The organism is Arthrobacter sp. TE12231 (assembly GCF_054062895.1).
The window spans coordinates 4,228,710-4,565,325 of sequence record NZ_JBSSFS010000001.1; the positions used below are offsets into that span (position 1 = coordinate 4,228,710).

Consider the following 336,616-nt stretch of genomic DNA (forward strand, 5'->3'; position numbering starts at 1 on the left):
TTCACCCGCGCGTATCCGTCGGTCCGGCTCAACGTCAGTGCCGCGTTTACGCCGGAAGAAGTCATCGAATCCGTCCGCAGCGGCAGTACGGAGATCGGCCTTGCCGGCTCGCCCACGCCCATCCGGGTCCCGGGCGTCCAAGTCCTGGAACTGGAACGCCAGCCGCTGATTCTCATCGTCAATCCGGAGGCCGACACTTTCGCCCCGGGGACGGCCATCCAGCGTGATGACCTGGGCGGACACCGGCTGATCGCCAGCCAGCGCGGTTCCCTCATGCGCTGGCTCGTCGACGATGCGCTGGCGCGCGGGGTCGACGCCGAAATCGTCGTCGAGGTTGCCCACCGGACCTCGATCCTGCCGCTGGTCCTGGCAGGCGTGGGCCACGCCGTGATGCCCTCATCGTGGGCCCCGCTGGCGCACAAGTCAGGGTTGCGGACCCTCCTGATTGAACCCGTGTCCCATCTTGACGTGGCCATTCTGAGCCGTAAAGAAGGCCTGACGCCCGCCGCCAGGGCATTCCTGGACGTCGCAGCCCTCCACACCAAGTAACCCGCCCGTCGATTGCTCCGATAACGCCCTTTTGCGCGTCCAAAAGGGCGACCTCTCGGCAGTCGATGGAACAGACCAATAGGCTGCGCCTATCTACCGGATCGGATCTTGGTCTTGGACGGCGGGTGTCGCCTGACCGTCTACTTGAAGAGGACAGGCAGTGTGACGCTGCTAACACACTCAACAAGGAGGTAGGCCCGTGAGCGCCACCCAGATATTCAGCATCGCTTCCATCCCTGCCGATGGCGTCGGCAAGGAAGTTGTCTCCGCCGGCCGCCGTGTCCTGGACGCCCTGGCCCAGAATTCCGGCGGGAAGTTCGCCTTCGAATGGACGGAATTCCCGTGGGGCTGCGGCTACTACGAAAAGACCGGCCAGATGATGGACCCGAAGGGCCTTGAGGCCCTGAAGAACTTCGACGCTATCTACTTCGGCGCCGTCGGCTGGGAAAACGTCCCGGACCACATCAGCCTCTGGGGCCTGCGCCTGAACATCACACAGAACTTCGACCAGTGGGCCAACATCCGCCCGGTAAAGTTCCTCCCCGGCATCCAGTCCCCGTTGCGCAAGGCCGACCACACCGAACTCGACTGGATTGTGGTCCGCGAAAACAGCGAAGGCGAATACGCCGGGCTCGGCGGACGGAACCTCAGCGGCCGCGGCCCCGGCAACGAGGTCGCCCTCCAGACCGCTCTGTTCACCGAAAAGGGCTGCGAGCGGATCATGCGCTTCGCCTTCGACCTCGCCCGCACACGCACCGTGAAAAAAGTCTCCTCCGTCACCAAGTCCAACGCCCAGCAGTACGGCATGGTCCTCTGGGACGAAACCTTCCAGCGCGTGGCCCTGGACTACCCGGACGTGGCCACCGAAAGCGTCCTGGTCGACGCCATGAGCGCCAAGTTCATCCTGCACCCGGAAGACCTGTCCGTCGTCGTCGCCTCGAACCTGAACGCGGACATCCTCTCGGACCTCGGCTCGGCCCTGGCCGGAAGCCTCGGCCTGGCAGCCAGCGCCAACCTGAACCCGGAACGCCGCTTCCCGTCCATGTTCGAACCCGTCCACGGCTCCGCCCCGGACATCGCCGGCAAGGGCATCAGCAACCCGATCGGCGCGATCGCCAGCGCCGCCCTGATGCTGGACCACTTCGGCCTGCACGAGGAAGCCCGCCAGGTCGAGGCCGCCATCGAGCAGGCCACCGCCGCCGGTTACCTGACGCGCGACGTCGGCGGCGACGCGAACACCGATGACGTCACCGACGCCATCATCAAGACCCTCACCCACACCCTGGCTGCCGTCTAGCCTTGCCTGACCCGGGGCGGGCGGCGCCGCGCACTGCCGCCGCCCGCCCCGACCTACTTTTTTCATTCTTCAAGCACCACGCCACTCACATTCCACAATGAGGTAGGAATCATGGGACACATCACCACCGCGGGCAGAGCCGCGGCATCCAAAAAAGCGGCCCCCAAGACACGCTGGTACAGGCAGCTGTACTTCTGGGTACTGACCGGCATCGTCCTCGGCATCCTGGTCGGCTGGCTCGCCCCGGCCGCGGGCATCGCCCTGGAACCGATCGGCACCACGTTCGTCAACGCTATGAGAATGCTGATCGGCCCGATCGTGTTCCTGACCATCGTCGGCGGCATCGCCAGCGTCGCGGACCTGAAAAAGGTCGGCATGACCGGCCTGAAGGCCCTGACGTACTTCCAGATTGGCACCATCTTCGCCCTGCTCTTCGGCCTGGTCGCCATCAACGTCTTCCGCCTCGGCGACGGCGTCAACGCCAACGCCAGCGCGATCAAGACGACGGACTCCGCGGCCAAGCTGATCGACGCCGGCGCCCACCAGGAATGGTGGCAGTTCCTGACCCACATCATCCCTACCAGCATCGTCGCGCCCTTCGTGGAGGGCGACATCCTCCAGATCATCTTCATCGCCGTGATCTTCGGCATCGCCCTGAACGCCATGGGCAAAGTCGGCGCCCCTGTCCTGGACGGGGTCCAGCGCCTCACCGGCGTCATGTTCAAGATCCTGGGCTTCATCATGAAGGCCGCTCCCTTGGGCGCATTCGGCGCGATGGCCTTCGCCGTCGGCAAGTACGGCGTCTCCTCCCTCTCCAGCATGGGCGGGCTGATCGTCCTGTTCTACGCCACCTCCATCCTCTTCGTCGTCGTGGTCCTCGGATCCGTTATGGCCTTCCTGAAGCTGAACATCTTCAAGATGATCCGCCATCTCAAAGAGGAATACCTGCTCATCCTCGGCACCTCCACCGCCGAACCGGCGCTGCCGGGCCTGATGCGCAAACTCGAGCACGCCGGGGTCAAGAAGGAAACGGTCGGGCTCGTGGTCCCCACCGGGTACAGCTTCAACCTCGACGGCGCCGCCATCTACCTTTCGCTGGCCGCCGTGTACATCGCACAGGCCACCAACACGAACCTGACCATCGGCCAGCAACTGGGCCTCATCGCGGTCATGCTGCTCACGTCCAAGGGGGCAGCCGGGGTCGCCGGGGGCGGGTTCATCGCCCTGACCGCCACCCTCGCCACCCTTGGAACCATCCCGGCCGCCGGCATCATGCTCATCTTCGGCATCGACAAGTTCATGTCAGAATGCCGGGCCCTGGTGAACTTCACCGGCAACGCCGTCGCCACCTTGTTCATCGCCTGGTGGGACCGGACGCTGGACGCGGACCGGGTGCGCCGGGTCTTCAACGGGGACACCGTTGAGCCAATGCCCAGCGAGGACCCGACACCCGATGAGTTCACGGACATCGCTGCAGACCTAACCGACCCGCACGCGGAACCGGGCGACGACGTCGACCTGCCCTACGGGAACGGCCGCAGCCCCGCCTACTCGAAAAGCATCTGACATGCTCACACCAACCGCTCCGACAACCGTGCGGGCGCTCATCGCCCCGGACAAATTCAAAGGCAGCCTCACCGCCGCCGAGGTGGCCGATGCCCTGGCAGCGGGCCTTCGGTCCGCAGGATCCGGATCCGGGTCCGTCCACTGTGGACTGCTTCCCCTGGCGGACGGGGGTGACGGCAGCGTGGACGCCGCCGTCGCCTCCGGCTTCACCCGGCGCAGCTACACCGTCGCGGGGCCCACCGGCCAGCCCATTCGGTCCAGCATCGCGTTCGACGGCTTCACCGCCGTTGTCGAGGTGGCCAACACCTGCGGCCTGGGACTCCTGCCGGACGGAACACTGGATCCTCTGGGTGCCTCCAGCCGCGGTTTCGGTGAGGCGGTTCTGTTCGCCCTCAGCCTGAAGCCGGCCAGGATCGTCCTGGCCCTGGGCGGCAGCGCCAGCACCGACGGCGGCATGGGCATGCTCACCGCCCTGGGCTACAGCTTCCGCGACGCCGACGGCGGACAGCTCTACGGCAACGGCCGGGCGCTGGCACAGATCCACACCGTCCACCGGACCGCGCTCCCCGAACTGGCCGACACCGAACTCATCGTCGCCAGCGACGTGCACAACCCTCTGCTCGGCACCCAGGGGGCACCGGCCGTCTTCGGACCCCAAAAGGGCGCGTCACCACAGGACATCGCGATCCTCGAGCAGGGTCTGGAGCACTTCGTGGCCAAGCTGGCCGAAGCCGGGTTCGCGGATGCGGCCGTCCTGGTCGGGCACGACGGCGCCGGCAGCGCTGGAGGGCTCGGCTACGCGTGCCTGCTGCTCGGTGCCAAGCAGGTCTCAGGCGCCGACTACTTCCTGGACCTGCTGGACTTCAACACCCGCAAGGACAGCTGCGACGTCGTCATCACCGGCGAAGGCAGCATCGACCAACAAACCCTCGCCGGGAAACTGCCCGCCGCCGTCGCCCGGCGGTCGGGCGCCCGTCCGATCATCGCGGTCGCCGGCCGCTCCCTGCTCCCGAAGGCGCGGTGGCCCGAAATGGCCGTGACACGGGTCTACGCGCTGGCCGATTACACCAATCAGGACTCTGCCAAGGACCCCAAACTGTCCGCCACCCTGCTCCGCAGGATCGGACGAGACATCGGAGCAAGCCTTCTATAGGCGGTCTCCATACGCAGGAGAGGCAACGCCCGCCCGGGGTACCCGGACGGGCGTTCGTAACTCGTCCAAAGACTGTCCTCGATCCGGCGGGTCTCCGATAGAGGAATCCTTGGCCAATCCTTGGGATCTGCTGCCCCTGATGGCTCCCGGTGCGGTACGTTCCTGACGGACACTGGACGTTACGGCTTCCGGTAGGCAAGCCTCGTCCCGCCACGACGCCCCGCACTACCGGGGCCCGGTCAAGGAGTCCCGATGAAGCCACTAAGAACCCTGGCCTGCATCCTTGCCCTGCTGGCCTTAGCCTGACACTCGTGGAGGTACCCGCGCAGGACGCATCCGCGTCCCTTAGCCTCAGCCCGACCAAGGGGCCACCCGGAACCATCGTCACCGTCACCGGCACCGGTTTCCCCAAGAAGAACGCCGGAACACTCAGCGCAGGCGTCAATTCCGTCGCCTTCAAGGTCAGTGCCTCGGGATACTTCACGGCCGACGTCGTGATCCCGCCAACGTCCCAGCCGGTCCTTGATATTCAGGCCGTATCCGGCACCGTCAAGGCTTCCGCGGCCTTCACCATCGTCGCCACGCCGGTAACACAACCATCGCCGCCGGCCAGCAGCAGCGCGCCGCTGCGTTTCGGCGTCGGCACCCCGGGCGGGCCGCTGGCCTCGGCAGAACTGGACCAGGCCGCGTCCCTCGCCGGCGAGGCACCGTCCGTCATTTTGTCCTATAAGGACTTCAATCAGGCTCCGCCCATCGCGGAGTTGGATGCCGTCCGCAGCCGCGGCGCCGTGACCCTCCTGACCTGGGAGCCATGGGCCTGGGGCGGCGGAACCGAACAGCCGGCCTATGCCCTGGACCGCATAACGGCCGGAAACTTCGATCCCTACCTGCGGCAGTGGGGCGTGGCCTTGGCGTCCTGGGGGCACCCGGTGATGCTGCGCTTCGGGCACGAGATGAACGGCAACTGGTACCCCTGGTCGGAGGAAATCAACGGCAACGGCCCCGGTGATTACGTTGCCGCGTGGCGGCACGTTCACGACGTCGTCTCCGCCACGGGCGCCTCCAACATCACCTGGGTGTGGAACCCCAACGTCCCGTACTGGGGGTCGACAGCGCTCGACGGCCTCTATCCGGGTCCCGTGTACGTGGACGCGGTGGCGCTCGACGGATACAACTGGGGCACGTCGGCGGCCTGGAGCAGCTGGATCTCGCCCTCGGAGCTCTTCGGCCCGGGCCTGTCCGAACTACGTCGCCTCGCGCCGGGGAAACAAGTGCTCGTGGCAGAAACGTCGTCGGCAGAACAAGGCGGGTCCAAAGCCGACTGGAACACGGCACTGATCAGCTATCTGGCGTCCCAGTCCGACGTCACCGCGGTGGTCTGGTTCGATTTCAACAAAGAAACAGACTGGCGGATCGACAGCAGCACCGCTTCCGCCACGGCGCTGGCGTCCGCCCTGGCTGCCCGCCCCAAGTAGCGGCCGGCCAAGCAGAGAGGTCTTGAAGTCTGAGGCCGTACCGGCTACACCACTAAGTGAATATCCCGACAAAGCTGAAGGCTGTCCCACCAGTGACTGACAGCCGTAGGAATGATCGTATCTATGGCCGATCAAGACCTCGGATCCTCCGGGTCCAGGAACATTCTGCCTACTCCCTTACGAATGAATGTCCACGTGATTGGAGAACACCATGAGCGACAAGCCAGCTACCCGTCCATCTTTCGCTGAGGACAGCGTCCCGCTGCCCGGTTCGGAGCGCCACGGGGTACCCGAAGTCCGGGCCGAACACGGACCAGTTGATCCGGCCCGCAGGATCGAGGTCACGGTGATCCTGCGCCGGAAGGCCCCGATGCCGGAGACGGTCAAGGAACCCATGTCGGTCGAAAATCTGGCAGCAACCCACGGCGCCGGCCAGGATGACATGCAACTCGCCACGGACACTTTCACGAGGCTCGGGGCGGAAGTCCTGGAAGCTGATCCGGCCTCGCGCCGGCTGCGCCTGGCAGGAACTGTTGAGACGCTCAGCGATATCTTCGGCACCAGCCTGAATGAAGTGACGAGCGCCGGACCCCATGGCGCCGAGGTCATCCACCGCCACCGCACCGGAGGACTAAGAATCCCAGCGGCGCTGGATGGCATCGTCACCGCTGTCCTCGGCCTTGACGACCGGCCGCAGGCCCGGGCCCAGTTCCGCGCGATCCCCCTGGCCACGGCGGGCACCAGCTACACCCCGCCGGAGCTGGGAAAGATCTACAAGTTCCCGGCCGGCACCGATGGCGCCGGGGAGACCATTGCCATCATCGAACTCGGCGGGGGCTACTCGACGTCGGACCTGAACGTCTACTTCAACGGCCTTGGGATCACGCCGCCAAACGTCACGGCTGTCGGGGTCGACGGTGCGGCCAACCAGCCAGGGATGGATCCGAACGGGGCGGACGGCGAAGTGATGCTCGACGTCGAGGTCGTCGGCGCCCTCGCACCGAAAGCGGACATCTTGGTCTATTTCGCTCCGAACAACGACGCCGGCTTCCTCGATGCGATCATCACCGCCTCGCACGCGAACCCGACGCCTGCGGCGATCAGCATCAGCTGGGGCCAGAGCGAGGACGGCTGGACCGCGCAGGCGCGCACGGCGTTCGACCAGGCCTTCGCCGATGCCTCAGCCCTCGGCGTCACCGTCACCGCCGCGGCCGGCGACAACGGCAGCGCCGACGGAGCCAGTGACGGAAAGGACCATGCCGATTTCCCCGCTTCAAGCCCGTATGTTCTCGCTTGCGGCGGCACCCGGCTCGAGGCCGATCCGGTTACCGGAAACATTGTCCGTGAAACGGTCTGGAATGACGGACCAAACTCGGCAACCGGCGGCGGCTTCAGCGACGCTTTCCCTGTTCCTACCTGGCAGAACGGACAGGTCGCCCACGCCAAGCATCATAAGCCTGGCAAGCCCGTCAAGAAATTTCTGGGCCGTGGCGTGCCGGATGTCAGTGGGGTCGCGGACCCGCAGACCGGATACAAGGTAAGGGTCAACGGCACAAACATGGTCATTGGAGGCACCAGCGCCGTGGCACCGCTCTGGGCAGCCCTGGTCGCGCGTTTGGCGCAGGCGAGCAACCGCCGGTTTGGTCTTATGCAGGCCATCATTTACGGCCACATGGCATCCTCCAACACGGGCTTCCACGACATTGTCGTCGGCGACAACGGCTCCTATAAGGCCGCGCCAGGCTGGGACCCCTGCACCGGCTTCGGCAGCCCCGACGGAACGGCCCTGCTCGCCGCTATCCAATCCGGGGCAGGGGCCGGGACCCCATGATCTGGTCCTGCACGCCCTGCTCCGCCACGCCGGGAAGGACATCGAGACAGGCCTCCTGGCGGCGGGATTCATCTGCAGGCGACAGCAACGCCCGCCCGGGATTAACCCGGGCGGGCGTTTTTGGACGCTTGGCGACAACCGGAGACCCGGAGGGCCAATAAATCAGCCGGCTAAGGTGCGAGCGTGTGGGCGAGCCCGGCAAGAACCGGTTCACGGCCCAGCTCAATGTGCGAATATGCCAGCGAATAGGCGAGATCGGGGCGGCCCTTGAGGATGGCATTGCAGAGCTCGACATGCTCGTCGCGCTGGAGCTCATTGCTGCGGTTGTGGGCCAGGCCGAAGATCCAGCGCATGCGGCCAAAAAGCGGCTTAACCGATTCGACAAGCAAACGGTTGCCGGAGAGCCGCACTATCTCGGCGTGAAATTCCGCGCTGAGACTCGCAACCTTCACCTCAGGACCTTCGTCGATGGCCAACCGCGTTTCGTCCACGAGTTCCTGCAGCCTTGCGCCGCTTTGACCCTCAGCAACCCGGACCGCCGCGGTCCGCGCGGCGAACGTCTCGAGGCAAAGCCGGACATCGAAGAGTTCGTTGACGTCCGTGAGCGTTAGCCGACGCACCGCCGCACCCCTGCGGGGGAAAGTTTCAACGAAGCCGTCCTGCTCCAGACGTTGGATGGCCTCCCGTACGGGAATCCTGGACACGTTGTGCAGTTCCGACAGTTCCCGTTCGCGCAACCGCATGCCCTGCTCGTATTTGCCGGTCACGATCCCTTCAAGGACCAGTTGATACACGTGTTCGGCCCGGACTTCGTCATCCCGCCCGTTCAGCGCATCACCTTTCGGTTCAACCACACTCACACCGCCGTTCGTCACTCACCCCGTGGCCCTGGCGGACGGTGCCGCTCAGCGTTCCAACTGAGCATACACGCGCTCAACTGCCGGTTCCGGCCACATGCAAAGGCTCCCGCGCAACTAACCCCCAAGTGCGTTTCCACCGCGATCGGCGGGCCGGCCAAGTCACGACACCGTCCAAGCCACACCTCTCTCTGGTATTCCAGATGATGCTAAGTTGTGATTTACATCGCACAAATCGTGCCCTAATCTTTGTTTGGTATACAAAATGTTGGAGCTTGCTCCTTGGACCCTGAATCGAGCGTTCCCGATGACCCAGCTTCAGTCCGGTGCCACACCAACTGCTGCGAGTCCTTTGCCCGGCGCCAGCGACGATGGCAGCAGCGGCGTCAGCCGCCCCATGTCCCCCGTCGACCAAACGACCGCCAGCACGGGTCCCGCCCAGGCACGGTCGCTGCTGGCCACTGCCTGGCTCAGGATCCGCAGGAGCAAGATCGCCCTGCTGAGCCTCTGTGTCGTGGTCGCAATCGTGCTCTTTGCCGTCCTCGCGCCTGTCCTCAGTGCGTGGTCCGGAAATGATCCCTTCACCTCCAACACCAGCCCGGACGTCCTTGATGACTTCGAAACCCCGGGCCTGCCTCTCCCCGGCTACATGTATCCCTCTGAGCAGCACTGGCTGGGGGTCGAGCCCGGGCTCGGGCGGGATCTGTTCGCCCGGCTTGCCTTTGGCGGTCAGGTCTCCCTCACCATCGCCCTCCTTTCAACCGCCGTCTCCGTCGTCCTTGGCACCGTGCTCGGGGCGGCGGCCGGCTACTTCGGTGGCAAGACGGACGCGATCATCAGCCGCGTCATGGATCTCTTCCTCGCCTTCCCGCACCTCCTGTTGGTGCTGTCGCTGACGCCCATCCTTCAGTCCAGGCTGCGCGGCACGCCTCTGGGCCAGGGCAGCTTCCTGCCCATGGCCTCGCTGGTCATCATCCTAGGATTCTTCGGCTGGGCGTATCTTGCCCGGATCGTCCGGGGCCAGGTCCTCAGCCTCCGGGAGCGTGAATTTGTTGAGGCGGCCCGCTCGTTCGGCGCCTCCCACCTCAGCGTGCTGTTTCGGCAGATTATCCCCAACGTGATGGGCGTCGTGCTGGTATACGCGACCATGCTCATCCCCACCAACATCTCCGCGGAAGCCGCGCTGTCCTTCCTCGGCGTCGGCGTCAAAGACCCGACTCCGTCGTGGGGCCAGATGCTCAACGCCGCCCAGTCCGGCAACTGGTACCTCAGCGATCCATGGTTCCTGGCCGTCCCCGGCGCCATGCTCATCGTCACCGTACTGGCGTTCAACCTGCTCGGCGACGCCGTTCGCGACGCCTTGGACCCCAAGGCCTCCCGCCACTAGCACCCATCACCATCACCCACCCGTATGAGGAGAACCATGAAATATCCATCCAGAGTGCTGGCACTTGCCGTGCTGATCTCCGTGGCCGCCACCGGTTGTTCCGCGGCCCAGGGCCAGTCGGCCGCCAGCAAAGCCAGCGGTTCAGCGACGGATTCGGCCGCGTCGGTGGTCAAGCCCGGCTTCACCACCAAGGGAGGCAACATCAACATCCTGATGTCCTCCGACTTCCAGACACTTGACCCTGGAAACAGCAACTACGTCCAGACGGCCAATGTCGGACAGCTGTATTACCGGACACTCACCATGGCCAAAGAGACGGCAGGCCAGCCGCCCACCATCGTCCCGGACCTCGCCACGGATACCGGGAAGGTTTCTGCCGACGGCCTCACCTGGACATTCACGCTCCGGGACGGTGTCAAGTTCGAGGATGGCCGCCCGATCACATCAGCCGACGTCAAGTACGGCATCGAACGCACCTTCGCCCAGGATGTCTACACCCAGGCGCCCCAGGAGCTCAATTCCGCGCTCGACGCCGGCGGCTACAAGGGACCCTACAAGGATCCTTCCGCCGTACTCGAGGCAGTCGAGACCCCGGACCAGCGCACTGTCGTCTTCCACCTGAAGAAGCCGTTCGCTGAATTTCCTGCGCTGGCCTCACGGTCCAACACCGCTCCTGTGCCCCAGGACAAGGACACCAAGTTGGACTACACGAACCATCCGGTCTCATCCGGCCCCTACATGGTGGAATCGTACAACCGCGGCAAGTCGCTCAAACTCGTCCGCAACCCGCACTGGGATCCCGCGACGGACCCCAACCGCACGGCACTCCCGGACACCTTCAACTTCTCCCTGTCCACGTCGCAGGCCACCATCAGCCAGCAGTTGCTGGCCAACGCCGACACCAACGCCATCACCCTGGACTCGAACGGCGCCCTCCAGACCTCGGATTCGGCCAAGCTGGCCGACGCCCAAGTCAAGGACCGGGTCGCCTCAGGGCTGCTGGGCTGCAACGACGTGCTGAGCCTGAACACGCAGAAGATCACGGACCCGGATGTCCGCAAGGCAATTGCGCTTGCCCTGGACCGCCAGTCGATCCTGGTCCAGTACGGGGGCCGCCGTTTCGGCGAGCTCACCCAGACGCCGCTGAACGACAAGATGCGCGGGTACGTGGCCCAGGAGTTGGAGATCGATCCCAGCGGAAAGCCCAAGCTGGACGAGGCCAAGAAGCTCCTCGAAGGCAAGACCTACCCCAAGACTCTCACCTTTGGCTACGCCAACAACCGGGACGCTTACAAGAACACAGGCACCGTGGTCCAGGAGAACCTCAAGGCCCTGGGCATCGACGTCCAACTGGTGCCGATCCCGGCCCCGAACTATTACTCCGTCATGGCCAGTGAGCAACTGCCGGACATCGGACGGTCAGGCTGGTGCGGTGGCGCCGATCCGTCTTCGATCCGGACCTCGGCGGACCCCATCCTCGGCCCGAACAACGATGGCACCAGTTACGGATTCTCCAACACGTCCCGCTACTTCGACCCGGAGGTGTCCAAGGCCATGTTTGAGCTGCGGGACACCGCGGGGACCTCGGAGGAGCTGGGCAAGAAGTGGTCCGAGGAATTCGGAAAGGCACTGAAGACCTACCCGATCATTCCGCTCGTCCGCAGCCACACGAACAGCGTCGTCGGCTCCAACATCCGCAACGCCCAAGTGGGCTACTTCTTCGGCGGCATCGACCTGTCGATTGTCGGCGTCGAGCACTAACCGGTCCTCACAGAAGGAGACGCGGGCCGCCCGGATTCAGGCGGGCGGCCCGCAACCACAATGATCAGATTCATACTTCGCCGGACAGGCTCCTTGGTCCTGCTACTCATAGCCGTCAGCTTCATCACCTTCACTCTCTTCCAGCTGGGCCCATCCGATCCGGCCTCGGCCGCGTGCGGCCAGGAATGCACGCCGGAACGTGTCGCCGAGGCGCGCGTCGCCCTGGGCATGGACCAGCCGTTCTTCCTTCAGTACGCCGACTACATGCGCGGGCTGGTGTCGCCGCGCATGATTGGGGCCCCCGGCGCCGAGTCCGTCTGCCAATGGCCCTGCCTCGGCAAATCGTTCCAGACGAATGAGAACGTCTCGGACATCATCAGCCGGTCGCTGCCCTACACGCTCTCGATGGCAGTCGGCGCCCTGGTCCTTTGGACGGTTTCCGGCGTGGGCCTTGGCCTGCTCGCAGCCCTCAGGAAAGGCAGCGCTACAGACAAGTTCATCGTCGGCGCCGCGTCCGTGGGCGTCTCGCTGCCGATCCCCGTCACGGGCCTGTTCCTGCTGCTGGTGTTCGTCAATCAGCTGCATCTCCTGCCGTTCACCACCAACGAGATCAACAGCCCGTTCGGCGCCCAGGGGCCGTGGGCCTGGGTACTCAACTATCTGCTGCCATGGATTGCCCTCGCCGTGCTGTTCAGCGCCTCCTACATCCGGGTCACCCGCACCAACATGATTGAAACGTTCGGCGAGGACTTCATCCGCACGGCGCGGGCCAAGGGACTGGCCCCGCGGACCGTGACGTTCAAGCACGGTGTCCGGGCCGGCATCACCCCGATCGTGACCATGCTCGGCATGGACATCGGCCTGCTGCTCGGCGGCGCCGTCCTCACAGAACAGATCTTCTCCGTGCCGGGGCTCGGATTCACCGCCGTCCGGGCCGCCATCTCCGGCGACCTGCCCGTCACCATGGCCATCACCATGCTGGCCGCTTTCTTCGTGATCGTCGCCAATGTCGCCGTCGACCTCGCCTATGCCGCCATCGATCCCCGAGTGAGGCTCCAATGACCCAGACCTATCCCGGCGCGCCCGCCGCTTTCCCGTCCCCCGCGCCAAACCCTGCAGCGGACGACGGCGGGGCTCGCGCCTTCCTGGACGTCCAGAACCTGTCAGTCGCATTTCCCACCGACGACGGCCTGGTCTCGGCCGTCAACGGCATGGACTTCACCCTTGAGCGCGGGCAGACGCTTGGCATCGTAGGCGAATCCGGATCCGGAAAATCAGTGACGAGCCAGGCACTGATGGGCCTGCTCAAAGGCACCTCGGCCCGGGTCTCCGGCCAGGCCCTGTTCCAAGGTAAGGACCTCATCACGATGTCCGAGTCAGGGATGCGCCAGCTGCGTGGCCGGAACATCGGCATGATCTTCCAGGACCCGCTGTCGGCACTGCACCCGTTCTATACCGTCGGGCACCAAATTGAGGAGGCCTACCTCGTCCATCACCAGGCGAGCAAAAAGCAGGCCCGGGCTGCGGCCATCAACATGCTCGGCCGGGTGGGGATTCCCAGCCCCGAGCAGCGCTACGACGAGTACCCGCACCATTTCTCCGGCGGCATGCGGCAGCGGGCCATGATCGCCATGGCCCTCATCTGCGAACCGGAACTGCTCATCGCGGACGAGCCCACCACGGCCCTGGACGTGACGGTCCAGGCGCAGATCCTGGACCTCATGGCCGAACTCCAGGCGGAAACCAACTCTGCGCTGATCCTCATCACCCACGATCTGGGCGTCGTGGCCGAGGTCTGCGATTCCGTGCTTGTCATGTACGGCGGCCAATGCGTCGAGTCCGGACCGGTGGACGAGATCTTCTACGACACCCGGCATCCGTACACCCTGGGCCTTCTCAATTCCATGCCGACGCTCACCGGCACCTCCGGCCTCCTCAACCCGATCCCCGGCCAGCCGCCGTCGCTGCTTGACCTGCCGTCAGGCTGCATCTTCAGCTCCCGGTGCGACTACGCCGCCCTGGCCGGGGCCGACGTCTGCCGGGAGCAGAGGCCCGAGCTCCTGGTGGAGGTCGGCCACGGCAAGCGCTGCCATCTGAGCAGCCGCCAGCTCATCACTATCCGGACTTCGCGTTAGGACCCGCCATGGACAGGCAGCCAATTCTCCAGGTGGAGAACCTTCAAAAGCATTTCCCCGTCAAGGGCGGGCTCTTCTCCCCCAGCGGCGGCCGCACAGCCAAAACCGTCAAGGCCGTCGACGGCGTCTCGTTCAGTCTCGACCGAGGCCAGACGCTCGGACTTGTAGGTGAGTCCGGATGCGGTAAGTCCACGACGGGCCGCATGGTCGCCCGCCTGCTGGATCCCACCGGCGGGCGGATCGTCGTCGACGGCGTGGACATCAGCCAGCTGCGCGGTGCGGATCTGTACAACTTCCGACGCAAGGTCCAGATGATCTTCCAGGACCCGTTCGCGTCACTCAACCCGAGGCAGACGGTCGGCACCGCGATCGCCGCGCCGATGGTGGCGCAGAAGATCAATCCGCCCGCAGGACTGAAGAACCGCGTCAAAGAACTCATGGAACAGGTGGGCCTCAAGCCCGAACACTACAACCGCTTTCCGCATGAGTTCTCCGGCGGCCAGCGCCAGCGGGTGGGCATCGCCCGGGCCATTTCGTTGAACCCCTCGGTAATCGTGTGTGATGAACCGGTGTCCGCCCTGGACGTCTCCGTCCAGGCGCAGGTAGTAAACCTGCTCCAGGAGATCCAGCGCGACACCGGCGTCGCCTATATCTTCATCGCCCACGATCTCTCCGTCGTCCGGCACATCTCCCACCAAGTGGCCGTCATGTATCTCGGCAAGGTTGTCGAACAGGGTCCCCGCGAGGAACTGTTCCGCCTTCCCCGGCACCCCTACACGCAGGCGCTCCTGTCCGCGGTGCCGCTGCCCGATCCTCGCGCAGCTCGGCGACAGGTGAAGATCCGGCTCCGTGGAGATCTCCCGTCACCGGCCAACCCACCCAGCGGTTGTGTCTTTCGCACGCGCTGCCCGCTGTTCGGCACGCTGCCCGAAAGCCGGCAGCAGCTCTGTATCAGCGACATTCCCTCGCCGGCCGGCCTCGCCGCCCCGGCCTGCCACCACGAGGGTCTGGCAGCAGCCTCCCCCGCCGGTGTCCAATAGTCCCAACACAAAGGAGCATTACATTGACTACCCTGATCCGCGCCGTCCGTCCCTGGGGACAGGCGCTGAGCGACGTCCTGCTCAAGGACGGCAAGATCGCCGGCATTGAACCGCATAACCCGGCTCGAACGCCGTCGGACTCGACCGGCACCCTGGGCGAGGCTGTCACGGTCGTGGAGGGCCGCGGCCGGTTGCTGCTCCCGTCCTTCTCGGATGTCCACGTGCATCTGGACTCGACCCGCATCGGACTGCCGTTCCGCGAACACACCGGCGGTCCCGGCGTCTGGACCATGATGATGAACGACCGGGAGAACTGGCGCCTCGCCGAGGTCCCTCTTCAGGACCGTGTCAACAACACACTCGGCCGAATGATCGCGCGCGGCACCACCCGGGTCCGCTCCTACGCCCAAGTCGACGTGGACTGCCGGCTGGAACGGTTCGAAGCCGTCCTGGCGGCCAAGGAACAGTTCAAGGACCAGGCCGACGTCGACATCATCGCCTTCCCGCAGGCAGGCCTCCTGCTCGAGGACGGCACCGTACCCCTCATGGAGGAGGCCCTCAGGGCGGGGGCCAATGTCATGGGCGGCATTGATCCGTGCAGCCTGGACCGGGACCCCGCCCGGCATCTGGACATCGTTTTCGGCCTGGCCGAGAAGTACCAGGTCCCTATCGACATCCACCTCCACGAACCGGGCGAACTCGGCGTCTTCAGCACGGACCTGGTCCTTGAGCGCACCCGCGCCCTGGGGATGCAGGGCAAGGTCACCATGTCCCACGCCTACCAGCTGGGCAGCGTCTCCGACGCCACCACGCACCGGCTCATCGAGGAGTTCGCGGAGCTGGACGTTTCGATGGCCTCGGTGGCCCCGGCGGTATCCGGCCAGCTCCCGCTCCCGCTGCTGGCCGAGGCCGGCGTCCGCGTCGGTCTCGGCGAGGACGGCCAGCGCGACTACTGGTCCCCCTACGGCAATACCGACATGCTGGACCGCACCTGGCAGCTCGCGTTCACGCACGGATTCCGCCGGGACGAGCTGATCGAACACTGCCTGGCGATCGCCACCGTAGGCGGCGCCAGCGTTCTGAATCCGGCCGCCACCCGGCTGAAAGGCACCGCGCACCGGCCGGGCCTCGAGGCCGGCGATCCCGCCGAGCTGCTGCTGGTCGACGGCGAAACGGTGGCCTCCGCCGTCATGGACAGGGGCACCGACCGCACCGTGATCCACCGTGGCCGCGTCGTGGCGGACCAGCTGCAGTTGGTTCCTTAGCCCCGCAACAAGAAGTGGCAGGGCCCCTCGTTTGAGGGACCTGCCACTTTTCCTATTGCCGGCCGTACATCTTGGTCAGCTTCCGACGCCGGCCGGCCGCACCTCTCCGGCGGGCACAGTTCCCTCCTCGACGGACGCGATGCGTCCGTTCACCGCGAAGTATCCCGCCAGCGCCAGCAGCATGGCAACTCCTGCCAAGGCCCAGAACGCAGCCCCCCAGCCGCCGGTCACATCGTGAAGCAGGGCCACCCCCAAAGGCCCCAGCGAGGCGAGGGCGAAACCCAGGCCCTGGCTCATCGCCGAGAGTTTCCCGGCGGTTTGGGGCCCTGTCGATCGGAGCACCACGAGCGCAATGGCAAGCCCGAATCCCGCGCTCTGGACAACCCCCAGGACACCCACCAGCAGGAACTGCAGCTCGGCCGGGCCCGCCAGCACCCCGAGCAACGCGGCCGCCACGAGCACCCCCAAGCCGGGCGCCATGATCTTGAGAACCGCCGGCCGGCTGGCCAGCACGGGTGCCAGCAGGCTGGCCGGAAGGCCGGCCACGCTGAACCAGGCAAGGAGCGCCGCAGCATCGCCAGCCGTGAGGCCCTTCGACACGAGGAAGACCGTCAGCCACGAAGTAACCGCGAAATACAGCAGCGCCTGGAGACCAAAGAATGCGGTCACCGCCCAGGCAGTTGCCTGCTGCCGCAATGCGCGGGCGGCACGGGGCCGCGCCTCCGGGTCAGCAGTCGAGCTGCCGGGCTCGACGGCACGGGCAGGCGGACAGGACCCCGGCGCCACGGGTCCTGTCCGCATGCCGCCGTGCCGGAGGATCAGTACTGCCCCCAGCACAGCAGGAACAGCCCACAGGGCCAGAGCCCCCGGCAGGCTTCCGCCCAATACGTGCTGCAGCGGCTGGACCAGCCCTGCTCCCAGTGCCGCTCCGAGACCGAAGCCCATGCTGCACAGCCCCGTCCACCAGCCGGTTCCCTGATTGGCCTTGACGATCTGGGGCAACAGCACGCTCGCCGTCATGATGGCCATCCCCGCAAGGAAGGTTCCGGGGAGCATAAGGGCCGGCAGCAGCACGCGGGCCGCCAGTGCAACGGCCAGCATCAGCATCGCAAGAGCGACAGCCCTCCCTGCACCCACGCGCCGTGCGAGCCATGGCCCGCACGGGGCGGAAATCCCAAAAGCAAGCACCGGAAGCGCCGCCAGGAGCGGAATCGTCTGGGGAGCTATCCCGAGCCCCTGTTCCAGCTGGCCCATGGATCCGGCGACGGTCGTAATCGCCGGCCGAAGGTTGATGGAAACGAGGCTCAAGGCAATGAGGGTCCATGCGATCTTTGAAGCCGCAGGCGTCCGGGGCCGCTCCCAGGGCGCTTGGGGGGTTTCTTCCACAGTCGTCTCCTGACAAGTATTTGGTATACCAAGAATACCTTGGGATTAAGGTTCGTGCGCCGGGATACGGATTCTCGTGGCACTGCCTGCGCCCGAAAAGGCCTTTTGGAATACCATCGAGCCCCTGCGGAAGGCGCGCCAGGGGCGACGGCGGTTTCCGCCGTCGCCCCTTCCACGCCACACTGTTTCCTGTTTTCCGGAGGTTCCGCGCCGGATCCGTTACCGCCCGAGAGCCATCTGTCCCAAGGCGGCCGCCGCAATGAAGGATGCACTGTACGTCACGAGGGCGACCACGATGATCTTCCAGCTCAGGGACTTCAGCGCTTTGATGTCCCGCCCGACGGTGAGCCCGATCAGCGTCAGCGCAGGCAGCCCGATGAGAATCACGTCCAGATGTTGGGTCAGCCCGGCGATGAGCCCCGAAGTGGGCAGGGACGGCGCCGAAAGCACCGTTGTGATGGTCAGCACCCACACGCTTGACGGCACCGACGGCAGCAACCGGGCCAGACGGAATGACAGGCCCGTCAGCAGCAGCAGGACGATCACGCCCGCCGCGTCATTCCAGGCGAAGTTCTTTGTCCCGACGACGTTCATGACCAGGGCCGAGGCACCGGCGATGGCAAAGGCGAGAATGGTGATCCGCGGCGTCACCTTGAGCGTGGGATCCACCTCCACTGCGACCGGGGCGGCAGGCTGCGTTGCGCCAGGCAGCTCCGGCTTGCTGCGTGCCCCGCGGGTGGACCTGCCGTCGTCGTCCTTTCCGAAGAGCCGGCTCCAGAAGGTGTAGAGCCGCCGGCACAGCGGCAGGGACAGGAAGACCCCCGCATAGAAGCCAACGATGTTCGTGACGAGGTTGGACAACGCGGCCAGCGCCATGATTTCGCCGGCCTGATCCGGATAGAGCAGAGACAGCGCCCCGACGCCCCCGAGCATCATCGACGCCGAGCCGAGTCCCAGCCCCAGGGCCAGTGCGCGGGGATCGAAGATGTTCAGTCCGCCGAGGAATCCAGCGAGCAGGGAGATGAACACAGCACCAAAGAGGCTGCCGAGCAACCACACGGAGAAGACGCCCCGGTACTCTCCGGAACGGACTCCGAAGCGCTGTATGGCGAAGGCGAGGAAGGATTCGCGGTCGATTGACCACGTGGCTCCGACCGCCACCCGGCCCAACCCCATGGCCACGGCAATCGGCAGCGCCAGTATGACGGTGCCGAAGATGTGCCCTACTTCCTGAAGAAGGATGGCTGGACCAGTCTCAGTGACTTTGGCGAGCGAGGGTCCGATCTGCGTGCCGAGCCGGGCAAGGAAGAGAATGATCCCAATCTCCAGGAGCAGCGTTGCAACGGCCCGGCTTGCCCCGGAGACACGACGGATTCGCTGCGTGCCGAGGATCCCGCCGAGGACCACGGCCCAGATGATGGGGAAGAGGACCACTGGCGCGGGCCCCAGCTGGAACTTGTACGTGCCAATCAGGACGGCCGCCACCGAAACAAGCAGTGACACGGTTACCACCGTCCACCAGTGTCGGCGCGTGATCTGTTGATCCGAGACCGGGGCGGATTGGTTGATGAGCTGGGCTTCTGAGGCCATGGGAGTAACTGTCCTTTGGGGAAAGACCTGCCACCCGTACTAGGCGGTCGCTGGGTCAGGGGAACGTGTCGTGTCAAGCTCACAAACCGGTTTGTATACCAAAATAGAATAGGTCAGGGCCGGCGAGATGTAAATCACTTTCAAAGACTAGTTTTTAGAGGTTCTGAGGAAGGGCGGTCTCCCGAAAACCTCGATGGCCCTTGGCGGTGGTATACCAAAATGAGTATGGTTTGATTTGTGCGGTCCGCTGAGTGGCCGCCCCCATCATCGAATCGGAGGTTGGTTTGCGCACCAAATTCAGCGCGGAATTCGTGCTCGGGCATGAATCCGGTCAGCACGTACTCATCCGCGACGGCGACGTCGTCTTTGAGGACACTCGCATCGTCTATGTCGGACCGAACTACGAGGGTCCGACGGACCAGTCATTCGAACTTGGCCGGTCCCTCATCACACCGGGCCTGATCGATCTCGATGCCCTCACCGACATCGATCACCTGCTGATCGATTCGTGGGCTTCCACGGACCGGGCCAACGGCCTGCAATGGTCCGAAGATTACTTCCACAACCGCCGCGCGGACGTCTTTACAGCGCAGGAACGCCAGACCATCCGGAAATATGCTTTGGTGCAGCTGGCCCTGCACGGCGTTACGACGTATATGCCCATAGCATCCGAGATCCATTCCGCCTGGGCGGAAAGCTTCGAAGAGCTTGCCGGTATGGCCGATGCCTCCCGCCAGATCGGGCTGCGGGGATACCTTGGCCCTGCCTACCGTTCCGGTGTCAATGTTCTCCGTGCTGATGAGGAGCGCGACGTCGCATTCGATGAGGAGCAGGGGCGTGCCGGGCTTGCCGATGCCGTCCGGTTCCTGGACTACGCGGAGGACCTGGCGGACCCCCTGATCAACGGTGTTCTGTTGCCGTGCAGGATTGAAACGCTTACCGCGGAACTTCTGCGCGCAACGGCTGAAATCGCTCGCGAACGGCACGCGCTTGTGCGGTTGCACTGCCTTCAGGGGGCCCTGGAGCGGGAGCTGCTGCAGCGCTGGCACGGGCTGACCCCCCTCCAGCTCCTGAAGCAGACAGGGCTGCTGGCTGAGCGCCTTCTCATCCCGCACGGGATCTTCGTGGACCGCAACCCGCTCGTGGATGGCACCGACCTGGGTGATCTTCAGACTCTGGCGGAGGCCAACATCTCCATCATCCATTGTCCGCTCACGTCCTTCAGATACGGCATGGCCCTCGACTCGTTCGCCGCCTTCCGGGAGGCCGGCGTCAACCTGTGTCTCGGAACGGACTCCTTCCCACCGGACCTCATCCGGGGCATGGACACGGGCGTGCACCTGGCCAAGCTTCTTGACCACAGGCCCGACGCAGCTCCGGCGGAGCACTACTTTGAAGCGGCAACCCTTGGCGGCGCCCGCGCCCTGGACCGCCCGGACCTGGGGAAACTGGAAGCGGGAGCCCAGGCCGACCTCGTTGCGTTCTCCCTTGACGACATCAGGGACGGAGTCCTGGACGACCCGGTTCGAACCCTCCTGCTCAACGGAACAGCCCGGCAGGCCACCCATTCCGTCGTCGCAGGGCGCCTGATCATGAGCGACGGCGTCATCCCGGGCATCGATATCCCGGGCCTGCGAGCGGAGGCCCAACGGCTCTTCGAGAAGATGAAGGAAGCGTACTCGGAGCGCGACAGTGAACACCGAACGCCCGAGCAGCTGTTTCCTCCTACTTTTCCTGAAGCGAGGCAGATCCAGCTGGTCATCGACCAATAGTCTATTTCGCGTGAACTCAACGCCGGTATCCGTTCATCTGTCAGCCATCCGGGACGGGGCACCGTGCCGCGATTCGGACCGGCGGATCACCGGCGGTATTCGGCCCAGATTCCTTCCACGGCCGCGTCACGGGCATGCAACGAGGCCCCGGCCAGGGGCCCTTCTGTGCCGAGATCGCTGACGGTCACCAGTGTTGAGGGATCCAGCAGGTGCGGCACCAGGATGACGCGCAAACGGTCCACAAACGCCGGGCAGTCCACCAGCGGCCCGCTCAGCACGACGGCCGCGGGGTCGCTTAGGGTGGCCGTGTTGCCGATGGCTTCGCCCAGCAGTTCGAGGAAGTCGTCGGCCGCCGGGGAGTCAGGCTGTTCCGTAAAGAGGCCGCGGTAACGGTCCATGTCCAGGGAAAGCCCGCCGGCCGTGGTGATCCCGAGATCGAGCAGACGCTCCATCAGCGTCCGTCCATTCTGCCGCAGATAGGCGATCTCTCCCGCGATGCCGTGTGAGCCGCGGCGCACGTCGCCGCCCATGACGAGGGACGCACCGATGCCGGCACCGACATAGACCATCAGGAAGTCCTCGACGCCGCGCATCGCTCCGGACTCGCGCTCCGCCAGGGCCGCCCAGTTGACGTCGTTGTCAACCCGGACCGGCCCCCGGCAGTCGCCGAGAAAACGTTCGCTCAGGTTCCACTGCCCTTCGGGGAAGGGCGCGTTCGGCAGGCTCAGCACGGCCTGTCCGGCGGCCTCGACGGGGTTGGCCTGGGAGATGCCGGCGGCCAGGCACGGTGTGGAAACATCGCGCCGGTACTCGGCGAACAGGCCGGAGAGGGCGGACTCGAGCTGATCCCGGGTCTGCGGCGTTCCCGACGAGACCTGGTAATCACCCACGACGCTGCCGCGCAGATCAGTGGCGCGGAGCTGGGCGCGGCCGGTGGCCACCGCGACGGCGAGAGCATGTCCGTAGCCGGGGGCGATGTCGTAGATCGCCGCGGTGCGGCCGCGCGGCCCGGCCGACTGGCCCGTCTCACTTATCAGCCCGGCTTCCGTCAGCCGGGTGGCCGCCTCGGAGGCGGTGGGCTTAGACAATCCGGCGGCCGCTGCGATGGCCGCCCGGGAGCTGGGCCCGTTGCGGCGGAGATGTTCGAAGAATCGCCGGTCAGTGACCGTGGCCAATGCCTGCGGCGTCGATGCAGCCGGGGCCAGGGAGTGCGGGGAACGGGTCAAGGCAGGGGTCCTCCGATAGGGGTCTTCCCCATCGTAACGGAGTGCCCTACACTGGAAAAAGGAATTAGTTAGGATTCTTTACTATAGGAGGAATTGCTGTGGAACCGACGCCCGCCACCCCTCAGATCCCGGCCGATCTCCCCGGCGCCGGTGACCGCCGCCGCGAGCTAGGCCTTCGCGAAGTCCGGGGTCACGAGCTCCCAGGGATGTGTCACGGACAGTGCCCTCGGACGGCAGGCTTCCCCCTTACATCGAAGTGCCCGATGCAAGAAACCGCAGTCTAGGAATGACGACAGAAGGAACGATGAAAATGAGCGAACAGGACACAGTCCACCAAGCCCCTCAGGTCCCCGCTGATGTCCCGGGCCAGATCCGCGCCCTCAAACGCGAACTGCGCGACCGGATCGGCGATGTCGAAGGAGTCTTCCGCCGGCTCGAGGACCGCATCCGGGTACAGGTCGAGGAAATCGAGGCCATCCGGGCCCGCGGCGAGGAGGTCTGGCCGGTTATCAGCTTTAGGGACATCGAATCCGGTCAGGTCAGCGAGGCCCAGCTGGCCGCGCTGAAGCGGCGCGGCTGCGCCGTCGTGCGCGGTCACTTCCCGCGCGAGACCGCGCTGGGATGGGACCGGCAGCTCGTGGACTACGTGGAGAGCAATGACTTCGATGCCAAGTACCGCGGCCCGGGCGACGACTTCTTCGGCACCCTGTCCGCCTCCCGCCCGGAGATCTACCCGATCTATTGGTCCCGCCCCCAGATGGAGGCGCGGCAGGACCCGCGGATGGCGGCCGTGCAGTCATTCCTGAACCGCCGCTGGACTTTCGAATCGGAGGGGCGGTCCTGGTTCGACCCTGACCAGGACTCGATGTACCCGGACCGGATCCGCCGCCGCCCGCCGGGCGCCGATTCGAGCGGCCTGGGCCCGCATACCGACTCCGGCGCCCTGGAACGGTGGCTCCTGCCGGCCTACCAGCGGGTGTTCCGGCTCGTGTTCGACGGCGAACCGGAGAAGTACGACCCCTGGGATGCCGCCTACCGCACCGAAGTCGACGAGTACGAGGGCGGATCCACGATGTGCTCGGCCTTCCGCACCTTCCAGGGCTGGACGGCGTTGTCCGACATGAACAACGATCAGGGCGTGCTGCAGACGGTCCCTATCCCCGAAGCGATGGCCTACATCCTGCTTCGTCCGCTGCTGGATGATGTGCCGGAGGACGAGTTGTGCGGCGTCAGCCCACGGCGCGTCCTGCCGATCAGCGAGCAGTGGCACCCTCTGCTGATGCGCGCGCTCTCGTCCATCCCCGACGTACAGGCCGGCGACTCGGTGTGGTGGCATTGCGACGTGATCCACGCCGTCGCCCCCGTGCAGGACCAACAAGGATGGGGCAACGTCATGTACATCCCGGCAGCCCCCCAGTGCGAGAAGAACACCCGGTACGCCGCCGTCGTGGCAGAGGACTTCAAAGCCGGACGCTCACCGCGGGACTTTCCCGAGGAGCACTACGAAACCGACTGGGATAACCGGTTCCCCGAGAACGACCTCAACCCCATCGGCAGGCGGGCGCTCGGGCTAGGCGTTTAGCCGCGCCGCCCGGTCGGCGCCGGCGCACCGGTCCCTAGACCACCGCGCCGGCGCCGACAGGGCCACCAGCCAGCCCCACCGCGACCCACCCACGGAAGGACAGCAGTGCCTGAGATCCAGGACAACAGAACCGGATACCCCGCAGCGGTGCTCTGGGACATGGACGGCACGCTCGTGGACACGGAGCCGTTCTGGATCCAGGCCCGCGCCGATCTCGCCGCCGAATACCACGTGCCCTGGAGCGACGCCGATGCCGCCTTCTTCGTGGGCAAACCCCTGCCGGTGTCCGCGGCCGAGATGCGCAACCGCGGAGTCCCCCTGGCTGGACCGGAGCTCATCGACCGGCTCGTCCACCAGGTCCTGGACACCATCCGCGACCGGATCCCCTGGCGGCCCGGAGCGCAGGAGCTCCTCGCACGCCTCGCTCAGGCCCGGATCCCCTGCGCACTGGTCACCCAGGCGTTCCGGCCGGTCGCCGGATACATCGCCCAAAGCGCCGGTCCCGACGCCTTCCTCAAGGTCGTGGCCGGTGATGACGTCACCCACGGCAAACCGCACCCCGAGGCATACCTCACGGCCGCGGCATCCTTGGGAATCCGCCCCCGAGACTGCCTCGCCATCGAGGACACGGACACCGGGGCGGCCAGCGCCGTGGCCGCCGGCATGACAGTCCTGGTCATCCCACATCTTGCGCCTGTCCCCGACGGCCCGTTCCGGTCAACCCGGGAGACCCTCACCGGGATTACCCTCGATGATCTTCGCCTCCTCCGGCCCGCGCTGCGCCGTTAGCAGCGCCTGACGCTGCGGCCACAGCGTCACCGATTCCAGCGCCGACAACGCCCGGGCCATGCCCTGCGCCTCTGCCGTGAACAGGTGTCCGTGGACGCGCTGGCTGCACAGGCGCATGGCCTGGCCGCGGTCGAGTCCGAACCAGTCCATCACGGTGTCGATGCCGTGCGGGCTGAGCCGCCAGGTCTTGTCCGCGTCCTTGACGATCGCGTCCTCGATCGAGAGCGCCTCGCGCCGGGAGTCGTGGCCGTCGATGATGTCCAGGATGGCCGGCACTTTACCGGCATCGTACCCGGCCGCGGCGAGGATCCCGGCGGCGAGCCGGGCACCCTCCTTTTCGTGCAGCAGCACCAGGTCCGGTCTCCCGCCTCCGGGCGCGATCGCCTGGAGGACTTCCGCCGGCGGCACCTGCGACCAGCCGATATCGTGCAGCATGATCGCGGGAAGGACGACGGCGGCATCCGCTTCCGGGTGCCCATCCAGCAGCGCGCGGGCCAGCCCCACCGCGTAGAGCGTATGGGCGTCGTTGTCGCGCACCGTCAGGAACGGCGCCGCTAGCTCCCAAAGGGCCGACAACTCCGGATCCAGGGCGATCACGCCGTCCGGCTGCGCCTCGATCCCCGCCGAGACGTCAAGGCCGGACATGTTGGCAGCAGGCTGCAGTTTGGTCATCCAGCCAGCGTGCCCGCCCGCGGCACGCAGGGCAAGGGGCCGTTTCCGCTGGGCGGAAACGGCCCCTGTACTCCAAGAAACGAACTAGCCGATCAGCGCCAGGACCGCTCCGGCCGTGACCACTCCACCGGCTTCGGTGCGGACGTCGGTGACGGTCCCGTCCCGGTGCGCGGAAACCTGGGTTTCCATCTTCATGGCTTCAAGGACAACCACCGGGTCCCCGGTCGCAACCTCGCCGCCCGGTTCGACCAGCCACTTCACCACGGTGCCGGCCATGTCGGCACGCAGTTCCCCCGGGTCGGCAGCGGCGGCCGTACCGCCGTCGGACACTACCGCCAAACCGGCAGGTGCCGGGCCTCCGGAGCGTGCCCAGCCGTCCAAGAGGTCGGCCGGAAGCCCGACGGCCAGACGGCGGCCGTCCACCTCGACGGTGATGGTGCGGCGTTCGCCGTCGGGCGCGGTGGTGTTGTAATCGGGATCGGCCGAGATGGAGACACTGTCCGCGAAGTCGGTTTCGATCCAGCGGGTGTGGATGCCCAGCTCGTCCTCGGAGGTGAAGTCCGGGGACGCGAGCACGGCCCGGTGAAAGGGCAGCACGGTGGCGACGCCGGTGATGCGCATCTCGGCGAGGGCGCGGCGGGCGCGGCGCAGAGCCTGCTGGCGGTCCGCTCCCGTGACGATCAGCTTTGCGAGCAGGGAGTCGAACTGCGGCGCCACGAAGGAGCCGGAGCGGACCCCGGTGTCCAGCCGGATGCCCGGGCCGGTGGGGCCGGCGAACTCGCCGATGGTGCCGGGCGAGGGCAGGAAGCCGCGGCCCACGTCCTCGGCGTTGAGCCGGAATTCGAAGGCGTGGCCGCGCGGTGCCGGGTCCTCGGTCAGGCGCAGCGGCTCCCCCGCGGCGATCCGGAACTGTTCCTGGACGAGGTCGATTCCGGTGGTTTCCTCGGTGATGGGGTGCTCCACCTGAAGGCGCGTGTTGACCTCGAGGAACGCCACCGTTCCGTCGGCCGCGACCAGGAATTCCACCGTGCCGGCGCCGGAGTAGCCAGCCTCCCGGCAGACGGCCTTGGCGGCGTCGTAGATCAGCGTGGTCTGCTCCGCGCTGAGGAACGGTGCGGGAGCCTCCTCGAGGAGCTTCTGGTGCCGGCGCTGGAGGGAGCAGTCGCGGGTTCCGACAACGACCACGTTGCCGTGCGCGTCCGCCAGGACCTGCGCCTCGACGTGGCGGGGGCGGTCCAAGTAGCGCTCGACGAAGCACTCTCCGCGGCCGAACGCGGCGATCGCCTCACGGACGGCGGAGTCGAAGGCTTCCTCGACCTCGTCGAGGACCCGGACCACCTTCATGCCGCGTCCGCCGCCGCCGAAGGCGGCCTTGATGGCGATCGGCAGGCCGTGCTGTTCGGCGAAGGCGCGGGCCTCGGCGGCCGTGTCCACGGGACCGTCGCTGCCGGCGACCAGCGGCGCGCCGGCCCGGACCGCGGCGTCGCGGGCCGTGATCTTGTTGCCGAGCAGCCGGATCGCCTCCGGGCTGGGGCCGATCCAGGTCAGCCCGCCGTCCAGGACGGCCTGGGCGAAGTCGGCGTTCTCGGAGAGGAAGCCGTAGCCGGGGTGGACGGCGTCCGCTCCGGACTCGGCGGCCACGGCGAGGAGCTTGGGGATGTTCAGGTAGGTGTCCGCGGGCGAGTTGCCGTTCAGGCTGAAGGCCTCATCCGCGGCGGAGACGTGCAGGGCATCGGCGTCGATGTCGGCGTACACGGCGACGGACGCCAGCTGCGCGTCATCGCAGGCCCGGGCTATGCGGACCGCGATTTCTCCACGGTTGGCGATCAGGACCTTGCGCATCAGTTACTCACTTCTTTTTCGGTGGTGTTGTGTTCGAGGGTGCTGGATTCGGCCCAGCGGAAGCGGATCTTCCCGCCGATGGGGACCTGCGCGGCGAGGTCCAACTGGGAGTCGACCACCACGGCGATCACCGGGTAGCCGCCAGTGATCGGGTGGTCGGCGAGGAACAGAACGGGCAGCCCCTCCGGCGGGATCTGGAGGGCGCCCGCCACGGTGCCTTCGCTGGGCAGCTCGCCTTGACGGGTGCGCTGCAGCGGCGTCCCGTCCAGCCGCATGCCGACGCGGTTGGACTGCGGCTTCACCTCCCACTCCTGGCCGGTGAAAGAGTCCAGAGCGGCCTGGCCGAACCAGTCGGCGCGCGGGCCGGGGACGACGTCGAGGACGGTCACCCCGGTGCCCGGGTAGTCCGGCTGCAGCTCGGGGTGCCCGACGACGCCGGACTCGGCCTCGCCGCCGGCGGCAAGGAGCTGCCCCGCGGTCAGGGGTGCGGGGCCGATTCCGGACATGGTGTCCGTGGAGCGGCTGCCCAGCACCGGGGAGACGCCCACTCCGCCGCGGACAGCGAGGTAGCTGCGGAATCCGCTCTGCGGGGCACCGAGGCTGAGCGTTTCGCCGTCGAGCAGCGCGAAGGGGGTGGCCATCGGCGCGGTGCGGTGCCAGGTCTCCCCGGCGCTGTCCGGCGCCGACTCGATGCTCAGTTCCGCTGGCGCCCCGGTGACGGCGAGGACCTGGTCCCCGGCGGCCTGGACTTTGAGGCCGCCGGCGACGGTCTCGATGGCGGCGGCCGACGGCGCGTTCCCGACGAGGCGGTTGGCCCGGCGCAGCGAGGCCCGGTCCAGCGCTCCGGCGGCGGAGACGCCGAGGCCCGAGTGGCCGTGCCGGCCGAGGTCCTGGACGAGGCTCTGCAGGCCCGGCGACACGATCCGGAGTCCGGCGGTGATGCCCTGCATAACGGCGGGTTCCGGCACGGATCCGGAAATTTCCATGGCGGGCTCCGGGGCCGGCCCGGCGGCGGACTCGGCGGCGGACTCGGCGGCTGGCTCCGCGACTGGCTCAGCGTCCGGCTCTGCTGCAAGCGCGACTGCATCCCGGACGGGGCGGAACTGCACCCGGTGGCCGGGGGCGGCCAGGGCGGGCTGCTCCCGGTCCAGGTCCCACATCCGGGCGTTGGTGCGGCCGATCAGCTGCCAGCCGCCCGGGGAGCGGCGCGGGTACACAGCCGAATAGTTGCCGGCCAGCGCCACGGAGCCCGCAGGGACAGCGGTGCGGGGCGAGCTGCGGCGGGGCACTTCCAGCTGCCCGTTCTCCCCCACCATGTAGCCGAAGCCGGGTGCGAAGCCGGCGAAAGCGACGGTCCAGACCTGGCCGGAATGGGCGGCGATCACGCCCTCGGCTCCCAGACCGGTGAGCCGGCCGACTTCGGCGAGGTCCTCGCCGTCGTACACGGTGTCGATGACCACCAGCTCGCCGCCGCGCTGCGCGGTGGCGGTGAGGTCGAGCTGCAGCAGCCGGGCGGCGATCCGCCGGGCCGAGGCCGGGGAATCGGCTTTGACCAGGACGGTCTCGGCGGCGGCCAGGATGTCCTGCTGGCCCGGCAGCGGCGTCTCGAGGAGGAGTGCCTGCAGGGCAAGGACGTCCTGGGTGCCGGAGAGCTCGGCCAGGACGGCACGGGTGCCCACCGCCCGCACGGAGCGGACCTTGTGAACCGTGCCCTGCTGAACTGCGTCGTTCTGAACTGCCAGGGTTTCCATTGCTGTCTCCATCATCGCCACCGTTTTCCTGAAAGGATCCGCGCCGCTCAGGCGTGGGCTACCTGCAGGAGCCGCTCTTCCTCCTGGGTCTGCGGGTTCCGGCCGATGGCCAGGCCGATCACGGTTACAACGGCGGCAACGGCCAGGTAGCCGGCGATCAGGTACCAGTTGCCGGTCGCGGCGAAGAGTGCGGTGAAGATCAGGGGCGCCACGGCGCCGCCGATCACACCGGCAAGGGTGTAGGCCAGCGAGCTGCCGGCGTAGCGCAGGCGGGCCGGGAACTGCTCGGTGATGAAGGCGGCCTGCGGGCCGTACATGAAGGCGTGAAGCGCCAGCCCGATCACGACGCCGATGGTCAGCATGAGCACGGACTTGCCCTGGATCATGAGGAAGAACAGCGGGATGTACAGGGCGGTTGCGACCGTCGCGATGCCGTAGACGAGGCGGCGGTTGAAGCGGTCCGTGAGGGCACCGGCGGCGGGGATCAGGAACAGCTGGAAGGCGGAGCCGATCAGGATGGCGCCGAGGACGTTGCCGGTGGTCATGCCCAGCTGTTTGGTGGCGTAGAGGGCCACGAACACCGTGAACAGGGAGTAGAGCACGTCGGGGCAGATCCGGGACAGGGCGGCGGCCACGAGGGCGCGGGGTTCTTTGGTGAAGACCTCCTTGATGGGGGCCTTGGGTGCCTCGCCGTGGGCCTGGATGGCCTTGAAGACGGGAGTTTCCTCGAGCTTGAGCCGGATCAGGAGGCCGAAGACCACTAGGAGGGCGGAGGCGAGGAAGGCCACGCGCCAGCCCCAGGAGAGGAAGGCCTCGGTGCTGAGGGTTGCCGCGAGGAGGGCCAGGACGCCGTTGGCCATCAGGTTGCCGGCGGGCGGCCCGATCTGGGCGGCCGAGGACCAGAAGCCGCGCTTCCTGGCATTGCCGAATTCGCTGGAGAGCAGGACGGCCCCGCCCCATTCGCCGCCGACGCCGATACCCTGCGCCAGGCGCAACAGGACCAGGATCGCCGGGGCAGCGACGCCGATGGCCGCGTAGCCGGGCAGCACGCCGATGAGTACGGTGGCGACGCCGATCAGCATGAGGGTGACCACCAGGACATGCTTGCGGCCGATCTTGTCGCCGAGCCGGCCGAAGATCACGCCGCCGATGGGGCGGGCGAGGTAGCCGACCGCGAACGTGGAGAAGGACAGCAGCAGGCCGACCAGCTCATCGCCCACGGGAAAGAAGATCTTCGGGAAGATCAGTGCCGACGCCACCGAGTAGATCGCGAAGTCGTAGTATTCCAGCGACGTGCCGGTGAGGCTCGCGATGTAGGCCTTGATGGCGCCGGGCGGCAGCTTCCTCTTGCTGGCGGCCGGGGTGGCCTGCTGCGGTGTGGTCATGATTTTTCCTCCAGGTGTGCGGGGTGCTGCCTGTTGCGTGGTGTGGGGTCGGGGGGAACCGGGTGGATCCGGTGTGATGCTGAGGTGCTGCGATGCTGTGAGCGTCGTCCCGGACGGGTGCCTTGCCTTCCGGGAGCTGTCCTAGACGAATGCGGCGGTGGTGATTCCGGCGGCGTTGAGCGCCTCGCGGACGGCCGCGGCCATGGTGACGGCTCCCGGGGAGTCTCCGTGCACGCAGATGCTCTCCGCACGGATCTTCAGGATGGAGCCGTCAATCGTGCGGACGGCGGAATCGGTGGCCATCCGGAGGACATGCTCCGTGACCTCCGTGTGGTCGTGCAGGACCGCACCGGGGAGCGTGCGGGAGACGAGCGTGCCGTCCGGGTTGTAAGCCCGGTCGGCGAAGGCTTCAGTGACGGCCCGGAGACCGGCGGCCTCGGCCAGGCGCAGCACCTCCGAGCCCGGGAGGCCCAAGATCGGCAGGTTCGGGTCCACCGATTTCACGGCCTCGACGACGGCGCGCGCCTGCGCGGTGTGCGCCACGATCGCGTTGTAGAGGCCGCCGTGCGGCTTCACGTAGGCCACCTTGCCGCCTTCTGCCGCTGCCAGGGCCTGCAGCGCGCCGATCTGGTAGACGACGTCGTCCGCCAGTTCGCCGGGATCGATGTCCAGGAATCGGCGGCCGAAACCTGCGAGGTCGCGGTAGCCGACGTGCGCTCCGATCATGACGCCTGCAGCAACGGCCTCGCGGCAGGTCAGGCGGATCACGCTGGGGTCGCCGGCGTGGAATCCGCACGCCACGTTGGCGCTGGAGACGGAGCGAAACATCGCCATATCGTCCCCCAGCGTCCACCGCCCGTACGACTCGCCGACGTCGCTGTTCAGGTCGATCGTTCCCATTGTGATCCTCATCTCATGATTGGGCCCCTATCTAGGATGCACCAAAAGTTCGGATTGTTCAACGATTCTTCAATCCAACGATGTGACGATCGTGTAAATTCTGGAGTATGACCAGCTCCGAAGCAGGATCCCGAGTCCTTCCCGCCACGCCTCGAAGCGGGGCGGGCGCCGGCGCCGCGGCGGATAAGAAGCGCGAGGCCGCGGCAGGGGCTGCCCTGGGTGCGGCGGCACGGCTGCGCGTGGCGGTGCCGTCCGTGGCGGACCGCGTAGCGGCTGAACTCCGCCTGCAACTGGCGGAGGGGCTGCTTCTGCCGGGAGCCCGGCTCACGGAATCGACCATCGCGGAGGATCTGGGCGTCTCCCGTAACACCGTCCGCGAGGCTTTCGCTGAACTGGCGGCCGAGCGCTTGGTGGTCCGCCACCCGAACCGGGGCGTCTTCGTGGCCAGCCTGGAGGCCGGGGACATCCACGACGTCTACACGGTGCGCCGCGCCGTCGAGGTGAGCGCAATCCGCGGCGGGGGCAGCCCCGAGCGCGTGGCAGCGATCCGCGCGGCCGTCGAGGAGGGCAAAGCCGCGGCCGCTGCCGGCGACGAAGAGGCCTTGGGCAACGCCAACCAGCACTTCCACGGCGCGATCGTGGCCCTGGCAGAGAGCCGCCGGCTGGACACGATCATGGCCCAGGTCCTGGCCGAGATGCGGCTCTTCTTCCACAAGGCCACTCTGGATGCGCACTTCTACCGGGGTTACCTACCGGACAACGAGGAAATTTGCGCGGCCCTGGAAGCCGGCGACCTGGACCGTGCCGGGGACCTGTTGCTGGCCTACCTGGACCGTTCCGAGGAGCGCCAGGCCGCCGTCCACGGGGACTGAGCGGCCGGTCAGGACAGCCCGGCGACGCTCAGTCGGCCCTGCGACGCGCAATATTCCTACCGACACCTGGATTCCGGCATCGGTGGAAACTTTGGGTGTCGTCGGAAAATCTCCGCGTCATGGACCCGGTCAGGGCATTCAGTCGGTGGCGCCGGTTAGCCTCACGCCCGCGGTCAGGACAGGCACTCGTCCACGATCTTGCCGGCAACGCCGCCGATGACCGTACCCAGTCCGGCCCCGGCCGGCCCGCCGAGGATGCCGCCGATCGCGGCTCCGGCCCCCGCGAGTGTCTCCTGCCAGTTGCCCCCGGACTTCTTGTAGACCACGGTGGTTCCGCCGCCGCTGTCGGTGCCGTCCGTGGCCACGTAGGAGCCGGCCGACGCCGACGCGAACGCCAGCGCTACGGGGCTGGCGCCGGGCTTCAGGAGCATTTCGTCGTAGGTTTTCCGGACCTCGTGGTACGCGGCAGATGCGTCCTTCTTCCCGGATGTGGCAGCGAATCCTTCGTCACAGATCCCGGCCGGTACCGGCAGTTCGGATTCGGTGATCAGGCCCATTTCCAGGAGCTTGTCGAGGATGATTTTGTGGCCGCCAGCCGGTCACCTTTGGCCTCCCGCATGATGCGCTCAGTTTCCCGGGCCACCGCGCTTTGCCGGTCTTCTACGCCGACCCCCACCGCCGGAGCCTTGTGCCAGGGCCGATTTTCCAAGGGCTGCTTGTCCATCATTGTGCCGCACCTCCATTAAATACGGTCTTGCAGATTCGCACAGGTTACGCCCGCGGGATTCCCTCCGGTTGACCTTTCCGTAATCGCGGCGGACCCCGGAGCAGGAGGAAAATCGGCTACCAGAAAATGCCGGTGGCGGCTGTGGCCTTAGTGTCGGGCAAACGGCGTCGGGGTTTCCCCATGTTTGCGGGATCCGGCCGGCGTGTTGCGCCGAACCGCCGGCACTTGGCGGCGTCGCGCCGTTGAAGGTGGGGAATCTCCGCGGCGGTCCCCGGAGAGTTCAACGGCACGCGAGCCTAGCGGCGCCGGATGTCCAGCGTCCGTACCCTCGCCCCGTGGCCCTCCGCGAACAGCGCCATTCCGGTGCTGGATTCCGCCGGGAAGACGAGGTCCGTGAGGACGGCCAGGCCGTCTTGGGCGAAGACCTCCACCGAGCAGGCGTCCAGGTGCACCTGAAGGCGCAGCCGCCCGGCGTCGAGAGGCACGTGAGCGTCTTCTACCGACGCGAAGTCCTCGTGGAATTCCACGGCGCCGGACTCCCGACGGTCCAGGGACAGCCTGGACGTGGCGGTGTCGTAGGCCAGTACGGTCCGCTCGGCGCCGCCCGTCCGGAGCAGGAGACCCACTCTGGCGGCGGTTCCGGGCTCAATCTCGACGTCGATGCGCGCGGCGGCTGAAGCGGCGGTCGATACAGCGTCCCCGACGGCGGCGTCCGAATCCGGCGCTAGTAGGTCCACGGTTCCGGGGTGCAGTTCCCGGGAACCCAGGGAGATCCGGTGGACGTCCGGGGCGCCGTCCAGTCCGTCGAAGGGATCGACTGCCGCCTGCCGCAGGACGACACCGCCGGAGGGCAGCCGTGTCAGGGTGACTTCCCGCGCCAGGGACATGGCGCCGCGCCAGCCCTTGGTTGGTGTCTTGCCCGCGTAGTCCCAGTTGTTCATCCAGCCGATCATGATCCGGCGGCCGCCGGGGGCGTCATTGAACGAAACGGCCGCGTAGTAGTCCCGTCCCCGGTCGAGCCAGGCATAGTCCGGCATCCGGCTTCCGTCCGGCTGGAGGCCCTCGGTGACCGTGGTCTCCGAACGGAAGTGCACGCCGTCGAACGTGCCCACAAAGTACTGGGCGCCCGAGCCGCCGGCAATGCCGCCCGGATTGAGGTTGACCACCAGGACCCATTTGGTGTCGGCCGGGTCGCCGTCCACCGCGAGGGGAAAGAGATCGGGGCATTCCCAGTCGCCGCAGGTGGCGTTCGCGGGGCCAAAGCTGCTCAAGTATTCCCAGTCCTTCAGGTTCGCCGACCGGTAGAGGACCACCACACAGTCCGTGGCCTCCACCGCGGCCATCACCCAGTAGCTTCCCGCGGGGCCGTCGTAGCGGAACACCTTGGGGTCGCGGAAGTTGGCGGAAGTGCGGTCCAGGACGGGGTTGCCGACGTACTTGGTCCAGGTCTGCCCCCGGTCCAGGCTGTAGGCCAAAGACTGGGCCTGCCGCCCGCGCAGCGGCGAAGCGTCGGTGTATGCGCTGGTGTAGACCGCCACCAGCGGCGGCTTCCCGGGGGTGCCGAAGCCGCTGGTGTTGTCCGGGTCGAGCACCACGGAGCCCGAGAATATCGCCTCGTTCCCGTCGCAGGAAATGGCGACCGGCTGTTCTTCCCAGTGCAGGAGATCCGCCGATGTCGCGTGACCCCAGGACATGTTCCCCCAGGCGTCTCCGGAGGGGTTGTGCTGGTAGAAGAGGTGGTACGTGCCGTTCAGGTGGATCAGCCCGTTGGGATCGTTGAGCCAGTTCTTGCCGGCGGAGTAGTGCCACTCGGGCCGGAACGGGTCGGAGGATAGCGGCAGGGACGCGGCCGCTTCCGGCACAGCAGAAACAACAGCAGATGGGGGGACATTCATGTGGACCTCTGGGGTTCGGCAGGGCGCGGCTCATCAACGCGCCCGGCATGTGGAACGGGGAACGGTACGGAGAACGGGAGGACGTGCGGGCGGGAACCTTAGCTGGCAGGCCTGGCAGGCAGACCCGGAGCGGCCGCCGCGGGCACGGGCACGCAGCCGCAGGAGGCCCGGAGGACCAGGTCCACGGGGAAGATCCTGTTCCGGGTTGGAGACACGCCGTCGAAGTCGATGAGCGCTTCGACGGCGGCCTCGGCCATGGCCTGGACTGGCTGCACGACCGTGCTCAGCGGCGGCCAGCTGTACTCCGCCTCGGCCGAGCCGTCGAAGGAGAAGACCGCCAGGTCCTCTGGGACCCGCAGGCCGGCCTCGGACACGGCGCGCAGCAGCCCGACCGCTTGGAGGTCGGAGCTGACAAAAACGGCGGTGGGCCGGTCCGGGGAGGCGAGCAGCCGCTGCCCGGCCCGGTAGCCGCCCTGCCGGTCGAAGTCGCAGCGCAGAATGGGCCCTTCCGGGAGTCCGGCTTCCGCGAGGCCCTGCTGCCACCCGACCTCGCGGGCATCCAGATCGTTGCCGGAGTTCATACCCATGACCAGCGCGATGTTGCGGTGGCCGTGGCCCACCAGGTGCTCGACGGCACGCCGGGAGCCTTCAAGCAGCTCCACTCCCACCGAGTTGAAGCCCGGCACCTCGCTGCTGTGGTTGAGCAGCACGGCGGGGATCTCGGAATGCTCGAGTTCGGTCAGGTCTGGTTCGAACAGCACGCTGGAGAGGAAGACCCCGTCCACGCGGCGGCTGGCGAGGTTCCTGACCTGGCGGCGCTCGTTGGCCGCCGATCCGCCCGAGTTGGCCAGCAGCAGGGCGTAGCCGCGCGCCGCCGCGGCTTCCTCCACGGCGCGGGCCAGAGTGGCGAAGAAGGGGTTGGTCGTATCCGGGACCACCATGCCGAGCATCTCGCTGGAGCCCAATTTGAGTGCCCGCGCCGCGGCGTTCGGCCGGTATCCGAGGGCGCTGATGGCCTCGCGCACCTTGGCGGCAGTCACCGGGGAGACCCGCTTGGGTCCGCCGTTAACCACATAGCTTACGACGGCGGTGCTGACGCCGGCCAGCCTGGCCACGTCTTTGCGGGTGATCGTGGGCCTGGCGGAAGCTGGCGAGTGTGGCACAGTGACCATGCTACCGCCGGGCTTCCCCGGCAATGCCTTCCCCGTCAGACGCCTCTCCAACAGGTCCGTGCGTGGGCAGCCGGGCCGGGGCGTCGCCGTGGTCCGGCACGGGCAGCCGCTCCCCGCCGCGGAGGGCGGACTCGTGCGCCACTATCCCCGGGAGGGTGTAGCGGGCTGCCTCCCAGGCGTTGACAGGCGGGAGCGTCCCGGTATCGACGGCGGTGGCGAAGTCGTCCACCAGGAAGTGGTGGCTGCCCTCGTGCCCGTTGTGCAGCCCGCGGAATTCGGCGGGCAGCCGGCCGGCGTCGTGCACGGCGGCCATTCCGGAGGTGAAGGCGTCCCGCAGGGCGGGTGCGACGCCGGCCAGCGCCGGATCGTCGGCGTCGAGCGTGGCGTGTGTGGCCAGTTCCGCACTGACGTCGGTCACGGATTCCTTGTCCTGCCACACGCTGACTAGGGCCAGCTGCTCGAAGCTGGCGTCGGTGCCGAAGTAGCGGAAGCGGCTTTCGCGCAGGTGGGAGGGGTAGCCGACGCGGCGCATCTCGTTGATGCGCATGGACCCGCCGGTGGAGAGTTCGAACAGTGCGGTCGCGTTGGAGAAATCGTTGCCGAACATGCTGACGTCTTTGTCGAAGACGCCGTCGCCGCGCTCGTCGGGGACGCCAATGCAGCTGACGCTGACGGCGTGGCCGCCGATCGCGCCCAGCACCCCGCCGGTGGAGTGGGTGGGGTACAACATGGGCGGGTAGCTGGCGGTGCGCTTCCAGTCCTCCCCGCCGCTGTACTGGTAGGCCTCATAGAAGCCCAGATCCATGTCGTGCACGTAGTCGCCCTCGGCATAGAAAATGCCGCCGAACGCGCCCTCGGCCCGGCGCTTGCGGGCGTACACCGTGGCGGGGTTGTAGTAGCTTGTCTCTCCCATCATGTAGGTTAGGCCCGTCTCGCGGACGGCTTCGATGATCCGGGCGATCTCGTCCTCGCTGACAGCCATCGGCACGGCCGAATAGACGTGCTTGCCGGCGCGGAGCGCCTGCAGGACCAGCGGCCCGTGCGTCCAGCGCTGGGTGAAGATCGCCACGGCGTCCAGGCCGCTGTCGAGCATGGCCTCGAAACTGGGATAAGTGCCCGCGAGGCCGAGCCGCTCCCGGAGGGCCGCGGCCCGTTCCGGCAGGACGTCGGTGACGTGGACTTCTGAAATTGCGGGGTGGGCGTCGAAGAGTTTGGCGAAGGCACCTGCGAACTGCCCGGCGCCGACGATGCCTAGTGAGAACGTCATGCACGCAAGTTTCACATCAGTTTCTACTCGAGTCAATACCTGATGATGAGCGGAAAGTTTCACCCCGGAAACATGAAAGAAACTGTTGCGCATTCAAAAGTTACTCGTGTAGATTCAAGCCTCAGTTGTAATCCACCTCACAGCGGAGGAACCTCAAATGACCACCACAACTGCCCGCGGAGCCGCCCCGGCCCGCAAGGCGACCGGCACGGGAACAGGCGATGCCGCCCCCCGCCGCCGGCGTCGACCCCGGAGCGACCTGAGGGTCGCCCTTCTCTTCATCGCCCCGGCCATGCTCGGCTTCGTGGTGTTCTACCTTGTGCCGAGCATCCGGGGCCTCTACCTGAGCTTCACCGAATACAACATCCTCGGAACGCCGAAGTGGATCGGCGGCGCCAACTACGCCGCAATCGCCAAGGACCCGCTGTTCTGGAACGCGCTGGGCGTCACCACCCAGTACGTCCTGATCAACATCGTCCTGCAGACCGTCCTGGCCCTGGGCCTGGCCCTCCTGATGCACCGGGTCGCCAAGTCGACCTTTATCCGCGGCAGCCTGCTGCTGCCCTACCTGATGGCGAACGTCATCGCCGCCCTCCTGTGGTTCTGGCTGCTGGACTACCAGATCGGCATCGTGAACAACGTCATCGACGCCATCGGCCTGCCCCGCATCGCCTTCTTCGGCAGCGAGGAATGGGCCATCCCCACCCAAGCCCTGATCAACACCTGGCGGCACATGGGCTACACGGCCCTGCTGATCTTTGCCGGTCTCCAGGCCATCCCCCAGCACCTGTATGAGGTCGCCAACCTGGACGGCGCTTCGCCCTTCCAGACCTTCTGGAAAATCACCATGCCGCTGCTCCGGCCCGTCGTCGTGCTGGTCCTGGTCGTCACCGTCATCGGCTCGTTCCAGGTGTTCGACACCGTCGCCGTCACCACCCAGGGCGGCCCGATCAACGCCAGCCGCGTCCTGCAGTACTACATCTACCAGCGGGCGTTCACGGAGTCTGACTTCGGTTACGGCTCGGCCCTCGCTGTCATCCTCTTCGTCATCCTCGCCCTGGTCGCCTTCATCCAGATGAAGTTCCTCAAGGGCAACGAGTCGGACCTGGACTAAGGAGTCCCAGCATGACTACTGCCACGTCAGCCATCCCCGCCCGGCGCCGCCGCCGCTTCAACTGGCGCCGCGCCGGAGCCTGGACCCTTGTGGTCCTTGCCGTCGCCGTCTCGGTACTGCCCTTCTACTGGGTCCTGCGCACGTCGCTGTCCTCCAACAGCGCACTGGCCAGCAACGCGTCCAACCTGCTGCCGGCCGACTTCAACCTCGGCGCGTACAAGCGGGTCTTCGGCCTCCAGACCGCCCAGGAAGCCATGGCGGAGGGAGGCTCCGGAGCCAAGATCGACTTCTGGATCTACCTGCGCAACACCGTCCTCTTCGCCGGGATCACCACCGCCGGCGCCGTCTTCTTCAGCGCCATGGCCGCCTACGCCTTCTCCCGCCTGCGCTGGCGGGGCCGGAACGCCGTGTTCAGCCTCTTCCTGGCCACCATGATGGTCCCGCCGATCTTCACCGCACTGCCCAACTTCCTGCTGATCAAGAACCTCGGCCTGCTGAACACGATGCTCGGCATGGTGCTGCCCTACCTCTTCATGACCCCGTTCGCGATCTTCTTCCTGCGGCAGTTCTTCCTGAACATGTCCCGTGAAGTGGAGGAGGCCGCCATGCTCGACGGCGCCAAGCACCTGCGCATCTTCTTCCAGATTGTGCTGCCCAACGCCGCCGCCCCGATCGCCACCCTGGCGCTGCTGACCTTCATCGGGCAGTGGAACGAGTACTTCTGGCCGCTGCTGGTCGGAAACCAGGAAAACGTCCGCGTTCTCACGGTCGGCCTGGGCGTCTTCAAATCCCAGTCACCGCAGGGTGCGCCGGACTGGTCCGGTCTCATGGCCGCGACCCTCATCTCTGCCCTGCCTGTCCTGCTGCTCTTCATCGCCTTCGGCAAGAAGATCGTCAACTCCATCGGATTCTCCGGAATCAAGTAACCCGCCCCAACCTGTGCTGGACGTTCCACCCGCACCCGCATCCCAAAAGCCCGTCCCTAAAGCGCCTTCCCGAAAATACCGTCCCGAAAGGACCCCCATGAACAAGAAAGCAGTCGGCGCCCTCGCCGCCGCGGCCGCCGCTGTCCTCGCCCTCTCCGCCTGCGGAAGCGGCGGAGAGGCCTCAGGTGCCTCCGGCGATCAAGCCAAGGGCGAGATCAGCTACTGGCTCTGGGACTCCAACCAGCTCCCGGCCTACCAGCAGTGCGCCGATGACTTCCACACGGCCAACCCGGACATCACCGTCAAGATCACCCAGCGCGGCTGGGACGACTACTGGAGCACCCTGACCAACGGCTTTGTCGCCGGCACCGCCCCGGACGTCTTCACCGACCACCTGGCCAAGTACCCCGAATTCGCCAAGACCGGCCAGCTGCTGGCCCTGGACGACGCCGTCGCGAACGATCACGTCGACCTCACCCAGTACAACAAGGGTCTCGCCGATCTCTGGGTCGGCGAGGACGGCAAGCGCTACGGCCTGCCCAAGGACTGGGACACGATCTCGCTTTTCTACAACAAAAAGCTCGCCGCCGGCGCCGGAATCAGCGATGAACAGATGAAAACCCTGACCTGGAACCCGCAGGACGGGGGCACCTATGAAAAGGCGATCGCGCACCTGACCGTGGACAAGAACGGCAAGCGCGGAGACGAGCCCGGCTTCGACAAGACGAAGGTTGAGGTCTACGGCCTCGGCCTGAACAGCTCCGGCTCCGGCCAGGGCCAGACCGAGTGGAGCTACCTTACCGGCACCACCGGGTGGACCCACACGGACAAGAACCCGTGGGGCACCCACTTCAACTACGACGACCCCAAGTTCCAGGAATCCATCGCCTGGTTCGCCGGGCTGGCGGAGAAGGGCTACATGCCCAAACTGGAAACCACCGTCGGTGCGAGCATGGCGGACACCTTCGCCGCCGGGAAGTCTGTCATCAACGCCCACGGGTCGTGGATGATCGGCCAGTACACCGGCTACAAGGGCGTCGACGTCGGAATCGCCCCGACCCCCACCGGCCCCGACGGCAAGCGGTCCTCCATGTTCAACGGCCTGGCCGACTCCGTGTGGGCCGGCACGAAGAAGCCCGCTGCCGCCGTGAAGTTCGCCGAGTACCTGGGCTCCGCCGCCTGCCAGGACGTCGTAGCCTCCAAGGCCGTGGTGTTCCCCGCGATCAAGTCCTCCTCGGACAAGGCAGAAGCCGCCTTCAAGGCCAAGGGCGTGGACGTGACGCCCTTCACCCAGCAGGTCAAGGAGAGCACCACCTTCCTGTTCCCGATCGCCGACAAGGCGGCCAAGGTGGACGGCATCATGAAGCCGGCCATGGACGCCGTGGTCTCCGGGAAGCAGCCAGCCAGTTCCCTCTCGCAGGCCAACGACCAGGTCAACTCGCTGTTCAACAAGTAGGCAGTTCAACAAGTAAGCCGTTCAACAAGTAAGCCGTTCAACAAGTGAGCCTCTGAAGCCACAGCCGCCCGCCACGGCGGCGCCCGGTGCGCGGGGTCCCTGTCCGGGATCCCGCGCACCAGCACCTGACTTCCGCACTACTGAAAGCGAATCCCATGCACCCCGTGCACCTGCGTTCTGCCGGCACCAGCCTCCTGCTGGCCTTCGACTCCGGCGAGGCCGAGATCGTCCACTGGGGTGCCGACCTCGGGGAGCACCTCCCCGATCTGGCGATCCTCCGCGGGCCCGTCCCCCACTCCGCCCTCGACATCACCGTCACCGCCGGACTGCTGCCGCAGGCCTCCTCCGGCTGGGCCGGTCGGCCCGGCCTCCGCGGGTACCGGAGCGCCGACGGGGTCCCCGGCCGGGACTTCTCGCCGGCCCTGCGGGTGGTTTCAACCGACGTGCGCGACGGCGGCCGCGGCGTCCTCATCATTCAGCGGGATTCCGACGCCGGACTGGAGGTCAGCACCGAGCTCACCCTGCACCCCGGCGGCCTCCTGGAGCTGGCGCACACCCTGAGCAACAGCGGCACGGCCGCCTACCAGCTCGAGGAACTCGCCGCAGTACTGCCGGTACCGCGGAATGCCACGGAACTGCTTGACCTCACCGGGCGCTGGTGCCGGGAAAACCACCCGCAGCGGCACGCCGTCCAGCAGGGCACCTGGGTCCGCACCGGCCGGCACGGCCGCACCGGCCACGATTCCTCACTCCTGGTCGCCGCCGGCACCGCCGGCTTCTCCAACCGGCGAGGCCAGGTCTGGGCCACACACTTCGGCTGGAGCGGCAACCACGAGCAGTACCTCGACAGCCTCGCCGACGGCCGGCGGATGCTCGGCGCCGCGGAACTGCTCGGCTCCGGCGAAGTGCTGCTTCACCCCGGCGCCAGCTACCGGACGCCGTCGCTCTTCGCCGCCTACTCCGGCCACGGCCTGGACGGCATCACCGAGGCCTTCTACGACTGGTTCCGCGCCCGGGCCCAACACGTGGACACCACGTCCGGGCGGCTCCGCCCCGTGGTCCTCAACACCTGGGAGGCGGTGTACTTCGACCACCGCCTCGAACCCCTGCTGGAACTCGCCGACTCCGCCGCCGGGCTCGGCGTGGAACGCTTCGTCCTCGACGACGGCTGGTTCCGCGGCCGCCGCGACGACCACGCAGGACTGGGCGACTGGTACGTCGACGAGGGTCTGTGGCCCAAGGGCCTGACCCCGCTGATCGACGCCGTGACCGCCCACGGCATGGAGTTTGGACTCTGGGTGGAGCCAGAGATGGTCAACCTGGACTCCGACGTCGCCCGCGAACACCCGGACTGGATCGTGGGCCCGTCGGCGCTTTCCCACAAGGACGGCGGCCGCCTCCCGCAGCCCTGGCGCCACCAGCATGTCCTGGACCTCGCCAATCCGGAGGCCTGGCAGTACATCTACGGCCGCCTCGACGCCCTCCTGCGCGAGAACGACATCGCCTACCTCAAATGGGACCAGAACCGCGACCTCACCGAGCACGGGAGCGGCGGACGCCCGTCCGTCCATGAGCAGACGCTGGCTGCCTACCGCCTCTTCGACGCGCTCAAGGCAGCACATCCGGACGTGGAGATCGAGAGCTGCTCCTCCGGCGGGGCACGCGTGGACCTCGGCATCCTGCAGCGCACCGACCGCGTGTGGGCATCGGACTGCAACGACGCCCTGGAGCGCCAGACTATCCAGCGGTGGACCCAGGCGGTCCTCCCGCCGGAACTAGTCGGAGCGCATATCGGCCCCACCACCTCGCACACCACGGCACGCACCCACGACATCTCGTTCCGCGCCATCACGGCCCTCTTTGGCCACTTCGGCATGGAGTGGGACATCCGCGCGGCCACGGATGACGAGCGGGCCACGCTGCGCCGCGCGATTGCGCTCTACAAGCGCCACCGGGCACTGATCCACTCCGGCAAGCGCGTGAACGCGGACACCGGCGAGCCCACCCTGAGCGTCCACGGTGTGGTCGCGCACGACGCCGGCGAGGCCCTGTTCGCGGCCGTGTCGCTGGCGTCCGCCCCGGCAGAGGTCCCCGGGCAGGCCTCACTGCCGGGCCTTGATCCGAAGCGGACCTATCGTGTCCGGGCCGAACTGCCCACCCCCCTTGACGGCGACTACGCGCACACCTTCACGCAGATCAGCCCGCCCGCATGGCTGGAAGACGGGGCCGTTGCCTCCGGCGCCTTCCTCCAGCACGTCGGCCTGCCCCTGCCGGTCCTGAATCCGGAGCATGCCCTGCTCCTGCACGTCCAGGCCGTCTGAGCACCGGCGGGCTGCCGGCCGAGGGGCACGGCGGTTGCAGTCAGCCCCGCGCCTCACTCACCGGGAGCCCGCCGGCGCAACGACGCTACGGCCCAGACGGACATCAACAGCGCCACCAGCAGCAGCCCGGCGTCGCCCAGGTCCACCGACCCGAGCCAGCTGGTCAGCGGGTCCCCGAGTCCGAAGGCCTCATGAACGGCCCCGCCCAGGGTGATCACCGCGATGAAGAGGGCTGACACCGCTGAAATGCCCGTGATGACGGCATTGAAGCCGAGTTTGCGGCGCGGGTCCGTCAGGGCCGAGCGGTACATCCGCATCATGGCCACGCCGTTGACGGTGTCGCACAGCGTCATGGCTGCCGCAAACGCCAGCGGGAGCGCCAGTAGGGCGAAAGGGGACACGCCGGCCAGCGAGGCCGCCGTCGCCATGACCAGCAGCCCGATCGTGGTGGCGGTATCGAACCCCAGCCCGAAGAGGAAGCCGATCACGTAGATGTTCCGGGGATGCCGGACCCGGGCCAGCGGACGGGCGAGCAGCCGTGCCACGAAGCCCTTCGCAGCCAGGTCCTCAGGCGAGATCGGTGCACCATTCCGGGCGCCGCGGTAAACCTTGAGCGTCCGGAGGAACGCCGAGCCGTTGAAGGCACCCATCGCCAGCAGGAACAGCCCCGACACCCCGCTGCCGATCAGCCCCAGCAGCAGGTTCCCGGGGCTCCCCTCGGCCATGAAGCTCCCCACCAGGGATGCACCGGCCACCACGAGCACCCCGGCGAGGACCACCACGGAGCTGTGGCCCAGGCTGAACGCAAAGCCCACGCTGACCGGATCGCGGTGTTCGGCCGCGAACTTCCGGGTGGAGTTATCGATCGCCGCGAGGTGGTCCCAGTCGTAGCTGTGCTTCACCCCGGCCAGGTAGGCCGTCAGGACCAGCCCGATCCCCAGCGGCTGACCGCCTCCGGCGGCTCCTGCCACCAGGAGCACGACGGCGGCTGCGTGAAGTGCGGCCACCGCACCGAAGGTCACCAGCAGCCGGGTCCTCACCGGCAGGCTCGCCCGGTCCCGGTAAAGCCGATGCAACGCCGTCATCTGCGCGGTCGTGGCCATCAGTACTTCCTCAGGTCCAGGGGATCCTGCCCGTACCAGCGTTTCCGCAACAAGGAAGTGGCGGCTCCCGTCACGCGCCGCAGTTCCTCCGTGCTGTTGGAGAGCGACCTCAGCACCAGCCCGGCCGTTCCCAGCACCGTGGCCGTGAGCGAAATGCCGGTGTGGGCCCCGTAACCCGCAGTGATCTCGTACAGCTCGTCGGCAAGGGCCTGGTCCACCCGCGGATCCACCACGATCAGCGATCCCAGATGGCTGAAGCCCTCCATGAACGCCATACCGGTGACATCCTTCAGGGTCGGCCGGATGAGCACGTTGTCCAGGACCATCACACGGCTCTCGCCCCCACCAGAATCCCCGGATTCAACCCGGATCTCCGTCCGCAGCCGCAGCTCCTCGTACCGGAACGAGGCCCCGTCCGGCGACCACCCGGGAGTGACGATTTCGGCCATGATGAGGCTCGACGACGGCCGTACCGTCACGTGCGTGTTCTGCCGGTAGCTGGCCTCCCGGTAGGCAATCACCTGGTCCGGGGCGAACTCCAGCCGCGCCCCCTCGCCCAGGCGCAGCCGCATCCGCTGCTCCGCAAAGGACCCCGGAGTCCGGTAGATCTTGGTGGCCGACTGCGTGGCGAGCAGCAGCTTCGCCCCGTCCGCCACCTCCACGTCAATCACGTACAGGTCAGCCCCCAAATACGCCCCGCCGGGATTGACGAGCACATAACAAACCTGCCCGGACCCATCCAAGTAATGCGGCCGCAAAACCCTCAAGGCCCCCCGATGGTACTGATGCGTGGCCACAGAACGTCCTGCACGGTTGGTGACGACGAGTTCGAGCTCTCCCATGTTTTCTTGGGCGCTCTGGCCGGCTCCGGCGGCTTCACCGGATTTGGGGCCGTGCCCGTCCCCAGCCGCTCCCAACTCTCGCAAGCTCGAGTCGGGGCCCTCGCGGCGGTGGGCCCCCCGCGGTGCCCGCCACGCCGCGGCCCCAAAATCCGGCCTCGCCGCCTCAGCTGTTAGGTCGCCAGGACTGACCCCGAGAACGCTCATGGCGCCAGGTCGAGCATCAGGACGTCCCGCCGCACCCAGTCGATGACGCGCTCCAGCCCTTCGTCGGTCTTGAGGTTCGTGAAGCAGAACGGTTTCTCGCCCCGGAATTCCTTGGAGTCCCGTTCCATGACGGAGAGGTCCGCGCCCACGTGGGGTGCGAGGTCGGTCTTGTTGATGATGAAGAGATCGGACTTGATCATGCCCTGGCCGGCCTTGCGCGGGATCTTCTCGCCCTGGGCGACGTCGATGATGTAGATCGAGAAGTCCACGAGTTCCGGGCTGAAGGTGGCGGAGAGGTTGTCGCCGCCGGATTCGACAAAGATCACCTGCAGGTCCGGGTGCCGTTTCTTCAGTTCCTCGATGGCCGCCGTGTTCATGGAGGTGTCCTCGCGGATGGCGGTGTGCGGGCAGCCGCCGGTTTCGACGCCGATGATCCGGTCCAGCGGGAGGATCCCGTTGGCGGCAAGGATCTTGGCGTCCTCGATTGTGTAGATGTCGTTGGTGATGGCCGCCATGGAGATTTCCCCGCTCATGTGACGGGTGAGGCGCTCCACGAGCTGGGTCTTGCCGGCACCCACCGGGCCGCCGATGCCGATTTTGATGGGCTCAGACATATTCTTCTCCAGACATATTTCCTGTATTGGACCAACTTGTACTGCTCGGTCAGCTCAGCTCATGAACATTCGGGCGCGCTGGCGTTCGTGCCGCATCTGCGAAATTTCCAATCCGGGGCTGACGGCCCCGAAGTCGTCAGGCGTGAGGTGGACGGCCCGCTCGGCCGCGGCAGCGACGTCGTCGGCCGCCTTCCGCAGGAGCCGCTGGCCGGCGTTCTGCCCCAGGGGGATCGCCCGGACGGCGTTTTGCGTCAGCGACGTGACCGTGGCGAACAGGTAGGCGGCGAGGGCCTCGGGCAGCGGGACTCCCAGGGAACGGGCAATCACCGCGAACGCCAGCGGCTGGTGGCCGGCGCCCCGGCCCGAAGTCACCCACGCCCGGTATTCCGCCAGTTCAGGGGAAGGAAAGACCTCCGCGCCAATCTCGAGTAGCCGGGTTCCCATCTTGGTGCTGGCCTCGCGCATCTGCCGCGGCAACAGCTGGGCGGTCAACAACGCGTCCAGTTCAGCCAGAGCAACGCCCTCATAGAGGAACCGAATGGCCAATGCGTCCGAATAGGTCAGCTGCTGCCCCACAAACGCAGCCAGCCACACCCCAAACGACTCCTCATCGTGCACCAGCCCGCGCTCCACATACGTCTCAAACCCCAAAGAGTGAGCAAACGCCCCGGTAGGCAACGCAGAATCCGTCAGCTGCTGCAATGCCAACCGGTACCGCGTCATGGCAGCCTCCGAAGGCGCGAAGCTGGGAAGGGGGCCGCGGCGTGGCGGGCACCGCGATGGGCCCACTGCCGCGAGGGCCCCGACTCGAGCTTGCGAGAGTTGGGAGCGGCTGGGGACGGGCACGGCCCCCAATACGGGGTGGCGCACCCAATCGCCACCCGCTTAACTGCGGAACTAGTGCGAATGTTCGGCATGGCGGAAGGGGACGGGCATCACGCGTTCCTGTCGGTCGTAGGGCGCTCCGACGTGTTTGAGATAGTCCTCCACGGTGTGGTCGTACTGGCACACCATTACCTCTGCCCCATAGTCCGAGGACGCATCGAAGAACTGGGCCTGCAGGTGCCGGTTGCCCAGGGAGTGCGCCACCACGCCCATCTCGTGGATGGAGCGCGGGGCGATCACCAGGACGTCGGTGGGCAGCACCGAGACAACGATCATGTTGGTCTCGGCCACGTGCAGGATGTCGCCGTCGCGCAGGTCCCCGGAACCGGAGGGGAGGCGCAGGCCCAACTCTTTGCCGTGGTCGGTGGTGACGCGTTGGATGCGCTTGACCAGTTGGGCGCTGGGCAGGATGACCTTTTCCTGGTGCAGCCCGGCGTACGGGTCCGGCCCGGGAGGAAGGTCGTGTGTGTTGCCGAGGATCTTTTCGATGATCATGTTCGTCTCCTCTGGAAGCCTAGAAAAGGAAGTAGCGCTGCGCCATGGGCAGGACGTCCGACGGTTCGCACGTGACGTCCTCGCCGTCGACCGTCACCTTGTACGTTTCCGGGTCCACCTCGATCTCCGGGGTGGCGCCGTTGTACTTCAGGTCCGCCTTGGTCAGGCTGCGGATGCCGGACACCGGCCGGATGACCTTCTCCAGTCCGAGTTCTTCCGGGACCCCGGCCTCTATGGCTGCCTGGGACAGGAAGGTGATGGAGGACTGCTGGAGTGCCTTGCCGTTGGCGGCAAACATCGGCCGCATGGTGCGCGGCTGCGGGGTGGGGATGGAGGCGTTGGCGTCCCCCATGAGGGCGTAGGCGATCTGGCCGCCCTTGAGAACCAGCTCCGGTTTGACTCCGAAGAACGCAGGATCCCACAGCACGAGGTCCGCGAACTTGCCGACCTCCACGGAGCCGATGGAATCGGCCATGCCCTGCGCGATGGCCGGGTTGATGGTGTATTTCGCCACGTACCGCTTCAACCGGAAGTTGTCGCTCTCCGCGCCCAGACCGGACGCCGCACCGTGCACGCCACCGTCAGGATCCTTCAACACGCCGCGCTGCTTCTTCATCTTGTCCGCCACTTGCCAGGTGCGGATGATGACCTCACCCACCCGGCCCATGGCCTGGGAGTCCGAGGACGTGATCGCGAAGATACCCAGGTCCTGCAGGACGTCCTCGGCGGCGATGGTTTCGGCGCGGATGCGGGAGTCCGCGAACGCCACGTCCTCCGGGATGTCCGGGTTCAGGTGGTGGCACACCATGAGCATGTCCAGGTGCTCTTCGATCGTGTTGCGCGTGTACGGCAGCGTGGGGTTCGTGGAGGCCGGCAGCACGTTGGGCAGCCCGGCGATCTTGATGATGTCCGGGGCGTGGCCACCGCCGGCGCCCTCGGTGTGGAAGGTGTGGATCACGCGGCCGTCGATGGCCCGGATGGTGTCCTCCACGAAGCCGCACTCGTTCAGGGTGTCGGTGTGGATGGCCACCTGGACGTCGTACTGGTCCGCGACCTGCAGCGAGGTGTCGATCGAGGAGGTGGTGGAGCCCCAGTCCTCATGGACTTTCAGCCCGATCGCGCCGGCGCGGATTTGTTCGGCCAGGGGTTCGACGGCGGACGCGTGCCCCTTGCCGAACAGGCCGATGTTGATCGGCAGCCCTTCGGCGGCCTGCAGCATCCGCTGGATGTGCCATTTCCCGGGCGTGACCGTGGTGGCCTTGGTGCCTTCGGCGGGGCCGGTGCCGCCGCCCACCATCGTGGTCACCCCGCTGCACAGGGCGGCGGGGACCTGGTCCGGGGAGATGAAGTGGATGTGGGAGTCCACGCCGCCGGCGGTCAGGATCTTCCGTTCGCCGGCAATGATCTCGGTGCTGGCACCGATCACGATGTCCACGCCGTCAGTGATCTGCGGGTTGCCTGCCTTGCCGATCCGGAAGATGTGGCCGTCCCGGAGCGCGACGTCGGCCTTGTAGATGCCGGTGTAGTCCAGCACCACGACGTTCGTGATCACGGTGTCCGGAACTCCGCCGCTGGAACCAACACTGCCGAAACCAGTACTGTCGTCCCCGTCCCGGGTCAGTTGGCCGTTCTGGCCCATGCCGTCGCGGATCACCTTGCCGCCGCCGAACACCACTTCCTCGCCGTAGACGGTGAGGTCATTCTCGATCTCAAGGAACAGATCGGTGTCGGCCAGGCGGATGGAGTCGCCAGTCGTCGGGCCGTAGAGGTCCGCGTACTGCCTGCGGGACAATTCGAAACTCACTGTGCGTCACCTGTCCCCTCGGAAACGTGGAGTCCTGTCTCGCGGAGTCTGCCATTGACGGCGTTGCTGAGGCCGTACACCTCACGGCGGCCCGCGAGTTCGATCAGCCGGACGGTCCTGCTGTCCCCCGGTTCGAACCGTGCGGCGGTGCCGGCCGGAATGTCCAGGCGGCGGCCGTAGGCGGCCTGCCGGTCGAACTGCAGCGCGGCGTTCGCTTCGGCAAAGTGGTAGTGCGAGCCCACCTGGACGGGCCGGTCACCGGTGTTGGTCACGGCGACGTCAACCGCCTCGCGGCCGGCATTGATCGTCAGCGGCGCGGTGCCGAGAACGTATTCTCCGGGAATCATCAGGGCTCTCCTAGCGGATGGGATCGTGGACGGTGACGAGCTTGGTGCCGTCCGGGAAGGTGGCCTCGATCTGGACGTCGTGGATCATTTCCGGCACGCCCTCCATGACGTCGTCGCGACCCAGGAGGGTGGTTCCGTAACTCATGAGCTCTGCCACGGTCCGGCCGTCCCGGGCGCCCTCGATCAGTTCATAGCTAATGACGGCGACGGCCTCGGGGAAGTTCAGCTTCAGGCCGCGTGCCTGGCGGCGCCGGGCGAGGTCCGCCGCGACCACGATCATGAGTTTTTCCTGCTCACGGGGCAATAAGTGCATGACGGAATCCCTTCAAGAACCGGCCGGCTGGCGGACCGCGGATGCTGCGGTGTGACCAGCGTAGGCCGGGAAGATTTCCCGCGTGTTTCCGGCGTCACATGCGCCGGCGTCCGGCACGGATTCCGCATCCCTACCCGGGGGTCCGCCAGCGGGCCTGGAATTCGGGGTGGTCGGCGTACGGCAGGGCCAGGGTGTTCAAGGACAGGGTGGTCCATTCGATCACGTCCGGCACCCATCCGGCGTCGGCCAGTTCCTGGCTGACCAGCGCCGCCAGGACGGACTGCCGGGCGGATTCAATGATGTCGATCAGCCGGCGTTTGGCCTCGCACTCGCGAAGCAGGCGGCGTTCGTACCACTCGCCGGAAACGGCCAGGGTGGGGTCGCCGAGCAGCTTCAGGGCGGCAGCTTCGTCTTCTCTTATCCGTGCGGTCAGGAATTCGACGATGTCCACGGACCGAGCCTATGCGTGCCGGCCCTCACTCGGCTACGCCCTAGCGTTTGCCCTTTTTCCGGGATCCCTTGCCGCGGCCCTTGTCCGGGTTCGGCGCGTACCGCTGGGCCACCTTGGGTTTCTTGACCGCGGGGCCGCGCCGGTCCGGCTTGGGCTCCCGCTTGGGCTTTTCCTGCTGCGCCGAGGGCTGGCGGGAGCTCGCCGCGGTTCGCCCGCGGACAATCCCGATGAATTCCTCGATCACCTCATCCGTGGAGTCGCTGGGCCACGCCAGGGCGATCTCCGTGACGGGCGCACCGGTGAGTTTCCGGGCCACGGTGTCTTTAACATTGAAGTGCCGGGCCACGGACATCGGCAGGATCACCAGCCCGGCACCGGTCGCCACCACCTGCAGGGCCATCGCGGCGCCGCCAAGTTCCTGCACGTCAAGGAAGGTCTCCTTGGAGAGGTCCGCCAGGTCCACTTCCTCGAACACCGAGATCTCGTGTCCCTTGGGTGCCACCACCACCGGCTGTTCCTCGTACAGCGGGATCACACTGAGGCCGTCGCGTTCCACCGGCAACCGGACGAAGCTCAGGTCCGCGGAACCGTCGCGGAGCACGGCGAGCTGGGCGCCGTCGTCGGACATAAAGGAGTGCAACGGAACATCGGGCATCCGTTCCTCCCAGCGCCGGATCCATTTTCCGGGCGTGACGCCGGCGACGTACGCGAAGCGCAGCTCCCGCGCTGCTGCTTCGGCCGGGACGGCGGTTTCGTCGGGGGTCTGGGGTGTTTCATCGGCTGCGGACACATGTTCACAGTACCGCCCGGGCTCGTGCAGGCCTCAGTGCCGGTGCCCGGTCAGCCTCTGGCCGGATACCCTTGAAGCATGACCTCTGCAAACTCCCAGTCCATGAAGCCGGCCACCGTTGCCAAGAAGCTTGGCATCTACCTGCCCGCAACACCCCAGGAGTTCCAGGATTCGGTCATCACCCGCGCCGATTTCGCCGAGCTCCAGGCCAACCCGCCGGAGTGGCTCGCGGAACTGCGCCGCAACGGCCCGCACCCCCGCCCGGTGGTCGCGCAAAAGCTCAACGTCTCCATCAGCGGCCTGGCCCGCGGCGGCGTTGAGGAAGCGCTGACGACGGCGGAAATCACCGCGCTGCTGCAGGCTCCCCCCGCGTGGCTGGTCGCCGAACGCTCCACCCACGCCGCCGTCCGCGCCGAGGCCCAGCGGGTCAAGGACGAGGCCGCCAAGAAGGACGCCAAAAAGGCCCGCGCCAAGGCCGAATAGCGGCGGAGGGCTCATCCCGGTTTCTATCTTCATCGCGCGGACGCAGGACTATGCTCGCGGGGTGAGTCGGGACCGCCGGTCCGATCCCCATGTTCGCTTCCCATCCACCAGCCACCAGCCACCAGCCACCAGCGGAGCATCGGGAAGCAAACAGGCCATGGCAATCGCCGCGTCCGACGGCATCCTGTTTGTCTCGCCCGAATACAACCGGTCCATTCCCGGGGCGCTCAAGAACGCCATCGACTGGGGATCCCGGCCCTCGGGCACCAACTCCTTCTCCCGCAAGCCGACCGGGATCATCGGCGCCTCCCCCGGCGGCATCGGCACGGCCGTGATGCAGGCCTCGCTCCGGAGGTCTACGGCGAGGACGGCGAGGTCAAAGACGAGGCCACGGCCAAGCTGCTGCGCCACTACATGGAGGAGTATGCCTCCTTCGTGGAGCGGGTCCTGGCCGCCACCGCGCCCGGCCATATCGGCGACGAGCACCCGGACAAGGACAAAGTGAGCCGCTGATATGACTTGAGTGGGGCTGATCCTGGGCCCTCCCGCCGAACCTAATGCGGCCGGTCCTGGGGTGGCTAGTCCTGGTGCAGCTGCACGTAGTTGCCGCAGCCGTCATCCAACACTGCGGTGGTCCCGCCGGGGCCCTCGGACGGCTCCGCCTGGAACATCACGCCCTTGGCCGCCAGCCGGGCATATTCGGCGCGCACGTCGGGCACGCCAAAGACGATCGCCGGAATTCCGGCGTCGTGCAGGCCGTTCATGTAGGCGGCCCCGATCGGGTTGTCACTGGGCTCCAGCAGCAGTCCGGCGCCGCCGGCCCCGTCCGGATCCTTAACGATGAAGAGGTTGTGCTCCGGCATGGCCATCAGCGTTTCAAAGCCCAGGATGCCGGTGTAGAACTCATGGGCCGAGGCCGGGTCCTTGACGTGGATACTGCACATTTTCAGTCGCATGGCCCCTAGGGTACGCCGGGAGTACCCCTGAAGGAACCGTGGCGCGGCCTCCGTGACTGCCTCAGCGGCGGCCGTCCCCGGCTCGCCGGCGGGGGTCCTGCCGGCTGTCCGGCAGGGTCGAACGGCCATTGACGGCCCCGCCGCGAGGGATTCCAATGGAACTAGCGGAATAGCGCCCGTCCGGGACGGTTCCGCCGGAGGTGTGCAATGACGTCGCTCTCACAATCCGGTGCCCTCGCGGCCGGGCAGTTCCTGGCCCTTGCGCTCGTGGTTGCCGGGGCGGCATCCGTCTCGATGTACCTGGCCCGCAAGCACCTGGCAGCCGGCGAGGGACGCTCAGAGGGCGCAGACGGCGCATTTTGGGACGTTTTCGCCGGACTCGCCGTTGTGGTTCCCGCCGTCCTGATCGCCTGCTTCACGTGGCCCTGGGCAGGCCTGGCGCTCGGCATGCTGGCCGCCGTGACGGCCCTGGCGGCTTTTGCGGCCGCTCCCCGGCTGCTCCGCCGGCAGGAATCGCGCCGGGCAGGCCGGAAGACTCGGCTCATGAATGAGGCCGCTGCTGAGCGGCACAAGAACGCCCTCGCCCGGTGGCAACGCTACGAGCTCGATCCCGGGTACTCGATTGACTACCCGGCGATGAGCGATCCCCGGCAGCCGGAAACGGCCGCCCTGATCCGGGCCATCAAGGCCGCCGGCCGTCCCGGCGGCCGCACGGACCGCGGCTCGGCTGACACGGCGTACGCTCCGGCAGTGGACCAGCTGGAACGTGCCCTGGCTGCCGCTGAACGCGCGGCCGGCGTCAACCCCGCGGGGCTCCACGGACCGGACCGCGCCCACAGCTGACCTCCGGAATTGCTGATTCCGCAGTTCCCGCCCAACCTCGGAAGGAACCACCATGACTGACATCACGATCATCGGCAGCGGAAATATGGCACGGGCGATCGGAACCCGGGCCGTCGCCGCCGGCCGCTCCGTCCAGGTTCTGGACCGGACGCCGGAGAATGCCGCCAAGCTCGCTGCTGAACTTGGCGGCACCACCACCTCCGGCGGCCTGAGCGAGGTTCCCGAGGGCGACATCGTCGTCCTGGCGCTCTACTTCGGCCCCGCGAAGGAAGTTGCCACGCATTTCGGCGACACGCTCAGCGGCAAGACGGTCGTGGAGATCAGCAATCCGATCGACACCGAAACTTTTGATTCCCTGGTGGTCGGCCCGGGGACGTCAGCGGCCGAAGAAATTGCCGCGCTGCTACCAGGCGCACGGGTGGTGAAAGCGTTCAACACCACCTTCGCCGGCACGCTCGGCGCCGGGACCACCGGCGGCATGCCGCTGGATGTCTTCATCGCCTCGGACTCGGAACAGGCCCGCAACGAGGTCGCAGCCTTCGCCGAGGCCGCAGGGCTGCGTCCGCTCCAGGTCGGCGGACTGCGCCACGCCCGCGAGCTCGAAGGCTTCCAGCTGCTGATCATGGCGCTGCAGGCCAACCCCGCGTATCCCGACTTCAACTGGGGCACCGGCCTGAAAATCATCGACTAGGAATCGGCCGGCAGCAGCCCGGATTCCCCGCCGGCCCGGTCCGGCACGCTACAGCTCTACGGTTGCGCTCTCGCCGACGCTCATGCGGCCGTTGGTGACCTTGGACTTGATCCACTGCAGCGCGGTGGCCGCTGTGCCGCCCGGGCTGGTCCAGTACTCGGCGGAGTCCGAGTCGACGTGCAGCAGAACCACCTCCGGGGTGTCCGGTCCGTCCGGGAACCAGGCCTCCACCACCTGGTTCCACATGTCATGGATCAGCTGCAGGTCGGTCACGACTTCGGCGGTCCCGGCAACGGAGACCCATTCGGTGCGCTTGCCGAAGGAAACGTTCACGGCCGGGTTCGCCCGGATGTGGGCCACCTGCGAGGTGGTCGCCGACGTGAAGAACCACATGTCGCCGTCGTCCTTGACCTCCTGGACGGCCAGCGGCCGGCTGACGAGCGCGCCTTCTTCGCTGATGGTGGTGAACATTCCGATGTGCGAATCGTTGATGATGTCCGTGACTTTACTGATGCTGGCGGCATCCGACATGCTCTCACCTCGTTCTCGTTCCACGGAGGAAGGTCCCCCTCCGGACAGCTTATTGGTAAGTGTGCTTACTTTCCAAGGGCTGCCGGATGGGGACCTCTCTGACCGGAACAGGCCGCGGACTCAATTTCCCCGGGACAGGACCTCGCCCTTGAAGAACTCGGGCCGCACCTTGGCCATGACCAGCATGAGCACCACGCCCAGCAGGATGACGCCCATGCCAAGGATGAAGACCAGTCCCAGACCGCCGATCGAGGAGCCTGAACCGTATGCCGGATCCATGGAGTCGTAGGCGGTCTTAAAGAACATGACCAGCAGGATGACGCCGCCCAGGAGGGGCGCGAGGAACTTGAAGAAGAACGCATGCGCTCCGCTGAACGCCTCGGCGCGGAAGAACCAGACACAGGCCAGCGCGGTGATGCCGTAGTAGAAGCAGATCATCATGCCCAGGGCCGTGATGGTGTCCCACAGCGCGTTCTCCGACGTCGTGCGGGTAATGACGTAAAACGCGGCGGCCGCCACGGCCGAGGCGATCGTGGCATAGCTCGGCGACTTGTGCGTGGGGCTGATCCTGCTGAACTTCTTCGGAAGGGCCTTGTAGTGGCCCATCGACAGCAGGGTCCGCGCGGGCGAGACGAAGGTGGACTGCAGTGACGCGGCCGAGCTGCTGAGGATGGCCAGGGACATCAGGATGGCGAAGGGGCCCATCACGGGTCCCGCGAGGACGGCGAAGATGCTGCCCTGGTTCTCCGGGTTGCCGGCGCCCAGGCCTTCCGTACCGATTCCGGCGTACGACAGCGTGGCCAGGGCAACGGTCATGTAGATGATCACGATGACCAGCACGGTGACGGTAGCGGCGCGGCCCGGGGTCTTTTCCGGGTTCTTGGTCTCCTCATTCATGGTCAGCGTGACGTCCCAGCCCCAGTAAATGAAGATGGACAGCGAAACGCCGGCGGCAAAGGCGGAAAAGGATTCGACCGCGAAGGGGTTGAACCAGTCCGGCGCGATGGCCGTGGCGTCAAAAGCGGTTCCGTTGGCGACGTGGCTGAACGCAGCCACGGCGAACCAGCCGAGCACCAGTAGCTGGAATCCCACGAGCACGTACTGGACCGTCTTGGTGGTTTCCATGCCGCGGTACGAGATCCAGCACGCGAGCGTAATGAACACCAGCGTGGTGGCGATATTCAGCGGCAGGTTCTTGGTGAGATCGGCGAGGTCCGGATTGCCGAAGATCTGCCCCAGCATCAGGTAGAAGAAGTCCACCGCGACGGCGGCCAGATTCGAGAGCACGATGATGGTCGCCGCAACGAGCCCCCAGCCGCCCATCCAGCCAAGCCACGGGCCAAAGGCCCGCGAGGCCCACGTGAAGGAGGTGCCGGCGTCGGGCATGGCGTTGTTCAGCTCGCGGTAGCCGAACGCCACGAGCAGCATCGGGACGAAGCCCACCAGGAAGATCGCCGGCAGGTGCACGCCGACCTCGGCGACGGTGGGGCCCAGGGCCGCCGTCAAGGTATACGCCGGGGCGATGCAGGAAACGCCGATCACAACGGCGCCAATCAGGCCCACCGAGCCTGCTTTCAGGCCCTTCTCGCTGAGTCCGTGCTGGTCTTCGGGGTTCTGTCCGGGGTGCTGTCCGGTTTGCGACGTATTGGACATCGCGTGGTCGGCGCTCATTTTTGTGCCTCTCGGGGGACGTCATTCGACGCTGAATGGTTCATCTGCTTGAGTTCATAGTCACTCGGGACCACAATCATCGGCACCGGCAGGGCGCGCAGAATGCGGTTGGCCGTGCTGCCGAGGAAGATGGACCGGCTCGTGGCAAGCCTGCTCGATCCGATCAACAGGACCTCGCCGTCTTCCCAGTCCAGTCGGTCCACCGCTTCCTCGATGCTGCGGCCCTGCGCGACGACGACTTCCGTCTTCGGTTCCTCCCGGACGTCCTGCTCGCCACCGGGCAGGGCGGCGGCAAGGTGCTTCGTCGCGTACTCCCGGGCCGCTTCGGCGGCGCTGGCGGCACCGGCAGCATCGCCGCCGTCGAGCGCCAGAAGAGACACCACGCGCAGCGGGACGTCCCGGTTCGTGGCCATGCCGAGGGCGAAATCGAGCAGCTTCTCGGCGCCCGCCCGGGTGCCGAGCCCGCAGCTGATCCGGGTCAGGGCCTCCTGCCGGTGGTAGCCATGCGGTGCCAGGGCCACCGGAACGGTGGATGCGTGGAGGAGGGCGCTGGCCACCGACCCGATCGAGAACCGCTTGAAGATCCCGCTGCTGGTGGCACCGATGATGAGCAGGTCCGCCCCGAACTCCTCGGCGGCCGCGATGAGCGCGTGGGCGTCGGAATCGCCGCTGCGGACGTGGGCCCGGGCCGGGACACCGGCCGGAACCAGTGCCAGCGCCTGGTCCAGCCACTCCTGCGCCTGCTCATTGAGCAGGTGCTCGAATCCGACCCTGGGTGCGTGGGCGGCCCCGAACTGCTGAACTTCGGGAACAACCAGCACAAGTTCCAGGCTCGCTCCGCGCCCGAGAGCCAGGGAAACGGCCAGATTGACCGCATCGTGGCCTCTGGCATTGGCTGAGTACCCCACTACGTAACGCATCCGGCCGCTCTCCTTACTGAACTGAACAGGACTGTTGGGCGATTTTTAAGAGGTGACGGACGCGCGGTCCGCGGCGGCGACGATCCGTGCCGCCGTGATCTGCCCCATCCGCACGGCGCCGTCGACATGCTGGTAGCCCTCGGCCGCGAGGTCGGAGGAGGACCAGTAGATCGGACCGACCGGCTTGAGCTGGTCCTTGCCGTAACGGTGCAGGCCGCCGAGGTCGTAGCTCGCGGCGTAGGCACCGCGGGTCCATTCCTCCGAGCCCCAGTCGGACTCGTAGTAGACCTCGGGATCCAGGGCCTTCTCGCCGAGGAAGGACGCGATCGATTCGAGGATGGCACGGCGGCGGTCCTCTGCGCTGAGCTCGAACATGGCGTCGGCTTTCTCGTCCGAGACGAAGCCCACCAGCGTGCCGCGGGGGTCCTCGTGGTTCGTGTTGTCGTAGACCTCCTGCACCAGGGCGCCGGCGCCGAACGCGGTGCCGGAGAGGCCGTCTTCACGCCAGAACGGCGTGCTGTAGACGGCGTGAACCTTGATGACCAGGCCCAGCGACTGGTGCTGGTGCATCTGGTGCTGGCGGCGGGGCAGCGGCGGGTTGAAGGACACCCGGGAGTAGAGGTTCGGCGGCACGGCCATGATGACGAAGCGGGCGTTCACGATGGCCCGTTCGGAAACGGCCGTGACACGGTGTGCGCCGCTCGCGTCTTCGGCCCAGTTGATGGTGCGGACCGGGCTGTCCAGGACGACGTCGTCCCCCAGTTCCGCCGCCTGCAGCAGCGAAACCTGCTGCATCCCGCCGACAACCCGCTTGTCCAGGATGAAGTCCTCATCCGTGAGATTGGTGAAGGACCCGGCGGAGGCTGCCATCAGGACGGCCTGCAGGGCGGAGAAGGCGTGGGCGGGCTTGGTCAGCATGCCGCCGGCGATGAACAGGCCGATGTTGTTGCAGGCTTCCTCATCTGAGGAATTCTCCCGCAGCCAGTGGTGGAAGGAAATGGTGTCCAGCTCGCGGGCCTTGGGGTGTGCCCACGGCTCCTCGGGACCGATTTCCGCGGCCAGGGAGTCCAGCAGGGCCGTGAGCTTGTCCATTTCGGCGGCCGTGGTTTCGCTGACCGGGAAGGTCTCACCGGTGTAGAGGGTGCGCTTGCCGTCCGCGCCGATGTAGACGGACTTGCCGTCGCGGTAGCGGGAGTACGTCTGCAGTCCAAGATCTTCGATCAGCGCCAGAAGCGCCGTCTGATCCGGCGAAACCCACTGGCCGCCGATTTCGAGCATGGCGCCGTCGATGGTGTCGGTCCAGGTCCGGCCGCCGACGCGGTCCCGCGCCTCGAGCACTGCGACGCTCAGTCCGGCCTTCTTCAGTTGGCGTGCGGCGGTCAGCCCGGACGGGCCTGCTCCGACGATGACGACGTCGCGGTCAAGTTCCAGCATGATGATTCCTCCCCGTGGCCGCTTAGGTGATGCGGACCACTAAATGAATGACGTTCATTTATGATGATAGGACTTTCTGCCGGATTGGGGAAGACCCCCCGGCTAAAGAAAATTTCGCCCGTAAAGTGGGAGCAGAATGGGAACATCCGAAACCGCCAGCCAAGCTGAGCAGAAAGGCCCGGAATGACGGCAGCAACCAGCGCCCCCGCGGATCCGCACAGCTCCGCTACCAATCCGCGCCGCCGCGTGGGCCGGCCGGCCGCGGCCGTGCTGGACCAGGCGGGCATCACGTTGGCAGCCCTGCAGCTGATCGGCAAGAGCGGCTACGACGGCTTCACCATGGCGGCTCTGGCGAGAACCCTCAACGTTGCGCCGTCTGCGCTGTACAACCATGTCTCCTCCAAGCGGGACGTCCTGGTCCTGGTCCAGGACCACCTGACCTCGTTCGTGGACGTCGCCGCGTTCGAGTCCGGGCCCTGGGAGCAGGCCGTGCGGGACTGGGCCTGGAGCTACCGCGACGTGTTCTCCAAGCACACGCCCCTGATCCCTGTCATCGCCGTACTGCCCGTCGCCGATGCGCCCAGGACGCTTGCCATGTATGAGGCCGTCAGCGCCGGCTTCAGCCGCGCGGGCTTCCCGCAAGAGCGCATCATTCCGGCCATCGTGGCGCTCGAGTCCTTCATCTTTGGCTCGGCCTACGACGCCACGGCGCCGGCGGACATCTTCGATTCCGGCAGCATGGCGTCCTCGACGCCGAATTTCACCTCCGCCGTCCAGCGCCTGGCCGAGGACAGCCATGAAAAACCGGCCGACGTCGCTTTCAGCCTGGGACTCGAGGCACTCCTGGCCGGACTCGGGGCGCTGCGGACCGCGTAGCGGGTTAGAGTTTCCCCACCTTCAACGCCAGGGGACCGCCAAACGCCGGCGGTTCGGCGCAACACGCGGCCCCAAGCCTCTGAAGGTGGGGAAGCCCCGACGCCATTGGCCCGTCCAGCTTCGTGGATCGGTGATTCCGGCCGCGTGGGTTAAACGAAAGAACCCCGGTCCGAAGACCGGGGTTCTTACGATTGCGTGCGCGAGGGGGGATTTGAACCCCCACGCCCTTTCGGACACTGGCACCTGAAGCCAGCGCGTCTGCCGTTCCGCCACTCGCGCGCAACTTCTTCCACTCGGATAGGGCCGGTTTCCCGGACCGCCAACCTCGTAAAAGCAGCGAGATCAAGCATAACGGACAATTGCGGGAAAACACCAATCGGGCCGGATGGGTGGCCGTTCCGGGTGTATTCCGAGGTCCGGGCGCCCTGCTGCCTGGCCCGCGGCGGGTACCGCCGGGACGGCCGCACCGGGGATGTCCCCGCACTTCAGGGCGTGGCCGGGGCTGTTTTCGGCGTCGCACCGGGGGCGTCCATTGAGGCCATTCCCAGACACGCCCAGTAGTATCTGATGTAGGAGTGTCCGCGGACAGCGGGCTCGCAAAAGTTGGAAACCGAGTTCCGGAACGAACGCTGCCCGGCAGCCATCAGGAAAGGAGAAGGACCATGGGATTGCTGGACAAAGTCGAGCGCGGCATCGAAAAGGCCGTCCGCGGCGTCTTCTCCACCGGCTCTCGCGCCCAGGTTGAGCCTGTCGAAATCGCAAGCCGGCTCCGTGGCGAAGTGGACAACAAGGCCATCACCATTGCCGCGGGACGCACGCTGGCCCCCAACGTTTTTGATGTTCTCCTCAGCCCCGACGATTTCCAGCGCGCCCAGGAATGGGGCACCCCGCTTGCGGAAGAACTGTGCGACGTCGTCATCAACCACGTCCGCAGCCAGGGCTATACCCTCCAGGGACCGGTCCGGATCAGTTTCCGCCGCGATGAGGAGCAGCGCGCCGGAAATTTCGACATCACCTCGCGGACCGAAAAGGCCACTGCACCTTCCGTCCCGGCCCATCCGGGAGTTCACGGCAATGTGCCGGCCGCTCCAACCCGCCAGCCCGCGCAGCTTCAACCCGTGCTTGACATCGACGGGCAGCGCTATTCTCTCAACGCGCCGTCGATCGTCCTCGGACGGTCCTCGGACGCAGACATCCTCATTGACGACACCGGTGTTTCGCGCCGCCACCTGGAAATCCGGACGGGGCCGGGTTCGGCCCAGGCGATCGATCTCGGCTCCACGAACGGCAGCTATGTCAACGGCCAAAAGATCGTGGGCAGTTCGGAACTTACTGACGGCGCCACAATCACGATGGGACGGACCAAAATCATTTTCCGCCTACTGCCCGCCACAACAGGCGGACGCGCATGAGCGAACTGACCATTACGGCCCTGCGTTTCGGGTTTCTTATCCTCCTGTGGGTGCTGATCTTCGGCATCGTCTCGGCCATGCGCCGGGATCTGATGATCGGCCGCAAGGCAGCGGCCGGAGCCCCCACGGCACGGCAGGTGCGCAAGAACCCATCCCTGGCCGAGCCCCCGCCCGCACCCGTCAAGCAGCAGGCACGCCAGCTCGTGGTGACAGAGGGTCCGCTCAAGGGCACCACGCTCCCGCTGGCGGCGAGCCCCATCCTCTTGGGCCGGGCGCAGGAAGCCACCCTTGTCCTGGAGGATGACTATGCCTCGGGCCGCCACGCCCGCCTGTTCCCGCAGGGCAGCCGCTGGTTCATCGAGGACCTCGGCTCCACGAATGGCACGTATCTGGCAGACCAGCAGCTGACCCGGGCCCTCCCGGTGGAGCTGGGCGTCCCCGTGAGAATCGGCAAGACGGTCATTGAATTGAGGCCGTAGCCATGGCTGCCCCGGATCTTCCCGCAGACAGGGCCGAAGGCAAGGCAACTGCCCCGAAGCGGCCACTCATCATGCGCTACGCCGCGCGTTCGGACGTCGGCCGTGTGCGCGCCAAGAACGACGACTCTGCCTACGCGGGCCGGCACCTCGCCGTCGTCGCCGACGGCATGGGCGGCCACGCCGGCGGCGATGTCGCCTCGGCAGCGACCGTCCTGGACATGATCCACCTGGATCATGATGACTACGACAGCGACGCCGGCACTGTCCTGGCCGACGAAATCCAGACCGCAAACTCCCTGCTGTCCGAACTGGTCCATATCAATCCGAAGCTCGCCGGGATGGGCACCACAGTCACCGCCCTGTTGCTCGCTGAGGGCAAGCTTCATTTCGCCCACATCGGAGACTCCCGGGCCTACCGGCTGCGCAACGGCGAGTGGGAACAGGTCAGCATCGACCACACCTTTGTCCAGCGCCTCATCGACGAAGGCCGCCTGCGGCCCGAAGAAGCCGAAACGCATCCGCACAAGAATGTCCTCATGCGGGTCCTGGGCGACGTCGATGCCAGCCCTGAGCTGGACCTTGATACCCTCGCCGTCCAGCCCGGGGAACGCTGGCTGCTGTGCTCGGACGGTTTGAACTACGTGGCGGGCCATGTCGTGGAGCGCACGGTTCGGGAAACCAAGGACCTCAACGAATGCGCCGACCTGCTCATTGAACTGACCCTGGAAGCCGGCGCCCCGGACAACGTGACCGTTGTGGTGCTGGACATCGGCGAGCAGACGCCCGACGACGTCCGGACCGCCGCCGTCGACGTCGTCCCCGCGCCGGCAGCCCCCGGCGCCGGGCCTTCAGCCGCCGCGTTGCCCGGAGCACTGGCCGGCAGTGCCGTCGGTGCGGCGAAGTCCCCCGGCGAGCCCGTGAAGAAGAACGACGCCGGCGCCGCTGGACCCGCTGGCGGGTCCCCGGCCGCGACGGGCAAGCAGGCCCCCGCCCCCGCGTCCGAAGGCAAGGAAGCGGACAAGACGGCTGGCAACAAAGAACCCGAGACCACTACGGACCCGCATCTGGGCGAACATCTCTCGGCCGAAGTCCTGCGCGAAGAGCTCTCCACCCGTCCGCACGAACTTGTTGGAGCCGCCGCCGCAGCGGCGGAATCAGGGTCCATTCCGTCGATCGCCGGACGCACCGTGGCCCGGCGCGCGGCCACGGTCCTCACGCACAAGTCGGAACAGACCCGCGAGGACACCGAAGAATTCAAGGCTGCCGGGCGGCCGCGCCGCTGGCTCACGGTGTCCATTGCCGCCGCCATCGTCGCGCTGCTGGCAATCGGGCTCTGGCTTGGCTACGCCTGGACCCAGACGCGTTACTACATCGGCGAGCACGATCAGCATGTGGCCATCTTCAACGGGGTCTCCCAGCGCCTGGGACCCATCCAGCTTTCCACTCTCGAAGCGGTGACCGATATTAAGATGTCCGACCTTCCGGAATTCTCGCAGCAGCGGGTCCGCCAGACGGTGCCTGCCCGAGATCTCTACGACGCACAGCGGATCGTCAAGAACCTTGAGCGCACCGGTACCACAGCCCCGGCCGATGAGTGCCTCACGCCGTCCCCCTCCGTGACGGCCGGCGCCAGTGCCACCCCCGGAGCCAAGGCCTCGCCGGGCGCCACCGCGACACCCGGGGCTACAGCTGCGCCGGGAGCGGCCAAGCCTTCGGCGTCCCCCGCTCCGACAACGAACTGTGAGGGGGCCAAATGACACCCATCGACCCCGTGCCCAAGCCGCGACGGAACGTGGAGCTTGTCCTTCTGGTCCTGGCCCTCGCCGTCGGGATCGGCGCCCAGGCCCTCGTAGGCGTGGACCGGCAAAAAGCGTTCGACACTGACTTCTGGTTCCAGTCCGGCCTCCTGGCGGCAGCCGCATTGGCCTTCCACGTGGTGCTGCGGATCCGCGCAAAATATGCCGATCCAGTAATACTTCCGCTCGTGGTCGCTCTCAACGGGCTGGGCCTTGCCATGATCCACCGGCTGGACAGGGTGGGCGAAGACACCGGCAACAACCAGCTCCGCTGGACCCTGGTGGCCATGGCGGTCGCGATCGCCGTCATTTGGTTCCTCAAGGACCACCGGATCCTGCGCCGCTTCACCTATATTTCGCTGGCCGTCAGTGCGGCGCTCCTCGTCATGCCGCTGGTTCCGGGCATCTCGGCCGGAGAAGTCCTGGGCGCGAGCGTCTGGATCAAGATCGGTTCCATGACCTTCCAGCCGGGTGAAATCGCCAAGATCACACTCGCCATATTCTTTGCCGGGTACCTTTCCTCAAACCGGGACCTGATCCTGCTGGCCGGCCGCAAGATCGGCCCGGTGCAGTTCCCGCGGTTCAAAGACATGGGACCGATGATCACGGCCTGGCTCGTAAGCATCGGTGTGCTCGTCTTCCAGCGCGACCTCGGCACCTCGATCCTGTTCTTCGGCCTGTTCCTCGTCATGATCTACGTCGCGACGAGCCGCATCAGCTGGGTCATCATCGGACTCGTCCTGATGGTGGTAGGCGGCTTCGTGGCAGCCAAGGCGTTCTCCCACGTCGCCCTGCGGATCGACGGCTGGCTCAATGCCTTTACCCCTGAGGTCTACGGCCGGGAGTTCGGCGGCAGCCTCCAAATCGTCGAAGGCCTGTTTGGCATGGCCAACGGCGGCCTGGTCGGCACCGGCCTCGGCCAGGGCCGCCCCAACCTCGTCCCGTTCGCCAACAGCGACATGATCATCGCCTCATTCGGTGAGGAACTCGGGCTGATCGGCGTCTTCGCGATCGTCCTGATGTACCTGCTGCTGTTCACCCGGGGCTTCCGCGCCGCGCTGGGCACGCGCGACGCCTTCGGCAAGCTGCTGGCCACCGGACTTTCCTTCGCGATCGCGCTGCAGTGCTTTGTGGTGATTGGCGGCGTCACGCGCCTGATCCCGCTGACCGGACTCACGACGCCGTTCCTCGCCGCCGGCGGATCCTCCCTCCTGGCGAACTGGATCATCGTGGGCCTGCTGCTAATGATCTCGCACACCGCGCGCCGGCCGGTCGATACGACGCCGCTGCCACCCGGCCAGGAACCAGGCGCCGGAAAGAACCTCCCCGCGGAGCCTTCCAGCGCTCCCGCTCCCCAAGCCAGTCCCTTCGCACCCACCGAGGCGGTGAAACAGCTATGAACCAGGCCATCCGCAATTCATGGATCGCCGCCATCGCGATGTTCGTGCTGATCTTCGGCGCGCTCAGCTACGTGCAGGTGGTCGGCGCAGACGAGCTCCAAGCCAACGCCTGGAACAGGCGCGCCATCCTGCAGAACTACTGCAACGACCGCGGCGCCATCATTGTCGGCGGCACCCCGGTGGCAGAATCCGTGCCTGCCACGGAAAGCTGCAAATTCCAGCGGACCTACTCCCAGCCCGAGCTCTACGCGGGAGTCACCGGATACTTCTCCAAGAACTACGGCCTCACTGGCCTTGAGAAGTCGATGAACGACGTGCTGGCCGGCAGCTCGGACCAGCAGTTCCTGGACCGGGTTGGCCAGTTGTTCCTCGGCAACCAGCCCAAGGGCGCGTCCGTGGAGCTGACACTGGACCCCAAGATCCAAAAGCTTGCCTACGACCTCATCCCGGACGGCCAGCGTGGTTCCATCGTGGTCACCAACCCGAAGACCGGCGCGATCCTGGCCATGGTCTCCAAGCCCTCTTATGACCCCAACCTGATTGCCACACAGGATCCGGTGGCCGAGCAGTCCAACTACAACGAGCTCAACCAGATCCCCGGGATCAACCTGAACCAGAACGTCAGCGGCCCCACCGGGGCATTGCTGGCGCCCGGATCGGTGTTCAAGCTCATCGACACCGCTGCGGCGCTGAAGTCGGGCAAGTACAACAAGGACAGTGTCCTGCCTAACCCGGCGGAGATGTCGTTCCCGGGCATCGAATACAAGCTCCCCAACTATGCGGGAGGCAACTGCTACACCCGCAGCACGGCGTCGTTCGCGTTTGCCCTGCAGCAGTCCTGCAACACCCCGTTCGCCAGCATCGCGCTGGACCTGGGCCAGCAGGCCATCGGGGACCAGGCGTCAAAGTTCGGCTTCGGGCAGGACTTCGGCGACCAGTTGAAGCTGGACTCGGCGCCGAGCTTTTTCCCGAGCGATCCGCTGGACGACGCAGGACTGGCGCAGTCCTCGATCGGCCAGCGGGATGTCCGGGCCACCCCGCTCCAGATCAACACGATGACGGCCGCGATCGCCAACGACGGCGTGCAGATGCAGCCGAGCCTGATCAAGGCCGTACGCGCCCCGGACCTGCGGACTATCAGCGAGCCGAAGCCGCAGGCCCTGCGCACCTCCACCACGCCGGAGATCGCGCGGCAGATCAACGAGTGGATGGTCAGCGTCGTTGACGACGGCATCGCCAAGCGGGCGGCCGTGCCCGGCGTCCAGGTGGCCGGCAAGACCGGAACCGCGGAACTCGGCAACGGCTTGAACAACTCATGGTTCACCGGGTTTGCCCCGGCGAATGACCCGCAGGTGGCTGTCACCATCGTCATGGAAGGCGTAGACATCACCACCGGCGCAAACCTAACCAGTCCGAACGCGAAGAAGATTTTTGAGGCGGTGTTGAATAAGTGAGGCCTACTTCAGGAATCACCCTCGGCGGCAGATTCCAGCTGACCACACGCATTGCGATCGGCGGCATGGGAGAAGTCTGGAAAGCCAAAGACCTGATCCTTGGCCGCATTGTCGCCATCAAGGTGCTCAAGGAGGAATACACGGGTGATCCCGGGTTCCTGCAGCGGTTCCGCGCCGAGGCACGCCATACCGCGCTCCTGAACCACGTGGGCATCGCCAACGTCTTCGATTACGGCGAGGAAGAGGGCTCCGCCTACCTCGTCATGGAACTGGTACCGGGCCAGCCGTTGAGCAGCATCATCGAACACGAGCAGGTCCTCTCCCCGGACCGGACCCTCTCGATGATGGCGCAGACGGCGCGTGCCCTCGCTGTCGCCCATGCGCAGGGCCTCGTGCACCGCGACATCAAGCCGGGAAACCTGCTCATCACCCCGGACGGCCGCGTCAAGGTCACCGACTTCGGCATCGCCCGCCTGGCCGACCAGGTTCCGCTGACTCAGACCGGTCAGGTGATGGGCACCGCCCAGTACCTGGCACCGGAACAGGCCACGGGGCAGACGGCCACCGGAGCCTCGGATATCTACTCCCTCGGCGTGATCGGCTACGAGTGCCTCACGGGCCACCGGCCGTTCTCCGGGGAGTCCCAGATCGCCATCGCGCTGGCCCAGGTCAATGATGCGCCGCCGCCGCTGCCGGAGACACTGCCCCGGCCCGTCCGGGCGCTCCTGATGTCCATGCTGGCCAAGGATCCGAAGAACCGCCCTGCTGATGCCATCAAGCTGTCCGAGGCGGCCGAGGCCATCCGCAACGGTGACATCGCGGCGGCCCACGCAGCTGTTCCGGGCATGCTCCTCTTCGACGCGGCAACCGGGCCCATCACGGCCCCGGTCGATCTCCCCACGGCAGCCACCAGCGTCATTGCCTCCAGCGCCGCGGAGGACAGGTCGACGTCGGCAACCTCCGCGCTGCCCGTCGTCGGCGCCGCCGGTGCCGGCGCGGCGGCAGGCCTTGCGGCCGGCGCGGCAGCAGCCAGCGGCTACGGGGCACGCAACGCGCTCAACCGCGCCGACGCCCTGGCCGCCGAGCGCAACTGGGTGCAGGACGAAGCAGAGTACGACGAGGAAGACGAACACGCCGAGGAACCGCAGCGCCGCAAGCGCAGCCCGTGGACCTGGCCGCTGATTGCGCTGATCCTGCTGGTGGTTTTCGCCCTGGCCGGTGTGGTCATCAGCCAGGCCGGTAACCTCTTTCCCTCACAGGCGCCGGTCACAAGTGCCCCCACGTCCAACAGCGTGAAGCCGAGCAGCGCCAGCCCCTCGCCGTCGTCCGCGTCGCCCTCCGAGACCCCCACCCCCACTCCCTCTTCCGCGACGCCCACCGAGTCCACCCCGGCAGCCATCAACCTGATCCCGGACGCCTACCTGGGGCGCCCCTACGCCGACGTCCGCAACGAGCTGGTCGGCAAGGGGCTCCAAGTCACCGGCGCCGAGGTCTTCAACGACGCGACGCCGGGTACCGTCACCAATATTGACCCCTCCGGTCCGGTCCAGCCCGGGACCACCATCACCGTGAGCTACTCCAAGGGGCCGGAAATGGTCGCCGTCCCGTCCATTCCGGCAGGCGCCAGCGAGGCCGAAGTCCAGCAGGCCATCCAGAACGCCGGACTGCGCTGGGCCAAGGGAGCCGACGTCAGCCCCACGAACAAGAAGGAAGACCCGGGAACCTTTGTGAGCTCGGACCCCGCGTCCGGGAGCAAGGTGGCCTCCGGGAGCGTCGTGACCTACCACCTCGCCAAGGCCTCGGCCGCAACGCCTTCACCTACCAAGTCCGCACCCTAAGAAATCATGAACAACACACCCCGCACACCGTCGCACAGGGAGGATCGCCCTGTGAACACGCAGCGCGTCCTCAGCGGACGCTATGAGCTGGGTGAGCTGATCGGCCGCGGCGGCATGGCGGACGTGTTCCGCGGTGTCGATACCCGGCTGGGACGCACTGTCGCCGTCAAACTGCTGCGCCCGGACCTGGCCCGGGATCCCCAGTTCCAGGCCCGGTTCAAGCGCGAGGCCCAGGCCGTCGCCGCGCTCAACCATCCCTCGATCGTGGCTGTCTTCGACACCGGGGACCATGCGGTCCCCGGTGACCGCGAAGACAACGTCCGGGTGCCCTACATCGTGATGGAATTCGTCTCCGGCAAAACCATTCGTGACCTGGTCCGGGCCAAGGAAGTCACCATCGATCAGGCCATCGACTTCACCCTGGGTGTCCTGTCCGCCCTCGATTACAGCCACAAGGCCGGAATCGTGCACCGCGACATCAAACCCGCCAACGTGATGTTCTGCCCGGAATCGAACAGCGTGAAGGTCATGGACTTCGGGATCGCCCGCGCCATTGCGGACTCCTCGGCAACTATGACGCAGACGCAGGCTGTGGTGGGCACGGCCCAGTACCTGTCTCCGGAACAGGCCCGCGGCGAAACGGTCGACGCACGTAGCGATCTCTACTCCGCCGGATGCCTCCTGTATGAAATGCTGACCGGCCGACCGCCGTTCATCGGGGACAGCCCGGTCTCTGTGGCGTACCAGCATGTCCGTGAAATCCCTGAGCCGGCCAGCAGCCTCAACCCTGAGGTCTCCGACGCGCTGGACAGCGTGCTGATGAAGGCGCTGCAGAAGAACCGCGCGGACCGTTTCCAGGACGCGGCTGCCTTCCGGCGGGCCCTGCGGGCCGCGCGCAACGGTGTAGCGGTAACCGCGCCGGCGGCCAGTGAGGCCCCAACCGACCCCACCAACGCCGTTTCCCGTCAAGACCCGCTGGCGCCCACGGCAGCCTTCTCGCTGACCGGGGCCAAGTTCCTGGACGAGTCCCCCGGCGGCCGGCTGCGGCCCGCCGAGGAAGCGCCCCTGGACGATCACATGCTGCAGCCTGCCGGCACCGAACTGTACGGCACCGCGGACACCGGCAGCCTGCCCCTGGCGCTGCCGGTCGAACGCGAACGCACGCCGCGGCAGAAATCCCGCCGCCGCACCTGGATCGCGACCCTGGTGGTCCTCACGATGCTGGTGCTGGCCGGGGGCGGCCTGTGGCTATACAACCTCATGAACCAAAGCCCGCCACAGGCGACCAAGGTCCTGATACCCACCGTGACGTCCTTGACGGAATCAGAGGCTCTGCAGAGGCTCTATAACGCCGGATTCAAGCCGCAGCTCAAACGGCTGCAGCACGACACCATCCCGAAGGGGACTGCAATTGGTACGGTGCCGTCCTCGGGAAGTTCCCTGGAAGCCAACTCGGACATCATCCTGAACATCTCCGAAGGCCCCAGCACCATCGCCATTCCGACGGACCTGCCCGGCCGGACGGAGGCGGCGGCCCGCGACCTCCTGCACCAAGAGGGACTGACCGGTTCCCTCACCACCAAGACATCCAACAACCCCACGGTCCCGGCCGGCATCGTCATCACCACCAACCCGGCCCCTGGCCAGGTGGTGGCCGTGGGGGACGCCGTCGAAATCGTCGTCTCGACCGGGAAGGTTGCCGTGCCGCAGCTGATCGGGCTGCCCCTGGCGGACGCGGAGGCGGCCCTGACGGCCCAGGGCTTGAAGCTCAATGCCACCGAAGTGGAGAATTCCCAGGTGGCTCCGGGCAAGGTGACAGGGCAGGCTGATGCCGCGGATTCGCTCGTGGAACAGGGCAAGACCATCACGGTGACGGTGGCGAAGGCGCCGGCTCCGGCGCCAGCTCCCACACCGACGCCCACGCCGAGTCCCACCAAGACCGCGTCCAAGGAGGACGCCGTCCTGAACGGGTTGTTCCCCTAACCCGGGCTGTTTCCTACCTAGGTTGTCCCTGACGGGTCAGTGCTTGATGAGCGGGCTCAGGTCCGCTGCCCGTTCGGCGGCGCCAGCCATGCCCAGCGACTCGAGCCAGTTGCCGAGCATCTGGTAGCCGCCTTCGGTCAGGACTGATTCCGGGTGGAACTGGACACCGCACAGCGGGGCGGTGCGGTGCTGCAGACCCATCACAACACCGGTGGCCGTTTCCGCGGTGATCTCCAGGACCTCCGGGATGCTCTCGCGGACAGCGGCCAGTGAATGGTAGCGGGTGGCCGTGAGGGGCGACTGGAGCCCGGCAAACACACTGGTTCCGTGGTGTTCGACCAGGGACGTCTTACCGTGCATCAGTTCGGGCGCGTGCGTCACGATTCCCCCGTAGGCCTCCGCCAGCGCCTGATGGCCCAGGCATACGCCCAGCATGGGCTTTGCGTGGCGGCCGCACCATTTAATCAGCTCAATGCAGACGCCGGCCTCGGCCGGATTCCCCGGGCCGGGGGAGATGAGCACGCCGTCGCGTGCCTCGGCCATTTCGATCGCCTCGGCGAGCGTGACGTCGTCGTTGCGGACCACCGTGGTCTCCGCGCCGAGCTCCTGGAGGTAGCCCACCAGGGTGTAGACAAAGCTGTCGTAGTTGTCTACGACCAAGATCTTGGTTGTGCTCATGGGTGCCTTGCTGAACCAATCGTTGAATCTGTTAACTGGGTGAATTGCGCCAGCCAGGGAAAAAGGAACTGAACCATCAATACCAGTGCTCCGGCCGCAAGCACCAGCGCCGTCACAATCCTGAGCCACAAGGGCCCGGGAAGGTGGCGGAATAGCCAGCTGTACATGCCTCAGCCTTCCCCGGCCGCGCGGGCCGCCTGGGGAGCGATTTCGGCCGGCGGACCCGCCGACACAGGTTGCCACCGCTCCAGCAGTGCGTAGGCGACAAAGCGTTCCTGCGAGCCAAAGCGCGGATTGCAGCTCGTCATAGTCAGGTAGCGCTCGGTGGCTATTGCGCCCGGCTGCATCGGCACCGGCAGCAGTACATCTGTCCGCGAGGGCAGGACTATCTGGCTGTTCCGGAACACGTAGACATAGTAGCCCTCGCGGGTCTGGACGTAGATTCGGTCCCCGGGCACCAGGGCATCAATGTTGTCCAGGACCGCGCCGTGAGTCTGCCGGTGGCCGGCCACCGCGAAGTTTCCCGCCGCGCCCGGCATCGCGGTGCCCTGGTAGTGCCCGATGCCAAGGGTGTCCAGCAGCGCCGGAGTGGTTCCCTGAACGATGGGGCGTGTGTATCCGGCACCGAACCGGGGAACGTACATGATGCCGATCGTCGCGCCCTCTTCTGGTTCAGGGGCAACGACGGGTTCAGCGGCGGCGGACGCCGGCACGACGTCCTGCGCGGCTCCGCCGGATTCCGGCACGCCGAACGCCGCGGGAGCGGCTACTGCGGTCCCACGGGCGAATTCCCTAACGACGTCGCGCTGCCGGGCGTCGGAGGCTACATTCGTCCACCACAACTGCCACGCCACGAAGAGCAGGAGAATGACGCCGACCGTCATGAGCAGTTCACCTGCGATCCGGACACCGCGCCGGAACAGTCCCCGCCGGCAGCCGGTCCGGCCGGATCCCTGCTTCAACTGCAGCACTACGGGTTCTCCTCGTGGGCGATTGGGGGTCAACGGTGTGGCCTGAACTACAGCTAGAATTGACTGCGAACGAGAATTCAAACTTGACCAAGAGCGCGCTGGCCGCCGGGGGCTTACCTCCTGCACGATACCAAGCCGCCCTTGTTCCGGCCCGCCAAGGAGGATCAGTGCCCGTCTCGAAGCCGCGTAAGAGGACTACCAGTGTGGCGCCGCAGACTTCTGCTGCGGCCTACAAGCCCAATCCGGTCTGGTTCAAGCCCGTCATGTTTGGCCTGATGATCGTTGGTCTGCTGTGGATCATCACGTTCTACATCACTCAAGGCGCCTTCCCGGTGCAGGCCTGGGCCTCGTGGAACATCGTCGTCGGGTTCGGAATCGCGATCATCGGCTTCCTGATGACCACGCGCTGGCGTTCCTGAACCACGCCTCCGCGGAGCATGTCCCTGATGGGCCGGTACACACTGTGTACCGGCCCATCAGCGTTAATCCCGGCGCTCGAGCGCCCGGCTGTCCAGGCTTCAGGCGGCCGTGTCCTTATGACCGATAATGCTGGGAGCGGCATTAACCCAGCGAAGGATTCCAGATGACCCCGGCAGTAAGCGGCTCAATTATTGGCGACGACGGACTGGCGCGGCCTGTGTGGGCAGCCGTGGATCCCATGCTGCGTGAGTACTACGACACCGAGTGGGGAATGCCCGTCCGGGATGAGCAAGGTCTCTACGAACGAATCTGCCTCGAAGGGTTCCAGGCCGGGCTGTCCTGGGCGACGATTCTGCGGAAGCGGCCCGCTTTCCGTGCGGCATTCAAGAACTTCCACCCGGAGACGGTAGCGTCCTTCACCGACGCCGATGTGGAACGGCTCATGCTCGATGCCGGCATTGTCCGGAACCGGCTCAAGATCCAGGCAACGATCACCAACGCCAGTGCCACTCTGGCGTTGCGGGACGACGGCGGCCTGGTCGACTTCGTCTGGGCCTTTCAGCCCTCAACCACGCCCCGGCCGCATTCGCTGGATCAGGTCCCCACGACCTCGGCCGAGTCTGTGGCGCTGTCCAAGGCGCTGCGCAAGAAGGGTTTCGCGTTCGTCGGACCCACCACCATGTTTGCGCTCATGGAAGCCATCGGCATGGTGGATACCCACCTGCTGGACAGCCACCGGCGCGGAACGTCGGGCGTCTGGCCGCACTGACGCCGCGGTCCGGCGGGACGGCCTGACGCGGTGCCGCGCAGCGCCGGTTTCACGAGCCGGCTTTATCCACAGCTGTGCACAAGTCTGGGGAAACTTATCCACATTGTTCATAAGTTTCCGTTCATTCGCGCCTTCCAGCCCGGGTAAAAGGCCGCAGCTGGCCAGCCCGGAGGCGGCGGTATCTCCGCCGGGCCATGAATTACAACTCTGTAAGTTATTAACAGTGTGGATTCCCTGTGGAAAAGTGCCGTGGATCGGCCGTCCGTCCCGTCCGGTGCTCCGCGGCCGTGCCAGGCCACGCCAGAAGCGACTGTCCCGGCCGGCGGAGTGCGACGAATAAGTTATCCACTTAGTAACAGTGTTCTACCCACAAGTTATCCACAGCTGGGGATAACCGCCGGCTCGGGGAACCGGCATGCCTTGCTAGCGGGCCATGAGCCGGATTTCTTCGCGTGGCTACTAAGCGCATCAAGTTATTAACACTGTGAATAACCCTGTTGAAAGACCTCGGCTCGGCCAGCGGTGCTTGCGGCCTGAAGGGCGGCCGGATCAAACGACGTCACCGCTGCACATTGCGGCGATGGCGCACGATCCAGCGACACGGGGCGACGGGCCGGCGGGAAGCCGCCAGCGCGTCTGCAGTTCCTGGGGACGCATTGTTGGAGGGCGAAGCAGCGGACCCGGCGAACAAACAGAGTTATCCACTTACTCACAGGGCTACCCACAGAAGTTATCCACAGGTGTGGAGATCCATCGGACGGCGTCACCACGCTTCCGGAAATTCGCCAGCTGTGGCCTTCAGATCGGGAAACCCGGGACGAACTACACGCGTGTAAGTTATTAACAATGTGGATAACCCCTGTGGAAAACTTCCACCCGCGGCCGGGGACATCGCCGCAGATCGGACGGGTTTTCCCCGGGGGTTCAGACGGGTGGTGCAGACGGGAACCCGGGTCGCGCCGGCAGGGCTGTCAGGGTGCGCCGGCAGGACTGGTGAGGTGCGCCGTCCGGGGCGACTTTGCGGGCCGGAGACGGCGATAGACGGCCTGGGAGCGGCGTTTTCACGTCGAAGTGCCACCCGGACAAAACTGCCCGGAACCACGCCCTGATGGATTGGCACGAGTACGGCGGGGCGCAGACGGGATGGACGGCAAAAGGGCGCCGCCGGGGTAGGCGGCAAAGGTGGTGGAGGCGGGCCCGACTTAAGCGGCGCCGGCCATCCGGACGGCTGAAACGACGATCACCAGGGCCAGGACGCCGGCGAGGCCGATCACCTGGATCAGAGTCTGCCGGGGTCCGCGGGGAGTGTAGGCAATGACGACGGCGCTCAGGGCGCCGGTGACGAGGCCGCCAAGATGGGCCTGCCACGCGATCTGGGGGACCATGAATCCGATGACGCCGTTGATGGCGATCAGGACCAGGAGTTGGCGGATATCGCCGCCGCGTTGCCGCTGGACCACCAGCAGGGCGCCGAACAGGCCGAAGATGGCGCCGGAGGCTCCTACGAGGCCAACGGGGCCGTTCACGGGATAGACCGGGGTCAGCAGGAGGAAGCCGGCCGAGCCGCCGACGGCGGAGAGCAGATAGATCGCCAGGAAGCGGACATGGCCCAGCAGCGGTTCAAGGATCTGGCCGAAAATCCACAGCGTGTACATGTTCAGGACGATGTGGAGCAGGAATCCCTGGGAGTGCAGGAACGCCGAGGTGAGCATCCGCCACGGCTCGCTGTCAGTGAAGGCGGGGGCGTATGCCAGCTGCTGGTAGATCCCGTCGTTGGGGACGATCCACTGCAGGGCATAAACAAGGGCGCACAGCCCGATAATCACGAAAGTGACTACCGGTTTGCCGATGGTCGCGGCGCCGCCGTAGACGGTCCTGACGGTCGGCGTCGTGCGTTTGGTTTCATTGACGCAGTCAACGCATTGGAATCCGACGGCGGCCGCCCGCTGGCAATCGGGGCACGCAGGGCGCCCGCATCGCTGGCAGCGCACATAGGCGGGCCGGTCCGGGTGCCTGGGGCACACCGGGATCTCCGCGGACGGCTCTGCCGCCGGAACTCCGTAGCTCATGGTGTGGGGTTAGAGCTTCTCGATATCAATGCTGTTGATGGTGACGTCCTCGACGGGGCGGTCGCCCATGCCGGTGCGGACGCCTTCGATCGCGTCGACGACCTTCTTGGATTCGTCATCGGCGACCTCGCCGAAGATGCTGTGCTTGCCCTGCAGCCAGCCCGTGGGGATGGTGGTGATGAAGAACTGCGAACCGTTGGTGCCGCGGCCCATTTGGATGCCGGCGTTGGCCATGGCCAGCTTGTACGGCTCGTTGAACGTCAGTTCCGGGTGGATTTCGTCGTCGAACTTGTAGCCCGGTCCACCCGTGCCGCGGCCCAGCGGATCGCCGGCCTGGATCATGAAGTCCTTGATGATGCGGTGGAAGATGGTGCCGTTGTAGAGCGGCGTGCCCGTCTTGTCCTCGCCCGTTTCCGGGTGGGTCCAGGCCTTCTCACCGGTGGCCAGTCCGACGAAGTTGTCGACGGTCTTCGGCGCGTGGTTGCCAAAGAGGTTGACGACGATGTCGCCGAGGCTCGTGTGGATAGTGGCTTTTGCGGTTGCGTTGGCAGTCATGGGGCCTATTCTTCCATGACGGGTCCATGCGCATAGGGCCACGCAGTCAGTTCCGCGCTGGGTGAAATCCACTGGAAATCGGCCTGAAGAATAGCCGGTGCGTTCCTAGACACGTAGGCTAACAGCAGAACCGTCACATTAATCGGGAGGTAGTTGTGAAGAAATCGGATCGTATTGCCCGTGACCTTGAGCAGTCAGTCAGCACCGGAGTAGACAACGCCAAGGATTGGGCGGCACCGCGGGTTGAAGCGGCCGTGAATTGGGCTGTTCCCCGGTTGCAGCATGGACTGGACACCGCGTCCCCCAAGATTCAGGAAGGGCTCAAGTCGGCAGCCCACAATCTGGCCGGCAGCGTTGCCACCGTCACCCCCCGCCTTCAGGACAGCCTGGCCCACCTTGCGCCGAAGATCACCGAAGCCGCCGAGGGCGCGACTCCGCGCCTGCACGAAGCCGTGGACAAGGCGTCCCCCGTGATCGCCAGCGCACGCGACCGGGTGGTGGTCGAGTACCTGCCCAAGCTTTCCGACCAGCTCGGGTACGCTTCCGAGGCCGTCCACCGCACGCTGGAGAATGCTCCGGCCCATGTGGACGCCGTGGCGCAGAAGCTTGTTGACTCCGGCGTCGTCCGCAGCGTCCAGGAGCAGGCCAAGGTCACCAAAAAGCAGGCCAAGGCTGCCGGAAAGAACATCAAGGCCGCCGCCGCCGAGGCCGGTAAGACCGCCAGCGCGAAGCTCGCCAAGCCGCAGAAGCCCAAGCACAAGCACCGCGGGCTGCTGATCTTCGGCATCATCGCTGCCGCAGCTGCTGCCGGTGTTGCCGCCTGGAAGGCTTCCAAGCCGGTGGAGGACCCCTGGAAGGTGCCGACGCCGGTAACGCCGGCCCCTGTCGCGGCCAGCAGCGTCAACGAGACCCTCAAGGACGCCGCCGACAAGGCCGGCGCCGCCACTGTTGCGGCAGCCGACGCCGCGGCTGATGCCTCTGCGGAGGCAGCCGACGCGACAGCTGCAGCGGCCGACGATGCAACGGAGGCGGCCAAGGACGTTGCCGACGACACCACAACGGCTGCGACCAAAGTTGCCACCGATGCCAAGACCGCCGTCCGCAACATCGCGTCCAACCTGAACAACGGCTCGAACAAGCCGGGCCAGTAGCACCGGCCGAGCCGAGGCCATTGAGCCGAACCGAGGGAGGGATTCCGCCATGGGGCGGGATCCCTCCCTTTGTTTCGCCCGGTCCGGCGCCGGGCCGCGCCGCGGCCCGGCTTCAGCCTGCAGGCTAGATGCTAAATTTGTGGTGATGTCACCCCATAGATCACCCCAGGACGACCTGCTTACTGCTCCACCGCCGTCTGTGTCTATTGTGATCCCGGCGTACAACGAGGAAAGCGTCATCCGGCAGTGTCTGATTGCCGCGGTCTACCAGTCGGTGCCTGCCCACGAAATCATTGTGGTGGACAATCTGTCCAAAGACCGCACGGCGGACATCGTGCGCCAGATGCAGCTTGAGTATCCGGAGAGTCCCATCATCCTGCTCAGCCAGCACAGCGCACAGGGGCTCATTCCCACACGCAATTTCGGTCTGGACCACGCTACCGGCGACATCCTCGGCAGGATCGACGCCGACTCCGTGCTGGAGCCTGACTGGGTGGAGCAGGTCCAGAATGCCTTCACGGACGACTCGGTGCACGCCGCAACGGGTCCGGTGGTCTACTACGACATGCCGATGCGCCGCTTCGGGCTCAAGGCCGACGACAAAATGCGACAACTGATGCTCAAGCTTGCCAAGCACCAGTATCACTTCCTCTTCGGCTCCAACATGGCCCTCCGCCGTTCGGCCTGGGAAACCATCCGGGCCGACACCTGCCGGGACGAACGGGACGAAATGCACGAGGACATCGACCTCTCGCTGCACCTGGCGGACCACGATCTCCGGATCCAGTACTGGCCGCAGATGATCTCGGGCATGTCCGCCCGGAGGCTCGAGGATTCACCCCGCGACTACCGCTACTACGTGACGCGCTTTGACCGCACCTACAAGGCCCACAACGTCAAGAAGATGGCCCTGAAGGCGCCCATGGTGGTGTTCTTCTCGGTCTACTTCCCGGCAAAGCTGCTCCGCGCCATTCACACCGTCAACACCGCGCAGCCCGCCCGCCGCGGTGGCCAATAGGCGCGAGCAACAGGCGCTACCAAGAACCGCCAGCAATAGCCGCGGTCTAGTCCGTGCCGAGCTCCGCCAGCCGTTCAGTGCCTGGTCCCTCCCCGCCTGGTACCACCGCGCCGCCCCGGGCCAGCCGTGACCTGCGCTGCCCCAGAACGACGACGGCGAGCCCCACCAGGATCATCGCCAGTCCGGCATAGGTCCCGGCCGGCAGCGTCTCGCCAAGGAACGCGGCAGCCAAGAGCGCCGCACCCGGAATTTCCAGCAGGATGATCATTGATACGAGCAGCGGGCTCATCGTCGCCAGCAGGTGGTTGAACGCTGTGTGCCCCACGAGCTGGGCGCACACAGTGACGGCAAGGATCCCCAGCCAGCCAGCCGCCTCGAACCCTGCCAGCGGCTGTCCGGCCAACAACGCCATCCCCGCCACAATCGCGGCGCACATGCCATAGCAGAGCGTCGTATAGATGCCGGTTCCCATGGTCTGCCGGGCTTTGCCTCCGGCAAGCGTGTACATGCCCGCCAGGGCGCCGCCGGCCACCGCCAGGAGATCACCCAGGAGCGCCTGCGGAGAAGTGCCCATGTCGAAGCCGGTAATCGTCACGACGCCGGCGAACGCGATCCCCAGCCCCACGAGGACCGGCCACGGGTGCCGAACGCCCCGGAACATCTGGAAAACTGCGATCCAGCCCGATTGCAGGCACACCAGCGCCGTCGCCGCCGCAACCGATGTCAGCTGCAGCGAGGTGATGAAGCAGGCAAAATGCAGCGCCAGAGCCACCGCCGCGGCGAGCGACCAGCGGAACTCAGCTCCGGTCACTCTGCCGAACTGGCGCGGGTTGCGGACCAGCACGGGACCAGCCATGACGACGGCCCCAATCGCGTTGCGCCAGAAGGCGATGGCGAGGGCACTGACCGATGTGGCACCCAGCGTGGCCGCAATGAGCGGCCCCGACGAAGCCACACCAAGCACCCCGACGGCAGCAAGTAAAAAGTTCACGCTCCCACACTAGTGGGACCGACGGCGGCGGCCCTTCCGTCCGCTACTCCTTGACCCGTACATACCGCGGTGCCAGTCTTAAATCGCGGTCTCACAGTCCGGTCTCACCATTACCAAAGAAGGAGACCAACATGGCGTCAATGATCCGCAAGAGCCTGGACCAGCCGGAAGAAACACGCCCCGTTGCCGAAGGCATGGGTCAGGTGGACCTCGTCAACCTCGACGCCGGACCGGTGGCGCGAGCGACCTTCCTGCCGGGCTGGAAGTGGTCCCAGCACGTCAAGCCGATCGCCCAAACGGACAGCTGCATGGTTGCCCACAAGGGCTACACCGTCTCGGGCCGCCTGAAAGTCGTCATGGACGACGGCGAAGAAATCGAATTCGGTCCCGGCGACTTCGGGGTCATCCCGCCGGGTCACGACGCTTGGGTCCTCGGCGACGAACCCTATGTGTACATCGACTGGCAAGGGATGTCGGACTACGCCAAGCCGAAGGAGTGAGTCTGCAGGCAGGCGCCCTTGCCCGGATATGCAAAAAGTCCCGGACCGCGTTTCCGCGATCCGGGACTTTTCTCATGGTGGAGGCACGGGGACTCGAACCCCGAACCCCCTGCTTGCAAAGCAGGTGCGCTACCAATTGCGCCATGCCCCCATAAGAAGCAACCCGTCAATCATACCCTAGTTCCGGAGAGCTGATGCAGCTTCCATCCCTGGGTCCGGGCTAATCAACCGTATCGGTTGAGTTGCTCCAAACTACTTTCCGGGCTTCGGATTCCTGCACCTTCCGGTAGAGGAAGACGCCTGCGACCGTGGCTGCGATAACCAGCAACTTCTTCACACGCACCCCGTTCCGGTCCAGTCATCGACGAACCTTCACTAACCTCTATCAGAACCAGTACAGGTTCCGTGGGCGTACCAGGACTTGAACCTGGGACCTCTTCGTTATCAGCGAAGCGCTCTAACCGCCTGAGCTATACGCCCCGATGCCTCATCGGGCCGAGATATGACTGTACAGCACATCCCGGCCCGATCTCAAATCGAGGAACTTTTCCGCAGGATTCCGCGGAAAAATACGGGTTTAGTCGTCCGTGAGGGTCACACCGATGCCGCCCACGAGCGTCGCCGCGATGTTGTACAGCACCGCGGAAAGCATGGACAGGGCCGTCAGCAGCACCACGTTGATCACGGCGATAATGGTGGCGAACGACGCCACCTGCCCCAGGGATGCCACCTTCTTCAGTTCGAAGCCACCGCCTTCGGAGCCCGCGAGGGTCCCGAGCAGGCTGTCCACCTGGTCGAAGATCCCGGTCAGGTCCAGGACGGTCCAAAGCACGATTGCCGCCACGACAGTGACGATGCCCAAGGCTACGGAGAGCAGGAAGGCCATTTTCAGCACGGACCAGGGGTCCACCTTGCTGATCAGCAGTCTGGCCCGGCGTACCTTCGCCTTGGGGGCAGGCTTGATCAATCCGGCCGAGTTCTGCCCGCCGGACTGAGCGGGGCGCTGTCCCGGCACGGCGGGGCGCTGGCCGGGCACGGCGGGGCGCTGGCCGGGGGCCGGCGGCCGCTGGCCTGCAGCCGTGGCCGCGCCGGACACGCCGGGGCGCTGCTGCGGACGCGAGGGAGCGCCCACACGCGGTGCTGCGGCAGGTTGCCGCACTCCGCCCGGCACGCCGCTGCTCGGTTTGGGATATGAGTCGGAATTACTCACTCGTTACCTCCGGTGTTGTCTTCGTCCAGCTCGGCATTGCCTGATGACTCATCTGACTCCGGGGCCGGTACTGATTCTGCCGCTGCGGACCTCTCGTGCAATCCGCCATCTTCAGCCAACGTTACGTCATCCGGCGAGGAAGCCCGAGTTTGAGCGTCGCCGCCGGCCTCTTCGCCGGTATCTTCACCGTCGGTAGGCTCGTCGCCTTCCAGCCCGCGTTCGCTGTTGCGCGCAACGGCGATGATGCGGTCGTTTTTGTCCGGCTTGGCGAAGATCACACCCATCGTGTCCCGGCCCTTGGCCGGCACACCGCTGACCGAGGAGCGGACCACCTTCCCGCCCTCCATGACCACCAGGACCTCGTCCTCTTCCTGGACGATGAGGGCGCCCACCAAGTGACCGCGCTCCTCCTGGTATTTGCCGACCTTGATGCCGAGGCCGCCGCGGCCCTGAAGCCGGTATTCCTCTACCGCGGTCCGCTTGGCGAAGCCGCCTTCGGTCACGATGAACACGAACGAGCCGTCCTTCACGACGTCGGCTGCGAGCAGTTCGTCGTCCTCACGGAACTTCATGCCGGTAACGCCGGAGGTGGCGCGGCCCATCGGGCGCAGCGCCTCGTCCGTCGCGGTGAAGCGGATGGACTGGCCCTTGCGGGAGACGAGCATGAGGTCATCGGTTTCGGACACCAGTTGGGCCGAGACAAGCTCATCGCCGTCGCGCAGGTTGATGGCGATCACGCCGGCGGACCGGTTGGTGTCGTAGTCCTCCAGGCGGGTCTTCTTGACCAAGCCGCGCTTGGTGGCGAGCACCAGGTACGGGGCGTGCTGGTAGTCCTTCAGGTCCAGGACCTGGGCGATGTGCTCATCCGGCTGGAAGGCCAGCAGGTTGGCCACGTGCTGGCCCTTGGCATCGCGTCCGGCTTCGGCGAGCTCGTAGGCCTTGGCCCGGTAGACACGTCCCAGGTTGGTGAAGAAGAGCAGCCAGTGGTGCGTGGTGGTGACGAAGAAGTGCTCCACGACGTCATCCCCGCGCAGCTGGGCACCCTTGATGCCCTTGCCGCCGCGCTGCTGGGAGCGGTAGTTGTCGCTGCGGGTGCGCTTGACGTAGCCGCCGCGGGTAATGGTGACCACCATTTCCTCTTCGGGGATCAGGTCCTCCATGGACATGTCGCCATCGAAGCCCATGAGCACCTTGGTGCGGCGGTCATCGCCGTGCTTGGCTACGATTTCGCCCAGTTCGGTGCTGATGATCTCGCGCTGGCGCTCCTCAGAGGCCAGGATCGAGTTGTACTCGGCAATGAGGGCCTCGAGTTCGGCATGGCGGTCCTGGATCTTCTGGCGTTCCAGGGCCGCAAGCCGGCGCAGCTGCATGTCCAGGATGGCCCGGGCCTGCAGCTCATCGATGTCCAGCAGTTCCATGAGCCCGTCGCGGGCGGCCTCGGTGGTGTTGGACGCGCGGATCAGGGCAATGACCTCATCGAGCGCATCCAGCGCCTTGAGCAGGGCGCGCAGGATGTGCGCCTCTTCCTCGGCCTTGCGCAGGCGGTACCGGGTGCGGCGGGCGATGACGTCCATCTGGTGGGTAACCCAGTGGCGGATGAACGCATCAAGGCTGAGCGTGCGCGGCACGCCGTCAACGATCGCGAGCATGTTGGCCGCGAAGTTGTCCTGGAGCTGGGTGTGCTTGTAGAGGTTGTTGAGCACCACCTTGGCCACGGCGTCGCGCTTGAGCACGATCACCAGGCGCTGGCCTGTGCGGCCGGAGGTCTCATCGCGGAGGTCGGCGATGCCGGAGATCTTGCCGTCCCTGACCAGCTCGGCGATCTTGATGGCCAGGTTGTCCGGGTTGGCCTGATACGGCAGTTCGGTGACCACCAGGCACGTGCGGCCCTGGAGCTCCTCGACGTTGACCACGGCGCGCATGGTGATGGAGCCGCGGCCCGTGCGGTAGGCGTCCTCAATGCCCTTGTGCCCGAGGATCGTGGCACCGGTCGGGAAATCCGGTCCCTTGATGCGCAGGATCAACTCTTCGAGAAGCTCTTCGCGGCTGGCCGTCGGGTTCTGGAGGTACCACTGGACGCCGTCGGCGACCTCGCGGAGGTTGTGCGGCGGGATATTGGTGGCCATGCCGACGGCGATGCCCGACGAGCCGTTGACCAGCAGGTTCGGGAACCGGGCCGGAAGAATGGTCGGTTCCTGGTTCTTGCCGTCGTAGTTGTCCTGGAAGTCGACGGTTTCCTCGTCGATGTCCCGGACCATCTCCATGGCGAGCGGGGCCATCTTGGTTTCCGTGTACCGCGGGGCCGCGGCCCCGTCGTTGCCGGGCGAACCGAAGTTCCCCTGGCCCAGCGCCAGCGGGTAGCGCATGGTCCAGTCCTGGATCAGGCGCACCAGGGCGTCGTAGATCGCGGTGTCGCCGTGCGGGTGGTACTGGCCCATGACCTCGCCCACCACACGGGCGCATTTGTTGAACGAGCGCTCCGGGCGGTAGCCGCCGTCGAACATCGCGTACAGCACGCGGCGGTGGACCGGTTTGAGGCCGTCGCGGACATCGGGCAGGGCCCGGCCCACGATGACGGCCATGGCGTAGTCGAGGTAGGAGCGCTGCATTTCGGTTTGCAGGTCCACCTGCTCGACGCGGTCGGTCAGCACGTCGCCGTCGAGGATGGCGCCTTCAAGGACGGGCTCGGAGCCGGTCGAACCGACCGGCACCTCGGGTGTTTCGTCACTCATAGTCTATATTTTCCGTTTCGGGTATATATCAGCTCTGGAATATTAGGGGGTTTTCGCCGCTAGATATCCAGGAACCGAACGTCCTTGGCGTTCTGCTGAATGAAGTTCCGGCGCGATTCCACGTCCTCGCCCATCAGGACGGAGAAGATCTGGTCCGCTGCCAGGGCGTCGTCCATCGTCACCTGCAAGAGGGTCCGGTGGTCCGGGTCCATGGTGGTGTCCCACAGCTCCGTGTAGTCCATTTCGCCGAGGCCCTTGTAGCGCTGGATGCCGTTGTCCTTGGGGATCCGGCGGCCGGCGGCCTGCCCGGAGAGCAGTTTCGCGTCCCGTTCACGGTCGCTGTAGACGTAATCGTGCGGTGCGTTGGACCACTTGATCCGGTACAGCGGCGGCTGGGCGAGGTAGACGAAGCCGTTTTCGATCAGCGGGCGCATGTAGCGGAACAGCAGGGTCATCAGCAGCGTCGTGATGTGCTGGCCGTCGACGTCGGCATCGGCCATGAGCACGATCTTGTGGTACCGCAGCTTGGCAAGGTCGAAGTCCTCGCCAATGCCGGTGCCGAAGGCCGTGATCATGGACTGGACCTCGGCATTGCCGAGTGCCTTGTCCAGGCGGGCCCGTTCCACGTTCAGGATCTTGCCGCGGAGCGGCAGGATGGCTTGGGTCTCCGGGTTGCGGCCGCGTTTGGCCGAACCACCGGCCGAGTCACCCTCCACGATGTAGACCTCGCACTTCTCCGGGTTCTTGGAGGAGCAGTCGGAGAGCTTGCCGGGCATGCCGAAGGATTCCAGCGGGCTCTTGCGGCGGGCGTTGTCGCGGGCCTTCCGGGCCGCCATGCGCGCCTGGGCGGCCGAGATCGCTTTGCGGATGACGTCCCGGGCGGGGCCGGGGTTGCGCTCGAGCCAGTCGCCCAGCCCGTCGGTGACAACCCGCTGGACAAAGCCCTTGACCTCGGAGTTGCCGAGCTTGGTCTTGGTCTGGCCTTCGAACTGCGGCTCGGAGAGCTTCACGGAAATGACGGCCGTCAGGCCTTCGCGGATGTCGTCACCGGTGAGGTTGTCATCCTTTTCCTTGATGATGTTCTTCTCGCGCGCGTAGCGGTTGATGAGCGACGTCATCGCGGCACGGAAGCCTTCTTCGTGGGTGCCGCCCTCATGCGTGTTGATGGTGTTGGCGTAGGTGTGGACGCTCTCGGAGTACGCGTTGGTCCACTGCATCGCCATTTCCAGGGCGATGTGCCGTTCCGTGTCCTCGGTCTCGAAGGCGATGACGTCCTCATGGACCACATCGACCTTCTTACCGGAGTTCAGGTGCTTGACGTAGTCCAGCAGGCCGTCGTCGTACTGGTAGACGACGGTGTGGAACTCCGCGGGGACTTCGCCCTCGACGGCAACGGCGTCCAGATCGAGGTCCGCGTCATCGGACGGCTCCTCCGGGGCGCGGCGTTCGTCAGTCAGGGTGATCCGTAGCCCCTTGTTCAGGAACGCCATCTGCTGGAAACGTGCGCGGAGCGTCTCGAAGTCGAATTCCGTGGTCTCGAAGATGCCGGCGTCCGGGTAGAACGTCTGGGTGGTTCCGGTCTCGGAGGTTTCCTCGCCCTGAACCAGGCCGCCCTGCGGCTTGCCGCCGTCGGCGAAGGACATCCGCCAGACGTGCCCCTGGCGTCGGACTTCGGTGTTGACCCTGCTGGAGAGCGCGTTGACCACCGAGATGCCGACGCCATGCAGGCCGCCGGAGACCGCGTAGCCGCCCCCGCCGAACTTGCCGCCGGCGTGCAGGATGGTCATGACGACTTCCACAGTGGGCTTGTGTTCGGTCGGGTGCATATCGACCGGGATGCCACGGCCGTTGTCCACCACTTTGACGCCGCCGTCGGCCTGCAGCACGATTTCGATGTGGGTGCAGTAGCCGGCCAATGCCTCATCAACTGAGTTGTCGACGACTTCGTAGACCAGGTGGTGCAGGCCGCGGGGACCGGTGGAACCGATGTACATGCCCGGACGCTTCCGGACTGCCTCCAGGCCTTCAAGCACCGTGATGTCGCTGGCGCCGTATTCGTGCGAAGTCGCGGTCCCGGACGACCCCGCTACCGCCGCCTCTTTCACTACGTCTTCCACTACATCTTCCGCTGACCGGATGTCTGCATTGTCGTTAGCCACAGGCGCTTTCGACTCCTCTATGTTCGTTGAAGGCCGGCCCTTGCCTCTAGCGTGGAAAGGGCTCCTGCCAACAGGCACGTCACTGACGGCTCCGGGGTTACGCCGACTTGGGAATCCGTCCGCCGCACGCTGAAATTGCGTCGGAAACGGACTCAGTCAACGTTTCACCGGCGCCCAGTTATCTTCAACGATTCTATCGTGTTATAGGGCGCAAACCCGCATTCCAGGGCGCCAAACGGGCGGGAAAGTGCCGCTGAGAGGCCGCTGGCTCCCCCTGCAAGGCTTTCGGGGTCCAGCCCTAGGGTGCCTATACGACTCGGGGGCGTTCGAGCGCCCTACACGCCGTTCGGGGATTTTTCAAGGGTTTTTGCAAGAAGTGCTTCAGATCCGGCGCGCGCCGTGCCTTCCGGGGCTATCCGTACGTGTCACGGGGTCCTCGGCCGTTGACGGTCCGGAGGCCCTTGCGCCAGCTTGGTGCGGCCGGTCCAAGCACTTGAATGCTGGTCACGACGCCGTCGCCGAGCTCGGTGCGGAATTTTTCCAGCAGGCTGCTGCTCAGCAGCCGCAGCTGGGTTGCCCACGCCGTTGAATCGGTCCGCACATGCAAGGTGGTGTCCGTGAAACTCTCGGGAGTGCAGTGGGCGGAGATTTCCGGCCCCACCAGGACGGCCCACTGTGCCATGACGGATCCGACGGCCACCGGCGAGGTCCAGCCGCGTTCGGCCACAAGGCGTCCCACGACCTTGCCCAGGCCCAGCGGATCCCGGCCGGTGCCGTGGAATTGGGTGAACCCGCGGGTTCCGCGCGCGCTGCGGGCAGGTTTTTGGGTTCCGGTGCCGGAGCGCGGGACCGCACGCCGGATCTCGCCGCGGGCTGCGGCGGCGTCGCGCATCCTGTTCAGGGCTGCCTGGGCCGCATCGATGTCGTCGGGGTCGCGGCCCGGCTGCAGGCCGCCGTCGGTATCCTTATTCATCGATTGTCCTGCTCATCGATTCCTCCCGGGATGACCTTCACCCGCCGTCCGGTCAGTTCCGCCGGGATATCGTCCTCGACGGCGGCAGTGACCAGCACTTGCTCGGCGCCGGATACTATTGCGGCCAGTTTACGCCGCCGCTGGACGTCAAGCTCGGCAAAAACGTCGTCCAGGATCAGGATCGGAGGCGATCCGCCGGTGCGGGCGTCGTCAAGCATGACGTAGTACGAGGCCAGGCGCAGCGACAGGCACATGGACCAGGTTTCACCATGCGAGGCGTAGCCCTTGGCCGGGGCCGATCCCAGCACGAGCTCCAGCTCATCGCGGTGCGGTCCCACCAAAGAGATACCTCGTTCCAGTTCCCTGCGGCGGGACGCGGCAAAGGCCTGGATGTAGCGGTCGGTGAGCTGCCCGACGTCGAGCAGGCGCAGGTCTTCCGCGGGCGCGGCGGCCCCGGCCTCGACACCGTTTCCGGAGTCTCCCGCGGGCCGCGATGCGGCGCCGTCGTCGTCCAGGATGTCCTGGAGCGTGGACCGGTACACCGCGGACGCTTCCTTTGAGCCGTCGGTGAGCTGCGCGTAGGCGTTATTCAGGTGCGGCTGCAGGCGGTCGACAAGCTCAAGGCGGGCATGCAGGAGTTCGGCCCCGGCCCGCGCCATGTGCTGGTCCCAGACATCCAGTGTTGCCTCATGCCCGGCCGTGAATTTTCCGGCCCGTGCAGATTTGAGCAGGGCGTTGCGCTGCTTCAGGACCCGGTCGTAGTCACTTCTGGTGGCGGCGTGCCGCGGCATGAGGCTGACCAGGAGTTCGTCCAGAAACCGGCGGCGGTTCGACGGATCGCCCTTGACCAGCGCCAGGTCTTCCGGCGCGAAGAGCACCGTCTGGCAGATGCCGAGAAGATCCCGGGCGCGGACCGGATTGCTGCGGTTGATCCGTCCGCGGTTGGCCCGGGAGGCGTTGATTTCCAGTTCCAGGAAGGTGGCCTGCTCGCCGCGGACCAGCTTGGCCCTGATCATCGCCCGCTCGGTGCCGAACCGCAGCAGCGGCGCATCCGTGCTGACCCGGTGCGAGTTGAGCGTGGCCAGATACCCGATGGCTTCCATCAGGTTGGTCTTGCCGATGCCGTTGGATCCCACCAGGACGGTGACTCCGGGCTCCAGGCTGAGATCAACCTGGGCGTAGCTGCGAAAATCTGTGAGCGAGAGCTTTTCTAGGTACACGCGGGATTCAGGACCTCACGGGCAGGATTACTTGGCCGGCCGGGTCGCGTGGCCGCCGAACTGGTGGCGCAGCGCGGACACCATTTTCATGGCCGGCGAGTTGTCCTCGCGGGAGGAGAACCTGGCGAACAGCGCAGCCGTGATGGCCGGTGCAGGCACGGCGTTGGCGATCGCTTCCTCGACAGTCCAGCGGCCTTCGCCCGAATCCTCGACGTAGTCGGAGATCGATTCCAGTCCTGGGTCCTCGTCGAGGGCCTTGACCATGAGGTCCAGGAGCCAGGAGCGGACAACCGTGCCCTTCTGCCAGGCCCGGAAGGTCCCGGGAAGATCGGCGACGATGTCCTTCGCGGCCAGGAGTTCGTACCCTTCCGCGTAGGCCTGCATCAGGCCGTATTCGATCCCGTTGTGGACCATCTTGGCGTAGTGGCCGGCGCCGATGCCGCCCACGTGGACGAAGCTGTCGGCGCGTTCGCCGGCAGGACGGAGGGCATCGAAGACGGGGAGGGCGCGCTCGATGTCCGCAGCATCGCCGCCCGCCATGAGGCCGTAGCCGTTCTGGAGGCCCCATACTCCGCCCGAGACGCCACAATCCGCAAAGCTGATGCCCTTTTCGGCCAGCGCGGCACCGTGTTTCTGGTCTTCAGTGAACCGCGAGTTGCCGCCGTCAATGACGAGGTCGCCGGCGTCGAGCTTGTTGCCCAGTTCGGTGATCACGGCGTCGGTGATGTCGCCCGAGGGGACCATGACCCAGATGAGGCGCGGAGCCGGAACGGCGGCGATGAGCTCGTCCACGGTGGCGACGTCGGTAATGTCCGGGTTCCGGTCAAGACCGGTGACCTCGATGCCGCCGTTGCGCAGGCGTTCGCGCATGTTGAAGCCCATTTTTCCAAGGCCGATTAGTCCGATGTGCACGGGATGAACTCTTTTCTGCGCTGGGGGTGCTTCGTTGGTGACGTCACCGAGCTGACTGGCAGTTGTGGCCGTTTTGAGGGGTCAAAACGGCCAGATCTGTTAGTTAGTTGGGGAGCCTGACGGGCATGACGAGGTAGCGGTAATCGCCCTGGTCTTCACCCTCGGCGTCCTGCTGGGCCGTGATCATGGCCGGTTTGGGCGCGGTGGTGAAGGAGAAGCGCACGAATTTGGTTTCGATGACGCTCAGGCCTTCGATCAGGTAGTGCGGGTTGAAGGCCACCGTGATGTCCTCACCGGTCAGCTGGGCTTCGAGTTCCTCCGAGGCCTGCGCGTCTTCGCCGGTGCCGGCATCCAGATGCAGCTGGCCCTGGGTGAAGGCGAGGCGGACAGGGGTGTTCCGTTCGGCGACCAGCGAGACGCGGCGCACGGCCTCGACCAGTTCCTGGGTCTGCACGGTGGCGTGGATGGGCGTGGATTCCGGGAAGAGCGAACGGATCTTGGGGTAGTCACCATCCACCAGGAGCGAGGTGGTGGTCCTGCCGCCGCTCTCGAAACCGATCAGCCGGCTGTCGTCGTCGGCAAGGGCGATGTTGATGTCGCCGCTGCTGCCCAGCGTTTTTGCCACTTCGTTCAGTGTCTTGGCCTTGACCAGGGCGCTCGTGGAGATGCCGGGAGTCACGGGCTTCCACGGGACTTCCCGCATGGCCAGGCGGTAGCGGTCGGTGGCCAGGAGGGTGATGAGATCGTCCTCGATCTCCATCCGCACACCGGTCAGGATCGGCAGGGTGTCGTCTTTGCTTGCCGCGATGATCACCTGGGATACCGCCTGGGCAAACGAATCGCCCGGAACGGTGCCGCTGATGGTGGGCAGGGCCGGAAGGGGCGGGTATTCGGCCTCGGGCATCGTGGCCAAGTGGAAGCTGCTTCGGCGGCACGTCAGTGTCACCTTGTTGCCGTCGGTTTCGACTTCGACGGGGGCGGAGGGCAGGCTGCGGCAGATGTCCGCGAGCAGGCGTCCGGATACCAGGATGGTGCCTTCGGTGCTGATGTCAGCAGGGATTTCGAGCCTGGCAGAGGTCTCGTAATCGAAGCTCGAGAGGCTGACGGTACCGGCTTCAGCCTTCAGGAGCAGGCCTGAAAGTACGGGAACGGGCGGCCGCGGAGACAACGACCGGGCGGTCCATGTCACGGCTTCTGCCAGGACGTCCCGTTCGACTCTGAACTTCACGGAAGGGTGCCGCCTTTCATTGCTGCTGTCAGTGCTGAAAATCGCTAAAACATCTCAAGCTGCCGCGGACCCCGGCAGGACTGCCGAACTCCGTCAACAAGGGAAGCGTCCGCCCTCCCCGGCTCCATGGCCCGGTGGGAACCACAAAAGATGTCCGGGACGGACGCACTGCAGACAGCTTAGCCCCAAGGTGAGCGTTTCTCCCATCCCCGGCTTACACGAGTGTGGTTCGCGGGGCCGGTGTCCGGCGCCGGTCCGGAACGGGCCTGGGCGCTGCGGGGAGGCGGAAGGAGATTGTTGTTTGAGGGAATTTCATTTTCTTGGGATTAGTAGTGTTAATAACTGCTGTGGAAACTGTGGATAACTCGATCCTGCCGTGCGAATCCGCGGTTAAGCCCTGTTCATGGGCTGTGGGTGGAGCAGGTTTTAAACAGGGTGTGGATGGGGACAAGATTTTTGGCCGGATCGCCGATCCACAGGCGCCTTAAGGGTTTTAAGCCCATTAACCGCGGTTGTCCCCTTAAGTATCCACAGGGTTGTCCACAGGGCCCTGTTAATAAGGTAAGAGTGCGCCGGCCGTCGGCTCAGGAATTGCGCTGCTGCTGCTTGATCCGGTTGGTCAGCTCGGTCACCTGGTTGTAGATGACCCGGCGCTCGGCCATCAGTTCGCGGATCTTTCGGTCGGCGTGGATCACGGTGGTGTGGTCGCGGCCGCCGAGCTCCTGGCCGATCTTGGGCAGGGACATGTCCGTGAGCTCCCGGCACAGGTACATTGCGATCTGCCGTGCGGTCACCAGCGTGCGGGTGCGCGACTTGCTGCAAAGCTCTTCCATGCTGAGCTTGAAGTAGTCGGCTGTCTGGGTGAGGATCTGGGCCGAAGTGATTTCCTGCGCACCGTCGTCGGTGATGAGGTCCTTGAGCACCATCTCGGCCAGGGCCACATCCACCGGCTGCCGGTTCAGGCTGGCGAAGGCCGTCACGCGGATGAGGGCGCCTTCAAGTTCGCGGATGTTGCTGGAAATCTTCGACGCGATGTATTCGAGGGCGTCATCCGGGGCGGAGAGGCCTTCGCTGAGGGCCTTCTTCCGAAGGATCGCGATGCGGGTTTCGAGTTCCGGGGGCTGGATATCGGTCAGCAGGCCCCACTCGAAGCGTGACTTCATGCGGTCTTCGAATCCGGCGAGCAGCTTTGGCGGCTGGTCGGAGGTGATGACCACCTGCTTGTTGTTGTTGTGCAGGGCGTTGAACGTGTGGAAGAACTCCTCCAGCGTCCGATCCTTGCCGGCGAGGAACTGGATGTCGTCGATCAGCAGCACATCCACGTTGCGGTACGTGGTCTTGAAGCTGGTGCCTTCATCGTCACGGATGGAGTTGATGAAGTCGTTGGTGAATTCCTCGGAGTTGACGTACCGGACCCGGATTCCGCTGTAGAGCCGGCGTGCGTAGTGGCCGATCGCATGGAGCAGGTGGGTTTTGCCCAGTCCCGAGTCGCCGTAGATGAACAGCGGGTTGTAGGCCTTCGCCGGCGCCTCCGCCACAGCCACGGCAGCCGCATGGGCGAACCGGTTGGAGGATCCGATGACGAAGGTGTCAAAGACATACTTCGGGTTGAGCCGGCCGAATTCGTGTGAGGTGCTCGGCAGCATCGGCTGCGGCTTCAACTCCACAGTCGGATCGGCGGCGAGGGAAAGCTCGACGGCGGGTTCGGGTTCCGTGTGCAGCGGCACCAGATCCGTGTCGACGTCGATCGCGCAGCGGATTTCGTCGGAGAAGACGCTCCGGAGGGCGTCATCCAGGGCTTCCTTGACCTGGGTCTGCAGGACTTCGCGGGTGAGCTCGTTGGGGACAGCCACCAGAAGGGTGGAACCGATCAGGCCCTGCGCCTGGGCCAGGATGACGAAGCCGCGCTGCCGGGGAGAGACACGGTGGTCGTTCTCCAGAAGGCTGACAACCCGCCGCCAGGAACTTCCGACAGTGTTGGCTTGGTTGGCTTCGTCTACTGTCATCAATCAGTTCCTCAAACTTGCTGGCCTGCATTACGTGCATCCACGCGGTCCGGAGCTGTGCGCCGGCCCGGCTCAATCCACAGGGTTATGCACAGTCCGTGGATAAGGGGTTACTGAGACACTGTAGGGGATGAAAACGCTAGAAGATAGCTGGGTTCTGTCCTGTGGATAATTACACCGTTGTGGTTCTCAAACGGGGCGCGTGACGCACTTCATCCACAGGCTGCGACGGCAGTTAGCCACAGCTGGGGAAACGCAGCGAGCCGACCCTCGGTTTGACTCCGGAGGCTGGCAAGCCCTAACGTTGTGAAGTCCCATGTGTACGCTTTTCGCCTCATTTGATTCTTTCTCGACGCCCTGCGCCGTGCGAGTTACGAGGGAAGCGGCACATACAAAACTTAGCGTCGGCCAGTTCTTCCCCTTGATCGGGTGGGCGCACCTTTGATCCACTGGAGTAACTAACGTGAGCAAGCGGACTTTTCAGCCGAATAACCGCCGTCGAGCCAAGAAGCACGGCTTCCGCCTTCGTATGCGTACCCGTGCCGGCCGTGCCATCCTGGCAGCCCGTCGTGGCAAGGGCCGCACCGAACTGTCGGCCTAAATAACTGACTCGTCGGTCCACATCCCTGTGCGAGTTTAACGGTGCTAGCCACCAGGAACCGTCTGCGGACATCAACCGATTTTTCAACAACTGTACGTTCCGGTGTCCGCAATGGACGCCGGAACGTAGTGTTATATACGGCAGCTCTCGCTGCCGATGAACCAAGCCGGATCGGATTCATCGTTTCCAAGAGTGTCGGGAACGCTGTTGTCAGAAACCTCGTTAAGAGGAGACTGAGAGAAGCCGGCGCCTTGTCGTTGCAGAAATACGGCAGCGGGTTTGCCATCGTGGTCCGGGCGTTGCCCGCCGCGGCGGGGGCCAGCTGGGACCAGCTGCTCGCAGACTATGACGCCGCTTTGGAAACAACCATGAAGCGGCTGGGCAACCGCCTTCCCAAGGCTGCTTCATCAGGTTCTTACGAGACAACACAGGAAGGGACCCCCGCGTGCGTAACTCAACTGCCGCCGTCGTCCCCCGTCTGAGCGTTGTGACTCTCGGATCTGCACTGCGCTGGTTGGGCAAGGTGGTCTGGAACCTGCCCCGCAACATTCTCATCCTGCTGCTGATGGCCTACCGCAAGGTGGTCTCGCCGCTGTACGGCCAGGTGTGCCGCTTTTTTCCCAGCTGTTCGGCCTATGCCCTTGAGGCAATCACGGTACACGGTGCCGTGAAGGGAAGCTGGCTGGCTGCCCGGCGCCTGTTGCGCTGCCACCCATGGAATGCCGGCGGTGTGGACCATGTCCCCGCCGGGCACCGGGAGTGGCCGGCCGACCACACCCCCACAATTGTTGTGCTGAACAACCCGGACAAGTACTTGGCTGCTCAGCCTGATGGAGAAGGCCGCCCTGCGGCCTGACGAATAGGGAATCGTATGGACATCTTTGGAACAATCCTGGCCCCATTTAAATGGCTGGTCTCAGCCATCATGGTGGGCTTCCATGACGGCCTCAGCGCCATCGGCATGTCGCCGGCCAACGGCTGGACGTGGACCCTGTCCATCATCGGGCTCGTGCTGGTCATTCGTGCGGCCCTGATTCCCGTCTTCGTCAAGCAGATCAAGGCCCAGCGCGGCATGCAGCTGCTGCAGCCGGACCTGAAGAAGATGCAGGACAAGTACAAGGGCAAGACCGACCAGCTCTCCCGCCAGGCCATGGCGCAGGAACAGATGGCGCTGTACAAGAAGCACGGCACCAACCCGTTCTCGGCCTGCCTGCCCATGCTGATCCAGATGCCGTTCTTCTTCGCGCTCTTCCAGGTGCTCTCGGGCATCAGCAGCGCCAAAGTCAGCGGCCAGGGCATCGGCGCCATGAGCGCCGAGCAGGTCAAGCAGTTCGATGAGTCCACCATTTTCGGCGCACCGCTGTCCGCGTCCCTGCTCCATGGCGGCGGCGGCAACCAGACGGCCGTGTGGATCCTCTCCATCGTGATGATCCTGGCCATGACGGCCTCGCAGTTCATCACGCAGAAACAGATCATGGCCAAGAACATGTCCGAAGAGGCCCTGGCCAGCCCGTTCATGCGCCAGCAGAAGATGATGCTCTACATCCTGCCGGTCGTCTTCGGTGTGGGTGGCATCAACTTCCCCATCGGTGTCCTCATCTACTGGACCACCACCAACCTCTGGACCATGGGACAGCAGTTCTTCGTGATCCGCCGGATGCCTACGCCCGGATCACCGGCCGCCAAGGCTCTGGCCGAGCGCCGGGCAGCCAAGGGCCTGCCCGCCATGCCCCTTCTGGGTGGCAAGAAGGCCGACGCCGAGGCAGCCGAGGCTTCCGCCGCTGCCGCAGTGGAGGCTAAGGCCCAGCGCGTCCAGCCGCAACGTAAAAACAGGAAGAGGAAGTAATGTCCGCCGAGAGCACCGAACACGCTATTTCCGCCGAGTTTGACGACGAGCGGGACGATGCCCAGGAGGCATCCCACGATGCGTCACAGGACACGGGAACCAGCCCCGTCAAGGGTGTTTCCGCAAGCCGCCTCGAAGAAGAGGGGGACGTGGCCGCTGATTACCTCGAAGAACTGCTGGACATCGCCGACATCGATGGCGACATCGACATCGAGGTCCGTAACGGCCGCACCTACATCTCAATCGTTGCCGAGGAAGAATCCGCGGGGCTGGAAAGCCTCGTCGGCCGCGACGGCGAAGTCCTTGAGGCGCTCCAGGAACTGACCCGGCTGGCCGTCCTGTCCGCCACGGAGAACCGGTCCCGCCTGGTGCTGGACATCAACGGGTACCGTGCCGAGCGTGCCGGAGACCTGCAGAAGATCGCTGAAGACGCCGTTGCCACGGTCAAGGAATCCGGCGAGGCCGTTGCACTGGCTCCGATGAGCGCCTACGAGCGCAAGATCGTGCACGACGCCGTCGCCGATTTGGGGCTCGTGAGCGAGTCCGAAGGCGAAGGCGCCGACCGGCACATCGTTGTCTCTGCAGACTGAACCGTTGACTAGCTTGATGGTTGAAATTACCGCACCCGAACTCAAGGCAGCACAGTCGATCTTCGGCGACCGCCTGGACCTGGCTAAGCGCTACGTCGAGCACCTGGCGACCTCCGGGACCGAACGGGGCCTCATTGGCCCCCGGGAAGTGCCGCGGCTGTGGAGCCGGCACGTCCTCAACTGTGCCGTCATCGAAAGCCAGATTGCTCACGGAAGCCATGTTGCCGACGTCGGCAGCGGCGCCGGCCTGCCCGGCCTGTGCCTGGCCATTGCCCGGCCGGACCTGGAACTGACCCTGATCGAGCCGCTGGAGCGCCGGGTCATCTGGCTCCAGGAAGTGGTGGATGATCTCGGGCTCGAGAACGTCACGATCATGCGCACGCGCGCCGAGCTCGCCGTCGGGCTCGTGAACGCCGACGTCGTTACGGCCCGCGCGGTATCCGCGCTCTCCAATCTCGCGGGACTGACCATTCCGCTCCTGGCCGGCAAGGGCGAAGTCGTGGCCATCAAGGGCCGCAGCGCCGGCGAGGAAATTGAAAAGGCAGCCAAGGTTATCCGCAAGCTGGGTGGCATTGAGACGTCTGTGGTGGTGGTGGGAGAAGACCTGCTCGAAGAACCCACCACTGTGGTCCGAATCGTAGTAAACAAGCCTCAAAAGATTGCCTAGCATCGGCCCCGGTGCCCGGGGAGTCTGAGGGGAAGAGGTTAGGCTAGTAACCGGCAGTAAGAGCCGAATGAGAGTGAGCGTGTCATAGTGAGCAGTAGCGAAGCCTCCACACAGCGGATCCCGCCGTTTATGTCCCTGGGGTCCGCACGTGCGTTTACGGCTCCCGCAGTCGCTCATGACTACTCCGGAACTCACACGGGTTCGGTTGCTAGGGCAACGGGAATGGCCGGTGTTTCACGTGAAACATCCCTTCCTCACACGGGCAACGTGCTGGACTCCATCGATGATTCCAGCCCCATCGCCCGCGAGCTCGCGCACGAGAACAAGCGCCGCGAACGGCTGTTGGGACGGCAACTGCCCAAGCCGGAAAAGACCCGCATCTTCACCGTGTCCAACCAGAAGGGCGGCGTCGGCAAGACGACGACCACCGTCAACATCGCGGCTGCCCTGGCGGCCGCCGGCCTGAACGTGCTTGTGATCGATATCGATCCGCAGGGCAACGCTTCGACGGCCCTGGGCATTGAGCACCACGCCGACGTCGACAGCATCTACGATGTCCTGATCAACGACGTCCCCCTGAAGGACGTTGTGGCCCCGTGCCCCGACATTGACAACCTCATCTGTGCTCCCGCCACCATCCACCTTGCCGGCGCGGAAATCGAACTCGTGAGCCTGGTGGCCCGCGAGCAGCGGCTGCGCCGTGCAATCGATGTGTACTCCAAGGAGCGCGCCAAGAACGGCGAGGAGCGGCTGGACTACATCTTCATCGACTGCCCGCCGAGCTTGGGGCTCCTGACGGTGAATGCCTTCTGCGCGGCCGGTGAAGTCCTGATCCCGATCCAGTGCGAGTACTACGCCCTTGAGGGACTGAGCCAGCTCCTGAAGAACATCGAGATGATCCAGAAGCACCTGAACGCCGATCTGGTTGTCTCCACGATTCTCCTGACCATGTACGACGGCCGCACCAACCTCGCGGCGCAGGTTGCGGCGGAGGTACGTGAGCACTTCCCGCAACAGGTGCTGGGGGCTGTGGTGCCGAGGTCCGTCCGTATTTCCGAGGCTCCGAGTTACCAGCAGACTGTCATGACATATGATCCTTCTTCCAGCGGCGCCTTGTCCTACCTGGAAGCCGCAGCGGAAATCGCTGAACGTTAGAATCTTTTCAAAAATTGCACTAGCCAGAGCCAGGTGAGTCCCGGCTCTTCCACTGGAGGGATTTATCCATGAGCGATAAGCGACGCGGCCTCGGCCGTGGACTTGGCGCACTCATTCCAAGTTCCGCCGCGGCTAACGCCTCCGGAAACGGCGCTGCTCCATCCCGGCCCGTGGACCTCTTCTTTCCCGAAGCCCGGAAGAAGACTTCCGAGTCCGCGACGGAAACTCTCCTGGACGTCCCCGCCCCGAAAACCAAGGCGTCACCGGCTGCGGCCGCAACGTCGGACGACTCCGCCGACGTCCCGGCTTCTGTTCCTGATTCGGTTTCATCCGGTGGTGTCGATGCTGCTGCGGGGGCTGGCGTCACGGCCGGTGCGGCGGGGACCAAGAGGGCACCCGCCCGGAAGACGCCCGCGCCGAAGGTTTCAACTACCGCTGCCAAAGAGGCGGCCGCCGGGGAGCAGTTGGCCTTTGATTCCACTCCCGAGCACGATGACGACGGCGGCGTCGAACTCGTGGCCGTACCCGGTGTCAGGTTTGCCGAAATCCCGGTCACGGACATTCATCCCAACCGCAAACAGCCCCGGTCTGTCTTCGACGAGGACGACATGGCGGAGCTGGTGCACTCCGTGCGCGAAATCGGCGTCCTCCAGCCAATTGTGGTCCGCACTTCAACCGAAGAAGGTGGCGAACCCTATGAACTCGTCATGGGTGAAAGGCGCTGGCGTGCAGTGCAGGCCGCAGGCCTGGAAACTATCCCGGCGATTGTCCGTGATACGACCGATGACGACCTCCTGCGCGATGCCCTGCTGGAGAACCTGCACCGCAGTCAGCTGAATCCGCTCGAAGAGGCCGCGGCCTACCAGCAACTCCTTGAAGACTTCGGAACCACCCATGAGCAGCTCGCGGACAGGATCGGACGTTCGCGCCCTCAGGTGTCCAACACCCTCCGACTGCTGAAGCTTCCGCCCCTGGTTCAGCGGCGTGTGGCCGCCAACGTGATTTCGGCAGGTCATGCCCGCGCCTTGCTGGCCCTCCCGGACGCCGCGGCCATGGAACGCCTGGCGCAGAAAATTGTCTCAGAAGGCATGTCGGTCCGCGCGACCGAGGAAGCAGTGACTCTCTACCAGAGCCCCGCCACACCGGCCAAGAACAACATTCCACGTCCGGGAGCACGCCACGAAAGGCTCGACTACTTGGCGTCGTCGCTGTCCGACCGGCTGGATACCAACGTCAAGATCTCGCTTGGTGCCCGCAAGGGTCGTGTCAGCATCGAGTTCGCCAGCGTCGAGGACCTAAACCGGATCATGGACGTCTTGACTCCTGGGGCTTCCGGCTAAAGTCGCCGAGTCGTTTGGGGTGGGTCTGTTTCACGTGAAACAGACCCACCTTCTTTTAATGCCTTGCCTTTATGCCCTCGTTTGCCGCTGCAGGGGTGGGGGCCGAATCGTCTCACTGCCAGCGGCGCATTAGTTATACCCTGCGTGGCTGATGCCGCCGCCGCATCCGGCAGTAGTCCATCGTGGCGCTTGGGGAAATTGGTGAGGTGCGTCCGTGCCGCCCTGAACGTGGTTGAAGGCCGGGTGTTGGCCGTAAGCTGCTTGCCCGCGATGCGTAGATTAGTGCAGCAGGCCGCGGGTGGCTCCGTCTTCCGACTGGGTGGTAGATCCTGCAGCCCGCAATGGATGTTCCCCCAGATCCACACCGCAAGGCAAGCTCCCGCGGTCGCAGTTCTCTTCTCCTCTAAATCCCGATGCCGCCCTCCAAAGCCCAATGCCGGCCTGCTCCTCGTGTGGACTCGCACCGCCGGACACGACTCCTTATCAGGGTTCACCGGCGCGACGGAGGAGCACCGTGTTCACTTGGCTAGCCAGGGTGGACGCAGGTGCCTTGGTCACCGGGTCTCCGCCATTCGCCGCTTATGGTCATGACATGGAGTACCGGACTAGTGGTTGTCCGTGCACGTGACATCACACGCACTGGTTCGCCTCCAGGCGGCGAGGCTCTCGCGGATGGACAGCAGGTGGTCGGCTCTACAGTTGCTGACTGCGTCCACGACGGATCGCCGCTCGCCTGCGCGTGCGGATCATGAGGTTGTGTTCGCAGCGAACTCATGGGGGGCCACGGGTGGCCCCTGGGGACCTCGGCCGGATTCCGTTTGGACAGAAATGACTCGGTGACGTGATGACCGCCTGGATCCAGATCCATGACTAACGCAAGTAGCCGGGGGCAGAAATGACGCCCCGTCGCCGGCTCCCGGTGCGCGGTACCCGTGCACCGTTTGACATCCGGAACGCGTGGCTCCTGTTTCACGTGAAACAGCGCCAGCCGATCCGAGGCCGGAGCGTGCATACCAAGGCCTGGAAGCCTGGTACAAGGGTTCTCCAAACAGGACGGACGCGGGCAGTAGTGCCTGCCGTGCGGCAATTCGATCTCGGCAACTGGATCTCGGGAATCCGACTCGGCCCTGGCGATGGGGCGCCGGCAGGGCGACGGGTTCCGGTGAGTCGCCTGCACCTCGGAATTCTGGCCAGTGCCGGCAGGGCGCCTCGACTTCGCAAGGAGGACCGGGAGCAGGCAAGTCCCCCTCGCAAGACAAAAAACAGGGAGCATTGGACATCATTCGGTGCCTCTGGCCGACTGAACTCGCCGGATGAGAATGTCGCCCCGATCATGAGGGGATGGGGCTGCCAGGAGGAAGGCACAGCCGACCCTTTGGGTCACACTCCGCTGCCCGCACAGGATAGCCCAGCGCGTGCCGTTGGATTCACTGCCCTCCAGCCGGACCTCCGCCCAGACGGCGGAAGACTCTTGAACAGGACACACTCTGGGGCGCCGGTTTGCGGCAAGAGGCCGGCACTCCCCGACCACGATGGGAATCCGCTACAGCGAAAGTACTCCGTCACGACGTCGATGGACTGCACTAGCCCAAGCGAGAGGTGCGGGAGCCCCGGACCAAGCCTGGGGGTGTGCCATCATCACTGTGGGCGTGAGCTCGGGTCTGTGGGCGTGGGTGAGGGTATGTGGGTGCGGGGCCACAAGCCCGGACCTCCTAGCTGCGTTTACGGCGACCGCCAGCAATGTGGCCGTCTTCGTCGCGGCTGAGTCGGAATCCCCCGCGTAGGAGCAGTAGAGTGACTGCCCTGGTCGATCGCGCTCCCCGGCTCTCCCGGTCATTTGCCTGGTCGCCTGGCTACCTTTTGTCCGAGCTCCGTCTTTGGTATTTCTCCGTGCGCAAGGCAGCCCCTATGCGTCGTACGAGAGGGCGCCAGCGGCTCTCCCCCGTTAGGGGTGGCAAGCGTTCCCTCGATCGCGTTGGCTCGGACTTACCCTCCAGCGGCATGGTCGCCGCCTAGTGCAGGTGCTGGCACTGTTCGCCGATGCCGATGCCGATGCCGATGCGGACCAGCGCCGCGTAAGTCACGTCTATGGCCCACGGCAGGAGCAGGGACGTCCACGGGGACGTCCACAGGGACGGTAGAGCTTCACCCCGTGATCGAGGCGTTCGTCGGCGGACAATGCGGCGCGAAGTCGATCCATCTGGCAAGAGCGCGGATGTTTCACGTGAAACGATGCCGACTCCCGGCGCTAGGAAGGCTGGCCACATTTGTGATCCATGAACTGGTCCGCGCGAACTCCGACGGCCCAACAGCGGGACGTGATTCCGCTTGAATGCCCCGACCTCGCGTCCAGCGGCTGTGCCGATCTGGAAGCCCTCCGCAGTGCCCGCACCAAGTGTCCGACCGGCAGCGGCCGTGCTCGTCCGGCTCCGTCCGAGCGGGGGTCTACGGCGCGCGCTATCGCTCCCGCTGCCTCGGTCCATGGAAGTGGCTTGCCGGTCATCCTGACTCCTCCCTCGGTCCGCCCTCCTGGCCGCCTTCCCGCCAGGCTGACGCCCATCGCACTCCCCCCGCCGCTGGCGGTAGTAGTCCCGTTGCACCAATTCTTCCTTTGGCCAGCCCTCGGCTCTGGCCTGGCGGTCACGCCGACGCTACCCGCTCTGTCTCCGTTGTGTGCGGTCAAAGGTAGCCCTTGGCAGGGCTGCCGCTCTCGAAGACCGGTACAGACCGGAGAGGCAGAGAACGAGTTCCTGTCCGGCATGCGAGCTTCGAGCGACAATATTGGACGGCGTCAACAGACGGAGCGGGGAAGGAATCCGTAGCTCGTCAGGCGAACTATTCCGCCCGTGGCCGTTCACGTTGGTTCCACGGCTTCTTCTTCGATGGCGCGGCCAAATGCAAGGCGGCGCACCTCTTGGGGGGTTGGCCATCGGTGTCGCACGGAGGCGCAACCCGGTGGGGAGTGGCGTCGGCGGATCGTGATTTCACCGACGCTGTGATCTGGAGCTATAGCGCTACTGGCGAATCAGCCGTGAGGCACCAGCTGGATGGATTGTCGACGTGGGGCACTCCCCAGATGATCTAAGGGGTCCCACGGAGACAGCAGACACTCCCAATCCACAGTGGATACATCGGTGGATATAACTGTGGATAACTTTGTGGATTAGTCTGCGAGGAATCCCGTCCGCCAGAGTGGATGAAGGTGAGGCGGCAGCGGCTGTCCGGCGCCGCTGCTTGGCCAGGATCGTGGAGAAGAGTTTCACGTGAAACATAATCTCCGTCAATGGTCGGGCTGCTTAAGGCAACACGCCGCACCTATCTATTCGCAGTGGAATGGTTAATTTTCCAGGGATTTTGCCCATCTCTTGTGGGCATTTCTTGACTGTGACAAGAGCCAGCCGTCCGGCTCCGCGAAGACCATTATCGAGCCCGAGATGCCGCAGGCGTCATTGCGTGTTCGCATTTCGACACGGCCCTGTGGTGTGCATCATGCGGTGTGAATAATCTCTCAGCACCTGTGGATAACCATGTGAATAACTTCTGTGGAGAACCTGGTGGAGACAGACGATGAGACAGAGCAGATCACTGGCCGGAGGAACCGGTCATCCCACAAGAGGGCAGTCGCTGCTCCCGCTTGTCGCCGGTCCGAGCCAGCCGCGGAGGGTCTGTGGACGTTGACTGGTGGCACCAGTGCGGGCCGTCACCAACCCCGCCGAAGGCTATTGGATGGATTACTGACGGCGCCCGGACACACTCCAAGTGACACTGATGGAGTCTCACGGCGTAAGTCGACAGAGGATTCGTGACGCCTCGAGATGCCGTGGAAATCTCCAACATGTATTCGAGCCGGCTCCAATTCGCCGAGTCAGTAGTGCGGAATCCAGGATGGAGCGAACCCTCCCCTGTGGGTCGGAGGACGGCACGTGGGGACCTCGCGCTGCACGGGCTATCGCATCGTCGGGTTCCTCATCAGACTCGCGAGGCCGGTCATCGTTGCTAGCCAAGCATGTGGAGTGCCGATTACGGGGAGCCCAGGGGGCTTTGAAGGGCGCTGGGATGCACGCGGCGTGAGATGAGTAAAGCACTGCGCAGTGCCTGCTCGTAGAGTCTTGTCCTGAACTGAAGGAAGTACCATCGGGCTGAGCTCCACGCTGGAACGGGCCGGAGGCGAGGACTCGCTGGCGCCGTCGAGAACCACTTAGGAATCCGGCCCCGGGCCAGTACCGAGGGTGGGTTGACGAGTCCTTGCGACTGAGCCAACTGGGGCCCCGATCGGAGTTTGCGGCTAAGTGGCTTACGCCCTGCTGCGGATCGGTTTTTTGCCCTGGCGTTCTTCGTGGCATGGGAACCGGGCTTCACGTCCTCGGTCCCTTCGGCTCCTGAGGAGCCAATCGGGGGATTGTGCGCGACGAGTCTCGCGAGCCGGCTCGGGGGTACGTCTGCCACCGCTGGGGCGACGTAGGCGGAGGCGTTGCTGAGGTACCGTCTCGGAGCTGAATCGCTCCCCCGCTGTCCTCTGTCCGGGATTGGTTCCTCCCTCGCGTGGCCGGCAAGTCTGAGACCGCGACATTCGAGGCCGCGACGTTGCGCGCCAGCGCGCGCTGCCGCCCGGCCTGAGTCAGCCTGTCGCGCGGTGTGTGCAGAATGTTTCACGTGAAACGGCGACGCCAAGGCTGCCGGGCCGTTAGGGAACAGTGTGGAAAGACCAGTGCGCCGCCAACAGGGTGACTTGTAGTCACGGCTTCGCGTGGAATCTTGGACCGGGGCCAATCAGGCTTGGGCTGGATGAGGGCCAACCGGGATTCAGCGAGGAGCCCAGGTGCTCCAGAGACCCCTGTCCCCCATCCCGTCGGAGCCCGGCCGACAGGGAGCCTGAATGCTCGACGCTTTCATGAGTGTGTCAGACGGCGAACGACAGACGACGACAAGCACGGCCCCGGCGAACTTCAGCGCACGGAGGGGCAGCCGGGGGTTTAAGTAATAGTGCACAATCATTTACGCATAGGTGTCGATGTTCTTCTTAGTTGTTTCACGTGAAACATGACGCCTGCCCTTCTTAGCTTGGCGCCTCTATTCGGTCCAGACCATACGCTCGGATGGGTTCGGCCCTTTGAATAGAACGGCGGGACGGCCTGCGTCTAGAGACTGAATCCTTCCTCACGGATGTTTCACGTGAAACACTGTCAGCGCCGGCTGATAGGGCAGCACCGATTGAAGGGGTGGCGGCGGGCTTGCGGTGGGCAGGAGGGTCGTCACGGCTGATGAACTCGCCTGCGGGGCGCCGGCGGCCGTACCTAGCACCACGGTTTGGGCGGGCAGCACCTGACGAGCGGGCTGTGCCTCCGTCAGGGCTACGTTGTGGGCCTACTGCCGAAGCGGGCGCACTGCCGTTCCGTACGCCTTCCCCGCGGCGCATCTACGAGCAAATAACGCTCAACCGGTGCTGTCAGAGGGAATCTGATTTCAGCAGAGAACATCGCCCAACCTCGGCGAGGTTCAAAGGCATCATCCACATTCACTACATTGCCGTTCGTGGAATGCGGGCCGTGTGCATAATCCAGCCACGATGATCATCTCCGAGCCTCTTGCGGGCACTCGACGTTTCACGTGAAACATCCGCGCTTCTGGCGAGCTTCCGTTTCGGGTCCCGAGTGGCTGGAATTTTGGCAGAATCGCCTGTTGCGATTGGTGAATGTATAGGACGCTCCGGACGGAGCCACTAGGGAGTATGCGATGGCCACGCGCCGGCACGCGAGCAGCCAATGTTTCACGTGAAACGCAGGTGCATTCCCAGGAGGCCCGTCGACATTCCCCGAAATGTCGGTTTCCAAGAATTCGCGTGGCCGGTGATGGGCTGAAATTCCGCCACCGGACCCCGCTCGATCACGGTTTGCCGAACGCTGGTGAGGAGGGCCCGCTTCCTGAAAAACCAAATGATTGGGCAACTCAGTAAGACTGATGACACCTCAACGAGGACGCCTCTCTCAATCGAGAACATCCCAATCGGCCGGGCGCACCCACTCGTCCCTCCGAGCCCACTCCCCTCGGCCAGCGGCAGCCATGGCAAGCGACCAGAGCCGTGACCGGCACCCGGGCAAAAAAGTGACCCCCGCCAGAAGCGGGGGTCACCACGAGCCAACCGGACACTACGCCCCGAGCTGCTCGGGCCTCAGCAAGTCCCTCAAGAAGCTAGTTGCGAAACTACCGGTGAAGCCGAGCCGGAATTAGGACAGGACGTCCGCGAATTCCTTCTCGAAGAACTGCTTGGGTCGGGCGCCGATGACGGTGCTCTTGACCTCGCCGCCCTGGAACAGGTAGACAGCCGGGATTGACGTGATGCCGTACTCGGCGGCGATGGCCGGGTTGTCGTCAACGTTTACCTTGACTACATCAACCTTTTCGCTGTACTCCACAGAGATCTCGTCGAGAATCGGGCCGAGCTTGCGGCAGGGGCCGCACCATTCGGCCCAGAAGTCCACAATGACCGGCTTGTCGGAGGCCAGTACGTCGGTGCTGAAGCTGGCGTCTGTTACGTCTTTTGCGTTGCTCATGACCTTTGTCTCTCTCTTCGGTTGGTTGCTGCGCGCCGTCTTAGGCGTGAAAATCTGCCAGGTAGTGCTCGACGTCGAGAGCCGCCACACAGCCGGAACCCGAGGCGGTGATGGCCTGGCGGTAGGTCGGGTCAATGACGTCGCCGGCAGCGAAAACACCCTGGATGCTGGTCTTCGAGGTGCGGCCGTCGACGGCGATAGTTCCCTCTGCGGTCAACTCGAGCTTGCCCTTGACGAGGTCCGTTCGGGGGTCATTGCCGATTGCCACGAACACGCCTGTCACGGCCAGTTCAGTTTCCGTGCCGTCTACCAGGTTCTTCAACCGCAATCCGGTGACTTTGTCATGTCCAAGGACGTCTTCGACGGCGGTATTCCACACGAAGTTGATCTTCTCGTGGGCCAGAGCACGGTCGGCCATGATCTTTGAAGCGCGGAGGGCGTCGCGACGGTGCACCACAGTGACGGACTTGGCGAACTTGGTGAGGAACAGCGCCTCTTCCATGGCAGAGTCGCCGCCGCCGATGACCGCGATGTCCTGATCCTTGAAGAAGAAACCGTCGCAGGTTGCACACCAACTAACGCCGTGGCCGGACAGCCGCTTCTCGTTCGGCAGTCCGAGCTCGCGGTAGGCGGAGCCGGTGGAAAGGATGATGGAACGGGCCTTGAAGGTCTCCCCCGTGCCGATGGTCACCGTCTTGATCTCGCCATCGAGGTCCAGCTCGGTGACGTCCTCGAACTGGATCTCCGTGCCGAAGCGCGCAGCCTGCTTCTCGAAGTTCTCCATGAGGTCCGGACCCATGATGCCTTCGGGGAATCCAGGGTAGTTCTCCACGTCCGTGGTGTTCATCAGTTCGCCGCCGGCGGTGACCGAGCCTGCCAGGAGCAGCGGCTTCAGGTTCGCGCGCGCCGTGTACACCGCTGCGGTGTAGCCCGCCGGGCCGGAGCCGACGATGATGACATCACGTACTTCGGAGGCAGTGTTTTCTGCGTTGCTCACTGAACGGTGAACCTCTTCCTTTGTCGATGCGCCCGCCTCGATGGCCGGCCACATGGCACAACTATTGCCGGGCATTGAATATTCCGGCCGACATGGGCGTCACGGAGCGACGCCACTACTCAGGGTACCGGTTTGGCGAGGTCGAGGCCGGAGAAGGCGCCCGGATGACAGGCCCGCTACTGCACGGTGTGCCCTAGCGAACGGTGTCCCCTAGTGCACTGCGTCCGCTAGCGCACTGCACCCGCTAGTGCACGGTGTCCGTTACTGCACCTTGATCTCGGCCAGGCGGAGACCGTAGCCATAACGGGTCTTGGGAGCGGCGAGCTTGGGAAGCGTCTTGATGGACACGATCACGTATTGCGCCGTGACCGGTTCCGGCAGCGGCATCGTCAGGTCCGGCGAGGTGAAGCTGTTGCTGCCGACCTGCTTCGCGCCATCCAGGGAAGGACGGTCGTTGGTGTAGACGCTGATGTTGCCGCCGGACGCACCAAGCTGGCTCAGAGTGACGGAAGAGACCTTGGAAGGGCCCTTCAGCTTGACGACGAGCGGAACTTCGGAGGCAAGGCCACCCCAGTCCTCCGTGGCGAATTCCATGTCGGACCAGTAACTCGCGCCGTTCCCGTCGAAGGTTTTCACGAGGTCGGAGTCGTAGTTGCCGGCGAAGTCGAAGTTGCCCAGTCGCGTCACGTCCTGAATGACGGGCGGCCCGGCCGCGGGCGCCTCGCTGGCGGTCGACGAAGGTTGTCCCGTTGACTGTTCCGGCGCGCTGGTCGACGACGAGGAGGAGGACCCGGCGTTCGACTGGGGGCTGCTCTTGAAAAGGCTGCCGAGATTGGTGACCGCAAAGATGAGGACCACCACCAGGACGACAGCCAGTAGGCCGCCAACCAGCCACCGCATGGAGCGAGGCTCCCGGCGGGGCTCGTCGTCGTACTCCACGTACTCGTCCTCGTCCACGGCGGACCGGGCGGAGGCGGGGAAGTTGCCAGGAGCGCGGTCCGCGCTGTTGAATCCGGTTCCGGCCAGTCCGGCGGAGGCGGCTGCGGCGGCGCCGCGGTGGTCACCGCTGTCTTGGTGGTCTTCGACGCCTTGCTGAATTCCGTTGCCCTGCTGATCGGTACCGGCGTAGTCGTCGTCGGACCACAAGGAGACCTTGGGAGCCGCGGCAGTTGGGGGCTGCGGCGCTGCCGGCTCGGCAGGGCGGGGAGCTGCGCTCTCCTGGACGGGCTGGGGCGCCGTTGTTTCTTTGGCGTGGTGTGCAGCAGTCTCCTGCGGCGCAGTCTTTGGGGCCTTGGGAGCCCTGGCGGCCGCGGCCGCGGCTCCGGCGGCTGCCGCTGCTGCAGCGCCGGACGAGGGTGCGGACGCGGGGCGGGACGGCATTCCGGCGGCCGGGGCGGCCGGGGGCGCCGGCTGGTGTCCTGCGACCGGCTGGGTGTGCCCGTAATTGATGTACCCGGCGTCGACTTCCTCGTCGTCGTAGAGTCCGTCATACGTTTCGGGTTCGTGGGAGCGTGCCTGCCCGAAGATCTCGCTGCCCAGGGTATCGGTGAAGAAGGGCTCGATGTACGGCGGGTTGGAGGACACCACAAGGTCCAGCAGATCCGCCGCGGAGGTGTGGTTGGTGATCAGATACGTGGTGGCATCGCTGACGCCGAGGTCAAGGATCTGAACGCTGCCCGGCCGTTCGCCCGTGGCCACTTCGCGGGCGCTCTGGGCCACCTGCTCGGCGTTGCCCGGCCCGGCGACGAGGATGCTCACGGGACGGTTGAGCACCTGGTCCACACCGTCCAGCACCAGATCCTGGTCATGTGAGGTCAGTACAGTGGCAGTGACCTTGTAGCGGCCACCGAGTACTGATCCGACATCGATCGGGTGGGACACGGGCTCCTCCTAGACTGTCCGGGACCTGCCGACGTGGTCACTCTGTGAGCGACCCTGTGCCCTCCGGCAAGCCGGTTGACCGCTGGTCCGCAACTCCCCTTGTTAGTCTTCGATCCTAGCCGATGCTCTGTCCGGGCCGCGTGAGCACGGCGGTTTGAAACGGAGCCGGGCTCATTTTTTCTTTTTCCGGTTGAACGGGAAATAGGGGTTGTGACCGGCCGGTCCCTGATAGGTCCGGCGCCCCGGCAGGGGAACGTCGCCCCGGCCCAAACCGCCTTGCGCGGTGCTGGGCAGGTCTTCGGCCGGCAGGTAGCCGCCTTCCGGACCGGCTTGGCGGCTGTAGGGGAACGTATCTTCATCCGGGATGTCGGGACCGGCCCGGAAGGACGCGGCATCGAACTCGCCGGAAATTCGCGGAATCAGGCCGGTGTCCACCGAGACGGTGGCCCGCTCCGGCACCCTCCGCACCTCCGCCGCCCCTTGGGCGCGGGGCTCGGTGCCCTGCTCTGCCGGGGCTGCCCGGCGCCGGAGCCGTCCAAGGAGCGGCTGCAGGAGGTCCTGGAGCTCGGTCACACGGAACATTTTCAGCAACAGGAAGTATACGGCCAGCATGACGGGGCCGACGACGACGATCGTCACCAGAGCGGCGATCCGGTCGCTCCAGGCGAAGCCGTCCGGGTTGTAACTGCCCAGCAGCCACAGGGCCACGGCTCCGGCCAGGGCGGACCCCAGGGCCGCGTAGCCCATGCGGATGTAGGAGCTGGCGATGCGGGGGCCGTCCAGATGGCCCAGGAGCCGGCGCAGGAAGATCGCGCTGACGATCACCGAGAGGATATTGCCGCCGGTATAGAGGATGGCGATGGCGAAGATGATCTGATCAAACGGCAGGAACTGGATCACGAACGCGGCCACCACGTTGACCAGCGCCAGGACCAGCTGGATGAAGAAGGGTGTCCGGGCGTCCTCGTTGGCGTAGAAGACCCGCGACATCATGAAGTTGGCGCTCATGAAGGGGGTGCTGAGAGCCAGTATGGTGAGCGTTTGGGCCAGCATGACGCCGTCCTGACGCACCCCGCCGGAGAAGAACATGCCCAGCGGCCCGGCCAACGCGAAGAGCGCCAGCGCGCCGAAGACGGTTGCCACGGCCATGGTCCGCAGCCCGTGGGAGAGCGCGCTGCGCAGCGCAGCCCGGTCGCCGTCCTGCGACGCCCGGGTCATCCGGTTGAACAACACCGTGGCAAGGGACAGCGCAATGATGGAGTGCGGCAGCAGATACAGCTGGCTGGCCACCTCCAGCACGGCGTTGCCCGGGATGCTTTCCGCCGCGGGGTCCCCGGCCTGTGCCAGGCGGAGCCGTTCCCCGCCCGGAATCGTTGCGATGCGCATGACGTAAAGGAACGCCAACTGCCCGACGGCGGCCGTCGCCAGGGTCCAGACGCTCAGCTTCGCGGCATGGCCCAGCCCGACCCCGCGCCAGCCAAAGCGCGGCCGCAGGCCCAGGCGCAGCCGGAACACGGGAATGAGCAGGATGGCGGTCTGCGCGACGACGCCGATAGTGGAGAACCCGGCTACCAGCAAGGTCTGGGAGGACCCCCAGTTGTCGACCGTGTGGGGGTTGACGGCGTTCGCCCCCATGATGGCGATGAACATGCCCAGCCCGGCGATCGCCACGATGTTGTTAACGATCGGCGCCCACATCGCGGGCCCGAAGGCGCCGTGCGCGTTGAGGACCTGGGTGAGCAGGGCGTACAGGCCGTAAAAGAAGATCTGCGGGAGGCACCAGAACGCGAATGACACCGCGAGGGCCTTCTGCTGCGGCGAGTAGCCCTGGGTGGTCAGTTGAATGACCGACGGCGCCAGCAGCGTGATCGCCAGCGTGAGGACCAGCAGCACCAGCACCGCCAGGGTCAGCAGCCGGCTGATATAGTCCGCTCCCTTGTCCGGCGCCTTGCTGGCCTTGATGATCTGCGGCACCAGAACAGCGTTGAAGACCCCGCCCGCCACCAGCAGGAAGATCAGGTTGGGGAGATTGTTGGCGTTGATGAAGGTGTCATTGACGGTGGAACCCAGACCCAGGGCGGCCGCCAGCATCCACGTCTTGGCGAAGCCCAGAAAACGCGAAACGAGCGTTCCCGCGGCCATGATGGCGCTGGAACGGGCTTCTCCGGACTGGACAGCTTTGGAATCGGCGGGGCCGGAGGGAACGGGGGCGGGTTTGGCTGATGACATCGTCTTCATCGTCTCACCCGCGCGGGGCATTAGTCGCTATCCGGGGCCGTGACCGGCCGCTCCGGGACCTCAGCGGTCCGCCGGGAGGACTTCCTTGGCCAGATCCGCGATGCGGCGCTCATTAGGGAAGGACAGCTTGCGCGCCAGTTCCTGGATGGGAACCCAGGCGACGTCCACCGCTTCCTTGTCCGGATCGTTTTCTATGGTCAGTTCCCCGCCCGTGGCGCGCAGGAGGTAGTGGTGCACAGTCTTGTGGACACGGTGCCCGCTCACGGTGAACCAGTAGTCGATGCTACCCAGCGGCGCCAGAATTTTCCCTTCGATCCCGGTTTCCTCGGCGATCTCGCGGACGGCAGCTTCCTCGTTGCTTTCCTTGCCTTCCGGGTGCCCTTTCGGCAGGCACCACTCGAGCCGGCCGCCGCGGTTGAGGCGGGCGATAATCGCGACCCGGAGTTCGGCGTCGGACATGTCCACAACGACGCCGCCGGCGGAGATTTCCTCCACGGTGGGAAGGGAAGCCTGGCCCGAGTGCTGGACGGGCGCGACATTGGCACCTATTGCCGACGGCAACGGTGCGTTTGTCCTCCTGCCGGGAGCGCTCGGTACGGGATGGGCCATGATGTCCACTCTAACGACTCTTGCCCGCTGTTGATGACCTAAACATGGCCGGAAAATGGACTGCTGGAAAACTGGGCTTGCGGTGGTTCGTCCGCAATCGTGACGAACCAGGCGGATCCCGGAAGGCTCCGGTGTGGTGCTGGCGCGGATTTCTGACAAGCTTAAGTAACTATGGCGCACGCACATCACAAGACTGACTCCCACACCGTTGCCTTCCAGGTGGGTCCGGTGGTTCTGGAGCTTGGGCAGCGCTTCGTCGACGCCGGCCACGAGCTGTCGCTCGTGGGAGGGCCCGTCCGTGACCTGTTTCTCGGCCGGATCTCCCCCGACCTGGACTTCACTACCGACGCCACGCCGGACCAGACCGTCGCCCTGATCAAGAAATGGGCAGACAACTACTGGGAGATCGGGCGCGCCTTCGGCACCATCGGAATGCGCAAGGGCGATTTCCAGATTGAAATCACCACCTACCGGGCCGACGCCTACGATCCTGAATCCCGGAAGCCCGTGGTGGCCTTCGGAACGTCGCTCACGGATGACCTGCTGCGGCGGGACTTCACGATCAACGCCATGGCGCTGCGGCTGCCCATGCTGGAGCTCGTGGATCCGTTCGGCGGCGTCCGCGACCTGCACGCCTCCGTCCTCAACACACCGGGACCGCCGGAAACGTCCTTCTCCGACGACCCCTTGCGCATGATGCGCGCCGCCAGGTTCGCGGCCCAGCTCGGAGTCTCGGTGCACCCGGACGTCCGCGAGGCGATGGCCCGGATGGCGGAGCGGATCAGCATCATCTCGGCCGAGCGTGTGCGTGATGAACTGACCAAGCTCATTTGCGCGGCACACCCGCGGGCCGGCGTGGACCTGCTGGTGGACACCGGACTCGCCGACCTCGTGCTGCCCGAAGTCTCGGCCCTGCGCCTTGAATCGGACGAACACCACCGCCACAAGGACGTCTACCAGCACTCGCTCCAGGTGCTGGAACAGGCCGCAGCCTTGGAGACGGGGACAGACGGCCCGGTTCCCGGCCCGGATTTTGTGCTGCGGTTCGCCGCTCTCATGCACGACGTCGGAAAACCGGCCACGCGCCGTTTTGAACCGGGCGGCGCCGTGAGCTTCCGCCACCACGACATGGTGGGCGCCAAGCTGACCGCCAAGCGCATGAAGGCGCTCCGCTTCGACAACGACACCATCAAGGCCGTCGCCAGGCTCGTCGAGCTGCACATGCGCTTCTACGGCTACGGCGAGGCCGGCTGGAGCGATTCCGCCGTCCGCCGCTATGTCACCGACGCCGGGCCCCTGCTGGAACGCCTGCACCGGCTCACCCGCTCCGACGTCACCACCCGGAACCAGCGCAAGGCGGACCGGCTGTCCTTCGCCTACGACGACCTCGAGGACCGGATTGCGGCGCTGCGGGAACAGGAATCCCTCGACGCCGTCCGCCCGGACCTGGACGGCGGCCAGATCATGGCCCTGCTCGGGCTCAGGCCCGGCCCGGTCGTGGGACGCGCCTACAAATTCCTGCTGGAAGAACGCATGGAGCACGGTCCGCTCAATCCCGCCGTCGCCGAATCCCGCTTGCGGGAATGGTGGGCGGCCCAGCCCGAGGCGGCGCCCGCCGGCGCCGAACCTTCCACCACCGAGGAGTCCTAAGTGATTGCACCTTCCAACGGCCCCCGCCCCCAACTGTGGATCCTGCGGCACGGGGAAACCGAGTGGTCCAAAAGCGGTCAGTACACCGGGCTCACCGACATGCCCCTCACGGTGGAAGGCGAGCAGCAGGCCGTGGAGGCGCGCAGGGTGCTCGAGACTGTCGACTTTGACCTCGTGCTTACCTCGCCGCTGCGCCGGGCGCGCCGGACCGCCGAACTCGCCGGCTACCCCGACGCCCAGCTGGAGCCGCTGGCGGTCGAATGGGACTACGGCGACTACGAGGGCATCAGCTCGGACCTCATCCGCAAGGACAACCCCGACTACCTGATCTGGACGCACGGCGTCCCCAACGGAGAGGCGCTTGACGACGTCGCCGCCCGCGCCGACAAGATCGTGGCCCGCGTGCTGGAATCGGGCCTGGATAACGTGCTGATCGTCGCGCACGGACACTTCTCCCGCATCCTGACCGCCCGCTGGCTCGGACTGGACCCCCACGAGGGACGGCATTTCGTGTTGGGGACCGCCAAAGTGTGCACGCTGGGATGGGATAAGAAGACGCCGGCAATCGTGCGCTGGGGCCTCTAAATTCACTTAACAAAATAAACTTCAAAAAACTTTATGAATTCGGTAGGCAACTGCCGTATTCGTAGTGTATTTTTATTCATGACCCCAGAGCGATTTGCCAGGGTCACGGCGCACGTCGCCCGGCCAGTCAGCCGGAGCCACGGCAGGACAGAAAAGGAGGTTGGGAAATGATGATTACTTTGACTAGCGGATGGATGTACTCCACCACCGCCACCCCGGCCTCGTTCGCTGTACCGCGCCCAAATTTTGGACTGACCGTCTCCTAACCGCCCATCCCTCCCCGGTAACGCAGCCTGGGGACGGCGGCAGCGGGCTTCCCTGAGGGGAAGCCTTTTGACCTCAGCCTGAACAGGCGGAACCACGCGGTTGCGCAGCGCCCCCATAGTTCGGAACCCAGCTTCTTGTTGGGGTTGCGGCACCACCGCGTCCAGGGCCATTCTCCATCGAATATCTCTCCGCACCCGGGGAATTCCGACTCAAATTAAAGCTCCGGAATTTCACGCTTAATTGTTGTGTCCGGACGGTGCTATTCGAATTCAATGCACATATGGCTTTATTTGTTGTGCCCAATAACTGCCGCCCGTCCGTTTGGCCCGGCCATTTCCGTTGCGCCCCGGCCGGCCGGCGGTTCCCCGACCGAAGGGTCTCCGTGACCACAGCAACCACCGCCCCAGTCCGCCGCACCCGCCGCGCGGCCGCACCGATCAAGCCTCGAGAGGAGGTGACCACCATGATGACCAAGCTCTACAAGGCCCTGTTTCTGACCAGGAAGCCGACCCGCAAGGAGTCAACACGCTTCAACGGGCAACTCCTTGACCAGAAGCGCGACGACGTCTTCCTCGCCATTCACCAGGCCGGCCTCTTCCGCTGACCCCCCGATGAAGACCGGACGCTTCCGCCGCGGTCCCGTACAGGGATGAAATCGCCGGGATGAAATCACGGACCGGCAGGACTGTCTGCAGCGAAGGAGGAGCTGATGGCTGACATCGGAACCGAACCCCGGGGAGCCCGTGCGGCGACGCACGGGCTCCCTCATTTAAGCCCCTCCGCGGGCGCCTCCGGCGCGGCTCTGGCAGTGAACCGACGTGCCGGCCGGGCCGGAGCGCGGCGAGCGGCAACGGCCCCCGGTAAGCTCAAGGTCATGCAGGAGACAAAGGCGCCGGAACACCGCAAACGGGTCCGATTGGTCATCCCGAGCCGCAGCGACCCTTTTCTCCGAAACTTCACGGAACTGGTAGGCGGCCCGTTGGGGCACCGCTCGGCGCCCGGGATCGTTTCGCCCGGATTCTTCACGGTGGACCGCGTGCTCGTGATCCTCACCGTCATCGCCGCCATGACCGGCATTGTCCTCAAGAACTACTGCCGCACCAACGGCTGGGAAACCCCCGGACAGTTCTACGCCACGTGCTACTCGGATTTTCCGGAGCTGTTCCGCAATCGGGGCCTTGGCGACGGCGCTTTCCCGTTCATCACCCAGGGGGCTCTCTTTGAGTACCCCGTGCTGATGGGACTCATCGCAGGCGCCACGGCGCTCCTGGTGCCCGGCGCCGGTACGGGGAACCCGAGGGTACTGGGGTACTTCGACGTCAACGCCACCCTGATCGCCGCCGTCTGGATCATCACGGTCCTGGCCACGGCACGGACGAACCGGCGGCGGTCTTGGGACGCGGCGATGGTTGCCCTGGCCCCCGGCATAGTCCTGGCGGGCGTCATCAACTGGGACATGTGGGCAGTGTGCCTGCTGGCCCTTGGCATGTATTTCTTTTCCCGCAACAAGCTGATCCTCGCCGGAGTCTTCATCGGCCTGGGCACGGCCACCAAGCTCTACCCGGTGTTGATTCTCGGCGCCGTCCTGCTGCTTGCACTGCGGACCGGGCGCATCCGGGCGCTCGTGATTACTGCCGGTGCCGCGATCGCAGCCTGGCTGGTGGTCAACGTTCCCGTGGCCGCCGCGAATCCGGACGGCTGGAAATACTTCTACCAATTCACGCAGGAGCGTCCGGCCGGCTACAGCTCACCGTGGTTTGCCTTCAACCTGGTGGCCGGCCGCCTGGGCTGGAACCAGCTTCAGGCCGAAGCCATCAACTCCCTCGCATTGGACCTGTTCCTCGTGGCCTGCGTCCTGATCGCGGTACTCGCCCTGACAGCACCGCGGCGGCCGCGGATCGCGCAACTTGCATTCCTGATCGTGGCGGCCTTCATCCTTACGAATAAGGTCTACTCGCCCCAGTTCGTTTTGTGGCTGATCCCGCTGATCGCCCTCGCACGGCCCCGCTGGCGGGACTTCCTGATCTGGCAGGCCATCGAAGCACTGCACTGGGGCGCCATCTGGATGTACCTCGGGCAGGCCACCAGCGGCGGCTCCACACAGCACAACATCGATATGCCGTACTACGTCCTGGCGGTGGTTGCCCACATGCTTGCCACCGGCTACCTGATGGTTCGTGTCGCTTGGGACATCTGGGATCCGTCCTCGGATGTCATCCGGCGGCTTCGCGTGGATGATCCCCACGGCGGCCCCTTCAACGGCGCCCCGGACTGGCTGCGGCTGGATCTCCGCCGACCCGCGGCGTCCCTGCTGCCGTGGCAGAAGGCTGCAGCAGGTGACTGACGTCGCCGTCGTCGGTGCCGGCCCTAACGGGCTGGCAGCGGCGGTGACCATGGCGCGGGCCGGGCTCAAGGTCCGGGTGTTCGAGGCCGCGCCCACCCCCGGCGGCGGACTGCGCACCGCCGAACTCATGGAACCGGGCCACTTCCATGACGTCTGTTCGGCCGTGCATCCGATGGTCCTGGCCTCGCCGTTCTTCCGCCGGTTCGAGCTGTCCCGGCGGGTGACCCTCGCGGTACCGGACGTCTCCTACGGGTCCCCGCTCGACGGCGGCCGCGCGGCGCTGGCATACCGCTCCCTGGAGCGCACGGCTACTGAACTCGGCCGAGACGGCGCCGCCTACCGCCGCCTCATGGCCCCGCTCGTGCGCGGGGTGGAGGGAGTGGCCGATCTGACCCTGAACCAGCTGCTGCGGATTCCGCGGCACCCCGCGGCAGCCGCCGCATTCGGCTTCCGGACGCTCGAACAGGGGTCGCGGCTGTGGAATGCGAGGTTCCGGGAGGACCTGGCCCCGGCCCTGCTCAGCGGCGCCGCCGCGCACGCCGTGGCACCGCTGCCCTCGGTGACCGCCGCCGGCGCCGGCCTGATGCTGGGTGCCCTGGGGCACGTCGGCGGCTGGCCCGTTCCGCACGGCGGATCGGCCGCGATTGCCCGGGCGCTGACCGCCGACATCGAAGCCCACGGCGGAGTTATCGAGACCGGGCAGCGGATCAGTTCGCTCGCCGAGCTGCCCCCGGCCCGGGCCACCCTGCTGGATGTGGCGCCCCCCGCGCTGCTGGGCCTGGCCGGGGACATGTTCCCGGCGGGCTACCGGCGTGCCCTGAAGGCCTTCCGCTTCGGGAACGCGGCCTGCAAGGTGGACTTCATTCTCTCCGGGCCGGTTCCGTGGGCGGCTGGCGGCCTTGCCGATGCCGGGACGGTCCATGTGGGGGGCACCCGGGCGGAGACTGCCGACGCGGAGAACCAGGTTGCGTCCGGCCGGCATCCTGACCGGCCGTACGTGCTGGTCTCCCAGCCCTCACGCTTCGATGCCGGCCGCGCTCCGGCTGGCCGGCACATCCTCTGGACCTATTGCCACGTTCCGTCGGGCTCCACGGTGGACATGAGCGAGGCTGTGATGGCGCAGCTGGAGCGCTTCGCGCCCGGATTCCGCGACTTGGTTATTCAGTTCAAGGTGACGACCGCCGCCGGGCTGGCAGCGTATGACGAGAACTACGTCGGCGGGGACTTCAGTGCCGGCCGCATGGACCTTCGCGGCATGTTGCGCCGGCCCGTGCTCAGCCGCGTTCCCTGGCGGACACCGCTGCCCGGCCTGTACCTGTGCTCGTCTTCCACCCCGCCGGGCCCCGGGGTCACAGGGATGCCCGGCTTCCACGCGGCGAGCCATGCGCTGAAGGACATGTTCGGGCTAGGCGTCCCGGACCTCGGCCACCGGGTCCCCTAGCCCCAACCCGGTTAACCCGGCCCACACGAGGCGCTATCCCAAGTGCGGCACCTCCACGGCCGCGGCGTCGTCCCCACTCGTCGCCGTGTTTTCCGCCGCCGGGCGCGGGGCCGAAAGCCGTCCGTCGCGCATGCTTGCCACGGCATCCGTGAACGGCACGAAGTCGGTGTCGTGGGTGACCATGACGGTCGCCACGCCGAACTCGTCCGTAACCTCCCGCAGCAGCCTGACAATCGCCTCGCTGCGGTCGTGGTCCAGGGCCGCCGTCGGCTCGTCTACGAGCAACACCGCAGGGCTTCCCATGAGCGCCCGGGCAATGTTGACGCGCTGGCGCTGCCCGCCGGATAGCTGGTGGGGCCGCTTCGCGAGGGCCTGTCCGAGACCGACGCGTTCCAGGAGTCCCGCGGCGCGGTCGGCCCCCGCGCGGGCGGCCCCTCCGCGGAGACGCTGGGTGATCACCAGTTGTTCCACCGCGGTGAGGGAGGGCAGGAGATTGGGCTGCTGGAAGATGATGCCGATCTTGTCCCGGCGCAGTGCCGTCCGTCCGGCGTCGGAGAGCCCGCCCGCATCCTGTCCGTCGATCACCACCAGGCCGGCGGAGGGCCGGACCAGGGTGGCGGCGACGGCCAGCAGGGACGACTTGCCGGACCCCGACGGGCCAATCAAGGAGACAAACTCCCCCGCGTGAACCTTGAGGCTCACATCATCCAGGGCCTTGAGGGTGCCGTCTCCGTCCGGATACTCCAGTGTGACGTTGACAAGGTTCAGGGCGGTATTGTTCCGGACAGGGTTGTTCAGGGTGGAATGCATCAGATATGCCTTTCTGGGAATATAACGGGCCGGGGCGTGGGCAGGTCAGCTGCCGCCGAGGGCGATGAGCGGATCCACACGCGCAACGCTGCGGACGGCGAGGGCAGCCCCGGCCAGGCCCAGGAGCACGATTCCGGCGATCGGCAGCAGCGTTGTCCACGGCGTGAGGAGGAACGGGGCGGCCCGGGATGCGAGGACCCCGCCGGCCATCCCGGCCAGGCCTCCCGCCGCGGCGCCGGCCAGCAGTACCAGAGCCGCCTGGGCCATGGCATCCCGGAGGATGTAGCGGGCGGACCCGCCCAGCGCTTTCAGGACGGCGATATCCCGGGTGCGCTGGACCGTCCAGACCGTCAGGAAGGCGACAATCACGAGGGCAGAGATGCCGTACAGGAACGCCTGCATGAGCAGGAGCGAGCCGTTCTCGCTCTTGTAGGAGCCGAGGGCCTGGAAGGATCCGTCCACGGTGGTGCTGACGGTTCCCGCCGCCGCGTTGGCGGCGTCAAGATCCACGCCGGCGCCGGCGGCGGAGTTTCCTGGGCCAAACGTCACGGCGAGCACCGTTGCGGCGCCCCGGTCGGGGACGTGGGCGAGCTTCTGCCAGTCGGCCAACGTGGTCCAGACGACGCCGGTGTGCGAATACCATTGCTCCGGAACGACGGCCGTCACGACGAGCTCGGTGCCGCCCACCGAGGCGCGGCTGCCGACGCTGAGGTCCAGTTCCTGCGCCAGGACGGCTCCGACGGCGACACTTCCCTCCGTCAGTTCGCCGGGCGCCAGGCCGGTGCCCGGCTCGGTGCCGAAGACCGCGACACTGGCTGTGCGTGCCGGTACGCCTCCTGCGCCCAGCGCCTGGAATCGGCTTTGGCTGATTCCCACGGCGTCGGCGCGGGCGACGCCGTCGCGTGCCGCCCACTCGGCCTGTTGGGCGCGCGTGACTTCGGATTCGGTGAACGAGGCCTTGGGCGCGCTCCCGGCCGGGGCGCCGAAGACCAGCTGGTCGGCCGGGAGAGCGGCGAGGGCCGACGTCGACTGGTTGCCGAGTCCGGCGGTGAGCCCGGAGAGCATGACGAGCAGGAGCGTGATGAGGGCGACGACCGCCCCCATGAGGGCAAACCGCCCCTTGGCGAAGCGGATATCGCGGATGGCGAGATACATGGTTGTCCTTTTTTCGTGACGAAGGAGGCGTTTCTTCCAGCCTTCCCTTCGCCCGGCTCCCGGACATCGGCCGCCCGGCTGGACCGGCCACACCGTGAGGACGGCTCTGCGATCAACCAAATGGTTGATTCCGCCGTCGCCGCGCCGATTTCCGCAGGCGGGCCGCCCGCCCGGCACTAGGCTGGAAGCATGGAGGGCGACGCCGGCAACACGGTCCACGACGGCACACGTCACAGCGGTCAGACCGAGTCCACCGGGGCGGCCGTCATTCTGCGCGTTCTGCGGGTGAGCCTTCACGTCGGTTTCGCTGTGCTGCTCCTGGTGGCGCTGGTCCGGCCGGTGGCCGGCGGAATTACGGGCCCGGGCTGGATCACCCTGCTGCTGGCCCTGTTGCTCGCCGCTTTCTATCTCGTGGGTACCATCCTGGAGAAGCGGCATGCCGCCGGGCGTGCCCGGTTCGATCCGAGGCCCTATTCCGGCTGGTGGCTGGGCGGTGTCAGCGTCCTGTGGCTTCTGCTGATCTGGACCAGCGCCGACTTCGTCTGGCTGGCTTTTCCGCTGTTCTTCCTGCAGCTGCACGTGCTCCGGCGGCGGCTGGCGCTGCCGGCGATCGCCCTAAGCACCCTTCTGGTCATTGCGGCGCTCTGGTTCCACAACGGCGGTATCGCACCTTCGGAGCAGGCCGGTGCGGAGCCGGCCGGCATGGCGCTGCAGCTGCCCATGGTGCTCGGGCCGGCGTTCGGCGCAGCCTTCGCTGTGGTCACGGGCCTGGCCTACCGGGCGCTGTTTCTGGAGGCGGATAACCAGCGGCAGGCGGCGGAGGAGCTCCGCCGCACGCGCGCCGAACTTGCCCGGACCCAGCACGATGCCGGCACCCTCGCCGAGCGCGGCCGGCTCGCCCGCGAAATCCATGACACCCTCGCCCAGGGCCTGTCGAGCATCGTGCTGATGGGGCGCGCGGCCGAGAAGGCGCTGGACGACGGCGAACCCGCCGTGGCCCGGGAAAGGCTCCGTATAGTCCAGGACACGGCCGCTGCCAACCTTGCAGAGGCCCGCAACTTCGTCCGGGCCCTCCAATCCCCCGATCTTGAGGACGGTTCCCTCGTGGCCAGTCTCCTTCGGCTGTGTGAAAAGACTGAAGCGGAAGCCGCCGCCCGCGGCGCGGGCCTGTCCTGCCGCCTCGACGTCGAGGGTGCGCCTGTGGACCTTCCCGCAGCGCTGCAGACCGCCCTGCTCCGCGCCGCACAAGCGAGCCTGGCCAATGTCGGGGTTCATGCGAAGGCGAGTACCGCCGTCGTCACCCTGTCCTTCCTGGGATCGGACGTGGCCATGGACATCTACGACGACGGCACCGGGTTCGATCCCGCGGCGCTGACCGCCCGGCCGGACGGGTCCGGCTATGGATTGACGTCGCTGCGGGGGCGCGTGGCGGCCCTGCACGGCCGGTTGGACATCGAATCCGCCCCGGGAGAGGGAACCGTGGTGGCCATCCGGCTGCCCCTGGGCGAAGCCAACCGTTCCGCCGCCGGGCCCGCGCACGTCAAGGAGCGATGGCAGTGAACAACATCCGCGTGTTCCTCGTGGACGACCACCCCGTGGTCCGTGCCGGGCTGCGGGCCATGCTCGGGGATCTGGAGGGCATCACCGTCGTGGCCGAGGCAGCAGACGGCGGCGCCGCCCTGGCCGGACTGGCCAGGCTCCACACCTTGGGCGAGCCCGCGGACGTGGTGCTCATGGACCTGCAGATGGGCACGGGCATGGACGGGGTCACCGCCACCGGCAGGATCAAGGCCGGAGAAACCGGCCAGCCCGCGCCGCCGGTGCTCATCCTTACCACCTACGACTCCGATGCCGACATCCTCGCCGCCGTCGAGGCCGGCGCCAGCGGCTACATGCTCAAGGACGCCCCGCCCGAGCAGATCCGCCAGGCGGTACTGTCCGCCGCCGCGGGCGGAACGGCGCTGGCCCCCGAGGTCGCGGCCCGGCTGATGGGCCGGATCCGGAACCCGGAGCCGGCCCTGTCCGCCCGCGAGATCCAGTTGCTGGAACTGCTGGCCACGGGCATGGGAAACCGGGCGATCGCGAAGCATCTCTTCATCTCCGAGGCAACGGTCAAGACCCACCTGGTCCACATCTACGGCAAGCTCGGCGTGGACAACCGCACCGCCGCAATCGCCGTGGCCACGCAGCGGCGCATCATCCGGAGGCCTTAGCCGGCGTCATGCGGGGAAGTTGGGCGGTCCTGCGGTGCGATCGCGTTGTGTGACTGCGTTGTGTGACAAGGGCGTAGTCCGTGGCCCGGGGCATAATGTCGCCATGGGGAACTCACCAAAACTTGCACTGGCCCTTGTGGGCCTTGTTCTTAGCGGCTCGCTGGCCGCCTGCGGCGACGGCCGGACCGGCGCGCAAGATGCTGCCAAGCAGCTGGCCACCGCAGTATCCGCGCTCGACGTCGGATCCGTCGCCTTTGAGGGCAAGGACTCGGGCGCCGCAAATGACCAGCTCAAGGAAATTTTCAAGGGACTTGATCCGGACAAACCGGCCGTGCAGGCCGGAGATCTTGCATTCGACGCGGACACGGCCACATTTCCGCTTAACTACATCTGGAAGGTCGGGGCGGAGGAATGGAAATATACCGTTTCCGCGCAGCTAAAGAAGTCCGGCGACAAATGGCTCACCGTATGGAAACCGGCCATCCTTGTCCCGGACCTCGCTGACGGGGAGGTCGTCACCCGCGCCACCCAGACGCCGCAGCGGGCCGACATTCTGGGCGCCGGCGACGTCCCTCTGGTCACGTACCGGCCCGTGGTCAATATTGGCATCGACAAGCCCGCACTCGGCGGCGCGGACCCCGCTGACTCCGCCACGAAGCTTGCCCAACTCGTCGGCGTCGACCCGGCCGCCTACGCCCAGCAGGTCGCCGCGACAGGTCCTGAGGCATTCGTCCCGGCCATCACCCTGCGCGAAGACGGCTCCCGGACCGTCACCGACGAGCAAATCTCGGCCATCCCGGGCGCCCGAACCATCCCGGACACCTTGCCGCTGGCCCCCACCCGGACGTTTGCACGGGCCCTGCTGGGTACCGTCTCCGAGGCCAACGCGGAGCAGATCGAAAAGTCCGGCGGCGCACTCAAGTCCGGCGACACCACCGGAAACGGAGGCCTGCAACAGCAGTATGACGCGCAGCTGCGGGGAACCGACGGCATCGTGATCCGCGCGCAGAAAGCCGGCCTTACCGCCGCGGAAATCCAGGCGACCTCCCCGGATCCGCGGCGGGTGCTCTTCCAGACCGGGATGAAGCCCGGAACCGCGCTGAAAACCACCCTGGACCCGAAGTTACAGCAGCTCGCGGAGGACGTCCTCGGCAACGTCGGTCCGGCGTCGGCCATCGTGGCGCTCCGGCCTTCCAGCGGCGCCGTCCTGGCAGCGGCTTCCGGCCCGGGCAGCAACGGCTATGACACGGCAATGCTGGGCCAGTACGCCCCCGGCTCGATCTTCAAGATGGTTGATTCCCTGGCCATGTTCCGCAACGGAATGACCCCGGACTCCAAGGTGGACTGCCCGCCCACTCTCACGGTGGACGGCCGCACCTTCAAGAACGCCGAGGGGTACCCCGCGTCCTCCCTGGGTTCCGTGACGCTGCGCGATGCCTTCGCGCACTCCTGCAACACCGCCTTCATCAACGCCCGGGACTCCGTGAGCCAGGCGCAGCTCGAATCGGCCGCGACCTCCCTCGGCGTGGCCGTCGAGGCGCCCGCGCTGGGAGCGGCCGCGTTCCTTGGCTCAGTCCCCGGTGAAGCCGCCGGCACCGAGCACGCCGCGTCCATGATCGGCCAGGGCAAGGTGCTCCTGTCCCCACTGGCCGCCGCCATCATGGCCGGCTCCGTGGCCAAGGGTGCCCCGGTGGCAGCCCAGCTGGTGCTGAATCCAAATGCGGGCGTCACTTCCCCGGGCGCCGGGAGCACGCCCACGGCCGGCACCGGAGCCTCCGGCACGGCGCCGGCAGCGCCGCCGTCCGGTGACGCGACGACATCCGCTGCTGCGGCACCGGCCACGGCCGCCGGGGCGCCGATTACTGCGGCGGAGGCGGCGTCACTGGCTGACATGATGCGCGCCGTCGTGACCAGCGGGCACGCCGGGTTCCTGGCGTCCGTCCCGGGCGAGCCCGTCGGAGCAAAGACCGGAACGGCCGAGTTCGGCAATGACACCCCGCCCAAGACCCACGCCTGGATCGTCGCCGTGCACGGTGATCTGGCCGTCGCCGTCTTCGTGGAGGACGGCGGCCTCGGGGCCACCACGTCGGGTCCGCTGCTCAAGGAGTTCCTCACCCGGGCCAGCTGACCCGGCCGCTCCCTCACGTCCTGCGGGGGCGTCCGCCGGGAGTCCCGCGCGGCCGTGGGAAGATTGAAGGCGTGGCTCATATTGACGTTTCCGGCATCGATTACTTCCTCTCCGACGGCACCCAGCTGCTCAACGGGGTGACCTTCAAGGTCCCGGACGGCACCAAGACCGCGCTGATCGGGCCGAACGGAACCGGTAAGACCACGCTGTTCCGGATCATTTCCGGTGACCTCGTCCCGGACGAAGGCGTGATTGGCCGCTCCGGGAACATGGGCATCATGCGCCAGTTCGTTGGCCAAGTCCGCGACGACTCCACGGTCCGGGACCTCCTGGTGTCAGCCGCCCCGCCGGCGCTGGCGGCTGCCGCGCGCGCCGTGGACGAGGCAGAATTGGCCATGTTGGAGCACGACGACGAGCCCACGCAGATGAACTATGCCCAGGCGATCGTGGACTGGGGCGATGCCGGCGGCTACGACGTCGAGACCGTCTGGGACGAGGTGTGCATGGCGGCCCTCGGCCTGCCGTTTGACCGCGCGCAGCACCGCCCGGCGTCGAGCCTCTCCGGAGGCGAGCAGAAGCGGCTGGTGCTCGAGGCTCTTTTTGCCGGCCCCGATGAACTGCTGCTCCTCGACGAACCCGACAACTACCTCGATGTCCCGGGTAAGCGCTGGCTCGAAGCGAAGCTGAATGACTCGAAGAAGACCGTGTTCTTCATCAGCCACGACCGTGAACTGCTCAACAACGCCGCGGGACGCATCGTCACGCTGGAACCGGGTATCAACGGTGCCGGCGCGTGGATCCACGGCGGCGGCTTCGGCTCCTACGTGGACGCCCGCGCGGACCGGAACGCACGCTTTGAGGAGCTGCGCAAGCGCTGGGATGAGGAGCACGTGAAGCTCAAGGAACTCGTCAACATGTACAAGAACAAGGCGGCATTCCGCTCAGACATGGCCAACCGGTACCACGCCGCGCAGACCCGCCTGGCGAAGTTCCTCGAGGCCGGCCCGCCCGAGGCCCTGCCGATCGAGCAAAACGTGCAGATGCGGCTCAAGGGCGGGCGCACCGCCAAGCGCGCCATCGTGGCCGAAAAGCTTGAGCTGACCGGCCTCATGAAGCCCTTCTCGACGGAGATCTGGTTCGGTGACCGCGTGGGCGTCCTCGGGTCCAACGGGTCGGGCAAGAGCCACTTCCTGCGCCTGCTCGCCACCGGCGGCACCGACCCCGAACGGGAGCACCTGCCGGTGTCCGACGTCGAGATTGCGGAGGTTCCGCACGAGGGCACCGTGAAACTCGGCGCCCGGATCCGGCCCGGCTTCTTCGCCCAGACCCACGTCCGGCCCGATCTGTTGGGCAAAACCCTGCTGGAGATCCTGCATCGCGGCGACGAGCACCGCTCCGGGCTCGGCCGCGAAGCCGCCGCCGGCGCCCTGGACGGCTACGGCCTCGCCGGGCAGTCCGAGCAGAAGTACGAGTCGCTCTCCGGCGGCCAGCAGGCCCGCTTCCAGATCCTGCTCCTCCAGCTCTCCGGCGCCACGCTGCTGCTGCTCGACGAGCCGACGGACAACCTGGACCTGCATTCGGCCGAGGCCCTGGAACGGGCGATCGACCACTTCGAGGGCACCGTCCTGGCGGTCACCCACGACCGTTGGTTCGCCCGCACCTTCGACCGCTTCCTGGTCTTCGGCTCGGACGGCAAGGTCTATGAATCGGCCGAGCCGGTCTGGGACGAAAAGCGCGTCGAGCGCGCCCGCTAAGGTAGACCCTCCCTCGCGTCCTGCACTTCCCCACGTTGCCGTAGGGACATAGCTGCCCTCCCGTCCCATACGGTGTGATCGCAGTTGCGCATTCGATGATCAAATGATCACCGACTGCTATCATTTCTTCATGAATACTGATGAGCGGCATCGCCTGATCGGCGAGCTGCTGAGGCATCGGGACCAGATGACCGTGGACGAACTGATGACCGCCTGCGGCGCGTCCGGGGCCACTATCCGGCGCGATCTCGACGTGCTGGCGCTCCATGGCGTCCTCCGCAGGGTGCACGGCGGCGCCCGAAGCCTGGTGCTGCGGGGAGAAAACCCTGCCTACGGCCAGCGCGAGCTGGAGGACCACGCCGTCAAGGTCCGGATTGCCGCCGGCGTGGCGGCCATGCTCCAGGACCGGGGCCACATCTGGCTGGACAGTGGCACCACGGCGACCGAGATCGCCCGCCAGCTGCGCCAGCGCGACATGACCATCATGCCCATGTCGCTGCGGGCCGTCAGCATACTGTCCCCTGAGGATGCGCCCGCGGGTCGGCGTCCCGAGCTCCTGATGCCCGGCGGCAGCCTCATCCCCGGCGAGATGTCCTTCCGCGGACCGATGACGGAATCGAACATCCGCTCGCTGCGCTTCGACACCGCCGTGGTCACTCCCTGCGCCCTGAACCTCAAGGACGGGCTGTTGGCTCACGATCTTGACGACGCCGCCGTGAAGCGGGCCGGCCTCGAATCCGCCGGCAGGGTGATCGTCGCCTGCGCAGGATCCAAGTGGGATGCCAGCGCCGTCGCCCTCGTGGCATCCCTGGACGCCGTGGATGCCATCGTGACGGACCGGCGGCTCAGTCAGGAAGAACATGCCCACCTCGCGCAACACTCAGTGGAAGCAGTGATCGTATGACCAGCACCGCAACCGAGCCGCAACTGAAGGCCGCCGCCGGGGCCACGTTCCTGGTCTTCGGGATCAACGGACTGGTCTTCGCCAGTTGGGCCGCCCGCATCCCCGCGGTGACGGAAATCCTGCACATTACCTCGGGGCAGATGGGAACACTGCTGCTGTGCCTGGCGGTCGGCTCGCTGATCGCCCTGCCCACGGCCGGATTCGTCGTGGGCCGGATCGGCACCGCCAATACGGTCCGCAGTGCAGGGCTGTTTGCCGCGGCGGCCGGCGTCGGCGTGGCGCTGTCCCTGATGGCGGCCTCCGTGCCGGGGACTGCCGCTTCCCTGTTCCTCTTCGGGATCGGCGTCGGGTTGTGGGATGTTTCGCAGAACATCGAAGGCGCCGACGTCGAACACCGGCTTGGGCGCACCATCATGCCGCAGTTCCACGCCGCCTACAGCGGCGGCGCGTTCGTCGGAGCCCTCATCGGTGCCGGACTGTCCACCCTGGGGGTCGGGCTTCCGGAGCACCTGCTGGTCGTCGCCGCGATCGTCGCCGTCCTGACCACCGTGGCCCCGCGCTACTTCCTGCCGCATCAGACCGACGCCGGGTCCGCCGCCGGAGAAACGGGCCGTGGCAAGGCCGTCTCCGCCTGGCGGGACGGCCGCACGCTCCTGATCGGCGTCGTCGTCCTGGGCGCCACCCTGACCGAAGGCGCCGGCAACGACTGGATTGCCAAGGCTGCGGTCGACGGTCTCGGCGCTGAACAGTCCACGGGCGCGCTCATGTTCGCCGCCTTCGTGCTCGCCATGACGGCCATGCGTTTCTTCGGCGGCCGCGCGATCGACGCCTACGGCCGTGTGGCCGTACTCCGCGCCAGCATGGCCGCAGCGGCTGCGGGCCTCTGCCTCTTCGTGTTCGCCGGCACCATCTGGCTGGCCGCCGCCGGTGCCGTGCTCTGGGGCGTGGGGGCTGCCCTTGCGTTTCCGATCGGGATGTCCGCCGCGGCGGATGACCCCCGGAAGGCGGCCGCACGGGTGTCCGTGGTGTCCACGCTGGGCTACATCGCGTTCCTCGCCGGGCCGCCCCTGCTGGGCTTCCTGGGCGATGCGACGGGGATCAGGACCGCACTGCTGGCGATCGGGATTCCCATTCTCGTGGCCCTGCTGCTCGCCGGCGCCGCGAAGCCGCTGCCCGCCAAGTAGGGAGCCCTGCGAGGCTGATAGCCTGCCGCGGGGCCCTGCCTGCGGCGCTCCGGGTCCGGCAGTATGGTGGTCAGATGCGAACCATGCTGAGGAAAGCTCCCGGCCGCCTGTCGACCCTCGACCGCAAACTTGTGCGCGCCGTGTCCAAGCTGCCGGGCGGTGGCCACGATGAGTTTTTCCGCGGCTTGTCCGCAGCCGCCAACAAAGGCAAGCTCTGGTTCGGCATCGCCGGAGTCCTGGCCCTCGTGCCCGGAAAGACGCGGCGGGCAGCCGCGCACGGGCTCATTGCGCAAGGCGTGGCGTCGGCCGTCACCAACGTGGTGTTCAAGACGCTCCTGCCCCGGCGGCGCCCCCTGCCCGAACACCTGCCGGTCTTCCGCTTCGTCAACCCCCAGCCCACCAGTTCGTCGATGCCGTCGGGCCACTCCGCCTCCGCGGTTGCCTTCGCGCTGGGCGTCGGCATGGTCCGGCCGGGACTCGGAGCGGCGCTGGCCCCTGTCGCGGCCGGGGTGGCCTACTCGCGGGTCCACACGGGGGCCCACTGGCCCTCGGACGTGCTGTTCGGCTCCGCGATCGGCGCCGGGGCGGCCATCGTGACGCGGAAATGGTGGCCTGTCCGGCCGCCGTTCCCGGAGACCCGCCGCAGCGCCCTCCGGGCTCCGGACCTTCCGGAGGGTCAGGGCCTCGGCATCGCGATTAACGCCCTCGGCGGCTCCTATGCCGACGAGACCGCAGACGCCCTCCAGAAAATATTCCCCAAAGCGTATATACAGGAAATCGGCCAGGGCGAGGACATCGCGGCGGAAATAGCCGGCGTCGCGACCCGCCCGGGGATTGTGGCCCTCGGCGTCTGGGGCGGTGACGGAACCGTCGGTACCGCGGCGGCCACCGCTGTCGAACATTCGCTCCCTCTCCTGGTGCTTCCCGGCGGAACGCTCAATCACTTCGCCCGCGACGCCGGGACACCCACCTTGGAGGCGGCCGTCCGGGCGGCATCGCGCGGCGAGGCGGCCGTGGCCGACGTCGGCCACGTGAGCGTTGAGCGGGGGCTCCCCGACAGCCCCGAGCACCTCGAACTGAGCATGCTCAACACCGCCAGCATCGGCCTCTACCCGAACCTGGTCCGCCGGCGCGAACAGCTCCAGCCGGCACTCGGCAAACCCCTTGCCGGTGTGGTGGCCATGTTCCGGACCTTCGCGGCCGGCACCCCCACCACGCTGATCGTCAACGGGGTGCGGCACCGGCTGTGGATCCTCTACATCGGCCGCGGCCGCTACTACCCCCGCGACCACGCGCCGCTGGTGCGCCCCGTGCTGGCCGACGGAGTCCTGGACCTGCGGATGATCACCGCCGACGAGCCGTTCGCCCGGCTGCGGCTGCTCTGGGCCGTGCTGACCGGCACCGTGGCCACCTCCGGGATCACCCACCTCACCGAAACGGACCGGATCACGGTGGAACCAGGGGACGGGCCCATGGTCCTGGCCGTTGACGGTGAGGTCATGCCCGGCGTGCGGAGCGTGGAGTTCGCGGTCCGCCGCGGCGCGCTGACGTACTATTCGCCGCTCGACTGAACCACGCTCGTGCCGCCCCGCTCGCGGGCGGCCTGTCATCCTCCCGGACTACCCTGATTCGCCCCTGAATCATCCCTGAGACCGGCGAAATACGCCCCCGGCGTCGGTAGCGTGGTGTGCAGACGGGCCCGTGACTGCGGCGCCCCGGACAACAGCCCGCTACGTAAAGGAACGCTTCCATGATCGAAGCACGAGGCCTGACCAAGGTTTACGGCGACAAGACCGCCGTCGCCGGCGTCAACTTCACCGTCGAAGCCGGCCGGGTCACCGGCTTCCTGGGCCCGAACGGGGCCGGAAAATCCACCACCATGCGCATGATCATGGGACTGGACCGGCCGACGTCGGGCTCCGTGACCGTCAACGGATCGCCACTCACCAAGCACGCCGCCCCGCTGCGGGACGTCGGCGCGCTGCTGGACGCCAAAGCCGTCCACACGAGCCGCTCCGCCTACAACCACCTGCTGGCCATGGCCGCGACGCACAGCATCCCCAAGAAGCGCGTCCACGACGTGATCGAGATGACCGGACTGGCCGAAGTGGCCAGGAAAAAGGTCGGCGGCTTCTCGCTCGGCATGGGCCAGCGGCTGGGCATCGCCGCGGCCCTTCTGGGCGACCCGCAGACCGTCATCCTCGACGAGCCCGTCAACGGTCTGGACCCGGAGGGGGTGGTGTGGGTCCGCAACCTGGTGAAGTACCTGGCCTCCGAGGGGCGCACGGTCTTCCTCTCCAGCCACCTCATGAGTGAAATGGCCGTCACGGCGGACCACCTGATCGTGATCGGCCGCGGGAGGATCATCGCCGACGCCCCGATCCAGGAGATCATCACCGGCAAAGGCCAGGGCCGCACGCGGGTCCGGACCGACCAGCCGGACCGGCTCATGCAGCTGCTGGCCGGAACCGGCGTCTCGGTGGAGGTCCAGGAACGCGAGCTCCTGGAAGTCAAGGGGCTGGACCCCCGGCAGATCGCCACCGCCGCGCTGGAACACCAGGTCATGATCTACGAACTCACGCCGCTCCAGGCCAGCCTCGAGGAGGCCTACATGGAACTGACCAAGGATGAGGTCGAATACCACTCGCTGATCACCACGGGCGCCGATCCCGTCGAAGCCGGAGGCAAGTAAGCCATGAGTTCCACTACCGTTGAATCCACGCCCTCGCCCCGCGGTGCCGACGCCGGCCCCCAACGGTCCGGAGACGGCACCAGTACCGGGCCCGGACCCAGCTTCCCGCGGGTCCTCAACTCCGAATTCATCAAGTTCCGCACCCTGCTCTCCACCCTGATCCTGCTCGGGTCCACGATTGTGGTGATGGTGGGGTTTGGGGCACTCTCCGCCTGGGGAACGGGGCAGTTCTCCGAGGCCGCGGCGCGGGACCCGCAGGCGGCCGCCAGGATCGCGGCGCAGGGAGGGGACCTCGCCGTCGGCGTCCCGACCTCCGGCATCGCCTTCGCCCAGCTCATCCTCGGCTCCCTCGGCGTGCTGCTGATGAGCTCGGAATTCACCACCGGCATGGCCCGGTCCACGTTCGCGGCCGTGCCCAAGCGCATCCCGGCGTTCGCGGCCAAGCTCGTGGTGGTGGTGCTGACGTCCTTCGTGGTCACGGCCGCGTCCACCTTGGCCGCCGGTTTCGTCTCGGTGCCGATCCTGGACAACTACGGCCTTGGCCTTGACCTGGGCAGCTCGCAGTCGGTCAAGATGCTCATCGTCAACAGCATCTACGTGGCAGCCGTCGCGGCGATCGGCCTGGCCCTGGGAACCCTGATCCGCAACTCGGCGGGCGGCATCATGAGCCTGGTGGGCCTGTTCTTCGTGGCACCCATCGCCTTCCAGCTCATTCCGGGGGACTTCTTCGTGGAGGCCCGCAAGTACCTGCCGGGCAACACGGTGGATCCGCTCACAGCTTTGGACCACGTCCCGGACACCCTGGAAGCCTGGCAGGCCGGCCTGGTCCTGGGCGCCTGGGTTGTTGTTCCCGTGATCCTCGCCGGCGTCATGCTCAAGAGGCGGGATGTCTAGGCCTGCAGATCCCGCAGTCTAGGCTCAGAGCATGATCGATGCTGTGCCCGTGAAGGACGCGTCAGCCGCTCCGGCCGACGCGTCCTTCGCCGAAATCACCGCACGCCGGCGCGGTTGGCTCCGCCGCTACCTGTTGGCCCGTCCGCGGGTCATGGATGTCCTGGTGGTGCTCTGCTACCTGCTCCTGGTCACGCCCACGGCGGTCGAGTCACTCATTCACGGCGAATGGCAGGTCACCGTGCTGCTCGCGGCGGCCGCTCCCGTCCTGCTTTTCCGGCGCTCCCGCCCGGTGCAGGTAACGGCGGCCGTGGGGGCGCTGGAACTGGCCGTCACGTTCCTGCATCCGTGGGGATCCAATGTCTCCGCCGGGCTCTGGTTTGCGCTGTACGCGGTCGCGGTGGTCCGCACCCGGCGTTTCGCCCTGGCGGCCCTCGCCGTGACGACGGCCCCGCTCGTGCTCCTGTACTTCATGCTCGCGGTTGGCCCGCTGGACGGGCGGCTCCCGGACATGGCCGTCAGCACGCCGGAGAACTTCCAGCTGATCACGAGCATCGCGGCCGCCATCAGCATCACCCTTTCCAACGTGATCGCCACGGGGATCGGGATCTCGGTGCGGCAACGGCGCGAGCACGAGCACGAGATAGCCGCCTGGGCGGCCCGCGCCCAGCAGCTCGGCTCGGTCACCGAACGCAACCGGATCGCACGCGAAATGCACGACGTCGTGGCGCACTCGCTGACCGTCATGATCAGCCTGTCGGACGGCGCCGCCGTCGTGGTCAAGAAGGATCCGCAGCGCGCCGCCGGTGTTCTGGAGGAACTCTCCCGGACGGGACGGACCGCGCTGGCCGACATGCGGCGCGTCCTCGGCGTGCTGCGCGACGATTCCGGCGCGGGACATGCTCCGCGGGAACCGCTCGTGGACGGCGGCAGCCTCGCCAAACTGCTTGAAGGCTTCCGCACCGCAGGCCTGCCGCTGCATTACACGCACACCGGTCCGGCGCTGCCCGGCGATGCAGCGTTCCAGCTGACCGTCTACAGGATCGTGCAGGAGTCGCTGACAAATGTGCTGCGCTACGGGCGTGCGCTGAGCCGCGTGGACGTGGGCATCGTCCGGAACGGTTCGCTCGTGACCATTGACGTGGCCGACGACGGCCGCGGAACCGTGGAATTCGGCGTTCCGGGGGCCGGCGCGCACGCCGATTCACGGGAATCGCTCGGCACCGGCCAGGGAATTGCCGGGATGCGGGAGCGGGCCAAGATCTACGCAGGCACGGTGCAGGCAGGGCATACCGGCAACGGCGGCTGGCGGGTGCACGCGGAACTGAACTGCAATGAAGACGCCGCAACACCAACAGCCGCATCACCAACAGCTCTAATCCCAACAGCCGCAACACAAACAAGGGGGAACAGTGGCCGACAAAGAAGCCATACGCGTTCTGCTGGTGGATGACCAGCCGCTGCTTCGGATGGGGTTCCGTCTCATCCTCGAGGGCGAAGATGACTTGTGCATCGTCGGCGAGGCGTCCGACGGCGCCGATGCGGTCCGGCAAGCCCGGGAGCTCGTGCCCGACGTCGTCCTGATGGACGTCCGGATGCCGGTGCTGGACGGGATCGAGGCGACCCGGGCCATTGCGGCCTCGGCGTCCCGCGCCAAGATCATCATCCTGACCACCTTTGACCTCGATGAATACGCCTTTGCCGGGCTGCAGGCCGGCGCCTCGGCGTTCCTGCTCAAGGACGTCGCCCCTGCCGAACTGATCAGTGCCGTGCGGGTCGTGGCCAGCGGCGACGCCGTCGTTGCTCCGCGTGTCACGCAGCGGCTGCTGGAGACCTATGTCCGCGGTGCCGGGGGCGGCGCCGACCCGGCGGGGGCGGGCCCGTCCGGGGTGGACGGCGGCGGCGGCCCGGCCGATAATCCGGCGCGTCCGGCGAGGGATCCCCTGCTGGAGGACCTGACCCCGCGCGAAACCGAAATGCTGGGGGCGATGGCGGAGGGTCTCTCCAACGCCGAAATCGCGCACAGGTACTTCCTGTCCGAGGCCACGGTCAAGACGCACGTGCGCCGGATCCTGACCAAGCTGCACCTCCGCGACCGCGTCCAGGCGGTTGTGTACGCCTATGAGACCGGGCTCGTGGTGCCGAGCAACGCGGATTACTAGCGACTGCTAGCCGAAGCGGACGACTGGCGGAAGCACCCCCTCGGACGGGCGCCTGCCCGACGGCTGGCGGGACAGGCGACCTGGTTACCGGCCGGTAGTTTTGAAGCAGTGGTTTCAGGCACATTACCAAATTGCCCTTGAGGCAACTTTGGTTGCTTCTTACACCTCTTTGTTGGGTCATGGCCCGGTCCGACCCCGCGTCATTTGTAGGACTGCACAAGACGGGCAGTGCGCGAGGCGGTCTAGGGTGAAACGACATTGTGGCCCGCCGCACAGTATGGAACCCATGCATTGCCGGCATAAGAACGGGCCCGGACCCCCCACGAAGGACGGCGCTTCCATGCACGCTGACCAGCAGCTCTCAAAATCACTGAAACCCAGGCATCTATCCATGATCGCCATCGCCGGCGTGATCGGCGCCGGACTGTTTGTCGGTTCGGGCGCCGCGATCCAGCAGGCCGGCCCCGGCATCCTGGTGGCCTACGCCGCGGCGGGACTCGTCGTCATCCTCGTCATGCGCATGCTCGGCGAAATGGCTGCGGCCAACCCGGAAACCGGCTCATTCTCGACCTACGCGGACAAGGCGCTGGGCCGGTGGGCAGGGTTCAGCATCGGCTGGCTCTACGCATGGTTCTGGATCATTGTCCTCGGCATCGAAGCCACGGCGGGGGCGGCCATCATGCACCGCTGGGTACCCGGTATTGACCAGTGGGTTTGGGCGCTTGCCCTGATGGTGCTGCTGACGCTAACCAACCTCGGCTCCGTGAAGTCTTACGGCGAGTTCGAATTCTGGTTCGCGTCCATCAAAGTGGCGGCAATCGTGCTCTTCCTGCTCTTCGGTGTCGCCGCGATCCTGGGCCTCATCCCGGGCGTCCCGGCACCCGGGCTGGACAACCTGATCGGTCACGGCGGGTTTATGCCCAACGGACCCGGCGCCGTCCTGGCCGGCATCCTCGTCGTCGTCTTCTCCTTCTTCGGGGCGGAAATTGCCACCATCGCCGCCGGCGAATCCGAGAACCCGGTCGACGCCGTCAAGAAGGCCGTGAAATCCACCGTCTGGCGCATCCTCGTCTTCTATATCGGATCCATCGCGATCGTGGTCACCCTGCTTCCCTGGAACTCCGCCTCCGTCGCCAAGAGCCCCTACGTTGCAGTCATCGAACTGTTCGGGATCCCCGGAGCCGGCACCATCATGGACATCGTGGTGCTGACCTCGGTGCTCTCCTGCCTGAACTCGGGCCTCTACACCGCCAGCCGCATGCTGTTCTCGCTGTCGCGGCGCGGGGACGCCCCCCGGTCCTGGATGCGGATCTCCAAGACCGGCGTGCCCTCCTCCGCCGTGCTGGCCTCCACGGTGGTCGGCTTCGTCACGGTCGGCCTGAACTACATCGCCCCGGACACTGTCTTCCTGTTCCTGGTTAACACCTCCGGCGCCATCGCACTGTTCGTGTGGCTCGTGATCGCCGTCTCCCAGCTGATCCTGCGCCGCCGCATGGGCGCCGCCGCCAAGGACCTCCAGCTGAAGATGTGGCTCTTCCCCTACCTGACCTGGGCGGCCATCGTCAGCATCGTCGCGCTCCTGATCGGCATGGTGATCCTGGAATCCACGCGGGAATCGCTGGTCCTCTCGCTGGCACTCGCCGCCGTCGTCGTGGGACTCGGAGTCTTCCGCTACCGCAAGAACGGCGCCAAGGCCACCGTCCCCGGCATAGCCGAGGTCCCGGCCGACAACTCCACGGTGAATCGTGCCGGGACTCCTGCCGGGGAATCATCGGCTCCTGCCGGAGCTGCGACCGAGGAAGCAACAGTAGGCGCCCGCCCGATGTCATAGGCTCCCCCCGCTCCCGCAGCGGTCCCGGACCACCGGACATGCCCTCCCCCGGCGCCCATCAGTGGACATAATGCCTTCATGTCCATTCCTTGGCGCTAAGGGAGGGCATGTCCGTGTGCACCGACGCGGTCGCCCCAGCGCCCCGCGCGGCTCGGGCTAGACTCGAAACCATGCCAACACCGAGCTCTGCCGCAGACCACATCCAGGACCTCGGCGCCTACGTCAGCGCGTCGCCGTCGAGCTTCCACGCCGTCCACGAGGCCGCGCGCCGGCTGGACGAGGCAGGCTTCACCGGCCTCGACGAGCTGCAGCCCTGGGCGGCACCCGCCGCCACGGCCGGCAAGTTCTACGTGATGCGCGACGGCGCCCTCATCGCCTGGGTGCTGCCGCCGGCCGCCGGCCCGACCACGGGATTCAATATCCTCGGCGCCCACACGGATTCGCCGTCGTTCAAACTCAAGCCCAAGCCCACCACGGGCAAGTTCGGCTGGCTGCAGGCCGGCGTCGAGGTCTACGGCGGCCCCCTCCTGAACTCCTGGCTGGACCGCGAACTCCAGCTCGCCGGCCGGCTCGTCATGCGCGACGGCACGCAGCACCTTACGGCCACCGGTCCGCTGCTGCGCTTCCCGCAGCTCGCCATCCACCTGGACCGGGCCGTGAACGAAGGACTGGCCCTGGACAAGCAGCAGCACATGAATCCGGTGTTCGGGCTGGGCGATCCCGCCGCCGAGGACTTGCTGGGCCTCCTCGCGGCGAAGGTCACGGATGCCGCAGTGGATCCGGCGCAGATCGGCGGGTACGACATCGTCATCGCGGACACCCAGGCCCCCGCGGTGTTCGGCGCGAAACGCGAATTCTTTGCCTCCGGCCGGCTCGATAACCTCTCCGCGACGCACGCCGGGCTCACGGCGCTGATCGCCCACGCCGGCACGCCCCTGCCGGAGGGTGCACCGATCGCCGTGCTGGCAGCCTTCGACCACGAGGAAATCGGCTCCGCATCACGCTCCGGCGCCTGCGGACCGGTCCTTGAAGACATTCTGGTGCGGATCTCCGACGGGCTCGGGGCTTCGGCGAGCCAGCGGCGGCAGGCCTTTGCGGGGTCGTTCTGTGTCTCCGCGGACGCGGGCCATGCAGTCCACCCGAACTACCCGGAACGGCACGACCCCGCCAACCGGCCGGTCCTGAACGGCGGCCCCCTGCTGAAGATCAACGCCAACCAGCGCTATGCCACCGACGCCGCCGGGGCCGCCCTCTGGGCGCGGCTGTGCACCGACGCCGGCATCCCGTACCAGGAATTCGTCTCCAACAACGTGATGCCGTGCGGCTCCACGATCGGCCCCCTGACGGCCACCCGGCTGGGGATCCGGACGGTCGACGTCGGGGTGCCCCTGCTCTCGATGCACTCGGCGCGCGAGCTGTGCGGGGTCGAGGACCCGCACCGGCTGGCCACGGTCACCCGGACGTTCTTCCGCGCGCCGGCGTAACAGCCTGCGGCGTAACAGCAGGTCAGCAGGGGGTTGGGCGGCAAACGGCGGACCCACATGGATCCTGCGGATACCCACAAAGTTGACTCCGATGCTCTGGCAGGGGTTCCGGGGCGGTCCTAGAGTTCAAGGCGTATGGAAGCCCCGTAGGTTGGTGGTCCAGGTTCCGGACTGCCGCGGAGAGTCACCCCGACGCCTCCACGTGCGAGCGGCTTCAAGACAATTGGATAAGCACCAAACGACAGGACTCCTAGGTATCGGCGTCCTCGTCAGGCCAAGGTAGTGCAGACACCGCGGCCGCGCCCTTGAGTGATCGCGCCCCAGCAGGGAGTCCATCGTGAAGTCTGTACACGCCTTTTTCCCCCTCCGGATTGTCCGGCCGACAGTCTTGGCCGTGATCATGGCACTACTTGCCGCCGCGTTATCGGTCTTCGCAGTCCCGACGGCGAATGCAGCCGCACCGTGCACGGCCCCGATCGTGAGCAAAGTAGCCTGCGAAAACACCCAGCCGGGCAACCCGGCGTCTGAGTGGCAGGTCGCCGGTGCCGGCAGCAGCACGATCCAGGGCTATGCCACGTCCATGAGCGTCAACATTGGCGACACCGTGAAATTCAAGGTCAAGACGCCGTCCACGTCGTATCACATCGATGTATACCGCCTTGGGTACTACCAGGGGCTGGGCGCCCGCAAGATCGCGGCCAACGTGCTCCCGAGCGCTGCACTTCCGCAGACCCAGCCGGCGTGCGCGACGTTCTCCGCCACCGGCCTGATCGACTGCGGCAACTGGGGCGTTTCGGCCAGTTGGCAGGTTCCGGCGTCAGCCGTGTCCGGCGTGTATATCGCACGGCTCGTACGCAATGATGCCACCGGCGTCAGCGTCGTTCCTTTTGTGGTCCGCGACGACGCCGCTCACTCAGACGTCATGTTCCAGACCTCGGATACGACGTGGCAGGCCTACAACAGCTACGGGGGGAACAGCCTCTACGCCTGCACGGTGTCATGCCCACCCGGCAGCCCGCTGGCTTACAAGGCCGCGTTCAAGGTCTCCTACAACAGGCCATTTTCGACTGCGGGGGATGCTCAAGGGCAGAACTGGCTGATGTATGCCGAATATCCCATGATCCGGTTCATGGAGGCCAACGGCTACGACGTGAGCTATATGAGCGGTCTTGACGTCGCCACCAAGGGGCCATTGCTCCTGAACCACAAGTCATTCATGTCCGTGGGCCACGACGAATACTGGTCTGCGGACCAACGGACCAATGTGGAAGCCGCCCGGGACGCCGGGGTTCATCTTGCCTTCTTCAGCGGCAATGAGGCCTTCTGGAAGACCCGTTGGGAACCCAGCTCCGACGGGACGGGTACGCCGGGACGGACCCTGGTGTCGTACAAAGACACGCACTTCAATGCCCCTACAGACCCGGTCGCGTGGACCGGCACCTGGCGCGACCCGCGTTACGGAACTGCGACGGGCGGCGGCAACCCAGAGAACGCCTTGACCGGACAATTCTTCCTGGTCAACTCCGGCACCACCGATATCACCGTTCCCGCCAGTTTTGGCAAGTTGCGGCTGTGGAGGAACACGACGATTGCCGGGCTGTCCGCGGGAACCACGGCCACTTTGGGCGCCGGGTTGGGCACGCTTGGCTACGAATGGGACTCCGATTCGGATAACGGCTTCAGACCCGCCGGATCCTTTAAGTTGTCTCAAACCACCAGCACGACGGCTGAAGTCTTCACCGACTATGGATCCACCACAAAGAATCCTGGCACAGCGACTCACAACCTCACGACCTACAAAGCGGCTAGCGGCGCCTTGGTCTTCGGCGCTGGCACAGTGCAGTGGTCCTGGGGACTCGACGGCTACACGACTGGAAAAGCCGTGGACAAGAACATGCAGCAGGCCACCATCAATCTCTTCGCTGACATGGGAACCCAGCCGGTGACCATCATCGCCGGACTGACGCCGGCCGTGGCGTCAACGGATACCACGGCGCCGACGTCGAGGATTACGTCTCCTGCGGGAGGCGCCACAATAGCTGATGGCACGGTCGTGACCATCAGCGGCACCGCTGCGGACACCGGTGGCGTCGTGGCGGGCGTCGAGATATCCACCGATGGCGGCAAGACCTGGCGCCCCGCCACGGGAACCACAAGCTGGACCTATCAGTGGATTGCACACGGAAACCCGACGTCGACCCTGCAGTCTCGGGCAGTGGACGACAGCGGCAACCTTGAGTCTCCAGCCCCAGGATCTGTTACTAACATTTCGTGCCCGTGCTCACTGGTCGGCGTGAATGTCGCCCCGGCGGCGGCGGACTCCGGTGATGGGTCCGGCGTCGAGGTCGGCGCGAAGTTCTACACGGATGTCGCCGGAACCATCAGCGCCGTGCGATTCTACAAGGCCGCGAAGAACACCGGCACACATGTGGGGAATGTCTGGAACATGTCCGGGCAGCGCCTAGCCACTGCCACCTTCACCGGAGAGTCGTCCACAGGGTGGCAAACCGTCAGCTTGTCGCCGGCCCTTGCTGTTGCAGCCAACACCATGTACGTGGTTTCCTACTATGCGCCTGCCGGCCACTATTCCCAAGACGAGGGATTCTTCTATAACCACCCGTCTCCGCCACCGGCGGGGAACGGCAGCACGGACAGCGCCCCTCTGCATTTCACCCGCAGCCTTCCTGGCACCCCCAATGGGTTCTTTCGGTACGGCACGTCGTCGACCTTTCCCAACCAGATCTACGACGCGGAGTACTACTGGGTGGATGCTGCCTTTAGCCCGTCCGCTCCGGCGGCGCCGGCTGTTTCGTCGGTGTCTCCGGCGAGCGGCGCGACGGGTGTGGATGTGGGCGTGAAGCCGGCGGCGACGTTCAATCAGGCGGTGACGGCGTCCTCGGTGGTATTCACGCTCAAGGATTCAGCCAATTCGTCCGTTGCCGGGACGGTTTCCTACGATTCGGCGAGCAAAACTGCGGCGTTCACGCCGGGAAGTTCCCTGGCGTACGGCACGACGTATACGGCTACCGTCAGCGGGGCCACGAACGCCACGGGCCAGACCATGGCGGCACCGTATTCCTGGACATTCACCACGGCCGCGGCACCGACGGCGCCGGCTGTTTCGTCGGTGTCTCCGGCGAGCGGTGCGACGGGTGTGGATGTGGGCGTGAAGCCGGCGGCGACGTTCAATCAGGCGGTGACGGCGTCGTCCGTGGTGTTCAGCCTGAAGGACAGCGGCGGCAATGCGGTGGCTGGTACGGTTTCCTACGATTCGGCCAGCACTACAGCGGTGTTCACGCCGGGAAGTTCCCTGGCGGACGGCACGACGTATACGGCTACTGTCAGCGGGGCCACGAACGCCACGGGCCAGACCATGGCGGCACCGTATTCCTGGACATTCACCACGGCCGCGGCTCCGGCGGCGCCGGCTGTTTCGTCGGTGTCTCCGGCGAGCGGCGCGACGGGTGTGGATGTGGGCGTGAAGCCGGCGGCGACGTTCAATCAGGCGGTGACGGCGTCCTCGGTGGTATTCACGCTCAAGGATTCAGCCAATTCGTCCGTTGCCGGGACGGTTTCCTACGATTCGGCCAGCACTACAGCGGCGTTCACGCCGGGAAGTTCCCTGGCGTACGGCACGACGTATACGGCTACCGTCAGCGGGGCCACGAACGCCACGGGCCAGACCATGGCGGCACCGTATTCCTGGACATTCACCACGGCCGCGGCACCGACGGCGCCGGCTGTTTCGTCGGTGTCTCCGGCGAGCGGTGCGACGGGTGTGGATGTGGGCGTGAAGCCGGCGGCGACGTTCAATCAGGCGGTGACGGCGTCGTCCGTGGTGTTCAGCCTGAAGGACAGCGGCGGCAATGCGGTGGCTGGTACGGTTTCCTACGATTCGGCCAGCACTACAGCGGTGTTCACGCCGGGAAGTTCCCTGGCGTACGGCACGACGTATACGGCTACTGTCAGCGGGGCCACGAACGCCACGGGCCAGACCATGACGGCTTACGCGTGGCCATTTACCACAGCCGCGGCGCAGGCGGGTTGCCCGTGCAGTGTGTTCAGTGCCAAATCGGTGCCGTCCACCGTCACGGTCAACGACGCTAACGCTGTGGAACTGGGCATGAAGTTCCGTTCCGACGTGGCCGGGACTGTCACGGGTGTCCGGTTCTACAAGGGAAGCAGCAATACCGGGACCCATACCGGCCATCTGTGGTCCGCCTCCGGGACGTTGCTGGCCTCGGTGACGTTCTCGGGTGAAACCGCCTCCGGCTGGCAGCAGGCTACATTCTCCAGTCCGGTGGCCATCACGGCCAACACCACCTATGTGGTTTCCTACCAGGCCCCGAACGGGTTCTATTCGGCTAACGGAGGCTACTTCAGCAGTGCTGCGGACACCCCTCCGCTGCACGGCCTGGCCAGCGGGACCGACGGCTCCAACGGCGTCTACAGCTATGGAGCCACTGCGTTCCCCAACAACAGCTACAACAACACCAACTACTGGGTCGACGTCATCTTCAACGCAACAGGACCCGCAATTTCATCAGTTGGTCCGGCGAGCGGTGCGACGGGTGTGGATGTGGGCGTGAAGCCGGCGGCGACGTTCAATCAGGCGGTGACGGCGTCGTCCGTGGTGTTCAGCCTGAAGGACAGCGGCGGCAATGCGGTGGCTGGTACGGTTTCCTACGATTCGGCCAGCACTACAGCGGTGTTCACGCCGGGAAGTTCCCTGGCGTACGGCACGACGTATACGGCTACTGTCAGCGGGGCCACGAACGCCACGGGCCAGACCATGGCGGCACCGTATTCCTGGACATTCACCACAGCTGTCGCGCAGGCGGGTTGCCCGTGCAGTGTGTTCAGTTCGACTTCGGTGCCGTCCACCGTCACGGTCAACGACGCTAACGCTGTGGAACTGGGCATGAAGTTCCGTTCCGACGTGGCCGGGACTGTCACGGGTGTCCGGTTCTACAAGGGAAGCAGCAATACCGGGACCCATACCGGCCATCTGTGGTCCGCCTCCGGGACGTTGCTGGCCTCGGTGACGTTCTCGGGTGAAACCGCCTCCGGCTGGCAGCAGGCTACATTCTCCAGTCCGGTGGCCATCACGGCCAACACCACCTATGTGGTTTCCTACCAGGCCCCGAACGGGTTCTATTCGGCTAACGGAGGCTACTTCAGCAGTGCTGCGGACACCCCTCCGCTGCACGGCCTGGCCAGCGGGACCGACGGCTCCAACGGCGTCTACAGCTATGGAGCCACTGCGTTCCCCAACAACAGCTACAACAACACCAACTACTGGGTCGACGTCATCTTCAACCGCTAGATGAATGGAGACCGTGCCCACTCAGCCGTGGTTCAGCCCCCGGCTGAGTGGGCATCCCAGGATTCGTTTTGCGGAGGAGCTCCCGTTTGGGGCATGGGGGACTCTCCAGCGCCACCGCCGGTGGTCGTCCACGATGGGACCACCGGTCGCTTTGGTCAGGATCTGCGGGTCAGGCCTTCGCCGTCCGGACGGCACTCGCCGCCGACACTGACGCCTCTGACGACGAGGATCCTGAATGCTTTCGACCGGCGGCACACGGTTCGGTAGAGCTTTTGGGTTCCCGCCCGTCCGTCAGCCTTCAACCAGGGTCTGGGGTTCCGCTTTCACCGCGGTGGAGTCATCGACCGCTAAGATCTCCGCCAGCCGGCCCGCAGGAGCATCGCTGGGCCCAGGGGTTGTCCGATGCGGCGCCCGTAGACCACGTCCAAGACCTGGCCGGTGTCCTGGTCCACGATCCTTGTCGCCCCGACTCTTCATGGTTCGTGGAACGGGTACTCTAGGGGACCGGCAACGGGGATGTCGCGGATCCTTCGACGCGGTGGTCCTTCCGCCGCGAATCCGCGACACGCAGGTGTGGCACCCCGCGCTGGCTCAACTGTTTCGACAATGACCTGGCCGCGTCCGCCGGCCGGCAGGCTGCCGGAAATGACACGGTCGTCGGGAACGTTGATGCGGTGGTGCCAACGTCAGAGCGCGGCCCTTTTTCACGTATGCCACGGAATCAATTCCCCCACCAGTAAGAACCGGGTTACATCGACCGGTCCCGTGCCACCGCCGCGCGCCGGGAACGACCGGAGCGACATGAGCTGCTGTGTAAGGAGTCGTCGCGGCAGGCCCCGATTCCCAGAGACGCCGCGCTAGAACGACACTTTGTAGGTGTGATGAGAATATTCGCCGGCAAAGGTGTCGCTGAATGCATTACCCGAAACCGGCAGCGTCCGGTTCTCCCCGACGACTTCCACAGTCGACCCAGTGACTCCCGGCGGGAGGACGAAGTGCTTAAGACCCGGAGACTGACCCAGACCGATATCCGCAAAGATATATGCCGATCCTGCGTAAGCCTTAAGCATTGTATTCGTCGTGTCGTTGAAGCTAAATTGATACGACTGGGTGTTGATCACAGGGGCAAGTGACTGGACGCCGGCGTTAATCTTCCTGATTTCGTCTAGCCTGGCCTGATCACAGTCGACCAAAGAATAAAATCCACACGTCGAACCGTTATTGTGCTGAAAATAGGCCAATCCACGGGCTTCGTGAATGATAGCGGACCAAACTGCCCCCTCGATTTGCGTCGGGGTGATTGTTAGGGATCCGGGATCATTGAGCAGAGGCATGGCCGCCTCGATGAAGACCCAATTGGGGTGGACTCCGACAGGATTCTGATAGGCCCGGAGTCGATCCGCCAACCACCCGTATGAAGCGGCCGCCACCGGATTTGCTCCGACCGGCCAGTGAGACGATTGGAGCATCTGGTTGTCGACAAATGGACTGGTGTACGCGTACTTGTCTACGCTGGCCACATCGACGAGGTTCACTAGTTCCGCCATGGAACCTTGGGCCCAGTAGGTGTCCAAGACGCCGTTCGAATAGTTTGCCATTGTGAAGCGGCCGTCGCCAAAGGCGTGAACCCGATCTACCTTATTTCTCTGATCTACGAGGTTTTCTTTCGCATTTGCGCCCGTGCACCCCACACCAATATCACATTCGTCGGATATGAACCAAGCAACCGTGTTGGAATCACTTCCGATTTCGGTTTGCGTCCATTCATCCTGCGCAATGACAAAGACGCCTTGATTCGTAATCATGGAAATCGGTGAGCCGTCATGTTCGGCGCCCATGTAGGTGTTGATGCCAATGGACTTCAGTTCCGCAGCGTGCTCCGGCTTTCCCATGAATACAGATATGGGGAAGAATCCTGGATCAGTCCATCGTGCGGCATTTGCCTTTGGGAACTTGCTCCAGTAGGCCGGACCACCCTCCCAAGGAATCGTCGGAAGGCTTGCGAGCGGGTTAGGCGGTTCAGTGACGCCGGCCCCGATCGCATTAGGCGCGAATCCTACTTGCCCCATCCCCGGAGTTGTTACGCCGATCAGGGTGGCCGTCAGCGTCAGACCGACGGCCGCCCACACTCCGAAGAGGCTGCTGCGGTGCCTCTTATTACTGGAAAGCTTTGGGTGAGCAATTTTTGGCATGAGAACTCCACACTATTCTTTAGTTGAATCTAAAACTCGGCGTGCCGTTGAATATTTTGCGGTCCTGACTCCAATAGCGGGGTCCGTTGTCCCGCCGAATTTTGCTCCGAAGCACGGGAAGGTTCACGATTTTCGGCAAGCGCCGGATATTTCACGGAACGGGCGCGGCGCCTCATGCCAAGCCGCGCATGGTCGTTTTGCCTCCAGCTCGCTTCGGGGGATTCCTCTCCCACGCTAGTTGCACGAACCATGCGTGCGAGGACTTCCCCGCTTCGCCGGTAGTTGAATGAAGCCTGCACGCGGCGGTGCCCCGCTTCGCTGAGGTTCCGGGCCAGAGTTGGACCATGCATGACGTGGAGGACGGCCTCTGCCAGCACATCCGGATTGCCAGGGTCGACGAGCAAGCCGCTGACCTTGTCCTCGACCAGTTCTGCCACCCCACCGGCATTCGTCGAAACGACGGGGACCCCCATGGACATCGCTTCCATGATGGCCACGCCGAGCGGCTCGGCGTGGCTGGCCAAGGCGAACACATGTGCTCGACTAAGTTCACTCTTGACCGACACCGCTGATACGGCTCCGAGCAGACGGACGCGATCGCTGATGCCAAGCGCTATCGTCAGTCGTTCGAGGTCCTGACGATAGCCGTTCCCTCCCGCGTCGTCCTCGCCCGCTATTGTCAACTGCACGTCCGCGCCGCTCCGCACCATCGTGTCCACGGCACCCATGAGAACATCGTGGCCTTTGCTGGGATTCAGGCGACCGCATGAGAATATCCTGAACGGTTCCTGACCCGACCAAGGCACATAGGGTTCGTCCCTGCTGAACTCCTGCACATCCACGCCCATCGGCGTGACTTCAATGGTCCCGGGGAGCGAAGACCCGAGTGACGTCCTAATCTCGCGACGTAACCGCTCAGTGATGACTATTGCAAACGCCGCGCGGTTCCATTTCAAGCGCTGATTGTCTCCGTAGTCGCTCAGCGGTCCGTGGAGCGTCAGGCTGTAAGGTAAGCCGCTGAGCAAATTTGCATACATGGCAACGTATGCGGAGTTTCCACACGAGTGAACGTGGACGTGCTCCCACTCCATTTCACGTGCGACGGATGCGATCCGTGCTCCCATCATCACCCACCCGATTTGGGTCGCAAAGGCCTGGAACCGGCCACCGGGGCCTTTGGACTGCGCCCCTCCATTGGCTGCCAGGCTGGCCACCCGAACTGCGCCCGCGAGAGATCGCGGGGGCGTGCGGAGAAATTCGCCCACGGTTGCCATGACGGCAGAAATGGACAATGGAGCCAAGTAGGTTGTGAGCTCCTGTGCCGTGGCCGCCCACTCCTGGCCCGCACATCGACCTGCGGGACGTCGTGTGGAAACCACATCCGGAGAAACGTCAAGTTGCCGCAGCACGCCGAGCTCTCGCCAGAAGAAGCTGTGCGTCTGTCCCGGGAATTCAGGGACGAGGTAGCCAAGCCGTACATTGCCGCTGAGACGATGCCCGCTCATTTTGCGAGCTCGGAGAGTCGCTGGGCGTCATCCGAGCCCGCTTGTTGGGCTCCGGGCGATTCAGGAGCGAACTCATGGCGGCCACTCTTCATGGATGGCTCTTGGGGATCCGAATCCTGCGGGGGTTTGGCCTTCCTTCGGACTCTCCTTTTCCTAACAGCATCCGGCAGCTCTCCTCCCTGGGAAGTGCGTCGATTGCGGGACACCGAGACCGATCGGGCGATCGAGACGGAACCAAACATGAGCACCACTCCGGCCAGGAATATTGCAATGACGGACCGGAGCCTGCTGGAGAATTGTTCCGTGGCCTTATCAGGAGACGCCACGACGATCGAGGTGAAAAGATACGTATCGTCAGCACCATTGATCTTTTGCGCGTCGTAGAGATCTTTCTCGAGCATTTCCCCCAGGGCTCGAGTCGTCGCAAATGACTTTCCCGGAGTTTCAGCGGTCCCGGTGATGTCGACCAGGAATCCATTGACCCCGCCAACGCCGCGACTGACAGTGTAGTCGGAACTGAGCCCCTGTTCCTTCAGCCTATCGGCGGTGGAACTGTCATTGAGTCGAGTGAGGAGGACTTGAACGATTAGTGACGGATCCGAGGAGCGGAGGTACGGGTTCTTCTTGTTGAGCTGCTCCAGGGCCGGATTATTTTCAATCTCCTGCTGCGTTGGGACGTCCGGATTTATCAAAGCGTAAGTAGTAGAGGATTCATAGGATCGGGGAGCAAATTCGAATATGTATATGGCTGCGGCAAAAGTCAGTAGCAGTATGGGCAGGGAAACGAATCGGTGGTGCCATAGTGTTTTCAAGACTGCTATCGGATCCATGGCTGCCCTCCCAGTAACTTATGACCGTCAGTTTTAAATTCTTCGATTCCTGCTTGTTTGCTGCTGGTCGAGATATCGGCCTCGATACCTTTCTTTGTCATTATCCATACAGCTCCACCTAAGCCGACTAGAACCGGATAGGTGAGGGCAAAAATGGGGAAAGACAGAGAATCGAATGTGAGGGAGCATATGCCTGCAACGAGTGCTCCGGCGCCCACGGCCCCAGCCAACGACTTCAGTTGGGGGTTCGGTGCGGCCCGCGCTGCCATTATTGTGGTCGCGCCCGGAACAAGGAGATAGATCGAGACCGCAAGAAGGCCCACGAGGCCTAGGGTCACAGCTGCGTTCAAGTACTCGTTATCAAGAATGTGGATTGCGCTGTCAGCTTGGTAATTTCCTGGACCCGCACCAAGCCACGGTCGCTCTGCCACCATGGACTCGACCCGGGGATAGTTGTTTGTCCGGGTGGAAATTGAAGGATCCGAGTTCGAAGAAGTGACCGTCTCAGTGAGGGTGGTGATTAGCCCAGGCACACTGAGAAATAGGCCGGCAAGGGCCACCGGAGACGCAAGTAGCGCCCAGGTGCGGGGAATTTTTGGAAGGAAAGGTATGAATACTGAGAGTCCAACCATGAGACCAAGGACTCCGGATCGCGAGACCGTTGATGCGATCGCAAATACCAAGAGCATGGTGCCCAGCAACTTGAAACCGATCCATCCCCGTCGATCGTATATCAAACGCCAGATAGACAGCGGCAGGAGCATAGCGGCAACTACGGCCAGTTCTATGGAGTGGAAGGTGCTACCCGCAACGCGCAAGAGCGCACCCCGTGCCTGAAATGGGGTGTCCCCTCCGTTGTAACTAAACCCGGGCATGACGTACTGGAACCACTCCATGGGGTTGATGTGAAGGAAGAACTGGACAATAGCAACCAGGCAGCAGAAGAGTGCTCCCGACAGTAGGGCTCGAGTGAGTACCATGGCGTCGTCAAGCGTGCGGACGACTTCGCCAATAACGAGGACTATGCCGGCGGTGGCCATCAAAAGGATCAGCCAACGATCGGCGGAAGAACGGGCTGCCTCGGTGCTGGCACCGGAGATGCCAGCGTAAAGGGCCGAATAGGAGGCGCATATCCCTAGAAACAAGGCCGTCAAACTGACTCGTCCAGGATGCCGGAACGCCACGGGATCGTGAAGACCAAAAAGTACGGAGCAGATCCAAAGGACGAAGATGAGCGTTCCCAAGAGCATCGGCACGGTGCCGGCTGCACCGACGGGCTTTATCACCATGGATGATGGAAAGAAAAAGATGCAGAAGGCAACCGCTCGAACAAGTGGGGGCACGCTTCGTCCCTTTGTTGCTCCGGCTACGGGTCCGATCGGCAGGATAGGGCTACGGACGGCATGGCTACGACCCATGATAGAAGATCGCGTCAGGGCCAAGCGATGCCAGGTCATGAGCCCACCCCTGTTGCGTCGTACAGGGCCTGACGCGTGGAGGGTGGACTGCAGACCCGTTCGATTTCCTGACAAACAAGCGTTGACGGTTTGCACCAGTCCTTGCGAACGGTTTCAGCCAGGAGCTGGGCGCGGCCGTCGACATCCGTGGCGGTAACAGCAGAAGACAGGCCGTCGGCAATTGCCGAGGGCGTGGCTGGCGCCCAGATTGCGTGAGGAGCGGATAGGTCGGCTCGGGAGAATGGATGGTCGTTCAGGACAGGTACATTCCCGGCAGCCATGAGTTCCTCGGCAACCAAGCTGATGTTGGTGAACGAAAGCGCCAGGCTCGCAATTGTCTGGTTGTACAGCACATTTAGCTCGGTGGGGCTCAAGGACCCATGATTCGTAACGGGGAATGGCCAGCCGGAGACGGTGTCTCCGAAGATATGAATTTCTTGCTCCGGGTGCCGACGATGAAAGTCCTCCAGCGCCAGCTTGGCCAGAAGATATCCCCTCCGGTCAACGGTCCTTTTCGCATAGTAGACGATGCCAGCCCGTGGCGTTGCGGCAGCGTCGCGGGGGAGAATCTTGTAGTCGCTTGTATCGCAGCCGAACGGAACGATGGCATCGGCCGCGATTCCCAGTTCGTGCAACAGCCTGGATGCCACCATCTCCCCCAGGGCAATGTTTGTGAACCCGAATCTGTACGTCTCTTCGGCGAGAGCATACAAGGCTCCCCGTGGATAGAAGTAAGGTTCGTAATCCTGGATGAAGTAGAAACAGTTCACCGTCGAGGGAGCCCGCTTGGCGACCACATGGGCCGTCCCCCACGAACTGGCGACGAGGGCGTCGATGCCCTCGATTCGCCCTGTGGCACTTCGAATTTCTGCTCTGATTTGGGGCCAGTACCGTCTGATGACCTGTTCATGGCGCGCCACATCGTCGGAGTTCTTGTCGTAAAGGAACAGCGTGCAGACGTGCCCGCGCGCCTCTGCCTCTTCCACCATTCTGAAGAGCGTCGTGTGTCCCCCGGAGCCGGGCCCAGGGGGCGCGCAAACCCATCCGATCCGTAGCGCGGACTCGGCCCGCCAAGTGGGGGCGGTCAAGGAAACGTTTCTTGATTCCATGAGGTCCTCGACACGAACGGGCAAGTCTGCCGTTCCTAAGTCGAGTCGCTGGTTGATCTTATTGGCTGTTCGCCTCCATGCTGCCGTGGCGATTCCACGAGCACCATGGGTCTGTACAAGCCGCCAAAGATCGGTGGCCTGTCGATACGAGAGAGTCACGGCGCACCTCCATCAAACCCGGAGTGGCTTTCTGCAAGGTATTCGGCATAGTCATCCAGCGCGTTCGAACGGACGTCCTCCGGAATACCAGCCTTGGCTGAAATCATCACGGCGAGAACATCGGTTGGACCGGCACGGAGTAACCCACTCAGTTCGGCCGAACTCAGGGCCACTTCGTCCGAATAGCTGATGCTCTTCATGTCCGAAGTTGCCGCCGGCGGGCCGCCCAGAACTTCATCGACGTAAGTTCCGTAGAGCATCATCTCGGAGAAGTGAAGTTGGGCGGCGATGGCCGACTGCCATGCCATGCCGGTGACTTCCTCGATCCTTCCGAGCATGGCACGGACAGTCTCGGCGTCCCAGATGCACGGCCAGCAGATGTAGTCCGTTAGGTTCCCGGCATCGGACGGCTCCAGACCCAGGAGGCTTCTTGCGGATTCGAGCCACAGGCGATGTCTGGGCAATCCTTCGTGGACCGCCTCAGGCTTGCGATACATGGCCAACTTCCCGTCCTGCTGAAAGGAAGCCAACTCAGTGGGGGCGACTAGGACCATATCGGAGTCTATGAGCAGGACTGCGTCGGCGTCGAGGGTCGCGGCAGTGGAAAGTTTTACCAACTGCTGAGTAATCCAGCCGCGTATTGGTGGCCACGGGCGTTTGATGTTGACCCACAGGTTGACGGCTGGCATTTTCAGCATGTCGGAAGGCAAAAACTCCCCCACATCGTGGATGACTGTTCTGCTGCTGGCTAGCGCTCGGAAAAGCGGTAAGTCCTTTCGAGGTACCACGATGTGGTGCTGAACGTGCTCGGGCATCCAGGCGACAATTGAGCGATTCAGATCCCGGCACAGTTGGTAATCCCTGGCGTAACTGGGCGTCACCACGACCAGTTGGCCGCTTTCAGATTCCATAGCTCCTCCACTCACGCCACCGGATCCTTGACCCTGGAACTTGCTGGCCCGATCTAGGCCGGGCGGCGAATCCACCGGCAATGCTCCCGCTGTCGGCTGCGTCAGGCTGCCGAGGGCAGGCCTGACACGCGCCGAAGGACTCATCCTCGTAAACATCAGCCGGACTGGTGAGCCCTCGCATGTCAGTAGACTCCGTTCCGATGCCAACGATTCCATCTCACTTGCGATGTGAACCGTCCGCGGAGGCGGCGGGCGAGTCCCATCGTCCTGAGCCACTGGGTCGAACTGCGGCGGTTCGTTTTGGTAAGAGCCCGCCATAGGGGCCTTCGGGCCACGCCGGGATCTAGCTGGATGGCCAGATCCAGGCAGGACGAATGCAGCTGGGAATCCCGGCTGCCGCGGTCCCGCTCGTGGCGTGCGGTTGAGAGTGCTTCGCTGACCAGGGCCTGAGTTGCGGCCTGGCGAAGAAACGGAGCCTCGGAAATTCTTCCCGCGGGCCCGTTGAACAGGACATCGAATGCCTCACGACGTTCCTGCAGGTCCACCAGAACGTCCACTTCCCGTGCCGAGAGGCTCCCGCTATGTTCCCTGTGCCAGGCCTGATCCGCACCGTGGATGTAGGCAACGTCCGCGAAGGCTGCGATGCGGAACCATAGTTCCATGTCGTGAGTGTGCTTAAGCGGCGCTTGGTAGCCGATCTCCTCCAGAACTGACCGCCGTACGAGTGCCTCCGGCGACGTGATGACGTTTATCCCGCTCCGGCAACGGTCCAGAAGCCATGAACGACCGGGCCAAATCGTCCACGATGCCGCCCTGGATCGCGGCGACGGCAGCCCTTCGCCTGAAAAGTGGAGAGGGTGTCCGTATACCAGCCCCACTGATGGATAGGCCCGGGCGACAGCCACAGCTCGCCGGAGGGAGCCCGGCGTCAGCAAGTCATCAGCGTCCAGGCGCACCAGGAACTCGCCTGAAGCGGCTTTGGCGCCGTCGTTGAAAGTCTTCACGACTCCTCGATTGCTCGCATGAGCCAGCACTTGGACAGACCCATAGCTGGATGACAACTCCCGCGCGACGCGAAGGCTGTCATCCGTGGACGCGTCGTCAACGATGATGACGTCGACCGCTACTCCGTCCTGGCTGACCGCGCTTTGCACTGCCTGGCGAAGGTACCGGGCGTAGTTGAAACAGGAAATCACCACTGTCACCGTTGGCGGATCGCCACGATGCTCTCGGGCGCGCACGCGGATTCTGTCAGTCACCTGCGCTGCCGTTGCGGTCATGGATGCTCACCGCCCCATGGCAATGAGCAGCTGGTCCACGACGTACGTCTGTTCATCGTGCGTAATCCCGGGATAGATCGGCAGGGACAGGATTTCGCCCGCCAGACGCTCGGCGCAGGGGAAGTCCCCGACCCTGTGGCCCAGGCCCGCATACGCCGGCAGGAGATGAACCGGCGTCGGATAGTGGATTGCGGCACCTACTCCCGCCGACTGCAACCGATTGACCACCCGATCCCGGCGCGCCACGCGGATGACATACAGGTGGAATACGTGGTCGTTGCCGGCCGCGACCTTGGGAGGGATCACTCCATCAAGATCTGAGAGCAGCTCGTCATAGAAAGCCGCGGCAGCCTGACGCTGGCGGTTCCATTCGTCAAGAAGATCCAGCTTCGCCGAGAGCACGACAGCCTGAAGACTGTCCAACCGGGAGTTAAAGCCGATCTCCGGATGGTCGTATCGCTGCGTCCCGCCATGGTTTCGCAGTTTCGCGGCCATTTCCGCGTACTCCTCCGAGCTGGTCATGAGTGCGCCGGCGTCGCCGTAGGCTCCCAGATTCTTGCCCGGGTAGAAGCTTGTCGCGGCGATGTCTCCCAAAGACCCGGCACGACGCCCGAAGCGCCTGGCACCCTGTGCTTGCGCCATGTCCTCTATAAGCACGACATCGTCGCCAATCTCGTCCCGGATAATTTCCATGGGTGCAGCCTGGCCATAGAGATGGACCCCGAGTACGGCCCGGGTGCGCGAGGTCAGCTTCTGCGCGACGTCCCGGGGCGACACGAGAAAGTTATCGTCACAATCTGCAAGGACCACATCAGCGCCGGCACGGACAACCGCGCCGGCTGTCGCCACAAAGGTGTTTGTCGGCAATATCACTTCGTCGCCTCGACCGACACCCGCGGAACGGAGCGCAAGTTCGATCGCGTCCGTGCCATTGCCGACCCCGACGGCGGCGGCGGCGCCGCAGTATCGGGCCCAAGCCTCCTCAAACTCTGTGACTTGGGGACCGAGTATGAAGCTGCTCTCCGCAATGACGCGATTGAATCCTTCGCGTATGGCGTCCGCAACCTGTGCCTGCTGCCTCGAAAGATTTACCAACGGTACTAGGTGCGTCATGTCACTTCCTTCAACGTGGTGATGTGTTCCTGAACCGGCTGGCCCGCTACTGGCACAGTCGGATCCTGTCGGTTGGTCAGCTGCTTTGCCTCACGGATTTGTCTCCGGAACCACCGGGCAAGAATGAGCGCGTAGACAGTAGCGCAGACAGAGCCGCCGGCGAGGAAGCTCCAAAACGGGCCCGGCACTACTGCCTCAACCGCCATGGACGCGGCTCCTGCCGGCAGCCCGGCAACCACCGGAGGCCATAGCTTGGCGCCGACAGCGCGAAGATCAGCACCACATCGCTGCAGCGCCAAAGCGTAGGCAGGACAGACGACGAGGACAGCCGTAGCCAGGTGTGCAGCTGCGACTCCCGGGCTGCCGTCGGCTCGTAGCCCAAGGACCACTGCGGGGATGAGCGCCACGATCCAGGCAATCTGGACCAGGAGCGTCGCCTTCGATGCTCCGCGGGCCAGAAGATAGGAAGCGGAGAGATCGAAGAGAGTGCGCAGCGAGCCAAAGACCCCGAGCCAAGCCAGGACTGCAGCGGCAGGCAGCCAACCTGGTCCGTAGACCAGTTCAATCACGGGGTGAGCGAGGACAGAGAGCAGGAGGCCGGCAAGCAGCGATATCGCCCACACCGGACCAACAAGGACCGCAAAGTTACGGTCCGGTCTGCTTGTGGCCAGCCGTGAAAACGTCGGGATAGAGACGGACCGCACCACCTGACCAACAGCGCTCATCGGCCAGTTGGACACATTAAACGCCAGAAAATAGAAGCCAAGAGCCACTGGACCCGAGAGCCGTGAGATGGCCACATTGTCTACGTTTAACAACGCCCAAGAGAGCATGTTGGCGAGGGCTACGGGGACCCCAAAAGAGAGCACGGCAGGCGCTACTGCCCTGTCAAAGCCAAAGCGGACTTTCTCTCCGGAGAGGACGAACTGGAGTACAAGAGTGACGCTTTGGGAGACGATCCGTGCGCACGCCAGACCCATGACTCCCCAGCCGGCCAGAATCAAGACAATCGTGAGGGCCGTCCCGATGATGAAATCTGCGGCCGCGATCCCGAACAGCTTCTTTTGCGCAAAACGGCGCTGCAGGGAGGCATAGGGCACCACTCCGGCGCCAGCTAGCAGAAGGGAGAAGGCCATTACCGAAATCACGGGTCCAGCGTCCGGACTGCCGAGCAGATCGGCCACCCCCTGGCCGGACAGGGCCATAGTTATGGCCAACGTCGTACCAGATGCCAGAGCCAGCGTTGCAACGGTTGGAGCAATGCGTTCGGGATCTGCGGACCTGATCAAATCTGCGCTCATGCCGAGGTCCGCGAGGGTCATCAGCACTGCCTGGACAGTCAGGGCCACGGCGAAAACACCGAACTGTTCTGGGGCGAGAATCCGCGCGATGACTACTCCGACGGCGAAGCTCCCCAGCCGGAGAACCAGACTATTGATGGTGCTCCATGCCAGCCCGCTTCCCAGCTGCCGCCCCAGATTTTGCTGGCTCATTGTCGTGCCCCCTTGGCGAGGCGCAGACCTGATGTCTCAAGGTTTATGACAGTGCGAAATTTAGCCACTTCATACCCGGTGCGGATCAGAGATCTGCTCCTCAGCACGGTTGGCTGAGGTGCCTTTACGGCACGAAGGTAAATAGACTCAAGCCGCTGGGCTGCATGTTCAAGGCTGAATCTGTGCTCAACCAGCCGCCGATTGTAGGCACCGAGCGACGCCCGAAGCCCGGCGCTGTTGATTAAACGGACCAGGACATCTTCAAGTGGAACAGCACCGTCCCCGCCAGAGCCGTGGCCGAACCATCCGTCCATAAGAAACTGCTCTTCATTTTCAGGACAGGAAAGCCGCCAGAAACCAGCTGTACCCTGCACAATTAGAGGCTTCCCGTACGACATCCCGCGCAGTGCGGAACTGCCCATTCCCACTACCACATCAGCCGCGTCGTAAAAGGGCCGCGGATCCACCACATTGCCTGCTGCACGAATGACCTTGCGGCCGTGCTGGCGGTTAATGTCTTGCTCGGCCGTCCTGACCTCCCGGAGCCCGGGCCCATCGCCGGCGACCAATAACGTGACGGGGAAGCGGGCGGCCAGGCGATCGACCACTCTGACGGCAGTCCGGACACCTTCTAGCTTTCCAAGATCGGTGCTGAGCCTGCCCACAATGGTGATGACGAACTCGTCGTCGGGAATACCCAGCTGCTGGCGTGTCATCGCCGTGGCCCCGGGTTTGTTGTAGGCCGTGTCGATGGGTGGTTCTATGACGTGGATATTCGTTCGCCGCCGTCGCTCCTCTTCAGCGAGTCCCTGCGTTCCGACGATGAGCGGAAAGTGCCTGGGCAGAAAGTCGGGCACGTCCATGGAAAGTACCGTCATGACGGACGTGGTGCCGTAACGCAGCGCTGGCCCGAAAGCTGTTTCCACGCAGGGAGCCCACTCATACGGATGAACCAGGTCTATGTCCAGACTCCGGACAGTGGACGTCAGTTTGCGGATCGTGGCCGGGTCAACGCCATGCCTCCGAGGAGGCGCTTCGATGAACTGAAGTGATAATTCCTTTACTTTTTCGATCAGAATTCCGGTAGTGGCGAAAACGAACACTTCATGGCCGAGGTTCCGCACGGCAGAGGCGAGTTCAAGTGCATTAATTTGGCTTCCCCCCATACCCAGCTCGTGGGGGTAGACGAGAATGCGCATGCTGTTTAGACCGCCTCTCGGAGAGCGTATTGAACTGGCCGCCCGCGGTTCACAGCTGCCCCGCCACTCCGCTGAATTCCCCGCGGTCGACCGGTTGTGCCGGGACACCCACCCACGTTTCGCCGTCGGGGACATCGCTCAGGACTGCGGCACCCATGCCGACCGTCGCGTACGCGCCGATCGACGTCCGTTCCCGAACACTGGAATTCATGCCGAGGTGGGCGGCACGGCCTATCCGGACACCTCCGCCAAGAGTGGTCCCGGCGGCAAACGTCGCGAAGTCCGCCACGACGTCGTCGTGCGTGAACGTGACCCCGGGCATGGCCACCACGTGCGAACCCAAGGTGACAGAGGCGGTCAGTGTCACGTTCTGCAGCAGGATGCTGCCCCGCCCGATCCGGCATCCTTCGGGCATTCGGACCGACGGGTCCAGCACTGTGGCATAGCGGTTGCGGCCAATGCCGAGGGCACTCAGCCGTTCAACTACGGCCTCGCGGGGACGGCCGGCGTCCAGACAGACCAGAAAGAAGGCGTGCGTGTAGTGGACCGAGTCGTCGATGGTTCCCAGGACTGGCGCTCCGTCCACGTCGGTCCCGGCCAGCTCGTCGTCGTCAAGGAAACCAACGACGTCGTAGCGTCCGCCGCTGCGAACGGTCGCCAGTACCTCACGGCCCAGGCCGGTGGCGGCGATCAGCAGGAGCTCACTCACCTGGTCACACCCGCCCGCTGCTCAGGACGCCGGCGCGGGGATGCGGAGCCTGCGCGGTGGACACGGTCGTGAAGTTGGCTGGCAGCATCCGGACGCGGGTTCCGTCAGCTCCGGATACCGCCAGCTCCTGTTCGCGGGTTCGTTGTGCAGCAACGGACCCGGCAATCCGGCCGGTAGGGGCCGGATTGAATCTGAGACGGGCGGCTGCGGCCCGTGCAAAGCGGCGTTCCGCGCCGGAAGCCGGTCGATTTCCGCCGGGTTGCCTGTCCCGACGCGCCGCTGTCCAAACCGCCATCCCCCACCTTCTCTCTCACCGGACCTACGCGGCGCGGCGCCGATTCTTTGCGGATCCAGCCGGCGGTTGCCGGTCTCATCGACCCGGTTCAGCAATTCACTCTGTGTGCCTAGGGAAAAACTAGCGCTGACGGACCGGAAGAAACCGGAATCGGCGGCTTCATGTGGTCCGGGCGGGAGAAGTATGCGGGATCTGCGGGATTGTGGATGTGGCGATCCCTCGGTCGGCTGCGAGCCCGCTCCGGGCAGGACAGAGGCTCCGAGCAGGCGCATCCCTAGACGGCCAGGACGGACGCCTCACGGGCTGGCTCCGGTAATGGAACTGTTCCTCCGGTAGACACAAGGCACGTCAGTTGGGAACGTGACTGGACCCCCAGCTTCCGATATATCGCGGTGAGGCGCACTTCGACCGTCCTGACGGAGACGAACAGCGAGGCTGCAATTTCCTTGTTGCGCCGGCCGCGGGCGACGAGCTGGACAAGTTCGCGTTCCTGGTCCGAGAGCAGCGGCAGCGCCGGGCCGTGGATCTCCGGGACATCCTGCAGGTGGTCGCCGAGAAGCATTGCGTCCACGGTCTGTGTCCACGACGCGGCTCCCGCCTCTTCGAACAGCGCTTTTGCCTTCAGCAGGGCGTTCTTGGCGTCTTTGTGCCTGCCGGAAGTCTCCAGCCGCTCGGCGTAGCAGAGAAGCGTCCTGGCACGTTCGAACAAGGAATCATCCTTCTGCCAGGAATTCAGGGCCTGGACGAAGAGTTCCAGGGAGTGGTCTCCTTCCGCGACCAAGGCCCGGGACCGGGAGACAGCGATCCGCAGCCATTGGGACCTCAGGCCGGCGGCCCGGTACTCCATCCCGGTGAGGGCCCGGGCGGCCTCGCGTCGGTGGCCCGTCCGGGCCAGCACCTCCACCAGGTCGGCCTCGCAGCGCAGAAGGGCCGGATTGTTGAAGCCGACTCCAATTTCGACAGCCCTCGACAGGAAGGTGCAGGCCTCCTCAAGGTCGCCCCGCATCAGCGCAAAATGCCCCTGGCACGCAAAGAGCTGCGCCGCCGCCGGCGGTGGCGCGTCGGCGCTGACAAACGTTTGAGCCTCGGCGAGGCAATCGTGGGCCGCCACCTGGTCCCCGACCGAATGGGCCCGCCAGAGCAGAAAATTGTTGCGCATCCCGCGGTGGTACTGCTGGCTTGTCGCTGAACTGGCAATTTCATCTATGAGTGCAATGGCGGAGCGAAAGTTTCCGGCGCGGATTTCATTGTCCGCTGCGAAGTATCGCGCCGTCTCACTCCAGTTCGCATCGCTGGCCGCGCTTAAGTTCCGGACAAGGGAAAAGAGGTCGCGGGCTCCCTCGTAATTCTCGGCATATGTCAGAGCGCGCCCCTTGAGTAGTAGCGATGCCGGGGAACTGTTGGCGTCGCCGTCGGCTGCTCGGGATATCTGTTCAACGCTCCCTTTTACGGCGCCGGCCAGTAGTCTTGCGCGCTGGTTCACGGCCAGGGCCTCGCTGGACGCTTCGCCCAGGAAATGTTCCGCGTGCTCCAACAGTTGCTCGGCATCCTCGACCTGCCAGCGCTCGGCCATGTGCAGGGCGCCGATGGAGAGGAGACAGGCGGAGAGCCCCGGATCATGATGCCCGAATTCCTTAATGAGCCGAAGCATCATGCTCGGCCGCACGGAATTGCCCTTCATCAGCTCCATCTGGAAATCGAGCCCGGTGAGGCGCAGTGTCAGCGCACGGTTTTTCGTGATCCGTTGTGCCCAGTCCAAGTAGCGTTTCGCATGGACGAATTCCCCCCTGCTGAACAGCACTTCCGCGACTGTGCCTAGCCTGGCAGCCGTCTCTGCCTCCCAGGGATTGATGGTGAGGGCCCGCTCGATGTACTCGACCGCAGATTGCGTCTCCTCCGCCCGCACAAGTTCAATGGCGTGGCGGAGCAAGGTGAATGATGTGTCCCGGCGCACGGCCGGGGTGTAGCTCAAGTGCCACGGCCAGGCCTGTCGATCCGCTTTTTCGGCGACTGCAGCCAACGCGTGGTGATGTGCGGTTCTTTCCGCAGGTTGCATAGCTGAGAAAACGTGCGCGCGTAGCATTTGATTCTGAATGCTGAGGTGCGAACCGGTTTGGACGGCTATTCCGGCGGAGACAATTTCATCCACGCCCGCCCATAGGTCCCCGGGCATTTCCTCCAGAAGAGCGGCGCTGCTCCGGTAAGAAAGGGAAAGGAGGTCAAGTGCCCGCCGTCCTCGTGGCGAAAACGCCGAAATCGATGCCGCCAGATCAGGCTCGAAGCTTCCGTTCCAGTGCAAGGGGACAGGGAGGGCGTATTGCCCCTGCAGTTGGCGCTGCATCAGCTGATTGTAGAGGTTGATCGATGCCAACGGATTGCCGTGAGTGGCCGCTGCAACAGCGTGGATTACTGCTGTGCTGCCCACTCCGGGCGTTATGGCTTCGAGCATTCGTACTGCGTCGCTGAGGCTCAAATTCTCCAATTGAAGAGTGGCCAGCCGGGCAAACGGACTCTCCGGCGCCTCGCCGCGCATGCTTGCAATGAGCACCAGTCCTGTTCCTGCAAGGCGGCGAGCCAGGAAGCCGAGGACAGTCTGGCTGGCAGGGTCGAGTTGCTCGGCGTCGTCAATCACGACAACCGTCCGGTCCGCGGACCATTGCCGGAGAGCGGAGAGGAGCATCGTTGAAATGTCCGCGGCGTCGAGGTTTCCGCGTGGTGACGTGGCCACATAGTTGGTGAGGGGCGCCAGCGCGGGGTCGTCAATTCCGTTGAGCAGCGCGGTAAGGCCGGAAAAGGGCCAACTTGACTCTGAAGGATTAGCGCGGAGGAGGACCGTCCGGTACTCATCCCACTTAGCAATTTCCGCGAGCAGCGACGACTTGCCGCTTCCATGACCTCCCGTAACCGTCATCGCGGACTCGCGGGGGCTTCGGATCAACGCAAGGACGCGGGCGATTTCCTTGTCTCGGCCAAACAAAACCATGTGCCCCCCATTTCATCCCTCGAGACCGTTCAGAACTGGCATCATCTCCTTCTGGGAAAAGAAATAATGAAGCCAATCTGAGCTGCTAATCCTCACAGTCCAATGCTTCTTCCAAAGCAAAGGTCCGAAATCGTGCTCCGGGGCGGGAGCGGAATCCCTGACCAAATGGCCGTGCTGAAGCAAATATAGCTTTGGGCCTGCCGGACTACTACGGCGCACGAATAATCGAGTAGTGGTTCGGGCGAATTCGAGTAGTGCGACCGCAATGTATGCGGAGCATTTGAAGCGGACGCCGACTGCCCCCCGCCGGCCCCAATCGGCACGAGGGTTAGGCGGTCAGCCCGACCACGAGGTTGAGTGTGGCGGCCAGGATGATGGTCCCAAAAACGTAGGACAACAGGCTGTGCTTGAGCGCCTCGGCACGCACGCCATGGTTTTTCAGCGCGGTATCCGAGACCTGGTAGGTCATCCCGAGGCTCGTGGCGAGGTACGCGAAATCCGTGTACTGCGGGGGTCCGTCCTGATTGAAGTCGATCCCGCCAACGGCCCCGCCCGCACGTGGCTCAGTGCCGTAGTAGAGCTCCGCGTACCGCAGTGTGAACAGGGTCTGGACCAGCAGCCAGGACAGCGCCACCGATGCCAGGGCCAGCACTCCGCCGCCGAGGCGCGCCACGTTGTCGCTGCTGTGTGAATCGATGACGACGGCGACCACCGCCACAAGGCTCGCCGCATTCGTGGCCAGGATCAGCAGGTCGGTGACGCTGCGGGACGGGTCCTCCGCCGTGGCGTGAGCCCGGGTTTCGGCGGGGCCCAGCCGGCCCACGACCAGCCAGACCCAGATCACATAGCAGGCCGCGGCGCAGCCCCATCCGACCGCCGGGGCTTCCACCCAGTGCCCTGCCATCCCTGTTGCCGCGGCGGCGAGGAGCCCCACCAGCACCATGACGGCGAAGCGAAGCCGGCTGCGGCGGACCGGCGGCAGCGCGGCTGCGGGGTCGGTGTCGGTGTCGGTGTCCATTTTCAGATCATGACACAGACCAGCGGCCGGCTTCCCGACCCCCGGCCGCGCGGCGGTTTTCCACATGGGGGTCCTAGCCCGTTCCCGCCGCCGGGCGCCCGGGCTAGCGTTGACCCGTTAGGAATCGCCGAAACAAGCCACGATGCACTAAGATATTGAAGTCTGTGCTGCGCCCTGCCTCCGTTCCGGTGGCCGGGCATCGCACGGCACCGCAAATGAACCTCCTGTTACGGAAATGCCGTAACCGCTTAGCCCAAAGGAGGTGGGTTCACATATGCGTCCTTACGAATTGATGGTAATCATCGACCCCGAGGTCGAAGAGCGTGCCGTTGAGCCGTCGCTTCAGAAGTTCCTGAACGTCATCACCAACGATGGTGGAACCATCGAAAAGGTTGACATCTGGGGCCGTCGTCGCCTGGCTTACGAAATCCAGAAGAAGTCCGAAGGTATCTACGCCGTGGTGAACTTCACCGCTGAGCCGGCTACCGCCAAGGAACTTGATCGCCAGCTGAGTCTCAACGAGACCATCATGCGCACCAAGATCACCCGCCCTGAAGAGCAGAAAGTTGTTGCTGAGTAATTCAGCGGTCAACCTTCAATCTTCATCCCCGCAGGAACGCACAAGGAGGCAGTAGATGGCAGGCGAAACCACTATCACGGTCATCGGTAATCTCACCAGTGACCCCGAACTCAGGTTCACACCGTCCGGTTCGGCCGTAGCGAATTTCACCATCGCTTCTACTCCCCGTACCTTCGATCGGCAGTCCAATGAGTGGAAGGACGGGGAAACCCTGTTCCTCCGCGCGTCGGTCTGGCGTGAAGCAGCCGAAAACGTCGCCGAATCCCTGACCAAGGGCATGCGCGTGATCGTCTCCGGCCGGCTGAAGAGCCGTTCCTACGAAACCAAAGAAGGCGAGAAGCGCACCGTTATCGAGCTCGAGGTCGATGAAATCGGCCCGAGCCTGCGCTACGCCAATGCCAAGGTCAACCGCACCCAGCGCTCCGGCGCTCCGGGTGGACAGGGCGGCTTCGGCGGCGGCAACAGCGGCGGTTTCGGTGGCAACTCTGGTGGAAACCAGGGCGGCAACGCCGGTGGAAACTGGGGCGGCAACCAGCCCGCTGCGCAGGAAGACCCCTGGGCCACGCCCGGGGTCAGCAATGCAGGCGGCGGCTGGGGCAACGGCCCGGATTCCGAACCTCCCTTCTAAACAACATTTAAGGTCCGGCAACGAAAGCCGCCGGGACGCCGCAAGGCGGCCGGGTGCAGACTGCGCCGGATCACCACCATCCCGTGGATCAATATCCACGGGCTCCATCGAATAGGAGCTCCACGATGGCTAAGGCTGAACTCCGTAAGCCCAAACCAAAGTCCAACCCCTTGAAGGCCGCTGACATCACTGTCATCGACTACAAGGACGTAGCATTGCTGCGCAAGTTCATCTCCGACCGCGGAAAGATCCGCGCCCGTCGCGTCACTGGCGTCACGGTGCAGGAACAGCGCAAGATCGCCCAGGCAATCAAGAACGCCCGCGAAGTTGCTCTGCTGCCTTACTCCGGCGCTGGCCGCGGCTAAGGAAGGGATTAACTAACATGGCAAAGCTCATTCTGACCCACGAAGTAACCGGTCTCGGTGCTGCTGGCGATGTTGTCGAGGTCAAGGACGGTTACGCACGTAACTACCTGCTGCCCCGCAACTTCGCCCTGACCTGGTCCAAGGGTGGCGAGAAGCAGGTTGAGTCCATCAAGGCTGCCCGCGTTGCCCGCGAGCACGCTTCCCTGGAAGACGCTCAGAAGCAGGCCGCTGCACTCTCCGCCAAGCCGGTCAAGCTGGTCGTCAAGGCTGGCGCAACCGGACGCCTGTTCGGCACCGTCAAGCAGGGCGACGTGGCCGACGCTGTTGAGGCCGCTGGCCTGGGCCGCATCGACAAGCGCAAGGTTGAACTGCCGGCACACATCAAGTCGACCGGTTCCTACCAGGCAAACGTCCGTCTGCACGACGACGTTTCCGCTGTGATCGAACTCGACGTCGTCGCAGGCAAGTAGTCTTTTCGACTACTCGCCTCCCCGGCTAGGCAGTCCCGGACTGCCGGAAGGCCCCCGCTGTCGGATCCCTCTGAGGATCCGACAGCGGGGGCCTTCTGCTTTAACGTCAACGCGGGTCACTCACGGCCCCTATTGGGGGCGCTGATGCTAGCCTGCTGCGGTGAACCCTGATCCCGCCGCGTCGCCCCGCCTTCGTCCCTTCAACCAGGTCGACGTTTTCTCCGCCGAGCCGTACCGCGGAAACCCGCTGGCCGTCGTCGTCGACGCCGAGGGGCTCGCGGCAGGGACAATGCAGCAGTTCGCCAACTGGACCAATCTTGCGGAGACCGCGTTTCTGCTGCCGCCCACGCACCCCGACGCCGACTACCGGGTGCGGATCTTTACCGGCAGCGAAGAGTTTCCCTTTGCCGGCCATCCCACCCTGGGCTCGGCGCACGCCTGGCTTGAGGCGGGCGGCATCCCGCAGCAGGACGATGTGGTGGTCCAGGAATGCGGTGCCGGACTGGTGAGGGTGAAGCGCGACGCCGGACGCCTCGCGTTCGCGGCCCCGCCGCTGACCCGCTCGGGAGCGGTGGCGGAGGAAGACCTGGGGCGTATCGCCGCCGGCCTGGGGCTGCCCCGGGAAGCCCTGCTGGATGCGTCGTGGCTGGTCAACGGCCCGGACTGGATCGGTGTGCTGCTGGAATCGGCAGAACAGGTGCTGGGCATCCGCCCGGACTATGCGGCGATGGCCGGGCTCAAGGTGGGCGTCATCGGGCGGCACCGGGCCGGATCCGCCGTCGACTTCGAGGTGCGCACCTTTGTTCCGGGGGACGCCGCCGCGGAAGACCCCGTCACGGGCAGCTTCAACGCCGGCGCGGCCCAGTGGCTGATCCGCAGCGGACGTGCTCCGGAGGCCTTCGTCGCGGCGCAGGGGACCGCCTTGGGTCGCGCCGGCCGGATCTACGTCGAGGCCGCCGGTGAGGACATCTGGGTGGGCGGAGATTCCACGAGCTGCATCGAGGGATGGGTCATGCTCTGAGCCGTTGCGCCATCAGCTGCGGTTGTTATTCCCCCCTCTTGGGGACCAGGAATGATGGCGCAACGGGGGCGGGAATAAATCCATGCGGCCGCCTCTTGTGTAGGTAGATGCAAATGCATGTATTAGCATTGCTGACCTTGATTCAACTTAGGAGCACTCCGTGGAAACCCGCCGTATCACCGTTATCTCCGCCGGACTCGGCGTCCCCTCGTCGAGCCGACTGCTGGCGGATCAGCTGGCGGCTTCGGCCGAGCGGCAGCTTGCTGCGGCCGGCTACGCCGTGGACATCGAGGTCGTGGAACTGCGGGACCTCGCCGTGGACATCGCCAACAACTTCGTCACCGGCTATGCAGCTCCGCGGCTGGCAGACGTGATCTCCGGCGTCGAGGCCTCCGACGGCGTCATCGCCGTCAGCCCGGTGTTCAGCGCGTCCTACAGCGGGTTATTCAAGTCCTTCATCGACGTGCTCGATCCCAAGGCACTGGAGGGCAAGGCGGTTCTCCTCGGTGCCACCGCCGGCACGGACCGGCACCAGATGGTGCTGGACTTCGCGATGCGGCCGCTGTTCACCTACCTTCGGACCCGGATCGCGGCCACCGCAGTCTTCGCCGGTCCCCAGGATTGGGGAAACAACGACGACGGCGGCTCGCCGCTGTCCGTGCGCGTGGATCGGGCGGCAGGGGAGTTCGTCCGCCTGCTCCAGGACTCAGGGTCGCAACAGAAGCCGGCCATGCTGGAGTCCCTGCCGTTTGAGCAGCTGCTCGCCGGGATCTCCGGCCAGCGGTAGCGTCTACAGGCCGGGCAATCCGGGCCTCTTCGAGCTGTCCGTGATCAGTCGTCGAGCAGAGCGATAAACTCTCTGGCCTGCTTCATGGAAATATCCGAGTGGCGGGTCAGTGCGGTCGCCGCCGCCTCGGTGTCGCCGCTCTTTGCCAGGGTGCGGATTCTCCCGTAGATCTCGTCATTGAGCATGTTGCTGCTCACCTCGCGCGTGACGTCGCCCTTGCTCGCGATCGCGCGGTAGCGGTACGAAAACCGCTGCGGCACCTCGTCCTCGTCCGGGGCCGGCTCCTTGACGGCCTCTGGGGCACGGAACGGCTGGGGGTGGGCCGCTAGAGCCGCGACAGCGTCGCGGGACGCCCGGAGGCCTTCTCCCGTGGCTTCGAGGTACACCTTGATGGCCGCCATGGCCTGTCCCTGCGCGATCAGTGCGTACAGCCGCCGGTGTTGCTCCTGGTTGAGCTTGGCGGCCGCCGCCCGGGCGAGCTCCGCGGAGTCGGGGTCCGGCTGTGGCATGGCCTCCGGTCGGGAGCGTTGGCCGCGGCGGCTCCATGCCCGGACCGCCAGCAGCACGCCAGCGGCCACGAGCACCAGGATCAGGACGGGGATGAGCAGTGCTTCCATGTGCTACAGCCGATCTACATAATTCTTGGCGGTCTTGAGGTCTGAGTGCGTCGACTGCCGAAGCAGCCGGGTGGCCTTGATCTTATGGCCGCTGCGGGCCAGCGCCTGCAGCTCCTGGAGGAGCTGGGGACTGAGGTGTCCGACGGCGAGCAGGGGGTCTCCGTGCCGCGTCCCTGCAGGGGCCGAGGCGTTCCGGGAGAGCAACGCTGAGCGGGCATGGTCCTCTTGTTGCGACTGCTGCTGGGAGTTCTGGCTTGGGCGCGTGGTCGCTTCAATCCGGGCTCGGGCGGCCACGGCAGCCTCGACTTGCGCGGCATAGTGGGCCTGGGACTTTACTGCCAGTTCCCGCTGGTAGCGCTCGGCGTCTGAGATGCCGAAATTCCGCGGTTTCAGGACCGTGGTGACCGCCCAGAGCACCGCCGCCAGAATGAGGGCAGGCAACATGACTATCAGTACATCGCCCATGGTTAGAGCTTATGCCAGATTGCGGTTATCCACAGCATGTTCTGCACCCCGTCTACAGTGCGCCGCGGCCCGCGTCAACTCCACCTCAATCCTCCCCAATGGCGTGAGTCCGCTCACAAAATGCGTGCATCAGGCCGCGAATGTGGCCTCCCATGCCGCGGCGTATCCCCAGCCGCAAGGTGCAGGCTGTGGATGAACCTTGGCGAAAATAGTTTTGTGTCCACAAGATGAATCCAATGTTTCCGCAGGTCAAGAACGGATTACGGACTCAACTTTTTTTCTATCCACAGCTCTACCCACAGACTGTGCACAAGCATCTGCCACTAGTGCACAGGTTATCCACAGGGCGGCGCACCGTCCGGGTTGGTGCCTGCCCGATCGGGGGATAACGTTGCAGGACATCGGGCTTTGGAAGCGGAAATCCTTCGGTCGCCGGGCGGTGCCCATTGAGGAAACCCGCCCCGGGATCCCGGCGGCGTACGGCCGCACCAGTGCTGTGGAGAACCGCGCAGGGAGGACCGGCGCGAATTGTCGGAGCTGACCGATACGAATTGGGTGGCGCCAGGCAATGCTGTTGGGAATCACCGCTGTTGGGAATCACAGCAGTTTGGAATCACTGCAGTTGGGAATCGCAGCAGTTGGGCATAACAGCCGCTGGGCACCCCAGCAGTTGGGCGTCACCACAGCGGGTGGGCACCGCAGCAGTTAGGCATCAGGGCAGCTGGGCATCACCGCACAGCGCTTACGCGCCGCGGCGAAAGGATATCCGCCGCGGCACACAATGAAGGACGGCAGTTTTGTCAGTTACGCATCTGGACTCAGTCGAGGGTACGCGGGGAGCCGAGGGCAGCCGCAAGCCCCCGCAGGACATTCCCGCGGAGCAGTCAGTCCTGGGTGGCATGATGCTCTCCAAGGACGCCATCGCCGACGTCGTCGAGATCCTGCGCGGCCAGGACTTCTACCGTCCGGCACACGAAACCATCTACGAGGCCATCATTGACCTCTACGGCCGCGGTGAACCTGCCGATGCCGTGACGGTCTCGGACGAGCTGACCAAACGCGGGGAAATCAACAGGATCGGTGGACCCGCCTACCTGCACGAACTCATCCAGACGGTCCCCACCGCCGCCAACGCCGGATACTACGCCGAAATCGTGGGCGAACGCGCGGTGCTGCGCCGCCTTGTCAACGCCGGCACCAAGATAGTTCAGCTCGGCTACGGGCAGGACGGCGAGGTGGAGGACCTCGTCAACCAGGCCCAGGCCGAGGTCTACGCCGTCGCCGAACGCCGTACCGCCGAGGACTACGTGGTCCTCAAGGACGTCATGGAGTCCACGGTGGACGAGATCGAGGCCTCGGGACACCGCGGCGAGGGCATGGTGGGTGTCCCCACCGGCTTCTACGAGCTCGATGAACTGACCCACGGCCTGCATCCCGGCCAGATGATCGTCATCGCCGCGCGCCCCGCCGTCGGAAAATCCACGTTCGCGTTGGACTTCGCCCGCTCGGCCGCCATCAAGAACAACCTCGCCACCGTCATGTTTTCCCTCGAAATGGGCCGCAACGAGATCGCCATGCGCCTGCTGTCCGCCGAGGCCACGATCGGCCTTCAAGACCTCCGCAAGGGCACCATCAAAGACGAGCAGTGGTCCAAGATCGCCACCACGATGGGCCGCATGAACGATGCCCCGCTGTTCATCGATGACAGCCCCAACATGTCGCTTATGGAAATCCGGGCCAAGTGCCGGCGCCTGAAACAGCAGCATGACCTCAAGCTCGTGATCCTGGACTACCTGCAGTTGATGAGCTCGGGCAAGAAGGTGGAATCCCGTCAGCAGGAAGTCTCCGAGTTCTCCCGTGCGCTGAAGCTCCTGGCCAAGGAACTCCAGGTCCCCGTGATTGCACTGTCGCAGCTGAACCGTGGCTCGGAGCAGCGACAGGACAAGCGGCCCATGGTCTCGGATCTGCGTGAATCCGGCTCCATCGAGCAGGATGCCGACATGGTGATCTTGCTGCACCGTGAAGATGTTTACGACAAAGAGTCCCCGCGCGCCGGCGAGGCGGACATCCTGATCGCCAAGCACCGTAACGGCCCCACGAAAGACATTGTTGTGGCCTTCCAGGGCCACTACTCGCGGTTTGCCAACATGGCGGCCGACGCCGGCGGTGGCGGCGGCTTCTAGCCGGCCCGCCCGGCTGGCCCGGCCCGCCCGTCAGCCCGACCAGGACCAACCCCGCCCGCCGGCCCGGCCAGGACCTAGCTGCCGCCTGCCGCGAGCAGATGGTTGGGCAGCCGGTTCCCGGGGGCCCGGCCGCGGATTTCCAGCAGTTCGCGGGCATGGGCGTGCAGCCGCTTGTCTTCGTCGGAGACCGGAACCCACTGCGGGATCGGGACCGATGTGCCCGTCTCGTCGCGGGCCACCATGACCGTCAGGCAGTACGTGGTGAGGTTCAGCTCGCGTCCCTTGGGGTCTCCCGAACGGACGTGCACGGCGATGTGCATGCCTTTCGTGCCGGTGTACACCAGCCGGGCCTCCACTTCCACGACGTGGCCGATCAGCAACGGACGGTAGAACCGCACGCCGCCGGAGAACACGGCGACGGTGTCCTTTCCGCAGTACCGGGAGGCGCAGACGTACGCGGCCTCATCGATCCACTTCATAACGATTCCGCCGTGGACCTTGCCGCCCCAGTTCACGTCCGTGGGCGCCGCCATGAACCGCAGCACCACGCGTTCGGCCGTGCCGGCATCGGTGTATTCCTGCTCGCTCATGGCTTGGACGATCTCTTCGCGGACCTTGATCCGGGCCAGCGCGTCGTCCCGCTGCTCGATTTCTGCCGGCGTCGCGGGTTCAAACTGCGGCACCGGTATGGGCTTGCCGTCTGCGCCCACGGCCACGAAGATCACGATGCACTGACTGCGCATGGTGGCGGGTCCGCCCTTGGGATCGCTCGAGGACACCACGGTGCGGATGTGCATCGAGGACCGCCCTGTGTAGACGATCGTGGCCTCGACCTCCACCATGTCACCGCTGTTGACCGGATCTGCGAAGTGGATGTTTCCCACGTAGGCCGTTACGCAATAGGACTTTGCCCAGCCGACGGCGGCCGCGTAGGCCGCCTTGTCCACCCACTCCAGCACGGTGCCGGCGTCGACCGAACCGCTGTGGCCGACGTCGGTGGGGGCCGCCAGGAAGCGCAGGGTCACGGAATTGGGCGCGTTCTCGCTCATGCTGTGAGTTTACTGAAGGGCCGGCCGGGAGCCGTGGGCCGGCGACACAATCGCTGTCCGGGACGCCATAAGCCGCGGCATGCGAACCGCCGGCATCCGAAGCCGGTGACATGCGACGGCGGGCGGCCACCGCGAGGTGACCGCCCGCCGGGAGCGCTGAAAGGTGCCGGGAAAAACGCCTCAGGCGAGGACGCGGAGCCGGGATCCGCTACGGCCAAAGAGCGCCTTGTCCACAGAGACCGTGCCGGCGCCAACGAGGGCCACGGCCAGAGCGGCGGCCGCCAGGATCAGCACCAGCTCGTAGCCGCCGGTGGCGACGAAGACGCCGGCGGAGGCGTGGACCAGGAAGAGGGCGCCGAGCATGTCCAGTGCGAGGAGGGCGGCGAACACGCGGGTGAGCACGCCCAGGATCAGTGCGACGCCGCCGACGAGTTCGAGGGTCGCGACGACGGGTGCCACCGCCTGGGCCGCCGGGACGCCCATCTGGGTGAAGGCAGCCTGGGTGCCGGCGATGGTGAATTCGTTGAATTTCTGCCAGCCGTGGGCCGCGAACAGGAATCCCGTAATAACGCGCAGGATGGTTCGGGCGGAGGTGGTCAGTGCGGGCTGGTTCATGGGGGCCTTTTCTCGAGTGGACCGCCGCGTCGGCCGGGGCGAAACGATGGGATCCGCAAAAAGCGGAGTCCCCAAACTGCGGAACGGGCCGAAGCAGCGAGGAAGTTGTACTTTCAACTTAAGGGTTACCCAGTTTAGTTGAAAAGTCAACTAAATGACGCCGGGCGACGTCGCGTGCACCCCGCTAGGGTTAAGCCGTGCCTGCCTCCGCTTCCCTGCCCAAGACCCTGCCGCCGTCCACGGGGCACCGCCGGGAAATCCTCCGCCTGGCAGTGCCGGCCTTCGGAGCCCTGATTGCCGAACCGCTGTTCCTGCTCGCGGACTCGGCAATCGTGGGCCACCTCGGAGTGGCCGAACTGGCCGGCGTCGGGCTCGCATCGGCGGTCCTCCACACGGCCGTGGGACTCATGGTGTTCCTCGCGTACTCCACGACGCCGGCGGTCGCGCGGGCCATCGGCAACGGCCAGCTCGCAAAAGCCCTCGCTGCCGGACGGGACGGCATCTGGCTGGCCCTCCTGCTGGGCATCGTCCTGGCGACCGCCGGCTTCCTGGCCGCCGGGCCCCTCCTGGACCTGATGGGTGCCCGCGGCGAGGTGCACGGGTATGCCATGGACTACCTGCGCGGGTCCATGCCGGGCCTGGTGGCGATGCTGCTCATCTTCGCGGGCACCGGCGTGCTGCGCGGGCTTCAGGACACCCGGACCCCGTTGGCCGTCGCCGCTGCCGGATTCACGCTGAACACCGTGCTGAACCTGTTCGTCGTCTACGGGCTGGGCTGGTCCGTGACAGGTTCCGCCGTGGGCACGAGCATCGCGCAATGGGCCATGGCGGCCGTGTACGTGCTGATCGTCCGGCGCAACGCCCGCAACCACGGGGTGTCCCTGCTGCCGGACTGGCGCGGGATCCGGGCCCTGACCAAGGTCGGCTCCTGGCTCATGCTGCGCACGCTCAGCCTGCGCATCGCGATTCTTGCCACGGTAGTGGTGGTGACGGCCCAGGGTCCAGTCAATCTTGCCGCGCACCAGCTGGCAATGACCATCTTCACGTTCTTCGCCTTCGCCCTGGACTCCCTGGCGATCGCGGCCCAGGCCCTGATCGGCAAGGAACTCGGGGCGGCCCGGCCCGGCGCCGTCCGGGCGCTGACGCGCACCATGACGCGGTGGGGACTCGGCTTCGGCGCCCTGACCGGGATCCTCCTCGCGGCGGCGGCGCCGTGGGCGGGCGCCCTCTTCACGTCCGACGCCGAGGTCCGGGCGGCGCTTACGCTCGCCCTGTGGGTCCTTGCCGCGGGCCAGCCGGTCGCCGGCTACGTCTTCGTCCTCGACGGCGTCCTCATTGGAGCCGGCGACGCCCGCTATCTCGCGATCGCCGGCGTCGTGAATCTCGCGGCCTATCTTCCCCTGCTCCTGGCGGTGCGGCACTCCGGCGCGGGCGGCGGCGCGGGGCTGCTGTGGCTCTGGGCCGCCTTCTCCCTGGGCTACATGGCGGCGCGGGCGCTGACGCTGGGCCTTCGGGCGCGGACGGACCGCTGGATGGTACTCGGCGCGCGGTGAGCCGGACCGGCCGGCCGACGCCGCCCGCCGCCGGACCTCCGCCGGCTGGCGTCCTGGTCCCGGCGCGCGCAGTGCCGGCTTCGCACTAAACTGGACGGGTGACTCTTCCCGCAGCGCCTGACGCGACCCCTGCCATCCGCGCCGCGGCCGACCTCTGGAAGCCCGTGCTGGTCAGGGCTGCCGTTGCGCTCGTGTTTGGCGCGGTGACCGTGTTCTGGGCCGCGCCATCCGAGGCGGGCATGGGCTGGGCCGGCGGCCTGTACCTGCTGGCCACCGGCGTTGTGCTGATCTGGACGGTGACGAAGTCCGGGTACCGTCCGCGTGAACGTGCTGGCAGGATCCTCTCTGCCGGCGGGGCCGTCCTGGCCGGGGCCGGTGCAGCCGTGGCCATGATCCCCAGCTCCCTCGTCTTCGGAACGATCGCCGCAATCGGTCTCGGCGTTGCCGGTATTGCGGAGCTGCTCGCGGGCATTCTGGGCCGCGGACGTTCCGTCCTGGCCCGGGACTGGATCGCCTCCGGCGTGATCGGGCTGGGCACGGCGATCGCGCTGCCGTTCTTCATCGGCCTTGGTGCGCACGCGCTCCTCGGCGTGGCCGGCGGCGGGGCCATCATCAGTGGCGTCCTGTGGATGTTGTCCGGGCTGACCCTGCGGCATGATGCTCGGGGCGATTCCGCGGAGGCCGTAAACTAGTACCGACAGGTTCTACCCGGCGTAGAACAATTGCGGTAACAAGACAGCCACGCTTCCCGCGCAGGCTGCAGGAGGAAAACACCTTGGCACAGCAGAAATCCGGAGCGTCCCGCAACGTGCGGACCTCGGTCAAGGGAACGCTCATGTTCTCCGCGTTCTGGGCCGTCGTGGTGTTCTTCGGCGTCCTGATCTTCGCCTCGGGCGGCAGCGCCCGTTCGCCCCGCTTTGACCTGGCCTTCATCGGCGCCGGGATCGCCTTCATTGTGATCCTCGTGGTGGCCGCCATGCTCTCGATGAGCTACAAGGACAACGCCGAGCACTTGGGGAAGGGCTCCGGCGTCAACCTCAGCTCCAAGCGGTCGCCTTCCGGCCACGGCGGCCCATCTGTGCAGCCCGGGCCCGAAACCGGTGGCCCCGTCGATTCGGCCGATTCCGGCGACAACGGACCGCACGCCTGACGCCGCAGGCCTAACCACGCAACACCGGGGCCCCGCAGGTCAGGACACCGCCTTGCGAGCCCGGTATGCCGCCACGTGCGCGCGGTTGGCGCAGTTTCCCGTGTCGCAGTAGCGCTTGGAGCGGTTGCGGCTCAGATCGAGCACGACGGCGTCGCAGTCTTCCGCCGCGCACACCAGCAGGCGGTCCATTTCCTTGCTGCGGATCACGTCCACGATCGCCATGGCCGCCTCCGTGCTCATCCGGTCGGCCAGCGGGGCCTCGGGCGTGGTGGCGTGCAAGTGCCAGTCCCACGGATGGTGCTTGACCAACTGGGGGAGTGCCCGGGCCTCGCGGAGCAGCCGGTTCACGGTCTCCGCGGCAGCGGCCTCCTCCGCCACCCAGAGCTCGGCGAGTTCGCCGCGGAGCCGCCGTATGCTTTCCAGCTCGGCCTGGTCCCATGTCCGGGAGCCAGTGAAGCCCTCAGCCGCCAGGAAACCGTCCAGGTCCTCGACCGTGGCCAGATGTTCCTGGCCGTTCGCGGCGGTGTTGATGAGGTTGACCACGGAACGCAGGGCAACTTCTGTGTCAGGGGCAAAGACCATCTTGACTCCTTACCTTGCGCGGGCGTAATGTCATGACCATAACCCCACTTTACTCCTGACAGGAGAATGCCGTGTCTGCCCCCCGCCGCACCGTCGCCGCCCCGGTCCAAGACCTTGCCGCCCTGCGGCCTGCCTCGGAACCGGCCGGCAGCGCAATGGGGGAGACAACGGGCACGGCGCGGGGCGCCACGGCCGGCACCAGGCGGTCCGGTGTTGCGTCCAGCTTCATGGCCTCGGGCCTGGGCATCGCGTTGTTCTCCTCGGCGGTCTTCGGCATCTCCGGATCATTCGCGAAGGCCCTCCTCGAAACGGGCTGGACGCCCGGGGCCGCCGTTACGGGCCGTCTCACCGGCGCCGCGCTGATCCTCGCGGTTCCCGCCATCCCGGCGCTGCGCGGCCGCTGGCACCAACTCAAGGACAACTGGCTGACCATCCTGCTTTTCGGCGTCATTGGGGTCGCCGCGTGCCAGCTGTTCTATTTCAATGCGGTGTCCCGGCTGTCGGTGGGCGTCGCCCTCCTGCTGGAGTACCTCGCGCCCGTCATCATCGTGTTGTGGCTGTGGGCCGCGAGCCGGAAGCGTCCCCGCCCGCTGACCATCGCCGGCACCCTGCTGTCGCTGGGCGGACTGGTGCTGGTCCTGGACCTGACGGGTGCCGTGAAGATCGACCTGATCGGCGTGCTGTGGGGAATAGCGGCCGCGGTCTGCCTCGCGATCTACTTCTTCATCACGGCCAAGGAAAACGACACCCTCCCGCCGATTGTCCTGGCTTCCGGCGGCCTGATGGTCGGAGCCGTCGTAATGTGGCTCGCGGCCGCCACCGGTCTGGTGCCGATGGCCTTCGGCACGGCCGACACGCGGCTGGGACCCTGGATCACCCCTTGGTGGGTCGCCCTCGGCGGCCTCGTGGTCCTGGCCACGGTCCTGGCGTACGTGTCCGGAATTGTCGCCGCGCGGGCCCTCGGATCCAAGGTGGCGTCCTTCGTGTCGCTGACCGAAGTCCTCTTCGCCGTCATCTGGGCCTGGCTGTTGCTCGGCGAACTGCCCGGCACCATTCAGCTGCTCGGCGGTCTCTTGATCGTCGGCGGTGTGGTCCTGGTCCGGCTGGACGAACTGCGCGCCGCCCCGGTGCCGGCCCCGTTGGACCACGCGAACGACGTCGAACCCGTACCGTAGGCGCGTTCCGCCGGCGCCGGCCCCAATGCGGGTCCGGCGTCGTGTAGCGGTGCCCTCGTTCCCGGGCCTCGGGACACCTAGCATGGAGCTATGTGCCGAAATATCCGGACCCTCCATAATTTTGAACCCCATGCGACCACCGCCGAGGTGGAAGCCGCCGCGCTGCAGTACGTGCGCAAGATCAGTGGCAGCACCAGGCCGTCCAAGGCGAACGAAGAGGCCTTCAACCGGGCTGTACACGAGATTGCCCACGCCACCCAGCACCTGCTCGACTCCCTCGTGACCCACGCGCCGGCAAAGGACCGCGGAGAGGAAGCTGCCAAGGCCAAAGCCAAAGCTGCCGCCCGCTTTGGCGCGGCCTGAGGGGGACCCGGGCGAAGGCCGGCCTACCTGCCGAAGCTGCGCAGCCGCAGCGAATTGGCCACCACCAGCACGGAACTCGCGGCCATGGCGCCCCCTGCGATCATCGGATTCAGGAGTCCCAGGGCCGCTATGGGAATGCCGATGGCGTTGTAGAAAAAGGCCCAGAAGAGGTTCGTTTTGATGGTCGCCAGGGTCCGGCGGGAGAGCTCGATGGCCTGGGCGACCTGCCCCAGATCGTTGCCCATGACCGTCAGGTCGGCGGCCTCGATTGCAACATCCGTGCCGGAGCCCATCGCGATGCCCAGATCCGACTGGGCCAGCGCGGCGGCGTCATTGACGCCGTCACCGGCCATGGCGACAGTGGCGCCGTCGGACTGCAGCTTCCGCACCGCCTCGACCTTGCCCTCCGGCAGCACCCCTGCGAACACATCCTCCGGAGCTATGCCGACGGCGGCTGCCACCTGCGCGGCCACGGCGGCGTTGTCCCCGGTCAGGAGGATCGGCCGGAGACCCAGCCCGCGCAGCCGCGAGATCGCGGCTGCGGAGCCCGGCTTGAGCGTGTCCCGCAGGCTGATGATGCCGGCGGGCTCCCCGTCCACGGTGAGCCAGATCGCTGTGGCGCCGGAGGCTTCGGCGGTGCTGAGTGCCTCCAGTTGCGCGGCGGCGGGCGCGATGCCGTTCTGCTCCAGCCAGCCCGTACGGCCTGCCGTCAGGAGCCGGCCCTCGACGGTGCCCTGGACGCCGCCGCCGGGCGCGGAGCGGAAACCGGCGACGACGGCCAGGCCGGCGCCGCCGTTCGCGACCTCGCGGTTCCCTGCAGCCGGCGCCCCGGCCGCGGCGTCCGGTGACGTACCCGGTGCCGTAACCAGTGCCGCGTCCCGTGCCGCGGCAGTGATGGCGCGGGCGATCGGGTGTTCAGACGCGGCCTCCAGGGCTCCGGCCAGACGCAGAACCTCCGCAGGGGTGAACGCTCCGAAGGCCTCTGTTCCGTCGACGGCGAGGTGGCCGGTGGTCACGGTGCCGGTCTTGTCCAGCAGGATGGTGTCAACGGTCCGGGTGTCCTCGAGGACCTGGGGGCCCCGGATCAGGATGCCCAGCTGGGCGCCCCGGCCGGTTCCGGTGAGCAGCCCCACCGGGGTGGCCAGGCCCAGGGCGCAGGGGCAGGCAATGACGAGTACGGCGACGGCGGCCGTAAACGCTGCCCGGAGTTCGGCGTCGCTGATCTCCGGGCCGGCCGCGAGCAGCCAGGCGCCAAAGGTCACCACGGCGATGGCGAGGACCACTGGCACGAAGACGGCACTGATCCGGTCCGCGAGGCGCGCAATCTGCGCCTTGCCGGTCTGCGCCTCGGAGACCAACCGGCCCATCTGGGCCAAGGTGGTTTCGGCGCCGACGCGCGTGGCGCGGACCAGCAGCCGGCCGGAGGTGTTGATGGTGGCACCCGTGACCGAGCTGTCCGGGCCGACTTCCACCGGCACCGATTCACCCGTGACCAGCGACGCGTCGACCGCGGAGGACCCTTCGACGACGATGCCGTCAGTCGCAATCCTCTCGCCGGGGCGGACCACAATGAGGTCGCCTACCCCCAGCCGATCGGCGGGAATCTGCTGCTCCTGGCCGTCGCGGAGCACTGTGGCATCCTTGGCACCCAGATTCAGCAGTGCCTTGAGGGCGTCTCCGGCTTTTTGCTTGGCATTGGCCTCCAGATACCGGCCCAGCAGCAGGAACGTGGTGACTACCGAGGCAACCTCGAAGTAGAGTCCGCCGGAGTCCATCCCCGTTCCGTCCATCTCCGGGTGGGCGGTCATTAGCGGGTCCGCGAAGAGCTGCCAGGCCGAGAAGACGTAGGCCGCCGTCACGCCAATGGAGACGAGCGTGTCCATCGTGGAGGAGAGGTGCCGGGCGTTGACGGCGGCTGCCCGGTGGAATGGCCACGCCGCCCAGGTAACCACGGGCAGGGCGAGGAGGGCTGCTGCCCAGCCCCAGTTGGCGAAGTGGAAGGCCGGGAACATCGAAATGAGAAACACCGGGATGGTGAGGACGGCTGCCCCGACGAGCCGGGGGCCGAGCTTGGGGCTTTCGGCGGGGCCACTCGCGTCAGTCGGGTGCTTGGGGGGCCGGATCGTGGCCTTGTAGCCTGCCGCGGCGACGGTGGCGGTGATTTGTTCGTCTGTGATGGCCGCCGGGACGGTGACGTGGGCGGTCTCAAGGGGCAGATTGACGGAGGCTTCGACGCCGTGGAGTTTTCCGAGTTTGCGTTCGATCCGGTTGACGCAGGAGGCGCACGTCATGCCCTCGATATCGAGGTCAATGACACGGCTTCCGGATTGGTGCAGCAGTTGCTCGTTACGCACGGCGCCCTTCTGTTCTCATCGCTCGGTCCGTTCTGTGCCGTCCGCCGGCCCGCAAGGGCGCTCAGGCCTCGGTGGCGACCACGAGGTAGCCCGCTTCAGCGACCGCCTCGCCGATCTCGGCAAACGACAATGCTTCGCTGGAGGTGATCGTGACGCTGGAAATGCCGCCGGCCTTGAGGTCGACGTCGACCTTTTCGACGCCTGAGAGCGCCTCAAGTTCTTCGCTGACGGAGGACACACAGTGGCCGCAGGTCATTCCGGAAACGTTGACGGTAGTGGAAACGGTGCCCATGGCGTGCTCCTTGTCGCTGGGCAGGGGATGGTTCCCCGGCCCGGTGGTGGGGTGGGTGGTGCAATTCTTAGCGCAGGAGGCGGCCGATGGCATCGGCGGCCTCTTTGACTTTGAAATCGATGGCTTCGGCCCGCAGTTCCGGATCCGGCTCCGAGGCGGCGCCGACGACGCAGTGGCCGATGTGCTCTTCCACGAGCCCCAGGCTCACCGCGTGCAGGGCTTTGGTGACGGCGGCAACCTGGGTGAGGATGTCGATGCAGTATTTGTCCTCATCAACCATGCGGGCGATGCCTCGCACCTGGCCTTCGATCCGCTTGAGCCGGCGCAGGTAGGCCTCCTTATTGGAGGTGTAGCCGCGCTCCTCGTGGGGCGCCAGGGGGGCTGTGACGGGAACTTCGGACTCGCTCATGCCCTCAACATATACCCCCTAGGGGTATGTTTTCAAGCGTTCGGGGCGGCCCGGCGGTGAATTCGGCGCATGGCGGAAATTAAAGAGCTCCGGAGTGCGTTATTGGGGGATACGCACTCCGGAGCAGCTATTGGGTAGGCGGTTCATCCGGCCTACGTATCGAGCTTACTCGGCGGTAGTGGGATAGCGCCAGCACCCCGAATAACTACTTTCGCTTTATTTTCCTGCCGCCGGAACGATCAGGATTGGATGCTCCTGATGGTGGCTCAGCCATGCCGCCACGGAGCCATTGAGCGCCGCCGAAATGCGGTGGCCGAGTCCGGGTTCCGGGGTCCCCACCACGATCATGAGCGCGTTCGTCTCGGTGGCCAGCCTGCCGATCGCCCGGGCCGGGTCGCCCGCCAGGGTGCGCAGGCACCAGTCGATGCCCAGGCCGCCGCAGCTTGCCTCAATGGTGGAGCGCAGCTCCTGGGTTGTCGCCCGGATCTCGTCGTTGTCCGTGTCCGGATGCAGCGACAGTCGGTGCGCGGACCGCTCAGGATCCCACTCCACGAGGTAGCTGGCCTCGTCCACATACGCGCAGACCAGAGGCGCGGCGAGGCGCTTGGCAAGCGCTCCCGCGGTCTGCAGCACCTCGGGATGCTGTCCCGGAAGCACGGCCACCACGACGGGCGAGGGCCCGGCGGCGGACTCGGCGGACTCGGCAGACATACTTCATTCTTGCCCGGCGGTGTCGCATTGAACAGGGACTTACTTCCCGGTCCCGCGGCCGGACCCGTTGCGGTGCCGGTCCCGGCGCATCCCTTGTACACCCCGGGGGCGGGGCCTACGGTTGAAGAACACAGGAGGAGGTGGCTGCCGTGGAGATCTATATGTGGTGGCTGGATCTGGATTTGGCGAGTAAGGAATGGCTCCGGGAAAACCTCCGGACCATCGAGCTGCCCGAGACCGTCAAGCGGGGGATCTTCGACGCCGGCGGCGCCGGATCATTGACGGACGCGGACTGGGACTTTATCGAGACGCAGTCGGAGTTCGTCGACTGACGGCGGGGCCCGGCACGCCGGCGCACCGTCCCGGGACCACGGCGGCATCGCAAGAAAACCGTTGCGGCCTTCCGGTGCGGGTGGTTGCATGGGGGGCATGGCTACTGCAGAGAGTTATATCCTGGCGATCGGCACCAAGAAGGGTCTGTGGCTGGCGACCAGCCCGGACCGGAGGGAATGGTCCCTGTCCGGGCCGCATTTTCTGATGAGTGAAGTGCCCAGCATCGGCATCGACAGCCGCGGCGGGCGGACCCGGATCCTGGTGGGGGTCCGCTCCGAGCACTGGGGTCCCACCGTCTTTCACTCGGATGACCTGGGCGGGACGTGGGAGGAGCCCGAAAACGGCGCCATCACGTTCCCCGACGGCACGGACGCCGCCTTGGAGCGAATCTGGCAGATCCACCCCGATGCCGAGTCCCGGCCCGGCGTCGTCTGGGCAGGGTGCGAGCCGATCTCCGTCTGGAAATCGACCGATGGCGGCGAGCACTTCGAGCTCAACCGCGGCCTCTGGGATCATCCGCACCGCAGCGAATGGGGTGCCGGCTATGGCGGCGCCGCGGCCCACTCGATCGTCGTTGACCCCACGGGCGAGAAAGTTCACGTCGCCATGAGCACAGGCGGGGTCTACCGCTCGCTCGACGGCGGAGCTTCCTGGGAACCCCGCAACAGGGGGATTTCCGCCTACTTCATGCCGGACCCCAACCCGGAATTCGGCCAGTGCGTCCACAAGATCGCGGCGGACGCCGCCGTCGACGGCCGCCTGTATGCGCAGAACCACCACGGCGTGTACCGCAGCGACGACGACGCCGAATCGTGGGAATCGATCGCCGAAGGGCTCCCGGCGGACTTCGGCTTTGTGATGCTGACGCACCCGCGCCGGGCCGGTACGGCCTGGGTGATCCCGCTGAAGGCCGACGGCGAGCGGATTCCGCCGGACGGCAAGCTGGCGGTGCACCGGACGGACGACGCCGGTGCCAGCTGGAAGCGGCTCGACTCCGGTCTGCCGGACCCCGAGTACAACGCCGTGCTGCGCGATGCTGCGTGCGTCGACGAGGCCGAGCCCGCCGGCGTCTACTTCGGAACGCGGGGCGGCAGCGTCTATGCCAGTGCCGACGAGGGGGAGCACTTCAGCGAAGTGGCCTCGCACCTGCCGGACGTGCTGTGCGTGCGGGCTGCCACGGTTTCCGCTGCCCTGCTCCCGATGCAGCTGTGAGCCAGTGCAGCCGTGAAGGGCTGGAAACGCATGAACGGCGTCGTGACTAACGGCGTGCCCGTGCCGGCGGATTCCGCGATCAGTGTGGTCCTGCCGAGCGTCCTCCAACCGCTGGCCGGCGGGCAGTCCATCCTGACTGCGCCCGCGGAGGAAGCGGTGACGGTGGAGTGGGTGCTCGATACGGTGACCGGGGATTATCCGGCGCTGTCGCGGCGGTTGCGGGATGAAACCGGAACCGTTCGCCGTTACGTGAATATATACGTCAACGGGAATGAGATCCGGCGGCTGCAGGGCTTGGTGACGACGGTGGCACCGGGCCAGGAAGTCCTGATCATCCAGTCCGTGGCGGGAGGCTGACGCTTCAGGCGACCCGCCAGACGGTGCATTCGTCCGCGTTGATGGCCTTCCGCATGCCGGAATGGCGGTCCATGATCCAGACGACGCCGATTCCGGGCGCCGTCTCCTGGACGCGGCCGCGGCGGATCACGACATCGTCGTAGTTCGGGCCGACGCGCAAACGGGCCTCGATCTCGTCGCCGCGGTGCAGCTGGTCGAGGGCACGGATACGGGTTACATGGGCTTTCGCTTCCTTCAACATGACGGGGCCTCCTGGACTGGAGTTGGTGCCTGCTCTTGCCGGCCCTTCCAGTGTCCTGCGCCAATGTTGCGTCCGCGTTTCAGTGCGGTAAGGGGACGGTTAGTTTTCGGCGGCGGCCCGATTTCCGGCCCCGGCTCCGGTCCGATTCTTGCTCCGATGGCCGCCTGGGCACGTTCTTTGACCGCCTGCACGCGCGACGGCGGCCCGCCCCCGAAGGGACGGGCCGCCGTCGTAGGTGCGGAACTTCCGGTTGAGCGCGGTGCCGGTCAGGAGCGCCGCGGCCGGACTACTTGACGCCGAGCTGCTTGGTGGGCACCTTGAAGGTTTCCTTGGCCGTCAGGGCCGCAATGGTGGCGATCAGGCAGATGACTGCGGTGAAGATGCTGATCTGGACCCAGCCGCCGGGCTGGATGCCGCCCATGGCCGCCACGATCGCGGGGGCGAAACCCGCCATGAGGAAGCCCAGCTGGGTGCCGATGGCGAGGCCGGAGAAGCGGACGTTGGTGCTGAACATCTCGGCGTAGAAGGAGGGCCAGACCGCGTTGGCGGCAGCGTAGCCGAAGGAGAAGAACGCGATTGCCGTAAGGAACATGAGCGGGACGTTGCCGGACTCGAGGCTCAGCAGGAAGACCGGGGTCAGGGCTGCGCTGGACAGTGCGCCGTAGATGAAGACCGGCTTCCGGCCTATCTTGTCGGCGAGCATGCCGAAGAGCGGCTGGGTGCCCAGGGCCATGAAGTTGGCGCCGACGACGAGCCAGAGCGTGGTGGTGCCGTCCACGCCGGCAACGTTCTTGGCGTAGCTGATGGCCAGGGTCCCGAAGACCGTGGACACGGCGGCGATGAAGGCGCAGGCGATGACGCGGAGGACATCGCGCCAGTGGCCCTTGAGGAGGTCGGCCACCGGGAGCTTGGAGATCTGCGCGGTCTTCCGGGCTTCCTCGAATGCCGGCGGTTCGTGCAGGGTGCGGCGGATGAAGAACGCGACCAGCACAACCACGGCGCTGAGCCAGAACGGGATGCGCCAGCCGATGCTGTACTTGATGTCATCGGGCAGCGCCAGGACGGGGATGAAGACGAGGGCAGCGAGGATCTGGCCGCCCTGGGTGCCCGTGAGCGTCCAGGAGGTGAAGAACGAGCGACGGTTGTCCGGGGCGTGCTCCAGCGTCATCGAAGACGCACCGGCCTGCTCACCGGCCGCGGAGAAGCCCTGGCAGAGACGTGCCAGCACCAGCAGGACAGGGGCCCACCAGCCCACCGTCTTGAAGTCCGGAAGGCAGCCGATGACGAAGGTGGAGGCCCCCATCAGCAGGAGCGTGAACATGAGGACCTTCCGGCGGCCGATCCTGTCGCCGAAGTGGCCCAGGACGACGGCGCCGATCGGGCGGGCAATGTAGGCGAAGCCGAAAGTGGCGAACGACATGATCGCCGCGTTGGTGTCGGCGTCGGGGAAGAAAACATGCGGGAAGATCAGTGCCGCTGCCGAACCGAAGATGAAGAAGTCGTAGTACTCGACGGCGCTGCCCAGGAAGCTGGCAAGGGCCGCCTTCTTCGGCGTCCCTCCCGTGGTGGTGCCCGTCGCGGACGGGAGAGTCTGGCTCATGGTGTTCCTTTTGTGTGACGACGTTGTCGCGGATGGATCAGGAATGTCTCGACTGCCGCTTGCTTAAGTTTGGTGCAGCCGGAGGTCCGTGGAAAGACCCGGACTAGTAGCCACATGGTGGAAGCTACTTGTGCGATGTAGCAATCATGACTGTGAGCGTAGTCACCTGTCAAGAAAAATAATCACCATCTAGAAATAGTTCTCACTATGTGGGAGCATCGTTGTATGAGTGTGAATCAAGGCACAGAAGAGTCCGCCGTCTCCGCCGCCCCGGGGGAGGCCCTTGTGAGGCCTGCCAAGGCCGCCAAGGAGGACTCGCGGACGGACATGGTGGGGAAGGCCCTGGGCCTGCTGGTTCTCCTGGGCGACGAGCCGCGCGGCGCCAGCGCCGCCGAGATCTCCCGCCGGGCCGATCTGCCGTTCAGCACCACGTACCGCCTGCTCGGCTCGCTGACGCGGGACGGCTTCGTGGACTACGAGTCCGACGGGCGCCGCTACCACCTGGGCCTGCGCGTCTTCCAGCTTGGCCAGCGGGTTTCCAATCATCACGGCTTTGCGGGCACGGCACTTCCCATCCTGCGCCGGGTGACCGAGGAAACGGGCGAGGCCACCATTCTTTCCGTGCGTGACGGCATCCACCATCTGACGGTGAATAAGGTGGATGGCCCGCGAACCTTCCGCGTCACCAGCGATCCCGGCCATCTGGGGGCGCTGCACACCACCTCGGTGGGCAAGGCGCTGGTGGCGTTCGCCGATGACGCCACCCGCGCCCAGCTTCTCGATGAACTGCCCCTCGATCCGCTGACAGAGCATTCCATTACCGATCGCGACGCGTTCCGGGCGGAGATCGAACTGGTCCGCCGCCGTGGCTACGCCACGATGGACGAGGAAAACGAGGCCGGCATGCGCGCCGTCGCGGTTCCGGTGTTCAACGCCCAAGGTCACGCGTTTGCCTCCCTCGCCACGGCCGTGCCGGTGTTCCGGCTCAGCATGGAGGACCTGGTGGCCTGTGTGCCCCTGCTCCAGTCGGCCGCAGCTGAGCTCTCGGCCCGGCTGCCCCAGCGGTGACGTGCTCCGCCCGCCGCCCGGGGGTGCCTCGGGATGGCAGGCGCCGTCGTAATAATATGTTCGTCATTCGAACAAGTGTGCAACATGTGAACAAAGTCTGTAGTGTAATCCCCATCACCCGGCCCGCCGCGGACGCCTCAAGCGCCACGGCTCGCCGAGTGCAGTTGTCAAAGGAGCTAACCGGATGAGCAATCGAGCAGAATCCTTCCTCGTGGGACTCGTGGGAGACGGTGTCATGCCGTCCCTCACGCCCTACATGCATGAACGCGAAGGTGACGTCCAGGGCCTCCGGTACCTCTACCGCCCCATCGACCTGATCGAACTTGGCCTGCCCGGTCAGGCCGTGGGGGAGCTGCTGTCCGGTGCCCGGAGCCTCGGGTTCAACGGACTGAACATCACCCACCCCTGCAAGCAGCTCGTGCTCGACTACCTTGACGAGGTCTCCGCCGACGCCCGGCGACTCGGCGCCGTCAACACCGTGGTCATCCGGGACGGCCGCTTCATCGGGCATAACACCGACTTTTCCGGCTTCGCGGCGGCCCTGGCCTCCGGCCTCCCCGGGGCCGCCCTGGACCGTGTGGTCCAGCTGGGAGCCGGCGGCGCGGGATCCGCCGTCGCCTACGCCCTGCTCACGGCGGGTGTCCGGGAACTGGACCTCGTGGACACGGATGCGGCGCGCTGCGCCGCCCGGGCTGCCGAGCTCGCCGGGTTCTTCCCGGACCGGACGGTCACGGCCCGCACGACGGCGGAGCTGCCGCAGCTCATGCCCCGGGCCGACGGCCTGGTGCACTGCACCCCGGTGGGCATGGCCGCCCATCCGGGTGTTCCGCTGGACATGTCCCTCGTGGAGTCCCGGCACTGGGTGGCCGACATCGTGTACCGGCCGATCGAAACCGAGCTCGTCCGCGCGGCCCGGGCCAAGGGCTGCGACGTCCTTGACGGCGGCCGGATGGCGGTGGGGCAGGCCGCGGACGCGTTCCGGATCTTCACCGGGCGGGAGCCCGACGCGGACCGCATGCGCTCCCACTTCCTGGAACTCGTGGCCGCGGAAGAGGTGGCAGCCTGATGCGCACCGGAATCGCGACCGTCTGCCTCTCCGGCACCCTGCGGGAAAAAATGCAGGCCTGTGCGGTTGCCGGCTTTGACGGCATTGAAATCTTCGAACAGGACCTCGTCACGTCATCGCTGAGCCCGGAGGATGTCCGGAAGCTGGCCGCCGACCTCGGACTCACGCTGGACCTCTACCAGCCGTTCCGCGACTTCGACAGCGTTCCCGAGGACTTGCTCGCCGCCAATCTGCGCCGCGCGGACGCCAAGTTCCGGCTCATGTCCCGGCTGGGCATGGACACCATGCTGCTGTGCTCCAACGTGGGCACGGCCACGATCGACGACGACGAACTCCGGGCCGCCCAGCTCTCCCGGCTCGCGGACCTCGCGGGCGAACACGGTGTCAAGGTCGCCTACGAGGCCCTGGCCTGGGGCAAATACGTCAGCGACTACGAGCACGCCCACCGGCTGGTTGACATGGTGGACCACCCCCATCTGGGCACCTGCCTGGACTCCTTCCATATCCTCTCCCGCGGCTGGGACACCGCGCCGATTGAGGCTTTCAACCCGGCGAAAATCTTCTTCGTCCAGGTGGCCGATGCCCCCAAGCTGACGATGGACGTGCTGTCCTGGAGCCGGCACTACCGGGTGTTCCCGGGCGAGGGCCAGTTCGACCTTCCCAAGTTCATGGGCCACGTGGTCCGCGCCGGCTATACCGGACCGGTATCGCTGGAAGTGTTCAACGACGTGTTCCGCCAGTCCGACGTCGAACGCACGGCTATCGATGCCATGCGGTCGCTGATCTGGCTCGAAGAGCAGAGCGCCCGATGGCTCGAGGCCAACCCGGCCGCGGCTGAAAGCGGTGCGGCCGGCACTGCGGCCCGGCGCCGTTACCCGATGGAGCTTGCCACGCTTCCCCGGGTGGCCGAGCCCGCCGGCTTCAACTTCGCCGAAGTCCGGGCCGGGGACACCGCCGGCCTGGAAACGCTGCTCAGCCAGCTGGGATTTGCGTTCAACGGGCGCCATCGCACCAAGAACGTGCAATTGTGGACCATGGGCCGCGCCCGCTTGATCATCAACGAAGAACCCGCCGCCGGTCAGCACGCGGCCGCCGCCGCTGCCATTTCCACTGCTATTTCGGCCGTGGGGTTCGACGTCGACTCTCCCGTCATCGCCGCCGCCCGCGCCCAGCAGCTCAAGGCCCCCGCGGTGCCGCGCAAGAGCCAGGCCAACGAGGAAGTCTTCCAGGGTTTCGCAGCGCCGGACTCCACCGAGATCTTCCTCTGCCAGGGCAGCCCGGACGGCGCGGCAGCCTGGGTCGGCGAATTCGGGGAGCCTCATGAACCCGGCAACGCACGGCCTCCCGTTGTTGCAGCCGGCGGAACCGCTCCCGCCGCGGGCCCCGCAGCCGGTGCCGTGATTGACCACGTGAACCTCGCCCAGCCGTGGCAGCACTTCGACGAGGCCGTGCTGTTCTACACGAGCGCCCTCGCGCTGGAACCGCAGCCGTATGCCGAGGTGGCGAGCCCCACCGGGCTGGTCCGCTCCCAGGTGATGCTCACCGAGGACCGGGGCGTCCGCCTGGTGCTGAACCTGGCACCGCTGCTGCAGCAGGAGGCCGCCGGAACAAAAGAACCCGGCGAGTCCGGGACCGGCCACCGCCGCACCTACCAGGAGCACGTGGCCTTCGCCGTGACTGACCTCGTGGCCACCGCCCGCGCCGCCCGGGACCGCGGCCTGGACTTCCTGCAGATTCCGGCGAACTACTACGAGGACCTCGACGCCCGGTTCGCCCTGGACCCGGACTTCCTGGCCACGCTCCGCGAGCTCAACCTGCTCTATGACCGTGATGCCGACGGCGAATTCCTGCATTTCTACACGGCCACCGTAGGCAGCGTGTTTTTCGAAATGGTGGAACGCCGCGGCGCCTACGACGGCTACGGCGCTCCGAACGCACCCGTGCGGCACGCCGTCCAGTACGACCACCTGCACCAGCTGACACGCAGTTCCTGATCCCCACCCGACCAACAATCACACCCAGGAAAGGAGGTTGCTGTGCCTGAAGAATTGAACCTCGAGATCTTCAACGCCGACCCGATCACCGAAGACGTGTCCGACGAAGCCATGGAGGCCGCACCAAAGACGTACGCGCCGCTCGATGCCGCCGCAGAGCCGCAGGCGGACCTCAGCGCCGAGATGAAGGCGATCGGCGAAGCGTACGCGCAGGCCCTCAAAGGCGGAGCCCCGGCCGAAACCCAGCCGCGGCTCGACTACGCGCCGTACCGCAGCAGCGTCCTGCGCCACCCCACCAAGGATCTGCACCACGCGGATCCGGAAACCATCGAACTGTACTCGCCGGCGTTCGGGCACATGGACGTGCACGCGCTGGAAGCAGACCTGACCATCGCGCACAACGGCGAGCCGCTCGGCGAACGCATCGTGGTCTCCGGCCGGGTGCTCGACGGCGACGGACGCCCCGTCGCCGGCCAGCTTGTCGAAATCTGGCAGGCGAACTCCGCCGGGCGCTACATCCACAAGCGTGACCAGCACCCTGCACCGCTGGATCCCAACTTCACCGGCGTCGGCCGCTGCATCACGGGCGCGGACGGCTCCTACAGCTTCACCACCATCAAGCCCGGCGCCTACCCGTGGAAGAACCACCTCAATGCCTGGCGGCCGGCCCACATCCACTTCTCCCTGTTCGGGCAGGAGTTCACCCAGCGGATCGTCACCCAGATGTACTTCCCCGGTGACCAACTGTTCCCGCTGGACCCGATCTACCAGTCGATCGTGGACCAGGATGCCCGCGACCGGCTCGTGGCCACCTACAACCACGAGCAGACCAAGCCTGAATGGGCTCTGGCGTACAACTGGGACATCGTCCTGACCGGGTCCAAGCGGACCTGGACCGAAAACGAGGCATTGGGCGCAGGAGGCGATGAGGATGAATAGCAACGCCGTGGGTAAACTCACCCCGACACCGGGCCAGACCGTGGGGCCGTTCTATGGCTACGCCCTGCCCTTCGCCAAGGACCGCGAGCTCCTGGCTCCCGGATCCCCGGGTTCCATCCGGCTCCAGGGCACCGTCTATGACGGCGCCGGGCACCCGATCCCGGACGCGATCCTGGAGATCTGGCAGGCCGACGCGGACGGCAGGGTCCCGCACCGCACTGGCTCCCTGGTCCGGGACGGCTACACCTTCACCGGCTTCGGCCGCAGCGCTGTCGGCAACACCGGCGCCTTCACCTTCACCACGGTGAACCCCGGCCCCACCGAGGAGGGCGCGGCGCCGTTCATCGCCGTCGCAGTCTTTGCCCGGGGCCTGATTAACCGCCTTTTCACCCGCGTCTACCTGCCGGAAGACGAGGAAGCCCTGGCCAAGGATCCGCTGCTCAGTTCGCTTGACCCGGACCGCCGCGAGACCCTGATCGCGCGCCGGGATCCCGACGGCGGCCTGACCTGGGACATCCGCCTCCAAGGCGACGGCGAGACCGTGTTCCTGGATTTCAGCGACGTCGAGGGTGCCTCGAAGTGACCTCCTTCGAGACCGGCGGCGGCGCCGGCCTGCACGGCGACTTTGGCCTGCTGAACCCCGTGTCGGCGTCGCCCCTGGTGACGGCGCTGACCGGGGACCGTGCAGTGCTCGCCGCCATCCTGGAGGTCGAGGCGGCCTGGGCGGCGGTCCTGGATGAGGCGGGCCTCGCCCCGGCCGGGTCCGCAGCGGTGGTGGCCACGGCCGCGCAGGTGCAGCGGTACGACGTCGCAGACATCGCCGTGCGCGCTCAGGGCGGGGGAAACCCGGTCATCCCGCTGCTCGCTGACCTCCGTGAACAGGTCAGGGCCCTGGACGGCGCCGGCCTTGGCGCGGTACGGGCCGTCCACACGTCGCTGACCAGCCAGGACGTCCTCGACTCGGCCCTGATGGTGCTCGCCACCAGGGCCGTGCGCGAGCTGCTCACCGAGCTCACGGCGGCGACGTCGGCCCTCGCCGGCCTGGCCGAAGCCCATGCCCGGACGCTCTGCGTGGGCCGCAGCCTGACCCAGCACTCGCTGCCCTTCAGCTTCGGGCTCCGGGCCGCGCAGTGGTTTGCCGGGCTGGCCGCCGCCGGCCGCCGGCTCGAAGCACTCGAACTGCCGGTCCAGACCGGCGGCGCCGCCGGGACCCTGGCCGCCGGCACTGTACTGACGTCCGGCGCTGCACTGACGTCCGGCACCGGGCTCATCGCCGGGCCGCTGTCACCCTTCGATCTCTCCGACCGGCTGGCCGCCCGCCTCGGACTCGCCACCGTTCCGGCGCCCTGGCACACCAACCGTGTTGCCGTGACCTCGCTCGGCGATGCCCTGGCCACCGTGACGGACGCTGCCGGAAAGATTGCCGCCGACGTCCTGTTCCTGAGCCGGCCGGAAGTGGCCGAGCTCGCCGAACCGCGTGCCGCGGGCCGCGGCGTGTCCTCGGCCATGCCGCAGAAGCAGAACCCGGTGCTGTCCGTTCTGATCCGCAGCGCCGCCCTGCAGGCGCCGGCCTTGGGCGCCCAACTGCACCTTGCCGCCGCCAATTTCAACGACGAGCGACCCGACGGAGCCTGGCACAGCGAATGGGCGGCCCTGCGCCAACTGCTGCGCCTGGCCCTCGGCGCCGCGGGACAGCTCCGCGAACTGGCCGAAGGGCTGCAGGTGTTCCCCGGTTCCATGCGACGCAACCTCGACCTCGCCGGCCCGCTGCTTCTCTCCGAAGCCGTCAACTCCGCCGTCGCGCCGCTTCTGGACGCCCGCAGCGCCGGGGCGGGACCGGGCCGTGCCGGCAAGCAACTACTGCAGGAGGTCGTCGACCAGACCCTCCAGGCCCCGGCCTCGGAGCAGGCGGCCATCTACCGGAAACTGCTCCGGGCGGCCGTCCCTGAGGAACTGCTCGCGGACAGCCGGCTTGAGGAGCTCCTGGACCCGGCCAACTACCTCGGCCAGGCCGTTGAGATCACCCGCCGCATCCTCGCTGCGTACCCGGAATACGCCGCCGGCCCGGCCTCACCCGAATATGACCGTGCCACCGCCCACCAACTCCAGAACGGAGCCTCCCGTGGCTAGACCTACCGTCAAAGCAGTCCTGCTCTCGCCCCAGCGCGCGCTCGGCGACAAGCCCCTCCTGATCGTGGGGCCCTCGCTCGGAACGTCCTCCCTGCTGTGGAGCCAGGCCGGCACCCTGCTGGGGTCCGACGTCGACGTCGTGGCCTGGGACCTGCCCGGCCACGGCGTCTCGCCCGCGGCGCAAGAGACGTTCACTGTCGCTGAACTGGCCGACGCCGTGATCGGCCTGGTCGATTCGATCGCCCCCGGCGCACGCTTCCACTACGCCGGGGTGTCGCTCGGCGGGGCCACCGGCCTGCAACTGGGCATTAAGCACGGCGACCGGCTCAAGAGCCTCTCCGTGCAGTGCTCCGGCGCGAAGCTCGGCACTCCCGAGGGCTGGCTGGAACGGGCCGAGACTGTGCGCACCCAGGGAACCCCGGTGATGATCCAGGGCTCCGCTCAGCGCTGGTTCGCCCCGGGGTTCATGGACCGTCAGCCGGAGCTCAGCGGCCGGCTCCTGCACACCCTCCGTGACGCCGACCGCTTCAGCTACGCCTTCTGCTGCGAGGCCCTGGCGGGCTTTGACGTCCGGGACCAGCTCGGCACCATCCGCGTCCCCACCCAGGTGATTGCCGGCGCCCTGGACTCCGTGGCTCCGCCCTCGATGGCCGAGGAAGTGGCCGCGGGCATCACCGCCGGCGGCGGCACCGCCACGGCCGTCAGCCTGGAGGGCGTGGCACACCTGGCCCCGTTCGAGGCACCTGCCCACGTTGCCGATCTACTCAAGAGCCTCATCACCTGGACCGAGACCCAAGGAGCCGGCGAATGAGCGGCCCCGAGCTCGACGGACCCCGGCGAAACGGCGTAGTCCAGCCCGGCGCGACAAGCCAGGAAATCTACGACGGCGGCATGAAAGTCCGCCGTGAAGTCCTCGGCGCCGCGCACGTGGACCGTGCCAACGCCAGCAAGGATTCCTTCACCGAGGACTTCCAGGACATGATCACCAGGATCGCCTGGGGCGGCATCTGGACCCGGCCCGGGATCAGCCGGCAGATGCGTTCCGCCGTCACCATCACCGCCATGGTGGCGCACGGGCACTGGGAAGAACTGGCCATGCATATCCGCGCCGCCATCACCAACGGCCTGAGCCGGGATGAGATCAAGGAAATCCTGCTCCAGACCGCCATCTACTGCGGAGTCCCCTCCGCCAACACCGCCTTCAAGACCGCCCAGCAGGTGTTCCATTCCATGGACAACGAAGCAATGGAAACTGCAGAAATGGACGACGAATCATGAACCAGGCCTTTATTTACGATGCCGTGCGGACGCCGTTCGGGAAGTTCGGCGGCGGGCTCGCGGCCGTGCGTCCGGATGATCTTGCCGCGCACGTGATCCGCGAGGCGGTGAAGCGTACCCCGGGCCTCGATGTCGAGCGGATTGACGAGGTGGTGTTCGGCAACGCGAACGGCGCGGGCGAGGAAAACCGCAACGTCGCCCGGATGGGCACCCTGCTGGCGGGGCTGCCGGTCTCAATCCCGGGCACCTCGGTCAACCGGCTGTGCGGATCCTCGCTGGACGCGGCGATCATCGCCTCCCGGCAGATCAACACCGGTGACGCCGAGCTCATGCTGGTCGGCGGCGTCGAGTCGATGTCCCGCGCTCCTTGGGTGCTGCCCAAGACCGAGAAGCCCTACCCGGCCGGGGACCTGACCCTGGCCTCAACCACGCTGGGCTGGCGCCTGGTGAACCAGGCCATGCCGGCGGACTGGACCATCTCCCTGGGCGAGGCCACCGAACGGCTGGCCGAGAAGTACGGGATCACCCGCGCGGCGCAGGACGAGTTCTCCGCGGCCTCCCACAACCTGGCCGCCGCGGCGTGGGACGAGGGCTTCTATGACCGCCTGGTCACCCCGGTTCCGGGCACGGACCTGGTCCGCGACGAAGGCATCCGGGCGGGTTCCTCTGCGGAGAAGCTCGCAGGGCTCAAGACCGTGTTCCGGACCGTGAACGGCACCGTCACCGCCGGGAACGCCTCGCCGCTCTCCGATGGCGCGTCGGCGGCGTGGCTGGGATCCGAGAGGGCCGCAGGGCTGCTGGGGATGGACCCGCTGGCCCGGATCGCGGGGCGCGGCGCGCACGCGAACGATCCCCAGTTCTTCGGCTACGCCCCGGTTGAGGCCGCGAACAAGGCCCTCGCGAAGGCCGGGATCGGCTGGGACGAGGTCGGCGCCGTCGAACTGAACGAGGCGTTCGCCGCGCAGTCCCTGGCGTGCATCAACGCCTGGGGCATCGACCCGTCCATGGTGAACCGGCACGGCGGCGCGATCGCGATGGGCCACCCGCTGGGCGCCTCGGGCGGCCGGATCCTGGGCACCCTGGCCCGCACCCTGCTGGCCACCGGGGAACGCTGGGGCGTCGCCGCGATCTGCATCGGCGTCGGCCAGGGCCTCGCCGTCGTCCTCGAAAACGTCACCACCGCCGCATTGGCATAACCCGTCGGCCTAACCCGCCGGCCTAACCCGCCGGCCCAAGGAGAACACAGCCATGCTGAATTTCATTGACACTGTCGGCGAGGCCGTCGCCGGCATCAAGGACGGCTCCACCGTCATGATCGGCGGCTTCGGCAACGCCGGCCAGCCGTTCGAACTCATCGACGCGCTGCTGGAGTGCGGCGCCACCGACCTCACCGTGGTGAACAACAACGCCGGCCAGGGCGACCAGGGCCTGGCCCTGCTGATCAAGGAGGGTCGGGTGAAGAAAATGATCTGCTCCTTCCCCCGCCAGTCTGACTCCTGGCACTTCGACGCCAAATACAAGGCCGGGCAGATCGAGCTCGAACTCGTCCCGCAGGGGAACCTCGCCGAGCGGATCCGCGCCGCCGGCGCCGGGATCGGCGGCTTCTTCACGCCCACCGGCTACGGCACCATGCTCGCCGAGGGCAAGGAAACCCGCTTCCTGGACGGCAAGTGGCAGGTGTTCGAGACCCCGATCCACGCCGACGTCGCCCTCATCAAGGCGCTCACGGCCGACGGCAAGGGCAACCTCGTCTACCGCAAGACGGCCCGGAACTTCGGCCCCATTATGGCCGCCGCGGCCACACACAGCATTGTCCAGGTCTCCGAGATCGTGCCCACGGGCGGCCTGGACCCGGAGGTCATCGTGACCCCCGGAATCTACATCAACAGCATTGTGAAGGTGGCCTGAGATGAGCATCCCGACAAATGACCAGGCAAGTGTCCGGACCATCCAGACGTCCGACAAGCCTCTGGGCCGTGACGACCTCGCCCGCCTCGTGGCAAAGGACATCACGCCCGGATCCTTCGTGAACCTCGGCATTGGCCAGCCCACCCTGGTCTCCAATTATCTGCAGCCGGAGCAGAACGTCACGCTCCACACCGAGAACGGCATGCTCGGCATGGGCCCGGAAGCCACCGGGGACCAGATCGACGGCGACCTCATCAACGCCGGCAAGATCCCCGTGACCGAACTGCCCGGGGCATCCTACTTCCACCACGCGGACTCCTTCGCGATCATGCGCGGCGGGCACCTAGATATCTGCGTGCTCGGCGCCTTCCAGGTCTCCGCCACGGGCGACCTCGCCAACTGGCACACCGGCGCCCCGGACGCGATCCCCGCCGTCGGCGGTGCCATGGATCTCGCCACCGGTGCCAAGGACGTCTTCGTCATGATGACGCTCCTGACCCGCGACGGCGCGTCCAAGCTGGTGGAGACGTGCACCTACCCGCTCACCGGGATCGGCTGCGTGACCCGCGTCTACACCGACAAAGCCGTCTTCCTGACCGGACCCGATGGCGTCCAGGTCCGGGAAACCTTTGGTTGCACCCTCGAGGAACTCCAGGACATGGTTCCCGTCCCGCTCCGGGCCGCGTCCGCGGACGGAAGCTGACGGCCCTGCACGGGGATACCCTGCGCCCGGATAAAGTGATGCGGGACCGGGAGGCGAGAAATGATTGAGGCAGCCAAGAGCGGCGGCGCGCCCGCGGCCAGCGACCAGTACGTGCAGTCGCTGGCACGCGGGCTCGCCGTGATCCGCGCCTTCGATACCGAACACCCCAAGATGACGCTGACCGAGGTCGCGGCCCGGACCGAACTGACCCGGGCCACGGCCCGGCGGTTCCTGCACACCCTCGTGGAACTGGGCTACGTCCGCACCGACGGCAAGATCTTCGCCCTGACCGCCAAGGTGCTGCAACTCGGCTACGCCTACTTGTCCGGGTTGTCCCTTCCCCAGCTCGCCCAACCGCACCTGGAGAAACTCTCGCTCGAACTGGGGGAGTCGACGTCGGCCGCGGTGCTCGAAGGCACCGACATCGCCTACGTCGCCCGGGTATCCACCCGGCGGATCATGACCGTCGGGATCACGGTGGGCACCCGCTTCCCCGCCTACGCGACCTCGATGGGCCGGGTGCTGCTCGCGGCCCTGCCGCCGGCCCAGCTGGATGAGTACCTCGCGGCCGCCGAGATCCGGCCCCTCACGCCCGGGGCCATCGGGACGCGGGCTGACCTCCTGGCGGAACTGGACACGGTCCGCGCCCAGGGCTGGTGCCTGCTGAACCAGGAACTGGAGCTGGGACTGATGTCCATCGCGGCGCCCGTCCACGACGGACCCAAGGTGGTGGCAGCCGTCAACGTCTCGCTACAGGCCCAAACGGTGTCCGCTCAGCCCGACCCCGGGGCCTATCTGGCTGCGGTACGTGAAGCGACTCTGGCCACGGCAGAACTCATCTCAGAGGACCTGACCTCCGGCCGATGAAGCCCCCTTGAGGACCGGCCAGCCGGTCAGGCAGGCGGACCTGAGATGGGCCCCGTTGAAACCCGGATCGTGACGCCCGCGGGATCGTCACTGATTTTCAGGTGCAGATCCCGGCCCACCAGCAAGGTGTGGATGTCGTCGCTGCCTTCCGGCGCGATCTGCTCGGCCAGCCGCGTGACGGCCAGTGCCATGGCCCGGCCCCAGTCGTGGGGATCCATGCTGGATGATTCAGCGGTCGCTGAATACTTCTCTGGTTCAGTCATCTGCCCCCGCTTTCGGTGTCCGGAGCGTCGGCTCCGGCACATCAGGAGGCCCAGTCTAGTGACACCGCCCAGCCGGCGTCCACGAATCCCGCCAGCCCTGCACAGATTGCGCGGGCACTCCGGCTAGGATTTCACTTCGGGACCTCTCCCGCCATTCGCCCCGAAGGACGCCATGACTGAGAACAACACCGCGACGTCGGAGACCCCGGACAGCACAGGGTCCAGGCGCGCCGCCGTGGTCATCAACCCCATGAAGTCACCCGGAGAGAGCTTCCGCGCCTCCTTCTTCCGCCTGTGCGAGACCCAGGGCTGGGCCGAGCCGCTCTGGCTGGAGACCACCAAGGAAGACACCGGCCTCGGCCAGGCCCGCGAGGCCTTGGAGGCGGGAGTCGACGTCGTGATCGCCGCGGGCGGCGACGGAACAGTCCGCTGTGTGGCGGAGGTCCTTGCGGGCACCGGGACTCCGATGGGCCTGGTACCGATGGGCACCGGCAATCTGCTGGCCCGCAACCTCGGGGTCGACATCACCGACCCCGTGGCCGCCAGCTACGACGTCCTGAGCGGCACGGACGCCAAAGTGGACGTGGTGAAGGCCAGGCTGGACCACGCCGAGGAGGAGCACACCTTCCTTGTCATGGCAGGACTTGGGTACGACGCCGCGATCATGGCCAACACCGTGGATCAGCTCAAGGACCGCGTGGGCTGGCTCGCCTATGTCGAAGCGGGCATCCGGCACCTGCCGGGCAAGCCCATCAGGGCGAAGATCAGCATTGACGGCCAGCACCCGGTGCGGCGCCGGATCCGCAGCGTCATGGTCGGAAACTGCGGCAAGATCATGGGCGGCGTGGAGATCTTCCCCGACGCCAAGGTCGACGACGGCATCCTCGACGTCGTGATCCTGGCCCCCGTCGGCCGGTTCGGCTGGCTGGGCGTGCTGGCCGGCGTCTTCGGCCGGAACAACCCCAAGAACTCCTCGGTCGAGTACTTCGCCGGAAAGTCAGCCGAGATCGAGCTCGCCCACGAGCAGGAATTCCAGCTCGACGGCGACCCCCTCGGCAAGGCCAAACACCTCAGTGTCACGGTGGAACACGAGGCACTCACGGTCCGGATGACGGCCGTCTAGCTGGGGGCCAACCGAGTACTACCCGGACGCTGAGCCGAACGGTCGTTCGCAAAGGCAAGTAATCAGCACTCGTGACGGGCGGCACGGGCACCGGCTTGTATAGGCAGTGGCATCACAGAGATGCTGCCGTCTAGCAGTAGGGGTTGGCCGTGGCGATTCCATCCGAAGAATCCGAGCTCATGGCCTCGCCGGCCCCTCTCCGGGTCGCCGTCATAGGCGCAGGCTACTGGGGACCCAACCTGGCCCGCAATTTCAAGGCGGCACCCGACTGGGAACTGGCGGCCATCGTGGACATGGACCGCGCCCGGGCCGCTAAACTCGCCGCAGCACACGGCGACGTCGCCGTCTGCGGATCCGTCCAGGAGCTCCTGGACACGGTCGACGTCGACGCCGTCGCCATCGCGACACCGGCCCACACCCACCACGGCATCGCCCTCACGGCACTGCGTGCCGGAAAGCACGTCCTGGTTGAAAAGCCGCTCGCGGACGCCCGGGCCAAGGGCCTGGAAATGGTCGCCGAAGCCGAGACCCGCGGCCTGGTCCTGATGGCGGACCACACGTACTGCTACACCCCGGCCGTCCTGAAGATCCGGGAACTGATCGCCGACGGCTCCCTGGGCGAAATCCTGTTCATCGACTCCGTCCGGATCAACCTTGGGCTCGTCCAGCCGGACGTGGACGTCTTCTGGGACCTTGCCCCGCACGACTTGTCCATCCTCGACTTCATCCTTCCCGGCGGCCTCAGGCCGGCCGAAGTGTCCGCTCACGGCGCGGATCCGCTCGGCACCGGCAATGCCTGCGTGGGCCACCTGACCTTCGCACTGTCCGGCGGCGGGATGGCCCATGTGCACGTGAACTGGCTCAGCCCCACCAAAATCAGGCAGCTGGTGGTCGGCGGTTCCCGGCGCACGCTGGTCTGGGACGACCTGAACCCGCAGCAGCGGCTCAGCGTGTACGACCGGGGGGTCAGCCTGGACGCCCAGTCGCGGTCCGCGGCGGAGCGGAAGGCATCGGCCATTTCTTACCGGCTGGGTGACACCTGGTCCCCGGCCCTGCCCGAACACGAGGCACTCGGCCAGATGGTGGCCGAATTCGCCAGCAGTATTTGGCAGCAGCGGCCCGCACGGACCAGCGGGGCCGCCGGGCTCCGCGTACTTTCGGTGCTGGAGGCAGTCAGCAGCAGCCTCGGCGCGGCCGGGCGGCCCGCCGCCGTAACAGGGAACGAATTTCAGCTGGAAGGAACACGATGAGCACACTGCAAGGGGCCACGGTCCTGGTGACCGGCGGGGCCGGAACCATCGGGTCCACAATTGTTGACCATTTGCTCGCCGCCGGAGCCGGGCGGATCGACGTCCTCGACAACCTCGTCCGCGGACGCCGCGCCAATCTCGATGACGCCATGGAAAGCGGGCGGGTGCACCTGGTCGAAGGCGACCTCCGCGACCGGGACCTCGTCCACGACCTCACCCGCGGCACCGACATCGTGTTCCATCAGGCCGCCATCCGGATCACCCAGTGCGCCGAAGAACCCCGGCTCGCCCTGGAAGTCCTCGTGGACGGAAGCTTCAATGTGCTCGAGGCCGCGGCCGAACACCGGGTGGACAAGCTCATTGCCGCCTCCAGCGCCTCCGTCTACGGCATGGCAGAGGAGTTTCCGACCACCGAACGCCACCACCACCACAACAACGACACCTTTTACGGAGCGGCCAAGTCCTTCAACGAAGGCATGGCCCGCAGCTTCCGGGCCATGACCGGGCTGGACTATGTCCTGCTGCGCTACTTCAACGTCTACGGGCCCCGGATGGACGTCCACGGCCTGTACACCGAGGTGCTGGTGCGCTGGATGGAGCGGATCGCGGACGGCCAGCCGCCGCTGATTTTCGGTGACGGGTTGCAGACCATGGACTTTGTCCACACCCGGGACATCGCGCGGGCCAACATTCTGGCCGCGGGAAGCGGAATCCGCGAGGGCGTGTACAACGTCGCCAGCGGTTCCGAGACGAGCCTGCTGGAACTCGCCGAGGCGCTCCTGAGGGCGATGGATTCGGGCCTGCAGGTCGAACACGGCCCGGACCGCGCCGTCAATGGCGTCGTCCGCCGGCTGGCGGACACGACGGCGGCAGAACGTGATCTCGGCTTCACCGCCGAAACCGGGCTGGAGGAGGGGCTGCGCGAACTCGTCGACTGGTGGCGTCCGCTGCGCGGCGAGATCGCCGCCGCCCGGGTGGGAGGCGTCCGGTGACCATCGAGCAGGACCAGCTCCAAGACCAGGTGCTGAGCCGGATCAATGTCATGAAGCCGTGGCTAGGAACCGAGGAAGCCGAGGCCGTTGCCGAGGTGATCGCCTCCGGCTGGGTGGCGCAGGGCCCCCGGGTGACCAGGTTCGAGGACGCTTTTGCCGCAGCGCAACAGGCGCCGCACGCCGTCGCCGTCTCCAACTGCACCACCGCACTGCATCTGGCGTTGAAAGTTGCCGGCATCGGGCCCGACGACGACGTCGTGGTTCCCTCCCTTTCCTTCATTGCCACCGCCAATGCCGCCACGTACGTCGGGGCCCGGCCGGTGTTTGCCGACGTCGAAGCGGACACCGGGAACGTGTCCGCACGCAGCCTCGCGGCGGCCCTGACCCCGGCCACCCGGGCCGTGATCGTCGTGGACCAGGGCGGCATGCCTGTGGACCTCGACCCGATCCGCGAGCTCTGCGACCCACTGGGTATCACGGTGATCGAGGATTCCGCCTGCGGGGCAGGATCCACCTACCGGGGGCGTCCGGTCGGGGCGGGGGCCGAGCTCGCCGCCTGGTCCTTCCATCCCCGCAAAATCCTCACAACAGGCGAGGGCGGCATGTTGACCACCAAGAACCCGGAGTGGGCCGCCCGCGCGCGCCAGTTGCGGGAACATTCCATGAGCGTGTCGGCAAACGACCGGCATGCAGCGCTGCTCGCCCCGGCCGAAGAGTATCTGGAGATCGGCTTCAACTACCGAATGACGGATCTGCAGGCGGCCGTCGGGCTCGTGCAGCTGGGCCGGCTTCAGGAAGCCGTCGCCCGGCGCCGCGGAATTGTCGCCGGCTACCGGGCTGCCCTGGCCGATCTCGACGGCCTGCGGTTCAGCCAGGATCCCGCCTATGGCACCAGCAATTTCCAGTCGTTCTGGTTCGAGGTCCTGCCGGACTTCGGGCTGGGAAGGGAGGAGTTGCTCGCTCATCTCGCCCGCGACGGCATCTCGGCGCGGCGCGGCATCATGGCGGCGCACCGGCAGCCGGCCTACGCCGGACGGGACACCGGCACGGCCGATTTGTCCGTGACGGAACGGCTCACGGACAACACCGTCATTCTTCCCGTCTACCACCAGTTGACGCCGGACGAGCAGTTCCGGGTAATCCAATCCCTTCGGATGGCCGGCGGGCGGAACCATGGATGAGCTGCTCCTCATCGCCGCGAGCGGCCTGGCGCGTGAAGTGCTCGCCGCGGTCCGCGAGGGCGGACGATTCAATGTCATCGGGATCCTAGACGACGACGCCGGCAGGGCCGGAACCGTCGTGGACGGTGCCCGCATCCTTGGCCCGGCCAGCGACGCCCTCCGCTATCCGGAAGCCGGCATCGTGGTGTGCGTCGGCGCCGGCAGAGGACGCGCCCGGATTGTGGAGCGGCTGGCCGCCCTCGGCGTCCCGGACCGCAGATACGCCACGGTCCTCGATCCTTCTGTCCGGATCCCGGCTGGATGCACGATCGGCCGCGGCAGCGTCTTGCTGGGCCACGTCACCCTGACCGCCGGGGTGACGCTTGGTGAGCACGTGGTGGCGATGCCTGGCGTGACGTTCACTCACGACGACGTCGTGGAGGACTTCGCCACGTTCGCCGCCGGGGTTTCGCTCGGCGGCGGTGTCAGGGTCGGGCGCGGCGCCTACCTGGGCATGAACGCCAGCGTGCGGGAAGGCTCCTCGGTGGGTGCGGGCGCCACCGTCGGCATGGGCGCGGCCGTCCTGGCCGACGTGCCCGAGGACGAGACGTGGGTGGGCGTGCCGGCACGGGTCTTACGGGCCGGAATTCAGAGCGGAACGGCGGCCTAGCCCCATGGGAATCCGCACTACAGCCCCAGATCAAGTGATGCGTGCACCGCAAAACCTCCACCCGAACGCGCGCCACGGAGTGCTCGTGCTGCTGACCCTCTATCTGGCAGCCCTCGGTTGCATCGGTTTCTGGCCCACGCCGGTGGACCGGCCCCTCTCCGGCTTCCTGAACGACATTCTCTCGGCCTTGCAGGAGCACAGACTGACAGCTGGAATCGACTACCACGTTGTGGAGGGCACGGCCAACGTCCTTCTCTTCATCCCACTTGGCCTCTTCCTGGCCCTCTTGTTGCCGGTGCGTAAGTGGTGGTTGGCTGCTCTGGCCGGCCTCTTCACTTCCGCGGCGATTGAAGCTGTCCAGTTCCTGCTGCTCAGTCAGCGCCAGGCCAGCATCCGGGACGTCATCAACAACTCCCTCGGCGCGTTGCTGGGCGCCCTGATCATCAGGCTGGCGCGCACCCGGCCCCGGGCAGCGAAACCTCAGCCAACCCCCAGTCCAGGAACCCCCGACGGCAGGAACGACATGACAACGGTGGCCAACTCAGCAGACGTGGCCGAAACGGCCAGCATCGGTGAGGGCACCCGCATCTGGCATCTTGCCCAGATCCGCGAGGACGCGGTTCTGGGCAAGAACTGCAACATCGGCCGTGGCGCGTACGTCGGACCGGGAGTGGAGGTGGGGGATAACTGCAAGCTGCAAAACTATGCGCTGGTCTATGAGCCCGCCCGCCTGGCCGACGGCGTCTTCGTCGGCCCTGCAGCAGTGCTGACCAATGATCTGCACCCGAGGGCCATCACCCCCGACGGCACGCTCAAGGGCTCGGACGACTGGGTGGCCGTCGGGGTCAGCATCGGCAAAGGGGCCTCCATCGGCGCCCGTGCCGTGTGCATCGCCCCCGCCTGCATCGGCGAGTGGGCCACCGTGGCGGCAGGCGCCGTCGTGACCAAGGATGTACCAGCCTTCGCCGTGGTTGCCGGCGTGCCGGCACGCCAGATGGGCTGGGTGGGGGAGGCCGGGCAGCCGTTGAAGCAGGACGACGGCGGAAGCTGGCTCTGCCCGGTCACCGGGCGCCGGTACGTCGAATCCAACGGGCAGCTACGGCCCGAGAAGATCTCCTGAGGGAGCGAAGACTTATGGCTGACAAAGTGGTTTTAGGCGGCACCCCTGTGGATCTTGTGGATCCGGAGGCGGCCCTGGATGTCATTCTGGACAGGGCGGCCCGCCCCGGTGACCGTCCGCTTGCCGTGGCGTCCGTGAATCTGGACCACCTTCATCATTTCGGCACCGGGGGGCGCTGGGCGGGGACCCTGCACGCGGACCCCGCCAGCACCGCCGACTGGCTCTATCTACTTGACGGCGCACCCCTTGTTGCCCAGTCGCGGAGGCTCACCAGACGCCACTGGCCCCGCCTGGCCGGCAGCGATCTCGCGGCTCCCCTGTTGGCCCGCGCGGAAGACCGGGGCCTCCGCGTGGGGTTCCTTGGCGGGTCGGACGAGAGCCACCGGCTCCTGACGGCCAAAATCGCCCGGGAACATCCGCGGCTTAGAGTCGCGGGGATGTGGTCGCCGTGCCGGGAAGACCTCGCCTCGGCGGAAGAATCGAAACGGATCGCCGGCAGCATTGCCAGTTCCGGCGCGCAAATACTATTTGTCGGCCTGGGCAAACCCCGCCAGGAGCTCTGGATGGACCGGTACGCAGGGCTCACCGGCGCGGGCGTCCTCCTGGGCTTCGGTGCGGCGGTTGATTTCCTGGCCGGTCGGGTGAGTCGCGCGCCCCAATGGGTGAGCGACCACGGACTGGAATGGGGCTTCCGGCTGGCCTTGGAACCTCGGCGCTTGGCCGGACGCTATCTTGTCGACGGGCCTCCGGCGTACGTCAAACTCCGCACCCGGTCCCGCGCGGTTACGCCCACCCTTCCCGAACAACCGCCTACCGGCGTGCCGGCCTACAGAACTCCGGGCCACTTCACCGGGCCCGATGGATCGGCGGACGTTGCGGCCGTCATCGTTACGTACAACAGTTCCCGCGACATCAATGGCCTGCTGATGAGCCTGCGCACCGAAACGCGGGATCTGACCCTGCGAGTCCTGGTCGCAGACAACTCCTCCAGCGACGGCACGCTGGGGCTGGTCCGCCGCCGTCACCCGGACGCCATCGCGTTCCCGACCGGAGGCAACCTGGGATACTCCGGCGGCATTAATGCCGCCATGCGGCGGGCTGGGGACGCGGCCACCGTGCTGGTGCTCAACCCCGACCTGCGGGTGGAACAAGGCAGCGTCAAGACAATGCTGCACAGGCTACAGGCCTCAAAGGCAGGTGCCGTTGTGCCCCGGTTGGTTGATCCGAGCGGGGCGGTCAGCCCCACGCTGCGCCGCGAACCGAGCATTGCGCGGAGTCTCGGTGATGCGTTCCTGGGCCGGCGCGCGGCCAGCCGGCCGGCGTGGCTGGCAACGAGTGATTTCGACACCGAAAGCTACGCCCATCCACACACTGTTCATTGGGCAACGGGTGCCGCGCTGATGGTGCGGCGTGCGGTGGCAGATGCCCTGCCGTGGGACGAATCGTTCTTCCTCTACTCCGAGGAGGTCGATTTCTTCCGCCGCCTGCGGATGCTGGGTGAAACCGTCTGGTACGAACCTGCCGCGACCATGACCCATGTGGGTGGGGGGTCCGGCGCGTCACCGGAGTTGAACGCCTTGCTTGCCGTCAACTGCATCCGCTACATCCGCAAATACCATTCGACGGCCTACGCGGGGGCCTTCCGCGGCGCCGTGGTCCTGTCCGAAGCTCTTCGGTCCTGGAGGGCCGACCGCAAGGGCGTCCTGTGGACGGTGCTGAACGAACAGCTCTGGACCAGCCTGCCCGGGCCCACGAGCGAGGCGCATGTTGAAGACTTCCCGCACGGTTCCGTGATTATCCCGGCCCACAATGAGTCCCAAGTGATAGCGCGAACCCTGGCGCCTCTCGCTCCGTTGGCGGCAGCCGGAGTGGTGGACGTTTTCGTCGTCTGCAACGGCTGCGTCGACGACACGGCCGAGATCGCCCGCGGCTTCGACGGCGTGACGGTGCTGGAGATTGACCAGGCGTCCAAGTCCGCTGCGTTGAACGCTGGCGATGCCGCCGCCACCCGGTGGCCAAGGCTCTACCTGGATGCCGACATCCAAATCACCCCGGCAGCGGTTCGGGACGTGCTGGACGCCCTGGCTCCCGGTGGCCTTCTGGCGGCGCGCCCGGCTGTCCGGTTCGACCTGGAGGGTGCCCATCCGCTGATCCATGCCTACTACGGCACTCGCCTGCGGCTGCCGTCGGCACGAAGCGGGCTCTGGTCGGCCGGCGCCTATGGCATTTCTGAGCGCGGGCATGACCGGTTCGCGGAGTTTCCCGACGTGATCGCGGACGACCTCTTCGTGGACCGGCTTTTTTTGCCGTCCGAGAAAGCCGTGCTCGACGTGGAACCGGTGGTGGTGCGCCCGCCGCGCACCCCTGGTGCCCAGTTGGCGGTGCTGAACCGGGTCTACCGAGGCAACGCCCAGCAGAACAGCATGGAGGAACGTCACGGCACGGCACTGGGCACGCTGAAGGAGGTGGCACAGTCCATCCGCGGCCCCCTCTCCGCCGTCAACGCGGCGGTGTATATCGGGTTCGCGGTCGCCGGCCGTCGAGGCGCAGTGCCGGCGGGCGGGTGGGAACGCGACGAAAGTAGCCGCTTGCCTGCCGCGGACCGTCACGATTCCCATGACGATTCCGCTTCCGGCCGGCCTATCACGCGTGTTCCGGTCACGGGTATTCCGGCTAGTGGAGTCCCGGTCCGGGGAGCCGGCCCGCTCCATTCCAGTCCTCCGTCGTCAGCTTCCGTGGGATAGCTTCTGCCGCCGGGTGCGGATTAGGCGGCGACGCCGGCCGGTGCGCCAGGATCTCGGCGAGTTCGGCAAGCCGGTGCGCGCGGGCGGATTCGGCCGGCGTGAACGGCTCGCCGGGGCGGAAGAACGTAATGGGCCCGTGCCACGCCGTCGGAATTTTCAGGACCGTACCGTTCGCGGGGGTCGCCTCGGCGCTGCCGGAGGCCTGTCCCGTGATGATCCGGGCCCGCAGCAGTTCCGCGACCGCCAGCGGGAGCTCCTCCGGGCTGGCCGCGATCCGGGCGGCCAGGCTCAGCGCCCCGGTTTGGCCGTCGGCCATGGCAAGGGCCGTGGTCGGCCAGACATGAGGGTCCGCCCCGCCGCCCGCCCGCAGCGCTCGGAGCAGATCGGCCTCGCGGACTTCACCCGGTGCGGAGAGCACGAACTCGTCCAGCACGCCGCCGGCCACGGGGTGAACGTGGATACTGAGAATGTTGGTGTCCAGCCCGGCCAAGGCCTGAGTGAGCTTCTGCAGCGACCCGGGCTTGTCCTTCAAGACGGTCCGCGCCCGCCACAGGGCAGGCGCCGCGACGAGCCGTTTGCGGTGGCGCAGTGCCGGGGCGTGCAGCCAGCCCCGGAGCATCCGGGCCGCCGAGGGTTCCGCCACCCAGATCACAAGGATGGTCGCGGTCATCGTCAGAACCAGGACCTTGGCAACATAGGGCAGGTGCGTTCCCACCACCGCCGCATGCACCAGCAACTCGATCGGAAGCATCACGGCGATATTCGCCAGGGTCAGCCGGGTCTTGGTCGGTTCCGGCATCTGGCCGCACACTTCGCAGCTCAACTCGGAAGAGGCAGGGTGCCGGGTCGTGCCGGGGGACTTGCCTGAGGTCTTACCTGGGGTTTTGCCAATGGCATCGCGCGTCATGCTCCCATGATTCCGGCCCGCTGTTTCGGCCGGATTGCCGCCGGGTGACGGTTTCGGACCGCCGCTGCCGACCTACCCGCGGCAGGCCTGCGGCAGGACGCGTCTAGCGGCTGGCCACGTGGCGGGGACTGTCCTCGTCCACGGTCCCCGCGAGGTTGCCATCCCCGTCGCTATCCCTGCCGCCCTCCACGTTACGGTCGCTGCCGCCGTCGGGTTCCGGGCCTGCCAACCGGGCCAGCAGGTCGCGGATTTCGGCCAGCAGCGCGGTGTCGGCCGGGATCGGCTCTTCCTCGGGCTCCGCTGCGCTCAGCCGGTACTTGACCATCCTGTTGATCCGGTTCATGGGGGCCACGAAGATGAAGTACACCACCGCGGCGGTGATGAGGAAGGTCAGGAAGGCGGTGACCACAGCGCCGATGTTGACGAAAGTCTTGTCGTTGCCGGGCCAGATGTGGAAGCCCAGGCCCTGGGTCTCGACTCCGCCGGCCGCCGCGATGATCGGGTTCACGATGTTGGCGGTGAAGGCGCCGACCAGGGCTGTGAAGGCGGTGCCGACGACGACGGCGATGGACAGCTCGATCACGTTGCCGCGCAGGATGAAATCCTTGAATCCTTTGAGCATGGGAACCTCCGGTGTGCGTTGCTGGATGTCTCTGCCGTGAGTCGCTTGTCTGATTCACAGGTGCTTGATTCAGTTGCCTGATTCAACCGATAGACGCTACCACTTCGCCCGGTGCCCGTCAGATTCCGATCAACGGGTCACTATGCGGCGGCGGCGACGTTCCGGCGTAAAATCCACGGTGGATGCCAGTGCCGCCGTCGTAATATACAGACCGCAACGAAAGGCGCCCCAAGCTATGGAGGCCGGCACCGTGAAGCTGTTCGCCGAGATGTTTACCATCGCTCCTGCCAACAAGGACCACCAGGTTGCCCTCCGCTGCGCCGTGGGCGTCTTTGTCCCGCTGATAACCCTGGTGCTGCTGGGCCGGCTGGATCTGGCAATCTTCGCCTCCTTCGGTGCCTTCACCGGGATCTACGGCCGGAATGAACCGCACCCCCGGCGGCTGACGCTCCAAGTGCGGGCCGGAGGACTCATGCTCCTGGTGATGTTGCTGGCCGCCCTCACCGCCCGTGTGGACGGGCTCCTCGGGCTTTCGGGCGAAGGCACCACCTGGCTCCTGGTTGCGGCCACCACCGTGGTGGCGGGCGGTTGCTCCCTGGTCGTCGCCATGTGGCGCCTGCGTCCCTCGGGTTCGCTGTTCCACATCTTCGCGTTCGCGGCCATCGCGTCGATCCCCAACCAGCCCCCGCTGTGGCAGTGCATGCTGGTGGCCGTGCTCACGGTCGCGTTCTCCCTGCTGATCGGCCAGTCCTCACGCCTGGCCCGGAGCCGCCGGACCCCGTGGGTCAGGGCCAAGCCCGTGAGCCTGACGCCGGCTGAGAAGCGCGCCGCGTGGCAGGAGAGTGCGGGTTATCTCGTGGCGGCGGGCCTGGCCGGAACGCTGGGGACCCTCGCCGGCGAATGGCTCGGGGTCGGCCACAATTACTGGGCGATGGTGGCCGCCGTCGTGCCACTCGTGGGGCACACCACCAGGCACCGGGTGAGCCGCGGCCTCCAGCGTATCGCCGGCACGGTCGTGGGACTGGTACTGCTCGCCGGGATCCTGCTGCTGCAGCCGACGCCGTGGCAGACGGTGCTGGTCATTGCCGCGTGCCAGTTCGGCGCTGAGATGTTCATCGCGCGTCAGTACATGCTGGCGCAGGTCTTTGTCACGCCGCTGGCCCTGATTTCGACGCTTCTCGTGGCACCTGTACCGCCCGGCATCCTGCTCCGCGACAGAATCGTGGAGACCGTGATCGGTGCCGCCGTCGGCATCGCCGTCGTGCTGGCGCCAGGGGCGTGGCGCCGCCTGAGGGGCCGTCGCGGGATGGCTGCGCCAAGGCGCCTCACCTAGGATTGCCCGACGCTGGCACCAGTGCGGGACGTTGCGGCGATGGTCTGCGGCACGAAAGCCAGGGCGAGAACCGCCAGGACCGCGGCGGCGGCGAAAACGTAGAAGCCCCACGGGTAGGCGATGCCGGCGGCGACCAGCGCGCCGGTGACGGCCGGACCCAAAATGGCACCCAGCCGCCCCACGCCCGCGGCGAAGCCCAAGGCGGTGCCACGCAGTCGAGCAGGGAAGAGTTGGCTGACCCAGGCGTAGACCAGGACCTGGGAGCTGAAGACGAACACGCCGGTGACAAAGACAGCGGCGTAGAGCACCACTTCGTTCTGGATCTGGATGCTGAGACCGGCGAGGAACACGGCGGAAAGGCCAAACCAGAGCAGAACGATCCTCTTGGTGCCGTGCCGGTCGGCCAGGACTCCGGCAATCAGGAGGCCCACCACGGCTCCGACATTGAGGACCAGGAGCAACGCGAGGCCGGCGTTCAGGCTATAGCCGGCGGAGGCCATGAGCTGCGGGAGCCAGGTGTTCAGACCGTAGACCAGCAGCAGGCCCATGAACGAGGCCACGGCCACGCCGGCGGCGATCAGCGGGTAGGGTTTGCGGCCCAGGTCCCGGAAACGGGCACGCTCGTCCTCCGGCGCTGTTTGCGGCGCAGCCTTCGCGCGGACCGGGGCGTTGGCCGGGGTAGTGGTGGCCGGTGACGTGGCGGCTACGGGGACGTGGTGCACCGGCGGGAGGGTTTCCGGAAGCTTGAACCACAGGAAAGGGACCAAGGCAAGGCCGGCTAGGCCGCCCACAACGAACATTGTCCGCCAGCTTGGAATCACCATGATGGCCAGGAACGCGGTGGCAATGGCGCCGGCGTGGTATCCGGTCATGGTCCGGGTGGTGGACTTTCCAGCCGTTCCGGCGGGCGCGTAGTCGTTCATGTAGGCAAGCGCTGCTGGCAGGCAGGCGCCAAGGCCGAGGCCGGCAAGCAGCCGGAACGTGCTGAACCATGCCACGTTCGGTGCGAAGACGACGGCGATCGTAAAGATGGAGAACCACGTCACGCAGGCCACCAGCAGGTTCCGCCGGCCGAAGCGGTCCGATAGCGGGGAAATGAAGAGCGCGCCGAGCCCCACACCCACCAGGGAGATGGTCGCAGCGAACGTCGCCCCGATTGCGTCGAAGCCAAGTTCATGCGACTTGATGAGTGTCGGGATGACCGTGCCGAGGACCACCAGGTCAAAGCCGTCCAGCACCATGGCCAGCCAGCAGAGCCACACGGGCCACCTTGATTTGTTGCCCAATGACGACATTGACATTGCTACCTCAGCGCTATTCTTGACGTGGTTCCTTGCGCCCGGCCAGCGTTGGCCGGACTTTCCTATCGTGAGAGTTCTATCACTCGTCGGTGTTGTATGGGACACTTCATACCATTGAACGGAAGGAGTATCGTGGCCAATTCGACCTCCGGCGACTCGGTGGTGGACCGGATCCTGCGGCTCATTGCCGCCTTCCCGGAGGGTGTCACGGCACTGCAGCTTTCCGACCTTGCCGCCAGGGCAGAGCTTCCCCTGACCACTGCGCACAGGCTGGTCCGGCAACTCGCCGGACATGGACTCCTTGATGTCGGCCCTGGCGGCTCGGTCAGCCTCGGACTGCGGCTTTGGGAGCTCGTCAACCGCAATTCCCCCACGCTTGAGCTCCGCCAGGCTGCGCTGCCCTTCATGGAGGACATCCAGCAGGTGCTGAACCAAAACGTGAACCTCGCCGTGCTGGATGGCTGGGAAGCGCTCTTCGTGGAACGGCTGTCCCGCCGGGGTTCTGTTGCCAACCGTGCCCAGGTGGCCGGCCGGATGCCCGTGCACGTGTCCTCCGCCGGGCTGGTGCTCATGGCCAACCAGACCCACGCCGTCCAGATGGACTACCTGGACGGGTTTAGCGATCCGACCGGCAAGCTGGTCAGGGAGGATCTGCGCGCCCTTCTGGGGGAAGCTGCCCATCAGGGATACGCGCAGCTGGCCGGCGTCGTGGACCCGGACACCTGGGGGATCGCCGTCCCCGTGCTGGACCGCAGGAAGCGTGCAGTGGCGGCCCTCGGCGTCGTCGTCCCCCTCCGCGAAGTGCGCCTGCAGGCGCTTGTTCCCGCTCTCCAGACCGCGGCCCGCGGGATCGGGAGGAGGCTTGGAGAGCCACGCGAGACCATCGAATTCCATTCAACGGAATCAATGTAACGCGTATCACGCATCGGGGTCCACACTGGTAGCCAGACGACCAAACCGGCCCAGTTCCCGACCCCCGGGACCCCGCAACGAAGCGAGAAGCACATGGCACAGCGAAAAGTCATCACCACCCAGGTAGCGATCATGGGGGCCGGCCCGGCCGGGCTCATGCTCTCCCACCTCCTGGCCAAGGCCGGCATCGAATCCACCGTCCTCGAGATCCGCAGCCACCAGGAGATCTCCGAGACGGTCCGTGCCGGGATCCTGGAGCACGGCTCGGTGAACATGCTCGTTGACAGCGGCGTCTCGGACCGCGTGCTGCGCGACGGCGACCGCCATGACGGAATTGAACTTCGTTTCAACGGCGAAAGCCACCGCATCGATTTCCAGGACCTCGTCGGGGAGTCGGTCTGGCTCTACCCGCAGACGGATGTGTTCCTGGACCTCGCCGCACGCCGGAAGGCCGACGGCGGGGACGTCCGGTACAGCGTCACGGACACCACTATCCACGACATCGAGGCCAAGCCCAAGGTCTGGTTCACGGATGCGGACGGTGTGGAATACGAACTCCAGGCCGATTTCATCGCCGGTGCGGACGGTTCGCGCAGCCATTGCCGCTTCCAGATCCCCGAGGCACAGCGCAAGTGGTACTTCCACGAATACCCCTTCGCCTGGTTCGGCATCCTGGCAGAGGCGCCGCGCAGCTCGGACGAGCTGATCTATGCCAACTCCGAGAACGGCTTCGCTCTGATCAGTCAGCGCACCGAGACGGTCCAGCGGATGTACTTCCAGTGCGACCCCAACGAGGACGTCAACAACTGGAACGAGGACCGCATCTGGGACGCCTTCCGCAGCCGCGTTAACGGCAACGGCTTCGAAGTCAAGGAAGGGCCCGTGATCGACAAAACGGTCCTGAAATTCCGCAGCTTTGTCCATGCCCCCATGCGCCACGGCAACCTGTTCCTTGCCGGCGACGCCGCGCACACCGTCCCACCCACCGGGGCCAAAGGCTTGAACCTGGCGCTGAACGACGTAAGGGTCCTCTTCGAGGGATTCGACAGCTTCTATTCCACCGGCTCCACTGTGCTCCTGGATGCCTACAGTGACCGTGCCCTGGACCGGGTGTGGAAGGCCCAGCAGTTCTCCTACTGGATGACCTCCATGCTTCACACCCCGGCCGACGCCGACGACTTCGCCCGCGCCCGCCAGCTCGGCGAGCTCCACTCGGTGGTGTCGTCCCGCCACGGCCGCGCCTACCTCGCGGAGGCCTACACCGGCTGGCCCGGCGCCCGCTAGGACGTCCGCCAGAGCCCCGGATCGGGCTCATATTTCCGTCGACAGGCCCCGGCGCCAGGACTAGCCTTTAACCGTCCCAGCATGACCCCACAAGGATGACGGAGAGGTGTCCGATCATGGGAACCGCAGAGAATGTTGAACTGGTCCGGCGCGGGTACGAGGCCTTCAACTCAGCAGATATGGCGACCCTCAGCGACATGTTCGCGGAGGACGCGGTCTGGCACGTTGCCGGAAGCGGCGTGCTATCGGGGACGAAACAGGGGCGAGACGCTATCCTGGCCTACTTCGGTGAACTCGGAGCACGCACCCAAGGTCACTTCCAAGCCAACGTCCAGGACATCGTCGGCGGCGAGAAACACACTGTCGCAATCCAGCAAACTCACGGGGAAGCCAACGGCAAAACCCTGGACATGCCCACCGTGATCACGTTCGTGGTTCGCGACGGACAGATCGCGGAGGGGCGGGAATTCTTCGAGGACACGGCCAAAGCCGACGATTTCTGGACCTGATTTAGTCCTGTTCGAGAGTTCCGGTCAGGTGATGCGTGGGAATCCGGTCCCGGTCATAGGTGATCTCCGTGTATCCGTGCGGCTCCGGCCTCCCGGACGGGCTCAGGTTCACGAAGACGATTTCCTCGATTGTGAGGATGCTCTGCCGGGTGATCATGTTCCTGACTTCGGCGCGCATGGTCAGCGATGTCCGGCCGAAGCGGGTCGCGGTCAGGCCCATTTCGATCAGGTCGCCCTGGACGGCCGAGCTGACGAAGTTGATTTCTGAGATGTACTTCGTGACGGCCCGGCCGTTGCCCAACTGCAGGATGGCGTAGATGGCGGCCTCTTCGTCGATCCACTTCAGCAGGCTGCCGCCAAACAGGGTGCCGTTGGCGTTGAGGTCCTCGGGACGGACCCATTTGCGGGTGCGGAAAGTGATGTCGGCCGATTCCATAGTGCGAGATTAGCCCACTCCATTCCGGGCGGCGTTGTATGACGCCTCACGCCATGGCGGTGTGCGCGGCGCTGTGCGAATCGATCGGCTTCGCGTAACAGTAGGAGTGTTGGACCCCGATGTACGGTCCAAAGTTCGGCACGGGCACAAAGCCCGAGTTCTCGTAGAACTGCCGCCCGTCGGTCTGTACCGAGCCGGCCTCCGCGGTCAGTGTGGTGATGCCCAGCGCGTGGGCGTGGGCTTCGAGGGCCGCGAGGATGGAGCTCGCCACCCCGGAGCCGCGGGTGTAGGGCAGAACGTAGAGGCGCTTGATTTCGGCAGTGCGCGCGTCCAGCATGCGCAGGCCGCCGCAGCCGACCGGCTGGCCCGAGGCTTTGTCATGCGCCACCAGGAATACCGCGGTGTCCACTTCCGACGGCGGCGGCCCGGGTTCGTGGTCGGGCCGGCCGAAGCGGGCGTCGAGTTCTGCCTGCTGGGCGGCCCTCAGGTCCGCACCAACGGGGTTCGCCCAAGTGACCTGACGGATGTTGAGCCGCGGGTTGGTCTGCATCACTGCCTCGATTCGCCGAAGGGTTATGCAGTCCAAGGCTAGGCACCAGCGGTTTCCGCCGTGTTTCCTTCCGGTAAGCGTCGGGAGAACTGTGGATTGTGGTGCAGATAGTGCTTCGGGCTCTACGTCCTGGTAGATCCGGGGCAGCACAGCCTAGCGTCGCACCAGTGTCCGCAGGAGCTTCAGTGCCACGGAGATTGAGGCGATATCCACCTGCCCCGGTTTGGTCACTTCCGCGAGAGTGTCCTTGATCCGCGCCAGCTGCTCCTGATGCCCGCGTTCCCAGGCCACGATGCGCTCCACAGCGTCGGACGTGCCGGCCTCTGCGCCACTGTGGTCTTGGGTGGTCTGCATCACCGAGACCGTCATGTCCGCTACGGCGGAATACACATCATCGCGCAGGGCGGCCCGGGCAAGGGCCTCCCACCGGCTCTGCCGCGGCAGGTCGGTGATGCTGAGCAGCAGGTTGGCGGCCCCGATCCGCTGGAACACCGCATAGTACAGGTCTGCGATGGTGGTGATCGGTTCGCGCACCTGTTCGGAGATCAGGGAGATGTCCAGCAGCCCGAAACTCTCCAAGAGGTCCGAGGCGCGCAGGCCCAGCTCGCGCGGCATCCCCACGGCGTCCCAGTGCGCGAGCCTTCCTTGTGCACGGTCGAGGTCGGAGCCGCGGAGATAGTCCAGGGTTCGGGTCCGCAGCAGTTCCAGGGTTGGCATGATCCTGTCCAAGGCCGCGCCCACGGGCTGGTCCCGATGGTCGTGCGTCACGTACCACCGAGTGGCCCGGTCGAGGACCCGGCGCATATGCAGGGTCGCCTCGGCGACGTGTTCGTTGGGATATCCGGCGGGGAGCGCGGCCAGCCGGTTAACGATCCACGGCAGGTCATAGGCCTCGCGCGCCACCACAAAAGCCCTGGCGACAGCGGCGGCCGTGGCAGTCGTTTCCTCGATGGCGCGGAACGCGAACGTGATTCCGCCGAGGTTGATCATGTCGTTGGCCACGACAGTGCACACGATCTGGCGGCGCAGCGGGTGGCCCGGCAGCTCTGCTTCGAAGCGTCCGGAGAGCTGGCGCGGAAAATAGCCGCGGAGGACGCGCAGGAACCACGGGTCGTCGGCAAGATCGCTGGCGTTGAGCTCCGCCGCCAGTTCGATCTTGGCGTAGGCTGCCAGCACCGACAGCTCCGGCGGGGTCAGGCCCTCACCTGACCGCAGCCGGTCCTGAAGCTGTTCGTTGCTGGGCAGGCCCTCCAGCCTGCGGTCGAGGTCAGTGGCGTTCTCGAGCCAGTCCATGGTCCGTTCGAAGCCCGGGCTCCACTCCCGCACCAGGTGCCGGTCGTTGAGGAGCAGGACATTCTGATTCGTGTTGTTGGCCAGAACAAGACGAGCCACTTCGTCCGTCAGGGAATGCAGGAAGCCGGCACGTTCCGCCGTCGGCATCCTTCCCGCCGCGATCATCCGGTCCACGAAGATCTTGATGTTCACCTCATGATCCGAGCAGTCCACGCCGGCTGAGTTGTCGATCGCATCGGTATTGAGCAGGACGCCGGATAGGGCGGCCTCAATCCGTCCGAGCTGCGTGATTCCCAGATTCCCGCCCTCGGCGATGACCTTCGCCCGCACCTCATTGCCGTTGACCCTGATGGGGTCGTTCGCCTTGTCGCCAACCCCGGCATTGTCCTCCGAGGAGGCCTTGATGTACGTTCCGATGCCGCCGTTGTACAGCAGGTCCACGGGCGCACGGAGGATGGCCTGAAGCACCGTGTGGGGCGGCAGCGACTTGATGCCCGGCTCCAGGCCGAGCGAGCTCCTGACCTGTTCCGTGATGCTGATGGCCTTGGCCCGGCGGGAGTGAACGCCGCCGCCCTCGCTGATCAGTGAGGGATCGTAGTCCGCCCAGGATGAGCGGGGGAGGGCAAAGAGCCGCTGCCGTTCCTCCCACGAGGCCTCCGCCTCCGGCGCCGGGTCAAGGAAGATGTGCCTGTGATCGAAGGCCGCCACCAGCCGCATGTGGCGGGAGAGCAGCATTCCGTTCCCAAAGACGTCGCCGCTCATGTCGCCGATGCCGGCGACAGTGAAGTCCTCTTCCTGACAGTCCACCCCCAGTTCGCGGAAATGGTGTTTCACCGATTCCCACGCCCCGCGGGCCGTGATGCCCATCTGTTTATGGTCATACCCCACGGATCCGCCGGACGCGAAGGCATCGCCCAGCCAGAAACCGTACTCCTCGGCCACCGCGTTCGCGGCGTCGGAAAATGACGCGGTTCCCTTGTCCGCCGCCACGACGAGGTAATAGTCGTCGACGTCGTGCCGCACCACCCGCGCGGGAGGCGCCACTGTCTCGCCTTGCGCGGTGGTGACGAGGTTATCGGTGAGGTCCAGGAGCCCGCGGACGAAGATCCGGTAGCACTCCAGTCCCTCCGTCAGCCAGGCCTCGCGGTCCGCGGCAGGGTCCGGCAACTGTTTGGGATAAAAACCGCCCTTGGCCCCCGTGGGCACGATCACGGAATTCTTCACGTTCTGCGCCTTGACCAGGCCAAGGACCTCGGTGCGGAAATCCTCGCTGCGGTCGGACCAGCGCAGGCCACCCCGCGCCAGGGCCCCGAAGCGCAGGTGGACCCCCTCCACGCGGGGCGAGCACACCCAGATTTCGTATTTGGGCCGCGGAAGCGGCGCACTCGCGACGGCGGCGGGATTGAGCTTGAAACTCAAGTGAGGCTTCCCCTGGAAGTAGTTGGTGCGGAGCGTGGATTCCACCAGGTTCATGAAGGTGCGCAGCAGCCGGTCGGCGTCGAGGACCGGAATGTCGTCGATCGCAGCCAACAGATCCTTCCGGGCCGCGGCGGTCTCCCCGACCCGATCCGGGGCCTCCAGATCGGGGTCAAACTTGGCCCGGAACAGTGCCAGGAGACCGTGAGTTGCCCGGACATTGGCTAGCAAGGTGTCGGCCATGAATCCGTAGGAGTTCGTGGTGCCCAATTGCTGCAGGTACTTGGCATAGCTGCGCAGGATTTCCACCTGGCGCCAGTGGATGCCCTCCCGGAGGACGAGGCCGTCAAAACGGTCCGATTCCGAGTCCCCGCGCATGGCAGCTCCGAAGGCATCCCCCAGCAGCCCGCTGGTCCGGGCAGGATCCACACCGGCCGGATACCGGACGCCAAGATCATAGAGGAACAAAGGCCGGTCGTTCCCGCGCACCACATCGAAGGGACGCTGGTTCAGGACCTCCAGTCCGAGGTTGTGGAAGAACGGCAGGATCCTCGTCAGGCTATGGGCGGAGGTCAGGTAGAGACGGATCCGCGCGTCTTCGGCCAGCGTCGGGGACGCGCTGGCGCGGACATAAACGGCCAGCTGTGGATCGTTCAGCGGCCGTCCGCCTGTGCCGTCGAGATCGAACTGCTCAAACCGCCTGATGTCTTCAACGGCGTCCTCGACGTCGAAATCAGCCCGGTAGCTGGCCGGGAAGGCCGCGGACCATAGTGCCGACAACCGGCGGCTCTCCGCGGTGGACAATCTGTCCCGGAGCGCTTCGTCCAGGCCCTCGGCCCAGGTCCGCGTTGTGCTGACAATGCTCCGCTCCAGTGCAGCGGGATCGACGTCGGGCATCGCGCCGGGAGGCAGCAGGATCCGGAAGAAGACGCGGGCCATGGGGGATTCACTCAGCCGGACTTCAAATTCGAGCGAGGAGGACTGGAAGGCCTGTTTGAGCTCGTGTTCGATGCGGAGGCGGACGGCGGTGCTGTACCTGTGGCGGGGGAGGAAGACCAGTGCGGTCATGAAGCGGCCGTAGCTGTCAGCGTGCAGGAACACCCGTGTCTGGTGGTGGGCTTGCAGGCGCAGGATCTCACGGGCCAGCCCGGAAAGTTCCGCCAGGTCCCGGTGGAACAGCTCGTCCAGCGGGAAGCACTCGAGGACGGTGAGAAGCTGCTTGCCCTGGTGGGATGATTCGGTGAAGCCGAAGTTTTCCTGGATGGCGCGAACCTTGTCCCGGATGACCGGGATGCGCCGCACGGACCGGCCCGTGGCGCCCGGAGCGAAGAGGCCCACAAACCGCACTTCTCCCGTGGCCGTCCCCGCGCTGCCGAAAGTCCGGACGAGGATTTCATCCAGGTAAGCGGGGCGGGGGACGGACGATCTCAGATCCGAGATGGAGAGCGTGAGAACCTGCGCATGGGGGAGCCCCGTGACGGGCTGGCGGGCCTCCGGCCGTCCGTCCCTGAGCAGGCCCAGCCCCGTGCCGGCCCGCACCGTCACGACATCCGGGCCCTCCGCCGTCGAGTATTCATATTCGCTGTAACCCAAGAACGTGAAGTTGCCCCGGTCCAGCCAGCCCAGCAGCTCCACGAGCTGCTCCGGGGTCGGAGCCGTGGCCGCCGGCAGCCGCTCCAAGGAGCCGACGGTGCGCGCGAGACTGGCGTGGATGGCGGGGGTGTCATCAGCGACCAATTGGACGTCCGCCAGGACGCGCCGCACGTTATCCGTAAGCTCCGCGATGGCCCGCGGCCCCGGCAGGCGGCCTATCTCTGCCGCCACCCAGATTTCGGACGACCAACCCGGCGGGATCTGGGCGGCCTCGGGGGCGCCCGGAATGCCCGGGATTCGGCCCGTCGGTGCGGACTGCGGCAACCCGTGCCGTACTTCCAACAACCGGCCGGTACGGGGATCGCGCCGCACCAGAAAATTGGGATGCACCAGCAACCGGATGGACTCGTTTTGGCGCGTCAGTTCCGCGGTGAGCGAATGGATCAGGTGCGGTATGGCGTCGGCAACCACCAGCAGTACGCTGGCATCGCTTTCGTTCAAGACGTCTACGATGGCCGTGCCTGCCCGGTGGCTGCCCGCAAGTTCCGCATGGCGCCTGGCCCGCTTCGCCAGGTTTTCGGGACTGTAGCCCTGGAGGTCCTCCGGCGCTACGTGCTCGTAGTACTCCGCGAGGAACTGTTCATCGAGGCCGTCGAGGATGCTTGCGCGCGCATGCCCCGGATGTGCAGATTTGGGTGACATAAGCCTGCGCCTCCACTGCGCGGGATCAACCGCATGCCGCCGGCCATTCCATCCCCGCGCCTGCTTTCATCATGGCCGCGTTGAGGGGTGCAGTCCAGCCCCTGTGGGCAGGGTGCGCGCCGCAGGGAACGCGCCGCAGGGTGCGCGCCGCCCGCTACGCCGGACGGCCGGTGGGATCTTCCGCCGTCGGGTCTGCCAGGGCCAGGCCTCCCACGGGGCTCTCGTCCCAGTGGATGAGCCGCCATCCGGCGTCGGGATCGCCCTCCAGAGCCACAATGCCGGTGTTGGCAACTACGTGGCGGACAGCGAATTCAGGTTCCACGTTGACGGCCCGCACGCCCGCCCAGACCCTGATGGCGGCGCCATGGCTCACCACGGCCACAGCGCCGGACCCGGCAGTTGACCCGGCCGCGGCCGCAATCCGGGCAATCGAGTCGTCGAAGCGTTCAAAGAAGTCGTGGCCGCTGGGCCCGGCCGGCATCCTCCGGCCCAGGTCGCCCTCGGTCCACGCAGCGACCGTACTGAAGTAGCGCATGTGGGACTCGCGGTCGGTGAGTTTCTCCAGTGAGCCTGCTTCGATTTCCCGCAGGCCCGCCAGGACCTCGATGTCGAGGCTGCGCATGGCGGCCAGCGGTTGTGCCGTGATCTGGGTGCGGATCAGGGTGGACGCGTAAAGCAGCCCGATCTCCTCATTCGCCAGCGACCTCGCCAGGGCAGCGGCCTGCCGCTCGCCGAGCTCCGTCAGTCCGGGGCCGGGGTGGGCGGTGTCCAGCTGCCCAAGCACGTTCCCGGGCGTCTGGCCGTGGCGGATGAGCAGGAGCCTCACTTGAGGTGGTCCACCAGCTTGTCCGCGATGCCCGTGTAGCGGCCGGGGGTCAGCGCAAGCAGCCGGGCTTCGGCGTCGGCGGACAGGCCCAGGCCCTGGACGAATTCCTGCATCCGGGCGGCGTCCACGCGGTGTCCGCGGGTCAGGTCCTTGAGCCGCTCGTACGGGTTCTCCATGCCCTCGACGCCGGCGATCGCCTCGGCACGCATGACCATCTGGATGGCCTCGCCCAGGACCTCCCAGTTGGTGTCCAGGTCCGCGGCCAGGACGTCCTCGGCCACCTTGAGCCGGTCCAGGCCCTTGGCGACGTTGGAGATGGCGAGCAGCGAGTGGCCGAACGCCACGCCGATGTTGCGCTGCGAGGACGAATCGGTGAGGTCGCGCTGCCAGCGCGAGGTGACCAGGGTGGAACCCAGCACGTCCAGCAGCCCCGAGGAGATCTCGAGGTTGGCCTCGGCGTTTTCGAACCGGATCGGGTTCACCTTGTGCGGCATGGTCGAGGAGCCGGTGGCGCCCGCGACCGGGATCTGCACGAAGTAGCCGATCGAGATGTAGCTCCAGATGTCGGTGCAGACGTTGTGCAGGATGCGGTTGAACCGCGCGACGTCGGCATAGAGTTCGGCCTGCCAGTCGTGGCTTTCGATCTGGGTGGTCAGCGGGTTCCAGGTCAGGCCGAGGCCTTCAACGAAGCTCTTGGCAACGTGCTCCCAGTCGGCGCCAGGGACGGAGGCGACATGGGCGGCGTAGGTGCCGGTGGCGCCGTTGATCTTGCCGAGGTATTCGGTCCGGGCAATCCGGTCCAGCTGGCGGTTGAGGCGGTGCGCAATGACGGCCAGTTCCTTGCCCAGCGTGGTGGGGGTGGCCGGCTGGCCGTGCGTGCGGGAGAGCATCGGCACCGCGCGGTTGTCCTCGGCCATGGCACTGATCTGGGCAACCAGGGCGCGGGCCGCGGGCAGCCAGACGTCCTCCACGGCTCCCTTGACGCCGAGGGCGTAGGAGAGGTTGTTGATGTCCTCCGAGGTGCAGCCGAAGTGCACCATGGCGGTCAGGTGATCGATCCCGATGCCGGGCAGGCGGCGGCCGATGTAGTACTCCACAGCCTTGACGTCGTGCACCGTGACCGCCTCGATCTCGGCCAGTTCGGTGACTGACGCGGCGTCGAACTCCGTGACAATCGCGCGCAGCTGCTCCTGCTGGGCCGCCGTGAGCGGGCCAGCGCCGGGCAGGACGCTGTTGCTGGTCAGGTGGATCAGCCATTCGACCTCCACAGCCACGCGGTCGCGGTTCAGTGCTGCTTCGGAGAGGTAGTCCACCAGGGGGGCGACGGCGGACTGGTAGCGGCCGTCCAGCGGGCCGAGCGCGATCTGGTGGTCGGACGCGGCGAGGGCCAGGCGTCCGGACGGCGTGCGGGTATCAGCTGTGGCGGCAGTTTCAGGCATGTTCCGATTCTTTCACGAAGTGACGCCGGGCCTTAAGCGCCCCCGTCCTTATGACATCACCGTGTGACAATGCCGGTTCGCATCGCGCGGCGGTCCGCGCCGATGTCCACATAGCCGGACTGTCCACATAGCCCGACGCCGCTCTTCAGCGGGTGCCGGCCGCCCGCTAGCGTCACTTCCATGACCAGCATGATGCGCCCCGGTTCGGCGGGCAGTGCGGCTATTTTCGGCGTGACGGCCGCCGACGCCGTTGAGTGCGCATCGCGCAGTTACGAAGTCCAGCAGCTCGCGGCGCGCGTGGCGCGGTGCGCCGATGAGGCCGACGCCGTGCTGGCCGCACTGGGCCGCCTTGAACTGCAGACCTGGCAGTCGCCGGCCGGGCGAGCCTACCGGCTGACCCTGTCCCTGCAGGCTGCAGCCCTGCGCCGCAGCCGGGACGCCTTGCTGGACGCTGTGGCCGTGGTGCGCCGGCACGCCCAGAACGTGACGCTGTCCTCGGGCCGGCTAGGTTCCTGATGGCCGAAGCAACACCGGCAGACTCTGGCGGGACACCCCGGGTTTCCGCGCCGCCGTCGGACGGCAGCCTGCGCATCCGCGGCGGAATCGGAGGGCTCAGCTTCCAGTTCGAGGAGCTCCTTGCCGGCGCAGCGGCACTGGACGCGCTGGTCCGGCAACTGCAGTCGGTTGAACTGGAGGCTGACACCGTGAAGCACGCACTCTTCCCCTATCAGTCCGACTCCTACACCAGCGGCAGCAACGCCATCATCGCGGTGGGAGAAGCTGGTCGGGATGTCGGCCGTGTCCGGTCGCAGCTGCAGCGGATCGGCGACGACGTCCGTGCCAGCCACCGGGAGTACGAGTTTGCGGAGGCACGGAATGCCCTGTTCCTGCGGCTGGGATTCCACGGCGCCGAGTACGGTGCGGCCCCGGAGCCTTTCGCCCTCCCCGGCGTGCGCGGCGTCGTAGAGGACTGGGTCGCCACGGCGCCGCGGAATCTCGCCGCGCTGCTGGGCCTGCCCGCACCTCTGGCCGCCGTTCTCGGAGCCCTCAGCGGACCCGCCGACGTCCGCAGCCTGGTCCGGGATGTCTCGGAGGCGCCCGGGCTCGAGTTCCTCAAGCCCCGGCCCGTCAGCATCGTGGGGCGGGAGACGTATTCCGCGGCCGTCGACCTCTCCCCGGCCGGATTGCTGCGGAGAGCCGGAACGGTGGGCCAGCAGGGCGGGCAGATCGAAGTCATCGAGGTCGACGGCGGCGCCCGGCCGGCGTGGGTGGTCATCATCCCCGGAACCCAGCTGGACGGCCCGCCGGAAGGGGCCAATCCCTTTGACCCCGCCGGAGTGGCCGAGGCCCTGGGCTACGACTCGGCCTCCACGGGTGCGGCCATCCGGGAGGCGCTCCGGCAGGCCGGAGCCGCGGCCGGCGACCAGCTCGTCGCGGTCGGCTACAGCCAGGGCGGGATTCATGCGATGAATCTCAGCAGGGACCGCGCCGTCCTGGCCGACTACGATCTCAAGTTCGTGCTCACGGCGGGCTCGCCGGTGGGTGGTATCACCCCGGAGCCGGGGATCCGCAGCCTCCACCTCGAACACGCGCAGGACTGGGTGCCGGGGGCGGACGGCCTGGCCAACCCGGATACCAGGGACCGGGTGACCGTGACGCTCACCAACCCGCTGGAGATGCCGCCGCTGAAGGACTTCGGCTTAGGTCCCGGGCACCGGCTGGAAAACTACGCCGACGGAGCCGAACTCATCTCGGCGAGCCGGGACAACACGCTGCGGGATTCGACGGCGGCGCTGGCCGCTGTCGTGGGAACCGGCGGGGCGGCGACGGTGACCCGCTTCTCGCTCCGGCGTGAAGCACGCCCGACATCGCGGGGAGTGCCCATGGCTCCGGGGCCAGCTCCGGAGCAGCGGACCGGGCCGGGCGCGGCTAGCGATCGAGGGCCGGCAGGAAGCTCGCCACGAGGGACACGCCGCTGATGATGAGGGCGGCGAACACCGCAGTCCACCAGAAGCTGTCAATGGTGAAGTGCACGGTGGTGTAGCTGCTGATCCAGGAGGTCAGGTAGAGCATTCCCGCGTTGATGACCACCGTAAACAGGCCCAGGGTGAGGATGGTGATCGGAAGCGACAAGAGGCTGACGATTGGCTTGACGAAGGCATTGACCAGGCCGAAGATCAGGCCGATGAACAGGTAGCCCAGGACGATGCTGAAAATGTTGTTATTCGCGGTGGAAATATCCAGTCCGGTGAGGATCCAGCACGCGATTGCCAGGGCCAGCCCGTTGATGATGACTCGTGCGATGAATGAGCTCATGGCCCCCATGCTGTCATACGCCCCCGGGCGGCGGCAGGGACCATATCCCCCTATTGATCCCCCTATTGCGGCAGAGACCCGAAGTAGGCTAGTGAGCATGACTTCATCAGAGAACACGGCCGGGGGCATCAGGCCCCGTCCGGTGGTAGACCTCCTTCCCCGCTACGCGGCCGGAAAACCGCCCGTCCCCGTAGAGGGCCTGGTCAGCTACAAGCTTTCCTCCAACGAAAACCCGCTGCCCCCGATCCCTGCAGTGCAGCAGGCCATCGCGGCGCAGACCGACTTCAACCGCTATCCCGATCCGCTCAGCAGCAAGCTGCGCGCATCGCTCGCCGGCTTCCTGGACGTTCCCGCCGAGGACATCGTCACGGGCGCCGGCAGCCTGGGCGCCCTGAACCAGTTGCTGACCACCTTCGCCGGCCAAAACGACGACGGCAAGGCCGACGAAGTCATCTATGCCTGGCGCTCGTTCGAGGCATACCCGATCTGCGTCGGACTGGCCGGCGCCGAGAGCGTACGGATCCCCCTGACCGCGGACGGGCGGCACGACCTCGACGCCATGGCGGCCGCGGTCACCGCGCGGACCCGGATGATCCTGCTGTGCACGCCCAACAACCCGACCGGACCCATCCTGACCACTGAGGAAACGGAGCGCTTCATCAAGGCCGTGCCCTCGGACGTCGTGGTGGTCATCGACGAGGCCTACCAGGAATTCGTGCGCGCCGCCGACGCCGTGGACGGCATTGCCATGTACCGCAAATACCCCAACGTCGTCGTCCTGCGGACGTTCTCGAAGGCTCACGGACTCGCCGGGCTCCGCGTGGGCTACAGCGTCTCCCGTCCCGAACTGACGCAGCACCTGCGGGTTGCCGCCACACCCTTCGCGGTGTCCCAGATTGCGGAAATCGCCGCCGTCACGTCGCTCGAGCACTTCGCCGACGTTGTAGAAAGGGTACAAAGCCTGGTTGATGAGCGGGATCGGGTCACCGCCGGACTGCGCGATCTCGGGTGGTTCGTTCCGGAGGCGCAGGGCAACTTTGTGTGGCTCAACCTGGGCGCAAACAGCGCGGAATTCGCCGCCCTGGCAGCGGAACGTGCGCTTTCCGTGCGGGCCTTCGGCGACGAGGGGGTGCGGGTCAGCATCGGAGAAACGGAAGCCAACACCCGGTTCCTTGAGCTCTGTGCAATCTATACAAAACCACCACGGCGTTCCTAGTGCTTAACATGACGCGTTGTGGCCGCCCCGTGCGGATAAAGTAAGGACGAGTAAGCCAAAATATATGCCAAATTCGGAATGTATTCCCAGTTCGGCATATATCCCAGCGATTGCGGCGCATTCGGATGCGGCAAGCAAGGAGACGGTATGGGCGCCACACATCTGCCCTCTACCGAGTTCGACGGAACCGATATCGATGACCAGCTCGAGGCGGAAGCCGAGGCCCAACTGGGCGCGCCGGCCGAGCCGATGGTGCAGCTGCTAGGCCCGGACGGCACCCTGGGCTCGGACCCGGTTTTCTCAAAGTACGCCGAGAAGCTCGATCCCGAGACCCTGCGCGGCTTCTACGCCGACATGTCGAAGATCCGGCGCTTCGATGTGGAAGCCACCGCTCTGCAGCGGCAGGGCCAGCTGGCCCTGTGGGTCCCGCTCACCGGGCAGGAAGCAGCCCAGATCGGCTCCGGCCGGGCCAGCCAGCCGCAGGACTACATCTTCCCGACCTACCGCGAACACGGTGTGGCCCTGACACGCAATGTGGACCTGGCCGAGCTGCTGCGACAGTTCCGCGGCGTCTCCAACGGCGGCTGGAATCCCAAGGACACGAACTTCCACCTCTACACGCTGGTCCTGGCCGCCCAGACGCCGCACGCCGTCGGCTATGCCATGGGCATCCAGCGGGACCAGAGGCTGGCGGCCGCCAACGCCGTCGGGGAAGCGGGACAGCCCGCGGAGCCCAAGGCCGCCGTCATGGTGTACTTCGGCGACGGCGCCAGTTCAGAGGGCGACGTTCATGAATCCATGGTGTTCGCCTCGTCCTACCAGGCCCCCGTGGTCTTCTTCTGCCAGAACAACCACTGGGCGATCTCCGTGCCGAGCTCCGTGCAGACCCGCGTCCCGCTGGCCAACCGCGCCAAGGGCTACGGCTTCCCGGGCATCCGGGTGGACGGCAATGACGTCATTGCCGTCCACGCCGTCACGGAGTGGGCGCTGGAGCAGGCCCGCGAAGGCAACGGACCCGTGCTGATCGAGGCGTTCACCTACAGGGTGGGGGCGCACACCACCGCCGATGACCCCACCAAGTACCGCGGATCCGCCGAAGAAGGCCTCTGGCGGGCCAAGGATCCGCTGGAGCGGCTGGAGAAGTACCTCCGGGCCGAGGGCCTCGCGGACGATGCCTTCTTCGAACAGGTCAGGGCCGACGGCGACGAACTCGCCGCCTACGTCCGCAAGACCACCCACGACCTGGAAACACCGGACATCCGGACTGCCTTCGCCAATACGTATGTGGAGGCCCACCCGCTGGTGGCCGAAGAGCTGGCCTGGTTCGAGGAGTACAGCGCAGGGTTCGCCGACGAGGAACCTGCAAACGCTGACCAGACAGACAAGGCGGCCCGCTGATGACCACCATGACCATTGCGAAGGCCATCAATGAAGGCCTGCGGGCGACGCTGACCAACAACCCCCGCTCGCTGCTGATGGGCGAGGACATCGGGGCCCTCGGCGGCGTCTACCGGGTCACCGACGGACTGATCGGCGAATTCGGCGGCGACCGTGTGGTCGATACGCCGCTGGCCGAATCCGGCATTATCGGCACCGCGATCGGCCTGTCCCTGCGCGGTTACCAGCCCGTGTGCGAGATTCAGTTCGACGGTTTCGTGTTCCCGGGCTTCAACCAGATCACCACCCAGCTGGCCAAGATGCACTCGCGCAGCAACGGCAACCTGACCGTTCCGGTCGTGGTCCGGATCCCGTACGGCGGCGGCATCGGCTCGATCGAGCACCACTCCGAATCGCCGGAGGCGCTGTTCGCCCACACGGCCGGCCTGCGCATCATCACGCCGTCCAATCCGCACGATGCCTACTGGATGATCCAGCAGGCCGTCGAATGCCAGGATCCCGTGATCGTTTTCGAGCCGAAACGCCGGTATTGGCTCAAGGGTGAGGTGGACACCGAGAACCCCGGCGCGTCCGCAGACCCCTTCAAGGCGCACGTGCTGCGGGAGGGGAGCGACGCCACGGTCGTCGTCTACGGCCCGCTGGTGCCCGTGGCCCTCGCGGCGGCCGAAGCCGCGGCTGAGGACGGCCACAGCGTCGAAGTGATCGACCTCCGTTCCATCTCTCCGATCGACTTTGACACCGTCACGGCCTCGGTCCAGAAAACCGGCCGGCTGATCGTGGCCCACGAGGCCCCCACCTTCGGCGGCATCGGCGGCGAAATCGCGGCCCGGATCAGCGAGCGTGCCTTCCACTCGCTTGAAGCCCCCGTGATCCGGGTCGGCGGTTTCCACATGCCTTATCCCGTCGCCAAGGTCGAAGAAGACTACCTGCCGGACATCGACCGCATCCTTGAGGCGCTGGACCGCGCCCTCGCGTACTAAGGAGGACCCATGACGCTTAACAAGTTCAACCTCCCGGACGTCGGCGAAGGGCTGACCGAGGCCGAAATCGTCGACTGGAAGGTCAAAGCCGGCGACACCGTGGCCATCAACGACGTCCTGTGCGAGATCGAGACGGCCAAGTCCCTCGTGGAACTGCCCTCACCGTTCGCGGGGACCGTCACCGAACTGCTGGTTCCCGAGGGTGTCACGGTGGAGGTCGGCACGCCGATCATCAGCGTGAGTGACGACGCGGCGGCCCCGCCAGCTGCTGCACCGTCGCCTGCTGACCAGACACCTGTTGCCCAGGCACCCGCCGTTGCCGCGCCGATGTACGGAAAGCTGACGGCCGACACCTCCGACGACGGCGAGACGTCCGGACGCCCGGCCGGCGGCCCGCTGGTCGGTTCCGGTCCCAAGGCCGACGCCGTCAAGCGCCGGCGGCGGATTTCGGCCCCGGCGGCTGCTCCGGCCACAGGCCGCGAAACACCGGCGGCCTCGGCAGCCACCGGTACTTCCGCCACGGTGGCGGAGCGGGTGGGCGTAGAGACCCACGACATCTGGATCAACCCGGACACCGTCGGCCGAACGGCTGACGAAGCCGCTGGCCCCGCCGGCGCCATCGACCCGCGTCCCACGTTCAGCGGTGCCATCAGCGGCCTGGTCGGCAAGGTGCTGGCCAAGCCGCCCGTCCGCAAGATCGCCCGGGATCTCGGGATCAACCTGGCCGACGTCGTGCCCACCGGCGCCCGCGGTGAAGTGACCCGTGAGGACCTGGTGAGCTACCAGGCCCAACGTGACGCCGAGGTGGACAAGGCGGACTCGTTCTGGGGCAAGTCCGGCCGTCCGCAGGACCAGCGGATCGAGCGGATCCCGGTCAAGGGCGTCCGCAAGGCCACCGCAAAGGCCATGGTTGAATCAGCCTTTGCGGCGCCTCATGTCAGCATCTTTGTCGACGTCGACGCCAGCCGCACCATGGAATTCGTGAAGCGGCTGAAGGCCTCCCGTGATTTCGAAGGCATCAAGGTCTCCCCGCTGCTGATCCTCGCCAAGGCGGTCATTTGGGCCGCGGCGCGGAACCCGAGCGTCAACGCCACCTGGGTGGACAACCCCGACGGCAGCGACTCCGCGGAGATCCACGTCAAGCACTTCATGAACCTCGGCATCGCGGCGGCCACCCCCCGAGGACTGATGGTGCCGAACATCAAGAACGCCCAGGATCTTTCGCTCAAGCAGCTGGCCCTGGCCCTGAACGAGCTCGCCACCACGGCACGGGCGGGCAAGACCCAGCCCGCCCAGATGCAGGGCGGCACGCTCACCGTGACCAACATCGGCGCCCTCGGGATCGATACCGGCACGCCGATCATCAACCCGGGCGAGGTTGCGATCGTGGCATTCGGCACCATCAAGCAGAAGCCCTGGGTCCTGGACGGGGAAGTCATTCCGCGGTGGATCACCACCCTCGGCGGCTCCTTCGACCACCGCGTGGTGGACGGGGACCTTTCGGCCCGTTTCATGGCCGACGTCGCCGCCATACTGGAAGAACCGGCACTCCTCCTGGACTAGCCCCCGGAACGGCCGCCGGACCAGGGCCAACAGAACACGGAACCCCGCCGCTGAATGCTTCAGCGGCGGGGTTCCGTCAGTGTCAGGCCTCTGCGCCCGGATGCCTCAGTTTCCCGAGTATGCCGTCAGGACCTGAGCCAGGGCAGGATCGCCGCTGATGCCGGCGAGGGCGGACGCGGCGGCAAACATCAGTCCGGCGAGTCCCAGGCTGCACGCGCTGGCGCCGGCGAGGAACTTCCAGTCCTCGCGGAGCACGCTCCGCACGGTGTCCGGCATGCGCAGTCCCGGGGCAATCAGGTTGGGGGCGCTGTCCGTTGATCCGTCGTCCAGAAAGGCGACAACGCGGCCTGCGCCGCGGTCCACCCGCATGGTGCTGATGTGGTTGCCGTGGCGGGCCAGCAGGATGTCGTGGCCAACCAGCTGGCGGCGCTGAAGAGTGATCATGGGGTCCCCTTGGTAGGTGGATTCTCGGATGTCCGCACCATCGCAGGGCACTTCCCATTTTACCGAGCCGGGCTCTTCCGGACGGGGCGCAGGGCGGTGAGGCTGCCCACGGGAGGGGGTGATCCTCATCAACTCCAATCACGGCCAAGTCCGGTCCCGGTCAAGTCCGTGCCGTCCTGTCCGCCGGGTGCACCGCGGCACTAGAGTGACACCAGCCGCCGCCAGCCCGGCGGACGCGGATCAAAGGAGATGTTGCGTGTTTTCAAGCCCGTACCCCGACGTCGATGTTCCCAACCTCGGTATCTACGACTACCTCTTCGGCGACCTGGCCGAAGAAGACCTGGACCGGGTCGCCGTCGTCGACGGCGCCAGCGGTGCGGAAACCACCTACCGTACGCTCCGCGGCCAGATCGATGCCCTCGCCGGCGCCGTTGCCGCGCAAGGACTCGGCGTCCACGGCGTGGCAGCCATCCTGTGTCCGAACATCCCCGCGTTTGCCACTGTTTTCCACGGCCTGCTGCGGGCGGGCGCCACGGTCACCACGATCAACTCGCTGTACACGGCGGAGGACATCGCCAACCAGCTCACCGACGCCGGTGCGGGCTGGCTTTTCACCGTCTCGGCGCTGTTGCCGGCTGCCCGGGAGGCCGCCGAAAGGACCGGGATCCCTGCCGAGCGGCTCGTGGTGATCGACGGCGCCGACGGCCACCCCTCCCTTGCTGACCTCCTCGGCGCCGGGGCGCCTGCGCCCCAAGTTTCGTTTGATCCGGCCACCCATGTGGCCGTGCTGCCGTACTCCTCCGGCACCACGGGCCGGCCCAAGGGCGTCATGCTCAGCCACCGGAATCTGGTCGCCAATGTGGAACAGTCCCGGGGAATGCTCGACGTCGGCCCAGAGGACCGCGTCCTGGCGCTGCTCCCGTTCTTCCATATCTACGGACTCACGGTGCTGCTGAACATCGCCCTGCGCCAGCGGGCCCGGCTCGTGACCATGCCCCGGTTCGATCTGCCCGAGTTCCTGCGGATCATCCAGGACCACTGGTGCACCTACCTGTTCATCGCCCCGCCGGTGGCCGTGGCGCTGTCCAAGCACCCGCTGGTTGCCGAGTACGACCTCAGTTCGGTCCACACCACCCTCTCCGGCGCGGCGCCCCTGGACGGGGAGCTCGGTACCCGACTCGCGCAGCGCCTGGGATGCCGCGTGCTGCAGGGCTACGGCATGACCGAGATGAGCCCGGTGTCGCACCTCATTCCGCGCGATGGTGTTGATGTTCCCGTCAGTTCGGTCGGGTACACGGTGCCCAACATGCAGTGCCGCCTCGTGGATCCGGCCACGGGGGAGGAGATTCCGGTTCCCGCGGAAGGAACTAGCGCGCCGGGGCACCTGCTGTGCCGCGGACCGAATGTCATGCTCGGTTACCTCAACCGGCCGGAGGAAACCGCGGACACCCTGGACGCGGACGGCTTCCTGCACACCGGGGACATCGCGACGGTGCGGGCGGACGGCGTCGTGACGATTGTGGACCGGCTCAAGGAACTCATCAAGTACAAGGGCTACCAGATCGCTCCGGCGGAGCTGGAGGCGCTGCTCCTGACCCACCCCGGGATTGCCGACTCCGCGGTGATCGGAGCCCTCGACGCCGACGGCCAGGAAGTTCCCATGGCGTTTGTGGTGCGCCAGCCCGGACCGGACGGCGCCGCCCTGGATGAAGACGCCGTCATGGCGTTCGTGGCGGCCAAGGTGGCGCCGTTCAAGAAGGTGCGGCGCGTGGAGTTCATCGAGGCCGTGCCGAAGTCGTCGTCAGGAAAAATCCTGCGCCGGATGCTCAAGACCACGGCTCCGGCTGCGGGGGCAGCAAAGCAGTAGGGCCTAGCCGACGTCGGTCTTGGCGATGTAGACGTCGCAGGGGGCGTTGTGGGCCACGCTGTTCGCAACGCTCCCCAGCACCCGGCCGATTCCGCTCATGCGCCGGTTGCCGACCACAATCATCCGGGCGCCGGTCCGTTCGGCTTCGTTGATGAGGGCCTCCGCGGGTTTGCCCCGGGCGGCGGCGTAGGAGACGTTGGTGCCGGGGCGGCGCAGGCCGTCCGCGACCGTGCGGGCGACCTTCTCCGCGTTGCCGGCGTCGGAAATGATCCACGTGTCGCCGCCGCTGCTGATGACCTCGGTCCTGTCGCTGTCGAAGGCGCTGACCACGTGAAGGGTCGCCCCCATCGACGCCGCGAGGTCACGCGCGGTCTGGGCCGCTCGCAGTGCAGTCTCACTGTCGTCGACGCCGACAACGATAATTCCGGTCATGGCTTCAGCCCCTCTACAGCTTCGCGCAGGACCGGCGCGAGGCGCCGCACGCCCTCACGGATGGACTCGGGCGGCACAGCGCTGAACGCCAGCCGGATCTTGTTGGACGGGTCGTCCGAATGCGTAAATGCCGCTCCCGGGATGAACACGACGCCGGCGTCGATCGCCTTCCTCAGCAACGGGTAGGTATCCACGCCGTCGGGCAGCGTGACCCACACGAAAAAGCCGCCGTCGGGGCGCGTCCAGCTCAGCCCGTCCGGCATGAATTCTGCCAGGGCGGCAAGCATTGCCTCGCAGCGTTCCTGGTACAGCCCCCGGTAGGTCTCGATCTGGCCGCGCCAGTCGTAATCGCGCAGATAGGCCGAGACCAGCATCTGGTTGAACGTCGGGCGGGCAAAGAGTGACGGCCTCCGAAGCCAGGTAATAGCGGCGCTGCAGGTGGGCAGGCACGAGGGCCCACCCGATCCGCAGGCCGGGGGCAAAGATCTTCGAGAAAGACCCCATGTAGATGACGTCGTCAGGATTGGCTGCCCGCAACGGGATCAGCGGCTTGCCGTCGAAGCGGAGCAGACCGTAGGGATTGTCTTCCAGCACCAAGATATTCGCGCGGCGGCATATATCGACCACTGATTGCCGGCGTTCCGGGGAAAGCGTGATGCCGGAAGGGTTGTTGAAGCTGGGAATGGTGTAGAGGAACTTGACGTTTTTCCCCGCGGTCTGGAGGGCGGCGATCTTCGCCTCCAGCAGGTCAGGTACGATGCCGTCCCCGTCCATCGGCACGGTTTCGACCTCCACCTGGTAGGCCTCGAAGGTGTTGAGGGCGCCCACATACGTGGGGTCCTCCACAAGGACAACGTCGCCCGGGTTGCAGAAGACCTTGGTGGCTACATCCTGCGCGGACTGGGAACCCGCGGTAATGACGATGTTCGCAGGATCGGCATCGAGGATCCCTTCGGCTGCCATGACCTCGCAGATCTGGGTGCGGAGTTCCTCGGTGCCCTGGCCGCCGCCGTACTGCAGGGCGGTCATGCCCTGCTCGGCGATGATCTTCGCGGCCGTCTGGCCAAGGCGCTCCAGCGGCAGGGACTGCAGGTACGGGCTTCCCCCGGCCAGGGAAACGAGGCCCGGGCGCATCGAGATGTCGAAAACATCCCGCACGGCCGACTGTTTGATATTTGCTGCGCGCTCCGAGAACAGGATCTCGTGGCGGTGGGCGGACGTAGCCGCACGTTCGATTGCGTCAATGGCCTCGGCCGGAAGTACTGCTGCGGCGGCATCAAGTGTTTCGTGGGTCACAGTCCCAAGGATACTACCCTTGTTGTCTATGGGGAAACGATTGTTTTCAATCCGGCCTATGCCGGGTGCCATGCGACGGCATCTGCCGGCTGACCGTAAAGTCCAAGGCCCCCGGCAGCCGCGGCTGCCGGGGGCCTCAAGGGAGCAAGAGCTCGGTGTGGGCTACGCCGCTTCCGGGGTGCGGGCTTCGGCCAGCGCGTCGAAGACGCCCTTGATCTGCTCGACAACTTCGGCGTCGTCCTTCGGGTGAACTTCGGCAAAGCGGACCATCGAGCCGGGGACTGCCATCTTGACGTTTTCGAGGACCTGGGCGCCGGCGATGCCGACGGCCTTGCGGGCCTCGTCCTGGGCCCAGACGCCGCCGAACTGGCCGAAGGCGGTGCCGACGACGGCGGTGGGCTTGCCGGCGAGGGCGCCGGCGCCGAACGGGCGGGACAGCCAATCAATGGCGTTCTTCAGGGAGGCCGGGACCGTGCCGTTGTGTTCCGGCGTGACCAGCAGGAGGGTGTCGGCGTCGTTGGCTGCTGCGCGCAGGGCGGCCGCCGCTGCGGGCACCTGGCCTTCGACGTCGATGTCCTCGTTGTAGAACGGGATGTTGCCGAGGCTCTCGTGAATGACGACGTTCACCTGGTCCGGCGCGTTGAGCTGGATGGCCTCGGCCAGCTGCTGGTTGGTGGAGCCGGCGCGCAGGCTGCCGACGAGGGTGAGGACGGTCTTCTTGGACATGTGTACTCCTATGCGTCACGCCGCGGGACGGTTCCTGCGGCTGGCTGGTCGTGAGGCTTTGAGGCCTTCACCCAGATTAAACGGACCGCGGTCCGGTTGTATTCCCAGGCGCTAGAATCAGCGGTGTGAGCCTCATCCCGATCCGTCCCGGTGCCCAGCCCGGGGGAGGGCGCGCCCCCGGGCCCGCCGCAGAGTCCGAGCGCCGTGACGCGGCGCGCAACAGGGAGCTCCTGCTCTGCGCGGCCCGGGAAATCGTTGAGGAATCCGGCGCCGACGCGCTCACCATGGACCGGCTGGCCCAGCGTGCCGGCGTTGGCAAGGGAACAGTCTTCCGGCGGTTCGGCAGCCGTGCCGGGCTGATGATGGCGCTCCTGAGCGGTGCCGAGGCCGAGTTCCAGGGCCGGTTCATGTTCGGCCCGCCTCCGGTGGGCCCCGGTGCGCCGCCACTGGAGCGCCTGATCGCCGTCGGGGCCGCGCGCATATCCTGGATCCTGGAATTCGGGGAGCTGGCCCGGGCCGCCGACGCCTCGGTCTACAACAGGTTCGATGTCCCGCCGGCCGTCCTCTGGCACCGCCACCTCGAGATGCTGCTGCGCGAAGCCGGCGTGACGGCGGACCCGTGGCTCATGGCGTCGGCCCTGGGCGCTGCGCTGGAGCCGGAACTGCTGCTGCACGCTGTCGGCGTGCACGGGATCGCGCCCGAGCGGCTCGCGGAAACGTGGCGGGAACTCGTCACGCGCGTAGTGGGTGGCGGGTAGCGGCCGGAGCGGTAGCCTAGGCACCATGAGCAACGATTCAGCCCGGCCCATCCGCACCGGCGTCGCCGGGTTCGGTCTCTCGGGCAGCGTCTTCCATGCCCCGTTTCTTGCCGCGAACCACGCCTTCTCGCTGGATGTCATCTCGACGTCCGACGCCGGCCGGAAGTCTGCCGCCGCCGCCAGCTACCCGGCGGCCAGGATCGTCGACACCCCGGCCGGCATCCTGGAGCTCGCCGGCGAGCTGGACTTGCTGGTGCTCGGCACGCCGCCGGCCACCCATTACCCGCTCGCAAAGGCGGCGCTGGAAGCAGGCCTCGACGTCGTCGTCGACAAGCCGTTCGCGGTGCGCAGTGCGGAAGGACAGGAACTCATCGACCTCGCCGCGCGGCGGGGCCGGGTGCTCACCGTGTTCCAGAACCGGCGCTGGGACGGCGACTTCCTGACGGTCAAAGGACTCATAGACACGGGACTCCTCGGCACAGTGACCCGGTTTGAGTCCCGCTTTGAGCGGTGGTCGCCCGACGTCTCCAAAGCGTGGAAGGCGGCCGCGACCTCGGACGACGGCGGCGGGGTTCTCTTCGACCTCGGCACCCACCTGCTGGACCAGGCGGTGCAGCTCTTCGGCCCGGCGACGGTGACGCATGCGGAACTGGAGGTCCGGCGGCCGGGCGAGAAGGCCGACGACGACGTCTTCGTGGCCCTGCGCCACGGGTCAGGAGTAATCAGCCATCTGTGGATGAACATGCTCTGTGCCCAGCAGGGTCCGCGCTACCGCGTGCTGGGCAGCACTGGAGGTTTTTCCAAGCACGGTGTGGACCCGCAGGAGCCCTACATTGTGGCCGGCGGCAGCCCGCTGGACGCCGACTACGGCGTCGAGGACCCGGACTGGGCCGGGCTGCTGGGACGCGACGGGCACCTGGACCGGCTGCCCACCGAACGCGGCGCTTACCCCGAGTTCTACCGGATCCTGGCGGCGAAGATCGCCGACGGCGGGGCGGCCTCGGCGCTGCCCGTCCCCGTCGACCCCGCCGGGCCCGTCGAGGTGCTGCGGCTCATCGAGCAGGCTCGGGCTTTGGCCTGACGGGCTTCACTGACCGGGCTTAAAGAGCAATCGACTGCTCCGCAACTGCCGTTTTGGGGGTCCAAAAGGGCGGTTACGGAGCAGCCGATGCGGTGATGCTTACGCGGAGACCAGCTGGTGCCAGTCGGCGACGAGGGGCAGGTTGTGCGCCTCGGAGACGGAGTGGTGGGCAACCTTGCCCGCGGCGATGTTCAGGCCGGCGGCCAGGGCAGCGTCACGCTCGAAGGCAGCCTTGACGCCCAGGTTGGCCAGGGCCACGGCGTAGCGCAGGGTGACGTTGGTCAGCGCGTAGGTGGAGGTGTTCGGGACGGCGCCGGGCATGTTGGCCACGCAGTAGAAGATCGTGTTGTGGACCTTGTACGTCGGTTCCTGGTGCGTGGTGGGGTGGGTGTCCTCGAAGCAGCCGCCCTGGTCCACGGCGATGTCCACCAGCACGGAGCCGGGCTTCATCCGGGACACGAGTTCGTTGGTGACCAGCTTGGGGGCCTTGGCGCCCGGGATCAGGACGGAGCCGATCACGAGGTCGGCGTCCACGACGGACTTCTCGATTTCGTAGGAGTTGGACGCGACCGTCTTCAGGCGGCCCTGGTACTGGGCGTCGAGCTCGCGCAGGCGGTTGATGTTGATGTCCAGGATGGTGACGTCGGCGCCGAGGCCCAGGGCCATGGCGGCAGCGTTCGTGCCGGCAACACCGGCGCCCAGGACAACCACCTTGGCCGGGCGGACACCGGGGACGCCGCCGAGCAACACGCCCTTGCCGCCGGCCGGGGCCATCAGGGAGGTCGCGCCGACCTGCACGGACAGGCGTCCGGCAACTTCGGACATCGGGGCCAGCAGCGGCAGGGACCGGCCTTCCTGGACGGTCTCGTAGGCGATCGCGGTGACGCCGGAGTTGATCAGTTCCTGGGTCAGTTCCGGCTCGGCAGCCAGGTGCAGGTAGGTGAAGAGGATCAGGCCCTTGCGGAAGCGGTGGTATTCAGCCTTGACCGGTTCCTTGACCTTCATGACCATGTCGGCGCGGGCCCAGACGTCGTCGGCTTCGGCGACGATCTCGGCGCCGGCAATCGCGTATTCCTCGTCAGTGATGCCGGAGCCCAGGCCGGCGCCGCGCTCTACGAGGACAACGTGGCCGTGGGTGCGGAATTCGTGAACGCCCGCTGCCGTGATGGCGACGCGGAATTCGTTGTTCTTGATCTCTTTGGGGACACCGATGATCATTTTTTTGCTCCAGTAGTGGCGGCCTCGCGGGCCTGGATGAGCGGGGGATTTCGTAATTCCAGAATAGATCCGGCTGTGAGGCAGGCGACAGGAGTGTCTGGCCGGTCCAAGGCCCCGGCCCCGCCTTTCCGGGGTTTTCCGAATCCTGTGGTAGACATTTGTCGAGATAGCGGGCGTCAGGTGTCGGCTCGTGTCCGTTCGTGTCCGCATTCGCAGTGCGGCCGTCCGGCGCAGTAGTGTGGCAGCATGCAGCAGCAGGACGTGGAGCAGCTCGTGGAGCAGGTGGCGCAGCGGCTGGGCCGCGGTCTCTCGCTCGAGGACCTGGACGGTTTGCTCCTCGCTTACAGTTCCAACCAGTCGCATGCGGACCGCGTGCGGGTGAACTTCCTGCTGAGCAAGCGCGTCCCGGTGGAAGTCAGTGCGTGGCAGCTTTCCCACGGGATCGCGACGGCGGTCCGGCCGGTGGTCGTGCCGGCCAACGCGGATCTCGGCATGCTGGGCCGGGTGTGCGTGCCGCTGCTGGTGCGCGGCTTCCGGGTGGGGTACCTGTGGGTCCAGCTTGATCCCGAGGAACCCAGCGCCGCAACCGTTCTCGCCCAGCTGCCGGACGTGGCGCGGGAGCTGGAACAGCTGTCCTCCCTGCTGCTGGATTCCAACACTGCAGAGTCCGAGTTCCGCCGCCGCCGCGAGCAGGAGTTCCTGGCCGCCTGCGCCGGTGAAGCCAACGCGGCCGCGGCTGTGGCGGGCTGGAAAGAGGTCCAGGGCAAGGGGCCGTGGCAGCTGGTGACTGTCCTGGACGCAGACGGCTGGGCCGGGGGGTCGGATCCCATCGCGGACACGCTCATCCACCGCTCCGCGGCACTGCAGGCCACCATCGGCGTCGACGCCGCCTTGTTCAGTGCCGGCACCGAAACCCATGCCGTGGTGCTCTTCAAGGAATCCACCGGACGGGCTGACCACGCCCAGGTCCTGGTCCACTACCAGCTGGAACTCGCCAAACGCTCGGGGCGGACGGTCCGGCGGATCATCCTCGGCACCAGCGAGGGATTCGCCAAGCCGCGCGAACTCGCCGAGGCCTACCGGGAATCCCGGCAGGCGGCCCAGGCGGCGGCGGTGGATCCCCAGCTGGGAGAGCTCGTCGACTGCCGGGCCACCGGCGTCTACCAGCTTTTGGCATCAGCCGGCGGCGGCGCGGGCGCCTGGGCGGACGCGGGATCCGTGTATTTCCGCATCCTCGAAGACCATGACCGGAACCACGAGCTGCTTCCCGTCCTGGAGCTGTTCTATGACAACGACGGCTCGGTCCAGGAGGTCGCGACCAAGCTGCACCTCCACCGGAGCAGCATCTACAACCGGCTGGGCCGGATCCGGCAACTGCTGGGCGTGGACCCGCTGAAGGGAATGGTGCGGCTGGAGCTTCACGCCGCGCTCAAGGCCCGGCGCTGGGCCGGCCGGCCCCGGATTTAGCCCTCGCGGTTCGACGCGTCGGCGTCGAGGACCAGTCCGGCGTCCGGGCCGGCAACAGCGGCGTCCGTCCCGGACTGGCGGGCGGCGCTCCGACGTCGGGATATCCGGCTATCCACCCAGAGGGACACGGCAACGAACGCGACGCCGCTGGCCATATAGGTGGCGGTGTTGTTCAGGCCCATCGCGGTTCCGACGAAGCCGGCGAGCAGCATGGCGGCGATGCCTGCCACGATGTGCCATCCTCTGAATTTACCCACAATTCAAGAGTAACCCGCGGCCTTTCTGTGTTTCGGCGTCGGACTGTGATCGTTGCTTGATCCTTATCACTGCTTCATGAATCGCCTGTTTATGAAGCATCTGGGTCGTCATCCTGGCCGGGCAGCGTGCCCGCGCCCGCACTATTCTTCTTCTGCGTTTCGAGCCAGGCCATGATGTCGGCCAGCCGGATCCGCCGGTGCGTTCCGCGGTACTCCACCGGAATCTCGCCGCGGTCGGTCATGTTCCGCAGATAGGTGTGCGAGATCCCCGCCAGCTCCGCGGCCCGCGACGTCGTCAGCATCTCCTCGACGCTGCTGACCGTGACGGCCTCGCCGCGGCTGAAGCGGCCCAGCATATCGACGACGGCGTCCCTCGCCTCGGGCGGGAGGCGGTGGACGGTGCCGTCCACGAACACCGTGATGTCGTGGCTGCCGTCGAGGGCGTACTTGAGTTTCTCTGCGTCCTCGGCCGGAAGGCCGGCCGTCACCCTGGGAGCTATCAGTGCCATGAGTGCATCCTAACGGCTGCATTCTGGCGGCCGGATCCGCCGGCGGGGACGCCGGCGGTCCAGCCGTTGGCGCTTCGTCCGTTACAGCCCGAGATCCTCCAGGACCGGCAGCTTGGCCCGGACCCAGGCCCGGGCCTCCGTTGCGCTCGGCGCGGACAGGGCCAGCTTGGCCAGCTCCTGGGCTTCGGCCAGGGTGACGGTCTTCAGTACGGCAGCGACGGCCGCGATGGAGCGCGCCGTCATGGACAGCGTGGTGACGCCCAAGCCCGTGAGGACGACGGCGAGGGCCGGGTCTGCGGCGGCCTCGCCGCACACGCCCACGGGCTTGTTGTGGCCCTCGGCCCTTGAGCCCTCCACCGTCAGGCCCACGAGCCGCAGCACGGCCGGCTGCCAGGGCGTGTTGAGGGCAGCCAGCGGGCCGAGCTGGCGGTCCGCGGCCATGGCGTACTGGGTGAGGTCGTTGGTGCCCAGGCTCGCGAAGCCGACCTCGCGGAGAATGGCCTCGGCGGTGAGCGCGGCGGACGGGACCTCCACCATGACACCGGGGGTCTTGATCCCCGCCGCGGCACACAGCGAGGCGAAGCGGGCGGCCTCCTCCGCGGTGGAAATCATCGGGGCCATCACCCAGACGTCGGCTTCGGAGGCTTGCTCGGCCAGGGCGATGGCCTGCAGTTGGCGCTCCAGGACCCCCGGCGTGGTGAAGTCGGTCCGGTAGCCGCGGACGCCCAGAGCGGGGTTGGGCTCAGTGGCGTCGGTCAGGAACGGCAGCGGTTTGTCCGCGCCGGCGTCGAGCGTGCGGAGCACCACTTTCTTGCCCGGGAAGGCATCGAAGACGCCCTTGTAGGCGGCGGCCTGCTCCTCCACGGTCGGTTCGGTGTCCCGTTCGAGGAAGCAGAACTCGGTTCGGAACAGGCCCACGCCCTGGGCGTTGAGCCCGGCCGCGGCTACAGCGTCTTTGGCGCCGCCGACGTTGGCCAGAAGCGGGACCAGGTGACCGTCCGCCGTCGTGCCCGTCCCGTCGAAGGCGGCCAGCAGTGACGCGGTGGCGGCCCAGTGGGCCGCGGCGGCGCGCTGGCTCTCGCCGGGCTCCGCGGTGATGAGCCCGGCGGCGCCGTCCACGTATACCTCGGTGCCGTCGGCGAGCTCATCGACTCCGGTGGCGGCCACGACGGCGGGCAGGCCCAGCGAGCGGGCAATGATGGCGGTGTGGGACTGCGGACCGCCGCCCGCGGTGACCAGGGCCAGGATTTTCTCCGGATCCAGGGTGGCGGTGTCGGCCGGGGCCAGGTCCTCGGCGATCAGGATGAAAGGCGTGGCGGATACGGGAATGCCCGGCGCGGGCACTCCGCGCAGTTCCGCAACGATGCGGGCCCGGACATCCAGGACGTCGGTGGCGCGCTCGGCCATGTAGCCGCCCAGGTTGTGCAGCATTTCCGAGACCGAGGCGCCGGCTTCCCAGATCGCCCGCTGCGCGGAGGTGCCGCGGCCGATCAGCTTCGTGGCGGATTTGAGCAGCATGGTGTCGGTGGCCATGAGTGCCGTGGCCTCAAGGACGGCCTTGCCGTCGCCCGTGACGGTCTCGGCGCGGGCTTTGAGCTCGTCGTGGACCGCCTTTGCCGCGGCCTTCAGCGCCGCCGTCGCCTCTTCCGCCGTGACGCCGGCGGGCAGTTGCTCTCCGGCGGGCGGTTCGCTGATCGGTTTGGGCATCTGCCGGACGGTGCCGATGATGCGGCCGGGGCTAACGCCTACTCCTGGGAAGTTCTGCACTGAAGGTCCTCATTCTCTGTCGTAGGCCAATGGCCACTAAGCCGGTTAACCAGGTGCCGCCGCTGATCCTGCTGATCATTTGTGCTGCGCGTGACGGCTACGTCTGCGGGCGGATCACGGCACCTGCAAAAATTGTATGTGATGTAGTTCATATAGCGTTGCTATAGGTGCTAGGGTAGCGGTTATGAGTATCGATGGCCAGCTACCACCCAAAGCCCGGCTGCTGCGTGCGGCCGCCGAGCTGCTGGCCAACTCCGGCGGGTCCGCAGTCTCGACCCGTCAGATCACGCAATTGGCCGGTGTTACGGCGCCGACCCTTTACCACCACTTTGGCGACAAGGAAGGGCTGTTCGACGCCGTCGTCGCAGCGGGTTTTGACGAATATGTCGCGGGCGAACGCGACTTCGCGCCCTCTGGCCAGCCGCTGGAGGACATCCGGAGGATGTGGGACAACCACGTACAGTTCGGGCTGAAACAGCCGGAACTGTACCTCGTCATGTTTGGCAACATCCGCCCTGAGAGCAGGCCGGCGATCGTCGCCGATGCCGAGGCCCTCATGGAGGAGATGCTCAACAAGGCGGCTGTCTCCGGCCAGCTCAACGTCCCGCCCCGGGAGGCTGCCCGGTCCATCCTGGCGGCCAACGTGGGTGTGACCCTCATGTTGATCGCGGAAAAGGCGCCCGAACGCAACCTCGAGCTGTCCACCATGACCCGCGACGCCATGATCTTTGCGGTTTCCACGGAACAGGCCCGGACCAACGATTCTGATGACAGCGGAAAATCCTCCGTGGTTGTGGCGGCAATCGCATTGAACGCAGCACTCCAGGCGTCCCACTCGGACCAGCTCTCCAGTTCGGAACTCAAGCTCTTCCTCGAATGGCTCCACCGGATCTCCACCAGCTCCACCAGCTAGCTCGGCGAAATTATCGGACCATCCTGCAAAGCAGCGGGAACGACGGTTAGGAATTCACATGGCAACAGAGACAGTTGCGAAACCAAAGACCAGCGTGCGGGTACACGTCCAGAAATTCGGGACGTTCCTGTCCGGAATGATCATGCCCAACATCGGTGCTTTTATCGCCTGGGGCTTCATCACGGCGCTCTTCATCCCAGCGGGCTTCTTTCCCAATGCGGACCTCGCCAAGCTTGTCGGTCCGATCATCACGTACCTGCTCCCGCTCCTGATCGGCTACACGGGCGGCCGGATGGTCTACGGCGTGCGTGGCGGCGTGGTGGGTGCCGTGGCCACGATGGGTGTGATCGTCGGTACCGACATCCCCATGTTCATTGGCGCCATGATCCTAGGGCCGCTCACGGCCTGGCTCATGATGAAGGTCGACAAGATCTGGGAAGGCCGCGTCAAGCCCGGCTTCGAGATGCTGATCGACAACTTCTCGGCCGGCATCCTTGCCGCCATCATGGCGGCCGTCGGCATGCTCGTGGTCGGCCCGGTGGTGAAAGCGTTCAGCAACGGCGCCAGCGCCGTGGTCGAATTCCTCGTCGTCAACGGGCTGCTGCCCTTCACCAGCATCTTCATCGAGCCCGCAAAGGTCCTGTTCCTGAACAACGCCGTCAACCACGGCATCCTCACGCCGCTGGGCACGCAGCAGGCGCTCGAACAGGGCAAATCCATCCTGTTCCTGCTTGAAGCAAACCCCGGTCCGGGCTTCGGCATCCTCCTCGCCTACTCATTCTTCGGCAAGGGCCTGGCCAAGGCGTCCGCGCCGGGCGCAGCCGTGATTCAGTTCATCGGCGGCATCCACGAGATCTATTTCCCGTACGTGCTGATGAAGCCGATGACGATCTTCGCCGCAATCGGCGGCGGCATGACAGGCATCTTCACCCTGGTGGTCACCGGCGCCGGACTCCGGTCCCCGGCCGCCCCGGGCAGCATCATCGCCGTCTACGCCGCCACCGCACGCGACAGCTACGTCGGCGTGACACTCTCGGTGCTGTTCGCCACCACGGTGTCCTTCCTCATCGCCTCGGTGGTCCTGAAAGCCAGCAAGGCACCCGCGGAGGACGACCTCGACGAGGCCACCCACCGGATGGAGGCCCTGAAGGGCAAGAAGAGCTCGGTTGCCTCCGCCCTCACCGGTGCCGGCATGAATGCCGGCGGCGTCGCGGTCCTCGCGGGCCCGGTGAAGAACATTGTCTTCGCCTGCGACGCCGGCATGGGCTCCAGCGCGATGGGCGCCTCGGTGCTGCGCAACAAGATCAAGGCTGCCGGCTTCGCGGACGTCAAGGTCACCAACTCCGCAATCGCCAACCTCAGCGACACCTACGACGTCGTCATCACCCACCAGGACCTGACCGAGCGGGCCAAACCCGCCACGGCCAGCGCAGTGCACGTGTCCGTGGACAACTTCATGAACAGCCCGCGGTACGACGAGATCGTGGAGCTGGTGAGGGCCAGCAACACGGACGGGGGAGAGGCTCCCGACGCCGGGGCTCCGGCTACCGCATCTCCTGCCGTCGGCGGCACACCGGAAGCCACCGCTGAGGCTCCCGCCGAAGAGGCTGGCCCGGCGGGCATTCTCGTGGCCGAAAGCGTCATCCTCAACGGCACCGCAACCACGCGGGACGCCGCGATCGATGAGGCCGGGCAGCTCCTGCTGGACCGCGGCGCCGTCGACTCCGGCTACCTGGACGCCATGCACGAACGCGAGGAATCCGTCTCCACCTACATGGGCAGCTACCTCGCGATCCCGCACGGCACCAACGCCGCGAAGGACCACATCATGAAGTCCGCGGTGTCGGTGATCCGCTATCCAAACGGCATCGACTGGAACGGCAAGGAAGTGAAGTTCGTCGTCGGCGTCGCCGGCATCAACAACGAACACCTGCAGATCCTGTCCTCGATCGCCAAGGTCTTCACCAACAAGGCACAGGTCGCGCAGCTCGAAGCGGCCACCACGGTTGACGAAGTCCTCGCCCTCTTCGGAAAGGTCAACTCCTAGTGAAGGCTGTTCATTTCGGAGCGGGAAACATCGGGCGCGGATTCGTTGGCCTGCTGCTGCACGATGCCGGGTATGAGGTGGTGTTCGCCGACGTCGCGGACGCCCTCATCACCCAGCTGGCTGCCGCGGACAGCTACCAGGTCCACGAGGTGGGAGACAACCCCGCCGTCCGGACCGTCGACAACTTCCGCGCGCTGAACTCCGGCACCCAGGAAGCCGACGTCGTCGCGGAAATCGCGACGGCGGACATCGTCACCACCGCCGTGGGGCCGCACATCCTGAAGTTCGTGGCGCCCGTGATCGCCAAGGGGATCGCGGCCCGCGCGGCCGGGCTGGGGCCCCTGCAGGTGATGGCGTGCGAGAACGCCATCAACGCGACCGACATCCTGAAATCCGAAGTCGCGGCCCAGTGGGATCCGGCCGCCGGATCCCTGGACGCTGCCGCGGTGTTCGCCAACACGGCGGTGGACCGGATCGTGCCCAACCAGGAGGCCGGCCAGGGCCTTGACGTCACGGTGGAGACGTTCTACGAGTGGGTGATCGACCGTACCCCGTTCGCCGGGAAAGAGCCGGTCATTCCGGGAGCGACCTTCGTTGACGACCTCGAACCCTACATCGAGCGGAAGCTGTTCACGGTGAACACCGGCCACGCGGCGGCGGCCTACTTCGGTTTCGAAGCGGGCCTGGGCAAGATTTCCGAGGCCATGGCCGATCAGGACGTCGCGGCAGACGTCCGCGCCGTCCTGGACGAAACCAAGGAACTCCTGGTGGCCAAGCACGGCTTCAACCGCGAGGAGCAGGAGGCCTATGTGGAGAAAATTCTGGGCCGCTTCTCCAACCCGCACTTGCCGGACACTGTCACCCGGGTGGGCCGCGCCCCGCTGCGCAAACTCGGCCGGCACGAACGCTTCATCGGCCCCGCCGCCGAGCTGGCCGAACGCGGGATTGTCCCGGAGGCACTGCTCGGGGCGATCGCCTCGGCCCTGCGCTTCAACGATCCGGCGGACGCCGAGGCCGTGGAGCTGGCGAAAATCCTGTCCGCATCCACGCCCGCCGAGGCCACGGAGAAGATCACGGGCCTGGCGCCTGGCCACCCGCTCTTCGCCCCTGTCTCGTCCCTCATTGAGGAAGCCAAGGCGGTCGTCTAGCCTCTTGCGATAACGCCGAGCACTAAACGCCGACGCCGCAGCTCGCCTGAGTTGCGGCGTCGGCGTGTTTAAGCCCCCGCAGAGGTGGGCCCACCGTCACCCGCCCGTTGCGCTATCACTTATGGCTCGTATTCGGCGGTTTTAGCGGCCATAAGTGATAGGGCAACCCACCCCCATTGACCATTAGGGCGCCTAACTGTTAGGCTACCTAACTATGAACGCTGAACCGGCCGACCCCGGCCTCCTCGCCCTCGCCCAGGACTTCCGCGAGGCCCTTCGCCACAGCATCTACCTCGTCCGCCGCCTGGACGCCGACGGCGAACTGAGTGCCGCGCAGCTCAGCACCCTCAAGATGCTGATGGACTCCGGCCCCGCGTCCGCCGGGGCCGGCGCCTCCGGGTCCGGAGTGCGCGTGGGGGAGATCGCCCGGAACCTCGGCGTCAAAGTGCCCAGCGCCACCGAACAGATCATCAAGCTCGAGCGCGTCGGCCTCGCCCGCCGGGAACCGGACCCCAACGACTCCCGCGCTGTCCGCGTCACACTCACCCGAGAAGGCCGCGCCGCCGTCGAGTCCGCCAATGAGCGTCGCAACACCGTCATGGCCGGCATCCTCTCGTCCCTTTCGGACGACGACCGCGCCGCGCTTGCGGCCGCGCTGCCGGTCATCGGGAAGATCAACGCAACCCTCCAGGCCTGATACTCATCCGCAATCCGGATACTCACCCACAAATTCCAATCACTTAGGAGTGCCCCCCATGCACGGCCAGTCCGCCGACATACTGCCGGCAGCGGAAGTTACCCTCGAGGCCGAGAAAGCCTCACTACTCAAACAACCCAAGGCGGTTTGGGCGACGGCCCTCGCAGCCGTGTTCGCCTTCATGGGAATCGGCCTGGTGGACCCCATCCTGCCCGCGATCGCCAAGAACCTGGACGCCACGCCGAGCCAGGTGTCGCTGCTCTTCACGAGCTATTTCCTGGTGACCGCCGTCGCCATGCTGATCACCGGCTACGTCTCGTCCCGGATCGGCGGGAAGCGGACGCTGCTGATCGGACTGGCGGTGATCGTCGTCTTCGCCTCACTGTCCGGCACCTCGGTCAGCGTGGCTGAACTCATCGGCTTCCGCGCCGGCTGGGGACTGGGCAACGCCCTGTTCGTGGCCACGGCGCTGGCCGTGATCGTCGGCGTCGCAAGTGGCGGCGCCGGCACGGCAATCATCCTGTACGAGGCCGCCCTGGGCCTGGGTATTTCCCTCGGCCCGCTCCTGGGCGCATTGCTCGGCGGCTGGCAGTGGCGCGCACCGTTCTTCGGCACCGCCGTGCTCATGGCCTCGGCGTTCATCGCTCTCATTGCCCTGCTGCCCAAGACCCCGCTGCCCGAGCGCAAGGTCCGTCTCCGGGATCCGTTGCTGGCCCTGGGACACAAGGGGCTCAGGACGACGGCGGCCAGTGGCCTCTTCTACAACTATGGCTTCTTCACCGTCCTCGCCTTCACGCCCTTCATCCTGGGCATGGACGCCTACGGAATCGGCGGGGTGTTCTTCGGCTGGGGCGTCGCCGTCGCCGTCTTCTCAGTGTTTGTTGCTCCCGTGCTGCAGAACCGCTTCGGAGCTGTCCGGGTCCTCACTGGCACCCTGTTCCTGCTGATGCTGGACCTTGTGGGACTGGGCCTGTCCGCCGGGCACTCGGTGCCCGCCGTGGTGGTCCTCGTGGTCATTTCGGGGGCGCTCCTGGGCGTCAACAACACGATCTACACCGAGCTGGCCATGGGTGTTTCCGATTCGCCCCGGCCTGTCGCCTCCGCCGGCTACAACTTCGTGCGCTGGATGGGCGGCGCCCTGGCACCGTTCGCTGCCGCGCAGTTGGGCGAGCACTTCGGCCCGCAAGTGCCGTTCTACGCCGGTGCAGTGGCCATGGTGGTGGCTATTGCCGTGGTCTTCGGCGGACGCCGCTACCTGGCAGCGCACGAGCCGCACGTGGTCTAGCGAGCCGAGGTAACAGAAACGCCCATGTTCCGCGGAACATGGGCGTTTCTGTTACCCCCTGCGCTCGCAGGGAAGGCCTCAGGCCTTGGCGGAATCCTTGGCGGATCCCTTGGGCACGAACAGTGTCTCGGCCTGTTCCAGGGACATCCCGTTGGTCTCGGGCACCTTGAACGCGACGAAGAAGAACGACGCCGCGGCGAACAGGGCGTACATGGCGTACGTCAGGGGCAGCGAGGCCGCGGCCATGACGGGGAAGCTCAGCGTGATGGCGAAGTTGGCGATCCACTGCGCGGCAGCGGCCAGGCCGAGGGCGCGGGCCCGGATCCGGGACGGGAAGATTTCGCCCAGCAGCACCCATACCAGCGGGCCCCACGAGGCGCCGAAGCTGATCACGAAGACGTTGGCGGCCACCAGGGCCGCGGGACCCCACGCGCCGGGCAGCGTGATGGCGTCACCGGAGCCGGTGGCCGAGCCGAAGGCCAGGGCCATGGTGCCCAGCGAGACGGCCATACCGATGGAACCCGCGAGCAGGATGGGGCGGCGGCCGATCCGGTCCACGAGGGCGATCGCGACCAGCGTCACCAGGATGTTCGTGACGGCGGTGGCCACGGAGATGGTCAGGGAATCCTTTTCCTGGAAGCCCACGGCCTTCCACAGCGTGGTGGAGTAGTAGAAGATCACGTTGATGCCGACGAACTGCTGCAGCACGGACAGGACGATGCCGACCCAGACAACCGGCTTCAGGCCCAGGACGTTGCCGCGCAGGGACCCCTTCTTGCCGGCGAGCTTGTCCTCCTCGATGGCCTCCTTGATCTCGCGCAGGTGGCGGTCGGTGTCCTCGCTGGGGGCAATCGACTGGAAGACCTTGAGGGCCTCGTCGTCCTTGCCCTTGAAGACCAGGAAGCGCGGGGACTCCGGCAGGGTGAAGGCGATCCAGCCGTAGATGACGGCGGGGACGGCTCCGGCCAGGAACATCCAGCGCCAGGCCTCGATGCCGACCCACAGGTTCTGGTCCGCTCCGCCGGCAGTGTTGGCGAAGACGGCGTCGGAGAGCAGGGCGGCGAAGATGCCGGTGGTGATGGCGAGCTGCTGGAGCGAGGCCAGGCGGCCGCGGACGTGCCGCGGCGAGATTTCGGAGATGTAGGCCGGTGCGATCACCGATGCCAGCCCGATGCCCAGGCCGCCTATCAGGCGCCAGAAGATCAGGTCCCAGACGCCGAAGCAGAAGCCGGTGCCGATGGCACTGGCCAGGAACAGCGCGGCGCCCAGCTTCATGGCCGGGATCCGGCCGTAGCGGTCGGCCACCTTGCCCGCGAGGTAGGCGCCGGCCGCGCAGCCAAGCAGGGCTACGGCGACGGCGAAGCCGGTCACGGCCTCGCTGAGCGCGAACTCCTCCTTGATGGCATCGACGGCGCCGTTGACCACGGACGAGTCGAAGCCGAAGAGGAAGCCGCCGACTGCGCCCGCCACGGCCAGCCAAATGACCCGTTTGGGGATCCTGGCGGTGGTCTGGTCCTGGGTGATGGTCATAAGGCTCCCTCGGCAACTCGCGGTCCACGGCCTGCGCCGCAGCTACCAAGTCTTACACCGGACCCGGTGCGGTGCCTGTCACAAGGCCGGAAAATGAGAGCAAGCTTACATTCCGGGGAAACAGCGACGGCAGGCAGTCCAAACGACTGCCTGCCGTGACGCATTGCTGCATTGAAGCCCTAGTGGGCGGCGGCCGCGGCGCTCTCCCTGGATACCGTCTTCGGGTCCGTGAGTTTCTTGTTCGGCAGGGCGAAGGTGATCAGGAAGGCGATGCCGGTGAGGACAGCGGCCGTGAGCATGACGGCGTCAATCGACTGCGCGAAGCCCTCCGTGATGGGCCGGGTCAACGTCGAATTGGCCGTGTGCAGCCAGCTGGTGTCATTCAGCGAGTCATTGCTGGCGCCGTTCTTGAAGAAGTCGTACAGCTTCGCGTTGGCGGGGTCCGCAGCCACGGCCGGATCCTTCAGCACCTTGAGGTATTCAGGGTCCTGCACGGCGTCCTTCATGCCGGTGGCGATCTTGTCGGCGGCGAGGCTGAAGAGCATGGAGATGAACACGGCCGTTCCAACCGCGCCGCCCATGGACCGGAAGAACGCGGCGGCGGAGGTGCCCACACCCATGTCCTTCGACGGAACGGAGACCTGCATGGCCAGCGTCAGGGGCTGCATGCAGAAGCCCAGTCCCAGGCCGAAGAACACGGCGATGAAGCCCGGGACCCACAGCGGCGTGTCGACGCCGAGGGAGAGGCCCATGACGACGGCGGCGCCGGTCAGGACGGCGGTGCCCAGGATCGGGAAGATCCGGTAGGTGCCCGATGCCGAGATGGTCCGGCCGGCCGTGATGGAGCCGGTGAGGATGCCCACGGTGAAGGTGATCATCATGAGGCCGGCCTCGGTGGGAGTCAGGCCCTTGACCAGCTGCAGGTACATCGGAAGCATCGCGATGGCACCGAACATGCCGATGCCGATGATGAAGTTCAGCAGCGAGGACAGGCCGAAGGTGATGTTCTGGAACAGCCGCAGCGGGATGAGCGCGTAGTCAGCGGCGTGCTTTTCGGCCAGCAGGAACGCAATGATGCCCACAACACCCAGTCCGTAGCAGAGGAAGGAGTTGGTGGAGCTCCAGCCCCACGTGCGGCCCTGCTCGGCGACGAGGAGGAGCGGGACGATCGCCAGGGTGATGGCGGCGGCGCCCCAGTAATCGATCTTCTGCTTCACATGCTTGGCGGGGAGGTGCAGGTACATGAACACCACCGTGAGCGCGGCGATGCCGATCGGCAGGTTGATGAGGAACACCCAGCGCCAGCCGTCGATTCCAAGGATGGTCTCGGTGCCTGCGAAGGCGCCGCCGATCACCGGGCCCAGGACGGAGGAGACGCCGAAGACGGACATGAAGTAGCCCTGGTACTTGGCGCGGTCCTTGAGCGCCACGATGTCGCCGATGATGGTCAGGGCGAGGGCCAGAAGGCCGCCGGCGCCCATGCCCTGGATGCCGCGGGCGATCGCGAGTTCGGTCATGGAGTGGACCGATCCGGCATAGAGCGAGCCGGCGAGGAAGATCAGGATGGCGATGAGGTACAGCGGGCGGCGTCCGAAGATGTCGCTGAGCTTGCCGTAGAGCGGCGTGCTCACCGTGGAGGTGATGAGGTAGGCGGTAGTGGCCCAGGCCTGCAGGGACAGGCCGTCGAGGTCGTTTGCGATCGTGTAGATCGAGGTGGACACGATCGTCTGGTCCAGCGAGGACAGGAACATGCCGAGCATGAGTCCCACCATGACGGTGATGGTCTGACGGTGGGTCAGGACCTCTCCTGCGGCGCGCACGGAGGTGGTTTTGGACATGACTGCTCCAAGGGGAAGTGTGGGGATCAAGCTGATAGTTGCTTTCAGTAACTATGTTACTGGCAGATTTGTTCCCGCTACTACCGTCCGAAGAAGAAAGTCCTTAGCGTTCCACCAGAATTCCGTCCGGATCGCACCAGATCATCGCGCCGGGCCGGATGGTCACGCCGCCGATCTCCAGCGGAACATCCACTTCCCCGGCGCCTTCTTTGGCGCTCTTGCGCGGGTTGCTGCCGAGCGCCTTCACGCCGAGCGGCAGCCCGGCGATGGCGAGCCGGTCCCGGATGGCCCCATTGATGACGACGCCGGCCCAGCCGTTAGCGACGGCGCTCGCCGCGATCATGTCCCCCATCAGTGCGGTGCGGAGAGACCCGGCGCCGTCGACCACCAGGACGGAGCCGCTTCCGGGAGTGGCCAGCAGGGACTTGACCAGCGCGTTGTCCTCGAAGCACCGGATGGTCCGGACCGGTCCGCTGAAGTGCGTGCGGCCGCCCAGGGACTGGAACTGCGCGGACACGGAGTCGAGCTCCTCGCCGCGCTCATCGTAAAGGTCTGCGGTATTGACGGCGGAAGCGTTCACGGTCACTCCTTCGGTGTCGGCAGCACGTGTTGGCTGCGGGTGTCATCCCCGAGACTCGCACATGCCCGGTTCCCGTGCCACCGCGGACAGTCCGCCGGGCAACTCTGCTGCGCGGTTCCGCCGCGCAACTCCGCCGCGCAACGCTGCCGCGATAGTCTGGCTCCGCACTGATACATATGCCTGATCATCAGTTCCAGGGGGAGCCATGAGCATGTCCGATACCACCGCGCCGGCGCTCGCCGAGCCAGAGCACCGCGTCCGGCCCGTCTGGACCGCAGGGGTGGTACTGGTCAACGTCGGCATCAACGCGGCATTCTTCGGCCCGATCCAGGTGCTCCTCGGCCAGCAGGCGGCAGCCTTCAGCGAACCGGACAAGGAAGCCATCCTCGCCCTCGTAACAGGCGCAGGGGCCGCCGTCTCGCTCGTCGCCAACCCTCTCGTGGGCGCCTTCAGCGACCGCACCACCGCGCGCCGGGGCCGCCGGGTGCCGTGGGTGATTTTCGGCGCCATCCTGGGCGCCGCGGCACTGATCGCGCTGGCGGGCGCCCCTAATGTCGCCGTCATGACGCTGCTCTGGTGCCTCGTCCAGGCCGGCTGCAACGGCGCCTACGCGGCCATCACCGCGGCTATCCCGGACCGGGTGCCCGTCCCGCAGCGCGGCACGGTGGGCGGACTGGCTGCCATGGGGCAGACAGTCGGGATCCTGGCCGGGGCAGTGATCGCCGCCGCCGTCACCGGAAACTTCGCCGCGGGGTACCTCGTCTGCGCGCTGGCGCTGCTTGCCGGCGTCGTGCTTTATTACTTCAAGAACGACGACGTCCCGCTGCCTGCGCAGGTCCGGCCGCCGTTCAGCCTGGCCGGGTTTGTGCGGGGCTTTTGGATTTCCCCGGCCCGCCACCCGGATTTCGCCTGGGCCTGGCTGACGCGGCTGCTGGTGAACATCGGCAACCACATGGTCACCCTCTATCTGTTGTTCTTCCTCAATGACGCCGTCCGCGTCCGTGAAACCCAGGGCATCGAGCCCGAGTTTGGTGTCCTGATCCTGACCGGCCTCTACGCGGTCATGGTGATCGCCACCAGCGTGGTGGGCGGCCGGCTGAGCGATCGCCTGGGGCGCCGGAAACCGCTGGTCATCATCTCGTCAGCCGTGATCGCCGCGGCCTCCCTCATCCTTGCGTTCGCGCCCACGTGGCCGGGCGCGCTGATCGGCGCCTCGGTGCTGGGTATCGGCTTCGGCTGCTACTTGGCGGTGGACTTCGCGCTCATCACCCAGGTGCTTCCCACGGCACTGGACCGGGGCAAGGATCTCGGCGTCATTAACATCGCCAACTCGCTGCCCCAAGTGATCGCCCCGCTCATCGCATTTCCGTTTGTGGCTCTCTGGGGCGGCTATGTCTCGCTGTATGTCGCGGCCGCCGTAATCGGACTTCTGGGCGCCGTGTTCGTGGTGAAGATCAAGGGCGTGGACTGAGCCGGGCTCGTCCCCTTCCGGGGCTCCTGCGGCCCCGGCTGACTCGCCGGACGCCCGGTTTCGTGGCGTATAGTGGACGGCAATTGCCGCGGCAGCGCTGTGGGGGATAGCTCCCGGCTGCCGAGAAAAACGACCCCCGGAACGCTGCTGATGCCTGACTTTCACTCAGATCTTCCACCGATGGCCCCTCCCCCCACTCTGCCCCGGCAACGGCTCCGCTACGTGCGGATCCTGGACGTTGCCGCAGGGTTTGCCCGCAAGGGCCTGGACTCCGTAGTCCTTTCCGAGGTGGCGGCCAAGGCGGATGTTCCCCTGGGGACGCTGTACCGCTACTTCCCCTCGGCCACCCAGCTGGTCCTGGCGCTGTACCGCAAGCAGCTGGGCGAACTCCTCGCGGGGAGCTCGCCGGCGGCGGGAAAAGCTGCGGCCCAGGCGCTTGTGGGGGTAGTGATGGAGATCTTCCACATGCGCCTTATGCAGCCTGCCGTGGAGCAGTGCCTCAACCGGGCGGTATACGTCAAGGACACGGACACCACGCGGCTGCTCCGTGAGATCGATGCGACAGCCGAGAAGGCCGTGACGGCCGCGTGCGGCGACGCCGCCGTCGCCAGGGTCCTGTTGCTGACGGTCACCGGGCTGGTCCAGGCCGTCCGCTGCCGCCGGCTGTCCCTCTTCGAAGCCGAAGAGGACCTCAAGAAGGCCTGCTCGCTTCTGCAGGGGGCACGACAGGCCGCGTAACTGGTCTAGACCGGTAGAGCTACAAACTGCACCGTGAGTGTGATCTAAGTCACATAAGGCGATGGTCAAACGTTTCACCGTTGCGCGGAATGACTGCAGTGCCGCCTCATCGCCAGGGCGCGTTGTTTACCATGGCTAGACCGGAGAACGCTGACGCCAGCAACTCCGGGGGTTCCACCGGCGACCGCCACCTCTGGTTGCCGCCGACGCCCCCGACAGACCAACTTGAGCATCTGACGTGCTCAAGCTTCCATGTGCCGTGCGCCCACGGTGATTCCCAGGAGACAACGACGTGTCCACTGAAACGATCATTCCCGCCGATTCCGCTTCCCCGGCCGAGACAGTTGCCGCGCTCAGCGACGAGGAAATCTTCGCATCCCACCAGGGCGGCAAGCTGTCGATTTCCAGCACTGTCCCGCTTGCCAGCAAGCGCGACCTCTCCATCGCCTACACGCCCGGCGTCGCCCAGGTCAGCCGCGCCATCCACGCCAACCCGGAGCTCGCCAAGACGCTCACGTGGGCCCAGCGCCTCGTGGTCGTCGTCAGCGACGGCACGGCCGTGCTGGGCCTGGGCAACATCGGGGCCAGCGCCTCGCTGCCCGTGATGGAGGGCAAGTCCGCGCTCTTCAAGGCCTTCGGAGAGCTCGACTCCATCCCGCTGGTCCTGAACACCACCGACGTCGACGAAATTGTCGAGACGCTCGTCCGGCTGCGCCCGAGCTTTGGCGCCGTCAACCTCGAGGACGTCGCCGCGCCCCGCTGCTTCGAACTCGAAGAAAAGCTCATCGAGGCGCTGGACTGCCCGGTCATGCACGATGACCAGCACGGCACCGCCGTCGTGGTCCTCGCCGCCCTGACCAACGCCGCCAAGGTGACCGGCCGGACGCTCGAGAGCCTGCGCGTGGTGGTCTCCGGCGCCGGAGCCGCCGGCATCGCCGTCGCCGAAATCCTGCTGACGGCCGGGGTCGGCGACGTCGTCCTCCTGGACTCCCGCGGTGCGATCAGCAAGGACCGCGCGGACATCGCCGCGGATCCGGCCAGCAAAAAGGCCGAGCTCGCCGCCCGCAGCAACCCGCGCGGCGTGACCGGCGGCCCCGGCGAGGCGCTGCTTGGCGCCGACGTGTTCGTCGGCGTCTCTTCCTCGAAGCTGGACGAGGAGCACCTGAAGCTGATGAACCACAGCTCGATCGTGTTCGCCCTGTCCAACCCGGACCCGGAAGTTCTGCCGGAGGTCGCTAGCAAGTACGCGGCCGTCGTGGCTACCGGACGCAGCGACTTCCCGAACCAGATCAACAACGTCCTGGCCTTCCCCGGCATCTTCCGCGGAGCCCTGGACGCCGGCGCCCGCCGGATCACCCCGGCCATGAAGCTCGCCGCGGCCCGCGCCATCGCCGAACTCGCCGAGGACGACCTGTCCGCCGACTACATCGTGCCCAGCCCGCTTGACCCCAGGGTTGCCCCGGCGGTCTCCGCAGCAGTCGCCGCGGCGGTCGAAGCCGAGTAGCCACAGCTGACCAAACGACGACGGCGGCGCTTCCTTGGGGGGAGCGCCGCCGTCGCCGTTCTAGACTGGGGCCATGAACCCCGAGAGTGCCGTGACCGTGCTGTGCGGCCTCGCCATCCTGGTGGGCGTGGCCGGAACCATCATCCCCGTGCTGCCCGGCAGCATCCTGATCGGGCTGAGCCTGTTCGCCTGGGCGTTGTGGGGCGGCGCCGGAACCACGGGCTGGGTGGTTTTCGGGATCGGCCTGGCCTTCGTCCTGGCCGGCATGGCCGCCAGCACGGTGCTGACCGGCCGGAAACTCAAGCAGCACAGCATCCCGAGCCGTTCCGTGGTGGTGGGGCTGGTGCTGGGCGTCGCCGGCATGTTCATCATTCCCGTCGTCGGGCTGTTCGTGGGCTTCGCCGCCGGGCTTCTGCTCAGCGAGCTGCAGCGTACGCGGGTGTTCAGCACCGCAGTGGCCTCGAGCTGGGCGGCGCTGAAGGCCACTGGCCTTGGCATGATCGTGGAGTTCGGCCTCGCGTGCCTTTCCGCGAGCACCTGGGTGATCGGCCTCTGGGTGGCCGCGGCCGCCTAGCAGGGGCCGGCCGGTCCTACTACCATGAGGGAATGAGCGCCACATCTGGCGAATCCGCCCACCTGAAGCCCAGTGTTCCCAGCCCCACGGGCCCGATCGGCACGGGTCCCATCCCCGCCGGCGGGTCCCGGGGGCAGGGCAGGCCGTATACCGAAACCCGCGATCTGACCCCCTTCCGCAAAGCCGTGGTCCGGACGCCCGTCCGCGGCCTGGCCGGCAACGTGGGCGGTGTGGTGACCGGACTCATGGCGGGCCGGGTCCCGGGGACGCTGGCCGCCGAGGGCGGGGTGCCCCGCCTGGGCAGAATGTCCGGCCGGATGCCGGGCAAGACGACGAAAGCCGTACACGCCGCCGTCTTCGGCAGCACCGAGCCGGACGGGCTGATTGCCCTGGCCCGCACCTATCCCGGTTGGTCCGGACTTTGCTATCTCATGGCCGGGCTGCTGGCGTACTCACACGGCGGGCATCTTCGCGCCTCCGAGCTCTTAAGGCATGGACTGAGCCTCCGGAACGACGCCGACGCCAACCGCTACGCCGCCGTGTACCTGGCGGGTGTGGTCACCAGGGTAGAGGTGGCCGAGCGGATCGAAGTTCCCGTGCTCTTCAGCGAGGAGGCCGTGGTTCTGGCCCTGTCGCATTCCCTGCGCGAGACCGGCCAGACGGAGGAGGCCCTGGCGGCGCTGGCCGGTCTGCCGCCGTCGTTGCCTCTGGCTCTGGCCCGGTGTTCCCTTGCGGCAGAGCTGGGACACGACGTCGACGTGGTGGCAGACACCGAGGGGCTGCTGAACGCGGACGATCTGGCCGCCGCCCTGTTGCTGGTGCGTGCCCGGTGCCTTCGCAGGCTCGGAGCCTACGGCGCGTCCCGTTCCGCCCTTCAGGAGGTCCTGCGGCGCCGGAAGACGCACCTGGCCCTGCGCAGCGACGCGCTGACGGACCAGGCCTTGCTTATCCTCGAGGCGGGCCGCAAGACGTTCGGCGGCCGCGAATGGCAACGCCGGAAATCGACAGAGGTGGAACATGTGGAGGTCGTCCGCAAGGACGCGGAACTGCACGAACTCTGGGACCGCGAATACGGCAGCGCTAGCGACGGCTGACAGATCACCGTGCCCACCTGGTGGCCAAATCCACGTAGCCACTACCCTTGCGGGCCTCCGTGGCGGGTAGTACAAACGAGGCATGAGAGATGCCGTGGCGCGCTGGATGCAGCACTACATCACGGCGTGGACGACGAACGACCCGGAGGACATCCGGGCGCTGTTCACCGAGGACGCCATCTATGCCACAAGCCCCCAAGAGCCAGAACCGTGGCGGGGCCGCGAAGATATCGTGGAGCACTGGCTCGCCGGGCGCGACGAGCCGGATGACTGGACGTTCGAGTGGAAGCTGCTTGGGGTCGACGGCGGCCGGGCATTCGTACAGGGCCTGACCACCTACCGCGGCAACAGCCGAAGTTATGACAACCTGTGGATCATCCAGCTCACCGCGGACGGCCGCGCGTCGTCCTTCACCGAGTGGTACATGCAGCGCAAATAGCCTCTGCCATGGATTCGCCGGCTCAGGCGCGGGTCATCGCCGCGCTGACGGCGGGCACGATTTGTTCAGCGAGCAGCATGGCGCCCAGGATCAGCATGATGATCCCGCTGGCCAGCGTCACCTGACGGGCGGCGCCCGGCCGAGCGTGCAGCAGTTTCCGGGCCAGAAGGGCCACGCAGCTGTAGATGACGCCCACGAGCAGCACGAACGTGAGGCCGAGCAGCCCCGACTGGACGGGAACCGGCAGCGAGGCGTCCGGGCTGACGAATTGCGGCACCAAAGCAACAAAGAACAGCAGGCCCTTGGGGTTGATCCCGCTGATGCCGATGCCCTGGAGGAAGATCCGGAACTGGCTCGCAGGGGCCGCCGCCGGGCGAGCGTCCGTGCTGAAGGTGGCGCCGCGCCAGGACCGCAGGGTGCTGTAGCCCAGCCACAGCAGGTAGAGGGCGCCCGCCGCCGTCAGCCAGCCGAGCACGCCGGGCATTCCGGCCAGCAGTGCCGCCAGTCCCAGCACCAGGAGCACGGTGTGCAGGGCGTAGCCGCCGCACAGTCCGGCGACGGCGGGAGCGAAGCTGCGCTGCCTCAGCCCCGCGGCAATCGAGTACGCCCAGTCGACACCGGGGGTGCAGGCCAGGGCGACGGCGACAACCAGGAAGGCGAGGAAAAGCTGGGGGTTCACGGCAGACTCCAGGGGATGCAGTACCTCGTAGCAGGTACAAGGAAAACTCTAGGCAAATCCGGCCCGGAAGTGTTCGCCTATTTACCGACGAATCGCCCCATCACGGTAAGATTCTTGCGTGATTGACAATATTGACAGAAGTATTTTGCGTCACCTCCAAACGGACGGACGAATGACTGCCACGGCGCTGGCCTCGAAGGTCGGGCTGACCGTGGCCCCGTGTCATCGCCGGCTGCGGGATCTGGAGGCCGCGGGGATCATCCGGGGCTACCGGGCGGACATCGATCCGGCCGCCGTCGGGCTCGGCTTCGAGGCGATCGTTTTCGTGACGTTGCGCCAGGTGGACCGATCGACGATGGAGATCTTCGAGAACCGGGTAGCGGACAACCCCAACATCGTCGAAGCCCAGCGGCTCTTCGGCTCGCCGGACTATCTGCTCAAGGTCATCGCAGAGGATCTTCCGTCCTACCAGCGCTTCTACGACAGCGAGCTGACCTCCCTTCCCGGCGTCGAACGCCTGACGTCCACGCTGGTCATGAAGAACCTGAAGTCGAACGCCGGGCCGCCGGTCTGAACGGCGACTTCGGGGCTGCCGGGCTCAGGCGCCCAGGAGTCCCGTGGTCCGGTAGGGGATGACCTCGCGAAGGAACATGCTCGTCGAGGTCCGGACGATGCCGGGACACAGCCGGATTTCCTCGGACACGCGGTAGAGGTCGTCCGGGCTCTTGGCCACCACCCGGATCAGGAGGTCGGTGTCCCCGGCCGGGGCATGGCATTCGAGCACCTCGGGGATGTTGCGCAGGGCTGCGATCGCCTCGTTGAGGTGGCTCTGGTCCAGTTCCGCGCTCACCGCAGCCGCCACGCCGCGACCCAAGGCGGACGGCAGGACCCGGCTGCTGTTCGGCCGGAGCGCGCCCGACGCCGACATCCGCTCCAGGCGGGACTGCACAGTGCCCCGGGCCAGGCCCAGCTTTTGCGCCAGCAGCATGACCGGCACGCGGGGATCGTCGTCCAGCGCGGCGAGGATCCGCCGGTCGGTCGCGTCGAGCTCCTGCAAAATGACCACTTCCTGTTCACTCTTCCGGCTGTAGTTGATCAGACTGACTACTCCGGGCCCGGTCCGTTGCGCCAACTGTAGGTCTTCTGCTCAAATGGTGACAACAAAGGGACGCGGCCACCGCCACGGTCCCGAAGGCTACAGAAACCCCGGCACACCACCCGGACCCTGGATGAGGATCCCGCAAGGAACCTGCCGCTGACTGACTCTTGTTCACGCATCGTCATTCCGCACAGCACCACAACACGGCAAGAGCCCCTGAGCTACCGACGTCGGACGTCCCGAAGTCATCGGTAGCTGAGGGGCTCTTGTTCTGCCCGGCATAGGCTGGACCCATGACCTCTGCCGGCCGCTTCGCCCCCAGTCCCTCCGGAGAACTTCACGTCGGCAACCTCCGGACGGCCATCCTGGCGTGGCTCTTTGCCCGGTCCACGGGGCGGCGCTTCCTGATGCGGGTGGAGGACCTGGACCGGGCCCGGGCCGGTGCCGAGGCGGAGCAGCTCCGCGATCTTGCGGCGATCGGCGTGACCTGGGACGGCGGCATCGTGCGCCAGACGGACCGTGAGCACCTGTATGCCGAGGCGATCGCGCAGCTGACGGCAGCCGGGCTGACCTACGAGTGCTTCTGCACGCGCCGCGAAATCCAGGAGGCCCCGTCCGCGCCGCACGCCCCGCTGGGCGCCTACCCGGGGACCTGCCGGAACCTGAACGACGCGGAGCGCGACGCCAGGCGGGCGGCCCGGCCGGCGGCGGTCCGGCTCCGTGCCGCCGTGGCCGAGACGACGGTGCGGGACGTGCTCCACGGCGACTACACGGGGGTGGTCGACGACTTCGTGCTCCGGCGCAACGACGGCGTGACCGCCTACAACCTCGCCGTGGTGGTGGATGATGCCGTGCAGGGCATCGATCAGGTGGTCCGCGGGGACGACCTACTTCCCTCCACGCCGCGCCAGGCCTACCTGGCGTCCCTGCTAAATATGCCCGTTCCGGAATATGCGCATGTTCCGCTGGTGCTGAACTCCGACGGCGCTCGGCTGGCCAAGCGCGACGGCGCCGTTACGCTCGCGGACCTGGCACGGGCCGGCGTGGGCGCCGACGAGGTCCGGGACACTCTGCTGGCGTCGCTCGGGCTTCCCTCCGGCCCCCTTGCCGATGCCCTGGCCGTATTCGACCCGGCCGCGCTGCCACGGGAGCCCTGGGTGTGGCCCGGCGCGTAGGCTGGATCCATGACCGAGCCCGCACACTCCCAGCCCCGCTTCACCGTTGAGACAGCCAAAGTCCTGGCCGAGGTGGCCCACAACCGCCAGAAGGACAAGCTCAAGCGGCCGTACCGCGAGCACGTGCTCGCCGTCGGGGATGCGCTGGTGGACTTCGACGACGACATCCAGATCGCCGGATACCTCCACGACATTGCCGAGGACACTCCGATGACCCGGCAGGCCCTCTTGGACATGGGGGTTTCCGAGCGGGCCGCCGACATCATTGAACGCGTCACGAAGCGCTTGCACGAGAACCCCGACGACTACCAGGCGGGCATCCGCTACATCGCCGAAGACCACGACGCCACCCTGGTCAAGATTGCCGACAACGCGCACAATTCGCTGCCCGAACGCGTCAAGGCGCTAGCGGAGAAGTGGCCGGACAAGCCGCCGGTCACCCGCTACGACGAGGCCCGCCCGGTGCTCTACGCCGCGGTCCCCGTGGAGGAGACCCGCAAGATCCTGGCCCGGATCAACCCGTGGCTGCTCCAGGAACTGGACGACATGCTCGACGAGGCGGACGACACCGACTACGAGAACCTGGCCTACGACAACCCGGACGCCGTCGTCTAGCGGATTCCCTCCCACAGCGAGCGTTCCCAGGACCGGGGGTCGTTCACCACACCCGGGGCGACGTCGAAGCGCATGGTGGCCCTGCGGGCGGGTTCATACCCCGGCCAGCCGGGGTCCCCGGTGGCGGCGAAGGACACCCAAGCGGCGTGCAGGGAATCGGCCAATGCCTGCGGCGGGTTGTCGCCCAGAAGCGGCCCGAACAGCCGGGCCGTCGTGTCCAGGTTGTCAAAGACGAACGGCACTTCCAACGCGTGGACCGCACCGAGGCCCGGTGCTGCCCACGCGAACTCGTACATGTAGGTGCCCGCGCCGGTACCCTGCGCCGCCTCGGCGTGGGCCTCGGCCAGGCGGATGGCCGGGATCCGCACCCACCAGTCAGTCTGCACGGCGGCAAGAAGGTCGCCGGGGCCGGCATCGGGGTAGTGGGCCCGGTACGATTCGAGCCCAGCCTGGACCGGGAGGCCGTAGGCGGCAGGCGGCGGGAAGCCCTCAATGCTGTCCGTGCCGCTCAGGCTCTCTTCCGTAACCCTGCCGAGCACGCCGGTGATGGCCAGGAACAGTTTCCAGTCCTCGGTGTTGGTGCCGACGATCACGTCGACGTGCGCGCTGGCCCCGGCGGCGATCCGGTCGATCGGACGGCGCGGAATGACCTCGCCGTCGATCACCGGCTGCCAGGGCATCAGGCTCGCCACGACGTCGTGGCCCCAGCGCTCCGGATCCGGATGCACCAGCAGCTCGACCTTCAGCTCCGCCTGCGCCGCGAGGAACCGCTCGACCGGAACCGCCGCCATGGCCTCGCGTGTCTGCGAAACGCCCAGCTTCACGGCAAGGGACCGGCCGATCCGTTCCGCGGCCGGTTCGGGGATCACGTGGTGGGCCGCCCCGCTCTGCAGGATGGCCCGCCGGAACAAACCATCGGCCCGGGGCATGGACAGCAGGATGCCGATGCTCATCGCGCCGGCGGACTCACCAAAGACGGTGACGTTTCCCGGGTCGCCGCCGAAGTCAGCGATGTTGTCCCGGACCCACTCCAGGGCCGCGACCTGATCAAGCAGACCTACGTTGGTGTGCCCGTCGCCGAGGCAGAGAAAGCCGTCGGCGCCCACCCGCCAGTTGATCACGACGCACACGACGCCGTCCCGGGCGAAGTTCCGGCCGTCGTACGCCGCCGTCGAGCCGACCTCGAAGGCGCCGCCCTGGATCCAAACCATCACCGGGAGTCCGGCCGCCCCTGCGCTTGACGTCCCAGCGGCCGCCCTCTTAGCGGGGGTCCAGATGTTGAGGTTCAGGCAGTCCTCCCCGGTCAGCCCAGTGTCCCAGTCGGTACCCGCACCCAAGGGCGGAGCAACCTGGGGAGGCGACGCCCCGAAGTGCGTGGCATCCCGCACGCCGGTCCACGGCTCAACCGGTTGCGGCGGCCGGAGCCGGTTCGCCCCGGACGGCGGCGCCGCGTAGGGGACGCCCAAGAAGGACGCGACGCCGTCGGTCTCCGCGCCCCGCAGCGAGCCGTTGTGGGTGGTGACGACAGCGTCCATGGCCATAACCGCCACTCTGGCAGGTCCCGGGGCGCACCGGAAGGGGCCGAAGGTCACCGGCCGGACAGCTGTGTCCCTGCGGGCATCAAACTGCCGGCATCAAAGGGCGTCGGGCCCGCCAAAGCAGCGCGATGTACGCCAGATCGAAGACGCTGCAGAGTCCGCCGAGGCCCAGAATCAGCGGCGAATTCCCCAGCCAGCCGAACGCCACCGTGGGGGCCAGCGTGCCGATCCACTTGGCGGTGCCGATCAGCAGGGACTGTCCGCGGAGTCCGGCGCGCGCGTCACCCATGCGGGCAGTTCCGCCCTGCCGAACTTCAGGAAGGTGACGACGATGACGACGTCGGCCAGCCCCCGTTGCTTTGGCTACACCCGGCCCAAGGCGTCGATGTCCTCGAGGAAGTCCTGGTGCACCTCGTCGCTGACCGTCGTCCGGGTGTCCCGGATGGCATCGAGATAGTCCTGGGTGGAGGGGCCCTTGCGGACAGCCGCACGGGAGGCGGGATCGCCCCCGGACGCCGCGCCGCCGTCGTCGTACACCGCTTTTTCCAGCGCCCGCTGGGAGGCGCTGCGGGCCGCGTACTCGATGTCCGCGGGGGAGAAGCCCTCGGTGCGGTCCACCAGGAGCTCGACGTCGACGTCGTCCACCACGGCGGCGGGGATGAAGCGCTGCCACATCGCCTCGCGGGCCTGCCGGTCCGGCAGGCCGATCGGGATGACGTAATCGAACCGGCCGTGCCGCAGGAATGCCGAATCCAGGGCGCGGATGAAGTTGGTGGCGCAGACCAGGATGCGGCCGGGCTGTTCGCGGAAGGCGGGGATGATCTTGAGGAGTTCGTTGGTCACGCCCTGCAGGGGGGAGGGCGGCTCGCCCGAGCGCTGCGAGGCGATTTCCTCGACCTCGTCGATGAAGACCACCGCGTGCTCGAGTTCGGCGATCTCCAGGAATGTTTCGCGCAGCGCCCCGGCCAAGCCCTGCGGATCGGCGGCCAGCCGGGAGGGGAAGACCTCCACGAAGGGCCACTCGAGCCGGGACGCGATCGCCTTGGCGAACGTCGTCTTGCCGGTGCCGGGCGGACCAAAGAGGACGACGGCGCGCGGGGGAACCACGCCGTATTCGTCGGCGAGGTCGGCCTCGGCGAGGGGCAGCACCAGCCGGCGTTCCAGCAGTTCCTTTTCGCGGCGCATGCCGGCCACGTTCTCCCACAGGTCGCGGGCCAGGATGCGGCCGCCAAGCTGGCTGAGGGGTTCCAGCTCCTGGCGCTGGACCGGGATCTTCCGCTCAAAGTAGCGCAGGTTCTTCTTCAGCACGAAGCCGCGGCCCAGGAACGCCTCCACCCGGGTTTCAGATTCCGGCATCAGCGCGGAGAGCTTGTTCAGCCCGTGCGGGGCCATCCGGTTCTCGACGGAGGCCAGCAGCGAGGTCCCGATCCCGCGGCCCCGGAACTCGGGCAGCGTCGCCAGGAAAACGATCCAGCCCTGGTCATGGGCGGCACGTCCGACGGCGGCGCCCACCACCTGCTCGCCCTGCACCGCCACGACGGCATGGTCCTTTTCGCACGAGGCCAGGACCTCGGAGAGCGCGTAGACGGGCTCCACATTCGATTCCTTGAGGGATTCCCAAAGGTGCAGGATGCCGTCAAGATCTGCCGAGTGGAAGTCCCTGATCCGCCAGTTGGTCATGAAGTGTCTCCCGGATGGTTCGTCGCTGAGCCGGTGGGCGCCAGTGTGAGCTGGTCTGCTGAGCATATGCGAACCGCCTCGATCAGAGGTTGCGGGGGCGTTGCATTACGCCGACACCCCGCCCAACTAGCTCGCAGTTGTGGCCGTTTTGAGCGCTCAAAACGACCGCAACTGCGAGCCAGTTGGGCAGGCGGGCGAGGTGCTAGTTGCCGCCCGGGGCCCCCGGGCCAGGCCGGTTGGCCACGAGCGGGTACGGGCCGGTGAAGCCGTCGCGGACGGCGGCGATTTCCATGATGCGGTGCCGGCAGAGGCGCCAGCCGAGCATCAGGAGCGGGATGATGACGGCGAGGGACGCGATGGTCCACGTTCCCACCGGAGAGTCGAACGCCATGAGGACCAGCACTGCCAGGAGGAAGGCCAGGGTGATCCAGCCTGTGACGGGGGCGCCGGGCATCCGGAAGGAAGGCCGGAGTAGTTCCCCGCGGGCCGCGAGCCGGGCCAGCTGCATCTGGCACAACACGATCATGGCCCACGTGCTGATGATGCCCAGCGACGCGACGTTCAGGACGATCTCGAAGGCCTCGGCGGGGACCACGGCGTTCAGGACGACGCCCAGGACGGCCACACCGGCGGTCAGGGCGATGCCTCCGTAGGGGACGCCGGCCTTGTTCATGCGGGCGGCGAACTTCGGCGCGGACCCGGAGACGGACATGGAGCGCATGATCCGGCCGGTGGAGTAGAGGCCGGCGTTGAGCGAGGACAGCGCGGCGGTGAGGACCACCAGGTTCATGATGGCGTCCACGCCGTCGACGCCGATGGAGCCGAAGAAGGTCACGAACGGGCTCTCGCCGGCCTTATAGGAGCTGTAGGGCAGCAGCAGCGAGAGAAGGACGAGCGAGCCGACGTAGAACACCGCGATGCGCACGATCACTGTGTTGATGGCCCGCGGCATGATCTTCTCCGGGTTTTCCGTCTCGCCGGCGGCGGTGCCGATCAGCTCGATCGAGGCGTAGGCGAACACGACGCCCTGCATCACCACGACTGCCGGCAACAGGCCGTTGGGGAACAGGCCGCCATTGTCCGCGATCAGGCTGAAACCGACCTCGTGGCCGCCGACGGGCGTGCCAAAGATGACGAAGTAGATGCCCACGAGCAGGAAGGACACCAGCGCCACCACCTTGATGAGCGCGAACCAGAATTCGAGTTCGCCGAACACCTTGACGCTGATGAGGTTCAGGGCCAGGACCAGGATAAGGGCGGCCAGGGCCCAGGCCCACTGAGGCACGTCCGCGATGGGGGCCCAGTACTTCTTGAAGAAGTTCATGTAGAGCGCGACGGCGGTGATGTCCACGATCGCGGTCATGGCCCAGTTCAGCCAGTACAGCCAGCCGGTGACGAATGCGGCCTTTTCGCCGAAGAATTCGCGTGCGTAGGACACGAACGAGCCCGACGACGGCCGGTGCATCACGAGTTCGCCGAGGGCGCGCAGGATCATGAAGGCGAAGAAGCCGCAGACGGCGTAGCTGATGATCAGGGCCGGTCCGGCGGTGGCGAGACGGCCTCCGGCGCCCATGAAGAGGCCGGTGCCGATGGCGCCGCCGATCGCGATCATCTGGACCTGTCGGGGTTTCAGGCTCTTGTGGTAGCCCTGGTCCTCGGCGTGGAGCGCGGCCTCGGTGGCGTGGGCATGCGCCGGAATGGTGTGGTCGGTGACGGCCGGCCGCTGATGGGCGGGCTGTTGGTCCTGCTGTTTTTGGGCGCGGGCAGTGTCGGGATGAGTCATGGGGGTCCTTCGGGGTTCGGAAGTACGCTACTTGCTCAGGTTGGCCAGGCGCTGCGGGCTGAGCAGCTCGGTAAGCTGCTCCGCGGTCAGGAGACCGTGTTCGAGGACGAGCTCCGCGACGCCCTTGCCGGTGGCGAGGGCCTCCTGCGCGATGGCCGTGGCCGTGGCATAGCCCAGGTGCGGGTTGAGGGCGGTGACGAGGCCGATTGACTGTTCCACCGTGAGGCGGAGCCGCTCGGTGTTGGCGGTAATGCCCCGGACGCAGCGGGCCGTGAGGGTGCGGCAGGCGGCTTCCAGGTGGGAGATGCTCTTGTGGAGGCTGTGGACAATGATCGGTTCGAAGGCGTTGAGCTGGAGCTGGCCGGCCTCGGCGGCCATGGTGATGGTGACGTCGTTGCCGATGACCTCGTAGGCCACCTGGCTGACCACTTCCGGGATGACCGGGTTGATCTTGCCGGGCATGATCGAGGAGCCGGACTGCACGGCGGGCAGGTTGATTTCGCCAAGCCCGGCGCGCGGGCCGGAGGAGAGCAGCCGGAGGTCATTGCAGATCTTGGACAGTTTCACGGCGACCCGCTTCAGCACGCCGGAGAGGTGCACAAAGGCGCCGACGTCCTGCGTGGCCTCGATCAGGTCTACGGCCGTGACGAGCGGAAGACCTGTGATGTCGGCCAGGTGCCGGCAGGCGGCCGCGGCGTACCCGGCCGGGGCGTTCAGGCCGGTGCCGATCGCCGTGGCACCGAGATTGATTTCGTGGATCAACAGGTCGGCTTCGGCCAGGCGGAGCCGGTCCTCCCCGATCGTGACGGCGTAGGTGCCGAATTCCTGGCCGAGTGTCATGGGGACGGCATCCTGCAGCTGGGTGCGGCCCATCTTCACCACCGTGCGGAATTCAAGGGCCTTGGCGGCGAAGGCGTCCTCGAGCTCGGTGAGCGCTTCCAGCAGTTCCCGGGCGGCGAAGATCGTGCCGAGCTTGACCGCCGTGGGATAGACATCGTTGGTGGACTGGCTGAGGTTGACGTGGTCGTTGGGGTGCAGCCGTGCGTAGTCGCCCTTGGGGTGGCCGAGGATTTCCAGGGCCCGGTTGGCGATCACCTCGTTGGCGTTCATGTTCGACGACGTCCCGGCACCGCCCTGGATGACGTCCACGACGAACTGCTCGCTGAGCTTGCCGTTCATGACGTCGGCGCAGGCATCCTCGATGGCCCGGGCGCGCTCGGCGTCGAGCAGCCCGAGCTCGTGGTTGGTGCGGGCGGCAGCCAGTTTCACGGCGGCCAGCCCGCGGACCAGGTACATGTTGGAGGACAACGGCTGGCCGGTGATGGGGAAGTTCTCCACGGCCCGGAGGGTATGGACACCCCAGTAGGCGTCGGCGGGAACATCCCGGTCGCCGAGGAGGTCGTGTTCGGAGCGGAAATCCGGGCGTTCGTCGATCGAGGTCATGGCGGTCCTTACTGGGCGTCGGCGGCGTGGGAGGTTTCGGGAGCGGCGAGGAAATCGGCGGCCTGCAGGAGTCCGACGGGCCGCCCGCCGCCCAGCACAGGGGTCGCGGCGAGGTGCCCCAGGGACGAGGTGTCGACGTCGAGCGCCGCCAGGATCCGCACGGTGACGGGCATCCGGGCGCGGTCCCCGCCGTCGGAGATCTTCACGGCGATGGCGCGGCCGTCCGGGAGGCCCACCAGCTGGACACCCTCGAAGCCGTCCTTGGCCAGCAGGCCGGGGACGAGGCGCATCAGCGCGGTGACGTCCCGGTCCTCGCCCGCAACCATCTCGGGGTGGCGGCGCATGGCGCGTGCGACGGCGGCTTCCGCGCTGTCTCCGGATGCGCCGGGGCCGCCTGCCGCGGCCAGCCGGCCGAACGCGCGGGCCATGCCGCGCAGGGTGAGCGCGAAGAGCGGGGTGCCGCAGCCGTCAGTGGAGGTGCGCTCCGGTTCCTCGCCGGTCAGCTCCGCCACGGTCCGGGCCGCGAGCTGCTGCAGCGGGTGCTCCGGGGACAGATAGCCGCGGACCGGCCAGCCGTTGATGACGCAGGTGGCGGCCATCGCTGCGTGCTTTCCGGAGCAGTTCTGGGCCAGCTGGGTGGCCTTTCCGCCGCCGGCGAGCCATTCCTCGCGCTCGCGGGCGCCGTAGGGGAGGTCTGTGCTGTTCTCGAGGTCCTCCGGGGTCAGGCCGTGCAGGTCCAGGATGCGCCGCGCACCGTCGCGGTGGGCGGCGGCTCCGGAATGGCTGGCGGCCGCGAGGGCCAGGAGTTCGTCCGGGAGGTCCAGCCCGGCGCGGACCATGGCCACAGCCTGCAGCGGCTTCAGGGCCGAGCGCGGGTAGAACGGGGCGAGGGGCTCGCCGGCGGCCAGCAGGGTCCGGCCGTCCGCCGCCGTGGCGATCGCGGAGCCGTAGTGGACGCTCTCGACCAGGCCGTCGCGGGTCTGGACCGCAAGCGGGGCGTGCTGCGGGAGCCGTTCCGGGGCCAGCGGGGTCGGTAAGTGCGCGAGGGCAGGAGAAATCATTGCGTCCTTTGGCGGTGGAGTTGTTGGTGTCTGGTCGGGTGCCGGCGGGGCTGGCCGAAAGCCTGCCGTGCCTTCTGTTAGGAGTTGAGGATCGAGTCGAGGGCGACGCCAACGGCGTGGAGGTGTTGGCTCATGGCGATGCGCGCCGTCGCCGCGTCGCCGGCTTCGATGGCGGCCAGGATGCGCCGGTGTTCGTCGTCGGAAGCGTGCTTGCGGTCCGCCACCATGTTCAGTGTCTCGGACTGGTAGGCGAGGGCCTCGCGGATGTCCGCGACGACGTTTTCGAACACCTTGTTGCGGCTGGCCCGTGCGATCAACGCGTGGAAGCTGGAGTCCAGGCCCACCCATACTTCGGGGTCGTCCTCGGCGGTCATCGCAGCGACGATGTCCCGCATAGTGTCCAGTTCCTCGGGCGATCGGCGTTCCGCGGCCAGTCCGGCGGCAGGAACCTCGATGTGGGGACGCGCCTCCGTGAGGTCGCGTGCCGAGTACTGGCCCAGCACCAGGTCCTTTGCCACGTGGTTGGCGACGACGAACGTGCCTCGTCCGGTCCTGGTGACGGTCAGGCCCAAGGCGGTGCAGGAGCGCAGGGCCTCGCGCACCACCGAGCGGCTCACCCCGTACTCCTGGGCGAGCGTTGCCTCGGAGCTCAGCTTGGCGCCGACGCCGAGCTTGCCGGATTCGATGTCGGAGCGGAGGACGTTGAATACCGCTTCGGCCGCGCTGAGGCGGGCGAGCGGCTGTCCTGCTGTCCGGCTGTCTGACAGGTTCACGCTTTAAAATATGGCAGGGGTCACACCTGGTGTCAACTGTGACGACGGCCCAGGGGCCGGATGACCGCCAGCCCGAGGGCCGGTTGCCAGGGGCCGGGGCCGCCGTCACGGTTGGTGCTCTGGTGCCGGCGGCGCCTACAGGGCGGCGAGCAGTGCCTTCATGTCGGCGATTTCTGCGGTCTGGGCGGCCGCGATGTCCTTGCCCAGCTGGACGGCCTCGGCGCTCTTGCCGCTGCGGACCTCCGCGTTCGCCATCTCCACGGCGCCCTCGTGGTGAGCGATCATCTGGGTCAGGAAGAGTTTCGCGGCCTCGGTGCCCTGGGCGGCGTCGAGTTCCTTGAGGTCATCCTCGCCCATCATGCCGGACATGGCGTGGCCGCCGGCCGTCTGCGTGGATTCGTTCCAGGCCTTGAGCCATCCCGTCATTCTCTCGATCTCCGGGCCTTGGGCGGCCTTGATTTTCGCGGCCAGAGCCGTGATTCGCGCGTCCATGCCCTGCTTCTGCAGCATCTTCTCGCTCATTTCGACGGCCTGTGCATGGTGGGGGATCATGCCCTGGGCAAAGAGCGTGTCGGTGCCGTTGTGGGTGGCGCCGGCAGCGGCCGGCGCGGAGCTCGCAGCCATGCTGCCGCTGCCCATTCCGGACATCGTGCTGCCGGAACTCGAGCCGGAGCCGGTGGAGCAACCGGCCAGGGCGATGACGGCGGCGAGGGCGGTCGCGGAAATCGTGAGGGTCTTCTTCATGTCAGATCTGTCCTTTGAAAATCCGGCAGGGAACGCCGGCGTCGGGCGGGCTGCGGCGCAGGAGGGCGGCGCGCCCCGATGGCATGCAGAGGCGCCGGAAAATCAACGGCGCGGGCCCGGGTTTACGTTCGGCTAATGGACAGATCGTTGGGCGTGGGTGAGCCGGGGATGCGGGCCGAGAGCGCCCACTGGGCCGCAACACCTGTCGCCCAGGGCTGGGTTCGCTTCACTGCGGTGCCCGGTGGCGGCACGCTCAGCGAGACGCCGGACACGGAGGGGGTGCAGTCCACATGGGCGGCCGGCTTCTCGGCGCAGCTACCTTGACAGGTGCACGACGCCGGCATCGGCGTGCCGCCGACTGTCACCGTTGTAGCGAACACCGGAGGGGCCGCAGGAGCTGTCGCGGCGGGTGAGTGTCCAGAGTGAGTCCGGGCGGCGGGCATGACGCTAGAAGCGCTTGCCGGGTGGGCGGTTTGGCCGTGCGTTCCGTGGAGGCCGGCAAGGATGTGCATGCCAAGGAAGCCGGCAATGACTGCGAGGATGCCGGCCAGCAGTGCTGCGCGGCGGAGGACCGGCACGGCACCGGCTGCGCGGGCAGTGGCCATGGAGATCCTCCTAGCTGGGTCGTTGGGCGGCCATCCCGTTTCACGGCGTTCTCGTGACCCGGAGGCACTTTCAGGGTACCCGGATTCAACGCCCGGCTGCGGAACTATGTTCCCGTCAGTAGGCTGCTACTTCAGATCCCGAGCGTCGCCAGGCTCTGCTGCAGCGTTTCTGCCGAGTGGTGGAGGGATGCGAGTTCGCCGTCGTCCATGGGGGTGTCCAGCACCTTCAGGACGCCGCCGTGCCCCACGATACTGGGCAGTGAGAGCGCCACACCGGAGATTCCGTACTGCCCGTCCAGCAGCGTGGAAACTGGAAGGACCGCGTTTTCGGCGCGCAGCAGGGCCTCGACGATGCGTGCACCGGACAGCCCGATGGCGTAGTTGGTGGCGCCCTTGCCGGCGATCACCTTGTACGCGGCCTGTGTCACCTCGCGCGCGGTCTCGGCCAGGAGTTCGGAGGAGAAGATCCGTTCGCCGTTGACGGTCCAGTTGCGGATGGGGACCGGGCCGATCGTGGCGCCGGACCAGATGGGGAACTCCGTGTCACCGTGCTCGCCCACCATGCTGGCGTGGACGCTGGTGAGCGAGACTCCTGCGCGTTCGGCCAGCAGCCAGCGGAGCCGGGAGGTATCCAGCACCGTGCCGGAGGAGAAGATGCGCGACGTCGGCAGGCCGGAGATCTTCTGCGCGGCGACTGTCAGGACGTCGCAGGGGTTCGTGACGAGCACATAGACGGCGTCCGGGGCATGCTCCAGCAGCCGGGGCATGAGGTCCTCGAGGATCCGGACATTCGTGCCGGCCAGGTCAAGGCGCGTCTGGCCCGGGGCCTGTTTGGCGCCCGCCGTCACGACCACGACGTCGGCGCCCTCCGTGGCGGAGATGTCACCGCCGCCCGTGACGGTGGCCGCCGCGGCGGCAAACTGCGTCCCGTGGGCCAGGTCCAGCACCTCGGCCTCGGCCTTGATGGCGTTGACGTCGTACAGGGCGACGTGGCTGGCCGAGCCCCGGATCAGCGCCGCATAAGCGAGGGAGGTACCGACGCTTCCGGCACCGACCACCGCCAGTTTTGAACCACTCTTCCCGGACATGGTGCCCCTTTCGGGCTAGTTCTCCGGCGCGTCGGCCGGGTTTGCCGCGACCGACCCCGCGGTTTCGCCGCCGTCGATCACGAATTCGGCCCCGGTGACGAAGGAGGATTCGTCCGCGGCGAGGTAGACGGCGAGGTCCGCAACTTCCGTCGGCTGGCCGACCCGGTGCAGCGGGACGTGGCCGGTGTCGAAGGTCATGCCCTCCGTCATGGGTGTCTGGATGACCCCCGGGTGCACGGAATTGACGCGGATGCCCAGGCCGCCGAGATCCAGGGCCGCGCTCTTGGTCAGGCCGCGGACCCCGAACTTTGACGCCGTGTACCCCGCGAGCTGTTCGTATCCGCGCAGTCCGGCGATCGATGAGACGTTGATGATGGCGGCGGGACTGGAGCGGGCCAGGGCCGGCACGGCAGCTTTGATGCCGTTGAAGACGCCGGTGAGGTTCACCTCGATGATCCGGGCCCACTGCTCGTGCGGATAGTCGTCGATCCGGCCAAAGTTCACTATTCCGGCGTTGTTGACCAGGATGCTGAGCCCGCCAAAGGCGTCGACGGCCTCGCCCACGGCCTGCTCCCAGTCGGCAGGTTTGGTCACGTCCAGATGCACGTACCGGGCGCCGTCGCCAAGCTGTGCCGCAAGGGCGGCGCCGTCGTCGTCCAGGACATCGCCGACCACCACCTTTGCCCCTTCCTGCAGCATCCGGGTGGCCATGGCCCCGCCGATGCCGCGGGCGCCTCCGCTGATCAATGCCACTTTGCCGTCCAGCCGTCCCATGGCTTGTCCTTCCGGGCCGCTCCGCGCTCGGGCACGGGCACGCCGCCCGCCCTTGTCCAGCATCTCGTCGGGCCCCCGGCGCGGGCAGGGCCGTTGGACCCTAGGGGCGCCGACACCTCCTGCACCGCCGGTACGAACGTGCCGAAATGGCTCTGTACGGGCTCGCCCGGCCGCCCTACACTGGGATTGCGGGAAAAACGGCACGTTCGTACCTATGAAGGCGGCCGTTCGGACGCATGGTGATCAAAGGGGAGGATGCGGTCATGGGGAAGTCCTTTCCGGACCAGCTCGCTGCGGAGGTCCGCGCGCGGCGCGCCTCGCTCCGGCTGGGGCAGCGTGAACTGGCCGAACTGGCCGGAGTCTCCGAACGCTTCGTCCGTTTCGTCGAGCAGGGCAAACGCACCGTGCAACTGGATTCCCTGCTCGCGCTCCTGGACACGCTGGGGCTGGAACTCCGGGTGCAGACACGGACCAGCGCGGCCGCCCGCGCCCTCGCCGGGCAGCAGGCCAACGGGGAACTGCGGGCACGCGGGGAACCGGATCAGAGTGCGGACGCCCGGCCATGAGGCACCGCATCGCCGACGTCTACAAGGCCGGTGTGCTGGCGGCCCGGCTGGAACGGCACGACGGCGGCACCAGGTTCAGTTACCTGCCGGCGTATCTGGCGTCCGGGGCACCTGCCGTCGCGAGCTCCCTGCCGCTGACGGCGGACCCTGTGCTGTCAGCGGCGGGCGCGGCTCCGCCGTATTTCACCGGGCTTCTGCCGGAGGGCCGACGGCTGAATGCCCTGCGCCGGTCCGTCAAGACCAGCGTCGACGATGATCTGTCGCTGCTCATCGCGGCCGGAGCCAATCCGGTGGGTGACGTGCAAATTGTGGGCCACGGGGAGAAGCTGGATCCGGACGAACACGCCGTCGAGCTTGAACCCGGAACCCCCGTGGATTTCGATGCCCTGCTGGGCGATTCCGGCCTGATCGACCCGGTGGCCCTCGCCGGCGTGCAGGACAAGCTGTCCGCGGGAATGATCTCCATGCCGGTGGCCAGCGCCGGCCGGCGCTACATCCTCAAGCTCAACGCGCCCGAGTTCCCGCACGTCGTCGAAAACGAATACGTCATGTTCCGCTATGCGGCGCGGCTGCGGATCCCGCTGAGCCGGGTCCGACTGATCCGCGACGTCGCCGGCCGCCCGGGACTTCTCGTGGAGCGCTTCGACCGGGTGCCCATCTCAACGGCTGCGGCGGGCGCGCCGTCGAATGCCGTGCAGCGGCTCGCCGTCGAGGACGGGGCGCAGGTGCTGGGGCTGTACCCGGCCGACAAGTACAACGTGGGGTACGGGCAGGTGTGCCATGCGCTCGCGGCGTACTGCGCGGCGCCGCTGCCGGCGCTACGGAATCTGGCCCTCCAGGCGGCGTTCGCGTGGCTGACGGGCAACGGGGACCTGCACGCCAAAAATGTTTCCATTGTGCAGCAGCCGGGCGGCGAATGGTCAATCGCGCCGGTGTACGACATCCCCTCCACCGTGGTCTACGGCGACAAGACGCTCGCCCTGACCCTGGACGGCAAGCGGACGGGGATATCCCGGAAGCACTTTTTGGGCTGGGCCGCGGGGTTGGGGCTGACGGAGCGGGCCGCCGTTCAGGCGCTGGAGCTGGCGCTGAAGGCCGCGGGGCCGCTGCTGGCGGACCTCCAGGCGGGTACGGCGTTCAGTTCCATGACGAACGACGACGGCGCCTCGCCGTTTTCGGCGGCCGTCACCCGCGATTGGGTCAAGGAGCTCAAACACCGGCGCAGGCTGGTGGAGGGGTGAAGTCCTGGCCCTAGAGGTGCTGGATGCCGGCCCGCTGCATGGCGTCCCTGTAGACCTCAACGTTCTTGGCCAGGAGCTCTTCCTGCTTGGCGGGGGAAACGGCGAAGGCGCGGCCGCCGAGCGCGGTGGCTTTGTAGATCTTGACGCCGTGGTTCTTCAACGAGGAATGGTAGGTCTTCTCGAAGAGCGTCAGGAAGGAGTGGGCGTCGGCGCCGTGGGCAATGACGGCCGAGACGCGCTTGTTGATCTTCAGGAACTGGCGGAAGGGCCGGAGTCCGTCCGTCTTCTCCTGGACATTCAGGGCCGATGCGGCGTCCGGATCTCGGACCCACGGGTAGGCGTTCCACGGCATTACGTAGCGGGGGTCCAGCTCTGCGGCCTCGTAGATGGAGGTGGCACGGCGGGCCGTTTCGTCGTCGTTGAAGTGCGAGACAAAGCCCGACTCCGTGCCCTTGCCGGGGCTGATATGCAGGCTGACAATCCGGCATTCGTCCTCGTCATGGACGGGATCGATGTAGGGGACCACGGATCCAGGCTTCTTTTCCATGAGCTCGTCGCACAGCTTTGTCACCGCGGCGATGTTCGGCTCCTGCAGCAGGGCCTTTTTTTCGTCCCAGTCAATCGTCACGATTTCTCCCTCAGCACTCGGCGTCCAGAATCAGGCGGCTTCCTCCACTCTACGCTTTCGCGGAAGAGCGTGTTTTTGTGGCGGGGTCCAGAGGCTTTCTTCCTCTCGCCACGGTGGGGAGGCAGGCGTACGCTTAAAGCGCCTGCAGGTAACCACTTGATTAAGCCGGGTCGTTCTGGTCATGCAAATGTCCGAGCCGTCTCATAGCGAGATCGCGAAGGTACCTGCAGGCCTCACGTGTTGCAGCTGGACGAGGCAGTGGGACAGTCCGTTCCCCTGGCTGAGGTTCAGTTTCCCGCAGACCAGCCGACGCTCGTCGGTGCTGCGCCGGGACCGATAGCCGTAGAAGCCGTGTTTGAGCGGCTCCGGTCTTCCGATCACTCATTGGCGTTGCGCGCGATGTCCTTAATGAGTGTGTTGATCCGCTTGAGGATTTTTGCGGTTCTTGGATTGCCGCCAAACACGGTCTGCGCCCGAGCCCGGGGGCTCGGATTGTTCTTGATCTCCCAGCCTCTTGTGATTGCAAACCCAGGAGGGTTTCAGGCCGCTGCCGCGGCCCGGGGCCCGGCTGGTTTGGGCGCCTTGGCGAGGTACCGCAGCTTGCGACGGCGGAGCGGTGTCGCTGTCTTGGGATACGGCGTTCCCGGGAGCGGCGGGGCCGTGGACTGGTAGGTGTGGCCGGTGGGGGTGGTGAGCTGGATGGTGTGTCTGGGGCCGGGGCGGGGCTGGGCGTTCCAGCCGGGGGTTTCTTTGGTGTGGTTGCAGGCTTCGCAGAGCCCGGCGCCGTTGGTGCCGGTGGTTTCTCCGCCGTGGTGCCAGGGGATGATGTGGTCCAGGTGCCGGATCGGGGCGTCGCAGTAGGGGGTGCGGCAGGTGTCGTCGCGGGTTTGGATGAAGCGGCGGAGCCCGGCGGGGAAGATCCGGGCCCGGGAGTCCATCCCGACGAGGTCCCCGGTGCCGGGGCGGGTGTAGAGGCGGCGGAGCCGGATGTCCGGGGCTGGGTTCTCGTCCGGTGTCAGGATTTTGCGGGCCCAGCCGGCGGGGACGGTGCCGTAGCCGGTGAGGCGGGCGGGTTCGGAGTCGGCCTGGAGGAGGGTGCGGTCGGTCATGATGAGTTGGAGTTCGATGCCGGCGATCCCGCCGGGGGTGCCGGTGATGCGTTCGACGAGCGCGTCGGCCATGGCCTGGCCGCGGGTGCGGGGGTCGCCGGCGGAGCGGCAAGAGTCGGCGTGCCGGGTCAGGGCGTTGTAGACGGCCACGCCCTGGGCGACGGGGAGCAGGGCGGTGAGGCAGGTCATGGTGTCCGGGGCCGGGCGGAGGCTGACGTGCCGGTCGGTGGCGGCGTGCGCGGCGCGGTCGGTGACGGAGCGCGGGTCGCGCCGGTAGGCGGCGGTGCGGGCCGCGGCCATCAGGCCCCGGTCCCCGGCCCCGGCGAGGGCGCCGGTGTCGGCGGCCATTTCCTCATCGACCCCGGCCCGGTCGGCGGCGGTCAGGCAGGCGGTTTCGCGCACGAGCAAGGTGGCGCGCCATTCGTTGAGGTTCCCGGTTTCCAGGGCGGTGAGGGTGTGCGGCATTTCGGTCACGAGGGCTTTGGCCAGGCCCAGGAGGCGGCTGCCTTTGGCGGGGGATTCGCGCCGGGCCAGGGCGATCTGCGCGCCGACACCGGCGCCGAGCTTGTCGGCCGGGACCCCGGCGGCAGCCTGCTCGCGGCGCTGAAGCGCATCGAAGGCCACGCTCAGGCGGGCCTGTTGTGCGGCCGCGGCGGATTTCAGGTCCTCGAGATCCCGGATCTCGTCGATCAGTGCGGCGGCGGTGTCCGGGGCTGGGAGGAAGGCCAGGATCCGGGCCAGGTCAGCGACCGTCACAGCACTTGCCGGTGCCGGGTCTGCCGGCCCCGTCTCGGGCCCTTGGATGCCGTCCATGAATCCAGTCTCCCTCGAGGGTCTGACACTGAAGGGAGAGCCCGGGGGGAGGAACCAGCAACGCGCCACAACGGTGATCCTCGCATCAGCGAAAGCGCCGCGAGATGGTGTTGGAACCACTTCGGGCCCCTGATTGCCGTCCATGAATCCAGTCTCCCGTCGACCACTGACAAAATGAGGGCCGCCGAACTTGCGCGTCGGTAAGCTTCGAAGGAACGCCCCCGCCCCGATCCAAGGAATCCATGCCGATCAACAGACAGTCACTGAAAAAGGACGGGTTCACAGGATTCCGGCTGCTCGGGGATCTTGACATCAACCGGATCCCGCAGAAACCCGGAATTTTCGCGGTGTTAAAGCCCGAAGGGTACCGCCCGCAGTTCCTGGCCAGGAGCACGGCTGGCGTCTTCAAGAAGAAGGACCCCACCCTGAAAGCCGAAGCGCTCGACGCCGAATGGGTCGATGGCGCCGACGTCCTCTTCGTGGGCAAGGCCGGTCCCGGGAGCAAAGGCAACCGCGGGCTGCGGCGGCAGATTCAGGAATTCGTCGACTTCGGCGCCGGCAAGCCGCCCGGCCACTGGGACGGCCGGCTCATCTGGCAGCTCGCCGCGGCTGGGTCACTGATCATCGCGTGGAAAGAGCTGCCCGTTGAGGAGCTCAACGCGGCCGAGGCCGGCTATCACGCGGCGTTCGTGGCGGAGTATGGCCGCCTGCCGTACGCCAACCTCGTCCAAGCGCGGGTCAAGGGCAAAGACTAGTCGCCAGCCAGACGCCGTCGCGGTCAACAACTAAACGCCGCCGTACGTAAATCTCCCCGCCATCAGCGTGGCGGCCACCGGCATCGCGGCAAACTCTGCCTCGGACGCAGTGAACGGGTCGACGTCGAGCACCGCGAGATCCGCCGGATCCCCGACCCGAATCCTGCCCCGCCCGCGCGTTGACGCGGTGAGTGCCTCTTGCCGGGTGAGAGCCTGCTCGGCATGCCAGGGTCCGCGGCCGTCCTGCCGGGCGCGCGTTGTTGCGGCGGACATGGCGGTCCAGGGGTCCAGCGGAGCCACGGGGGCGTCGGAGCCGAGAGCGAGCCTGGCACCGGCGGCCACCAACGAACGCAGCGGGAAGGAACGGTCCGTGCGGCCGGGCCAGTTCGCCTCGGCCGCGTCGCGGTCATCGAGGGCGTGCGCCGGCTGGACGCTCGCGATCACGCCCAACCGGCCGAAGCGGGCGAAATCCTCGTTCCGCACAAACTGGGCATGTTCCACCCGTCCGGCAATTCCTGCCGCCTCAAACGCGTCCAGCGCCACGCGGTTGGCCGCGTCGCCAATCGCGTGGACGGCTGGCACGAATCCTGCTTGCCGCGCCCGGAGCAGCAGGGCGAGCAACTCTGCCTCGCCCACCGTCAGCAGGCCGTGGCCGCCGTTCGGGTACTGGTCAACGCAGTATGCGGTGCGGGTGTTGAGCGAGCCGTCGATCAGCACCTTCAGCGGGCCCACGGTCAGGAGTCCGCCGCCGCCGGCGACCTCCAAGCCTGTCCGCAGTCCCTCGGCCACGGCCCTGTCCAGATCCTGCGGGTAGACCCCCGCTTCGACCCGGAGCGCATCGAAGCCTCCGGAGATCCGCCGTAGCCAGGGGCTGCGGTTCCACGTCATCTCGAAGTCCACGATCCCGACCACGCCCCGCGCGGCAGCGGCTTGGGCCGCCTTCTGCACCCAAGCGTCCACCACCGTGTCCGGAAGCTTGCCTAGCTCGCGTGTCAGGGCAAACGCCGGTTCTTCCCGGAGCAGGCCGCCCGCGTCCACCTGCACGCCGTACCGCCGGGCCGCCGCGGAGTTGAGCCAGACGCAGTGGAGATCATGGCTGATCAGGGCCGTCGGCCGGCCGTGCGTCACGCCGTCGAGGAGGTCCAGGCCGGGCAGGTCCGTCCAGACGGCATCACGGAAACCGACTCCCACCAGCGTCTGGACAGCACCCGGAACGGCGTCGCGACCTCCGGCCCCGGCCAGGTGAGCCCCGGCCAGGTGCGCAGCGACGACGGCGACCGCCTCGCGTGCCGAGCCGGCCCCGGAGAGATCAAGGCGATTAGACGCTAACGCCCACTGCGTCATGTGGACATGCTCATCCCAGAGCCCCGGAATGATGTAGCGGCCGTCGAGAGCCACCACCCGGGTGCCGGCGACGCCGGAATTCCCGGTTGATGGACCCACCGCCGCCACGACGCCATTTCGGATATGCACATCGGAGCATGTGTCGTCCCCCGGCTGCCGCACGGCAGTCAGCACGAGGTCGGGCGAAAGGCGGGAATCGAGCTGTTCAGACATGGAAATCAGGCTAGGCGCGAAACCGCGAAGGACCTAAACGCCCATAAGGGACTTTCGCCCCTTACCCCTTCATCCCGCACCCCCCAAGCTGAATTTGGGGCGGTTCCTGCACGGCCAGTTGGGGGATGAACCGCTTGCTTATCAGGTGCACGGTCTCGCTTAAAACCTTGGGGAAGGAAAAGGCATTCCGCCCTTTCCCGCGTCTGCGGGAACAGGGCAGGAGACCGAAGCCAACATGACTTTTGACAGCGATTCTTACATTATTGAGTGCGCTGACGGGCTGCGCGGGAGCTCTGACCTCACGTGACTCACAGGCAATACGGAAACCGATCCAGCGCCTACTACGCACACCCCTCGCATGGGGATCCCCGCATCAAAGTCCTTATTCGGATCGACGCCATTGAGCAGTCGGCGAGGGTCAACGTGCGGGGCGTCGTCACCCCCGCAAACATCCGGGCCCTCTACGTTGTCTGCCGCCGCGTGGCGGCCAAACTCCCCGGGTACGAAGTCGTGGTGGACCTCGCCCACTCCCGCGTGACGGACGATGCCATTGAAGAACTCTACGAGCATGCCCGTCGCTCAGTCATGTCATCCGGCATCGACGACTCGGTAACGCCGTGCCGGCTGCGCATCGTGGATCCGCCGACCATCCTCAAAACCAAGGAGCACGTATGAAAGCCCTCGTCTATGGCGGCCCTGGAGAGAAATCCTGGACCGACGTCCCCGACCCCACTATCCAGAGCCCTAGCGATGTGATCGTCAAAGTGGACACCACCACCATTTGCGGCACGGACCTGCACATCCTCAAAGGCGATGTTCCGGCGGTGACAAAGGGACGCATTCTGGGCCACGAAGGGGTCGGCACCATTACGGAGATCGGCGCGTCCGTGACCAGCCTGAAGGTCGGGGACCGTGTCATCATCTCCTGCATTAAGTCCTGCGGGCACTGCGCCAATTGCAAGACCGGCCTGTACTCCCACTGCTTGGGAGATGAGGGCACCTCCGGCATCGGCTGGGTCTTCGGGCACCTGATCGACGGCACCCAGGCCGAGTTCGTCCGCGTCCCTTACGCCGAGAACTCACTGCACCTCCTGCCCGAGGGAGTCAGCGACCAGCAGGCCGTCATGCTCTCGGACATCCTGCCCACCGGCTTTGAGATCGGCGTGCAGTATGGCCGGGTCAAGCCCGGTGACACGGTGGCAGTGATCGGCGCAGGTCCCGTGGGGCTGGCCGCGATCTCCACGGCGGGTCTCTATGGCGCCGCCACGATCATCGCCGTCGACCTCGACGCGAACCGGCTGGAGAAATCCCGCGAATTCGGCGCCACCGATGTGGTCCTCTCCAGCGATCCCAATTGGAAGGAGCAGGTGATGCTCCTGACCGACGGTCAGGGCGTGGACGTGGCGATCGAGGCCGTCGGCATCCCGGCGACTTTCGCCATGTGCACCGACATCGTGCGGCCCGGCGGGAATGTGGCCAATGTCGGCGTGCACGGCAAAGCCGTGGAGCTGCACGTCGAAAACCTCTGGATCCAGAACATCAACATCAGCATGGGCCTGGTCAACACCAACACCACCCCCATGCTGCTCAAGCTCGTGGCGCAGCAAAAACTCCCAGCGGACAGTTTCGCCACCCACCACTTCACCTTTGACGAGTTCATGGAAGCCTACGACACCTTCGCCCGTGCGGCAGAGACGAAGGCCCTCAAAGTGGTGATCACGGCTTGAAAGCCTTCATTGTCTACGACTCGGCCTTCGGCAACACGAAGGCCGTGGCCGAGGCAGTGGCCGGTGAGCTCGAGGGACTGGACGCCGCGGCCGTCCCGGTCGACGACTTCAACGCCGGAGAGTTGGCAGCGGGGGACCTCCTCGTCGTCGGCAGTCCCATCAACGGATGGCGTCCGACGCCGAAGGTCACCGCGCTGCTTTCGGGCCTCGGCAAGGACCGGCTCACGGGGGTTAAGGCGGCCGCCTTCGACACCCGCGTGCGCATGTTCATCCACGGCGACGCCGCCAAGAAGATCACGCATGCCCTCCGTTCCGGCGGAGCCGACATCATCTCCGAGCCCATGCCGTTCTACGTGGGCGGCACCAAGGGCCCGTTGCGCAGCGGTGAAATCGAGAAGGCTGGCAGTTGGGCAAAGACCCTCCTGACCTCGCTCGGTCGGTAGCGGCGCGGCCAGGCGCACCCTGCATCCGGAAGTCCTGCCCGACCGGGCAGGACAAACGGACCATCTGAAAGGACGGCGGCCATGAAAGCAGGCCGGATTGTCATGCTGGTCCTCGGTGCGCTGTGCGCCTTGGTGGGGCTCGGACTGCTGGCGGGAGCCGGCGTCACGGGATGGGCCAACTACCAGCAGCGCGACGGCAGGTACTTCGTCACGCCGTCGGAGCAGTTCTCAGGCGATTCCTTCGCCCTGACGACCCCGCGGCTGGACCTCATGACCGCAGGCGGCCTGCCCGAGGGCACCCCCGTGGACCTTGCAGGCAGCGTGCTGCTCCGCGGCTCCACCAACGACCCCGGCAAAGAAATCTTCATTGGAATTGCCCCGCGGGCCGACGTCGCGGCGTACATGGCCGGGGTCCGGCATACCGAGATCGTCGACGTCAGGTTCGATCCCTTCCGCACTATCTACCGCGAAGTGGACGGATTCAAGCCCCCGGCCGATCCGGCGCGGCAGAGCTTCTGGGCCGCGACCGCCACGGGCCCAGGTGAACAGGAACTCACCTGGAACCTGCGCTCCGGAAGCTGGGCCGTGGTGGTCATGAATGCCGATGCGAGTGCACCGGTGGCGGTAAATCTGCAGGCAGGGGCACGCTCCGACCTACTGTGGCCGATCTTCATCGGCCTGCTGATCGGCGGCCTTGTGATGCTGCTGATCGGGGTGCCGCTGATCGTGCTGGGCGCGGCCGGCCTCGGCCGCGCCGCACGGTCCGGCCGAGGCGGCCCGGGCAGCGGCGTCCCTCCCGGCAACCTGCCGCCCCAGCCCGGCCAGCCGCATCCGGTGGGTGCGTACGCGCCCGGGGCCCCAGGGCAGTTGAACAGCGCAGTGCCGCCGGGCGCGGCAGGGTCCTCCGGAGTCCCGCCAGGCGCCGTAGCAGCCTACGCTGCCGCGCCGGGAACTCCCTATCCGGTGCCTCCGGGCGGCCCCTCGCACTACGTGTATCCGGCCCGCCTCAACGGCTACCTCGACCCGAACCTGTCCCGCTGGATGTGGCTCGTCAAGTGGTTCCTGGCCATTCCGCACTGCATCGTGCTGTTCTTCCTCTGGTTCGCTTTCGGCGTCGTAACTCTTGTGGCCTGGTTCGCGATCCTGTTTACGGGCCGCTACCCCCGCTCACTGTTCGACTTCAATGTTGGCGTGATCCGCTGGAACTGGCGTGTGGCCTTCTATGCCTTCAGCGCCATCGGCACCGATGCCTATCCGCCCTTCACCCTGGCCCGTACCAACTACCCGGCCGACTTCGACGTCGACTATCCCGACCGGCTGTCCCGCGGCCTGATCTTCGTGAAATCGTGGCTGCTGGCCATTCCGCATCTGCTGATCATCGGCGTGCTGACCGGGACGGCGAGGTCATGGGAGTTCCGCGACGGCCGCTGGGTGCAGGAAGGCGTGGGCATCTCGCTCCTCGGGCTGCTGGTCTTCATTGCCGGCGTGATCCTGTTGTTCACCGGCCAATACTGGCGGGGTTTGTTCGATCTTCTGCTCGGGCTGAACCGCTGGATCTACCGCGTCATCGCATACGTATCCCTGATGCGGGATGAATATCCGCCGTTCCACCTCGATATGGGTCCCGTCGATCCGGGCGACATGCCGGTGCCGGCCTATGCCGGACCGCCGGCCGGGCCTTATGCCGGCCCGCCAGCCGGGCCTTATGCTGGCCCGCCAGCCGGACCCTATTCCGGCCCCCCAGCCGGGTCCGCCGCGGCAGCCCCGTATCCGGTCCCCGGTCCATCCCCGTATCCCCCAGCAGCGCCAGGTCCAGCCCCGAGTCAGGGTCAGGCGACCGTGCGTGGCCCGGCACCCGAGCGTGAGGCTCCAGGCGGATCGCCCGGCGGCCCCCCGTCCGGTCAGACTGGCGGGCCGGCTGGTGGCCAGGCGGGCTTCTACGGCATCGGCGGCCCGGCGGCCGCGGTCAACGCTGAAACCCCAGAAACCCCAGAAGCCCCTGAAGTCCCCAACAACCAGGGCGGCCAGGGTGACCCTAAGCCGTGATGAGTTGGATCATCCGAACACGGAGCTGAAGTTCCCCGGTTGACCGCCCGAGCGGTCCTGGGAACGGCGGATGCGTGCGGCGAGGCGATCTGCCAAGAGTTCCGCGGTGACCTCGACCTCATTGAGGAAGTCGGTCCGCCTGAGTGCCCTGACGACGCGCTCCGGATCGAGCTCCGGGAAGAATGTGCCGGCCAATTCGGGGGAGACGATTTCCTGCTCGTGGCGCAGGACCATGTGGGCAAACTCGTGGAGGACAATCTGCTGCCGGTGGACCTCGGAGGCCGCCCGTGCGTGCAGGATCAGGTCCATGTGGTCCAGCCCGAACCACAGCCCGCAGACTTTGTCTGTTGCCCCTTCGATGGGGTTGATGACGATCTTGCGGCCCCGCTGCCGTTCAAGGTGTCTCTGGATTGAGGCAAGGGACACCGGCTCGGCGAGGGCGAGGCCGGCTTCTGCTTCCCGTGCCCGCGACCGGGCGGCGTCGTAATCCATGTACCGAGTCCTTGGCAGTTGAGAGCGTCAGCATGCCCGCGATCATAGCCGCCAAGCTTCGCCAAAAGCATATCAGCGCAGGTCAAAGCATGGTTGGCGGCCTACTCAGGGCTCGTCCGTATCCCCGCGCGAGAGCTGTTCGTCGATCAGGTCCCGGATCTGGAGCAGGGTTTCGGGGGAGAGGCCGTCCAGTTGGCGGGCGGCAAAGTTACGGACTTTGTTGGCCCGCATCGAGGCGAGCAGTTCAAGCTGAGCCTCCACCCGGGGCGGAAGTTCGTCGTCACCATCGATCAGGTAGTTCTCGTTCACGCCGAAGAACCTGGCCAGGTTCTGCAGGAGTTCGACCTTCTTGACGGCGGGGCCGGTGCCCGATCGCATGTAGTGCCATCTGGCGCGAGAGAGCGGCGTCCCGGCCTCGGTCATGGCGTCCCTGACGTCATTGAACGTGATTTTCCGGCCCTCGGCCTCAGCGGTATCCAGGAGAATGTTCAGTTTGCGGGCGAGGGCTAGGCCCGGCGCCGAGGTCGACTGGTCACTGCTCACAGTGGCTTCTTTCATCAAGCGAATATGGTCGGACGCGGCTCTTCACGTGTCGTCAGTTCGCGTGCAATCCTAACAGATTGGACATGTCTAATCTGTTCCGGTTACGCTCAGGGCGAGGAATTGGACGTGTCCAATTCCTCGCTGGCAGGACGGCGGTAAGCCGTCAGGCGCGCCGTGATTCGGCCAGGCGTAAGCATTTGGGGGGCTCCTGGCCGGGTCCCGGCGTTGCCCCGGCCCCTCCCCGGTGTTGTCCCGCGACGGCCCGCACGGGACCGGGCCTCTTGCCACCGACGTCCGGCAAGAACATAGTTGAGGGAATTCACGAACTCCGCGGCACTAGGCAGGCGACCATGCTGAATAACGGGCTTCCGGACAACGGCTTGCTGCACGGCAAGACCGCACTGATCTACGGCGGCGGCGGGGCGGTCGGCGGGGCGGTGGCCAGGGCCTTCGCGGCCGAAGGCGCGTCCGTCCACATCGCCGGCAGGACCGAAGCGCGACTGGAGAAAGTGGCCCGAGACATTCGCGAGGCCGGCGGCACGGCGGAGACCGCCGTCGTCGATGCCCTGGACGAGGAGCAGGTGGATGCCTTCGTGAACCGGGTGGCGAAAAAGAGCAAGAGGATTGACATCTCCTTCAACGTGATCTCGTTTGGAGATGTCCAGCAGCCGCTCATGGACATTGATGTGGACGACTTCACCCGGCCCATCAGCCTGGCTGCGCGCACCCACTTTCTCACCACCCGCGCGGCCGCCGCCCACATGGTCAAACAGCGTTCCGGCGTGGTGCTCATGTTCGGCGGCTCGGGCCCGCAGACCGTACCGGGCCTGGGCGGGTTCAAAGTGGCGCTCGACGCGATGGAAGGACTGCGCCGGCAATGGGCCCTCGAGCTGGGAAAGCACGGTATCCGCGTGGTCACCATGGTGACCGGCGGCATTATCGAAACCATCCCGTGGCAGGCCGAAGGTCGGGAAGAGATCGTGGTGGAGATCGCCAGGACGGCCCATCTGAACCGCACCGCCACCCTGACAGACGTCGGGAACGTGGCCTCGTTCATCGTTTCGGATAAGGCGGCAGCCATCACCGACGCGACGGTCAACATCTCCGCCGGCGCGATCGTGGACTACTGACGCCGGCTAGGCGACGAGGTTCGCCGCGGCGACGTCCATGTGTTCGAGGACGGTGGCGCGCGCCAGCATTGCGTCGCCGGTCTCGATCGCGGCGACGATGTCGTGGTGCCGGTCAACGCTCATGTTCTTGACGGCCCGTTCGATCCCGGCAAACATGATCGACATCCGGATGGAGCCCTCAAGCGATTCCCAGGAGTGCAGCAGGGTCTCGTTTCCCGTCAGCCGGCATATCGTCCGGTGGAACTCGAGATCGGACTCGATCCGTTCCTCCAGGGTCCCCTCCGCGGCCGCCGCCATGGCGTCGATCGCCGAGCGCAGGGACGCAATCACCGGGATCCGGTCCGGCAGTTCACACAGCGTCCGGACCGCGAGCGACTCCAGCGCCGCCCGGACGGCGTAGATATCCCGGATTTCCTTGCTGTCCAGATGCCGTACGGACAGCCGTCCCCGCGCTCCGGCCGAGAGCAGCCCTTCCTGCTCCAGCTGCCGCAGGGCCTCGCGCAGCGTTCCCCGGCTGATCTGGAGCATGTCGGATAGTTCGGTCTCCACCAGATGCCGGCCCGGCTCAAGTTCACCGCTCGTGATCGCCGTGCGCAGGGCGGACAGCGCCTGCTCGCGAAGGCTCTTCTTTTCGAGTCCGAGCAGCGGGGCTGTTGCTCCGGCCATGGTGTGTCCTCACTGTCAGTGGTCAACTGTCTACAGTTGGTGTGTTAACAGTTGATGGTACGGCACCCGCGCGGGACCGGCGGCTGCCGGGCCCGCGCGGCGACTCTTCTTCGGGCTTAGCCCAGTTCGGCGAGGACCTTGGCGACGATCCGCTGCACCGAAAGCCCGTAGCGTTCGTGCAGAGTGGGCAACGCCCCGGCGTCGAGGAACTCATCAGGCAGCGCCACCGGCACCACCCGCTTGCCGAGTCCCGCCGTGACCACGGCCGAGGCGACGGTCTCGAAAAGGCCGCCCACCACGCTGTGGTTCTCCAGCGTCACCGCGAGGCGGTCGGTGTTCAGCTCGGCCAGGACCGTTGCAGAGTCGAACGGCTTGATGGTGGGGGCATGGACGACGGCGACATCCACGTTGTGCGCGGCCAGCGCCTCGGCCGCCTGAAGCGCCCGCATGGTCATGAGTCCGCTGGAGATGAAGACGACGTCGTTGCCACCGCGCAGGACTTTGGCCTTGCCGAGTTCGAACGTGTAGTCGTACTCGTCCAGCACCGTGGGGACATTGCCGCGCAGCAGGCGCAGGTACGTGGGGCCCTCGCTGGCCGCCAGCTGGGGGACGGCCTGCTCGATGTCGAGGGAGTCGCACGGATCCACGATCGTCAGGTTGGGCATGCCGCGGAAGATCGCCATGTCCTCAGTGGCCTGGTGGCTGGGGCCGTACCCGGTGGTCAGTCCGGGGAGTCCTCCCACGATGTTGACGTTGAGGTTCGGCTCGGCGGCGTCCAGGCACAGGAAATCGTAGGCGCGCCGGGCGGCGAACACCGAGTATGTGGATGCAAACGGGACCAGGCCCGTCTCCGCCAGCCCGGCCGCCGCGCCGAAGAGCAGCTGCTCGGCCATGCCCATCTGGAAGAACCGTTCCGGGAAAGCCTGGGCGAAGATATGCATGTCCGTGTACTTGCCCAGGTCCGCGGTCAGGCCCACGATCTTGTCGTTCTCCTGTGCGGCTTTGACCAGGGCGTGCCCGAACGGTGCGGGCGCTGTCTTCTGGCCCGGGTCCGCGAAGGATGCAATCATGGCCGACGTCTTCAGCTTCGGTGTTGCGGCGGTGCTCATCGTGCGGCCTTTCCTTCGAATCCTGCGGTCAGCTGCTCGCGGCAGAGCTGCCATTCGTGCTCTTCAATGCGCATGAAGTGCGCCTTTTCGCGGTCCTCGAGCAGCGGGACGCCGCGTCCCACTTTGGTGTCGCACAGGATCACCGAGGGACGTCCGGTGGCGGCCGCCCGGGCAGCGGCGTTGTCGAACGCGGCCAGCAGCGCGCCGACGTCGTTCCCGTCCACGCGCTGGGTGTACCAGCCGAACGCCTCCCACTTTTCGGTGACGGGCTCGGTGCGCAGCACGGTGTCGGTCTTCCCGTCGGCCTGCAGGGCGTTGATGTCCACCATGGCGGTGAGGTTGCCGAGCTGGTGGTGGTGCGCGCCCATGGCGGCCTCCCACGTGGAGCCCTCGTCGAGTTCGCCGTCGGAGAGGAAGTTGTAGACCCGGGCGTCCGACCCCTGGTAACGCAGGCCAAGGGCGGCGCCGACGGCGATCGAGAGGCCGTGGCCGAGGGAGCCGCCAGAGATCTCCATGCCTGGGGTGTAGGTGGACATCCCGGACATCGGCAGCCGGGAATTGTCCGAGCCGTAGGTCTCCAGTTCCGTGACGGGGATGGTCCCGGCCTCGGCGAGGGCCGCGTAGTGGCCGATCGCGTAGTGGCCCGTGGAGAGCAGGAACCTGTCCCGCCCGTCCCATTCGGGATCGTCGGCGCGGAACCGGAGCTGGTCCGCATAGACAACCGCCAGCATGTCGGCCGCGCCGAGGGCCTGGCCCACGTAGCCCTGGCCCTGGACCTCGCCCATGTTCAGGGCGTGGTGCCGGATCCGGAACGCGGCCCCCTCGACCCGTTCAAGGCGTGCTGCCTCGACGTCGGAGGGTTTGCCCCGGGCTGCTTTTTCCTGTGTGAGAACCACAATTCTGCCTTTCAAAATTGACGTGATGAGCTACTGCGGGAGGCCGTCGACGGCGTCCGGTGGGGTGCGTCCCTACGCGGTCACGTGGGTGGGGGTGCTTTTGGTGGCCTCGTCCGCGAGCTGGCGTTCGCGCTTGCCCCAGGTTTCCCGGGTGGCGAGGGCGGCCCAGAGGCCGATGGCGGCGTAGGTGCCGAAGAGCAGTGCCGGGCCCATCCAGCCGAAGCTGACGAACAGCAGGGTGGTGATGAACGGGGTGAAGCCGGAGACCATGGCCGAGATCTGGTAGGCCAGCGAGGCGCCCGAGGCGCGGGTCTTGGCCTGGAAGAGCTCCGGGAACCAGGCGCCCTGGGCGCCGGCGAGCGAGTTCTGGCACACGGCGTAGGAGATCACGAGGGTGGCGATGATGAAGATGAACAAGCCGGTGTTGACCAAAAGGAACATCGGCACGGCGAAGGCCACCGCGAAGGCGCAGGACCAGATGTAGAGCGGGCGCCGGCCGATCCTGTCGGTCAGTCGTGCCCAGGCCTGCGTGGCGAAGATGCCGATCGCGGAGGCGATGCACAGTGCGACGAGTGTCTGGGTCTTGTCGGCCAGGTGCTGGCTGTTCAGGTAGGAAATCATGTAGGTGATGGACACGGCGTAGCCTGCGGTCTCGGCGATGCGGAGGCCGATGCCCTTGACGATGTTGCGCCAGTCGGTCTTGAGGACCTCCGTGATGGGCGACTTCACGATGTTGCCGCTGTCCTTGACCTCGTCGAAGACCGGGGACTCGGGGACCTTGGAGCGGATGATCAGGCCGACGACGACCAGCACGATGCTGGCGAGGAACGGAATGCGCCAGGCGAGTTCGCCGCCGAGCTGGACGCTGAAGAGGAACACCAGGTTGGCCAACAGCAGCCCGACCGGGAAGCCGGCCTGGACCATGCCGGTGTACTTGCCCTTGGATTTCCACGGCGCGTGTTCGTAGCTCATGAGGATGGCGCCGCCCCACTCCGCGCCGAAGGCCAGGCCCTGGACGATGCGGACGAACACCAGCAAAGCAGGAGCCATCAGGCCGACCTGGCTGTACGTGGGAAGCAGGCCGATGACGAAGGTGGCGACGCCCATGAGGATCAGGGACGCCACCAGGACCGGTTTGCGGCCGAGCTTGTCACCGAGGTGGCCGCCGATGATGCCGCCAATGGGACGGGCCGCGAAGCCGACACCCAGGGTGGCGAAGGCGGCCAGGGTCCCGGTCACCGGGTCGCCCGTGGGGAAGAAAGCCGTACCGAAGTACAGGGCTGCTGCCGTGCCGAAGCCGATGAAGTCATAGGTCTCGATAACTGCGCCGACGCTGGAGCCGACCGCGACGCGCCGGGCGTCCTTCGTGCCATGCACAGGGCCTCGCATGGTGAGAGCTTCGTTGCTCATGTCAATCCCTTTCGAAGAGAGCTGTCGACGCTTCAGCGCCAACACTGTCGACTGTTAACAGATGATACGCCAGTGTGACCCGCGACATAAGTAATGTCAACAGTCAACTTCAAAGGTTGACTGTTGACAGTCGACTTTGTAGTGTGGTCCGTATCACCACCGCCCTCGGGGCACGACCAGAGGATCAACGACGATGTTCAATTCCCGACTCGGCTGCTCGTCCATCAGCTTCCGCCACCAGGACTTGCCCACGGCCCTGCGCACCATCAGCGGCCTGGGTTTCGAGGAAATCGATCTCGGCGCCCTTCCCGGAGTGTGCGACCACGTTCCCTACGACCTTGACGCCGCTGCCGTCGCCGCCGTGACGGCCGACGTCGTTGCCTCCGGGCTGCGGGTCCGTTCGGTCAACGGAGACATTGGGGACCTCAACGCCGTGCTCGACGCCGACGCACAGTCCGCCCGGAACCGGCACCTTGACGCCCTCCTCACCCTGGCGGCCGGAATTGGTGCCAAGGCCCTTGTCCTTCCCTGCGGCGCCCTCGGCCACGAGCCGGTCCGCAGCATCGACGAGGATCTGGACACCATTGCCGCTCAGCTCCTCGGGGCCAGGCGACGCGCGGACGAGTTCGGCGTCGAGCTCTGGACCGAGTCACTGCACTTCCTGCGCTTCTGCTGGAACCTGGAGCGCGCGGAACTGCTGGCAGAGCGGCTGGCCGGAGCCGGCGTCGGGATCGTCATGGACTTCAGCCACATCGTGGCCGCCGGCGAGGACCCGCTGGACTACCTTGAGCGGCACCGGGGCCGGATCGCCCACGTCCACCTGCGCGATGCCGCGCCGGGGAACATCAACCTCAGCATCGGCAACGGCGACGCCGATTTCGCCGCCGGCCTGGGCGCACTCGCTGCCCACGGTTACGCCGGCCACTTCTCCCTGGAGCTGGAGACCCGCGACGTCACGCACGACGAACGCCCGGCAGCAGCCGCCAAGGCCGCCAGCTTCATCACAGACCTCATCTGACCCATCGACTGCTCCGAAACGGCCGTTCTGGACCGCCAAAACGGCGCCGTTGGAGCAATCGATTCCATCAAAGAGACACCACACCAACTCCAAGGAGCATCATGAGCACCACCATCCAGCGCACCGCCGTCCTCACCGGGGCAACCTCGGACCGGGGCATCGGCATCACCACCGCACGCCGCTACGCCAGCCAGGGCTGGGGCGTGGTGATCCTGGACCTCGACGGCGAGAAGTCCGCCAAGGTCGCCGCGGAGATCGGCAACGAATTCAACGTTCCCGCCTTCGGCCACGAGATCGACGTCGCCAACGAGGACTCCGTGAACGCCGCCTACCAGGCGGTTGCCGCCGAGGTCAGCGCCGGCAACCTGCCCGCCGTCGGCGCCCTGGCCAACATCGCCGGCATCACCTCGCCGGTGCCGTTCCTGGAAACCACCCTCGAGCTCTGGAACAAGGTCATGGCCGTCAACGCCACGGGCACCTACCTGGTCACAAAGGCGTTCCTGCCGGACATGATCGCCAGCGGTTGGGGCCGGATCGTGAACATGTCCTCCGTGTCCGCGCAGCGCGGCGGCGGCGTCTTCGGCAAGGTCCCCTACTCCGCAGCTAAGGCCGCCATCCTGGGTTTCACCAAGGCCCTGGCCCGTGAGCTCGGAAGCACCGGCGTGACCGTCAACGCCATCACCCCCGGCGCTGTGGACACCAACATCCGCGTGGGCAGCACCGAGGAGCAGGAAGCGGCCATTAACGCCGGTATCCCGCTCGGACGCAACGCCAGCACCGAGGAAATCGCTGCCGTCATCACCTTCCTGTCCTCCGAGGAGTCCGCCTACCTCACCGGAACCACCATCGACATCAACGGCGGAAGCCACATCCACTAGCAGCCTCAACGTCTATTGGACAGAGCGGCAGACGACCGAGTTCAGCTGAGAGAGCCCATCATGACAAGAATCTTTAACGACCCGTCCGATTTCGCCGAGGAAGCCCTTGCCGGCTTCTGCGACGTCCATGCCAACCTGGTCCGCCAGGTGCCCGGCGGCGCCGTCCGCCGGCACCGGCCCCGCCAGCCGAAGGTGGCCGTACTGGCCGGCGGCGGCTCGGGCCACTACCCGGCCTTCGCCGGGCTCATCGGCACCGGCATGGCCGACGGCGCCGTCGTCGGAAACATCTTCACCTCGCCGTCCGCGCAGCAGGCGTATTCCGTTGCCAAAGCCGCGGACAGCGGCGCCGGCGTGGTGTTCACCTACGGCAACTACGCCGGCGACGTCATGAACTTCGGCCTGGCCAGCGAACGGCTGGCCGCCGAAGGGATCCAGGTGGACAACGTGCTCGTGATGGACGACATCGCCAGCGCACCGCCGTCGGAATCCGGCAAGCGCCGCGGCATCGCCGGCGACTTCACCGTCTTCAAGATCATGGGAGCCGCCGCCGAGGCCGGCGAGACCCTGCCCGAGGTTGTCCGCTTGGGCCGCAAGGCCAACGACCTGACGCGCAGCATCGGCAGCGCCTTCAGCGGCTGCACCTTTCCGGGCGCCGACGCTCCGCTGTTCACGCTGGAGGACAAAATGATGGGGCTCGGCCTGGGCATCCATGGCGAGCCCGGATTGTTCGATACCGAACTGCCGCCGGCACGGGAGCTGGGCGAGGAACTGGTGGCGCGCGTGCTTGCAGAGACGCCGCACGGTGCCGGCCCGCGGATTGCCGTGCTCCTGAACGGGCTCGGCTCCACGAAACAGGAAGAGCTCTTCGTGCTGTGGCTGACCGTCGCCCCGCTGCTTCGCGCCGCAGGCTACACACTGGTGATGCCGGAGGTCGGCGAGCTCGTCACGAGCCTGGACATGTCCGGCGTCTCACTGACCGTCACGTGGCTCGATGACGAACTCGAACCGCTCTGGACCGCTCCCGCCGAGACCCCTGCGTACCGGCGGGGCAACGCAGCCCTCCCCGGCGGCGTGGCGGAGGAGCCGACGCCTGCCGAGGACACCACGGCACCGGAGACCTTCACCGCGGCGGACGCTTCACGTGATTACGCGCTGCGCTGCATCGCCGCCCTAACGGCGGCCCGGGACGCACTCCACGACGCCGAGAAATCCCTCGGCGACCTCGACGCCATCGCCGGCGACGGCGACCACGGGCGGGGGATGGTCCGCGGCATTGACGCTGCCTGTGCCGCCGCCTCGGGCGCTGCGTCCCGCGGCGCCGGAGCCGGCGCCGTCCTGGCCGCCGCCGGCGATGCCTGGGCCGACAACGCCGGCGGCACCTCCGGAGTGCTGTGGGGCGCCGGCCTGCGGGCCTTCGGTGAGTCCCTCGGCAACGACCACGCGCCCGAGGCGTCTGAGCTCGCAGCGTCCGTGGCGGCTTTTGCCGCCCGGATCGCGGAGCTCGGCAAGGCCGATGTTGGGGACAAGACCATGGTGGACGCGCTTGTCCCGTTCACCGAGACCTTGAGCCGGCTGGCCGGCGAAGGCGCCGGCGCGGATGCCGGCTGGGCAGCAGCGGCGCGCGAGGCCACCGCCGCGGCGCAGGCCACCGCGGCCCTGCGCCCGCTCAAGGGGCGTGCCCGCCCCCTGGCCGAAAAGAGCGTGGGGACACCGGACCCGGGGGCCACGTCCCTGGCCATGGTGTTCGGCGTGTTCGGTCCACACCTCGCCGGTGTGCGGCAAGCTGCCGGAGCACGCTCATGAGCCCGGCAGGCATCCGGCTCATTGTCGGCGCGGACGAAGCCGGCGTGGACTACAAGGACCAGATCCTGGCGGACCTCCGGACCGATCCACGGGTCGCGGAAGTCATCGACATCGGGGTAAACCGCGACGACGCCCCGGATCAGTTCACCAAGCCGTATCCGTACGTGGGCATCGCCGCGGGGGAACTGATCCGGGACGGGCAGGCAGACCGGGCCATCCTGTTCTGCGGCACCGGAATCGGCGTCGCCATTGCCGCCAACAAGGTGGACGGCATCCGGGCCGCGACCGCCCATGACTCCTTCAGTGTGGAGCGCTCCGTGCTCTCCAACGACTGCCAGGTCCTCACCATGGGCCAGCGTGTTGTCGGGTTGGAGCTGGCACGGCGGCTCGCGCGGGAATGGATCGGCTACACCTTCGATCCCTCGTCCGCCTCCGCGGAGAAGGTCAAGGTGCTCACCGACTTCGAGGGATGCTGAGGGTCTTCCAAGGAAAGGCGCCTATCATGGGCCAGTGCCACCCCTTGATGTAGTCCTCACCGCCTGGCAGATCGACTGGGCTGCCGCTGCCCTCATCAGCGCTTCGGCGGTGCTCTACGCCCTCGGCCTGAAGGCCGCAGCGGCGCGCGGGCACCGCCAGCCCGTATGGCGGACACTGGCGTTCTATCTCCTGGGCCTGGGGTTCCTGACAGTGCTGACGTGCGGGTTCCCGGGCGTCTACAGCGCCCAGCTCCGGTGGGCCTTCACGCTCAAGATTTCGCTGATGCTCTTCGTGGTGCCGCTGCTGGTCGGCCTGGGAAAACCCATCACCCTGGCGCGCGCCGCCCTGCCGCCGGGGGGCGTGAACCGGCTGAATAATGTACTCGCGCACCGCGCCGTGCGGTTTGTGAGCAACTCCATGGCCGCCCCGCTCCTTGGCCTTGCCCTGTTCTCCACTTTCCTTACGCCGGCGTTCTACACCCTCCGCACTGCGCCGTTGGCCGAGTCGCTGCTGACCGTCGGGGTTCCGCTGCTGGGCATGCTGATGGCCCTGCCGATCATCGAGGAAGCGGATTTCCGCCGGTCCAGCGCGTTCTTCATCCTGGAATTCGTGTTTGTCTTCATTGAGCTGCTGGTCGACGCCGTTCCGGGGATCCTGCTGCGCCTCAACGGCCAGGTACTGGATCACGTCACGACGCGGCAGTCTTCACTGGGCTGGTTTCCGGACGCCCTGCGCGACCAGCAGCTGGCGGGCGACGTTCTATGGTTCATCTGCGAGATTGTCGATTTGCCGCTCATCATCCTGATGTTCATCCGCTTCTCGCGCAGCGACAAACGCGAGGCCCGCGGCTTCGATGACCTCACGGACGCGCAACTCGACGAACTGAACGCCGAGCACCTGGGACGCGGCCGCTAGGTCCCGGCCCCGGGGGCACCGCACGCGGTTTACTGCCCGACGGTGACCTTGATCCGCTGGACCACGTTGTTTCCCATCCCCTGGTAGTTCCACACCGGCTCCAGCGGCTGTACCGCGCCGCTGGCATCGGTGGCGCGGCAGCTGAGCTCGTGTTCGCCCGGGTCGGCCACCCACGGCATTGACCAGGCGGACCACGCGAACGGCGCGGGCGGGTGCTCCAGATGGGCCGGAGCCCACTTGCCGTCGATCCCGACGTCGACGCGCTGCACGGCGCCCTGCCCGGACCAGGCCCGGCCGGTCAGCAATACCGGTCCCGGGGGCAGGATCCGGCTGCGGCTGAAAAAGTCCGGAACGCCCGGCGGAACCATCAGCGAACGCACCTTCATCCACGTCACGGGAGTGCCGGCGTCGTCCGCGTCCTCCTGGTAGCGGTACGCCACGGCCTGCTGGAAACCGTCGTAGGGTCTGGTGAGGACCTTGATCGAGGACAACCACTTCACGCTCGCCATGCCGTACCAGCCCGGGACCACCAGCCGGAGCGGATAACCGTGCTGCGGCGGCAGCTCTGCGCCGTTCATCCGGTAGGCGAGCACGACGTCGGGCCGCAGTGCCTCCTCGATCGGGAGGCTCCGGGCGAACTGCTGGCGGACGCCGCCCTGGACCCCGGTGTCCGCTCCGCTGAAGAGCACCTCCACGGCGTCGTCCTCCACGCCGGCCTGGGTCAGCAGATAGGCGAGCGGGACGCCGGTCCACACAGCGGTGCCCACTGCTTCCAGGACCCACGGCTGGCTCAGCGGGCGGGGCCGCAGGAGGGACCGGCCGTTGCCGGCGCATTCGAGCGTGACCGGGATGGTGATGCTGGGAGCCCGAAGCAAAGCCCGGAAACTCAGCTCCAGGGACCGCTGCACGGCGCCGCCGATCTGCAGGTGCCAGTGGTCGGTATCGATGAACGGGATGTCGAAGTGGGTGAGCACATAGTGCAGCCCCGGCGGCGTGGTGTCCTTCCGCAGGGCTTCGAGCGGCATTGAATGGTTCCGCACGGCGAGCTGGAGTTCCTCCGCTGTCAGCGGGCCGTGGGTGGGTTCGCCGGAATGCGGCCGGGGTTTCCCGGCCTGCCGGCGCGGACTCTTCAGGACAGCGGAGTGTCGGGACATTTGCTTTGGCATGGCGCGCTGCGATTCTTATGAAGGCCCAGCCCGTTTTTGGCCGGTGTCACCTGAATTCAGGTCTACGCCGCGCCCCGGACGCCGTCAATACTGGGTTCTGTAAGTCCAGTGCGGCGGCCTACAACGTGTGGGCCTCCGCAAGGAACTGTTCGAGGCTCAGCGGCTCGCGGCCCGTCAGCTCGTGCACGGCGGAGGTGGGGCCCGCCAGTTCGCCGGCCGCGATGGCCGTGTATGTGCTCACCCAGGCGTCCACCTGCCACGGCGGTGCACCGTAGGAGGCGCGGGAGGCATAGGCCTCCTCCAGGGTTTCGTTGTGGAACGTGATGGTCCGGCCGGTTCCGGCGGTCAGGAGTTCCGCGCCGCGGGCCAGCGAGATGTCCTCCGGGCCCGTCAGATCGTAGGTCCGTCCCACGTGCAGGACCGGGTCCCGCAACACGGCGACGGCCGAGCGGGCAATGTCCGCCCGCGCGACGGCGGCCATCACGCCGTCGCCCGCGGGGCCGCGGATGACGCCGTCGTCCCCGGCCAGCAACGGCAGGAAGTCCAGGTAGAAGTTGTCGCGCAGGAACGTGTAGTCCATGCCGGAGGCCTTGATCCGCTCCTCCGTCGCGAAGTGGTCCCGGCCCAGGGTGAACGTGGCGTCCGGCGCCGCCCCGAAGAATGAGGTGTACACAATGTGCCGGACGCCCGCTGCGGCCGCAGCATCGACGAAGGCGTAGTGCTGTTCCAGCCGGTCCTCGGCCTCGGCGGCGGAGACCATGAACAGCGTCGTCGCGCCTGCCAGGGCCGCCTTCGCCTGTTCCCGGTCGGCGTACGTGGTCACAAACGGGACGGCGCCGTCGAGCTCCGGCGCCCGCGCGGCGTCCCGCACCAGCAGCCGCTGCTGACTGCCGGCCCGGGCCAGCAGCCGGGCCACCAGGCCGCCCAGGTGGCCGGTGGAACCGGTGACGGCGAGCTCGGGGGCGTTGGTCATGGCCCTAGGCTTCGCGGGAGGCCGGCGACTTGGTCTGCGCGGGGTCGCGTTCGGCCAGGGCTCCGATGACGCCATCGATCTTGTCCATGATCGCCGGGTCCAGCGTCACGCCCGCGGCCGCCACATTCTTCTCGATCTGCTCCGGCCGGGACGCGCCCATGATGGCCGAGGCGACGTTCTTGTTCTGCAGCACCCAGGCAATGCTGAGTTGGGCCATGGTCAGCCCGGCCTCATCTGCGATCGGCTTGAGCTGCTGGACGCCGGTGAGGACCTCGTTGGACAGCCAGCGCTCGATCATCCGCGAGCCGCCCTTCGTGTCCGTGGCGCGGCTGCCTTCGGGAGCCGGCTTGCCGGGGTGGTACTTGCCGCTCAGCACGCCCTGCGCCATGGGGGACCAGACGATCTGGGACAGGCCCAGCTCTTCCGACGTCGGAATCACCTCGGCCTCGATCACCCGCCACAGCATGGAGTACTGCGGCTGGTTGGAGATCAGCTGGAAGCCCAGTTCCTGGGCAAGGGCATGGCCGTCACGGATCTGGTTGGCAGTCCACTCGCTGACCCCGATATACAGGGCCTTGCCCTGCCGCACGATGTCGGCGAAGGCCTGCATGGTCTCTTCCAGCGGCGTTTCGTAGTCGTAGCGGTGAGCCTGGTAAAGGTCCACGTAGTCGGTCTGCAGCCGCCGGAGGGAGCCGTTGATGGCTTCCATGATGTGCTTGCGGGACAGGCCGAGATCGTTGTGGCCTTTGGGGCCGGTGGGGCCGAACACCTTGGTGAAGACTTCCAGTGACTCCCGGCGTTCATCCTTGAGGGCTTCGCCGAGGACCGTCTCCGCCGCGGTGTTGGCGTAGACGTCGGCCGTGTCGAAGGTGCTGATACCGGCGTCGAGCGCGGCACGGACACACTGGGTGGCGACGTCATTCTCCACCTGGGAGCCATGCGTCAGCCAGTTGCCGAACGTGATTTCTGAAATCTTGAAGCCGCTGTTCCCGAGGTATCTGAATTCCATGGGTTCCAACGTAGCGGACTTGCCCGCCCGGGGTAAGGGCTCAGCCGGCCTTGCGCTCCGGGGCCTGCTGTTTGGCCTTCCCGACCGGAAGGCCGCCGTGCAGCGATACGAGCGAGCCGGTGTCCAGCATGGACTTCGCGGCGGGCATAGGCGGCTTCTTGAAAGCCCGGGGGACGGCGCCGAGCGTCCCGTTGGAGTCCATGGCCGACTCGACGAGGGCTGAGACTTCCGTGATGTCCCGCGCCGGCGCCTTGGGGTTGGGCAGGTCCCGGACGGAGACCCGGACGTCGGGGCCGGCCTCGGCCTTGGCCCTCGCGGCGGCGCGGGCATCGGCCCGGGCCACGGCGGCGGCCCATTCCGGGGACAGCGCAGCTTCCTTCTTGGCGGGGTTCCTGGTTGGGTTCCTAACAGACTTCCCGCCTGTCATGGAAGAACGGGCCGGCTTGGCTGCCGCGGCAGGGCGCCCGGGTTTCGTAGCTGTCGAGGGATTGTCGCGTGTTTCAGGGCGCCTGCCGAGCCCGGCGACGGCCATCACAACAACAGCTACCAGCCGGCCGATCCCGGCAATGACGAGAGTTGCGGCAAACACCAGGAAGAGACCAAGGAACATGACGAACGCCACCCCGAGGGTCCCGAAAAAGGTCAGGTGCAGCGCAATGGTCGTTGGATCTTCCATGTCACCTCTCCTTGCCGTCCTGCTGCAGCGCGGTCCCTACCGCAACCATGTGGCGGGCAGGAGCCGCTCTTAACAATACGTACTTTTCGCCCGGCCACGTGTCGCCGCCGCTGCCCCCGGCGAAGATGTGTCGAAGCCGTTACCCGCGAGCGGGGATCGGCGCCGCGGGGCAGGCGTCTATAGTCAAAGTCAGCCCCGCCGGCGTCGTCCGGCCCGCAGGAAGGACACCTTGTGACGCACACCGCAGCAGCAGATTCAAACCCCGACGGCGCGTCGCCGGCGAACCCTGGTGGGAGCCGGGCGGCCGTGCCGTACGAGGGGAACTGCCCGTGCCTGTCCGGTGAGCAATACGCCGACTGCTGCGGCCGGTTCCACCGCGGGGACGCCGAGGCGCCGACGGCCGAGCAGCTCATGCGGTCCCGGTACAGCGCTTTCGTCGTCCGGGACGAGGAGTACCTCCTGCGCACTTGGCATCCGACCACCCGGCCCGCTGCGCTGGGGCTGGATGCCGACATGCAGTGGCGCCGCCTGGACATCCTTTCCACCAGCCGCGGCGGTCCGCTGGACACCGAAGGTACGGTGGAATTCGCGGCGCACTACCGGCACGACGGCGAACGCGGCGTGCAGCGCGAAACGAGCCGCTTTGTGCGGGAGGGCAGGCGCTGGTACTACCTTGACGGCGTAGTGTCCGGCTGACGTGAGTTTCCGGCGGGGTGTTCTTCGGCCGTAGTTGCCGGCGCGAAACCGGCCCGGTCCACCTTGCGGTGGAAACGCATGCCCGCGAGGCCGCCGAGCACTGCGCCCACCAGGGCAACCACCGCAACGACGACCGCCGCGATAATGCTCATGGTGTTCAGCTCGCCCTCGTTGACCGGAATGCGCGGGAAGCTGTTCAGGTTTGCCAGGATGTTGAAGCGCTGCCCGGCGACCATGCCCAGCACGGCGACCACGATCGCGGCGATCAGGGCCCAGACCCAGACCATGAAGCCCTGCCTGGCGCCGTTGAAGCGCGCCATCCGGCCTGCCACGTACCCGCCGCAGTAGTAGGCGACCAGAAGGATCACCAGCAGCACGATGATGCCGGCCAAGCCGATTGTCTGGTTGCCCGCGGCCTGGTTGACGGCGTCGTTGACGTCGGTGTTGGTGGCCAGTCCGACGGCGGTGCCGCCGGCGGCGACCAGTGCGGTGAGCAGCACGGCAGTGCCCGTGGCGGCCAGCCAACCGAAGAACGCTGAGCCGACCTTGATGCCGCCGAACTGCTCCTTCTCGCGGGCCACGACGGTTTCGCGGGTCGGCGCCTCGGCCACCGCGGTATCACGGAGTGGTTCGTGGACGGGGTGGACCGGTTCACGGACGGGTTCGTCGTGCCGCCGGACGGCCGTCACCGATGTGGCAGGAAACGGGCGCGTGGCATCGGTCCGGTTCGCGCGCGGCGGCGCCTCTTCGACCCGTTCTTCGCGCGTGGCGTCCTGCATGGCGTCATGGATGCGGGGTTCTCGCGGCGAAGCCGTGCCGTCCTCCGGCACGACGCGGCGGGTCGTGTTGTCGTCAGGGCCTGCTGTGCTGCTCATGAGGATTGCTCACTTTCGCTGGTTGACCCGGGCACGGTCAGGGTGCCGGTCTCGGGTCCACCTAACCATGGCGGATTCCGGTTAGCAAGGATGCTTACTATCCGTTGTTGGTACGTCGGGGGTGGCTCAGCGATCTGTCAGCGGTACTTGCGGTGCAGGTCTTCCTTTACCGAGGCGCGTGGGCTGGCGTCCGCGATCCACGGCCCGGTCCCTTCGGACTGGTCAAGGACGCCGGCCTCCAGCCAGGTGTAGTCGCCGCCCAGTGTCTTGCGGGCCAGGGCATGATCGGCGTCGTCGGTATTCCGCCACAACCGGTCGAAGTATTCGTCCACACGCACACGGGCCTGTTCGCAGTATGCCTCGGCGAGTTCGTACGCGGAGGCACCGCGTTCCGGCTGCGTCCGCAGGAGCATCTCGGCGCGGGAACAGCATGCCGCCATGGCAAACAGCTCCGCACCGATGTCCACGATCCGGCCCAGGAATGCCTGCTTGTGCTCGAGCTTGGCCTGCCAGCGGCCCATCCCGTAGAAGGTCTGCCGTGCCAGCCGCCGGGAGGAGCGCTCCACGTACCGCAGCTGCTTGGCGAGCCGGCCGAAGTCGCTGTAGGACCTCGGGTCCATGCCGGCGCCGGCCACGAGCTTGGGCAGCCACTTCGCGTAGAAGCCGGAAGCGCCGACGGCGGCCTTCGCCTTGTCCGACAGGGGGGCGTCTGCCGAGGCGAGGTCTCCCGCGGCGGCCAGGTGCGCGTCCACGGCTTCGCGGGCGATCAGCAGCTTCATGATTTCCGAGGACCCCTCGAAGATCCGGTTGATCCTCAAGTCGCGGAGCTGTTGTTCAGCCGCAACGGCGCGCTCGCCGCGGGCCTCGAGGGAATCGGCCGTTTCAAAGCCGCGGCCGCCGCGGATCTGCACGAGTTCGTCGGCGATCAGGCAGCTGATCTCCGTGGACCACAGCTTGGCCAGCGCCGCCTCGATCCGGACGTCCTTCTGCCCGGCGTCGGCCATTTCCGCGCAGAGTTCGAACACGGCGTCCAAGGCGAAAGTGCTGGCCGCGATGAAGGCGATCTTCTTGCCCACAGCCTCATGCTGGCCGATCGGGCGCCCCCACTGGGTGCGGGCGTTGGACCATTCCCGGGCGATCTTCAGGCTCCACCGGCCCGAGGCGACGCACAGTGCGGGGATCGAGAGCCGGCCCGTGTTGAGGGTGGTGAGGGCGATCTTCAGGCCCTGGCCTTCGCGGCCCAGCCGGTTGGCCGCGGGGACCCTGACCTGATGGAAACGTGTGACTCCGTTTTCGATCCCGCGGAGACCCATGAAGGCGTTGCGGTGCTCCACGGTGATGCCGGGGGTGTCCATTTCCACCACGAATGCGCTGATGCCGCCCTTGTGGCGGGTTCCGTCCGCGTCGGTGTGTGGCGGCACGAGTGCCATGACCACGACGAGTTCGGCGATGACGCCGTTGGTGGTCCACAGCTTGACGCCGTCCAGGACGTACGATGCGCCGTCGTCGGACGGGACGGCGGTGCTGCCCATCCGGGCGGGGTCGCTGCCGACGTCGGGCTCGGTCAGCAGGAACGCGGTGATGGCGCCGGCGGCGCAGCGGGGCAGGTACTCCTTCTTCTGGGCCGGAGTGCCGAAGACCTTGACCGGCTCCGGGACGCCAATGGACTGGTGCGCGGACAGCAGGGCGCCGAGGCTTGGGTGCACCGAGCCCAGCAGTGCCAGAGCGCGGCCGTAGTACACGAGGGTGAGGCCCAGCCCGCCGTATTCCCGGGGGATCTTCATTCCGAAGGCGCCGAGCTCGGCGAGCCCCCGGAGGTATTCGTCCGGAATCCGGGCGTCTCGTTCGATGGTGCGTCCGGACATTGTGCGGCAGTAGTCGGTCAGGCGCGCCATGAACGCCTCACCGCGTTCGACGTCGTCCGCCGGGGCCTCAGGCCACGGGTGGATCAGGCTCAGGTCGAAGCTGCCCAGGTAAAGGCCCTTCGCGAAACTGGGCTGGCTCCAGCTGGTCTCGCGGGCAGCCTCGGCAATGGCCCGCGCGTCGGCGGCAGTTGCGGCGGGGCCGATGTGCTCCGGCGGCACGGGAGAGTCTTGCTCAGGAGAGTCCGGCGTCGGAGTGCCCTGCGCGGGATTTTGGGGAGCGGTGGCGGGGTCTTCAATGGCGGAGCTCACTGGGCATCTCCTCTAACCGGGTGGCCGGCTTGAGCCCTGGATCCGCCTGGGGTGGAGGACCCTTCAGCTGTCCCGCAATACTACTCGCGGGTAAGTGCCTGTGCTAGGGGCGGCCTGCCCCGGATACTCGGCCCGGAAGTCCGTGCCGAAGTCGACCTGGAAATCGCCTGGCAAATCCACCGTGGAGGCGTGGTGGACCAGCCGGTCCCAGCCGTGGTTGATGGCGTGGACCATGCCCACCACCACGACGGCCACGAGGTACCAGGTGAGACGTCCCACGCCCAGCAGAAACATGGCCACAAAGGCGGACACCATCATGAAGAGGCCGATTAACAGGGCAAACACCAAGGTCCCGATGACCACCATCGTGCCCGTCTCCACTGCGCTTAGGTCGAACTGCATTCTTCCCCCTGCACCATCGCTTCGGTTTGAACCAGTAGCCCGAGACTAGGGGGCCGGAGACGTGCTCAACTAGGGTCCTTTGCACATTCCCCGCCTCTTGATACGGGATCGAAATGCTACCGATGCGTAGGTCACGGCGCGGTTGCGGCAGCCCCACCAGTCCCAGGCGTCTCGTCATTCCAGGTCGGGGAGGCCACGATTAATGCGGCCGAAGCCCTGCGTTAACCTTGTAGCTGGCAGTTTTTCGAATCCGCTGCCCCGCAACACCAACCCCAACCAGCCTCTGGCAGCCGAAGGAGAGTGCGTGTCCCGCTCCGCCGTGTCATCAGCCGACGCCATCAGTGCCCGGCTCCGGGACCTCGAACTGCTCACCAAGGGACCCGCCTGGGCCCTCACGCGCTCGGCGCCGTGGGTGATCGCCGTGCTTCAGGCATCCTTTACGCGCACCCGCGCCCAGCTGCCGCTCGAGGAGTTCCACGCCGACGTCGACGCCTTCCTTGAGCAGCTGCGCCGGCAGGCCCCCGGCACGGGAGAGCAGCAGAGCGGCCCGGCCAACGGCACGCCATCCGGCAAGAAGTACGCGGACGAGTGGACCCGCAAGAACTTCCTGACCCGCCGGAACCAGTCGGGTCAGATCGTTTACGAAGTCACCGAACCCGCCGCCCGCGTGCTTGCCTTTCTGGACAGCCTCTCCAGCGAACGGTCCACGCTGAACGGTTCCCGGCTCGGCACCCTGCTGGGCGACGTCGAGAAACTCGCCAACGAGACCAACCCGGACCAGAGCGCGCGGCTCGAATCCCTCGAAGAGGAGATCGACGAGCGCCGCCAGCTGATGGAGGACATCAGCTCCGGGGACTTCGACGGACTTCTCGACGACGACGAGGCCGTGGAAGCCGCCGGCAACATCTTGGACCTCGCCGCAAGCCTGCCCGCGGACTACAAGAAGATGCGTGACCGGATCGAAGAGCTCGTGGGGGACCTTCGCAACCAGATCATCGAGGAATCCCTCAGCAAGGGGGCCACCATGGCCCAGGTGCTCGAGGCCGACAAGCGGCTCCGGCAGAGTCCCGAAGGCCGGACCTTCCGCTCCTTCACCGCGTTCCTGGAGGACCCGCAACAGCAGCTGCGGTTCCGGTCCGCGATCGGCGAAGTCCTGAGCCGTCAGTTCGCGGACGAACTTAGCCACGACGAACGCGAGACCCTCAAGAACCTGGTGGCCGAACTCCGCAGCCAGCACAGCCAGATCCAGAGGATCTACGGCAAGCTCAGCGAGAGCCTCAACACGTACGTCCAGAGCGACGACTTCCGCCAGTCCGTCCGGCTCCGCAAGGTCCTACGGGAGGCTGAGCAGGCCATCCGCTCGCTGCCCTACGAGCGCGAACGTCCCGGCCTGGTCCCCGGCCCGGTGCTGTACAGCGCCGGCTTCGAGTCCCTGGCCATGGTCAAGCTCTTCGACCCGGACGAGTTCGCGGCACCGCCCAAACTGGCCGACCCCATCGCTTTCTCCGACTCGGACCGCGCTCGCTCGCCCCGAACCGCCAAAGCCAAACCGGAAGCCATCCGCGCCGCGCTCGCCGGAGCCTCAACCCTGGCCGAGGCCTGGGCGCAGCTCCCCGCCGGGGAACGCCACATCAACTCCATCCGGGCCCTGCTCTCGCAGACCCTCCACGACGGCGCCGGGTTCGACCGCGAGGCCTGGGGGCCCATCGAATTCGAACAAATCGACGGCACCACCCGCACGGCATTCCTGCCTGTCGTCACGCTCACGAAGGATTGAAGATGACCGAACTCTCCCAAGAAGCGCCTGACGCAGCGGACACGGTGGACACGGCCCCGGAGCCCGCCCCGGCCGCACCGGCTGCATCAGCCGACGAGCCCGCCCAGCACGTCCACGCCGCCCCCTTCACAGTCACCCCGCGGGACACCTTCGTCGACGGCGCCGCGCTCTTCCCGGGCGACACGGGCGTGCTTCCGATGAAGGTCCGGCAGGCGCTCGTGAAGCTCCTCAAGGGCCCGTACATCGACGGCGGCCGCGACGAAAAGCTCTGGACCACGCTTCTGGACAACCAGCTGATCCTGCGCAGTCGCCTCTCCGAGCTCTTCCTGACCCTGCAGCTGGACCACGAGCGCAAGGTCGCCGTCCTGCGCCCCGTGGACCCCGAGGCGATCGGCGGCAACACCCGGTCCAGCATCCTGCGGCAGCAGCGCGCCCTGAGCCGGGTCGAAACCATCGTCCTGCTCCGCCTGCGCCTGCTCCTGGACCGCCACGTCACCGCCCAGACCGACCCTACGATCACGCGCGAGGAAATCGCCGACCTCGTGGCCCACTACCAGCCCTCCGGCCAGCAGGACGCCCTCCGCGACTCCGACGTCGTCAACCGCGCCATCACCAAACTCCTGGCCCGCCAGCTCCTGCTCACCACCGGCCTGGACGAGGTCTACACCATCTCCAACGCCCTCCCCCTGGCCCTCCCGTTCGAGAACATCGGCGACATCCCGGCCCACATCCAAGCCCTGGTAGCAGCCAGCACCGACCAGTCCGGCACGGAACCCCTGATTGAACTCGACGGCGACGCGCCGGCAAGCGCGGAGGACGACACTGACGACGACGGCGATGCCGCCCCGGGAGTGGCATCGGGCCTGTCGGAGCCGGACGGCCTGCTGCTTGCAGCAGAGCCGTCCGGCGAAGGGGCGGGGGCGGCATCGCCGTCGGCGTCCAACGCAACCACGGAAAGAAATGAGGCCAACAAGTGAGCATCGCAACCATGCTGCCGATGGGCGAGCTCACGAACCCCGGCCAGATGCGCCTGGCCCTCGTGCAGGTGGTCAACTGGGGCACGTTCCATGGCGCCCACACAATGCACGTGGACCGCAACGGCACCCTGCTGACCGGCAACTCCGGGGTCGGCAAGTCCACGCTGTTCGACGCCATGCTTCGGGTCTTCGATGCCCGTCCGCGCTCCAATGAAGCCGCGGCACAACGGGTCGGGGGTGCTGTCGAGGACAAGCGCACCACGTTCACGTACATGCGCGGCAAAGTGGGCGACAAGGCGGTCGGGGAGGGCTCGGCAAGCGCCTTCCAGCGCCCCGGGGCGACCTGGTCCGCCGTCGCCCTGACGTTCGACAACGCCGTCGGCACCAAAGTCACGGTCTCGGCGCTGTTCGACCTCCCCAAGAACGGCACGGAATCCAGCGTCGGCCGGTACTACCTGATCGACAACAAGCCGCTGGACCTCGCAGCGATCGAGGGCATCGCGGACAAGCGGTTCACCAAGTCCGCACTGGACGCGATCTTCCCGGATGCCCAGATCTTCGATGTCCACAAGGCGTTCGCCGAACGCTTCCGCCGCCTCCTGGGGATCAACTCGGACCAGGCCCTGCCGCTGCTGCGCGTCATCCAGGCCGGCAAGGGACTCGGCGGCAGCGTGAACACCTTCTTCCGCGATCAGGTCCTCGATGCACCCGCCACGCTGGCCGCCGCCGACGACGTCGTCGAGGAATTCAGCAACCTCATGTCCATCCGGCAGCGCCTCGAGGACGTCCGGCAGCAGCGTGACCAGCTGGCACCCGTCCCCGGGCTGAACAAGGAGTATGCGCAGGCGCTGTTGGACGCGAACCGGCTGCGGGAGCTTTCCGGCGAGGAATTCGAGGCCTACAAGCAGCAGCTCGCCGTCACGGTCCACGAGAAGACCCTGGCCCGGTTGAAGGAGCTCGCCCAGGCCAAAGCCAGCGACCTCGCCGCCGAACGCGCGGTCCGCGACGGCTTCGCCAAGGAGCTTCGGCAACTCGAGGGCGAGTACAACAACCAGGGCGGCAACGCGATCTCCGCGATCGAGCAGTCGCTGGAGAACGCCCGGGTGGGGCTCAAGCTCCGCCAGGAGGTGGAGGAAGCGGCCCGCAGGGCGCTCTCCGACGCCGGACTGGACCTTCAGTGGTCGGCCGCCGGCTGGGACCAGGCCCACGCCCATGCCGCCGCGCGCTCGGCCGAACTCCAGGACGATTCCGAGGCCCTCAGGGAGCTGAGGTTCGAGGCGTTTGACGGCCATGCGACCAAGAAGCGCGAGCTTGCCGCGGCCCAGCAGGAACTGGTGTCGCTGAAGACGCGCAAGTCGCTGCTGCCGCCGTCGAGCATTGAAAACCGCAGCGCCATCGCGGCGGCCACCGGGGTTCCGGAAGAGCACATGCCCTTTGGCGGCGAACTGATCGACCTCGCCGAGGGCCAGGAACAGTGGCGCCCGGCCGCCGAGCGCGCGCTCCGGAGCCTTGCCACAACGCTGCTGGTCCCGGGAGAGCACTTTGCCGCCGTGACCCGGTACCTCAACGACCACTCCGTGCGAGGGGCGCTGCGAGCCGTGGACGTCTCCCGGCCACTGGCCGGCGGTGCACTGGCCGTCGAGGACGTGGCAGACGGCGACCTGCTGACCAAGCTCAGTTTCCTCACCGACGCCGGGCTGCCCGCTGGCCCTCAGGCCCACACGCTGGCGGACGCCAGCGTCTGGCTCCGCGAACGGATTGCGCTCGACTTCGCCTACCCCTGCGTGGAAGACCCGGACGAGCTCGCCGGCCTCGACAAGGGCCTGAGCCTGGGCGGCGTGGTCAAACGCAACCGCCACACGGTGGAAAAGGACGACCGCTTCACGTCCCGCCAGGATTACGTCCTTGGTTTTGACAACGCCGCCAAGCTGGAGCTTGTGGCGGCACAGGTGGAGGACCTGCAGCAGGAGCTGGCCAAGGCCGCCGAGCTCGCGCAAACCCGGGAAGAGTCGCACCAGGGCATGACCCGGCAGTTGGAGGCCCTGCGCCGGGTGGCCGAGGACCACCGGCCCTGGGACCAGGTCTCGGCAGCCGTGGCCGCGGAGGAGCTGGCACGGATCGAGCAGCGCCTCAAGGACGCCCTCGCCGCGCAGGCGGACCTCGAACCGCTGCGGGCCAACATCGAGGCCGTGCGGCAGAAGCACCAGTCCAGCACGGAGGCGGCGGCCGTGCTGCAGAGCGAGTACAAGGCTCTTGATTCGCGGCTGACTGAGGCTGATTCACTGCTCGACGGTGCACGTGACCGGCTGGCGCAGTCGCCGCCCTCGGACACCAGCGCCGCCGCGCTGGAACCGTACTTCACCGGCGTCGGTGACGTCCGGGAAATGTACGAGCTGGACAACCTCGCCAACCAGGTCCGCACCCGGCTCCTGGCCGAACTGCACGCGGCCGAGTCCCGCGGGCAGGCGACCTCGGAGCGTCTCACCCGCATCTTCGAGGGCTTCGTCCGCGAATGGGGCACGGCGATTTCCGCGGACCACGGCACGTCGATCGGCGCCGCGGGGGAGTTCGAATCCCGCTACCACGCGATTGTCAGCGACGGACTGCCCGCCCAGGAGGCCGAGTTCCGGCAGTTCTTCAACCAGCGCACGCACGAATCCTTTAGCACTCTGCTGCACCTGCTGGATGAGGAACGCCGCTCCATTACGAGCCGCATCCTGCCGCTGAACGGCATCCTGTCCGAGGTCAACTTCCACGAAGGCAGCTTCCTGGAACTCGACATCAAGCAGACACTGCCCCCGACGGCGAAGCAGTTCAAGGACGCCATCCAGAACGCGCTCAAGGTCCGGCACACCCGGCCGGGCAAGCCCGCGGCGGCCGGGGCCTCCGGGACGGAGGCGGACGACGACGCCGAGCTCACCAACCGCTACAAGTCCCTCGAAACGCTGGTGAAGCGGCTCGGCTCACAGACCCCGGAGGACCGGCGCTGGCGGGCCGAGGTGCTGGACGTCCGCGGGCACCTGTTCATCCAGTGCAAGGAGCACCGCGAAGTGCAGGGCAGCGGTGCCCGGGGCGCCGGGTCCAAGACGGCAGGTCCCAAGGGGGAAGGGAAGGCCGCGAAGAAGACCGAGGTCTTCATGCACGCGGACACCGGGTCCATGTCCGGCGGCGAGCGGCAGCGCTTCACCGCGTTCATCATGGCCGCGGCACTGAGCTACCAGCTGGGCATCGCCGAGCAGGGCTTCACCACCTACGGCACCGTCATGATGGACGAGGCCTTCGTGCTCGCCTCGGAGGAATTCGCCGGCGCGGGCATCAAGGCCCTGCACGAGTTCGGCTTCCAGCTCCTGCTGGCCGCGCCGGAGAACGTGATCGACCTCTCCCGTCACCTGGGGTCGGTGACGGAGATCCTCCGGGACAAGCGCACCAACCGTTCCGGAGTCCTGACCGCGCCCGTGATTGCTCCGCGTCCGGGAACCGAGGGCACCTGGCGGTCCGAGGCAAACCCGGTGGACATAGTCCTGCGCTGACCCGACGATGCTTGTGCTGGGGCTAAGGGCCGGGGCGGAGCAGGCTCACCGGGAGTAGCTGTACCAGCCGGAGCCCGACTTGCGGCCCAGCTTCCCGGCCCTGACGAGGGCGGCAACAGACTCGTCCGGGGCGTCAGCCGGGTCGCCGGTCGCCGCATACGTGGCCTGGGCGATGTAGTCCACAACGTCCAGCCCCACCAGGTCCATCAGCTCAAATGGCCCCATCGGATGCCGTAGCGCGGTCTTGGCCGTGGCGTCGATGTCTTCCATGCTCGCCACACCGCCGGCCAGCAGCGCGAGTGCCTCCTTTTGCACGGCGCCCATCAACCGGTTGGCCACGAACCCCGGCACCTCCCGGTTGATCAGCACAGGTGCCTTGCCCAGGCTGCGGGCCAGTTCGAGGGTGGTCTCCACGGTTTCCCGGGACGTTCCGGCATGGCGGACCACTTCCACGCATTCCATGACCAGCACGGGATTGAAGAAGTGCATATTGCACACCTGTCCGGGCCGGCCGCTGGCCGCGGCCACGGCGGAGGAGCCGATCGTGGAGGAGTTGGTCGCCAGGATGGCGTGTGGCGGGGCGAGCCGGCCCAGCCGGGCAAAGATGGCCTTCTTGGTTTCCAGCCGTTCGGTGGCGGCCTCAATGACAAAGTCGGCAGCGGGCGCCACTGCGTCAAGATCGGTGCTGAACGCCAGCCGGTCATGGGCGCGCTCGGCGTGCTCTGCGGCCAGTCTTCCGGATTTCACCATTTTGTCCGTGCGTTCACGCAGTTGGGCCGCAGCGCCGTCCAGTTGGCTCGGCGACACGTCCTGCACGGTGGTGGTGTACCCGGCCAGGGCAGCGGTCAGCGCGATCTGGGACCCCATGGCGCCGGCGCCGATAACGAGAACATGCGTAATGGTGGTGGGGGGTGGCATCGTTTTCTCCGGTTCGGTGGGGACGGACTGCTAGGACTGTGCGCCGGACAGGGGCCGGCCGCCCCGAAGGTAGACGGTGGTGGTGTGCGTGTAGAACTCCTTGGCGCTCTGCCCCTGCTCCTTGGGGCCGTAGCCGCTCTTCTTGGCCCCGCCGAACGGCACATGGGGATCGGCGCCGGCCGATTCGGAGTTCACGTGCAGGATCCCGACGTCCAGTTCCTCCATTCCCTCCAGCGCCAGGGTGACGTCCTGCGTGAAGAGTGCTGCGGAGAGCCCGAAATCGCTGTCATTGGCCAGGTCAAAGGCTTCCTGCGTTGAGGCTGCCCGGCGGACGCTGAGCACGGGCCCAAAGAGCTCATCGCGCCAGACATCAGCGTGGCGTGCCCCCGTGAGCTCCAGGATCGTCGGGGCAACGAAGTGGCCTTCGGCCCGGGCCGCGTCGTCATAGGGGAGGCCGCCCGTCAGCAGCCCGGCGCCCTGGTCCAGCGCCGTCGCGATGCCGCGCTGGATGGATGCCCGGGCGTCGGCGCTGACGACGGGTCCCATCTGGGTGGACGGATCTGCGGGGTCGCCCACCAGCAGGGACTGGGCCCGGGCGGCCAGCCCGGCGAGGAATTCATCCGCGACGGCGTCCGCCACGATCAGCCGCGACGTCGCCGTGCACTTCTGCCCTGTGGAGCGGAAAGCGCCGAGCATGACCTGTTCCGCGGCTAGTTCGAGGTCCGCGTCGGCCAGGACGATGGCGGCGTTCTTCCCGCCCATTTCCGCCTGGATCGGCACGCCGCGGCCCGCCGCCGCGGCGGCCAGGGTGCGGCCCACGCCGGTGGAGCCGGTGAATGACAGCCCGTCCAGCGCCGGATGCTCCACCAACGCGGTCCCGATGGCGCCGGGGCCAATCACCAGATTCAGGACGCCGGCGGGCAGGCCGGCCTGTTCCAGCGACTGGGTCAGCCGCATGGCGAGCAGGGGCACCGTGCTGGCCGGCTTCCAGACCACCGTGTTGCCGTATGTCAGGGCGGGGGCGATCTTCCAGGCCGGGATGGCGATGGGGAAGTTGAACGGCGTCACGACGCCCACCACTCCCAGTGGTTTGCGCGTGACGAAGATCTTTTCGCCCCGCCGCGGGGAGGCGTAGATCGCCCCGGCTTCGCGGTCGCCGTCGTTGCCGTAGTAGCGGAAAATCTGCGCGGCGCGCAGCACCTCGCCCTGGCCCTCGGCCAGCGTCTTTCCTTCCTCACGGGCCAGCTCCAGCCCCCAGGCCTGCGAGTTCGCTTCCAGGATCGCCGCCGTGCGCAGCAGCACTGCGCCGCGTTCATGGGCCGGGGTGCGGGCCCAGCCATGCTTCGCCGCTACAGCGCTGGCCATGGCGCGGTCGACGTCGGCCGGTCCGGCCTGCAGGCCGTGCGCCACCGTCTCGGCCGGGCGGGCGGGATTGACGGAGGTGATGAGGCCTCCGTCGCCCTGAAACCAGGTGCCCGAGACGTAATGCTGCAGTTCGACTGCTGTAGTCATTGCTGTTCCTTTACTGGCTGCGCCTTAGCGGAAGGCCGGGATGCCGGTGATGTGGTTGCCGAGGATCAGGGTGTGGACCTCGTCGGTGCCCTCATACGTGCGAACGGATTCGAGGTTGTTGGCGTGCCGCAGCGGCGAATAGTCCAGCGTGATGCCGTTGCCGCCCAGCATGGCGCGGGCATCACGGCAGATCTGGATGGCCTCGCGGCAGTTGTTGAGCTTTCCTACGGAGATGTGGTGCGGCTTGAGCTGGCCGGCTTCCTTGAGGCGGCCGATCTGCAGTGCCAGGAGCATGCCCTTGTTGATTTCCAGGGCCATGTTGACCAGCTTTTCCTGGGTCAGCTGGTAGCCCGCCAGGGGCTTGTCGAACTGCAGGCGCTCCTGCGAGTAGCTGACGGCCGTCTCGTAGCTGTCGCGCGCGGCCCCCATGGCTCCCCATATGATGCCGTAGCGGGCTTCATTGAGGCACTCGAACGGACCGCGGAGTCCCTTGGCGTTCGGCAGTATCGCGGTGGACGGGAGGCGGACCTCGCTCAGTTCGATGTCGCACTGGATGGAGGCGCGCATGGAGAGCTTGGGCTCAATCGGGGTGGCCTTGAACCCGGGGGTGTCGGTGGGCACGATGAAGCCGCGTACGCCGTCGTCGGTCATGGCCCAGATGATGGCGATCTGGGCGATCGAGGCCAGGCCGATCCAGCGCTTGGAGCCGTTGATGACCCAGCCGTCCCCGTCGCGGCGGGCGAAGGTCTTCATGCTGCCGGGATCGGAGCCGGCCGTGGGTTCCGTCAGGCCGAAGCAGCCGACGACGTCGCCGGCGGCCATCCTGGGCAGCCACTGGTTCTTCTGCTCCTCGGAGCCGTGCTTGTAGATGGCGCTCATCGCGAGGGAGCCCTGCACGCTGACGAAGGTGCGCAGGCCTGAATCGCCTGCCTCAAGTTCCATGGCGGCGATGCCGTATTCCACGGCGGAACGGCCCGGGCAGCCGTAACCCTTCAAATGCATGCCGAGCAGGCCCAGCCCGGCCATGTCCTTGATGATCTCGACCGGGAAGATGGCCTGCTCGTACCAGGCGGCGATATTGGGCCGGATGGTGCTGTCCACAAAGGACCGCACCTTGTCCCGCATGGCCAGTTCTTCGGGGGTGAAGAGGGAGTCGATGTTCAGCAGGTCAGAGGATTCGTTCATGGTGTTCTCCAAGAGTTTGCGGGGCTGGGGACTTAGACGGCTGCCAGTGCCGCGGCACTGGCGGTGTCCGTGTCTGTCTGAGCGGCATTGGCGGCCACGATGGCGTTGCGCAGCACGCCGAGGCCGTCCCGGATCAAGTCCGGACCAATGACCAGGGGCGGCAGCAACCGGATCACATTGCCGTGGGTGCCGCAGACCAGGACCAGGACGCCCTGCCGGTGGCAGGCGGCCGCCACCTGGGCCGCAAGATCGGCGCGCGGTTCCAGCGTGTCCTTGTCCGCGAATTCGACGGCGAGCATGGCGCCGCGGCCGCGGAACTCGGCAATGATGGCCGTGCTGTCGACGAGGGGCTGCAGCACCTCGCGGGCGGTTGCCTCGATGGTCACGGCGTTCGCCAGCAGCGTGCCGTCTTCGAAGGCCTCGAAGACGCCCAGCGCGGCGGAGCACGCCACCGGGTTTCCGGCGTACGTGCCGCCCAGGCCGCCGGCGTGCGGGGCGTTCATGAGCTCGGCCCGTCCGGTGACCGCGCTCAGCGGCAGGCCGCCCGCCAGGGCCTTGGCGGTCAGGGTGAGGTCGCCGGCGACGCCTTCGTGCTCGCTCGCAAAGAGCCTGCCGGTGCGCCCCATGCCGGTCTGGATCTCGTCCATCACCAGCACGATGCCGTATTTGGTGGCCAGCTCCCGCAGTCCGGCCAGGAAGCCGGGGGCGGGCACCAGGAAGCCGCCTTCACCCTGGATGGGTTCGATGACCATGGCGGCAAACGACCGGGGATCGTTCTCCAGCAGCAGCGCCTCGACGCCAGCCAGGGCGGTGGCCGCCGTGGCGTCCCCGCCGCCTCTGGCCCACAAGCGGGTGGCCGTGGGAGCGCGGAAGACCTCTCCCGGGAACGGGCCGAAGTTCTTCTTGTACGGGTTGACCTTGGCGGTCATGGCCATCGTGAGGAGAGAGCGGCCGTGGTAGGCGTCGTCGAATACCAGCACGCGTTCCCGGCCCGTGGCAGCGCGGGCAATCTTGACGGCATTTTCCACGGCTTCCGCGCCGGTGGAGAAGAGTGCGGTGCGCTTTTGGAAGTCTCCCGGGACATGCGCGTTCAGCCACGCGGCCACCTGCGTGAAGGAATCGTACTCGGTCACCATGAAACAGGTGTGGGTGAACCGGGCCATCTGGGCGGCCACGTGCGCCTGGACCTGGGCGTTCACGGCGCCCACGCTGGTCACGGCGATGCCGGAGGCGAAGTCGATGATGCGGTTGCCGTCAACATCTTCCAGGATTCCACCGGAGGCACGGTTGATGAAGACGGGCATGGTCACGCCGAAGCCGGAGCTGACCTGCGCTTCGCGCTCGCGGTGCAGGGCTGTGGAGACGGGGCCGGGAATGGCGGTGGCAAGGTGACGGGTCTGGGGGAGGCTGTCTGTGGAACTGGTCATGTAGACAAGGTAGTGTGCCCTCCCTCGCCTGACATTGGATGGTGCATCCAATTTTGAGTCCAATTTGGTTAGAATATCCAAAGGATTCGTGTCTGCCCTGAAAGGACCGCCGAGTGATCAGCCTGGCCCAACTGCACAGCCAACTCGGCAGCGATCTCCGCCCGGCCGCGGGAGGCGCGGTGGCCGTGCGGCAGATCTCGGGTGTGCACATCTCCGAGCTCGACGATCCCACGCCGTATCTGGAAGGCGGCGAGTTGCTCCTCACGACGGGCATCCCCGTCTCGGGCGGAGAAGCCAAGGTGCAGGCCTACGTCCGGCGACTTGTGGAGCGCAACATCGCGGCCCTGGGCCTCGGCCTGGGGGCCGGCGTGGATGAGGTGCCGCCGGCTTTGAGTGCCGCCTGCGCCTCGGCCGGGCTGGAGCTTCTGGTGGTGCCCGACGGCACGCCGTTCATGAACGTCTCCCGCGCCTATTGGGACCTCGTGGGCCGCGAAGGCCAGGCCGACCTGACCGCCAGCCTCGGCACGCAGACGGCGCTGGCCCGGGCCGCGACGCAGGCGGATGCGCTCCCTTCCGTGGTCAAGGCCCTGGCCCAGGCGCTGGGCGGTTGGGTGGCGTACCTTCCGGCCGACAGCGGGGCGGAAACACTGTGGCCGGCGGACAACCACACGATTGTGGAGCAGCTGCGCAGGGAGACCTCGCGGCTTGACATGGCCGTGACGCATTCGGCCTCCACGTTTCAGATCCACGGCACCGACGTCGTGGAGTATCCCGTGCTGGCGGGGCGGCGGACGGTCGGGTTCCTGGCCATTGGTGCCGGGCGCAAACTGACCCGTGCTGACCGGCAGATCATCATGACGGTGTGTGTGTTGCTCTCGCTCAAGGCGGCCCAGCAGCTGGAGAGCGACGCCACCGCTGCCGCGCTCGGCTCGGCCGTGACCAAGCTCTTCCTCACCGGACATGTTGACGCCGGCCGGGCCCTTGCACCGGACCTGGGCATCGTCGCGCCCACCGGCGCCGTGCGGCTCCTGGTGGTGCGTGGCGAGATCGATCCCGCGACGGTTTCCGGGGAGCTGGAGTCGAGGCTGCGCGCCGGGACCGGATGGGCTGGCTGGACTGAGGCCGGTGGTGCCCTGCGCTCCTGCCGCCTGCGCCACGTGGCCGGCGGCCTCAGCTATTACGTGCTGGACGCGGAATACCGCGACGCCGGTACTCCCGGCATTCCCGGCAGCGACGGCGGCAGCGCCGGCAGCACTGCGCAGCCGGAGCAGTACGACGGCGGAGCCGGCAGCAGCGCCGGCAGCACTGCGCAGCCGGAGCAGTACGACGGCGGAGCCGGCAACGCCGCTGTTACGGCCGTGCTGAGCCGGCCGATGCCGCTGGAACGGGTGCACGAGGAGGCCGGACAGCTGGCCGCCACGGTGCGTGCGCTGGCTGCCGGGCAGATTGTCGACGCACCGGAGGGGGCCCTGGATCCGCGGGCCCAGGGCTGGGTGGCGGCGCTGCGCGGGTACCAGCGCGCCGACCTGGTCGGAACCGTCCGCGCCTATCTGCGGCACCGGGGCCAGTGGGAGGGCGCCGCCCGCGAGCTGGGGATCCACCGGAACTCGCTGCGCCACCGGATGGGAATAGCGGCGGAACTGCTGCAGGCGGATCCGGACGATCCCGACGTCGCGGCTAACCTCTGGCTGGCACTGCGCTGGGCCTAGCGCCGGACTGGTTAGCGCGGTCAGCGCGGTCGGACAGCCACGCCCGGACGGGGTCGCTGTGTTCGCCCAGCGACGGCGGGGCCGCTGCGGGGGGCGGGAACGCCGGCGTCCAGGTAATGGGATGGCGGATCTGCCTTCCGGCCGGCTGGCCGGCCGCGTTGCGGACCTCGATGGTCGGTTCAAGTCCCAGTGACTCGGCGTACTCAAGACCCTCGTCGATGCCTGCGACATGGCCGGCCGGGACGCCGGCGTCGATCAGCTTGCCCTGCCAGGTGAGGGCAGACGACGCGGACAGGGCATCCTCCAACAGGGGCACCAGCTCGGTGCGGTGTTCCACCCGCGCGTTGTTGGTCGCAAAGCGCGGGTCACTGGCCAGCCTGGCAATGCCCAGAACCTGGGTCAGCTTGGCGAACTGTCCGTCGTTGCCGCAGGCCACTGCCAGCGGCGCATCCGCACACTCCAGCAGCTGGTAGGGCACGATCGAGGGGTGGGCGCTGCCCATCCGGTGCGGAACCTTGCCCGCGCCCAGGAAGGCCTGGCCCTGATTGGCCAGCGCGCCCTGCAGGCTCGAGAGCAGGTTGAGCTCCAGGTGGGCCCCGCGCCCCGAGACTCTACGGGCCGCCAGTGCGGCAAGGACGCCAATGGCGGTGTCCTTGGCCGTCAGGACGTCGACGAGCGCGACGCCGGCCTTGGTGGGGCTGCCGTCTTTCTCCCCGGTGATGCTCATCAGTCCGCCAAGGGCCTGGACGATGAAGTCATAGCCCATCAAGTTGGCCCCGCCCGTGCTGCCAAAACCCGTGATCGAGGCGTAGATCAGGCCGGGGTTGGCGGCGGAGAGCTCCGCATAGCCCAGGCCCAGCTTCGCCATCCCGCCGGGCTTGAAGTTTTCCACCAGGACATCGGCACGCAGGGCCAACTCCCTGGCCAGCTGCAGGTCCCCGGGGTCGGCAAGGTCCAAGCAGACGGATTCCTTGTTGCGGTTCGCGCTCTCAAAGTAGGTGGCCCCGGTGGGGGAGTACGGCGGCCCCCAGCTGCGGGTGTCGTCACCGGCACCGGGGCGCTCCACCTTGATCACCCGGGCGCCCAGATCTGCCAGCGTCATGGTGGCCAGCGGTCCGGCCAGGACACGGGAGAAGTCGGCCACCAGGAGACCCGACAGCGGTCCGGCAGGCATGTCCGCGGGCTCCTGGGCGGCGTCCCGGGCGGCGGAACCGGGCTGGGCGCCGGGCGTCGGAATCATGGGGAGTCCCTTCGTGGAGTGCCCGCGGCACATCGCCGTGCCCGGGCATCTGATCAAGGATTCGAAGCCTAACAAGGCGCAACCACCCGAACATTGGATGAACCGACCTAGCACTGGCTGCTCTGCACAACAACCATCCGCCAACGAGCGTGGCGCTGCGGCGGGCGGCCACGGCGGACCGTGCACCCGCGCGGCCGATAGAGTGGCGCTATGGAAGCAGATCCTTCGGTTCCGGCCAGCCCGGAACGCGGCTGTCCGCAGGCGCCGCGGTGAGCCAGGAACCATCCGCCGCCATGCCGTCGCGCGGGGCCCGGGCCGCCGTCTTCGCCCAGCTGACCGGCGCCGGCAGGTCCGAGCAAGTGGCCCAGCGGCTGACCGATGCCATTCTGCTCGGCGTGCTGGCCCCCGGTGACCGGCTGCCCAGTGAGGCCGAGCTGGCCAAGCGCTTTGGCGTGGCCCTCGTGACGGCGCGCGACGCGCTCGGGGCTGTCCGCGAGGCCGGGCTGGTGGAGACCCGGCGCGGACGCGAGGGCGGCAGCTTTGTGCTGGCCACCGAACAGACGCCGGAAAGGCTCCTGCAGGCCCGGCTGCGCGGACTTTCGCAGGTGGAGATCGCCGACCTCGCCGTCTATTTCGGCACGCTGGCCGCCGGCTGCGCGGAACGGGCGGCCGAGCTCGCGTCCACCGATGAAGCCGAACGGCTCACCGCCTGGCTTCGCGATGCCGACTTCAGCTCCGCCAGCGATTCCGGCCGGAACGCCGGCGGTTTCTACCTCGAGATCGCCGTCGTCAGCCAGTCGCCGCGCCTGGTGCGCGAGCAGATCCGCCTCCAGGCCGAGTTCGGCCCCATGCTGTGGCTGTGCCTGACCGACCCGGTCATGCGGGCGCGGGTCTATGCGCAAAACCAACGCACCGCCGCGGCGATAGCCGCCCATGACGCCGCCGCGGCCCGCGCCTCGGTCCGGGCACAGATCAGCGACCTTTCCGCCTGGCTGCTGGCAGCCAAGGAACGTCTTGAGCAAGGAGCAGCAGCCGATGGCTGAGAACCACAGTGCGGATTCCGTGCAGGCGCGGGCGCGCAACTGCGCCGCGGCCATCGGAGCGTTGTTCAACGGCGTCTTCGGAACCCTGGACCACTGGCGCAGCCGGGTCGAAGCCTCAACCGCCTGGGGTGCGGGAGAGATCGATCCCGCCGTGTACGCTATGGTCGGTCCGGAACTCACGGCCGCCGACCCGCTGCTGATCGGCGCCGGATTCATCGCGGCACCGGGCGTGGTGCGCGGGAAGGGCCTCCATTTCGCCTGGTGGCTGGGCCCGCTGGAGGACAATCCGATCCTCGGTACCACCACCGAGCCGAGCCAGCTGGATCTGGCGTCGCGCGAGTACGCCGACTATCTGCGGGACCTCAGCGCACTGGAGTGGTACCGGGTTCCCGAAGCCACCGGTGCCCGGCACATCACGGGCCCGTATGTGGACCACTTGTGCACGTGCGACTACATCCTCACGCTCACCGCGCCCGTCGTCGTCGGCGGATCCATGGCTGGAGTGGTGGGCGCGGACGTCCTGGTGCGCCGGCTGGAGCGGGACGCCCTCCCGCTGATGCGCGCCGTGGGCGCCCCGACAGCTCTGGTGAGCGCCGCCGGCCGGGTGATTGTGTCCACCGATCCGCAACTTCCCGTGGGCACTCTTGCCGCCGCAGATGCGGGCCCGGCCTGGACCGGCGCCATCACCTGCCCCGGAACCAACCTGAAAGTCCTGGTGCGCACAGCTCAATAATTTAAACATCCCATTTCAGATGAATAAGGTGTAGTCTCACCATGTGGCCGTGAACCAGGTCACATCGTGGCAGGGTTCGCGGCGCGGACCGGCCACCCAATTCATTGAAGGGAACCACATGAGCGTGCGGAATTTGCGGAACTTCGTCAACGGCCAGTTTGTTGACTCGGCCGCCACCAGCCGGCTGGAGATCCACAACCCGGCCACCGAAGAAGTCATCGCCACAACGCCCGTTTCCACCGCCGCCGACGTCGCTGCCGCCTACGCGGCGGCCGCGGCGGCGTTTGAAATCTGGAGCGAAACCACTCCCGCAGAGCGCCAGCGGGCGCTGCTGCACATTGCCGACGCCGTCGAGGCCCGGGCCGAGGAACTGGCCGACCTCGAATGCGCCGACACCGGCAAGCCCCGGGCCGGGATTGTCCCGGATGAGATCGACGTACTCGTGGACCAGATCCGCTTCTTCGCCGGCGCAGCCCGGACCCTGGAAGGGCGCGCCACCGCCGAGTACCTCGCGGACCACAGTTCCTCGATCCGGCGCGAGCCCATCGGCGTCATCGGCCAGGTGGCCCCCTGGAACTATCCGCTGATGATGGCCGCATGGAAGGTCATTCCCGCGCTTGCGGCGGGTAATACCGTAGTCCTCAAACCCTCCGATTCCACACCGAGCTCCACCCTGCTGTTTGCCGAACTGGCCAGCGAATTCCTCCCTGCCGGCGCGTTCAACGTGGTGCTGGGGGACCGTGAGACCGGCAAGGCCCTGGTGGCCGACGAGGCTCCGGAAATGGTGTCCATCACCGGCAGCGTGCGGGCCGGCATGGAGGTGGCCGGAGCGGCCGCCGCCGACGTCAAGCGCGTTCACCTCGAGCTGGGCGGCAAAGCCCCGGTCATCGTGTTCGACGACGTCGACATCGCCACCGCCGTGGCGGGGATCGTCCCGGCGTCGTTCTACAACGCCGGCCAGGATTGCACCGCGGCCACGCGGCTGCTCGTGCACGAGGACATCCACGATGAGTTCGTGGCTGCTTTTGCCGAGGAAGTGCGGCGCAACGCCAAGACCGGCGGCCCCGCCGAGGACGGCATCCTGTACGGCGCGCTCAGCAGCGCCGACCATCTTCAGCGCGTCGCCGGATTCCTGGAGCGGCTGCCGGAACACGCCACCGTTGAAGTCGGCGGCAAACGCCACGGAGGGGTGGGCTACTTCCACGAGGCCACCGTGGTGTCCGGGCTTAACCAGGACGACGAACTCGTCCAGAGCGAGGTGTTCGGCCCCATCGTCACGGTGCAGAAGTTCTCCACCGACGCCGAAGCCCTGGCCATGGCCAACGACGTCGACTACGGGCTGGCCTCCTCCGTGTGGACCAAGGACCACACCCGGGCCATGCAGTTCGCCAAGCGCCTGGACTTCGGCTGCGTCTGGATCAACACCCACATCCCGCTGGTGGCCGAGATGCCCCACGGCGGATTCAAGCACTCCGGGTACGGCAAGGACCTGTCCATGTACGGGCTGGAGGACTACACCCGGATCAAGCACGTCATGAGCTACATCGGTTAAGCCGCCCCGCGAGCCCCCGGCACCCGGAAACCACCGGCATCTCCGGCCGGCACCCCCACCAGCAACTCCCGCCAATGTCGTCGGAAGGAAACCATGTCTACCGAATCACGCAGTACCACCGAGCTCAACGATAGTGAGCACCTTGCCGTCCTGGGCTACCAGGATTCCTTTGACCGGTCCATGTCCCTCTGGGCAAACTTCGCCCTCGGATTCACCTACCTTTCACCGCTGGTGGGGGTGTACTCCCTCTTCGCGATCGCCATGGCGGCCGGCGGCCCGCCGTCGGTTTTCTGGATTTTCATCGTGGGGGCGGGACAGATGCTGGTGGCTCTGGTATTCGGCGAGGTGGTCTCGCAGTACCCCATCCACGGCGGCATCTATCCGTGGACCAGGCGGCTGTGGGGCCGGCGCTACGCTTGGATGGCCGCCTGGGTCTACATCTGGGCCATGATTGTCACCATTACCGCGGTGGCCGAATTCGGCAGTGGCTTCCTGGCCAGCCTGTTCGAGGTTGAGGTGACCCGGGAAACCACGCTTGGCCTGACGGTACTGCTCCTTGTTGTGGCGCTGGCCTTGAACTTCACCGGTACCAAGACGATGGCGCGGGTGGCCCGGATCGGGCTGGCTTCCGAGCTGATCGGCGTGATCGCCGTCGGCCTCTACCTGTTGATTTTCCAGCGCAAGCAGAGCTTCGGCGTGTTCTTCGACTCGATGGGGGTGGAGGGCGATGGCAGTTACCTGCACGCCTTCATGGGGGCCGCCCTGGCCGGGCTCTTCCTGTTCTACGGCTTTGAAGCCTGTGGCGACGTGGCGGAGGAAGTCGCCAGTCCGGCGCGGCGGATCCCGCGGGCCATGATGATGACCATTGTGGTCGGAGGCGTCTCGGCTCTGTTCTCCTTCGGCGGCTATGTGCTGGCGGCGCCCAACCTGCAGGAAATCGTCAACGGCCAGGATCCTGACCCGATCCCCGCCATCCTGGAATCGGCCCTCGGGCCGGTGGGTGCCAAGATCTTCCTGGTGGTTGCGATCACGGCCTTCCTGTCCTGCGTGCTGAGCCTGCAGGCAGCGGCCAGCCGGCTGATCTTCTCCTTTGCCCGTGACGGCATGGTGCCCGGCCACCGCTGGCTCTCCAGGGTTTCCGGCACCGCCAGGGTCCCCGCAAACGCCCTCATCGTCGCCGCGAGCATTCCGTTGGCCATCTGCGTCATCATCTATCTGGGGTCCGACGAGCTGCTCACGCAGATCACCTCCTTTGCCGTGCTGGGCATCTACATTGCGTTCCAGTCGGTGGTGCTCGCCTCCCTGCGCCAGCGGCTCAAGGGCTGGCGTCCTGCCGGGCCGTTCAGCCTGGGCGCCGCAGGGTTCGCGATCAACGTCGCGGCCCTGGCCTACGGCATCTTTGCCATGGTGTTGCTGGCTTGGCCCGGCTCCACGGGCGTCTTTGTCACCGACTGGACCGTCCTGATCGGCCTTGCCGTTGTGGCCGGCACCGGCCTCCTCTACCTCCTGCTGGCCCGCCCGGACGCCAAATCGACGGCGCCGGCCGGCGACGCGATCGACGTCGCCGCCAAGCTGCGGGCCGGCAGTGCCCGGCAAGCAGCGGTCAACTAACGCACCAACGAAAGAGCAGACAGTGAAAAGTATTGAACGCGATGTTGTCATCATCGGTGCCGGCCCGGCCGGTCTCAACGCCGCCCGGGACCTGAAAGCGGCGGGCCTGACGGTTGCCGTGCTGGAGGCCCGTGACCGGGTTGGCGGCCGGACCTGGACCAGCACCATTGACGGCGCCATGCTCGAAATCGGCGGCCAGTGGATATCACCGGACCAGACGGCACTCAAAGGCCTGCTGGGCGAGCTGGGCCTGGAAACATTCAGCCGCTACCGTGAGGGCCAGTCTGTCTACGTCGCCCCGGACGGCACCCGCAGCCTCTACACGGGGGAGATGTTCCCGGTGTCCGAGCGCACGGAGGCCGAAATGCGCCGGCTGATCGGCATCCTGGATGAGCTGGCCGCCGAGATCGGCGCCGCGGAGCCGTGGGCGCACCCCCGGGCGCGCGAACTCGACACAGTTTCGCTGCATCACTGGATGCGCCAGCTCTCTGACGACGAGGAGGCCTGCGCCAACATCGGCCACTTTCTGGCCGGCGGCATGCTCACCAAGCCGGCGCACTCCTTCTCCGCCCTGCAAGCCGTCCTGATGGCGGCATCGGCGGGCTCATTCTCGAACCTGGTGGACGAGGACCTGCTGCTGGACCAGCGCGTGGTGGGAGGGATGCAGCTGGTGTCGGAGACCATCGCCGCCGCACTGGGGGACGACGTCGTCCTTGAGTCCCCGGTGCGGACCCTGCGCTGGGACGAAAACGGCGTCACCGCCGTCTCGGATCGGGCCACGGTGAACGCCCGGTACGCCATCATGGCCGTGCCGCCGAACCTGTACTCGCGCGTGAGTTTTGACCCGCCGCTGCCCCGTCGCCAGCACCAGATGCACCAGCACCAGTCGCTGGGCCTGGTCATCAAGGTGCACGCCGTCTACGAGGCGCCGTTCTGGCGCGAAGAGGGCCTCTCCGGCACCTGCTTCAGTCCCGATCTGGTGGTCCAGGAAATCTACGACAACACCAATCACGAGGACCCGCGCGGAACCCTGGTGGCCTTCGTGCCGGATGAGAAGGCAGACGCGATGTTCGCCCTCGACGCCGGGGAACGGCGCCGGGTGATCCTCTCGGCCATGGCGGAGTCCTTGGGCCCGAAAACCCTGGAACCGGTGGTGTATTACGAGTCCGACTGGGCCTCCGAGGAATGGACCCGCGGCGCCTTCGCCTCCAGCTACGATCTGGGCGGCCTGCACCGCTACGGCGCGGACCAGCTCACCCCGGTGGGACCCATCTACTGGGCGTCCTCGGACCTTGCAGCCGAGGGCTACCAGCATGTGGACGGCGCGGTCCGGATGGGTCGGGCCACGGCGGCCCGGATCCTGGACCGCGACGCCGCCAGCACGGAGGCCGCCGCGTAGCGGCCGCACCGCCCGGCCTTCCAGCGACGCGGGTTCACTTACGGTCCATAATTCCGGGCCGCAGGTGACCCCGCGTTGCTTGTGCCGTCGCTACCTTCCCTGTACGCGCTCCACGAATTGGGCGGCGCGGGCCGCCAGCCCGTCGATCTGCCGCAGCACGACGGCGGCGGGGTCCGGATTGATCTCGTTGGCCGGAGGCTCCACCCGGACATTACGGCAGCAGAGGAACTCGGCGCAGATCAAGGTGCCCAGGGTGTTGCCGTTGCGGCCGGACTGCCCTGCGCGCTTGGCCACCCAGAGCAGGACATCGTCCTTGGAGAACACATCCCGGCACAGCTCGCAGAGCACGGAGCGATTCTTCTTGGCCCCGCCTTCAGGGGCCCGGAGCATGATTCCGGTGGGACCCTTCATCCCGGGCACCACGAGATAGCCGCGCAGGGGCATCTTCTCGTCCCGCCAGGCCAGGAAGTCGAGCTTTTCCCAGTCCAGGGTGTCGAAGTTTTTGGGCAGATTGAGTTTCGCGGCTTCCGACCGGCTCGCGTTGATGAAGGACGAGCGGATCTGCTGCGGCGTGATTTTTTGCATGACGGAAACTTTCGGAATCGAAGAGGTGCCGCCCGGGCGGGCCTACTGCGCGCCAAGGCGGAACGGGGGCAGACGACTGCCAGCCTGCGACTCCGGTTAGGACCGGGCGTCTCCGCGTGGTGATTCAGCAGCGGGACGGGATTGTTCGGAAAGGGCCGGCAGCAGCGCGGGCGCGTAGCAGGCCACAGCGGCCACCCCGCTAACCGTGGCAGCGGTGATCGTCGCGATCCGCATGCTCACCCCCCCGTTCCAAGAGTTCCCCGGTTCTGATCATCCGGGTCCGTTTATCCGGAGAGCCCATCCTTGCAAAGCCCTGGATTCCTGTCCAGCCGACTGCAAGAACCCGGACCAGCCCGCAGGGTGGTCTGCCGTTCTCCAACTGACGCGCCCGCATCATCTCAGGCAGTGGGCGACGCAACCAGGGGCGCGGTATCGCTCAGCCGCCGCAACTTCGGAATGGGGATCCGTTTGTTGATGGCGACGGCGGTGCCCGAGTCGTCGTCGTGGGACCACCGCATGAGGGCAGGGCCGCCGGCGGGATCGCCTTCGAGGAACTCAGGGGCACCGGCTAAGGGCAGGAAGCCGCTCGCCTTCAGGCTGAGGCCGAACTGCTCGGTCCAGAAGTAGGGCTGGAAGTCGAACTCCGGTGCTTCATCACCCCGCACGAGAGCCAGGGCCGCGGCCTTGCTCTGCTCGATGGCGCTGGTCCACAGGGGAACGCGCTGGATGCCGTGCTTGGTCGGGAACGCGGCCACGTCTCCTGCGGCGATGATGCCGGGCCGGACGCGCCCGCGGGCGTCGACTTCGAGCCGGCCGTTGGTCAGTAGGCCGCTGGAGGCGAGCCACTCGACGTTGGGGGCATCTCCTACGGCACTGACCACGAGTTCGGCTTCGATGGTTGAACCGTCCGCGAGGACAACCAGCGGACGCCCGTCGGCCGTGCGCCCACCGGTGCTGCGCAGTTCGACCGCGTGGGACGGCGCTAGCTTGAGCCCGTGGCGGCGGGCAGCGGCCACGAAGACACCGGACAAGTACGGGCCCAGCTGTCTGGTCAGCGGACGATCATGAGCCACCAGGGTTACCTCGCAGCCCGCGGAGAGGCACCCGGAGGCGATCTCCATGCCCAGGGCGCCTCCACCAATGACGACGACGGACGGCCGGTTCGTGAGCCGGCGGCGCAGAGTCAGCGCGTCCTCCAGATTGCGCAGCGTCAGTTCGCCGTCGCAGCGGCCTGCATTTCCCCCGGTCTTGGGGCCGGTCCCGAGGAGGCGTGCCCGGGAGCCGGTGGCGATGACCACGGCGTCGTACGGAAGGCCGCTGCCATCGTCGAGGTGCACCACTTTCCGGTCGGCATCAAGCCCCGTCGCGCTCACGCCCCGGACCTCCAATGCCTCGTGGGTGGACGCCGGCAGCTGATGGGACGTCATGTCGTCGGCGTCCAGCAGGGCAGCCTTCGACAGGGCGGGGCGGCTGTACGGTGCATGGGGTTCGTCGCCCACGATGGTCATATCGCCGTCGAAGCCTGCCGCCCTCAGGGAGTCTGCCGCGGTAAGGCCGGCGATGCCATTTCCGACGACGACGATGCGTTTCAGTGCCATGCTCATGCCAGCCGCAGCGCGGCAACCGGGCAGACGCGAACCGCGGCCTTTGCCGGTTCCACGTCGTTGTCGACCGTCTCGATGTCCAGCACGAGTTCGCCCTCTTCGTCCAAGTGCATCAGCTGTGGGGCAACGTCCTCGCACAGGCCGTGGCCTTCGCAGCGCGGTCGATCGAGGACAATCTTCATGGCTTTCTCCTTTGAAAACGGTGGCGTGGATCACAACCAGAGCGTATGTTGAGTTTCCCAGCTGCATAGCATGTTCACAAATGAATAATGCTCATCCTTGATATGCATCGTATGAATGGCCGGGTAGGCTGGGCCACGCGCCGGAAAAGCGGCGTGCGACAAGTGAGGTGTGCAATGGCAATGAAGCCGGAAATGACCTGGAATGCGAAAGACAGTTTTGTGTCGTATGTGGAGGCCCTCGACCTCGCATTGCCGGACCCGCGCATCCAGCAGCTGAGTCCGCTGCACGCTGTTTTCCCGGCGAGTCATGCCCGGTAGCTTGGGAAGATCCGGGATGGACGGAGAGCTGGCCCGGCTGGCTTCGGTCGACCTCAACCTCCTGGTGCCACTCCTGGCGCTGCTTGACGAGCGGTCGGTGACGAACGCTGCGGCCAGAATCGGTCTGTCGCAGCCGGCCATGAGCCATGCGCTGACACGCATGCGGCGCATGCTCAGCGACGAACTCCTCGTGCGGCAGGGGCGCGGAATGGTACTGACGCCGCGGGCCGCGGAGCTTTTGCCGGCTTTGCGCCAGACGCTGACGCAGACGGCCCGGCTCGTCAATGCCGCCCCGTTTGACCCCGCAACCGACGAGCGCCTGATCACTGTGGCAATGACCAACAGCACCGCGTTCGTCATCGGCAGCGCGCTCACCCGGCTGCTGGCCGAGCGTGCGCCGAACACGGTCCTGCGGTTGCGAACCACGTCCTCGCCGACCATCGCGGTGTTCGCGGACGATGCGGCGGACGTCATTCTGCTCCCCGAGACGTTCGCCACGCCGTATCCGCGGGAGCGCCTGTACGACGACCGCTGGGTCGTCGTCACTTCGTGGGACTCACCGCGGCAGGCCAGCGCGCTGGAGCTCCTGGAGACGGTGCCCCATGTGGTGCTGGACGCGGCCCCGGAACGCCTGCGGCCCTACGAAATCCTCGACGAGCGCAGGGTGCCGTACACGGTCCGGCAACGCGTGTCCGACTACCTGTTCATTCCCCACCTGATCGCCCAGGCCGGCGGGGTGGCGGTCCATCGGTACCAGGTCGGCTTGGCATTCGAGGGCCGGTTCGACCTGCGCATGGAGGAGTTCCCCTTCCCCATCCAAACCCTGGGCATCGACATGGTTTGGAACCCGTGGCTCGCGGAGGACCCGTTCAAGGACTGGCTGCGGGGGATCCTCCTGGAGGCCGCCGTCCCTCTGCGGGCTCGGTACGGTCCTGTGCCCGCCAGATCCGGGCCGCCCGCGTGACCCATTCAGTGCCTGCACCGGCCTGCCTGGGGCGAATGACACCCGCCTGTTAACCCCGCTGTTCCCTGATGGCCGGATGGACTGGCTACCGTGGACGCGTGGTTGGAGACATTCTTGGTTCGGGTACGGGGGGCCGGCGGCTGTTCGTTGCCCTGGGCGATTCCTTCACCGAGGGTGTGGGCGACTATGACCCCCGGTTCCCCAATGGCGTGCGGGGCTGGGCGGACCGGGTCGCGGAGAAACTGGCCAAGGCGCAGCCGGGGTGGCAGTACGCCAATCTGGCCATCCGCAGCAAACGGCTGCGCCACATCATCGCCGAACAGCTCGGACCCGCCGTGGCCATGGAGCCGACGCTCATTACGCTGTACGCGGGCGGCAACGACATCCTGGATTTCGGCACGGACATTGCGGCCCTCATGCAGGACTATGAGTCCCTGGTGGAGGCGCTCGCGGGCACGGGGGCGACGCTGGTGCTGTTCACCGGCTTCGACGTCAAGGTCTCCGCGCTCCTTGAGCCGCTGAAGAAGCGCAACGCCTTCTATAACGAGCGGGTCCGCGAGATCGCCGGCCGCTACGGCGCGGTACTGGTGGACTACTGGTGCTTCGACGCATTCCATGACCCGCGGATGTGGGATTCGGACCGGCTGCACATGTCCAAGGCGGGCCATAAATACCTTGCCGCGCAGGTCCTGGATCATCTTGGGGTGCCCCATACGATCAAGCCCAAGCAATGGGAGCCGCCGGTGAAACAGGGCCTGCGCGAGTGGGAACGCCGGCAGCGCCGCTGGGTGCGCGACTGGGTGTTGCCCTTGTTCGGACGGAAGCTTCGCGGGGTCACTCTCGGCGACCAGCTTCGGCCGCGCTGGGCGGAACCCGTAAAGGTCCCGCGGAAGGGCGGCCTGAAGAAACTGTTGCAGGCGCAGCGCGACGGCGGTTAGGCCGGATCCCGGCAGACGCCCGGCCCGCGCTCCGGGCCGGCCTCGACTCAGCTGTCCAGCAGGTTTTCGAAGCCGGGGGCCACCCTGTTGGCGTGGAATTCCATGACCTCGAAGTCAGCCACACCGTTGACATAAAACGGGTCCTTGGCGAGGGCGGCGTCCAGGCTTTCCCTGTCCGCGTTGGAGAGCAGCAGGCCGCCGGTGCGTGGGATCTTGCGCCCGGCGACCATGAAGATGCCCTCATCGAAGGCCGCCTGCAGCCACGTGACGTGGGCCGGGAGGTGGAACTCCACAATGTCGTCGGGGACCTTGTATGTCAGGGAGACTACGTACATGCGGCCAGCCTACCGGTAGCGGGTCGCGGACAGGGCGGAACTTTTCCGGGAATCCCCGGCCGAAGTTGAATCGTCAAGCTTCAAGTCTCCTAGAATGTAGCCATGACCGAACCCCGCTGGCTCAATGCCGACGAACGCCGGGCCTGGCTGGCCCTGCTGAGCATCACTACGCTGCTGCCGGCCGCCCTGGACACCCAGCTTCATGCCGCGGGGAAGCTGTCCCTGTTCGACTACAACGTGCTGGCGATGCTCTCCGAGGCCGAGGGGCATTTCCTGCCCATGAGCGAGCTCGCCGCGCGCACCAGCGCTTCGCTGTCCCGGCTCTCCCACGTGGTCACCAAGCTGCAGAACCGCGGCTGGCTTGAGCGCCGCCCGCACCCCGGCGACGCCCGCGTCACCACAGCGCACCTGACCGACGCCGGCATGGAGACGATCGTGAAGCTCGCTCCGGGCCATGTGGAGGCTGTCCGGTCGCTCTTCCTCGACGCCTTGAGCCCCAAAGACGTCGCGGACCTGGCCCGTATCGGCGAGAATATCGTCGCCCGCCTCGACGACGATCACTGGATCCTGCGCGACAACTAAGCGCGACAATTGAGCGCGGAAGCTGGACGCGCCGCCGTCTTTGTTGCTTGCGGCAACTGCTGGCAGACTTGGTTCATGGATTTCACGTCCCGCTATGTAGCCCTTGGAGACTCGTTTACGGAAGGCGTCGGCGACGACGACCCCACCCGTCCCAACGGCGTCCGGGGCTGGGCGGATCGGGTGGCAGAGCAGCTCGGCACCGCCGATCCGGGCTTCGGCTACGCGAACCTCGCCATCCGGGGCAGGAAACTGCGCCAGATCATGGCCGAGCAGGTGGACGCCGCCGTCGCACTCAAGCCCACCCTGGTGAGCATCTACGCCGGCGCCAATGACATCCTCCGGCCCAAGATCGACATTGATGACCTGCTCGTGGAATACGACGCCGGGATCCGCAAGCTCGCGGCCACCGGCGCCACCGTGGTCATGTTCACGGGCTTCGACGCGCGCGGCTCCAAGATATTCGGCACCATGCGCGGCCGCACCGCCATCTACAACGAACTGGTGCGCGGAATCGCCGGCGACCACGGTGCCCTACTGGTCGATTACTGGCGCTTCAGCGAATACTACGACTGGGGCATGTGGGCCACGGACCGGATGCACATGTCCGCCGCCGGCCACGCGAACATGGCCAAGCGGGTCCTGACGGTCCTGGAACACGAACACTCGATTGACGTCCCGCCCATGACGCCGGTGCCGGAACTCGGCCGCGCGGACGCCATCCGCGCCAACGCCCGCTGGGTCCGTGAATTCGCCGGCCCGTGGGTTGTCCGGCGCGTCACCGGCAAGTCGTCCGGGGACGGTCTGCAGCCGAAGTACGGCCAGCTCACGCGTCTCTAAGGGGAAGACCCGGCAGTTCAGGCGCGGAATCCCGGCGTCGCGAGCAGTTCCCCGTCGCGGCGGACGGCGAGCACATCGATTTCCCAGCCGTCCGTGGCCCGGTGCAGCATCGCGGTGCCGCCCGCGACGATCGCCGTGGCCAGCACATCGGCCGTCACAATGTCCGCCGCGGCGACGGAGACCTGGGTAAACTCCGCGCCGCCGGCGCCGGCCGTCCAGATGTGGTGACCCCGCTCCGCCGAACCCGACGTCGCCAAGGCGCACCGGGCGCCGGGGCCGCCCAGCTCGAACGCGGAAAGCAGAGCCGTACGGTCCTGCGGGTCAACCACCCCTGCCGCCCAGGAGGCTCCGCTGCCCGGAACGGGCGAGCCCATCACCAGCACATCGCCCCCGGCGTTCAGGCACCAGTCGGTGATCCCTTGGGACTGCAGCGTCTCGCCTGCCTGCGCGATCGCGTAGCCCTTGATGAGCCCGGAAAGGTCCAGCACGCCGTCGGGCCGTTCCGGTGAGAACGCACCCTCCGTCATGAGCCGCCAGCCCACGGCATCCGCGTACCGGTCCCGCATCCCGGCGGACGCTTCCCGAAGCGAAAGCTCCCCGCGGGCCAGCCTGCTGGCCTCGGAAGCGGGGCGGTACAGGCTGAAGGATTCATCCAGCCGGGCAAACACCCGTTCGACGGCGGCGACGGCGGCGTCGAGTTCGTGGTCGGCGACGCCGGCCCCTCCCCCGGTGGCGATGGCGGCCCCGGCAGGAACGGTCAGACTGATGACGGTTCCCATGGAGCCAAACGTCCTGGCCTTCAAGGCCGAACCACCCAGCTTAGAGGTGGGCTGCATCGAGGGCCGCCTGCAGGGAGGAGAGGTACGCGTCGCTGGTCACCGTGGCACCGCCGATGGTCTGCACGTTCGCGGACTGGGCCTGAAGCACTTCCGATCGCAGCAGCGGCGCCGCCCGGTTGCTGATGGCGACGGACCTCCGGTCTTCATCCGTGAGCTGGAGGGCCGTTACATCGGTGATTTTCCCTCCACTGACCGTGATCTGCACCTGGACGTTCCCGAAGCGGGTCTGGCTCACGGAGCCGGCGAAGGTTCCGCCATTCCCGGCGCCGGCCGCTGAGGTGGTGGTTTCCGTCGAACCGGTGGATCCGGTTGTCCCGCTTCCGGAAGCTGCCCCGGAGGTGCTTGTGCCGGAGCTACTCCCGGACCCGCTGCCCGTGGCGGCAGACGCGCCGGTCGATCCGGTCGTTCCGGCGGAGGTGCCGATGGACGAACCTGCCGCCTCCGTCACGTGGCTGCCGGACTGCCATCCGACCAGGAGGATTCCGGCCGAAGCCAGGGTTGCTGAAACTGCTGCGCGAATTCTCACCAGTCAAACCTTTCGTAGTGAAGCTGTTCTTCCCGCACGCCTGCTGCTCGTGCGTCTTTGAGGACGTTTTGGGCCCAGGCTGCCGGTCCACAGACGTAGACGTCGGCCTCGGCGATGTTTGGTGCGTAGCTCCCCAGCCGGTATCCCGAACGGGTGGCGTCGGCGGGAAGCCACGTCTCGACGCCCGCCGGGCGGCGCCCGGTGAGGTGGTACAGGGTCGCGCCCCGGCGTTGGCAAAGGTCCATGATCTCTTTGCCCAGGTACAGCTCCTTTTCGCTGTGGCCACGCAGAATGACGGTGGCGTCGCCTGGGTTGAAAGGTGTGCTTTCCAGCAGCGCCCGGATAGGGGTGATCCCGATGCCGGCACCGATCATCACGACGTGATTCCGGCTCCTGGCCGCGGTGCTGAAGAGTCCGTAGGGGCCTTCAATGGCCACTTTTGTGCCGCGTTTCAGCCGGGCCAACTGGGACGAGCCCCTGCCGAGGTTGCGGACCGTGATCCGCAGGGAGCCGCTGGCGCCGAGCTGGACGGGCTCCGCGGAGAGGCTGAAGGGGTGCGGGTGCCACCACATGCCGGGAGCGAGGAACCGCCAGATGAAGAACCGGCCGCCGGCGCCCGTCAGTTCGTCAAGGTGACGCCCGGTCATCTCAATACTGACGACGCCGGGGGCCACCTGCACAACGCGGCTGACGCTAAGTTTGTGCCGGGTAGTGGCCACAATCGGCTCCAGAACCCGGTTATGCAGGAGCGCTGCGCCGGTACCGATGCAGGCAGCCAGCCAGTACCAGCGCTGCCAGGTGCCCGGTGCGAAGAGGCCTCCGACGCTGAACTGATGTGGGATGGACGTCAGCACTGCGGCATAGGTCAGCAGGTGGACGGCGTACCAGAACTCGTAAGGGAACCGGCGCCGGACGGCCACCAGGGAAGTGACCACGACGGCGATGAACAGAACCATGGAGATGTAGGCCAGCCACATGTCGGGGACCTGGACCCACAAGTTCACGGCCTCAGTGACGGGATCCAGCCCTTCGGCCATGCCGTAGCCGATCGCAATGAGGATCCCGTGCGCCAGCAGGAGGTACAGGGCCGGCTTGCCCAGCTTGCGGTGGAACTCCAAGGCGCGGTCATGGCCGACGGCGCCGTCAATGAAGGGAAGCCGGGCGGCCAGGAGCAGCATCAGGAGCACCAGGTCCATGCCGGCGAGACCGGCCACAATCCCCAGTGCGGTGAAGGAACCGGCGGGAGTCGAGAATCCGGATGCTCCGCCGTCGGCCAGCCACAAAGCGATGGCGCCCGCCAGGGACGCCCAAAAGAGAACAGTCAGCAGATCCGCTCTCAGCAACCGCCGCCGATGTTGCCCCTTAAAGGGGTTCACGGAGCCACGAGAGCTGCGGCGAACCTCGGGACGGGTCGTCAGAAGTTGTGTGTTCATGTATCCAGAGTCGCCCCCCTGCCTATCATTTGGCTGTGAAAATGCTTCGTCCGGCATATGACCTGGAGCGGTTCCCCTCTTTGCGCAGGAGCCCCGGCGGGCATTTTCCGGTACCCCACATGGCGGCGGATTGGTCTTTAATTAGTCGAACTCGTAGACTTGGTAGGCGCTAGGTGGCGCGGAGCGTGTGCAATTGCTCCGGTTGGCAGGACTCGTCTGAGAAATCGACGGTCGTGGCGGCCGGTAGTTAGGGGCTCAAGTTGCGCGCATTCCTGTATTCGCCCAGCATCCCGGCACTTCGCATTGGCTGTCCCACGGACCGCGACCGCCCGGTGCCCGTGGCCCACAATCTTTGCCGCAGTGAGGAAATCAGCCGGTTTGCGCCGGCTTCAGATTCCTGCGGATCTGGTGATTGGGGCGGGAGCTGGATGCGGACGCCGCCCATCGCACGGTCAGTGGGAACTCCGCTAGCCGTTTCATTTATTTTTTGAGGAGAGTCGTCATGGCAGCACACTGCCAGGTGACCGGAGCCGAGCCGGGCTTTGGACACAGCATTTCGCACTCGCACCGTCGCAACAAGCGCCGGTTCGACCCGAACATCCAGAAGAAGCGCTACTGGGTTCCGTCCCTGCGCCGTAACGTCACGCTGCAGGTCTCTGCTCGTGGCATCAAGACCATCGACGTACGTGGCATCGACGTAGTCGTCGCCGCCATCCTGGCACGAGGAGTGAAGCTCTAGTGGCAAAGGACAAGGACGTACGTCCGATCATCAAGCTGAAGTCGACCGCGGGCACGGGCTACACCTACGTGACGCGCAAGAACCGTCGTAACGACCCGGACCGCCTGGTTCTGAAGAAGTACGACCCCAAAATCCGCCAGCACGTCGAATTCCGAGAGGAGCGCTAAACACATGGCTAAGAAGTCAATGATCGCTAAGAACGAACAGCGTAAAGTCATCGTCGAGCGTTATGCTGCAAAGCGCCTCGAACTGAAGAAGGCTCTGGTTGACCCCGCTTCAACCGACGAAGCACGCGAAGCTGCACGCCTCGGCCTGCAGAAGCTGCCCCGCAACGCCTCCCCGGTACGTCTGCGTAACCGCGACATCATCGATGGCCGCCCGCGCGGTACCTTCCAGAAGTTCGGCATCTCCCGTGTTCGCTTCCGCGACATGGCTCACCGCGGTGAGCTCCCGGGCATCACGAAGTCTTCCTGGTAATTCAGCACTCCTGAAGCCAGTGGCTTGAGAAGGGCCGGCAACCGTTTGGTTGCCGGCCCTTCTTGCGTTAACGGCCCGCACCAACAGCCCGTGGCGCGCCCTTCGTCCATGCCCGCACCGCGGTGACGCAGCGCACAACCGTCATTTGCGACGCCGGGGCGCCCGGTTGGGTGCCTGGCGACCGTTTTAGGCCCGCGCCGGCGGGGTTTTTGGGGTGCTGTGGGGGTGGGTTTGCGGTGGGGGCGTGGTGGGTGTATTGTTTTCTAAGTCGCCGCGAGGGAGACCAGCGGAAATGCTGGGAACCGGAGGCGGCCAATCCCCTAAATTTCAAGGCCTGATCTGGTCGGCGTTTTGTGCGCTCCGGGTTGGGTGGGGCGGGTTGGATGGTTTGCGGGTCGCGGAAACGTTGATTTGCAAAGCGGTCCGGACTCGGGTAAGTTTGAAAAGTTGCTCCGGAGCGATCCGCGACTGTTTGTTGGTTGTGGTGGTGCCGGGTGTGTCTGTTGTTTGAGAACTCAATAGTGTGCCAAGTTTGTTGATACCAATTTATTGTATTGAATTGGTTGAATGTGCCGGGCCCGCCACCCCGTGGTGTGGTCTGGTGTTTTTAGCTGGTTTCAAATTTTGTGCAGCGTGTGCATCCCGTTTTCCCGGGGGCGCATGTTGTGTCTGTTTTTCTTCAACGGAGAGTTTGATCCTGGCTCAGGATGAACGCTGGCGGCGTGCTTAACACATGCAAGTCGAACGATGATCCGGTGCTTGCACCGGGGATTAGTGGCGAACGGGTGAGTAACACGTGAGTAACCTGCCCTTAACTCTGGGATAAGCCTGGGAAACTGGGTCTAATACCGGATATGACTCCTCATCGCATGGTGGGGGGTGGAAAGCTTTATTGTGGTTTTGGATGGACTCGCGGCCTATCAGCTTGTTGGTGAGGTAATGGCTCACCAAGGCGACGACGGGTAGCCGGCCTGAGAGGGTGACCGGCCACACTGGGACTGAGACACGGCCCAGACTCCTACGGGAGGCAGCAGTGGGGAATATTGCACAATGGGCGCAAGCCTGATGCAGCGACGCCGCGTGAGGGATGACGGCCTTCGGGTTGTAAACCTCTTTCAGTAGGGAAGAAGCGAAAGTGACGGTACCTGCAGAAGAAGCGCCGGCTAACTACGTGCCAGCAGCCGCGGTAATACGTAGGGCGCAAGCGTTATCCGGAATTATTGGGCGTAAAGAGCTCGTAGGCGGTTTGTCGCGTCTGCCGTGAAAGTCCGGGGCTCAACTCCGGATCTGCGGTGGGTACGGGCAGACTAGAGTGATGTAGGGGAGACTGGAATTCCTGGTGTAGCGGTGAAATGCGCAGATATCAGGAGGAACACCGATGGCGAAGGCAGGTCTCTGGGCATTAACTGACGCTGAGGAGCGAAAGCATGGGGAGCGAACAGGATTAGATACCCTGGTAGTCCATGCCGTAAACGTTGGGCACTAGGTGTGGGGGACATTCCACGTTTTCCGCGCCGTAGCTAACGCATTAAGTGCCCCGCCTGGGGAGTACGGCCGCAAGGCTAAAACTCAAAGGAATTGACGGGGGCCCGCACAAGCGGCGGAGCATGCGGATTAATTCGATGCAACGCGAAGAACCTTACCAAGGCTTGACATGGGCCGGACCGGGCTGGAAACAGTCCTTCCCCTTTGGGGCCGGTTCACAGGTGGTGCATGGTTGTCGTCAGCTCGTGTCGTGAGATGTTGGGTTAAGTCCCGCAACGAGCGCAACCCTCGTTCCATGTTGCCAGCGCGTAATGGCGGGGACTCATGGGAGACTGCCGGGGTCAACTCGGAGGAAGGTGGGGACGACGTCAAATCATCATGCCCCTTATGTCTTGGGCTTCACGCATGCTACAATGGCCGGTACAAAGGGTTGCGATACTGTGAGGTGGAGCTAATCCCAAAAAGCCGGTCTCAGTTCGGATTGGGGTCTGCAACTCGACCCCATGAAGTCGGAGTCGCTAGTAATCGCAGATCAGCAACGCTGCGGTGAATACGTTCCCGGGCCTTGTACACACCGCCCGTCAAGTCACGAAAGTTGGTAACACCCGAAGCCGGTGGCCTAACCCCTTGTGGGAGGGAGCTGTCGAAGGTGGGACTGGCGATTGGGACTAAGTCGTAACAAGGTAGCCGTACCGGAAGGTGCGGCTGGATCACCTCCTTTCTAAGGAGCGCCTACAACCACCGTGCCTCATGCATTTGAGTGTGGCGGGGTTGTCAGGAGTACGCCCGTTGCGCAGACGCAAGTTCTGCGGCGGGTGCTCACGGGTGGAATATCAACAAATAGGTGCCTGGCGGCACGTGCCGGCAGCAAGTACGAACGGGGTCCCTTCGGGGGTTCCTGTTCTGGAACGCTCGCCGGTGTGGACTGCGGGGTAGTGTTTGGCACACTGTTGGGTCCTGAGACAACAGGACCGGGTGGTTGCGGCTTTGGCCGTGATTGTTCCGGGACTTGTGTTTCTGGTTTCCTGGCTGCATCGATCATGCATGTTCGGCCCGTGTGGGTTGTGTGTGTGGGGTGTGTGGTACGGGGTTGTTGTTTGAGAACTACATAGTGGACGCGAGCATCTTTTATAAGAAGCAATTTCCAAGAATATGAACCTGGATCTGTCGCTGTTGTCCTTCGGGGCGGTGGTGGTGGTTTTCATGGTTCTCTCGAAAATTTCTGATTGATCTTTTGTGGTCAAGTTTTTAAGAGCACACGGTGGATGCCTTGGCATTAGGAGCCGAAGAAGGACGTAGGAATCTGCGATAAGCCTGGGGGAGTCGATAACCGGACTGTGATCCCAGGGTGTCCGAATGGGGAAACCCCGCCAGGGGCGCGAGCTGCCTGGTGACCCGCATCTGAACACATAGGGTGCGTGGAGGGAACGCGGGGAAGTGAAACATCTCAGTACCCGCAGGAAGAGAAAACAATAGTGATTCCGTTAGTAGTGGCGAGCGAACGCGGATCAGGCTAAACCGTTCCATGTGTGATAGCCGGCGGGCGTTGCATGGTCGGGGTTGTGGGACTTTCCATACCAGTTCTGCCGGGCTGGTGAGGTGTGATGTGCAGGCATAGGTGAACGGTCTTGAAAGGCCGGCCGTAGAGGGTGTGAGCCCCGTAACCGAAATGTTGTGTACCGCCTGGAGAGTATCCCAAGTAGCACGGGGCCCGAGAAATCCCGTGCGAATCTGTCAGGACCACCTGATAAGCCTAAATACTCCCTAATGACCGATAGCGGACCAGTACCGTGAGGGAAAGGTGAAAAGTACCCCGGGAGGGGAGTGAAACAGTACCTGAAACCGTGTGCTTACAATCCGTCGGAGCCAGTCTGATTCTGGTGACGGCGTGCCTTTTGAAGAATGAGCCTGCGAGTTAGTGTTACGTCGCGAGGTTAACCCGTGTGGGGAAGCCGTAGCGAAAGCGAGTCTGAACAGGGCGTTGCAGTGGCGTGATCTAGACCCGAAGCGAAGTGATCTACCCATGGCCAGGTTGAAGCGACGGTAAGACGTCGTGGAGGACCGAACCCACTTCAGTTGAAAATGGAGGGGATGAGCTGTGGGTAGGGGTGAAAGGCCAATCAAACTTCGTGATAGCTGGTTCTCCCCGAAATGCATTTAGGTGCAGCGTTGCGTGTTTCTTACCGGAGGTAGAGCTACTGGATGGCTAATGGGCCCTACAAGGTTACTGACGTCAGCCAAACTCCGAATGCCGGTAAGTGAGAGCGCAGCAGTGAGACTGTGGGGGATAAGCTTCATAGTCGAGAGGGAAACAGCCCAGACCACCAACTAAGGCCCCTAAGCGTGTGCTAAGTGGGAAAGGATGTGGAGTTGCGAAGACAACCAGGAGGTTGGCTTAGAAGCAGCCATCCTTAAAAGAGTGCGTAATAGCTCACTGGTCAAGTGATTCCGCGCCGACAATGTAGCGGGGCTCAAGTACACCGCCGAAGTTGTGGCATTCAGATATTAGCTAAGCCCTTGTGGTTCAGGCGTCTGGATGGGTAGGGGAGCGTCGTGTGGGCGGTGAAGTCGCGGTGTAAACCAGCGGTGGAGCCTACACGAGTGAGAATGCAGGCATGAGTAGCGAAAGACGGGTGAGAAACCCGTCCGCCGAATGATCAAGGGTTCCAGGGTCAAGCTAATCTGCCCTGGGTAAGTCGGGACCTAAGGCGAGGCCGACAGGCGTAGTCGATGGACAACGGGTTGATATTCCCGTACCGGCGAAAAACCGCCCATGTTGAACAGGGGATACTAACCGCCCGAGACCTGCCCGATCACCCTTTGGGTGTGAGGGTTTTGGTGGAGCGCGGGACCTGATCCTGGGAGGCAAGCGTATTAACAGGTGTGACGCAGGAAGGTAGCCGAGCCGGGCGATGGTTGTCCCGGTCTAAGGATGTAGGGCGAACGGTAGGCAAATCCGCCGTTCATGATGCCTGAGATCTGACGGGACCCCCGTAGGGGGGGATTCGGTGATCCTATGCTGCCGAGAAAAGCATCGACGCGAGGTTTTAGCCGCCCGTACCCCAAACCGACACAGGTGATCAGGTAGAGAATACTAAGGCGATCGAGAGAATTATGGTTAAGGAACTCGGCAAAATGCCCCCGTAACTTCGGGAGAAGGGGGGCCCCAACCTTGAACACCACACGCTGGTGGGAGGGGATCGGGGCCGCAGAGACCAGGGGGAAGCGACTGTTTACTAAAAACACAGGTCCGTGCGAAGTCGCAAGACGATGTATACGGACTGACTCCTGCCCGGTGCTGGAAGGTTAAGAGGACCGGTTAGCCGCAAGGCGAAGCTGAGAATTTAAGCCCCAGTAAACGGCGGTGGTAACTATAACCATCCTAAGGTAGCGAAATTCCTTGTCGGGTAAGTTCCGACCTGCACGAATGGAGTAACGACTTCCCCGCTGTCTCAACCATAAACTCGGCGAAATTGCAGTACGAGTAAAGATGCTCGTTACGCGCAGCAGGACGGAAAGACCCCGAGACCTTTACTATAGTTTGGTATTGGTGTTCGGAGTGGCTTGTGTAGGATAGGTGGGAGACGTTGAAGCCCGGACGCCAGTTCGGGTGGAGTCATCGTTGAAATACCACTCTGGTCACTTTGGACATCTAACTTCGGCCCGTAATCCGGGTCAGGGACAGTGCCTGATGGGTAGTTTAACTGGGGCGGTTGCCTCCTAAAAAGTAACGGAGGCGCCCAAAGGTTCCCTCAGCCTGGTTGGCAATCAGGTGTCGAGTGTAAGTGCACAAGGGAGCTTGACTGTGAGAGAGACATCTCGAGCAGGGACGAAAGTCGGGACTAGTGATCCGGCGGTACATTGTGGAATGGCCGTCGCTCAACGGATAAAAGGTACCTCGGGGATAACAGGCTGATCTTGCCCAAGAGTCCATATCGACGGCATGGTTTGGCACCTCGATGTCGGCTCGTCGCATCCTGGGGCTGGAGTAGGTCCCAAGGGTTGGGCTGTTCGCCCATTAAAGCGGTACGCGAGCTGGGTTTAGAACGTCGTGAGACAGTTCGGTCCCTATCCGCTGCGCGCGCAGGAAATTTGAGAAGGGCTGTCCTTAGTACGAGAGGACCGGGACGGACGAACCTCTGGTGTGTCAGTTGTACTGCCAAGTGCACCGCTGATTAGCTACGTTCGGATGGGATAACCGCTGAAAGCATCTAAGCGGGAAGCTCGCTTCGAGATGAGATTTCCATACACCTTGTGTGTGAGAGGCCCCCAGCCAGACCACTGGGTTGATAGGCCGGATGTGGAAGCGAGGACTAACGACTCGTGAAGCTGACCGGTACTAATAGGCCGATAACTTACACCACACACTCTTCCCGCGAACCCGTTTCAAAAGGGGTTCGCACCACGGGGAGGGTACAAAGAAACAAGACTGCTTGCGTCCACTATGTGGTTCCCAACCAACAAACCCGCACCCGCGGCACGTTGCAACAGGAACAAAACCACAACAACATACACAACACCACAACTGCACCAGCAACACCGGTGCAGCAGGTTGTAACCACAGTTTTCCCCGCCACACCCCCAGGGTGAAGGCGGCGGAGCAAGGGTTACGGCGGTCATAGCGTGGGGGAAACGCCCGGTCCCATTCCGAACCCGGAAGCTAAGACCCACAGCGCCGATGGTACTGCACCCGGGAGGGTGTGGGAGAGTAGGTCACCGCCGGAACACCATTACAGGTCGAGGACCCCCAACCACAGGTTGGGGGTCCTCCCGCATTTAACCAACAAAACCCATCACCTGAGACATCACACACCCCGCGACCCACCCACACCACCGGCACACCCCCCGGGGGACCTCCCTCACCTGTGGAACGTCCGCGGGCGGGACTCTCCTTCACTTCCGGCCCAGCCCCTGCACCGGGAAGGCGCGGGCGTGGACCCGGGCCAGAACCTCGACTCCGAGGCCCCCGGCGGCCCCGCATGCCACCGCCGCGAGCAACAACCCGCCCGGAGGCCGTGAGAGCAGGAAGAACTCTTGCGCGAGCGGCAGGTTGAGCAGGGCCACCAAGGAGGCGCTCATGGCCACCACCACAGCAAGACGCCCTGCATTGAGGGGCCGGGACACAGCCGAGAGGATCCACAGCCCAACGATGGACAGCGTCAGCACCGAGGCGCTGCTGACTTGTTCTGGCGTCGCCGTGCCGGACAGCGGCGCCAGGGCATTGAGCGTGAGCAGCGAGGCCGTCACGATAAGTCCTGCCGGCACGGAGAACCAGAGGGCCCGGCGCAGGAATCCAGGCTGGTAGCGGCGCGGGTTCGGCATGAGCGCCAAAAAGAACGCCGGGATTCCGATTGTCAGGCCGTCAGTGAAGGACAGCTGGCGGGGAAGGAAGGGGAACTTCCAGTCCAGGAGCCCGAACGTCACTGCGATAGCCGTCGCGTAGACGGTCTTGCTCAGGAAGAGGCTCGAGACGCGTTCGATATTGGCGATCACCTGCCGGCCTTCAGCAAGGACCCCGGGAAGTCGGTCGAAGCGGCCGTCGAGCAACACCAGACGCGCCACGGCCTTTGTTGCGGGCGCCGCGGAGTCCATGGCGATGCCAAGGTCGGCTGTCTTCAGCGCAAGGGCATCGTTGACGCCGTCGCCGGTCATTGCCACGGTGTGTCCCCGGCGTTGCAGCGCCTCGACCATAGCCCTCTTCTGGGCCGGAGTCACCCGACCAAAAACCATGTTCGACTCCATCACTTCCTCCAGGTGCAACGGATCCTCGGGGAGTGAGCGTGCGTCGAAGCCCTCCGTGACCTCCAGGCCAATCCGGCGCGCAATGGCGGCAACGGTCCGGGGATCATCGCCGGAGATGATCTTCAAACCGACGCCCTCGTCGCGGAAGAACTTGAGGGTCTCCCGGGCATCGGCGCGGGGCTGTTCCCGGAACGTCAGCAGGGCCACAGGATGGAGGGACCCCGGCAGCTCCTCCAGCTTCCCATTGCTCGGCAACTGATCAGCGCGGGCCAGAAGCAGCGTCCGTAGCCCTGTCTCAGCCAGTTCGCCGGCCTGACGCAAGATGTCGCCCCGGCTGGGTTCGTTGCTCTGGGGCGGGACGGCGCCGTCGGGAGCAGAGACCGGGGACGTCTCAAGTCTGGGCGAGTCCTCCCCCTGCACAAGCATCATCTCCGGCGCTCCGAGAATCCAGGTGCGCGCCGCACGCGTGCGCCCGTTGAAGCTGACTCCGCTCCACTTCCGGGCGGAGGAAAACGGCACTGACCGCACCGGCTGCAGGCTGCCGTCGTACTCAAAAGCCGTACTCAGGCAGCGTGCCGTGGCGTTTGCCTCGGGCTCTGCGCCAAACCATGCCAGGACCTGCTCCCATCCCGGTTGCGGCGCCAACGGGTGGACGGCATCGAAGACCAGCCCTCCCTCTGTGAGGGTTCCGGTCTTGTCCATGCACAGTACGTCTACGCGTGCCAGTCCCTCGACAGCGGCGAGCTCCTGGATCAGCACATTGTGACCGGCCAGCCGGAGCCCGCCCACGGCGAAAGCCACGCTCGTGAGCAGTACGAGTCCCAGCGGGACGATCGCGATCATGCTGGCAATGAGGCCCACCAGAGCCGGCGTCCAGGCACCGGTGGAATAGGCGGTCTGCCAGCCGCCGCGCGCCTGGATCTCGCCGTTGATCACGAGGATGGCCACCGGCAGCAGGATCCAGGCAATCCAGCGCAGTACGCGGTTAAGGCTGTTGCGGATCTCGGAGTTCACCAGCGAGAACCGACGCGCATCGACCGTCAGTCGGCTCGCGAACGACTCCGCCCCTACCCGGACAACCCGGGCAGTGCCGTGGCCGGCCACGACGATCGATCCGGAGAGCACTTCCGTCCCCGCGTCCTTGTCCACGGGGTCTGCTTCGCCCGTGAGGAGCGATTCGTCCACCTCGAGGCCGGACGACTCGAGTACTGCGGCGTCGGCAGTGACCTGGTCCCCTGCCCGCAACACCAGGACGTCGTCCCTCACGACGTCGGCCGTGGCGATGTCGTGGATCTGACCCTCGCGCAACACCCTTGCCAGCGGGGCGTTGAGAACAGCCAACCGGTCCAAGGACTTCTTCGCCCTGTATTCCTCGACAACGCCGATCACGGCGTTGCTGACGGCGGCGAGGCCGAACAGTGCGTCTTGCCATTGTCCCAAGAGCAGTAGCAGCAGGAAGCTCGTGCCGACGATTGCGTTGAAGAGCGTGAAGACGTTGGCCCGGAAGATCTGCCACAGGCTCCGGCTGGTGGTGTCCGGGACGCGGTTTGTCAGCCCGTGCTCGACCCGCGTGGCCACCTCGCCCTGTGACAGGCCGGTGACGGTCGGCTGGCGTTTGGTGGCCGTCCGGGAGGCACGCCGATGGAGAAAGGCTCGTCTCCTGCGCCGGCGGTATGCCCTCACCCTCCGATGGTATCCGGCGTTGCGTCAGGATGTGACGGAGGGTACAGAACTGAAGAACGACGCCGGGTCGCTATTTTCGGGGTCCATGCCCCGGTTCGCCCCGGATTTCCGGGCCAGACGCCCCGAGGACCGTG

At 66.4% G+C, this 336,616-nt stretch carries 292 protein-coding genes, 3 tRNA genes, 3 rRNA genes and 3 pseudogenes (1 of these 301 running past the window's edge); 161 read left to right on the plus strand and 140 right to left on the minus strand.

Features of this window, described 5'->3' with window-relative positions; translation table 11 throughout:
- The 6 genes from ACVWYS_RS18970 to ACVWYS_RS18995 form a co-directional block, all read left to right on the plus strand.
- Positions 1 to 549, plus strand: the 3' portion of a protein-coding gene (locus tag ACVWYS_RS18970; RefSeq protein WP_116766395.1) for a LysR family transcriptional regulator. It extends 336 nt beyond the left edge of the window; only the last 549 of its 885 coding nucleotides appear in the window; its start codon lies off the left edge, out of view; the stop codon is at positions 547 to 549.
- Between the two features lie 199 nt (positions 550 to 748).
- Positions 749 to 1,846 (plus strand): tartrate dehydrogenase, encoded by a 1,098-nt coding sequence (locus ACVWYS_RS18975; RefSeq protein WP_456507849.1) that lies wholly within the window; start codon positions 749 to 751, stop codon positions 1,844 to 1,846.
- Positions 1,847 to 1,957: 111 nt separating this feature from the next.
- Positions 1,958 to 3,412 (plus strand): C4-dicarboxylate transporter DctA, encoded by a 1,455-nt coding sequence (gene dctA / locus ACVWYS_RS18980; protein ID WP_456507850.1) that lies wholly within the window; start codon positions 1,958 to 1,960, stop codon positions 3,410 to 3,412.
- A gap of 1 nt (position 3,413) precedes the next feature.
- A complete protein-coding gene (locus ACVWYS_RS18985; RefSeq protein ID WP_456507851.1) occupies positions 3,414 to 4,565 on the plus strand; it encodes a glycerate kinase in 1,152 nt (383 codons plus the stop codon).
- Positions 4,566 to 4,876: 311 nt separating this feature from the next.
- Positions 4,877 to 6,040, plus strand: a complete 1,164-nt coding sequence (locus ACVWYS_RS18990) for a glycoside hydrolase family 26 protein (RefSeq protein ID WP_456510257.1) — start codon at positions 4,877 to 4,879, stop codon at positions 6,038 to 6,040.
- 211 nt (positions 6,041 to 6,251) lie between these two features.
- Positions 6,252 to 7,871, plus strand: coding sequence for a S53 family peptidase (locus ACVWYS_RS18995; RefSeq protein WP_456507854.1), 1,620 nt, complete (start codon positions 6,252 to 6,254; stop codon positions 7,869 to 7,871).
- Positions 7,872 to 8,041: 170 nt separating this feature from the next.
- Here the strand turns inward: ACVWYS_RS18995 and ACVWYS_RS19000 are convergent, their stop codons facing one another.
- On the minus strand, positions 8,042 to 8,731 hold the full coding sequence (locus tag ACVWYS_RS19000; protein ID WP_456510258.1) for a GntR family transcriptional regulator: 690 nt from the start codon (positions 8,729 to 8,731) through the stop codon (positions 8,042 to 8,044).
- A gap of 304 nt (positions 8,732 to 9,035) precedes the next feature.
- Here ACVWYS_RS19000 and ACVWYS_RS19005 point away from each other — a divergent pair, with 304 nt between their 5' ends.
- The 6 genes from ACVWYS_RS19005 to ACVWYS_RS19030 are packed head-to-tail and all read left to right on the plus strand — an operon-like array spanning position 9,036 to position 16,316.
- Positions 9,036 to 10,115, plus strand: a complete 1,080-nt coding sequence (locus tag ACVWYS_RS19005) for an ABC transporter permease (protein WP_456507856.1) — start codon at positions 9,036 to 9,038, stop codon at positions 10,113 to 10,115.
- Positions 10,116 to 10,151: 36 nt separating this feature from the next.
- A complete protein-coding gene (locus ACVWYS_RS19010) occupies positions 10,152 to 11,876 on the plus strand; it encodes an ABC transporter substrate-binding protein (RefSeq protein WP_456507857.1) in 1,725 nt (574 codons plus the stop codon).
- Positions 11,877 to 11,936: 60 nt separating this feature from the next.
- Positions 11,937 to 12,938, plus strand: coding sequence for an ABC transporter permease (locus tag ACVWYS_RS19015; RefSeq protein ID WP_456507858.1), 1,002 nt, complete (start codon positions 11,937 to 11,939; stop codon positions 12,936 to 12,938).
- On the plus strand, positions 12,935 to 14,011 hold the full coding sequence (locus ACVWYS_RS19020) for an ABC transporter ATP-binding protein (RefSeq protein ID WP_456507859.1): 1,077 nt from the start codon (positions 12,935 to 12,937) through the stop codon (positions 14,009 to 14,011). Before ACVWYS_RS19015 ends, ACVWYS_RS19020 begins: the two co-directional genes overlap by 4 nt.
- A gap of 8 nt (positions 14,012 to 14,019) precedes the next feature.
- A complete protein-coding gene (locus ACVWYS_RS19025) occupies positions 14,020 to 15,051 on the plus strand; it encodes an ABC transporter ATP-binding protein (protein WP_456507860.1) in 1,032 nt (343 codons plus the stop codon).
- Positions 15,052 to 15,074: 23 nt separating this feature from the next.
- Positions 15,075 to 16,316: an amidohydrolase family protein gene (locus ACVWYS_RS19030; RefSeq protein WP_456507861.1), complete on the plus strand. Its 1,242-nt coding sequence runs from the start codon at positions 15,075 to 15,077 to the stop codon at positions 16,314 to 16,316.
- A gap of 75 nt (positions 16,317 to 16,391) precedes the next feature.
- Here ACVWYS_RS19030 and ACVWYS_RS19035 read toward each other — a convergent pair whose 3' ends face one another.
- Together ACVWYS_RS19035 and ACVWYS_RS19040 are read right to left on the minus strand one after the other, a co-directional pair.
- Positions 16,392 to 17,702: an MFS transporter gene (locus ACVWYS_RS19035; protein WP_456507862.1), complete on the minus strand. Its 1,311-nt coding sequence runs from the start codon at positions 17,700 to 17,702 to the stop codon at positions 16,392 to 16,394.
- 219 nt (positions 17,703 to 17,921) lie between these two features.
- Entirely contained in the window at positions 17,922 to 19,292 is a 1,371-nt protein-coding gene (locus ACVWYS_RS19040; RefSeq protein WP_456507863.1) for a DUF3100 domain-containing protein, read from the minus strand.
- Positions 19,293 to 19,543: 251 nt separating this feature from the next.
- On the opposite strand from ACVWYS_RS19040, the gene ACVWYS_RS19045 reads away from it, so the two are divergent.
- Complete coding sequence (locus ACVWYS_RS19045) at positions 19,544 to 21,064, plus strand: chlorohydrolase family protein (RefSeq protein WP_456507864.1); 1,521 nt, start codon at positions 19,544 to 19,546, stop codon at positions 21,062 to 21,064.
- An 86-nt stretch (positions 21,065 to 21,150) separates the two neighbouring features.
- Here ACVWYS_RS19045 and ACVWYS_RS19050 read toward each other — a convergent pair whose 3' ends face one another.
- The gene (locus ACVWYS_RS19050) at positions 21,151 to 22,290 is read right to left on the minus strand and encodes an ROK family protein (protein ID WP_456507865.1); all 1,140 of its coding nucleotides are present in this window, start codon (positions 22,288 to 22,290) and stop codon (positions 21,151 to 21,153) included.
- A gap of 310 nt (positions 22,291 to 22,600) precedes the next feature.
- On the opposite strand from ACVWYS_RS19050, the gene ACVWYS_RS19055 reads away from it, so the two are divergent.
- Positions 22,601 to 23,872, plus strand: coding sequence for a DUF1479 domain-containing protein (locus tag ACVWYS_RS19055; protein ID WP_344365085.1), 1,272 nt, complete (start codon positions 22,601 to 22,603; stop codon positions 23,870 to 23,872).
- 105 nt (positions 23,873 to 23,977) lie between these two features.
- On the plus strand, positions 23,978 to 24,661 hold the full coding sequence (locus ACVWYS_RS19060) for an HAD family hydrolase (protein ID WP_456507866.1): 684 nt from the start codon (positions 23,978 to 23,980) through the stop codon (positions 24,659 to 24,661).
- Here the strand turns inward: ACVWYS_RS19060 and ACVWYS_RS19065 are convergent.
- The 5 genes from ACVWYS_RS19065 to ACVWYS_RS19085 all read right to left on the minus strand — a co-directional run bounded on the left by ACVWYS_RS19065 (position 24,590) and on the right by ACVWYS_RS19085 (position 31,211).
- Positions 24,590 to 25,333: an HD domain-containing protein gene (locus ACVWYS_RS19065; RefSeq protein WP_344365079.1), complete on the minus strand. Its 744-nt coding sequence runs from the start codon at positions 25,331 to 25,333 to the stop codon at positions 24,590 to 24,592. The two genes, ACVWYS_RS19060 and ACVWYS_RS19065, sit on opposite strands and share 72 nt — an antisense overlap.
- An 84-nt stretch (positions 25,334 to 25,417) precedes the next feature.
- Complete coding sequence (locus ACVWYS_RS19070; RefSeq protein WP_456507867.1) at positions 25,418 to 27,175, minus strand: acetyl/propionyl/methylcrotonyl-CoA carboxylase subunit alpha; 1,758 nt, start codon at positions 27,173 to 27,175, stop codon at positions 25,418 to 25,420.
- On the minus strand, positions 27,175 to 28,926 hold the full coding sequence (locus ACVWYS_RS19075; RefSeq protein WP_456507868.1) for a 5-oxoprolinase subunit B/C family protein: 1,752 nt from the start codon (positions 28,924 to 28,926) through the stop codon (positions 27,175 to 27,177). The genes ACVWYS_RS19070 and ACVWYS_RS19075 overlap by 1 nt, the downstream gene beginning before the upstream one ends.
- A 47-nt stretch (positions 28,927 to 28,973) precedes the next feature.
- Entirely contained in the window at positions 28,974 to 30,311 is a 1,338-nt protein-coding gene (locus ACVWYS_RS19080; RefSeq protein ID WP_456507869.1) for an MFS transporter, read from the minus strand.
- 141 nt (positions 30,312 to 30,452) lie between these two features.
- A complete protein-coding gene (locus ACVWYS_RS19085; RefSeq protein ID WP_116766375.1) occupies positions 30,453 to 31,211 on the minus strand; it encodes a LamB/YcsF family protein in 759 nt (252 codons plus the stop codon).
- Between the two features lie 107 nt (positions 31,212 to 31,318).
- On the opposite strand from ACVWYS_RS19085, the gene ACVWYS_RS19090 reads away from it, so the two are divergent.
- Entirely contained in the window at positions 31,319 to 32,083 is a 765-nt protein-coding gene (locus ACVWYS_RS19090) for a GntR family transcriptional regulator (RefSeq protein ID WP_344365067.1), read from the plus strand.
- A 173-nt stretch (positions 32,084 to 32,256) separates the two neighbouring features.
- Here ACVWYS_RS19090 and ACVWYS_RS19095 read toward each other — a convergent pair whose 3' ends face one another.
- The 5 genes from ACVWYS_RS19095 to ACVWYS_RS19115 all read right to left on the minus strand — a co-directional run bounded on the left by ACVWYS_RS19095 (position 32,257) and on the right by ACVWYS_RS19115 (position 37,144).
- Positions 32,257 to 32,640: a hypothetical protein gene (locus ACVWYS_RS19095; RefSeq protein ID WP_456507870.1), complete on the minus strand. Its 384-nt coding sequence runs from the start codon at positions 32,638 to 32,640 to the stop codon at positions 32,257 to 32,259.
- The gene (locus tag ACVWYS_RS19100; protein WP_344365062.1) at positions 32,631 to 32,810 is read right to left on the minus strand and encodes a hypothetical protein; all 180 of its coding nucleotides are present in this window, start codon (positions 32,808 to 32,810) and stop codon (positions 32,631 to 32,633) included. Before ACVWYS_RS19100 ends, ACVWYS_RS19095 begins: the two co-directional genes overlap by 10 nt.
- A 296-nt stretch (positions 32,811 to 33,106) precedes the next feature.
- Positions 33,107 to 34,705 carry a glycoside hydrolase family 32 protein gene (locus ACVWYS_RS19105; protein ID WP_456507871.1) on the minus strand — a complete coding sequence of 533 codons (1,599 nt, stop codon included), beginning with the start codon at positions 34,703 to 34,705 and terminating at the stop codon, positions 33,107 to 33,109.
- A 98-nt stretch (positions 34,706 to 34,803) separates the two neighbouring features.
- Positions 34,804 to 35,877, minus strand: coding sequence for a LacI family DNA-binding transcriptional regulator (locus ACVWYS_RS19110; RefSeq protein ID WP_456507872.1), 1,074 nt, complete (start codon positions 35,875 to 35,877; stop codon positions 34,804 to 34,806).
- A gap of 1 nt (position 35,878) precedes the next feature.
- A complete protein-coding gene (locus ACVWYS_RS19115) occupies positions 35,879 to 37,144 on the minus strand; it encodes a Gfo/Idh/MocA family protein (protein WP_456507873.1) in 1,266 nt (421 codons plus the stop codon).
- A 157-nt stretch (positions 37,145 to 37,301) separates the two neighbouring features.
- Between ACVWYS_RS19115 and ACVWYS_RS19120 the strand changes: the two genes are divergently transcribed.
- The 4 genes from ACVWYS_RS19120 (at position 37,302) to ACVWYS_RS19135 (ending at position 42,961) form a co-directional block, all read left to right on the plus strand.
- Positions 37,302 to 38,258, plus strand: coding sequence for a carbohydrate ABC transporter permease (locus ACVWYS_RS19120; RefSeq protein ID WP_456507874.1), 957 nt, complete (start codon positions 37,302 to 37,304; stop codon positions 38,256 to 38,258).
- A gap of 11 nt (positions 38,259 to 38,269) precedes the next feature.
- On the plus strand, positions 38,270 to 39,184 hold the full coding sequence (locus tag ACVWYS_RS19125) for a carbohydrate ABC transporter permease (protein ID WP_456507875.1): 915 nt from the start codon (positions 38,270 to 38,272) through the stop codon (positions 39,182 to 39,184).
- Between the two features lie 97 nt (positions 39,185 to 39,281).
- Positions 39,282 to 40,640: an ABC transporter substrate-binding protein gene (locus ACVWYS_RS19130; RefSeq protein WP_116766370.1), complete on the plus strand. Its 1,359-nt coding sequence runs from the start codon at positions 39,282 to 39,284 to the stop codon at positions 40,638 to 40,640.
- A 155-nt stretch (positions 40,641 to 40,795) separates the two neighbouring features.
- Entirely contained in the window at positions 40,796 to 42,961 is a 2,166-nt protein-coding gene (locus ACVWYS_RS19135; protein ID WP_344365048.1) for an alpha-galactosidase, read from the plus strand.
- A gap of 53 nt (positions 42,962 to 43,014) precedes the next feature.
- Here ACVWYS_RS19135 and ACVWYS_RS19140 read toward each other — a convergent pair whose 3' ends face one another.
- The 10 genes from ACVWYS_RS19140 to ACVWYS_RS19185 all read right to left on the minus strand — a co-directional run bounded on the left by ACVWYS_RS19140 (position 43,015) and on the right by ACVWYS_RS19185 (position 50,809).
- The gene (locus tag ACVWYS_RS19140; RefSeq protein ID WP_344365316.1) at positions 43,015 to 44,046 is read right to left on the minus strand and encodes a HoxN/HupN/NixA family nickel/cobalt transporter; all 1,032 of its coding nucleotides are present in this window, start codon (positions 44,044 to 44,046) and stop codon (positions 43,015 to 43,017) included.
- Positions 44,047 to 44,063: 17 nt separating this feature from the next.
- Positions 44,064 to 44,906, minus strand: coding sequence for an urease accessory protein UreD (locus tag ACVWYS_RS19145; RefSeq protein WP_456507876.1), 843 nt, complete (start codon positions 44,904 to 44,906; stop codon positions 44,064 to 44,066).
- A gap of 200 nt (positions 44,907 to 45,106) precedes the next feature.
- The gene (gene ureG, locus ACVWYS_RS19150; protein WP_456507877.1) at positions 45,107 to 45,724 is read right to left on the minus strand and encodes an urease accessory protein UreG; all 618 of its coding nucleotides are present in this window, start codon (positions 45,722 to 45,724) and stop codon (positions 45,107 to 45,109) included.
- Between the two features lie 54 nt (positions 45,725 to 45,778).
- Positions 45,779 to 46,447, minus strand: coding sequence for an urease accessory protein UreF (locus ACVWYS_RS19155; protein WP_456507878.1), 669 nt, complete (start codon positions 46,445 to 46,447; stop codon positions 45,779 to 45,781).
- 174 nt (positions 46,448 to 46,621) lie between these two features.
- Positions 46,622 to 47,104: an urease accessory protein UreE gene (gene ureE / locus ACVWYS_RS19160; RefSeq protein ID WP_344365040.1), complete on the minus strand. Its 483-nt coding sequence runs from the start codon at positions 47,102 to 47,104 to the stop codon at positions 46,622 to 46,624.
- Between the two features lie 19 nt (positions 47,105 to 47,123).
- On the minus strand, positions 47,124 to 48,908 hold the full coding sequence (gene ureC, locus ACVWYS_RS19165) for an urease subunit alpha (protein WP_456507879.1): 1,785 nt from the start codon (positions 48,906 to 48,908) through the stop codon (positions 47,124 to 47,126).
- Entirely contained in the window at positions 48,905 to 49,255 is a 351-nt protein-coding gene (locus ACVWYS_RS19170) for an urease subunit beta (RefSeq protein WP_344365034.1), read from the minus strand. The genes ureC and ACVWYS_RS19170 overlap by 4 nt, the downstream gene beginning before the upstream one ends.
- A 10-nt stretch (positions 49,256 to 49,265) precedes the next feature.
- Positions 49,266 to 49,568 carry an urease subunit gamma gene (locus ACVWYS_RS19175; RefSeq protein WP_018775629.1) on the minus strand — a complete coding sequence of 101 codons (303 nt, stop codon included), beginning with the start codon at positions 49,566 to 49,568 and terminating at the stop codon, positions 49,266 to 49,268.
- Between the two features lie 130 nt (positions 49,569 to 49,698).
- Positions 49,699 to 50,019: a DUF6221 family protein gene (locus ACVWYS_RS19180; protein ID WP_116766360.1), complete on the minus strand. Its 321-nt coding sequence runs from the start codon at positions 50,017 to 50,019 to the stop codon at positions 49,699 to 49,701.
- Positions 50,020 to 50,059: 40 nt separating this feature from the next.
- Positions 50,060 to 50,809: a LysR family substrate-binding domain-containing protein gene (locus ACVWYS_RS19185; protein ID WP_344365030.1), complete on the minus strand. Its 750-nt coding sequence runs from the start codon at positions 50,807 to 50,809 to the stop codon at positions 50,060 to 50,062.
- Between the two features lie 78 nt (positions 50,810 to 50,887).
- Between ACVWYS_RS19185 and ACVWYS_RS19190 the strand changes: the two genes are divergently transcribed.
- Positions 50,888 to 51,292: a DUF5997 family protein gene (locus ACVWYS_RS19190; protein WP_043479868.1), complete on the plus strand. Its 405-nt coding sequence runs from the start codon at positions 50,888 to 50,890 to the stop codon at positions 51,290 to 51,292.
- 118 nt (positions 51,293 to 51,410) lie between these two features.
- Positions 51,411 to 51,805: pseudogene (locus ACVWYS_RS19195) on the plus strand (NADPH-dependent FMN reductase); the annotation flags it as partial.
- A 65-nt stretch (positions 51,806 to 51,870) separates the two neighbouring features.
- On the opposite strand, the gene ACVWYS_RS19200 reads toward ACVWYS_RS19195, so the two are convergent.
- Positions 51,871 to 52,248, minus strand: a complete 378-nt coding sequence (locus ACVWYS_RS19200; RefSeq protein ID WP_091248617.1) for a VOC family protein — start codon at positions 52,246 to 52,248, stop codon at positions 51,871 to 51,873.
- A 207-nt stretch (positions 52,249 to 52,455) separates the two neighbouring features.
- Here ACVWYS_RS19200 and ACVWYS_RS19205 point away from each other — a divergent pair, with 207 nt between their 5' ends.
- Together ACVWYS_RS19205 and ACVWYS_RS19210 are read left to right on the plus strand one after the other, a co-directional pair.
- Positions 52,456 to 53,091 carry a hypothetical protein gene (locus tag ACVWYS_RS19205; RefSeq protein WP_456507880.1) on the plus strand — a complete coding sequence of 212 codons (636 nt, stop codon included), beginning with the start codon at positions 52,456 to 52,458 and terminating at the stop codon, positions 53,089 to 53,091.
- Positions 53,092 to 53,143: 52 nt separating this feature from the next.
- Positions 53,144 to 53,782: an NADPH-dependent F420 reductase gene (locus ACVWYS_RS19210; RefSeq protein WP_456507881.1), complete on the plus strand. Its 639-nt coding sequence runs from the start codon at positions 53,144 to 53,146 to the stop codon at positions 53,780 to 53,782.
- Positions 53,783 to 53,830: 48 nt separating this feature from the next.
- Here the strand turns inward: ACVWYS_RS19210 and ACVWYS_RS19215 are convergent, their stop codons facing one another.
- The 4 genes from ACVWYS_RS19215 to ACVWYS_RS19230 form a co-directional block, all read right to left on the minus strand.
- Positions 53,831 to 54,313: a pyridoxamine 5'-phosphate oxidase family protein gene (locus tag ACVWYS_RS19215; RefSeq protein WP_456507882.1), complete on the minus strand. Its 483-nt coding sequence runs from the start codon at positions 54,311 to 54,313 to the stop codon at positions 53,831 to 53,833.
- A 120-nt stretch (positions 54,314 to 54,433) separates the two neighbouring features.
- Positions 54,434 to 55,966 carry an APC family permease gene (locus ACVWYS_RS19220; protein WP_456509099.1) on the minus strand — a complete coding sequence of 511 codons (1,533 nt, stop codon included), beginning with the start codon at positions 55,964 to 55,966 and terminating at the stop codon, positions 54,434 to 54,436.
- A gap of 14 nt (positions 55,967 to 55,980) precedes the next feature.
- Positions 55,981 to 56,904, minus strand: a complete 924-nt coding sequence (locus ACVWYS_RS19225; RefSeq protein WP_116766355.1) for a universal stress protein — start codon at positions 56,902 to 56,904, stop codon at positions 55,981 to 55,983.
- A 45-nt stretch (positions 56,905 to 56,949) separates the two neighbouring features.
- Complete coding sequence (locus ACVWYS_RS19230) at positions 56,950 to 58,338, minus strand: flavin monoamine oxidase family protein (protein ID WP_344365017.1); 1,389 nt, start codon at positions 58,336 to 58,338, stop codon at positions 56,950 to 56,952.
- A gap of 183 nt (positions 58,339 to 58,521) precedes the next feature.
- Between ACVWYS_RS19230 and ACVWYS_RS19235 the strand changes: the two genes are divergently transcribed.
- The gene (locus ACVWYS_RS19235; protein WP_116766353.1) at positions 58,522 to 59,214 is read left to right on the plus strand and encodes a TetR/AcrR family transcriptional regulator; all 693 of its coding nucleotides are present in this window, start codon (positions 58,522 to 58,524) and stop codon (positions 59,212 to 59,214) included.
- 196 nt (positions 59,215 to 59,410) lie between these two features.
- Here the strand turns inward: ACVWYS_RS19235 and ACVWYS_RS19240 are convergent.
- Positions 59,411 to 59,493: transfer RNA gene (locus ACVWYS_RS19240), tRNA-Leu, on the minus strand.
- Positions 59,494 to 59,876: 383 nt separating this feature from the next.
- Between ACVWYS_RS19240 and ACVWYS_RS19245 the strand changes: the two genes are divergently transcribed.
- From ACVWYS_RS19245 to pknB, 7 genes are read left to right on the plus strand one after another with little or no spacing between them, the layout of a single operon-like run.
- The gene (locus ACVWYS_RS19245; protein ID WP_116766352.1) at positions 59,877 to 60,626 is read left to right on the plus strand and encodes an FhaA domain-containing protein; all 750 of its coding nucleotides are present in this window, start codon (positions 59,877 to 59,879) and stop codon (positions 60,624 to 60,626) included.
- Complete coding sequence (locus ACVWYS_RS19250; protein WP_116766351.1) at positions 60,623 to 61,105, plus strand: FHA domain-containing protein FhaB/FipA; 483 nt, start codon at positions 60,623 to 60,625, stop codon at positions 61,103 to 61,105. The genes ACVWYS_RS19245 and ACVWYS_RS19250 overlap by 4 nt, the downstream gene beginning before the upstream one ends.
- Positions 61,106 to 61,107: 2 nt before the next feature.
- Positions 61,108 to 62,862, plus strand: a complete 1,755-nt coding sequence (locus tag ACVWYS_RS19255; protein WP_456507883.1) for a PP2C family protein-serine/threonine phosphatase — start codon at positions 61,108 to 61,110, stop codon at positions 62,860 to 62,862.
- A complete protein-coding gene (locus ACVWYS_RS19260) occupies positions 62,859 to 64,301 on the plus strand; it encodes an FtsW/RodA/SpoVE family cell cycle protein (RefSeq protein ID WP_456507884.1) in 1,443 nt (480 codons plus the stop codon). Before ACVWYS_RS19255 ends, ACVWYS_RS19260 begins: the two co-directional genes overlap by 4 nt.
- Entirely contained in the window at positions 64,298 to 65,755 is a 1,458-nt protein-coding gene (locus ACVWYS_RS19265; protein ID WP_456507885.1) for a peptidoglycan D,D-transpeptidase FtsI family protein, read from the plus strand. The genes ACVWYS_RS19260 and ACVWYS_RS19265 overlap by 4 nt, the downstream gene beginning before the upstream one ends.
- A complete protein-coding gene (locus tag ACVWYS_RS19270; RefSeq protein WP_456507886.1) occupies positions 65,752 to 67,593 on the plus strand; it encodes a protein kinase domain-containing protein in 1,842 nt (613 codons plus the stop codon). The genes ACVWYS_RS19265 and ACVWYS_RS19270 overlap by 4 nt, the downstream gene beginning before the upstream one ends.
- Before the next feature lie 6 nt (positions 67,594 to 67,599).
- Positions 67,600 to 69,576, plus strand: a complete 1,977-nt coding sequence (gene pknB / locus ACVWYS_RS19275; protein WP_456507887.1) for a Stk1 family PASTA domain-containing Ser/Thr kinase — start codon at positions 67,600 to 67,602, stop codon at positions 69,574 to 69,576.
- A gap of 36 nt (positions 69,577 to 69,612) precedes the next feature.
- Here pknB and ACVWYS_RS19280 read toward each other — a convergent pair whose 3' ends face one another.
- Together ACVWYS_RS19280 and ACVWYS_RS19285 are read right to left on the minus strand one after the other, a co-directional pair.
- Positions 69,613 to 70,254, minus strand: a complete 642-nt coding sequence (locus ACVWYS_RS19280; RefSeq protein ID WP_116766346.1) for an anthranilate synthase component II — start codon at positions 70,252 to 70,254, stop codon at positions 69,613 to 69,615.
- 170 nt (positions 70,255 to 70,424) lie between these two features.
- Positions 70,425 to 71,225, minus strand: a complete 801-nt coding sequence (locus ACVWYS_RS19285) for a class E sortase (protein ID WP_456507888.1) — start codon at positions 71,223 to 71,225, stop codon at positions 70,425 to 70,427.
- Positions 71,226 to 71,392: 167 nt separating this feature from the next.
- Between ACVWYS_RS19285 and ACVWYS_RS19290 the strand changes: the two genes are divergently transcribed.
- Positions 71,393 to 71,644, plus strand: coding sequence for a cell division protein CrgA (locus tag ACVWYS_RS19290; protein WP_116766345.1), 252 nt, complete (start codon positions 71,393 to 71,395; stop codon positions 71,642 to 71,644).
- Positions 71,645 to 71,808: 164 nt separating this feature from the next.
- On the plus strand, positions 71,809 to 72,414 hold the full coding sequence (locus tag ACVWYS_RS19295) for a DNA-3-methyladenine glycosylase I (RefSeq protein ID WP_116766344.1): 606 nt from the start codon (positions 71,809 to 71,811) through the stop codon (positions 72,412 to 72,414).
- Positions 72,415 to 73,616: 1,202 nt separating this feature from the next.
- Here ACVWYS_RS19295 and ACVWYS_RS19300 read toward each other — a convergent pair.
- Positions 73,617 to 74,483, minus strand: a complete 867-nt coding sequence (locus ACVWYS_RS19300; protein WP_116766343.1) for a rhomboid family intramembrane serine protease — start codon at positions 74,481 to 74,483, stop codon at positions 73,617 to 73,619.
- Positions 74,484 to 74,492: 9 nt separating this feature from the next.
- Entirely contained in the window at positions 74,493 to 75,038 is a 546-nt protein-coding gene (locus ACVWYS_RS19305) for a peptidylprolyl isomerase (RefSeq protein WP_116766342.1), read from the minus strand.
- Positions 75,039 to 75,193: 155 nt separating this feature from the next.
- Between ACVWYS_RS19305 and ACVWYS_RS19310 the strand changes: the two genes are divergently transcribed.
- The gene (locus ACVWYS_RS19310; RefSeq protein ID WP_456507889.1) at positions 75,194 to 76,189 is read left to right on the plus strand and encodes a hypothetical protein; all 996 of its coding nucleotides are present in this window, start codon (positions 75,194 to 75,196) and stop codon (positions 76,187 to 76,189) included.
- A gap of 145 nt (positions 76,190 to 76,334) precedes the next feature.
- A complete protein-coding gene (locus tag ACVWYS_RS19315) occupies positions 76,335 to 77,207 on the plus strand; it encodes a glycosyltransferase (RefSeq protein WP_116766340.1) in 873 nt (290 codons plus the stop codon).
- 46 nt (positions 77,208 to 77,253) lie between these two features.
- Here the strand turns inward: ACVWYS_RS19315 and ACVWYS_RS19320 are convergent, their stop codons facing one another.
- Positions 77,254 to 78,198 (minus strand): DMT family transporter, encoded by a 945-nt coding sequence (locus ACVWYS_RS19320; RefSeq protein WP_456507890.1) that lies wholly within the window; start codon positions 78,196 to 78,198, stop codon positions 77,254 to 77,256.
- 131 nt (positions 78,199 to 78,329) lie between these two features.
- Here ACVWYS_RS19320 and ACVWYS_RS19325 point away from each other — a divergent pair, with 131 nt between their 5' ends.
- Positions 78,330 to 78,698, plus strand: coding sequence for a cupin domain-containing protein (locus ACVWYS_RS19325; RefSeq protein WP_091248561.1), 369 nt, complete (start codon positions 78,330 to 78,332; stop codon positions 78,696 to 78,698).
- Positions 78,699 to 78,773: 75 nt separating this feature from the next.
- Here ACVWYS_RS19325 and ACVWYS_RS19330 read toward each other — a convergent pair.
- The 11 genes from ACVWYS_RS19330 to dnaA all read right to left on the minus strand — a co-directional run bounded on the left by ACVWYS_RS19330 (position 78,774) and on the right by dnaA (position 91,138).
- Positions 78,774 to 78,849 (minus strand) — tRNA-Ala (locus ACVWYS_RS19330).
- Between the two features lie 69 nt (positions 78,850 to 78,918).
- A complete protein-coding gene (locus ACVWYS_RS19335; protein WP_456507891.1) occupies positions 78,919 to 79,041 on the minus strand; it encodes a DLW-39 family protein in 123 nt (40 codons plus the stop codon).
- Between the two features lie 63 nt (positions 79,042 to 79,104).
- Positions 79,105 to 79,178: transfer RNA gene (locus tag ACVWYS_RS19340), tRNA-Ile, on the minus strand.
- Positions 79,179 to 79,275: 97 nt separating this feature from the next.
- The gene (locus ACVWYS_RS19345; RefSeq protein ID WP_116766337.1) at positions 79,276 to 79,908 is read right to left on the minus strand and encodes a DUF3566 domain-containing protein; all 633 of its coding nucleotides are present in this window, start codon (positions 79,906 to 79,908) and stop codon (positions 79,276 to 79,278) included.
- Entirely contained in the window at positions 79,905 to 82,640 is a 2,736-nt protein-coding gene (gene gyrA / locus ACVWYS_RS19350; RefSeq protein WP_456507892.1) for a DNA gyrase subunit A, read from the minus strand. The genes ACVWYS_RS19345 and gyrA overlap by 4 nt, the downstream gene beginning before the upstream one ends.
- Before the next feature lie 59 nt (positions 82,641 to 82,699).
- Positions 82,700 to 84,757: a DNA topoisomerase (ATP-hydrolyzing) subunit B gene (gyrB, locus tag ACVWYS_RS19355; protein ID WP_116766335.1), complete on the minus strand. Its 2,058-nt coding sequence runs from the start codon at positions 84,755 to 84,757 to the stop codon at positions 82,700 to 82,702.
- Positions 84,758 to 85,211: 454 nt separating this feature from the next.
- Positions 85,212 to 85,772 (minus strand): DUF721 domain-containing protein, encoded by a 561-nt coding sequence (locus tag ACVWYS_RS19360; protein WP_116766334.1) that lies wholly within the window; start codon positions 85,770 to 85,772, stop codon positions 85,212 to 85,214.
- Positions 85,769 to 86,992, minus strand: a complete 1,224-nt coding sequence (gene recF / locus ACVWYS_RS19365) for a DNA replication/repair protein RecF (RefSeq protein WP_456507893.1) — start codon at positions 86,990 to 86,992, stop codon at positions 85,769 to 85,771. Before recF ends, ACVWYS_RS19360 begins: the two co-directional genes overlap by 4 nt.
- 27 nt (positions 86,993 to 87,019) lie before the next feature.
- A complete protein-coding gene (gene gnd, locus ACVWYS_RS19370) occupies positions 87,020 to 87,904 on the minus strand; it encodes a phosphogluconate dehydrogenase (NAD(+)-dependent, decarboxylating) (protein ID WP_116766332.1) in 885 nt (294 codons plus the stop codon).
- Between the two features lie 103 nt (positions 87,905 to 88,007).
- Complete coding sequence (gene dnaN, locus ACVWYS_RS19375; RefSeq protein ID WP_091248545.1) at positions 88,008 to 89,132, minus strand: DNA polymerase III subunit beta; 1,125 nt, start codon at positions 89,130 to 89,132, stop codon at positions 88,008 to 88,010.
- A gap of 584 nt (positions 89,133 to 89,716) precedes the next feature.
- On the minus strand, positions 89,717 to 91,138 hold the full coding sequence (gene dnaA / locus ACVWYS_RS19380) for a chromosomal replication initiator protein DnaA (RefSeq protein ID WP_018775671.1): 1,422 nt from the start codon (positions 91,136 to 91,138) through the stop codon (positions 89,717 to 89,719).
- 463 nt (positions 91,139 to 91,601) lie between these two features.
- On the opposite strand from dnaA, the gene rpmH reads away from it, so the two are divergent.
- From rpmH to ACVWYS_RS19420, 8 genes are all read left to right on the plus strand, one after another.
- Complete coding sequence (gene rpmH / locus ACVWYS_RS19385) at positions 91,602 to 91,739, plus strand: 50S ribosomal protein L34 (protein ID WP_003800212.1); 138 nt, start codon at positions 91,602 to 91,604, stop codon at positions 91,737 to 91,739.
- Between the two features lie 41 nt (positions 91,740 to 91,780).
- A complete protein-coding gene (gene rnpA, locus ACVWYS_RS19390; RefSeq protein WP_116766331.1) occupies positions 91,781 to 92,221 on the plus strand; it encodes a ribonuclease P protein component in 441 nt (146 codons plus the stop codon).
- Positions 92,185 to 92,595, plus strand: a complete 411-nt coding sequence (gene yidD, locus ACVWYS_RS19395; RefSeq protein ID WP_425547167.1) for a membrane protein insertion efficiency factor YidD — start codon at positions 92,185 to 92,187, stop codon at positions 92,593 to 92,595. The genes rnpA and yidD overlap by 37 nt, the downstream gene beginning before the upstream one ends.
- A gap of 15 nt (positions 92,596 to 92,610) precedes the next feature.
- On the plus strand, positions 92,611 to 93,585 hold the full coding sequence (gene yidC / locus ACVWYS_RS19400; protein ID WP_344364968.1) for a membrane protein insertase YidC: 975 nt from the start codon (positions 92,611 to 92,613) through the stop codon (positions 93,583 to 93,585).
- Complete coding sequence (locus tag ACVWYS_RS19405; RefSeq protein WP_116766329.1) at positions 93,585 to 94,175, plus strand: Jag family protein; 591 nt, start codon at positions 93,585 to 93,587, stop codon at positions 94,173 to 94,175. Before yidC ends, ACVWYS_RS19405 begins: the two co-directional genes overlap by 1 nt.
- 16 nt (positions 94,176 to 94,191) lie before the next feature.
- Positions 94,192 to 94,842, plus strand: coding sequence for a 16S rRNA (guanine(527)-N(7))-methyltransferase RsmG (rsmG, locus tag ACVWYS_RS19410; RefSeq protein ID WP_116766328.1), 651 nt, complete (start codon positions 94,192 to 94,194; stop codon positions 94,840 to 94,842).
- Positions 94,843 to 94,929: 87 nt separating this feature from the next.
- Entirely contained in the window at positions 94,930 to 95,997 is a 1,068-nt protein-coding gene (locus ACVWYS_RS19415) for a ParA family protein (protein WP_272914142.1), read from the plus strand.
- Between the two features lie 68 nt (positions 95,998 to 96,065).
- Entirely contained in the window at positions 96,066 to 97,337 is a 1,272-nt protein-coding gene (locus ACVWYS_RS19420; RefSeq protein ID WP_456507894.1) for a ParB/RepB/Spo0J family partition protein, read from the plus strand.
- A gap of 6,224 nt (positions 97,338 to 103,561) precedes the next feature.
- Here the strand turns inward: ACVWYS_RS19420 and trxA are convergent.
- The 5 genes from trxA to ACVWYS_RS19445 form a co-directional block, all read right to left on the minus strand.
- Positions 103,562 to 103,888 (minus strand): thioredoxin, encoded by a 327-nt coding sequence (gene trxA / locus ACVWYS_RS19425; protein WP_091248528.1) that lies wholly within the window; start codon positions 103,886 to 103,888, stop codon positions 103,562 to 103,564.
- Between the two features lie 40 nt (positions 103,889 to 103,928).
- Entirely contained in the window at positions 103,929 to 104,885 is a 957-nt protein-coding gene (gene trxB, locus ACVWYS_RS19430) for a thioredoxin-disulfide reductase (protein WP_456507895.1), read from the minus strand.
- A 261-nt stretch (positions 104,886 to 105,146) separates the two neighbouring features.
- On the minus strand, positions 105,147 to 106,766 hold the full coding sequence (locus tag ACVWYS_RS19435) for an ABC transporter substrate-binding protein (RefSeq protein ID WP_456507896.1): 1,620 nt from the start codon (positions 106,764 to 106,766) through the stop codon (positions 105,147 to 105,149).
- A 171-nt stretch (positions 106,767 to 106,937) separates the two neighbouring features.
- A complete protein-coding gene (gene murJ / locus ACVWYS_RS19440; RefSeq protein ID WP_116766467.1) occupies positions 106,938 to 109,004 on the minus strand; it encodes a murein biosynthesis integral membrane protein MurJ in 2,067 nt (688 codons plus the stop codon).
- Between the two features lie 60 nt (positions 109,005 to 109,064).
- On the minus strand, positions 109,065 to 109,613 hold the full coding sequence (locus ACVWYS_RS19445) for an NUDIX hydrolase (protein ID WP_456507897.1): 549 nt from the start codon (positions 109,611 to 109,613) through the stop codon (positions 109,065 to 109,067).
- 171 nt (positions 109,614 to 109,784) lie between these two features.
- Here ACVWYS_RS19445 and ACVWYS_RS19450 point away from each other — a divergent pair, with 171 nt between their 5' ends.
- The 5 genes from ACVWYS_RS19450 (at position 109,785) to ACVWYS_RS19470 (ending at position 115,900) form a co-directional block, all read left to right on the plus strand.
- On the plus strand, positions 109,785 to 111,263 hold the full coding sequence (locus ACVWYS_RS19450; protein WP_456507898.1) for a CCA tRNA nucleotidyltransferase: 1,479 nt from the start codon (positions 109,785 to 109,787) through the stop codon (positions 111,261 to 111,263).
- Positions 111,264 to 111,848 (plus strand): histidine phosphatase family protein, encoded by a 585-nt coding sequence (locus ACVWYS_RS19455; RefSeq protein ID WP_175460367.1) that lies wholly within the window; start codon positions 111,264 to 111,266, stop codon positions 111,846 to 111,848.
- Positions 111,849 to 112,497: 649 nt separating this feature from the next.
- Positions 112,498 to 112,719: a hypothetical protein gene (locus tag ACVWYS_RS19460; protein ID WP_344364948.1), complete on the plus strand. Its 222-nt coding sequence runs from the start codon at positions 112,498 to 112,500 to the stop codon at positions 112,717 to 112,719.
- Between the two features lie 270 nt (positions 112,720 to 112,989).
- Complete coding sequence (locus tag ACVWYS_RS19465; protein ID WP_456507899.1) at positions 112,990 to 114,459, plus strand: glycosyltransferase family 87 protein; 1,470 nt, start codon at positions 112,990 to 112,992, stop codon at positions 114,457 to 114,459.
- Positions 114,452 to 115,900, plus strand: a complete 1,449-nt coding sequence (locus ACVWYS_RS19470) for a phytoene desaturase family protein (protein WP_344364944.1) — start codon at positions 114,452 to 114,454, stop codon at positions 115,898 to 115,900. The genes ACVWYS_RS19465 and ACVWYS_RS19470 overlap by 8 nt, the downstream gene beginning before the upstream one ends.
- 33 nt (positions 115,901 to 115,933) lie before the next feature.
- On the opposite strand, the gene ACVWYS_RS19475 is transcribed toward ACVWYS_RS19470, so the two are convergent.
- Together ACVWYS_RS19475 and ACVWYS_RS19480 are read right to left on the minus strand one after the other, a co-directional pair.
- The gene (locus ACVWYS_RS19475) at positions 115,934 to 116,710 is read right to left on the minus strand and encodes an ABC transporter ATP-binding protein (protein ID WP_456507900.1); all 777 of its coding nucleotides are present in this window, start codon (positions 116,708 to 116,710) and stop codon (positions 115,934 to 115,936) included.
- A 45-nt stretch (positions 116,711 to 116,755) separates the two neighbouring features.
- Positions 116,756 to 117,865: an FtsX-like permease family protein gene (locus ACVWYS_RS19480; protein ID WP_456507901.1), complete on the minus strand. Its 1,110-nt coding sequence runs from the start codon at positions 117,863 to 117,865 to the stop codon at positions 116,756 to 116,758.
- 189 nt (positions 117,866 to 118,054) lie between these two features.
- Between ACVWYS_RS19480 and ACVWYS_RS19485 the strand changes: the two genes are divergently transcribed.
- From ACVWYS_RS19485 to ACVWYS_RS19550, 14 genes are all read left to right on the plus strand, one after another.
- Positions 118,055 to 119,425, plus strand: coding sequence for a sensor histidine kinase (locus ACVWYS_RS19485; RefSeq protein WP_456507902.1), 1,371 nt, complete (start codon positions 118,055 to 118,057; stop codon positions 119,423 to 119,425).
- A complete protein-coding gene (locus ACVWYS_RS19490; RefSeq protein ID WP_456507903.1) occupies positions 119,416 to 120,078 on the plus strand; it encodes a response regulator in 663 nt (220 codons plus the stop codon). Before ACVWYS_RS19485 ends, ACVWYS_RS19490 begins: the two co-directional genes overlap by 10 nt.
- A 103-nt stretch (positions 120,079 to 120,181) precedes the next feature.
- A complete protein-coding gene (locus ACVWYS_RS19495) occupies positions 120,182 to 122,206 on the plus strand; it encodes a penicillin-binding transpeptidase domain-containing protein (protein ID WP_456507904.1) in 2,025 nt (674 codons plus the stop codon).
- A gap of 71 nt (positions 122,207 to 122,277) precedes the next feature.
- Complete coding sequence (locus tag ACVWYS_RS19500) at positions 122,278 to 123,960, plus strand: ABC-F family ATP-binding cassette domain-containing protein (RefSeq protein WP_116766317.1); 1,683 nt, start codon at positions 122,278 to 122,280, stop codon at positions 123,958 to 123,960.
- Between the two features lie 130 nt (positions 123,961 to 124,090).
- Complete coding sequence (locus tag ACVWYS_RS19505; protein ID WP_456507905.1) at positions 124,091 to 124,864, plus strand: DeoR/GlpR family DNA-binding transcription regulator; 774 nt, start codon at positions 124,091 to 124,093, stop codon at positions 124,862 to 124,864.
- Positions 124,861 to 126,048 carry an MFS transporter gene (locus ACVWYS_RS19510; protein WP_456507906.1) on the plus strand — a complete coding sequence of 396 codons (1,188 nt, stop codon included), beginning with the start codon at positions 124,861 to 124,863 and terminating at the stop codon, positions 126,046 to 126,048. The genes ACVWYS_RS19505 and ACVWYS_RS19510 overlap by 4 nt, the downstream gene beginning before the upstream one ends.
- Positions 126,049 to 126,122: 74 nt before the next feature.
- Positions 126,123 to 127,619, plus strand: a complete 1,497-nt coding sequence (locus ACVWYS_RS19515) for a phosphatase PAP2 family protein (RefSeq protein ID WP_456507907.1) — start codon at positions 126,123 to 126,125, stop codon at positions 127,617 to 127,619.
- 179 nt (positions 127,620 to 127,798) lie between these two features.
- Positions 127,799 to 128,740 carry an ABC transporter ATP-binding protein gene (locus ACVWYS_RS19520; protein ID WP_091248496.1) on the plus strand — a complete coding sequence of 314 codons (942 nt, stop codon included), beginning with the start codon at positions 127,799 to 127,801 and terminating at the stop codon, positions 128,738 to 128,740.
- Positions 128,741 to 128,743: 3 nt separating this feature from the next.
- Positions 128,744 to 129,634 carry an ABC transporter permease gene (locus tag ACVWYS_RS19525; RefSeq protein WP_344364920.1) on the plus strand — a complete coding sequence of 297 codons (891 nt, stop codon included), beginning with the start codon at positions 128,744 to 128,746 and terminating at the stop codon, positions 129,632 to 129,634.
- A 31-nt stretch (positions 129,635 to 129,665) separates the two neighbouring features.
- On the plus strand, positions 129,666 to 131,084 hold the full coding sequence (locus tag ACVWYS_RS19530) for a sensor histidine kinase (RefSeq protein ID WP_456507908.1): 1,419 nt from the start codon (positions 129,666 to 129,668) through the stop codon (positions 131,082 to 131,084).
- A gap of 16 nt (positions 131,085 to 131,100) precedes the next feature.
- On the plus strand, positions 131,101 to 131,793 hold the full coding sequence (locus ACVWYS_RS19535) for a response regulator (RefSeq protein WP_456509100.1): 693 nt from the start codon (positions 131,101 to 131,103) through the stop codon (positions 131,791 to 131,793).
- Between the two features lie 340 nt (positions 131,794 to 132,133).
- Positions 132,134 to 133,624, plus strand: a complete 1,491-nt coding sequence (locus ACVWYS_RS19540; RefSeq protein ID WP_456507909.1) for an amino acid permease — start codon at positions 132,134 to 132,136, stop codon at positions 133,622 to 133,624.
- 170 nt (positions 133,625 to 133,794) lie between these two features.
- The gene (locus ACVWYS_RS19545) at positions 133,795 to 135,108 is read left to right on the plus strand and encodes a M18 family aminopeptidase (RefSeq protein WP_456507910.1); all 1,314 of its coding nucleotides are present in this window, start codon (positions 133,795 to 133,797) and stop codon (positions 135,106 to 135,108) included.
- A gap of 478 nt (positions 135,109 to 135,586) precedes the next feature.
- Entirely contained in the window at positions 135,587 to 140,434 is a 4,848-nt protein-coding gene (locus ACVWYS_RS19550; RefSeq protein ID WP_456510259.1) for a DUF4082 domain-containing protein, read from the plus strand.
- Between the two features lie 857 nt (positions 140,435 to 141,291).
- Here the strand turns inward: ACVWYS_RS19550 and ACVWYS_RS19555 are convergent.
- The 13 genes from ACVWYS_RS19555 to ACVWYS_RS19615 form a co-directional block, all read right to left on the minus strand.
- Complete coding sequence (locus ACVWYS_RS19555; RefSeq protein WP_456507911.1) at positions 141,292 to 142,626, minus strand: hypothetical protein; 1,335 nt, start codon at positions 142,624 to 142,626, stop codon at positions 141,292 to 141,294.
- A 29-nt stretch (positions 142,627 to 142,655) separates the two neighbouring features.
- Positions 142,656 to 144,131 carry an exopolysaccharide biosynthesis GT4 family glycosyltransferase EpsE gene (epsE, locus tag ACVWYS_RS19560; RefSeq protein WP_456507912.1) on the minus strand — a complete coding sequence of 492 codons (1,476 nt, stop codon included), beginning with the start codon at positions 144,129 to 144,131 and terminating at the stop codon, positions 142,656 to 142,658.
- Positions 144,128 to 144,961: a chain-length determining protein gene (locus tag ACVWYS_RS19565; protein WP_456507913.1), complete on the minus strand. Its 834-nt coding sequence runs from the start codon at positions 144,959 to 144,961 to the stop codon at positions 144,128 to 144,130. The genes epsE and ACVWYS_RS19565 overlap by 4 nt, the downstream gene beginning before the upstream one ends.
- The gene (locus ACVWYS_RS19570; RefSeq protein ID WP_456507914.1) at positions 144,949 to 146,304 is read right to left on the minus strand and encodes an O-antigen ligase family protein; all 1,356 of its coding nucleotides are present in this window, start codon (positions 146,302 to 146,304) and stop codon (positions 144,949 to 144,951) included. Before ACVWYS_RS19570 ends, ACVWYS_RS19565 begins: the two co-directional genes overlap by 13 nt.
- A 110-nt stretch (positions 146,305 to 146,414) precedes the next feature.
- The gene (locus tag ACVWYS_RS19575) at positions 146,415 to 147,407 is read right to left on the minus strand and encodes a glycosyltransferase family 1 protein (RefSeq protein WP_456507915.1); all 993 of its coding nucleotides are present in this window, start codon (positions 147,405 to 147,407) and stop codon (positions 146,415 to 146,417) included.
- A 275-nt stretch (positions 147,408 to 147,682) separates the two neighbouring features.
- Positions 147,683 to 148,597 carry a DUF6492 family protein gene (locus ACVWYS_RS19580; protein WP_456510260.1) on the minus strand — a complete coding sequence of 305 codons (915 nt, stop codon included), beginning with the start codon at positions 148,595 to 148,597 and terminating at the stop codon, positions 147,683 to 147,685.
- Positions 148,598 to 148,779: 182 nt separating this feature from the next.
- On the minus strand, positions 148,780 to 149,877 hold the full coding sequence (locus ACVWYS_RS19585; RefSeq protein ID WP_456507917.1) for a glycosyltransferase family 2 protein: 1,098 nt from the start codon (positions 149,875 to 149,877) through the stop codon (positions 148,780 to 148,782).
- Positions 149,878 to 149,883: 6 nt separating this feature from the next.
- A complete protein-coding gene (locus ACVWYS_RS19590) occupies positions 149,884 to 150,990 on the minus strand; it encodes a DegT/DnrJ/EryC1/StrS family aminotransferase (RefSeq protein ID WP_456507918.1) in 1,107 nt (368 codons plus the stop codon).
- Positions 150,987 to 152,483, minus strand: coding sequence for a lipopolysaccharide biosynthesis protein (locus tag ACVWYS_RS19595; RefSeq protein WP_456510261.1), 1,497 nt, complete (start codon positions 152,481 to 152,483; stop codon positions 150,987 to 150,989). Before ACVWYS_RS19595 ends, ACVWYS_RS19590 begins: the two co-directional genes overlap by 4 nt.
- Positions 152,480 to 153,682: a glycosyltransferase family 4 protein gene (locus ACVWYS_RS19600; RefSeq protein ID WP_456507920.1), complete on the minus strand. Its 1,203-nt coding sequence runs from the start codon at positions 153,680 to 153,682 to the stop codon at positions 152,480 to 152,482. Before ACVWYS_RS19600 ends, ACVWYS_RS19595 begins: the two co-directional genes overlap by 4 nt.
- A gap of 49 nt (positions 153,683 to 153,731) precedes the next feature.
- Positions 153,732 to 154,391, minus strand: a complete 660-nt coding sequence (locus ACVWYS_RS19605; protein ID WP_456507921.1) for a NeuD/PglB/VioB family sugar acetyltransferase — start codon at positions 154,389 to 154,391, stop codon at positions 153,732 to 153,734.
- Between the two features lie 569 nt (positions 154,392 to 154,960).
- Positions 154,961 to 157,669, minus strand: a complete 2,709-nt coding sequence (locus ACVWYS_RS19610; protein ID WP_456507922.1) for an AAA family ATPase — start codon at positions 157,667 to 157,669, stop codon at positions 154,961 to 154,963.
- A 328-nt stretch (positions 157,670 to 157,997) separates the two neighbouring features.
- Positions 157,998 to 158,687, minus strand: a complete 690-nt coding sequence (locus tag ACVWYS_RS19615) for a DUF1345 domain-containing protein (RefSeq protein ID WP_456507923.1) — start codon at positions 158,685 to 158,687, stop codon at positions 157,998 to 158,000.
- Between the two features lie 274 nt (positions 158,688 to 158,961).
- On the opposite strand from ACVWYS_RS19615, the gene rpsF reads away from it, so the two are divergent.
- The 6 genes from rpsF to ACVWYS_RS19645 all read left to right on the plus strand — a co-directional run bounded on the left by rpsF (position 158,962) and on the right by ACVWYS_RS19645 (position 162,538).
- Complete coding sequence (rpsF, locus tag ACVWYS_RS19620) at positions 158,962 to 159,267, plus strand: 30S ribosomal protein S6 (RefSeq protein ID WP_026266755.1); 306 nt, start codon at positions 158,962 to 158,964, stop codon at positions 159,265 to 159,267.
- 55 nt (positions 159,268 to 159,322) lie between these two features.
- Complete coding sequence (locus ACVWYS_RS19625; RefSeq protein ID WP_116766774.1) at positions 159,323 to 159,895, plus strand: single-stranded DNA-binding protein; 573 nt, start codon at positions 159,323 to 159,325, stop codon at positions 159,893 to 159,895.
- Between the two features lie 125 nt (positions 159,896 to 160,020).
- On the plus strand, positions 160,021 to 160,260 hold the full coding sequence (gene rpsR, locus ACVWYS_RS19630) for a 30S ribosomal protein S18 (protein WP_003800144.1): 240 nt from the start codon (positions 160,021 to 160,023) through the stop codon (positions 160,258 to 160,260).
- 17 nt (positions 160,261 to 160,277) lie between these two features.
- Positions 160,278 to 160,730: a 50S ribosomal protein L9 gene (gene rplI / locus ACVWYS_RS19635; protein ID WP_018775331.1), complete on the plus strand. Its 453-nt coding sequence runs from the start codon at positions 160,278 to 160,280 to the stop codon at positions 160,728 to 160,730.
- A gap of 160 nt (positions 160,731 to 160,890) precedes the next feature.
- Complete coding sequence (locus ACVWYS_RS19640; RefSeq protein ID WP_456507924.1) at positions 160,891 to 161,751, plus strand: PhzF family phenazine biosynthesis protein; 861 nt, start codon at positions 160,891 to 160,893, stop codon at positions 161,749 to 161,751.
- 160 nt (positions 161,752 to 161,911) lie between these two features.
- Positions 161,912 to 162,538 carry an FMN reductase gene (locus ACVWYS_RS19645; protein WP_456507925.1) on the plus strand — a complete coding sequence of 209 codons (627 nt, stop codon included), beginning with the start codon at positions 161,912 to 161,914 and terminating at the stop codon, positions 162,536 to 162,538.
- A gap of 44 nt (positions 162,539 to 162,582) precedes the next feature.
- Here ACVWYS_RS19645 and ACVWYS_RS19650 read toward each other — a convergent pair whose 3' ends face one another.
- On the minus strand, positions 162,583 to 163,155 hold the full coding sequence (locus tag ACVWYS_RS19650) for a hypothetical protein (RefSeq protein WP_116766770.1): 573 nt from the start codon (positions 163,153 to 163,155) through the stop codon (positions 162,583 to 162,585).
- A gap of 3 nt (positions 163,156 to 163,158) precedes the next feature.
- Complete coding sequence (locus tag ACVWYS_RS19655; RefSeq protein WP_456507926.1) at positions 163,159 to 163,620, minus strand: hypothetical protein; 462 nt, start codon at positions 163,618 to 163,620, stop codon at positions 163,159 to 163,161.
- A gap of 797 nt (positions 163,621 to 164,417) precedes the next feature.
- Here ACVWYS_RS19655 and dnaB point away from each other — a divergent pair.
- The gene (dnaB, locus tag ACVWYS_RS19660) at positions 164,418 to 165,803 is read left to right on the plus strand and encodes a replicative DNA helicase (RefSeq protein WP_018775337.1); all 1,386 of its coding nucleotides are present in this window, start codon (positions 164,418 to 164,420) and stop codon (positions 165,801 to 165,803) included.
- Between the two features lie 74 nt (positions 165,804 to 165,877).
- Here dnaB and ACVWYS_RS19665 read toward each other — a convergent pair whose 3' ends face one another.
- Positions 165,878 to 166,852 (minus strand): acyl-CoA thioesterase, encoded by a 975-nt coding sequence (locus tag ACVWYS_RS19665; protein WP_116766768.1) that lies wholly within the window; start codon positions 166,850 to 166,852, stop codon positions 165,878 to 165,880.
- A gap of 180 nt (positions 166,853 to 167,032) precedes the next feature.
- Entirely contained in the window at positions 167,033 to 167,467 is a 435-nt protein-coding gene (locus ACVWYS_RS19670) for a DoxX family protein (protein WP_091248439.1), read from the minus strand.
- 197 nt (positions 167,468 to 167,664) lie between these two features.
- On the opposite strand from ACVWYS_RS19670, the gene ACVWYS_RS19675 reads away from it, so the two are divergent.
- From ACVWYS_RS19675 to ACVWYS_RS19685, 3 genes are all read left to right on the plus strand, one after another.
- Positions 167,665 to 169,020 carry an MATE family efflux transporter gene (locus ACVWYS_RS19675; RefSeq protein ID WP_456507927.1) on the plus strand — a complete coding sequence of 452 codons (1,356 nt, stop codon included), beginning with the start codon at positions 167,665 to 167,667 and terminating at the stop codon, positions 169,018 to 169,020.
- A gap of 98 nt (positions 169,021 to 169,118) precedes the next feature.
- Positions 169,119 to 169,712 (plus strand): hypothetical protein, encoded by a 594-nt coding sequence (locus tag ACVWYS_RS19680; protein ID WP_344364855.1) that lies wholly within the window; start codon positions 169,119 to 169,121, stop codon positions 169,710 to 169,712.
- Between the two features lie 83 nt (positions 169,713 to 169,795).
- The gene (locus ACVWYS_RS19685) at positions 169,796 to 170,170 is read left to right on the plus strand and encodes a hypothetical protein (protein WP_091248436.1); all 375 of its coding nucleotides are present in this window, start codon (positions 169,796 to 169,798) and stop codon (positions 170,168 to 170,170) included.
- A 39-nt stretch (positions 170,171 to 170,209) separates the two neighbouring features.
- Here ACVWYS_RS19685 and ACVWYS_RS19690 read toward each other — a convergent pair whose 3' ends face one another.
- A complete protein-coding gene (locus ACVWYS_RS19690) occupies positions 170,210 to 170,752 on the minus strand; it encodes a CGNR zinc finger domain-containing protein (protein ID WP_344364852.1) in 543 nt (180 codons plus the stop codon).
- Positions 170,753 to 170,979: 227 nt separating this feature from the next.
- Between ACVWYS_RS19690 and ACVWYS_RS19695 the strand changes: the two genes are divergently transcribed.
- A complete protein-coding gene (locus ACVWYS_RS19695; RefSeq protein ID WP_344365302.1) occupies positions 170,980 to 171,927 on the plus strand; it encodes an EamA family transporter in 948 nt (315 codons plus the stop codon).
- A gap of 90 nt (positions 171,928 to 172,017) precedes the next feature.
- Positions 172,018 to 172,290, plus strand: coding sequence for a DUF2277 domain-containing protein (locus ACVWYS_RS19700; protein WP_116766764.1), 273 nt, complete (start codon positions 172,018 to 172,020; stop codon positions 172,288 to 172,290).
- Positions 172,291 to 172,313: 23 nt separating this feature from the next.
- On the opposite strand, the gene ACVWYS_RS19705 is transcribed toward ACVWYS_RS19700, so the two are convergent.
- From ACVWYS_RS19705 to ACVWYS_RS19720, 4 genes are all read right to left on the minus strand, one after another.
- On the minus strand, positions 172,314 to 174,644 hold the full coding sequence (locus ACVWYS_RS19705) for a heavy metal translocating P-type ATPase (protein WP_344364849.1): 2,331 nt from the start codon (positions 174,642 to 174,644) through the stop codon (positions 172,314 to 172,316).
- Between the two features lie 61 nt (positions 174,645 to 174,705).
- Entirely contained in the window at positions 174,706 to 174,936 is a 231-nt protein-coding gene (locus ACVWYS_RS19710) for a heavy-metal-associated domain-containing protein (RefSeq protein ID WP_344364847.1), read from the minus strand.
- A 67-nt stretch (positions 174,937 to 175,003) separates the two neighbouring features.
- A complete protein-coding gene (locus ACVWYS_RS19715; RefSeq protein WP_344364844.1) occupies positions 175,004 to 175,345 on the minus strand; it encodes a metal-sensitive transcriptional regulator in 342 nt (113 codons plus the stop codon).
- Positions 175,346 to 175,561: 216 nt separating this feature from the next.
- On the minus strand, positions 175,562 to 176,056 hold the full coding sequence (locus ACVWYS_RS19720) for a universal stress protein (protein ID WP_456507928.1): 495 nt from the start codon (positions 176,054 to 176,056) through the stop codon (positions 175,562 to 175,564).
- A gap of 149 nt (positions 176,057 to 176,205) precedes the next feature.
- On the opposite strand from ACVWYS_RS19720, the gene ACVWYS_RS19725 reads away from it, so the two are divergent.
- The 3 genes from ACVWYS_RS19725 (at position 176,206) to ACVWYS_RS19735 (ending at position 177,958) form a co-directional block, all read left to right on the plus strand.
- Positions 176,206 to 176,388 (plus strand): hypothetical protein, encoded by a 183-nt coding sequence (locus ACVWYS_RS19725; protein WP_091248826.1) that lies wholly within the window; start codon positions 176,206 to 176,208, stop codon positions 176,386 to 176,388.
- A gap of 88 nt (positions 176,389 to 176,476) precedes the next feature.
- A complete protein-coding gene (locus tag ACVWYS_RS19730; RefSeq protein WP_344364840.1) occupies positions 176,477 to 177,601 on the plus strand; it encodes a WD40/YVTN/BNR-like repeat-containing protein in 1,125 nt (374 codons plus the stop codon).
- 30 nt (positions 177,602 to 177,631) lie between these two features.
- Positions 177,632 to 177,958, plus strand: coding sequence for a MoaD/ThiS family protein (locus tag ACVWYS_RS19735; protein ID WP_344365300.1), 327 nt, complete (start codon positions 177,632 to 177,634; stop codon positions 177,956 to 177,958).
- A 4-nt stretch (positions 177,959 to 177,962) separates the two neighbouring features.
- Here the strand turns inward: ACVWYS_RS19735 and ACVWYS_RS19740 are convergent, their stop codons facing one another.
- Positions 177,963 to 178,199 carry a hypothetical protein gene (locus ACVWYS_RS19740; protein ID WP_116766757.1) on the minus strand — a complete coding sequence of 79 codons (237 nt, stop codon included), beginning with the start codon at positions 178,197 to 178,199 and terminating at the stop codon, positions 177,963 to 177,965.
- 286 nt (positions 178,200 to 178,485) lie between these two features.
- Entirely contained in the window at positions 178,486 to 179,799 is a 1,314-nt protein-coding gene (locus ACVWYS_RS19745) for an MFS transporter (protein ID WP_116766756.1), read from the minus strand.
- Positions 179,800 to 180,024: 225 nt separating this feature from the next.
- On the opposite strand from ACVWYS_RS19745, the gene ACVWYS_RS19750 reads away from it, so the two are divergent.
- The 12 genes from ACVWYS_RS19750 to ACVWYS_RS19805 all read left to right on the plus strand — a co-directional run bounded on the left by ACVWYS_RS19750 (position 180,025) and on the right by ACVWYS_RS19805 (position 191,752).
- Entirely contained in the window at positions 180,025 to 180,867 is an 843-nt protein-coding gene (locus tag ACVWYS_RS19750; protein ID WP_456507929.1) for an IclR family transcriptional regulator, read from the plus strand.
- 184 nt (positions 180,868 to 181,051) lie between these two features.
- Positions 181,052 to 181,933 (plus strand): shikimate dehydrogenase, encoded by an 882-nt coding sequence (locus ACVWYS_RS19755; RefSeq protein WP_344364833.1) that lies wholly within the window; start codon positions 181,052 to 181,054, stop codon positions 181,931 to 181,933.
- Entirely contained in the window at positions 181,933 to 183,927 is a 1,995-nt protein-coding gene (locus ACVWYS_RS19760) for a TIM barrel protein (protein WP_456507930.1), read from the plus strand. Before ACVWYS_RS19755 ends, ACVWYS_RS19760 begins: the two co-directional genes overlap by 1 nt.
- A gap of 42 nt (positions 183,928 to 183,969) precedes the next feature.
- The gene (gene pcaH, locus ACVWYS_RS19765; RefSeq protein WP_456507931.1) at positions 183,970 to 184,866 is read left to right on the plus strand and encodes a protocatechuate 3,4-dioxygenase subunit beta; all 897 of its coding nucleotides are present in this window, start codon (positions 183,970 to 183,972) and stop codon (positions 184,864 to 184,866) included.
- On the plus strand, positions 184,859 to 185,449 hold the full coding sequence (pcaG, locus tag ACVWYS_RS19770; RefSeq protein WP_456507932.1) for a protocatechuate 3,4-dioxygenase subunit alpha: 591 nt from the start codon (positions 184,859 to 184,861) through the stop codon (positions 185,447 to 185,449). Before pcaH ends, pcaG begins: the two co-directional genes overlap by 8 nt.
- Positions 185,446 to 186,996 (plus strand): lyase family protein, encoded by a 1,551-nt coding sequence (locus ACVWYS_RS19775; RefSeq protein WP_456507933.1) that lies wholly within the window; start codon positions 185,446 to 185,448, stop codon positions 186,994 to 186,996. Before pcaG ends, ACVWYS_RS19775 begins: the two co-directional genes overlap by 4 nt.
- Positions 186,989 to 187,807, plus strand: a complete 819-nt coding sequence (locus ACVWYS_RS19780; RefSeq protein ID WP_456507934.1) for an alpha/beta fold hydrolase — start codon at positions 186,989 to 186,991, stop codon at positions 187,805 to 187,807. The genes ACVWYS_RS19775 and ACVWYS_RS19780 overlap by 8 nt, the downstream gene beginning before the upstream one ends.
- A complete protein-coding gene (pcaC, locus tag ACVWYS_RS19785) occupies positions 187,804 to 188,274 on the plus strand; it encodes a 4-carboxymuconolactone decarboxylase (RefSeq protein ID WP_344364820.1) in 471 nt (156 codons plus the stop codon). Before ACVWYS_RS19780 ends, pcaC begins: the two co-directional genes overlap by 4 nt.
- Positions 188,271 to 189,470 carry a thiolase family protein gene (locus ACVWYS_RS19790; protein WP_456507935.1) on the plus strand — a complete coding sequence of 400 codons (1,200 nt, stop codon included), beginning with the start codon at positions 188,271 to 188,273 and terminating at the stop codon, positions 189,468 to 189,470. The genes pcaC and ACVWYS_RS19790 overlap by 4 nt, the downstream gene beginning before the upstream one ends.
- A 52-nt stretch (positions 189,471 to 189,522) precedes the next feature.
- On the plus strand, positions 189,523 to 190,182 hold the full coding sequence (locus ACVWYS_RS19795; RefSeq protein WP_344364815.1) for a 3-oxoacid CoA-transferase subunit A: 660 nt from the start codon (positions 189,523 to 189,525) through the stop codon (positions 190,180 to 190,182).
- A 1-nt stretch (position 190,183) separates the two neighbouring features.
- Positions 190,184 to 190,885 (plus strand): 3-oxoacid CoA-transferase subunit B, encoded by a 702-nt coding sequence (locus ACVWYS_RS19800; protein ID WP_456507936.1) that lies wholly within the window; start codon positions 190,184 to 190,186, stop codon positions 190,883 to 190,885.
- Positions 190,886 to 190,945: 60 nt separating this feature from the next.
- Positions 190,946 to 191,752: an IclR family transcriptional regulator domain-containing protein gene (locus ACVWYS_RS19805; RefSeq protein ID WP_456507937.1), complete on the plus strand. Its 807-nt coding sequence runs from the start codon at positions 190,946 to 190,948 to the stop codon at positions 191,750 to 191,752.
- Between the two features lie 26 nt (positions 191,753 to 191,778).
- Here the strand turns inward: ACVWYS_RS19805 and ACVWYS_RS19810 are convergent, their stop codons facing one another.
- Positions 191,779 to 192,015: a hypothetical protein gene (locus ACVWYS_RS19810; protein WP_116766744.1), complete on the minus strand. Its 237-nt coding sequence runs from the start codon at positions 192,013 to 192,015 to the stop codon at positions 191,779 to 191,781.
- A 172-nt stretch (positions 192,016 to 192,187) separates the two neighbouring features.
- On the opposite strand from ACVWYS_RS19810, the gene ACVWYS_RS19815 reads away from it, so the two are divergent.
- The 8 genes and pseudogenes from ACVWYS_RS19815 to ACVWYS_RS19850 all read left to right on the plus strand — a co-directional run bounded on the left by ACVWYS_RS19815 (position 192,188) and on the right by ACVWYS_RS19850 (position 201,074).
- Positions 192,188 to 193,138, plus strand: coding sequence for a diacylglycerol/lipid kinase family protein (locus ACVWYS_RS19815; RefSeq protein WP_456507938.1), 951 nt, complete (start codon positions 192,188 to 192,190; stop codon positions 193,136 to 193,138).
- A gap of 179 nt (positions 193,139 to 193,317) precedes the next feature.
- Positions 193,318 to 194,388, plus strand: coding sequence for a Gfo/Idh/MocA family protein (locus tag ACVWYS_RS19820; protein WP_456509102.1), 1,071 nt, complete (start codon positions 193,318 to 193,320; stop codon positions 194,386 to 194,388).
- On the plus strand, positions 194,385 to 195,380 hold the full coding sequence (locus ACVWYS_RS19825) for an NAD-dependent epimerase/dehydratase family protein (protein WP_344364800.1): 996 nt from the start codon (positions 194,385 to 194,387) through the stop codon (positions 195,378 to 195,380). The genes ACVWYS_RS19820 and ACVWYS_RS19825 overlap by 4 nt, the downstream gene beginning before the upstream one ends.
- Before the next feature lie 50 nt (positions 195,381 to 195,430).
- On the plus strand, positions 195,431 to 196,561 hold the full coding sequence (locus tag ACVWYS_RS19830) for a DegT/DnrJ/EryC1/StrS family aminotransferase (RefSeq protein WP_456509103.1): 1,131 nt from the start codon (positions 195,431 to 195,433) through the stop codon (positions 196,559 to 196,561).
- Entirely contained in the window at positions 196,554 to 197,210 is a 657-nt protein-coding gene (locus tag ACVWYS_RS19835; RefSeq protein ID WP_456507939.1) for a NeuD/PglB/VioB family sugar acetyltransferase, read from the plus strand. The genes ACVWYS_RS19830 and ACVWYS_RS19835 overlap by 8 nt, the downstream gene beginning before the upstream one ends.
- A 37-nt stretch (positions 197,211 to 197,247) precedes the next feature.
- Positions 197,248 to 197,652, plus strand: a pseudogene (locus tag ACVWYS_RS19840) (VanZ family protein); the annotation flags it as partial.
- 81 nt (positions 197,653 to 197,733) lie between these two features.
- Positions 197,734 to 198,330: an acyltransferase gene (locus ACVWYS_RS19845; protein ID WP_344365292.1), complete on the plus strand. Its 597-nt coding sequence runs from the start codon at positions 197,734 to 197,736 to the stop codon at positions 198,328 to 198,330.
- A gap of 14 nt (positions 198,331 to 198,344) precedes the next feature.
- Positions 198,345 to 201,074: a WecB/TagA/CpsF family glycosyltransferase gene (locus tag ACVWYS_RS19850; protein ID WP_456507940.1), complete on the plus strand. Its 2,730-nt coding sequence runs from the start codon at positions 198,345 to 198,347 to the stop codon at positions 201,072 to 201,074.
- On the opposite strand, the gene ACVWYS_RS19855 is transcribed toward ACVWYS_RS19850, so the two are convergent.
- Complete coding sequence (locus ACVWYS_RS19855; RefSeq protein ID WP_456509104.1) at positions 201,004 to 201,873, minus strand: amino acid-binding protein; 870 nt, start codon at positions 201,871 to 201,873, stop codon at positions 201,004 to 201,006. The genes ACVWYS_RS19850 and ACVWYS_RS19855 overlap by 71 nt on opposite strands.
- A 211-nt stretch (positions 201,874 to 202,084) precedes the next feature.
- Positions 202,085 to 202,603, minus strand: a complete 519-nt coding sequence (gene mscL, locus ACVWYS_RS19860) for a large conductance mechanosensitive channel protein MscL (RefSeq protein ID WP_456507941.1) — start codon at positions 202,601 to 202,603, stop codon at positions 202,085 to 202,087.
- A 250-nt stretch (positions 202,604 to 202,853) separates the two neighbouring features.
- Between mscL and ACVWYS_RS19865 the strand changes: the two genes are divergently transcribed.
- The gene (locus tag ACVWYS_RS19865) at positions 202,854 to 203,936 is read left to right on the plus strand and encodes an FUSC family protein (protein WP_456510308.1); all 1,083 of its coding nucleotides are present in this window, start codon (positions 202,854 to 202,856) and stop codon (positions 203,934 to 203,936) included.
- Here ACVWYS_RS19865 and ACVWYS_RS19870 read toward each other — a convergent pair.
- Positions 203,933 to 205,237: an MFS transporter gene (locus tag ACVWYS_RS19870; protein WP_456507942.1), complete on the minus strand. Its 1,305-nt coding sequence runs from the start codon at positions 205,235 to 205,237 to the stop codon at positions 203,933 to 203,935. The two genes, ACVWYS_RS19865 and ACVWYS_RS19870, sit on opposite strands and share 4 nt — an antisense overlap.
- A gap of 132 nt (positions 205,238 to 205,369) precedes the next feature.
- On the opposite strand from ACVWYS_RS19870, the gene ACVWYS_RS19875 reads away from it, so the two are divergent.
- The 3 genes from ACVWYS_RS19875 to ACVWYS_RS19885 all read left to right on the plus strand — a co-directional run bounded on the left by ACVWYS_RS19875 (position 205,370) and on the right by ACVWYS_RS19885 (position 207,942).
- Positions 205,370 to 206,149: an IclR family transcriptional regulator gene (locus ACVWYS_RS19875; protein ID WP_116766729.1), complete on the plus strand. Its 780-nt coding sequence runs from the start codon at positions 205,370 to 205,372 to the stop codon at positions 206,147 to 206,149.
- A gap of 93 nt (positions 206,150 to 206,242) precedes the next feature.
- Positions 206,243 to 207,433 (plus strand): 4-hydroxybenzoate 3-monooxygenase, encoded by a 1,191-nt coding sequence (locus ACVWYS_RS19880; RefSeq protein WP_116766728.1) that lies wholly within the window; start codon positions 206,243 to 206,245, stop codon positions 207,431 to 207,433.
- Positions 207,434 to 207,549: 116 nt separating this feature from the next.
- On the plus strand, positions 207,550 to 207,942 hold the full coding sequence (locus ACVWYS_RS19885; protein WP_116766727.1) for a nuclear transport factor 2 family protein: 393 nt from the start codon (positions 207,550 to 207,552) through the stop codon (positions 207,940 to 207,942).
- Position 207,943: 1 nt separating this feature from the next.
- On the opposite strand, the gene ACVWYS_RS19890 is transcribed toward ACVWYS_RS19885, so the two are convergent.
- From ACVWYS_RS19890 to purB, 5 genes are all read right to left on the minus strand, one after another.
- Entirely contained in the window at positions 207,944 to 208,378 is a 435-nt protein-coding gene (locus tag ACVWYS_RS19890) for an acyl-CoA thioesterase (protein ID WP_116766726.1), read from the minus strand.
- 46 nt (positions 208,379 to 208,424) lie between these two features.
- A complete protein-coding gene (locus ACVWYS_RS19895; RefSeq protein WP_091248278.1) occupies positions 208,425 to 208,928 on the minus strand; it encodes a GNAT family N-acetyltransferase in 504 nt (167 codons plus the stop codon).
- Between the two features lie 153 nt (positions 208,929 to 209,081).
- Complete coding sequence (locus ACVWYS_RS19900; RefSeq protein ID WP_456507943.1) at positions 209,082 to 213,932, minus strand: NAD-glutamate dehydrogenase; 4,851 nt, start codon at positions 213,930 to 213,932, stop codon at positions 209,082 to 209,084.
- Between the two features lie 154 nt (positions 213,933 to 214,086).
- Positions 214,087 to 214,758 carry a histidine phosphatase family protein gene (locus ACVWYS_RS19905; RefSeq protein ID WP_456507944.1) on the minus strand — a complete coding sequence of 224 codons (672 nt, stop codon included), beginning with the start codon at positions 214,756 to 214,758 and terminating at the stop codon, positions 214,087 to 214,089.
- On the minus strand, positions 214,755 to 216,197 hold the full coding sequence (purB, locus tag ACVWYS_RS19910; protein ID WP_344364776.1) for an adenylosuccinate lyase: 1,443 nt from the start codon (positions 216,195 to 216,197) through the stop codon (positions 214,755 to 214,757). Before purB ends, ACVWYS_RS19905 begins: the two co-directional genes overlap by 4 nt.
- 180 nt (positions 216,198 to 216,377) lie before the next feature.
- On the opposite strand from purB, the gene ACVWYS_RS19915 reads away from it, so the two are divergent.
- Positions 216,378 to 216,713, plus strand: a complete 336-nt coding sequence (locus ACVWYS_RS19915) for a hypothetical protein (protein ID WP_456507945.1) — start codon at positions 216,378 to 216,380, stop codon at positions 216,711 to 216,713.
- Positions 216,713 to 218,176, plus strand: coding sequence for a hypothetical protein (locus tag ACVWYS_RS19920; RefSeq protein ID WP_456507946.1), 1,464 nt, complete (start codon positions 216,713 to 216,715; stop codon positions 218,174 to 218,176). Before ACVWYS_RS19915 ends, ACVWYS_RS19920 begins: the two co-directional genes overlap by 1 nt.
- On the opposite strand, the gene ACVWYS_RS19925 is transcribed toward ACVWYS_RS19920, so the two are convergent.
- Positions 218,127 to 218,513, minus strand: coding sequence for a phage holin family protein (locus ACVWYS_RS19925; RefSeq protein WP_116766790.1), 387 nt, complete (start codon positions 218,511 to 218,513; stop codon positions 218,127 to 218,129). The genes ACVWYS_RS19920 and ACVWYS_RS19925 overlap by 50 nt on opposite strands.
- 97 nt (positions 218,514 to 218,610) lie before the next feature.
- Here ACVWYS_RS19925 and ACVWYS_RS19930 point away from each other — a divergent pair, with 97 nt between their 5' ends.
- The 4 genes from ACVWYS_RS19930 to ACVWYS_RS19945 all read left to right on the plus strand — a co-directional run bounded on the left by ACVWYS_RS19930 (position 218,611) and on the right by ACVWYS_RS19945 (position 223,670).
- Positions 218,611 to 219,729 carry a histidinol-phosphate transaminase gene (locus ACVWYS_RS19930; protein WP_456507947.1) on the plus strand — a complete coding sequence of 373 codons (1,119 nt, stop codon included), beginning with the start codon at positions 218,611 to 218,613 and terminating at the stop codon, positions 219,727 to 219,729.
- A gap of 147 nt (positions 219,730 to 219,876) precedes the next feature.
- On the plus strand, positions 219,877 to 221,127 hold the full coding sequence (pdhA, locus tag ACVWYS_RS19935) for a pyruvate dehydrogenase (acetyl-transferring) E1 component subunit alpha (RefSeq protein WP_344364763.1): 1,251 nt from the start codon (positions 219,877 to 219,879) through the stop codon (positions 221,125 to 221,127).
- Positions 221,127 to 222,107 (plus strand): alpha-ketoacid dehydrogenase subunit beta, encoded by a 981-nt coding sequence (locus tag ACVWYS_RS19940; RefSeq protein ID WP_456507948.1) that lies wholly within the window; start codon positions 221,127 to 221,129, stop codon positions 222,105 to 222,107. The genes pdhA and ACVWYS_RS19940 overlap by 1 nt, the downstream gene beginning before the upstream one ends.
- A 9-nt stretch (positions 222,108 to 222,116) precedes the next feature.
- Positions 222,117 to 223,670: a dihydrolipoamide acetyltransferase family protein gene (locus tag ACVWYS_RS19945; RefSeq protein ID WP_456507949.1), complete on the plus strand. Its 1,554-nt coding sequence runs from the start codon at positions 222,117 to 222,119 to the stop codon at positions 223,668 to 223,670.
- 105 nt (positions 223,671 to 223,775) lie between these two features.
- On the opposite strand, the gene ACVWYS_RS19950 is transcribed toward ACVWYS_RS19945, so the two are convergent.
- Complete coding sequence (locus ACVWYS_RS19950) at positions 223,776 to 224,114, minus strand: hypothetical protein (RefSeq protein ID WP_456507950.1); 339 nt, start codon at positions 224,112 to 224,114, stop codon at positions 223,776 to 223,778.
- A 256-nt stretch (positions 224,115 to 224,370) separates the two neighbouring features.
- On the opposite strand from ACVWYS_RS19950, the gene ACVWYS_RS19955 reads away from it, so the two are divergent.
- Positions 224,371 to 225,981 carry an AMP-binding protein gene (locus ACVWYS_RS19955; RefSeq protein WP_456507951.1) on the plus strand — a complete coding sequence of 537 codons (1,611 nt, stop codon included), beginning with the start codon at positions 224,371 to 224,373 and terminating at the stop codon, positions 225,979 to 225,981.
- A 3-nt stretch (positions 225,982 to 225,984) separates the two neighbouring features.
- Here ACVWYS_RS19955 and ACVWYS_RS19960 read toward each other — a convergent pair whose 3' ends face one another.
- The 3 genes and pseudogenes from ACVWYS_RS19960 to ACVWYS_RS19970 form a co-directional block, all read right to left on the minus strand.
- Positions 225,985 to 226,413 (minus strand): universal stress protein, encoded by a 429-nt coding sequence (locus ACVWYS_RS19960; RefSeq protein ID WP_456507952.1) that lies wholly within the window; start codon positions 226,411 to 226,413, stop codon positions 225,985 to 225,987.
- Positions 226,410 to 227,709, minus strand: a pseudogene (locus ACVWYS_RS19965) (aminotransferase-like domain-containing protein). The gene ACVWYS_RS19960 and the pseudogene ACVWYS_RS19965 overlap by 4 nt, the downstream one beginning before the upstream one ends.
- A 162-nt stretch (positions 227,710 to 227,871) precedes the next feature.
- Positions 227,872 to 228,435 carry an NAD(P)H-dependent oxidoreductase gene (locus tag ACVWYS_RS19970; RefSeq protein WP_116766713.1) on the minus strand — a complete coding sequence of 188 codons (564 nt, stop codon included), beginning with the start codon at positions 228,433 to 228,435 and terminating at the stop codon, positions 227,872 to 227,874.
- A 125-nt stretch (positions 228,436 to 228,560) separates the two neighbouring features.
- On the opposite strand from ACVWYS_RS19970, the gene ACVWYS_RS19975 reads away from it, so the two are divergent.
- On the plus strand, positions 228,561 to 229,193 hold the full coding sequence (locus tag ACVWYS_RS19975; protein ID WP_344364748.1) for a TetR/AcrR family transcriptional regulator: 633 nt from the start codon (positions 228,561 to 228,563) through the stop codon (positions 229,191 to 229,193).
- Between the two features lie 25 nt (positions 229,194 to 229,218).
- A complete protein-coding gene (locus ACVWYS_RS19980) occupies positions 229,219 to 230,274 on the plus strand; it encodes a Gfo/Idh/MocA family protein (protein ID WP_456507953.1) in 1,056 nt (351 codons plus the stop codon).
- A gap of 99 nt (positions 230,275 to 230,373) precedes the next feature.
- On the opposite strand, the gene ald is transcribed toward ACVWYS_RS19980, so the two are convergent.
- Positions 230,374 to 231,492, minus strand: a complete 1,119-nt coding sequence (gene ald / locus ACVWYS_RS19985) for an alanine dehydrogenase (RefSeq protein ID WP_116766711.1) — start codon at positions 231,490 to 231,492, stop codon at positions 230,374 to 230,376.
- Between the two features lie 246 nt (positions 231,493 to 231,738).
- On the opposite strand from ald, the gene ACVWYS_RS19990 reads away from it, so the two are divergent.
- Positions 231,739 to 232,959, plus strand: a complete 1,221-nt coding sequence (locus ACVWYS_RS19990) for a PucR family transcriptional regulator (RefSeq protein WP_456507954.1) — start codon at positions 231,739 to 231,741, stop codon at positions 232,957 to 232,959.
- Here the strand turns inward: ACVWYS_RS19990 and ACVWYS_RS19995 are convergent.
- The 3 genes from ACVWYS_RS19995 to ptsP all read right to left on the minus strand — a co-directional run bounded on the left by ACVWYS_RS19995 (position 232,956) and on the right by ptsP (position 235,492).
- A complete protein-coding gene (locus tag ACVWYS_RS19995) occupies positions 232,956 to 233,189 on the minus strand; it encodes a hypothetical protein (RefSeq protein ID WP_344364742.1) in 234 nt (77 codons plus the stop codon). The two genes, ACVWYS_RS19990 and ACVWYS_RS19995, sit on opposite strands and share 4 nt — an antisense overlap.
- Positions 233,190 to 233,305: 116 nt before the next feature.
- Positions 233,306 to 233,725, minus strand: coding sequence for a helix-turn-helix domain-containing protein (locus tag ACVWYS_RS20000; protein WP_344364739.1), 420 nt, complete (start codon positions 233,723 to 233,725; stop codon positions 233,306 to 233,308).
- Positions 233,726 to 233,806: 81 nt separating this feature from the next.
- Positions 233,807 to 235,492, minus strand: coding sequence for a phosphoenolpyruvate--protein phosphotransferase (ptsP, locus tag ACVWYS_RS20005; protein ID WP_456507955.1), 1,686 nt, complete (start codon positions 235,490 to 235,492; stop codon positions 233,807 to 233,809).
- 184 nt (positions 235,493 to 235,676) lie between these two features.
- On the opposite strand from ptsP, the gene ACVWYS_RS20010 reads away from it, so the two are divergent.
- The 5 genes from ACVWYS_RS20010 (at position 235,677) to ACVWYS_RS20030 (ending at position 241,582) form a co-directional block, all read left to right on the plus strand.
- Positions 235,677 to 236,405 (plus strand): TetR/AcrR family transcriptional regulator, encoded by a 729-nt coding sequence (locus ACVWYS_RS20010; protein WP_344364732.1) that lies wholly within the window; start codon positions 235,677 to 235,679, stop codon positions 236,403 to 236,405.
- A 58-nt stretch (positions 236,406 to 236,463) separates the two neighbouring features.
- On the plus strand, positions 236,464 to 238,452 hold the full coding sequence (locus ACVWYS_RS20015) for a PTS mannitol transporter subunit IICBA (RefSeq protein WP_456510262.1): 1,989 nt from the start codon (positions 236,464 to 236,466) through the stop codon (positions 238,450 to 238,452).
- Positions 238,452 to 239,600 carry a mannitol-1-phosphate 5-dehydrogenase gene (locus ACVWYS_RS20020; RefSeq protein WP_456507957.1) on the plus strand — a complete coding sequence of 383 codons (1,149 nt, stop codon included), beginning with the start codon at positions 238,452 to 238,454 and terminating at the stop codon, positions 239,598 to 239,600. The genes ACVWYS_RS20015 and ACVWYS_RS20020 overlap by 1 nt, the downstream gene beginning before the upstream one ends.
- A gap of 214 nt (positions 239,601 to 239,814) precedes the next feature.
- Positions 239,815 to 240,297: a MarR family transcriptional regulator gene (locus ACVWYS_RS20025; protein WP_456507958.1), complete on the plus strand. Its 483-nt coding sequence runs from the start codon at positions 239,815 to 239,817 to the stop codon at positions 240,295 to 240,297.
- A 58-nt stretch (positions 240,298 to 240,355) separates the two neighbouring features.
- Positions 240,356 to 241,582 (plus strand): MFS transporter, encoded by a 1,227-nt coding sequence (locus ACVWYS_RS20030; RefSeq protein WP_116766702.1) that lies wholly within the window; start codon positions 240,356 to 240,358, stop codon positions 241,580 to 241,582.
- A 78-nt stretch (positions 241,583 to 241,660) separates the two neighbouring features.
- Here the strand turns inward: ACVWYS_RS20030 and ACVWYS_RS20035 are convergent, their stop codons facing one another.
- The 3 genes from ACVWYS_RS20035 to rraA all read right to left on the minus strand — a co-directional run bounded on the left by ACVWYS_RS20035 (position 241,661) and on the right by rraA (position 245,530).
- The gene (locus ACVWYS_RS20035) at positions 241,661 to 243,112 is read right to left on the minus strand and encodes a sugar porter family MFS transporter (RefSeq protein WP_456507959.1); all 1,452 of its coding nucleotides are present in this window, start codon (positions 243,110 to 243,112) and stop codon (positions 241,661 to 241,663) included.
- A 179-nt stretch (positions 243,113 to 243,291) separates the two neighbouring features.
- Positions 243,292 to 244,950: an MDR family MFS transporter gene (locus ACVWYS_RS20040; protein WP_456507960.1), complete on the minus strand. Its 1,659-nt coding sequence runs from the start codon at positions 244,948 to 244,950 to the stop codon at positions 243,292 to 243,294.
- A gap of 103 nt (positions 244,951 to 245,053) precedes the next feature.
- A complete protein-coding gene (gene rraA / locus ACVWYS_RS20045) occupies positions 245,054 to 245,530 on the minus strand; it encodes a ribonuclease E activity regulator RraA (protein WP_456507961.1) in 477 nt (158 codons plus the stop codon).
- A 205-nt stretch (positions 245,531 to 245,735) separates the two neighbouring features.
- On the opposite strand from rraA, the gene ACVWYS_RS20050 reads away from it, so the two are divergent.
- The 6 genes from ACVWYS_RS20050 (at position 245,736) to ACVWYS_RS20075 (ending at position 251,350) form a co-directional block, all read left to right on the plus strand.
- Complete coding sequence (locus ACVWYS_RS20050; protein WP_456507962.1) at positions 245,736 to 247,001, plus strand: MFS transporter; 1,266 nt, start codon at positions 245,736 to 245,738, stop codon at positions 246,999 to 247,001.
- Between the two features lie 180 nt (positions 247,002 to 247,181).
- Positions 247,182 to 247,739 carry a TetR/AcrR family transcriptional regulator gene (locus tag ACVWYS_RS20055; RefSeq protein WP_425547234.1) on the plus strand — a complete coding sequence of 186 codons (558 nt, stop codon included), beginning with the start codon at positions 247,182 to 247,184 and terminating at the stop codon, positions 247,737 to 247,739.
- Positions 247,740 to 248,031: 292 nt separating this feature from the next.
- Positions 248,032 to 249,243: an NAD(P)-dependent malic enzyme gene (locus tag ACVWYS_RS20060; RefSeq protein WP_202615826.1), complete on the plus strand. Its 1,212-nt coding sequence runs from the start codon at positions 248,032 to 248,034 to the stop codon at positions 249,241 to 249,243.
- 73 nt (positions 249,244 to 249,316) lie between these two features.
- On the plus strand, positions 249,317 to 249,817 hold the full coding sequence (locus ACVWYS_RS20065; protein WP_116766696.1) for a DUF456 domain-containing protein: 501 nt from the start codon (positions 249,317 to 249,319) through the stop codon (positions 249,815 to 249,817).
- A 32-nt stretch (positions 249,818 to 249,849) separates the two neighbouring features.
- The gene (locus ACVWYS_RS20070; protein WP_456507963.1) at positions 249,850 to 250,911 is read left to right on the plus strand and encodes a hypothetical protein; all 1,062 of its coding nucleotides are present in this window, start codon (positions 249,850 to 249,852) and stop codon (positions 250,909 to 250,911) included.
- Between the two features lie 82 nt (positions 250,912 to 250,993).
- Positions 250,994 to 251,350 (plus strand): nuclear transport factor 2 family protein, encoded by a 357-nt coding sequence (locus ACVWYS_RS20075; RefSeq protein ID WP_116766695.1) that lies wholly within the window; start codon positions 250,994 to 250,996, stop codon positions 251,348 to 251,350.
- A gap of 22 nt (positions 251,351 to 251,372) precedes the next feature.
- On the opposite strand, the gene ACVWYS_RS20080 is transcribed toward ACVWYS_RS20075, so the two are convergent.
- A complete protein-coding gene (locus ACVWYS_RS20080) occupies positions 251,373 to 252,029 on the minus strand; it encodes a LysE family translocator (protein ID WP_456507964.1) in 657 nt (218 codons plus the stop codon).
- A gap of 118 nt (positions 252,030 to 252,147) precedes the next feature.
- On the opposite strand from ACVWYS_RS20080, the gene ACVWYS_RS20085 reads away from it, so the two are divergent.
- Complete coding sequence (locus tag ACVWYS_RS20085) at positions 252,148 to 252,603, plus strand: Lrp/AsnC family transcriptional regulator (protein WP_344367481.1); 456 nt, start codon at positions 252,148 to 252,150, stop codon at positions 252,601 to 252,603.
- Between the two features lie 24 nt (positions 252,604 to 252,627).
- Here ACVWYS_RS20085 and ACVWYS_RS20090 read toward each other — a convergent pair whose 3' ends face one another.
- A complete protein-coding gene (locus ACVWYS_RS20090) occupies positions 252,628 to 253,086 on the minus strand; it encodes an Lrp/AsnC family transcriptional regulator (protein WP_175460378.1) in 459 nt (152 codons plus the stop codon).
- Positions 253,087 to 253,421: 335 nt separating this feature from the next.
- Between ACVWYS_RS20090 and gluQRS the strand changes: the two genes are divergently transcribed.
- Both gluQRS and ACVWYS_RS20100 read left to right on the plus strand, forming a co-directional pair.
- Positions 253,422 to 254,303, plus strand: coding sequence for a tRNA glutamyl-Q(34) synthetase GluQRS (gluQRS, locus tag ACVWYS_RS20095; protein ID WP_456507965.1), 882 nt, complete (start codon positions 253,422 to 253,424; stop codon positions 254,301 to 254,303).
- A 9-nt stretch (positions 254,304 to 254,312) separates the two neighbouring features.
- A complete protein-coding gene (locus tag ACVWYS_RS20100; protein ID WP_344367483.1) occupies positions 254,313 to 254,918 on the plus strand; it encodes an HD domain-containing protein in 606 nt (201 codons plus the stop codon).
- Here ACVWYS_RS20100 and ACVWYS_RS20105 read toward each other — a convergent pair.
- From ACVWYS_RS20105 to ACVWYS_RS20155, 11 genes are all read right to left on the minus strand, one after another.
- Positions 254,915 to 256,459, minus strand: coding sequence for a carboxylesterase/lipase family protein (locus tag ACVWYS_RS20105; RefSeq protein WP_344367484.1), 1,545 nt, complete (start codon positions 256,457 to 256,459; stop codon positions 254,915 to 254,917). The genes ACVWYS_RS20100 and ACVWYS_RS20105 overlap by 4 nt on opposite strands.
- 79 nt (positions 256,460 to 256,538) lie before the next feature.
- Positions 256,539 to 256,745, minus strand: a complete 207-nt coding sequence (locus ACVWYS_RS20110; RefSeq protein ID WP_344367485.1) for a hypothetical protein — start codon at positions 256,743 to 256,745, stop codon at positions 256,539 to 256,541.
- Between the two features lie 74 nt (positions 256,746 to 256,819).
- Complete coding sequence (locus ACVWYS_RS20115; protein ID WP_344367486.1) at positions 256,820 to 258,136, minus strand: ATP-binding protein; 1,317 nt, start codon at positions 258,134 to 258,136, stop codon at positions 256,820 to 256,822.
- A gap of 202 nt (positions 258,137 to 258,338) precedes the next feature.
- Positions 258,339 to 259,919, minus strand: coding sequence for an amino acid permease (locus ACVWYS_RS20120; protein WP_456507966.1), 1,581 nt, complete (start codon positions 259,917 to 259,919; stop codon positions 258,339 to 258,341).
- A gap of 27 nt (positions 259,920 to 259,946) precedes the next feature.
- The gene (locus tag ACVWYS_RS20125) at positions 259,947 to 261,362 is read right to left on the minus strand and encodes an aspartate ammonia-lyase (protein WP_456507967.1); all 1,416 of its coding nucleotides are present in this window, start codon (positions 261,360 to 261,362) and stop codon (positions 259,947 to 259,949) included.
- Between the two features lie 8 nt (positions 261,363 to 261,370).
- Complete coding sequence (locus tag ACVWYS_RS20130; protein ID WP_456507968.1) at positions 261,371 to 262,423, minus strand: asparaginase; 1,053 nt, start codon at positions 262,421 to 262,423, stop codon at positions 261,371 to 261,373.
- Between the two features lie 77 nt (positions 262,424 to 262,500).
- Positions 262,501 to 263,196 (minus strand): FadR/GntR family transcriptional regulator, encoded by a 696-nt coding sequence (locus tag ACVWYS_RS20135; protein ID WP_456507969.1) that lies wholly within the window; start codon positions 263,194 to 263,196, stop codon positions 262,501 to 262,503.
- Positions 263,197 to 263,331: 135 nt separating this feature from the next.
- Entirely contained in the window at positions 263,332 to 263,940 is a 609-nt protein-coding gene (locus tag ACVWYS_RS20140; RefSeq protein ID WP_456507970.1) for a DUF305 domain-containing protein, read from the minus strand.
- Between the two features lie 122 nt (positions 263,941 to 264,062).
- The gene (locus ACVWYS_RS20145) at positions 264,063 to 264,545 is read right to left on the minus strand and encodes a hypothetical protein (protein ID WP_456507971.1); all 483 of its coding nucleotides are present in this window, start codon (positions 264,543 to 264,545) and stop codon (positions 264,063 to 264,065) included.
- Between the two features lie 131 nt (positions 264,546 to 264,676).
- Positions 264,677 to 265,633 (minus strand): L-lactate dehydrogenase, encoded by a 957-nt coding sequence (locus ACVWYS_RS20150; RefSeq protein ID WP_116766684.1) that lies wholly within the window; start codon positions 265,631 to 265,633, stop codon positions 264,677 to 264,679.
- Between the two features lie 15 nt (positions 265,634 to 265,648).
- Complete coding sequence (locus ACVWYS_RS20155; RefSeq protein WP_344367493.1) at positions 265,649 to 266,407, minus strand: glucose 1-dehydrogenase; 759 nt, start codon at positions 266,405 to 266,407, stop codon at positions 265,649 to 265,651.
- A gap of 263 nt (positions 266,408 to 266,670) precedes the next feature.
- Between ACVWYS_RS20155 and ACVWYS_RS20160 the strand changes: the two genes are divergently transcribed.
- Together ACVWYS_RS20160 and ACVWYS_RS20165 are read left to right on the plus strand one after the other, a co-directional pair.
- Complete coding sequence (locus tag ACVWYS_RS20160) at positions 266,671 to 266,973, plus strand: type II toxin-antitoxin system Y4mF family antitoxin (RefSeq protein WP_344367494.1); 303 nt, start codon at positions 266,671 to 266,673, stop codon at positions 266,971 to 266,973.
- A complete protein-coding gene (locus ACVWYS_RS20165; protein ID WP_456507972.1) occupies positions 266,970 to 268,214 on the plus strand; it encodes a type II toxin-antitoxin system HipA family toxin in 1,245 nt (414 codons plus the stop codon). The genes ACVWYS_RS20160 and ACVWYS_RS20165 overlap by 4 nt, the downstream gene beginning before the upstream one ends.
- A gap of 10 nt (positions 268,215 to 268,224) precedes the next feature.
- Here the strand turns inward: ACVWYS_RS20165 and ACVWYS_RS20170 are convergent, their stop codons facing one another.
- Together ACVWYS_RS20170 and ACVWYS_RS20175 are read right to left on the minus strand one after the other, a co-directional pair.
- Entirely contained in the window at positions 268,225 to 268,842 is a 618-nt protein-coding gene (locus tag ACVWYS_RS20170) for a uracil-DNA glycosylase family protein (RefSeq protein WP_344367496.1), read from the minus strand.
- Between the two features lie 539 nt (positions 268,843 to 269,381).
- Positions 269,382 to 270,764, minus strand: coding sequence for a DUF222 domain-containing protein (locus tag ACVWYS_RS20175; RefSeq protein ID WP_456507973.1), 1,383 nt, complete (start codon positions 270,762 to 270,764; stop codon positions 269,382 to 269,384).
- A gap of 242 nt (positions 270,765 to 271,006) precedes the next feature.
- Between ACVWYS_RS20175 and ACVWYS_RS20180 the strand changes: the two genes are divergently transcribed.
- Positions 271,007 to 271,519, plus strand: a complete 513-nt coding sequence (locus ACVWYS_RS20180; RefSeq protein ID WP_344367346.1) for a hypothetical protein — start codon at positions 271,007 to 271,009, stop codon at positions 271,517 to 271,519.
- Positions 271,520 to 271,549: 30 nt separating this feature from the next.
- On the opposite strand, the gene ACVWYS_RS20185 is transcribed toward ACVWYS_RS20180, so the two are convergent.
- Positions 271,550 to 273,076 (minus strand): amidohydrolase, encoded by a 1,527-nt coding sequence (locus ACVWYS_RS20185; RefSeq protein WP_456507974.1) that lies wholly within the window; start codon positions 273,074 to 273,076, stop codon positions 271,550 to 271,552.
- Between the two features lie 303 nt (positions 273,077 to 273,379).
- On the opposite strand from ACVWYS_RS20185, the gene ACVWYS_RS20190 reads away from it, so the two are divergent.
- The 4 genes from ACVWYS_RS20190 (at position 273,380) to ACVWYS_RS20205 (ending at position 277,292) form a co-directional block, all read left to right on the plus strand.
- Positions 273,380 to 273,751, plus strand: coding sequence for a hypothetical protein (locus ACVWYS_RS20190; protein WP_456507975.1), 372 nt, complete (start codon positions 273,380 to 273,382; stop codon positions 273,749 to 273,751).
- Positions 273,748 to 274,803: a zinc-dependent alcohol dehydrogenase family protein gene (locus ACVWYS_RS20195; protein ID WP_456507976.1), complete on the plus strand. Its 1,056-nt coding sequence runs from the start codon at positions 273,748 to 273,750 to the stop codon at positions 274,801 to 274,803. The genes ACVWYS_RS20190 and ACVWYS_RS20195 overlap by 4 nt, the downstream gene beginning before the upstream one ends.
- A complete protein-coding gene (locus tag ACVWYS_RS20200) occupies positions 274,800 to 275,246 on the plus strand; it encodes a flavodoxin family protein (protein WP_116766676.1) in 447 nt (148 codons plus the stop codon). Before ACVWYS_RS20195 ends, ACVWYS_RS20200 begins: the two co-directional genes overlap by 4 nt.
- An 81-nt stretch (positions 275,247 to 275,327) precedes the next feature.
- Entirely contained in the window at positions 275,328 to 277,292 is a 1,965-nt protein-coding gene (locus ACVWYS_RS20205; protein WP_456507977.1) for a DUF4389 domain-containing protein, read from the plus strand.
- A 9-nt stretch (positions 277,293 to 277,301) separates the two neighbouring features.
- Here ACVWYS_RS20205 and ACVWYS_RS20210 read toward each other — a convergent pair whose 3' ends face one another.
- On the minus strand, positions 277,302 to 277,784 hold the full coding sequence (locus ACVWYS_RS20210) for a hypothetical protein (protein ID WP_456507978.1): 483 nt from the start codon (positions 277,782 to 277,784) through the stop codon (positions 277,302 to 277,304).
- Between the two features lie 105 nt (positions 277,785 to 277,889).
- Positions 277,890 to 278,342: a hypothetical protein gene (locus ACVWYS_RS20215; protein ID WP_456507979.1), complete on the minus strand. Its 453-nt coding sequence runs from the start codon at positions 278,340 to 278,342 to the stop codon at positions 277,890 to 277,892.
- Between the two features lie 335 nt (positions 278,343 to 278,677).
- Here ACVWYS_RS20215 and ACVWYS_RS20220 point away from each other — a divergent pair, with 335 nt between their 5' ends.
- Entirely contained in the window at positions 278,678 to 279,457 is a 780-nt protein-coding gene (locus tag ACVWYS_RS20220) for an SDR family NAD(P)-dependent oxidoreductase (protein ID WP_091255415.1), read from the plus strand.
- A 6-nt stretch (positions 279,458 to 279,463) separates the two neighbouring features.
- On the opposite strand, the gene ACVWYS_RS20225 is transcribed toward ACVWYS_RS20220, so the two are convergent.
- The 4 genes from ACVWYS_RS20225 to ACVWYS_RS20240 form a co-directional block, all read right to left on the minus strand.
- Entirely contained in the window at positions 279,464 to 280,123 is a 660-nt protein-coding gene (locus ACVWYS_RS20225; protein ID WP_456507980.1) for a GntR family transcriptional regulator, read from the minus strand.
- Positions 280,124 to 280,239: 116 nt separating this feature from the next.
- On the minus strand, positions 280,240 to 281,232 hold the full coding sequence (locus ACVWYS_RS20230) for a transketolase family protein (protein ID WP_456507981.1): 993 nt from the start codon (positions 281,230 to 281,232) through the stop codon (positions 280,240 to 280,242).
- A complete protein-coding gene (locus ACVWYS_RS20235; RefSeq protein WP_456507982.1) occupies positions 281,229 to 282,128 on the minus strand; it encodes a transketolase in 900 nt (299 codons plus the stop codon). The genes ACVWYS_RS20230 and ACVWYS_RS20235 overlap by 4 nt, the downstream gene beginning before the upstream one ends.
- A 72-nt stretch (positions 282,129 to 282,200) precedes the next feature.
- The gene (locus tag ACVWYS_RS20240) at positions 282,201 to 283,538 is read right to left on the minus strand and encodes an MFS transporter (RefSeq protein ID WP_456507983.1); all 1,338 of its coding nucleotides are present in this window, start codon (positions 283,536 to 283,538) and stop codon (positions 282,201 to 282,203) included.
- Between the two features lie 193 nt (positions 283,539 to 283,731).
- On the opposite strand from ACVWYS_RS20240, the gene ACVWYS_RS20245 reads away from it, so the two are divergent.
- The 5 genes from ACVWYS_RS20245 (at position 283,732) to ACVWYS_RS20265 (ending at position 288,629) form a co-directional block, all read left to right on the plus strand.
- Positions 283,732 to 284,556 (plus strand): sugar phosphate isomerase/epimerase family protein, encoded by an 825-nt coding sequence (locus ACVWYS_RS20245; protein WP_456507984.1) that lies wholly within the window; start codon positions 283,732 to 283,734, stop codon positions 284,554 to 284,556.
- A 101-nt stretch (positions 284,557 to 284,657) separates the two neighbouring features.
- Positions 284,658 to 285,434 (plus strand): SDR family NAD(P)-dependent oxidoreductase, encoded by a 777-nt coding sequence (locus ACVWYS_RS20250; RefSeq protein ID WP_456507985.1) that lies wholly within the window; start codon positions 284,658 to 284,660, stop codon positions 285,432 to 285,434.
- Between the two features lie 60 nt (positions 285,435 to 285,494).
- The gene (locus ACVWYS_RS20255; protein ID WP_456507986.1) at positions 285,495 to 287,237 is read left to right on the plus strand and encodes a dihydroxyacetone kinase family protein; all 1,743 of its coding nucleotides are present in this window, start codon (positions 285,495 to 285,497) and stop codon (positions 287,235 to 287,237) included.
- The gene (locus ACVWYS_RS20260) at positions 287,234 to 287,713 is read left to right on the plus strand and encodes a ribose-5-phosphate isomerase (protein ID WP_456507987.1); all 480 of its coding nucleotides are present in this window, start codon (positions 287,234 to 287,236) and stop codon (positions 287,711 to 287,713) included. The genes ACVWYS_RS20255 and ACVWYS_RS20260 overlap by 4 nt, the downstream gene beginning before the upstream one ends.
- Positions 287,714 to 287,747: 34 nt before the next feature.
- Positions 287,748 to 288,629 (plus strand): cytochrome c oxidase assembly protein, encoded by an 882-nt coding sequence (locus ACVWYS_RS20265; protein WP_456507988.1) that lies wholly within the window; start codon positions 287,748 to 287,750, stop codon positions 288,627 to 288,629.
- Between the two features lie 29 nt (positions 288,630 to 288,658).
- Here the strand turns inward: ACVWYS_RS20265 and ACVWYS_RS20270 are convergent, their stop codons facing one another.
- The 4 genes from ACVWYS_RS20270 to ACVWYS_RS20285 form a co-directional block, all read right to left on the minus strand.
- Positions 288,659 to 289,795 (minus strand): sulfite oxidase, encoded by a 1,137-nt coding sequence (locus ACVWYS_RS20270; RefSeq protein ID WP_456507989.1) that lies wholly within the window; start codon positions 289,793 to 289,795, stop codon positions 288,659 to 288,661.
- A gap of 118 nt (positions 289,796 to 289,913) precedes the next feature.
- Positions 289,914 to 290,768, minus strand: a complete 855-nt coding sequence (locus tag ACVWYS_RS20275) for an SDR family oxidoreductase (RefSeq protein WP_344367360.1) — start codon at positions 290,766 to 290,768, stop codon at positions 289,914 to 289,916.
- Between the two features lie 4 nt (positions 290,769 to 290,772).
- The gene (locus tag ACVWYS_RS20280) at positions 290,773 to 291,777 is read right to left on the minus strand and encodes an aldo/keto reductase family protein (protein ID WP_091255434.1); all 1,005 of its coding nucleotides are present in this window, start codon (positions 291,775 to 291,777) and stop codon (positions 290,773 to 290,775) included.
- A gap of 40 nt (positions 291,778 to 291,817) precedes the next feature.
- Positions 291,818 to 292,453, minus strand: a complete 636-nt coding sequence (locus ACVWYS_RS20285; RefSeq protein ID WP_456507990.1) for a hypothetical protein — start codon at positions 292,451 to 292,453, stop codon at positions 291,818 to 291,820.
- 306 nt (positions 292,454 to 292,759) lie between these two features.
- Here ACVWYS_RS20285 and ACVWYS_RS20290 point away from each other — a divergent pair, with 306 nt between their 5' ends.
- Positions 292,760 to 293,149 (plus strand): YchJ family protein, encoded by a 390-nt coding sequence (locus ACVWYS_RS20290; protein ID WP_116766660.1) that lies wholly within the window; start codon positions 292,760 to 292,762, stop codon positions 293,147 to 293,149.
- Here ACVWYS_RS20290 and ACVWYS_RS20295 read toward each other — a convergent pair.
- The 3 genes from ACVWYS_RS20295 to ACVWYS_RS20305 form a co-directional block, all read right to left on the minus strand.
- A complete protein-coding gene (locus tag ACVWYS_RS20295; protein ID WP_456507991.1) occupies positions 293,122 to 294,024 on the minus strand; it encodes a hypothetical protein in 903 nt (300 codons plus the stop codon). The two genes, ACVWYS_RS20290 and ACVWYS_RS20295, sit on opposite strands and share 28 nt — an antisense overlap.
- Positions 294,025 to 294,161: 137 nt before the next feature.
- Positions 294,162 to 296,108 (minus strand): acyl-CoA dehydrogenase family protein, encoded by a 1,947-nt coding sequence (locus ACVWYS_RS20300; protein WP_116766782.1) that lies wholly within the window; start codon positions 296,106 to 296,108, stop codon positions 294,162 to 294,164.
- Between the two features lie 153 nt (positions 296,109 to 296,261).
- Complete coding sequence (locus tag ACVWYS_RS20305; protein ID WP_344367363.1) at positions 296,262 to 296,600, minus strand: hypothetical protein; 339 nt, start codon at positions 296,598 to 296,600, stop codon at positions 296,262 to 296,264.
- Between the two features lie 304 nt (positions 296,601 to 296,904).
- On the opposite strand from ACVWYS_RS20305, the gene ACVWYS_RS20310 reads away from it, so the two are divergent.
- Genes ACVWYS_RS20310 through ACVWYS_RS20320 form a run of 3 tightly spaced genes read left to right on the plus strand, consistent with a single transcriptional unit; the run spans position 296,905 to position 302,884 of the window.
- Positions 296,905 to 298,377, plus strand: coding sequence for a DUF3375 family protein (locus ACVWYS_RS20310; RefSeq protein WP_116766657.1), 1,473 nt, complete (start codon positions 296,905 to 296,907; stop codon positions 298,375 to 298,377).
- 2 nt (positions 298,378 to 298,379) lie between these two features.
- Positions 298,380 to 299,354, plus strand: coding sequence for a DUF4194 domain-containing protein (locus tag ACVWYS_RS20315; RefSeq protein WP_456507992.1), 975 nt, complete (start codon positions 298,380 to 298,382; stop codon positions 299,352 to 299,354).
- Positions 299,351 to 302,884, plus strand: a complete 3,534-nt coding sequence (locus ACVWYS_RS20320; RefSeq protein WP_456507993.1) for an ATP-binding protein — start codon at positions 299,351 to 299,353, stop codon at positions 302,882 to 302,884. Before ACVWYS_RS20315 ends, ACVWYS_RS20320 begins: the two co-directional genes overlap by 4 nt.
- Before the next feature lie 45 nt (positions 302,885 to 302,929).
- On the opposite strand, the gene ACVWYS_RS20325 is transcribed toward ACVWYS_RS20320, so the two are convergent.
- From ACVWYS_RS20325 to ACVWYS_RS20340, 4 genes are read right to left on the minus strand one after another with little or no spacing between them, the layout of a single operon-like run.
- Complete coding sequence (locus ACVWYS_RS20325) at positions 302,930 to 303,802, minus strand: 3-hydroxyacyl-CoA dehydrogenase family protein (protein WP_456507994.1); 873 nt, start codon at positions 303,800 to 303,802, stop codon at positions 302,930 to 302,932.
- 30 nt (positions 303,803 to 303,832) lie between these two features.
- Positions 303,833 to 305,314 carry an aldehyde dehydrogenase family protein gene (locus tag ACVWYS_RS20330; RefSeq protein ID WP_456507995.1) on the minus strand — a complete coding sequence of 494 codons (1,482 nt, stop codon included), beginning with the start codon at positions 305,312 to 305,314 and terminating at the stop codon, positions 303,833 to 303,835.
- A gap of 24 nt (positions 305,315 to 305,338) precedes the next feature.
- Entirely contained in the window at positions 305,339 to 306,499 is a 1,161-nt protein-coding gene (locus tag ACVWYS_RS20335) for an acyl-CoA dehydrogenase family protein (RefSeq protein ID WP_344367368.1), read from the minus strand.
- A 32-nt stretch (positions 306,500 to 306,531) separates the two neighbouring features.
- The gene (locus ACVWYS_RS20340; RefSeq protein ID WP_456507996.1) at positions 306,532 to 307,926 is read right to left on the minus strand and encodes an aminotransferase class III-fold pyridoxal phosphate-dependent enzyme; all 1,395 of its coding nucleotides are present in this window, start codon (positions 307,924 to 307,926) and stop codon (positions 306,532 to 306,534) included.
- A 113-nt stretch (positions 307,927 to 308,039) separates the two neighbouring features.
- Between ACVWYS_RS20340 and ACVWYS_RS20345 the strand changes: the two genes are divergently transcribed.
- Positions 308,040 to 309,635, plus strand: a complete 1,596-nt coding sequence (locus ACVWYS_RS20345; protein WP_456507997.1) for a PucR family transcriptional regulator — start codon at positions 308,040 to 308,042, stop codon at positions 309,633 to 309,635.
- Here the strand turns inward: ACVWYS_RS20345 and ACVWYS_RS20350 are convergent.
- Positions 309,604 to 310,809, minus strand: coding sequence for a CaiB/BaiF CoA transferase family protein (locus ACVWYS_RS20350; RefSeq protein ID WP_456509106.1), 1,206 nt, complete (start codon positions 310,807 to 310,809; stop codon positions 309,604 to 309,606). The two genes, ACVWYS_RS20345 and ACVWYS_RS20350, sit on opposite strands and share 32 nt — an antisense overlap.
- Positions 310,810 to 311,144: 335 nt before the next feature.
- On the opposite strand from ACVWYS_RS20350, the gene ACVWYS_RS20355 reads away from it, so the two are divergent.
- The 5 genes from ACVWYS_RS20355 (at position 311,145) to ACVWYS_RS20375 (ending at position 317,213) form a co-directional block, all read left to right on the plus strand.
- Entirely contained in the window at positions 311,145 to 311,918 is a 774-nt protein-coding gene (locus tag ACVWYS_RS20355) for a FadR/GntR family transcriptional regulator (RefSeq protein ID WP_456507998.1), read from the plus strand.
- On the plus strand, positions 311,911 to 312,651 hold the full coding sequence (locus ACVWYS_RS20360) for a cache domain-containing protein (protein WP_116766649.1): 741 nt from the start codon (positions 311,911 to 311,913) through the stop codon (positions 312,649 to 312,651). Before ACVWYS_RS20355 ends, ACVWYS_RS20360 begins: the two co-directional genes overlap by 8 nt.
- Positions 312,652 to 312,769: 118 nt before the next feature.
- The gene (locus ACVWYS_RS20365) at positions 312,770 to 314,203 is read left to right on the plus strand and encodes an aminobutyraldehyde dehydrogenase (RefSeq protein WP_456507999.1); all 1,434 of its coding nucleotides are present in this window, start codon (positions 312,770 to 312,772) and stop codon (positions 314,201 to 314,203) included.
- Positions 314,204 to 314,296: 93 nt separating this feature from the next.
- Complete coding sequence (locus ACVWYS_RS20370) at positions 314,297 to 315,814, plus strand: APC family permease (protein ID WP_344367373.1); 1,518 nt, start codon at positions 314,297 to 314,299, stop codon at positions 315,812 to 315,814.
- Between the two features lie 22 nt (positions 315,815 to 315,836).
- A complete protein-coding gene (locus tag ACVWYS_RS20375; protein WP_456508000.1) occupies positions 315,837 to 317,213 on the plus strand; it encodes a flavin monoamine oxidase family protein in 1,377 nt (458 codons plus the stop codon).
- Positions 317,214 to 317,303: 90 nt separating this feature from the next.
- Here the strand turns inward: ACVWYS_RS20375 and ACVWYS_RS20380 are convergent, their stop codons facing one another.
- The 3 genes from ACVWYS_RS20380 to ACVWYS_RS20390 form a co-directional block, all read right to left on the minus strand.
- Positions 317,304 to 317,798 carry an FBP domain-containing protein gene (locus tag ACVWYS_RS20380; protein WP_456508001.1) on the minus strand — a complete coding sequence of 165 codons (495 nt, stop codon included), beginning with the start codon at positions 317,796 to 317,798 and terminating at the stop codon, positions 317,304 to 317,306.
- Positions 317,799 to 318,196: 398 nt separating this feature from the next.
- Positions 318,197 to 319,396, minus strand: coding sequence for an NAD(P)/FAD-dependent oxidoreductase (locus ACVWYS_RS20385; protein WP_456508002.1), 1,200 nt, complete (start codon positions 319,394 to 319,396; stop codon positions 318,197 to 318,199).
- A 2-nt stretch (positions 319,397 to 319,398) separates the two neighbouring features.
- Positions 319,399 to 319,584, minus strand: a complete 186-nt coding sequence (locus tag ACVWYS_RS20390; protein WP_116766644.1) for a ferredoxin — start codon at positions 319,582 to 319,584, stop codon at positions 319,399 to 319,401.
- A gap of 87 nt (positions 319,585 to 319,671) precedes the next feature.
- Here ACVWYS_RS20390 and ACVWYS_RS20395 point away from each other — a divergent pair, with 87 nt between their 5' ends.
- The 3 genes from ACVWYS_RS20395 (at position 319,672) to ACVWYS_RS20405 (ending at position 321,804) form a co-directional block, all read left to right on the plus strand.
- The gene (locus ACVWYS_RS20395) at positions 319,672 to 319,902 is read left to right on the plus strand and encodes a hypothetical protein (RefSeq protein WP_456508003.1); all 231 of its coding nucleotides are present in this window, start codon (positions 319,672 to 319,674) and stop codon (positions 319,900 to 319,902) included.
- A gap of 16 nt (positions 319,903 to 319,918) precedes the next feature.
- Positions 319,919 to 320,866 carry a LysR family transcriptional regulator gene (locus ACVWYS_RS20400; protein WP_456508004.1) on the plus strand — a complete coding sequence of 316 codons (948 nt, stop codon included), beginning with the start codon at positions 319,919 to 319,921 and terminating at the stop codon, positions 320,864 to 320,866.
- Between the two features lie 98 nt (positions 320,867 to 320,964).
- Positions 320,965 to 321,804, plus strand: coding sequence for an SGNH/GDSL hydrolase family protein (locus tag ACVWYS_RS20405; RefSeq protein ID WP_344367380.1), 840 nt, complete (start codon positions 320,965 to 320,967; stop codon positions 321,802 to 321,804).
- Positions 321,805 to 321,851: 47 nt separating this feature from the next.
- On the opposite strand, the gene ACVWYS_RS20410 is transcribed toward ACVWYS_RS20405, so the two are convergent.
- Complete coding sequence (locus tag ACVWYS_RS20410; RefSeq protein ID WP_344367381.1) at positions 321,852 to 322,139, minus strand: YciI family protein; 288 nt, start codon at positions 322,137 to 322,139, stop codon at positions 321,852 to 321,854.
- Positions 322,140 to 322,241: 102 nt separating this feature from the next.
- Between ACVWYS_RS20410 and ACVWYS_RS20415 the strand changes: the two genes are divergently transcribed.
- Positions 322,242 to 322,721, plus strand: coding sequence for a MarR family winged helix-turn-helix transcriptional regulator (locus tag ACVWYS_RS20415; RefSeq protein WP_456508005.1), 480 nt, complete (start codon positions 322,242 to 322,244; stop codon positions 322,719 to 322,721).
- 75 nt (positions 322,722 to 322,796) lie between these two features.
- A complete protein-coding gene (locus ACVWYS_RS20420; RefSeq protein WP_456508006.1) occupies positions 322,797 to 323,558 on the plus strand; it encodes an SGNH/GDSL hydrolase family protein in 762 nt (253 codons plus the stop codon).
- Positions 323,559 to 323,575: 17 nt separating this feature from the next.
- On the opposite strand, the gene ACVWYS_RS20425 is transcribed toward ACVWYS_RS20420, so the two are convergent.
- The 3 genes from ACVWYS_RS20425 to ACVWYS_RS20435 are packed head-to-tail and all read right to left on the minus strand — an operon-like array spanning position 323,576 to position 326,299.
- Complete coding sequence (locus tag ACVWYS_RS20425) at positions 323,576 to 324,394, minus strand: FAD:protein FMN transferase (RefSeq protein WP_456508007.1); 819 nt, start codon at positions 324,392 to 324,394, stop codon at positions 323,576 to 323,578.
- The gene (locus ACVWYS_RS20430; RefSeq protein WP_344367383.1) at positions 324,378 to 324,923 is read right to left on the minus strand and encodes an FMN-binding protein; all 546 of its coding nucleotides are present in this window, start codon (positions 324,921 to 324,923) and stop codon (positions 324,378 to 324,380) included. The genes ACVWYS_RS20425 and ACVWYS_RS20430 overlap by 17 nt, the downstream gene beginning before the upstream one ends.
- Positions 324,920 to 326,299, minus strand: coding sequence for a ferredoxin reductase family protein (locus ACVWYS_RS20435; RefSeq protein ID WP_456510263.1), 1,380 nt, complete (start codon positions 326,297 to 326,299; stop codon positions 324,920 to 324,922). Before ACVWYS_RS20435 ends, ACVWYS_RS20430 begins: the two co-directional genes overlap by 4 nt.
- Before the next feature lie 559 nt (positions 326,300 to 326,858).
- On the opposite strand from ACVWYS_RS20435, the gene rpmB reads away from it, so the two are divergent.
- The 6 genes from rpmB to rrf all read left to right on the plus strand — a co-directional run bounded on the left by rpmB (position 326,859) and on the right by rrf (position 333,782).
- Positions 326,859 to 327,095 (plus strand): 50S ribosomal protein L28, encoded by a 237-nt coding sequence (gene rpmB, locus ACVWYS_RS20440; RefSeq protein WP_011693744.1) that lies wholly within the window; start codon positions 326,859 to 326,861, stop codon positions 327,093 to 327,095.
- Complete coding sequence (gene rpmG / locus ACVWYS_RS20445; RefSeq protein ID WP_003798558.1) at positions 327,095 to 327,262, plus strand: 50S ribosomal protein L33; 168 nt, start codon at positions 327,095 to 327,097, stop codon at positions 327,260 to 327,262. Before rpmB ends, rpmG begins: the two co-directional genes overlap by 1 nt.
- Positions 327,263 to 327,266: 4 nt before the next feature.
- Positions 327,267 to 327,572 (plus strand): 30S ribosomal protein S14, encoded by a 306-nt coding sequence (gene rpsN, locus ACVWYS_RS20450; RefSeq protein WP_011693742.1) that lies wholly within the window; start codon positions 327,267 to 327,269, stop codon positions 327,570 to 327,572.
- 679 nt (positions 327,573 to 328,251) lie between these two features.
- A 16S ribosomal RNA gene (locus ACVWYS_RS20455) occupies positions 328,252 to 329,778 on the plus strand.
- A 517-nt stretch (positions 329,779 to 330,295) separates the two neighbouring features.
- Positions 330,296 to 333,421 (plus strand): 23S ribosomal RNA (locus ACVWYS_RS20460).
- Between the two features lie 244 nt (positions 333,422 to 333,665).
- A 5S ribosomal RNA gene (gene rrf / locus ACVWYS_RS20465) occupies positions 333,666 to 333,782 on the plus strand.
- Together the 16S, 23S and 5S rRNA genes form the textbook arrangement of a ribosomal RNA operon.
- A gap of 168 nt (positions 333,783 to 333,950) precedes the next feature.
- Here the strand turns inward: rrf and ACVWYS_RS20470 are convergent.
- Positions 333,951 to 336,482, minus strand: a complete 2,532-nt coding sequence (locus tag ACVWYS_RS20470; RefSeq protein ID WP_456508009.1) for an HAD-IC family P-type ATPase — start codon at positions 336,480 to 336,482, stop codon at positions 333,951 to 333,953.
- Between the last annotated feature and the right edge of the window lie 134 nt (positions 336,483 to 336,616).

Bases quoted from the DNA above. Each gene is read 5' to 3' on its own strand.
- ACVWYS_RS20145 (WP_456507971.1), bottom strand. From the start codon at position 264,545: ATGGCCACTGCCCGCGCAGCCGGTGCCGTGCCGGTCCTCCGCCGCGCA.
- ACVWYS_RS18995 (WP_456507854.1), top strand. From the start codon at position 6,252: ATGAGCGACAAGCCAGCTACCCGTCCATCTTTCGCTGAGGACAGCGTC.
- ACVWYS_RS20270 (WP_456507989.1), bottom strand. From the start codon at position 289,795: ATGCCAAAGCAAATGTCCCGACACTCCGCTGTCCTGAAGAGTCCGCGC.
- ACVWYS_RS20165 (WP_456507972.1), top strand. From the start codon at position 266,970: ATGAGGCACCGCATCGCCGACGTCTACAAGGCCGGTGTGCTGGCGGCC.
- ACVWYS_RS19795 (WP_344364815.1), top strand. From the start codon at position 189,523: ATGCTGAATTTCATTGACACTGTCGGCGAGGCCGTCGCCGGCATCAAG.
- ACVWYS_RS18985 (WP_456507851.1), top strand. From the start codon at position 3,414: ATGCTCACACCAACCGCTCCGACAACCGTGCGGGCGCTCATCGCCCCG.
- ACVWYS_RS19420 (WP_456507894.1), top strand. From the start codon at position 96,066: ATGAGCGATAAGCGACGCGGCCTCGGCCGTGGACTTGGCGCACTCATT.
- ACVWYS_RS19540 (WP_456507909.1), top strand. From the start codon at position 132,134: ATGCACGCTGACCAGCAGCTCTCAAAATCACTGAAACCCAGGCATCTA.
- ACVWYS_RS20295 (WP_456507991.1), bottom strand. From the start codon at position 294,024: ATGAGCAGCACAGCAGGCCCTGACGACAACACGACCCGCCGCGTCGTG.
- ACVWYS_RS19265 (WP_456507885.1), top strand. From the start codon at position 64,298: ATGAACCAGGCCATCCGCAATTCATGGATCGCCGCCATCGCGATGTTC.
- ACVWYS_RS19915 (WP_456507945.1), top strand. From the start codon at position 216,378: ATGACCAGCATGATGCGCCCCGGTTCGGCGGGCAGTGCGGCTATTTTC.
- ACVWYS_RS19115 (WP_456507873.1), bottom strand. From the start codon at position 37,144: ATGACGTTCTCACTAGGCATCGTCGGCGCCGGGCAGTTCGCAGGTGCC.
- ureG (WP_456507877.1), bottom strand. From the start codon at position 45,724: ATGTCTGAGCCCATCAAAATCGGCATCGGCGGCCCGGTGGGTGCCGGC.
- ACVWYS_RS20155 (WP_344367493.1), bottom strand. From the start codon at position 266,407: ATGGGACGGCTGGACGGCAAAGTGGCATTGATCAGCGGAGGCGCCCGC.
- ACVWYS_RS19145 (WP_456507876.1), bottom strand. From the start codon at position 44,906: ATGGGAGAGCTCGAACTCGTCGTCACCAACCGTGCAGGACGTTCTGTG.
- gluQRS (WP_456507965.1), top strand. From the start codon at position 253,422: ATGACCTCTGCCGGCCGCTTCGCCCCCAGTCCCTCCGGAGAACTTCAC.
- ACVWYS_RS19655 (WP_456507926.1), bottom strand. From the start codon at position 163,620: ATGGGCGATGTACTGATAGTCATGTTGCCTGCCCTCATTCTGGCGGCG.
- ACVWYS_RS20050 (WP_456507962.1), top strand. From the start codon at position 245,736: ATGAGCATGTCCGATACCACCGCGCCGGCGCTCGCCGAGCCAGAGCAC.
- ACVWYS_RS19010 (WP_456507857.1), top strand. From the start codon at position 10,152: ATGAAATATCCATCCAGAGTGCTGGCACTTGCCGTGCTGATCTCCGTG.
- ACVWYS_RS19735 (WP_344365300.1), top strand. From the start codon at position 177,632: ATGAACGGCGTCGTGACTAACGGCGTGCCCGTGCCGGCGGATTCCGCG.
- ACVWYS_RS19925 (WP_116766790.1), bottom strand. From the start codon at position 218,513: ATGAGCTCATTCATCGCACGAGTCATCATCAACGGGCTGGCCCTGGCA.
- ACVWYS_RS19720 (WP_456507928.1), bottom strand. From the start codon at position 176,056: ATGTCTGCCGAGTCCGCCGAGTCCGCCGCCGGGCCCTCGCCCGTCGTG.
- ACVWYS_RS20385 (WP_456508002.1), bottom strand. From the start codon at position 319,396: ATGGCACTGAAACGCATCGTCGTCGTCGGAAATGGCATCGCCGGCCTT.
- ACVWYS_RS20410 (WP_344367381.1), bottom strand. From the start codon at position 322,139: ATGTACGTAGTCTCCCTGACATACAAGGTCCCCGACGACATTGTGGAG.
- ACVWYS_RS20015 (WP_456510262.1), top strand. From the start codon at position 236,464: ATGGCAACAGAGACAGTTGCGAAACCAAAGACCAGCGTGCGGGTACAC.
- ACVWYS_RS20100 (WP_344367483.1), top strand. From the start codon at position 254,313: ATGACCGAGCCCGCACACTCCCAGCCCCGCTTCACCGTTGAGACAGCC.
- yidC (WP_344364968.1), top strand. From the start codon at position 92,611: ATGGACATCTTTGGAACAATCCTGGCCCCATTTAAATGGCTGGTCTCA.
- rplI (WP_018775331.1), top strand. From the start codon at position 160,278: ATGGCAAAGCTCATTCTGACCCACGAAGTAACCGGTCTCGGTGCTGCT.
- ACVWYS_RS20305 (WP_344367363.1), bottom strand. From the start codon at position 296,600: ATGCAGTTCGACCTAAGCGCAGTGGAGACGGGCACGATGGTGGTCATC.
- ACVWYS_RS19535 (WP_456509100.1), top strand. From the start codon at position 131,101: ATGGGGTTCCGTCTCATCCTCGAGGGCGAAGATGACTTGTGCATCGTC.
- ACVWYS_RS19880 (WP_116766728.1), top strand. From the start codon at position 206,243: ATGGCACAGCGAAAAGTCATCACCACCCAGGTAGCGATCATGGGGGCC.
- ACVWYS_RS19555 (WP_456507911.1), bottom strand. From the start codon at position 142,626: ATGCCAAAAATTGCTCACCCAAAGCTTTCCAGTAATAAGAGGCACCGC.
- ACVWYS_RS19020 (WP_456507859.1), top strand. From the start codon at position 12,935: ATGACCCAGACCTATCCCGGCGCGCCCGCCGCTTTCCCGTCCCCCGCG.
- ACVWYS_RS19130 (WP_116766370.1), top strand. From the start codon at position 39,282: ATGAACAAGAAAGCAGTCGGCGCCCTCGCCGCCGCGGCCGCCGCTGTC.
- ACVWYS_RS19940 (WP_456507948.1), top strand. From the start codon at position 221,127: ATGACCACCATGACCATTGCGAAGGCCATCAATGAAGGCCTGCGGGCG.
- ACVWYS_RS19230 (WP_344365017.1), bottom strand. From the start codon at position 58,338: ATGCTGGAACTTGACCGCGACGTCGTCATCGTCGGAGCAGGCCCGTCC.
- ACVWYS_RS20035 (WP_456507959.1), bottom strand. From the start codon at position 243,112: ATGACCATCACCCAGGACCAGACCACCGCCAGGATCCCCAAACGGGTC.
- ACVWYS_RS20115 (WP_344367486.1), bottom strand. From the start codon at position 258,136: ATGACCAACTGGCGGATCAGGGACTTCCACTCGGCAGATCTTGACGGC.
- ald (WP_116766711.1), bottom strand. From the start codon at position 231,492: ATGATCATCGGTGTCCCCAAAGAGATCAAGAACAACGAATTCCGCGTC.
- ACVWYS_RS20250 (WP_456507985.1), top strand. From the start codon at position 284,658: ATGAGCACCACCATCCAGCGCACCGCCGTCCTCACCGGGGCAACCTCG.
- ACVWYS_RS19825 (WP_344364800.1), top strand. From the start codon at position 194,385: ATGAGCACACTGCAAGGGGCCACGGTCCTGGTGACCGGCGGGGCCGGA.
- ACVWYS_RS19665 (WP_116766768.1), bottom strand. From the start codon at position 166,852: ATGAGCGAGAACGCGCCCAATTCCGTGACCCTGCGCTTCCTGGCGGCC.
- ACVWYS_RS19475 (WP_456507900.1), bottom strand. From the start codon at position 116,710: ATGCATTCCACCCTGAACAACCCTGTCCGGAACAATACCGCCCTGAAC.
- ACVWYS_RS20010 (WP_344364732.1), top strand. From the start codon at position 235,677: ATGAGTATCGATGGCCAGCTACCACCCAAAGCCCGGCTGCTGCGTGCG.
- ACVWYS_RS19800 (WP_456507936.1), top strand. From the start codon at position 190,184: ATGAGCATCCCGACAAATGACCAGGCAAGTGTCCGGACCATCCAGACG.
- ACVWYS_RS19520 (WP_091248496.1), top strand. From the start codon at position 127,799: ATGATCGAAGCACGAGGCCTGACCAAGGTTTACGGCGACAAGACCGCC.
- ACVWYS_RS19895 (WP_091248278.1), bottom strand. From the start codon at position 208,928: ATGCAGACCAACCCGCGGCTCAACATCCGTCAGGTCACTTGGGCGAAC.
- ACVWYS_RS19945 (WP_456507949.1), top strand. From the start codon at position 222,117: ATGACGCTTAACAAGTTCAACCTCCCGGACGTCGGCGAAGGGCTGACC.
- ACVWYS_RS19745 (WP_116766756.1), bottom strand. From the start codon at position 179,799: ATGAGCCAGACTCTCCCGTCCGCGACGGGCACCACCACGGGAGGGACG.
- ACVWYS_RS20070 (WP_456507963.1), top strand. From the start codon at position 249,850: ATGAGCGCCACATCTGGCGAATCCGCCCACCTGAAGCCCAGTGTTCCC.
- ACVWYS_RS20315 (WP_456507992.1), top strand. From the start codon at position 298,380: ATGACCGAACTCTCCCAAGAAGCGCCTGACGCAGCGGACACGGTGGAC.
- ACVWYS_RS19220 (WP_456509099.1), bottom strand. From the start codon at position 55,966: ATGTCCAATACGTCGCAAACCGGACAGCACCCCGGACAGAACCCCGAA.
- ACVWYS_RS19650 (WP_116766770.1), bottom strand. From the start codon at position 163,155: ATGGAAGCACTGCTCATCCCCGTCCTGATCCTGGTGCTCGTGGCCGCT.
- ACVWYS_RS19155 (WP_456507878.1), bottom strand. From the start codon at position 46,447: ATGACGCGGTACCGGTTGGCATTGCAGCAGCTGACGGATTCTGCGTTG.
- ACVWYS_RS19190 (WP_043479868.1), top strand. From the start codon at position 50,888: ATGACCTCTGCAAACTCCCAGTCCATGAAGCCGGCCACCGTTGCCAAG.
- murJ (WP_116766467.1), bottom strand. From the start codon at position 109,004: ATGAAGACGATGTCATCAGCCAAACCCGCCCCCGTTCCCTCCGGCCCC.
- ACVWYS_RS19615 (WP_456507923.1), bottom strand. From the start codon at position 158,687: ATGGACACCGACACCGACACCGACCCCGCAGCCGCGCTGCCGCCGGTC.
- epsE (WP_456507912.1), bottom strand. From the start codon at position 144,131: ATGAGCGGGCATCGTCTCAGCGGCAATGTACGGCTTGGCTACCTCGTC.
- ACVWYS_RS20225 (WP_456507980.1), bottom strand. From the start codon at position 280,123: ATGGCCGGAGCAACAGCCCCGCTGCTCGGACTCGAAAAGAAGAGCCTT.
- ACVWYS_RS19125 (WP_456507875.1), top strand. From the start codon at position 38,270: ATGACTACTGCCACGTCAGCCATCCCCGCCCGGCGCCGCCGCCGCTTC.
- ACVWYS_RS19070 (WP_456507867.1), bottom strand. From the start codon at position 27,175: ATGCGCAAGGTCCTGATCGCCAACCGTGGAGAAATCGCGGTCCGCATA.
- ACVWYS_RS19625 (WP_116766774.1), top strand. From the start codon at position 159,323: ATGGCAGGCGAAACCACTATCACGGTCATCGGTAATCTCACCAGTGAC.
- ACVWYS_RS19450 (WP_456507898.1), top strand. From the start codon at position 109,785: ATGGCGCACGCACATCACAAGACTGACTCCCACACCGTTGCCTTCCAG.
- ACVWYS_RS20360 (WP_116766649.1), top strand. From the start codon at position 311,911: ATGGCTGAGAACCACAGTGCGGATTCCGTGCAGGCGCGGGCGCGCAAC.
- ACVWYS_RS20425 (WP_456508007.1), bottom strand. From the start codon at position 324,394: ATGCAGCCCACCTCTAAGCTGGGTGGTTCGGCCTTGAAGGCCAGGACG.
- ACVWYS_RS20210 (WP_456507978.1), bottom strand. From the start codon at position 277,784: ATGGATTACGACGCCGCCCGGTCGCGGGCACGGGAAGCAGAAGCCGGC.
- ACVWYS_RS19585 (WP_456507917.1), bottom strand. From the start codon at position 149,877: ATGACCGCAACGGCAGCGCAGGTGACTGACAGAATCCGCGTGCGCGCC.
- ACVWYS_RS19920 (WP_456507946.1), top strand. From the start codon at position 216,713: ATGGCCGAAGCAACACCGGCAGACTCTGGCGGGACACCCCGGGTTTCC.
- dctA (WP_456507850.1), top strand. From the start codon at position 1,958: ATGGGACACATCACCACCGCGGGCAGAGCCGCGGCATCCAAAAAAGCG.
- ACVWYS_RS19590 (WP_456507918.1), bottom strand. From the start codon at position 150,990: ATGACGCACCTAGTACCGTTGGTAAATCTTTCGAGGCAGCAGGCACAG.
- ACVWYS_RS20350 (WP_456509106.1), bottom strand. From the start codon at position 310,809: ATGCCTGCCGGACCGCTGTCGGGTCTCCTGGTGGCCGACTTCTCCCGT.
- ACVWYS_RS19480 (WP_456507901.1), bottom strand. From the start codon at position 117,865: ATGTATCTCGCCATCCGCGATATCCGCTTCGCCAAGGGGCGGTTTGCC.
- ACVWYS_RS19890 (WP_116766726.1), bottom strand. From the start codon at position 208,378: ATGGAATCGGCCGACATCACTTTCCGCACCCGCAAATGGGTCCGTCCC.
- ACVWYS_RS19510 (WP_456507906.1), top strand. From the start codon at position 124,861: ATGACCAGCACCGCAACCGAGCCGCAACTGAAGGCCGCCGCCGGGGCC.
- ACVWYS_RS19200 (WP_091248617.1), bottom strand. From the start codon at position 52,248: ATGCGACTGAAAATGTGCAGTATCCACGTCAAGGACCCGGCCTCGGCC.
- ACVWYS_RS19095 (WP_456507870.1), bottom strand. From the start codon at position 32,640: ATGGGCCTGATCACCGAATCCGAACTGCCGGTACCGGCCGGGATCTGT.
- ACVWYS_RS20275 (WP_344367360.1), bottom strand. From the start codon at position 290,768: ATGACCAACGCCCCCGAGCTCGCCGTCACCGGTTCCACCGGCCACCTG.
- ACVWYS_RS19565 (WP_456507913.1), bottom strand. From the start codon at position 144,961: ATGGATCCGATAGCAGTCTTGAAAACACTATGGCACCACCGATTCGTT.
- ACVWYS_RS20195 (WP_456507976.1), top strand. From the start codon at position 273,748: ATGAAAGCCCTCGTCTATGGCGGCCCTGGAGAGAAATCCTGGACCGAC.
- ACVWYS_RS19820 (WP_456509102.1), top strand. From the start codon at position 193,318: ATGGCCTCGCCGGCCCCTCTCCGGGTCGCCGTCATAGGCGCAGGCTAC.
- ACVWYS_RS19980 (WP_456507953.1), top strand. From the start codon at position 229,219: ATGAGCAACGATTCAGCCCGGCCCATCCGCACCGGCGTCGCCGGGTTC.
- ACVWYS_RS19245 (WP_116766352.1), top strand. From the start codon at position 59,877: ATGGGATTGCTGGACAAAGTCGAGCGCGGCATCGAAAAGGCCGTCCGC.
- ACVWYS_RS19445 (WP_456507897.1), bottom strand. From the start codon at position 109,613: ATGGCCCATCCCGTACCGAGCGCTCCCGGCAGGAGGACAAACGCACCG.
- ACVWYS_RS20025 (WP_456507958.1), top strand. From the start codon at position 239,815: ATGAACGCTGAACCGGCCGACCCCGGCCTCCTCGCCCTCGCCCAGGAC.
- ACVWYS_RS20400 (WP_456508004.1), top strand. From the start codon at position 319,919: ATGGACGGAGAGCTGGCCCGGCTGGCTTCGGTCGACCTCAACCTCCTG.
- ACVWYS_RS19225 (WP_116766355.1), bottom strand. From the start codon at position 56,904: ATGCGTTACGTAGTGGGGTACTCAGCCAATGCCAGAGGCCACGATGCG.
- ACVWYS_RS20285 (WP_456507990.1), bottom strand. From the start codon at position 292,453: ATGGAAGATCCAACGACCATTGCGCTGCACCTGACCTTTTTCGGGACC.
- ACVWYS_RS19120 (WP_456507874.1), top strand. From the start codon at position 37,302: ATGACCACCACAACTGCCCGCGGAGCCGCCCCGGCCCGCAAGGCGACC.
- ACVWYS_RS19090 (WP_344365067.1), top strand. From the start codon at position 31,319: ATGACCAGCTCCGAAGCAGGATCCCGAGTCCTTCCCGCCACGCCTCGA.
- ACVWYS_RS19730 (WP_344364840.1), top strand. From the start codon at position 176,477: ATGGGGGGCATGGCTACTGCAGAGAGTTATATCCTGGCGATCGGCACC.
- ACVWYS_RS19610 (WP_456507922.1), bottom strand. From the start codon at position 157,669: ATGGTTTTGTTTGGCCGAGACAAGGAAATCGCCCGCGTCCTTGCGTTG.
- ACVWYS_RS19295 (WP_116766344.1), top strand. From the start codon at position 71,809: ATGACCCCGGCAGTAAGCGGCTCAATTATTGGCGACGACGGACTGGCG.
- ACVWYS_RS20075 (WP_116766695.1), top strand. From the start codon at position 250,994: ATGAGAGATGCCGTGGCGCGCTGGATGCAGCACTACATCACGGCGTGG.
- ACVWYS_RS20220 (WP_091255415.1), top strand. From the start codon at position 278,678: ATGCTGAATAACGGGCTTCCGGACAACGGCTTGCTGCACGGCAAGACC.
- ACVWYS_RS20395 (WP_456508003.1), top strand. From the start codon at position 319,672: ATGCTCATCCTTGATATGCATCGTATGAATGGCCGGGTAGGCTGGGCC.
- ACVWYS_RS19830 (WP_456509103.1), top strand. From the start codon at position 195,431: ATGAAGCCGTGGCTAGGAACCGAGGAAGCCGAGGCCGTTGCCGAGGTG.
- ACVWYS_RS19545 (WP_456507910.1), top strand. From the start codon at position 133,795: ATGCCAACACCGAGCTCTGCCGCAGACCACATCCAGGACCTCGGCGCC.
- ACVWYS_RS19175 (WP_018775629.1), bottom strand. From the start codon at position 49,568: ATGCACTTATTGCCCCGTGAGCAGGAAAAACTCATGATCGTGGTCGCG.
- dnaA (WP_018775671.1), bottom strand. From the start codon at position 91,138: ATGACAGTAGACGAAGCCAACCAAGCCAACACTGTCGGAAGTTCCTGG.
- ACVWYS_RS19305 (WP_116766342.1), bottom strand. From the start codon at position 75,038: ATGACTGCCAACGCAACCGCAAAAGCCACTATCCACACGAGCCTCGGC.
- ACVWYS_RS19885 (WP_116766727.1), top strand. From the start codon at position 207,550: ATGGGAACCGCAGAGAATGTTGAACTGGTCCGGCGCGGGTACGAGGCC.
- ACVWYS_RS19525 (WP_344364920.1), top strand. From the start codon at position 128,744: ATGAGTTCCACTACCGTTGAATCCACGCCCTCGCCCCGCGGTGCCGAC.
- ACVWYS_RS19845 (WP_344365292.1), top strand. From the start codon at position 197,734: ATGACAACGGTGGCCAACTCAGCAGACGTGGCCGAAACGGCCAGCATC.
- ACVWYS_RS19960 (WP_456507952.1), bottom strand. From the start codon at position 226,413: ATGACCGGAATTATCGTTGTCGGCGTCGACGACAGTGAGACTGCACTG.
- ACVWYS_RS19670 (WP_091248439.1), bottom strand. From the start codon at position 167,467: ATGAACCAGCCCGCACTGACCACCTCCGCCCGAACCATCCTGCGCGTT.
- ACVWYS_RS20030 (WP_116766702.1), top strand. From the start codon at position 240,356: ATGCACGGCCAGTCCGCCGACATACTGCCGGCAGCGGAAGTTACCCTC.
- ACVWYS_RS19755 (WP_344364833.1), top strand. From the start codon at position 181,052: ATGAGCAATCGAGCAGAATCCTTCCTCGTGGGACTCGTGGGAGACGGT.
- ACVWYS_RS19005 (WP_456507856.1), top strand. From the start codon at position 9,036: ATGACCCAGCTTCAGTCCGGTGCCACACCAACTGCTGCGAGTCCTTTG.
- ACVWYS_RS20000 (WP_344364739.1), bottom strand. From the start codon at position 233,725: ATGGCACTGATAGCTCCCAGGGTGACGGCCGGCCTTCCGGCCGAGGAC.
- ACVWYS_RS19700 (WP_116766764.1), top strand. From the start codon at position 172,018: ATGTGCCGAAATATCCGGACCCTCCATAATTTTGAACCCCATGCGACC.
- trxA (WP_091248528.1), bottom strand. From the start codon at position 103,888: ATGAGCAACGCAAAAGACGTAACAGACGCCAGCTTCAGCACCGACGTA.
- ACVWYS_RS19360 (WP_116766334.1), bottom strand. From the start codon at position 85,772: ATGAATAAGGATACCGACGGCGGCCTGCAGCCGGGCCGCGACCCCGAC.
- ACVWYS_RS20215 (WP_456507979.1), bottom strand. From the start codon at position 278,342: ATGAAAGAAGCCACTGTGAGCAGTGACCAGTCGACCTCGGCGCCGGGC.
- ACVWYS_RS19595 (WP_456510261.1), bottom strand. From the start codon at position 152,483: ATGAGCCAGCAAAATCTGGGGCGGCAGCTGGGAAGCGGGCTGGCATGG.
- ACVWYS_RS19325 (WP_091248561.1), top strand. From the start codon at position 78,330: ATGGCGTCAATGATCCGCAAGAGCCTGGACCAGCCGGAAGAAACACGC.
- pdhA (WP_344364763.1), top strand. From the start codon at position 219,877: ATGGGCGCCACACATCTGCCCTCTACCGAGTTCGACGGAACCGATATC.
- ACVWYS_RS20230 (WP_456507981.1), bottom strand. From the start codon at position 281,232: ATGAGCACCGCCGCAACACCGAAGCTGAAGACGTCGGCCATGATTGCA.
- pcaC (WP_344364820.1), top strand. From the start codon at position 187,804: ATGAGCGGCCCCGAGCTCGACGGACCCCGGCGAAACGGCGTAGTCCAG.
- rsmG (WP_116766328.1), top strand. From the start codon at position 94,192: ATGGTTGAAATTACCGCACCCGAACTCAAGGCAGCACAGTCGATCTTC.
- ACVWYS_RS19260 (WP_456507884.1), top strand. From the start codon at position 62,859: ATGACACCCATCGACCCCGTGCCCAAGCCGCGACGGAACGTGGAGCTT.
- rpsR (WP_003800144.1), top strand. From the start codon at position 160,021: ATGGCTAAGGCTGAACTCCGTAAGCCCAAACCAAAGTCCAACCCCTTG.
- ACVWYS_RS19515 (WP_456507907.1), top strand. From the start codon at position 126,123: ATGCGAACCATGCTGAGGAAAGCTCCCGGCCGCCTGTCGACCCTCGAC.
- ACVWYS_RS20365 (WP_456507999.1), top strand. From the start codon at position 312,770: ATGAGCGTGCGGAATTTGCGGAACTTCGTCAACGGCCAGTTTGTTGAC.
- rpsF (WP_026266755.1), top strand. From the start codon at position 158,962: ATGCGTCCTTACGAATTGATGGTAATCATCGACCCCGAGGTCGAAGAG.
- ACVWYS_RS19135 (WP_344365048.1), top strand. From the start codon at position 40,796: ATGCACCCCGTGCACCTGCGTTCTGCCGGCACCAGCCTCCTGCTGGCC.
- ACVWYS_RS19750 (WP_456507929.1), top strand. From the start codon at position 180,025: ATGAGTGTGAATCAAGGCACAGAAGAGTCCGCCGTCTCCGCCGCCCCG.
- ACVWYS_RS19210 (WP_456507881.1), top strand. From the start codon at position 53,144: ATGACTGACATCACGATCATCGGCAGCGGAAATATGGCACGGGCGATC.
- ACVWYS_RS20240 (WP_456507983.1), bottom strand. From the start codon at position 283,538: ATGAGCAACGAAGCTCTCACCATGCGAGGCCCTGTGCATGGCACGAAG.
- ACVWYS_RS19255 (WP_456507883.1), top strand. From the start codon at position 61,108: ATGGCTGCCCCGGATCTTCCCGCAGACAGGGCCGAAGGCAAGGCAACT.
- ACVWYS_RS19930 (WP_456507947.1), top strand. From the start codon at position 218,611: ATGACTTCATCAGAGAACACGGCCGGGGGCATCAGGCCCCGTCCGGTG.
- ACVWYS_RS19105 (WP_456507871.1), bottom strand. From the start codon at position 34,705: ATGAATGTCCCCCCATCTGCTGTTGTTTCTGCTGTGCCGGAAGCGGCC.
- ACVWYS_RS19100 (WP_344365062.1), bottom strand. From the start codon at position 32,810: ATGATGGACAAGCAGCCCTTGGAAAATCGGCCCTGGCACAAGGCTCCG.
- ACVWYS_RS19530 (WP_456507908.1), top strand. From the start codon at position 129,666: ATGATCGATGCTGTGCCCGTGAAGGACGCGTCAGCCGCTCCGGCCGAC.
- ACVWYS_RS19495 (WP_456507904.1), top strand. From the start codon at position 120,182: ATGGGGAACTCACCAAAACTTGCACTGGCCCTTGTGGGCCTTGTTCTT.
- ACVWYS_RS20260 (WP_456507987.1), top strand. From the start codon at position 287,234: ATGAGCCCGGCAGGCATCCGGCTCATTGTCGGCGCGGACGAAGCCGGC.
- ACVWYS_RS19790 (WP_456507935.1), top strand. From the start codon at position 188,271: ATGAACCAGGCCTTTATTTACGATGCCGTGCGGACGCCGTTCGGGAAG.
- ACVWYS_RS19990 (WP_456507954.1), top strand. From the start codon at position 231,739: ATGCAGCAGCAGGACGTGGAGCAGCTCGTGGAGCAGGTGGCGCAGCGG.
- ACVWYS_RS19805 (WP_456507937.1), top strand. From the start codon at position 190,946: ATGATTGAGGCAGCCAAGAGCGGCGGCGCGCCCGCGGCCAGCGACCAG.
- ACVWYS_RS19835 (WP_456507939.1), top strand. From the start codon at position 196,554: ATGGATGAGCTGCTCCTCATCGCCGCGAGCGGCCTGGCGCGTGAAGTG.
- ACVWYS_RS19485 (WP_456507902.1), top strand. From the start codon at position 118,055: ATGGAGGGCGACGCCGGCAACACGGTCCACGACGGCACACGTCACAGC.
- ACVWYS_RS19215 (WP_456507882.1), bottom strand. From the start codon at position 54,313: ATGTCGGATGCCGCCAGCATCAGTAAAGTCACGGACATCATCAACGAT.
- ACVWYS_RS19600 (WP_456507920.1), bottom strand. From the start codon at position 153,682: ATGCGCATTCTCGTCTACCCCCACGAGCTGGGTATGGGGGGAAGCCAA.
- ACVWYS_RS20055 (WP_425547234.1), top strand. From the start codon at position 247,182: ATGGCCCCTCCCCCCACTCTGCCCCGGCAACGGCTCCGCTACGTGCGG.
- ACVWYS_RS19250 (WP_116766351.1), top strand. From the start codon at position 60,623: ATGAGCGAACTGACCATTACGGCCCTGCGTTTCGGGTTTCTTATCCTC.
- ACVWYS_RS19760 (WP_456507930.1), top strand. From the start codon at position 181,933: ATGCGCACCGGAATCGCGACCGTCTGCCTCTCCGGCACCCTGCGGGAA.
- ACVWYS_RS19710 (WP_344364847.1), bottom strand. From the start codon at position 174,936: ATGGGCACCGTTTCCACTACCGTCAACGTTTCCGGAATGACCTGCGGC.
- ACVWYS_RS19235 (WP_116766353.1), top strand. From the start codon at position 58,522: ATGACGGCAGCAACCAGCGCCCCCGCGGATCCGCACAGCTCCGCTACC.
- ACVWYS_RS20110 (WP_344367485.1), bottom strand. From the start codon at position 256,745: ATGGGTGACGCGCGCGCCGGACTCCGCGGACAGTCCCTGCTGATCGGC.
- ACVWYS_RS19715 (WP_344364844.1), bottom strand. From the start codon at position 175,345: ATGAGCGAGTCCGAAGTTCCCGTCACAGCCCCCCTGGCGCCCCACGAG.
- ACVWYS_RS20105 (WP_344367484.1), bottom strand. From the start codon at position 256,459: ATGGCCATGGACGCTGTCGTCACCACCCACAACGGCTCGCTGCGGGGC.
- ACVWYS_RS19040 (WP_456507863.1), bottom strand. From the start codon at position 19,292: ATGGCCTCAGAAGCCCAGCTCATCAACCAATCCGCCCCGGTCTCGGAT.
- ACVWYS_RS20380 (WP_456508001.1), bottom strand. From the start codon at position 317,798: ATGCAAAAAATCACGCCGCAGCAGATCCGCTCGTCCTTCATCAACGCG.
- ACVWYS_RS20130 (WP_456507968.1), bottom strand. From the start codon at position 262,423: ATGATTTCTCCTGCCCTCGCGCACTTACCGACCCCGCTGGCCCCGGAA.
- pknB (WP_456507887.1), top strand. From the start codon at position 67,600: ATGAACAACACACCCCGCACACCGTCGCACAGGGAGGATCGCCCTGTG.
- ACVWYS_RS20335 (WP_344367368.1), bottom strand. From the start codon at position 306,499: ATGAACGAATCCTCTGACCTGCTGAACATCGACTCCCTCTTCACCCCC.
- ACVWYS_RS20245 (WP_456507984.1), top strand. From the start codon at position 283,732: ATGTTCAATTCCCGACTCGGCTGCTCGTCCATCAGCTTCCGCCACCAG.
- ACVWYS_RS20330 (WP_456507995.1), bottom strand. From the start codon at position 305,314: ATGACTACAGCAGTCGAACTGCAGCATTACGTCTCGGGCACCTGGTTT.
- ACVWYS_RS19490 (WP_456507903.1), top strand. From the start codon at position 119,416: ATGGCAGTGAACAACATCCGCGTGTTCCTCGTGGACGACCACCCCGTG.
- ACVWYS_RS19970 (WP_116766713.1), bottom strand. From the start codon at position 228,435: ATGTCCAAGAAGACCGTCCTCACCCTCGTCGGCAGCCTGCGCGCCGGC.
- ACVWYS_RS19170 (WP_344365034.1), bottom strand. From the start codon at position 49,255: ATGATTCCCGGAGAATACGTTCTCGGCACCGCGCCGCTGACGATCAAT.
- ACVWYS_RS20205 (WP_456507977.1), top strand. From the start codon at position 275,328: ATGAAAGCAGGCCGGATTGTCATGCTGGTCCTCGGTGCGCTGTGCGCC.
- ACVWYS_RS20185 (WP_456507974.1), bottom strand. From the start codon at position 273,076: ATGTCTGAACAGCTCGATTCCCGCCTTTCGCCCGACCTCGTGCTGACT.
- ACVWYS_RS19850 (WP_456507940.1), top strand. From the start codon at position 198,345: ATGGCTGACAAAGTGGTTTTAGGCGGCACCCCTGTGGATCTTGTGGAT.
- ACVWYS_RS20420 (WP_456508006.1), top strand. From the start codon at position 322,797: ATGGATTTCACGTCCCGCTATGTAGCCCTTGGAGACTCGTTTACGGAA.
- ACVWYS_RS19315 (WP_116766340.1), top strand. From the start codon at position 76,335: ATGTCACCCCATAGATCACCCCAGGACGACCTGCTTACTGCTCCACCG.
- ACVWYS_RS20390 (WP_116766644.1), bottom strand. From the start codon at position 319,584: ATGAAGATTGTCCTCGATCGACCGCGCTGCGAAGGCCACGGCCTGTGC.
- ACVWYS_RS19300 (WP_116766343.1), bottom strand. From the start codon at position 74,483: ATGAGCTACGGAGTTCCGGCGGCAGAGCCGTCCGCGGAGATCCCGGTG.
- ACVWYS_RS19140 (WP_344365316.1), bottom strand. From the start codon at position 44,046: ATGACGGCGTTGCATCGGCTTTACCGGGACCGGGCGAGCCTGCCGGTG.
- ACVWYS_RS20040 (WP_456507960.1), bottom strand. From the start codon at position 244,950: ATGTCCAAAACCACCTCCGTGCGCGCCGCAGGAGAGGTCCTGACCCAC.
- ACVWYS_RS19080 (WP_456507869.1), bottom strand. From the start codon at position 30,311: ATGACCACACCGCAGCAGGCCACCCCGGCCGCCAGCAAGAGGAAGCTG.
- ureE (WP_344365040.1), bottom strand. From the start codon at position 47,104: ATGATCATCGAAAAGATCCTCGGCAACACACACGACCTTCCTCCCGGG.
- ACVWYS_RS19405 (WP_116766329.1), top strand. From the start codon at position 93,585: ATGTCCGCCGAGAGCACCGAACACGCTATTTCCGCCGAGTTTGACGAC.
- ACVWYS_RS19280 (WP_116766346.1), bottom strand. From the start codon at position 70,254: ATGAGCACAACCAAGATCTTGGTCGTAGACAACTACGACAGCTTTGTC.
- ACVWYS_RS19870 (WP_456507942.1), bottom strand. From the start codon at position 205,237: ATGTCAATGTCGTCATTGGGCAACAAATCAAGGTGGCCCGTGTGGCTC.
- ACVWYS_RS20370 (WP_344367373.1), top strand. From the start codon at position 314,297: ATGTCTACCGAATCACGCAGTACCACCGAGCTCAACGATAGTGAGCAC.
- ACVWYS_RS20180 (WP_344367346.1), top strand. From the start codon at position 271,007: ATGCCGATCAACAGACAGTCACTGAAAAAGGACGGGTTCACAGGATTC.
- ACVWYS_RS19110 (WP_456507872.1), bottom strand. From the start codon at position 35,877: ATGGTCACTGTGCCACACTCGCCAGCTTCCGCCAGGCCCACGATCACC.
- pcaG (WP_456507932.1), top strand. From the start codon at position 184,859: ATGAATAGCAACGCCGTGGGTAAACTCACCCCGACACCGGGCCAGACC.
- ACVWYS_RS19690 (WP_344364852.1), bottom strand. From the start codon at position 170,752: ATGGTCTTTGCCCCTGACACAGAAGTTGCCCTGCGTTCCGTGGTCAAC.
- ACVWYS_RS19740 (WP_116766757.1), bottom strand. From the start codon at position 178,199: ATGTTGAAGGAAGCGAAAGCCCATGTAACCCGTATCCGTGCCCTCGAC.
- ACVWYS_RS19075 (WP_456507868.1), bottom strand. From the start codon at position 28,926: ATGGAAACCCTGGCAGTTCAGAACGACGCAGTTCAGCAGGGCACGGTT.
- ACVWYS_RS20065 (WP_116766696.1), top strand. From the start codon at position 249,317: ATGAACCCCGAGAGTGCCGTGACCGTGCTGTGCGGCCTCGCCATCCTG.
- rpsN (WP_011693742.1), top strand. From the start codon at position 327,267: ATGGCTAAGAAGTCAATGATCGCTAAGAACGAACAGCGTAAAGTCATC.
- ACVWYS_RS19015 (WP_456507858.1), top strand. From the start codon at position 11,937: ATGATCAGATTCATACTTCGCCGGACAGGCTCCTTGGTCCTGCTACTC.
- ACVWYS_RS20340 (WP_456507996.1), bottom strand. From the start codon at position 307,926: ATGACCAGTTCCACAGACAGCCTCCCCCAGACCCGTCACCTTGCCACC.
- ACVWYS_RS19025 (WP_456507860.1), top strand. From the start codon at position 14,020: ATGGACAGGCAGCCAATTCTCCAGGTGGAGAACCTTCAAAAGCATTTC.
- ACVWYS_RS19950 (WP_456507950.1), bottom strand. From the start codon at position 224,114: ATGATCACTCTTCAGCGCCGCCAGCTGGTTGGCCACGACATCCTGCTG.
- ACVWYS_RS19465 (WP_456507899.1), top strand. From the start codon at position 112,990: ATGCAGGAGACAAAGGCGCCGGAACACCGCAAACGGGTCCGATTGGTC.
- ACVWYS_RS20175 (WP_456507973.1), bottom strand. From the start codon at position 270,764: ATGGACGGCATCCAAGGGCCCGAGACGGGGCCGGCAGACCCGGCACCG.
- ACVWYS_RS19815 (WP_456507938.1), top strand. From the start codon at position 192,188: ATGACTGAGAACAACACCGCGACGTCGGAGACCCCGGACAGCACAGGG.
- mscL (WP_456507941.1), bottom strand. From the start codon at position 202,603: ATGCTCAAAGGATTCAAGGATTTCATCCTGCGCGGCAACGTGATCGAG.
- ACVWYS_RS19085 (WP_116766375.1), bottom strand. From the start codon at position 31,211: ATGGGAACGATCGACCTGAACAGCGACGTCGGCGAGTCGTACGGGCGG.
- purB (WP_344364776.1), bottom strand. From the start codon at position 216,197: ATGCCTGAAACTGCCGCCACAGCTGATACCCGCACGCCGTCCGGACGC.
- ACVWYS_RS19855 (WP_456509104.1), bottom strand. From the start codon at position 201,873: ATGCCGGAACCGACCAAGACCCGGCTGACCCTGGCGAATATCGCCGTG.
- ACVWYS_RS20415 (WP_456508005.1), top strand. From the start codon at position 322,242: ATGACCGAACCCCGCTGGCTCAATGCCGACGAACGCCGGGCCTGGCTG.
- ACVWYS_RS19575 (WP_456507915.1), bottom strand. From the start codon at position 147,407: ATGGTGGAAGAGGCAGAGGCGCGCGGGCACGTCTGCACGCTGTTCCTT.
- ACVWYS_RS19055 (WP_344365085.1), top strand. From the start codon at position 22,601: ATGAGCGAACAGGACACAGTCCACCAAGCCCCTCAGGTCCCCGCTGAT.
- ACVWYS_RS20255 (WP_456507986.1), top strand. From the start codon at position 285,495: ATGACAAGAATCTTTAACGACCCGTCCGATTTCGCCGAGGAAGCCCTT.
- ACVWYS_RS20120 (WP_456507966.1), bottom strand. From the start codon at position 259,919: ATGACTCATCCCGACACTGCCCGCGCCCAAAAACAGCAGGACCAACAG.
- ACVWYS_RS19205 (WP_456507880.1), top strand. From the start codon at position 52,456: ATGACGTCGCTCTCACAATCCGGTGCCCTCGCGGCCGGGCAGTTCCTG.
- ACVWYS_RS19505 (WP_456507905.1), top strand. From the start codon at position 124,091: ATGAATACTGATGAGCGGCATCGCCTGATCGGCGAGCTGCTGAGGCAT.
- ACVWYS_RS20160 (WP_344367494.1), top strand. From the start codon at position 266,671: ATGGGGAAGTCCTTTCCGGACCAGCTCGCTGCGGAGGTCCGCGCGCGG.
- ACVWYS_RS20280 (WP_091255434.1), bottom strand. From the start codon at position 291,777: ATGGAATTCAGATACCTCGGGAACAGCGGCTTCAAGATTTCAGAAATC.
- ACVWYS_RS20150 (WP_116766684.1), bottom strand. From the start codon at position 265,633: ATGTCCGGGAAGAGTGGTTCAAAACTGGCGGTGGTCGGTGCCGGAAGC.
- ACVWYS_RS19900 (WP_456507943.1), bottom strand. From the start codon at position 213,932: ATGTCACCCAAATCTGCACATCCGGGGCATGCGCGCGCAAGCATCCTC.
- gyrA (WP_456507892.1), bottom strand. From the start codon at position 82,640: ATGAGTGACGAAACACCCGAGGTGCCGGTCGGTTCGACCGGCTCCGAG.
- ACVWYS_RS20140 (WP_456507970.1), bottom strand. From the start codon at position 263,940: ATGAAGAAGACCCTCACGATTTCCGCGACCGCCCTCGCCGCCGTCATC.
- rpmB (WP_011693744.1), top strand. From the start codon at position 326,859: ATGGCAGCACACTGCCAGGTGACCGGAGCCGAGCCGGGCTTTGGACAC.
- ACVWYS_RS19580 (WP_456510260.1), bottom strand. From the start codon at position 148,597: ATGGAATCTGAAAGCGGCCAACTGGTCGTGGTGACGCCCAGTTACGCC.
- ACVWYS_RS20325 (WP_456507994.1), bottom strand. From the start codon at position 303,802: ATGCCACCCCCCACCACCATTACGCATGTTCTCGTTATCGGCGCCGGC.
- ACVWYS_RS19065 (WP_344365079.1), bottom strand. From the start codon at position 25,333: ATGACCAAACTGCAGCCTGCTGCCAACATGTCCGGCCTTGACGTCTCG.
- ACVWYS_RS19695 (WP_344365302.1), top strand. From the start codon at position 170,980: ATGGCCTCGGGCCTGGGCATCGCGTTGTTCTCCTCGGCGGTCTTCGGC.
- ACVWYS_RS20125 (WP_456507967.1), bottom strand. From the start codon at position 261,362: ATGACCTCGATCGACGAACGCCCGGATTTCCGCTCCGAACACGACCTC.
- ACVWYS_RS19810 (WP_116766744.1), bottom strand. From the start codon at position 192,015: ATGACTGAACCAGAGAAGTATTCAGCGACCGCTGAATCATCCAGCATG.